General features: G+C 47.6%; 416 protein-coding genes, 4 tRNA genes, 1 pseudogene, 2 CRISPR repeat arrays and 1 riboswitch (2 of these 424 only partly in view). Of the genes and pseudogenes, 214 read left to right on the forward strand and 207 right to left on the reverse strand.

Annotated features, from left to right (window positions below):
• The 3 genes in view from EP073_RS07105 to xpt are tightly spaced (each overlapping or abutting the next) and all read left to right on the forward strand, a layout consistent with a single transcriptional unit that may run on beyond the window.
• On the forward strand, positions 1-695 hold the 3' portion of the coding sequence (locus EP073_RS07105; RefSeq protein WP_128466462.1) for an ABC transporter permease. Its footprint begins 370 nt before the window's first position; the window shows 695 of its 1,065 coding nt (coding positions 371-1,065); its start codon lies off the left edge, out of view; its stop codon occupies positions 693-695.
• Positions 692-1,609, forward strand: coding sequence for an ABC transporter permease (locus EP073_RS07110; RefSeq protein ID WP_128466463.1), 918 nt, complete (start codon positions 692-694; stop codon positions 1,607-1,609). The genes EP073_RS07105 and EP073_RS07110 overlap by 4 nt, the downstream gene beginning before the upstream one ends.
• Positions 1,606-2,142 carry a xanthine phosphoribosyltransferase gene (xpt, locus tag EP073_RS07115; RefSeq protein ID WP_128466464.1) on the forward strand — a complete coding sequence of 179 codons (537 nt, stop codon included), beginning with the start codon at positions 1,606-1,608 and terminating at the stop codon, positions 2,140-2,142. Before EP073_RS07110 ends, xpt begins: the two co-directional genes overlap by 4 nt.
• Here xpt and EP073_RS07120 read toward each other — a convergent pair.
• The 7 genes from EP073_RS07120 to EP073_RS07150 all read right to left on the reverse strand — a co-directional run bounded on the left by EP073_RS07120 (position 2,139) and on the right by EP073_RS07150 (position 8,832).
• Entirely contained in the window at positions 2,139-2,432 is a 294-nt protein-coding gene (locus EP073_RS07120; RefSeq protein ID WP_128466465.1) for a nucleotidyltransferase family protein, read from the reverse strand. The genes xpt and EP073_RS07120 overlap by 4 nt on opposite strands.
• Positions 2,425-2,844 carry an HI0074 family nucleotidyltransferase substrate-binding subunit gene (locus EP073_RS07125; protein WP_128466466.1) on the reverse strand — a complete coding sequence of 140 codons (420 nt, stop codon included), beginning with the start codon at positions 2,842-2,844 and terminating at the stop codon, positions 2,425-2,427. Before EP073_RS07125 ends, EP073_RS07120 begins: the two co-directional genes overlap by 8 nt.
• A gap of 9 nt (positions 2,845-2,853) precedes the next feature.
• Complete coding sequence (locus EP073_RS07130) at positions 2,854-3,792, reverse strand: sigma-70 family RNA polymerase sigma factor (RefSeq protein ID WP_128466467.1); 939 nt, start codon at positions 3,790-3,792, stop codon at positions 2,854-2,856.
• Between the two features lie 140 nt (positions 3,793-3,932).
• Positions 3,933-6,539, reverse strand: coding sequence for an ATP-dependent chaperone ClpB (gene clpB / locus EP073_RS07135; RefSeq protein WP_128466468.1), 2,607 nt, complete (start codon positions 6,537-6,539; stop codon positions 3,933-3,935).
• Positions 6,540-6,737: 198 nt separating this feature from the next.
• Positions 6,738-7,118: a heat shock protein transcriptional repressor HspR gene (locus EP073_RS07140; RefSeq protein ID WP_128466469.1), complete on the reverse strand. Its 381-nt coding sequence runs from the start codon at positions 7,116-7,118 to the stop codon at positions 6,738-6,740.
• Positions 7,119-7,255: 137 nt separating this feature from the next.
• Complete coding sequence (dnaJ, locus tag EP073_RS07145; RefSeq protein WP_128466470.1) at positions 7,256-8,365, reverse strand: molecular chaperone DnaJ; 1,110 nt, start codon at positions 8,363-8,365, stop codon at positions 7,256-7,258.
• A 29-nt stretch (positions 8,366-8,394) separates the two neighbouring features.
• Positions 8,395-8,832, reverse strand: coding sequence for an Hsp20/alpha crystallin family protein (locus EP073_RS07150; protein WP_128466471.1), 438 nt, complete (start codon positions 8,830-8,832; stop codon positions 8,395-8,397).
• Positions 8,833-9,003: 171 nt separating this feature from the next.
• Between EP073_RS07150 and EP073_RS07155 the strand changes: the two genes are divergently transcribed.
• The 5 genes from EP073_RS07155 (at position 9,004) to EP073_RS07175 (ending at position 14,835) form a co-directional block, all read left to right on the forward strand.
• The gene (locus EP073_RS07155) at positions 9,004-9,864 is read left to right on the forward strand and encodes an energy transducer TonB (protein WP_128466472.1); all 861 of its coding nucleotides are present in this window, start codon (positions 9,004-9,006) and stop codon (positions 9,862-9,864) included.
• Between the two features lie 311 nt (positions 9,865-10,175).
• Positions 10,176-11,246: a radical SAM/SPASM domain-containing protein gene (locus tag EP073_RS07160; RefSeq protein WP_128466473.1), complete on the forward strand. Its 1,071-nt coding sequence runs from the start codon at positions 10,176-10,178 to the stop codon at positions 11,244-11,246.
• Between the two features lie 235 nt (positions 11,247-11,481).
• On the forward strand, positions 11,482-12,264 hold the full coding sequence (locus EP073_RS07165; RefSeq protein ID WP_128466474.1) for a nitrilase-related carbon-nitrogen hydrolase: 783 nt from the start codon (positions 11,482-11,484) through the stop codon (positions 12,262-12,264).
• A 30-nt stretch (positions 12,265-12,294) separates the two neighbouring features.
• Complete coding sequence (gene scpC / locus EP073_RS07170) at positions 12,295-13,854, forward strand: succinyl-CoA:acetate CoA-transferase ScpC (RefSeq protein WP_128466475.1); 1,560 nt, start codon at positions 12,295-12,297, stop codon at positions 13,852-13,854.
• Between the two features lie 306 nt (positions 13,855-14,160).
• Complete coding sequence (locus EP073_RS07175; protein WP_128466476.1) at positions 14,161-14,835, forward strand: hypothetical protein; 675 nt, start codon at positions 14,161-14,163, stop codon at positions 14,833-14,835.
• Between the two features lie 46 nt (positions 14,836-14,881).
• Here EP073_RS07175 and acnA read toward each other — a convergent pair whose 3' ends face one another.
• Positions 14,882-17,527 carry an aconitate hydratase AcnA gene (gene acnA, locus EP073_RS07180; protein ID WP_128466477.1) on the reverse strand — a complete coding sequence of 882 codons (2,646 nt, stop codon included), beginning with the start codon at positions 17,525-17,527 and terminating at the stop codon, positions 14,882-14,884.
• Positions 17,528-17,538: 11 nt separating this feature from the next.
• Positions 17,539-18,288, reverse strand: coding sequence for a slipin family protein (locus EP073_RS07185; protein ID WP_128466478.1), 750 nt, complete (start codon positions 18,286-18,288; stop codon positions 17,539-17,541).
• A gap of 79 nt (positions 18,289-18,367) precedes the next feature.
• Between EP073_RS07185 and EP073_RS07190 the strand changes: the two genes are divergently transcribed.
• From EP073_RS07190 to EP073_RS07215, 6 genes are all read left to right on the forward strand, one after another.
• Positions 18,368-19,243, forward strand: a complete 876-nt coding sequence (locus EP073_RS07190; protein WP_128466479.1) for a YicC/YloC family endoribonuclease — start codon at positions 18,368-18,370, stop codon at positions 19,241-19,243.
• Positions 19,236-19,862: a guanylate kinase gene (gene gmk / locus EP073_RS07195; RefSeq protein WP_241653975.1), complete on the forward strand. Its 627-nt coding sequence runs from the start codon at positions 19,236-19,238 to the stop codon at positions 19,860-19,862. The genes EP073_RS07190 and gmk overlap by 8 nt, the downstream gene beginning before the upstream one ends.
• Positions 19,863-19,867: 5 nt before the next feature.
• The gene (rpoZ, locus tag EP073_RS07200; protein ID WP_128466481.1) at positions 19,868-20,080 is read left to right on the forward strand and encodes a DNA-directed RNA polymerase subunit omega; all 213 of its coding nucleotides are present in this window, start codon (positions 19,868-19,870) and stop codon (positions 20,078-20,080) included.
• Positions 20,073-21,248, forward strand: a complete 1,176-nt coding sequence (gene coaBC / locus EP073_RS07205; protein WP_128466482.1) for a bifunctional phosphopantothenoylcysteine decarboxylase/phosphopantothenate--cysteine ligase CoaBC — start codon at positions 20,073-20,075, stop codon at positions 21,246-21,248. The genes rpoZ and coaBC overlap by 8 nt, the downstream gene beginning before the upstream one ends.
• Positions 21,245-21,886 (forward strand): uracil-DNA glycosylase, encoded by a 642-nt coding sequence (locus tag EP073_RS07210; protein ID WP_128466483.1) that lies wholly within the window; start codon positions 21,245-21,247, stop codon positions 21,884-21,886. The genes coaBC and EP073_RS07210 overlap by 4 nt, the downstream gene beginning before the upstream one ends.
• A gap of 75 nt (positions 21,887-21,961) precedes the next feature.
• A complete protein-coding gene (locus EP073_RS07215) occupies positions 21,962-23,161 on the forward strand; it encodes a CsgG/HfaB family protein (protein ID WP_128466484.1) in 1,200 nt (399 codons plus the stop codon).
• Here the strand turns inward: EP073_RS07215 and EP073_RS07220 are convergent.
• Positions 23,145-23,363: a hypothetical protein gene (locus tag EP073_RS07220; protein ID WP_128466485.1), complete on the reverse strand. Its 219-nt coding sequence runs from the start codon at positions 23,361-23,363 to the stop codon at positions 23,145-23,147. The two genes, EP073_RS07215 and EP073_RS07220, sit on opposite strands and share 17 nt — an antisense overlap.
• Here EP073_RS07220 and EP073_RS07225 point away from each other — a divergent pair.
• Genes EP073_RS07225 through EP073_RS07265 form a run of 9 tightly spaced genes read left to right on the forward strand, consistent with a single transcriptional unit; the run spans position 23,341 to position 32,948 of the window.
• Positions 23,341-24,084, forward strand: a complete 744-nt coding sequence (locus tag EP073_RS07225) for a hypothetical protein (protein WP_128466486.1) — start codon at positions 23,341-23,343, stop codon at positions 24,082-24,084. The two genes, EP073_RS07220 and EP073_RS07225, sit on opposite strands and share 23 nt — an antisense overlap.
• A 20-nt stretch (positions 24,085-24,104) precedes the next feature.
• The gene (locus EP073_RS07230) at positions 24,105-25,208 is read left to right on the forward strand and encodes a hypothetical protein (RefSeq protein ID WP_128466487.1); all 1,104 of its coding nucleotides are present in this window, start codon (positions 24,105-24,107) and stop codon (positions 25,206-25,208) included.
• Positions 25,209-25,229: 21 nt separating this feature from the next.
• On the forward strand, positions 25,230-27,317 hold the full coding sequence (locus tag EP073_RS07235) for a CHASE2 domain-containing protein (RefSeq protein WP_128466488.1): 2,088 nt from the start codon (positions 25,230-25,232) through the stop codon (positions 27,315-27,317).
• A 12-nt stretch (positions 27,318-27,329) separates the two neighbouring features.
• Positions 27,330-28,004 carry a 7-cyano-7-deazaguanine synthase QueC gene (gene queC / locus EP073_RS07240; RefSeq protein ID WP_128466489.1) on the forward strand — a complete coding sequence of 225 codons (675 nt, stop codon included), beginning with the start codon at positions 27,330-27,332 and terminating at the stop codon, positions 28,002-28,004.
• Between the two features lie 12 nt (positions 28,005-28,016).
• The gene (gene pfkA / locus EP073_RS07245; protein WP_128466490.1) at positions 28,017-28,979 is read left to right on the forward strand and encodes a 6-phosphofructokinase; all 963 of its coding nucleotides are present in this window, start codon (positions 28,017-28,019) and stop codon (positions 28,977-28,979) included.
• A 9-nt stretch (positions 28,980-28,988) separates the two neighbouring features.
• The gene (locus tag EP073_RS07250; RefSeq protein WP_128466491.1) at positions 28,989-29,492 is read left to right on the forward strand and encodes a cob(I)yrinic acid a,c-diamide adenosyltransferase; all 504 of its coding nucleotides are present in this window, start codon (positions 28,989-28,991) and stop codon (positions 29,490-29,492) included.
• A gap of 2 nt (positions 29,493-29,494) precedes the next feature.
• Complete coding sequence (locus tag EP073_RS07255) at positions 29,495-29,953, forward strand: GatB/YqeY domain-containing protein (protein ID WP_128466492.1); 459 nt, start codon at positions 29,495-29,497, stop codon at positions 29,951-29,953.
• Positions 29,940-30,647, forward strand: coding sequence for a CvpA family protein (locus tag EP073_RS07260; protein ID WP_128466493.1), 708 nt, complete (start codon positions 29,940-29,942; stop codon positions 30,645-30,647). Before EP073_RS07255 ends, EP073_RS07260 begins: the two co-directional genes overlap by 14 nt.
• A gap of 15 nt (positions 30,648-30,662) precedes the next feature.
• A complete protein-coding gene (locus tag EP073_RS07265) occupies positions 30,663-32,948 on the forward strand; it encodes an endonuclease MutS2 (RefSeq protein ID WP_128466494.1) in 2,286 nt (761 codons plus the stop codon).
• Here EP073_RS07265 and EP073_RS07270 read toward each other — a convergent pair.
• On the reverse strand, positions 32,945-33,340 hold the full coding sequence (locus EP073_RS07270; RefSeq protein ID WP_128466495.1) for a response regulator transcription factor: 396 nt from the start codon (positions 33,338-33,340) through the stop codon (positions 32,945-32,947). The genes EP073_RS07265 and EP073_RS07270 overlap by 4 nt on opposite strands.
• Positions 33,341-33,584: 244 nt before the next feature.
• On the opposite strand from EP073_RS07270, the gene EP073_RS07275 reads away from it, so the two are divergent.
• From EP073_RS07275 to EP073_RS07290, 4 genes are all read left to right on the forward strand, one after another.
• Complete coding sequence (locus EP073_RS07275; protein ID WP_128466496.1) at positions 33,585-34,178, forward strand: helix-turn-helix domain-containing protein; 594 nt, start codon at positions 33,585-33,587, stop codon at positions 34,176-34,178.
• Between the two features lie 1,056 nt (positions 34,179-35,234).
• Positions 35,235-36,677, forward strand: a complete 1,443-nt coding sequence (locus tag EP073_RS07280) for a nickel-dependent hydrogenase large subunit (protein ID WP_128466497.1) — start codon at positions 35,235-35,237, stop codon at positions 36,675-36,677.
• 9 nt (positions 36,678-36,686) lie between these two features.
• Positions 36,687-37,646: a hydrogenase small subunit gene (locus EP073_RS07285; RefSeq protein WP_128466498.1), complete on the forward strand. Its 960-nt coding sequence runs from the start codon at positions 36,687-36,689 to the stop codon at positions 37,644-37,646.
• Between the two features lie 2 nt (positions 37,647-37,648).
• Positions 37,649-39,571 carry a methyl-accepting chemotaxis protein gene (locus EP073_RS07290; protein WP_164885302.1) on the forward strand — a complete coding sequence of 641 codons (1,923 nt, stop codon included), beginning with the start codon at positions 37,649-37,651 and terminating at the stop codon, positions 39,569-39,571.
• A 30-nt stretch (positions 39,572-39,601) separates the two neighbouring features.
• Here the strand turns inward: EP073_RS07290 and zapE are convergent, their stop codons facing one another.
• Complete coding sequence (gene zapE, locus EP073_RS07295) at positions 39,602-40,648, reverse strand: AFG1/ZapE family ATPase (protein ID WP_128466500.1); 1,047 nt, start codon at positions 40,646-40,648, stop codon at positions 39,602-39,604.
• Positions 40,649-40,741: 93 nt separating this feature from the next.
• On the opposite strand from zapE, the gene EP073_RS07300 reads away from it, so the two are divergent.
• The 11 genes from EP073_RS07300 to EP073_RS07350 all read left to right on the forward strand — a co-directional run bounded on the left by EP073_RS07300 (position 40,742) and on the right by EP073_RS07350 (position 51,796).
• The gene (locus tag EP073_RS07300) at positions 40,742-41,503 is read left to right on the forward strand and encodes an inositol monophosphatase family protein (protein ID WP_128466501.1); all 762 of its coding nucleotides are present in this window, start codon (positions 40,742-40,744) and stop codon (positions 41,501-41,503) included.
• Positions 41,504-41,694: 191 nt separating this feature from the next.
• Entirely contained in the window at positions 41,695-42,477 is a 783-nt protein-coding gene (locus tag EP073_RS07305; RefSeq protein WP_128466502.1) for an ABC transporter ATP-binding protein, read from the forward strand.
• Positions 42,468-44,366 carry an AMP-binding protein gene (locus EP073_RS07310; RefSeq protein ID WP_128466503.1) on the forward strand — a complete coding sequence of 633 codons (1,899 nt, stop codon included), beginning with the start codon at positions 42,468-42,470 and terminating at the stop codon, positions 44,364-44,366. Before EP073_RS07305 ends, EP073_RS07310 begins: the two co-directional genes overlap by 10 nt.
• A 2-nt stretch (positions 44,367-44,368) precedes the next feature.
• A complete protein-coding gene (locus tag EP073_RS07315; protein ID WP_128466504.1) occupies positions 44,369-45,253 on the forward strand; it encodes a branched-chain amino acid ABC transporter permease in 885 nt (294 codons plus the stop codon).
• Positions 45,250-46,302 (forward strand): branched-chain amino acid ABC transporter permease, encoded by a 1,053-nt coding sequence (locus tag EP073_RS07320; RefSeq protein WP_128466505.1) that lies wholly within the window; start codon positions 45,250-45,252, stop codon positions 46,300-46,302. Before EP073_RS07315 ends, EP073_RS07320 begins: the two co-directional genes overlap by 4 nt.
• Positions 46,303-46,321: 19 nt before the next feature.
• Complete coding sequence (locus tag EP073_RS07325; protein ID WP_128466506.1) at positions 46,322-47,467, forward strand: ABC transporter substrate-binding protein; 1,146 nt, start codon at positions 46,322-46,324, stop codon at positions 47,465-47,467.
• Positions 47,467-48,249, forward strand: a complete 783-nt coding sequence (locus EP073_RS07330) for an ABC transporter ATP-binding protein (protein WP_128466507.1) — start codon at positions 47,467-47,469, stop codon at positions 48,247-48,249. Before EP073_RS07325 ends, EP073_RS07330 begins: the two co-directional genes overlap by 1 nt.
• Complete coding sequence (locus EP073_RS07335; protein ID WP_128466508.1) at positions 48,237-49,373, forward strand: phenylacetate--CoA ligase family protein; 1,137 nt, start codon at positions 48,237-48,239, stop codon at positions 49,371-49,373. Before EP073_RS07330 ends, EP073_RS07335 begins: the two co-directional genes overlap by 13 nt.
• 9 nt (positions 49,374-49,382) lie before the next feature.
• The gene (locus EP073_RS07340; RefSeq protein WP_128466509.1) at positions 49,383-50,060 is read left to right on the forward strand and encodes a CBS domain-containing protein; all 678 of its coding nucleotides are present in this window, start codon (positions 49,383-49,385) and stop codon (positions 50,058-50,060) included.
• 254 nt (positions 50,061-50,314) lie between these two features.
• Positions 50,315-50,893 (forward strand): response regulator transcription factor, encoded by a 579-nt coding sequence (locus tag EP073_RS14085; RefSeq protein WP_283808363.1) that lies wholly within the window; start codon positions 50,315-50,317, stop codon positions 50,891-50,893.
• 273 nt (positions 50,894-51,166) lie between these two features.
• Positions 51,167-51,796 (forward strand): TetR/AcrR family transcriptional regulator, encoded by a 630-nt coding sequence (locus tag EP073_RS07350; protein ID WP_128466510.1) that lies wholly within the window; start codon positions 51,167-51,169, stop codon positions 51,794-51,796.
• A 24-nt stretch (positions 51,797-51,820) separates the two neighbouring features.
• On the opposite strand, the gene EP073_RS07355 is transcribed toward EP073_RS07350, so the two are convergent.
• Together EP073_RS07355 and EP073_RS14090 are read right to left on the reverse strand one after the other, a co-directional pair.
• Entirely contained in the window at positions 51,821-53,515 is a 1,695-nt protein-coding gene (locus EP073_RS07355) for a thioredoxin domain-containing protein (protein WP_164885303.1), read from the reverse strand.
• A 160-nt stretch (positions 53,516-53,675) separates the two neighbouring features.
• On the reverse strand, positions 53,676-55,949 hold the full coding sequence (locus EP073_RS14090; protein ID WP_128466512.1) for an NADP-dependent malic enzyme: 2,274 nt from the start codon (positions 55,947-55,949) through the stop codon (positions 53,676-53,678).
• A gap of 507 nt (positions 55,950-56,456) precedes the next feature.
• On the opposite strand from EP073_RS14090, the gene xerA reads away from it, so the two are divergent.
• The 14 genes from xerA (at position 56,457) to proC (ending at position 72,831) form a co-directional block, all read left to right on the forward strand.
• A complete protein-coding gene (xerA, locus tag EP073_RS07365) occupies positions 56,457-57,359 on the forward strand; it encodes a site-specific tyrosine recombinase/integron integrase (protein WP_128467790.1) in 903 nt (300 codons plus the stop codon).
• 733 nt (positions 57,360-58,092) lie between these two features.
• Positions 58,093-60,744: a CBS domain-containing protein gene (locus EP073_RS07370; RefSeq protein ID WP_128466513.1), complete on the forward strand. Its 2,652-nt coding sequence runs from the start codon at positions 58,093-58,095 to the stop codon at positions 60,742-60,744.
• Complete coding sequence (locus EP073_RS07375; protein WP_241653976.1) at positions 60,741-61,700, forward strand: PhoH family protein; 960 nt, start codon at positions 60,741-60,743, stop codon at positions 61,698-61,700. Before EP073_RS07370 ends, EP073_RS07375 begins: the two co-directional genes overlap by 4 nt.
• A 1-nt stretch (position 61,701) precedes the next feature.
• Positions 61,702-62,157, forward strand: a complete 456-nt coding sequence (ybeY, locus tag EP073_RS07380) for an rRNA maturation RNase YbeY (protein ID WP_206617450.1) — start codon at positions 61,702-61,704, stop codon at positions 62,155-62,157.
• Positions 62,158-62,379: 222 nt separating this feature from the next.
• Positions 62,380-63,675 carry a hemolysin family protein gene (locus tag EP073_RS07385; RefSeq protein WP_128466514.1) on the forward strand — a complete coding sequence of 432 codons (1,296 nt, stop codon included), beginning with the start codon at positions 62,380-62,382 and terminating at the stop codon, positions 63,673-63,675.
• Positions 63,675-64,565 (forward strand): GTPase Era, encoded by an 891-nt coding sequence (gene era / locus EP073_RS07390; protein WP_128466515.1) that lies wholly within the window; start codon positions 63,675-63,677, stop codon positions 64,563-64,565. The genes EP073_RS07385 and era overlap by 1 nt, the downstream gene beginning before the upstream one ends.
• Positions 64,566-65,927: a magnesium transporter gene (mgtE, locus tag EP073_RS07395; protein ID WP_128466516.1), complete on the forward strand. Its 1,362-nt coding sequence runs from the start codon at positions 64,566-64,568 to the stop codon at positions 65,925-65,927.
• Positions 65,924-66,622 (forward strand): DNA repair protein RecO, encoded by a 699-nt coding sequence (recO, locus tag EP073_RS07400; protein ID WP_128466517.1) that lies wholly within the window; start codon positions 65,924-65,926, stop codon positions 66,620-66,622. Before mgtE ends, recO begins: the two co-directional genes overlap by 4 nt.
• A 151-nt stretch (positions 66,623-66,773) precedes the next feature.
• Positions 66,774-67,769 carry a class 1 fructose-bisphosphatase gene (gene fbp, locus EP073_RS07405; protein WP_128466518.1) on the forward strand — a complete coding sequence of 332 codons (996 nt, stop codon included), beginning with the start codon at positions 66,774-66,776 and terminating at the stop codon, positions 67,767-67,769.
• On the forward strand, positions 67,769-68,599 hold the full coding sequence (locus tag EP073_RS07410) for a deoxyribonuclease IV (RefSeq protein ID WP_128466519.1): 831 nt from the start codon (positions 67,769-67,771) through the stop codon (positions 68,597-68,599). The genes fbp and EP073_RS07410 overlap by 1 nt, the downstream gene beginning before the upstream one ends.
• Before the next feature lie 13 nt (positions 68,600-68,612).
• Entirely contained in the window at positions 68,613-70,145 is a 1,533-nt protein-coding gene (locus tag EP073_RS07415) for a bifunctional aminoglycoside phosphotransferase/ATP-binding protein (RefSeq protein WP_128466520.1), read from the forward strand.
• Complete coding sequence (locus EP073_RS07420; RefSeq protein WP_128466521.1) at positions 70,135-71,139, forward strand: MBL fold metallo-hydrolase; 1,005 nt, start codon at positions 70,135-70,137, stop codon at positions 71,137-71,139. Before EP073_RS07415 ends, EP073_RS07420 begins: the two co-directional genes overlap by 11 nt.
• Positions 71,136-72,032 carry an alpha/beta hydrolase gene (locus tag EP073_RS07425; protein ID WP_128466522.1) on the forward strand — a complete coding sequence of 299 codons (897 nt, stop codon included), beginning with the start codon at positions 71,136-71,138 and terminating at the stop codon, positions 72,030-72,032. Before EP073_RS07420 ends, EP073_RS07425 begins: the two co-directional genes overlap by 4 nt.
• Positions 72,019-72,831: a pyrroline-5-carboxylate reductase gene (gene proC / locus EP073_RS07430; RefSeq protein ID WP_128466523.1), complete on the forward strand. Its 813-nt coding sequence runs from the start codon at positions 72,019-72,021 to the stop codon at positions 72,829-72,831. Before EP073_RS07425 ends, proC begins: the two co-directional genes overlap by 14 nt.
• Before the next feature lie 598 nt (positions 72,832-73,429).
• Here the strand turns inward: proC and EP073_RS07435 are convergent.
• Positions 73,430-73,654, reverse strand: coding sequence for a DUF2917 domain-containing protein (locus EP073_RS07435; RefSeq protein WP_128466524.1), 225 nt, complete (start codon positions 73,652-73,654; stop codon positions 73,430-73,432).
• A 154-nt stretch (positions 73,655-73,808) separates the two neighbouring features.
• Between EP073_RS07435 and EP073_RS07440 the strand changes: the two genes are divergently transcribed.
• Positions 73,809-74,729 (forward strand): LysR family transcriptional regulator, encoded by a 921-nt coding sequence (locus EP073_RS07440; protein WP_128466525.1) that lies wholly within the window; start codon positions 73,809-73,811, stop codon positions 74,727-74,729.
• 400 nt (positions 74,730-75,129) lie between these two features.
• On the forward strand, positions 75,130-77,964 hold the full coding sequence (locus EP073_RS07445) for an Lcl domain-containing protein (RefSeq protein ID WP_164885304.1): 2,835 nt from the start codon (positions 75,130-75,132) through the stop codon (positions 77,962-77,964).
• A 267-nt stretch (positions 77,965-78,231) separates the two neighbouring features.
• Here EP073_RS07445 and leuB read toward each other — a convergent pair whose 3' ends face one another.
• The 6 genes from leuB to EP073_RS07475 form a co-directional block, all read right to left on the reverse strand.
• Complete coding sequence (gene leuB / locus EP073_RS07450; RefSeq protein ID WP_128466527.1) at positions 78,232-79,308, reverse strand: 3-isopropylmalate dehydrogenase; 1,077 nt, start codon at positions 79,306-79,308, stop codon at positions 78,232-78,234.
• A gap of 88 nt (positions 79,309-79,396) precedes the next feature.
• Positions 79,397-80,482 carry an LptF/LptG family permease gene (locus EP073_RS07455; RefSeq protein ID WP_128466528.1) on the reverse strand — a complete coding sequence of 362 codons (1,086 nt, stop codon included), beginning with the start codon at positions 80,480-80,482 and terminating at the stop codon, positions 79,397-79,399.
• A complete protein-coding gene (locus tag EP073_RS07460; protein WP_128466529.1) occupies positions 80,479-81,528 on the reverse strand; it encodes an LptF/LptG family permease in 1,050 nt (349 codons plus the stop codon). The genes EP073_RS07455 and EP073_RS07460 overlap by 4 nt, the downstream gene beginning before the upstream one ends.
• An 8-nt stretch (positions 81,529-81,536) precedes the next feature.
• Positions 81,537-81,824 carry a DUF1820 family protein gene (locus tag EP073_RS07465; RefSeq protein WP_128466530.1) on the reverse strand — a complete coding sequence of 96 codons (288 nt, stop codon included), beginning with the start codon at positions 81,822-81,824 and terminating at the stop codon, positions 81,537-81,539.
• Positions 81,799-82,308, reverse strand: a complete 510-nt coding sequence (locus EP073_RS07470; protein WP_128466531.1) for a hypothetical protein — start codon at positions 82,306-82,308, stop codon at positions 81,799-81,801. Before EP073_RS07470 ends, EP073_RS07465 begins: the two co-directional genes overlap by 26 nt.
• On the reverse strand, positions 82,277-82,696 hold the full coding sequence (locus EP073_RS07475) for a phage holin family protein (protein WP_128466532.1): 420 nt from the start codon (positions 82,694-82,696) through the stop codon (positions 82,277-82,279). The genes EP073_RS07470 and EP073_RS07475 overlap by 32 nt, the downstream gene beginning before the upstream one ends.
• Before the next feature lie 43 nt (positions 82,697-82,739).
• On the opposite strand from EP073_RS07475, the gene EP073_RS07480 reads away from it, so the two are divergent.
• On the forward strand, positions 82,740-83,579 hold the full coding sequence (locus EP073_RS07480; RefSeq protein WP_128466533.1) for a PHP domain-containing protein: 840 nt from the start codon (positions 82,740-82,742) through the stop codon (positions 83,577-83,579).
• 729 nt (positions 83,580-84,308) lie between these two features.
• On the opposite strand, the gene EP073_RS07485 is transcribed toward EP073_RS07480, so the two are convergent.
• On the reverse strand, positions 84,309-84,926 hold the full coding sequence (locus tag EP073_RS07485; protein WP_128466534.1) for an HAD family hydrolase: 618 nt from the start codon (positions 84,924-84,926) through the stop codon (positions 84,309-84,311).
• Between the two features lie 230 nt (positions 84,927-85,156).
• Here EP073_RS07485 and fliD point away from each other — a divergent pair, with 230 nt between their 5' ends.
• The 4 genes from fliD (at position 85,157) to EP073_RS07505 (ending at position 89,037) form a co-directional block, all read left to right on the forward strand.
• Positions 85,157-87,817 carry a flagellar filament capping protein FliD gene (gene fliD, locus EP073_RS07490; protein ID WP_128466535.1) on the forward strand — a complete coding sequence of 887 codons (2,661 nt, stop codon included), beginning with the start codon at positions 85,157-85,159 and terminating at the stop codon, positions 87,815-87,817.
• A 26-nt stretch (positions 87,818-87,843) separates the two neighbouring features.
• Positions 87,844-88,263: a flagellar export chaperone FliS gene (fliS, locus tag EP073_RS07495; RefSeq protein WP_128466536.1), complete on the forward strand. Its 420-nt coding sequence runs from the start codon at positions 87,844-87,846 to the stop codon at positions 88,261-88,263.
• A 3-nt stretch (positions 88,264-88,266) separates the two neighbouring features.
• Positions 88,267-88,593 (forward strand): hypothetical protein, encoded by a 327-nt coding sequence (locus EP073_RS07500; protein WP_128466537.1) that lies wholly within the window; start codon positions 88,267-88,269, stop codon positions 88,591-88,593.
• Positions 88,594-88,698: 105 nt separating this feature from the next.
• Positions 88,699-89,037, forward strand: coding sequence for a hypothetical protein (locus EP073_RS07505; RefSeq protein WP_128466538.1), 339 nt, complete (start codon positions 88,699-88,701; stop codon positions 89,035-89,037).
• A gap of 138 nt (positions 89,038-89,175) precedes the next feature.
• Here EP073_RS07505 and EP073_RS07510 read toward each other — a convergent pair whose 3' ends face one another.
• On the reverse strand, positions 89,176-89,460 hold the full coding sequence (locus EP073_RS07510) for an integration host factor subunit beta (RefSeq protein WP_128466539.1): 285 nt from the start codon (positions 89,458-89,460) through the stop codon (positions 89,176-89,178).
• A gap of 142 nt (positions 89,461-89,602) precedes the next feature.
• Here EP073_RS07510 and murJ point away from each other — a divergent pair, with 142 nt between their 5' ends.
• The 17 genes and pseudogenes from murJ (at position 89,603) to EP073_RS07590 (ending at position 105,241) form a co-directional block, all read left to right on the forward strand.
• Entirely contained in the window at positions 89,603-91,078 is a 1,476-nt protein-coding gene (gene murJ, locus EP073_RS07515) for a murein biosynthesis integral membrane protein MurJ (RefSeq protein WP_128466540.1), read from the forward strand.
• Entirely contained in the window at positions 91,075-91,533 is a 459-nt protein-coding gene (gene dtd / locus EP073_RS07520; protein WP_128466541.1) for a D-aminoacyl-tRNA deacylase, read from the forward strand. The genes murJ and dtd overlap by 4 nt, the downstream gene beginning before the upstream one ends.
• Positions 91,534-91,536: 3 nt before the next feature.
• Positions 91,537-92,166, forward strand: coding sequence for an MBL fold metallo-hydrolase (locus EP073_RS07525; RefSeq protein ID WP_128466542.1), 630 nt, complete (start codon positions 91,537-91,539; stop codon positions 92,164-92,166).
• 52 nt (positions 92,167-92,218) lie between these two features.
• Positions 92,219-92,812 carry a tRNA (adenosine(37)-N6)-threonylcarbamoyltransferase complex dimerization subunit type 1 TsaB gene (gene tsaB, locus EP073_RS07530; RefSeq protein WP_128466543.1) on the forward strand — a complete coding sequence of 198 codons (594 nt, stop codon included), beginning with the start codon at positions 92,219-92,221 and terminating at the stop codon, positions 92,810-92,812.
• Positions 92,787-93,242 carry a ribosomal protein S18-alanine N-acetyltransferase gene (rimI, locus tag EP073_RS07535; RefSeq protein ID WP_128466544.1) on the forward strand — a complete coding sequence of 152 codons (456 nt, stop codon included), beginning with the start codon at positions 92,787-92,789 and terminating at the stop codon, positions 93,240-93,242. Before tsaB ends, rimI begins: the two co-directional genes overlap by 26 nt.
• Positions 93,223-93,459 (forward strand): HP1242/YdcH family protein, encoded by a 237-nt coding sequence (locus EP073_RS07540; RefSeq protein WP_128466545.1) that lies wholly within the window; start codon positions 93,223-93,225, stop codon positions 93,457-93,459. Before rimI ends, EP073_RS07540 begins: the two co-directional genes overlap by 20 nt.
• Before the next feature lie 16 nt (positions 93,460-93,475).
• Positions 93,476-94,618, forward strand: a complete 1,143-nt coding sequence (gene metK / locus EP073_RS07545) for a methionine adenosyltransferase (RefSeq protein WP_128467793.1) — start codon at positions 93,476-93,478, stop codon at positions 94,616-94,618.
• An 83-nt stretch (positions 94,619-94,701) separates the two neighbouring features.
• Positions 94,702-96,111 (forward strand): adenosylhomocysteinase, encoded by a 1,410-nt coding sequence (gene ahcY, locus EP073_RS07550; RefSeq protein WP_128466546.1) that lies wholly within the window; start codon positions 94,702-94,704, stop codon positions 96,109-96,111.
• Positions 96,112-96,117: 6 nt separating this feature from the next.
• A pseudogene (locus EP073_RS07555) lies at positions 96,118-97,059 on the forward strand (FAD-dependent oxidoreductase); the annotation flags it as partial.
• 78 nt (positions 97,060-97,137) lie between these two features.
• Positions 97,138-97,485 carry a hypothetical protein gene (locus EP073_RS14180; protein ID WP_430654683.1) on the forward strand — a complete coding sequence of 116 codons (348 nt, stop codon included), beginning with the start codon at positions 97,138-97,140 and terminating at the stop codon, positions 97,483-97,485.
• The gene (locus EP073_RS07560; protein WP_128466548.1) at positions 97,482-98,204 is read left to right on the forward strand and encodes a lysophospholipid acyltransferase family protein; all 723 of its coding nucleotides are present in this window, start codon (positions 97,482-97,484) and stop codon (positions 98,202-98,204) included. The genes EP073_RS14180 and EP073_RS07560 overlap by 4 nt, the downstream gene beginning before the upstream one ends.
• Positions 98,164-98,667 (forward strand): 2-amino-4-hydroxy-6-hydroxymethyldihydropteridine diphosphokinase, encoded by a 504-nt coding sequence (gene folK / locus EP073_RS07565; RefSeq protein ID WP_128466549.1) that lies wholly within the window; start codon positions 98,164-98,166, stop codon positions 98,665-98,667. Before EP073_RS07560 ends, folK begins: the two co-directional genes overlap by 41 nt.
• On the forward strand, positions 98,658-99,353 hold the full coding sequence (locus EP073_RS07570) for a cytidylate kinase-like family protein (RefSeq protein WP_128466550.1): 696 nt from the start codon (positions 98,658-98,660) through the stop codon (positions 99,351-99,353). Before folK ends, EP073_RS07570 begins: the two co-directional genes overlap by 10 nt.
• Before the next feature lie 111 nt (positions 99,354-99,464).
• Positions 99,465-100,718: a histidine--tRNA ligase gene (hisS, locus tag EP073_RS07575; protein WP_128466551.1), complete on the forward strand. Its 1,254-nt coding sequence runs from the start codon at positions 99,465-99,467 to the stop codon at positions 100,716-100,718.
• Between the two features lie 13 nt (positions 100,719-100,731).
• A complete protein-coding gene (gene aspS / locus EP073_RS07580; protein WP_128466552.1) occupies positions 100,732-102,525 on the forward strand; it encodes an aspartate--tRNA ligase in 1,794 nt (597 codons plus the stop codon).
• 97 nt (positions 102,526-102,622) lie between these two features.
• Complete coding sequence (locus EP073_RS07585; RefSeq protein ID WP_164885306.1) at positions 102,623-103,459, forward strand: DUF4398 domain-containing protein; 837 nt, start codon at positions 102,623-102,625, stop codon at positions 103,457-103,459.
• Positions 103,460-103,600: 141 nt separating this feature from the next.
• Complete coding sequence (locus EP073_RS07590) at positions 103,601-105,241, forward strand: esterase/lipase family protein (protein WP_128466554.1); 1,641 nt, start codon at positions 103,601-103,603, stop codon at positions 105,239-105,241.
• Positions 105,242-105,270: 29 nt separating this feature from the next.
• Here EP073_RS07590 and EP073_RS07595 read toward each other — a convergent pair whose 3' ends face one another.
• On the reverse strand, positions 105,271-105,780 hold the full coding sequence (locus tag EP073_RS07595; RefSeq protein WP_128467794.1) for a gamma carbonic anhydrase family protein: 510 nt from the start codon (positions 105,778-105,780) through the stop codon (positions 105,271-105,273).
• Positions 105,781-106,013: 233 nt separating this feature from the next.
• Between EP073_RS07595 and EP073_RS07600 the strand changes: the two genes are divergently transcribed.
• The 14 genes from EP073_RS07600 to EP073_RS14145 all read left to right on the forward strand — a co-directional run bounded on the left by EP073_RS07600 (position 106,014) and on the right by EP073_RS14145 (position 120,471).
• Positions 106,014-106,550: a cupin domain-containing protein gene (locus EP073_RS07600; protein WP_128466555.1), complete on the forward strand. Its 537-nt coding sequence runs from the start codon at positions 106,014-106,016 to the stop codon at positions 106,548-106,550.
• Positions 106,551-106,997: 447 nt separating this feature from the next.
• A complete protein-coding gene (locus EP073_RS13900; protein WP_206617451.1) occupies positions 106,998-107,309 on the forward strand; it encodes an ATP-binding protein in 312 nt (103 codons plus the stop codon).
• Positions 107,310-107,319: 10 nt separating this feature from the next.
• Complete coding sequence (locus EP073_RS07610) at positions 107,320-108,144, forward strand: toxin-antitoxin system YwqK family antitoxin (protein WP_128466556.1); 825 nt, start codon at positions 107,320-107,322, stop codon at positions 108,142-108,144.
• 220 nt (positions 108,145-108,364) lie between these two features.
• On the forward strand, positions 108,365-109,174 hold the full coding sequence (gene panB, locus EP073_RS07615) for a 3-methyl-2-oxobutanoate hydroxymethyltransferase (protein WP_128466557.1): 810 nt from the start codon (positions 108,365-108,367) through the stop codon (positions 109,172-109,174).
• A gap of 8 nt (positions 109,175-109,182) precedes the next feature.
• Positions 109,183-110,031 carry a pantoate--beta-alanine ligase gene (gene panC / locus EP073_RS07620; RefSeq protein WP_128466558.1) on the forward strand — a complete coding sequence of 283 codons (849 nt, stop codon included), beginning with the start codon at positions 109,183-109,185 and terminating at the stop codon, positions 110,029-110,031.
• Complete coding sequence (gene panD / locus EP073_RS07625) at positions 110,032-110,400, forward strand: aspartate 1-decarboxylase (RefSeq protein ID WP_128466559.1); 369 nt, start codon at positions 110,032-110,034, stop codon at positions 110,398-110,400.
• A gap of 68 nt (positions 110,401-110,468) precedes the next feature.
• Entirely contained in the window at positions 110,469-110,921 is a 453-nt protein-coding gene (locus tag EP073_RS07630; RefSeq protein ID WP_128466560.1) for a chemotaxis protein CheW, read from the forward strand.
• A 9-nt stretch (positions 110,922-110,930) separates the two neighbouring features.
• Positions 110,931-113,225, forward strand: a complete 2,295-nt coding sequence (gene recG, locus EP073_RS07635; RefSeq protein WP_128466561.1) for an ATP-dependent DNA helicase RecG — start codon at positions 110,931-110,933, stop codon at positions 113,223-113,225.
• A gap of 694 nt (positions 113,226-113,919) precedes the next feature.
• Complete coding sequence (locus tag EP073_RS07640) at positions 113,920-114,456, forward strand: SWIM zinc finger family protein (RefSeq protein WP_128466562.1); 537 nt, start codon at positions 113,920-113,922, stop codon at positions 114,454-114,456.
• Between the two features lie 131 nt (positions 114,457-114,587).
• The gene (carB, locus tag EP073_RS07645; protein WP_128466563.1) at positions 114,588-117,803 is read left to right on the forward strand and encodes a carbamoyl-phosphate synthase large subunit; all 3,216 of its coding nucleotides are present in this window, start codon (positions 114,588-114,590) and stop codon (positions 117,801-117,803) included.
• A gap of 1 nt (position 117,804) precedes the next feature.
• Positions 117,805-118,587, forward strand: a complete 783-nt coding sequence (locus EP073_RS07650; RefSeq protein WP_128466564.1) for a dihydroorotate dehydrogenase electron transfer subunit — start codon at positions 117,805-117,807, stop codon at positions 118,585-118,587.
• A 6-nt stretch (positions 118,588-118,593) separates the two neighbouring features.
• On the forward strand, positions 118,594-119,511 hold the full coding sequence (locus EP073_RS07655) for a dihydroorotate dehydrogenase (RefSeq protein ID WP_128466565.1): 918 nt from the start codon (positions 118,594-118,596) through the stop codon (positions 119,509-119,511).
• 143 nt (positions 119,512-119,654) lie between these two features.
• Entirely contained in the window at positions 119,655-120,293 is a 639-nt protein-coding gene (locus tag EP073_RS07660) for a hypothetical protein (RefSeq protein ID WP_128466566.1), read from the forward strand.
• Complete coding sequence (locus EP073_RS14145; protein WP_128466567.1) at positions 120,283-120,471, forward strand: ferredoxin family protein; 189 nt, start codon at positions 120,283-120,285, stop codon at positions 120,469-120,471. The genes EP073_RS07660 and EP073_RS14145 overlap by 11 nt, the downstream gene beginning before the upstream one ends.
• 61 nt (positions 120,472-120,532) lie before the next feature.
• On the opposite strand, the gene fabF is transcribed toward EP073_RS14145, so the two are convergent.
• From fabF to EP073_RS07695, 6 genes are all read right to left on the reverse strand, one after another.
• The gene (fabF, locus tag EP073_RS07670; protein WP_241653977.1) at positions 120,533-121,795 is read right to left on the reverse strand and encodes a beta-ketoacyl-ACP synthase II; all 1,263 of its coding nucleotides are present in this window, start codon (positions 121,793-121,795) and stop codon (positions 120,533-120,535) included.
• A gap of 4 nt (positions 121,796-121,799) precedes the next feature.
• On the reverse strand, positions 121,800-122,234 hold the full coding sequence (locus EP073_RS07675; RefSeq protein ID WP_128466568.1) for a MarR family winged helix-turn-helix transcriptional regulator: 435 nt from the start codon (positions 122,232-122,234) through the stop codon (positions 121,800-121,802).
• Between the two features lie 116 nt (positions 122,235-122,350).
• On the reverse strand, positions 122,351-122,800 hold the full coding sequence (locus EP073_RS07680; protein ID WP_128466569.1) for a thioesterase family protein: 450 nt from the start codon (positions 122,798-122,800) through the stop codon (positions 122,351-122,353).
• Between the two features lie 79 nt (positions 122,801-122,879).
• Positions 122,880-123,908, reverse strand: coding sequence for a cytochrome d ubiquinol oxidase subunit II (cydB, locus tag EP073_RS07685; protein WP_128466570.1), 1,029 nt, complete (start codon positions 123,906-123,908; stop codon positions 122,880-122,882).
• A gap of 1 nt (position 123,909) precedes the next feature.
• Complete coding sequence (locus EP073_RS07690; RefSeq protein WP_128466571.1) at positions 123,910-125,247, reverse strand: cytochrome ubiquinol oxidase subunit I; 1,338 nt, start codon at positions 125,245-125,247, stop codon at positions 123,910-123,912.
• Positions 125,248-125,942: 695 nt separating this feature from the next.
• Positions 125,943-126,380, reverse strand: coding sequence for an RrF2 family transcriptional regulator (locus tag EP073_RS07695; RefSeq protein WP_128466572.1), 438 nt, complete (start codon positions 126,378-126,380; stop codon positions 125,943-125,945).
• A gap of 120 nt (positions 126,381-126,500) precedes the next feature.
• Here EP073_RS07695 and EP073_RS07700 point away from each other — a divergent pair, with 120 nt between their 5' ends.
• The 3 genes from EP073_RS07700 (at position 126,501) to purB (ending at position 129,924) form a co-directional block, all read left to right on the forward strand.
• Positions 126,501-127,136 (forward strand): HAD family hydrolase, encoded by a 636-nt coding sequence (locus tag EP073_RS07700; protein ID WP_128466573.1) that lies wholly within the window; start codon positions 126,501-126,503, stop codon positions 127,134-127,136.
• The gene (locus EP073_RS07705; RefSeq protein ID WP_128466574.1) at positions 127,133-128,413 is read left to right on the forward strand and encodes an amidohydrolase family protein; all 1,281 of its coding nucleotides are present in this window, start codon (positions 127,133-127,135) and stop codon (positions 128,411-128,413) included. Before EP073_RS07700 ends, EP073_RS07705 begins: the two co-directional genes overlap by 4 nt.
• Before the next feature lie 77 nt (positions 128,414-128,490).
• Positions 128,491-129,924, forward strand: a complete 1,434-nt coding sequence (gene purB / locus EP073_RS07710; RefSeq protein WP_128467797.1) for an adenylosuccinate lyase — start codon at positions 128,491-128,493, stop codon at positions 129,922-129,924.
• A gap of 30 nt (positions 129,925-129,954) precedes the next feature.
• On the opposite strand, the gene EP073_RS14095 is transcribed toward purB, so the two are convergent.
• The 15 genes from EP073_RS14095 to EP073_RS07785 form a co-directional block, all read right to left on the reverse strand.
• On the reverse strand, positions 129,955-131,190 hold the full coding sequence (locus EP073_RS14095; RefSeq protein WP_347338907.1) for an MFS transporter: 1,236 nt from the start codon (positions 131,188-131,190) through the stop codon (positions 129,955-129,957).
• The gene (locus EP073_RS14185; RefSeq protein WP_128466576.1) at positions 131,180-131,551 is read right to left on the reverse strand and encodes a cytochrome c3 family protein; all 372 of its coding nucleotides are present in this window, start codon (positions 131,549-131,551) and stop codon (positions 131,180-131,182) included. The genes EP073_RS14095 and EP073_RS14185 overlap by 11 nt, the downstream gene beginning before the upstream one ends.
• 64 nt (positions 131,552-131,615) lie before the next feature.
• Positions 131,616-132,533, reverse strand: coding sequence for a SphA family protein (locus tag EP073_RS07725; RefSeq protein ID WP_128466577.1), 918 nt, complete (start codon positions 132,531-132,533; stop codon positions 131,616-131,618).
• A 111-nt stretch (positions 132,534-132,644) separates the two neighbouring features.
• Positions 132,645-133,334 (reverse strand): Crp/Fnr family transcriptional regulator, encoded by a 690-nt coding sequence (locus EP073_RS07730; protein ID WP_128466578.1) that lies wholly within the window; start codon positions 133,332-133,334, stop codon positions 132,645-132,647.
• Positions 133,335-133,391: 57 nt separating this feature from the next.
• On the reverse strand, positions 133,392-134,933 hold the full coding sequence (locus tag EP073_RS07735) for an FAD-dependent oxidoreductase (protein ID WP_128466579.1): 1,542 nt from the start codon (positions 134,931-134,933) through the stop codon (positions 133,392-133,394).
• 146 nt (positions 134,934-135,079) lie between these two features.
• Positions 135,080-137,191 (reverse strand): phosphoenolpyruvate--protein phosphotransferase, encoded by a 2,112-nt coding sequence (gene ptsP / locus EP073_RS07740; RefSeq protein ID WP_128466580.1) that lies wholly within the window; start codon positions 137,189-137,191, stop codon positions 135,080-135,082.
• A gap of 69 nt (positions 137,192-137,260) precedes the next feature.
• Positions 137,261-138,049 carry a 1,4-dihydroxy-6-naphtoate synthase gene (locus tag EP073_RS07745; protein ID WP_128466581.1) on the reverse strand — a complete coding sequence of 263 codons (789 nt, stop codon included), beginning with the start codon at positions 138,047-138,049 and terminating at the stop codon, positions 137,261-137,263.
• A 9-nt stretch (positions 138,050-138,058) separates the two neighbouring features.
• Positions 138,059-139,621 (reverse strand): MlaD family protein, encoded by a 1,563-nt coding sequence (locus EP073_RS07750; RefSeq protein ID WP_128466582.1) that lies wholly within the window; start codon positions 139,619-139,621, stop codon positions 138,059-138,061.
• Positions 139,622-139,635: 14 nt separating this feature from the next.
• Entirely contained in the window at positions 139,636-140,391 is a 756-nt protein-coding gene (locus EP073_RS07755; RefSeq protein WP_128466583.1) for an ABC transporter ATP-binding protein, read from the reverse strand.
• Positions 140,392-140,399: 8 nt separating this feature from the next.
• Entirely contained in the window at positions 140,400-141,170 is a 771-nt protein-coding gene (locus EP073_RS07760; protein ID WP_128466584.1) for an MlaE family ABC transporter permease, read from the reverse strand.
• Between the two features lie 18 nt (positions 141,171-141,188).
• Positions 141,189-142,280 carry an alanine racemase gene (gene alr, locus EP073_RS07765; protein ID WP_128466585.1) on the reverse strand — a complete coding sequence of 364 codons (1,092 nt, stop codon included), beginning with the start codon at positions 142,278-142,280 and terminating at the stop codon, positions 141,189-141,191.
• A complete protein-coding gene (gene prfB / locus EP073_RS07770) occupies positions 142,261-143,382 on the reverse strand; it encodes a peptide chain release factor 2 (protein WP_128466586.1) in 1,122 nt (373 codons plus the stop codon). Before prfB ends, alr begins: the two co-directional genes overlap by 20 nt.
• Before the next feature lie 236 nt (positions 143,383-143,618).
• Positions 143,619-144,926: a TldD/PmbA family protein gene (locus EP073_RS07775; RefSeq protein WP_128466587.1), complete on the reverse strand. Its 1,308-nt coding sequence runs from the start codon at positions 144,924-144,926 to the stop codon at positions 143,619-143,621.
• Positions 144,926-145,375 (reverse strand): N-acetyltransferase, encoded by a 450-nt coding sequence (locus tag EP073_RS07780; protein WP_128466588.1) that lies wholly within the window; start codon positions 145,373-145,375, stop codon positions 144,926-144,928. The genes EP073_RS07775 and EP073_RS07780 overlap by 1 nt, the downstream gene beginning before the upstream one ends.
• Positions 145,375-145,764, reverse strand: coding sequence for a hypothetical protein (locus tag EP073_RS07785; protein WP_128466589.1), 390 nt, complete (start codon positions 145,762-145,764; stop codon positions 145,375-145,377). The genes EP073_RS07780 and EP073_RS07785 overlap by 1 nt, the downstream gene beginning before the upstream one ends.
• A gap of 276 nt (positions 145,765-146,040) precedes the next feature.
• Between EP073_RS07785 and pyrR the strand changes: the two genes are divergently transcribed.
• The 10 genes from pyrR to EP073_RS07830 all read left to right on the forward strand — a co-directional run bounded on the left by pyrR (position 146,041) and on the right by EP073_RS07830 (position 159,067).
• Positions 146,041-146,583 (forward strand): bifunctional pyr operon transcriptional regulator/uracil phosphoribosyltransferase PyrR, encoded by a 543-nt coding sequence (gene pyrR / locus EP073_RS07790; RefSeq protein ID WP_128466590.1) that lies wholly within the window; start codon positions 146,041-146,043, stop codon positions 146,581-146,583.
• A 26-nt stretch (positions 146,584-146,609) separates the two neighbouring features.
• Positions 146,610-147,539, forward strand: coding sequence for an aspartate carbamoyltransferase catalytic subunit (locus EP073_RS07795; RefSeq protein ID WP_128466591.1), 930 nt, complete (start codon positions 146,610-146,612; stop codon positions 147,537-147,539).
• Positions 147,539-148,810 (forward strand): dihydroorotase, encoded by a 1,272-nt coding sequence (locus tag EP073_RS07800; protein WP_128466592.1) that lies wholly within the window; start codon positions 147,539-147,541, stop codon positions 148,808-148,810. Before EP073_RS07795 ends, EP073_RS07800 begins: the two co-directional genes overlap by 1 nt.
• A gap of 51 nt (positions 148,811-148,861) precedes the next feature.
• The gene (locus tag EP073_RS07805) at positions 148,862-149,284 is read left to right on the forward strand and encodes a cupin domain-containing protein (RefSeq protein WP_128466593.1); all 423 of its coding nucleotides are present in this window, start codon (positions 148,862-148,864) and stop codon (positions 149,282-149,284) included.
• 102 nt (positions 149,285-149,386) lie between these two features.
• The gene (locus EP073_RS13830) at positions 149,387-149,551 is read left to right on the forward strand and encodes a hypothetical protein (RefSeq protein ID WP_164885309.1); all 165 of its coding nucleotides are present in this window, start codon (positions 149,387-149,389) and stop codon (positions 149,549-149,551) included.
• A 49-nt stretch (positions 149,552-149,600) separates the two neighbouring features.
• Positions 149,601-150,557 carry a nucleoside recognition domain-containing protein gene (locus EP073_RS07810; RefSeq protein ID WP_128466594.1) on the forward strand — a complete coding sequence of 319 codons (957 nt, stop codon included), beginning with the start codon at positions 149,601-149,603 and terminating at the stop codon, positions 150,555-150,557.
• Positions 150,558-150,628: 71 nt separating this feature from the next.
• Entirely contained in the window at positions 150,629-151,720 is a 1,092-nt protein-coding gene (locus EP073_RS07815; RefSeq protein WP_128466595.1) for an OmpA family protein, read from the forward strand.
• Positions 151,721-152,027: 307 nt separating this feature from the next.
• A complete protein-coding gene (locus EP073_RS07820) occupies positions 152,028-154,955 on the forward strand; it encodes an alkaline phosphatase (protein ID WP_164885310.1) in 2,928 nt (975 codons plus the stop codon).
• A gap of 350 nt (positions 154,956-155,305) precedes the next feature.
• Positions 155,306-157,129: an NAD nucleotidase gene (nadN, locus tag EP073_RS07825; RefSeq protein ID WP_128466597.1), complete on the forward strand. Its 1,824-nt coding sequence runs from the start codon at positions 155,306-155,308 to the stop codon at positions 157,127-157,129.
• Positions 157,130-157,228: 99 nt separating this feature from the next.
• Positions 157,229-159,067: an ABC-F family ATP-binding cassette domain-containing protein gene (locus tag EP073_RS07830; RefSeq protein ID WP_128466598.1), complete on the forward strand. Its 1,839-nt coding sequence runs from the start codon at positions 157,229-157,231 to the stop codon at positions 159,065-159,067.
• A 194-nt stretch (positions 159,068-159,261) separates the two neighbouring features.
• Here EP073_RS07830 and EP073_RS07835 read toward each other — a convergent pair whose 3' ends face one another.
• Both EP073_RS07835 and EP073_RS07840 read right to left on the reverse strand, forming a co-directional pair.
• Positions 159,262-159,684 (reverse strand): hypothetical protein, encoded by a 423-nt coding sequence (locus EP073_RS07835; protein ID WP_128466599.1) that lies wholly within the window; start codon positions 159,682-159,684, stop codon positions 159,262-159,264.
• 98 nt (positions 159,685-159,782) lie between these two features.
• Positions 159,783-161,636 (reverse strand): ABC-F family ATP-binding cassette domain-containing protein, encoded by a 1,854-nt coding sequence (locus EP073_RS07840; protein WP_128466600.1) that lies wholly within the window; start codon positions 161,634-161,636, stop codon positions 159,783-159,785.
• 119 nt (positions 161,637-161,755) lie between these two features.
• Between EP073_RS07840 and mobB the strand changes: the two genes are divergently transcribed.
• Both mobB and EP073_RS07850 read left to right on the forward strand, forming a co-directional pair.
• Positions 161,756-162,421: a molybdopterin-guanine dinucleotide biosynthesis protein B gene (gene mobB / locus EP073_RS07845; protein WP_164885311.1), complete on the forward strand. Its 666-nt coding sequence runs from the start codon at positions 161,756-161,758 to the stop codon at positions 162,419-162,421.
• A 168-nt stretch (positions 162,422-162,589) separates the two neighbouring features.
• On the forward strand, positions 162,590-163,168 hold the full coding sequence (locus EP073_RS07850; RefSeq protein ID WP_128466602.1) for a nitroreductase family protein: 579 nt from the start codon (positions 162,590-162,592) through the stop codon (positions 163,166-163,168).
• 185 nt (positions 163,169-163,353) lie between these two features.
• On the opposite strand, the gene EP073_RS07855 is transcribed toward EP073_RS07850, so the two are convergent.
• Together EP073_RS07855 and EP073_RS07860 are read right to left on the reverse strand one after the other, a co-directional pair.
• Entirely contained in the window at positions 163,354-163,806 is a 453-nt protein-coding gene (locus EP073_RS07855) for a GNAT family N-acetyltransferase (protein WP_128466603.1), read from the reverse strand.
• A gap of 642 nt (positions 163,807-164,448) precedes the next feature.
• Entirely contained in the window at positions 164,449-165,864 is a 1,416-nt protein-coding gene (locus EP073_RS07860) for a PhoH family protein (RefSeq protein WP_128466604.1), read from the reverse strand.
• A 149-nt stretch (positions 165,865-166,013) separates the two neighbouring features.
• Here EP073_RS07860 and EP073_RS07865 point away from each other — a divergent pair, with 149 nt between their 5' ends.
• Positions 166,014-166,397 (forward strand): gamma-glutamylcyclotransferase family protein, encoded by a 384-nt coding sequence (locus EP073_RS07865; RefSeq protein WP_128466605.1) that lies wholly within the window; start codon positions 166,014-166,016, stop codon positions 166,395-166,397.
• Here EP073_RS07865 and bioB read toward each other — a convergent pair.
• From bioB to EP073_RS07895, 6 genes are all read right to left on the reverse strand, one after another.
• Positions 166,392-167,354 carry a biotin synthase BioB gene (gene bioB, locus EP073_RS07870; protein WP_128466606.1) on the reverse strand — a complete coding sequence of 321 codons (963 nt, stop codon included), beginning with the start codon at positions 167,352-167,354 and terminating at the stop codon, positions 166,392-166,394. The two genes, EP073_RS07865 and bioB, sit on opposite strands and share 6 nt — an antisense overlap.
• Before the next feature lie 5 nt (positions 167,355-167,359).
• Positions 167,360-167,629, reverse strand: coding sequence for a hypothetical protein (locus tag EP073_RS07875; protein WP_128466607.1), 270 nt, complete (start codon positions 167,627-167,629; stop codon positions 167,360-167,362).
• Positions 167,622-168,965, reverse strand: coding sequence for an AAA family ATPase (locus tag EP073_RS07880; protein ID WP_128466608.1), 1,344 nt, complete (start codon positions 168,963-168,965; stop codon positions 167,622-167,624). Before EP073_RS07880 ends, EP073_RS07875 begins: the two co-directional genes overlap by 8 nt.
• Positions 168,966-169,140: 175 nt before the next feature.
• Positions 169,141-169,413, reverse strand: coding sequence for an HU family DNA-binding protein (locus tag EP073_RS07885; protein ID WP_128466609.1), 273 nt, complete (start codon positions 169,411-169,413; stop codon positions 169,141-169,143).
• Between the two features lie 97 nt (positions 169,414-169,510).
• Entirely contained in the window at positions 169,511-170,353 is an 843-nt protein-coding gene (speB, locus tag EP073_RS07890) for an agmatinase (protein ID WP_128466610.1), read from the reverse strand.
• 96 nt (positions 170,354-170,449) lie between these two features.
• On the reverse strand, positions 170,450-171,469 hold the full coding sequence (locus EP073_RS07895) for an aspartate-semialdehyde dehydrogenase (RefSeq protein WP_128466611.1): 1,020 nt from the start codon (positions 171,467-171,469) through the stop codon (positions 170,450-170,452).
• Positions 171,470-171,638: 169 nt separating this feature from the next.
• Here EP073_RS07895 and EP073_RS07900 point away from each other — a divergent pair, with 169 nt between their 5' ends.
• The 3 genes from EP073_RS07900 (at position 171,639) to EP073_RS07910 (ending at position 181,311) form a co-directional block, all read left to right on the forward strand.
• Positions 171,639-172,184: a 50S ribosomal protein L11 methyltransferase gene (locus EP073_RS07900; protein ID WP_128466612.1), complete on the forward strand. Its 546-nt coding sequence runs from the start codon at positions 171,639-171,641 to the stop codon at positions 172,182-172,184.
• Positions 172,175-172,248: transfer RNA gene (locus EP073_RS07905), tRNA-Arg, on the forward strand. The genes EP073_RS07900 and EP073_RS07905 overlap by 10 nt, the downstream gene beginning before the upstream one ends.
• 186 nt (positions 172,249-172,434) lie before the next feature.
• Positions 172,435-181,311, forward strand: coding sequence for a retention module-containing protein (locus EP073_RS07910; protein WP_128466613.1), 8,877 nt, complete (start codon positions 172,435-172,437; stop codon positions 181,309-181,311).
• Positions 181,312-181,741: 430 nt separating this feature from the next.
• Here the strand turns inward: EP073_RS07910 and EP073_RS07915 are convergent, their stop codons facing one another.
• From EP073_RS07915 to EP073_RS07940, 6 genes are all read right to left on the reverse strand, one after another.
• Positions 181,742-182,335 carry a response regulator transcription factor gene (locus EP073_RS07915; protein ID WP_128466614.1) on the reverse strand — a complete coding sequence of 198 codons (594 nt, stop codon included), beginning with the start codon at positions 182,333-182,335 and terminating at the stop codon, positions 181,742-181,744.
• Positions 182,332-183,699 carry an HlyD family type I secretion periplasmic adaptor subunit gene (locus EP073_RS07920; protein WP_128466615.1) on the reverse strand — a complete coding sequence of 456 codons (1,368 nt, stop codon included), beginning with the start codon at positions 183,697-183,699 and terminating at the stop codon, positions 182,332-182,334. Before EP073_RS07920 ends, EP073_RS07915 begins: the two co-directional genes overlap by 4 nt.
• Entirely contained in the window at positions 183,696-185,843 is a 2,148-nt protein-coding gene (locus tag EP073_RS07925) for a type I secretion system permease/ATPase (protein WP_128466616.1), read from the reverse strand. Before EP073_RS07925 ends, EP073_RS07920 begins: the two co-directional genes overlap by 4 nt.
• A complete protein-coding gene (locus tag EP073_RS07930) occupies positions 185,840-187,783 on the reverse strand; it encodes a bifunctional diguanylate cyclase/phosphodiesterase (RefSeq protein WP_128466617.1) in 1,944 nt (647 codons plus the stop codon). The genes EP073_RS07925 and EP073_RS07930 overlap by 4 nt, the downstream gene beginning before the upstream one ends.
• 5 nt (positions 187,784-187,788) lie before the next feature.
• Entirely contained in the window at positions 187,789-188,349 is a 561-nt protein-coding gene (locus EP073_RS07935; RefSeq protein WP_241653979.1) for a transglutaminase-like cysteine peptidase, read from the reverse strand.
• A gap of 116 nt (positions 188,350-188,465) precedes the next feature.
• Positions 188,466-190,331: a TolC family outer membrane protein gene (locus EP073_RS07940; RefSeq protein WP_164885312.1), complete on the reverse strand. Its 1,866-nt coding sequence runs from the start codon at positions 190,329-190,331 to the stop codon at positions 188,466-188,468.
• Between the two features lie 613 nt (positions 190,332-190,944).
• Here EP073_RS07940 and EP073_RS07945 point away from each other — a divergent pair.
• Positions 190,945-192,708, forward strand: coding sequence for a methyl-accepting chemotaxis protein (locus EP073_RS07945; protein ID WP_164885313.1), 1,764 nt, complete (start codon positions 190,945-190,947; stop codon positions 192,706-192,708).
• Between the two features lie 29 nt (positions 192,709-192,737).
• On the opposite strand, the gene EP073_RS07950 is transcribed toward EP073_RS07945, so the two are convergent.
• Genes EP073_RS07950 through EP073_RS07960 form a run of 3 tightly spaced genes read right to left on the reverse strand, consistent with a single transcriptional unit; the run spans position 192,738 to position 194,527 of the window.
• Positions 192,738-192,989, reverse strand: a complete 252-nt coding sequence (locus EP073_RS07950; RefSeq protein ID WP_128466620.1) for a hypothetical protein — start codon at positions 192,987-192,989, stop codon at positions 192,738-192,740.
• A gap of 5 nt (positions 192,990-192,994) precedes the next feature.
• Positions 192,995-194,332 carry an NAD-dependent malic enzyme gene (locus EP073_RS07955; protein WP_128466621.1) on the reverse strand — a complete coding sequence of 446 codons (1,338 nt, stop codon included), beginning with the start codon at positions 194,330-194,332 and terminating at the stop codon, positions 192,995-192,997.
• Positions 194,333-194,341: 9 nt separating this feature from the next.
• The gene (locus EP073_RS07960; protein ID WP_128466622.1) at positions 194,342-194,527 is read right to left on the reverse strand and encodes a hypothetical protein; all 186 of its coding nucleotides are present in this window, start codon (positions 194,525-194,527) and stop codon (positions 194,342-194,344) included.
• 136 nt (positions 194,528-194,663) lie between these two features.
• Here EP073_RS07960 and EP073_RS07965 point away from each other — a divergent pair, with 136 nt between their 5' ends.
• Positions 194,664-195,239, forward strand: coding sequence for an HD domain-containing protein (locus EP073_RS07965; protein WP_128466623.1), 576 nt, complete (start codon positions 194,664-194,666; stop codon positions 195,237-195,239).
• 155 nt (positions 195,240-195,394) lie between these two features.
• Positions 195,395-196,096, forward strand: coding sequence for a Ni/Fe-hydrogenase, b-type cytochrome subunit (gene cybH / locus EP073_RS07970; RefSeq protein WP_128466624.1), 702 nt, complete (start codon positions 195,395-195,397; stop codon positions 196,094-196,096).
• Positions 196,097-196,190: 94 nt separating this feature from the next.
• On the opposite strand, the gene EP073_RS07975 is transcribed toward cybH, so the two are convergent.
• From EP073_RS07975 to EP073_RS07995, 5 genes are all read right to left on the reverse strand, one after another.
• Positions 196,191-196,526, reverse strand: coding sequence for an STAS domain-containing protein (locus EP073_RS07975; protein WP_128466625.1), 336 nt, complete (start codon positions 196,524-196,526; stop codon positions 196,191-196,193).
• A gap of 181 nt (positions 196,527-196,707) precedes the next feature.
• On the reverse strand, positions 196,708-197,355 hold the full coding sequence (locus EP073_RS07980; RefSeq protein WP_128466626.1) for an LPP20 family lipoprotein: 648 nt from the start codon (positions 197,353-197,355) through the stop codon (positions 196,708-196,710).
• A gap of 16 nt (positions 197,356-197,371) precedes the next feature.
• Complete coding sequence (locus tag EP073_RS07985) at positions 197,372-198,580, reverse strand: transglycosylase SLT domain-containing protein (protein ID WP_128466627.1); 1,209 nt, start codon at positions 198,578-198,580, stop codon at positions 197,372-197,374.
• The gene (locus EP073_RS07990; protein ID WP_128466628.1) at positions 198,580-198,996 is read right to left on the reverse strand and encodes a hypothetical protein; all 417 of its coding nucleotides are present in this window, start codon (positions 198,994-198,996) and stop codon (positions 198,580-198,582) included. The genes EP073_RS07985 and EP073_RS07990 overlap by 1 nt, the downstream gene beginning before the upstream one ends.
• Before the next feature lie 98 nt (positions 198,997-199,094).
• The gene (locus EP073_RS07995) at positions 199,095-199,661 is read right to left on the reverse strand and encodes an LPP20 family lipoprotein (RefSeq protein WP_128466629.1); all 567 of its coding nucleotides are present in this window, start codon (positions 199,659-199,661) and stop codon (positions 199,095-199,097) included.
• Between the two features lie 161 nt (positions 199,662-199,822).
• Between EP073_RS07995 and EP073_RS08000 the strand changes: the two genes are divergently transcribed.
• The gene (locus EP073_RS08000; protein ID WP_164885314.1) at positions 199,823-200,644 is read left to right on the forward strand and encodes a FecR domain-containing protein; all 822 of its coding nucleotides are present in this window, start codon (positions 199,823-199,825) and stop codon (positions 200,642-200,644) included.
• A gap of 14 nt (positions 200,645-200,658) precedes the next feature.
• On the opposite strand, the gene EP073_RS08005 is transcribed toward EP073_RS08000, so the two are convergent.
• The 5 genes from EP073_RS08005 to fusA form a co-directional block, all read right to left on the reverse strand.
• Complete coding sequence (locus EP073_RS08005) at positions 200,659-201,474, reverse strand: alpha/beta fold hydrolase (protein WP_128466631.1); 816 nt, start codon at positions 201,472-201,474, stop codon at positions 200,659-200,661.
• Between the two features lie 111 nt (positions 201,475-201,585).
• Entirely contained in the window at positions 201,586-201,924 is a 339-nt protein-coding gene (locus EP073_RS08010) for a MerR family transcriptional regulator (protein ID WP_128466632.1), read from the reverse strand.
• Positions 201,917-202,192: an integration host factor subunit alpha gene (locus EP073_RS08015; protein WP_128466633.1), complete on the reverse strand. Its 276-nt coding sequence runs from the start codon at positions 202,190-202,192 to the stop codon at positions 201,917-201,919. Before EP073_RS08015 ends, EP073_RS08010 begins: the two co-directional genes overlap by 8 nt.
• A gap of 46 nt (positions 202,193-202,238) precedes the next feature.
• Positions 202,239-203,372 (reverse strand): NADH-quinone oxidoreductase subunit E, encoded by a 1,134-nt coding sequence (locus EP073_RS08020; RefSeq protein WP_128466634.1) that lies wholly within the window; start codon positions 203,370-203,372, stop codon positions 202,239-202,241.
• Positions 203,373-203,389: 17 nt separating this feature from the next.
• On the reverse strand, positions 203,390-205,453 hold the full coding sequence (gene fusA, locus EP073_RS08025; protein ID WP_128466635.1) for an elongation factor G: 2,064 nt from the start codon (positions 205,451-205,453) through the stop codon (positions 203,390-203,392).
• Positions 205,454-205,788: 335 nt separating this feature from the next.
• Between fusA and hflK the strand changes: the two genes are divergently transcribed.
• Both hflK and hflC read left to right on the forward strand, forming a co-directional pair.
• A complete protein-coding gene (gene hflK / locus EP073_RS08030) occupies positions 205,789-206,787 on the forward strand; it encodes an FtsH protease activity modulator HflK (RefSeq protein WP_128466636.1) in 999 nt (332 codons plus the stop codon).
• A complete protein-coding gene (gene hflC, locus EP073_RS08035; RefSeq protein WP_128466637.1) occupies positions 206,784-207,641 on the forward strand; it encodes a protease modulator HflC in 858 nt (285 codons plus the stop codon). The genes hflK and hflC overlap by 4 nt, the downstream gene beginning before the upstream one ends.
• Before the next feature lie 68 nt (positions 207,642-207,709).
• Here the strand turns inward: hflC and EP073_RS08040 are convergent, their stop codons facing one another.
• Genes EP073_RS08040 through EP073_RS08050 form a run of 3 tightly spaced genes read right to left on the reverse strand, consistent with a single transcriptional unit; the run spans position 207,710 to position 209,551 of the window.
• Complete coding sequence (locus EP073_RS08040; RefSeq protein ID WP_128466638.1) at positions 207,710-208,510, reverse strand: endo alpha-1,4 polygalactosaminidase; 801 nt, start codon at positions 208,508-208,510, stop codon at positions 207,710-207,712.
• Entirely contained in the window at positions 208,488-208,865 is a 378-nt protein-coding gene (locus EP073_RS08045; protein ID WP_128466639.1) for a Rid family detoxifying hydrolase, read from the reverse strand. Before EP073_RS08045 ends, EP073_RS08040 begins: the two co-directional genes overlap by 23 nt.
• Positions 208,866-208,867: 2 nt before the next feature.
• Positions 208,868-209,551 carry a hypothetical protein gene (locus EP073_RS08050; protein ID WP_128466640.1) on the reverse strand — a complete coding sequence of 228 codons (684 nt, stop codon included), beginning with the start codon at positions 209,549-209,551 and terminating at the stop codon, positions 208,868-208,870.
• A gap of 158 nt (positions 209,552-209,709) precedes the next feature.
• Between EP073_RS08050 and EP073_RS08055 the strand changes: the two genes are divergently transcribed.
• From EP073_RS08055 to EP073_RS08100, 10 genes are all read left to right on the forward strand, one after another.
• The gene (locus EP073_RS08055; RefSeq protein ID WP_128466641.1) at positions 209,710-210,684 is read left to right on the forward strand and encodes a polyprenyl synthetase family protein; all 975 of its coding nucleotides are present in this window, start codon (positions 209,710-209,712) and stop codon (positions 210,682-210,684) included.
• A gap of 75 nt (positions 210,685-210,759) precedes the next feature.
• A complete protein-coding gene (gene amrS, locus EP073_RS08060; RefSeq protein WP_241653980.1) occupies positions 210,760-211,665 on the forward strand; it encodes an AmmeMemoRadiSam system radical SAM enzyme in 906 nt (301 codons plus the stop codon).
• Positions 211,635-212,570, forward strand: a complete 936-nt coding sequence (locus EP073_RS08065) for an FAD:protein FMN transferase (protein ID WP_128466642.1) — start codon at positions 211,635-211,637, stop codon at positions 212,568-212,570. Before amrS ends, EP073_RS08065 begins: the two co-directional genes overlap by 31 nt.
• Positions 212,560-212,922, forward strand: a complete 363-nt coding sequence (locus EP073_RS08070) for a NusG domain II-containing protein (RefSeq protein ID WP_128466643.1) — start codon at positions 212,560-212,562, stop codon at positions 212,920-212,922. The genes EP073_RS08065 and EP073_RS08070 overlap by 11 nt, the downstream gene beginning before the upstream one ends.
• A complete protein-coding gene (locus tag EP073_RS08075; protein WP_128466644.1) occupies positions 212,873-213,445 on the forward strand; it encodes a Gx transporter family protein in 573 nt (190 codons plus the stop codon). Before EP073_RS08070 ends, EP073_RS08075 begins: the two co-directional genes overlap by 50 nt.
• The gene (locus EP073_RS08080; RefSeq protein ID WP_347338914.1) at positions 213,423-214,013 is read left to right on the forward strand and encodes a Maf family protein; all 591 of its coding nucleotides are present in this window, start codon (positions 213,423-213,425) and stop codon (positions 214,011-214,013) included. Before EP073_RS08075 ends, EP073_RS08080 begins: the two co-directional genes overlap by 23 nt.
• Positions 214,003-215,568, forward strand: a complete 1,566-nt coding sequence (locus EP073_RS08085) for a long-chain-fatty-acid--CoA ligase (protein ID WP_128466646.1) — start codon at positions 214,003-214,005, stop codon at positions 215,566-215,568. The genes EP073_RS08080 and EP073_RS08085 overlap by 11 nt, the downstream gene beginning before the upstream one ends.
• 5 nt (positions 215,569-215,573) lie before the next feature.
• A complete protein-coding gene (priA, locus tag EP073_RS08090) occupies positions 215,574-217,520 on the forward strand; it encodes a replication restart helicase PriA (protein WP_128466647.1) in 1,947 nt (648 codons plus the stop codon).
• A gap of 280 nt (positions 217,521-217,800) precedes the next feature.
• Positions 217,801-218,220 carry a hypothetical protein gene (locus EP073_RS08095; RefSeq protein ID WP_128466648.1) on the forward strand — a complete coding sequence of 140 codons (420 nt, stop codon included), beginning with the start codon at positions 217,801-217,803 and terminating at the stop codon, positions 218,218-218,220.
• Positions 218,221-218,245: 25 nt separating this feature from the next.
• A complete protein-coding gene (locus EP073_RS08100) occupies positions 218,246-218,569 on the forward strand; it encodes a hypothetical protein (protein WP_128466649.1) in 324 nt (107 codons plus the stop codon).
• 498 nt (positions 218,570-219,067) lie between these two features.
• Here EP073_RS08100 and EP073_RS08105 read toward each other — a convergent pair whose 3' ends face one another.
• From EP073_RS08105 to EP073_RS08120, 4 genes are read right to left on the reverse strand one after another with little or no spacing between them, the layout of a single operon-like run.
• Complete coding sequence (locus EP073_RS08105) at positions 219,068-219,544, reverse strand: nucleoside deaminase (RefSeq protein ID WP_128466650.1); 477 nt, start codon at positions 219,542-219,544, stop codon at positions 219,068-219,070.
• Positions 219,541-220,224, reverse strand: coding sequence for an RsmE family RNA methyltransferase (locus EP073_RS08110; RefSeq protein WP_128466651.1), 684 nt, complete (start codon positions 220,222-220,224; stop codon positions 219,541-219,543). The genes EP073_RS08105 and EP073_RS08110 overlap by 4 nt, the downstream gene beginning before the upstream one ends.
• Positions 220,224-220,985, reverse strand: coding sequence for a metallophosphoesterase family protein (locus EP073_RS08115; protein ID WP_128466652.1), 762 nt, complete (start codon positions 220,983-220,985; stop codon positions 220,224-220,226). Before EP073_RS08115 ends, EP073_RS08110 begins: the two co-directional genes overlap by 1 nt.
• Positions 220,973-221,758: a 50S ribosomal protein L11 methyltransferase gene (locus EP073_RS08120; RefSeq protein WP_128466653.1), complete on the reverse strand. Its 786-nt coding sequence runs from the start codon at positions 221,756-221,758 to the stop codon at positions 220,973-220,975. The genes EP073_RS08115 and EP073_RS08120 overlap by 13 nt, the downstream gene beginning before the upstream one ends.
• A gap of 29 nt (positions 221,759-221,787) precedes the next feature.
• Between EP073_RS08120 and EP073_RS08125 the strand changes: the two genes are divergently transcribed.
• From EP073_RS08125 to EP073_RS08160, 8 genes are all read left to right on the forward strand, one after another.
• Positions 221,788-222,534 (forward strand): pseudouridine synthase, encoded by a 747-nt coding sequence (locus EP073_RS08125; protein WP_128467800.1) that lies wholly within the window; start codon positions 221,788-221,790, stop codon positions 222,532-222,534.
• Between the two features lie 70 nt (positions 222,535-222,604).
• Positions 222,605-223,048 carry a universal stress protein gene (locus EP073_RS08130; RefSeq protein ID WP_128466654.1) on the forward strand — a complete coding sequence of 148 codons (444 nt, stop codon included), beginning with the start codon at positions 222,605-222,607 and terminating at the stop codon, positions 223,046-223,048.
• Positions 223,049-223,238: 190 nt separating this feature from the next.
• A complete protein-coding gene (locus tag EP073_RS08135; RefSeq protein ID WP_128466655.1) occupies positions 223,239-224,201 on the forward strand; it encodes a TAXI family TRAP transporter solute-binding subunit in 963 nt (320 codons plus the stop codon).
• Positions 224,202-224,327: 126 nt separating this feature from the next.
• A complete protein-coding gene (locus EP073_RS08140; RefSeq protein WP_128466656.1) occupies positions 224,328-226,061 on the forward strand; it encodes a TRAP transporter permease in 1,734 nt (577 codons plus the stop codon).
• Positions 226,062-226,200: 139 nt separating this feature from the next.
• Positions 226,201-227,388 (forward strand): ABC transporter substrate-binding protein, encoded by a 1,188-nt coding sequence (locus tag EP073_RS08145; RefSeq protein ID WP_128466657.1) that lies wholly within the window; start codon positions 226,201-226,203, stop codon positions 227,386-227,388.
• Between the two features lie 8 nt (positions 227,389-227,396).
• Positions 227,397-228,086, forward strand: a complete 690-nt coding sequence (locus EP073_RS08150; RefSeq protein WP_128467801.1) for a GTP-binding protein — start codon at positions 227,397-227,399, stop codon at positions 228,084-228,086.
• Positions 228,087-228,088: 2 nt separating this feature from the next.
• Positions 228,089-229,087: an ATP-binding cassette domain-containing protein gene (locus EP073_RS08155; RefSeq protein WP_128466658.1), complete on the forward strand. Its 999-nt coding sequence runs from the start codon at positions 228,089-228,091 to the stop codon at positions 229,085-229,087.
• A gap of 48 nt (positions 229,088-229,135) precedes the next feature.
• The gene (locus EP073_RS08160) at positions 229,136-230,287 is read left to right on the forward strand and encodes a sensor histidine kinase (RefSeq protein WP_164885315.1); all 1,152 of its coding nucleotides are present in this window, start codon (positions 229,136-229,138) and stop codon (positions 230,285-230,287) included.
• A gap of 194 nt (positions 230,288-230,481) precedes the next feature.
• Here the strand turns inward: EP073_RS08160 and nifJ are convergent, their stop codons facing one another.
• A complete protein-coding gene (nifJ, locus tag EP073_RS08165; RefSeq protein ID WP_128466660.1) occupies positions 230,482-234,072 on the reverse strand; it encodes a pyruvate:ferredoxin (flavodoxin) oxidoreductase in 3,591 nt (1,196 codons plus the stop codon).
• A gap of 229 nt (positions 234,073-234,301) precedes the next feature.
• On the opposite strand from nifJ, the gene EP073_RS08170 reads away from it, so the two are divergent.
• The 7 genes from EP073_RS08170 to EP073_RS08200 all read left to right on the forward strand — a co-directional run bounded on the left by EP073_RS08170 (position 234,302) and on the right by EP073_RS08200 (position 240,272).
• A complete protein-coding gene (locus EP073_RS08170) occupies positions 234,302-235,090 on the forward strand; it encodes an MlaE family ABC transporter permease (RefSeq protein ID WP_128466661.1) in 789 nt (262 codons plus the stop codon).
• Positions 235,087-235,614: a hypothetical protein gene (locus EP073_RS08175; RefSeq protein WP_128466662.1), complete on the forward strand. Its 528-nt coding sequence runs from the start codon at positions 235,087-235,089 to the stop codon at positions 235,612-235,614. Before EP073_RS08170 ends, EP073_RS08175 begins: the two co-directional genes overlap by 4 nt.
• A complete protein-coding gene (locus EP073_RS08180) occupies positions 235,575-236,558 on the forward strand; it encodes an MlaD family protein (protein WP_128466663.1) in 984 nt (327 codons plus the stop codon). The genes EP073_RS08175 and EP073_RS08180 overlap by 40 nt, the downstream gene beginning before the upstream one ends.
• Positions 236,555-237,244 carry a hypothetical protein gene (locus EP073_RS08185; protein WP_128466664.1) on the forward strand — a complete coding sequence of 230 codons (690 nt, stop codon included), beginning with the start codon at positions 236,555-236,557 and terminating at the stop codon, positions 237,242-237,244. Before EP073_RS08180 ends, EP073_RS08185 begins: the two co-directional genes overlap by 4 nt.
• Positions 237,245-237,462: 218 nt before the next feature.
• The gene (locus tag EP073_RS08190) at positions 237,463-237,801 is read left to right on the forward strand and encodes a P-II family nitrogen regulator (protein ID WP_128466665.1); all 339 of its coding nucleotides are present in this window, start codon (positions 237,463-237,465) and stop codon (positions 237,799-237,801) included.
• A gap of 45 nt (positions 237,802-237,846) precedes the next feature.
• Positions 237,847-239,256 carry a type I glutamate--ammonia ligase gene (gene glnA / locus EP073_RS08195; protein WP_128466666.1) on the forward strand — a complete coding sequence of 470 codons (1,410 nt, stop codon included), beginning with the start codon at positions 237,847-237,849 and terminating at the stop codon, positions 239,254-239,256.
• A gap of 191 nt (positions 239,257-239,447) precedes the next feature.
• Complete coding sequence (locus EP073_RS08200) at positions 239,448-240,272, forward strand: MBL fold metallo-hydrolase (RefSeq protein WP_128466667.1); 825 nt, start codon at positions 239,448-239,450, stop codon at positions 240,270-240,272.
• On the opposite strand, the gene EP073_RS08205 is transcribed toward EP073_RS08200, so the two are convergent.
• The 8 genes from EP073_RS08205 to EP073_RS08240 form a co-directional block, all read right to left on the reverse strand.
• Complete coding sequence (locus EP073_RS08205; protein WP_128466668.1) at positions 240,269-240,541, reverse strand: GSU3529 family protein; 273 nt, start codon at positions 240,539-240,541, stop codon at positions 240,269-240,271. The genes EP073_RS08200 and EP073_RS08205 overlap by 4 nt on opposite strands.
• A 137-nt stretch (positions 240,542-240,678) precedes the next feature.
• Entirely contained in the window at positions 240,679-242,238 is a 1,560-nt protein-coding gene (locus tag EP073_RS08210; RefSeq protein ID WP_241653982.1) for an ABC1 kinase family protein, read from the reverse strand.
• Complete coding sequence (locus EP073_RS08215) at positions 242,239-242,517, reverse strand: phasin family protein (protein WP_128466669.1); 279 nt, start codon at positions 242,515-242,517, stop codon at positions 242,239-242,241.
• Between the two features lie 225 nt (positions 242,518-242,742).
• Positions 242,743-244,329 (reverse strand): citramalate synthase, encoded by a 1,587-nt coding sequence (cimA, locus tag EP073_RS08220; protein ID WP_128466670.1) that lies wholly within the window; start codon positions 244,327-244,329, stop codon positions 242,743-242,745.
• 1 nt (position 244,330) lies between these two features.
• Complete coding sequence (locus EP073_RS08225; protein WP_128466671.1) at positions 244,331-245,545, reverse strand: aspartate kinase; 1,215 nt, start codon at positions 245,543-245,545, stop codon at positions 244,331-244,333.
• A gap of 292 nt (positions 245,546-245,837) precedes the next feature.
• Positions 245,838-247,004, reverse strand: a complete 1,167-nt coding sequence (locus tag EP073_RS08230) for a cofactor-independent phosphoglycerate mutase (RefSeq protein ID WP_128466672.1) — start codon at positions 247,002-247,004, stop codon at positions 245,838-245,840.
• A 137-nt stretch (positions 247,005-247,141) separates the two neighbouring features.
• Positions 247,142-248,464, reverse strand: a complete 1,323-nt coding sequence (locus EP073_RS08235; protein ID WP_128466673.1) for a homoserine dehydrogenase — start codon at positions 248,462-248,464, stop codon at positions 247,142-247,144.
• 160 nt (positions 248,465-248,624) lie between these two features.
• Positions 248,625-251,444: a DEAD/DEAH box helicase gene (locus EP073_RS08240; protein ID WP_128466674.1), complete on the reverse strand. Its 2,820-nt coding sequence runs from the start codon at positions 251,442-251,444 to the stop codon at positions 248,625-248,627.
• A 110-nt stretch (positions 251,445-251,554) separates the two neighbouring features.
• Here EP073_RS08240 and EP073_RS08245 point away from each other — a divergent pair, with 110 nt between their 5' ends.
• Complete coding sequence (locus tag EP073_RS08245; RefSeq protein ID WP_128466675.1) at positions 251,555-253,165, forward strand: PAS domain-containing sensor histidine kinase; 1,611 nt, start codon at positions 251,555-251,557, stop codon at positions 253,163-253,165.
• Positions 253,166-253,253: 88 nt separating this feature from the next.
• On the opposite strand, the gene EP073_RS08250 is transcribed toward EP073_RS08245, so the two are convergent.
• Complete coding sequence (locus tag EP073_RS08250) at positions 253,254-256,877, reverse strand: beta strand repeat-containing protein (protein ID WP_164885316.1); 3,624 nt, start codon at positions 256,875-256,877, stop codon at positions 253,254-253,256.
• A gap of 133 nt (positions 256,878-257,010) precedes the next feature.
• Here EP073_RS08250 and EP073_RS08255 point away from each other — a divergent pair, with 133 nt between their 5' ends.
• Positions 257,011-257,436, forward strand: coding sequence for an ATP-binding protein (locus EP073_RS08255; protein WP_128466677.1), 426 nt, complete (start codon positions 257,011-257,013; stop codon positions 257,434-257,436).
• A 129-nt stretch (positions 257,437-257,565) separates the two neighbouring features.
• Here EP073_RS08255 and EP073_RS08260 read toward each other — a convergent pair whose 3' ends face one another.
• Positions 257,566-257,937, reverse strand: coding sequence for a hypothetical protein (locus tag EP073_RS08260; RefSeq protein WP_128466678.1), 372 nt, complete (start codon positions 257,935-257,937; stop codon positions 257,566-257,568).
• Positions 257,938-258,248: 311 nt separating this feature from the next.
• Here EP073_RS08260 and EP073_RS08265 point away from each other — a divergent pair, with 311 nt between their 5' ends.
• On the forward strand, positions 258,249-259,643 hold the full coding sequence (locus tag EP073_RS08265) for a sigma-54-dependent transcriptional regulator (protein ID WP_128466679.1): 1,395 nt from the start codon (positions 258,249-258,251) through the stop codon (positions 259,641-259,643).
• A gap of 2 nt (positions 259,644-259,645) precedes the next feature.
• Here the strand turns inward: EP073_RS08265 and EP073_RS08270 are convergent, their stop codons facing one another.
• From EP073_RS08270 to EP073_RS08280, 3 genes are all read right to left on the reverse strand, one after another.
• Positions 259,646-260,071 carry a PAS domain S-box protein gene (locus tag EP073_RS08270; RefSeq protein WP_128466680.1) on the reverse strand — a complete coding sequence of 142 codons (426 nt, stop codon included), beginning with the start codon at positions 260,069-260,071 and terminating at the stop codon, positions 259,646-259,648.
• Between the two features lie 78 nt (positions 260,072-260,149).
• Positions 260,150-261,169: a hypothetical protein gene (locus tag EP073_RS08275; protein WP_128466681.1), complete on the reverse strand. Its 1,020-nt coding sequence runs from the start codon at positions 261,167-261,169 to the stop codon at positions 260,150-260,152.
• Positions 261,170-261,314: 145 nt separating this feature from the next.
• On the reverse strand, positions 261,315-261,668 hold the full coding sequence (locus EP073_RS08280; protein ID WP_128466682.1) for an ArsR/SmtB family transcription factor: 354 nt from the start codon (positions 261,666-261,668) through the stop codon (positions 261,315-261,317).
• A gap of 56 nt (positions 261,669-261,724) precedes the next feature.
• Here EP073_RS08280 and EP073_RS08285 point away from each other — a divergent pair, with 56 nt between their 5' ends.
• Genes EP073_RS08285 through EP073_RS08295 form a run of 3 tightly spaced genes read left to right on the forward strand, consistent with a single transcriptional unit; the run spans position 261,725 to position 263,619 of the window.
• Positions 261,725-262,885, forward strand: a complete 1,161-nt coding sequence (locus EP073_RS08285; protein WP_128466683.1) for a permease — start codon at positions 261,725-261,727, stop codon at positions 262,883-262,885.
• Between the two features lie 10 nt (positions 262,886-262,895).
• Entirely contained in the window at positions 262,896-263,195 is a 300-nt protein-coding gene (locus tag EP073_RS08290) for a thioredoxin family protein (protein WP_128466684.1), read from the forward strand.
• A 1-nt stretch (position 263,196) separates the two neighbouring features.
• On the forward strand, positions 263,197-263,619 hold the full coding sequence (locus EP073_RS08295; RefSeq protein ID WP_128466685.1) for an arsenate reductase ArsC: 423 nt from the start codon (positions 263,197-263,199) through the stop codon (positions 263,617-263,619).
• On the opposite strand, the gene EP073_RS08300 is transcribed toward EP073_RS08295, so the two are convergent.
• From EP073_RS08300 to EP073_RS08335, 8 genes are all read right to left on the reverse strand, one after another.
• Positions 263,616-267,203, reverse strand: coding sequence for a response regulator (locus tag EP073_RS08300; RefSeq protein ID WP_128466686.1), 3,588 nt, complete (start codon positions 267,201-267,203; stop codon positions 263,616-263,618). The genes EP073_RS08295 and EP073_RS08300 overlap by 4 nt on opposite strands.
• A gap of 2 nt (positions 267,204-267,205) precedes the next feature.
• Positions 267,206-268,231, reverse strand: a complete 1,026-nt coding sequence (locus tag EP073_RS08305) for an HD-GYP domain-containing protein (RefSeq protein WP_128466687.1) — start codon at positions 268,229-268,231, stop codon at positions 267,206-267,208.
• 135 nt (positions 268,232-268,366) lie between these two features.
• On the reverse strand, positions 268,367-269,080 hold the full coding sequence (locus tag EP073_RS08310; protein WP_128466688.1) for a FadR/GntR family transcriptional regulator: 714 nt from the start codon (positions 269,078-269,080) through the stop codon (positions 268,367-268,369).
• Between the two features lie 83 nt (positions 269,081-269,163).
• A complete protein-coding gene (locus EP073_RS08315; protein WP_128466689.1) occupies positions 269,164-270,399 on the reverse strand; it encodes a (Fe-S)-binding protein in 1,236 nt (411 codons plus the stop codon).
• A complete protein-coding gene (locus EP073_RS08320) occupies positions 270,400-271,773 on the reverse strand; it encodes an FAD-binding oxidoreductase (RefSeq protein WP_128466690.1) in 1,374 nt (457 codons plus the stop codon).
• 14 nt (positions 271,774-271,787) lie between these two features.
• Positions 271,788-273,113, reverse strand: coding sequence for a TRAP transporter large permease (locus tag EP073_RS08325; RefSeq protein ID WP_241653983.1), 1,326 nt, complete (start codon positions 273,111-273,113; stop codon positions 271,788-271,790).
• Entirely contained in the window at positions 273,110-273,610 is a 501-nt protein-coding gene (locus EP073_RS08330; RefSeq protein ID WP_128466691.1) for a TRAP transporter small permease subunit, read from the reverse strand. The genes EP073_RS08325 and EP073_RS08330 overlap by 4 nt, the downstream gene beginning before the upstream one ends.
• A gap of 141 nt (positions 273,611-273,751) precedes the next feature.
• Entirely contained in the window at positions 273,752-274,891 is a 1,140-nt protein-coding gene (locus tag EP073_RS08335; RefSeq protein ID WP_128466692.1) for a TRAP transporter substrate-binding protein, read from the reverse strand.
• A 286-nt stretch (positions 274,892-275,177) separates the two neighbouring features.
• On the opposite strand from EP073_RS08335, the gene EP073_RS08340 reads away from it, so the two are divergent.
• From EP073_RS08340 to EP073_RS08390, 11 genes are all read left to right on the forward strand, one after another.
• Entirely contained in the window at positions 275,178-275,657 is a 480-nt protein-coding gene (locus EP073_RS08340) for a LutC/YkgG family protein (protein WP_128466693.1), read from the forward strand.
• A gap of 6 nt (positions 275,658-275,663) precedes the next feature.
• Positions 275,664-277,772 (forward strand): L-lactate dehydrogenase (quinone) large subunit LdhH, encoded by a 2,109-nt coding sequence (ldhH, locus tag EP073_RS08345; RefSeq protein ID WP_128466694.1) that lies wholly within the window; start codon positions 275,664-275,666, stop codon positions 277,770-277,772.
• Between the two features lie 224 nt (positions 277,773-277,996).
• Complete coding sequence (locus EP073_RS08350; RefSeq protein ID WP_128466695.1) at positions 277,997-279,340, forward strand: alanine/glycine:cation symporter family protein; 1,344 nt, start codon at positions 277,997-277,999, stop codon at positions 279,338-279,340.
• A 166-nt stretch (positions 279,341-279,506) separates the two neighbouring features.
• A complete protein-coding gene (locus tag EP073_RS08355) occupies positions 279,507-280,229 on the forward strand; it encodes a SpvB/TcaC N-terminal domain-containing protein (protein ID WP_128466696.1) in 723 nt (240 codons plus the stop codon).
• Positions 280,226-280,549: a tlde1 domain-containing protein gene (locus EP073_RS08360; protein WP_128466697.1), complete on the forward strand. Its 324-nt coding sequence runs from the start codon at positions 280,226-280,228 to the stop codon at positions 280,547-280,549. Before EP073_RS08355 ends, EP073_RS08360 begins: the two co-directional genes overlap by 4 nt.
• On the forward strand, positions 280,549-281,079 hold the full coding sequence (locus EP073_RS08365; RefSeq protein ID WP_128466698.1) for a hypothetical protein: 531 nt from the start codon (positions 280,549-280,551) through the stop codon (positions 281,077-281,079). The genes EP073_RS08360 and EP073_RS08365 overlap by 1 nt, the downstream gene beginning before the upstream one ends.
• A gap of 16 nt (positions 281,080-281,095) precedes the next feature.
• The gene (locus EP073_RS08370) at positions 281,096-281,836 is read left to right on the forward strand and encodes a formylglycine-generating enzyme family protein (RefSeq protein ID WP_128466699.1); all 741 of its coding nucleotides are present in this window, start codon (positions 281,096-281,098) and stop codon (positions 281,834-281,836) included.
• The gene (locus EP073_RS08375; RefSeq protein WP_128466700.1) at positions 281,833-282,330 is read left to right on the forward strand and encodes a hypothetical protein; all 498 of its coding nucleotides are present in this window, start codon (positions 281,833-281,835) and stop codon (positions 282,328-282,330) included. The genes EP073_RS08370 and EP073_RS08375 overlap by 4 nt, the downstream gene beginning before the upstream one ends.
• 18 nt (positions 282,331-282,348) lie before the next feature.
• A complete protein-coding gene (locus EP073_RS08380; RefSeq protein ID WP_128466701.1) occupies positions 282,349-283,092 on the forward strand; it encodes a formylglycine-generating enzyme family protein in 744 nt (247 codons plus the stop codon).
• The gene (locus tag EP073_RS08385) at positions 283,089-283,583 is read left to right on the forward strand and encodes a hypothetical protein (protein WP_128466702.1); all 495 of its coding nucleotides are present in this window, start codon (positions 283,089-283,091) and stop codon (positions 283,581-283,583) included. Before EP073_RS08380 ends, EP073_RS08385 begins: the two co-directional genes overlap by 4 nt.
• A 14-nt stretch (positions 283,584-283,597) precedes the next feature.
• Positions 283,598-284,335 (forward strand): formylglycine-generating enzyme family protein, encoded by a 738-nt coding sequence (locus EP073_RS08390; protein ID WP_128466703.1) that lies wholly within the window; start codon positions 283,598-283,600, stop codon positions 284,333-284,335.
• Between the two features lie 6 nt (positions 284,336-284,341).
• On the opposite strand, the gene EP073_RS08395 is transcribed toward EP073_RS08390, so the two are convergent.
• From EP073_RS08395 to EP073_RS08500, 22 genes are all read right to left on the reverse strand, one after another.
• On the reverse strand, positions 284,342-285,694 hold the full coding sequence (locus tag EP073_RS08395) for a radical SAM protein (RefSeq protein ID WP_128466704.1): 1,353 nt from the start codon (positions 285,692-285,694) through the stop codon (positions 284,342-284,344).
• A gap of 81 nt (positions 285,695-285,775) precedes the next feature.
• Positions 285,776-285,922 carry a Com family DNA-binding transcriptional regulator gene (locus EP073_RS08400; protein WP_241654076.1) on the reverse strand — a complete coding sequence of 49 codons (147 nt, stop codon included), beginning with the start codon at positions 285,920-285,922 and terminating at the stop codon, positions 285,776-285,778.
• A gap of 135 nt (positions 285,923-286,057) precedes the next feature.
• A complete protein-coding gene (locus tag EP073_RS08405; protein ID WP_128466705.1) occupies positions 286,058-286,819 on the reverse strand; it encodes an ABC transporter permease in 762 nt (253 codons plus the stop codon).
• On the reverse strand, positions 286,803-287,648 hold the full coding sequence (locus EP073_RS08410) for an ABC transporter ATP-binding protein (RefSeq protein ID WP_128466706.1): 846 nt from the start codon (positions 287,646-287,648) through the stop codon (positions 286,803-286,805). Before EP073_RS08410 ends, EP073_RS08405 begins: the two co-directional genes overlap by 17 nt.
• Positions 287,645-288,439 carry an ABC transporter ATP-binding protein gene (locus EP073_RS08415; RefSeq protein WP_128466707.1) on the reverse strand — a complete coding sequence of 265 codons (795 nt, stop codon included), beginning with the start codon at positions 288,437-288,439 and terminating at the stop codon, positions 287,645-287,647. The genes EP073_RS08410 and EP073_RS08415 overlap by 4 nt, the downstream gene beginning before the upstream one ends.
• Positions 288,436-289,443, reverse strand: a complete 1,008-nt coding sequence (locus EP073_RS08420; RefSeq protein ID WP_128466708.1) for a FecCD family ABC transporter permease — start codon at positions 289,441-289,443, stop codon at positions 288,436-288,438. The genes EP073_RS08415 and EP073_RS08420 overlap by 4 nt, the downstream gene beginning before the upstream one ends.
• Positions 289,440-290,354 carry an ABC transporter substrate-binding protein gene (locus EP073_RS08425; RefSeq protein ID WP_128466709.1) on the reverse strand — a complete coding sequence of 305 codons (915 nt, stop codon included), beginning with the start codon at positions 290,352-290,354 and terminating at the stop codon, positions 289,440-289,442. Before EP073_RS08425 ends, EP073_RS08420 begins: the two co-directional genes overlap by 4 nt.
• Positions 290,351-290,848 (reverse strand): heme utilization cystosolic carrier protein HutX, encoded by a 498-nt coding sequence (hutX, locus tag EP073_RS08430; RefSeq protein ID WP_128466710.1) that lies wholly within the window; start codon positions 290,846-290,848, stop codon positions 290,351-290,353. Before hutX ends, EP073_RS08425 begins: the two co-directional genes overlap by 4 nt.
• A 9-nt stretch (positions 290,849-290,857) precedes the next feature.
• Positions 290,858-292,255 (reverse strand): heme anaerobic degradation radical SAM methyltransferase ChuW/HutW, encoded by a 1,398-nt coding sequence (gene hutW / locus EP073_RS08435; RefSeq protein ID WP_128466711.1) that lies wholly within the window; start codon positions 292,253-292,255, stop codon positions 290,858-290,860.
• 6 nt (positions 292,256-292,261) lie between these two features.
• Positions 292,262-292,810 carry a flavodoxin domain-containing protein gene (locus tag EP073_RS08440; protein ID WP_128466712.1) on the reverse strand — a complete coding sequence of 183 codons (549 nt, stop codon included), beginning with the start codon at positions 292,808-292,810 and terminating at the stop codon, positions 292,262-292,264.
• A gap of 8 nt (positions 292,811-292,818) precedes the next feature.
• Entirely contained in the window at positions 292,819-294,846 is a 2,028-nt protein-coding gene (locus EP073_RS08445) for a TonB-dependent receptor plug domain-containing protein (RefSeq protein WP_128466713.1), read from the reverse strand.
• Between the two features lie 64 nt (positions 294,847-294,910).
• Positions 294,911-295,600 carry an energy transducer TonB gene (locus EP073_RS08450; RefSeq protein ID WP_128466714.1) on the reverse strand — a complete coding sequence of 230 codons (690 nt, stop codon included), beginning with the start codon at positions 295,598-295,600 and terminating at the stop codon, positions 294,911-294,913.
• On the reverse strand, positions 295,593-295,997 hold the full coding sequence (locus EP073_RS08455) for an ExbD/TolR family protein (protein ID WP_128466715.1): 405 nt from the start codon (positions 295,995-295,997) through the stop codon (positions 295,593-295,595). Before EP073_RS08455 ends, EP073_RS08450 begins: the two co-directional genes overlap by 8 nt.
• Positions 295,990-296,601, reverse strand: coding sequence for a MotA/TolQ/ExbB proton channel family protein (locus EP073_RS08460; protein ID WP_128466716.1), 612 nt, complete (start codon positions 296,599-296,601; stop codon positions 295,990-295,992). Before EP073_RS08460 ends, EP073_RS08455 begins: the two co-directional genes overlap by 8 nt.
• A 186-nt stretch (positions 296,602-296,787) precedes the next feature.
• A complete protein-coding gene (locus EP073_RS08465) occupies positions 296,788-297,312 on the reverse strand; it encodes a cob(I)yrinic acid a,c-diamide adenosyltransferase (RefSeq protein WP_128466717.1) in 525 nt (174 codons plus the stop codon).
• A complete protein-coding gene (cobA, locus tag EP073_RS08470; RefSeq protein ID WP_128466718.1) occupies positions 297,302-298,021 on the reverse strand; it encodes a uroporphyrinogen-III C-methyltransferase in 720 nt (239 codons plus the stop codon). Before cobA ends, EP073_RS08465 begins: the two co-directional genes overlap by 11 nt.
• Positions 298,014-298,799 carry an ABC transporter substrate-binding protein gene (locus tag EP073_RS08475; protein WP_164885317.1) on the reverse strand — a complete coding sequence of 262 codons (786 nt, stop codon included), beginning with the start codon at positions 298,797-298,799 and terminating at the stop codon, positions 298,014-298,016. The genes cobA and EP073_RS08475 overlap by 8 nt, the downstream gene beginning before the upstream one ends.
• The gene (locus tag EP073_RS08480; RefSeq protein WP_128466720.1) at positions 298,753-299,466 is read right to left on the reverse strand and encodes an ABC transporter ATP-binding protein; all 714 of its coding nucleotides are present in this window, start codon (positions 299,464-299,466) and stop codon (positions 298,753-298,755) included. Before EP073_RS08480 ends, EP073_RS08475 begins: the two co-directional genes overlap by 47 nt.
• Positions 299,459-300,409, reverse strand: coding sequence for a FecCD family ABC transporter permease (locus EP073_RS08485; RefSeq protein ID WP_128466721.1), 951 nt, complete (start codon positions 300,407-300,409; stop codon positions 299,459-299,461). Before EP073_RS08485 ends, EP073_RS08480 begins: the two co-directional genes overlap by 8 nt.
• A complete protein-coding gene (locus EP073_RS08490; protein WP_128466722.1) occupies positions 300,406-301,143 on the reverse strand; it encodes an ABC transporter permease in 738 nt (245 codons plus the stop codon). The genes EP073_RS08485 and EP073_RS08490 overlap by 4 nt, the downstream gene beginning before the upstream one ends.
• Complete coding sequence (locus EP073_RS08495) at positions 301,140-301,982, reverse strand: ABC transporter ATP-binding protein (protein WP_128466723.1); 843 nt, start codon at positions 301,980-301,982, stop codon at positions 301,140-301,142. The genes EP073_RS08490 and EP073_RS08495 overlap by 4 nt, the downstream gene beginning before the upstream one ends.
• A 1-nt stretch (position 301,983) precedes the next feature.
• The gene (locus EP073_RS08500) at positions 301,984-302,946 is read right to left on the reverse strand and encodes a sirohydrochlorin cobaltochelatase (protein WP_241653984.1); all 963 of its coding nucleotides are present in this window, start codon (positions 302,944-302,946) and stop codon (positions 301,984-301,986) included.
• 84 nt (positions 302,947-303,030) lie between these two features.
• Positions 303,031-303,223, reverse strand: a riboswitch (cobalamin riboswitch).
• Positions 303,224-303,295: 72 nt separating this feature from the next.
• Between EP073_RS08500 and cbiD the strand changes: the two genes are divergently transcribed.
• From cbiD to cobK, 6 genes are read left to right on the forward strand one after another with little or no spacing between them, the layout of a single operon-like run.
• On the forward strand, positions 303,296-304,276 hold the full coding sequence (gene cbiD / locus EP073_RS08505) for a cobalt-precorrin-5B (C(1))-methyltransferase CbiD (protein ID WP_128466724.1): 981 nt from the start codon (positions 303,296-303,298) through the stop codon (positions 304,274-304,276).
• On the forward strand, positions 304,269-304,877 hold the full coding sequence (cbiE, locus tag EP073_RS08510; RefSeq protein ID WP_128466725.1) for a precorrin-6y C5,15-methyltransferase (decarboxylating) subunit CbiE: 609 nt from the start codon (positions 304,269-304,271) through the stop codon (positions 304,875-304,877). The genes cbiD and cbiE overlap by 8 nt, the downstream gene beginning before the upstream one ends.
• Entirely contained in the window at positions 304,878-305,630 is a 753-nt protein-coding gene (gene cobM, locus EP073_RS08515; RefSeq protein ID WP_128466726.1) for a precorrin-4 C(11)-methyltransferase, read from the forward strand.
• Positions 305,614-306,402: a cobalamin biosynthesis protein gene (locus EP073_RS08520; protein ID WP_128466727.1), complete on the forward strand. Its 789-nt coding sequence runs from the start codon at positions 305,614-305,616 to the stop codon at positions 306,400-306,402. Before cobM ends, EP073_RS08520 begins: the two co-directional genes overlap by 17 nt.
• Positions 306,395-307,132, forward strand: coding sequence for a precorrin-3B C(17)-methyltransferase (cobJ, locus tag EP073_RS08525; RefSeq protein ID WP_128466728.1), 738 nt, complete (start codon positions 306,395-306,397; stop codon positions 307,130-307,132). Before EP073_RS08520 ends, cobJ begins: the two co-directional genes overlap by 8 nt.
• 2 nt (positions 307,133-307,134) lie before the next feature.
• The gene (gene cobK / locus EP073_RS08530) at positions 307,135-307,836 is read left to right on the forward strand and encodes a precorrin-6A reductase (RefSeq protein ID WP_128466729.1); all 702 of its coding nucleotides are present in this window, start codon (positions 307,135-307,137) and stop codon (positions 307,834-307,836) included.
• On the opposite strand, the gene EP073_RS08535 is transcribed toward cobK, so the two are convergent.
• The 4 genes from EP073_RS08535 to EP073_RS08550 are packed head-to-tail and all read right to left on the reverse strand — an operon-like array spanning position 307,802 to position 311,604.
• Positions 307,802-308,413: a precorrin-8X methylmutase gene (locus tag EP073_RS08535; RefSeq protein WP_128466730.1), complete on the reverse strand. Its 612-nt coding sequence runs from the start codon at positions 308,411-308,413 to the stop codon at positions 307,802-307,804. The two genes, cobK and EP073_RS08535, sit on opposite strands and share 35 nt — an antisense overlap.
• Before the next feature lie 9 nt (positions 308,414-308,422).
• A complete protein-coding gene (locus tag EP073_RS08540; protein ID WP_128466731.1) occupies positions 308,423-309,724 on the reverse strand; it encodes a cobyrinic acid a,c-diamide synthase CobB in 1,302 nt (433 codons plus the stop codon).
• A complete protein-coding gene (locus EP073_RS08545; protein WP_128466732.1) occupies positions 309,725-310,183 on the reverse strand; it encodes a precorrin-2 dehydrogenase/sirohydrochlorin ferrochelatase family protein in 459 nt (152 codons plus the stop codon). It lies immediately after the preceding gene.
• Positions 310,180-311,604 (reverse strand): cobyric acid synthase, encoded by a 1,425-nt coding sequence (locus EP073_RS08550; protein ID WP_128466733.1) that lies wholly within the window; start codon positions 311,602-311,604, stop codon positions 310,180-310,182. The genes EP073_RS08545 and EP073_RS08550 overlap by 4 nt, the downstream gene beginning before the upstream one ends.
• 168 nt (positions 311,605-311,772) lie before the next feature.
• On the opposite strand from EP073_RS08550, the gene EP073_RS08555 reads away from it, so the two are divergent.
• From EP073_RS08555 to cobI, 4 genes are all read left to right on the forward strand, one after another.
• A complete protein-coding gene (locus EP073_RS08555) occupies positions 311,773-312,063 on the forward strand; it encodes an iron transporter (protein ID WP_128466734.1) in 291 nt (96 codons plus the stop codon).
• On the forward strand, positions 312,060-313,604 hold the full coding sequence (locus tag EP073_RS08560; protein WP_164885318.1) for a PepSY-associated TM helix domain-containing protein: 1,545 nt from the start codon (positions 312,060-312,062) through the stop codon (positions 313,602-313,604). The genes EP073_RS08555 and EP073_RS08560 overlap by 4 nt, the downstream gene beginning before the upstream one ends.
• The gene (locus EP073_RS08565; protein WP_128466736.1) at positions 313,604-313,945 is read left to right on the forward strand and encodes a DUF3325 domain-containing protein; all 342 of its coding nucleotides are present in this window, start codon (positions 313,604-313,606) and stop codon (positions 313,943-313,945) included. The genes EP073_RS08560 and EP073_RS08565 overlap by 1 nt, the downstream gene beginning before the upstream one ends.
• 126 nt (positions 313,946-314,071) lie before the next feature.
• Complete coding sequence (cobI, locus tag EP073_RS08570; RefSeq protein WP_128466737.1) at positions 314,072-314,755, forward strand: precorrin-2 C(20)-methyltransferase; 684 nt, start codon at positions 314,072-314,074, stop codon at positions 314,753-314,755.
• Here the strand turns inward: cobI and cbiR are convergent.
• Genes cbiR through EP073_RS08585 form a run of 3 tightly spaced genes read right to left on the reverse strand, consistent with a single transcriptional unit; the run spans position 314,744 to position 317,372 of the window.
• Complete coding sequence (cbiR, locus tag EP073_RS08575; RefSeq protein ID WP_164885319.1) at positions 314,744-315,412, reverse strand: cobamide remodeling phosphodiesterase CbiR; 669 nt, start codon at positions 315,410-315,412, stop codon at positions 314,744-314,746. The genes cobI and cbiR overlap by 12 nt on opposite strands.
• Positions 315,403-316,380 carry an adenosylcobinamide-phosphate synthase CbiB gene (gene cbiB / locus EP073_RS08580; RefSeq protein WP_128466739.1) on the reverse strand — a complete coding sequence of 326 codons (978 nt, stop codon included), beginning with the start codon at positions 316,378-316,380 and terminating at the stop codon, positions 315,403-315,405. The genes cbiR and cbiB overlap by 10 nt, the downstream gene beginning before the upstream one ends.
• Positions 316,377-317,372, reverse strand: coding sequence for an aminotransferase class I/II-fold pyridoxal phosphate-dependent enzyme (locus tag EP073_RS08585; RefSeq protein WP_128466740.1), 996 nt, complete (start codon positions 317,370-317,372; stop codon positions 316,377-316,379). Before EP073_RS08585 ends, cbiB begins: the two co-directional genes overlap by 4 nt.
• Before the next feature lie 87 nt (positions 317,373-317,459).
• On the opposite strand from EP073_RS08585, the gene cobU reads away from it, so the two are divergent.
• The 9 genes from cobU to EP073_RS08630 all read left to right on the forward strand — a co-directional run bounded on the left by cobU (position 317,460) and on the right by EP073_RS08630 (position 327,194).
• Positions 317,460-317,969 carry a bifunctional adenosylcobinamide kinase/adenosylcobinamide-phosphate guanylyltransferase gene (gene cobU, locus EP073_RS08590; RefSeq protein ID WP_128466741.1) on the forward strand — a complete coding sequence of 170 codons (510 nt, stop codon included), beginning with the start codon at positions 317,460-317,462 and terminating at the stop codon, positions 317,967-317,969.
• On the forward strand, positions 317,966-319,039 hold the full coding sequence (gene cobT, locus EP073_RS08595) for a nicotinate-nucleotide--dimethylbenzimidazole phosphoribosyltransferase (RefSeq protein WP_128466742.1): 1,074 nt from the start codon (positions 317,966-317,968) through the stop codon (positions 319,037-319,039). The genes cobU and cobT overlap by 4 nt, the downstream gene beginning before the upstream one ends.
• On the forward strand, positions 319,036-319,740 hold the full coding sequence (locus EP073_RS08600) for an adenosylcobinamide-GDP ribazoletransferase (protein WP_128466743.1): 705 nt from the start codon (positions 319,036-319,038) through the stop codon (positions 319,738-319,740). The genes cobT and EP073_RS08600 overlap by 4 nt, the downstream gene beginning before the upstream one ends.
• A gap of 203 nt (positions 319,741-319,943) precedes the next feature.
• Positions 319,944-320,237, forward strand: coding sequence for an iron transporter (locus EP073_RS08605; RefSeq protein ID WP_128466744.1), 294 nt, complete (start codon positions 319,944-319,946; stop codon positions 320,235-320,237).
• Complete coding sequence (locus EP073_RS08610; protein ID WP_164885320.1) at positions 320,234-321,922, forward strand: PepSY-associated TM helix domain-containing protein; 1,689 nt, start codon at positions 320,234-320,236, stop codon at positions 321,920-321,922. The genes EP073_RS08605 and EP073_RS08610 overlap by 4 nt, the downstream gene beginning before the upstream one ends.
• Positions 321,922-322,203, forward strand: coding sequence for a DUF3325 domain-containing protein (locus EP073_RS08615; RefSeq protein ID WP_128466746.1), 282 nt, complete (start codon positions 321,922-321,924; stop codon positions 322,201-322,203). The genes EP073_RS08610 and EP073_RS08615 overlap by 1 nt, the downstream gene beginning before the upstream one ends.
• A gap of 314 nt (positions 322,204-322,517) precedes the next feature.
• Positions 322,518-323,840 carry an efflux RND transporter periplasmic adaptor subunit gene (locus EP073_RS08620; RefSeq protein ID WP_128466747.1) on the forward strand — a complete coding sequence of 441 codons (1,323 nt, stop codon included), beginning with the start codon at positions 322,518-322,520 and terminating at the stop codon, positions 323,838-323,840.
• On the forward strand, positions 323,840-325,780 hold the full coding sequence (locus EP073_RS08625; protein WP_128466748.1) for a MacB family efflux pump subunit: 1,941 nt from the start codon (positions 323,840-323,842) through the stop codon (positions 325,778-325,780). Before EP073_RS08620 ends, EP073_RS08625 begins: the two co-directional genes overlap by 1 nt.
• 10 nt (positions 325,781-325,790) lie before the next feature.
• Complete coding sequence (locus EP073_RS08630) at positions 325,791-327,194, forward strand: efflux transporter outer membrane subunit (protein WP_128466749.1); 1,404 nt, start codon at positions 325,791-325,793, stop codon at positions 327,192-327,194.
• 15 nt (positions 327,195-327,209) lie between these two features.
• Here the strand turns inward: EP073_RS08630 and EP073_RS08635 are convergent, their stop codons facing one another.
• The 4 genes from EP073_RS08635 to EP073_RS08650 form a co-directional block, all read right to left on the reverse strand.
• Positions 327,210-328,409 (reverse strand): MFS transporter, encoded by a 1,200-nt coding sequence (locus EP073_RS08635; protein ID WP_128466750.1) that lies wholly within the window; start codon positions 328,407-328,409, stop codon positions 327,210-327,212.
• A gap of 117 nt (positions 328,410-328,526) precedes the next feature.
• On the reverse strand, positions 328,527-329,756 hold the full coding sequence (locus EP073_RS08640; protein WP_128466751.1) for an OprD family outer membrane porin: 1,230 nt from the start codon (positions 329,754-329,756) through the stop codon (positions 328,527-328,529).
• 66 nt (positions 329,757-329,822) lie between these two features.
• Positions 329,823-331,352: an FAD-dependent oxidoreductase gene (locus EP073_RS08645; protein WP_128466752.1), complete on the reverse strand. Its 1,530-nt coding sequence runs from the start codon at positions 331,350-331,352 to the stop codon at positions 329,823-329,825.
• Between the two features lie 67 nt (positions 331,353-331,419).
• Positions 331,420-331,770, reverse strand: coding sequence for a cytochrome c3 family protein (locus tag EP073_RS08650; RefSeq protein WP_128466753.1), 351 nt, complete (start codon positions 331,768-331,770; stop codon positions 331,420-331,422).
• A 349-nt stretch (positions 331,771-332,119) separates the two neighbouring features.
• On the opposite strand from EP073_RS08650, the gene EP073_RS08655 reads away from it, so the two are divergent.
• On the forward strand, positions 332,120-332,857 hold the full coding sequence (locus tag EP073_RS08655) for a FadR/GntR family transcriptional regulator (RefSeq protein WP_128466754.1): 738 nt from the start codon (positions 332,120-332,122) through the stop codon (positions 332,855-332,857).
• Between the two features lie 96 nt (positions 332,858-332,953).
• Complete coding sequence (locus EP073_RS08660; RefSeq protein ID WP_128466755.1) at positions 332,954-335,170, forward strand: alkaline phosphatase D family protein; 2,217 nt, start codon at positions 332,954-332,956, stop codon at positions 335,168-335,170.
• A gap of 22 nt (positions 335,171-335,192) precedes the next feature.
• Here the strand turns inward: EP073_RS08660 and EP073_RS08665 are convergent, their stop codons facing one another.
• The 18 genes from EP073_RS08665 to EP073_RS08750 all read right to left on the reverse strand — a co-directional run bounded on the left by EP073_RS08665 (position 335,193) and on the right by EP073_RS08750 (position 355,894).
• Positions 335,193-335,555, reverse strand: a complete 363-nt coding sequence (locus EP073_RS08665; RefSeq protein ID WP_128466756.1) for a molybdenum cofactor biosynthesis protein MoaE — start codon at positions 335,553-335,555, stop codon at positions 335,193-335,195.
• A gap of 93 nt (positions 335,556-335,648) precedes the next feature.
• On the reverse strand, positions 335,649-336,362 hold the full coding sequence (locus EP073_RS08670) for an ABC transporter ATP-binding protein (RefSeq protein WP_128466757.1): 714 nt from the start codon (positions 336,360-336,362) through the stop codon (positions 335,649-335,651).
• A complete protein-coding gene (locus EP073_RS08675; RefSeq protein ID WP_128466758.1) occupies positions 336,343-337,074 on the reverse strand; it encodes an ABC transporter ATP-binding protein in 732 nt (243 codons plus the stop codon). Before EP073_RS08675 ends, EP073_RS08670 begins: the two co-directional genes overlap by 20 nt.
• Positions 337,075-337,084: 10 nt before the next feature.
• Positions 337,085-338,122, reverse strand: a complete 1,038-nt coding sequence (locus EP073_RS08680; protein WP_128466759.1) for a branched-chain amino acid ABC transporter permease — start codon at positions 338,120-338,122, stop codon at positions 337,085-337,087.
• An 11-nt stretch (positions 338,123-338,133) separates the two neighbouring features.
• On the reverse strand, positions 338,134-339,018 hold the full coding sequence (locus EP073_RS08685; RefSeq protein ID WP_128466760.1) for a branched-chain amino acid ABC transporter permease: 885 nt from the start codon (positions 339,016-339,018) through the stop codon (positions 338,134-338,136).
• A gap of 70 nt (positions 339,019-339,088) precedes the next feature.
• Positions 339,089-340,321 (reverse strand): ABC transporter substrate-binding protein, encoded by a 1,233-nt coding sequence (locus EP073_RS08690; RefSeq protein WP_128466761.1) that lies wholly within the window; start codon positions 340,319-340,321, stop codon positions 339,089-339,091.
• 156 nt (positions 340,322-340,477) lie between these two features.
• Positions 340,478-341,821: a 4-aminobutyrate--2-oxoglutarate transaminase gene (gene gabT, locus EP073_RS08695; RefSeq protein WP_128466762.1), complete on the reverse strand. Its 1,344-nt coding sequence runs from the start codon at positions 341,819-341,821 to the stop codon at positions 340,478-340,480.
• 440 nt (positions 341,822-342,261) lie between these two features.
• Complete coding sequence (locus tag EP073_RS08700) at positions 342,262-343,689, reverse strand: aldehyde dehydrogenase family protein (RefSeq protein WP_128466763.1); 1,428 nt, start codon at positions 343,687-343,689, stop codon at positions 342,262-342,264.
• A gap of 59 nt (positions 343,690-343,748) precedes the next feature.
• Positions 343,749-345,152, reverse strand: coding sequence for a sigma-54-dependent transcriptional regulator (locus EP073_RS08705; RefSeq protein ID WP_128466764.1), 1,404 nt, complete (start codon positions 345,150-345,152; stop codon positions 343,749-343,751).
• A complete protein-coding gene (locus EP073_RS08710) occupies positions 345,152-347,272 on the reverse strand; it encodes a cache domain-containing protein (RefSeq protein WP_128466765.1) in 2,121 nt (706 codons plus the stop codon). The genes EP073_RS08705 and EP073_RS08710 overlap by 1 nt, the downstream gene beginning before the upstream one ends.
• A gap of 59 nt (positions 347,273-347,331) precedes the next feature.
• Positions 347,332-348,045, reverse strand: a complete 714-nt coding sequence (locus EP073_RS08715; protein WP_128466766.1) for a DUF5131 family protein — start codon at positions 348,043-348,045, stop codon at positions 347,332-347,334.
• Positions 348,046-348,124: 79 nt separating this feature from the next.
• Positions 348,125-348,445 (reverse strand): pyrimidine/purine nucleoside phosphorylase, encoded by a 321-nt coding sequence (ppnP, locus tag EP073_RS08720; protein ID WP_128466767.1) that lies wholly within the window; start codon positions 348,443-348,445, stop codon positions 348,125-348,127.
• A gap of 64 nt (positions 348,446-348,509) precedes the next feature.
• Positions 348,510-351,062 (reverse strand): bifunctional lysylphosphatidylglycerol flippase/synthetase MprF, encoded by a 2,553-nt coding sequence (gene mprF / locus EP073_RS08725; protein ID WP_164885321.1) that lies wholly within the window; start codon positions 351,060-351,062, stop codon positions 348,510-348,512.
• 82 nt (positions 351,063-351,144) lie between these two features.
• Positions 351,145-352,014 carry a MetQ/NlpA family ABC transporter substrate-binding protein gene (locus tag EP073_RS08730; RefSeq protein ID WP_128466769.1) on the reverse strand — a complete coding sequence of 290 codons (870 nt, stop codon included), beginning with the start codon at positions 352,012-352,014 and terminating at the stop codon, positions 351,145-351,147.
• Between the two features lie 14 nt (positions 352,015-352,028).
• The gene (locus EP073_RS08735) at positions 352,029-352,706 is read right to left on the reverse strand and encodes a methionine ABC transporter permease (protein ID WP_128466770.1); all 678 of its coding nucleotides are present in this window, start codon (positions 352,704-352,706) and stop codon (positions 352,029-352,031) included.
• Positions 352,699-353,733: a methionine ABC transporter ATP-binding protein gene (locus tag EP073_RS08740; RefSeq protein WP_128466771.1), complete on the reverse strand. Its 1,035-nt coding sequence runs from the start codon at positions 353,731-353,733 to the stop codon at positions 352,699-352,701. Before EP073_RS08740 ends, EP073_RS08735 begins: the two co-directional genes overlap by 8 nt.
• A 206-nt stretch (positions 353,734-353,939) precedes the next feature.
• Positions 353,940-354,851 (reverse strand): ribokinase, encoded by a 912-nt coding sequence (gene rbsK, locus EP073_RS08745; protein ID WP_128466772.1) that lies wholly within the window; start codon positions 354,849-354,851, stop codon positions 353,940-353,942.
• The gene (locus tag EP073_RS08750) at positions 354,848-355,894 is read right to left on the reverse strand and encodes a LacI family DNA-binding transcriptional regulator (protein WP_128466773.1); all 1,047 of its coding nucleotides are present in this window, start codon (positions 355,892-355,894) and stop codon (positions 354,848-354,850) included. Before EP073_RS08750 ends, rbsK begins: the two co-directional genes overlap by 4 nt.
• A gap of 151 nt (positions 355,895-356,045) precedes the next feature.
• On the opposite strand from EP073_RS08750, the gene rbsD reads away from it, so the two are divergent.
• From rbsD to EP073_RS08775, 5 genes are all read left to right on the forward strand, one after another.
• A complete protein-coding gene (rbsD, locus tag EP073_RS08755) occupies positions 356,046-356,465 on the forward strand; it encodes a D-ribose pyranase (RefSeq protein ID WP_128466774.1) in 420 nt (139 codons plus the stop codon).
• Complete coding sequence (locus EP073_RS08760) at positions 356,465-357,970, forward strand: sugar ABC transporter ATP-binding protein (protein ID WP_128466775.1); 1,506 nt, start codon at positions 356,465-356,467, stop codon at positions 357,968-357,970. The genes rbsD and EP073_RS08760 overlap by 1 nt, the downstream gene beginning before the upstream one ends.
• Positions 357,971-357,997: 27 nt before the next feature.
• Positions 357,998-358,936 (forward strand): ribose ABC transporter permease, encoded by a 939-nt coding sequence (rbsC, locus tag EP073_RS08765; protein ID WP_128466776.1) that lies wholly within the window; start codon positions 357,998-358,000, stop codon positions 358,934-358,936.
• A 23-nt stretch (positions 358,937-358,959) separates the two neighbouring features.
• Complete coding sequence (gene rbsB / locus EP073_RS08770) at positions 358,960-359,835, forward strand: ribose ABC transporter substrate-binding protein RbsB (RefSeq protein ID WP_128466777.1); 876 nt, start codon at positions 358,960-358,962, stop codon at positions 359,833-359,835.
• A 123-nt stretch (positions 359,836-359,958) separates the two neighbouring features.
• Entirely contained in the window at positions 359,959-360,333 is a 375-nt protein-coding gene (locus EP073_RS08775; RefSeq protein WP_128466778.1) for a winged helix-turn-helix domain-containing protein, read from the forward strand.
• A 145-nt stretch (positions 360,334-360,478) separates the two neighbouring features.
• Positions 360,479-365,912: a CRISPR direct-repeat array (repeat unit 28 nt; unit sequence TTTCTAAGCTGCCTGTGCGGCAGTGAAC).
• Positions 365,913-366,040: 128 nt separating this feature from the next.
• Here EP073_RS08775 and cas6f read toward each other — a convergent pair.
• The 6 genes from cas6f to cas1f are packed head-to-tail and all read right to left on the reverse strand — an operon-like array spanning position 366,041 to position 374,107.
• On the reverse strand, positions 366,041-366,604 hold the full coding sequence (gene cas6f, locus EP073_RS08780) for a type I-F CRISPR-associated endoribonuclease Cas6/Csy4 (protein ID WP_128466779.1): 564 nt from the start codon (positions 366,602-366,604) through the stop codon (positions 366,041-366,043).
• Between the two features lie 3 nt (positions 366,605-366,607).
• On the reverse strand, positions 366,608-367,639 hold the full coding sequence (gene csy3 / locus EP073_RS08785) for a type I-F CRISPR-associated protein Csy3 (RefSeq protein ID WP_128466780.1): 1,032 nt from the start codon (positions 367,637-367,639) through the stop codon (positions 366,608-366,610).
• A 17-nt stretch (positions 367,640-367,656) separates the two neighbouring features.
• A complete protein-coding gene (gene csy2 / locus EP073_RS08790; RefSeq protein ID WP_128466781.1) occupies positions 367,657-368,574 on the reverse strand; it encodes a type I-F CRISPR-associated protein Csy2 in 918 nt (305 codons plus the stop codon).
• Positions 368,564-369,898, reverse strand: a complete 1,335-nt coding sequence (csy1, locus tag EP073_RS08795; protein ID WP_128466782.1) for a type I-F CRISPR-associated protein Csy1 — start codon at positions 369,896-369,898, stop codon at positions 368,564-368,566. Before csy1 ends, csy2 begins: the two co-directional genes overlap by 11 nt.
• 58 nt (positions 369,899-369,956) lie before the next feature.
• Positions 369,957-373,133 (reverse strand): type I-F CRISPR-associated helicase Cas3f, encoded by a 3,177-nt coding sequence (cas3f, locus tag EP073_RS08800; RefSeq protein WP_128466783.1) that lies wholly within the window; start codon positions 373,131-373,133, stop codon positions 369,957-369,959.
• Complete coding sequence (gene cas1f / locus EP073_RS08805; protein ID WP_128466784.1) at positions 373,130-374,107, reverse strand: type I-F CRISPR-associated endonuclease Cas1f; 978 nt, start codon at positions 374,105-374,107, stop codon at positions 373,130-373,132. Before cas1f ends, cas3f begins: the two co-directional genes overlap by 4 nt.
• 169 nt (positions 374,108-374,276) lie before the next feature.
• On the opposite strand from cas1f, the gene EP073_RS08810 reads away from it, so the two are divergent.
• The 12 genes from EP073_RS08810 to hypD all read left to right on the forward strand — a co-directional run bounded on the left by EP073_RS08810 (position 374,277) and on the right by hypD (position 388,836).
• On the forward strand, positions 374,277-374,504 hold the full coding sequence (locus tag EP073_RS08810; RefSeq protein ID WP_128466785.1) for an antitoxin: 228 nt from the start codon (positions 374,277-374,279) through the stop codon (positions 374,502-374,504).
• Positions 374,504-374,899 carry a type II toxin-antitoxin system tRNA(fMet)-specific endonuclease VapC gene (gene vapC / locus EP073_RS08815; protein WP_430654677.1) on the forward strand — a complete coding sequence of 132 codons (396 nt, stop codon included), beginning with the start codon at positions 374,504-374,506 and terminating at the stop codon, positions 374,897-374,899. The genes EP073_RS08810 and vapC overlap by 1 nt, the downstream gene beginning before the upstream one ends.
• Positions 374,900-374,957: 58 nt before the next feature.
• Positions 374,958-377,203: direct repeats of the CRISPR family, unit length 28 nt; unit sequence TTTCTAAGCTGCCTGTGCGGCAGTGAAC.
• Positions 377,204-377,793: 590 nt separating this feature from the next.
• Positions 377,794-378,342 (forward strand): helix-turn-helix domain-containing protein, encoded by a 549-nt coding sequence (locus tag EP073_RS08820; RefSeq protein WP_128466786.1) that lies wholly within the window; start codon positions 377,794-377,796, stop codon positions 378,340-378,342.
• Positions 378,343-378,356: 14 nt separating this feature from the next.
• Entirely contained in the window at positions 378,357-379,262 is a 906-nt protein-coding gene (locus EP073_RS08825; protein WP_128466787.1) for a proline dehydrogenase family protein, read from the forward strand.
• 29 nt (positions 379,263-379,291) lie between these two features.
• Positions 379,292-380,926, forward strand: a complete 1,635-nt coding sequence (gene pruA, locus EP073_RS08830) for an L-glutamate gamma-semialdehyde dehydrogenase (RefSeq protein ID WP_128466788.1) — start codon at positions 379,292-379,294, stop codon at positions 380,924-380,926.
• Between the two features lie 98 nt (positions 380,927-381,024).
• On the forward strand, positions 381,025-382,152 hold the full coding sequence (locus EP073_RS08835; RefSeq protein WP_128466789.1) for a branched-chain amino acid ABC transporter substrate-binding protein: 1,128 nt from the start codon (positions 381,025-381,027) through the stop codon (positions 382,150-382,152).
• A gap of 141 nt (positions 382,153-382,293) precedes the next feature.
• Positions 382,294-383,199 carry a branched-chain amino acid ABC transporter permease gene (locus EP073_RS08840; RefSeq protein ID WP_128466790.1) on the forward strand — a complete coding sequence of 302 codons (906 nt, stop codon included), beginning with the start codon at positions 382,294-382,296 and terminating at the stop codon, positions 383,197-383,199.
• Positions 383,199-384,140 carry a branched-chain amino acid ABC transporter permease gene (locus EP073_RS08845; RefSeq protein ID WP_128466791.1) on the forward strand — a complete coding sequence of 314 codons (942 nt, stop codon included), beginning with the start codon at positions 383,199-383,201 and terminating at the stop codon, positions 384,138-384,140. Before EP073_RS08840 ends, EP073_RS08845 begins: the two co-directional genes overlap by 1 nt.
• Before the next feature lie 2 nt (positions 384,141-384,142).
• Entirely contained in the window at positions 384,143-384,922 is a 780-nt protein-coding gene (locus EP073_RS08850; RefSeq protein ID WP_128466792.1) for an ABC transporter ATP-binding protein, read from the forward strand.
• A gap of 1 nt (position 384,923) precedes the next feature.
• The gene (locus EP073_RS08855) at positions 384,924-385,640 is read left to right on the forward strand and encodes an ABC transporter ATP-binding protein (protein WP_128466793.1); all 717 of its coding nucleotides are present in this window, start codon (positions 384,924-384,926) and stop codon (positions 385,638-385,640) included.
• Between the two features lie 57 nt (positions 385,641-385,697).
• Positions 385,698-386,477, forward strand: coding sequence for a glycyl-radical enzyme activating protein (locus EP073_RS08860; protein ID WP_206617455.1), 780 nt, complete (start codon positions 385,698-385,700; stop codon positions 386,475-386,477).
• 4 nt (positions 386,478-386,481) lie between these two features.
• The gene (hypD, locus tag EP073_RS08865; RefSeq protein ID WP_128466794.1) at positions 386,482-388,836 is read left to right on the forward strand and encodes a trans-4-hydroxy-L-proline dehydratase; all 2,355 of its coding nucleotides are present in this window, start codon (positions 386,482-386,484) and stop codon (positions 388,834-388,836) included.
• A gap of 98 nt (positions 388,837-388,934) precedes the next feature.
• On the opposite strand, the gene EP073_RS08870 is transcribed toward hypD, so the two are convergent.
• The 14 genes from EP073_RS08870 to EP073_RS08935 form a co-directional block, all read right to left on the reverse strand.
• Entirely contained in the window at positions 388,935-389,795 is an 861-nt protein-coding gene (locus EP073_RS08870) for a DMT family transporter (RefSeq protein WP_128466795.1), read from the reverse strand.
• Positions 389,796-389,979: 184 nt separating this feature from the next.
• Entirely contained in the window at positions 389,980-391,722 is a 1,743-nt protein-coding gene (locus tag EP073_RS08875) for an ABC transporter ATP-binding protein (protein WP_128466796.1), read from the reverse strand.
• Entirely contained in the window at positions 391,719-393,512 is a 1,794-nt protein-coding gene (locus EP073_RS08880; RefSeq protein WP_206617456.1) for an ABC transporter ATP-binding protein, read from the reverse strand. Before EP073_RS08880 ends, EP073_RS08875 begins: the two co-directional genes overlap by 4 nt.
• Entirely contained in the window at positions 393,509-394,735 is a 1,227-nt protein-coding gene (locus tag EP073_RS08885; protein WP_128466797.1) for an MFS transporter, read from the reverse strand. Before EP073_RS08885 ends, EP073_RS08880 begins: the two co-directional genes overlap by 4 nt.
• Complete coding sequence (locus tag EP073_RS08890) at positions 394,735-396,816, reverse strand: TonB-dependent receptor (protein WP_128466798.1); 2,082 nt, start codon at positions 396,814-396,816, stop codon at positions 394,735-394,737. Before EP073_RS08890 ends, EP073_RS08885 begins: the two co-directional genes overlap by 1 nt.
• 93 nt (positions 396,817-396,909) lie before the next feature.
• The gene (locus EP073_RS08895) at positions 396,910-397,863 is read right to left on the reverse strand and encodes a helix-turn-helix domain-containing protein (protein ID WP_128466799.1); all 954 of its coding nucleotides are present in this window, start codon (positions 397,861-397,863) and stop codon (positions 396,910-396,912) included.
• Positions 397,864-398,073: 210 nt separating this feature from the next.
• Positions 398,074-398,147 (reverse strand) — tRNA-Pro (locus EP073_RS08900).
• Between the two features lie 130 nt (positions 398,148-398,277).
• A complete protein-coding gene (locus EP073_RS08905; protein ID WP_128466800.1) occupies positions 398,278-399,036 on the reverse strand; it encodes an ABC transporter ATP-binding protein in 759 nt (252 codons plus the stop codon).
• Entirely contained in the window at positions 399,033-400,037 is a 1,005-nt protein-coding gene (locus EP073_RS08910) for a FecCD family ABC transporter permease (RefSeq protein WP_128466801.1), read from the reverse strand. The genes EP073_RS08905 and EP073_RS08910 overlap by 4 nt, the downstream gene beginning before the upstream one ends.
• A 17-nt stretch (positions 400,038-400,054) precedes the next feature.
• Positions 400,055-401,020, reverse strand: coding sequence for an ABC transporter substrate-binding protein (locus EP073_RS08915; RefSeq protein ID WP_128466802.1), 966 nt, complete (start codon positions 401,018-401,020; stop codon positions 400,055-400,057).
• Position 401,021: 1 nt separating this feature from the next.
• Positions 401,022-401,993, reverse strand: coding sequence for an ABC transporter substrate-binding protein (locus EP073_RS08920; protein WP_128466803.1), 972 nt, complete (start codon positions 401,991-401,993; stop codon positions 401,022-401,024).
• Between the two features lie 204 nt (positions 401,994-402,197).
• Complete coding sequence (gene larB / locus EP073_RS08925; RefSeq protein ID WP_128466804.1) at positions 402,198-402,944, reverse strand: nickel pincer cofactor biosynthesis protein LarB; 747 nt, start codon at positions 402,942-402,944, stop codon at positions 402,198-402,200.
• Entirely contained in the window at positions 402,944-404,125 is a 1,182-nt protein-coding gene (gene larC / locus EP073_RS08930; protein ID WP_128466805.1) for a nickel pincer cofactor biosynthesis protein LarC, read from the reverse strand. The genes larB and larC overlap by 1 nt, the downstream gene beginning before the upstream one ends.
• A gap of 13 nt (positions 404,126-404,138) precedes the next feature.
• On the reverse strand, positions 404,139-405,341 hold the full coding sequence (locus EP073_RS08935) for an aldo/keto reductase (protein WP_128466806.1): 1,203 nt from the start codon (positions 405,339-405,341) through the stop codon (positions 404,139-404,141).
• Positions 405,342-405,683: 342 nt separating this feature from the next.
• Here EP073_RS08935 and EP073_RS08940 point away from each other — a divergent pair, with 342 nt between their 5' ends.
• The gene (locus EP073_RS08940) at positions 405,684-406,943 is read left to right on the forward strand and encodes an HD-GYP domain-containing protein (RefSeq protein WP_128466807.1); all 1,260 of its coding nucleotides are present in this window, start codon (positions 405,684-405,686) and stop codon (positions 406,941-406,943) included.
• Positions 406,944-406,967: 24 nt separating this feature from the next.
• On the opposite strand, the gene EP073_RS08945 is transcribed toward EP073_RS08940, so the two are convergent.
• From EP073_RS08945 to EP073_RS08985, 9 genes are all read right to left on the reverse strand, one after another.
• Positions 406,968-407,405, reverse strand: a complete 438-nt coding sequence (locus EP073_RS08945) for a bifunctional nuclease family protein (protein ID WP_128466808.1) — start codon at positions 407,403-407,405, stop codon at positions 406,968-406,970.
• A complete protein-coding gene (miaB, locus tag EP073_RS08950; RefSeq protein WP_241653986.1) occupies positions 407,406-408,722 on the reverse strand; it encodes a tRNA (N6-isopentenyl adenosine(37)-C2)-methylthiotransferase MiaB in 1,317 nt (438 codons plus the stop codon).
• Between the two features lie 2 nt (positions 408,723-408,724).
• Positions 408,725-410,143, reverse strand: a complete 1,419-nt coding sequence (locus EP073_RS08955) for an exopolysaccharide biosynthesis polyprenyl glycosylphosphotransferase (protein WP_128466810.1) — start codon at positions 410,141-410,143, stop codon at positions 408,725-408,727.
• On the reverse strand, positions 410,140-411,195 hold the full coding sequence (locus EP073_RS08960) for a glycosyltransferase family 9 protein (protein ID WP_128466811.1): 1,056 nt from the start codon (positions 411,193-411,195) through the stop codon (positions 410,140-410,142). Before EP073_RS08960 ends, EP073_RS08955 begins: the two co-directional genes overlap by 4 nt.
• Positions 411,196-411,199: 4 nt before the next feature.
• Positions 411,200-412,141 (reverse strand): ADP-glyceromanno-heptose 6-epimerase, encoded by a 942-nt coding sequence (rfaD, locus tag EP073_RS08965; protein ID WP_128466812.1) that lies wholly within the window; start codon positions 412,139-412,141, stop codon positions 411,200-411,202.
• Between the two features lie 587 nt (positions 412,142-412,728).
• Positions 412,729-414,123 carry a D-glycero-beta-D-manno-heptose-7-phosphate kinase gene (gene rfaE1 / locus EP073_RS08970; RefSeq protein WP_128466813.1) on the reverse strand — a complete coding sequence of 465 codons (1,395 nt, stop codon included), beginning with the start codon at positions 414,121-414,123 and terminating at the stop codon, positions 412,729-412,731.
• A 63-nt stretch (positions 414,124-414,186) separates the two neighbouring features.
• The gene (locus EP073_RS08975; RefSeq protein WP_128466814.1) at positions 414,187-414,909 is read right to left on the reverse strand and encodes a hypothetical protein; all 723 of its coding nucleotides are present in this window, start codon (positions 414,907-414,909) and stop codon (positions 414,187-414,189) included.
• Positions 414,906-416,114, reverse strand: a complete 1,209-nt coding sequence (locus tag EP073_RS08980; protein WP_128466815.1) for a hypothetical protein — start codon at positions 416,112-416,114, stop codon at positions 414,906-414,908. The genes EP073_RS08975 and EP073_RS08980 overlap by 4 nt, the downstream gene beginning before the upstream one ends.
• Positions 416,099-418,927: an anaerobic glycerol-3-phosphate dehydrogenase subunit C gene (locus EP073_RS08985; RefSeq protein WP_128466816.1), complete on the reverse strand. Its 2,829-nt coding sequence runs from the start codon at positions 418,925-418,927 to the stop codon at positions 416,099-416,101. Before EP073_RS08985 ends, EP073_RS08980 begins: the two co-directional genes overlap by 16 nt.
• Positions 418,928-419,057: 130 nt before the next feature.
• Here EP073_RS08985 and pdxA point away from each other — a divergent pair, with 130 nt between their 5' ends.
• From pdxA to EP073_RS09045, 12 genes are all read left to right on the forward strand, one after another.
• Positions 419,058-420,011 (forward strand): 4-hydroxythreonine-4-phosphate dehydrogenase PdxA, encoded by a 954-nt coding sequence (gene pdxA, locus EP073_RS08990; protein ID WP_241653987.1) that lies wholly within the window; start codon positions 419,058-419,060, stop codon positions 420,009-420,011.
• Positions 419,995-420,798: a 16S rRNA (adenine(1518)-N(6)/adenine(1519)-N(6))-dimethyltransferase RsmA gene (gene rsmA, locus EP073_RS08995; protein WP_128466817.1), complete on the forward strand. Its 804-nt coding sequence runs from the start codon at positions 419,995-419,997 to the stop codon at positions 420,796-420,798. The genes pdxA and rsmA overlap by 17 nt, the downstream gene beginning before the upstream one ends.
• Positions 420,788-421,405, forward strand: coding sequence for a 3'-5' exonuclease (locus EP073_RS09000; protein ID WP_128466818.1), 618 nt, complete (start codon positions 420,788-420,790; stop codon positions 421,403-421,405). Before rsmA ends, EP073_RS09000 begins: the two co-directional genes overlap by 11 nt.
• Before the next feature lie 132 nt (positions 421,406-421,537).
• A complete protein-coding gene (locus EP073_RS09005) occupies positions 421,538-422,086 on the forward strand; it encodes a hypothetical protein (RefSeq protein WP_128466819.1) in 549 nt (182 codons plus the stop codon).
• Between the two features lie 17 nt (positions 422,087-422,103).
• Entirely contained in the window at positions 422,104-422,952 is an 849-nt protein-coding gene (gene accD / locus EP073_RS09010; RefSeq protein ID WP_128466820.1) for an acetyl-CoA carboxylase, carboxyltransferase subunit beta, read from the forward strand.
• Between the two features lie 83 nt (positions 422,953-423,035).
• Positions 423,036-424,085 (forward strand): bifunctional folylpolyglutamate synthase/dihydrofolate synthase, encoded by a 1,050-nt coding sequence (locus EP073_RS09015; protein WP_283808390.1) that lies wholly within the window; start codon positions 423,036-423,038, stop codon positions 424,083-424,085.
• 55 nt (positions 424,086-424,140) lie between these two features.
• Complete coding sequence (locus tag EP073_RS09020) at positions 424,141-426,327, forward strand: LPS-assembly protein LptD (RefSeq protein ID WP_128466822.1); 2,187 nt, start codon at positions 424,141-424,143, stop codon at positions 426,325-426,327.
• 21 nt (positions 426,328-426,348) lie between these two features.
• Positions 426,349-427,395 (forward strand): hypothetical protein, encoded by a 1,047-nt coding sequence (locus EP073_RS09025; protein ID WP_128466823.1) that lies wholly within the window; start codon positions 426,349-426,351, stop codon positions 427,393-427,395.
• An 8-nt stretch (positions 427,396-427,403) separates the two neighbouring features.
• Complete coding sequence (locus tag EP073_RS09030) at positions 427,404-428,393, forward strand: DHH family phosphoesterase (RefSeq protein WP_128466824.1); 990 nt, start codon at positions 427,404-427,406, stop codon at positions 428,391-428,393.
• Positions 428,394-428,529: 136 nt separating this feature from the next.
• Complete coding sequence (rd, locus tag EP073_RS09035) at positions 428,530-428,691, forward strand: rubredoxin (RefSeq protein WP_128466825.1); 162 nt, start codon at positions 428,530-428,532, stop codon at positions 428,689-428,691.
• A gap of 133 nt (positions 428,692-428,824) precedes the next feature.
• Positions 428,825-430,033, forward strand: coding sequence for an FprA family A-type flavoprotein (locus tag EP073_RS09040; RefSeq protein WP_128466826.1), 1,209 nt, complete (start codon positions 428,825-428,827; stop codon positions 430,031-430,033).
• Between the two features lie 107 nt (positions 430,034-430,140).
• Complete coding sequence (locus EP073_RS09045; protein ID WP_128466827.1) at positions 430,141-430,476, forward strand: Rieske (2Fe-2S) protein; 336 nt, start codon at positions 430,141-430,143, stop codon at positions 430,474-430,476.
• Here the strand turns inward: EP073_RS09045 and EP073_RS09050 are convergent.
• The 12 genes from EP073_RS09050 to EP073_RS14010 all read right to left on the reverse strand — a co-directional run bounded on the left by EP073_RS09050 (position 430,473) and on the right by EP073_RS14010 (position 442,061).
• A complete protein-coding gene (locus EP073_RS09050; protein ID WP_128466828.1) occupies positions 430,473-430,928 on the reverse strand; it encodes a hypothetical protein in 456 nt (151 codons plus the stop codon). The two genes, EP073_RS09045 and EP073_RS09050, sit on opposite strands and share 4 nt — an antisense overlap.
• Before the next feature lie 49 nt (positions 430,929-430,977).
• Positions 430,978-431,559, reverse strand: a complete 582-nt coding sequence (locus tag EP073_RS09055; protein WP_128466829.1) for an HD domain-containing protein — start codon at positions 431,557-431,559, stop codon at positions 430,978-430,980.
• Position 431,560: 1 nt separating this feature from the next.
• Entirely contained in the window at positions 431,561-432,865 is a 1,305-nt protein-coding gene (locus EP073_RS09060) for a phenylacetate--CoA ligase family protein (RefSeq protein ID WP_128466830.1), read from the reverse strand.
• 1 nt (position 432,866) lies between these two features.
• Complete coding sequence (locus EP073_RS09065; protein ID WP_128466831.1) at positions 432,867-433,592, reverse strand: ABC transporter ATP-binding protein; 726 nt, start codon at positions 433,590-433,592, stop codon at positions 432,867-432,869.
• Positions 433,585-434,337: an ABC transporter ATP-binding protein gene (locus EP073_RS09070; protein ID WP_128466832.1), complete on the reverse strand. Its 753-nt coding sequence runs from the start codon at positions 434,335-434,337 to the stop codon at positions 433,585-433,587. Before EP073_RS09070 ends, EP073_RS09065 begins: the two co-directional genes overlap by 8 nt.
• Positions 434,324-435,265, reverse strand: coding sequence for a branched-chain amino acid ABC transporter permease (locus tag EP073_RS09075; protein ID WP_128466833.1), 942 nt, complete (start codon positions 435,263-435,265; stop codon positions 434,324-434,326). The genes EP073_RS09070 and EP073_RS09075 overlap by 14 nt, the downstream gene beginning before the upstream one ends.
• The gene (locus EP073_RS09080; protein WP_128466834.1) at positions 435,262-436,125 is read right to left on the reverse strand and encodes a branched-chain amino acid ABC transporter permease; all 864 of its coding nucleotides are present in this window, start codon (positions 436,123-436,125) and stop codon (positions 435,262-435,264) included. The genes EP073_RS09075 and EP073_RS09080 overlap by 4 nt, the downstream gene beginning before the upstream one ends.
• Positions 436,125-437,246 carry an ABC transporter substrate-binding protein gene (locus EP073_RS09085; RefSeq protein ID WP_128466835.1) on the reverse strand — a complete coding sequence of 374 codons (1,122 nt, stop codon included), beginning with the start codon at positions 437,244-437,246 and terminating at the stop codon, positions 436,125-436,127. The genes EP073_RS09080 and EP073_RS09085 overlap by 1 nt, the downstream gene beginning before the upstream one ends.
• 591 nt (positions 437,247-437,837) lie before the next feature.
• A complete protein-coding gene (locus EP073_RS09090; protein WP_128466836.1) occupies positions 437,838-438,269 on the reverse strand; it encodes an ACT domain-containing protein in 432 nt (143 codons plus the stop codon).
• A 9-nt stretch (positions 438,270-438,278) separates the two neighbouring features.
• A complete protein-coding gene (locus EP073_RS09095) occupies positions 438,279-439,580 on the reverse strand; it encodes a phenylacetate--CoA ligase family protein (RefSeq protein WP_128466837.1) in 1,302 nt (433 codons plus the stop codon).
• Positions 439,581-439,825: 245 nt separating this feature from the next.
• Positions 439,826-441,385 carry an ArnT family glycosyltransferase gene (locus tag EP073_RS09100; RefSeq protein WP_128466838.1) on the reverse strand — a complete coding sequence of 520 codons (1,560 nt, stop codon included), beginning with the start codon at positions 441,383-441,385 and terminating at the stop codon, positions 439,826-439,828.
• Between the two features lie 31 nt (positions 441,386-441,416).
• The gene (locus EP073_RS14010) at positions 441,417-442,061 is read right to left on the reverse strand and encodes a lipid-A-disaccharide synthase N-terminal domain-containing protein (protein ID WP_164885323.1); all 645 of its coding nucleotides are present in this window, start codon (positions 442,059-442,061) and stop codon (positions 441,417-441,419) included.
• Positions 442,062-442,223: 162 nt separating this feature from the next.
• Here EP073_RS14010 and EP073_RS09110 point away from each other — a divergent pair, with 162 nt between their 5' ends.
• Both EP073_RS09110 and EP073_RS09115 read left to right on the forward strand, forming a co-directional pair.
• Positions 442,224-445,280 carry a PAS domain S-box protein gene (locus EP073_RS09110; protein WP_128466840.1) on the forward strand — a complete coding sequence of 1,019 codons (3,057 nt, stop codon included), beginning with the start codon at positions 442,224-442,226 and terminating at the stop codon, positions 445,278-445,280.
• A 135-nt stretch (positions 445,281-445,415) separates the two neighbouring features.
• Positions 445,416-446,675, forward strand: coding sequence for an ammonium transporter (locus EP073_RS09115; protein ID WP_128466841.1), 1,260 nt, complete (start codon positions 445,416-445,418; stop codon positions 446,673-446,675).
• Between the two features lie 410 nt (positions 446,676-447,085).
• Here the strand turns inward: EP073_RS09115 and EP073_RS09120 are convergent, their stop codons facing one another.
• The 10 genes from EP073_RS09120 to EP073_RS09165 all read right to left on the reverse strand — a co-directional run bounded on the left by EP073_RS09120 (position 447,086) and on the right by EP073_RS09165 (position 454,617).
• Complete coding sequence (locus EP073_RS09120; RefSeq protein WP_128466842.1) at positions 447,086-447,871, reverse strand: menaquinone biosynthetic enzyme MqnA/MqnD family protein; 786 nt, start codon at positions 447,869-447,871, stop codon at positions 447,086-447,088.
• A complete protein-coding gene (locus EP073_RS09125; RefSeq protein WP_128466843.1) occupies positions 447,862-448,350 on the reverse strand; it encodes a tRNA (cytidine(34)-2'-O)-methyltransferase in 489 nt (162 codons plus the stop codon). The genes EP073_RS09120 and EP073_RS09125 overlap by 10 nt, the downstream gene beginning before the upstream one ends.
• Positions 448,350-448,721, reverse strand: coding sequence for a ribosome silencing factor (rsfS, locus tag EP073_RS09130; protein ID WP_128466844.1), 372 nt, complete (start codon positions 448,719-448,721; stop codon positions 448,350-448,352). Before rsfS ends, EP073_RS09125 begins: the two co-directional genes overlap by 1 nt.
• Entirely contained in the window at positions 448,714-449,355 is a 642-nt protein-coding gene (nadD, locus tag EP073_RS09135) for a nicotinate-nucleotide adenylyltransferase (RefSeq protein ID WP_128466845.1), read from the reverse strand. The genes rsfS and nadD overlap by 8 nt, the downstream gene beginning before the upstream one ends.
• Before the next feature lies 1 nt (position 449,356).
• On the reverse strand, positions 449,357-450,592 hold the full coding sequence (locus tag EP073_RS09140) for a glutamate-5-semialdehyde dehydrogenase (RefSeq protein ID WP_128466846.1): 1,236 nt from the start codon (positions 450,590-450,592) through the stop codon (positions 449,357-449,359).
• Positions 450,589-451,734, reverse strand: a complete 1,146-nt coding sequence (proB, locus tag EP073_RS09145) for a glutamate 5-kinase (protein WP_128466847.1) — start codon at positions 451,732-451,734, stop codon at positions 450,589-450,591. The genes EP073_RS09140 and proB overlap by 4 nt, the downstream gene beginning before the upstream one ends.
• A gap of 370 nt (positions 451,735-452,104) precedes the next feature.
• Positions 452,105-452,479, reverse strand: a complete 375-nt coding sequence (locus EP073_RS09150; protein WP_128466848.1) for a DUF779 domain-containing protein — start codon at positions 452,477-452,479, stop codon at positions 452,105-452,107.
• A 12-nt stretch (positions 452,480-452,491) separates the two neighbouring features.
• Positions 452,492-454,018, reverse strand: coding sequence for an acetaldehyde dehydrogenase ExaC (exaC, locus tag EP073_RS09155; protein WP_128466849.1), 1,527 nt, complete (start codon positions 454,016-454,018; stop codon positions 452,492-452,494).
• A gap of 340 nt (positions 454,019-454,358) precedes the next feature.
• A tRNA-Gln gene (locus EP073_RS09160) sits at positions 454,359-454,433 on the reverse strand.
• 112 nt (positions 454,434-454,545) lie between these two features.
• Positions 454,546-454,617, reverse strand: a tRNA-Gln gene (locus EP073_RS09165).
• Between the two features lie 207 nt (positions 454,618-454,824).
• On the opposite strand from EP073_RS09165, the gene EP073_RS09170 reads away from it, so the two are divergent.
• From EP073_RS09170 to EP073_RS09180, 3 genes are all read left to right on the forward strand, one after another.
• Entirely contained in the window at positions 454,825-455,259 is a 435-nt protein-coding gene (locus EP073_RS09170; RefSeq protein WP_128466850.1) for an RrF2 family transcriptional regulator, read from the forward strand.
• A gap of 508 nt (positions 455,260-455,767) precedes the next feature.
• Positions 455,768-458,071, forward strand: a complete 2,304-nt coding sequence (locus EP073_RS09175) for a vitamin B12-dependent ribonucleotide reductase (RefSeq protein ID WP_128466851.1) — start codon at positions 455,768-455,770, stop codon at positions 458,069-458,071.
• A gap of 408 nt (positions 458,072-458,479) precedes the next feature.
• Positions 458,480-458,761 carry a hypothetical protein gene (locus EP073_RS09180; protein WP_128466852.1) on the forward strand — a complete coding sequence of 94 codons (282 nt, stop codon included), beginning with the start codon at positions 458,480-458,482 and terminating at the stop codon, positions 458,759-458,761.
• Between the two features lie 81 nt (positions 458,762-458,842).
• Here the strand turns inward: EP073_RS09180 and EP073_RS09185 are convergent, their stop codons facing one another.
• Positions 458,843-459,289, reverse strand: a complete 447-nt coding sequence (locus EP073_RS09185) for a hypothetical protein (RefSeq protein ID WP_128466853.1) — start codon at positions 459,287-459,289, stop codon at positions 458,843-458,845.
• A 157-nt stretch (positions 459,290-459,446) separates the two neighbouring features.
• Positions 459,447-460,562 (reverse strand): glycosyltransferase family 4 protein, encoded by a 1,116-nt coding sequence (locus EP073_RS09190; RefSeq protein ID WP_164885324.1) that lies wholly within the window; start codon positions 460,560-460,562, stop codon positions 459,447-459,449.
• Positions 460,563-460,695: 133 nt separating this feature from the next.
• On the opposite strand from EP073_RS09190, the gene EP073_RS09195 reads away from it, so the two are divergent.
• On the forward strand, positions 460,696-461,373 hold the 5' portion of the coding sequence (locus tag EP073_RS09195) for a glycosyltransferase family 9 protein (RefSeq protein WP_128466855.1). It continues 339 nt past the right edge of the window; 678 of the gene's 1,017 nt are visible here — the first part of the coding sequence; it begins with the start codon at positions 460,696-460,698; its stop codon lies beyond the right edge, outside the window.

Raw genomic sequence — 461,373 nt, forward strand, 5'->3', positions numbered from 1 at the left:
CCATGCTCGGCGGAGGTCTGTGGGCTGTGGTATCGGGCTTTCTTAAGGCGAAATACAGGGTAAACGAAATCATCGTTACGCTCCTGATGAACTATATAGCCGTATCTATTCTTTCGCTGCTCATATACGGCAGCTGGAAGGATCCCTCAGGTTTCAATTTTCCGCATTCCGCACAGTTCACAGAGGCGGCAAGAATGTCATACTATTTTGACTCAAGACTGCACACAGGCTTCTTCATCGCCCTTGTGCTTGTGTTTTTCGTGTATGTGTTCATGGAAAAAACTGTTTACGGCTATGAAATAAGAGTAATAGGGGACAACCCCAACGCTGCCAAATACGCAGGAATGAACATAACGGCTGCTATAGTCGGCACAATGTTTCTCAGCGGAGCAATTGCGGGCATAGCCGGCTTCAGTGAGGTTTCAGGCGTTCAGTACCGTCTTCAGGAAGGTGTGTCCATCGGCTACGGATACACGGCTATCATAGTCGCGTGGCTGGCAAGAAGGTCTGCTCTTGGGGTTCTGATAGTCTCCCTGATCATGGGCGTTCTTCTCGTCGGCGGGGACAGCTTGCAGATAATGTGGCAGCTTCCCGTTGCTTTTGTGAATCTGTTTCAGGGGCTGATACTGTTTTTCGTGCTTTCATCGGACTTTTTTATAGCTAATAAAATGCGTATAATTTGGGGCAGATCATGATTGAAGTTCTTCTTGACGCTACGATAAGGGCGGGTACATCGATCCTTTTTGCCACCACAGGGGCTATTATCATGGAGCGCTCCGGAGTGATCAACCTCGGAATTGAGGGGCTTATGCTCATAGGCGCTCTGGCGGGTTTCGCTACGGCAAATCTTACAGGCAGTCTGTTTCTCGGTGTCTGCGCTTCATTCCTTGCCGCCCTTGCCGCAGGAGCCATTCATGGCTTCATTACCGTGTATCTCAGAGGCAACCAGATCGTAAGCGGACTTTCTCTCACTATGTTCGGTATAGGCTTCACAGCCCTTTTCGGTCAGAAGATGGTCGGCAAGACAATCACAGAGTTTTCAAGGACGGAGATTCCTTTTCTGTCGTCTGTTCCTTTTATAAATCCGCTTTTCCGGCAGGACATGCTGGTGTATTTCTCCATCATACTTGTAATATGCGTTCATCTTTTCTTCCGCAGAACGAAATGGGGGCTCTATCTTCGCTCGGTGGGTGAAAACCCCGCAGCGGCGGATACTTCGGGCATAAGCGTTACCAAATACCGCATGATGGCTGTTCTGGTAGGCTCAGGCTTCGCCGGAATAGGCGGCGCTTATCTTTCTCTCGCATACACTCCCTTCTGGGTGGAGAACATGACTGCGGGCAGGGGATGGATCGCTGTCGCGCTGGTTATTTTTTCCCAGTGGAACAGCACAAGAGCTGTCTTCGGAGCTTACCTTTTCGGCGGCATAGATGCTCTCCAGCTCAGGATGCAGGCTGTGGGCACTGATATTTCAGCCCATGTTCTCCAGATGCTTCCGTATATTTTTACCATTATAGTTCTTGTAATTTCCACAATCAGGCTCGGCAAGGGAACTACTCCCGAACCGGAAAGCCTTGGTATTCCATATGACAGAGAGGACAGAAAATGAGAAAAGCAAGCGCGGCTCTGCTTGAAAGAATAAAGAAATACGGAAGTGTAAATGGTGAGGTGGTCAAGGTTGATAAGTTCATTAACCATCAGGTTGACGTGGAGCTTTTCAGGATCATGGCGGACGATATGGCACATCATTTTAAAGATGCCTGTCTCACCAAGATAATCACCGCCGAAACAAGCGGCATAACCATAGCTCACCCTCTGGCGGAGGCTCTGGGCATTCCGTATATCTTTGCCAAAAAGAAGAAGCCGATCACAATGGCAGATTTTTACAGTGCTGACAGCTATTCCTTCACTAAACAGGAGAATACTACCCTTTATGTTTCAAAGGAAGTTCTCGGAAGTGAGGACAGAGTTATCTATGTGGATGATTTCTTCGCCAGAGGCAACACGCTCAAGGCTGTCAAGCAGATCGTGGCGCAGTCCGGCGCGGAACTTGCGGGCTGTGCGGTTATAATAGACAAAAAAGGGGAAGAGGGCGTGTATTCGATCCTCACTCTTGATGAGATAAAGAAGGGGCTGGATTAAGGCAGCCTCCTTCCTGTTTTTTCTATAACTTCTTTAAGGCTGTCGGAAAAGCTGTGCCAGTCAGTAATATCAACAAACACAGGTATATCTGATGCGGAGAGCTCGTCCTTGATTTTTCCCAGAGTCAGAATATCAGCCGGAGCATTCCTTTTCACAGCAATATCCAGATCCGGAAACTCTTTCGCTTTTCCTGTGGTTCTTGAACCGAAGGCTATTATCTCGCAGCCGCTGAGGTGTTTTTTTATTATTCGGGTTATTGTATTGAGATATTCTTCACTGATGTTAATCATTTATCTGCTCAAGAGCGGAAAGGAGCTTTTTGGCGTCAAACAGAAATCTGCCTGCCGCACTGTATATGTAATCTGCGTTTTTTGAATTGTATGTATGAGCGGAAAGGTTTCTGGCTTCGGCATATGAAAACCATGGAAGCGGGTCTGCGATCAGATTTTCTCTGGCAACCATTCTGAAAATGTCTTTTTTGGTTCTGATGCTTTCAGCTTCATCCGGGCTGCGGTTTTCTTTGAACCATCTCTGAATAAATTTCCAGCAGAGCTCGTAGGTCACTTCAAAATTCTGGATGACCCCAGCTCTTGCAGCTTCAAGAATGTCCTCTCCCAGAATTTCCTTATTATGCTCCACCGCATTTATTGCTCTCTCAAGAGCGTTCACAGAGTCTTTGAGAGGAGGTAAGTCCAGAATCATCAGCCCGCTTTAGTTCAGAAAATCATGCAGCTTTTTGCGCATGGCTTTCTTTCTGAGCTTGGCAAGTGCTCTGGCTTCAAGCTGGCGCACACGCTCGCGGCTTATTTTCAGCATGTCGCCAATCTCTTCCAGAGTTTTCGGCGCATCACCTTCTATGCCGAAGCGCAGTTCGATTATCTTTGCCTCGCGCTCGGTGAGTTCGTCTATAATATCTCCCAAAGACTGTTTCAGAGTCTTTGAAATAATATCGTCTTCAATGCTTTTTGAGCCGGAGTCCAGTAGGTCTATGAACGAGCGGTCTTCACCGTCCTTGATGGGGGCTTCAAGGGAGAGATAGTTTCTGGAAACACGGAGAACGTTTTCTATGTCCGGCTCTTCCATACCGAGATATTCGGCAAGCTCACTGTTTGTCGCCTCACGTCCCAGCTGCTTGCTGAGCTTTTCTATGGCTCCGTTTATCTTGTAGAGTATGCCCGCCTGTTTGATGGGCAGCTTAACCGTGCCGGACTGCTCAGCCAGAGCCTGAATAATAGCCTGACGTATCCACCATACGGCGTAAGATATAAACTTGACCCCTTTGGTATGGTCGAAGCGCTTGGCGGCTTCCACAAGCCCCAGATTACCCTGATTTATAAGGTCGGAAATGGGCAGACCCGTGTTTCTGTAGCGGTTTGCTATGGAAACAACGAATTTGAGGTTTGAGAGTATAAGAGTATTGAGAGCTTCCGTGTCGCCCTTCTGTATTCTTTCCCCGATTTCAAACTCCTGATCTTTTGTCATCGGCTTATATCTGCTGATGCCGTTGAGATAGTGCTTCAGCGTGTTTTCGCTCACAGGAGGCGGGGCATCTGTTTGAATTACTTCCTCAACCTCTGCGGATTCAGCAGTGCTTTCCGTTTCGTCGGTCTCTTCCTGCTCTTCCTGAAGGTCGTCAAGTTCATGATCCATTTTCAGCCTTTAACCCTTATAGTTCCGAAAGTATATCAAATATATCACATTTTGGAACAAAAATCATTTCTATATATCGTTTATCCGCAACTGATTTTTAACTAATATAAAAAAGGCGGGGGTGTCGCCCCGCCCTTTTTTCAGGAGGTTGTACTGAAGTTCATGCCGTTTTGACCGTAGGTCAGCTTTATCTTCTGCTCTGCTTTTATGTCGCCTTTGATCAGTGCTTCCGCCAGCTTGTTTTCCACGAGCTTTCTTATGGTCCGCTTCATGGGTCTTGCGCCGAAAGCAGGGTCGAAACCCGCTTTTACTATTTCTGTAATGACAGAATCATCCCACACAAGTTCAACAGAATTTTCACGCATCCTCGCGGCAAAGTCTCTCATTAGCATTTCCGCAATATTATGAAGATGTTCCTTATCCAGCGGGTGGAAGACTATTATATCATCCAGCCTGTTGAGGAACTCCGGCTTGAAGAAGGATGAGAGCCTGTTCATTACGACATTATCGATGAACATGTATTTCTGCTCCGTTGAGCCTTCTTTAGTGAACTCTTCCTGTATCTCCTGTGAGGCTATGTTTGATGTCATTATCACCACACTGTTTTTAAAGCTTACTGTCCTGCCTTTGGAATCGGTAAGCCTGCCGTCGTCCAGCATCTGAAGCAGGATATTGAATACATCCGGATGCGCCTTCTCTATCTCGTCCATGAGTATGACGGAGTAAGGCTTGCGGCGCACTCTTTCTGTCAGCTGTCCGCCTTCGTCGTAGCCCACATATCCGGGAGGCGCTCCGATCAGCTTTGCCACCGCGTGCTTTTCCATGTATTCACTCATGTCTATGCGTGTGAGCGCGTCTTCGGAGTCAAACATAAACTCGGCAAGCGCTTTCGCCAGCTCTGTTTTACCCACACCTGTGGGTCCTAAGAATATAAACGAGCCTATGGGTCTGTTAGGATCGCCGAGACCCGCCCTGTTTCTGCGGACTGCTTCGCTTACCGCTCTGATTGCTCTGTCCTGTCCTATTACTCTTTTATGGAGGTAAGCTTCCATATTGATCAGTTTGTCCGCTTCTTCCTGCATGAGTTTGGTCACAGGTATACCTGTCCATTTGGAGACGATGGCGGCTATGTCCTCTTCGTCCACCTCTTCCTTGAGCATCCTTTTGCCGCTCTGGATTTCGGTGAGCTCAGAGTTTGCTTTCTCCAGCTCCTTATCAAGCTGAACAAGCCTGCTGTATTTTATCTCAGAGGCGAGGGCAAAGTTGCCTTCACGCTCCGCCTTCTGCATCAGGTGTTTTTCTTCCTCTATCTTTTCCTTTATCTCTCTGGATTTTTTTATAAGCTCTTTTTCATTGCTCCAGTGTGCCCTGAGCCCGTCCGCCTCTGCTTTGATGTTGGCAAGCTCTTCTTCAAGCTTAACGAGACGGTTTTTGCTTACGTTGTCAGATTCACGCTTGAGCGCCTGTTTCTCTATCTCAAGCTGGGTTATCCTGCGTTCCGTTTCATCAAGCTCAGTGGGGAGGCTGTCTATCTCCATTCTCAGTTTCGCCGTGGCTTCGTCAATAAGGTCTATTGCCTTGTCCGGCATGAAGCGGTCACTGATATATTTTTTAGCCAGATGCGCCGCTGCCACAAGGGCGGAATCCTTTATGCGCACACCGTGGTGAACCTCATATTTCTCTTTAAGTCCCCGGAGGATCGATACAGTGTCCTCAACGCTCGGCTCCTTCACCATTACCGGTTGGAAGCGCCTTTCAAGTGCGGCGTCTTTTTCTATATGTTTTTTATACTCATCAAGGGTTGTTGCGCCTATACAGTGCAGATCGCCTCTTGCCAGCGCCGGTTTAAGGAGGTTAGCCGCGTCCATCGCTCCTTCCGCAGCTCCGGCGCCCACGAGTGTGTGCATTTCGTCTATGAAGAGGATTATCTCGCCTTCCTTCTCCTTTATCTGGGTAAGGATAGCCTTAAGCCTTTCTTCAAACTCGCCTCTGAACTTGGTTCCGGCTATGAGAGCTCCCATGTCGAGGGAGGCGACAGTCTTGTCCTTCAGAGAATCCGGCACGTCGCCGTTGACTATTCTGTGAGCAAGACCTTCCGCAATTGCGGTTTTCCCCACGCCGGGCTCGCCTATGAGCACGGGGTTGTTCTTTGTCCTGCGGGAAAGCACATGGACAACACGCCTTATCTCCTCATCACGCCCGATTACGGGGTCAAGCTTGCCCTCTCTGGCGAGGCTTGTGAGGTTGATAGTGTATTTGTCTATGGCGTTCATTTTCCCTTCAGGGTTCTGGTCTGTGACCTTGGATGAACCTCTGATCTCTTTGATCGCTTTTTCCACCGCTTTTTTGTCAGTTCCGGTCTGTGAGAGCAGAGTGCGCAGTTTGTAGCCTGCGTTGTCTATTATCCCTAGGAGTATATGCTCGGTGGAGACATATTCGTCCCCAAAGTCTTTTATTATCTTAAATGCCTTTTCCAGCGCCTTGTTGCAGTCGGGCGAGAAATACTGCTGTCCCGCGCCGCTCACTGTGGGCAGAGTTCTGACTATCTCTTCCGTTCCGTTCTCAAGTGCGCTGACATTTGTTCCTGCCTTCTGGAGAAGGGGTTTCACAAGCCCGTCCTCCTGCTTAAGGAGTGCAAGGAGAAAATGCTCAGGCTCTATCTGCTGCTGGCTTTTTTCAGAGGCGAGAGCGAGTGCCTGTTCTGCCGCCTCCTGCGCTTTTATCGTCATTTTATTGAAGTTAATCATTGTGCTTTACCTCCTTCTGAGGCTTATGCCTTGATTTAATAATCAGAAAAACTACATCCAGTGTTTTTCTGATACACGCTTGTGCCTTGATAAACAAAGCTTTTCAGTAAGCTCGGTACAGAAATCGCCGAAATCAAAATGGCGGTTTTGCTTCGCACGGCGCAGTCCCATCCTTGGGACTGTAAACAACAAAAAGTACTACCCTTTCTCTATGCGTACTTTTATAATTTCTTTAGGCGGGGAGGGGACAAGCGCTTTTTCCGCTTCTTTTGCCTTCATTTCCTCACCCAGACGCTGGCGGATATATTCCTTCATCCCGTCAAGCTGGGCGTGGAGCGTTTCTATCTGCTCACGCATATTCAATATTATCTCTACTCCCGCAAGGTTCACTCCCATGTCTTTTGAGAGGGTCATTATAAATTTCAGCCTCTCAATATCCTCATCGGAGTAAAGTCTTGTGTTGCCCACCGTGCGTGAAGGGGTCACAAGTCCCATGCGTTCATACTGGCGCAGTGTCTGCGGGTGAAGCTCCAGCATTTCCGATACTATGCTTATTACATACAGAGGTTTGTTAGCCATGTTATTTTCCTTGTTTTCATTTTGAATCCCCCTCTGGCTCCTTTTTACAAAAGTGGATGAAAACTCCCTCCTTTTCAAAGGAGGGCAGGGGAGGATTTATTTATATTCCTGTCGTGAACGGTTCCTTCCGTGGAAGCCTATATTTTTCCCTTCTTAAGCAATTCCTCGCGTACATTCGTAGCATATTTTTTCATCATTTCTCTGAGGGTTTCCCTGTCGGCTTCGTAAGCGACGGCAGGGATTTTTACGTTCATCACCAGATATAAGTCGCCTGTTCCGCCGCCTTTGAGCATAGGAACGCCTTTTCCTTTAAGCCTGAATTTCTGTCCGGGCTGTGTGCCTGCGGGGATGTTCAGTGTCACGGCTCCGTAAGGAGTGGGAGCTTCGATTTTTTCGCCCAGCGCCGCCTCAAACATATCCATTTCCACATCAACATAAAGGTTGTCACCCTCACGCCTGTAGACCGGATGATCCTGCACATTGGTAACTATATACAGGTCGCCGGACGCGCCGCCGTTAAGCCCTGCGTTTCCTTTCCCCGGCACACGTATCTTGGAATTTTTATCAACACCTTTCGGAATACGCACCTTGATGCGTTCCTTGCTTTCAACCTGTCCTCTGCCGTGGCAAGTGCCGCATTGCTTCACTGTTACCTGCCCTGAGCCGCCGCAGCTTGAACACACGCTGCTGACGAAGAAGCCGCCCTTATTACGGGAGGTTTGCCCTGTGCCGCCGCAGGTAGGGCATGCTTTCTTTTCGCCGCCTTTGCCGCCGCATTCCGAACAGGTTACAGAGTGGCTGACGTTCAGTTCGTATTCGTTGCCGTTTATTACATCATAAAAGGGCACACGCAAATTGTAGTAGAGGTCGTCTCCGCGCATTACCCTGTTTCTGTTTGCGGAAGCACGCCTGTTGCCGCCGCCGAAAATATCGCCGAAAATGTCGTCAAAGTCGAAACCGCCGCCGAAGGTGTTTCTTATGTCCTCAAAGTTCGCGCCGGAGAAGTCATACCCCTGACCGCCGGATACAAAGGCATCGTGCCCTACCGAGTCATACTGCCTGCGTTTCTCTTCATTGCTGAGAACACCGTATGCTTCTGAGATTTTTTTAAATCTGTCCTCTGCGGTCTTATCTCCCGGATTAACGTCCGGATGATATTTGCGGGCAAGCTTTCTGTATGCCTTCTTTATTTCATCGGCACCGGCGCCGCGCTGGACGCCCAGCTCCTCATAGTAGTCCTTAGCCATTTTTCACCTTCGTTATTGTTTAAGCGGCGTTACTCTGTCTCAACCTTTATCACCGTTGGCTTAATCTCCGCACGTTTTTTAAGGGCGATTTTGAGAACTCCGTCTTTCAGATTAGCTTTTATCGAGTTCATATCTATAGTGTTCGGCACGGCGAACGAGCGCTGAAACTTGCCGTAGGCCCGTTCAAGCCTGTAATAATTGTCGGATTCCCTGTCCAGAGGATATTTTTTTTCACCCTTAAGAGTAAGCACTCCCTCGGATACCTGAATATCCATGTCGTTTTCGTCTATCCCGGGCAGTTCGGAAACGACAACAATCTCATCCTCCGTTTCGTAGATGTCCACAGGGGGCATCCATTCGCCGTATGAGGGCGCGTTCTGCTTGTCGAAGGAGTCGTTGAACATCTTGTTGATTCTGTCGTGCATCGCCATAAGATCCTTAAGCGGATCCCATCTTACAATTGCCATAGAAAACCTCCGTAGAAAATTTTATCTGATTTAATTAATAATATTTGAGCCAGTTCGTGTCAAGTGTTTTGATACGGATTTTATTATGGAACAAAAACGGGTGGAGGCTGTCTTATGTATCAAAGTGTTTTGGGCACTTGATTTAATAAGGAATTGACTATAATTATAAAAATGAACTCAAGACTCGCATGGTTTTTGCTGATTTCGGCTGTGCTCCACCTTATGCTTTTCATGTTTATCAAGCTTGATGAACCGGAGAAGAAGGAGAGACCGATCAGCGTGGAAATAATAGAGAAAGAAAAAGAGACTCCGCCGCCTCCGCAGGTGAGGCAGACGCCTCCTCCCCCTGTGCCCCGTCCGCAGCCTCAGCCTGAAACACAGCCGGAAAAAGAGATAGTGAAGGTGACGCCGGAGGATCGGGCTCCGGCGAAATCCGCGGAGAAGCAGCAGGCTGGTTCCCCAAAAGATCAACAGCGGAGAAATGAACAGCCGGGCAGACAGCAGCCCGCTCCCGCACCCAGAGATCAGGTCACACGCAGAACGGAGCCTGATCCATTGACAAAACCCGAGCTTCCTAAAATGGATTTTCCGCAGAGGGACAGTATTCAGGGGCTTGACCGAAAGACAATAGACAGGATTCTGAACCCGAAGGACATCATAAACAGAACAGCGGAAAGCGGCGGTGACAGGGAAGGGGAAGACACCGTTTCCATGCAGGAGGTCAAAACCCGCTATACGTCATATTTTTATAAATTCCGCCGCCAGCTTTATCAGACATGGAGCTACCCTTACTCCGCCGCAATGCGGGGGGAACAGGGGACTGTGCGTATCAAGTTTGCCATACATAAGGATGGGCGTATAACCGATGTTCAGGTGGTAAAAAGCAGCGGATACCCGGATCTTGATAATGAGGCTGTGCGTGCCCTGCGCAACATGGGCGGCGTTCCTCTGCCCGATACCTACGACCTTCAGGTGCTCCGTGTCGACGGTTATTTCATATATTATCTCAGCGGGGCAATCGATATTTATTAGGCTTCCATGGATGGAAGTCTCGCCGTGCGAAGCGAAGCCGCATTTACTGCGGCGCGAGCGTGTGCGCCTTTCCGACAGGATGTGCGGAAAGGCGGGCAGTCAAGATGTAATTTATTAGGCTTCCATGGATGGAAGTCTCGTCGTGCGAAGCGAAGCCGCATTTACTGCGGCGCGAGCGTGTGCGCCTTTCCGACAGGATGTGCGGAAAGGCGGGCAGTCAAGATGTAAAAATTGTTTCCGAGGCGATGTAATACTTGTTTAATCTTTTTTAAGATAATATCATTACATCAATCGAAATATATGGAGCTGACATGAGCAAACAGTGGGAACTTAAATGGATGGCATGGGAAGTAACCAGAAAATGCAACATGAATTGCGTTCACTGCCGTTCAAATTCAACAATAGAGTCTGCGGAGGGCAACCTCACGTTTGACAAATGCCAATCTCTCATGGATGAGATAGGCGAGCACGCCAAACCGGTTATAGTTATCTCCGGCGGCGAACCCCTTTTAAGAAAAGATGTTTTCGATATAGCCGCATACGGCACTGAAAAAGGTTTCCGTATGGCAATGGCGACAAACGGCATGCTTGTGGATGATGAAGTCTGTAAAAATATGAAGCAGTCCGGCATCCGCATAGTCTCCCTCAGCCTTGATGGAGCAACAAAAGATGTGCACGACAACTTCCGTGGTCAGGAAGGCGCATACGAAAGCGTGATGAACGCTGCGGAGTATTTCAGAAAGCATGAGATCAAGTTCATAGTTAACTCATCCTTCACTAAAAGGAATCAGAACCAGATAGAGGGCACATACAAGCTTGCCAAGAAGATCGGCGCTACTGCGTGGTACATGTTCCTTATCGTTCCCACCGGAAGAGGGGAAGAGGTTATGAAGGAGCTTGTTTCCAAAGAGGATTACGAAGACCTCCTCAACTGGCACTACGACATGGAGCGTGAGGAGCAGGATATACTCGTCCGTCCCACATGCGCGCCTCAGTACTACCGCATATGGCATGAGCGCAGCAAGGCGGAAGGGCTTGATCCCGAACGCAGAAGCCTTTCCTTCGGCACAGGCGGCGGCAAAGGCTGTATAGCCGGACAGTCTATCTGTCTTCTCAACCACGAGGGGGATGTTTACCCTTGCTCATACTTCCCCATGGCTGCCGGAAATGTTTTCAAGCAGGGCTTCTGGGAGATATGGAACAACTCCGAGCTTTTCAGGGATATGCGCAGCTTCAAGGACTATGAAGGCAAATGCGGCGTCTGTAAATATCTGGGCGTATGCGGCGGATGCCGTGCCAGATCATACGCAGTCAGCGGATCATATATGGAAGAGGAACCTTTCTGCGATTATATTCCGACTAACTATAAACCCTGCGGCTGATAATTATTAATAATAAGCAATAGACAAAAAAGCCGGAGCGTTCAGCGTTCCGGCTTTTTTCATTTTTTATTCCCGCTGTTTTAAAATCAAACGTGTTTCATTATTAGAAAAGCGAATAATCCCCATATGGCGGCATTGTCCGCTCAAAGTTAATAATTTTCATATGTCTTTATATTGAACTGCTTGACATGGTTCAAATTCTGTTTTATTATCACCGAAGTTTAAGAGGGGCTGAATGCGGGTACTATCTCTTCAGCTTCCGATGATTCTCGGGGATATGAAATCCAACAGGGACAAATTCCTATCTGTTTTGTCGGAAGTTATTGATGAACAACCTTCAATTATTATCCTGCCTGAGATGTGGGCGACAGGTTTCGACTATGAGAATCTTAACAGATTCAGCAGGCAGACTGAAGAGATTTGTAACGATATTTCCGAAAGGCTTAATGAAAATACGCTGGTAATTTCTACTCTGCCGGAATGGAATTATAACAAGGTTTATAACACGGTATATGCGGTTTCATCCTCAGGTGTTATAGCCTCCTATCGCAAGAATTTTCTGTTTACCCCTCTGAATGAGCATGTATATATCGATAACGGTAAAGGTATTACTGTTTTTGAATTCATGGGTGTCAGGGTCGGGCTTCTCCTCTGCTATGAAATCCGTTTTCCCGAGCTTTTCCGCATGACTGCCCGTGCCGGAGCGGAGCTTATAACCGTTCCCGCTGTATGGGGCGCAATGAAAAAGGATCACTGGCTGACACTTCTGCGCGCACGTGCCATAGAGAACCAGTGCTATATAGCCGGATGTAATACCAGCGTTATGCACGGCCGCAAGGATATGCCCTGCGGCTATTCCGCCATGTTTGACCCATGGGGCGAGGCGGTTTATGAGCCTGCGCCTGAGGAAGGTGTGTACACCGGCATTGCGGAGCCTGCGAAGGTTGCAGAGATAAGAGAAAAGATTCCGAGTTTCAACGATGCTTTAAACGCTTTTGTAATAGAGAGAAAAAACTAAAATAATGACATTAAGCTAAAGGAGGAAAGAATGTCTGAACTTCAGAGCAGGGTTCGTGATAAGAGCCTTCACCATCTTTTTATGAAACCTGAGGACACTATCAAGTTTTTCAAAGATGCCGACAACAGGGTTATGGATCTCGGCTGGTCCGGTTTCACACCAGTTGGCTATCCTAAAGTTGTACCCATTGCCCTTGCTGACTATGTTGAAAAAAACAGCCTTCAGGGAAAATGGAAGTTCAACCTTTTCATAGGCGCGTCAGTCGGTTCTGAAACCGAAAACAGATGGGCAACACTCGATATGATCGACAGAAGATGGCCGTACCAGACGGGTAAGGACATCGGAAAGGGGATCAACTCCGGTAAAATCAGAATGGGCGACAAACACCTCTCCATGTTCGCTCAGGATCTCAGATACGGCTTCTACACCAAAGACAGAGGCGGTAAGCTTGACGTTGCCATCATTGAGGCAACCGCAATCACGGAAAACGGTGATATAATCCTTGCCGGTTCTGTGGGTGCTGCTCCTGAAATCATTGACATAGCTGATAAAATAATCATCGAAATCAATACCGGCATGCCCTCTCTGGAAGGTATGCACGACATTATGATGACAGATCTTCCTCCTTACAGAAAGATCATCCCCATCACTGACGTGCGTCAGCGCTGCGGAACGCCCTTTGTTCCCACAAATAAAAGCAAAATCGTTGCTATAGTTGAGTCCAAGCTTCCTGACAACGGACGCGCGCTCAGAGGAACTGACGATGTTGCTCAGGCTATCGCCGACAACATAGTTGACTTCTTCAGCCACGAAGTGAAAGCCGGACGTCTGCCTAAAAACCTTCTGCCTCTTCAGTCAGGCGTCGGTTCAATCGCAAATGCGGTTGTGGGCGGTCTTACAGCTTCTCCCTTTGAGGATCTCGTTGTTTTCACAGAAGTTCTTCAGGACACTTTCCTTCCCTTCCTTGACTCCGGAAAGTGCAAATACATCAACTGCACATCTCTTTCACTTTCAGCGGAAGGCTTCAAAGAGTGGTGGGAAAAATTCGAGTTCTACAAAGACAAAGTTCTTATGAGACCTCAGCAGATCTCCAACAACCCCGAACTTATCAGAAGACTCGGCGTTATAGGCATGAACACTCCCCTTGAGTTCGACATATACGCTCACGCCAACTCAACCTGCGCAGGCGGTACAAAAATGCTTAACGGTATCGGCGGTTCCGGAGACTTCCTCAGAAACGCTTACCTGTCTATCATGCACTGCCCGTCAGTCCGTGAGTCCAAAACTGACGAATTCGGTATATCAGGCGTTGTTACAAAAGCTCCCCACGTTGACCACACCGAGGCGGATCTTGACGTTCTGGTTACAGAACAGGGTCTTGCTGACCTTCGCGGACTCGCTCCGAAGGACAGAGCGCGCGAAATCATCAAAAAATGCGCTCACCCCGCTTACAAAGATTATCTCACTGACTACCTTGAGAGATCGGAGAAGGCGACCGGTTATCACCATGAACCCCACATACTCTCCGAAGCGTACAAAATGCACATCAACCTTGCCGAAAACGGCACAATGCGCTTCTGGAACAAATAATTGCAAGGGCGGCTCTGAAAAGGGCTGCCCTTTTTTTCATTTCAGCCATATTTTCCGTAACTTCATCTCCGTATTCTGTTTTCCGATAATGCTCAAGTTTTTTCCGTTTTAGCCGATAATATACACATGCCGCGGAAGAAGGAAGTGACGCGCCTTTAGGTTCGCCGCATATGCGAAGCTTCGTCATTAAACATCGATGTAACCCTCACAATTCAAAGGATTGAAAAGCCCTTTTTTATTGCGGATATTTTTGCGTCCGTTTTCAAAGAGGGCAGGACTAAGGACAGTATTTACGGAGGTAATATCATGCAGTCGATGACACTGAGCATGACGAGCACCCGCTTTGAGGCGACAGCCTATTCATCAAAACGCGGATCATCAAACAGGGAAGCGGCAAGCGCTCCCGCATACCAGACCGGCAATAAGGCAGGCAGCAGATATGTAAGCAGCGGTTCCGCTTTCATACTTGATATAGCAGGGCTGAAAGAAGGAGCGCAGAGCTTCGCTTCCTATCTCAACAGTGAAACTTCTCAGAATGAGAGCCTGAATTATCAGGGCTTCAAAATGAAGATTCAGTCTGTTACCATCGAAGCCTTCTCCGAACAGAACAGAGAGCATGCGAGAATAAGCGAAGGTTTCAGATTCAGCTATACTTCGATTGAGATTTCCATGGAACAGAGCTCATCTGCGGAAGAGCCGTCAGACCTTTACGACAGCTATTTCGGCGATGAAGCGTACTGGGGCGCTGAGAAAACATCCGGAAGGATAATGGATTTCATCAAATCCATAGCCGGAGGCGATCCGGAAAGACTTGAGCAGGCAAAAAACGGTGCCGTAAAAGGCTATAAAAGCGTGGAAAGTCAGCTTGGGCAGATGCCGCAGGTTTGCGTGGATACTCTGGAACTCCTCATGGAGAAAATAGACGTCTATAAGGAAGAGATAACAGCAGCAGTACAGCAGCCCGTTGATTTGACTGCATAGAAAAAAATAAGCCCCGCGGAAATATGCTCCCGCGGGGCTTGTGTGATCAGATCATCAGTTTTCTTAAAACGAAATCCAGAATTCCGCCGTGTTTGAAGTATTCGATCTCTATGTCGGTGTCAAGTCTGCACATGGTGTCAAACTCAGTCACCTTGCCGTCCGGCTTAACAGCCTTCACTTTAATTGTGCATCTGGGGGTTACGTCGGGCAATCCTTCTATTGTGAAGGTCTCCGAACCGTCCAGACCTAGGTTTTTCCAGCCCTGATCATTCTTAAAGACCAGCGGCAGAACGCCCATTCCCGCAAGGTTGCTTCTGTGTATTCTCTCAAAACTTTCGGCTATGACAGCCCTTATTCCCAGAAGCTTGGTTCCCTTCGCTGCCCAGTCACGGGATGAACCTGTGCCGTATTCCTTGCCACCGAGGATAACTGTAGGTATTCCTGATTCAATGTATTTCATTGAGGCGTCATAGATGAACATCTCTTCGCCTGTGGGCACATATTTTGTATATCCGCCTTCTTTCGGCTCCACGAGCTTGTTTTTGATCCTCACATTGCCGAATGTTCCGCGCATCATAACCTCATGGTTGCCCCTTCTGGAGCCGTAGGAGTTGAAGTCATCCTTGGCGTTGCCGTGGGCTATGAGATACTGGCCTGCGGGATAATCGGGCATTATCGAACCTGCGGGGCTGATGTGGTCTGTGGTTACCGAATCTCCGAGCAGCGCTATCACTCTTGCGTTTCTTATGTCCGTTATGGGAGCAGGCACCGGTTTGAAGCCTTCAAAGAATGGAGGTCTGCGGATGTACGTGGAGTCCTTCTGCCAGTCGAAGATTTCGCTCTGGTTGGCGGAAAGCGCAGCCCAGAACTTGTCTCCTTCGAGTATACGTCCGTATTCCTTGAGGTAGTCATCGCTGGAAAGGCTTGATTCCACAAGAGCCCATATCTCTTCCGATGTAGGCCATATGTCTTTGAGATACACGGGCTCATCATTCGGGTTGAAGGCTATGGGGTCGGTGTCCATGTTGATGTTTACGGTTCCGGCGAGAGCATAAGCCACAACAAGCATCGGCGAGGCGAGGAAATTCGCACGGACATTGGCGTGAATGCGCGCCTCAAAGTTTCTGTTGCCGGAAAGAACTGCGGCTACGGACATTTTATTGTCCTTAACTGTTTTTTCGATGATAGGATGAAGCGGACCGGAGTTGCCTATGCAGGTGGTACAGCCGAACCCTGCGGTATGGAATCTAAGCGCCTGAAGGTAAGGCATGAGACCCGATTTTTCAAGATAGTCGGTGACTACCTTTGAGCCCGGGGCTAAGCTTGTCTTCACATATGCGGGAACACGCAGTCCCCTCATCACGGCTTTCTTCGCCACCAGTCCGGCGCCAATCATAACAAACGGGTTTGATGTGTTTGTACATGAAGTGATGGCGGCTATGACAACGGAACCGTTTTTAAGCGTAAAGTTTTCACCCTGAAGAGTGAGCGGTACTTCCGCGCCTTTGCCGGCGTAGTCGTCCATGACTTTAGGCAGATCTTTAAGGATTATCCTGTCCTGAGGTCTGGCAGGACCGGCGACACATGGTTTAATAGTGGAAAGGTCAAGCTCAACTACCTTGGTATATTCGGGCGTAACGGAATCATCATAGAAAAGTCCGTTCGCTTTGGTATATTTCTCAACAAGATCAGCTTCTTCGACTCTGCCTGTGAATCGGAGATAACGCAGTGTTTCTGCGTCAACAGGGAAAAATGTCATTGTAGCGCCGAACTCAGGACTCATGTTGGATATTGTGGCTCTGTCCGGTATTTTAAGGGCTTTTATGCCGGGACCGAAGGCCTCAACAAATTTCTCAACCACTTTATGCTTCCGGAGGAGCTCGGTTATTGTAAGGATAACATCCGTTCCGGTGATTCCTTCGGCGATTGTTCCTGTGAGCTTAAGCCCTATAACCTCGGGAATGGGCATATAGTAAGGCTGACCGAGCATTACCGCCTCTGCCTCGATTCCCCCGACACCCCAGCCCATGACTCCGATTGCGTTGATCATGGGCGTGTGTGAGTCTGTGCCGACCAGAGTATCGCAAATGGCTACCGTCTCGCCGTCTATCTGGCGTGTGTCAATCACTTTGCCGAGATACTCAAGGTTCACCTGATGACAGATCCCCGAGCTGGGCGGAACTATGCGTACATTGAGAAACGCTTTCTGAGCCCACTTGAGCACAGCGTAGCGTTCGCCGTTGCGTCTGTATTCACAGTCAACGTTTTTATCAAGACTGTCCTCACTGCCGAAATAGTCCACCTGAACGGAGTGGTCAACGATGAGATCCACAGGGACAAGCGGATTGATAACGGAAGGATTTTTGCCCGCTTCATTAACTGCGTCTCTCATTGCGGCGAGATCAACTATGCCGGGTATGCCTGTGTAATCCTGCATTATAACCCTTGCAGGGTGATACGGAATTTCCTTCGGAGCATCGTATGTGGGCTTCCAGTTCGCCACATCCAGAACATCCTCTTCGGTGACAATATGCCCGTCAAGCTTTCTGAGCATATTTTCAACAAGAACCCTGATGGAGTAGGGGAGTCTTTTGATATTTGCCAGACCGTTCTTCTCCAGCTTGGTAATGTCGTACATGACGACTTTGCCCTTTGAGGTTTCCAGAATCTTCTTGTAATCCGATTTGAGCATACAGCCTCCTCCTACTTGGGTAATCTATCCATAAACTTGCTTATCAGATCAATAGGCAGCGGGAACACAATAGTTGAGTTCTTTTCGGATGCTATCTCCGTGAGTGTCTGCAAATATCTTAACTGTATTGTAACAGGGTTTTTGGACATTATCTCGCTTGCCTCGGCGAGCTTTTCCGCAGACTGCATTTCACCTTGAGCGTGTATGATTTTGGCTCTTCTTTCCCTTTCGGCTTCCGCCTGTTTCGCCATAGCTCTCTGCATTTCGCTGGGCAGGTCTACATGCTTCATCTCAACGGAACTGACCTTAACCCCCCAAGGGTCGGTCTGCTTATCGATAACTGTCTGAAGTTCATCGTTGATCTGCTCACGGTTGGAGAGAAGGTCATCAAGCTCAAACTGACCCAGAATGCTTCTCAGGGTTGTCTGCGCGAGCTGGCTTGTGGCGTAGTAGTAATCCTCTACTTCAAGAACAGCATTTTCAGGCTTGAGAATCCGGAAATAGATAACCGCGTTGACTTTAACGGAAACATTGTCTTTTGTGATTATATCCTGCGGAGGAACGTCCATGACCACCGTACGGAGGTTAACCTTTGCCATTTTCTCCAGAACGGGTATCAGGATGATAAGCCCGGGACCTCTTACGCCGGAAAATCTTCCGAGCCGGAAAATAACCCCGCGCTCGTATTCTTTAAGCACTCTGACAGAGTTTGCCAGCAATACGACTGCTAAGAGCACCAGCACGCCTAAGGATGGAAACATATTGACCTCCAAATTCTATTTCTGTATCATTTTACACTCAATATCAAAAATTTGCCACACCCGTAAGGAGAAAAATTCCATGGGCATAAAAAGTATGACAGGCTACGGAAAAGGTATTTCCGTTTCAGAGAGCTGCGATATAAAGATCGAGATAAAGAGTGTGAACAGCAAGTATCTTGATCTTAACATCAGAATGCCCAAATATCTATCCTTTATCGAAATTTCAGTGAAAAACCTCATAAGGGAACGCCTTGAAAGAGGGAAGGTTGATGTCTTTGTTGATGTAAGTCTTAAAAAATCACAGTATAAGCCGAAGCTTAACAAAGAACTTCTTCAGGGATATATCAACGCGCTTAACGCCGCTAAGGATGAGTTTTCGCTTGACGGAAGCCTTTCTCTGGATCATGTTATCTCCCTTCCTGACGTTATCGGGACGGAAGAGGACGACAGCCTCGGCGATACGGCGGGCAAGGTGCTTATGGACGCTCTGAAAGCAGCCCTTGACGGGCTGGAAGCCATGAGAATGAACGAAGGACAGGCGCTTAAGGCGGATCTCCTTGAACGTATAGCGATTCTGGAAGAAATGAATCGTGAGATTGATGAAAACCGCAAAGATGTTTATAATTACTGGTATGATAAGTATACGGCAAGGGTCAGGGAGCTTCTGCCTGAAGGCTTCTCCGACGAGAGGATAATTCAGGAAGCCGCTCTTTACGCTGAAAGAAGCGATATAAGCGAAGAAGTTACCCGGATATACGCCCACGCTGAGCATATGCGGCAGATAGTGAATTCCAAAACCGCCTGCGGCAAAAAGCTGGACTTCCTCTGTCAGGAGTTCAACAGGGAGTTCAATACAATCGGCTCAAAAAGCAGTAAAATAGGCATAATCAATAATGTTGTCAGGGCTAAAAGCGAGCTTGACAGAATCCGCGAGCAGGTGCAGAACATTGTATGACAGAAAAAGATTCAGGCAGGGCAAGCTTTTTGTGGTGAGCGCTCCCAGCGGAGCGGGCAAGACTACCCTGTGCAGTAAGCTTCTGGAAAACAACAAGGCGCTTCGGTACTCCATTTCGTACACCACCAGAAAACCCAGATTTGATGAAGCGCACGCGGCGGACTATTTCTTCGTTGATGTCCCTGAGTTCAGACGCATGATTGATGAAGGCGAATTTATCGAATGGGCTGAGGTGCACGGCAACTATTACGGCACCTCAAGACGCACTGTTGAAGGCATAATAGACGAAGGCGGCGACGTTCTGCTTGATATAGATCCGCAGGGCGCACGTCAGCTTAAAGCCACTCTCGGCTATGGCGTATATATATTCATAACCGCTCCCAGTATTAAGGAACTTGAAAAACGCCTTAGAAACCGCCGAACCGAACCGGAAGACGTTATGCGGCTTCGCCTTGATAATGCCCGCAAAGAACTTCGCCTTTTCAGCGAATATGACTATATTATAATGAACAGAGACTTTGAAGAAGCATACAAACATCTTGAATCAGTCTATATTGCCGAACATCTCAGGACAAAAGATGTCAGGGACATATACGAGTTGATGGAAGAGGAGGAGTAGATTTTATGCCAATGCTCGACATTGAGAAGAGAATTAAGGATGACAAGATGAAAAGCCGCTTTAAGCTTGTGAGACTTGCCGGCATCCGCGCGAAACAGCTTAACAGAATGAAGGACGGTGACATACCTGCCAAGCTTGAGAGATACCACAAAGTTACAACTAACGCTCTTGATGAAATAATCGAGAAAGCAATAGACTTCGAGGAGACAGATGGCTAACATTCTCATCGGAGTGAGCGGAGGAATTGCCTGCTACAAGATACCCACCCTTTGCAGGCTGTTTAAAAAAGAAGGGCATGACGTTAAGGTGATCCTTACCGAGAATGCCTCAAAATTTGTCACTCCGCTTACCTTTGAGTCTGTAACCGGAAACAGAGCCTACACGGGTGAGTTTGATCCGGGGCTTGATCCGGAAATCATTGAACATATTGACCTTGCAGGCTGGGCGGATAAATTTGTCATTGCTCCCGCAACGGCTAATCTTACAGCAAAGGCGGCTTGCGGCATTGCTGACAATCTTCTTACGTCCACTCTGCTGGTGTATACAAAACCCGTAATCTTTGTTCCTGCCATGAATACAAATATGTTCAATCATCCCGCTACTCAGGAAAATCTCAAAACCCTTGAGAAAAGAGGACACATCATCATAGAACCGGACAGCGGCGAACTTGCGTGCGGAACAAGCGGCAAGGGCAGAATGAAGGAGCCGGAGGAGCTTTTCAGGCTTATAGAAGGGGAACGCCCGCTTGCGGGTCTTCGTGTTTTGGTTACAGCCGGAGCCACTGTCGAGCCTATTGACCCTGTCCGCTACATCTCCAACTACTCCAGCGGTAAAATGGGACTCGCAGTTGCCTCAAAGGCGAGGGAACTCGGGGCCGAGGTGAAGGTGATCGCAGGGAGCATAAGCGCTGACTGCTCAGAGTTTGACACTGTTTATGTGAAATCCGCAGAGGATATGCTGAACGCCGTGAGGGAACATGTCGGCTCATGCGATATTCTCATAAAAGCCGCTGCCGTGGCGGATTATGCTCCGGTAGAAGCCGCAGTGCAGAAAATCAAGAAGAATGACGGAGAGCTTGTTATCCGCCTGAAAAAAAATCCCGATATTTTAAAAGAGATCGCACCTCTGAAAAAGCACTCTCAGGTGTTCTGCGGTTTTGCTGCGGAGAGTGAAAACCTCAATAAAAACGCGATCCGGAAACTTAATGAAAAGAAGCTGGATATGATTGTCGCAAACGATATTTCCAGAAAAGATATAGGCTTCGGCTCTGATGACAATGAGGCGGAGATCTTCTTCGCGGACGGTTCATCCGAACACTTCAGTAAAGGCTCCAAAAAACTGCTTGCCGAAATGATTCTTATACGCGCGGCAGGGCTTCTGAAATGAGCTCCTTCGGCAAAAACCCGATAGAGGAAATATACGGCGTCAGCCACATTCTGAAACCTGCCGTTCCCGCAAAACAGGAGACTGAGGACGATATGAAAACCCTTGCGGAAAAAGTCGCCGTTTGTGAGAAATGCGGACTTTCCAAAGGGAGAACAAACTCAGTTTTTTCCGACGGTGATGAAAACGCCGATCTGATGTTTATCGGCGAGGGACCCGGCTATGACGAGGATATGCAGGGTAAGCCTTTCGTGGGTAAAGCCGGTAAGCTGCTCACAAAAATGATTGAGGCTATGCAGTTTAAGCGTGAGGAAGTTTATATCGCTAACATAGTCAAATGCCGTCCGCCCGATAACCGAGCTCCCTTCAGAGAGGAGGCGGAAGCCTGTATCCCGTACCTTTACCGTCAGATAGAGTATGTTAAGCCGAAGGTCATTGTCTGTCTCGGCAGCGTGGCAACTCAGTACCTGCTTAAAACCACGGCGAGCATTTCCAAAATAAGGGGCGAATTTGTTGATATGAACGGAATAATGGTCATGCCGACTTATCATCCTGCTTATCTTCTCCGCAGTCCGAACATGAAAAAGCCGGCTTGGGATGACCTTCAGAAGGTTATGTCTGTTCTTGGCAAAAAAAGTTAGCCTGAATACATAATTTTCCGTTGCATAAACAGGAAACATGTTAAAATTTATCATTACTCAATTCGAGGTGTGGTGATGAGAAGAGTTATTTTACTTGCCCTTGCGGCGGCAGTCGCGGGCTGTACAGGAGGGGGACCCAATGTGGATCCGATGTCTGCTCAGGTTAGCTCGGCAGATGCAGAGATGGTTGTTATCCCCGAAGTATGCAAAAGTTATTACAAGTTTGACAAGCCCAGAGTCGCTGTCGCTCAGTTTATGAACAACACTTCATATGGAAAAATGACTGCGGCTAACACAAGCTTCGCGGGCAAGTCCACAACCAAGCGCACCAGTGCCGGCGTTGCAGGAGTGGTTGTTGCTCCCGGAGCAGTCGGAGTAGGTCATGTGGGAGCTTCCAAGACTGATGTTACGTCTTCAGGTCAGGTTGATACCTACATGAGGGAAGTTGCGCCGAAGATAGGCGAATACGCCCAGTCAGCGACGGAAAACATTGTGGCTAACATAGGCGGAATGAGCATCTTTGACAGATCAAGCCTTGAAAGCATACTCAGCGAACAGAAATTTCAAATGGCAATAGCCGATCCTGATACAGCAGTCAGGGCAGGCAAGCTTGCCGGCGTTCAGTATATTTTCGCAGGCACTGTGGACAGCATAAGCGCCAAATACATTGCTCCGGACAACAATAAAACCTCTGATACCGGCAATGCGTGGGCTAACCTTGCTCTTGCTTTAGGTAAAGCCGCCGCTAATACCCAGACAGGCTGGATCGTCAATATTGAAATGACTGTAAAGATGATCGAAGTTGAAACCGGTCAGGTTATAATCAACACTAAAGTCAAAGGTCGCGAAGTTGCGGGCGGAGGGCAGGGTCTTAACCCCGAACTCATAGCAGAAGCCGCTAAAAAAGCCATGGGCGAAGCCATAGACGATGTTAAGCCCGATCTTTCCCAGAGATTTTCCCCAAAAGGCTACATAAAGCAGATACGAGGCAATAAGACTCTCGCTCTTGTTAACATGGGCAGCGACGCTGGAGTAAAATCAGGGGAGAAGCTTGAGGCTTACGAATTCATAGAAATCTCCGATCCGTTTACAGGGCAGAAGTCATGCAATATGGCAAAAATTCCAGTGGAGCTGACTATCTCCGATCAGATAGCTCAGGATCAGGCATGGGCTAAAATAGACGGTAAACCCGAAGCCCTCGCCAGAGTTAAAACAGGCTCTATCATCAAGCGTGAAAAGCTTGAAGGTCAGAGCATGTTCAAGAAGATGTTTTAATAACCTTTAAAGGAAGAAGACCGGATGCTGAAATTCGGTTTTCTTCTTTCTTTTCATAAAAGTTTAATCCGCTCCGCGCAGGTTTCCTTTCAAATGTGTTTTTTACCTTGTTAAGTCTTTTCATCAAAGTTAAAATCATAAAAAGCCCAGCGGGAGGAACAGCCATAAATCCGAAGAATTTGCTTCTGTGTTTTCTGTTCATATTTTCGACCGCCGCCTACGGAGCGGACAGTGCATTTCCGCCCGAGACTCTCAGTCATCTTGATATACTCAACAGCGGCAGGATCACCGTTATCGGTTCATCCCCCGAAGGGCTGAAAGTAAATGACGCTCTGAGACGAGCGAGGATAGAGGCTGAGGAAAAAGCCCATGCCATACTCTCCGATCTTCCCGTGAGCGGACTCAGAACATTAGAGGACGCGGCGCTTTTTGACAATGAATCGGAGCATGTTTTCAGGGAGCTGCTCTCCTCTCTTTCATCATGTAAGAGCAAAGGAATTTACGACAAAGCGAAGAAAAAAGGCTATTATTGTTTAACAGGAAGGATTGATCCGCTTGAGATTCTGGCAGAGAAGTCCTCCGCTGCCGTGAAATCAGAGCCGGACGGCACTGCCGCTGAATACGACTCCGTGATAATAAACGCTGCTGTCGGCGTATTCGTTCCCGCTCTTATGAACAGGATATATGCCGCTGACGGAACGGAGATATGGAACAGAGCCTTCGGTCATCCGGTTTATGTGACCGATATGCCGGATGCTGTGACTCTGCTTTTTCAGGAAGGCAGACGTAAGCCGCTTTCTCTGAACGCTGAAAGAGTGGCTTCTTACACGGATGTTTATCTCGGCAAAACCGCGTCCGATGAACTGAAAAGACTGCTTTCAGCCGGAACGGATGTTAAAATTGTATTTGCATTTCTCAAATAAATTGCTCAAACGAGGTTTGTATGAAAAAACTGATTATGCTGCTTGCAGCCGTTTTTATGTGCGGCGCTGTTTATGCCCAGCCTGTAAAGGTCAGTGCCATAGGTGAGGCTGATATAACGGGCGGTGACACCGCTTCGGCAAGGACAATCGCCATAGCCAGAGCAAAATGGGCAGCCCTTGAGGAAGCCGCAGGGGTCAAAGTCAAGTCAGATGCTATACTCCAGAACGCCGTGCTTGTGGATGAAGCCATCAAAACCGAGGTTCAGGGTGTTATCAAAAGCTTTAACATAACCGGAGAAGAGAAGGACAGCTCCATATACAGAGTTCAGATCTCCGCCATGGTTGAGAAAACAAAGGCGGAAAGCGCTGTGGGTGTGGTATCCAAAAATACGACCATCTCCGTTATGCTGCCTGTTGTTTTCCCGAACGGCAGGGTTGAGGAATCCAGCGCTCTTTCAGAGAATGTGATAAACGAGCTCACCTCACGCAATATGGAAGTAGTGGATATGGCGGGCGGAAACGGCTTCGGAGTGAAGGAACTCGAAAGAGCCATGAAGTCGAACGATTATCTCGCGCTGAGAAATGCCGCTTTCAAAAACCTGTCCAACACTATTCTCATCGGCAAAGTTGAAACCACCGCTACCGCACAGCAGGGAACGGACATAGGCTACGGCGTCTCATTGCCTTTTAATGTTGTAACGGGCAGGCTCACTTACAGGCTCATAACCGAGAAATACGGCAACAGGGTTATTCTCGCCAGCGGGTACATCCCCGTGAGAGGGCAGGGCACAACCATTGAGGACGCAACCTTCAGGATGACGGAAAATCTCCGTGATTCCGTTGCCAATACCCTTGTCGGCATAGTGATGGAAAAAATGCAGGGCGCGAACAGCAGGATGGTCACTGTCCGGCTCATGGGCAGGACAGATATAGATAAGCTCATGCAGCTTAAACAGATGCTCACCTACACAAGCTGGGTGCTTGAGGTGAAGGATCAGGGTGTTGACGCCCTTGCGGTTACTTATCCCGAAAAATCGCTGTACCTTGCTACCTCAATAAACGGCAGGGGCGGCTTCAAAGTGGAAAAATTCTCAGACTATGAAATAGCAGTATCTCCCCAATAAATCATAAACCGGCGGTAGCTTATGAAGATTATTCCATCATTCTTAAGGAATTATAAATTCGGGCTTCTGGTCGGTTTTCTTGTTTTTTCGGCACTTCTTTTCGGCTTTCAGCCCGGGTTCATAGACAAGTTCGCTCTCGGTATTGAAGACGGTAAGTTCCACTTCCGTTCCGCAGTCGGCATGACACCGAAGCCCTATGAGGACATGGTGATAGTAACCGTGGACGAATACAGCGTAAACAAGCTGGGGCGCTGGCCTTGGCGCAGGGATGTCATAGGGGATCTTTTCTACAATCTCCGAAACGCCGGCGTGGTCACCTTGGATATTGTTTTTTCCGAACACACGGAGCCCGAGCGTGATAACTATCTGGCGGAAAAGATTCTGGATGCGGATAACATTGTCCTCGGTTTCTTCATGCGGGATGATGCCACTCAGGAAACCACTGAGGACACCATATATGCCCTTGAGGACTGCGCTTATCTCTCATTCAAGATGCTGGACAACACCACTGCGGTTAAGGAATTTCCTTTCGCCGAAGTAAATATAGACGAAATAGCCCACATGGGGCTGACATGCGCCTACTTCAACACGGAAGCCGACGCTGACGGTCTCTACAGACGATACCCCATAACATACATCCACAAGGGCTATCTGTTTTCGCCGTTGGGGATTCAGGCGCTGCGCTATTACCTGAATCAGGATGTGGAGCTTGTAATTGATAAAAACGGGGTGAAGAAGTTTGCTCTCGGCGATATAGTTTTCAATAACCAGAGCTACTTTAAGCTCAATTACTATGATGATGTAAAATATGTCTCTGCGTATGATGTTTATTCCGGCAAGATTCCGCCTGAATTCTTCGATAATAAGATAGTCGTCGTGGGAGTCACGGAAACGGCTGTTTACGATATGCGTCCCACACCCATAAGCCCAATCACCCCCGGGGTGTCGCTCCATTACACAGCGATAAGCAACCTGCTTCAGGGGCATCTTATCAAGTGGCACAATGCTTGGGATTATATGCTTATTATCCCCGTGCTTATTATCATCTTTGCTCTCAGCTTCATAAAAAAGCAGTACCTGCGGTGGTCATTGTATGTTCTGGCTCTGGGTTCGGTTTTTGCCGTTTCCTACAGTGTTTTCATCTATTTCAATATATGGCTGAGAGAGTTCTACGCTTTGTTCCCTGCCGTGCTGATGATCGTGGGTACTGAGGCGGTGGCCTTCTTCAAGACGGAGCTTCATGCCCTTGAGGTGAAAAAGGCTTTCGGCTCATATGTTTCACCCGAGCTTGTGGAGGAGATACTAAATAATCCCGACGGGCTTGAGCTTGGCGGTCAGGAAAGGGATCTTACGATTCTTTTCTCCGATATACGGGGGTTCACAACCCTTTCGGAAAGTCTTACCCCTACTGCGCTTGTATCCATGCTGAACAGGCTTCTTGATCCGATGACAAACGTCATTCTCAAAAACAGAGGCATGCTTGATAAATACATCGGCGATGCGATGATGGCAGTTTTCAACACTCCCGTTGATGTGCCGGATCATCCCGACAAGGCTGTGAAAAGCGCTCTTGAGTTGCTGGAAACATTGAAAGTGGTGAACGCTGAGTTCGCTAAAGAGGGCATACCTGTGGTGGACATAGGCATAGGAGTAAACACCGGAACAGTAGTCGTGGGCAACATGGGCTCAAAGGTGCGCTTTGAGTACACGGCGATAGGCGACAGCGTTAACCTTGCCTCCCGTTTGGAAGGACTGTGCAAGCAGTACAAAAACAGAATAGTGATCAGCGAATTTACCCGAAACAGACTCACGCTTCCGTTGATATGCCGTGTGCTGGACAAAGTGCGGGTGAAGGGCAAGCACAAGCCGGTGGAGATTTTCGAGCCCATGGCTGACACGCCGGAGAACAGGGAAATTAAAGACAGCTTTGAAAAAGCCCTTGATAAATATTTCAACATGAATTTCAATGAAGCGCTTGCCATTTTTCGTGACATAGCGGAAAAATTTTCAGACGGTCCTTCAGAGGTTTTTGCGGAAAGATGCGCGGATTTCCTTAAGGAGCCGCCCGAAAAAGACTGGGACGGAGTGTACACTCTGAAATCAAAATAGGAAGTGCTTAATATGTCAAAGAAAAAAGCTGTTGTTCTCGTAAGCGGAGGCATGGACAGCTGTGTTACCGCCGCTGTTGCCGCACAGAATTACGAGCCTTGCTTTCTCCATGTAAATTACGGTCAGAAAACAGAAAACAGGGAATCTAAAGCCTTTGAGGCTCTTTGTCTGGCTTACGGAATAAAAAGAAAACTTGTTGTGGACATCAGCTATCTCAGGGAGATAGGCGGCTCATCGCTCACTGACGACGCCATAGAGGTTGAAGAGGGCGAGCTGGACAGGCAGGGGATACCGAAGACTTATGTCCCTTTCCGCAATGCGAATATACTCTCCATCGCCGCAAGCTGGGCGGAGGTTCTTGAAGCCTCAGCTATTTTTATAGGCGCAGTGGAGGAGGACGGCAGCGGCTATCCGGACTGCCGCAGGGTGTTCTACGATGCTTTCGAGGCGGCGATAGACGCCGGAACCAGACCTGAAACGAAAATTAAAATTGAAACTCCGCTCATTTCCATGAAAAAATGCGATATAGTTAAACTGGGCAAGGAACTCGGCGCGCCCCTTGAGCTTTCATGGTCATGCTATAAAAGCGAGGATGAGGCGTGCGGCGAGTGCGACAGCTGCCTCCTGCGCCTGAGAGGGTTTAAGCAGGCGGGTTACGAAGATCCCATCCCCTATAAAAAAAGATAATGGTGTGAACCGATGAAAAAGATTGCCGTTATGACCAGCGGAGGCGACAGCCCCGGAATGAACGCCGCCATCAGAAGCGTTGTGAGAACAGGACTAGCCAATGGTATCGAGGTTTTCGGAATCGAGCAGGGCTACAAGGGCTTGATCGAAAACAGGATGCGCAGCCTTTCCAGCAAGGATGTTTCCAATATGGTTTACAGAGGCGGAACATTCCTCCGAAGTGCCAGATGTCTGGAGTTTAAAACTGAGGAAGGGCAGAAACTCGCTGTCAGCAGCCTTGAAAAAAACGGCATAGATGGGCTGGTTGTCATAGGCGGCGACGGTTCACTCACCGGAGCTAAAATCCTTGCGGAAAACTACGGCGTGAAAGTCATAGGTCTGCCGGGCTCAATAGATAACGATATATACGGAACAAACACTTCCATAGGTGTTGATACGGCGCTGAACAATATAGTCCACGCCATAGACACCATAAACGACACCGCAAGCTCCCATGACAGAACCTTTATAATAGAGGTGATGGGAAGAAACTGCGGCTATCTCGCAGTGATGTCCGCCATAGCAGGCGGGGCGGAGACTGCGCTTATTCCGGAGGTTCCGTATCATTTGGAAAGCATAATAGCCAAAATTAAGAAGAGATACGAGGAAGGCAAGACCAGAAGCGTTATCATTCTGGCGGAGGGTGTCGGTTCCGCTTACGATTTCGGCAAAACCTTTGAGCTTATCGGAGGATTCGAGACACGGATCATCGTTCTCGGACACATACAGAGAGGCGGCAGCCCCACATACTTTGACCGCATACTCGCCACCAGAATGGGCGACGCAGCGGTGAGAGGGCTTATGAACGGCAAAACATCCTGCATGACTGCACTTACCGGAAGAGAGATAGAGCTTATGCCTCTGTCCGAAATAATAGGGAGGAAAAAGGTGTTCGACGCCGCATTGCTGAAAATGGCGGAAGATTTAAGCACATAGGAGAGATCCATGAGCGTTACCACAAAGACGGGAGACAAAGGGCAGACCTCTCTTTACACAGGGGAGAGAGTGGACAAGGATGATCCGGTTATGGAGTTTCTCGGAACCGGAGACGAGCTTGTATCAAATCTCGGGGAACTGCGTCTGAGAGTGAGCGCTCATGCCGAGGATATTCTGCGGATACAGAAGACAATTTTTCGCATAAACTCATACGCCGCCACGAAGAAAGGACGGGAAAGGTTCCTGATTCCGCAGGAAGAGGTGGATTTTCTGGAAGGAAAAACCAAGGAGTTTGAGGGCATAACCGGAGAGCTTCACGGATTCATCATACCTTCGGAAAATCTCAACGCGTCCAAGGCGGATATATGCCGGACTGTGGCAAGAAGATATGAAAGAAGATTGATAACTTTGTCTGCTTATGTTAATTTTGACACTGTCGTCAGAAAGTATGTTAACAGGCTGTCCGACATGCTTTTTATGATGGCGAGAGTGATAGGAAAGGAGAAAGACTGAAAATGAGCCTCAAAGACACAATAACCGATGACATGAAAACATATATGAGAGAGAAAAACCAGATAGCCCTCGATACGGTGCGTATGCTCCGTTCGGATATTAAGAATGTGGAGATCAATAACAGACCCGCAGGCGAGCTGGACGATGAAGGCGTGCTGAAGGTAATCGCCTCCTCCGTGAAAAAACGCAGGGATGCCGCCTCTCAGTACAGAGACGCCGGCAGACCCGAGCTTGCCGAGAAGGAAGAACTTGAGATCACATTCCTTGAGAAATACATGCCCGCCCAGATGGGTGAGGAAGAAATAAGAAAAATCGTAGCTGAAGCCGCCGAAGGTGTGGACGTGAGCGATAAAAAGAACTTCGGCGCCGTGATGAAGAAGGTTATGGAAAAAACAAAAAACAAGGCGGACGGCAAGCTTGTCAACGAGCTTGTGAAGGCAGTGTTTGATGGAAATAACTGACATTGTACTGCTGATAATTATCGGCGCTTTTGCAGTGCGCGGGCTGATAAAAGGGCTTGTGCACGAGCTTTTCGGCATAGCGGCTATAGTAATAGGCTATCTTGCGGCTTATAAATATTCCCTGACGGTGGGAAGCCTTTTCAAATCATTCGATTTATCGGAGAAATCCTTAAGCGCGCTGGGTTTTGTGATTGTTTTCGTTGTCGCATACCTGATTGTGATGATAGTTGCCGTGTTCATAAGCAAAATCATAAAGAACGTGTCCCTCTCGGAAGTTAACAGAGGCGGCGGAATGGTTTTCGGCGCTTTCAAGGCGGCTGTTATTCTTTCCGTTATTCTCACATCTTTTATCTCTTTCATGCCGAAGGAGTCGGGATTTGTGAAAACAACCGAAAGCGGCGCTGTTTCCGGCTTTCTCATTAAACTTTCCCCCGTTATATACGACATAGTGAACAAGTTCGGCGGCTCGCAGGTAAACCCTTTCCGTGAGGAGAAGATAGAGCTTGAGCCTGTTGATATTTTCGGCGGCGACCCCGGGCAGAAGGCTCTGGAAAAGGTCAGGGAATCTGCCGAAAACATCAAGGACGGTGCAGAGGAAAAATCCGGCGACATCATGGATAAAATAAAAGACATGACCAGAGAGGAAAAAGACGCTCTGGCGGAGAAGCTCCTCGCTCCTAAGACCGATCAGTAAATCCGGTGAAATACTTTGACAGACTCCCATATTGAATCATTAGAGTTTCCCTTATTCAGACAGTATCTCAGAGGTTCCTTCATATCAAGCCTTTCTGCCGCCGTGCTGGAAAAGCTTGAGCCCTTCGGGGATTACGGAACCGTAAAAATGCGTCAGGATGTTATGGAAGAGGCATTGAGCCTTGTGAAATCCATAAACATAAGCATTCAGAGAGATGAAGACTACCTTGCGGTTTATCCGCGCATAAACGATCCACTTGCTTTCTTTGAGCCTCAGGAACTGATGGAGATACGCAAGTTTCTGCTGAGCGCTGCCGCACTTAAGACAGCGCTCATTGATGCCGGTGCAGTTCATATGAAGGCTTATCTGAAAGGCATGTCAGCGCTTACGGACATCACCGCAGCCATAGGCGAGGTGCTGAACGATAAGGGCGACATACGTGATGATGCCTCCGCCAGACTCAGGGAGATAAGAAACGAGCTCCAGTCGGTGAGAAAGAAGATACACAACGCCCTCAACTCCGTGCTTTACAGCCTGAACGCCGAGAAGTTTATTCAGGAACTTGTCATAACGGAGCGCAGCGGGCGTTTTACTCTTCCATGTAAGAGCAACTTCCGGCAGTACATCGACGGCATAGTTCATGACCGTTCAGCAAGCGGACAGACTCTCTTTGTGGAGCCTGAATCAACCGTTTCCATGAACAATACTCACCACGAACTTAAGGCTGAGGAGCGCAAAGAGATTTTCCGCATTCTCAGCTCTATTATCCGCAGTATATATGAAAAACGCAGAGAAATACGTTCCACAACAGAGAACTACGGCGAGGTGGCGTTCCTGCTGGAAACCGCCCGCTTTTACAAGCCAAAGCCGCACTGCATGCCTGTTTTCGGTGATGTGCTTGAATTTGACCGTGTTCATCATCCGATCATCCTCCTTGAAAAGAAGGGTGAGTCAGTTCCGCTGAATATAAGGATGGAGAAGGGCGAGCGCATCGGCGTTATCTCCGGCCCCAACACCGGCGGCAAGACGGCTGCTCTTAAGTCTATGGGACTTAACCATATTATCGCTTCCTGCGGGCTGCCGCTCATGGGCAAATCCGCCAAGCTGTACAGCGTGAAGAAGGTTTTGGCGGACATAGGCGATCATCAGTCGCTGGTGATGGATCTCAGTACATTTTCATCTCACATGGTAAATATCAGAGATATTATAAACGCCGCGGATGAAAAAAGTCTGGTGCTTATGGATGAGCTTGGAACGGGAACCGAACCGAGAGAAGGCGCGGCTATAGCCGTTGCCGTATGTGAAAGTCTGGCGGAAAAAGGAGCGGTTACTTTTATTACCACACACTTTGCGGAGATAAAGAACTTTGCTCTTTCAAGGACTGATTCCGCTATATTCGCCGTTGAGTTCGATTATAAAACCTTTGAGCCGAAATACAGCCTCCAGAAAGGTATTGCAGGTAAATCCGACCCCCTTGTTATTTCCAAGCGCCTCGGCTTCCCCGAAGCCGTTGTGAGGCGTGCGGAAGAGCTTATCGAAGAGGCTAAAAACTCTCTTGAAATAGGCATAGAGGAGGTTAACAGGCTTAAATCAGAGCTGATAAAAGAGAAGGAAACCTACCGTGGGCGAAGGCTGGAGCTCCTTGAGCGTCAGGCGGTTTTTGAGGAGAAGGAAAAGGCTCTTAAGCAGAGACTGGATAAAAAAGAAACAGAGCTTCTGGAAGAGGCGATGCGGCTTTTTGAGCGCGCAAAACGTCTGGCCGGAGAGAAGCAGGGGAAAATAGACAAGACCGAAGCCCTTGAAGGAATGGAGAAATCTGCCGAAAAGCTCACCGTTCTCAAAAAGAAACTTAAACCTGTGCGGGATATTCAGGTGGGTGACATTATCTTTCTTGAGAAGTATGAGAAGAGCGGCAAAATTACAGCCATAGAAGGAAGCACCGTTTCTCTTGATCTGGGCGGGCTTAAGATAAAGATGAAGCGTGCCGACATCATAGGAAAAAAACTTCAGGAAGAGGAAAGGGTGAGGGACGTTAAGCTCAGCACTGACGCCGCCCCTGCCGTGCGCAGAGAGATTCTGCTTGTGGGCAGGAGGGTTGAGGAAGCAATAGACGAGCTTGATAAATTTATGGACGAATCGCTCCTGAGCGGGTTCGACAAGATATACATAGTGCACGGAAGAGGAACAGGGCAGCTCCGCAGAGGCTTGCATGAATACATGCGTAACGACCGCAGAGTAAAAAAATACGCTATCGCCTCAAACGAAGAGGGCGGGCAGGCGGTAACAGTCGCCGAGTTTTAGCAGCATTTGTTATTTATCTTGTCCGCCATGGAAGGATGATTGAGAAGAGTTTTCAGCATGCGTTCGAGCAGAAGCTTCGGTTTGAACGCATCCCCGCCGATGTTTTTCTGGAGCATTTTGTCAGCTCCAGTTGCAAAAAGTACATGCGGCATAACCCCGTCAAGAGAGTTTATCACGCTCTTCAGCTCTTCATGAGTGATGAATTTGCAGTGCATATCCATCACAATGAGGTAGAAGTTTTCCCCGTCCTGATGTTTTTTCTCAAGGCAGTAGAAAACTTCGCCCTTGCAGTTTGCCGTGGCGGCTCCTATGCCCGCTTTTTCAAGCTCGGCTTTAACTGTATCTGTGAAGGATTTTTCGTCATCTATTAAAAGAACGTCATAAGCTTTCATAAAAGCCTCCCTAAAAGCGGCACCGCAGAATGAGCGGTTTGAAATTGTCTGAAATCTGTGTGCATATTCTCATACTTTACGAAACAATGGAAGTGGCTTTTCACATTTTTATTTAGCTGACATAGATTTTGAGTATATTATGTAAGTCTGTTTTATATTTTTCTCATGATAATAGTTGACAATTGTCCATGTTTTAAATATACCTTAACAAAGGTTGATTAAATTTAACGAGCAAAGGTGGGAGATGGCAGAGCAAGTCATTAAAATCGGAGAGCGAGTCAGAAAAATCAGGAACCAGAGAGGTCTTACCCTACAGGATGTCGCCTCATACACAGGTTTCTCCAAGGCTCTTATCTCTCAGATAGAAAACAATGTTGTCACTCCTCCCATAAATACTCTCTCAAAAATTGCAAAGGTTCTGAACGTAAAAATGACTTATTTCTTTGAAGAGGAAATAGATTATAACGATTATCATATTGTCAGAAGGAACGACCGCAAACTTATCTTCCGTGAGGGTGTAAAGCACGGCTATATTTACGAGGAGCTGGCTAAGGTGCACGGCTTTGAAAACCTTGAGATATACATGGTCACCATCAAGGAATCGGGCAGCGATAAAAAACTCTTCAACCACGAAGGCTATGAATATATATATCTGAAAAGAGGCAAGATTAATCTCTATCTGAACAATGAAGTAATTGAAGTCGAAGAAGGTGATTCCATCGCCTTTAATTCACGCATCCCCCATTACCTTGAGTGCCCTGAAGGCGAAGCCAAGGTTATCGGCATTCTGCTCAAAACCGAAGGGCTGAAGGAACATCTCGAAAAACAGGCAAAATAAACCATCTGACTTGATAACATCGAACAACACATCCTGTCTGTTTGGTGTGCACGCTCGCGCCGAACTTGGTTCGGCTTCGCTTCGCACGGCGCAGCAATCTGTCTTGCCGCTCCAACTACATCCTGTGTTTTTTCCGCACACGCTCACGCCGAACTTGGTTCGGCTTCGCTTCGCACGGCGCAGCATCTGTCCTGCCGCTCCAAAAACTACATCCTGTGTTTTTTCCGCACACGCTCGCGCCGAACTTGGTTCGGCTTCGCTTCGCACGGCGCAGCATCTGTCCTGCCGCTCCAAAAACTACATCCTGTGTTTTTTCCGCACACGCTCGCGCCGAACTTGGTTCGGCTTCGCTTCGCACGGCGCAGTCCCGTCCGTGGGACTGTTTACGTCAGTATATTTAGAGACTGCCGCGTCGCTTCGCTCCTCGCAGTGACATAAACTGCTGTCATTGCGAACCCTGAAAGGGTGAAGCAATCACTCATCTGATAATATCAAACTGCACATCCTTTTTGTTTGGTGTACACGCCCTCGCCGGAATGAACCCGCCCGCACGGAGTTTCAGAGACTGCCACGTCGCCGTGCTCCTCGCAGTGACACTGTAATACGCATCCTGTCTGTTTGACGCACACGCTCTCGCCGCACGGCGGATTTGCGTCCATGGAAACCCGCAAACCGTGGTTTTTAATCATATTCTCATGTTATCATTGTATTTATAACAACATATGCTTCTTGTTTTATGCACAATATATACTAAAAAATAAGTATAACGCCTTTATATGTTTTCCTGTTCATTTGCTTTCTAAACATAACCTGAAAAGTCTGAATTATTAGTACACACATCATAAGTGACTGAATTAACACACTATATTTTTTGGGTATGATGGTCAGTCCTCTTGACAAATTTAAACATTGTTTTATCAAATAGGTGCTATAAGGAGTGTAAATATATATATTGACAGAGGTTTTCCCTTTTTGTTAAATTCCCTTCAAATTTTTATTAATTAAAATGAAATAATGTTCATCCATGATTGATGATCAGAAATACAAGGGGGATCAATGGCTCGCATTTTATCCGTAGACCCTGTTTCCAGAATAGAGGGACACCTTAAAATAGAAACAGAGATTGATTCAGGAGTTGTCACACGCGCACGTGTGGCGGGGAACATGTACAGAGGTTTTGAACGGATGCTTCTGGGCAGGCATCCCGTGGATTCCGCCAGAATTGCCCAGCGCATTTGCGGTGTATGCCACGAGGTTCACGGGGTTTCCTCTGTGATGGCTCTTGAAGAGATCTATAAGGTTACTCCGCCCGAAAACGGACTTGTTCTCAGGGATATGATCTTAGGGCTTCATATAGTAACGGATCATCTGCTCCATTTTTATAATCTCTGTCTTCCTGATTACGCCGATTTATCGGTCGCCGCAACCTACAGCGGCAGTGACACCCGCCTGAAAGAGATAGCAGGATGGATAAGAAACTCCGGTACGGGTTTCATAGGCGGAGCGGCAGAAGGCGATTATATAAAGGATAAGGACGCTGTTTACAGGCTGACGCTCCATTATTTCGAGGCGCTTAAGATACGCAGTGAGGCTGCCTCGGGGCTTGCTCTTCTCGGTGGTAAGGTTCCGTTTATCCATGCGCTTCTTCCGGGCGGCATAACCACGGAAATAACCGCCGATACACTGATGAAATACTATCATGTCCTTGAGAAAACGGCTGATTTCGTAAACAACTCCTTTCTGCCGGACGCTCTGGAGATTGCCCGCCGCTATCCTCAGTACTTTAAAATAGGCGAGACGTACAACGCATTCTATGCTCACTCATCCTTCAAAAACGCGAAAGGCGCCAGCCTCTTTAACGCAGGTGTGATAATAAACGGTGAGAGGAAAAACTTCGATTACTCAAAGGTGAAGGAGCTTCTTAACGCCTCATTCTATGATAATTCCGGCAAACCAGATGAAAATAAAAAAGGAGCGTACAGTTGGATAAAGGCTCCGAGATATGAAGGTTTTCCCCTTGAGGTGGGTCCGGTGGCAAGGTTTGCTGTCAATAATGACGCAGGCTTCAAATCACTTCTCGGGAGGTTCGGCAGCTCAGGCGTAACCTCCTCAACTATGTCCAGAATACTCGCCAGAGCCTACGAATCTGTAAGACTCTGCAATTATCTCTTTGAGCGCTCAGAGGATTTCAGGCTGGATGAACCCACAATCCGTCCTGTAGATCTTCAGGCTCCGATAACTGGTCAGGGTGTAGGCTTTTCCGTTGCCGCCAGAGGGGCACTTGTGCACCACATAACGGCGGACAAAGGCAAGGTTACGGATTATAAAATGATTGTTCCCTCCACATGGAACTTCGGTCCCGCCGCTGACGGCAGGGCTGGAGTGGTCGAAAAAGCTATAACAGGAACTCCGGTACGCTTCGGCGGCGAGGGCGGTTCCGTAGAAGTGGGCAGAGTTGTGCGCAGTTTCGACCCCTGCACAGCCTGCTCTGTTCATTAAGGTGCTTTGATGTTAAGCAGAAGAGACTTTCTTAAAAGATGCAGAGATATATCAGTCATGGCTTTCGGTGCGGACATATTCGGTGCCGACATTGCCGAAGGATTCATGAAGATAGCCGCTTCAAACAGACCTCTCGTATCCTTCATACAGGGGCAGAGCTGCACCGGCTGCTCAATCTCGCTCACATACGGCAACGAGACAAACTTCATAGATTTCATAATGAAGCTGATAAGGCTTCAGGTTCACCCGAATCTCTCCTTCAGTCAGGGTGAAAGCTATCTGAAAATGCTGGATTCAGTGTCGGAAAAGGGCGGTCATGTTCTTGTCGTGGAAGGCAGTATTCCGGTTAAGATGAAAAAGGCCTGCATGCTGGGTGAGCACACTCTTTATGACGAGCTCAAAAAGCATATGGAAAAAGCATCGGCAATTATTGCCTGCGGCTCCTGCTCCTGCTTCGGCGGAATACCCGCCTCCGGCATGAATGAAACCGGCGCCGTTTCCGTTGAGAAATATATGAGCATGGCGGGCATAAAAAAGCCCGTTGTCAAGATTCCCGGCTGCCCCATCCAGCCCGACAGGTTCATGGGCACTGTCGCCTATCTGATCGCCACAGGCAAGCTTCCCGCTATGAAGGACGGCATACCCACACAGTATTTCGGTGAGCTGATTCACAACAACTGCACCAGATTCCAGTATTTTTCGCAGGATATTTACCTTGACGACTTCAACAAGGACAAGCACGCCTGCCTGCTTAAAAAAGGGTGCAGAGGAACCATCACCAAGGCGGACTGCCCCACAAGGCGCTGGAACGGCAGTGTTAATGTCTGTGTGGAGAGCAATGCTCCCTGTATAGGCTGCGTTAACGAAAAATGGCCTTTTACATCTGATATATACATTGAAGCCAAGAATGTTGAGGATGTTCCGTGGAGCGACTTTAAAAAGTACTCCGAGAAGAGGGGACGCAAATGAGCATGAAAAGTTTAATATATTATCTGGACGGGCTTTCCCTTAAGGTTAAGATGGCAATAGCCTCCTCGCTTCTGGTGGCGATCACTGTTTTCGGAGTTCTCGTGCTGGACAGTATAAGGCTCCACAGAGTCGAAACAGCGCTGACAAGCTACATGAACCAGCTTAAGGATATGATCTTCATGTCCACTTACGATTCTCTCAAGAAAGGTAACATGCACGTTTTCAAAAATATGATTGCTGAAATCGGCAAGTATCACGATGTCGCCGAGTTTTCCCTTGTTCATACGGACGGACTTGTGGCTTACTCTTCAAACCCTGAGAAAGTGGGACAGAAGGTTGAGCATGAGTTCAACCCCGAGCATGAGGAAAGCTTCACCGACAACGGCAACATGGTTTATCATTTTCCGGTTAAAACCATAGGCTACTGCCTGCGCTGCCATACAGACTGGCGGGAGGACACTGTAAACTCATACTATCTCGTAAAGCTTAAACGGGATGCTCTGATCAGTGTTCAGCGCATGTCATATATATCCGACATTTTCGTCCTTATCTGCGGTACGTTACTGGTTTTCATAATATATTTCCTTGTGAATAAACTCGTTATCAGAAATGTGGACAAACTCCAGAACACGATCGTATGCGCTTCGGAAAACTTGGATCTCAGCCTCAAATCCGACATCTCCTCCCGCGATGAAATGGGTGAAATAGCCGCCAGATACAACAAATTCATGGAGATCATCGGGCGTGACATAACCGGAACCTTCAAATCCATATCAAATGTTATGGAGCAGGTGCTTCCGCTCTCCCTTTCCGCTATGCGGATTAAGAAGATGAATGACGAGACTCTCCGCCTCGCGGGGGAAGTGGCTGCCGCCAGTGAGGAGGTCAGCGCCTCTGTGAGAGATTCTGCCGAGAATATACAGAATTCATCCACAAAAGCGGATGAAACACTGCGTCTTTCCGAAGACGGAGGCATCGCAATGCAGGAAACGACTAAGCTTGCCTCAAACGTCAGCGGACTTGTGAATACACTTTCCGAGGAGATGCAGGAACTGCTGAAATCCTCCGTTGAGGTCGGCGAAATAGTCAGAGTGATCACGGATATTACAGAGCAGACAAACCTTCTTGCGCTGAATGCGGCGATAGAGGCGGCAAGGGCAGGGGAAGCGGGCAGAGGCTTTGCCGTGGTTGCGGACGAGGTGCGCAAGCTGGCTGAAAAAACACATAATTCGGCGGCTGATATAACAAATGTTGTAAGCTCCATGCAGACAAAGGTTCAGGCAGCGGTGAACAACGCCGGAAAAGCCCTTGAGATAGTAAATCTTCAGGGGAGCAAGGTTGTTACCGCCAATGAGAAATTCATGGACATCAAGGCTTCCGTGGATGAGCTTAACGGGCTCCTTATGCACATAGCGTCCGCAGTTCAGCAGCAGTCGGCGGCTACTTCGCAGATAGCTGTTAATATCGAAGATGTGGCGAAAATGAGCGAAATGAACTCCGGCGGCATCGACAAGATGGTTAAAGGTGTCGAAATCGTGGTTCAGCAGCTTGACGAATCCGAATCAGAGCTTAAAAAGTTTACTCTGGACGCTAAAATCATTCCATTCATCCACGCCAAGGCGAGCCATGTTCTTATGATGAAATCTGTTTATCACGGATATATGTACAACGGACGTGTGGAGATAAAATCCTTTGAGGACTGCGACTTTACAAAATTCGTCAGAAATGAGGGAGAGAAGGAATTCGGGCGTGATCCCGATTTTGCCGCTCTGGACGCTCCGCACAGGAGCATTCACTCGCTTGCGCAAAAGATAAAACATATGCTTGAGAAGAGGGAAAACCCCGCGAACGAGCTTGAAGCTCTTCAGTCGGAGATAGAAAACTTCATAGGCAAGCTGAATATTATGATAGAGAAGTATTCATGAGATAACGTGGCGGTGTTTTGCGGGTGCTTTTCAGCTTCTGTAGAACACCGCAAGCTCATCCAGCCTTGAGAGGCAGCGCTTCAGCTTCTTTTCAAAGGGTGATTCCAGCATAGCCGCCGAGAACAGATCTTTAAGCTCATATTCAGATTTTATGAAAAGCTTCGTGTTGTAGTAATAACAGTGATCTATAAGGTGGTTGAAGCGCAGGGCGCTGTTCAGCTCCTTAAACGGCAGAAGTCCGTCAATAAAAATCGCCTCACAGTTTGAGGGAATCATGAAATACCTGAAAGGGTGATTGTCCTCAAGGATCTTCATGAGTTTGTCAAAATCCGTGCGGCTTTTCGCCTTGGATTCGCAAATACAGTTTGTAAAAGCGTCAAAGAATGATTCCGTGGATACGTTCCGTTTCCATGCCTTATGCTTTTTGCGGTAGTCCTCACCCTCAACCACGACGGTTTTGAAGGACGAGGCTATCACGCCCATCTCCTTCTCGAACCTGTCCACCTGAAAGCGGAGCTTTCCAAGCTCGGTGGGAAGTGTGTTTGATGTGGTGACTATCAGCGTATCTTTATTAACTTCCTTAAAAAAACGCACCATTATCAGACACATTGCCGGGTCATCCAGCTCAAACTCATCCACAAGAAGAAGATCAAGCTTGGAAAATTCCTCAATACATTTCTCAACGCCGAGGTAATGGAAAAAGTAGTTCATCTCGGAAAAGCTCATGAAAGCTTTTTTCATGTCCGTCATGTTATATGTGGCGCTGAGAAGGTGAGTCTTGCCGATTCCGTAGCTGCCGTCTATATAGATGTTGAGAGGTTTCTGAAACACAGGCTTGGGCTTGAAGAACGAAAATCCTTTTTTGACAGGCTTTTCATACTTTTTTTTCATGATCTCGGCTGTTTCTTTCAGCAGATTTTTGATATAGTGCTGAGAGGGGTAATTTTCATCCGGTATGTAATTGTCAAAGGTGCATCCGGAGAACTTCGGGTGCGGCTTCAGATTGGCGAAACATTCCTCTATGGATACATTGAAGCTTAGTTTGCTTATGTCGATGTAGTTTCCGGCGCTGGTCAAGGCAATAATCCCCCGTCAATAACAGATTTGAGAAATTAGCGGAAAGGTTTGATTTCTGCAAGTGTTAAATTATTAAAATTTTCAGGAGGAAGCATGGAAGAGTTGATTAAAGCCGCTCTCGAAGCGGGTGAAATTATAAAAGACGGTTTTAAAAAGACTAAGGACGTTAAATACAAGGGGAGTATAGATCTGGTTACCGAATATGATGTGGCGGTGGAAAACTTTCTCAAGAAAAAACTTTCGCCCCTTTTTCCTGAACATGTGATAATAGGCGAGGAGTCCTCCACAGGCAGAGAGGAGCCGGAAAAGGCAATCTATATCGACCCTATAGACGGCACGACAAATTTTGTGCATTCATTTCCGTTTGTTTCCGTCTCCATCGGTTTTTATGAAAATGGCGAGGCTGTGCGCGGTCTGGTTTACAATCCGGTTATGGATGAAATGTTCTGCGCTGAGAAGGGAGCGGGTGCGTTCCTGAACAATGAGCGCATACGTGTTTCAGAAACACAGGAAACAAAAAAGTCGCTGATCGCCACAGGCTTCCCTTACTCTATTGTTGAAAGCAGATGTCCGGATGTTCTCTCCATGCTGGGCAAGGTTCTCAGCAATACCAGAGGGATACGCAGGGCAGGCTCTGCGGCGCTGGATTTGTGTTATACTGCTAAAGGAACCTTTGACTGCTATTACGAGTTTAACCTTAAGCCGTGGGATGTGGCAGGCGGAATATGCGTTGTTCAGGAAGCGGGCGGACAGGTGAGCGGACTGGACGGTAAAAAGCACCGCATTACCGGTGACTTCATCATAGCGTCCAACGGGATTGTTCACGAGGACATGCTCGGACTCATAAAATGCTGAAAATAACTGAGGATGTTTGATTATTTAATCGACTGTTCAGTTATAATTTATTTATTTCAGCCATCGTGTTAAGTGTGCCGTGATTAATTTTAATATGGCTAAAATTGCTTTGACTTGGACAGAACGCCGTGTTAACTTTTGCCATAATTCATTTTTACGGCTGTCTCAGCCGTTTACGGTCGGGGAAGTATATGGAAAAAAAGCCTTTATTAAATGTGGACAACATTTACCTCAGCTTCGGCGGGATACAGGCAATAGCCGGAGTTCGGTTTCAGGTTTATGAGGGTGAAATCTTCTCCATAATCGGTCCCAACGGCGCGGGGAAAACGAGTATCCTCAATACCATCACGGGCATCTATCCGCCCACCAAAGGAAAAATAATCTACGACGGAGCAGACATTACGGCAGCGCCTGTGCACAAGCGCCCGCAGATGGGCATAGTGCGCACATTTCAGAACCTTGAGCTCTTCAAGGGGATGACAGTTCTGGACAACCTCATGCTCTCCCGACACATTTTCATAAAATACGGTCTGCTGTCCTCAATGCTTTACTTCGGAAAAGCAAGAAAAGAGGAGATAGAGCACCGCAAGCGGGTGGAAAAGGTCATAGACTTCCTCCGTCTCACTCATATACGCAAAAAGCATGTCTACGAGCTCTCCTACGGTCTCCAGAAGCGTGTGGAACTTGCCCGTGCCCTCTGCCTTGAGCCGAGGCTTCTTCTCCTTGACGAGCCTATGGCGGGCATGAACAGCGAAGAGACCGAGGATATGGCAAGATTCATAATCGATATAAACGAGGAGGCGGGCGTGACTGTTATCCTCATAGAGCATGACATGAAAGTGGTCATGGATATATCAACCAGAGTAGTAGCCGTTAACTTCGGCGAAAAGATTTGCAGGGAGGGCACACCGGAGGAGATTTCATCACATCCGGACGTGATAGCCGCTTATCTCGGGGAGGAGCAATGGGTTTAGACAGAACTCTTCCCTATTATCTCTATAAAAACTTCATGGAACAGCCCGCCAAGACCGCCGTCCGTGAGAAGGACTTAGGAATCTGGCAGGAGTCCGACTGGAAGGACTACGCTGGCGATGTGGTTAAGCTTGCCCTTTACTTTGAGCATATAGGCATTAAGCCCGAGGACAGGGTGGCTGTAATCGGGGACAACAAGCCCGAATGGGTTTATGCGGAGCTTGCCGCCCAGCTTGTGGGGGCTATACCTTTCGGCATATATCAGGATTCCGTTACGGAAGAGGTGAAGTACCTTCTCCAAACCTCAGAAACCTCCCTAGTGATAGCAGAAGATCAGGAGCAGACGGACAAGATACTTGAGCTCCTGCCGGAACTGCCCGCTGTTAAGAAAATAATCTATTATGATAATAAAGGGATGTATCAGTATGATGATCCGAAGCTGGTATATTTCAAGGATATTCTCGCCCGTGAAAAAGTGGGGAGCGAGTGGATAAAGCGTTATATGGAAGGGCGGCTCAAAAGCATTTCCGAAAACGATGCGGCTGTGATGTGCACCACCTCAGGCACTACAGGGCACCCCAAGCTTGCCATGCTCACTCACAAGAACCTGCTCACAATGGCGGAAAGCCTTGCAGAAGCCGATCCGAAGAACGACAGGGATGAGTTTGTCTCCTTCCTTCCCCTGCCGTGGATAGGAGAGCAGATGATGTGCGTGGTCAGCGCTCTGCGTTTCCGCTTCACGGTGAATTTTCCCGAAAGCACAGATACGGTACAGGCGGATATGAAAGAGATAGGTCCCGATTTTGTATTCTCACCGCCGAGAGTGTGGGAGAATATGGCGTCTACGGTTCAGGTTAAGATAATGGACGCGACGCCGTTCAAACGTTTAGTATATAACAGACTGCTCCCCGTGGGCTATGAATACGCCGATGCGAAGTTCAGCAAAAAACAGCCGTCACTGATGCTTAAGCTGCGTTACGCCTTTGCCTATCAGATGCTTTTCCGCAAGCTCAAGGAGCGCATGGGGTTCAGCAACCTCAGAAGCGCCATGACGGGCGGTGCGGCTCTGGGACCGGATACGTTCAGGTTCTTCCACGCTCTGGGCATCAACCTAAAGCAGATCTACGGTCAGACGGAGATCTCAGGCATTTCCTGCATTCACAGAAGTGATGACGTGGACTTCACGTCGGTAGGCGCTCCCATAAAAGGAACCGAAATCAGAATCACCGACGAAGGTGAGATAATCTCCCGCAGCGACGCTGTATTCACAGGCTATTACGGCAACAGCGAGGCAACGGCGGAATCACTGCGTGACGGCTGGCTGTATTCCGGTGATGCGGGCTATTTTGATGAGAACGGAAAGCTCGTGGTCATTGACCGTATGAAGGATCTCATGCGCTTGAAAGACGGAACGGGGTTCTCGCCGCAATTCATTGAAAACAAGATAAAATTCAGTCCGTACATCAAAGAGGCGGTGACTCTTGGCGACAGACGGGACTACATAACGCTTATTCTCAACATTGACATGGGCATTGTAGGAAAATGGGCGGAGAACAGCAAAATCGCCTATACCACTTACACAGACCTTTCCGCCAAAGAAGAGGTTTACGCTCTTGTGGCAGGGGAATTGAAAGCGGTGAACGCCCAGCTTTTGCCGGAGATGAGAGTAAAGAAATTTGTTTTGCTGTACAAAGAGCTTGATGCCGATGACGGTGAGCTCACCAGAACCCGTAAGGTGCGCCGGAGCTTCATAGAGGAGAAATACTGTGAAATCACAAAGGCATTGTATGAAGATACTGAATCTGTTCATATAAAAGCGGTTATCAAGCTTCAGGACGGCAGGGAACGAGCTGTCGAGACTGATATGCGTCTTTACCTGATGGAGAATTAGGGATGGAATTTTTTGTTCAGCTTATAATAACCGGAACGGTGATAGGGAGTATTTATGCGCTCCTCGCCCTCGGCTTTACGCTTATATACAAAGCGACAGATGTTGTTAACTTCGCTCAGGGCGAGCTTTTGATGGTCGGCGCTTATGTATGCCTGCATCTCACCGTGAGTTATAATGTTCCTTTCTGGGCATCTTTCCTTATAACCCTCGTGTTTTCCTTCACTATGGGCTTTTTCATCGAAAAGGTCTTTCTGCGCAGAATGATAGGCGAACCGATAATCTCAATCATAATGCTCACCATCGGGCTTTCATCCGTTATGAAGGCGGTTGTTCAGATCTTCTGGGGAACCGACACACGCACATATCCGCAGGTGTTCTCTCAGGAACCGTTTATGATAGCCAGTCTGAGCATCAGTAGGGTTTATATCTATTCCATTGCGGCGGTTGCTGTTTTTCTCATACTTTTTTCAATCTTCTTCAAAAAGTCAAAAGTCGGCGTGGCGATGCGTGCTGTCGCCAGCGATCAGCAGGCGGCGCTTTCCATGGGCATAGATGTTAAAAAAATCTTCGCTCTCTCTTGGGGCATAGCCGCGGTGGTTTCCTCGGTCGGCGGCATATTCCTCGGCAATATCAACGGTATAAACACTACTCTCTCCCACTTTGGGCTTAAGGTTTTTCCCGTGGTTATCCTCGGCGGGCTGGACAGCATAGTCGGCGCTATTGTGGGCGGACTGATAATCGGCATACTGGAAAACCTTGCCGGCGGATACATCGACCCCCTTATCGGCGGCGGGGCGAAGGAGATTTTCCCCTATGTGGTTATGATAGCCGTGCTTATGATTAAGCCCTACGGTCTTTTCGGAACCAAGGCAGTGGAGAAGGTATGAGCTACGTCAACTGCGGAAACTTCAAAACCTCTTATGAAAAGGACGCCGAGCTTTTCCAGACAAGGCTTTCCAAGTTTCTTATATACGCATTCGTAACGGCGCTTTTTGCCGTTCCGTTCTTCCTCGGCGATTATCTGCTGTATGTTATGAACCTTATCTTCATAGCAGTGATAGGCGCCGTGGGGCTTAACATACTCACGGGCTTCACGGGGCTTATCTCCCTCGGTCAGGGGGCGTTTATGGGTGTGGGCGCTTATGCGGCGGGGTATCTGTCACTCACGTACGGACTGCCGTTCTTCCTCGCTATCCCCGCTGCGGGGCTTGTTACAGCCGTTTTCGGCGCGTTCTTCGGCATTCCCTCTCTGCGGCTCAAGGGGCTTTATCTTTCAATAGCCACCCTTGCCGCACAGTTTATCATCGAGTTCGGCTTCATCAGGCTTGAGTTTATAACGGGCGGTGTCACAGGGCTTTCCATTGATTACGCAAGCTTCCTAGGTCATGAGATAGACAGCGACTTTTCCTTCTATTTCCTTGCGCTTGTGCTGTGCATCATTATGACCCTAGCTGGTGTAAACATGATGCGCACCAGAGCGGGCAGGGCGTTTCTTTCCATACGTGACAACTACATAGCAGCGGAAGCAATGGGCATAAACCTGTTCCGCTACAAACTCATCTCCTTTGCCGTAAGCTCGTTTTACGCAGGCGTGGCGGGTTCCCTCTGGGCATACTACACCACAATCATCACACCGGAGAACTTCACCATCGGCGTTTCAATACAGTATCTCTCAATGATCATCATCGGCGGTCTGGGCAGCATACTGGGCAGCATTTTCGGCGCTGTGTTCATAGTTATTCTTCCCGAGGTTCTGCAAAGCTTCTCCGACTGGGCGGGAGGCTACTACCCCAACCTCACGCAGATAATAGGCTCAATCAAGGAAGGGGTTTTCGGGCTTGTGATAATCCTTTTTCTGATGTTTGAGCCTGAGGGGATGGTTAGAAGATGGAGACTGATAAAGGCCTACTGGAAATTGTGGCCATTTTCATACTGATTTGTAAGGAGGAAGTTTTATGAAAAAGCTTGCGTTACTTTTTATGGTTTTTGCGCTGCTCACCGGAACCGCATTTGCTGCCAAGCCGGTTAAAATCGGTGTTCTGGTGGATGAATCCGGTGGAACGGGCGATGTGGGCAAACCCTACGGCGAAGGGATTAAGGACTGCGTGCGCTGGTTCAACGAGAACGGCGGCATAAACGGCGTTCCCGTTGAAATTTTGTACGTTGACTACGGCTATAAGATTCCCGCCGCGCTCAGCGCATACAAAAAGTTCATGCGTGAAGGCGTTGTCGCTGTCCACGGCTGGGGCACGGGCGACACGGAGAATCTCGTGAAAATGGTCACAAAAGACAAGATGCCTTACTTCTCCGCATCCTACTCCGAGCACATAACAGACCCTAAAACAGCTCCGTATAACTTCATAGTGGGCGCGACTTACTCCGATCAGGTTCGCGCGGCTCTCAAGTATATCAAGTCGCAGGGCGGCAATACTGACGTTGCGTTTATCTATAATGATTCCGGCTTCGGTCGTTCACCCTTCTTCCCTGACGGTGAAAACAGCGCTAAAGAGCTGGGGATTAAGCTTGTTGACAATCAGGTTGTTGACCTCAAGGCTCTGGACGCCACAAGCCAGCTTCTTAACATGAACAAGAAGAACCCCGGCTACGCCTTCATTCAGCAGACATACATGGCAACGTCCACAATCCTCAAGGATGCGAAAAAGCTGAACATCCCCACCAAGTTCATCGGGCTTAACTGGACGTTCGGCAAAAAGCTTGTGGAGATGACCGGAGCGGATTCCGAAGGATTCATCGGCACGAACGCCTTCACTCTTTGGAACGATACAAATGCGGAAGGGATCAAGTTCCTTCGTGATCTCAACAAAAAATACCATCCTGAGGTTAAATACAGAGAGGTTAATTACATTCAGGGATTCTCCTCAATGTATGTGCTGCTCAGCGGTCTTAAAATGTCAAAGGGCAACTACAGCGGCGAGAACATAAAGAAGAGTCTGGAAACAATGAAAAACTTCAGCACAATGGGACTTACCGCACCTGTTACGTTTACTCCGCAGAGTCACAAGGGTGTGCGGGCGCTCAAGCTGTATCAGGTTAAGGGCGGTGAGCTTGTGCCGTTTACTGACTACATATCGGCGGACTGATGCTTAAAATCAACAACATAGAAGTTGTTTACAATGACGTTATCCTTGTATTGAAAGGACTTTCCCTTGAAGTGGAGCAGGGTAGGATAGCCGCCCTGCTCGGCTCTAACGGGGCGGGCAAGACTACCACCCTTAAGGCGGTGAGCGGTCTTCTGCGTCCTGATGACGGAGAAATAACTGACGGCGAAATCTGGTTTGACGGACAGAGGATAGATAAGAAAGACGCATCGGACATTGTGAAATCCGGCATTTTTCAGGTGATGGAGGGCAGGCGGGTTTTCAAAGACCTTACCGTTGAGGAAAACCTCATAGCCGGTGCTTACACCCGTCCGGGAAACACTGTCTCCACCGGAATCGAGCGGGTTTACAACTACTTTCCCCGCCTTAAGGACAGGCGCAGCCAGCTTGCAGGCTATATGAGCGGCGGCGAACAGCAGATGCTTGCCATAGGCAGGGCTATCATGGCTGCCCCGAAGCTTATTCTCATGGATGAGCCCTCTCTCGGGCTTGCGCCGCTTCTGGTCAAGGAGATCTTCAACATCATCACCACTCTCAACAGAGAAGAGGGGACAACGATCCTCCTTGTTGAGCAGAACGCCAATATGGCTCTCTCCGCAGCGCATTACGGATATATAATGGAAAACGGGCGTGTGGTTCTGGACGGAGCGACGGAAGAACTCAAGGCGAATGACGATGTTAAGGAGTTTTACCTCGGTCTCTCGGAGAAGAAGAGCTTCCGTGAAGTCAAGCATTACAGGAGAAGAAAAAGATGGCTTTCCTAGGCAATTTTCAGCGGGTTCTGGAATTTATAAGGGAAAACTCCGCGCATCCTCTTGTTCAGAATGCCTTCGTGCGTTCGGAAATCTCACCTTCTCTCGTTACCGATTATGAAACCTTTCAGTTTATAAATCCCCTTACCAAGCAGAAGCTTTCGGAAATGCACATGGGCGGCGCTCTTCTGCCGCTTATTCTTGCAGGCGGCTATGTTTCCAAAATTTTTACATCACCGGGTCCCGTCTACAATGTGAAGGGTGAAAGGTGGGAGCACTACAGGTTTTATAAGGCTCTGGAAGCGGCAGGGTTTATTGACGGCGATGTGGCTGTAAACACCTTCTCATACCACGGCAGCCCCGCCGGGGACATGGCTGAGGAGGCATGCGAAAAGTGCGGCTGCGCAGTTTATCCCCTTGGTCCCGCTGACAGCGGCAAGGGAGCGGAAACGATCCTCGCCGTGGATGCAAACGCTTTTATCGGCACTAAGACATACCTCTTCAAATGCCTCGAAAAACTTGAGGGCAGAGGGCGGCTTGAGAAGGCTTTTCTCATGGCGGAAAAGCTCACTGAGGACGACAAGGCGGTGCTTTTCGCGGAACACGGCATAAAGGCTTTTCAGGCATACGGAACGGCGGAAGCGGGGCTCATAGCCTATGAAACAGCCGGAGGAACAGGGATGAAGGCGGATACGGACGCTCTTTTCATCGAAATACTGGACGCGGACGGAAAACCCGCAGGAGAAGGGGAAACCGGTGAAGTAGTTGTGACGTTCATGAACGGAACAACCCCTTTCATACGTCTTGCCACGGGCGATCTCTCATTTACCGAAAACGGACGTCTGGCAGGAGTTTTTGGCAGGACGGATTCATCCGTGAAATTCAAGGGCGTATTCGTACATTTCTGGGTGCTTGAAAAACTCTGCGCCGAATGCAGGGTTTCAGGCAGACTTGATATTTCCAATACTCCGGACGGGGCGGACTCCATGTGTCTGAGTGTTTCAGGAGGTGATACGGATATGATCCGCTCCTCATTTTACAAGGCTTTCGGATTGCGTTTGCCTGAAATCAAAGTTGATGATACTATTTCAGAAACTGCTGTACAGGACACAAGAAAACAGCTTAATCGCAGGTAGGTGCTCTTTATGTTCGTAAAAAACTGGATGAGAAGAGAAGTTATTACAATTTCCCCGGACGAGACAATCCTTGATGCCAAACACATTATGAAGGAGAACGGCATAAGACGTCTGCCTGTGGTGGAAAAGAACAAACTTGCGGGCATAATCACCGAAAAGGATATAAAAGAATATTCTCCCTCCAAGGCAAGCTCCCTTGATGTTTACGAACTCAAACGTCTTCTTGCCAAAACGTTGGTAAAAGATGCGATGAACGTGAACGTTATTACTGTACATCCCGAAACACCGATCGAAAAAGCGGCGCTCATTCTCCGTGATAAACGCTTCGGCGGTCTGCCTGTTGTGAATGATTCCGGTGAGCTATCCGGAATTATTACTGCGGTGGATTTATTTGATATATTTGTGGAATCCATGGGTTTCTCCCACCAGAGCACAAGGATCGCGATCCTGCTGGAGGACAGAAAGGGAGCCCTTGCCGAAATGACACGGATTATCGACAGTCACGAGTTGAATATTGTCAGTTTAGCAACTTTCTTCCTGAAAAACACGGAAGGAGGAGCGCGTGATGTGGTGATCAGAGTTAACGGTGAGCAGAGTAAAATTGATGCCGCCGTCAGAGACCTTCGTTCTGCTGACTTTAACCTTGTAAGCATTATAGAAATGAACGATATTATGAACGATGTTTAAATATTCAGTTAACCGGTTTTCACTCCTGCTTCGGTCTGCCTGAGAGGATTAAAACCGTCTTTTTTTCACATATAGAAAATCTTTGTCTTTTCTTTTCAGGCTCTTGTACCTGCCTCTCTGCACCTGCACTAAAACTGACGCTGTTTTGCTTGTTTTTTAACAAATTATGTTAAAATACAGTTTTTTGAGGATTTACACATATCTTGAATACATCTATCTTTTAAGCAGAAAAGCATTTTATGTTTTGGTGGGGTATGAAAAATTTTATAATATTCAGTGCCAATACCGTCTATAGGGAAACTATTGCGGCTATGGCAGTTGATTTTGGCTTAAATTGCCTTGCATCTGAATCAATTAATACAAAGATGCAGATTTCAATCAAGGAAATAACCCCGGAAATTGTGATTATTGATATTTTTTCCAGAGGAGCGACTGATGATTTCGTCGCAATGGTCAGAGAAATATTTTTAACAGCCAGATTTATTTTCATAGTTTCGGAGGATAACCCGCTTTTAAGTTATTTTGTCCAGAAATACAACGTAAGTGACCTTTTATTCGTTGAGGATGACACAGAAAGAACACGGAGCAATCTGGAAAGGATATTGAAATCAAAAAATAACGGAGGTATGTCTTGCCATAACGGAAATCTTACTTTGAGAGAGTGCGAGGTATTGAAACTGATAGCCGCTGGAAAAACCAGCAGGGAAATAGCGGAAGAACTGTTTATCAGTAAAAACACGGTGGATACCCACAGAAATAAAATGCTTCAGAAACTGAATTTATCCAACTCCGCCTCTCTTGTGACGTATGCCTGCAAGTCGGGACTTTTATAAAATTTATTAATTAAATACGTGCTTCTATCCTGTTTTCTGCATGTTGAGGTCAGCAGAAAAAGCGCTGCTTTTATTTCATACCTTATTGTTGCGTCCAATGTTAAGAAATGTAAAAAGAAATGATTGCAAATAAATTTAGTCTTGCCTCAGTATGTGTTTTTTGACATATTAAAAATACATAAAACTTAGTATAAATTCGCCTGCTTCCCGCCGTTTAGCTTTGTTTTTCACTGATGTTGAGAGTGATTATGTATTTTAAGGGGAACTATAATTATGGCCAGAAAAAAGAAAGACACTAAATTACGGATTCTTGAGCTTAGCGCGGCACTGTTTGCTGACAAAGGGAAGGATGCCGTGGGAATAAGAGAAATTGCCGAAAAATCAGGTGTTTCTCTAAATACTGTAATGTATCACTTCTCCTCCAAGGAAAATCTCCACCATGAGACAATAAAGTATCTTCTTGCAAACGGAATCAATTTTGGTGAAATTTTCAGGAAGAAAAGCGAAAATACCAGCTGCGACTGCCCTGCTGAGATGTTCAGGGGCATAATCTCCGAGATTTTCGCCGAAGGGCTTAAGCCCAAATACGCCACATACATCAATATGATTTCAAAAGTTATATTCAGCAGAGACAAAACCCAGCTCACATATCTTCTTGAGAGCTTTCAGGAGACGGAACTGCATTTCACCGGATTTTTTGAAAAAACCGGCATAGAAGCAGATGAAAAGGAGATGTCTTTCCTCATGGGGCTTTTCTGGACACAGCTTCTCTACTCCGCTGGAGCAAGAAAGCTCGCCGAGCTTGAGTCTGTCCATGACGATTCGGCAGATTATGCCGCAAAAGCCACTGCGGATATTTTTCTGCAAAGGCTAGGGGTGAGACAGGCTTCCGGCGTGCGTTAGGATACGCACACGCCGGCTGAATTTTTACACTGTAAATGCGCTGAGCACTGTCGAGTGCGCTGTGGGATATTTTACAACCCTGTCGGCGAGAAAATTCTCAGTCTCACCGGAGAGGTTCAGCCCCAGACGCTCTTTATTGTGAATAATAAGCTCTGCAATTAGTCCCGCTGCGGAAGGCATAGAATCATCAAAGGTTTCCAGCACTTTTCCCGCTCTGTCCAGATGAAGAAGCCCCTCATGAGTAAAATCCTCCAGAGCCTCCTCAAGTAAGGATTTCGCCTTTACCAGAAAACCTTTCTCCGACGTTATATCAAAAAACTTCATGTACATATCCGCAGTGAAGGCATAATCCTCCAATGTGGCATAGCTGAAAATATCGCCGGAGTAGTTGATTCTGTTCAGGTGCGTTTCGTCTATGAGGAAATGCTCAAGCTTGCCGAGGAGCATTTTTGCCTGCTCAAAGTAATACTCATCTCCCGAAGTTTCGCTGTATTCCAGAAGCGCCTTGCAGAAGAGGGCATTCTGGGAGAGGATGATTTTATTGTCCTTCGCCGGCTTTTCTTTGTACGCGGCGCCTGCTTTCAGTTTATCAATGAGAGGCTGCACGGCTATTCTGCTTTCGTAATCCGCCCCTGCAAAAGCCGCTACGCCTTCAAAAGGGAAGATATACTCAAACATCTTCTTCTTGTCTTCCTCACTGAAAAGCACCATGTCACGGTTGAATATTTTATAGTAGAAGCCTTCGGACAGCTTTCCTTTGGAATCAAGGCTGTCCGCATCCATTGAGGAGATAAGCCCGAACTCGGTGTTGAATTCGTCCAGTATGAAGTCTATTGCCTTTCCTGCTGTGTGGAGATACAGCCTGTTGTCTGTTATGCTGAACATGCGTGTCAGAAATATGGCATTCAGTGCGTTGTCGTAAAGCATTTTTTCAAAATGGGGTGTGCGCCATTCTTTATCCACTGTATATCTGAAAAAGCCGCCGTTTATATGGTCGCATATTCCGCCGGAACAGAGAATGTCGGCAGTTTTTGTGAGAAATTTATTTACTCTCTCCTTTTCAAAGCGTTTCAGCAGATAAAGCAGGGAGGGAATCTGAGGGAAACGGGCTCCCACGCCGAAACCGCCGTTTTCCGTATCCATAATGCGGTAAAACTCATTATCAAAAGCGCTGAGCGGAGTGGATTCAAAGTGTTCAAGGTCAAACTTAACCTCCCTGAATTCTTCCAGAAAACTCAGATAGTTTTTCGCCGTCTGCCGCACATGGGCACGGTCTGTGCGGTAGAGTTCGCCTATTTTCTCAAGTATCTCCCTGAAGGCGGGCAGTCCGTGTCCGGGTTCCTTAGGATAGTATGTTCCGCCGTAGAACGGGGTTCCGTCGGGCAGAAGAAAGCAGTTCAGAGGCCAGCCTCCGTTTACTCCTGTGGACTGAAGATAAAACTGGTAGCGTTTGTCCACATCAGGATACTCCTCTCTGTCGACTTTTACGGGGATAAAGTATCTGTTTATAACAGCCGCCATTTCAGGATCTTCAAACGACTCATGTTCCATAACATGGCACCAGTGACAGGCGGAGTAGCCCACGCTGACCATTATCGGTTTATCCTGCTCCTGAGCGAGTTTCAAAGTCGCATCACTCCACGGCTGCCAAGCTACCGGGTTGTCTTTATGCTGAAGGAGGTAAAGGCTTCTTTCGTTTTTAAGAATATTTTCGAGCAATGTAATCACCTTTTGATATGATTTCCATTTAATTAAACATAAGAATATGCGAAATTCAAGATAATAAAGCTTAACAGTGATGTATGTTCATGAACTGGGCCTTGCGGAGGAAGAAAAAAGGAGCCCGCAGGCTCCTTTTTACTAATGGGTGAGGCAGGAATTATTTTGATTTTTCAATGCAGTCAACGACTGCAATAGCGGCCAGATTTACTATATCGGTTACGTCTACTCCTCTCTGGAGAACGTGCACCGAATGTTTGAAGCCCTGAAGAATCGGTCCTATGGCTATACCGCTTCCGAGTCTCCACAGAAGCTTGTATGCGCTGTTGCCCGCTTCAAGGTTGGGGAATACGAGTACGTTTGCATCTCCTTTGATTTTTGAGAAGGGGAAGGCTTCTCTGGCGATGGGCGGGTAAACTGCCGTGTCTGCCTGCATATCCCCGTCTATTACGAGCTTAGGCTCGGTTTCATTAACAAGCTTGATCGCTTTTTCCACCTTGATGGTTCTTTCCATGCGGACTGAGCCGAAGTTGGAGAAGGAAAGCATAGCCACTCTGGGTTCGATCTGGAACTTTCTCAGCGTGTCAGCGGACTGGAGAGCGATCTGGGCGAGCTGCTCCGCCGTTGGGTCTATGTTTACTGTGGTGTCGGCGCAGAGCACCATTCTGTCCTTAAACAGCATGAAGTATGAGCCTGAGGGGGTAGTATAGTTTTTCTCCAGAGGCAGAATCTCAAGCAGGGGCTTGATGGCATCGGGATAGTTTCTGGAATAGCCGTTTACGAGGCAGTCCGCATCGCCGTGTTTAACCATCATTGCCGCGAAGTAGTCTGTTATTTTGGATATGCGCCTTGTGGCTTCGGCAAGTGTCATGCCTTTTCTGCTGCGTATTTCAAAAAGCTGCGCCGCATAAGTGTCAATCTTGTCTGAGCATCTGGGGTCAACTATTTCTATGCCTGCAAGGTCAACATTAATTTCTGCGGCAAGCTTCTTGATCCTCTCAACATCTCCGAGCAGGATAGGCTGGGCGATTCCTTCCAGTACGATTCTGTTAGCGGCTCTTATCACTTTTTCGTAGTCGCCTTCGGGGAACACGAGTTTTTTCGGGCTCTGTCTCGCAACGGAGATTACCTGACGGGTGAATTCCTTAGCGAATGAAAGCCTTGATTCAAGCTGATCTCTGTATGCTTCAAAGTCTTTTATGGGAAGCTTCGCAACGCCTGTTTCCATGGCAGCCTTCGCAACTGCGGGGGCAACCCATGTAAGAACTCTGGGGTCGAATGGTTTGGGGATGATATAATCCTTGCCGAATTCGATTTTTTCAACGCCGTAGGCTTTGCAGACGTTTTCGGGCACATCTTCTCTGGTCAGTTTTTTAAGGGCGTAAACTGCTGCCAGCTTCATTTCCTCGTTGATGGCTGAAGCTCTGACGTCAAGCGCGCCTCTGAAAATGAAGGGGAAGCCGAGAACGTTGTTAACCTGATTGGGGTAATCTGAGCGTCCTGTGGCGACGATAGCGTCACCTCTGACTTCCTCAACCTCCTCGGGAGTGATTTCGGGGTCGGGGTTTGCCATAGCCATGATGATCGGCGTTCTCGCCATGGTTTTAACCATGGATTTTGAAAGAGCGCCTTTGGCTGAGAGACCGAGAAAAACGTCTGCGCCGTCAACAGCCTCATCAAGAGTGCGTTTATCTGTTACGAGTGCGAACTCCTCTTTGTATTTGTTCATGCCTTCTTTTCTGCCGACATAAACAATACCCTTAGTGTCACACATAAATATATTCTCTTTCTTGGCGCCGACAAGAAGCATAAGCTTGCCGATGGCGATGCCCGCTGCTCCGGCTCCGTTGATTACCGTAACAACATCCTCTATTTTTTTATCCACGATCTCAAGAGCGTTCAGAAGAGCGGCTATGCAGATGATCGCTGTTCCGTGCTGGTCATCATGGAAAACGGGTATGCTGAGTTTCTTTTTGACTTCTTCTTCTATATAGAAGCAGTCGGGCGCTTTAATATCCTCAAGGTTAATGCCCCCGAAGGTGGGCTCAAGAAGCTCACATGCCTTGATAACATCATCGGGATTCTCGGAGTTGATTTCTATGTCGAAGACGTCAACATCGGCAAACCTTTTGAAAAGAACGCCTTTTCCTTCCATAACAGGCTTGCCCGCCGCCGCTCCGATGTTTCCGAGACCGAGGACTGCCGTTCCGTTGGAAAGAACCGCCACCAGATTTCCTTTGGATGTATAGTCGTAAACGGCTTCGGGATTTTTTTCGATCACACGGCAGGGTTCAGCGACACCGGGCGTGTATGCAAGGGAAAGGTCTCTCTGCGTGAAGCAGGGTTTCGTAGGAACAACTTCGATTTTACCGGGGCGGCTGCCCTTATGGTATTCGAGAGCTTCCTCTAAAGTGATTTTTTCATGTTTGCTCATTTAGCTCCTCCTGACTTATCTGGGTTAATATTAATTTTGCGTTTATACATAGTCAACAAGAATTTTCATATTACAATCATATGTTCATTTAATTCTTTGCATGCTGAGCAGATTATTAATTTTAAGTATAATAGATAAAAACTATAACAATGATTTTAATATTAAGAACATAGTTTGACAACAAATATTACACGCTTATTGTATTAAGTATGTATTGCCTAATATTATAGAAAAATTCAATTATAAAATAATATTATTATTAATATATTAACTTTATTTTGGCTTGTGCTATGTATTTTAGTATTATGTTCAATTTTTATGCTTTCTATGATCTGAATGACAATTTATGATTATTTCATAATTGCGCATATGTCAGTTTTATGGTGAAAGGAGTCTGATGTCAGGTTAAAGAGTGTCCGGTTAGTTAACAATGAAATTTTTTTTATTTTGATCCCAGTGCCGAGAAAGCCTCATTGCTCCTTTGTATTTGATATGGTAAAAGTGATCATGGAGAAAGATAAGCATACCAAGGCTTTTGAGTCGTTTCTGAAATACGAGTACTCGGCAAGTTCAAATACTGTGGAAGCCTATGTGCATGATGTTAAAGACTTTCATCAGTTTACTGCCGGAAGGGATGATCCTTATTCCCTGAAGGAAGTCATAGGTTTCATGACGGAGCTGAGGATAAGAGGCAACTCTGTTGAGACTCTTTTGCGGCGGCTTTCAGGGCTGAGCACCTTTTTTGATTTTCTCATAAAAGAAAAGGAACTGAAGGTTAATCCCGTTACTCTGGTAACCAAACCGAAAAAGTGGGAGAAGCTGCCTGCCTTTTTGGATTTCTCTGAGGTTGATGAGTTGCTGAGAGCTCCTGATGTTTCAACTCATTTGGGTTTCAGAGATCAGATAATGCTTGAGACAATGTACTCCTCCGGCATAAGGGTGAGCGAGCTTGTGAATATAAAGCTGAATGACATAGATATGAAAAGAGGAATATTTAAAGTAACCGGTAAGGGGAGCAAGCAGCGTATCGTGCCGTTTTATGAAAGCCTAAGAGAGAAAATGGAAAGCTATCTGACTGTGCGGAAGGAATATTTTGTGAAGGAATCCGATAATGGCTACCTGTTCCTCAGCCGCACCGGAAATAAGATTGACAGGGAATACTTTTGGATGTTGGTTAAAAAATACTGCGAGAAAACAGGGATAAAGAAACATGTATCCCCTCACACTCTCCGCCACTCATTCGCCACGCATATGCTTACCAACGGAGCGGATCTCCGCACCATCCAGCTTTTTCTCGGTCACTCCGACTTAAGCACAACCGAGATATATACCCATGTAACAACAGACAAGGCGAGAAATATAATGAATGAGTGCCATCCGAGATTTTCCCGAAACAGAGGCAAGCAATGACACCGTCTGTTGTTACATCCGCTCCCAAGGAAGGGAGCGCGCCGTGCGGAGCGAAGCCTTGCCTAGCAAGGCGCGAGCGTGTATCCGAAATTTCCATGGATGGGAAATTTTGGATAATGGGATCCGACAAGGTGAGAAATATAATGAATGAGTGCCACCCGAGATTTTCCCGAAACAGAGGCAAGCAATGACACCGTCTGTTGTTACATCCGCTCCCAAGGAAGGGAGCGCGCCGTGCGGAGCGAAGCCTTGCCTAGCAAGGCGCGAGCGTGTATCCGAAATTTCCATGGATGGAAAATTTTGGATAATGGGATCCGACAAGGCGAGAAATATAATGAATGATTGCCATCCGAGATTTTCCCGAAACAGAGGCAAGCAATGACACCGTCTGTTGTTACATCCGCTCCCAAGGAAGGGAGCGCGCCGTGCGGAGCGAAGCCTTGCCTAGCAAGGCGCGAGCGTGTATCCGAAATTTCCATGGATGGAAAATTTTGGATAATGGGATCCGACAAGGCGAGAAATATAATGAATGATTGCCATCCGAGATTTTCCCGAAACAGAGGCAAGCAATGACACCGTCTGTTGTTACATCCGCTCCCAAGGAAGGGAGCGCGCCGTGCGGAGCGAAGCCTTGCCTAGCAAGGCGCGAGCGTGTATCCGAAATTTCCATGGATGGAAAATTTTGGATAATAAAAACAAATGAGGGATCTCAAATAGTTTCCGGTGCTGCTGCATGAAACTCCTTAAAGATATAAAAAAAGCGGTTATAACCCATAAAACCCCGGATTTTGACGCTCTCGCCAGCGCATGTGCCGCATGCGTTCTGCACGGGTGCGATGCGGTGCTGACGGTTACGTCATTTGAGGCTAACGTTGAGGACTATTTCAACGAAGAGGAAGTGACTCTCCCTGTGATACGCCTGAAAGAGAAGGAGTTTGAGGAAATAAAAAGCCTTGAGCTGCTTGTGGTCACCGACTGCAAGCTGGCGGAAAGAACCGCTCCTCTTGAGTGGCTGCTGAAAAAAGCGGACAAAATCATAATGTACGATCACCACCCCTCCCACGGGCGGGATATAGAAGCGGACGAAACTTATGTGGACGAAACAGGCTCAACTGTAACGATCATTATCAGAAAAATGAAGGAAACAGGCTTCACGCCTGATAAGCCTCTCGCAACCTTGATGATGCTGGGTCTGTATGAGGACACGGGGCTGCTCTCCTTCTCCAGCACCACCGCAGAGGATATACTGGCAGGCGCTTTTCTGCTGGAATCCGGAGCGGATTTGGAGCTGATAAGCGAGTATGTGAAGCGTGACATGAGCAAGGAGCAGATCTTCATTCTGAACGAACTGCTTGTGAATATGAATGTCTTTCATATTCAGGGCGCATCCGTGGGGCTCTCCTACGCAACCACAGACCGCTACATAGGCGAGATAGCCGTCATAGCCCACCGCATTATGGACATGGAGAGTATGGACGCGCTGTTCGTTGCTGTCCGTGCCGGAGAGCGCATAGTGCTTGTCGGGCGGAGCAGGGCGGACGAGATAGACTGCTCCGTTGTGATGGAACGTTTCGGCGGCGGCGGTCACTCCAGCGCAGCGAGCGCCATAGTAAAGAAGATGACTCTTACCGAATGCGTTGATCTGCTTAAAATAGTGATAAGCGAAAACATACACCCCGTGCGTCTTGCCAAGGATATAATGAATTCTCCGGTGAAAACCGTACCTATTACCGGCACGTTTGAGATGGCTATGGATCTTTTCATGAAATACAACCTGAATATGATGCCTGTGGTGGACAACGCGGGTCTGCCTGTGGGGCTTATATCCAGACGTGACATATTGCAGGGCATCAAGCACGGGCTTGACGGAGAACCTGTCCGCTCGCTTATGCAGATAGAGTTCCGCACTGTGGAGCCTGATGTGCCTTATTATCTGGCGGAGGAGATGATGCTCTCCCTGAATCAGAAAATGCTTCCTGTAGTTCATGAAGGCAGACTGAAAGGGGTTATTACCCGTACGGACCTTCTCCGTCTTATGCACGAGGAGATAACCAAGCTGCCGAGGCATCAGCAGAGTAAGCAGGCTCAGAAACTGAAAAATATAAGCTCACTGGTCAAAACATGTCTGCCCGACAGGGTAAGCAGGATACTGGAAGATATAGGCAGACTGGCTGAGAGTATGGGGCTGAATGCTTATCTGGTGGGTGGTGTGGTGCGTGATATTCTCATGCAGAACACAAACATGGACATTGATATAGTCGTGGAGGGTGACGCTCCGGCTCTTGCCAAGCGTTTTGCCGCCATGAAAAAGGCGAAGGTTTCAGAGCATTTCAAATTCAAGACAGCCGTTGTTATATTCAGGGACGGCTTCCGTGTTGACTTTGCCACATCCCGGACAGAATACTATACTAACCCGGCCTCAGCGCCGGAGGTGGAGAACGCCTCCATACGCAACGACCTCTACAGGCGTGATTTCAGCATAAACGCCATGGCGGTGAAGCTCACAGGGGACGATTTCGGACTGCTGCTGGATTTTTTCGGCGGACAGAAAGACATAATTGATAAAAAAATAAGGGTTCTGCACAGCCTGAGCTTTGTGGATGACCCGTCCAGATGCCTGCGGGGAGTGCGTTTTGCCGTGCGTTACGGTTTTGCTGTCGGTCCTCATACGGAGAAACTCCTGAAGCATGCGGTCTCCCTGAAGCTGCTTGAAAGGGTGGTGGGGCAGAGGATGTATCTGGAGCTGAAATACATCCTCTCCGAAGACAGCTATGTTGACGCGCTTTTGATGATGAAAAAGTACGATATGCTTAAGTTTTTCCATGAAAAACTGGCGATCGATGATTTCAAGCTGGACAGATTCGCTGTTTTGAAGAAGATTAACGGGTGGTACTCGTTTCAGTTTGAGGATAAACTTGAGCTTTGGATAAGCCGTTTCTGCATCCTTTTTGCCGATTTGAACAGGCAGGAGATGAAGCGCCTAGCCTCAAGGTTTGAGATCACCGGCAGGCTTTATGACGAGCTGGCGGACACTTTTTACAAGTTTAAACATGCCGTCTGGCAGGTGAGGCGTCTGAAAGATGTGAAAGCCTCCGCCATAACAGGGATTTTTGAAGGGATGAAGACAGAGGCGGTTACCGCCGCCGTGGCTGTTCTGGGGCAGGAATATGAATGGCTTCTGAAAGAATACCTCACTGTTTACAGGTTTGTGACGCCGTCTGTGGACGGAAACGACCTCAAATCGATGGGGATACCGCCTTCGGGCATTTACGGAGAAATACTTAAGGAAATTAAACGGGCTAAGCTTGATCATGAAATATCCTCAAAAGAGGAAGAACTTGACCTCGCAGAAAGAATTGCACGGGAAAGGGGAATAAAATTTTGAACAGAGAATACTCCGAAATTATAAGCATCCACCAGCCGCTGATACCTATTATACTCGGCAGCGGCGATCAGCACCTTAAGGCGGTTAAATCCGCATTTGATGTAAGCATAGCGGTAATCGGCGATGAATTTACCATAAAAGGCGCCAGAGCCGATGTTATGAGGGCTGTCCGCCTGATTGATCATCTGCGTGAGATGGCGATGAAGGGCGAGTTCACGGAAACAGGCGTAAGCGACGCTCTGAGGATGATGGACGATGATCAGGAGGTTGACGTAAGCGGAATCCTCCTTGAATCAATCAAAGTGTCGGGCAGAATCAAGAGCGTTTCGCCCAAATCTCCTAAGCAGAAGGAATATTTACAGACTATAAAGGATAAGGATCTTGTTTTCGGCATAGGTCCGGCAGGAACGGGAAAAACGTATCTCGCTATGGCGATGGGCGTTCATCTTTTTCTGAAGAAGAAGGTGGGGCGCATAATCCTCACCCGTCCGGCGGTTGAGGCGGGGGAAAATCTCGGCTTTCTGCCCGGTGACATAGCGGACAAGATAAACCCGTATCTTCGTCCTCTGTACGACGCGCTGTACAGCATGATGAACATAGAGCAGGTTGCGGCTCTGGTGGAAAAGAATATAATAGAGGTAGCGCCGCTGGCGTTCATGCGGGGGCGTACGCTGAATGACTCGTTCATTATTCTGGACGAAGCGCAGAACACCACAAGCGAGCAGATGAAGATGTTCCTCACCCGTCTGGGGTTCCGCTCCAAGGCGGTTGTCACGGGGGATATAACTCAGGTTGACCTGCCTTCCTCCAAGAAATCGGGACTGATACTTGTTAAGGATATACTGAAAGGGATAGACGACATAGGCTTTGTGGAATTCAGTCAGAAGGATGTTGTAAGACATTCTCTGGTGCAGAAAATTATTCAGGCTTACGAAGTATTTGAGGAGAAAAAATAAAGTGACGGCAGATGTTCTTTTAACCGATAAAATGTCCGGAGGCTTTACGGAGGAGTTTCTGACGAAGATTTCCATGGAGGTTTTCGCCTTCGCCGAAGCTGCGTTTGAAGAGGCTGAAATATCCGTTCTGATTACTGACGATGCCGAGATCCGAACCCTGAACTCTCAGTACAGGCAGAAGGATTACGCAACGGATGTGCTCTCGTTCCCCATGGCTGAATACCCGCTGAATGACGGCGGAATGCTGGGTGATATAGTTATTTCTCTGGATACCGCTAAGAAGCAGGCGGAAGAGAATGAGATTCCTCTTGTAAGAGAGTTTTCTTTTCTGTATATTCACGGGCTTCTTCATCTTCTGGGGTTCGACCACGAAACTTCCGAAGAGGATGAGAAGGAAATGTTTGATATGCAGGAGGAAATCCTGCGCAAACTTATTAAAAACGGATTGGTTTTGTGAAATTGTCAAATTATTTAAAGTCGCTGTTTTCAGGTATTTTTAGTATGGAACAGCAGTTTTTTTTGTGTTAATATCCGCTCATGAAAAAGAAACCTCCTTCCGAACCTTGCCCGAGTCCCATGTTTCCTTTTGACGGAAACACCGCACTTAAATTTTCTTACGGATATACTGCGCTCTTTTCTGCGGCGTATTTATTTATATTCTCATCAGAGGTGAATTGTTTTGGAAACTGACAGTATACTGTTTCAGTCGGTCTCAATATTCGTTTGTCTTATCCTTTCAGGCTTTTTTTCCGGCAGCGAGACTGCCCTGACCTCTCTCAGCGAGATGAAGGTCAGACATATGATCGAAGAAAACCCGAAGGCGAAAATCCTTGAGCTTTGGATTTACCACCCCAACAAGGTTCTTAACACAATCCTTATCGGCAACAACATCGTAAACATCCTTGCCTCCGTAATAGCTGCGGACATGATGCAGAAGATATTCGGCAACACTCAGATCGCCGCTGTAACCGGCGTTATGACGCTGATGATCCTTATCTTCGGCGAAATCACACCGAAAACCTTCGCCAAGCACAATGCGAAAGCGATGGCTATCGCCCTTATGCGCATTCTGAAAGTGTTTTATACAGTGTTTTTCCCAGCGACTTATGTAATGAATAAACTTGTGGTGGCGATGATTAAACTTTCAGGCGGCAAGCTGGACAAAAAACCGCAGATAACGGAAGAGGAGCTTGAGTTCATCATCAACGTGGGCGAGAAGGAAGGTGTGCTTGAAAACGGTCAGAAGGAGATGCTTCAGAACATCTTTGAACTGGGCGACATGAGCATCAAGGAAATAATGGTTCCCCGAAGAGACATTATAGCCGTCAACGTTAACGAAGACTTTGACAGCATAATGAACAAGGTTGTGGAGAACGAGTTCTCACGTCTGCCTGTTTATGAGGAAACCATTGATAAGATAATCGGCATTCTCAACGCCAAGGATCTGCTTGTGTTCACGAGAGAGGATGTAAGCAAGTTCAACCTCCGCGGCATGCTCCGTGCGCCTTACTTCATTCCCGGTACTAAAAAGATAGACAATATGCTCACAGAGTTTCAGAAGACAAGGAACCATATGGCGATTGTTCTGGACGAGTACGGCGGGGTGGCGGGACTTCTCACCCTTGAAAACGTGCTTGAGGAGATAGTGGGCGATATTTACGACGAGTATGATCAGGATGAAGTGAGCGATACAGAGGTCGAACAGACTGACGCTGATACTTATATACTTGACGCCATGATGGATATTGACGACTTCTGTGAAGAGTTCGGCATTGAAAAAACCGAAGAAATGGAAAAGTACGAAACCCTCGCGGGACTGGTTTACGATCTCGCAGGCAGAGTGCCGGAGCAGGGTGATTCGTACGTTTTCGGCGGCAGTACGCTCACTGTCCTTGAAATTGAGGACAGAAAAATATGCAGAATAGAGATGAAAAAGATACAGGATACTCCTGTGGCTGATGACGTGGAGGTCTGATGTCCGAAATATATAAAGCGGGGTTTGTCTCCATACTTGGCAGACCCAACGTGGGCAAATCCACACTGATTAACAGCCTCATAGGTGAGAAGATAGCCATAGTCTCCAACAAACCCCAGACGACAAGAACCAATATTCAGGGGATAAAGACAGGCGAGAACTACCAGATAGTTTTCATCGATACGCCCGGCTACCACAAGGCGAAGGATACTCTTAACAGGCTTATGGTTCAGCAGGCAGCGGACTCCATAGACATGGCGGATATTATCTTCCTTATGGTTCAGGCTGACGAGCATATGGGACCGGAGTTCAGAAACCTTGTGAAGATACTTGAAGAGTCAAAGGCGACAAAGTTTCTCGTGATAAACAAGCTGGACATATTCAAGAAGGAGAAGGCGTTTCTTCTTGCTGAAAAGATGTTTCCCGTGCTGAATTTTACCGAGGTAGTGCCTATAAGCGCACGTACAGGCAAAAATATTGACCTTCTTGTTGAACTTGCCGTGAAGCATCTGCCTGAGGGCATGCCCATGTTTGACAGTGAGGAGATAACGACTGTTCCCGAAAAGATGCTCATAGCGGAGTACATAAGGGAACAGGTGTTCGAGCAGCTTCAGGATGAGCTTCCGTACCGCATAGTGGTGGAAACCGAATCCGTTGAGGACACCGAGGACGGACGCATGGAGATAAGCGCGTCGATTATTGTCGATCGTGAAAGCCACAAGGGAATGGTCATCGGCAAGCAGGGCGCACGCCTCAAAGAGATTGGAACAAAAGCGAGAATGAATCTGGAGAAATTTTTCGGAGTCAAAATTCATCTTGCATTATGGGTTAAGATTCGTAATGATTGGGCAGACAAGAATGAATTTTTGAGAATACAAGGACTCCGGTAGATGCTCACTCCGAGATTAAAGGTTTCACTAGAAAGCGTCAAAAAACTTATCAGAAGAAACGCGAAGGTCGCACTTGAGAAAACGCTTTCCAAGCTGCATCCTGCGGATATTGCAATTATATACAATAACCTCAACGATATAGACGGAAAAAAACTCTGGAACAACATCAAAGATGAAAAGCTTATGGCGGAAATCATCGCTGAGATGAACGAAGCCGATGTAATTGATGTTATTTCCGATCAGAAGCCCGAGAAAATCGCCAGAATAGTTGAACACATGGAAAGTGACGACGCGGCGGATGTCGTGCGTCTGCTCCCTGATGAAATATCTGATTCCGTTCTCAGTTTCATGGGTGACAGCGATCAGATAAGCGAAGTGGAACAGCTCCTTAACTACGAAGAATATACGGCTGGTTCAATAATGAACACCAGCTATTTTTCTCTGAACGAGGAGACCACTGTTAAGGAAGCCACCAAGTCGCTCCACGGGGCAAAAAATGTGGACATGGTTTTCTATCTCTATGTTACGGATGATGAAAACAGGCTTGTGGGCGTTATCTCCCTCCGTCAGCTTATCCTGAACCCGCCCGAGAAAAAGCTTTATGAAATAATGACCACCGATGTAATACACGTGACCACCTATGAGGATCAGGAAGACGTGGCAAAGGTGGTTGAAAAATATGATCTTCTCGCCGTTCCTGTTGTAGATGAGTTTAATGTTCTCGCCGGTATTATCACTGTTGACGACGTAATCGACATCATCCGTGAGGAAGCCACGGAAGACTTCTATATGATGGTCGGTTCATCGGATGATGAGCTTCTCTTCGCCAACAATTCTATGAAAATCGCCAAGGTCAGACTGCCGTGGCTCATTGTAACCTTTGTGGGCTCAATAGTCGCCAGTATTGTTCTTACCTTTTTTCAGGGGCATGCAAGGGATTTTGCCATGCTTGTTCCCTTTGTTCCTATTATCATGGCTATGGCGGGCAACGCGGGCAGCCAATCCGCCACAATCCTCATACGGGGCGTGGCTCTGGGTAAAATATCCACTTCGGATATTATTCCCATCATGCTGAAAGAGATGCGGGTGGGCATGATAATGGGCATAACCATAGGCGTCCTTCTTGTCTTTATTGCCCCTTTATGGTCGGGCTCTCCGATCATCGGGTTTGTGGTAGGAACGGCAATGTTTTTTGCTATGACTCTCGCCACTTTCTCAGGCACATTTGTTCCCGCTACGCTGATCAGGTTCAATTTTGACCCTGCGGTTGCCTCCAGCCCCTTTATCAGCATGCTTAACGACATCTTGGGTCTTTCCATATACTTCTCGGTTTCAGCGGTTCTTCTTCGCTATTTCGGATGAGCAGGCACTTAACAGACGCCATAATCTATAAACTCCACAGATATTCAGACTCTTCCGCAATCGCGCGGGCTTTCACTGCGGATTTCGGCAAAATCAAGCTGTTTGTGCCCAAGGCTTTCAGCAAAAAGGGCGGGCTCCTCACCTGTTTTCCGGGTATTCTGGATTTTCAGATGAAGGAAACATCCGACCTCAGCCGCTTTTACGCTTTCACTCAGAAACCTGAATTTCACAGATTCATCAACAGCCATGAAATAATGATCCGCCTGCATTTTATCTTTGAGGTTATGGACGCTCTCTACGAGGAAAGAGAAAAGGACGGATACCTTATGCGCCTTATTATGAAAATTGATGATACCAACTTCCGGAAGGCGGCTTCCTTCACTGTGAGGCATATGTTTGAGAAAAACGGCGTGCTGCCGGATTTCAGAGAGTGCGCAGGCTGCGGAACTGCCGAATGCGCCGAGGGGATTGTTCTCGGAGGTGAGTTCTTCTGCGGAAACTGCCGCAGGGCAGGGGTAAAAGTTACGGGCGCAGTCATGCTTTTCATGAAGAGCGCCCTTAGCAGCGAGATGATGAAAAACCTGATAATAAACAGAGAAAATGAAACAGAGATTATTTCATTTTTTACTGACTTCTATAAATCCCTTTACAGTAAGGAGCTTAAGAGCGCCGCCACACTCAGCGTACTTCTTTAAGCATCCTAAAGCTTTACAAATCTTTGTGAATTTTTTACTATAGCAAAAAGCTATATGACTTAGACACAGTCAGAGTAATATACACAGATTACTGCGGTAAAAACCGTTCCATGGATGGAACTGCGGTAAATTAAGGTCGGGAGACATCGCAATGCAGAAGGGGTTGACTAATCTCAACAGGTATCTGCTTGAGGAGCAGAGAAAATATCCTCACGCCACAGGTGACTTTACATTTATCATAGAACAGATCGCCTTCGCCTCCAAAATAATAGCCCGTGAAGTAAACAAGGCGGGCATAGTGAACATTCTCGGGAAAGCCCAATCCGTGAATGTTCATGGTGAAGACCAGCAGAAGCTGGACGTGTACTCCAATGCCAAGATGATCGAAGCTCTCGATCACATAGGCAAGCTCTGCGCCATGGGGTCTGAGGAGTGTGAGGATATTGTTCCCATCCCCGATAAATATCCCAAGGGCAAATATGTAGTGGTGTTTGATCCGCTGGACGGTTCAAGCAACATCGATGTGAACATCAGCATCGGAACAATTTTCGGTGTGTACAGAGCAGTGACAGAAGGCAATCAGGGCACTGTGGAGGATTTTCTTCAGTCCGGCAGAAACCTTGTCGCCTCTGGCTATGTTATCTACGGCTCAAGCACAATGCTTGTATACACTGCGGGCAACGGGGTGAGCGGCTTCACCCTTGATCCGGGTGTGGGTGAGTTTCTTCTCAGCCATGAAAACATCAAAATACCCGAAAAGGGCAAAATATACAGCTTTAATGAAGCTAACTTCGACAGATGGACTCCTGAAATTCAGAACTATGTCAAATCACTTCGCAGCAATAAGGAAAGGCAGTATACGGGACGCTACATAGGCTCCCTTGTTGCCGATTTCCACCGCAATCTTCTGAAAGGCGGCGTATTCGCTTACCCGGGCGACACCAATAATCCCAACGGCAAGCTGAGGCTTCTTTACGAAGCGGCTCCCCTTGCCTACATTGTCGAGCAGGCAGGCGGCGCGGCAACGGACGGGATAAACAACATCCTTGACATCAAACCTGAAGGAATCCATCAGAGAACGCCTCTTGTGATAGGCTCCAAATACGAAGTCGAGCTCTACCGCAAGTATGTAACGGGTGAGGTTTAATGCGCATTGGCGCGCACCAGTCCATATCAGGCGGAATATATAAAAGCATTGAAAGAGCCTTGCATGACGGATGCGAGGCTCTTCAGGTTTTTGTGCGCAACGCCAGCAGGTGGGAGTCGAAACCTCTAAACGAAAAAGATGCGGAAAAATTCAGACAGAAGGCGGAAGATTTCGGCACAGAGAATATCTGCGCCCACGCCTCATATCTCATCAACCTTGCCTCCGCCAGCGGAGATATATACTCCAAATCGCTTAAAGCATGCGCAGACGAGCTTTCCAGATGCGGGAAACTCGGTATTCCCTATTATGTGATTCATCCCGGTTCCTTCACCGGTTCAACACTTGAAGACGGAATCAGACGCATCGCCGTCTCTCTGGACAGAATTTACCATGAAAACGGATTCAGAACCATGACTCTGCTTGAGATAACCGCAGGGCAGGGTTCATCCGTGGGCTGCTCTTTTGAGCATATGGAAGAAATAATAAATCTTGCGTCATGCAGTGAAAAGATAGGTTTATGCCTTGACTCATGTCACATGTTCAGCGCAGGATATGATATTGTGAATGATTATGATTCGGTTTTTGACTCTCTTTCTGAAAAATTCGGCGATAAAATAAGGGTGTTTCACCTCAACGATGCCAAAAAACCTCTGGGAAGCAGAGTTGACAGGCATGCGATGATAGGAAAGGGTGAAATAGGCGAAGAATTTTTCAGAAAAGCGGTTAACGAATCCGGATTCGGGCATATGCTGGGCATTCTGGAAACACCGATAGGAGAGGGCAGCACCTACGCCTCTGAGGTGAATCTGCTTAAGTCATACAGAATATAAAGGAGCAAAAGTGATGGAAGCGCCGATAGTTATGATAATGAAGGATCTCCTCAAGCCTGAAAAGGTTGTGGAGACGCATATATCCTATGTTTTTCTCACAGCGGACAAAGTTTACAAGGTCAAAAAGAACGTGAATTTCGGTTTTCTGGATTTCTCAAGACTCAAGCTTCGCAAGCAGTACTGCCTTCTGGAAAAGGAGCTGAACGGACGCTTCTGTGAGGGGATTTACGGCGAGGTGCTGAAGGTCGCCCGCAAGGAAAAATCCTTTGAAATAACCGAATATGAAAATACACAGAACACACTGGAGTATGTGGTGACCATGAAGCGCATACCGGAAGACTGCTTCCTTTCATATAAGGTCAAAGAAGGGCTTATAACAGTGGACGATATGCGCAAAACAGGCAGGCATATAGCCGATCTCTTTTCGTCAATCAATACTGATGAGGCTTCTGCGGAGGAGAACGGAGGGGCGTCCGTGGTGCGTTTTAACTGCGGGGAAAACTTCTCACAGACTGAAAGCTTCGCAGGAAGATTCATCGATAAGTTATTCTATGATTTCATAAAAAAGGAAACACTGGCGTTTTTGGACAAGCATAGTGACATATTCGCCTCAAGAGTGAAAAGCGGCTTTGTTGTCAACGGACACGGTGATCTTCGTGCCGAGCATGTATTTTTTGAAAGAGACAAGGTCGGACTTATAGACTGCATTGAGTTCAATAAACGCTTCCGCTACAATGATGTAGTGTCTGAGGCGGCGTTCATCTGCATGGAGCTTGATGAGCTGGGCAGAACCGATCTGTCGGACGCTCTGGCAGAGGGCTTCTTTGAAAAATATAATGATGAAAACAGCATAAAGCTTTTTAATTTCTATAAATGCTACAGGGCTTTTGTCCGAGCTAAGGTAACCTGCTTCCTCCTTGCGCAGAAAGGTGAGGAATGGGAAGGCTTTGCGGGTGCAAAAAAGAGTGTTGACAGGCTTATTGATCTCGCCGCTGCCTACGCTCTAAATATGGAACAGGCTAAAACACTGATGTTTTACGGATATATGGGCTGCGGAAAGTCCAAGAACGCTAAAGTGTTTTCGGAAAAATTTGCCGCCGCTAACTATAACACAGACGTGGAGCGTAAGCTCCTCTGTGGTCTTCAGCCTACGGACAGCAGAAAGATAGAGATGGAGACGGGCATTTACATCCGTGAAAAATCCCTTGAGGTCTATGCTCACCTAGGCAGAAAAGCCGCAGAAAAGGCGAAAACAGGGCGAATGACTGTTCTGGACGGAACATTCTCCGATCCGGCGTTTGTTAAAGCGGCGGAAGAGAGCACGGATTTTGACAAAAAAATCCTATTCACCGCTGATGATTCCGTTATTTTGGAACGCTTTAAGGAAAGAGCCAAAAAAACGGCTGTGACAGACGGCAGGGAAGAGATATATTTTCAGCACAAGGATAAATTTGTTGACGCCGGAGCGGATCTGTCTGTCGAAACAACGGGCTGCATAGAGGACAACGCAAGGCGTATTATGGAGTTTCTGATTAATGAAGAATAACTTTTCCGTGGTGCAGGTAAACTCCCCGTTTGAGGATACGGCGTTTTTTGTCCGCAATATATATAAAAAAAACGCGTTTCTGCTGGACTGCGGCAAAATAGGCTCACTGACCAATCAGGAAGTACTGAGCATTTATGATATATTCATAAGCCACACTCACATAGACCATTTTTACGGATTCGACCGCATACTGCGCGGCTCGCTTATGGCGGAGAAAACCATCAGGATTTTCGGTCCGCCGGGGATAATAAAAAACGTTCGGGGTAAGCTGGATTCATACACATGGAACCTGATTAAAAGCTACGCAATTAATTTTGATGTGATAGAACTCAGCGAGACAAGGCTTCACAAACGTGCCCTGTTTATGGCTGAGAACGGCTTTGAAGGCATTTACTCTGAGATACTTCATGATGACATAGATTTGGGAGAGGGCTTCACATTCGATTTCGTATTCTTTGAACACAGGGTAACGTCTGTGGGCTACCGAATAAAGGAGAAGCCGCTGATCTCTGCGGACGGAGAGCTCATGGAGAAGTCGGGCTTTCGTCCGGGCAAATGGGTGGGGCAGCTTAAGAAAAAGGTTGAGAACGGCTACCCGCATGATGAAACCATAGATGTCCAGACGGCAGACGGTTTTGTGTCTGTGACTGTTTCTGAGCTTGAGGCGAAATTCATTACAAAACATTATCCGCAGGATATAACTTTCGTAACGGACATAGCGCCCAGCTACTCCAACTACCTGAAAGCCATAGAGTTTGCGAAGGGAGCAAAATCTCTTCTCATAGAAGGGGTTTTTATGAAGGAGGACATTCTCCACGCCATAGATAAGCAGCACCTCACCCTTGATCTGGCGAAAACTATTTACGCCAGATCCGGCGCTGAAAAAGTGCGTTTTTTTCACTTCGCTCCAAGATACGACCGTGACAGAGGACCTTTTCTGAAAAGGCTTTATGACGGTTTTGACGGTGAAATACTTGAGGTTGAGGTAAGATGAAGCTGCTCATAATCCTTGTTATATTTTTTGCCGCCGCAGGATTGTTTTTTGCGGGCAGGTCAAAACTTATCACTCTCAAGCCGTTCGTTAATCTCAAAGGGGTTCAGGATTACGAGCTTGAGGTAATGGACTATAAGCGGGCTGAATCAGAGATAGTGACAGAAAAAGAGAATTACCCCAAATTCTATAAAGGCGGTAAGACCGGCGTGCTGCTTATTCACGGCTTTACGGGAGCCCCCTACGAGCTTATTCCTCTGGCTGAGTACCTGCACAGTGAAGGCTTTACGGTTTATCTTGCCAGAGTCGCCGGACACGGCTCAGACCCGGAGAACCTCAATGAGCTTACCTATGAGGATTGGTATGAGTCGGTGAAATACGGCTACTTCCTCCTGAAGAATAATTGTGATAAGATAATTGTCACGGGTCAGAGCATGGGCGGACTGATTGCCTTGAACACAGTGATTAAAAACGGTGCGGACGGACTCATTCTCCTTGCTCCTTGCATAAAAATAAAGAATCCGCTCTCGGTTTTTGTGCCTTATGTAAAACACTTTAAAAAGTATGATCACAAAAATATTGAAGCGGATGAACAAAAATTCTTCTATAATACATATCCCATGGAAGGCGTACATCAGCTGATTATGTTCACTGAATATACTGAACCTCTTGCGGAAAAGATAAATATTCCTGTCCTCATGTTTCAGCACATGGGGGATAAGGTAGTCAGCGCTGAGGCTTCACGTGAGTTTTTCGGACGCATAGGCAGCCAAAATAAGAAGGCTGTGTATTTCGACAATGATGACAGCGGCTATCATGCTCTCTGCGGTGCAAAAAACCCGCACAGGGATGATATGTTCGCTGAGATTAAGGAGTGGATAGATGTCATTAAGTAACAGGAAAATCGGGTTTATCGGAGCAGGAAACATGGCGTTTGCCTTAATGAAAGGGCTTGTGAACTCCGGTCTTGTACCACCTGAAAACATAATGGCATCTGATCCGGAACCGTCAAGGTTTGAAGGCTTGAGCAAATCTCTGAATATCACCATTACCACCGATAATATAGCGGTCGCTAAAAAGAGCGATATTATAATGATTTGTGTAAAACCGCAGGTAGCAAAATATGTGATGGATGAAATAAGCCAGTTTCTGAAAGATAAGCTGCTTATTTCCATTGCCGCAGGTGTCAAAACAGATTTTTTTGAGCATTACCTCAGCGGACTTCGGGTTATCAGGGTTATGTCAAATACTCCCGCGCTGGTAGGCGAGGGCTCATCCGCCATATGCGCCGGCAAATACGCCGGAAAGCCGGAGCTTGAGATAGCGGACAAGCTTTTCTGCTCTGTGGGCAAGGTGGCTGTGATAGAGGAAAAATATATGGACGCTGTGACGGGTCTCTCCGGCAGCGGTCCTGCCTATGTTTTCAAGTTTATTGAGGCTCTTTCCGATGCGGGTGTGAAGCTGGGCTTAAGCCGTGAGACATCCCGCATGCTTGCTGCTCAGACTGTTTACGGCTCCGCTAAGCTTGTTCTAGAAACGGGTGAGCATCCCATGGCGCTTAAGGATATGGTTACCTCCCCCGGCGGAACGACCATTGTCGGCGTCCACATGCTTGAGAAAGGCGGCTTCTCCGCGGCTATTATTGATGCAGTGGAAGAAGCTACGAAACGTTCGGAAGAGCTCGGGAAGAAATAGACCTGCGATTCCAATGATGGAATCGCGCCGTGCGAAGCGAAGCCGCATTTACTGCGGCGCGAGCGTGTATCCAAAATTTCCATGGATGGCAAATTTTGGATTGTCAAAACAGAAGAAGCTACGAAACGTTCGGAAGAGCTCGGGAAGAAATAGACCTGCGATTCCAATGATGGAATCGCGCCGTGCGAAGCGAAGCCGCATTTACTGCGGCGCGAGCGTGTACATCAAACTGACAGGATGTGCAGTTTGATGTTATTGATATAGACGTAAACAGTCCCAAGGACGGGACTGCGCCGTGCGAAGCGAAGCCGCATTTACTGCGGCGCGAGCGTGTACATCAAACTGACAGGATGTACAGTTTGATGTTATTGATATAGACGTAAACAGTCCCAAGGACGGGACTGCGCCGTGCGAAGCGAAGCCGCATTTACTGCGGCGCGAGCGTGTACATCAAACTGACAGGATGTGCAGTTTGATGTTATTGATATAGACGTAAAAAAGCGGGGAGTTCTTCAGCATCTCCCCGCCTCTATTGTTATTTCAGGGGTAAACCTGAAACAGGAGCCACAGTAGAGGACAGGCGCTCAAGCCTGCATAATCAGTTTATTTCCATTGAGAACATTGATTCTGTTCCGCCCTGAATGACAAGGCGGTGCAGGGGAAAAAGGCTTACCTTTTCTCCGCTTTTCACCACAATATCGCCTTCCTTTGTTCCGGTTATCCACAGCTTTCCCTGTTCGCATACAAGGCTCGCCTTTTTGACGCCGTTAAGTGATACGAGCTTGTCTTTCCCGAGAGACATTCTAAGGCTTTTTCCTTTCATGGCGCACTCCTATGAAGCGTTCATTATAACAGAATATACATTACCCAAACTTATTGACCGTTAACTTTTGATATGCTTAAATATCACTGAAAAACGGATAAAACAAATATTGCTTTTCAATCACAGCGTTCGGAAAAATAGAACGGAGATTAATATGGAGCTTTATCAGCTAAAATCATTCGCCGTAATAGCGGAGATGAAAAACCTCACAAAAGCCGCCGGAAGCCTCAATATAAGCCAGTCTGCGCTGAGTACTCAGATTAAAAGTCTTGAGGACGAGCTGGGGCTGGAACTCTTCACCCGCAACTCCAGAGGGATGGAACTGAACGATAAAGGGAGAGTGCTTCTTACCCACGCTCAGGAAATTCTTAAAGCCGCTGACAGTATGAAACGCAAGGCGGGTTTGCTGGGCGATACGGTTATCGGTGATGTGACGGTAGGGATAAACACCGAGCCCGCCTTTCTGCGTGTGAGTGAAATCTCAAGGCTGATAGCTCTTGAATATCCGGAACTGAATGTGATTCTCATGGCATGCCAGAGTGTGGACACAGAAGATATGCTCAAACGGAGAGTACTGGACGCCAGCTTCTTTTACCATCATCCCATAAGCAGCGAGATCGAGTATGAGGTTCTGGAAGATGCCGAAATCTGCATAGCCGGAACACCTGATTTCCTTGAGGGCAAATCCTCATGGCAGGAGATAGCCGCAACTCCGTGGGTCTGGGCGGGCTACGGATGTCCCTTTTATATAGCTGTTTTGTCGAAGTTCGAGGCGCTGGGGCTAAAGATCAAACAAGCAATAAACTGCGAGGACGAATATGTTATCAGAGAGCTTGTTCTGGACGGTCACGGTCTGGGAATGCTCCGTCTTGAAAGGGCGAAGCAGCTTGAGAAGGAGGGAAGGCTTGTGATCTGGAAGGACGGCATAATCCCCGTCAAGCTTTGTTTGGGCTGGCTCAAGGGACGCAGCGAAGATTCCGAGGTAAATGTAGTGAGAAACGCTGTGAGAAAAGTTTTTCAGCATAATGTGGAACCCGCTGTTGGGGCGCATGGTGTCATGTGGAGCTTAACCTGATAAGAAATTTATATATTATGTATTTATTCAATAAAGCATGAATCCTTCCTACCCGTTCGGGTAGTTGTGCGTCATATGTTTCAAAGTGTATATTAACTTTGCCCGTAAAAGCTTGGAAAGTTTCTGTTTTCTTTCTGCCGGAGCCCCCTGAACGCTGAATTCAGAGGAAAGAGCAATAATGACGCTCATGGACGGAGAGATTGCAAAACTGTGCCGGCTGCCGCTCCCGGCTTGTCCGGTACGGGAGCGGTAATCGGTGTGGTATGCTTTTAAAAAAATCAGCAGAAGTATTCACTGTTGTTCGGCAATCTGCCAGAAATAAAAATAAAGCTATTTCTGATCCGGGGCTGATATGAAATATTCGCGCAGTTATTCTTTCTTTTTTACCGTTTTGCTTATTATGATATTCTCCATTTCCTGCGGAAGCGGCAGCGGAGGTGCTGATAATGGAAACGGTGACAGTGATGAAGACGGAAATACAAACTCGGCTCCACAACTCACGGGAATCCCTCAGACATCCGTAACAGCCGGTTCTGTTTACAGCTTCATCCCTCAGGCAAGCGATCCTGATGGGGATGTACTGATCTTCGAGGTATTCAACAAACCGTCATGGGCATCTTTCAGCAGCTCAACAGGAGAACTGAGAGGCACGCCTTCAACGGGAGACACAGGAACCTACAACGGAGTGATAATAACTGTCAGAGATGCTTCCGATGCCGCCGTATTACCTCCTTTCAGTGTAAGTGTTTATTATGATAATTCTCCGCCGGATATAACAGGCACGCCCCAAACATCGGCAACGGCGGGCAGCTCATACTCCTTTAGTCCGTCCGCAACTGACCCGGATGGAGACAGTCTCTCCTATGAAATAGTCAATAAACCCTTATGGGCTTCCTTCAGCGCATTAACAGGAATCCTCAGCGGCACTCCGCAGACAGAGCATACTGGTGTGTACAACGGCATTATTATAAAAGTTACAGATAATAAAGGCGGTTCAGATTACCTTTCTTCTTTTTCCGTAACCGTTTATGCGGTTAATACTCCGCCGCAGATAAATGGAACACCGATCATGGCAATAACATCCGGCACAGCGTATGCCTTTGCTCCCTCAGTCAGCGACGCAGACGGAGACACACTCACTTACAATATACTGAATAAGCCTTCATGGGCTGCTTTTGACAATTCCACAGGCGTACTCACCGGAACTGCGGTTGCGGGTGTTTACGGCGGCATAGTTATAACCGTTTCAGATGGTAAAGGCGGCATGTCAGCGCTGCCTGCGTTCGGTATCACTGTTTATGCGGTTAACACTCCGCCGCAGATAAACGGAACGCCTCTTGCTTCACTTACATCCGGCACAGCGTATGCCTTTGTTCCCTCAGTCAGCGACGCAGACGGAGACACACTCACTTGCAATATACTGAACAAGCCTTCATGGGCCGCTTTTGACAATTCCACAGGCGTACTCACCGGAACTGCGGTTGCGGGTGTTTACGGCGGCATAGTTATAACCGTTTCAGATGGTAAAGGCGGCATGTCAGCGCTGCCTGCGTTCGGTATCACTGTTTATGCGGTTAACACTCCGCCGCAGATAAACGGAACGCCTCTTGCTTCACTTACATCCGGCACAGCGTATGCCTTTGTTCCCTCAGTCAGCGACGCAGACGGAGACACACTCACTTGCAATATACTGAACAAGCCTTCATGGGCCGCTTTTGACAATTCCACAGGCGTACTCACCGGAACTGCGGTTGCGGGTGTTTACGGCGGCATAGTTATAACCGTTTCAGATGGTAAAGGCGGCATGTCAGCGCTGCCTGCGTTCGGTATCACTGTTTATGCGGTTAACACTCCGCCGCAGATAAACGGAACGCCTCTTGCTTCACTTACATCCGGCACAGCGTATGCCTTTGTTCCCTCAGTCAGCGACGCAGACGGAGACACACTCACTTACAATATACTGAATAAGCCTTCATGGGCTGCTTTTGACAATTCCACAGGCGTACTCACCGGAACTGCGGTTGCGGGTGTTTACGGCGGCATAGTTATAACCGTTTCAGATGGTAAAGGCGGCATGTCAGCACTGCCTGCGTTCGGTATCACTGTTTATGCGGTTAACACTCCGCCGCAGATAAGCGGAACGCCGGACACATCTGTTCATCCGGGGTATGTATATCTTTTTGAACCTGTCGGAAACGATCCAGATGGAGATATTGTGATTTACTCCATTGAAAATATGCCCTCATGGGCTGATTTCAGCAGGTATTTCGGTATACTCACCGGAACACCTTCTGCGAGAGATGTCGGTACTTACGCAGATATTGTGATAAGCATCAGTGACGGCATAAGCACCGTCCTGCTTGCTCCTTTCACTGTCAATGTGGCGTTCCCGCCTTTAGGAGTGCTGAAAACAGGGCAGACAGTGAGCTATATGAACTATGATGACGGCTTTTATCAGAAGGGTATCACCAGAAGCTACAGCAGGACAGATGAAATAGTAACCGATACGGTAACAGGGCTTCACTGGCAGGATAATGCAGATGTTGAAACAGTACAAAGAGACTGGCAGGGGGCTATTGACTATTGTGACGCGCTTGAACTGGGCGATTATGATGACTGGCGTTTACCCGTTGGAAAAGAACTTATGTCAATTGTTGATCACACAAGGAATGTTCCGGCTCTTGATCCGATCTTTGAGAATATAAATCCGGATCCGTATATGCAGTACTGGTCATCAACAGATTATAGTACCAATGATGCTTTACGTGTCAGTTTTTGGTCAGGTGTAGAGTCTTCCTTTGATAAAACATCTGCTTTATTTGTTCGTTGCGTACGGGGGGACACTTTACCTCAGAGCAGTTTTACCAGAGACAATGTGGAGGAAACAGTGGAGGACACAGCAACAGGCTTGATATGGCAGGACAATGCGGAGGTTGCTTCTGAAACATATGCTTGGCAGGGTGCAATAAGCAACTGTGAACTGCTTATTACTGGCGGGCACGATGACTGGCGTTTGCCTAACATAAATGAACTTAAAACTCTAGCTGACTACACAATGTCCAATCCTGCTATATACTCCGCATTCCAGAATACGGCAAATGCTTACTATTGGTCATCAACTACAAATCCTCTCATTCTATCCGGCGCATGGGAAGTTAATTTCGGTACCGGTTTCACTTACAATAGCCCCAGAACCGATGGTCGTTATGTCCGTTGTGTCCGAGGCGGGCAGTGACCGCAAAGTATTTATAATTGCCGGACGCACATCCTGTCGTCCGCCTGAACCGCTCGCGCCGCAGTGAATGCGGCTTCGCTCCGCACGGCGCACTCCCATCCGTGGGAGTGTATACGCAGCTATATCCTGCTTACTATCAAGTCGCCCATCTCGTCGTATTTATAATCGCCGGACGCACATCCTGTCGTCCGGCTGAACCGCTCGCGCCGCAGTGAATGCGGCTTCGCTCCGCACGGCGCACTCCCATCCGTGGGAGTGTATACGCAGCTATATCCTGCTTACTATCAAGTCGCCCATCTCGTCGGTGTTGACGAGTCTGAGTCCCTGTCCGTCACGGAAGATGTCACGGGTTCTCACACCTTCGGCGAGGAGGGCTTCAATCGCATTTTCAATATCTGCCGCCGCATCGTCCATTTTGAAGCTGTAGCGGAGCATCAGCGCCGCTGACATAATCTGCGCTATGGGGTTTGCTATGTTCTGTCCTGCTATATCCGGAGCTGTGCCGCCGATGGGTTCATACAGCCCGAATCCGTCTTCATTGAGAGAGGCGGAAGGGAGCATACCCAGAGAACCGGTGAGCATGGCGGCTTCATCGCTGAGTATATCGCCGAACATGTTTTCCGTCACTATTACGTCAAACTGTGAGGGGTAACGCACAAGCTGCATAGCGGCATTGTCCACATACATATGAGCCAGTTCCACATCGGAATATTCTTCCTTGTGAAGCCTTGTTACCGTCTCTCTCCAGAGAACGCTTGTCATGAGTACATTCGCCTTGTCAACGCTCATTACTTTGTTGCCGCGCAGTTTCGCAGCCTCAAAAGCCTGTCTTGCTATGCGCTCAACCTCCGGCACTGTGTAAAGCATGGTATCTCTGGCACTTTGCCTGTCCTCACTGATTTCCTTCGGCTGACCGAAGTATATTCCGCCTGTGAGCTCACGGAAGAAAACAATGTCAAGCCCGTCGGGTATGAGGGAGTTCTTAAGAGAGCTTGAATCTATAAGCGCTTTGAATATTTTTACCGGACGAAGGTTAGCAAAAAGCCCGAAATGCTTTCTCAGAGGGAGAAGAGCGCCTCTCTCAGGCTGCTGGGCGGGGGGAAGGTTCTCCCATTTGGGTCCGCCGACAGAGCCGAAAAGAATGGCTTCCGAAGCCTCACAAAGTTTCAGTGTCGAATCGGGAAGTGGGGTTCCGTGGTTATCTATGGCTATTCCGCCTACATCGGCGAACTTGAACTCAAATTTTGTATTATATTTTTCAGATATTCTGCCTAGAACTTTGATCGCCTGTTTCATTACTTCGGGTCCTATGCCGTCACCGGGCAGTACCGCAACTTTACGCATGCCTGTTCCTCCTCTTCGATTATTGAATGCTCAAAATACATGATCGGGTATGTAAAGTCAAAATAAATATACTTTGGCGAGATTTAACTTACGAGGCGGTTTCCCTGCGGTAAACCAGATATACGGCGACAGCAAGAAACAGGATATTAGGTATAATGCTCACTAACAGAGGAGACATTACTCCTGTTTTGCCGAGTGACTGGAAGGAACTGACCGAAAGCCAGTAAGCCACAGCAAGGGCGAGGGCGTTGACAGCACTTATGATGTATGAGGAATGTCTGCTGAAATTCACGCAGACGGGGAATACAAGAAACATTATTATAACAGCGCTTATGGCGTGTCCATAGCTTTTGAATACCATGAGCTCGTAAGCCGCGGCATTGAGCTTCTGTTTTTTCAGCAATTTGATTATTTTGGAAAGTTCACCCAGTGACAGGAATTTTGGCTTGTTCACCGGCAGATCCGCAAGATCTGAGAACAGGCGGGATTCGACAGTGTTATTGTCCTGCGTGAGTATAAGCTCCGGTCTGGGTTTGATGTCATAAACCTTTATTTTTGACAGTTCCCATTTGCCGCCTCTCGGTTTTGCGTCCTCTATGCTTGTGACTCTGTCAATCTCAAAGGAATCGTCCATGCGGTAGAAGGTTATGTCAAAAAATTCACGGTTTATAGGGTCGACAAGCTCCATATGGACAAAGCCTTCCTCACCGTCCTTCATCCAGACATCGGTAAGCTTGCCTTTGGTCACGTACGGCTGTCTGTCAAACTGTTCGGTTTCGTATTTCTTTCGGGCATTCTCAACCCAAGGGTTAACCCTGTCCGCCATGAACATAAGTATGCAGAAAACAACCGCGCCTATGCCCAGCAAGGGGAAAAGCAGATCCCGCAGCCTTCCGCCGAGGCTCACATAAGCCAGAAGCTCGTTGCTGCGTATCATCATAATGATTGTTACCATTGTGGTTATGGCGAGCGCCATTGGCATGGATTCGTAAATGGCGCTGGGAAGCTCTATGGACTCGAATACAAGGAGCGACAGAAACGAGATGTTGTGCTTCGCCATCAGCTTGGTGTGCATGGATGTGTTGGCGACGATGTTCAGTATCACAACGAATATCTGTATAAAAAACGCCAGCTTCAAAAACTGCTTTATGAAATAGACATGGAACTTTTTCATTTAAGCACCCTGTAGGCGAATACTGCTGTTACAGCGGTGAAGAATATATTTGCCAGCCACGGGGCAAAGAAAGCGTCCATGGCGCCTGCGCGGGCAAGGTTCAGGGATGTGAAGAATATCATATAGTAAAAAAGCGTAAGCCCCAGTGAGAGAGGAATGCCTATCGAACGTCCGGAGCGGTGGAAAAAAATACCCAGAGACATGCCGAGTATACCCATGAGAAGACCCGCTACGGGCAGGGCAAGGCGTTTTGAAAACTCGAATCTGTAGTTTACGTGTTCGCCGAAGTTTTCCGCCAGCTCTGTCATGGTCATGAAGTACTCGTCCCTTTTGCTGAACTTGTCCTTAAGCTCGAAGGGCAGGTTCATCGCCATTTCTCCGAAGCGCACCACTGTTCTTTCGTCGCCTGCGGTTTCCGCTACCACACGTCCGTTGGAGAAGTTCATAACAAGTGCGGCTTCTTCCGACGGCACAATGGCTCCGGTTTCAGCGGTGATGATTGTTCCTGTGTTTTTATCTATGACGACGATTTTGCCGAACTCATTGTCATCGGGACGTTTATCCGCATAGAAAAGGAGTCCGGGTATTTCGTCATACATTTCGTTTTCTTTCATATCTTTGACAGAAATGCTTTTTGCGATTTTCGTAAGGTTATTGATGGCAAGTGTGCTGCCCAGAGGCATGAGGTAAACGCTCATCACCAATGAAAGCAGAAAAGCGCCGATACCCACAGCCGCCGCAGGCTTGAGAAAAAAAACTCCGCCCGCTCCCGCGGCTTTCATGACAGTTATTTCGGAATCGGAGGACATTCTGCCGAACCCCACCATGCTCGCCATGAGAGCGGATGTGGGAATGGTTATCATGAGGAAAGAGGGAAGATAATAGATAACTGTCTGAGCTATGAGCAGACCGGGAACATTTTTTGTGAAGAACAGATCCGCAAGGTTTATGAGCTTTTCAAGTAATAGAAAAACGACAAAGAGAACATTTCCGAATATAAACAGCGGAACTATCTCTCTGATAATGTATCTCTGCAAAGTGTTCATATGTGTTTTCAGTCCTGCTTCTCGTACAGACGGATCACCGGGGTCTCTTTTTCCAGAATCACTTCGTCTATCCTGATTATGGAGTTGAGGGGCAGAAATGTGCGCTCAACATTCTTAAATTCTTTTTTGATTTTATCGTCCTGCGGGTTGAGAATAATGTCGGAGGAGTCCATGAAGACTATATCCGCCACTTCTATGAGCCCGAGAAAGGAGGAAGGGTTCACTTTTGAGGCGTGAATGGTGAGGTTTTCTTTTGCTGCATTTATGAAGTCAATTCTGAAGAGTTTTTTTTTCATCTTTGGTTATTATCCTCAAGCGGGGTTTTCCGTTTTCAATTTCAAGAGAAACATCAATATCAGCATATCCCTGTGATTTCAACTCATTTATTTTCGCGTTCAGGACGGCAATAACCTTCTGTTTATCATAGTTTGCAGGGAGCTCATTGAGCTTGCTGAACAGTTTTTCATCCTGCGGGGCTTCCTCATCCTGATGCGCCTCCGCGTAAGGGTTTTTGATAAAGCCGTCTCTTATGCCCATGTCACGCTGAATCTTCTGGCGTATGGACAGAAAACGGGCAGTAAGATTATTAAATTTAAATCGCAGGCTGGTATTCGTCAGCGGTTTGCGGTTGTAGTTCTGAACAATGTTGTTGATCTCCCGCTCGACAGAGGAGGGAGGAAGTTTCAGGTTACCCCTGATATACTGCTCATACTCAAACTTCATCTTTATGATGAGCTTTTCAAGCCGCTCAATATCTTCCTTCGCCGTTTTCGGATCCATTTCTCGTCATCCTCTGTCTGCGCGCCAGTCCGTCCAGCACCATATTTACCAAGCTTATCATAACCGCGGCGCCCAGAGCGGGTAAGAATCCTTCCGCCACTATATCCTTCACAATTACCGATGTTATCTTGACATACAAAGCGTTGAAAATAACATAAGCAAGCCCAAGGCTGAACACCTGAAGGGGAAGTGTGAGGACAACCATCAGCGGGCGTATGAAAATGTGCAGAAAAGTAAGGACAACGGATGCGCTTATCAGGCTCAGCATATCCCCTGTCGCAAATCCGGGAATTGTTTTGCCCGCCACCCAGAAAGCTACCAAGTTCGCAAAAATTCGGTATATAATGAAACTGTTTATATTCATGCTAAAACTATATTGCCTAAACATGAACAAAACAAGATAATTATTATAGGAATACAGGTGAACTTTTATGATAGATCTCCATTGTCACTCGGTTTTTTCAGACGGAACCAAGACTCCCGCAGAGATTGTAAGGATGGCGGATTCCAAGAGGATAAGGCATATAGCGCTCACTGACCATGATACGGTTGCCGGTCTTCCTGATTTTTTCGCCGCTAAAGGGAATGCGGAGCGTATCGCGGGCACGGAGATAAGCATTGATTTCTCGCCCGGCACTATGCACGTTGTGGGGCTGTTTATAGACTACAAAAGCGCGGAGCTGACCGCAAAACTCGGAGAGCTGCTAATCGCCAGAAAAGAAAGGAATGACAGCATGCTTAAAGAAGTCAGCAGGCTTGTAGACAGGGAGATTACGGAGAATGAGGTCAGCACATCGAACCTTGGCGAACTCGGCAGACCGCATATAGCGAAGTTTCTTATAAGAGAAGGCGTTGTGGCGGATATGGAAGAGGCGTTCGACAAATACTTAGCCAAAGGTAAGCCGATTTACAGAGAGAGGAAACGCTTCAGCTTTGAGGAAAGCGCGGAGATGATACACGCAGCAGGGGGTATAACAATACTCGCCCATCCGTTCAGCATGCGTTTGGAGAAGGATGCTTACCTGCCTTATATCAAAGGGATGACGGATAAGGGGCTTGACGCCGTTGAGACTTACTGCTCGTACCATTCCGAAGAGGATACCTTGTTTTTCAATGACTTGACAAAGAAACTCGGACTCCCTGTCTCCGCCGGAAGCGATTACCACGGCGAAAACAAAACAAACGTCAAGCTGGGCAAATGGAACTGCCGTCTGCACAACCCCGAAAATGTTTTGTACGCTTTAAGGAAGAAGGCGGAGCAGTACAGGTGACTGTTCAGGCAGTTTCATTTGAGTTACAACTCCATAGATGGAGTTGCGCCGTGCGGAGCGAAGGCGGGTTTATCCCGCCGCGAGCGTGTATCCAAATCCGGCAGGACGCGCGGATTTGGATTGTCATAACAGAGCCTGCCGTCTGCACAACCCCGAAAATGTTTTGTACGCTTTAAGGAAGAAGGCGGAGCAGTACAGGTGACTGTTCAGGCAGTTTCATTTGAGTGACAACTCCATAGATGGAGTTGCGCCGTGCGGAGCGAAGGCGGGTTTATCCCGCCGCGAGCGTGTATCCAAATCCGGCAGGACGCGCGGATTTGGATTGTCATAACAGAGTCTGCCGTCTGCACAACCCCGAAAATGTTTTGTACGCTTTAAGGAAGAAGGCGGAGCAGTACAGGTGACTATTCAGGCAGTTTCATTTGAGTTACAACTCCATAGATGGAGTTGCGCCGTGCGGAGCGAAGGCGGGTTTATCCCGCCGCGAGCGTGTATCCAAATCCGGCAGGACGCGCGGATTTGGATTGTTATAACAGAGCCTGCCGTCTGCACAACCCCGAAAATGTTTTGTACGCTTTAAGGAAGAAGGCGGAGCAGTACAGGTGACTATTCAGGCAGTTTCATTTGAGTTACAACTCCATAGATGGAGTTGCGCCGTGCGGAGCGAAGGCGGGTTTATCCCGCCGCGAGCGTGTATCCAAATCCGGCAGGACGCGCGGATTTGGATTGTTAAGTCAGATGTTTAAATACTTCCATGTGATTATCTATCCTTATGCTCTCATGCAGGCTGCTTCCGAATGACAGGAACGGCATGTTAGCCCCCTTCGCAGCTTTATAATCCGCTTCCGAGTCACCGAGAAAGAGCATATTTCTCTTATGAACGGAGAAGTGCTCTGCTATTTTATTCAAGCCTTCGGGATGCGGCTTAGGGCGCACAACATCAAAGCTGCAAACCAGCCTGTCAAAGTAATCATACATTTTGAAATGCTTGAGAAGCGGATCTATGGAAACACCTCTGTTGGTGCATACCGCCATTTTATGCCCTTCGGATTTCAGCTTTTCCAGCGCCTCAAACACTCCGGCTGCGGGTATCATCTTATCCAGAAACATGCGGAAGTTCAGCTTGGTGGCAAACTCCATTATCGCATTAAACTTCTTCTCATCCTTGCAGAAATGACCTATGATCTCGCTGTTGGTACTCATCATGGCAAGCTCAAACGTCTTGGGGTCGCTCCAATCGGGCATGCTCAGCTCAAACTTTTCAAACACATGATCATAATAGGCTTTTACAGCCAACGAGCTGTCAAAAAGAACTCCGTCGCAATCGTACACAATAACTTTTTTCATAACCGGAAATTAATATATTCCGTCCTGAATAGCAAGGTGCATGATTTTCCTTTAAGAAAAAATTACCCCGCTGGATCAGGAAAAAAATGCCTTTTTGCCTGTATTTTCATTGGTTCCTGTGTGGCTCGGCATTTGCTAATGCAGTGTATGGCGCGCTATGCCCCTGATTCAGCGCTAAAGAATCGGGGCAGAAGTGCCGATAATATGATCACATCGGAGGAGTTGCAGTTATGGGCGCAATAAAGATGAGCGGCATTGTTTCAGGCATGGACACTAATGCGATAGTGGAACAGCTTGTCGCGCAGAGTCAGATTCCGATTACTAACCTTGAAAACAAATACGAACTCAAACAGCTTGAGAAAGATATATATCAGGATGTCAGCGACAGACTGGGGACTCTCAACAGCAATCTGCTTACTCTCAGGCTTGAATCCACCTATAAAACCAAAAGCACGGAAAGCTCCAATACCGCTGTTTTGGCTGCTACCGCCACTACAGAAGCCGCAAAGGGCTCATACTCAGTGGTTGTCAAACAGACAGCGAAAAACGCTTCATGGGTCAGTTCCTACACCAGACAGAGGCTTACCGCAAAAGGAGCAGGAGTTACAGGCTCCACAGGCACACCTGCGGATTATCTGGAGGGAAAGCACACTGTAACAGTCACAAACGAAGGCTCAAGCTACATGGCAGTCAACAGCTTCAAACCGAACGAGTGGGGGACTGTAAAAAAACAGAACGGTATGGCAATAGACTCCGCTGTTGTTTCATCTGACGGAACCATACAAAGTGACATCAGCGGTACAGTCACCTTTCAGGTTTCTGACGGCACGGACACCAGCAGTATATGGTCTTCAGTGAATGTTGATTCAGGAGATAATATAAACGAAGTCGCGAGAGATCTGGAAACGCGTCTTAATAACAACATAAATTCGGATAAAGGAACGACCGGAGTTCAGTACGTTGCTGTACGGGCTGACTATAATCAGGAAGACGATGAATGGAGCATTGCGGTTTACTCTCCGACGACAGTAACAGGGCTGACGATAACGCCCACAGGCGGGGATATTGACGAAACATTGGGGCTGGAGTATGGTTACGAGTCTACTTCGTCCGTAAGCACCGTTACTTCATATTTCATCGCTTCGGATCTCACTACTCTCGGTCAGAAGATCAACAATACCGAAAGCGGGCTTATAAAAGGCATCACCCTCACAGGCACAGGACTGACCGAAGGCTCATTTTCCATAACTCAGGATGCGTCGCTTCTTGTAGCTTCCGAGTCATATTCCACTGTCACAGGCGCAACCGGATTTTCAGCCACTCCTTCCACGGCTCTTACACAAAATCTTTCTGATGCGGGCGGTACAACTGCTTCCAACGGATATTTTACAATAAACGACACAAAAATATACATTGATGATTTTTCAGCCCTCACTGTGAACGATCTTCTCGCCAAGATAAACTCATCCGGAGCTGGAGTCACCGCCACATATGACGAAGCGGCGAATAACATAGTGCTTTCAAGCAATACCGCCGGTTCAGGCTCTATAACCGTGGGTGATTCTTCCGATACAAGCAACATGCTCACAGTCCTCAAGCTTACAGCTAATCAGGGTGCGGTTAAAACCACGGGCTCAACAAGCGGCAGCATATCCACCACAAGCGCTCTCAGTTCAGCAGGTCTTTCATCCGCACCCACAAGCGGAACCTTTTCTATAAACGGAGTATCAATTTATGTTGATGCCACAACTGATTCCCTTAATGATGTAATCAAGAAGGTGAATGTCTCCGGCGCCGGCGTTACAATGGTTTACGACAGTGTGAGAGATAAAATCACTGTCACAGGCAGCGGCACCGAGCAGATAACCTTCGGCTCTCCCAGCGATACCAGCAGCTTTCTTGCCGCCGTAAACCTCACGCAGAGCACCACCACCACTCAGGCTTTGGGAACGGCGGGACGAAACTCAATAGTTGAGGTGAACGAAGTTACTTATGTCCGTGACAGTAACGAAATAAGCGACATAATAGCAGGTGTGACCCTTGATCTCCGCTCAGCAAGTGAAACTCCTGTGACAATCAGCATCACGGCAGATACCACAAAGGCAACCGAGGCCTTGGCAAGTTTTATTCAGACATACAACGAGATGGTGACTGTCCTCAATGCACCCATGCTGGATGATGATCAGAAAAAATACCTCACCGCTCTCACCGATGAGGACAAAGAGAGTATGTCTGACGACGACATTGCGGAGTATCAGGCTTATTACAAGGAATACAATACCTACAACATGATCCGCAAGAGTTCGGAGCTGAGGAGTCTTAAGCAAAACCTCAGAACTACTCTTTTCACGGAAATCCCCGGACTTACCGGATCCATATCAAATCTTCTGGAACTGGGTATAGATGTTGCAGGTGACGGGGATATTACAATCGAAGCTCTCGGTCTGCTTGTTACAGACTCCACAGATTATGATGAGATTCTGGCCGCTCTTGAGTCAAACGAGACACTTCAGGAAGTACTCTCAGACAACGCCGATGATGTTTACGAGTTTTTTTCCGCTAATATAATCGTGGGAAATGACGATAGTGATACAGAGGACGAAGACGGAAACCCGATTAACGAAAGTAACGACATACAGGGTTGGACAAGAATTTACTCTTCTTTGATAACTCGTTATACTAATTACGACGGTATGATCCAGAAAAAAATCGTCAGTGAAGGTACTCTGGATAAAGAAATGCTGAGAATAGCTGAACAGATAGAAACCTACCAGCTAAGGGCTGAACAGCAGCTTGAAAGATACTGGGCGCAGTTTACCGCGATGGAGCAGGCTATATCCGATGCGCAGGCGATGGGGGAATCTCTCAGTTCGCTGACCAGTTCATCATAAAATATTTTAAAAAAGGAGTTGATCTGGTGACAAAACCGTATCAAAATTACATCAGACAGGAAGTTGAGGGAGCCACAAAAGGAAAGCTGGTGCTTTTGCTGTATGACGGCGCCATAAAGTTTATGCGTATCGCTGTTCTGGCAATGGAAGAGGGGAAAATCCCCGAAGCCCATAACAACATAATGAAAGCCCAGAACATAGTTTACGAGCTTATGTCTTCCCTCAATATGGACGCCGGAGAAATTTCCCAGAACCTCCTCAGGCTTTATGACTTCATGATCTGGTCGCTGATTGAGGCTAACAAAAGCAAGGACAAGGCAAAGGTGGAATCTGCTATCTCCGTTATGTGCGAGCTCAGAGAAGCATGGAAAGGCGTTGTTGAGCAGGAAGAAAGAGGAAACTCATCAATAGAGGCGGCTTCTAAGTCAATAAATTTTGCAGGGTGATATGTGATCAACGCAGACAACAGCATTGTCAATTTGCGTGAAAGACTTCTGGAAGCGGATAAAAGAAAGTCTCAGTCTGTGCAGACTGAAAAGTCTTCATCAGTTTCCTCTACTCCCGTTTCTCAGGGGCAGCAGAGCAGTATTGCGGACATAATAGAGATCCGCAATGAGAACAAGCTTGCGGCTGTCGGTCCGGTACGCACGGAAGAGGACGCGCGCGATATAGTCACAATGCTTAAAAGCAAATTCACAACTGAAAGCAAAGAATCGATCAATGCCCACAGGAAGGCAAGCGCTGAAACTGTGATGGGCTTTTATCCTTTTGAATAAGTCTCCGGCTTTCCCTGTTGACAGAGTTTTCTGCGCTCATTTTTATCACCTGTCGTATTTTGTTGACTATCAGCGGTTTCTCCAATTATTTAAGAGTGATTTATCATGAAAAACAGTCTCGAAATCATAAGCGACCAGATAATGGAACTTGCGTGTCGGCTTATCTCCTCAGAACTCAACGATAATTATATGAAGCTCATTGAACGTTATAACAGCTATTTCAGCCAGTTTATACAGATTGTGAGCGCAATGCCAGAGGCGGAGAGAAAAGATAACAGCTTCATCCGTAAGGTTGGGGAGAAGCATAAAGAGCTTGAAAAAAAGTTTGAGAAGGACAAAACAGGCATACGTGAAGCTATAATGAAACTTAATTCCGATTTGAGCATTAAACAGAAATACTACGGGAAAAATATCACCCGCATGGGAGTAAACAGGAAAGGCTGATTAACATAACCGGAATAACGGCTTTCTTCGATGCTCAGATCCGGAAAAAAGCAAAATACAACCAAAACACAGGCGGCTTTCACCGCCTGCGTAAACATCCGGAACAAAAAGTTATAAAAAAGGTTAAAGAAAGCTTTCTCAGTTCATTTTAATGAGAAGTTCTTTAATCTCCTTGCCGGGTTTGAAGTAGGGAACCTTTTTAGAAGGCACATCAACTTTGTCGCCGGTTTTGGGATTTCTTCCCATCTTTGAGTTTTTCTCTCTGATTTTGAAACTTCCGAAGCCTCTTATTTCCACCTTGTCGTCGTTGCGCAGAGCATCTTTAATTGATGAAAACACGCCGTTGACGATAAATTCAACCTGCTTTTTGGTAAGGTTAGTGTTCTCGGCAGAGATAATTTCGATAAGCTCAGACTTTGTCATTTGCAACCTCCCCTTATTAGGGTGTCTTGATGGAATTTTTTAATTTACAATATTATATCCAATGCCTTATAAAGTGTAAAGTCTAATTGGGCAAATATTTATGCAATTTTTTCAATTGATCGTTTAAGCATAGGCGGATTTTGTGTCTGTTTTCCTCAAAAGCGTAATGAAGTCGTCCTTCGGGATATTTACCAGCCGCATCTTCGGACTTATCAGAGACATAGCCGTGGCGGCGTTTTTCGGCGCCAATGCCCTTACTGATGCCTTCTTTGTGGCGTATGCGATTCCCAACCTTTTCAGGGCTTTTTTTGCCGAAGGCGCTCTCACCTCGGCATTTATTCCTTTTCTCAGCGACAATATGGCTGCTGACAAAAAAAAGGCATTTTCATACCTGACCAGCATGATGATCGTCCTTTTTGTGATGGTAACGTCCATTGTGATCCTGATTTCAATGTTTCCGAAGCAGATCATATTTCTTTTCATGCCCGGCTACCTCGGTTCTGCGGATATTCTCGCCACAGCAGGCGACATGCTGCGGCTTGTGATGCCTTATCTCGTGTTTATAACCCTTTGCGGGCTTTTTACAGGCTACCTTTACCTGCACAATTCTTATTATGTGCCTTATTCATCAACTGCTCTGCTTAACATATCAATGATAGCCGGAGCTTACGCCGGATACAAGCTCGGCGGAAACATAATGTGGCTCTGCTACGGTGTGATTCTCGGCGGTGTTTTGCAGCTTCTTTATATATTTACCTATTCCGTTATGAAGGGATTCCGCTTCCGGTGGGACGGCATGCACCCTGATGTCGGGAAGACCTTCCGCCTGCTTGTGCCTTCACTAGCGGGACTGGGGATAAACCAGCTCTATTTTACTTTGGGCAGAATCATAGCCTCCTTCCTTGCGGCGGGGAGTATATCTTACCTTTATTATGCGGACAGGATCTTTCAGCTTCCTCTCGGTGTATTTTCCATTGCGGTGGGTGCCGTCTCGCTGACAGAGATAAGCAAGGCGAACACAGCTGGCAATTTTTCATACCGCAATACATTAATTGACAAGGCGTTTATCGCTATATTCGTTATAATAATGCCCGCCACTCTGGGTCTTGTGCTTCTGGCGGATGAAATAACCGCGCTTATATACGCCCGTAACCAGTTCACTGGCGTGGATGTATACAACACCGCTCAGGCGCTTGTTATGTTCAGTGTAGGGATGATCTTCTTCTCTTACACAGGGCTTCTGGCAAAGGTGTTTTTCTCCGAGAAGGATATGCGCACACCTGTGAAGGGCGCTTTCATCGGTCTTTGCGTGTACGCAGTTTCAAATATTATACTCATCAAACCCTTCGGTCATGCGGGCATAGCCCTTGCATCCGGTGTTTCAGCCTCGGCTAATTCATTTTATCTGTACTCAAAGCTCAGGGATTACAGATTCAATTTCAGGGGCAACGCCGCTCTTCTCGTTAAGATCATATTCGCTTGTTTTATAATGGGAGCCTGCGCTGTGGGGATGTCCGTCTCAGGTGTGCATCTGCTGATTAACATTCCTGTTGCGGCTCTGCTTTACTTTGCGGTGCTTAAAATAACCGGAGTAAACGTGCGCAAGGTGCTGAGATGAAGCTCTGCATACAAAGGGTCAGTTCAGCCTTTGTCCGTGTGAAGGGTGAAACAGTATCTGAGATAGGGAAGGGACTTCTTATCCTTTTCGGTGCTGAAAAGGGCGATCAGGAGGAATTTATCAGCTTCCTTGCCAAAAAAGCCTGCAACTTAAGAGTTTTTGAAGATGAAAACGGAAAAATGAGCTTCTCTGTTAAGGACATAGACGGCAGTGTGATAACCGTCAGTCAGTTTACCCTCGCAGCTGACTGCCGCAAAGGGCTTAGACCTGATTTCGGAAATGCTCTTGAACCGGAACTCGCTGAGAAATATTATGAAAAGTTTGCCGATCTATGCCGCACGGAGCTTGGCGCAGACAAAGTCGGGACGGGTATTTTTCGCGCGGAGATGGAAGTGGGGCTTGTAAATGACGGTCCTGTGACTATAATTTTAGAGAAAAGCATTCAAGGCAGGTGATAGATGAAACTTGAGCATATGGTAGTAAGACCCCTTTTCGTAAACTGTTTTTTCCTTTCCGACGACGAAGGCAATCTTGTGATTTTCGATCCGGGCGGAGATGCGGATCTCATTATAAATAAAATAGAGACAGAAAACCTCAAGCCGAAGATGATCCTCAATACTCACGGTCACTTTGATCACATAGGCGCAGTGAGCGAGCTTAAGGAAAAATACAATATTCCTTTTTATATACACAAGGATGACGAGTTTCTCCTCGGTCAGTCGAGAAACCATGCGGCGCTTTTCGGCGCTGAACCTGCTCCTGTTCCGACTGCGGACAGATATGTCAAAGACGGAGACGAAATAGAGTTCGGCGGCGGAAAGATCAAGGTTCTGCATACTCCCGGGCATACTCCGGGCGGAGTGTGTTATTTCATTGAACGGGTAAACGCCGTAATAACAGGAGATACTCTGTTTTGTGAAGGAGTGGGGCGAAGCGACTTCCCCTATGCGGATCACAGTCAGCTTATCGAAGGCATAGCGCACAAACTGCTCACACTGGACGATTCCGTAACCGTGCACCCCGGACATGAGGAGTTCAGCACTATCGGATGGGAGAAAAACAACAACCCGTACCTTAAAAGACTGTGAGGCGTCCTGCGGTTATTGACTTCCGTATTAAATATGATACTATGCTTTAATAATGAACACATTAATCGTAGACACTTCCGGTGACATGCTTTTTGCCTCGCTCGGTACTTCCGGCGGGGCTGTTTTGGCTGAGACCGGAGTGAAAATGAAATCAAACATTAACGAGAATCTTCTGAAAACCGTTGATTTTCTTCTGGAATCTTCGGGAACTTCTCTCAGTGAAATTGAAAATTTTTATACAATAACGGGACCCGGCTCTTTTACGGGCATAAGGATAGGCGTTTCGACTATGCTTGGGCTTGCTTCCTCCATGGGGAAAAAACTTAAAGGAATTTCATCGCTGGACGCTTACGCTCTTGTCTGCGGAGAGGAGTCGGTTGAGGTCTGGGCAAAGCTGAGATTAAAAAGTTTTGTCAGAAAAAGCTATGACTTTAAAAATATGGTATTTTCTGAGTATGAGACAGTTAAGCTGGATGATGAGGAATCCATTACCCATATTGTCAACCGCGAGCAGAAAAGCAGCCTTAACCTCACTCACTCAGTAAAAAATATCCATTTTACTAAATTCGGATGCGGCTACGAGCCCCTGTACTTCAGGAAATCCGAAGCGGAAATAAACTTTGATCAGAGACGTGCTTGCGGATGATCTTGAATCCGTCACAGAGATAGAAAGAGCATCATTTAAAAAACCGTGGTCGAAGACAGACTTTGAAACGGAAATAGAGAGAGAGCGCAGTATCTTCAAGCTTTTGGAAGAGGATGGGGCGGTTTGCGGCTATTTTGTTGTTTACACGGTTCTGGACGAGTCTGAACTGGCTGATATTGCCGTTTCCCCGAAACACCGCGGCAAAGGCTACGGCAGGCTTCTTCTGGCAGAGGCTGTCCGTTCGGCGGACAAGGCTTCAGTGATGTTTCTTGAGGTGGCGGTGGACAACTTTTCCGCTGTCGGATTATATGAATCTTTCGGCTTTGAAAAAGTCGGCTATATAAAAGACTATTACGGTCAGGACAATGACGCGTACATCATGAAGCTCAACATTAACGGCGAGGTGAGAAATGTTGAAAAGCAATACTGAACTTATTGAGAGCATCAAGAACGACAGCCCGGAGTTCAGAGAACTTTTTAATGAGCACATTAGAATGGAGCAGGATCTTGAAGCTCTGCTGAGTTTGAAATATTATCCGCCTGAAGTGGAAGCTAAGATAAAAGAGATCAAAAAGCAGAAGCTCATCGGAAAAGATAAAATGGAAAGAATCGCGGTTGAGTACCAGAAGCGCTTCTCTTCAAACTGAAAAATAGAGGGTAATGATGGATCAAAAGAAATATGTGTTTACTTCCGAGTCAGTTACGGAAGGGCACCCTGACAAGATTGCAGACCAGATTTCCGATGCCATTCTTGACGCCATGCTCACTGACGACCCCATGAGCAGGGTTGCCTGCGAAACAATGGTTACGACAGGGCTTGTTATAGTTGCCGGAGAGGTTACCACAAGAACCTATGTGGACATTCCCGGCGTGGTGAGAGAAACGATAAAAGACATAGGCTACACCAGAGCCAAATACGGCTTTGATTACGAAACCTGCGGGGTTATCTCCACCATCGACAAACAGTCTCCTGATATTGCAATGGGTGTTGACACAGGCGGGGCTGGGGATCAGGGGCTTATGTTCGGTTTTGCGTGCGATGAAACCGAGGAACTCATGCCTCTGCCAATAATGCTTGCCCATAAGCTTACCATGCAGCTCTCCAAAGTTCGTAAAAATGAAGTTCTTCCCTATCTCAGACCGGACGGAAAATCACAGGTAACAATAGAATACGACGGATATAAACCTGTCAGGGTCGACACGGTAGTCATATCCTCTCAGCACTCCAACGAAATTAAGCTGAAAGACCTCAGAGAGGATATAATAGAAAAAGTAATCAAGCCTGTTATCCCTGCGGATCTCCTTGATGAAGAACATATAAAATATCACATAAACCCCACGGGGAGATTCGTTATCGGCGGTCCCATGGGCGACTGCGGTCTTACCGGAAGAAAAATCATCGTTGACACTTACGGCGGCGCTGGAAGACACGGCGGCGGCGCTTTCAGCGGAAAAGACCCGTCCAAGGTGGACAGAAGCGCGGCTTACGCAGCCAGATGGGTTGCCAAAAACATTGTTGCCGGCGGATTCGCCAAAAGATGTGAGATTCAGGTAGCTTACGCCATAGGCGTTGCAGAGCCTGTTTCCGTAAACGTAAACACTTTTGGTACGTCAACCGTACCCGAATCTGAAATAGAAAGAGCTGTGGGCAAGGTGTTTGACCTCACTCCCAAGGGTATTATGGAAGCTCTTGACTTAAGAAAACCTATTTTCAGGAAGACTGCCGCTTACGGTCACTTCGGCAGAAACGAATTTTCATGGGAAAAAACCAATAAAGTTGACGAGCTTAAAAAAATCATAGGCTGACACAGCGGTTCCGGACTTTCCTGACAGAGAGTCCGGATTTTTTCTTTTACGGCACTTCCGCCGTGTATGATTAAGAGGTAAAAATGAGTTCTAGTGATTATAAAATAAGAGATATTTCCCTCGCCGAGTTCGGAAGGAAAGAGATTCAGATAGCGGAACACGAAATGCCCGGTCTTATGGCCGTGAGGGAGAAGTACGCAGAATCCAAGCCCCTTGAAGGTGTGAGGATCATGGGCTCTCTTCATATGACGGTTCAGACCGCCGTTCTGATTGAAACCCTCACCGCTCTGGGTGCTGACGTGCGCTGGTGCAGCTGCAACATCTTCTCAACGCAGGATCATGCGGCGGCAGCTATTGCGGCGGCGGGAGTTCCCGTTTTCGCATGGAAGGGTGAAACGCTGGAGGAATACTGGTGGTGTACTGATCAGGCGCTGAAATTCCCCGGCGGCAAAGGTCCTGAGCTTATAGTTGATGACGGCGGAGACGCCACGCTCATGATTCATCTCGGATATAAGGGAGAGAAAGACCCCTCTCTTTTTGATAAACAGGTAAATACTGAAGACGAAAAGCAGCTTTTCGGTCTTCTTAAATCAATATATAAAGAGGATGCAACCCGCTGGGCGAAAACAGTTGCCGAGTGGAGAGGCGTTTCGGAAGAGACCACAACAGGTGTTCACAGGCTTTATCAGATGCTTGAGAAGGGCGAGCTGCTTGTTCCCGCAGTCAATGTCAATGACTCTGTCACGAAATCCAAATTCGACAACCTTTACGGCTGCCGAGAATCTCTCATAGACGGCATCAAGCGCGCAACAGATGTTATGATAGCAGGCAAGGTGGCTGTGGTATGCGGCTACGGCGATGTGGGCAAGGGCTCCGCTCAGTCCCTCAGAGGGCAGGGCGCGCGCGTAATCATTACAGAAATAGACCCCATATGCGCACTTCAGGCTGCTATGGAGGGTTATGAGGTCACAACGATTGAAGAAACCCTCGGCAGGGCGGACATATATGTCACCACGACAGGCAACAGAGACATTATCCGCATTGAACACATGGAGAAGATGAAGGATCAGGCGATAATATGCAATATCGGTCACTTCGACAATGAAATTCAGGTTGAAAAACTTGAAAACTACAAAGACATCAAGAAATTAAACATAAAACCTCAGGTAGATAAATACACTTTCCCTGACGGACATGAGATATTCCTTCTCGCTGAAGGCAGACTGGTTAACCTTGGCTGCGCAATGGGACATCCATCGTTTGTTATGTCAAACTCTTTTGCCAACCAGACTCTTGCCCAGTTGGATCTTTGGGAAAACAGGGATAAATACAAACCCGGCGTTTACATGCTGCCGAAAGTCCTTGACGAGGAAGTGGCGAGACTCCACCTTGAGAAGATCGGCGTCAGGCTCACCACTCTCACAAAAGAACAGGCTGACTACATAGGCGTGCCGATTGAGGGTCCGTATAAGCCGGATCACTACAGGTATTAAGGTATAATGGAAAATAATAAACACGTTCTGATACTGGGCGCAGGTCCTGCGGGGCTGAACGCTGCTAAGCTTCTGGCGACGGAAGGCTTCCGTGTAACTATAGTCGATAAGGAAATAGGCGGCAACTACTGCCGCTCGGGCAGCGTTATATCCAACTCGCTGTTGTATCAGAGCAAGATATTCGCAAACTGCACAGAGAAGCTTCAAACACTTGTAAGCGGTGATGAATGCTCCTCTGTGAGCTTTGACTTTAAAAAATCCAGAAAGCTAACTGAACAGTCGGTGATGAGGATCCGCAAGGCTCTCACTGAGGACATTGAGAATCTGAACATAAATTTCGTGTACGGGTTCGGTAAATTCGCTTCTGAATCTTCCGTTGCTGTCACCAGTGTTGAGGGCAATGTGGAGATTAAGTTCGACTACTGCATAATAGCCACAGGCTCCTCAGACATCAATCCCGGGCTCAGCTCATCGGTTAAGCTGCTCACTGTCTCAAGCATAAGCGACCTTGAAAAGGTTCCCTCCAAGATAACCATTCTCGGGGGCGGATTTGTGGGCTGTGAGTTTGCCACTGTTTTCAGAAGGCTCGGCTCCGCTGTTACAATCGTGGAAACCAAGGATGAAATCCTTCGTGACATGGATCAGCAGATAGTCAAAAAACTGGAAGAAAAATTTAAGAAAAGCGGCATTGAGGTTCTGAAAAATACCAAGGTAGAAAAGGCGGAAAAGGTCGGCAGCAAATATATTCTGTTCCTTTCCGGCGGTGTGAAGCTTGAAACGGAAGAGGTCTTCGTGGCTGTGGGCAGAAAAGCCAGCATCTGCGGACTTGATCTGGATAAGGCGGGAATAAAGCTTGAAGCAAACGGCAACCTTAAACTGAATAAGAAGATGCGCACAACTAATGCCAATGTTTACGCAGTAGGCGACGCCTCCGGCGGAAACATGCTTGTAAGCTGGGCTTACACCACCTCAGAGATTGCCTCTGACGCCGTGATCGGCAACAAAACCGCCAAACCGTGGGAAACCATGCCGAAAGTGCTTTATCTTGATCCGGAGCTTGCCAAGGTCGGTTTCACCGAAGATGAGCTTAAGGACTACGCAGGCGAGTACGCCTGCATTAAATACAACATATCAGACCTTGAGAAAACTCTTATCAGCGGTGCTCAGAAGGGCTATATGAAAGTGGTTTACGACAAGGACACAAGAAAAATTCTCGGCTGCCATGTGATAGGCGACGGAGCGGGACAGATATGCTCCATGTTTTCGCTGCTTATCCAGTCCGGCATCACGATTGATAAAATATCCGATTATGTGTTCAACCATCCCACCTATGCCGAAGTGCTTAACGATATAGCAAGTAAGGTGAAACAGTGATTTTCATCTACAGCTTTTTTTTCTGGATATATCTTGCGCTGGTTACCGCAGTGCTTGTGATACTCGGCATCCCTTCGGTTTTTTTCTCAAAACAGCCTTACAAACTCATGAGCAGAATCTGGGCTAAGATGCTTCTTCTTTATCTGGGCATCAGGGTGAAGACGGAAGGTCTGGAAAAACTGGATAAAAATACTTATTATGTCTTCATGGGCAATCATTTAAGCTATGCGGACATATTTGTTCTCCTTCATGTTTTCTCAGACAGACTGTTTCTGTTCATGGCTAAAAAAGAGTTGTTTAAAATTCCCTTTTTCGGCTTTGCCCTCAAAAAGATAGGTATGATCCCCATCGAAAGGGAAGACAGGAAGGACGGACTGAAAAGCCTTCTCAGCGCTGCGAAAAAAATCAGTGAAGGCTATTCCGTGCTGCTGTTTCCTGAGGGCACACGCTCCTCAGACGGAAAACTGGGCAGCTTTAAGCGCGGCGCCTTTGTTCTCGCCGGAAGAACTGGGAACAAAATAGCGCCTTTTATCATAAGCGGGACTTCAAGCGCTGTTCCTAAACATAGTTTCAGGGTTTATCCGTTTAAAAAAGTACACTTGAAATTCCTTGAACCCATGGATTCCGGCGGTATGAAGGACAGAGAACTGCTTGAGCATGTGCGCGGAGTGATGCTGAATGAACTCGGTCAGAAGGATAATTTTAGCTCTGGGGAGTAATATCGGCGACAGGGAGCGGAACTTTGCCGATGCCCTGAAAGCCCTGTCATCCCTTATCATAATAGATAAAGTATCTTCCGTTTACTCCACCGCATCCCTGCTCAGGGACGGACAGGCGGATTATTACAACATCTGCTGCTCCGGCTGCACCGGATTAAGCACAGACAAACTTCTCACTTTTATCAAAAAAACTGAAAAGGAACTGGGCAGAGAACAGTCCGCACGCTGGCAGAGCAGGCTCATTGATATAGACATTATAGATTTCGGCGGTGAAATCCACGAATCTGAAGGGCTTGCTGTACCCCACAAAGAAACGGCGAACAGAAGCTTTGTGCTTTATCCTCTGCGGGATGTGGACGCAGACTATGTTCATCCGGTAAGCGGTATGAGCATAGACAGGCTTATTGCTGGTTTAAAAGATGATCTGGATATAAAAAAAATCGGAGACTTATCATGGCGGTAATTACTGTTTCAAGACAGTTCGGATGCGGCGGTGAGTATGTGGCTGAAAAAGTCGCGGAAAAACTTGGTTTCAAGCTATTTCATAAGGAGCTTATAAAATACATCGCAATCCTTACCGATACTGATGAGGAGAAAGTGAACAGGTTTGATGAGGAACAGCATTCAAATTTCCGCTCATTCATGTCTGACTATTTTGACGCAGACCTGTTCTCTAATGTTTTCAAAGATGAAAAGATAAATAAGGTCAATGATATGATCAAAAATGACGAAACCATATCATTTTTCGATACATATGCCGATCAGGAACCTGTTTTCGACAGCAAAAGGTTCAGTTCTATGGTGGAGCTTATCATCAGGAATCTTGCCACGGATACGAACTGCGTGATAATGGGGCGGGGCAGCCAGTGTATTCTTGAAGATGAGCCAAATTGTCTGCATATAAGGCTAGTTGCTCCCTTTGATGACCGTGTGAAATGGCTCACGGATAAGGAAGAGCTTGAAGCGGCGAAAGCAGCGGAGCAGATAAAAGCTATAGAGAAGCATAAAAAAAGTTATATAAAGCATTATTATAAAAGAGATATTGACGACGTGTCTCTTTATCATTCCGTCTTTAATCTCAGTAAAACCTCAAACGATAATCTCGCAGACATGATTATTGCCTGCGCAAAGTCATTTCTGAAGTTCTGACCTTGTTTTAAAATGACTGAAACATAGCCGGAAAGCCTTTACTGTCAAGCTTAAATTTATTGACTGTCCGCATGATTTGGAATATATCTGTATTCTTATGCGGAGGTAGTTTTGTTCAGCAGGGTCAAAGGATTCAGAGACATATACGGCGAAGAGGCTGTATATTGGGAAAGAATAGAAAGAATTTTCAAGGAAACGTTTAATACATTCAATTTCAGGGAATTTATTCTCCCTGTACTTGAACGCGCTGATGTTTTCCACAGAGGCATAGGCGATACCACGGACATAGTCGAGAAGGAGATGTTCGCCTTCAAGGACAGGGACGATACAATGGTAGCTCTCCGTCCTGAAGGAACAGCGTCACTCGTGCGTGCCTATGTGGAGAACAAGCTCTACAACCCCCCCTCGGTTAAGAAATACTATTACATTGGTCCCATGTTCCGCAGGGAACGCCCTCAGAAAGGACGTTTCCGCCAGTTTTATCAGGCAGGCGTGGAGGTTTTCGGAGCGGATGGAGCGGCGGCGGACGCGGAAGTCATCTATCTTCTGAAAACCCTTGCCGATAAAACAGGCATAGGCGATATGGTGACGATGGAGATCAACTCTATCGGGTGTCCCGAATGCAGACCCGCGTATTACGGAAAGCTCGTTGGGTACTTTGAAGCTCATCAGGAAAGCCTTTGTGAGGACTGCAAGCGCAGGCTGGGCAAAAATCCTATGCGTATCCTTGACTGTAAGGTGGAGACTTGCCAAGCGATCACTAAGGGCGCTCCCGTGATGCTTGATTATCTTTGCGGGGAATGTGAAACTCATTTTTCAGATGTAAAAAAATACCTCACCGCCTTCGGTGTGGAGTATAATATAAATAAGATGATGGTTCGGGGGCTGGACTACTATATCCGCACAGCCTTTGAAATGGTTACAAACCATCTCGGCTCACAGAACGCCGTTGGCGGGGGCGGCAGGTATGACGGGCTTATAAAGCTCCTCGGCGGACCGGAAGTGCCGGGAATAGGCTTCGCCCTCGGCATAGACAGGCTTGTGGCGCTTGCCATGCAGAAGGATAATGTTAAAGACAAAGGGGCGGATGTTTTCATCATCGCCTTTAAAGATATTTCGGACATAAAGTGTGCGGAACTGGTAAAGAATTTCAGGGAAAGGTCGATTATAGCTGAGATTGATTACGCCTTCCGCGCCATGAAAAAACAGATTAAATCGGCTGATTCGTCAGGCGCACGCTTCACCCTCATACTGGGGGATGATGAAATGAACAGGGGCGAAGTTTCCGTAAAAAATATGGAAACAGGCGAACAGACCTCCGTTAAGCTTGACGCGGTTGCCGATTATATCCAAAATAAACTTTAAGCAGGAGGACCACTTGGTTTCAAACCTTGGCGACTGGAGACGGACGCACGATTGTAATGCTCTCAGAGCGTCAGATATAGGAAAAAAGGTTACCCTCATGGGGTGGGTTCAGAGAAGAAGAGACCACGGCGGCGTTATATTCGTGGATCTCAGAGACAGAGAAGGCATAACTCAGATCGTTATGAGCCCTGAACTCAATAAAGCCGTTCATGAAAAAGCGGAGAACCTCAGAAGCGAGTTTGTTATAGCTATAAAGGGCGAAGTTGCGAGCAGACCCGACGGCTCCCTTAATGAAAAACTCCCCACAGGCGAAGTGGAAGTGAATGTTGAAGAGCTTAAGATACTCAACACATCCATTGTTCCGCCCTTCATGCTTGATGAATACAGCAACGTCAGCGAAGACGTAAGGCTGAAATACCGTTATCTCGACCTGAGAAGACCCGAACTGAAAAGCAACCTGATCACAAGACATAAATTGACCAAAACAATGAGAGAATTTCTTTACTCCAAAGGGTTTATAGACGTTGAAACGCCTTTTCTCACAAAAAGCACACCCGAAGGCGCCAGAGACTATCTTGTTCCCAGCAGGGTAAACCCCGGTAAATGCTACGCTTTGCCTCAGTCTCCCCAGATGTTTAAGCAGCTTCTTATGATTGCCGGCTTCGAGCGTTATTTTCAGGTTGTAAGATGCTTCCGTGACGAAGACCTCAGAGCGGACAGACAGCCCGAATTCACTCAGCTTGACATTGAAATGTCCTTTATAGACTCTAATGACCTCATGAACATAATGGAGGAGCTTTTCATAACCATTTTCGACAAGGTTATGGGTATTAAGCTTGAAAAAGGCTTTCCCACCATCAGCTATGACGAGGCTATGGAAAAATACGGTCACGACGCTCCCGACACACGTTTTGAGCTCTATCTCAAAACCATAAACGACACTGTCAAAGGATGCGGATTTAAAGTATTTAACGAAGCTGTAGAGAAAAACGGCTGCGTAAAAGCGGTTAACGCCATAGGCGCCGGCAAGACTTTCTCCAGAAAAGATATTGATGATCTTACCGACTTTGTAGTTTCACTCGGTGCCGGCGGTCTGGCTTATATAAAAGTCAACGAGGACGGACTTCAGTCTCCCATAGTCAAGTTTCTCGGAGAGGATGTCGCCGCCGCTGTAGTTAAAGAGATGAACGGCAAGCCCGGAGATATTATATTCTTCGGCGCCGGTGACAAATATACCGTTAACCTGTATCTCTCCAAGCTCAGGCTTAAAGTCGGCGCTATGCTCGGACTCATTGACAGGGATAAGCACTCCTTCGTGTGGGTTCTTGACTTCCCGCTGCTTGAGTGGGATGCGGAAAACAAACGCTTCGCCGCTATGCACCACCCGTTCACATCACCCCTTGACGAAGATGTGCCTCTGTTCGATACAGACCCGGGCAAAATGCGCGCGAAAGCCTATGACCTTGTTCTTAACGGTTCGGAGATCGGCGGCGGAAGCATCAGGATTCACAGAAGCGATGTTCAGGAGAAAATGTTCTCCACCCTTGGTCTCACCGAAGAGGAAAGAACATATAAGTTCGGCTTTTTCATTGATGCGCTTAAATACGGCACACCGCCCCACGGCGGTATCGCCTTCGGAGTGGACAGGATAGCCACTATCCTCACAAAATCCACATCTATCAGGGATGTTATAGCTTTCCCGAAAACCCAGAAAGCCACATGCCTCATGAGCGATGCTCCGAGTTTCATCGATGATAAACAGCTCAAAGAGCTTTACATGAAATTTGAGATTGCTGAGAACAAATAGAAGATTTAACTGTCATTGGTTTGACAGACCTTTGGGGTTGTGTTAGCCTAAAAAGGTGTTATCTTAATAAATAATGAAGAAAAAGGGAGGATTCCGTATGAAGACCTACAGACTTCTGCTCCTGATTGTGGTGCTTTCTGCTTTCGCTCTTGCCGGATGCAGCAAACCGCCTGTTCAGGAACTCGATCAGGCCAAGACGGCCATGCAGGCAGCTAAGGACAGCGGTGCCGAGAAGTGCCAGCTTCCCGAGTATCTTGAAGCTAAAGCTAAGCTTGAAGCCGCTCAGAGAAAAATGGACGAAGCTGAGAAAGGCGGTAAAAAAGGCGAGCTTTACGAATCAGCAAAAGCAGATCTGCTTTCTGCAATAGCCGATTTTGAAAAAGCTAAAGCTAATGCCGATGCTTACAAAGCTACTGATGCGAAAGTTCAGGCTGAACTTGCCGCTCTCAAAGCGAATATCGACAGATATAAAGAGAACGGCGAAAAATATGACCTTCCGTCATATAAGGCTGCCGTTGATAAGTATAGCAAAGCTAAAGAACTTGCAGACAAATGCAAAGGCGAGGAAGCTCTCGCTCTCATAGCTCAGGCGAATGACGACCTTAAAAATGCTGAGGAAGAATACGCCGCTGCTAAAGCCGCAGAAATGGCTGCTTCTCAGACTGAGATGAAAGCCGAATCAACTGCGCCTGCTTCAGAGAAGTACACAGTTATAAGAGGCGACAACCTTTGGAACATTTCCAAAGCCAAGTACATGAACCCCTTTATGTGGCCGATTATATACTGGGCTAACGAAGCGGCAATCAAAGATCCCGACCTCATTTTCCCCGGTCAGGTATTTGACATCATGAAAGATGTTCCCGCCGCAGACAAGGACAAGGCTGAGAAATTCTCTCGCAACAGAGGACCTTGGTCACTCTTTGACGGCAAATAAGAGCTTAAAAAAAACAGAATACAAAAAAGCCGTACTCCCCGAAGGGTACGGCTTTTTTTATGACACCAATGCTTGCTTAAGATTGCATCTTCAGATATAAAGAATTAATATGATACTTATTATCAGTAGGAAGGTGTTATTGTGATAAAATACTTGATTTTAAGCCTGATCTCCGTGACGGTTCTTTCATGCGGCGGAAACGGAAGCGGTGTTACTGGGGAGCCTGAACAATCCTCTGAACTGATTTTAGGTCATGCGAACCATGTCTCCAATATTCTTTTTGCCCATGGTTACCATGACAGTAATATTGCATGGGATACATATGTTGATTATATCCATGATAGCTATCCGGACTGGAAGACTTATCGCACCAGTGTTACATACAATGAATCCATCGAACAAAGAGGCGGAGAACTGGCGCACTATATTGCATCACTGGATAATGTAAGTGATGACTCTCTGATTGCTGTCGGGCACAGCATGGGCGGACTGGATCTCCGCTATGTCGTGACAATGGGAAACAGCAGACAGGCATTCCCTGATGATGAGTTTTATATGGCTGCGCGAAAGATCCATAAGGTATACACAATAGCCTCGCCGCACGGGGGCGATATGTTCGGAGGATTGGGCGGAAGCTACAGCCCTCTTGATAACGGAGCAATAAGTCTCGGAATAGAGCAGATGCAGCAGTTCAATATAACGCATCCTTATTCTTCAATGTCTGTGGACGGCAGGAAAATTTCTTTGCTTGCTTTCAGATTCCATTGCGGCGATACAAGGCTTTCTGATGGGGGCGGAGCTTTGGAACCAAGCTCAGACACTGATTCGGACGGTACTGTAGCCGTACAGAGACAGATTTTATTCGGCGCTCCGTTCACTCAGTCTGTTTTTCACGGCAGGCATACGGAAAATTTTCCGAATATGTGTTCGACAGATATAATGGAAACTGAACACAAGCTTGATATTTTGGACGGTATTCTGACGAATAAACAGTATTATACTGATGTAAAAGATATAGTTTTTTATGACGGCAACAACTGTACAGGTGAAGAGAAAGGAGCATTCAGCAGCAGGCACAAAAACGGCAGTGTAAAATGCTCTTCCGCAGGTATTTGCGAAAATGATTCCGCAAAATCTGTAAAGCTTTATGCCGGTTTACAGGCTGATACTGCCATTGCCCTGTATGACAATGCTGACCATCACCATCTGGATGACTGGACAAGGATACATGTCGGCGAAGAGCTTGAGCAGGATTACTGTATAAACACCCTTGAGCCGGAGAATGCTCTTTTAGTCGAAGAGTTTGGAAACGGGATAACTATGACCTATCACGAAATGAACGGTCTGGACGGCAAAGTATCCGGTCTCAATGTGGGAACATCCTCAGAACAGTATGACCCGTATAATATTGTTTTTTATGATGATTATAACTGCGAAGGCGGAATCGCCGGAGGGTTCAGAAGCTCTGAAAGCATAACCAGAGACTGCACTGATTCCCCCGAATGCAGGAACGATGCTGCAAAATCCGTGCTGATTTACAAGGGAGCAAAAGATACCCATGTGTATGTTTACAATGATCCTGACGGAGACACTGACCAGCAGTGGGGCAGGCTTGTAATAGGTGATACCGTTACCGATAATATATGTATAAATGATTTGGAAACCTCCCATAATCCGGATTCCGAAACCCTCGGATATGAATGGCATGATAACTCAGGATTTTGTGTCATAAACTGCGGAATAGCCGGTAATGTTTCCAGAATCAGAGTAGTTCCCCAATAAAAGAAACCAGCGGGGCTTTGACCCCGCTTTTATTTTCTGTCCAGATAAACGTTTTTATACATCACATATCTGTCGGCGTAATCTCGTATACTTTGAATCTCCGCATCCGAAAGCTTTTTGATTGCCTTCGCGGGGCTTCCCATTATGAGTGAACCGGGTTCATAGGTTTTGTTAGGCGGGACAAGACTTCCGGCGGCTACTATGCTGTTTTCACCTATCACTGAGTTATCGAGAATGATTGAGCCTATTCCCACCAGCACATTATTTTCAATTGTGCATCCATGAAGGGTTACACTGTGCCCTATGGTTACGCAGTCTTTGAGGATAGTCGGATATTTGTCCTTGGTTACATGGATTACGCTTCCGTCCTGCACATTTGTGCATCCGCCGATTTCGATCCTCTCCACGTCCCCCCTGAGAACAACATTGTACCATATGCTGGAATCATCCCCCAGCGTGACATCCCCTATAACAACCGCATTGTCAGCTATAAAAACTTTTTTACCCTTTGTTGTGCCTTTATTGAGTCTGGCAATCATGTTGTCCACCGTGTAACCTCCTGAAACACTATGAATTATCCCGTTTCGTCTGTTCTGTTAATATAACATTGCACTCAAAATCGCGCATCTGTTAAATATACTTATTTCGTAACTGACTTACTCTAATGAATATTTTTATAAGAACGCTGTTAATAAATAACTTGACATAAACTTCTCTGTTTAATATATAATAGAAATAGGGATAATTATTAAATCAGATTCAGGGGTTATTAATGGGATACGGAACCAAGCTGAGGGACATCAGAAAACGACTGGGGCTTACGCTGGAGGACATTTCACAGAAGACCGGATTTACCAAAAGTTTTATCAGTCAGATAGAAAACGGTAAAAACTCGCCTTCCATTGCCTCTCTTAAGAAAATCTGTTATGCGCTCGGTACCACAATCAGCGAGCTTTTTGAAGACGAACGCAATATTGTTAACACATTTTCTAATGAGGATTACAATGTGCTCAAAAACAAGAGCATAACTATGACTTTTCCCGCCTCAAAAGTTGTTAACAGAAAACTTGAGCCGATCATAATCGAGCTTGAGCCTTACTCCGAAACCGGAACAGACAGCTATCACCACGTGGGCGAGGAGTTTGGTTTTGTCCTTGAAGGTGAAATAGTTGTGGTTATCGGTACGGAAGAATATAAAATTAAACAGGGCGAATCCATATATTTCAGCTCAAATCTTCCGCACAGGATACGCAACAGAACGGACAAGCCGGCAAAAGCCTTCTGGGTGGATACGCCGCCGTCGTTTTGATAATCACAAATTCCCCATTCATGGGAATTTGTGATACACGCTCGCGGACGGTTTAACCGCCCTTCGTTTCGCACGGCGCGCTCCCATCCTTGGGAGCGTTTGTGTCATTGCGAACCATGAAATTGTGAAGCAATCTCTCAGTATATTCAGAGACTGCCGCGTCGCTGCGCTCCTCGCAGTGACACAGCAATGCTTCCGGTGAAGAATCTCAAAAACCATATAATCTGATTATCACTTTCAAATTTTCTTGCACATCAGGTTAAGTATGTTATCATTGAATTAATCGGTGAATCGAAACTCCTCAGAAGTTCTTATTTTTCAAATAAGTTCCCGCAAAATATTTGTAAATCCTGAATAATTATCAATTCCTGTTCGTTTAGGATTTCTCATGCGAGGTTGTTATGAGAGAAAAAACTTCAGAAGAACTTCAAATTAAAGCATCTGCATTTGGAAACGATTAAAAAGCTTTTTCAGGATGAAGACGAAGATAACAACGCTCCATTGCCCAATCCTCTTCCTCAACCTGATCCTCAACCAAGTACACCTACTCCCAGCTTTGTTTTTATTTCAATCACTACGAGCATTTGTATTGGTTGCAGTGTTTGTATAAATGAATGTAACTATAATGTATTATCACTTTCAGAAGAAAAAGCCGAGGTTGTTGACCGTGGTGCCTGTAATGCTTGTGGAAAATGTGAGGACGCCTGTCCTACGGGTGCGATTAATGTATACACAGTGATTGATTTGGAAGATTATTAGGAGGTTTAACATGAAAGCATTGTTTGCAGTATTCTTTTTTTTTATATCATTATCTTTATTTGCATCGGAAAAGGTCGAGCGTTTTTGGGTTTGCGACGGCAGAGATGCAGCCGAAACGGAACAGAAAAATTTTTTTTTTATTGAAAAAAATCAAACAGATGAATTTGTCAGGCTAATGGATAAGGTGAACGGTACCTGCGAACGTGTTAACAATAAGAAAGAAAAACTTGTATCTGAAGTCCGCGCTGGGAAAAGAGAAGGCATCTTCAGAAAATATGATCAGTATGAGAGATTAATATTGACAACCTATTATAAAAACGGATTGATGCACGGACAGGCTAGAGCGTATCACCCAAACGGAAATGTCAATTATGAATTTTATTTGAAGGATGACCAAATTGAAGGTGTTTTGAAAATTTTCAATGAAGACGGAATAATAATCAGTGATGCCGTCTTAAAAAATGGTATGGCAAACGGGATTGTGCATAGATACTACGATAGCGGCGAGGTTTATACTTCATATCAGTTGTTGGAGAACAAAAGGGAAGGAGTTCAGCAGTTTTATTTTAAAACTGGGGTTATAAGTGGTGAATTTCATTTTGCAGATAACTTGCTGAATGGAACAGCGAAAGCCTATTTGGATAACGGCAAACAAGTATTCGAGATCAATTACATAAACCATGTTGCCGTATCAGGTATTTGCTTCAATGGAGAACAACGAATTGTTCTAACACAGGAAGAACTCTTGGACTGGCAAAAAGTCAAATGTTGGGAAACTGAGCAAACAGTCTTGCAGACAGATTTCAATAATCCTTTTATTCCGTTTCCTTTTTAATAAGCAGGGTAAATATCTCTTAATTAAGAGGCGGGGTTTTCTCCGCCTTGCCTGTTTCTTCCTTGTTTAACCATTTACATTTATCCTTGACATACGGTTCATAACTACTTATATGTAACTCAGCTTGGATCCCTCAAAAGACCGAGACTTAACAATTCAATATCTCCCGTTAAGCCTCCCGTTTGCGGATCTGCGCAAAAAATCATGGGAGCGTGCCTTAGTGAGCAAACACGCAGAAATCAAGAAGATCACTGTCTCCAACATCCGCAAAATGAAATCAGAAAATGAAAAAATATCCTGCATCACCGCCTATGACTATACATCCGCCAAAATTCTCGATCAGGCAGGTATTGACATAGTTCTTGTGGGCGACTCCCTCGGAATGGTGATGAACGGTTATGAAAACACCATCCCTGTCACTCTGGATGAGATGATCTACCATACCAAGTCAGTTAAAAGAGGGCTCCAGAGAGCATTTCTTGTCACAGACATGCCCTTCGGCACATATAACGTGAGCCATGAAAAGGCAATCGAAAACTGTGTCCGTGTTATCAAGGAATCCGGCGCTGAGGCTGTGAAGCTTGAAGGCGGTGCAGAGGTAGCTCCTCTTGTGGAAAGACTTGTCAAATCAGGTATAAATGTTATGGGGCATATAGGTCTTATGCCGCAGTCTGTCCATGTGATGGGCGGGTACAAAATTCAGGGCAAGGACGGAAGCGAAAAGCTTGCCGCCGATGCTATGGCTCTCGAAAAAGCCGGAGCATTTTCCATTGTTGTAGAAGGAGTTGTGGCGGATACGGCGAAAAAGATAACCGCAGCCGTGAGCATCCCGACAATCGGGATAGGCGCAGGAGTCCACTGCGATGGTCAGGTACTGGTTTATCACGATGTTTTCGGTTTGTTTGATGACTTTACGCCCAAATTTGTTAAAAGATATGCTAACCTCAAAGAGGTTGCGGTGAAAGCCGCAGAAAACTATGTTAGAGAGGTTAAAAGCGGTGTCTTTCCCGACGGCGGACACAGCTTCTGAGGTGCAGGGTGAAGATCATAACCAAAATCTCTGAGTCCAGAGAAGAAATTAATATTTTCAGATGCGTGGGCAAAAGAATCGGCTTTGTGCCTACAATGGGGTATCTGCATGAGGGGCATTTAAGCCTTGTAAAAAAATGCAGAGAGGAGAACGACATAGTGGTGGTGAGTATATTTGTTAACCCCACTCAGTTCGGCGCAGGGGAAGACTTTGAACGCTACCCGAAAGACATGAAAAATGACACGGACATGCTTCAGAAAGCCGGTGTCGACTTTTTGTTTGCTCCCTCAGCAGAGGAAATGTACCCGACAGGTTCAAGTACAACAATAAGCGTTTCCGGTGTGAGCGACGGTCTCTGCGGAAGCTCCCGCCCCGGACACTTTGACGGTGTGGCTCTGGTTGTTACCAAACTTCTCAATATAATTATGCCCAACAAGGCATATTTCGGAATGAAGGATTATCAGCAGCTTCAGGTTATAAAAAGATTTGTGACCGACCTGAATATGAATACAAAAATAATCGGCATGCCCATTGTCCGTGAAGCGGACGGACTCGCCATGAGCTCCCGCAATGTTTATCTGAACAGTGAGGAACGCAAGTCGGCGCTCTGCCTCAGCAGATCATTTGCCCTTGTTCACGAGGCTATTGAAGGCGGAGAGACCGAGGTTTCCGAAGTTAAGCACATAGTCGAAAGCTTTATAAAAGACCACCCGCACACAAGGATAGATTACGCACAGTTTGTAGACCCTGAAACACTGAAGCCTGTGAAGGATCTCAGCAGGGATTTTCTGCTAGCTCTTGCCGTTTATGTCGGCAAAACGAGGCTGATAGACAATAATCTTTTTAAGGTGATGTAAATGCTCAGAAATATGTTTAAAGCAAAGCTCCACAGAGCCACGGTAACCGATGCCAACCTCAACTATGAAGGCAGTGTCACTATCGACAAGGATCTCCTTGACGCCTCAGGGATACTTGAGTTTGAAAAGGTTGACATATGGAACATAACAAACGGATCCCGTTTTTCTACCTATGTCCTTGAAGGGCGCAGAGGCAGCGGTGAGATCTGCCTTAACGGAGCCGCCGCAAGGCTTGTTCAGGTGGGGGACAGGGTGATAATCGCCACATTCGCAATGATGGATGAAAAGGAGCTTGAAGGCTTCAAGCCCACTGTTGTCCAGCTGGATGAGCAGAACAGGATAATTTCCAAAGACGGAGTTCTGGTGTAGAAAACCTCTATCTTGCCAATAAGCCTTTATACTGCTATTATTTATAAAACGGGCTGAGAGGTTTACGCATGGCTGAAATGAGACAGATAGTCAGTCTGATGCTGAGCGGCGAAAAATACGGCATCAATATCATGGATATAGAAGAAATACTCCGCATGATGGACATAACCAAGGTTCCCAAGGCTCCTGCATTTGTGGAGGGGATAATCAACCTGCGCGGTCAGGTTATCCCTATAGTTGACCTGCGCAAAAAGCTCGGAATAGCCGTTCCGGAAGAAAGCGGGCAGACAAGAATCATCAACGTTAACATAAAAGGGAAGAAAATCGGCTTCGTGGTGGATTGCGTGGACGAGGTTCTCAGGCTTGACCCCGAGGTGATAGACAAAGCGCCCGGCGCTTCCACCGGCACAAACTCCGGTTATATCGACGGAGTGGCGAGGACAAGGCACGGCATGATCATCATCCTTGATGTTCATAAAATATTCAACCCCAATGAAGCCAATGTGCTCAGCTATTTATAGCGAAAGCTCATGGAGCTTGGCAATCTTCGCAAACTCCTGAATTCAATAGGAAAAAACAGGTCGGATTTTATAAAAAGTCCGACCTCTTATCTTTTATCCGTATCTGAATACACCGCAAAACTCAGCCCCACTCTTTCTGCCCTTGCCGCGCGCACTGCGGAAAAGGAAAAGCCTTCTCTGGCGGAGCTTGACGCTGTTGTTCATGAACTAGCTATGTTTATAGCTTCGGCATCCGCCAATACAAAAACCGCCGCTCTTCTGCAAGCCTCTGTGGCAACGGTGAAGGGCATAGGCGGCAAAACTGCGGAAGCTCTTGAAAAAGCGGGAATAACAACCATGGAAGACGTACTTCTCCATTTTCCTTTCCGTTACGAGGCGATAGGCTATGAAGGAGGGGAGAAGGGAGTTCTCACCGGAGTGCTGGAAACTCACGGACCTACATTCACCAGAGGAAAAAAGCGTATATACAAGGCGGTTTTCCGTTCGGATGCCGGATTCTTCTCGGCATTGTGGTTCAATTTCTCAAAATCCTACCCCGCATCAGGGCTTTCCATAGGCACAAAGTATCATCTTTACGGCAATATCGGCAGGATGGACGGTTCCTATTCCATGGTTCACCCTGAAATGATAAGTGAGTCGGACATAGGTAAAATCCGTGCCGTATACAGCTTGCCGACTGCGGTTAATCACAAGACTTACGCTTCCGCCGTGTTCCGTGCCGTGCATGATTATCTGGAATATATGCCGGATACTCTGCCGCTTCGTCTTGCGGATAAATATTCATATCCCGATATACGCTCTGCGGTGAAAACACTGCATTATCCGGACGATATAAGTCAGCTCGGAAAACTCCAGACCCGCAGCCATCCGGCTTATGAGCGTTTCGTGATGGAGGAGCTTTTCTACCTTCAGCTTGGGCTTCTTCTGAAAAAGAAGACATATCAGGAGGTTTCGGGCATAGCGTTTGATGTGAAGCCTGAGTTTCTGGAAGAAATAGCGTCCATGATGCCTTTCAAGCTCACCTCCGCACAGAAACGGGTTCTGGCGGATATTTTTAATGATATGAAGCGCCCGAAGCAGATGAACAGGCTGGTTCAGGGTGATGTGGGGAGCGGAAAAACTATAGTCTGCTTTACCGCTGCTATGGTCGCTGTGAAAAACGGCTGTCAGGCGGCGATAATTGCTCCGACAGAGGTTTTGGCGGAGCAGCATTTCCGCAGCCTGCTGAATTTTCTGGACGGAACGAAATACACCGCTGCTCTGCTTACAGGCTCAACGGCGGATAAGGATAAAAAGGCTTCCAAGGAATTGATAAGAGAAGGACAAATCAACTTTGTGGTGGGAACCCATGCTCTTATTCAGGAGGACACAGAGTTTGCCGCGCTAGGTTTCGTGGTGATAGACGAACAGCACCGCTTCGGCGTTTTACAACGTAAAACACTGGTGGAAAAGGGATATACTCCTGATATTCTGCTTATGACCGCTACTCCTATTCCCCGCACTCTGTCGCTTACGTTCTACGGCGACCTTGATATAAGCGTGATAGACGCCATGCCGCCGGGAAGAAAACCGGTTATTACAAAAGCATTTCCCGAAAGCTCCCGCCAGCGGATATTTGATTCGGTGAAAAAAGAGCTGGAGAAGGGGCATAAGGCATATTTCATTTACCCGCTGATAGATGTAAGCGATAAACTCGCTCTGAAAGCGGCTACAGAAGGCTATGAAGAAATAGCCTCTCACTTCGGCAGGGATATTACAGGGCTTCTCCACGGACGCATGAAGGCTGAAGAAAAACGTGAGATGATGAGCGCCTTCAAAAGCGGACGGTTGAAAGTCCTTGTCTCCACAACGGTTATCGAAGTCGGCGTGGATGTTGCGGATGCCACAGTGATGGTCATTGAAAATGCCGAAAGGTTCGGTCTCTCCCAGCTTCATCAGCTCAGAGGCAGGGTGGGCAGGGGTGCTGAGCAGTCATACTGCGTTCTGGTTTATTCAAAACAAATAAGCGAGGACGGCAAATCCCGCATAAAAGCCATGGAACAGCATGCTGACGGATTTAAACTCAGCGAGATCGATCTTGAGCTGAGAGGTCCCGGAGATTTTTTCGGCACAAGGCAGTCAGGTTTACCGCAGTTTCGGTTTTCAAATATCGTAAAAGATGTCAAAATATTACATAGGGCAAGGGCAGAAGCGGAAGAGCTTCTTGAAGATGATCCGGAGCTGGCAAAACCTGTGAACAAAACAGTTCTGGAAGCCCTGAAAACCAGATGGAAGGAGGGCATTGACTTTCTGAACATCGGGTAAACGATCGGACTGCAAAGGGTCATTATGAGCAGAGCGAAGAATCTCTGACCTTGAGATGCTTCACTTCGTTCAGCATGACGGTTCAATAGGGCGGTTTGCCCGTCCAAGTGTGTACAGAAAGTTTTCCCGTGAGGGATAGCTTATTCATTAACCCCTGCGTTCCCACTGACGGGAACGCGCCGTGCGCAGCGAAGGTTTGCTCTGCAAACCGCGAGCGTGTATAAAGTTTTCCCGTAAGGGATAGCTTATTCATTAACCCCTGCGTTCCCACTGACGGGAACGCGCCGTGCGCAGCGAAGGTTTGCTCTGCAAACCGCGAGCGTGTATAAAGTTTTCCCGTAAGGGATAGCTTATTCATTAACCCCTGCGTTCCCACTGACGGGAACGCGCCGTGCGCAGCGAAGGTTTGCTCTGCAAACCGCGAGCGTGTATAAAGTTTTCCCGTAAGGGATAGCTTATTCATTAACCCCTGCGTTCCCATTGACGGGAACGCGCCGTGCGCAGCGAAGGTTTGCTTTGCAAACCGCGAGCGTGTATAAAGTTTTCCCGTAAGGGATAGCTTATTCATTAACCCCTGCGTTCCCATTGACGGGAACGCGCCGTGCGCAGCGAAGGTTTGCTTTGCAAACCGCGAGCGTGTATAAAAATTTTCCATGGATGGGAAAATTTTTATTATATATTAAGGAGGTCGCCGATGCAGTTGCCAAAGCTTAGTGAAGAACAGCTGAGAAATATTTCCACTCCTCTGAATCTCCAGAGGGCGGAAAATTATGTCGGTAAATTTATCGACTGCTCTGTTGAGGGCTCTCTGCTGAAGGGAACAATCAAAGGTAATCACGGTGCATATGTCACCACTCTTCAAATCGATTCAGACCCCGTCCGGTTTTCATGCGAATGTACTAACGCCAAGGAGGTTTTCTGCAAGCATGCCGCTGCTCTCGGTCTGACTTACATTTACACGCCGTGGGTCTTTGCCAGCAACCGGAAACTGGAAAGGCAGCATATAAAAACTTTCGATGACATAAAGTTCTACATAAAAACCACCACGCTCAAATCACTTCTTGATGATGTGCGCGGCAAAAATATCAGCTCTTCTCAGGTGGCTGAGCTTGCTGGAGTTTCGATCCAGCAGCTTTCCTCCATAGTGAAGGAAGATCTGAACGGAAAAAACCATGTGTTGACAGATCCACTTAAGATAGCCTGCCTGTATTTGCTGTGCAGTCAGAAATAGTGACGAAGCTTAAAAAGCCCCTGTATTTCAGGGGCTTTTTTTTGTATAATTTTTTTTGATTTTCAAGTGTTGTAAAAGGGAGATTATTCTGATATAAAACTCCAATTTTGCCCATATATTCGGAGGATGAGTTGCCAAGAAGAAACGACATCAAAACCATTTTGGTTATAGGTTCAGGTCCCATTGTAATCGGACAGGCCTGCGAGTTTGACTATTCGGGTACACAGGCTGTAAAAGCCCTTAAGGAGGAAGGATACAGAGTTGTCCTTATAAACTCCAACCCCGCCACGATCATGACAGATCCCGAAATAGCCGATGCCACGTACATAGAACCTCTCACGGTCGAGATTCTGGACAAAATTCTTGAAGTGGAAAAACCCGATGCCATTCTTCCCACCGTCGGCGGACAGACAGCTCTTAATCTTGCTCTCGCCGCTTATGACGCAGGCGTGCTGGACAAGCATAAGGTTGAACTCATCGGCGCGAATGTTCAGGCTATCAGAAAAGCGGAGGATCGCGAGCTTTTTAAGGAAGCTATGTCAAAAATCGGTCTTGATATGCCTAAAAGTGCCATTGTACGCACCTTTCAGCAGGCGATGGACTGTGTAGAGGACATAGGCTTTCCCGCCATCATCCGTCCGTCATTCACCCTCGGGGGAACAGGCGGAAACGTTGCCTACAATATAGAAGAATACAAAAGCTATGTTGAATGGGGGCTTGAAGCCTCACCTGTGCATGAAATCCTCGTAGAGGAATCTGCCCTAGGGTGGAAGGAATACGAGCTTGAAGTAATGCGTGATCTTAAAGACAACGTAGTTATCATCTGTTCCATAGAAAACTTTGACCCCATGGGCGTTCACACGGGCGACAGTATCACTGTCGCTCCGGCGCAGACCCTGACCGATAAGGAATATCAGGAGCTCAGAAACGCGTCCATAAAGGTTATGCGTGAGATCGGCGTGGATACCGGCGGCTCAAACGTTCAGTTCGCCGTGAACCCCGCAAACGGAAGGCAGATAATCATTGAGATGAACCCTAGAGTTTCCAGAAGCTCCGCTCTGGCGTCCAAGGCGACAGGCTTTCCCATAGCCAAAATTGCCGCCAAGCTCGCAGTGGGATACACTCTTGACGAGATTCCCAATGACATCACCAAAAAGACTCCGGCTTCCTTTGAGCCTACAATAGACTACTGTGTTGTGAAATTCCCCAGATTCACCTTCGAGAAATTTCCCGGCGCGGACGACAGGCTGACAACTCAGATGAAATCCGTTGGCGAGGTAATGTCTATCGGCAGAACCTTTAAGGAATCTCTCCAGAAGGCTATCAATTCCCTTGAAACAGGCAAGACAGGCTTTGATGAAATTTTCCCCGCAGAAGATCTCGGCAAGGAGTCCGTAAGGGAGGAGATAGAAAAATATCTCCGCCGTCCCACAGACAAACGCATGTGGTACATCGGGGATGCCTTCAGAGCGGGCTATACCACCGAAGAGATACACAATATCAGCGCAATTGACCCGTGGTTCCTTGATAATATTCTGGAAATTATTGAGTTTGAAGGAAAACTCAAGGCTAAGGGCTCACTGGGAGCGCTTGGCACAGAGATGATGGAGAGAGCGAAAAAGCTAGGCTTCTCTGACAAAAGGCTGGCGAAGCTGCTTAAAACTAACGAAGACGAAATCAGAAACTCACGCCGCAAGGCAGTTTATAAAAGAGTCGATACCTGCGCCGCAGAATTTGAGTCTAACACTCCATACCTTTACTCAACCTTTGAGGATGAGTGCGAGGCGGAGCCAACCGACAGGAAAAAGGTGATCATCCTTGGCGGCGGACCCAACAGGATAGGGCAGGGGATAGAGTTTGACTACTGCTGTGTTCATGCGTCATTCGCTTTGGAAGAGGCAGGGTACGAGACGATCATGGTGAACTGTAACCCTGAAACAGTCAGTACGGACTACGACACCTCCGACAGGCTGTACTTTGAGCCGCTCACGAAAGAGCATGTGCTTAACATAGTCGAGAAGGAAAAACCCATGGGCGTAATTGTCCAGTTCGGCGGACAGACACCTCTGAAACTCGCCGTGCCCCTTGAAAAAGCGGGCGTTCCGATACTCGGCACATCCCCCGACAGCATTGACATAGCTGAGGACAGAGAGAGATTCAAAGACCTCATAGAGCGGCTGCACATCAAACAACCGCCCAACGGTATTGCGAAGAATGACCAACAGGCATTTGAGATAGCCGAAAGAATAGGCTATCCCGTTGTTGTGCGCCCTTCATATGTTCTCGGCGGGCGGGCGATGGAGATAGTTTATGAGCGGGAAACGCTTGTGAACTATATGAAATACGCCGTCGAAGCCAGTGACGATCACCCTGTGCTCATAGATAAGTTCCTTGAAAATGCCATAGAAGTGGATGTGGACTCCGTGAGTGACGGTGATATGGTTGTAATAGGCGGCATAATGCAGCACATTGAGGAAGCGGGAATCCACTCCGGCGACTCCGCATGCTCCATTCCGGCGCGCACTATCTCAAAAGACATGCAGGCTAAAATAATCAGTGAGACCAAAAAGTTATCCAAAGAACTTAATGTAATAGGTCTGATGAATGTTCAGTGGGCGATCAAAGGGGATGAACTCTTTATCCTTGAGGTAAACCCCAGAGCATCCAGAACCGTTCCTTATGTGAGTAAAACCATCGGGCGCCCTCTGGCGAAGATCGCAAGTAAGGTTATGGTGGGTATAACTCTGAAAGAACTCGGCTTCACTGAGGAAATTTATCCTGACTACTATACAGTTAAGGAAGCTGTCTTCCCCTTCGTCAAGTTCCCGGGAACAGACCTTGTTCTCGGACCCGAAATGAAATCCACCGGCGAAGTAATGGGTATTGATACTGATTTCGGCATGGCTTTCTATAAGTCTCAGCTCGCTGCTGGCAATAAGCTGCCGGAAAAAGGCAAGGTGTTCATCAGTGTTAAGGACGCCTGCAAGGACGGCATTCTGCCTGTTGCTAAAAAGTTTGTGGAGCTTGGATTCACAGTTGTTTCCACAGCAGGGACATACGATTTCCTCGCCGGACACGGCATAGAGGTTGAGCGCATCAAAAAGGTCAGCGAAGGCAGACCGAACATAGTGGACGCCGTGAAAAACAGGGAGATCAGCTTCTGCCTGAACATCCCCGCCGGAAGGCGCTCAAGGCTTGATTCCGAATCGATCCGCAGAGCGATCCTCAGCTACAGCGTGCCTTACGCAACAACCCTTGAAGCGGCTCAGGCTGTTGTAACCGCTATTGAGTCGAAAATTCATAAAGGCATGACAGTCAAACCGATTCAGCAATATTTCGGGAAATAATATGAAGGGAATTATCCTTAAAAATGAAAGACTTAATGATAAATACCGCCTGATGGAGATCGAATCGCCGGAATTTGCGCAAACTGCAAAGCCCGGTCAGTTCGTCATGGTGAAAACAGGTTTGCAGGACTACCTTGCAGACCCTCTCCTCAGGCGCCCCTTTGGGGTTGTGGACGTGCGGGGCAATACCTTTCGCCTTCTTTACATGCTTGTGGGTAAGGGAACCCGTCTCATGACGGAAAGCCCCGCAGGCTCGGTAATCGAGTTTTCCTCCAGCCTCGGAAACGGCTTTAAGTCTGTAAAAAATCAGAATATAGCTCTCGCTGCCGGCGGAGTGGGTATTGCCCCTCTGCTTTGGATAGCGAAGCTCCTTAAGGATGACGGGTGCAGGGTTACTCTGTATTTCGGCGGGCGTAATCAGGAGGATATTATCCTCGCTGATGAGTTTCGTCCGCACATAGACAAGCTCATTATCACCACGGATGACGGCAGCATAGGGGAAAAAGCCCTTGTGACGGCGCCATTTGAAAAAGACGCAGCAGGGTTTGACAGGGTTTACGCCTGCGGTCCCAAGCGTATGCTTCAGGCCGTGAGCGAAATCTGCGTCAAGGGCGGCGTTCCTGTGGATGTCTCTCTGGATGAACGCATGGCGTGCGGCATGGGCGCCTGTCTCGGCTGCATCATCTATGTGAGGGAAGGAGAGGAAACAGTGCAGAAAAGGTGCTGTGTGGAAGGACCCGTGTTTGACGGCTCAAAGGTCGTTTGGGAATCGGTTTGCAGGTAGGTTGAAATGTCCGTACTGAAAGTAAACATCTGCGGGGTGGAATTCAAAAACCCCGTTATCACGGCAAGCGGAACCTTCGGCTACGGGCTGGAGTACGCGCGCTTCATAGATATATCAAAACTCGGCGGAATCTCCGTTAAGGGGATTTCATACAACGAAGTCAGGGGCAACCCTATGCCCCGAATCATGGAAACCACCTCTGGCATGCTGAACGCAATCGGCTTGCAGAACGTCGGTGTGCATAAGTTTCTCAAGGAAAAACTGCCGCTTTTAAGGAAGTATGACACAAGAGTGATCGTAAACTTCTGGGGCAAAACCATAGAGGAATATGTTCAGGTGGCAGAAATTCTTGATAACGCTGATATTGATATGCTTGAAATGAATATCTCATGCCCCAATGTGAAAGAGGGCGGAATAGCCTTCGGCTCTGACCCGTCCATGACGGCAAAGGTCGTGAGCGAATGCAGAAAAGCCATTAGGAACAAACCTTTACTGGTGAAACTTTCACCTAATGTCACAGATATTAAGCCCTTCGCCAAAGCCTGTGAGGACAGCGGAGCGGATGGAATCAGCGCTATAAACACCCTGCTGGGCATGGCTGTGAATATCCATACCAGAAAGCCTTATATATCAAACGTTACAGGCGGTCTCAGCGGTCCTGCCATAAAGCCTGTCGCCGTGCGCATGGTGCACGAGGTATCTAAAGTTGTGAAGATCCCCATAGTAGGCATGGGCGGCATAATCAGATGGGAGGACGCGGCGGAGTTCTTCCTTGTGGGCGCATCAGCAGTTCAGGTTGGTACGGCAAACTTCGTTGATCCGGAACTCACGCTTAAAATCGTTGATGGGCTTGAGAAATATGCCAAAAGTCAGGGACTCTCAAACATATCTGAGCTCACCGGAAAGGTGGACTTGAGTAAGTAAAAATAAGGCAGCCGTCCGGCTGCTTTTTTCATATTCTGTTGAAAATCAAACTCATACTGATATAATGCAGCAAGGTCAATCGAAGCTCTTCAGAAGTTCTTATTTTCCTAATCTATTCGTTTCAACAAAAATAAGGAGACTTTATGAAATCATCACGCAGAAGTTTTATCAAAAATGCTGCTCTGACCGGAGTATTGGTTTGGAGTTTCGGATGTGCCGCTTACGGAAGTGAGATTGCTACGGATCCCGTCAGCATCAGAGAAGCTAAAATCAAAGGAGAGTCCTTTGATGATGGTAATTCGGCATATGACAAAGAAAAAAAACAGTTCAAATTGCGTAAGGACGGGGATGAGATAGTCTTTTCCGCAAAAGATATTCCTTATGATTATAATAAAAAACTCAAGAAGGCAGAATCCTTAGGATTTCCCGGAATGACTGTTACTTATAATAACACAACAATAAATGTTGATTATCTTTCAAGCTTCACTGTGGAACGTAATGGTTACTGTATGATAATAAAAAACGGGAGTGATTTGATAGTAAACAGTTATTTTTTGACAGAAGGGGACATTGATCCCGAAATACCGGTTTTTCCGATAACTTTGAAATACAATAACCTGTTCTTCACAATTAACGACGATATTGTGACTCTTGAAGTAAACGGCAGCAGTTTTGTCGGTGAACAAATTATATTTAATAGTTCAAGCGATACATCCATTGTAAAAAACGGTGCAGACATCGAAGTAAAACAACTACCGTTCAGGAAACAAAATGAGCACTAGAGTTGTAATTGATGAAGATAAATGCACTGGTTGTGGATTATGCGTGATAGTCTGCGGAGCAAGCCTTATCTATATGGATAATGACAAGGCAAAAACAAAGAGATATTTTTGTATACCATCAGATTGTGTGAAATGCGTCGAGGCATGTCCAGTAAATGCTATAACTTTGTTAGCATGAATACCTTATAATACAATAAAGGCAGCCGTCCGGCTGCTTTTATTAATTTTCGAGTGAAGAATCAGCGAAGTTTACCGAAAACAGCTATGGCACAGTGTCCACCGAATCCAAAGGTATTGCTCATCGCAACGTTCACAGACTTTTTCCTTGCTTTGCCGAGAATGATGTCCAGCCCCTGCGGTGTATCGTCGTCAAGGTTTTCCGTATTTATAGTGGGCGGTATTACACCGTCCTTAATCGTCATAACGCAAATAAGCGCTTCTATAGCTCCGGCTGCACCAAGCAGATGCCCCGTCATAGATTTTGTAGCACTGATGGACAGGTTTTTGGGTTTTTCGCCGAAAAGCTTGATAATAGACCTTATTTCGCTATCGTCACCAGTGGGGGTGGAAGTAGCATGCGCATTGAGATAATCCACATCCTCTGCTTTCAAGTCTGCATCTTCAAGAGCGTTTTTCATCCCGAGATAAGCTCCCATGCCCTCAGGGTGAGTGGCAGTGAGGTGATAAGCATCCGCTGCAAATCCTGCGCCCAGAACCTCGGCATATATCTTAGCTCCTCTGGCTTTGGCGTGTTCATATTCCTCAAGAACAAGTCCAGCTGCGCCTTCGCCCATTACAAATCCATCGCGATCCTTGTCAAACGGGCGTGAAGCCTTTTCGGGAGCATCATTTCGCTCGGAAAGCGCTTTCATTGCGTTGAAACCTCCCATGGATGAATCGCAGATGGCAGATTCAGCGCCGCCTGTAATGATGATGTCCGCCTTGCCGAGTCTGATATAATTGAAAGCATCGGCTATGGCGTTTGTCGATGAAGCACATGCGGAAACGGGGCAGAAGTTTATTCCCATAAGTCCGAACCTGATGGAAATGAGACCTGAGGCTATGTTCGTGATAATTTTAGGAACGAGAAAAGGGGAGAATCGGGGTTTTCCCCGATGTGAGGCGTAGTCTATAATCTGTTCGTCCATAGTGGGCATACCGCCAACGCTGGATGACCATATGACACCTGCGCGGGTTTTGTCAAATTCCGCAATGTTCAGATTTGCGTCTCTAAAAGCCTCGTCCGCCGCCGCTATGCTGTAATGGCTGAATATATCCAGCCTGCGGGCTTCCTTTGCGTCAAAATACGATAATGTATCAAATCCTTTTACCTCGCATGCGAAACGGGTTTTGAAGCCGGATGCGTCAAATTTGGTAATAGGTCCTGCGCCGCTGACTCCGCTCATAAGATTATTCCATGAATCCGCAACATTGTTGCCGAGAGGGGAAACTGCGCCTAGCCCTGTAACCACGACTCTTTTAAGTTGAATTGTCTTTGGCATATAATCACCTTCCGTATTTGATACGACGAGAGATAAGCTTGACGGCGTTGATACCGTCTTCTCCCAATATATCATATATTTTGGTCTGAACATTCTTCCAGTCCGGACGAGAGGCAAGAAGCAGTTCTCTGCCTTTTTCAGAGATGTCTATTCTTTCGTCCCCGGTTTCGTACAGCCAGCCGTTTTTTATCATTCTATCCAAGTTTCTGGTTACGGTGGATTTCTCCATCCGAAGTATTCTGCTGATCTCGGAACGCTTTTTAGCCCCGTCTGCCGCCAGAGAGATCAGGATAGACGCCTGACTGATTTTTAAGCCGTGCTTCTTCAGCTCTCTGTCGTAAATGCCGGTTATTACTCTGTTCATGAGGCGCATTTTTCCTGCTGTGCATTCTTCGATAACTGTCAATGCGAACTCTGTGATTTCGTCAGTTTTATCCATCAGCCACCATGTTGTATATACAACTTAATAAAAAGCATTAGAAATGTCAAGCTTGAGAAAGAGTCAAAGGGCAGGGGGAAACTTAAACAGAATGTATAATATTTATTCACAGATATTTATCCGATAAGATAAGTCCCTGTTCCGGCGGCGATGAGTAAGCCTTCGTCATTATGAAGCTTTGCCGTGGAGACGGCTATCTTGTTTCCGGCTCGGAGAGTTTCGCCTGTCGCGGTGAATGACTTGCCCCGTCCGGGCTGAATATAATCTATACGCAGGTCAATTGTGCCGACCTTGCTTACACGCTTCATTATCTGGTCTGCCGACTCTCCGGGATACTTCACAGGCAGGCAGAGCAGGGCGGAGATTCCCGCGGTTACATCCATGACAGAGGCTATAACTCCGCCGTGGAGAATACCGTAATCGAAGTTGCCTATCAGCTCGTTTCTCATTTTGAAGGTGATAACGGGGGTGAATCTTTCCGTTACCTCCAGCTTCATGCCCAGAAACCTCTGAAAAGGGCTGAGCGTTTCAAATCTCTCTTTAAAACGTGTAATAATTTCGTCCATTTTTCCCTCATAAATCACAGATCAGTATAACAAAAAAGGAGCCCGAAGGCTCCTCTAAATTTACAGGCAGCGGAAATTCTCAGTATGTTTCCACGTCGGGGTCTGTTACATCCTCCGGTTTCACCGGATGTCTGAATATGTAATATGTCCATATCTGGTACGCGATTACTATTGGAATAAATATCAGCACCACAACAGTCATTATCATCAGTGTATAGTCGCTGGAGGATGAGTTGAATGCTGTTATGCTGTACATCGGGTTGATTTTTGATGGGAGCAGGTTAGGGTAAAGTCCCGCAACACCGGTGAATATAAATGTAAGCACAGCGGCGCATGAGGCTAGAAACGCCTGAAACAGCGATTTTTTGTATATAAAATAAACATATACAATGCCAAGAGCGCATACAGCAGGCAGTAGGAACAGTATGGGCATCTTGAAGAAGTTCCCAAAAAGCGGTGTTGAGAAGAAGGTGGCAATCAGGAACATCACCACAGCGAAAGCGAGCAGCGGAACAAGATACGGCATCAGTGAAACTGCCCGCTCCGATACCCTGCCGTCTGTTTTAAGACCTATCCACAGTGCGCCGTGGGTGATGAAAAATACTACAAACACCGCTCCGGTAAGCAGTCCGTATGGATTGAGCAGATCAAAGGTTGTTCCGAAATATCCGTAACCATCCAGCAGGAGTCCCTGAAATATGTTGCCGAAAGCCACACCGAAGAGGAAAGGAGGGACAAAGCTGCTGAGAGATATAAGGAAATCCCATGTTTTTTTCCATTTGTCAGACTCTGCCTTGCCTCTGAATTCAAAAGATACGCCTCTGATTATGAGTCCGAAAAGGATTATAAGCAGCGGAGTATAAAACCAGCTGAACATGTAGGCATATGTTGTGGGAAATGCGGCAAAAGTCGCGCCGCCCGCAGTGACCAGCCATACCTCATTGCCGTCCCACACGGGACCGAGTGAATTTATTATCTGTCTGCGTTCCATATCTGTTTTGCCGATAAACGGGTGGAGCATTCCGGCGCCGAAGTCGAATCCGTCGAGCATAAAATAAACAGCCCAAAGCAGACCCCATAAAACAAACCATAGTGTTTGGAGCATCATATTACACCGCCTCTGCTGTTCTGCGACCTTCTTTCTCAGGTCCTTTAGCAGAAAACTTAAACAAAAGGTAGAAGTCTATTAGCATAAGTGTTCCGTAGAAGATGAAAAACCCCGCAAGCGATATTGCCACCTGCTGCGTTGTCAGATTCACTGAGACTCCGTCTTCTGTTCGCATGAGACCGTAAACAATCCACGGCTGGCGACCGACCTCAGCCACAATCCAGCCGAGCTGTGCCGCTATATACGGCAGGGGTATGGAGTAGAGAAGGGCGCGAAGCAGCCATTTTTTATTGCTCAGGGTACCCTTGCGCAAATAGTAGAGTGCAGTGCCTGCGAGCAGTATAAACAGTGCGCCTAATCCGACCATAAGGCGGAATCCCAGAAATACAGGCGTTACAGGCGGACGGTCTTTGGCTGGTATATCCCTGAGACCGGTAACCTCCGCGTTCCACTCCTTAAAAGCCATGAAGCTGGCAAGTTTGGGGATGGGGAATAATTCCACAGAGTTGCGTTCTCCCTCTTCGTCAGGTATGGCGAAAAGTATTACCGGCGCTCCTTTTTCTGTTTCCCAGATAGATTCCATTGCCGCAAATTTGGAGGGCTGAGTTTTAGCCACTTCTGCCGCGTGAAAATCACCTATTCCCGCGACTGCGAGAGATGAGAAAAGTCCGAATATAGCGGCGGTTTTCATGGATTTTTTAAATATCTGAACCTCATTCCCCTTAAGAAGATGATAAGCGGAAACACCCATTACAAAGAATGCGCCGATCACCCATCCGCTTGTTGCTGTGTGAAAAAATTTAAGCCATGCGTAGGGGGAGAGTATTACCGCCGTAAAGTCTGTCAGTTCGGCTCTGCCGTTTATTATGGTATAACCCACAGGGTGCTGCATCCATCCGTTTGCGATGAGAATCCATAACGCCGAAAGATTGGAACCGAGAGCTACCATCCATATAGAGAAGAGGTGAACCCGTTTGGAAACCTTTTTCCAGCCGAAAATCCATATGCCCAGAAAGACGGATTCAAGGAAAAAAGCTACCGTGGCTTCAATCGCAAGCGGCGCTCCGAATATATCCCCGACGTATTTTGAATACTCAGCCCAGTTCATCCCGAACTGAAACTCAAGAGTTATCCCTGTAACCACACCGATAGCAAAGTTTATGAGAAAAAGCTTGCCCCAGAATTTAGTCATTCTGAGATAGTCTCGATCTCCTGTTCTTACATAGACCGTCTGCATAAAGGCGATAAGAACTACCAAGCCAAGGGTTAGCGGAACAAAGATGAAGTGGAATCCGGCAGTAACTGCAAACTGGATTCGTGACAGCATCAAGGCATCCATAACTTAGCCTCCTGTTATTTAGATATATAATTGGTGTATTTATGCAGAACCTGTCGCAATGGCAAAGTGGTGCATACAAGTAAATAATAACACTCAATGCTTGCCATGCAATAAAAATATTCAAGAAAATCAATCATATAGGATAACTATGATTAAAATGGTATTATTTAATCTTTAGTAAAAATAATTTAGATTAGTACCTAAATTTATCCATTGAAAAGAGCAAATGATTGTTTATCGATGTACGATATAAGAATATCAATCGGAAACAGTTCTTTTTACAGGGGAAAACTCTCTCGGTTGCGATGATTTGAGCAAAGGAGTGTCTTTGCTTTAACCTTTTTGCTAAATCAGTTCTCAGGGGATTTTAGAGCCTCGATTTTTCTCTGCTTAAAATCACTGGATTGATTATCCAGAAGGGAAGCGATAGTTTCATTTTAAAAACGTCTGATAAGATATATTATGTTAAGTTAAAAGAGAGGTATACCGGAATTGAAGTAAAATGACAGGCTCTGCCGGATAGGAAAACAGAGCCTTGTTGGTATCTTAGAAGCTGCTGTGTACGAAAAGACGGTTGATTATTTAGGTTTTAAACCCTGTCTGAGGAATCTCGACAGGTAAAGACAAGGGCTGAGTCTTTTTCTTGCATTAGAAGAGGAAATTCGGCGCTGCACTTTCATTACAGCACCGATTTTTTATCCTTTCAGCCAGCTTAAGGAAAAGCTGGACACATCTGCCTTAGCCACCAGATCCGCAAGAGAGGTTTTTTCCAGTTCTTCGTAAAGCTTTTCAAAAGCTTTCCCTACTCTTTGCGTTATTTCGCAAACACCTTGAGCATCACAGTTTCTGTTGGCAAACTGGCAGGAGATACTTTTCGGCGTGTCTTCAAACACACGGAATATATCAGCGAGAGTTATTTTAGTCAGCTCTTTTCCAATGCAGTATCCGCCGTTTACACCCGGACTTGCTTTTATCATTCCTGTTTTAGAGAGCTCCTGCATCACTTTTGCGAGATAAGATTTTGATATATTCTGCTTTTCCGCAAGCTCTTCAAGCTGAACATGGCTGCCGCATCTGCAAGCTATAATCACAAGACTGTGCACCGCATATTCGGTCTTTTTAGACATCCTCATTACAATGCCCCATAAAATTTATTTGTTTTTTCTATTTTGAACTTCACAAAAATCACTGTGTTCTTATAATATATACCCTATACGATTGAATTTAAAATAAAAAAATTAACGGATAATGCAATGTTTAGGATGATAATTTTTGATCTTGACGGTACGGTTCTCAATACTCTGGATGATATTCACTCCTCTCTGATGGATACTATGGAAAAGTTTGATTTGGAAAAATTCGGTATAGAGACCACGAAAACCTATGTCGGTGACGGAATAAGTAAGCTTATAGAAAGAGCTGTATCATCAGAGAAATACAGCGAAAATATAGAAAACTGCTTTAGGGAAATCTACAACAAAAAGCTGGTGGAAACAACAAAACCTTATGATGGAATTACAGACATTATGGAACGCTTTAAGGCAGCCGGAGTCTGTCAGGTGGTGCTCTCAAATAAGGCAACAGAGTACACCGACTCCATAGTACGGCACTTCGGGCTGGATAAATATCTGGACGGCTGGTACGGCTTTGACTGTTTCCATGAGAAGAAGCCCTCGCCTCTGCCCGTTCGTGAAATATTGAAAGAAAAGGGCTTTTCTCCTGAGGAAACCCTGATGATTGGCGACAACTACACCGATATAGAAAGCGGCGCCGGAGCGGGTATAAAAACTTGCTTTTGTAAATACGGCTATGGTAAATTGAGAGCTGTTCAGGCGGATTATTTCATTGATTCGCCTTCGGAAATCCCTCTGATAGCAGGTTTTAAATGACAAAAAAGGCAATCTACGCAGACTGGATCTACTATGACGGAAAGATTGAGCAGAATAAATATCTTGTAATCAATGACAATATAATCGAGGGTCTTGCCCCCGCGCCTGAAAACGGCTGTGAGGTTGTCAGGCGTGAAAATTCCGCCATATTCCCCGGGCTTATAAACACCCACGCCCACCTTCCTATGTCAATGTTCAGAGGGCTTGCGGACGATCTCGCTCTCATGGACTGGCTCAGGAACCACATATGGCCTGTGGAATCCAAGTGGCTTTCGGAAACATTCGTGCATGACGCCACCCTGCTCTCCGCCGTGGAAATGATACGCTGCGGAACGGTGTGCGCCAATGATATGTACTTTTTCTCCGATCATGTGGCTTCAGCCCTTATCAGATGCGGGCTTCGCGGTGTAGTGGGTGTCGGGGTGCTGGATTTCCCCACCAAAACCGGCAAAGGCGCTGATGATTACATCTCCAAAGGCGCCGCCCTTTATCAGAAATACAAAGATCATGAAACAATAGATATTTCCATCTGTCCGCACGCTCCGTATACGGTTAATCCGGACAATTTCCGTAAATGCGTGGAGTTCTGCGGCAGACATGATATTCTGCTGCATACCCACCTTCTGGAAGCACCTACAGAAAGAGCTGATATAACAGAAAGATATGGCAAATCGCCAGTTGAGCTCATGAACGAGGTCGGAGCGTTCGATATAAAGTCGATCTTCGCCCACACAATACACCCCACTGATGAAGAAATCGAACTCATGGGCAGCAAGGGCGTGTGCGTATCGCATTGCCTTGAAAGCAACATGAAGCTTGCCAGCGGATTTTCACCTGTCAAAAAGATGCTCGACGCCGGAATGAACGTCACCATCGGAACTGACGGACAGGCAAGCAACAATGATATTGATATGATTGGTGAAATGAGCAGCGTTGCCAAATTCCATAAGGCGTTTAATATGGATGCGACCGTTCTGGATGCTGCGACAGTGCTTGATATGGCTACCAAAAACGCCGCAAAAGCCCTCGGACTTGGAAAATGCGGTGAACTGAAAGCGGGTTACAAGGCAGACTTCTTCGTTCTTTCATTTGATGCAGTGAACCTGACTCCCGTATACAATCCTGTTTCGCACCTTATATATTCCGCAAGCCAGCGGGACGTCACTGATGTTTATGTAAATGGCAAGTGTCTGATGAAAAAAGGGATTATTACTGTCATCGATGAGGATGAGATAAAAGAGAAAGCCCGTTCATGGGCGGCTAAGATAAAAGAATAACTACAACTTCTGACAGTACGTGCATAGTCAGATTACTAAGACCGAAGACCGGATAAAATACTATGAAAGGACATAAAATGGACATCAATACTTACTCAAACCCTCTCAACGAGAGATACGCAAGTAAAGAGATGCTTTACCTCTTCTCTCCACACAAAAAATTCTCTACATGGAGAAAGCTTTGGATAGCACTTGCCGAATCAGAAAAGGAGCTGGGGCTTAACATCACCGATGAGCAGATCGCCGAGATGAAGGCAAATGTTGACAATATAGATTTCCCCTATGCTGCTGAAATGGAAAGGAAATTCCGCCATGATGTTATGGCGCATGTTCACACTTTCGGTAAAGTATGCCCGAAGGCTATGCCGATAATACATCTCGGTGCTACGAGCGCTTATGTCGGTGATAATACTGACCTTATCGTGATGAAAGAGGCAATGGTTCTGATACGCAAAAAACTCATCAGCGTTATGAATAATATAGCCAAATTTGCCGTGAAATATAAAGACATGCCCGCTCTCGGCTTCACCCACTTTCAGCCGGCTCAGCTTACCACTGTGGGCAAGCGTGCTTGTCTCTGGCTTCAGGACTTCATGCTGGATTTTGAAACTCTTGAGTTCGCCATTGAGAACCTCCGTTTCAGGGGTGTTAAAGGAACCACGGGCACTCAGGCGTCATTCCTTCACCTTTTTGAGGGTGACCACGACAAGGTTCGCAGGCTGGATATAACTGTTTCCTCCAAAATGGACTTTGACAAGGTTCTCACAATCACGGGACAGACATATACCAGAAAACAGGATTCAAGAGTGCTTGCCGCCCTCGCCTCCCTTGCGGAATCAGCCCATAAGATGGCGACAGATATAAGGCTTCTTGCCAACCTTAAAGAGGTCGAAGAGCCCTTTGAAAAGAACCAGATAGGCTCCAGCGCCATGGCTTACAAACGCAACCCTATGCGAAGCGAGCGTGTATGCTCTCTCTCAAGGCACGTGATAACACTCAGCATAAATCCATACATGACCCACGCCACGCAGTGGTTTGAACGTACTCTGGACGACTCTGCCAACAGAAGAATCAGCAACTCCGAAGCTTTCCTCACCATGGACGCCGTTCTGGAGCTGCTTTACAACATAACAGACGGTCTTGTGGTTTACGAAAGGATGATCCACAGGCGTGTAATGGACGAGCTGCCTTTTATGGCAACGGAAAACATCATCATGGAATCTGTAAAACGCGGCGGCGACAGGCAGGAACTCCACGAAATAATCCGTGAGGCATCCATGGAGGCGGGAAAACGGGTTAAGTCCGAAGGGCTTGACAATGATCTTCTTGAGAGGCTTGCGAATCACTCAGGTGTGCCCCTCACCCGCGAGGAGATAGACAGTCTCCTTGAGCCTTCCAAGTTTGTCGGCAGAGCCCCTGAACAGGTCACAGACTTTTTGGAAGGTGAAGTTCAGCCGATACTGGATAAATACAGGGACTGCATCGGTCTGGATGTGGATATAAAGGTTTAATAACGGAGCGGGTGTAACAGCTCGCTTTTTTTATGTTCCCGTGACCTTGCCTGCGCTCCAATCAGCAGGCTCATTACCGATTGCCGACATGGATTGAGCTGAAATTCTGCCGGTTCTCATTAAGAAAAAAACAATTGTCGAAACTATCCCCATGAGTCCTGAAAATATAAAAACTGATTTAATTCCGGCATATTTGAAAAGAATTGAGCTGAAAACGGGGCTGCATGCAAAACCAAGCCCCATAAACATATTAAAGTGCCCTAGGATACTGCCGTGCACAGCGCTCTCACTCTGTTCCATCAGGAAGGCAAGGCAGGCAGGCTGGGAAACAGCACTGAATATACCGCTGAAAAGCAGTACAGCAAGTATATACACATAGCTGTTAAGCAATACGGTTGCGATAAGAAGGGATGATACTGCCAAACCTCCGCAGACAATAAGTATTTCTTTATGAAAATAATCTGCCAATCTACCAGTAAACGGTAAAAAAACCGCGGTTAGCAACGCTGACAGACTGAGAGCCAGACCGATTCCTTTTACAGATACGGATAATCCGCTGAGGTATATAGGAAGGAAAACCGTGACAGCGGAAATTCCCCATGCTCTGCAAAAGATATAAATCATCATAGTGTTGATCTCTGTCTTTTTAAAAACCTGACTTTGTTTTTTGTCGTATATAGGCTCATTTTTCTTGTTTTCCCCTATGAAAAAAACAAGAAAAATGCAAAAACAACAGCAAAGTATTATAAATAAAAATAAATAACCGAATCCGAAATTTTCGACAATAACGCTGCCTGTAAACGGTGCCGCCGCAACAGCGGAATAAAACGATAAGTCAAAAATACCCAAGGTTTTTCCTCTTTGTTTTTCAGAAAACTCAAGCAGGCAGTACATCACAGGACGAAACATGGCACACGCAATTCCCTGTAACGCTCTTAATATCAGAATAATCTTTGCTCCATGTACCAAACAGAACATGAGCGAGACTGTGGTGAACAATACAAGCGCGAAAAAGAGAACTATACGTGAACCATACCTGTCAATAATGCTGCCTGCCAGAGGTGAGAACAATATTTTTGATGCAGCATAAAAAGCAAACGCAAACCCGAATGTCAGTCCCTGTGAATAGTATTTATTATAAAATAACGGGAAAAGTGAGTCATTTGCCGCAAAAGCAAGTGTGATAAAAAAATTTATTGTGAAAAGAATTATGAATCTCCGCTTTTGCATATTATTCCGCATGGTGCATTCCTGTCTATGGAACACTTATTGTGAAAGTATGGTGACATTCTTTGTTACAATACAACTCCGAAGGGGAATGAATATGATGGCATATAGTGCACCTCAGGGAACCAGTGTGGGCATTATGAGGGTTTACTGAATACTCTTTGCCGTCAGCGCTTTTGAGAATAAGGTTTTCACCTGCGTCAATATTCTCATGGCAGGATCTGCACGATTGCTGCGAAGCAGATCTGGAAGGAGTGTCTGTTTGGTGGCAGTCACTACATGTTATTCCGGCTTCTGCATGCTTCGCATTAATTTGTTTATCGGAAGCCTCTGCGAAACCCCAGAGAGAGACTGTCAGAAAAACGAGTACAATAGTATATATGTGTTTATTATTTAACATTTATTTCTCCATTTGTGAGTTTAGGCAGTACAGATATGCAAGTTCCGTACTGCCTTCAATGGTGCTAAAGTTTCGTTGAGAAGGTTAACCAGAGAGCATTGCCCTCTGTTGAGTCTTCAGTGCTGAACTCTTTGTAATATTTTATTTTTACCTGACCGTTGATTTGGGAGATAAAAGCGTTGAGCTCCGGACCGATTCCGAATTTCCTGTCGTGAACAGATTTATCCCATGACACATCTTTTCCTGAATCATCAGTAATCTGCCAGTGAGCATAGCCTGAAAGACCTGCATCAAAGATTCCGATTGTCCGCCCTACTCCCCATTCCAAGTTCAGGTCGTCCCCGTATGTAATATCAAGATCCCTGTTTTCAAAGTGTTTCTCATGTCTGGCTAAAACAGAAACGCTCCACAGTTTGTCTTCATCCGGATAGAAGGTTACGCCGTATGTAGTCATCAGTGTATAATGATCATTGCCTGTATTGGCCAAATCTGATTTGTCGTATTCTCCAGTGGGGAGATACATGGCAGCACCAAAGACAGCGTCATATCTTTTGCCGTGCCATGCGAGAGTCAACGGTTCAATGGTTGTGTCACCGATATTAAACTCGCTGTCATCACCGGCGGCTGTTTCAATATCAACATAAACAGCCGGGATTATCAGATTCATTCCGTAATCAGCACCGAGGATTTTCTTTTTTGTCATCCATATAAAACGGTGAACGTTGGCAAATGTTTTGATTTCCGGAGGATTGTCAATTTTATCACCGCTGCGGTCTCTGAATTCATCGGAAGAGAAATATTGGTTGTACATTACATAGTAAAAGCCGGGTCCGGGTATGCTGGCGGCCTTTATACCTTCTGAACCAAGCGCGTAATCCTGCGCGTTTGCAGGTGAAAAAGCTGATACCAGAAAAAGCAGAAGCAGTACGATTACCGCTTTTCTGATTTTTATAAAAGTTATGGGCATATATCTGGCTAACATATAAAATCCTCACATTAATAAACTGTTACGCGGTTCTTTGATATGGGCGTTTTTTCACTGCCAAAAGAAAAAGGTAAAAAATTAATGCCAAACGGGTAAAAAACAGCAGGGTTACTGCGTTTCAGTCCAATCGTACATGTCTTCAAAGAGTGACGAATGAACGTAAATATTCCGCTTGTTTCTGCTCATTAATTTTTTCTCATACATTTCAACAACCGTGCGGCAAACCGTAACCTCTGATGCTCCGAGTATTTGTGCGTATTCTCTGTGACTAAGATAGATGGGGAGCATGTTCCAGCCGTTTTTAATTTCCGGATTATATGAAGTTACAAGCACTTTTAAAAATACTCTCAACCTTTCGGGAACACTGAGAGTATAGTTGGCGATCATGGCTTCCATATGGGTTTCTTCCTTAGCTACCACTCCTTTAGTGTAAAGAAGCATAAGCTCGGGGTTATTACCGATATACTTTTGCCATACATCGTAGGTGATGCTCAAAACTTCCGAAGGTCTTATCACGCTGTCAGTTACATTGACTAACTCTCTTGTCAGACCGTCAATATCAGCAAGTGCACGCCCGGGGATAACGAGGCTGAAGATGAAGCTTCGTTCGTGCTTGTCCTGAAATGAGAATGCTGCCAATCCTTTTTTCAGATAATAAAATTTTCCTTCGGATCCTCCGTTCATCAATGGGGTGCCGCGCCCCAGTGATTCCAAAGAACCATATTTTAAATAAATTTCACGGAGTTGAGGCGGTTCTTCAATGTAGATCCATGGCTTTTGAAAAAATACCTGTCTCATAATCTACCGCTTTGTTAAATTGGCGGCGGTTTATTTACCGCCGCTCTCAAATTAAAGTTATTTTTTAATTTTACCAAGTTTTACGGCAATATGCTCAGAAGCGATTCTGCCTCCTGTTGCCGCATAGCTTGAAAGAGAACCGGGCATGATAAGATCGTAGGTATCACCGAACATGCCCCCTGCGTCTATACCGGCCGCATAAAGACCGTTTATCGGAGTATCATCATCCGTTACAGCCTGCATGTTTGCGTTAATGCGTACACCGCCGATTGTGCTCATAAATGACGGTTCTCCTTCAACTGCGTAGAAAGGACCTTTTTCGACTTTGCGGAGAAATCTTCTGTCTTTGCCGAATACCTCATCGTAGTTATAATCGGTAAATCTGTTAATATCAGCGACAGTTTTCTTAAGATTTTCAGCGGGCACACCAATTTTTTTGGCAAGAGCGTCAATTGTATCCGCTTTGAAAGCATAGCCTTTTTTCTCGCCTTCTTTAATTCCCTCATCAATGAGGTTTAAGTGTGTTCCTGCCGGAACCCAGTCGCTGTAAGGCATAAGAGTTCCTTTTGTTTTAAGCTCATTGACAGTGTTCTGATCCATAACAACAAAGTATCTTTTCCCGACGCGTTCAATAGCATTCTGAGAAACAGTCCAGTCTGAGGAGTGCTGCTCATTGAAGAAACGGTTGCCCGCCTTGCTGACCCAGAGAAGCGGCTGACGGAGAACACTGGTGATCTGCCCGAGAGGGGTTGTGTCTGTGAGGGTTTGGTTAGGATCCTGACCGATAGGAATGCCGCCGAGCACAAGCAGAGAGCTCATGCTTTCCGTTCCTGCTCCTGCTGCCATAGCCATGTTTATACCATCGCCTTCACGACCGGCTTTCGGACCGGCAACGAGCTGTTCGGCGTTGGCAATGTACTTTTTCATCATCTTCAGGTTGTTGGCAAATCCGCCTGTGCAGAGAATTACGCCGCCTTTGGTGTGAAATTCTATCTCGTCACCGCTGTCAGTGTTTTCTGCTATTATTCCGACGACATTACCTTTGCCGTCAGTAATGAGTTTTTTCCCGGCGGTTTCGGTCATTGTTTTATTACCCGTTTTATGGATAATATCGACAAGAGTTTTAACGGCTGTCGCACCTGAACCCTCATGGAACAGATGCCATGTTTTAGGACCGTTATATATTACGGTGTGAACCTTTTCAAAGACCACTCCGCGCTCTTTCATCCAGTCGACATTTTCCGCCGAACGGTTAATTAATGCCCTCAGCACTGCGCCGTTGGCTTTCCAATGGCTGAATTCCATTGCCATATTCCACGCCTGATCGGTTGTTATCCTGTCAGAAGATTGCCGCTGCATGTAGCTTTCGACAGCGAATGTGCCTTCAACAAAAGGAGCGGCTCCTCCTAATGTAGGCATTTTTTCAATAAGATAAACCTTCAGCCCGTTTTCTGAGGCGACAGCCGCAGCAGAAAGACCGGCAAGACCTGAACCGACAACTACAACATCAGTTTCAACAATTTGCCGCTTCGGTGCAGCAAGGACTGATGATGCGCACAGCATCATCACTGCTAAATAAACAAATAAATTACGCAACATTGTGCTTCCTCCTTTACAAGGTATAAAGGGAAGTTAGCACAGCATATGCAGTGAAAAACTATCATACGATACTATTTTTGAAAAAAAATAGGTTGGGAAGTGTTTAATATTAGGTAAAATCAAAGAAACTGATCATATCATTAATTCTAACAGAGTGTATTTCTGATAAAATGTCTTAAATCATTAATAACATATGGGTTCAGACTGAAAATCCTGTATCCGGTTTTTATAAGGTGGCTGAGGATCCGTTCATCCGCCGCTATCTCGCCGCAGATTTCCAGCTTCCTGCCTGTTTTGGCGACTCTTTGGTATATGTGCTCAAGAAGAGCAAGAAATGCTTTATTATTAGTTTGATACAGTGAGCTCACCGCAGGGTTTGTTCTGTCCACCGCGAAAAAGTACTGAAAGAGATCGTTTGAGCCTATGCTGAAGAAATCGCAGTATTCCGCCAGCTCCTCGATGTAGAATACGGCGGACGGGATCTCTATCATAGTGCCGAAGGACGGAGCCTTTACTCCTCTCTCCTCCGCTATCTGTCTGCCGAGGAGTACAACATCCCGCAGCTCCTCCGGAGTTGATACAAAAGGAACCATTATCTTCAGCGAAGGGTAAGACGAATATACTTCAATAAGCGCCCTGAGCTGCTCCTCAAGCATCCGCTTACCGTCCAGAAGGAGCCTTATTCCTCTGTTGCCCAGCGCCGGATTATCCTCAGGGATTTCAAGATTGCTTTTCTTGTCCGCGCCTATGTCAAACAGCCTGAAAACCACATCTCCCGGAAACATGGAGAGGATTTCCTCATATGCTTTCACCTGCTCTTCAAATCCGAAGCCTGCGGGATTCTGAAGATAGAAAATCTCCGTGCGCACAAGCCCTATTCCGTCCGCCTTGAGGCTGCGCGCCCTTTCAGCGTCCAGAAGGCTTGATACGTTGGCGTAGAAATACACCCGCTCCCCATCAGGGAGAACAATGTTCGGGTCAGCCTCGCCCAGATCCGGCTTCTGCTTTATATTATTGAGCTTTTCGTTATATTCCTTAAGCCTTTCCGCAGTGGGGTTGATAAATATCTCCCCGCTGTCACCGTCAAGGATTATTGTCTGCGCCACTTCCATAAACTCCGAGAGCTTCTTCACTCCGCTTACCGCTGGTATATGTCTGCTTTTCGCAAGGATTGCCGTGTGGCTTGTCGCCCCGTCCTTTGAGGTTATGAAGCCTGTAACCTTTTCAAGGTCAAGGGAAGCTGTTTCCCCGGGTGTGAGGGCATCAGCTATGAGGATGCTGTTTTCGCCCAACTCCACATCCCGTCTCATAACGCCCAAGTGACTGAGAAGGCGTTTTGATATGTCCTCAACATCCCCTGCTCTCTCCCGTATGTATCTGTCCGGTATGGACATAAAGCGCTTTATCACCTTATCCGCCACATGGCGGACGCTGAATGCTGCGCTTTTCCTGTGTTCTGTGACGTGTTTCTTTATATCTTCCCTGAACATGCTGTCTTCCAGCATCAACAGGTGTGTCTGAAAAATCTCCGAATCCGAGTTGCTGCCGTTATTATCAAGTTCATCAATAAGTTTCAGGAGATCTGCCTTGGTCTTCAAGAAAGCGTTTTCGAGCTCCTGAAGCTCTCTGGATATATCAAGATTCCCTGTGTTTTTTTCCACGAACCTTGAAAGCACCATAGCGGGTGAGCCTATGGCTATTCCGCCGGAAAGGGGTATTCCCCGCACGTTGATTTCGCCCTCGTACATATCGTCATCGTTGTGCGGCTCATAAAGATAGTGCTTCATCATTATGGTGGAAACCTGTGCGGCGGCAGCTTTGATAAGCGCTTTCATAGCTTCGGTGTTCTTTCTGTCCTTCTTGAACTGGAAAACAAGCACGCCGATGATATGGGCGCGCCCCTTGAGAGGAACGCCTATGTATGTATTGAAGGGTTCTTCGTTTATGCCGGGAAAATAGTTGAATCTGGGGTGTTTGGAAGCGTTTCTGATGAAAGTATACTCGCCGTTAGTGAAACTGAGCCCTGTCAGACCTTCAGAGGTTTTCATGGTTACATTGCCCACGGCGGACTGGCTGAGACCGTCCGTAGCCATGAGCGTGAGCGTGTCTTTTTTGAATTTGCTCAAAAGATAAACCGAACAGACGTCACTGCCCAGACCCCGCCTAAGATGGGTTACTGTTCTGGTAATAACATCTTCCATGCTTTCGGCATCCAGAATGATATTGCTGATTTCAAGCAGAAGTTCAATTTTTCTCATAGGTATTGATTTTAAAGCCTCAGAAGATTATACGCAAGCGGAAATTGAGGCTTTTGCGGGAGCCGGTTTTCACACGAAATCAGTTTGTTTGCAGCCTAAAAAACCGCACAGACCGTCAATAGCGGGCGACATATCTATGGAATAATCATTTACATAAAGATTGATATGGCTTTTAATCACTGTATTATCAAGCTCTTGAGCATGCTTTCTAATGTACTGCTCTATTTCTGCGTACCTTGTATCCGCAAAATTGATGGATTCTCTGATAAGAGAGTTAATTTCATCGGCGTATGAGGCGTATTTTTTCCTTATGAGTATCGCGCCGAGAGGGATCGGAGTCTTGTATTTTTCTTCCCAGAGCTCTCCCAAGTCACAGAGCTTCACAAGTCCTTCCTGCCTGTAGATAAACCTGCCTTCGTGGATCACCACTCCGGCAAGAATTCTGCCATCTTTCACCGCCGGCATTATTTCATCAAAGCGCATTTCGGTAAACTCATAATCCTCACCGAAGAAGTGTCTGAAGAACCTGAAAGCGCTTGTGTGGACACCGGGTATGGCTATTTTGGCGCCTTTAGCCGAAGCTATGTCTATCTCCCCTGCGGCAACCACCAAGGGTCCGCAGCCGAAGCCCAGCGCCCCGCCAGCCTTCAGCACGGCGTAATCGTCAAGTACCTGCGGAATCATGCCGTAGGAAACCTTAACTATGTCAAGCTCACGGCTCAGCGCTTTATTATTGAGCACCTCTATATCGTCCATGAACGGAGTGAAAGTATGAGGGGTTTTGATATACCCCTCAAGCAAAGCGCCGAAAATATATGTGTCGTTAGGGCATGTGGATATGCCAATGTGAAAATTCATTCTGCTGCCTTAAAACGAGGGAATGCTTCCCATCAGGTATTTAAGGTCGTCGTCATTAAACTCAACGCCGCCGCCGAGGAAAAGCGTTCTGGTGTCGCTGTTTGCTATGTTGTCCACACCGCCTGTAACGAAGAAGTTCTCAAAGAATTTGTATTTGGCGTACGCCTTAACATTTACGTTTCTGTCTTCGTCTTCATCGGGAAAGTCGTAAACATCAAGCTTGAGCTCAAGGTTTTTATGATTTTTAAGCGGATAAAAGTCACCGCCCACACCGAATTCGGACTCCATGAGACCAATGCGGAAGTAGAAATTGTCAAAGAACCTGTGGGCATACATCGCCGTGAATGTAAGCTCGTCCTTGTTGACTGTTCTTTCCCCTTCTACATCCACCCAATAGCCGTCTCCGCCTGACGGATTGCCGCCGTTATATATCTTCTGACTGAATTTTTCCGTTGTATCTCTCCCGTTGGGATGGCTTTCAACACCGAGGAGATAATATCTTTTCTCGTTTGGGACAAGCTTAAGCCTGAAATAGCCTTTGTTTTCGCTCTCCTCAAAGTTATGCTGCCCTTCAAATGAGAGATAAACCTTCATCTTATCCAGCTTGCCCATGGTATTTTTAAGACCAGTGAGAGTTTCATTTACATTATCAATGGTTTTATTATCATAAATCAGTTTGCCCACTGTGCCTTCGCCGGATTTTATCTGTCCGGTGATGTCGTTCATGTTGTCCACAGTGGTTTCAAGCTTCGCAGTGACTGCGCGGAGACTCTTTATAGTGTCGTTTATGTCGCTTTTGTTTCCGCCGACTATGTCGTCTATATCGCCTGTAACATTTTTAAGGTTTTCGGCTATCTGGGGAGTCTGCATCCTCAGATCTTCCGTGATCAGGCGTATATTCGCAATAATCTCATTCATGTTTTCCTGATTACCCACAGCAAGGCTGTTCAGCGAGCCAGTGAGCGATTCGACATTGCGCATTATTGCGTTTACACGCATCTCGTTCTGGGCGAGAATCTCACGGAGCATGTCTGTGGTATAGCGGACATTCTCAAGGGTCATCTTCATGTGATCCTTGGCTTCTGCTGTGGCGAGAACCTCTTTAAGAGCGGAGGTTATCTCCTTGACATCTCCGGCTATGTCGCCGAGCTTGTTTCCGAGTTCGTCAAAGTCTGTGGAGCTTGCGGATTCTCTGATTACATCATCCTGCTGGAGCGTTCCGGTGAACTCATCGCTTTTCATCTGGAGTTCGGCGTATTTCTCACCGAGAAAGCCGCTGGAGCGCACGGCGAGTATAATATTTGAGGGTATTTCGTACTGCTCATCGATCACCATAGTAATCACCGGCTTTCCGTTAATGAGCCTGACCTCTGTGACCTTGCCCACCTCCACGCCGTTGAACATAACTGCGGAATCTGCCGTGAGTCCGGCGGCATTGCTGAGCTCCGCCTTTATCTCCATCCCTTTTTGACTGCCCAGAGAAAACGAGCCTGCCTTAAGAGACATAAAACCTATCAGCACAAAACATATGATTACGAAGGCGCCAACCTTGGCTTCAAGTCCTGCTTTCATCTATTACCCCTCGCTTATATTACTTTTATGGGTCCTTCCATGGAGGCGGAAAGGAACTGACGCACATAAGGATTATCAGTTGACTTAAACTCATCCGGAGTTCCGAAGAGAACCACCCTGCCGTCATAGAGCATAGCCATATAGTCGGCAATTTTCAAAGCGCTGTCTATGTCATGGGATATGACAACTGAGGTTATATTCAGTTCCTTCTGTGTGTCATTTATGAGGTTGTCCACCACATCGCACATGATCGGGTCAAGTCCTGTGGTGGGTTCATCGTAAAGAATAATCTGCGGTTCAAGGGCTATGGCTCTTGCCAGCCCGACTCTTTTTCTCATACCGCCGGAAAGCTCGGAAGGGAGTTTCTTTTCAATATCTCTCAAGCCCACAAGGCGGAGTTTTTCTATAACTATGTCATGGATCTGTTTTTTATTAAGCTTAGTGTGTTCCAGAAGCGGGAAGGCAACATTCTCGAAAACTGTCATGGAATCAAACAGCGCCGCGTTCTGGAAAAGGATGCCGAATTTTTTTCTCAATTCCAGCAGATCCTTACCTTTAAGTCCGACTATGCTTTTGCCGTCCACCAGAACATCCCCTTTGGTCGGGGGCATAAGACCGCACATCTGCTTGAGCAGAACGCTTTTTCCTGTTCCGGAAGGACCTATGATGTAAGTGATGGCGTTTTTATGCACCTGAATATCAATCCCTTTATGGATTTTATATTCGCCGAAGCTTTTATGTACGTCTTTCAGTTCTATCGCAAATTCCATGAGACCGCCTAAAACATGAATGCCGTAAGAATATAGTCAAAAACAAGAATCAGTATGCACGCAAGAACCACTGACTCTGTCGTGGCTTTACCTACGCCTTCCGCGCCGCCTGATGTGTAATAGCCTTTGTAGCAGCCTACAAGAGTTACCAGCAGTCCGAAGACAACAGACTTTATCATTCCGTTCATGAAGTCGGAAAGGTCGATATAACGGTACATATTATCAAGATAGAGTGTTTTGTTTATGCCGAGAATGCTCACACCGACGAAAACCCCGCCGATAGTTCCGCAGAAGACCGCAACAGCATTGAGCAGAGGCATAACGAAGACTCCCGCGAGGATTCGGGGCACAAACAGATACTGCACCGGATCAACCGCAAGGGACGAAAGAGCGTCTATCTGCTCCGTAACCTTCATTGTGCCTATCTCGGCAGTGATCGCTGAACCGGCTCTGGCAGCAACCATTATCGCAGAGAGAACAGGTCCGAGTTCACGTGCCATGCCGAGGGTGACAACAGTTCCCACCAGATATTCCGCGCCGAACTTACTGAAGCCTATGTAACTCTGAAAAGCGAAAACCATTCCTGTGAAGCTTCCGGTGAGTATTATGACTGAGAGCGAGTTTACGCCTATGAACTCAACCTGCTTGATGAACAAGCTGAACCTGTAGGGCGGCATAAATGCCACACGAAGCGTTTCCCAGAGCAGAAGAGAGAGCCTGCCCGCTCCGACGCTCATTACTGTAAAAGGTCTGCCGATAAATGCCAAAAGTCCGTTCATTTCAGGTGGACTTCTCCTTTAGTCTTTGTAGATTCGGGGTATTCTGTCGGATATGCCGCAGAGAACTTCATAGCTTATAGTGTCTGCCAGTTCCGCCCATTTGTCAGCGGTTATATTATCTCCCAGAATTTCCACTTCGGGATACATCCCGTTAAGCGGAACATTCGTGAGGTCTATCATAGTCATATCCATACAGACAGTTCCCAGCACAGGACAGTTCACACCGTTAACACGCATTTCCGCACGGTTTGAAAATCGTCTGGAATAGCCGTCCGCATACCCAATGGGAACAACGCCTACGGTCATTTCCCTGTCAGCGGTGAAACGTCTGTTGTAGCTCACTGTTTCACCGCTTTTGATTCTTTTTATATGAACCACTTTTGAGTATATCCTCATAACTTTCTTTAAGGCAACCTCATTATTGCCATAGAGATAGCCGTAAAGCATTATTCCCGGGCGTGCCAGCGAGAACTCGTTTTTGATATTCGCTATACCGGAGGAGTTCAGAAGGCTTGTGTTCGATTTTATGTGATTTTTTTTTATGAACGCGCTGAAAAGCTCCTTCTGGTGATTGCTGTATTCCAAATCCGTGTCGGAGCTTGAGAGATGGCTCATCACATGGCATACACGGAAACGGGGATACTTCACCGTAAAGCTGTAATAGTCCATATCCGGCTGATAACCCAGCCTGTGCATGCCTGTATCTATCTTGAGGGTTATATCCGCCGTGCGGTCATGTTTTACGAGGTAGGAATGGTAAGCGGAGGCTATTTCATCATCAAAAACAGCGGGGATGAGGTTATTGGAGAACAGCTCCTCATGGAGGAATTGATCTACATAACCGAGGAGAAAGATCATGGGCTCACGTCCCAGATGCTCACGGAGGATCATCCCCTCAAGCACTGTCGCCACGCCGAAGCGCTTCACACCGCAGTTTCTCCAAGCGTACTCCGCCATCTTCAGGGCTCCGTGACCGTAGCCGTCCGCCTTGATGATGGCTATAATATCCGTTCCGCTTAAGCTTCTTGCCTGTTCTATGTTATGTGCGAATGATTTTAAGTCTATCAGCGCGTATGTGGGTCTTAAAGACTCAATTTTCTTTTGCGTCACTTTCTATACCTGCCGAATGAAGAAGATATGATCTGATAAAGGGTTCCAGCCCGCCGTCCATTACACTGTCCACGTTTCCGGTTTCGTGTCTGGTTCTGAGGTCTTTTACCATTTTATACGGATGGACTACATAGCTTCGTATCTGACTGCCCCATGCGATGTCGGTTTTGGTGCTTTCCAGCTTGTCACGCTCTTCGTTGCGCTTTTTCATTTCGTGGTCATAGAGCTTCGCTTTAAGGAGCTTCATTGCGTGGGCTTTGTTTTTATGCTGGCTGCGCTCGTTCTGGCATGTGACAACTATCCCCGTCGGCTGGTGAGTTATGCGTACGGCGGAGTCCGTAGTGTTGATATGCTGCCCGCCCGCACCGCTGGCACGGTATGTGTCTATCTGGAGTTCGGATTCGTTGATTTCTATCTCAATATCATCGTCAATCTCAGGGAGAACGAATACTGAGGCGAATGATGTGTGCCTTCTGCTCTGGGAGTCAAACGGGGAGATGCGCACAAGCCTGTGAACGCCTATCTCTCCCTTGAGATAACCGAAGGCGTAAGCTCCTATTATGTTGAAGGTAACGGATTTTATACCCGCTTCCTCCCCTTCTATCATGTCCATCACTTCGCACTTGAAGCCCATGCGCTCTGCGTATCGGGTGTACATGCGGTAAAGCATCTGCGCCCAGTCATTGGACTCTGTTCCGCCTGCGCCGGAGTGGATGGTGAGGATTGCGTTATTAGGATCGTGCGGATCGTCAAGGATCAGTTTAAGCTCAAACTGCCTGATTGTGGCTTCCAGTTTGTCTGTGGTAGATATTATATCTTCCGCAACCTCATCAGCGCCTTCGCCGTAAAGCTCAAGGAGAGTTTCAACCTCGTCCACGAGATTTTTCACATCTTTCCACTCATCAAGAAATTTCTTCATGTTTGACTGCTCTTTAAGCAGCGCCTTAGATTCCTTTTTTGTCCAGAAGTCAGGCTCATTGATGGACATTTCGTCCACACGGCGTATTCTCTCCGTTATGTCTTCTTCGTTGACTACAGGATAAAAGCCCTTGACCTGATCTTTCAGTTCCCAGAATAAGCTTTGTGATTCTTCAATACTCATTTATGTGTCCTTCTACCATAGTTCGTAAACGGCACGTCCTGTCCGTTTCCTCACACGCTCGCGCCGCATGAATGCGGCTTCGCTTCGCACGGCGCAACCCCGTCCATGGGGTTGTTATATACATTTGTCTACCATAGTTCGTAAACGGCACGTCCTGTCCGTTTCCTCACACGCTCGCGCCGCAATGAATGCGGCTTCGCTTCGCACGGCGCAACCCCGTCCGTGGGATTGTCTGCCTAACTTCCGCTTATTGTAAGTTTATCAAATAATACATCCCCGGTAACTACGTTGCCGTGGATGCGGGTGTTATCATATACTGCCGTGACTGCCTTAAGGAGATCCATCAGATTGCCGGTGAGTACCGATTCCCTGAATGATGAAACAGGCTCGCCGTTTCTCAGCACGACGCCTGATATGCCCAGCGAAAAGTCACCGCTGACGGTATCCGCCGTGTGCAGCCCCATAACATCCAGAACTTTCACCACATCACCCTGAACTGCTGTGATCGCAGATGCTTTTTCCGTGGAGCCGATAACGAGGTTTGAAGCCCCTATGCCTATTTTCCCTGAACCCGTGCGAACTGCGTTTGCCGTGTTCGCAGTCTTCATTAATCCGGCAGTGTAACCGTTATGGAGATAGGATTCAAGATCTCCTTTTGTAACAAGATGTGTCTTCACAGCCGCAGTTCCTTCATCATCAAACCTGTATGAGCCTATGGCGTCAGGATGAAAGGGATCATCCCATATGCTCAGCACAGAGGAAGCAACAGCCTGCCCCAGTCTGCCTTCAAACAAGCTCATATGTTTTAAGATATTTTCTGCGTCGCACATCTCAGAAATAAGCTCAAAGAACTGAGCTGCGGTGCCGGAATCGAAAAGTATATTATACTTTCCGGTTTTCAGAGGCTTTCCGCCGAGGAGACTCACCGCCGTTTCTGCGGCTTTTTTTCCGGTAAGCACCGGTGTAAAGGGCTTGCCGAAGTAAACCGTTTCCCCTTCGTAGCCTTCCTGAATATCGCCGTTATCCTCCGCCAGACACTGGCAGAAAGATGAAATAAGCTGTCTGTTCCATACTTTAGCGGCTATATGTGTTCCGGTGATTAATGTTTTCTGATTAATATATGAGCATGACGCAGATTTAACTGATTTCACCCTTGCATCAAGCCCTTTAGCTCCGCTTTCTGTTACCAGTGCGAAGCTTTTCAGCTTTTCAATATCGGGTTCAGCAAGATCCGTAACATATTCATAAGTCTCCGGAGAGGAAGGGATAAATACGTTTTCATCCTTTTCGGTAAGATTGATAACATCCTGAGCCTCCCGAAAGAAGGCATCGAGCCTTTCCTCGTTAACCCCGCCGGATGTGTAGTAAAGGATTCTGCCTTCTTTAAAGACCCTGATCTTGAGACCGGAGGATGAATTGACAGCAACGTCTTCCACCTCTCCGTCTCTTGTGTCCACGGTTTTCGAGCTGCCTTCAGAAAGCTGTATCTCTATACTGTCAAAATTTTTTGCATATTTATCAATTAGTCGTCCGGCGAAGTCCATCAAAGCTCCATAGCCATTGCGGTTTCGTCGCAGTCAGGAAACTTGGCGCACTTAAGACAGTCCGACCAGATTTTTTTCGGCAGCGTGTCCTTCTCAACCTCTTCAAAGCCGAACTTTGCGAAGAAATCTGCCTTGTAAGTGAGGAGGAATATTTTTTTGGCTCCGATCTCTCTGGACATTTCCAGAACCTTCTCCACCATCACCTTGCCTATGCCGTGTCTGGAGGAGTGTTCCGCAACCGCTATTGAGCGGAGTTCGACAAGATCTTCCCATGAGGGGTGCATAGCACAGCAGCCGAGGAGTTCGCCGTCCTCCTCCCAGACTATGAATTCGAGTATTCTTTCGCATATTTCGCTTATGCTTAAGGACAGCATTTCGCCTTTTGAGGCGTAAGCATTGACCAGCTTCTGTATTTTTCTGGTATCAGCCAGAGTGGCCTTTCTGAGCATTAAAAATTCCTGATAAACTGTTTGTAGAGATATACGGCAGTTTCTTTATCGGGCAGAAGATTCAGGGTTTTTCTGGCTTTTATGGTAACCTTGACTTTGCCGAGTCCCTGATCTTCGATGAATGCGAATACATCCGCATTGGGCAGAACGGCCTCTATTTTACCCTCTGCAATGCTGGAATCGCGGATTACGCCTCTTTCAGTCTTAATGACATCAAGCATGGTTTCAAAAGCGGCTTCCGGGCTTGCGGTAATAATATCCGTCACGCCGTCTGTGGTTACGCTGTAGGTTGCTCCTGCCGCTCCGGCTCCGACAATAAGAACCGCCGGAAGGCACCCGTACATAAAAAGGGAGACCACGGCAGCGAAAAGGACAGTTCTTAACTTCATTTTTACCTCTTTAATTGATTGGTTTGTCGCATCATAAACTTGCGCATTTAACAGCGGAAATATTCCTGCCATTTTACTAATCGTATAATATTACGAAATAATTAGGATTTTATCAATGATATTTATTGACAGCAAAATCTCTGAGATCTAATATGAGGCTTGAGATGAGAAAACGCAGAAAGTTCACAAATTCTTACAGAGAGCTCTAAGGCCTTCCGCCCATTTCGGGACGGAAGGCTTTTTTTTTGAAAAAATACAGACTGCGGAGGGTCGTTGATGGGTCACGGAAAGGAGATTCTAAGCAGCGAAGAAATGGCAGGCATGATAACCAGAATGGTTTTTCAGGTCTTGGAGTCTGTCCGTTCTTCGGATAATTTCGGAATCGTTGGGATTAAAAGCGGCGGCGATGTGCTCGCCCGCAGAATAGCGGACGAAATCGCAAAACACAGCGGGAAAAAGCCTGATGTGGGGTATCTGGACATTACTCTCTACCGTGATGACCTAGCCCAGACGCAGATTGCAGATTTCCCCGTTGTCAAGGGAACGGAGATCGGGTTTGATGTTGCCGGCAGACACATAATCCTTGTGGATGATGTTGTGTTCACCGGAAGAACGGTGAGAGCGGCTCTGGATGCCCTCACAGACTTCGGCAGACCCTCAAAGATAAGTCTGGCTGCGCTCATTGACAGGGGACACAGGGAGCTGCCTGTTCAGCCGGATTTCACGGGAAAATCGGTTCCGACGGCACTCAGCGAAAGTGTGCAGGTAAACTTCAGAGAAACCGCCGGAGCGGACTCTGTTTGCATAATAAAGAAATAATCCTCTAATTTATTAGGAGCGGACAAATGTCTTACAGCAGGAAAGACCTCATAGGGATGATAGACCTCTCGAAAGAGGAGATTCTTCATCTTCTGGACACGGCGGAAAAATTCAGGGAAATAAACCACAGAGACGTAAAAAAAGTCCCCACCCTCAAAGGAAAAACGGTTGTGAACCTCTTCTTTGAAAACTCCACCCGCACGAGAACCTCCTTTGAAATAGCCGGCAAAAGGCTTTCCGCCGATACGGTAAACTTTTCGGCATCAGCAAGCAGCACTGCCAAGGGTGAAACTCTCATAGACACAGTGCACAACATCGAAGCCATGAGCACGGATATATTTGTAGTGCGCCACGCATACAGCGGCGCGGTAAAGTTCATAGCCGAAAATACCAAGGCATCCGTTGTCAACGCAGGTGACGGACTGAACGAGCACCCTACCCAGTCGCTTCTGGATATGCTTACAATAAAACAGCACAAGGGCAGGCTTGAAGGGCTTAATGTGGCGATCATCGGCGATATTACCCACAGCAGAGTCGCACGCTCAAACATATGGGCAATGCCCCGATTAGGCATCAACCTCCGCCTATTCGGTCCCAAAACCATGCTTCCCCTCTGCACAGACCCGTTCGGTGTTAAAATATGCGGTAACATGGAGGAAGCTGTGGAAGGAGCGGATGTTATAATGACTCTCCGCATACAGAGAGAGCGTCAGGGCAAGCTTCTCATTCCCTCCGTTAAGGAATATGCCCGGTACTTCGGACTGAACGCCGCAAGGCTCAGGCTCTCCAACAACGCAATAGTAATGCACCCCGGACCAATCAACAGGGGGGTTGAAATATCAAGTGAAATAGCGGACTGCGGTCAGTCTGTAATCCTGCCGCAGGTTGAAAGCGGCGTGGCGGTGAGAATGGCGGTTCTTTACACGCTGGGAACAGGTCAGAGAGGTATCGAATAATGAAAATACTCCTTACAAACTGCAAGATTGTTAACCACGACAAAACACTTACCAAAAACATCCTCATTGAGGACGGGATAATAAAATCCCTCACGGATGATACCCCTCAGGCAGATAAAACCTACGATCTCAAAGGGAAAATGGTTCTGCCCGGGCTCATAGATATGCACGTTCACTTCCGTGATCCGGGTCTTGAATATAAGGAAGACATTATTTCCGGATCTTATGCCGCGGCAGCAGGCGGAGTTACCGCTGTCTGCCCGATGGCAAACACCAAGCCTGTGAACGATAATGCCATAATTACCAAATACATGGCTGACAAAGGCAAAGAACTGGGCATCTGCGATATTCTCCCTGTAGGCGCTGTTTCCAAAGGTATGCACGGAGAGGAACTCACCGAAATGGGCGACATGCTCAGTGCCGGAGCCTGCGCCTTTTCCGATGACGGTAAGCCCGTCCTCGGTTCGGACGTTATGCGCAGGGCTCTTGAATATGTATCGGGCTTCGGCGGGATGATACTCAGCCACAGTGAGGACAAGCAGCTTGCGGGCGAAGGCGTGATTCACGAAGGCGAAGTATCCGCTATCACAGGTCTGCGGGGGATTCCCGCCGAGACGGAAGAGATAATGATAGCCCGTGACATTCTCCTCGCCAAGCTCACAGGCGGACATGTGCACATATGCCACATCAGTACCAGATACGGCGTTGAGCTTGTGAGATGGGGCAAATCCAAAGGGATAAACGTTACCTGCGAAGTTACGCCTCATCACTTCTCGCTCACGGACAGAGAGCTTCTTTCCTATGACACCAACTGCAAGATGAACCCTCCCCTGCGCAGCGCTGATGATGTGAAGGCTATGAAGGAAGGGCTTATGGACGGAACAATCGACTGCATAGCCACAGACCACGCTCCCCACAGCAGGGATGAAAAGTTTCAGGAGTTCGACCTCGCCCCATTCGGTATAACAGGGCTTCAGACACTCGTTCCGCTCACGCTGAACCTTGTGCGTGAGGGTGTTATAAACGAAAACGACTTTTCCAGACTTTGCAGCTACGCTCCGGCTCAGCTTCTCCGCCTGAAAGGCAGAGGTGTCATAGAGGAAGGAGCCATGGCGGACATAGCAGTCATAGACCCCGATAAAGAATATGTGTTTGATAAAAAACTGAACAAGTCAAAATCAGTAAACACTCCGTTCATGGACAAAACCCTGAAAGGACTCTGCGTTCTTACCTTCAAAAACGGCAGAGAGGTTTATAAAGCAGATATTTAACAGCGGCGCGGGCAGGACATCCTGCCCGCAGTTTATTATTAAGGTGATCCCGTGAAAAAACTCATTATTATCTTACTACTCGCACTCAGCGTTTCCGCTTTCGGCGCTGAATCTGCCTCTGTAAAAGCGGTTACTCTGACAAAATCCATACTGAGCTGGAACGGAGCCCCCCTCCCCCCGTATCCTGAGGGACAGCCGGAAGTTACTGTGCTTAAAATAACTATTCCTGCCGGAGCGGTTCTCCCGCTGCATAAGCATCCGCTTATCAATGTCGGGGTGCTTATTTCCGGCGAGCTGAAAGTCACAACCGAAAAAGGGGATGAACTGATTCTTCGTGCCGGAGAAGCAATAGTCGAGGTTGTGGACACGTGGCACAAAGGCGAAAACACAGGTGATGTTCCTGCGGAAATCATTGTCTTTTATGCGGGAGCCCCTGAAACGCCGTTAAGTCTTTTTCCGGAGAACAGTAACTAAGTTTTTATAAAATAAAACAATAAAACATGTTTTGTTTATTTTCTCTTTTCTTTTTATTTTACAGTTGTATAGTGCTCACTATCAAGTCTGTGAGGTGAGCCTGTGTCCGCTGAAAATGTTTCCGAAAAAACTGAAAGCTGCTTTGATATGTTGGATGATGAGGCATTTTGCGCTGTTGAGGGTCATATAGGGTTTGACAGCGTGAAAGCCGCCCGGGAAAGAAAAGACGAAATCGAAGAAAAAATGCTGACAATTTCCATCGGTTAAACCCGCTTTAGTATATTGCCCGTTTCCGGCGGCTATGCTAAAGTAACTGATGATAAAACTGGTTTCAGAATTACTCAAAGAAACTTACAGCATCTGCAAAACTCTCTTCAGGATTATGATCCCGGTCATAATCGCTGTTAAGATACTCTCCGAGATGGGAGTCATTAAGGTTCTCTCCTCTCTGCTCAACCCGTTCATGAAGTTCCTCGGTCTGCCGGGCGAACTCGGGCTTGCGTGGGCGACCGCTCTTTTCACAAACATCTACGGCGGCATAATAGTTTTCATCAGCCTGTCTGACGGACTCAGCCTCACTGTAGCTCAGGCGACTGTATTCGCGTCAATTGTCCTGATCGCCCATTCCATGCCCGTTGAACTCCAGATAATGCGCAAATCCGGTCCCCGACTCCGCGCGATGCTTATTCTGCGCATGGGCGGGGCGATCCTTTACGGCTGGCTGCTCAATCTCATATACACGGCGACTGATACGCTTCAGGAACCGCTTAAGATCCTGTGGGTTCCGCCGGTAAGGGAGAACACTCTTTCTGCTTGGGCTTTGGGCGAGGTTAAGAACCTTATCTGGATCACCTGCATCATCTTCACATTGGTCGTTGTTATGCGCATTCTCCATGCGCTTGGGCTTATGAAGCTCATGGAACGTTTGCTGGGTCCGGTGCTGCGCTTCTTCGGCGTGAGCGCACGTGCCTCCACCCTTACTATATTCGGGCTCACCATTGGTCTCTCATACGCAGGCGGGATGATTATTAATGAGGCAAAAAGCGGTAAATTAAGTGAAGCAGATATATTTTTCTCCATTTCTCTCCTCGGTCTGTGCCACAGCCTGATAGAAGATACACTTCTGCTGATGGTGGTCGGCGGTCACCTTTCAGGCATATTCTGGGGTAGGATATTCTTCTCAATCCTGATTGTTATTCTCATTCAGAAGATAATCAGAGCAATGAAGCCAGAATATTTTCATAAAATGTTATTTTTACCTTCAAGAAACTGAGATTCCTATTTACTTTACAATCATTTAATATGTGTTATAATTAAGATAAGTTATATCCTATAGGAGGAGAAATGAAAAAACTTTTTACAGCATTACTCATGTGTGCGTTCACATTCGGGAGCGCTGCTGCATACGAAATGAAAGATGCCTACTATTTCGGTCCGTATGCCGGCTACAAAGCATTTGATGATAAATCTGATTTTAAAAACGATATGGAAGTTGGTCTGAAACTGGGGTATTTCATCACTGAACATTGGGCTGCCGAACTTTCAGGCGGCTATGCTGAAGCAGAGTACGACAGCAAAAGCGGTTCCGAGGATGTGCTCACTCCCGGGCTTCACGCTTTATACCACTTCAGACCCTCTATGGACAATGCTCTCCTCCCCTTCCTTCAGGCAGGTGTTGAGACTCGTATAGCAGATGACACCAACACAGGACTTGCAGTCGGCGGCGGTCTTAAATATCTTTTCACTAAAAGCTTCGCAGGTGATGTTTCATTCAAGAACATCTACTTCGGCGAAGGCAAACACGACCAGCTTATGGCAGTGTCTGTTGCTTACTTCTTCGGCGTAAGGGAAAAAGCTCCTGTTATGGCTGCTGAACCTGTTCCCACACCTGTTGCAGCAGCAGTTAAGGAAGAACCTGCGCCTATGGCAGCGGTTGTTGCTGAAGAAAAGAAAGAAGCAGTCGTAGTTGCACCCGTTGATTCCGACGGTGACGGCGTTTACGATGATCAGGATCAATGCCCCGGCACTCCTCAGGGTTATGACGTAAATGAGAAAGGCTGCTTCAAAAACCTGAAACTTTATGTTAACTTCGCGAACGACAGTGACATGATTGATGACGCTTCAATGGTTAGAGTTCGGGAATTCGCTGATTTCATGAAAGCTACTCCCGTTCTCAAAGTTGAGATTCAGGGTCACACAGACAGCAAAGGAACAGAAGCTTACAACCAGAAGCTCTCAGAAAGAAGAGCTGAAGCTATAAGCAGCGCACTTATAAACCTCGGCATAGAGGCTGACAGAGTGTCTGCCAAAGGCTACGGCGAAACTAAACCCATTGCCCCCAACGCTTCACCTGAAGACAGAGCTAAAAACAGACGCATCGAAGCTGTTGCCGTTGATGAAGAAGGAATGAAAGTCCAGTCACAGAAACCCGAATAACAACAATATAAAAAAAGTATACAACAGGGGGGCGAAAGCCCCCTTATTTTTTTGACATTTATTTGAAACATTTAATTCATTCTCTTTTTAATTATTTAGCATTAAAGAAGTTTTATTACTACGATATTTGACGTAATGGTAACAATGATACAGTATATCATCATAGTTTTTACAAATACGTGTAACTACTTATATTTTCAGGATTATACGAAATTTAATAAATGAAACAACTCAATAATATATGTGTGACATTTTTCACTTATCCTCCGTTTGGTTGTTACACCAAATATTTTTTGGAGGACTTAAATTGAAAACGAAACTTTTTAAGTTATTGCTTCTCGTTCTTACTCTCAGTGTACTTGCTGCGTGCGGTTCTGACGGGAATGACGGAAGCACAGGACAGGACGGACAGAACGGCGAAGACGCATGGGCTCTTCCCAAGCATGTTATTCTTTTCATAGGCGACGGTATGCACGAAGAACATGAGGCTGCCGCAAGCCGCTATTACTACGGCGATGAAACCAGCCTTATATGGAAGGATTCATCAGTATTCCCCTACTCCAACTACGCTACCACATGGGATGTTACTGCCTACAACACTCTTGCCGGAGAAAGAGGTGACAACACATACTCAACTGACTCAATCAATGGCAGAACAGGCTTTGATGTTCTTCAGATGGGGCTTTCTTCACTTACAAAAGACAAATACTTCCTTGACTCCTCAACTGGTGCAGCCGCAACTGACTCAGCATCCGCAGGAACAGCCATAGCTACAGGCGTCAAAACTGATGCCGGCAACATTGCGTGGGAATCAGGAGACCCCACCGACGGTGAGATTCAGACAATAGGCGAATATTATCAATCTAAGACTACACCCGGTAAAATCGGTATAGTCACAACTGTTCCGATCTCTCACGCCACTCCCGCAGCATTTGTAAGCCATAATGTTTACAGAAATAACTACCATGCCATCTTTACAGAGCTCAGCACTGTAACAAAGCCTGATGTTGTCATAGGCGGCGGTCATCCTCAGGTTTATAACGAAACCTATATGTCAAACGCTCTGCTTGCGACAGTTCAGGGCGATGCCGATTATGAGTATGTTGCAAGAAACACAGGCACTGACGGAGCTGCCTCTCTTGCTACCGCCGCAGCAAACGCAGTATCAAACGGAACCAAACTTTTCGGGGTTTTCGGCAGCGCAGGTGGTCAAATAGCCACTCCAACCGTTACAGATACTCCCGGCACACCCTCTTTTACTAAGACAGAGGACGAAAGCCCTGTTTTATCAGAGTCTACTGAGGCAGCGCTCACTGTTCTCAGTTCCGGAGGCGGCGCAGGCGGTTTCTTTGTAATGCTTGAACAGGGAGACATAGACTGGACAAACCACTCCAACGACTTCAAAGGTATGGTCGGCGGCGTGCTGGACCTTCACTATGCGGTGGAAAAAGCGGAAGAGATGATTGAGGACGGCGTTAACGGCATGAGCTGGGCAAACACCACAATCATAATTACTTCCGACCACGGCAACAGTTACCTGAGATTCAACAGGGGCAAAACCAACGGTCTGGGTGATCTTCCTCTTCAGGAAGTTAAAAACTCATCCAACTGCCCTGCCGGAAACTACTGCGGAAACTATGTATACCCCGACGGCGAAGTGTTCTACGGCACTGGCGGGCACACTAACGAGCTTGTTTCTGTATATGCCAGAGGTGCTGACACTGCATTTCTTGAAGCACGTCAGGGTGTGCTCTATCCCGGAACAGAGCTCATAGACAACACCGACCTTTTCAGAGCAATGAAATCAATTGCTGATGCAAACCGCAACGTAATCCTTTTTATCGGTGACGGTATGCAGAAGGCTCACGAAGTTGCCGCTTCACGTTATATGTTTGGTATCGACAATCCCGAGGCACTCTCCTTCCATGATTTTGACTTCAAAGCAAACTGCACTACATGGGATGTTGATACTTACAACTCATACGCCAGAGCGAAAGGCAAAGATCTGTATGCAGTGGCTAAGTTGAATAACAGGATAGAGTATGGCACAGTAGGTTATGATGTTGCGGTTGCAGGAAGCTACTCTTATCCCCAGCTTGAGGATGAGTATATCCGCAGATATGCTGCAACAGACTCCGCCTCAGCCGGAACAGCCCTTGCCACAGGCAACAAAACGGTTGACGGCAATATAGCATGGCTCCCCGGAGACCTCGCAGGCGGCAATCTCACTACAATCGCAGAAAAAGCCAAGGCTCAGAGAAAAGGCGCAATCGGTGTGGTTACAACAGTTCCTTTTTCCCACGCAACTCCCGCAACCTTTGTTTCTCATAATATAAACAGAAACAATTACGGCGAAATAGCGGAGGAAATAATAACAACCACCAGACCCGATGTTGTAATAGGCGCAGGACATCCGTCATTTGTCGGTACTCCCGCTGCTCCCAATTATCAATACATGACAGAAGCCTCGTACAACGCTATAAAGGCTGACACTGGTTATGTTTTTGTAGAGAGAACAGACGGTGTAACAGGCGGAACGGCACTTCTTAATGCTGCTGATAATGCGGTAACAGCTAAGAAAAAACTCTTCGGTCTTTTCGGCGGAACAGGCGGACAAATAGCTACACCTACTGTAACGGACACTCCCGGCGCTCCCACTTTTGCGGCAACCGACTCTGAAAGTCCTCTGCTTGCGGACTCAACTGAGGCAGCGCTTAAGGTTCTCGCACAGAACAAAAACGGCTTTTTCCTTATGGTTGAACAGGGAGACATAGACTGGACAAACCACGCCAATGACTATAAAGGCATGGTCGGCGGCGTAATAGATCTTGAATACGCTGTCAAGAAGGCTATGGAGTTTGTTGATGAACCCGGCGACAGTATTGACTGGTCAAACACTATGCTCATAGTCACTTCTGACCATGGCAACAGTTTCCTCAGACTCAACAACACACTAAAGCCCGGGCTTGGCGATCTTCCTGCTCAGCAGAGCTATGTTGCTCCCTGCCCCGGCACATGGTGCGGCAGCAATATCTACCCTGACGGAGAGGTATTCTACGGTACAGGCGGACACACCAACGAGCTTGTTTCGGTGTACGCAAAAGGTGATTTCGCAAGTGAAACCTTCAGCAAATATAACGGCAAAATGTATGATGAAGACGTAACAAATATCATCGACAACACATTCATCTTCAAGGCAATGGCTAACTTCCTCGGAGTAACAGTAAGCCAGTAACCTTCCTCATAACGCCCGCAAAGCCCGTGAGATTTGACTCTCACGGGCTTTTTTATCGCCAAATGCGCTCATAAGATCATAGCTGAATTGGATGCTAAAAAACACATGAGGGTATGAATACAGCGTAAAGTCTACTCTCAGTGAGCTTGGCAGACACAATTACAGTATTCAAATGGACACATTTTTCTCCAATATATCAAAATTTTACTGTGTCAGACTGGATTCATGAATATCCCCGAAAACTCGGTCTGTTGTTCAACCGGATATTTTTCTGTTATTTGATAAAAACATCATTTTTTCTTAATTGATTTTCATTATTCTTCGCTATTCATAATAATCAGAGGTGCAATATGAGGAAATGGTTTAGCAGCAGGCTTAAGGTGTTTTTTTTCACTTTAGCTGTCCTGTCTTTCGTTATTCAAGGCTGCGGAGGAGATTCAAGCTCAGACAGCAGCGCCGGGAAGGAGCACAAGGCTGTTTCGGTAAAAATCATTCATATTAACGATCACCACTCTCATCTCGATCAGGAATCCACAACTCTCACCATCGCAGGTTCTGAAGTTGAAATTGAGCTTGGCGGGTTTGCCAGAGTTGTATCAAAAATCAAATCCCTCAGTGCTGAAACACCCAACAATATTATTCTCCATGCGGGGGATGCAATATCAGGGACTCTCTATTACACTCTTTTTAAAGGAGCCGCTGATGCCGCTGCTATGAATCTTGTGAATTTTGACGCAATGGCTGTGGGAAATCATGAATTTGACAATGGAGATCAGACACTTAAAGATTTTATCGATCTATTGGACTTTCCCGTAATCAGCGCCAATGTGAAACCGGCATCAGGCAGCACACTCGACGGTTCCATCGCTCCTTATATCATTAAGGAAATAAACGGCGAAAAAATAGGTATAATCGGCTTAACGATCAAGGACAAAACCGAACAATCCTCAAGTCCGAGCGATAACATAACCTTCATTGAAGAAAAAACCGCAGTTGAGGACACAGTCGAAGACCTTGAGGAGCTGGGTGTAAATAAAATAATTCTTCTCAGCCATTACGGATATGACAATGTTCGTGACTTGGCGAGAGAAGTCAGAGGCATCGACGTTATTGTTGACGGAGACTCCCATACGCTTCTCGGCGATTTCGATGATTTAGGACTCGCTGCGTCCGGTTCATACCCCACTATGGAGGCATCTTTGACGGGTGAGCCTGTCTGCATTGTTCAGGCATGGCAGTACAGTTATGTTGTGGGCGATTTAGACGTTGCAATGGACAAGGATGGGCGGGTTACAAGCTGCCTTGGAAATCCGGTGCTTCTCGTCGGCGATATTTTGAGTGTATCAAGTCCTACATCATTGTTCGCAGCTGCTGCTGCCGATAACCAGACCATCATCGACGCAATCAACGCCAATCCCAATATCGAAATTGTTGATGAAGATACAGCTGTGACGGCTGTTATAAGCGAGTATTCCGAAGAAGTTCAGGAAATGAAGGCTATGGTTATAGGCAAAGCCGGTGAGGATCTGCTTCATAACAGGATTCCCGGTGTAACTTATAGCGGCGTAAATCTCCCCCTCGGTTCGGATATAGCTCCGATCGTTGCCAAAGGATTTCTCGAACTGGCTCTCAGAGCTGACGTATGTATTCAAAATGCGGGCGGAGTGAGGATAAGCATAGAAGGAGATACGGATATATCTTATGATACCGCTTATACTCTCCTGCCTTTTGCGAACACCCTTTTTGAAATAGAAATGTACGGTTCGGAAATCAAGTCAGTGCTTGAGGACGCGGTTGATTTTGCTGTAGTCGGAGCCTCTTCCGGAGCATTCCCTTACTCTTACGGACTGAGATATGATGTTAACGCAGGAAATGAATTCGGGAACAGGATACTCAATCTTGAAGTAAGAGACAGGGCAACAGACACATGGTCACTGATAAATGAAAATGAAATGTATGTTGTGGTCACAAACTCATTTACTGCAAGCGGGCAGGACGGCTACACCACATTTAAGACAGTTCAGGATCAAAGAGGTCTGGGTGTGGATACTTTCCTTGACTATGCAATGTCGTTTGTCAATTACGTGGAAATGGAGACTGCGGCAGGAAATGATATTATGAAGCTTCCCGCTTCCGAGCACCCTATAAAAAGCTATACTCCGGCAGTTGATTAGTAATTTGCATCTGTAATACAAATTAAGAGTCCGTGAGATTTGCCTCTCACGGGCTTTTTTATTGCCAAACGCAGTGAAGATATATAATAATTCTCTCCTATGAATCTTTTATCAATTGAAAAACTTAAGAAGAACTATGGCGACAGGACAATATTTGAGAACGTAACCTTCGGGCTGAATGAAGGTGACAAAGCTGCCATAATAGGCATAAACGGCAGCGGAAAATCCACCCTGCTTAAGATTATCGCAGGGTTTGAGGAGGCTGACGGCGGGAATGTTGCCATAAATAAAACATGTATCATAAACTATTTATCTCAGTTACCTGATGTAGTGCCTCATGTCAGCGTGATAGACTACATCTTCAAGTCAGATACGCCGACGATGCGCCTTATTAAGCGGTACGAACAGCTCTGTAATACAGACAGCCCTGAGCTGCACAGGGTTATGGCTGAACTGGACGCAAAAAATGCGTGGGGATATGAATACAGCGTAAAATCTGTTCTCGGTGAGCTTGGAATCCACGACTACAATATGAAAATGGGCGAACTCTCCGGCGGAATGGCGAAGAAGGTCTCTCTTGCTCAGGCACTTATTGACGAGGGGAATCTGCTCATACTCGATGAACCCACCAACCACCTTGACGTCGATACGGTGGAATGGCTCCAGAACCATATGGAAGCCACCAAAAAAGCTGTTTTGCTTGTCACCCATGACAGATACTTCCTTGATAGTGTCTGCAATGTTATTTTTGAGATAGACGAAGGCGGATTCACAAGATACGACGGCAACTACTCATCCTACCTTGAGAAAAAAGCGGAATCCGAAGCCCACGAGCAGCGCAGGCAGGACAGGCTGGCAAATATTATGCGGAATGAGCTTGTATGGCTCCGCAGAAGCCCCAAGGCGCGTACGACCAAGCAGAAAGCAAGGATAGACCGTGCTGCGGTGATTCAGGACAGCATAGTACGCAAAACCGACCGTGAGCTTGAACTTAAGACCCTCGGACGGAGATTGGGCGGCAAAATTGTTGACCTGAAGGATGTCTCCAAGGCATATGGTGATAAGGTTCTGTTCCGTGATTTCAGCTACTCCTTCAAAAAAGGGGAAAAACTCGGCATCGCCGGCGCCAACGGCAGCGGAAAATCAACCTTCCTGCGCATTCTGACGGGTGAGGAACAGCCGGACAGCGGAATTGTCGATATAGGTATAAATACATTCTTCGGCGTGTTTGATCAGCACAGTAAAGAGCTGGACCCGGAGATGAAGGTTATTCAGTATATTGAGGAAACAGCAAAAAACATTAAGCTGGATAATGGGCTTACCTTGTCCGCGTCACTGATGCTTGAGCGCTTTCTTTTTCCGAAGGACAGCCACTACCGCCCTATCGGAAAGCTTTCCGGCGGGGAAAAGCGGAGGCTGCATCTTGTGAACGAGCTTATCAAAAACCCTAACTTTATCATTCTGGATGAACCGACGAACGACCTTGATATACAGACATTAAGCGTGCTTGAGGATTTTCTTGAAGACTTCGGCGGCTGCGCTGTCGTGGTTTCTCACGATAGATACTTCATGGACAGAGTCTGCGATACTATGTTTATTTTTCAGGGAGACGGCATTTTTGAGCACTTTCCCGGCAGTTATTCCAATTGGCTGGAATCCAGAACCAAAGTGAAAGATAAAACCGCAGAAAAGAAGGAAGCCCCCAAACCCGCACAGGAAAAGAAACGTAAGCTCACATACGCAGAAAAGAAGGAATATGAAGGCATTGAGGCGGAAATAAGCCGTCTGGAGGGCAAGCTTGCCGACATGACGGCGGAGCTTGAAAAAGGCGGAAGCGACTACTCCCGCCTTGCGGAGCTGCAACAGAAGATAGATGCCGCTGAAACCGAGCTCCTTGAAAAAATGGAAAGATGGGAGTATCTTAACTGCTTATCATAGTGAAGCATTGCTCAGGACATAAATGAAAACAAACTAAAGGACAAACACTGTAGCATTTAGATGATTGAATATCAAAGTCATCATGACCGTTCATTTTTTCAAAAACATTAGCTGGACAGGCAAGAATACAATTTTGGCACCAAGTACAATGGGTATCAGTCCATATTAAATTGTATAAATGAACAACTGCCATTTCAAAGCTCTTTAAAACTAAAGATAAATGCTCTGCTGTCAGCTATAAACAATTCAATCGAACTCTGCGATTTATTATAAATTATTTTTATATTATCATATTTGGCAGTTGCCTCGCTACTGTCTTCATTGAGACTACCGCCATTAACGTTTAGCTCATTCTTACCATCGATCATTTGTTTTGAGAAGATCTCACTGCCGCCTCGTGTGATTTTCACAGACTCAGTTTTATCGTCAAATACTGCTGTAATATCCTTAAACTGTAATGTTGTTATATCGCCCTTCTTCTTCACAGAACCAAGATGAAAGACTTTATAATCAGATGCAGAAGCTGTGTTAAAGCTGAATAATAACATTATTCCAACGGCGACAATACTGATTGCGGAAAACCTCAGAAAAGTTCTTTTAGACATATTAATTTTCATGGCAGCCTCCTGTAATAATATTAGACTGCCATAATAATGTACATGCTGTCAAGTATGTTTGATACAGAGAATCAACATAAGCTCACAACATTTTTATATTATTCATCATCCCCAAGTTCTTTCAAAAGTGTTTCGTATTTCGCTGATTCAAACTCGAAGTCCTCTGTAGCCGTTTCAAGCTGCTTAAAGAGCTTTTCGATTTCCGATTCCCATTCGGTAAGCTCCTTTGAGAGTGAGCTTATTTTGGCGGTGTCGCCGTTCTCGGAAGCGGTTATCAGAAAGCTGTTTATATCCGCAACTCTTTTTTCGGCGGTCTCTATGGCTGTTTCTGTATCCTGCACCCTTTTCTCAAGCGGAGCAACGACCCTGCTCTTTTCGCTCAGCAGATCGGAGCGCTTTTTTCTCAACTCTTTTTTTGTCAGCTTACCCTGTGATGTGACTTTCTTTTTTGGCTTCGGAGTTTCTTCCTCTTCGTCCCAGCCTTCTTTCTCAAGAAATTCGGCATATGTGCCGTCAAAAACGCTTATCTTATTGTTTTTGAAGACTATAAGCCTGTCCGCCAGAGCATGGAGAAACATCTCGTTGTGGGTGATCAGAAGGAGTGTTCCCGGAAAATCATCCAGAGCCTCAAGGAGTGAATCGCAGGACTGCATATCAAGGTGGTTCGTCGGCTCATCCAGCATGAGGAAGTTCAGCGGTTTCGCAAGGAGTTTGCCCAGCATTACCCTGCTTTTCTCACCGCCGGAGAGAACGCCTATCTTCTTAAGCGCCGAATCCCCTTCAAACATCATTATTCCCGAGATGTTGCGCGCTCTCTGCCTGTCCACATCCGGTGCGGTATGGAGGAGCTCCTCCTCAATTGTGCGCCTGTCGTCCAGAGTTTTTATATTTGTCTGCTCGTAAAAGCCTTTCTCTATTCCCGGACCGTAATAGATTTCACCTGCGTCCGGTTTCATTTCTCCTGCAAGCAGCTTAAGCAGGGTAGTTTTGCCCTTGCCGTTTTTACCGATTATGCAGACACGTTCGCCGGTGGTAATATTTATGCTGAAATCTTTAATCAGCGGATCGTTTTTGTCATAGCCGAAGGTTACCCCTTTGGCATTCAGCCCTGTTTTACCTTCGTAGTGTTTGTAACGGAAGCCGAAGTCCAGATCTTTTATATCCTCCAGCTTTGCCCTTGAACCCATCTTCTCAAGCATCTTCACCCTTGATTGGGCACGGCTTGCCAGAGACGCTTTGGATTTGAAACGGGTGATGAACGCCTCAACCTCTTTGCGCTTCTGTTCCTCATTCTGGCGGGTTTTCTCGTAGATCTCTTCTTCGGTCGCTATCTGCTCATAGAGCTTGCCCGTATCCCCTTCTATTTTTCGGATCTTCCTGCGGTGGATGGCAACGGTATGGGTCACCACGGCGTCCATAAAGCTTCTGTCGTGAGTGATAAGCATCAGCTCGCCCTTCCAGCTTCTTAAGAAATTTTCCAGCCAGCGCACAGAGGTAATGTCCAGATAGTTTGTCGGCTCATCGAGAAGGAGCATGTTCGGTTCGGAAACAAGAACCTTAGCCAGATCCAGACGAACCTGATAACCACCCGAAAACTCGGACGGATGACGGTACATATCATCCTCTGTAAACCCGAGACCGAAAAGGATCTTCTCCACTTTCCAGATCTGCCCCTCATCTTCTTCCCGAAGTCCTTTGCAGCCTTCCTCAATAACTGTGTTTTCTGTGAAATCAAGGTGCTGCTTAAGATGCCCTATCACATATCGTTTCGGGAAGCTCACCTGACCGGAATCAGGCGTTTCCTCACCTATCATCATGCGGAAAATTGTCGTCTTGCCGTGTCCGTTTCTGCCGACCAGCCCTGCTCTCTCCCCTTTATTTAATCTGAATGAGGCATCCTCAAGGAGAACCTGCCCCCCGTAGCTTTTGCTTATGTTTTCAACGTTTACCATCGTATATACTCCATGTATTTGCGCCGCGCCTGTGCGCAGGCGGGTATAATCTACTGGAAATCTTCGCAAAAGTGAAGGATAATGCGCCGATTCAAACTTTATTAACAGGAGTAACAGATATGATTCCGGTTATTTCATTTGTAGGAAGCAGTAACAGCGGAAAAACAACACTGGTTGAGCAGGTCATCAAAATCCTATCTGACAAAGGCGTGCGTATATCACTTATCAAGCACGACGCCCACGGATTTGAGATTGACCACGAAGGGAAGGACACGTGGCGGCACAAAAAAGCCGGAGCCGTGCGTGTTCTCATATCATCGCCCGCTAAATATGCCGTTATCTCCGACGGAGAGGCGGATCTGGGCTATATGCTTTATATGGCGGGTGACGGAGACATTGATCTCATAGTTATCGAAGGCTACAAATCCTCCTCACTGCCGAAGATCGAGGTTTTCAGGGAAGCCAACGGTAAGAAGCCTGTCTGTATAGGGCATGAGAGTCTGCTTGCCGTTGCCACGGACACACCGGACAGTGAGCAGCTCAGAGATGCGCCCATGCTGCTGGACATCAACAGTCCTCAGGAGATTGTGAGCTTCATAGAGGAGCGCATACTCAGTGAGGAGAAGCCGACGCCTTTTGTGAGTCTGGTTGCGGACGGCAAAAAGATTGACCTCAACCGTTTTGCTTCATTTTCTCTGGCAAATACTCTGAAAGGCTATCTGAAATCGCTGAAAGGTGCTGAGGACGCTGAGGTGTTTGAAATAAAAGTCGACCTGAAAAAATAGAATCAAAAGACCACGGGGCGGGATGTCCGCTAAAATCCCTGAGCGAAAAACGCATGGGAATCAGGGCGCCCGCTCCGGTGTGTTTATTTTAATATGCGCCGTAATTTCTGACCATGCTTGACACCCGCTGTCTTTGATATAAAATTGATACTCAGACGGGGGTAAAAAATGGAAAGAATAAAAGAGCTTATACAAATCAACCGTTCTTACCGCAGATTTGACAATTCCAAAAAGCTTGATATGGGCTTTCTGGAAGATCTTATCTATTCAGCGCGCATGGCGCAGAGCGCCGCCAACCTTCAGCCGCTTCGCTATATCACAGTCACTGATGAGCAAAAGGCGGAGCAGGTGTTCTCCACCCTCGGCTGGGCGGGCTATTTGAAGGATTGGGACGGTCCCGAACCTGATGAGCAGCCGGTGTCGTATATAGTTGTCCTCACAACGAAGGATTCGTCCTACGCTCAGGTGGACGCCGGACTTGCCATGCAGAACATATGCCTCACGGCTATCGCCGCCGGCGTGGGCTCATGTATACTCGGCAACATCAAAAAGGAGCGTCTGGCGCAGATTCTGGAGCTTGAAGAGGATTTAAGCATACTTTATGTCGTCGCCCTCGGTTATCCGGTTGAGAATGTCAGAGTAATCAGCATCAGGGAAGCTCCTGACCATAAATATTTCAGGGATGAAAAAGGGAACCATTATGTTCCGAAAAGATGTATAGACGACCTGCTGATCAAGGAACTGTAAGATAGATTACTTCACCTCTGCGGAGTTCGCAATAACGCAAACAACCTCAAGGATGTAGTTGTGCCGCGCGGAGCAAAACCGCCGTTTTTCGGCGGTTTCTGTACCAAGCTTGCTGAAAAGCCGTGTTCAGCACGGCGCGAGCGTGTACATCAAACTGACAGGACGTGCGGTCAGATGTTGTCAAGTCAGAGTTCCTTATCCATATACACATGGGTGTCCTTCTTCCAGCCGTTGCGGGAGTAGAACTGTATGCCCTTATGGTTTTTCTCCAGAACAAGGAGATGAATGCGGATGTGCCCGCTTTCACGGCAGCAGTTCTCAACGGCAGTGAGGAGCTTCGCCCCCACTCCTGAGCTGCGCAGACTGCCTCTGACCACCATGTTTTCGACATAAGCCACCTTAGCACCTTCATCCACGGAAATAAGCGACTGAGCCTGACACATACCTACAACTTCCCCATCCTGCTCCGCAATGAAAATGCAGCAGCGCTCAGGATCACTCATAAGCATTTCAAACCCTTTTCTCATGGCGGCTTCGTCCACTGTTTCGTTTTCAAGGGCGAGAAGCTCGCTTAAAACCTCTATCATACCGCTTATATCTCTCTTTTCCGCAGGGCGGAGGGTGATGGTGTCTGTCATGTCAGCTCCGTTACAAATTATGATAAAATTTCATATAATATTTTTGATCTTTAAAAGCAAATACTCTTTATAAAACATAGCAAAAACGTGTTAACAACGGGGGCAATTAAATTTGTCAAAAAACTATTGCGAAATGGGTAAAGGCTTATATCTTAGGTTATATAGCAGATGCACGGAACGCACGGGAAGCGACATTCCCCTGAGTTGTTCGGAACTCTATGTTAAGAACAAGAGCCGCAGAAGCATCGCTGGAGACAGATACGGAGGTGTTACCCGTTGAGTCACTTTAAAATCCCCTGCCCGGCAAGGTAAAAAAACGCAATGTGCCGATAGTCGGGCAGGGTTTCCAGAATTATCAATATGTTATGACATAGAAAAGGCACGGAGACATGAACCGTGCCTTTATTATTTGTGAAATTATTGTCGGACTTCTTGCCTTGTACCTTCAGGAAGGTACGTTTGCATTGAGATCCTTCGCCCTCCGCTCAGGATGGCATATCTGCGATATTGGCGCTAAGCGTCATTCTGAATGAAGTGAAGAATCTCTTGTTTGTTATGATGTTGAGACTCTTCTCTTTGCCCAGAGTGACTGTTTTATCAACAAAAAAGCGGAGTCCGAAAGCTCCGCTTAGTAAATTTGTCTTACAGCACCCTTGCCGCTTCTGTGGCGAGTCTGCTTCGTTCCCCTTTGTCGAGGAAAACTGTTGTGCAGTGGCGGAAGCGAGCCTGAGTGAACTTCTCGGATGCGTTTATGAGTCCGTTGTCCCACTCGTTGAGGTATGGGTTATCAATCTGCTTAAGGTCACCGGTGAAGACAATTTTTGCATTGTGCCCTGCCCTAGTGATGATTGTCTTCATCTCGTGCGGGCTGAGGTTCTGCGCCTCGTCTATGACGACGTATGTGTCGATCAATGTCCTGCCTCTTATGTAGGTCAGCGCTTCGATTTCAAGTATGTTTGATGCCTTCAGGTAGTCGATAGTGATATTGTTCATCTGACTTTTGTAGTAGATGCCGTCCTTGCCGTCTCTCAGCTCTTTGTTGCTGTTGCCTATGATGAAATCAAGGTTGTCGTAAATCGGCTTGAGCCAAGGATCAAGCTTCTCCGCTATATTGCCCGGCAGATAGCCCAAATCACGCCCCATGGGGATCGGAGAACGTGTGACAAGCACTTTTTTGTATGTTCCCTCATTGAGAACGGAGTACATGCCGGCGCAGAGGGCAAGGAGGGTCTTGCCCGTTCCGGCTATGCCGATGGCGAAAACAACGTCAATGTCAGGGTCAAGAAGCGCTTCCATGAGGTATTTCTGCTTCCTGTTGGCGGGTGATATACCGAAGATGTTTTCATACTCTGTCACCCTTTTAAAGCCTTTGACCTCACCCTCATCCTCAAAGTATTTCACGAGAACGCCCTTTTTCTCGTCAACTTCGCTTTTCATCACGAAATATTCGTTAATTCTGGGCTTGAAGTCCTCCATATTGATGCCGTAAATGTAATCCGGCATGGGGAGTTCGCTTTCCTGATACATAGTGTTTATATATGAGTCCGGCACGTAGAGCGTGTCGTCTTTGTTTTCCGTGAAGCTGCCCATGCGTTCGTGGTAGTAGTCCTCCGCTTTTATGCCGAGAGCATTCGCCTTAACACGCAGGTTAACGTCTTTGGAGATTATTATAGTTTCGTTCTTCGACTCGCTCTGGAGCTTTTTCGCTATGCCCAGTATGAGGTTATCATTTTTCCTGCCGGAAAACTCCTCAGGGACGCTCTCTTTTGATTCCCTGTCATGGAACGAGATGAAAAGTGTCGCCCCGCTCTCCATTTTCACACCTTTCAGGAGATCGCCGCCAGTTCTGTAGTCCTCAATTTTGCGGATGAACTCACGGGCGTTATAGCCGTTGAGGTCAACGCCTTTTTTAAATGAGTCCAGTTCCTCAAGCACAATTGCGGGGATATAAATGTTGTTGTCATCGAAGGTTTCCAGAGCTTTCGGGGAGTACAGAATTACGTTTGTGTCGATTACGAAGTTCTTGATCTTTGTAGATTTTTTTACCGCTTTAGGCATTAACCACTCCAACCTTTTCTATGTTGTAATTTTCAACCGAGTAACCTCTAAAGTCAAGGATAGTTTTATGTTAACCCTTGATCGGACAAAAATTTAACCCTTTTCCATCGGACTTGACACGAAGTTTTCCATCGCATAAAAAAACAGATATGAAAATTTTTGTTTACGGAACACTGATGAAAGGATTTGCGGGGCATATTGAATACCTGTCAGGAAAGGAGCCGGAAGCGACTGGATATATTCAGGCGAGGATGTACTATCTGCCCGTTGGTTATCCTGTTATCATCCTTAAGCAGGGCTATAGGGTTTACGGGGAAATATATGATGTTAATGAAGAAACTATGGAGGCAATCCGCATATACGAGGATATATTCGAGGCTGAGCCGATGTATGAGGAGCGGATTCTTGACGTGCGCACAGACAATGGGGTAATCAGCGCGGCTGTGTTTTCAGCATCAAAGAGCTGCGAAAAACAGGTCGAAGCCTTCGGAACACACGTCCCCTCCGGCAGATGGGATGAGTTTATTCTATAAGCCCTTTTCAGCGCTGATGTGGCGGTTTATAGCGTCCATATCACTTTGAAGCCCTTCCCCCTTCACAACCAGATAATCGCCCACCATAAGCCCTGAAATACCTGATTTTAAGAGCTTTCCTTTCTCTTCTCCGGGGAAGATAAGCGTTCGCCCTCCGCATACCCGCACATGCTTTTCAGGCAGCATGAAACGGAACAGAGCTACGATCCTTAATGCTTCTTCCTGCGGAAGAGGCTTGGTTCCTTCCAAGGGCGTTCCTGTGATAGGGTTAAGGAAATTTATAGGCACAGACTGAACGCCTATTGCTTTCAGCTCACGAGCTAACTCCACTCTGTGCTGCCAGCTTTCGCCTATGCCGAATATGCCGCCGGAACAGACATAAAGCCCCGCCTTCACAGCGGCTTTAACGGCGTTTACGTCCTCGTCGTATTCATGGGTGGTACAGATATTCCTGAAAAAGCTGCGGGATGTCTCAAGATTGTGATGATAGCCCTTCAGACCGCTTGCTTTAAGAGTCAGCAGCTGTTTCTCAGTGAGTATGCCCACAGATATATCAGCATCCAGACCGAAGGAGGTAATTATTTCAACCGACTGTCTTAAAAGCTCAAACTCATGCTCGTTCGGGGATTTTCCGCTGATTACAGCGGCATAGCGTTTAACACCCGCTTCCGCCATGCGCGCGGCATGGGTGCGTACCTCTTCAATATCTATATAAGGATAAACAGGAGTGCCTGTTCTGTGGTGGGCAGACTGCGCACAGAAGATACAGTCCTCGCTGCATAAGCCGCTTTTGGCGTTTATTATGCCGCAGGTGCTTATCTCGTCTGCGAAGAAATGCTTTTTCAGCCTGTATGAATACTCCAGAAGCTCTTCCAGAGGCGTGTTAAGAATCAGCTCAATGTCGGAATCATCTATATCATGCCCTCTCAGGCACTTGGTGTACAGGTTTTCAATCATCAAAATCACCTTAAAGCTTCGATTTCCTCTTCTGCGTGTCTGAGGTTTTGCTCTGCTTCCTGTATTTCTGAGGTCTGACCGTCAATCTCGGCGGAAAGCCCGTCCAGCTTGGTCTCAAGATCATTTATGCGGTTTTTGAGTGCGGTTGTGTCCTCCCGCATTTTCCGCATTTCAGTTTCCATACCCTTAAGCGCGTCCAGAGTGGGGTTAGTCTTCCCTGCGCAGGCAGATAGAAAAAATGTGAAAAAAACAATAACCACAAAGTATTTATTCACAGCCATCCTGCTGATTTATTTCATTCACATAGTCGGCGAAGAGCCAGCCTTCCCTTCCGTTAATTGTGGAACGCCACCACTCTCCTTCACGTCCAGTAAGCCTTACCTTGCTGTTGTAAACGGCAACGCCGATAACCTCTCCGCTCGGTGAAGGCTGATTTCTCATTTTGAGACCGCTTCTTGCTGTGATGCAGCCGTATTTAACCACAGGTTCTGCGGGAGGTGTAACCGGTGCGGCTACAGGAACCGCAGGTATCCGGACAGGCTGAACAGCAGGAGATTCTTCCTTTATTGGTTCCGGTTCGGAGACGGGAGCTGGTTCAGGAGATGTTTCCGCTACAGGGGCGGGTTCAGAAGTCCGGACTGGTTCGGCTTCGTGAACTGTTTCCTCAACAGCAGGCTTTGCTCCGGCGTACTGTTCTTCTATATCTTTCATATCATAGAATGTTTTTATCTGTAAACCGCCGAGAAGAAGGACGAGAAGAATAAGCACTGGCGTCAGATACTGCGCAATGGTAAATACTCTCAGTGGCTGTCTTATACCCGAGATATGCTTAATCGCCTCTTTAACGTGCTTGGGACCGACTTTTTTGTCTTTAGCATCCGCTGCCGCCTGAAAAGCTTTATCCGCAACGAGATTTATCTCCAGCGGGAGACCGTGGGAATAACGGAAAATTTCCACAACGGCAGTGCGTTTAAGAACCTCCGGATCTGTCCCTTTGGCGGTTCTTATGCGGTGTTGAAGATAGTTCGCCGTATCGCTCAGCCCGAGAAGGTTCAGCTCCGTGACGGAGAGAACCCGCTCACTCAGGTTTTTAACATTGCCGTACATCAGCTTGCTGCAAAGTTCCTGAGTCCCCACAAGGAGAACCTGAACCAGCTTGCACTGCTCGATCTCCACCTCGGAGAGCTTTTCCAGTGTGCGGAAGCTGTCTATGGAGTATTCGTCCGCATCATCTATTATGATCAGGTTGTTTCTGCCTTTTTTGTATTCACCCACGAAGTAGTCCATCATCACACCGAAATATTCGTTTTCGGTGGATTTGAACATCGCTTCTATGCCGAATCCGTTGCAGATTTTCTGGAGAAGATCAGTGTCAGACGTTTTAGGAACATAGGAAACACTACAGTTAACAAGTGTTTCACGAAGCAGGAAGCAGAGCGTTGTTCTTCCTGTTCCGGGCAGACCGTAAAGCAGCATGAAGCCCTTGCGGCTGTTGATGCCGTATTCAAGCATAGTCATTGCCCTGTCGTGGGGCAGTGAGCAGAAAAAAGCGGAAGGTTCGGGGGTGAGTCTGAAAGGTTTGTCCCTGAAACCGAAAAAATCGATATACATAGCTTTCCTTATGTGGTTAATCGCTTAAGACATAATATATGAATTATAAATTATTTTCAATAATATAGGAGCAATAAAAGAGAGCTGCGGGAAAAGGGGAAATTAAAAAGCTCTCTTCAGTTGAAGAGAGCTTTTTATTTCTTGGAATGTTTGTCTCAGTAAAACAAGAGACAGCTTAATCCACGCTGTCTTTGAAAAGTTTGCCAGCAACAAATTTGGGCACCCTTTTGGAATGGATAGTCATCTCAGCACCAGTCTGAGGGTTTCTTCCCTTGCGCTCTCTCCTTGCGGAAACAGAGAATGTTCCAAAGCCTACAAGTGTAACTTTGTCATCTGCTTTAAGAGCTTCAACAGTTGCCTCTTCGAAAGCTTTAAGCGCTTTTTCTGCGTCAGACTTTTTCAGTCCTGACTTCTCGGCAATCTTCTCAATAAGTTCCTTCTTATTCACTACAACCTCCTCACTCAAGAAGTTTCTATAGGTTATACACAGTGGTACCTATAAAATCAAGATATTATTCATTCTTAAACCGTAAAAAAACGAAATTTTAAAGGCTCAGAAGTAGCTCTCTGACTACCTTTGACGCTGTTACGGTGGATACTCCGCTGTGATCATAATGCGGCGAAAGTTCAACCACATCAGCAGCTTTTACGTTTAATTCTTTGATAACACTGAGAATATTGTAAATCTCAATAAACTGCCATCCTCCGGGCTCGGGAGTACCGGTGCCCGGAAAGCCTGACGGATCAAGGACGTCAAGGTCTATTGTAAGATAGACGGGTCTGTTTCCGATGACTTTGGGCAAATCAGAGAACGGTGTTACCATTGTACCTTCTTTTTTGATAAGATCAAACTCTTCTTTTGTTCCGGAGCGTATTCCGTACTGAAAAATATTTGATGTGCCAGTTATTTCCGAAATTCTTCTGATGACTGTGGCGTGTGAGAGCCTTTCCCCCATGTAATCATCACGGAGATCGGCGTGTGCGTCCAGATGGACAACGCATATATCTTTGGTTTTGAGGCTCACAGAAAGCGCATGGAAAAGCGGGAGGGTAACGAGGTGTTCCCCGCCGAGGGAGATAAGCCTTTTGCCGGAGTTGAAAACCTCAAGCGCGGCGGCTTCTATAACGCCGAGGATGCTTTTTTTATTTCCGAAGGAGAGCTCCAGATCGCCTATGTCGCAGATCTTCATCTCTTCAAGGTCGGCGTCCAGTATGGGGCTGTAGGTTTCTATGCCGCAGGAGGATGAACGGATAGCGTCCGGCGCGAATCTTGAACCGGGTCTGAAACTGCATGTTCCGTCATAGGGTATGCCCATGATGATGTTTTCGGCTGTGTCAAAAGGCTCGTCACAGGAAATAAAGCAGTTACTGATAGGTTCAAATTTCATATACTTAGTGGTTTCTCCGTTCAAAATAAATTCTAAGCTTTTAAATCAAAACAGGGGAAGCCGTGCACACGGCTTCCCGCCGTAAAATTTACTATACTACTTAATTAAAAGTTCTGCAATCTGTACTGCGTTTGTGGCAGCACCTTTTCTGAGCTGATCGCCCACAACCCAGAAGCTGAGTGTGTTGTCTGCGGATATATCCTTTCTGATTCTGCCCACGTAGCAGTCATCCTGCCCTGCAACATAGAGGGGCATGGGGTATTCGCTCTTTTCGGGATTATCCTTAACTATCAGTCCGGGCGCCTTGCTGAAAAGCTCACGGGCAAGCTCGGGAGTAATCTCTTTTTCCGTTTCAACAGTAACAGCCTCGGAGTGAGCGGAGAGAACGGGAACACGAACACATGTGGCGCTGACTTTAATGTCTTTATCACCCATGATTTTTCTTGTTTCGTTGAACATCTTCATCTCTTCTTTGGTGTAGCCGTTGGCAGTGAAGCTGTCGATGTGGGGGAAAACGTTGAAAAGAAGCTGGTTGGCAAATTTTTCAGCCTTAATCTCTTTTCCTTCCGCCCATGCCTTGGTCTGATCCATAAGCTCCTGCATAGCCTGTGCGCCTGCGCCGGAGGAAGACTGGTAGGATGAAACCACCACTTTCTTTATTCTGGAGTAGGCATGAAGAGGCTGGAGCGCCACAACCATAATGATTGTGGTGCAGTTGGGGTTGGCTATTATGCCTTTATGTTTGAAAGCGTCCTGCGGGTTGACTTCGGGCACTACAAGAGGCACCTCGTCGTCCATTCTGTACGCTGAGCTGTTATCCACAACAACTGCGCCCGCTTTAACCGCGGAGGGGGCAAACTCAAGGCTTCTGCCGCCGCCTGCTGAAAACAGGGCAATGTCTATATCCTTGAAGCTGTCATGCGTGAGTTCCTGCACCGTGTAATCCTTACCCTTGAACTTAAGCGTCTTTCCAACTGAGCGTTTGGAAGCAAGAAGTCTGAGTTCTGCTATGGGGAAGTTTCTCTCTTCGAGAATCTGGAGAAAGGTTTCTCCGACGGCGCCGGTCGCACCGGCAATGGCCACGTTGTAAGCGTCTTTTTTCTGTAATTGCGCCATTATTGCACCTCAAGGAATATGGTAGTAAATGAAATATTATCAGAACTCCCTTTTGTCAACAGTTAAAGAGTATTTCGGACTTTAGAACACTATTATTTGTCTGAGCTTGTGTTCGTTGTTTGATCATGCTATCACTGAATAAAGCAGAACTTAACAGGATAAATAACCGATGTATGAAAGGAAGATATACGACATCCCGCTGAAAGGCGGCAAGACCATGCGCATACGTCAGGGAGCATTCGGCAGCGGAGAACACGAAACCACCCTCGCCTGCCTGAAACATCTCCAAAAAATGGACTTGGCGGGCAAACGGGTTCTGGACGTGGGCTGCGGCACGGGAATATTGGGTATCGCCGCCTGTATGCTCGGCGCTGAAATGTGCATCGGGTTTGACCCCAGCTTCGCCGCATGCGAAACCGCCCTCTTCTGCAATGAGCTTAACGGCGTGACGAACAATTATGTTATATGCGGGTATAATGATGCCGTGCGCGGCTGCTTTGACGTTGTGGCGGCGAATATATATCAGGATATTCTCATTGCACTCTGTTCTTATATAGCTGATATTTTAACAGACGAAGGAATCGCCCTGCTCTCCGGCATTCCCATTGAATATAATTATGATGTAAGGGTTTGCTACGAAAGGCAGGGGTTCAAAGTCCTTGACTTGAATCTGCATGATGAATATAGTACGGTTCTTTTGAAAAAGGGCGGTTAGCTCATCAGGATAGAGTGCAGGCCTCCGAAGCCTGAGGTGATGGGTTCGACTCCCATACCGCCCATTTTTTAATTTCTTTCTCCCCAAATAACTCAATTTTTATCTTTTTTTATTTGCCTCTCATATCAGCGATTTATCCGCTTACTGAAAACTTTTTTCAAAATATTTTACGCACCTGTACCATGGTACGATGTTCCTGTTGATTTTCTGATTTAACATTGATTATCAATAAAAACCGAAGAGGTATTTTATGGCTCAGGCAGGAACAATTAAATCAATCAGCGGAACGGTAACGGCGCAGAGCGCAGACGGTCAGGTCCGCTCACTCGGCGTGGGTGACATAGTTTTTGAAAACGAAATCATCCAGACGGGAATCGGCGGCGCGGTAGTTATCGTGCTTGCTGACAACAAGGAAATATCACTCGGTGAAAATGCTGAGATGATGCTTGACGAAACAGTTATAGCCTCTGTTGAAGGCGATGACGCGTCAGTTTCAGATGTTGAGGCTCTTCAGGCTGCACTTGAAGCAGGCGAAAACATTGATGAGATTGAAGAAGAAACAGCCGCAGGTGAGGAAGACCAGTTTCAGTTCCTCGCATCCTACTATGGCGGTGATGACACCGAAGGTCAGGTTGGCACATACCTTCTTGATGCTGCGGATGATGAAGGCGGACCTGATGCCCCTGATGAAGACGGCGCAGGCAACGCAGACCCTGTTGCGGCTGACGATGCAATAATTATGGATGAAGACGGTGTGTTCACCGGTCAGCTTCCCGCTGCTACGGACACTGACGGCGATAACGTAATCTATGCTGTGGGAACTCCCCCTGTTAACGGTATACTCGTTATCAATCCAGACGGCTCCTACACCTACACCCCCAACCCCAACTACAACGGTCCCGACAGTTTCACTTATGTAATTGATGACGGAAACGGCGGAACAGTCACTTACACAGTTGATATAATTGTTAATCCTGTTAACGATGTACCCGTGCTCACAGGCGATGAAGGCGATGTTGTCGAAGACGTAACCACATCTGTAAGCGGTCAGGTGACTATAGAAGACATAGACGAAGGCGAAAGCTTTTTCCGCCCTTCCGAGCTTACAGGCGAGTATGGCTCATTCGTGCTTGACGCAAACGGCAACTGGACATACACCCTCAACAATGACGTTGTACAGTCCCTCCCCGAAGGCGCCACACTTACGGAATCTTTTGAAGTTGTCTCCCTTGACGGCACAGCAACTGAGACAGTGACTATCACAATAACAGGCACTAACGATGTACCTGTGATAACAGGCGAAGCAACAGGTAATGTTGTTGAAGACGGCGAAACCCTTTTAACTTCCGGCAAGCTTGATATAGTTGATGTGGATGAAGGCGAAAGCTCATTCCAGCCTACCGAGCAGGAAGGCAGCTACGGCTCATTCGCAATGGATGAGAACGGCAACTGGACTTATCAGCTCAACAACGAAAACGGTGCTGTTCAGGCACTGCCCGCCGGTGTGACACTCACGGAAACATTTGAAGTAATATCCTTTGACGGCACAGCAACAGAGACAGTGACAATCACAATCACAGGCACAAATGATGTACCTGTAATAACAGGCGTTGCATCCGGCGATGTTGTTGAAGACGGCGAAGTCCTTTTCACTTCCGGTAAGCTCGATATAGTTGATGTGGACACAGGCGAAAGCTCATTCCAGCCCGCTGAGCAGGCAGGAGAATACGGCTCATTCGCAATGGATGAAAACGGCAACTGGACTTACACCCTCAATAACGAAGCTGTTCAGTTTCTCCCCGAAGGTGTGACACGCACTGAAACATTTGAAGTAATATCCTTTGACGGCACAGCAACAGAGACAGTGACTATTACAATCACAGGCACTAACGATGTTCCCGTTATAACCGGAGAGGCATCCGGTGATGTCGTTGAAGACGGTGAAGTCCTTTTCACCACGGGCAAGCTTGATATAGCCGATGCGGATGAAGGTGAAAGCTCATTCGAGCCCTCAGAGCAGACAGGCATATACGGCTCATTCGCAATGGATGAAAACGGCAACTGGACATACACGCTCAATAACGAAAACAGCGATGTTCAGGCACTGCCCGCTGAGGCAACTCTTACAGAATCTTTCGTTGTTTACTCATTTGACGGTACAGCTACAGAAACAGTGACTGTCACAATCACAGGCACTAACGATGTACCCGTTATAAGCGGCGATAACTCAGGCGATTTGGTTGAAGATGTTACTCTCACTGCGGCAGGCAAGCTTGATATAGCTGATGTTGACACGGGCGAAAGCTTCTTCCAGCCATCTCAGCAGTCCGGTCAGTACGGTTCATTCGTAATGGATGAAAACGGCAGCTGGACATACGAGCTTAATAATCAGGCTGTTCAGTCACTCCCCGCAGGCGCAACGCTCACGGAGGAGTTTGAGGTTCTGTCACTTGACGGCACTGCTTCTGAAACGGTTGTTGTTACAATCACCGGAACAAATGATGTTCCCGAAATATCCGGCGATAAAAAAGGCACAGTTTACGAAGACGGTGAAGTTCTCTTCACTTCCGGCAAGCTTGACATCGAAGACATAGATGAAGGCGAAAGCTATTTCCGCGCTCAGGAAGACACAGCGGGCAGATACGGCACATTCAGTGTAGACGAGAACGGCAACTGGGTTTATGACCTCAATAATGACGCGGTTCAGTATCTCCCCGAAGGCGCAAAGCTGAAAGAAACCTTTACGGTAGTTTCCCTTGACGGCACAGCTACCCAGAAAGTGACTGTAACCATAGTAGGCACTAATGATGTGCCTGTTATAAGCGGCAAGGACGAAGGCTATGTAACCGAAGATCAGGATGTTTTCTTCGGCAGGCTTATCACAGGCGGAATGCTCGCTATTGACGACGCCGATCTTCTTCAGGACTTCTTCAAACCTGAAATAGTCAGCGGCGACTATGGCACATTCACTGTCGGACCGCTCGGCGTATGGACTTACACAGCGGCTAACGGCAGCGCAGCCATTCAGTCACTTCCAGAGGGAGCAACACTCACTGAAACATTTACAGTAACCTCAATAGACGGTTCCGCCACTCATGAAGTGACCGTAACCATAACCGGTACTAACGATGTACCGATTATCAGTGGTCAGGATAGCGGCACAGTGACTGAAGACAGTAACTTCCTGTTTCTCAGCACCAACGGAAAGCTTGATATAGTCGATGTAGACACAGGCGAAAGCTCCTTCAAGTCCTCTCAGCAGGTCGGAAAATACGGCGCGTTCGTAATGGACGAAGACGGGAACTGGAAATATACAGCGCTCAACCTGCACCCCTCTGTACAGAGCCTTCCCGCAGGAGCAACACTCACGGAAGAATTCACTGTTGAGTCCTTTGACGGTACTGCCACTGAGACGGTAACCGTTACCATAGTCGGAACAAACGATGTTCCCCTTATGATAGGCGATTTTAAAGGAACGGCTGTTGAGGATGTCAAACTCGGCACTTCCGGCAGAGTTTTTGTTCTGGATATTGATACAGGTGAAAGCTCAGTCATACCCGTTTCTGATGAAGAAGGCACTTACGGTAAATTCAACATAGACGCAAACGGTAACTGGACATATGAACTCGATAACGATAACGCAGTTGTTCAGGCACTTCCCGCAGGCGCTAAAGTTACCGATACGTTTGAAGTAACCTCTTTTGACGGCACTGTTACGAAAACCGTAACTGTCACCATTACAGGCACTAACGATCAGCCCGAAGTCGAAGATGTTTCCAAAGTCGTATTTGAAGACGGAAGAGTTATTGACGGACAGCTTGAGGTAACAGATGTTGATACGGGTGATACACATACTTTCGCTCTTGTGGATGATGCTCCCGACGGCTTCACTCTGAACTCAGACGGCTCATGGTCTTTCGACCCTGATAACGATGCTTACGACAGCCTCGCAAAAGGCGATGTACTTGTGCTTAAGATCCCATACACTGCCACAGATGATTCCGGCGCCCTCAATGCCGAATCAGAAGAAGGCATGATAACCATCAAGGTTATAGGCACAAACGACAGACCCGAAGTTGAAGATGTTGAGTTCGGCGTATACGAAAACGGCGCAAAATACACCGGTCAGCTTGATGTGACGGATGTGGACGAAGGCGACAACCATATCTTCCTGCCCGCAAGCAAACTGCCAGCAGGCTTTATACTGCTGCCCAACGGCGAATACAGCTTCAATCCTTCCAACCCTGCGTATGAAAGTCTGAGAGAAGGCGAAGAGATAACCCTCACAGTGAAATATGTTGCTGTTGATGATTCATTCTCCCTCAACTCCATTTCCGAGACAGGGACAATCACAATCACAGTGACGGGAACAAACGATCAGCCTTGCGTTAAAGACGTATTTAAAACTGTTTACGAAGGCGGAAACGAAATCAGCGGACAGGTTCAGGCTCACGACATTGACAGCGGCGATACGCATACCTTCGCTCTTGTTGACGATGCGCCCGCAGGCTTCACATTCAATTCAGACGGCACTTGGTCATTTGACCCGGCAGACTCTGCGTATGACAGTCTGGCAAAAGGAGAAATTCTTGTACTCAAAATACCCTTCACTGCCACAGACGACTCAGGCTCAGTTAACGCCGAATCTGACGAAGGCTACATCACAATCAAGATCAAAGGCACTAATGACGCGCCCGTAATAGATCTTGAAGCAGACACAGCCAAAACAACCATCACCTACGACTCTCAGAGCGCAGGATTTGATAACGCTATCGGCGTTTACTGGCTGGATGAAAACGGCGACCCCGTTGATCCGCAGATAATACTCGACGGTTCTCAGAACACTGATTTCGGCGAGATATTCTCTATGGACAGTCTGCCCGGTAACATTCAGTTCTTCATCATTGCTGACGGCGCGTCCATCGTGGATGGAAGCACTGTCCTCAGCTTTGACGAAAACGGCAAGCTCCTCATCAACGGTGAAGAGTCTTCCAAACCGGTTTACTACAGCGAAGACGGTAAGAACCCCGAAGGTCTCCAGTATGTCAGCATTACTGACAATGGTGACGGTACAAGCACAATAGAATTTGAAGACCAGACCGACGAGGACTTCAATGACGTGGTGCTCACACTGACAGCGGCATCCTTCAGCGAAGGCACAGGCTATGAAACAACTTACGTTGAAAACGCTGAGCCTGTTTCTATCGCGAGCGAAACAGTTGAGATAACAGATGTGGACGATACCAATATCGAAAGCGCAGTTATCAGGCTTACCAACGCGTTTGAAGGCGATTTCCTTTCAGTGGGTACCCTCCCCTCAGGAATCGATTATGAAATCAGCTCCGACGGCACAACTGTCACTCTGACAGGCTCCGCCACACTGGCAGACTATCAGGAAGCGATCAAGGCAATCGGTTTCGCAAGCGAAAGCGAAAACCCCGCAACAGATGACCGTTATGTTGAAGTAACAGTAAATGACGGTGACGCGAACAGCAATACCGCTGTTACAGTTGTCAAAGTTGTTCCTGTTAACGATGCGCCCGTTGCAGTTGATGATTCTATCGAAGTAGAGGAAGACGGTTCTAAAACCTTCGGCGTTCTCGGCAACGACTATGATGTGGACGGCGATGATATATCCATCGATGAGTTTACTCAGCCCGCTCACGGTACGGTTACGCTCAATCAGGACGGAACATTCACTTATGTTCCCGATGACAACTACAACGGTGAAGACAGCTTCACTTACACAATTGCCGATCCGGACGGTGAAACAAGCACAGCTACGGTTAACATCAATGTTACACCTGTGAATGATGCTCCTGTAGCCACTGATGACGGCAGACCGAACTTCAGCTTCACAAGCCTTGCAGGTAACTACTATGCTGTGAGCACAGAGTTTAACGGTTTGAACGGCAGCACATACAACAATGACAATGGCTATCTGATAGATAACCTGAACGAATTTAAACACATAGTCGATACCACCGATCCAGTGGCATCATTTGACGCCACAAAAATCTGGTACGGCTACGGCACGGGAAGTGTTTCTCAGGGCAATAACCTTGCAGGATTCCTCAATCAGGACGGCGATTCTCTCAGCTATAACGGCGGGCAGGTCGTAAACTCTGATGAAGGCGGCTTCCATGTCAGCGGTAAAGTGTATATAGAAGCGGGCACTTACAACTTCAAGGTTTACGCTGATGACGGCTATGACATACTCATAGACGGCGAAAGCGTAGCGAAGTTTGAAAACAACCAGTCACCCGCAACCCACGTACACGATTCCTTCACAATTGAAGAAAGCGGATGGTACGACATTGATATGTACTGGTGGGATCAGGGCGGCGAATATGTGTTCCAGCCTTCAATAAGTGATGACGGCGGACTTACATACACCCTTCTGACCAACGAAGGCACATACGTGACTGATGAAGACACAGCCATCGATTTCGATGCGTCTGACCTGCTTGACAACGACTTTGACGTAGACGGCGATGACCTCACTATAATCGGTGTTGGCAGCGCGGTTAACGGAGAAGTTGTTCTCAACGATGACGGAAGCGTGACATTCACTCCTGACGCTGACTACAACGGTCCCGCTCAGTTTGAATACACCATTTCGGACGGCAACGGCGGAGAAGACACAGCAACGGTTTACCTTGTGGTTTCACCTGTTAACGACGCGCCCGTGGCAGCGGATGATGAAATATCCCTTGACGAAGGCGACGTTTTTGAAGGCGCACTCCCCGAAGCGTTTGACGCGGACGGTGATGATGTTTCCTACTCGCTTAAAACACCTGCCGGAAACGGTACAGTGGAAATCAACGAGGACGGTTCATATACCTACACGCCGAACGATGATTTCAGCGGTGAAGACAGCTTTGAATACACTGTTGACGACGGCAACGGCGGAACAAACTCATACACTGTAAGCATCACAGTGAATGACACAAATGATGTTCCCGTGGCTCAGGATGACTTTGCCGGTCTTGAGGAAGGCGTTTCTACCTCCGGCACTGTGAACCTTGTCCTTGTGCTTGATACTTCAACAAGCATGAATGATATGGTCGGTGGCAAGACAAGACTTGAAATCGCTAAAGCGGCTCTTAACAACCTTATCGACAAATACGGCGATTCTCTCGGCAGTGTAATGCTCGTTGACTTTAATGACAAAGCAACTCTTTACACAATAGACGGCGAAAAATGGCTTACCGGAGATCAGGCTCAAACTGCTATAAACGGTCTGACAACGAAGAACTATACCGACTATGACCATGCTATAGAGGTTGTGAGAACCTCCTACACCGATGCTCCTGAGGCTGATAAAACTTATGTTTACTTCCTCTCAGACGGTGAGCCGATGGGAAGCGACGGAAGCAACCAGAACACTATAAGCAACGGTGAACGCGAAACATGGACTAACTTCCTCAACAGTTCAGACATTGATGAAGTTTTTGCAGTGGGAGTAGGTTCCGGCGTAAGCACAACAAATCTTGAAACTGTTGCATGGACAAGCGATCCGGATGGTGACCACAGCGGTAACGTGATACCGGTTACAAATGAAAATCAGCTCTCAGCTATACTTGAGGGCACTGTTGAACTCAACTCTGTTGAGGGCAATCTGCTTGATAACGATGACTTCGGTGATGACGGAGCAGGGACTCCCCAGCTTGTATCTGTTGAGTACAACGGAGTGACAGTGGAGTTCGATTCCTCAACAACCCAGCATACCTTTGACCTCGGCGAAGCAGGCAAGGTAACAATCTACAGTGACGGCAAGTATGAATATACTTCCGGAGCGGATGTCGCAGAAGACGCAACTGCCGAAATCAAATATGTTATTCAGGATGCTGACGGCGAAACATCCGAAGCTACGCTTACCCTCACAACTGAGGACAGAAGCGAAGTTTTCGCGGCTGACAACGCTAACCACGCAATAATAAACGAAGTGACAGTGGATGAGATTGTTAACGAAACCGATATAAAATTCGGCAGCAACTCAACCAAAGTCCTCACAGACGATGATGATGCCACAAGCGATAGGTTTGATGTTTCAGTAGGAAGCGGTCAGACTGCTGAAGTAAGCTTCAACTATCTGGTTGAGAACGTCAATAACCAGAATGATACTTTTGAGTGGACGCTTCAGAAATACGACGGTTCAGGTTCCTATGACTACAGCAGCAACTGGGACGATGTTGAAGACGGCACTGTCAAAGTTAACGGAAACGGAACTGTTACCATCGACAACCTCTCATCAGGAAAATACAGACTCGTATTCTACACTGATGACAGAGGCAGCGGAACAGACCTTAAAGTGACTGTAAGCAGTATAGTGCTTGCTGTTGTGACAGCAGGGTATACTTACCTTGAAGCTGTTGCGGCAGAAGGCAATGTTCTTACGGATGCCAACAACTACCTCGACAGTGACGACCAGTGGGGCGCTGTGGATGATATGGGCTCCGAAGGCGCTGCATTCACCGTATTTAACGGAACCGATTATGTCGCACCCGATGCGGCGGGAACCACAATTGCAGGAGATTACGGAACGCTGGTAATAAAGGCAGACGGTTCATACTCCTACACCCCTGCTGACGCAGACGGCGCCGGTCAGAGCGAAACTTTTGAGTACAAACTCACTCAGCCTGACGGCGACAGCGACACTGCTCAACTCGTGATAAGCATAGGCAGCGAAGCTCTTCATGAGATTTATGGTACTGACGGCGCGGATACTATCACATTCGACCCGACTGCTGACCTCATAGACGCAGGCGCAGGCTACGATACTCTCATAATCGGCGGCGGCGAGCTTGATTTCAGCAACATAGCTGATGTTGTAAGGAATATTGAAGAAATAGACCTTACAGACGGCGACAACACCCTGAATAACCTTACTCTTCAGGATGTGCTGAGCATTACAGATGAAGACAATGCTCTGGTTATCAGAGGAAACGAAGGCGACTTTGTAACCATCGATAACTCAGACGGCGCGTTCGCAGTGGACGGCGATAATCTGGTAGTTAATGACGGCAGCGCCAACATCAGCTTTGAAGGCAACGTAAGCTTTGAAGTGACAGATACTCATATCAAAGTCACTTTCACTGATGACGGTACCGAAATAGGCGGATAACACGTAAACCACAATAAACACCGTGTCCGGCGAGTCCGGCGCGGTGTTGCGATAAGCACAAAAAAATCCCCCGCAGGCTGTGAAAGCTCTACGGGGGATTTTTTATAAAGTATATTAAATAAATATCCAAGTAAATCCTCCCCGACCCTCCTTTGCTAAAGGAGGGTGTTTTGCTTTATCTGCAATAACTTCCCCCTTTATTAAAGAGGGACAGAGGGGGATTTTTTTATTTTAGCGGCTTAAGGCTTTGAGATTGCGTCACATTCGTTGATAATGACCGCGGTTTGCGTCACTGCGAGGAGCGCAGCGACGCCGCAGTCTCTGAATATACGAAAGATTGCTTCACTCTTGCGGGGTTCGCGATGACTATACTGCAAGCTGCAAACCAGTGCATCAAACAGGACTGGATATTCAGCCTGTTATCATCGGGTTACATACTCCCTTTCAGCTTGAGCGCTACCTCCAGCCTGTCTCGGCATCCGGTCTTTACGAATATGGATGAGAGATGAGCCTTCACCGTACGGACGGTTATGCTCATTGATTCGGCTATTTCCTTATTGCTCATGCCGCGTCCTATGAGCTCAGCCACCTGCTGCTCTCTCTCGCTTAAGTCCTCAAAGAACCCTGAATCAAGCTTGGATGTTCCGTTTTGCGGAACGGATGCTATCAGCCTGCTGAGTATTGAGGGCGGAAGCCATATCTGCCCTGAAATAACAGTATGAATCATCTGATTCAGGTTTTCGGGGTTCATGAACCTGTTGCCGTAACCCTTTACTCCTTTGTGGAGAAAGCGCACCGCTTCGCTGTATCCGGGAACACCTGATAAAACGGTCACGGGGCATCCGCCCACCGGAATCTGTTTATCGGACGAGAGAAGATCCACTACGACCAGATCCGCATTTTTTACGGAATCCTCCGCCTTATCACGGTTATATCTTACAAAACTGCAGCCGTTTATTCTCACGGCTGACTCAACATATTCAAAAAAGCGGTTATCGTCAGTTACAACAGTTATTTTCATCATCTTTCCCTTAGTGCGTTATACTTTGCCCGCAAAATCGGCTTCATGATGTACTGAATAATTGTCTTCTTGCCTGTAATAATGTCCGCCTGAACCGTCATGCCGACCATTATGTCTTTTTTGTTGTCCTCCGTTCCGAGGTAATTCTTGTCTGTTTCGATACGGACGAGATAAAATTCCTCATCCTTTTCATCCGTGATGGTATCCGCACTGACATGGATAACCTTCCCTTCCAGACCGCCGTAAATAGCAAAATCATAGGCTGTAAGCTTGACCACCGCATTCTGTCCGGGATAGATGAAGGCAATGTCAGAGGGCTTGATTTTTGCTTCAATAAGCAGAGTATCATCATTGGGAACGATCTCGATAATGTCCATCCCGGGCTTGGCGATACCGCCCACAGTATTGATTAAAAGCTGCTTCACTGTTCCGTCCACGGGTGAACGTACCATTGTGCGCTTAACTCTGTCCTCAATAGCCACCTGAGTATTGGAAATCTGCTCAATCTCAGCTATAACCTTGTTAAGCTCTGTCTGCGCTTCGCTTTTCTGCCGCCCTTCGATTTCACTCACAGCGTTTTTCGCCTCAATAACCTGATGCCCGAGAGATTCGATGCTTTTACCTGTTTCATCAAGCTCCTTGCGGTTATCAAGCTCCTTCTGCCTGAGCTGTATAAATTCAAGCTCGGAAACCAGCCCTTTTTTAAAGAGAGGTTCCATCAGCTCAATTTCTCTTTGTGTCATCCCTTTGCTGGTATGAAGGTTTTTCAGCCTCAGACGGGCATTCGCCAAATCAACCTGACGCTGCTTGAACCTCTGGATAAACACTTCCTTTTCGCTGTTTTTTCTTGCTGTGTTTGTCTCATAAAGTCTTTGCTCTTCCATAATAAGCTGAGGATAGTTATTTTTAGCCTCTTCATCAATTACAAACGGCGCTATGCCTGCCTCGGCTCTGAGTCTTACAGCCCTCGCCTTCAGTTCGCCCAGTTTTGACAGCCCTTCCTGATATGAACTGCCTGCGCCTGTATCATCTATAACAACAAGCACCTGACCGGCTTTTACAAACTGACCTTCCTTCACAAGGAGCTCTTTTACGATACCGCCCTCAAGGTTCTGCACGATCTGAACCTGTCGGGAGGGGATAACCTTTCCTATCCCCCTTGTGAGTTCATCAAGCTCAGTGAAATATGCCCATGCAAAAAGCACTATCATGAGCGCCGCGATCACATAAAGTATCAGCGACATCTTTATTGGGCTTTTTTGAAGAACAGCGGCATTAAGGCTGTTCATAAACTCAATGTCGCTCTCCTGAACACTCTTTTTACCGTTTCCGTTTTTATGTCCGGAGGAATTTTTGCCGTTTATCATTTACGGTTACCTCCAAGCTTTGCAAGCACATCTTCCTTTTTGCCGTCCACGACTATGCTTCCGTTATCGAAAACTATTATGCGGTCGACAATTTCCAGAATACTGGGTTTATGGGTTATCACAATTGTGGTTTTATCCTTGGTAGCCCCTTTCAGACTGGCTATAACCTTCATCTCCGTTGAATAATCCATGGAGTTTGTGGGCTCATCCATGAGGATAATCGGGCTCTCCACAAGAAAAGCGCGCGCCACGGCGACAGACTGTCTCTGCCCGCCTGAGAGGTTTCCGCCCCTTTCACCTACATTGACATCAAGCCCCATGGGGTGACGGTCGGTGAAATTGGTAACGCACCCTATCTGAGCGGCACGGAGAATTTCCGGATCCTCCGCGTGCGGCGCCTTGAAGGTAATATTCTCTCTTACTGAGCCGGAAAGCAGTGAAACATCCTGCGGAATATAACTGAAATTATGCCTCAAATCAGCCGGATCAATCTGCTTTATATCTATCCCGTCCACAAAAACACTGCCTTCGTCAGGGTCATAAAATCCCATAAGTATTTTCGCCAGTGTAGATTTCCCTGAGCCCACCTGCCCTATTATACCCACCCTTTCCTTGGGGTTTATCTTAAAACTGACGCCAGTGAGAGCGTTTTTGGTTTCATCCGGATAACGGAAGGTAACACCTTTAAACTCTATTGCTCCCTTAAAAACAGGACGTCTGAGAAAAAGCTTCCTGTCCGGGCGTTCGATCTCTTTTTTCATCAAATCATTAAGAGCGCTTAAGCCTGTTTTCATCTGTTCATAGCCGGTGAGGAGGGACGCAACCTGAGACATAGGTGCGATACTGCGGGATGAGAGTATGACAGAGGCTATCAGCCCGCCCATGGTCAATTCCCCCTCTTTTATCAGGTAAACGCCCACTATGACCACCGCCACACTGCTTAACTGAGTGAGAAAAGCGGCAACGGAGCTCAGTGAGCTGGAAAGTATTCTGGACTTGAGCCCCTTTGCGGCTATATCGCCCGTGCTTTCTTCCCAGTGCCACTGTATGGAGCTGTTGGCATTGAATGCCTTTATTGTCTCAAGGTTTGAAAGAGCCTCCACCAGAATGCCGCTTTTGCGCGCTGACGCCTCATGGGTGCTGTCAGCAAGGCGTTTGATAGGCTTGCGCATAAAGAAGCTGTAAAGCAGGATAAGCAGAATCGTAGCAAGGGGTACAAGAACAAGCAGGTTGCTTATATAGTAAATTACAAGCAGGAAAATAACCACAAACGGAAGCTCGATAAAAGCCACCACAGCACCGGAGGTAAAAAATCCCCTTATTCCGTCAAACTCTCTGAGGTTGTTGGCGAAAGAGCCCACAGTCCTCGGCTTATTCTTCATTTTCAGGTTGAGTGACTGCTCAAAGAGTATGGATGAAAGAATAACATCACTTTTCTTTGCCGCAACCTCAAGAAACTGGGTTCTGAGGTACTTGAGGATGAGATCAAAGATATATATAGTCGATATTCCTATAGCCAGCACCCAGAGCGTATCCACTGCGTTGTGCGGGATGATCCTGTCGTACACGTTCATTGTGAACATGGGACCGGCTATCACAAAGATATTTATGAGAAGCGTTGCCAGCAGCACATTCCCGTAAATACCCTTAAATTTAAACAGAGTTCCGTAAAACCAGTTTTCACGGTCGCCCTCGGAAGCTGTGGAATCCTCAGGTCTGTAGCCTTCATAATTTCTTTTAATAAGAAAAGCAAAGCCGAGGTATTCCTCTTTGAGCTTGTCAAAGTCAGTTTCCATAGGCGTTTCATCAATGTCGGGAAGAATGATTTCCGCTTTTTTCTCTTTGTTGTCAATGGCGGTTATTACGCATGAGTTTCCGTTGGCGAGCAGTAATATTGCCGGAAGAACAACAGCGGGCAGATCCTCAATTTTTCTTTTCACAAGTGTTGATTTAAAGCCTGCGTTGGCAGCCGCGCGTGAGAAGTTAGCCTTTGACTTCTCAACGTCAAAGAGAGACTGCTTCTCCTTCTTAGGATCAAACGGCAGACCATAGGCAAGCGCTTCCATAGTCGCCGGTCTGTCGTTGAGTTTGGTCAGTAAAACCAAACAACTCATCAAAGAATCAGATGATATTTTCTCACTCATTTCTTATCACCCAACGGGGACACATCTGCAATTCCCCTGCCCTGAAAATATTTTATCTGTCTTGATTCAAGCACTGCTTTCTGTTCATCGTTTTCTATCTTGGTCGCGATGAGTTTTATGCCCAAGCTTTCCGTAATAGTCAGAAAAGCGTTGAGAGCCACACCCGCGTCGCCGTTGTTTTCTATATCAAGCAGATAGTCCTGCTCAATCTTGATGTAGTCGGGTTTAAGCAGGTGCAGGTATTTGACTGAGGTTTCGTTCATCACAAACCTGTCTATGCCGAACTTGAATCCCGTACCTTTCAGAAGACCAGAGAAGTCGAGGCATATGTCAAAGTTTTTGCCGATCGCTTCATCAGGTATTTCAAACACCAGTCTTTCGTTGAGGTGCCTGACTGCTGAGAGGAACTTACGGAACCATGTAAACGATTCCCTGTCCTTGAGAAAATCGTTGGACACATTGACAGCAAGGGTAATATTCTGATTTTTCTCAAGGAAATCAGTAGCATGCCGGAGCACATACTGATCAACATCATTGGCAAGCGAAAGCTTAATAACCATCGGCATGAAGTATCCTGCCCTCTGTATCTGCCCTTGGAGGTCTATCATATTAATGAAGATCTCCTGATGCAGCTCTCCGATTTCGGATACAACCGGCTGAGAGGTCAGCATGAATCTCTGATCACTCAGGGCGGATTCTATCATCTTCTTCCACTCCAGCTTGCCGAGAATAAGCTTGGTTCCATCATCTTTAAAATGATCAAAATGCGGTTCGACTGAGTTTTTAGCCGCTGAGAGAGCATAATCCGCCTTAGTGAGGACGCTGCTTATGCTGTCCGTTTCATTGTAGCTTACTATTCCCGCCGCAAACTCCGCGTGTCCGCTGAACTCTCTGTTGGCATCCACAAAGTCTTTTATCTTTGAGTAGATTATCTTGGTGCAGAGTGTGCTCTCCTCGGCATCGGAAGCAGGCATTGTTATAACAAAATCGTTTGAATTCAGGCAGGAGACAAAGGAGTAAAGCTTGCCTGACGTGCATTCCTTCATTGTGGCGGAGGTGAAATCATAAAGCTGCTGCACCACCTGAAAGCCGGAAATCTGGTGTACTTTTTCAAGTCCTTCAAAGGAGAAAAGTATAACCTCTCCTTTAGAACGCTCATCGTTGGATGCTATGAAGTTGCTGAACTGCTTTATGAAATATTTACGGTTGAAAAGTCCGGTCTGGGCGTCTCTGTACTGAAGTTCCTGATACTTCTGAAGCGTCTCGACTTCACGGTTGTATATTGTCTGCACTTTCTGAACCATTGCGTTTATGGCAAGCACGACCTGCCTGAGTTCAGGAGTTTTCGGCACACGCTCATTGATTATAAATTCGTTGTTCCCCACAGCCTCTGCCTGAGCTTTTATGGCATCAAGGGAGAAAAGAATAAGCTTGAGAATAAAATAACTGGCAAGAGAAGCAAGCCCTCCCAGAACAACAAACCATATGCAAAGCTGTTTGAATGTTTCCCACAGACGCAGGTACGAATGCCCCAGATGCACCTTAACCTTAAGCGTTCCGTATATATTCCATCCGCCGGATACAGCGGCCTCAGCCACCGGAGCCTCAAGCTTAACCATATCAATAAAAAGCTGCGGAACACCCTCCACAGCTATATTCTCGCTCTTAGAGTATGCAATAGTGCCGTCCTGCTTTATCAGGGTGATCTCCTCAAAATAACCGCCGTCAAACATGGCGTTTATCATGGTCTGCATTATGGAAAGGTCATCCATAAACGGACTCATGGAGAGAGACAGGGAGTTGGCAGTATTCTTAGCGTTTGTGTATAACTGATTGCGCACGTATTCCTTGGTATCGTTAAAATTGATTTGCAGAACAATACCCAGAACCGCCAGCAGCATTATTGTCACAAAAATCTGTAACTGTCGAAATAGGGTCATTTTATTTACCTCTTATATATTTCAAGATCGATTTCCTTCAGCTTCTGCAAATTCTTGGATGAAGAGGGGTTTACTCTCTTTCCGAGACCCTGCTGTTTCTGTATGTAGAGATCGTTAGCAGTGAAACTGTAAACAGGCACAAGATCATTTCTTTGTGTGGCGGGCAGAATCTGCTTGTTGTAGTTGTCAAGAACAAGCGGAACGGCGCCGTTTTTGGGGTAATAAGATACGACCATGTGCGCTACCTCTGCATAACCTATGGCTTTTACATAGGTAAGGAACAGTTTTTCCTGCGGAACGCCCAGCTGAATGAGCGTAAGAAATTTTGCCACAGCATAATCTTCGCAGTCTCCCATCCCCTTCCCTAAAAACTCCAGTCTGCTTGCCCAATAATCGCTTTTGCCCCATGCCAGCGCATCCGAACGGTATTCGATCTGGTTAAAGAATTTATTGACCTCAATAATTTTAGTGTCCTCATCTGAGGACACAAGTTCATTCATAAGATTCAGAAGTCCGGTAAGCCTTTTATCAGCCTGCATGCCGTACCGGCTCTTGAAGGCGTTCAAGGCATCTTCCGGAATGTAAAACGTTTCAGACGAAACCGCAGCAGCGACATAAAGTATCGCTGCTGCGGATGATATAAGCATTATTTGTTTAAGGTTTATCATTACTCAGTATAGCATCAGTTTCTGATAAGCTTAAACTCTATTCGTCTGTTTTTCTGTCTTCCCTCAAGAGTCTGGTTGCTCACGAGAGGACTTGAGCTTCCTTTACCGTAGGAAGTCATTATCTCTTTATCGACTCCGAGGTTTGCAAGCTCGTTCACAACAGTTTCTGCCCTTTTCTGGGAAAGTTGCTGGTTATATCTTCTTGTACCGGAAATATCGGTGTGACCGACTATTTCAAGTTTGTAGCTGCTGAGTGACTTGAGCTGTCCGGCTATGGTTTTAAGATACTCATGCGCTTCGGGTGTGAGTTCTGCTGAGTCGAAGTTGAAGTTGATTATATCCAGATGGAAGGACTGCTCTTTCTTCGATTCGTCAATGGCAAGAACCTTCTGTTCTTTTACAGATACCCTCTCTTCTTTCGGGAGAATATAGGGGTCTATTTTTTCGGGAACATTGTAGCCAACCTCAAGGGTTTTCTTATCAAAGCATCCCCATGGAAGAGTATCGGTGCCCATAAGCGAGTTGTCGCATTGGTCGCCCGTGTCTTTCACTGTGTCTTTATCCCTGTCTTCACCGAGTTTTCTGTAGAGAGCGTAGTCAAACTCGTCTTTGTAGCCATTAAGCTCAACTTTATCAAAGAGACCTGTTTCAAACTCGTTAAGCAGCATTCCTGTTGCCTGAGAGAGTCTGTAATAAGCTGCAAGGAAAGAATATTTTGACTGAACAAAAGAGTTCTGCGCAGTAAAGTACTCTGTTTCAATATCCAGCAGCTCAAGCAGTGTTCTCCTGCCGAGGTGGTATTCCTCTTTGAATTCGACAAGTGTTTTTTCACTCATGTCAACGTGTTCAGTGAGAAACACTTTCTTTGTCTGTTCAGCCATGAAAATGTTCCATGCGAGACCGACAGTTTCATTGACATTTCTGCGTTCAATGTAGCTTCTCTGGTATTCCTTCAGCATAGTTTCATAATTGCCTGCCTTGCGGGCTTTTCTTATGCCGCCGTCATAGAGAGTGTAGCTGAGTTTCAGGAAAGCTCCTGCGTTGTTTGTCCAGCCGTCATCACCGCCCACATCGTTGCTGTGCTCCGCCTGAAGCTCAAGATCGAGTGAAGGCCAATAGGATGATTTATCTTTTGCAAGAGTGTGTTTCCTTACTTCTATGTTGTAGTTCGCAACACGGAGCGCAGGGTGAACATGCAGAGCCATGTCAACAGCTTCTTCTTTTGTAGCGGGAAGAGTCCCTTCGGGTTCGGGGATTACAAACGCTTCGGGTCTGAGAATGCGCCCGAACTGCCTGTGGAACTTCACGATTGCCTGATTAAGATCCTGCTGCTGAGAGATGAAGTTGCTTCTGGCGAGGGCGAAGCGTGATTCAGAGTTGGAGTGGTCTGAAGCTCTGCCGAAGCCTGAGTCTGTTTTTTCTTTTATCTGCTTGAGGATCTGCGCCTGAGTAAGAACGTTCTGTCTGGCAAGTTCAACCAGCTCAGCCGTTTTCAGAACTTCCAGATAGGCTTCAGAAGCTTCAAGGAATACTCTGTTTGCAGTGTTCAGCACATCATAGGCTGCCGCTTTTGTGCGGGCTTCGGTTTCCTTAACATAGCTTGATGTGTGCATACCGTTAAAAAGATTCTGGCGCGCGTATATGCCTGCCCTTCTTGCTATAAGGTCTTCACTTTCATAGTTGGTGTCGTAGCCTTTGGTGACTTCCGGACCAATGCTTGCTTCGGCGCTGATATTAGGCTTATAACCGCTTTTTGCCATACCGAGCTCAGATTTTACTGTTTGGTACCTTTTCATCGCTTCAAGGATTTCGGGGTTTGTTTTAACAATATCCTTAAGCACCTCCTGCAGAGGCATGAACTGAGCAGTCTCGGACTGCATTGGTGACAGGCTATCATCTGCATATGCAGTGGGGATAACTCCTGCCGTGCATAACAGAGAAAACAGAGCCGCGACTAAGAGAAGTTTCCTCTTTAAGCTATTAAATAAGCACATACTAACACTCCTGATATTGGTGTACGCAATAATGACATTTAAATATTACCACTCTTATTCAAGGATGCAAACAGAAACTATTCTCAACAAGAAGGTGAAATGCTTGAAACAGCAGTGTGAAGCAGTGTTATTTGCTTATTCATTAATATTTTATACTGTATTGTACTTTTGTACAATTTTTTTTCTTTTTAACCATTCAGAGGGCTAAACAGTAAAAAATAAATCTTTTCGGATAATCAGAATTATGTAATTATATATGATATAGGAAAAGTGATAGTCTCAGCTAAGATTTTAAAAATCACTGTCGATAATGTCATATATATCTGAAACATATCAGCTGTGTGAGTTTAACTCTTTCGTGGAACTGATATATGCAAAGAATTAAATGAACATTTGTAAAGGTTGTAAAGTTATGTTGTTTAAAAAGAATATCTTGACAGCCGTGCCTTGTATAACCTTTAATATCTGAAACTTTTATTGTCAGGTGGTTCTTATGTTTATGAAGATCTATGAATATCTTGAAAAACACTTTTTTGATTCAATTTCCAAAAAAATCATTGGTAATGTGGGGTTCCTTGTTCTCCTTAATATAATCACTGTGGCAGTACTGTACATAAGAGAAAAATCGTTCTCCGCCACCTCCGGCAGACCGGAGGTGGAGTCTTTTCTTAACGGTTCACTCATTATCATTGCTGTCACGCTCTGTCTGAGCGTCGCCTCCGGCGCGTTCATCATTTTCTTCATGCGACATCTGTTCATCAGACCGGTGAAAGCGATGATCCATGTCTTTGAAAGCACTGATACCAATTCCAGCGATATATCCTGTTCACTGCCTAAAATGAGCTATGATGAATTCAGACAGATGGCGGAAAGCTATGATTCATTCATGGACCACCTTCGCAGGAATATCTGTGTATCCCGAAACATAGGCATAGAGGTCGCCATAGGCGGCGAAAAAGTCAGCAAAGCGGTAGATTTTGCGTCTGAAAGCATAAACAGGCAAAGTGAGATGGCGGAGCTGATATTCACCGCCAGCGAGCAGTCAACCACAGCGATAAATGAGATAGCCGTTAACTCTCAGGAAATATCCTCATCCACCACAACAAACCTTGAGAGCGCCAAAAACATCTCCATAAGGCTTGAAGAAGCAAGCGAGGAAATATCGCAGGTGGGCTCCATGCTGGGAACCTTCGGCAATACGGTTGATGCCCTTTCCAATAACTCGGCAAACATTAAGCAGATCATATCGCTCATTAAGGATATATCAGAGCAGACCAACCTGCTGGCGCTCAATGCCGCAATAGAAGCAGCCAGAGCGGGAGAGCACGGACGCGGATTCGCGGTGGTCGCTGACGAGGTGCGCAAGCTCGCCGAAAGAGTTAAAGACGCTACAGACGAAATTGAGCATAACGTCAGTGACATGATAAATCTGGTCAAAAACACAGAGAAAGAAACAGAAGTCATTGTCAGCTATACAGACAATACCAAAAATGTAGTCACTGAATCCGCGACTAAATTCATAACCATGGTCAACGACTTTGAAAGAAACAACACTCAGCTTATGACCATAGCGTCCGCCATCGAGGAGCTTTCGGTAACAAACAGCGAAGTGCACGAAAATATAGTCAGCATACGCGAACTAAGTAATCAGGTTGCGCATATGATGACAGAAACCAGAAGCAGCACCAACACTCTGCGTGATGAGGCGGAAGAGCTTCAGGAGATCATGGCAACATTCAAAACCGGCAGGGGAGAATTTGAAAAAATAACCGTTGAGCTTGCCGCTTTCAGAGACGAGATCCAGAGCAGCCTTGAGAAGCTCTCCGAGAAAGGCGTCAATATTTTTGATGAAAGTTATTCGGCAGTTAAAAATACCTATCCTCAAAAATACGACGTGTCATACAGAAATGCTCTCAAAAGCGAGATTCAGAGCAGGCTGGACAGCATCCTCCGCAGAATGCCCCAGCTTATTTACTCTGTTCCGGTAAACAAAAAGGGTTATCTGCCTGTTCATCATTCTGAGTTTTCCAAAGAACTGACAGGCAATAAGAATACAGATCTTAAATTCAGCCGCCACATGAAAATATACTTCGGAACTCAGGCTGAGAAAAAACGCGCCCAGAACCAGAAACCCATACTCCTTCAAACTGTTATAAGAGACACCGGAGAGGTGTTCAACGACATCTCAATGCCCATATATGTGAAAGGAAAACACTGGGGCGCGCTGATAACGGGAATAATGCCTGAAGAAATCAAGAAATAGCATCAAGGCTTTAAGAGAAAAGTGAGACGTCAGTCAATTTTTTTGATGTCTTCCTTTACTCCCCCATAAACATCCGCGGTTCCGTCCTTAAACTTAACCGCGGCATCCTTAGCATCGGAAGGGAGCTCTTTCGCTCCCTCCTTTGTATCCTTCCACTGCTGCTTTGCTTCCGGTTTTGCGTTGTTGTATTCTTTCCTGAAGCTGTCTCCGAACTCACGTGTCATTGAGCAGCCGGAGAGGAAAACAGAAGTCAGAAAAACGGAAATGAACAATCTGCGCATGCCCCCTACTCCGGATTAACCGCAGCACCTGACTTGAAAGCCTCCTGCTCAACGGCAAGAGCCACAGCGTCATGCACTTTTCTGTTCAGAATATTCGGAACAAGGTCGCCCTCCAGAGCAAAAGAAGCTATGGTTTTGGCTGCGGCTATCTTCATACGGTCGTTGATATATCTTGCCTTGGATGAAAGAGCCCCCTTGAAAAGCCCGGGAAATGCAAGAGCATTGTTCACGGATTTACCGTCCGCAGCGAATATGGCGCCGGATTTCACTGCCAGTTCAGGGTCTATCTCCGGGTTAGGGTTGGAAAGGGCGAGTATAACCTGTCCGGACTGGATCATTTCAGGCTTTATAAGCTCAGGGCAGCCTGTTGTGGCAATGACTATTTTGGAGTCTTTCATAACGCCGTTAAGGTCTGTGGGAGTACCCCCGAGTTCGGAAAAAAGCTTCTTCGCGTCCGCGTTGAGATCCGTTCCTATAAGCTTGGTGACGCCGTATGCCTTAAGCAGCTTGAATATCCCTGTTCCGGCTGCGCCGAGACCAATGAACCCCACGCTGGACTGATGAAGGTTTATGAAGGTGTATTTGGCAATATTGAGGAGCGCTGCCAGAACAACCACAGCCGTTCCGTGCTGGTCGTCGTGCATAACCGGAATATTAAGCATGCTCTGGAGTCTTGATTCTATCTCGAAGCATTCCGGCGCCTTTATATCCTCAAGCTTTATCGCTCCGAATGTGGGAGCAATGTTTTTCACTGTTTCGATGATCACCTCGGAATCGTGGGATTCAATGAGTATCGGTATGCCGTTTATATCGGCAAGGCAGCTGAAAAGAAGCGCCTTGCCCTCCATAACGGGCATACCTGCCACAGCGCCTATATCCCCGAGACCGAGTATGGCTGTTCCGTTGGTGACTATAGCCACATTGTTGGGAATGGTGGTGAATTGATTGGCAAGAGACTTATCGGCGGCTATCTGCTTGCATATGGACGCCACGCCGGGAGTGTAGACAATTTTAAGATCATCTATCGTTTCAACAGGTACAGTAGGCACAATCTTGAACTTGCCGCCCTGATGGTACTCCTCCACTATGTCTTTTACGGCGATTATCTCTATGCCTTCAAGCTTTTCCACTTCTTTGAGTATAGCCTTGAGCTGCTCCTCGCCGTCTGTATAAACATCGAGATCGCGGATTTTATAGCCTTTTCCTATGTGGACTGACTTAATTTCACCGAACATGCCGTCCATTTCGCCCACAAGTGATGTGAGCCTTCCGAGATAGCCGGGCTTATCCGTAATTTTTACCCTGATCGATTTGATAGTTTTATTTGAATACTCAAAAAGCATTGATTCCTCCTATTTTTCGTCTTCTTCGACAAAACGTTCCCATGTTTCGGATTCATAATCCCTGCATCTGGTTTTAGCTTCCTTCATGAATCTTCCGGTAAGCGCACAGCGCATTTTCCATGAATCCTTCAGCTCCGCCATCTTAATTTTTCTCAGATGCACACAGGTAAGGCATTTTATTTCTTTTTCGCTCATTATCTTCCGCTGTAATTTTTAATAAAGGATATTCCATGTCATATCCTCTGTAAAGAGAATTGATTGCGTCATTATACCTGTACAGCGGGTGCGCTGCATAGTATTATAGGGTTCCGGGTTTTCTAAAAGGTGAATAATGAGTATAGCCGATTATCTTTTATCAGTCAAAAAGCTTAACAACATAGGTCGCTGGGCAAGCGATTTCATGCACAGACGGGCTTCCGTTGCAGAACACTCTTTCTCTGTGGCGCAGATAGCCCAGCTTCTGGGTATCATGGAGGAGAACGCCGGAAATAAGGTGGACTGGGGCAGGCTCTATAAAAAAGCGCTGAATCATGATGTTTCCGAAGCCTTCACGGGGGATATTCTCAGCCATGTGAAGCACAGGACTGAAAAGATGAAGCATATGGTTGAGGAGATTGAGGTTCTCATAGCGGAAGACATGCTCCTCAGCTCGTTCAATGAGCAGTATAAAGAGGTTTTCAGGGATATACTCTTCGACGGCAAGGACGCCACGCTTGAGGGACGGATACTGAAATACGCCGATAATATAGACGCCGTCCTTGAATGTCTCTATGAAAAAAACCTCGGCAATAAATCGCCTTTTGAAGAAAAATACTACGAAATTCTCCGCAAGCTTGAGGGCTCAGACCTCGTAAGCGTTAAGATTTTTCTCCGTGATATTCTTCCGGATCTGGAGAAGCGGGCATAAATAAAACATCTGGCGACAAGTGTTTCTATCTCATGTTTCACAGGATTAAAAGCATCTGGTAAATGAGCGGATTTTCATAATAAGACGCTTATTCGACTGGACATGGATTATGAAGAGTTGTATCATTAGTTCATAAGACTTTTCCGGAGGTTGCTATGACTCCCAAACTTACCGCAGAAATGCGGCATCTTTGTCCTGCAAAAGGTTTCATTTATGTATGGCAGATGCCCGTCAGGTTCAGTCACTGGCTCAATGTAATCTGTATCACCATTCTTATCAGCACAGGGCTTTACATCCACTTCCCTTTCTTCACCTATGACAATGCGCTTACAGAGCCCTACGTCATGGGACAGATGCGTTTTGTCCATTTTGTCACAGGCATGGTTTTCACATTCAGCGTTCTTTTGAGGATTGCTTATGTGCTCATAGGAAACGAGTACGCCAACTGGCGCACCTTTTACAATCCTTTCAACAAAAAAGACAGGGGACTGATAATACAGTATTTCAAATATTATACGTTCCTTGAAAAGAACCCGAAACATATAATCACCCACAACCCTATGGCGCAGTACGCCTACCTTGCGGTGTTCCTCATATTCTTCTTCCAGATACTCAGCGGCTTCTATCTCTGGTCTCTGAATGATCCTAACGGGACGCTTTACGGTATGCTGAGCTGGTTCAGCTACATAGGCAATGTGCAGTATATCAGAATGATTCACTACTTCGTTGTGTTCCTCATAGCAACCTTCCTTGTAGTGCACCTTTACGCGGCTGCCCTTGTGGATTTCAGAACCCGTGCGGGAGATATAAGCTCCATCTTCTCCGGCTGGAAAACTGACGTTTCCGAAGACGAATAACAGCCCCCTCACTCATCAAAATAAAAGCCGCTTCGTTTGAAGCGGCTTTTCAGTATTAGAAAACTGTTAAAACGTTTTATTCAGAGCGGATTTATTATTTTCCTCTGGAGGCTTCATCAACTGAGTCATACACCTCGAAGACCTGATCAAGCTTCATCAGCTTAAGCACCTTGTCTATTCTCTCGGGCACATTAACAAGACGCAGAACACCGCCGTATTCCTTCATGCTTTTAAGCCCCTCAAGGAACGTGGCGAGACCGGATGAATCCATATACACAACTTTATCAAGGTCAACCACGAGCACGCTTATCCTCGCCCGGGCAACATCGGCAAGCTTAGCTCTGATCTCGGAGGAAGTGAGTATGTCAACCTTACCGGCGACTTTCAGAACTTTAAACTGACCGTAATCCTCAGTGTGTATTTTCATCATACCCCCTCACAAAACTGAAAGTATACTTTCATTAATATAATATCATTAAACTTACAATAACGGAACAGGTACAGACCTGTTCCATTTTTATTATCGTAATCACAGAGGAAAACATTAACTGTAAAATATAAAAAAGACAAATAACAGTGAATGCTTACATGATTATTTGCCTAAGGGCAACTTATTTTCTGAGCACAAGCCAAACATAAAGCTCCTTTGTTTTCGGATCCAGCCATTCATCACGGATTTCAAAATCACTTAAAACCTCTTCCGCCTGATGACGGGAGAGGGTGGAAACTTTACTCTGATAGTATTTAAGAGTCTGAGTATCCACATTCAGCTTTTCGATATTAACTTCTGCGTTGACTATAACCCTTATGCTTCTCGCAAGGTCATTCTGGGCAAGCGCCTTGGCTGTTCTGCGCTGTGCCGCTATGCCGCCCCTCGCCTGCTGCTTGGCTATTCCCACCGCTCCGATATAGCCGTCCATATTCGGGGTCGCGAACCAGACAGGAAAACCGTTCTGAATAGGATATTTTGTCACTGGACCAAGGTTATCCTTATCCACCGGTCTGTTCGCATATTCAGGCTTGGGAATAGCCGGAGCCTTTTCAGCAGAGGGAGCGGGAACCTGAACAGGTTTTTCCATCCCCTCAAGTCCTGTGCCCTGACCGCTGACCTCTTTTTCAAGCTCATTGAAGGCGTTGTCCGCTCTTGTCTGCTGAATCTGTTTTGTATTATGCGCGGCAGGTTTGGGAGCCTCCGTCTTGGAAGCCATACACCCCGCCAGCGCAAGTGAAGCCGCCGCTGCTGCAATTGTCTTAATCATAAAAGCCTCCTGAGGTTTAATCGAAATATCTGTACGAAGGCAGTGTGCCCGTAACTTTTACTATATATCTTCTCGCTTCATCATAATCCAGCCGGACACGGAGATAGTCATACACCTCTGAAGGCGTCATGCTGTTTATTATTCCCGCCGCCGTTGTTACATTATATCTGTTTTTACCTGCGCTGCGCCCGTTGAAAGCCGAAGCCACATTCCCTGAGCCGGTGTTGTAAGCCGCTATGGAGCAGTAGAATCTGCTTTCGGGGTGATTTACAGCCTTGAGGTATCTGTAATAGAGGATATGAAGGTAAGCTGTTCCTGCCCTTATGTTGTTATCAGTGTTAAACAGGTATGAAGGTGTCAGTATCAGCGGTTTGCCCATAAGAAGCTGCGCCACGTCCTTTCCTGCGGACGCGGGAACAATCTGCATAAGTCCGTAAGCCGGTATGTGGGACTGCGCTACAGGGTTGAATGCGCTTTCGGTCTGTATAACGGAAAAAACCAGTGAAGGCTGTATCTTAAATTCCTTTGCGTATTTCTGAACAGAGGGGTTAAGCTCCTCAGCCCTTTTTCGGTATGTTTCAGGCGGCAGCTTGCCCTGCATAACAAAGACAGTCTCACCCGTTTTTGAGGGTTCGGTTTTAACAGAAGCATTTTCCTTAAGCTTCTCTGCGGCGCTGTCGATGTCCTTTTTTGTGGGATTCTCCTTTCCGGTTACGGCGCTGCCTATGACGCTTTCATTTCCGACAGTGCCCGTGGCTATGTTTTTAAGCTTCTCACGAGCCTTTTCATCGGTCTTCCGCGAAGGGATGTCTCTCTGAAAGGCAGTCGCCTTATCTACACCGAGCATGTCTCTCATCAGGGCGTCAAGGTCTCTCTCAGCCTGTTCGTAATCTCTGCCGATAACCTCAAGACGGTAGGTACCGTTTTCAAAATCCACTACCTTTTTCTCTTTCAGACCGTTTGTGTACTCCACCCATTTGGTAGGGGTGCTCATTTCCGCCTCTTTCCATTGAGAGAGGATTTCATTTTTATAGGCTTCGTATTCCTCGTTAACTATGCGTTTATACTCAGTAAATTCTTTTTCCAGCTCCTCTTTGTATGTGTCGAAGCTTTTTTTCTCGTCACTGAAACCGCTGTCCATGCTCTCCTTAAAGTCGTCAAATCCTTCGGCGAAGGAGAAAGAGGCAAAGAGCATAACAAGAGCAAGGCAGAAAAATTTTTTCATTATTCAAGCACCATCCATACATAAAGTTCACCGGTCTGCACATCTGTCCAAAATTCCCTTACCGCAGCCTTAACAGTATTCCCCTGCACAGTGTGTATGCTGTAGGAGTCTATAGTTGTGGAAGAACTGCCTGAGGATGTTGCGTGCGACTCCAGCACTGTGACGTTCTGCACCTGCACACCGAGCTGCGCCGCTATGGAGTCAATCGCTCTGGAAACTGCCAGTTTACGCTGCGCGTCAAGACCGTGGATATGCTCCTTGGCTATGCCCACGCCGCCTATTTTGCCGCCGTCAGACGGTTTCCACAGCCATTCCGGTTTATGCACAGGCTCAGGAGCCGAAACAGTCTGCGCAGCGCAGGCACATACAAAGATCAGTAATATAATAAAGACAGTGGCTTTTGAGGTTTGTTTCATAAAAGTGTCCCTATAGCAGAAATCCCCCTTTAAAGACTTTAAAGAGGGCGGCTGTGATGAATTAAACAAAGGGGGCGCCTAAAACGCCCCCGTAAATTTTACTGTCCGAATTCCTTTGCGATTTCTTTATCGAGCTCTTCGTAGGCTTTTTTAGCCTGAAACTGCTGCCAGAGAGCCTGATCATTTTTGTAGCTGGTCTGAACAGCCTGTTTAGCCTGCTCTTTAACAACAGCAGGGTCAAGAACTACAAGTATCCAGAGGTCTCCGCAGGGTGACTGCCAGATATTTTTCTGTCTGGAGCCGTTAAGAGTCTCATTGGCAACCTGTTTGGAAACCTGAGAGGAAACCTTGTCAACCGTCTGGGCATCGCCCACGCCTGTTACCTGAGTAAAGTTTTTTACCATATTCTGAACTTTAAGGCTTATGATTCTCGCAAGTTCATCTCTGCCGGCAGCCATGGCTTCCGTTTTGGCGAACTGCATTCCGGCGGGACCTACCTTCGCAGAACCGGAAGCGGCAAGACCGCCTTCAAGCTCAGGGCTGAGAACCCATGCGGGAGCACCGTTAAAGCAGGGATCGATAACTTTCGGCGCTTCGGCACTTTTTCCTCCGCAGCCGACGGCAACTAAAGCAACAAACATAACCGCCAAAATTATTCTTTTCATAAATCCTCCTATAAGGTTATTAACCGGCTTATTGTATCATTGTACCACTTTTAAAAAATAATACATTCTTCGTCTGCATGAAAAAAGGGAAATTTCACTGGATAACCGTTTTATAAGGTAATATAAATTATCAGCGATCTAAACACATGCGGAGATATGCCATGAAAAAGATTTTACTCCTAATAACAGTTCTGGCGGCAATTACGGCAACCGCCTTTTCGATCGACAAAGTCTCCATCGGAGAAATAGCCTCCGCCGAAGGAAAAGTCAACATCTACAAAGAGAACGAAGTAAGAGGCGAATTGTTCAGAAAAAATAATCACAGACTTTTTAAAGGAGACAGAATCAAAACCTCCGGTAAAAGCAAGGCGTTTATTAACTTCAGAGACCAGTCAAAAGTAGTGGTGCTGGAAAAGTCGCTCCTTACCATAGATGATTTTAAAAAATACTCTCCGTCCGAGGGTAAGGTTGTTTTCAAAATAACCAAAACAAATGAGGCTCAGGGAGTTCAAATCGGGCTCCAGACCACAGTAATAGGTGTCAAGGGAACCACTTTCCTTGTTGAGGTCGAACCAAATCCTGACGGTATAGGCGCGGCTCCCGCCAAGGTATACCTCAAAGAAGGCGAGCTTGAATTCACATCTGTGGAAGGCGAATTTAAAAGATATGTGGAACAGGTTCAGGAGGAGTATAACAGCTTCGTGAACGAAACCATGAGCGACTATGAGAGATACCTGAAAGAACAGAACGAAGAGTTTGTGGAGTACGTAAAAGAGTTCAGCATCAAAGGCGGAGCGGCAATATCAATAGACGGAAACGAAGTGAGAAATATTGAGTTTGATGATAATGTTACAAACGCTTTCAAAGAGCTTGACCTTTTCTCATCACGCATAAATGTACAGGGGCAGACACAGAAAAAGAAGACAGTCAGACCGCCTATCCCGCCCAGACCCCAGCCAAAACCGGATAATCAGGGTAAGTAATCAGGAGAAGGATTCTAGATCTCCATAAACTTGAGTATATATGAAACCAGAAGCGCAGGCTGGTCTTCCTGAACCAGATGACCGGTCTGCGGCAATGTAACAAATTCGGAAGATTTTATCCTGCGGTGAAGTTCAATGCCCCTTTCTACGGGGATCCACTGATCGTCCTCTCCCCAAATCAAAAACACCGGAACTTTAATTTCATGATAGAGCGCTTCAGCCTCGTCGGTATATTTCCTGTCTGACTGTGCTATCTGACGGTAAAAAGCAGCCTGTCCATCTTTTCCTGACCACGGTTTCTTGATTTCCAGCAGCGTTTCCCTGTCCATTGGAGTATAGGTCGCTCCTTCAATGTATCTCGTCAAAAGCGCGTCGTGGATATTACCCGGAAGATCCGCGAAAGCGGATTCATGGTGTGCGACATGGCTGAAAAACGGAGACCCCCACGGTGAAACGGCAACCGGATCAATAAGCAAAATCTTCTGAAACGGCTGCTTGTTCAGTAAATGCGTCCTCAGCACCGTCGCACCGCCGAAATCATGCCCGACTATTTTAGGATTATCCAGCTTCCAGAAGTCAATCAACTCCTTCAAAGCATCATTCTGAATACCTAAAGATACGTTTTCGATATTTTTTTCTGACTGACCGTACCCGGGCAAATCATAATAATAAACAGTAAACCACTGACTCAGGGCAGGAATCACTTTGCGCCAATTGTATGATGACCACGGTGTTCCATGTACAAGGATGAGCGGCTGCCCTTCCCCTTTTATGTCATATTTTATTGCACCGTATGAGGAATTGTACTTATACCCCAATTCAGACTGCATATCAACTCCTTGAAAAAAAAGTAATTGCGCCGCAGTAATTGTTCTGAGAACTCCGGAGAATGTTTTAAAAAAACATGATGAATACGGCAGCCTAATCGGGTAAGGCTGCCGTCACTTATCTTTAAGGATATTAAGAATATCCAAAAGCTCTTTTTTAATCTCTTCAGGTGAAGCAGACGCAGTTGAAACAAGCATCTGCGGCTTAGCGGGTTCATTCAGAACCTTGTTCAGCTTTCTGCGCACACCTTCAATGGTCAGCTTTTCTTCATAAAGCATACGTTTCAGGGAAAAGATAAGATCAAGGTGTTTTTTGGTATAAAAACGCTGTCCGCCTCCTGACTTAACAGGGCGCAGCTGTTTAAATTCCTTCTCCCAGAAACGCAGCACGGAGGATTTAAGTTCCGTTATCTCGCAGACTTCGCCTATCTTGTAGTAAAGCTTATCAGTCATTTACCTCGTCTTTGAAAATCTGGCTGGGTCTGAAAACCACTACAGTGCGGGGTTCGATAACTGTTTCCACGCCTGTTTTAGGATTTCTGCCGATTCTTCTGCCTCTCTTTTTCACTTCAAAGTTGCCGAAGCCGGAAATTTTGACGTTGGTTTTCTCAAGGATATTTTCCCTGATTGCGTCAAAAACCTCATCCACTACTTTGGAGATGTCCTTCTTGGTAAGTCCAAGCTTTTCGTGTACGGTCTCGACGATGTCAGCTTTTGTCATAACAGCCTCCCTTATAGACAAAATTATAATAGCCTTTTATTTACAGTCAATTACTTTTATCTGAAGCAGGTATCAGTCTTGTACTTTCCGCATTCGCCTTATTGTAGGAAACGAAATTGCGCGCTTTTTCGGCAGTCGTACAGCAAACTGTTATATTATATACACTATTTTCAATTTTTACCTGTTTAATTGCAGCAGGTATATTATTTTTTTTCACAAATTCTATTGCCTGTTCTTTATCCGGCAGATCGGCAACGAACTCCACACCGCGTCCGGCTATCTGCGTTTTTGAGCCGGGTACAAGTCTGTAAACCCTCCAAGCGGTAATTTCGGAGGATGAAACAGTTTTTTCAGTGCCCTTCAGTCCTGCCCTCTCCGCATTGGCGAGGATCGTATATCTTTTTGCCGAGTTTACATTTTCAAACTCAATGCCGTAAATTTTCTCAGGGATTGACGCCGGAACAGCGGCAATTTTCGCAGGTGCTGGTTTAGGTGTTTCAACGGGTTTAGCGGCTTCTTTTTTTACTTCCGCAGGCTTGGCAGGCACAGGCGTTTTTTTGACCTCTGCGGGTTTCGGAAGCGCCGCAGGTTTTGCTTCCGTTTTCTTTGCTTCATTCACAGAAGGTATATCACCGAGAGAGCGCCCCTCAGCTTTTCCGACTGCGACATAAGTACCTCTGGCAATTTCTGTTTTTCTCGGAGGCGGTTCAGTGGTTACATCCAGAGATTTTACAGCAACAGCAGGCTGACCAACCGTAGCGTTTTCTTCCGGTTCCGGTTCAGGAACATAGTCTGACTCTATAACAACCGTTGTTTCCTCGGCATTTTCATCAAGAAATATAATTTCACCTATTTTAGTGAAGCCCTCTCTTTCAAGTCTGGTTTTGGGTTGAGCTGCCGCACCGGATTCCGTGTTCTTTTCGGAGGCGGGTTTTATGAGATCGGCAGGCGACGCGCCTGTATTGTAATAAAAGTAGGATACCGCTCCCACACTGAGAGTGAGAAGGAGAGCTGCCGCATAGACAGGGCTCAGAACCCTGCGCGGCTTATGACTCGTTTTATTCTGCGCGGGGACAAGGACAAGCTGCGTGAACAGCTCGTCCTCTATCTCTCCGTGCATCAGACGGTGTATGTCTGAAAAGCTTTTATCATGATATTTAAGTAAATTTATTCCGTTCATTCTTTATCTTACGGAGCTTAAGCCCCTGTCTGCTCCTCGATAATTTTCTCCATAAGGTGGGTGGGCACTTCATCATAACGGGAAAATTCCATGGTGAAAATGCCGTGTCCGCCTGTCATGCTTCTGAGATCCGGCGCATATGCCAAAACCTCTGCCATAGGCACTTCAGCACGTATGTGCTGACCGTTTGCCTGAGGTTCGACATTCGCGATGCGTCCTCTTCTGGAGTTAAGGTCGCCTATTACTGCTCCAGTTGTATCATCAGGAACGAAAACGTCAAGGTTCATAATCGGTTCCAGAAGAACAGGCTTGCATTCGGCGGCGACTTTTTTAAATGCCATTGAGCCTGCTATCTTAAACGCCATCTCAGATGAATCCACAGAGTGATAGGAGCCGTCATACAGACTCACTCTGAAATCCACCAGCGGAAAACCCGCAAGAATGCCCTCTCTGGATGCTTCATATATACCTTTTTCAACTGCGGGTATATAGTTTTTCGGAACAGCACCGCCGACTATGTTGTTTGCAAACTCAAAACCGCTGCCTCTGGGCATAGGCTCTATCTCTATCCAGACATCGCCGTACTGACCTCTGCCGCCGCTTTGCTTCTTATATTTTCCTTGCCCTTTGGCTTTGCTGCGTATGGTTTCCATATAAGGAACCTTAGGCGTTTTCAGCTCAACCTGAACACCGAACTTATTCTGGAGCCTTTCGGCTACAACTTCTATGTGCATCTGCCCCATGCCTTTGAGAAGCTGCTGTCCGGTCTGTTCATTACGCTCAACACGGATCCCCATATCCTCTTCCATGAGACGGTGAAGTCCGGAGGAAACCTTATCCTCGTCATCCTTGGATTTCGGCACAATTGAGTAAGCCAGTACAGGTTCGTTCAGCTCCGGCTTAGGAAAAACAACCTTCTTCCTGCCGCTGCACAGAGTGTCGAAGGTATCGGTATATTTCAGTTTATTTACCATAACTATCTGACCTGCAACGGCTTTGTCAATCTTAATATGATTCTTGCCCTGAAGAAGGTAAAGCTGAGCTATGCGTTCCTTTTCTTCCTTTTCGGTGTTGTAGACCTCGGAATCGCTTTTCATTTCGCCGGAGAAAATCCTTATAAGAGAAAGCTTTCCGGCAAAAGGATCAATGAACGTTTTAAATACAAAGGCGGAAAACTCAGCCTCGTCAGGAACGGCAACAAAGTCTTCTCCCGTGTCAATATTTTTAGCGATTTTATATTCTCTCTCAAGGGGTGAAGGCAGATATTTTATTATGGCTTCCAGAAGGAGCTTGCTGCCTATGTTTTTAACGGCTGAGCCGCAGAGCACCGGAATGAACTGCTTGCGTATGGTTCCCTCGCGGAGCCCTTTTTCTATTTCTTCATCCGTGAGTTCCTCGCCTTCAAGGAATTTTTCGATGAGAGCGTCGTCAGTTTCGCTCACAGCCTCAAGGAGCTTACCCCTGTATCTCTCCGCTTCCGCCGCATATTCAGCGGGAATTTCCTCTATCCTGAACTGAGCGGTGGGTTCCGCCGGATAGATGTACGCCTTCATTTTAACAAGGTCAATAATCCCTTTGAAGTCATCCTCTTTACCTATGGGTATGAAAATGGGCAGAGGAATAACATTGAAGGATTTTTCTATATCGCCCAGAGCGCGGAAAAAATCCGCCCTGTCCTTATCCATTTTGTTTACGAAGACAATTTTCGCCAGATCGTTTTCATCGGCATACTGCCACACTCTCTGAGTTTCAGCCTTTACACCTGTAATGGCGCTGGCTATGACCACAGCACCGCCCACTGCCGTCACCGCTGCCTTGGTTTCATGCAGAAAGTTAGAATAGCCGGGAGTGTCAACGATGTTTATGAGGTGTTTGCTCCATTCTATGGAGGATACTTTGGAGTGGATTGACAACTTTCTCTTGATCTCAACAGGATCAAAATCCATGAAGCTCGTACCGTTTTCGACACTGCCGATACGGCTCACGGCGCCTGCGTTGAAGAGAATAGCTTCCGCCAGACTGGTTTTACCCGCACCTCCGTGGGAGATGAATGCCACGTTTCTTATTCTGCCAATCTCCATTTCTACCTCCGAACTGCTTGTTTATAAGATTAAGACCGCAGCGGCTTGAAAAAATGCTGCCGACGGTATAAAATTAACTCATGAACAAAAAAGAGGCTGCCAAAAAAACTCAATAAAACAGCAGGAACAGGGCATTAAGCTCTATCCTGATTAAGTTTATCAGAGTTTGGGCGAAATTCAATGCTTTGAGGGAATTTTTTTTATTTATCTGTTTGTTATATTATGCAATCATAGATTGAGCGCATTTGCGGTCATCAGAAGATTATTTTAGAGAACATTTCACTGATGAAACTTTCAACATCATTTAGCAGTGTATTAAATTAAAGGAGATATGAATGAACTCACAAGGCAAAGGAACGGGCGGGAGTCCGTGGGGTGATGAGAAGTTTGACTTCAAAATCAAAAAACCCAACATCAAGCTGCCCGGAGCATCGTTTATCGGTCTCATTATTGTGGCGGTCTATTTCGCGAGCGGCTTTTTCATTGTCGCTGCGGACGAGCAGGCGGTTGTCAAGCGTTTCGGTGTTGTTAACCGCATAGTTACCGCAGGTCCTCACTATCACCTGCCCTATCCTTTTGAAGCAATAGACAAGGCAGTGGTAACTCAGGTTCACAGGATTGAGATAGGCTTCAAAACCGGAACCCGCGGCGGCTATCAGGAAATTCCGAAGGAATCCCTCATGCTCACAGGTGATGAAAACATTGTGAGCATAGCGCTCAGCCTCCAGTACAGGATAACCGACATTGAAAGTTATCTGTACAATGTGAACAATGTTGAGATCACAATCAAGGACGCGGCGGAATCAGCCATCAGAGAGGTTGCGGGCAGAGAAATGATCGACGACATCCTCACCATTGGCAAAGGCAGAATCCAGAACGAAACCCAGAAAATCCTTCAGGATATGCTGGATTACTATAAAACCGGAGTAACTATTGTCGCTGTTCAGCTTCAGGATGTTGAACCCCCCGTTGAGGTTGTGGAATCATTCAAAGATGTTGCCAGCGCGAGGGAAGATAAAAACAGATTCATTAATGAAGCCGAGGCTTACAGAAATGAGCTTATTCCAAGAGCCAGAGGTCAGGCGGAGTCCATGATTCAGGCAGCGGAAGCCTACAGAAAGGAAAAAGTGGATCAGGCTCTGGGCGATACATCCAGATTCAATCAGATCCTTGCCAGCTATTCAAAATCACCGTCCGTTACAAAGAAGAGAATGTATTTTGAAACAATGGCGGAGGTTTTCAAAGGTAACCAGAAATACATTTTTGACGACAGCATAGAAAATATCACGCCTCTCCTCGGGCTTGACACAATAAAGGGAGGTCTGGCGAAATGAAAAAAGAATTACTGATTCCTGCAATCATCATTGCGGTTATTGTTGCGTTCAAGTCACTGTTCATAATTGTGGACGTTACGGAGCATGCGGTGATCACTCAGCTCGGAAAACCTGTGAAAAGCCACTCCACACCGGGACTGTATTTCAAAATGCCCTTCGTGCAGAAGGCTATTTTCATGTCCAAGAAGCTTATAGAGTATGACGCAAGCTCATCGGAAATCCTCACGAAGGACAAAAAAGCTCTCGTGATAGACAACTACTGCCGCTGGAGGATAACCGACCCGCTTAAGTTTTATCTCACAGTGAGAGACTACAGAAGCGCTTTCCACAGGCTGGATGATATAATCTACTCCGAAATGAGAAACGAACTCGGCAAGCATGATCTCATAGACGTTATCAAAACCAACAGAGGCATGATAATGGCTAATGTGACCACGCTTTCAAGAGAGAAAGCCCTTGAATACGGCATCGACATACATGACGTGCGCATCAAGCGCGCCGACCTGCCCACCCAGAACGAAAAGGCGGTGTATGAGCGTATGAAGGCGGAGCGTAACAGAATAGCCAAGCAGTACCGCTCCGAAGGTATGGAAGAGTCTCAGATTATCAAGGCAACAACCGAGAAGGAAAGAGCCATAATAATCGCCGAGGCTTACCGCAAAGTTGAGGAAATAAAGGGTAAGACTGATGCGGAGGTAATCAATATTTACGCCAGCGCTTACAATAAGGATCCGCAGTTCTATGAGTTTTATAAGTCTCTGGAAGTATACAGAAATGTACTGAATGACAACAGCACCGGATTTTTCCTCACCACAAACAACAGAATGCTGAGGCTGCTTCAGAAGGGTGAATAACCGCTGAGAAGCAACTTGCGTAAAATACCCAAGCCCTTCGTTCCTTAGCAAGAACGGAGGGCTTTTTATTATCTGCAAGGAATACGGAAAGTGCCGTCCAGTTCTTTATCGGAAAGGATGAAGTCGTAGTTCACATTGTTTGCGGCGCCGCAGAAGACTTCCGCGGGAAAAGCGTACTCCACGCCGAACACAGGCTTACTCCTCTGAATGAACGGATACAGCAGGTCACACTCGTTTGTCTCGAAGCACTGCTCGGAAACCGCAAAATCAAAAATATCCGCCAGATCCGCAACCTGAGCGAAATCGTTTCTCAGTCCGACCGCAAGCCCTCTTTTATGAGCGGCTTCCGCCAGAAACAGGTTATACCGGAGCTGATCGTCATATGATATTTCAAATCCAGTATCCGCCCTGTATCCGTCCACTCTGTCAGCGTCCACAGCGTCACAGCCTTTTTTTGCGGCAAGGTCAAGCCGCGCTTCCATCAGAGGCGCAAGTTCTTCTACATGCCGCACGTCAAGCCATCTCTGCCCTTCCCACCCTGACAAGGTGTTTCCGGTAAGCTCCGCGGGAAAAGCCGCAGCGTCAACCCGCCAGTCCTCAACCGTTCCGGCACTGAAATAACAGATAACCCTTTTACCTTCCGAATGCAGAAGCTTAATCATCGAATCATCAGTGTTGAACAGATCAATATCGTAAACTGAGGCATCATCGTATTTGACAAGCTCGCCCTGAAGCTGGATGTGCCAGACCAGCCCGGGGTAAGGCTGCCAGCGCTCAGGCGTATTTTCCTCCGGCTCCCTGCTCCAAAAGCAGGAGGATACAAAAAGGGCAAGAAGGATAAGAAAGCTATTCCTTAACGCAGATCGCATCAAGCTCCACCAAAACCCCCTTGGGCAATGCAGAGACTTCCACTACAGCTCTGGCCGGTCTGTGTCCGGAGAGCTCACGGGCGTAAACCTCGTTAAATTCGGTAAATTTACCCATATCCCTTATGTATACCGTGACTTTTGCAATATCAGTAACAAGAAAGCCCGCATCACGCACTATAGCTATAAGGTTATGGATCGCCTTCTCAGCCTGAGTCTCAACAGTATCCCCCACAACGGCTCCGGTTTTCGGATCCAGAGATATCTGACCTGAAATAAAAAGCATATTACCTGCGGAAGTCGCCTGAGAATAAGGTCCTATGGCTGCCGGAGCATTATCTGTCGTCACTGTTTTCATAATTACACCTTTAATCCTTTAATTATTTTCCATGAGAGTGTGTATCCGTTACCATCGCCAACAATGGAGAAAAACTTGTCATATTCGGAATTATCCCTGAAAAGATACCTGTAGAAGCTGTCTGTCGAGAAAATGGACATAACCTCTGAACCTGTGGTATCGGAGAGAACCTCCTCAGTGCGGATATTTACAAAAAGATTGCACATAGTGTTGTAGAGTGTGGAGTGCCATCTGCCCAGTTTGTCACGCACGGGGATCCCCGTTGCCGCGCTGAAGGCGGCGAGCATGTCTCTCCCCTGCCTGTCGTACACTGTGGGGTAAACAGCCAGAATCACCGTTCCGCCGACATTCAGGCAGCCGTGCAAAGCATAAGCGGTGTCATGCACCGGCTGAAAACGGAATGTGCCGCCAAGGGAAATTACCAGATCCGCTTTAAGTTTTCTTAAAGTAAAAGAAAGGTTCCTGTCTATACGGACAGGATTTATGCCTTCGTAGTTAATCATCTTGAGATCAGTAAGGGCGGAAACATTGATAAAGCCCTTGTTATCCACGAGATAGCGTGCCGTTACAAAGTCATTGAACGAGAGATCAACAACACCGGATACACCAAGATTGACGGAAGTGTCAATTCCGTCCAGAAGTTTATAATAAGTAAGGTGAATATCTTCCATGCCCGTGTAACTCAAATGACTATCTCCAAAAACCTTTTTTCTTTACACCGCCGTATGTTTCGTATATCCTTAACCGGTTGAAACCCTTGCTCCCGCTTATTGTGCGGCAGGTTTTACAGAATTAAAATATCTTTTATTAACAAAAATATCAAGAGAGAGGATATATTCGGCTGATGTATGTTAACGATATATTATCAATGATTGAAAAACAAAGGGACGAAGTAGAAAAAGAACTGCTCCTAAACCTTGACTCAGATGTTCAGATGGTGAACGAGGTTGCGTCATATGTATTTGAGAGCGGCGGAAAGAGGCTTCGTCCGGTTTTCCTTATCCTCTCCTCACTCCTCTGCGGGTATGACGGTTACAGAACAGCGGCTCTCAGCGGCGTTGTGGAGTATATTCATACCGCGACCCTTCTCCATGACGATGTAATAGACGGAGCCATGTACAGGAGAGGACGCAAAAGCGCGAACACTGTCTTCGGTAATGACATAACAGTCCTCTGCGGAGATTTCCTCTATTCCAGAGCCTTCATGAACCTTGTGAAGGACGGTAATCCCGAAATCCAGATGACGCTCGCCGTTGCGGCAAGAACAATGAGCGAGGGCGAAGTCTTCCAGCTTATCAAAACAGCGGACATAAAAATCACCATGGACGACTATCTTAAGATAATAAACAGCAAAACGGCGATTCTCTTCTCCTCCTGCTGCGAGATAGGCGCCCTTCTCGGCGGGCAGAGCGTGGATAAGCGTGCAGCTCTCCGTGATTTCGGCAGGAACTTAGGCATAGCCTTCCAGATGAGCGATGATATACTCGATTATCTCGGAGACGAAGCCAAAACAGGCAAAAAACCCGGAACTGATCTCAAGGAAGGCAAAATAACTCTTCCTGTCATAGTTCTGCTGGAAAATGCCGCTGAGGAAGAAAAAGTTAAGGTGCGGGAAATAATCGTCAACGAAAACTCGGATGAGGAAAACCTCAACTACATTATAGATTTAATGAAGAAATACGATGTTAAAAGAAAATCAGAGGAAATCCTCGACAGATACTCCGCCAAAGCGAAGGAGAATCTGAAGCTTTTCCCTGAAAACAAATACAGAGAAGCTCTTGAGAGCCTCGCGGACTACATGATCAAACGGGAAAAATAGATGCTGAAAGAGGCGCGTTTTTACGAGCCGCGGGAGAACAATTCGGTCAGGTGTGTTCTTTGCCCGCATGAGTGTTTGATAAACAACGGGAAACACGGAATATGCCTCATACGCAAAAACATAAACGGCAAACTTTTTCAAACTGCATATGGCGAAATATCCGCATTAGCTCTTGATCCTATTGAGAAAAAACCCCTGTATCACTTCCACCCCGGAAGCTCGGTATTGAGCATTGGTACAAACGGGTGCAATTTCAGGTGCGATTTCTGCCAGAACTGGCACATAAGCACTGCTGAAACACCGAGACAGAAAACAACTGCCGCCGAGCTGCTCAAAATGGCGGAACAGTCAGAAAGCATAGGCATAGCCTTTACTTACAATGAACCGACCATATGGTATGAGTTCGTGTCTGACTGTGCGGCGGACTTTAAAAAACAAGGACTGAAAAACGTGATTGTCTCCAACGGTTATATAAACAAAGAGCCCCTTCGTGAGCTTATCCCTCTCATAGACGCAGCCAATATAGATCTGAAAGGTTTCACGGAAGGATTCTATAAGGAAACCCTCGGCAGTCTTGAGCCTGTGAAAAATACGATCAGAACTCTTTACGAATCAGGCGTTTCTGTTGAGGTGACAAACCTCATTATCCCCACAAAAAATGATGATGAAGAGACTTTCCTGTCGATGTGCGGCTGGCTTGCCTCTGTCAGCCCTGATATTCCGCTGCATCTTTCGGCATACTTTCCCGCATATAAATCCGCCATACTTCCCACTGAGCCTGAAACCGTTATTAAAATGAAAGAAATCGCTGAAAAACATCTCAATTACGTATATGCCGGAAACCTCAGGCATGAGAAAAACGACAGTTTGTGCCCGCACTGCAAAGCTGTCCTTGTAAAACGAAACGGTTACGAAGTAAAATCTTATCTTAAAACTAACAGGTGTCCCGAATGCGGAAAACAGCTTTATTTTTGTGTGTGATACTTCTTGCGGCTGCGTGCACCGACAGGTTTGAGAAGCGCCAGTTTTACGCAATGGGAACCCTTGTGGAAATCACCCACAAAAAGGACATGAGCCTCAAGCAGGTCATCCGCACCATAAACGATTACGAAGAGCAGGTAAAATCATTTGAACAGAAATATAATGACGCTCCCGCAGGCTCCGGCTTTGAAATAAGCCCGCTATGGGAGGTGCTTTTCAAGAAGTCTTACGACTATAAAGCGATCTCCAAAGATCGTTTTGACATACGCGCCCTGAGCCTCACAAGCCTTTACGGTTTTCCCGAAGGACCCTACGATCTCCCCTCACCCGAGAAATACGCAGCAGCGGCGGAAGCTATTAAAAATAAGCCTCTCCTGTTTCTGGACGGCAAACTGGTCAAGGAGGACGAAAGGCTGAAAATCTCAGCAGGAGCCTTCGCAAAGGGAATGATCGTTGATAAGGCTGTGGAAACGATGAAAAAGAACGGTGCCGAGTCGGGCATCGTCAACGCAGGCGGAGATCTGTACGCCTTCGGCAAAAAGAATAAATCACGCTGGCGGGTTGGAATACGCCACCCTGATGACCCGAACAAAGTGATCTCCACCATATCTGTTTCGGACAAGGCAGTTGCCACCAGCGGCGACTATGAACGCTTCTTCATGAAGAACGGCATACGCTACAGCCACATCTTCGACATGGTCACCATGGAGCCCGCAAGTCTCTACAGAAGCGTAAGCGTAATCGCCGATAACTGTGAAACCGCGGACGGACTATCCACAGTGTTCTTCCTTCTGCCCGAAGAGGAAGCCGCCGAAGCCTGCAAGCGCACCGGAACCCCCGTGCTTATCTACACTCACGATGACAGAGTGCTGAAGCTCTGCGGGTGGGAAAGCTTTGAGAATTAAAGCGGCAGATATAATAGTAATCATTTTACTGTTCTGTTCGGTATTTTTTATAAAGAATCTGTTTATTGCCTCCGGAGCGCCTGTCCTTGTTCTTATCACAGAAAAAGGTGAAAAGGAGCTCTCTTTCAAAGATCAGCTTTACGACCTCAAAGAGGAAACCGGACACGAAATGATCGTGGAAGTAAAGGACGGAAAAGCGAGAATTAAGGAATCTGACTGCCCTAATCAAATCTGCGTTCTCACCGGCTGGGTATCTTCCTGCGGGGACGCCGCAGTCTGTATTCCGAACAAGGTTGCGGTTTATGTCAAATGCGAAAACGAAGATGACGGACTTGACGCCGTCTCAAGATAGAACAGCGCTTATCGGAGTTTTCACCGCCTTGTCCATAGTTTTCGGCATAGCGGAAAACTTCATCGGACTTCCTCTTCCCGGGCTTCGGCTCGGTCTTGCCAATATCGGGATCATGCTCGCCATAACGATGCTTGACTTCAAGGCGGCTTTTGCCGTCGCGTTCCTTAAAGCGATCATTGTCCCTCTCGTAACCGGCAACTTTATTGTCAAAGTTTCCATAGGACTACCAGCCACTTTAGCCTCAACGTTTTTAATGCTGACATATTTTAAATTATGCGGTAGATTCATAACTTCGGTCAGTATGGGAGCACTGGGCGGGCTGGTGCATATCACCGTTCAGTTTTTTACGGCCGGCACATTCTACATTCAGAGTCCCGCTGTTTACGGGCTTCTCCCCTATTTTGCCGCTGTCTCCGCCGCATGCGGAGTTTTTACAGGCTATGCGGCGCTCATGATAGAAGGGTATCTGAAAAGATCACAGGAACGGAGCAGAAAAAATGATTCAGAAAATTATACTGGCTAGCGGTTCGCCCAGACGCAGAGAGCTTATGACCCGCATCGGTCTGAATTTTCAGTATGTAACATCAGACATTAAGGAAGATTTAACAGACGATCCGGACTTTGGGCATCAGGCTATGCGCCTTGCCGCAATGAAAGCCTACAACGTGGCGAATATCTATGACGAAGCGTACATAATCGGCGCTGATACAATTGTTGTGCTGGACGGGGTAATATACGGCAAACCCACGGACGCGGCGGACGCTAAAAACACGCTGCGCGCGCTCAGCGGAAAGCAGCATAAGGTAATCACAGGCGTTGCCCTCGTCAATAAGCGTGAAGGCTTATGCGAGAGATTTTACGAATCAACTGACGTTTATTTCCGCAAATACGGGGATGACTTCATAGACTGGTACATAGAAACAGAAGAGCCCTTCGACAAGGCTGGCTCATACGCTATACAGGGGAAAGGCTGTCTTCTCGTGGAGAAAATTGAAGGCGACTACGACAATGTTGTCGGATTGCCGGTGAGCAGGCTTTTTCAGCATTTAATTAAATCAGGAATAAGACCGGGGGGACTGCATGAATTTTAACAATCTTGCCCAAATGCTTATCGACAGGGCAAAAATTCAGCCTAAAAAGGTTTATATTCATTTTCAGGAAGCAAAAATCACTTACGGCGAAGCAAACGCGCTTACCAACAAAATCGCTTCGGCAATGCAGCTTAAGGGTGTAGAGAAAGGGGACAGGGTAGCCATAATGCTTGAGAACTCCCCCGAGTTCGTTTTTACCCTGTTTGCGGCCTTCAAATGCGGAGCGATGGTCGTTCCTGTAAATACATTCCTCAAAAGAGACGAAGTAGCCTACATTCTCAAAGACAGCGGAGCCAAAATCTTTGTGACCTCGCCCGAGTTCCACGAAGTGACCAATAAGATAGAAAAGGAAGTCAAAAGCCTTAAAGCCGTGATGGCATACCAGCAGACGGCATTCCGCTCCGAAAACCTGTACGTTATTTCAGAAAACCTTTCAGACAAGGATGTTAAACCTGATGTAACAGAGATGGACTCAGCTCTTCTCATATACTCGTCAGGAACCACAGGTCACCCCAAGGGAGCGGAACTCACCCACAGGAACCTCATAGCAAACGCTGCTGCCTGCGCTTCAAGATTTGATGTGCGCTCAAGAGAGAAATTCCTGCTTTTCCTCCCCTCTTTCCATTCATACGCAATGATGACGTGTCTTATACTGCCCACATTCAGCGGCTCGTCCGTGATAATTTTGGAAGGCGTCAACGACCTTAAGAAAAAAAGCTTCAAAAATATACTTGTTTTCAAACGCCCGACTTTCTTTCTCGGTGTTCCTCAGGTTTACACAGCGCTTCTCAAGTCTAAAATGCCTGCGTGGTTCATCAAGTTCATTTATCCTATCAGGCTCCATGTCAGCGGCGGAGCTCCTCTGCCGGAGGAAACCCTTAAACAGTTCAAAAGCAAATTCGGCAAAACCATAGTCGAAGGCTACGGGCTTTCAGAGGCTTCCCCTGTTGTTTCAGTGAACCTTCTTAATAAGCAGAAGCCGCTTTCTGTCGGTCCGGCCCTTGACGGAGTGCAGGTTAAGGTGGTGGACGAGAGCGAGATGGAAGTTACTGTAGGCACAGTGGGCGAGCTCATAGTAAAGGGTCCCAACGTCATGAAGGGCTACTGGAACATGCCGGGGCTCACAGAAACCACAATCCGCAACGGCTGGCTCTTCACAGGCGACCTTGCCAAAGTTGACAAAGAAGGCTTCATCTACATAGTTGACCGCAAGAAAGACCTTATCCTCGTGAAAGGAATGAATGTTTACCCCAGAGAGATAGAGGAAGTGCTTCACAAATATGAAGGCGTGGAAGCGGCTGCCGTTATCGGTCTGCCGGATGAGGCAAGCGGCGAAGTGCCTGATGCTTATATAAAACCGAAAGAAGGCGCTAATCTTGACATCAAAGATATTAAAAAGTATCTCAAAGAGAAGCTTGCAAACTACAAAACACCCCGCCACATTTATATAAGACAGGATCTCCCGCTGACCGCCACAGGTAAAATCCTTAAGCGAGAGCTCAAGCGTGAGGTTCTTTCCGGTCATTTCCATACGGGGCATCATCCGGAGGACTAAACATTTTGGCTTATTACGATATTCTTCTGCCCGTTCCCGCAGGCGGCGTTTACACTTACATTTCCCATACGCCGCTCTCACGGGGGCAAAGGGTCAGGGTTCCCCTCGCCTCCAGAATCCTCACAGGAGTTGTTCTCAATGAGGCTAAGGAGCTGAAGGATGGGGTTAAATATCGTGAGATAGCCGAAACCTTTGAAGATTCCACCCTGTTTACCGATCAATTTCTGAAACTTATAGACGCCATGGCGGATTACTACGTGAATCCGCCCGGTCTGACTCTTTCCGGTACAATCTCTAAATCTGTCGTGGAGTCAGAGCCCTGCCCTGTACCTGTTAAAAAGCTGGCAGCAGCTGAAAATCTCAGACTCAATCCCGATCAGCAGGCAGTCTATGAGAGTATAGCTGCGGATCACGGTAAATTCTCCGTACACCTCATTCACGGCGTAACAGGCAGCGGAAAAACCGAAATATACATCGAACTCGCTAAGGACGCCATAGCCGCAGGGCAGAAGGTAATTTATCTTGTGCCAGAAATATCCCTTACACCGCAGATGGTTGAGCGTATATCAAACAGACTTGGCTTTGAAGTTCCGTCCTACCACAGCAGACACACGCCTAAGAAGCGTAAAGAGGTCTTCTGGAGCTTCGCCAAGGGTGAGGCTCCGGTCTTGATCGGCGCAAGGAGCGCTCTGTTTGTTCCTGCTGAAAATATCGGACTGATCATCGTTGATGAAGAACATGAGCAGAGTTACAAGCAGGAGGAAGCGCCATCCTATCAGCTAAGGGATATGGCGGTGCTTTACGGAAGCATCTTGGGAACCACAGTTGTTCTGGGCAGCGCAACACCCTCGCTGGAGACAATGCACAACGCCAGAGCGGGAAAATACCGCCTTCACAGGCTTCTTACCCGTCATGCCGCATGTATGCCCGCCATGCAGACAGTGGATATGAAATCCTGCGACCCTATAGACCATATAATCTCAGAAAGGCTGTATGATGAACTTTCCGCCACTGTTCAACGTGGAGAACAGGCTATTCTGCTCATAAACCGCAAGGGGTATTCACACACGCTTTACTGCGAAAAATGCGGCAAAACCATACACTGCCCCAACTGCTCCGTGGCGCTGACGTGGTATAAATCAAGAAACGTAACCAAATGCCATTATTGCGCATCGGAATACAGAACACCCCACTGCACTCACTGCGGAAGCACCCTTACCAGAGACTACGGCGCAGGAACGGAGCGTGTGGCTGAAGTACTGGAGCAGCTTCTCGGGATCCCTGTACTTAAGCTCGATACCGACAATGTTACATCCCAGAGCAAGCTCAGCAAAATGCTGGATGATTTCCGTGACGGCAAATTTAAGGTTCTTGTGGGTACGCAGCTTGTGGCAAAGGGTCTACACTTCCCCAATGTAACCCTTTCCGCCGTGCTTAATCTGGATAATATGTTCTCACTGCCGGATTTCAGAGCGCACGAGCGGGCGTTTCAGCTTCTTGTGCAGCTTTCCGGACGCTCCGGCAGATGCGAGAAGGAGGGGAAGGTAATAATCCAGACCTATTCACCGGAGATGGAGATCTTCGATATGGCGATGAACCGTCCGGATGATTTCTATGAGTTTGAGATGCAGCGCAGGGAAGCCTTCGGCTACCCGCCTGTGGGAAAGCTGTGCAGGCTCGTTTTCAGCCATTCCAGAGAGGAAACCGTCCATGAGACCGCACAGGAAGTGAAGCGTGCCCTAGCCTCCATGCCTTCTGCTCTGAAGGTTATGGGACCGACTCAGGCGCCGGTTTATAAAATACGCAATAAATACAGATACTCCATCCTTCTGAAAAGCCCGGACGCCGCTCTGCTCAAACGGGCTATACATCTCGCCGTTACCTCGTTCAATAAACTAGGCAAAACAGCGGTAATCATGAAGGTTGACCGAGATCCCTACTTCTTCATGTAGGGGTTGACCGAATATTCAGAAGTATTATCCGCTAATTCTGCTCTGCTCGCTGGTTCCATCCGGCAGTTTTTCCACGAAGCTCTTTTGATACCGGCTTATAATCATCGCTGATAATCCTTTAACGCTATACATCCGATAATTCAAAATCCGCTTTATGATTTTTCCTCTCAAATACATTAACTATACTGATTAAGCATATAGAGGTTTTTCTCTGTTTTCTTTACGCAAACTAACTTGACACTCTACTTATATGGCTCTAATTTCATTTCAGGGGTGCAACATGATAAAAGAAATCAATCTCTCAAAACCGACAAGACGGAACCTGCTTAAAGCCGCTTTTGCAGCCGGAGTAGTATTGTTCAGCGGTATGGGATATGCCGAGGAAAACAGTAAAAAATATGATACTGCTGCAACAGATACCATATGTACGCCTGATAAAACTTGCATTTCCATGACTCTGGATCTGGTTGTAATCAGTAACAGGGAGCACAAGTTCATTACTGTTGCAAAAAACGGCAGAATATTCTTTGAGAAGCTTGAAAGTAAGATTTCAACACGAATTGAGCCTGCTGCTGAAAGCGGAAGAAAGGCTATAATTTTTGATGGAGCAAAGGTTATATATGATGATGCTGGAACTAGGACAGATGTATTTCTGTCTGTCAACGGCATATGGTCAAATCCGGTGACAGTGGAGTACTAACATCATTCTTAAAAGAGGTCGTGCAATGTTAAGCAGTAAAAGTTTCAGCAATGAAAACAGTATGTGCGGTGATGAAGTTTATATTTGTGAGGGTTTATCAGGAAATGATACCAGAACTATTCTTGCAATGTTTGGTCCTATGACCAAACTTGTTTATCTTGCTAACAAGTTTGGTCATTGTGAAGAATGTCAAAAATTTTGCGAAGCAGGTGTATTTGAGGGCGTAAATGATACTTTTACACGTTTATACGGCAGCAGATGCACCATGTGCTGTGAATGTCTGTTTGAATGTCCGGTTGGAGCTGTGGTGGAAGCAGAGCTTGTCTGCGGAATAATTGAATACACCTGACCTGCACGAACATGATAGAGCGCAGTGATCATGAAGATTTACCGCGATCCTTACTTTTCCATCTAGCTGTTGACCAACTATTCCCCTTCTGTTTATAATATGACATATCATTTCATGAGGCGTGACCGTGTTGAGTAGTATAGAAAAAAAAGTCAGAAAGATTCTTGTCGATGTCGCCTGTAAGAGCAGATCGGATAACCGTATGTTTAGTGATCGAATTACGTACAAAGAACTATGGAGTAAAATACACAAAACAAAAAAATGGGGGCGATACCACACAAGTGAAGTAGTGGAGTGGATTGTTAACATTTCAGAATATGACTACAAAACTAAAAAGCTACCTCCGTTAAATTGCCTTGTAGTACGAAGAGACACACGGAAGCCGGGCAAAAACTGGAATGAATGGAATATTGAGTTTGGAGAAAAATTTGGTAGTTTAGACGACTCTCAGGCTGCTTGCCGGAAAAAAACGCTCAAAGAATGGGGAAAAGTTTAAGCTCATTTTTTCCCTCTCAATTCCCTGAAAAAGCTTTTCAGCATTTCCCGAATTTCATCCTCGAAAATGCCGTGTTTATAATTGACCCTATGATTGAGTCTCTGAATATCGAAGGTATGGGCAAGGCTGATCACACCGCCGAATTTAGGCTCCGGCACGCCGAAAACAACATTTCGTATGCGCGAGTGAATGATTGTCCCCGCGCACATGAGGCAGGGCTCCACAGTGACATACAGGCTGCATTCATCAAGCCGCCAGTCGCCCGTGTTTCTTGACGCGTCCTCGATGGCGATTATCTCCGCATGGCTTGTGGCGGTTTTGGCAATGGCTTTGGCGTTTCTGCCCCTGCCTATAACCTCTCCGTCCCTGACCACTACGGCGCCTATGGGAACTTCGCCTTCCGCCCGTGCTTCCTGAGCCTGCTCTATGGCAAGGCGCATGAATCTTATATCATCTTCCGTGAACTGAAATTCCGTCATTCCAGCTCCATTCGCACCAGTCCGGTGAATACCACAGCGGCAGTTTCAGCCTTTAGCACGGGTTTAAACGGAGAAACCACACGAAAGCCTTTTGATTTGAGGATTTCCGCCTCTTCCTCTTCAAATCCGCCTTCGCAGCCTATGATAATTGCGGCATTTTTTCCCTTAAGCTTAACAGGCTCCTTTCCTTCCTTGCGCTCGTAGAAAAACAGCTTTTCCTCGTGGTCAGCCGTGATGTCCGCCAGCTCAACCGGAGGGTTTATGATCGGCACATGCTGATTCTCACTTTGGAGAACCGCTTTCACGGCAATATCGTGATACCTGTTAAAGGATTTATCCTTAACATCCTTCATGCTGCGGGCGCTGATTACGGGAGTAATCTCCGTAACGCCGAGTTCGGCGTATTTTTCCACTGCAAAGTCCATATATTCACGCTTGAGCACACACTGATAAACCGAAAGCCTGTAATCCGGCTTTTTCACCGGACACTCTTCTACTATTTCAAGTACGGTAAATTTATTGGTTATTTGTGTGATCTTTGCTGTGCAGAATTTTTCAGGGGTCAATATACCGAAAATATCCCCTTCCCTGCTTCTCAGAACCGTTTTTACATAGTGATGAGCATCGTCCCGCAGTTCGCAGGATGAGCCGGAAACTTCATCAAGCCAGATTCTTTTCATCAGCCTTTATCCTTATATTTCACTGATTCAAACTCAAAATCCCCATTGTCGTCAACTATCATCGAACTGAGGAAATAACCGTAAACACATCCTGTATCAAGGTTTATGGAACATATCTCCCCTTTTTTGCCCCGATTGATGTAAGGCTTATTCGGGTTGATCTGCGGATCAATTTTCACCACCGGGGTATGTCCGTGCACCATTGTATAGCCGAAATAGTCGGTCTTTCTTTTATCAGTGTTCCTCGACCAGACAAACCTGAACTGCGGGCTGAAGGATTCATCATCCCCGTTGCCTGAACCGTCCCCTATACCTGCGTGGGAAAAATGGAGCTTCAAAAAATCATAGTTCACGGAATCGCATATAACAGCCGAATTGAAGAAGTCCATATAAGGCTCAAAGTATCTGTAGGCAGAGAGAGAGACATCCTTCCCTTGTGCCAGCTCTCTGTCAAACCTGCCTCCGGTGAACGAGCTTATGGTTTTATCTCCGCCGAGTTTCATAAACTGTTTGGGTCCGTACCGCAGGGAGGAATGGAAGTAGTCCAGCATTACATCCTCATGGTTGCCCAACAGGAGCGTAACTTCATAAGATTTCCTGAGATCAATGATGAGATCACAGACCTCTTTGGAATATCTTCCCCTGTCCACTATGTCGCCGAGGAAAACCAGCCTGTGTATGTCGTATTCGCCGAAAAGTCTTTCCAGAAGCGCGTCAAGGGTTCTGACGCAGCCGTGTATATCTCCAATTACTCCCAGCATCTTTTAAGACGCACTCCTTTCCACTCTTTAACTTCCGCTGATGCGTCTGTGACATAGCCGGATGTATCTATGCTGCTCATAAATTCTTCGTATTCTTCCAGAAGTATGCCGGAATAAACTATGTATTCAGGCTTGCGTGAAATTACATCATCATGGATGCTTTTAAGCACGCCTGTGATTATGTTAGCGACGACCACGTCCGCCTGTTCATTAAGGCTTTCTATGCCGCCTGTCCATGCCTGAATATTAGTGCAGCCGTTAAGCTCTATGTTATCACGGGCGTTGCCCATTGCCATGTCATCAATATCAAAGGCGTAAACCTTCTCAGCGCCGCAGACTGACGCGGTTATGGCGAGTATAGCACTTCCGCAGCCCACATCGGCAACTGTTCTGCCCGCTGCCACGCTTTCAAGAAGCCTTGCAGCAGCCTGAGTAGTGGCGTGTGTTCCGGTTCCGAACGCCAGAGCGGGAATGATGCGCACCGCCTTGCCGGAGGGAGCGGCGGTTTCAGAATCAAAGCAGCAGTAGACATTATCGGTCAGCCAGCCGGGCTGAAGAAATTCCTTCCACTTCTCCTCCCAGCCTGTTTCGCTGACATCCCTTACTGTGAACTCAACACTGAAACGGCTGAAAACACTGCTCAGATCAGTATCCGCATACACGATGTACACCACTTCTTCATTTTTAAAATCATCTTCTATGACAGTGAGTTCCATATCGAACAGAATATCTTCCAGTTCTTCATTTTTTGTAAAATATCTATATTCTTTCATTTTTGCTCCGTTATGATAAAATACAGCCGATGAGACTGTCAGCAAGATTAAGTGAGATATACGGTATTTCACGCAGAAACGCAAAGAAATATATAACAGGCGGCAGAGTGAGCCTGAACGGGAAAATCATACGCAAGGATATTGAAGATGCGGAGGATGAAAATCCGCTTCTTAAGCTCCGCCCCGCCGAACAGGTTACAGATGCCGATTCTTTTGTAATATCAATAAAAGACAATGTTATTTTTTATTACAAACCGCCTTTCATCCACAGTGAACGTCACACTCCGGAAGACTGTACAACGATAAGCGACCTTGTCCCTGAAACACACAGGCTCATATCAAGGCTTGATTATGAGACAGACGGAATACTTGCCGCTGTTGAGTCTGAGGCAGAAATACATGAACTTGGAAAAGTGTACATTGCTGTTGTTGAAGGCATGTTCCCTGATGCGCTCAACATGGACAATGCCATAGACGCCGCAAAGAGAAAAAAGGTTAAAGTCCTTGATCATAAAGGCGAAACACCTGTCGAGTTTTCAAGAAGGAGCATTTTGCACGGCTGCTCTGTTGTGCAGGCTGAACTTAAGCAGGCTAACAGACACCAGCTCAGGGCTTATCTGGCGCATTTGGGCTTTCCGATAATCGGCGATAAGCTTTACGGCGGAAGAGATTTTCCGCGCCTTATGCTTCACTGCGAATACACTTCTGTTAACAAAATTGAAGAAACTTCCAAAAGGTCAGACAATTTTCTTGATTATTTTTCAAACCATATTTAAAATCTGAACATCTTAAAACATCAAAACAGAATTGTATTCTAATTCCAACACAGCAGACAGGAGCCTTTTTATGTTTAAACCGAAGAGAATACTGGTGCCGACTGATTTTTCATCATCCGCCAGAGTTGCAATCCAGCAGGCTAAGGAAATTGCGGAGCAGTACAATTCAGAGCTGGTTATAATCCATGTCAAAGCGAAGGAAGCCGAAAATCTTCCCCTGTTTTTCCTTGATGATTCCAAAATTGAAGAAATTAACAAACATCTTGATGAACATATTGATCATGAAATAGAAAAAATCAGAAAAGAGATTTTCTCCGGAAGCATAGTTAAACCGACCGTCAGGGTATGCCACGGCAACCCCTATGATGAAATCATCAAAACGGCAGATTCCATGGCTTGTGACTTAATCGTAATTTCGTCCAAAGGCAAGAGTTCGTTGGACGGATTCTTCTTCGGCAGTATCACGGAAAAAGTTGCAAGAAGAGCGCACTGCTCAGTGCTTATTTCCCGCTGACACTGTTTTCTGAGTTAACATTTGTTTAACAATATCCGAAGCCGGCTGACAGTATACTTATATAAAAACATCAAAAAACGACTGCTGCTAAGATACTTACAAAAAGAAACTCTTTTATAAAAAGAACAAAACCATTGTAATCAGTACCTTTTAATGGTATTTTTTTATATTAAATGATGGAGGAAATTTTATGAAGTCAGGACTTTTCAAAACAGCTTTTGCTATTTTAGCGCTCTGCACAGCGCTTATAGCTCTCCCCTCCGCTGCGTCCGCCGCTATGTACAAATTCTCAGGCGGTCCCTCAGGCGGAACATTCATGTATTACGCAAACGGCATAGCTCAGCTTGTCAAAACCCCGGACATCAGAATCCTTGCCAGTGCTTCCAACGGTTCTGTTGAAAACGTAAGGCTTGTTGATTCAGGCAGAGCAAGCATGGGTGTTGCTTATGCGGGTGATGTTTTCCTCGCAAGAAAAGGCGAGCTTACCGGTGACACCAGAAAGTATGAAAACGTAATGGCAATAGGCTATTTCTACGGCGCACCCGCCCACATGATAGTCAGAGCCGATGCTAAAATCAATTCCACCGCTGACCTCGCAGGCAAAAGAGTTGGCGTGGGTGACGCAGGCTCGGGCGCTGCTTCCAACGCTGAGCGTTATTTCACTCAGCTTAAAGTATGGGATAAAATGAAGCCTCAGTTCATAGGCTACAGAAACGCTGCGGCAGCCTTCGGCAACAACCAGCTTGACGGCTTCTGGGTATTCGCAGGTTTCCCCAACTCATCGGTTATCGAAGCCGCGCTCCAGAATGATGTTAAAATAATGAGCCTCTGGAGCGACGCACAGAAAGGCGGACTCGTCGCAGAGTATCCTTTCTATTCCAAAGTCGTTATCCCCGCAAACACTTACAAAGGACAGACTCAGCCTGTGGAAACAATTCAGGACGGTGCTATATGGGTAGTTAACAAAGATGTACCCGCTGACGTTGTTTATGAAATGACTAAGGAAGTTTACAGCCCCGAAGGCTTCAAACACCTTATAGAAATCCATAAATCCGCTCAGGAAATGAGCATAGAAGGCGGTCTCACAGGTATAGCCACGCCCGTTCACCCCGGTGCCGCTAAATACTGGAAAGAAAAAGGCGTTCTTAAGTAAGAAGAAAAACCGCTGTCCGTGGACAAACTCCTCTGACGGCACCCTTATCACAACAAAACACAATATGCGGCAGGGATACTCCTGCCGCTTTTATTAGGGTTAATCTGGTTTTTTCGGAGGACTTAAGTGTACGATAACCTTACAAAAATTGAAAAATACCTTTACGATGGGATGGCGCTTTTTCTCGTTCTCTTCTATTCATACTCGGCGCTTGTAGTGCCCGCCGCCACCCAGTACCACAAAGGAGTGTATGTCTTTGTTACATATATTCTTGTCTTTCTGGTTTACAAATCAAAAAGCATATTCTTCCGCATAGTGGATTATATACTATTGATTCTGTCAGCGGTAACCGTCATCTACTTCATGATGAACTTTGAAGCCCTGAACTACAGAACAGGTGCGGAAACGCAGACAGACGGAATCATAGCCATAATAGGCGTGCTGATAGGCATTGAAGTCGCCCGCAGAGCAGTGGGAACTGTGTTTGTGGTACTCGGGGCGGTTCTTCTCCTGTACGGCGTCTACGGACCTTACGCACCGGAGCTTCTTATGCACCCGGGCGGCTCCTTCATGGAAATATGTGTAACCTGTTTCTATAAAAACGACGGAGTGTTCGGCATAATGGCGGATGTTCTTGCCACGTACGTGCTTCTGTTCGTTATATTCGGAGCCTTCCTTGAAAAGTCCGGTGCTCAGAAATTCTTCATTGATCTGCCCGTTGTTCTTGTGGGACACAAAACGGGCGGTCCTGCCAAGGTCGCGGTTATCGCCAGCGCGCTTTTCGGTTCAATATCGGGCAGCGCCATAGCGAATACAGTGTCAACCGGAGCCTTCACTATTCCTCTCATGAAAAAAGTCGGCTTCAAGCCCCACGTGGCAGGCGCCATTGAACCTGCGGCGTCCATAGGCGGAATGTTTATGCCTCCAATCATGGGCGCAGGCGGCTTCATCATGGCGGAGCTTACGGGCATCCCCTATTCCAAGATCATGCTTATAGCAATCTTCCCCGCGATGATGTACTTCTTCAGTGTTTTCGTAATGGTTCACTTTGAAGCGAAGATTCATAACATCAGAGGCGAAAAGTCCGAAGAATCCGCAATGAAAATCTTCAAAGAAGGCTGGTATTACATCCTTCCTCTGGGAGTTATCACCGTGCTCATGATCATCGGCTACGATGCTGGTCTCTCAGCAGTGGTGGGTATACTCACATGCCTTGTGATAAGCTGGTTTAAGAAGGAAACGAGAATAGACCTCGGCGGAATGGTGGACGCCGCGAGAAAAGGCGCGGAAAGCAGTCTTAAAATCGGCGCTACTGTTGGTGTAATCGGTATTATCATCGCCATGCTCACGTTCAGCGGTCTTATACTCACCTTCGCTGATATAGTGATCGGACTGGCGGAAGGAAAGCTCTGGCTTACAATTCTGCTCATTGCTCTTGCATCCCTCATCCTCGGCATGGGTGTTCCGGTTACGGCGGCTTACCTCATCACGGCTGTTGTCGCAGTGCCTGCGCTGACTCACCTAGGCGTAAGCCCAATAGCGGCGCATATGATTGTTTACTGGCTCAGTCAGGATTCAAATATAACACCTCCGGTGTGCATAGCGGCATTCGCGGGAGCAGCCATAGCAGAGGCGCATATGTGGAAAACAGCGTTCAACGCTTTTAAGTTCGCGAAATTTCTATACCTTGCGCCGTTCCTGTTCGGTTATGTGCCGGCTTTCTCTCTGGACGGCTCATCCATGGATATAGTCAAGGCATTCATACTGATAATAATCGGTACATGGCTGTATTCGTATCTGCTCAGCTTCGCATGGTACTACACAATAAAAAACAGGTTCATACCCGCTAAAGCGGCATAAGATTTTTCAGACCGGAGATAAAACTCCGGTCTTTTTTTGTTTTATTTGACACCAGTCAATTCATTTTTCCGACCATGCTTTATATTTAGACTCACAAAGACGAATAAACGGGTTATAAATATAAATTGCAGAGGTAAACATGAGCTTTTCGCAGATGACAATCAAAGAAATAATCGATAACCACCCCGAGACAAGAGACATATTCGTATCCAACGGGTTTGAACACTTTAAAGACGATGCCAAGCTTAACACTCTGGGCAAATTCCTTAAGCTGGAAACAGCCCTGAAAAATAAAAAGTTTGATGTGGATACCTTCGTGGCGCTCCTTGAGGACAAAGTGAACTCCAACGAAGCTGCGGCGGATGTTACTCTTAAAAAAACTAAAACAGAAGGCGCAGTGAGCATGAAGGGGCTTCTCCCCTGCCCTGTGCGCCTGCCCATACTTGAAAAGATAGACGCTTACGCCGAAAGCGAAGGCGTGTCGGTTGCGTATAAGCTCGAAGCAGCCTCTATCGGTGCCGACTGGATGAACGCTGAGATAAGAAACGCCGAATCGGTTGACTCTCTGGCGGACATTTACCTCTCCGCAGGGTTTGAGCTTTTCTTCAGCAAAAGCTTCCGTGATAAGCTTCATGCGGACGGCAGCTTCAAAAACCTCGTTGAAACAGGCATAAACGCCAGATTCACAGACCTGAAGCTTGAAGACCCGAGAAACATTCTCTCCATAGTTTCCCTTGTGCCCGCGGTGTTCATGCTGAACCTTGAGGAGCAGGGAGACCTGCCCGAACCGAAAACATGGGCTGATCTCCTCCGCCCTGAATATGAAAACAAAGTTGCTCTCCCCGTGGGCGACTTCGATCTCTTTAACGCCATCCTCCTGAATATATACAAAGATCACGGTATAGAGGGCGTGAGGAAGCTGGGCAAATGCCTTATCAGATCAATGCACCCTGCGGAAATGGTTAAGAATGCGGGAAAAAAGGTTGCAGGCAAGCCTTATATCACTATCATGCCCTATTTCTTCACCAAGATGCTCGCAGGACTCAAGACTGTTAAGGTTTACTTCCCTGAGGACGGAGCGATTGTGAGCCCTGTTTTCATGCTGGCAAGGGATAAAGAGGGCGTGCGCCCCCTTGCTCAGGCTGTCGCGGGAAAAGAAATTGGTGAAATTCTCACACAGAAAGGGCTTTTCCCTTCCACTCACCCCGAGGTGCAGAACGTTCTGCCAGATTACGCCCCGTTTAAGTGGATCGGCTGGGATTTTATAGAGAATAATGATATTGATCAGATAATAGAAGAAACAATGAACATATTCAAAAACTCCTGAGGTTTATGATGAAATTTATAACAGTTTCCGGACCCCCTTCATCGGGCAAAACATCGGTAATTCTGAAAACCATAGATGCTCTCGCCTCCAGAGAGCTTAAGACAGGCGTAGTCAAATTTGACTGCCTCACGACGGACGACGACAAGCTGTACGAGAAAAAAGGTATTCCTGTCAAAAAAGGTCTTTCCGGCGCGTTATGCCCCGATCACTTCTTCGTAAGCAATGTTGAAGAGTGTGTACGCTGGGGAAAAGACAAAGGACTTGATATACTCATAAGTGAGAGCGCCGGACTCTGCAACAGATGCTCTCCGCACATAAAAGACATCACGGCAGTATGCGTGATTGACAACCTCAGCGGAGTGAACACGCCCAAGAAGATTGGTCCCATGCTGAAGTCCGCTGATATAGTGATCATCACCAAGGGCGACATAGTATCTCAGGCGGAAAGGGAGGTCTTCGCGTCCAGAGTGAAGATAGCAAACCCCGCAGCTACCATAATGAACGTGAACGGTATCACCGGACAGGGCGCTTATGAGCTTTCACGTCTGTTCATCAGCGGTGATGAAATAGAAACTCTCAAGGGACGCATGCTGAGATTTTCCATGCCTTCCGCTCTCTGCTCCTACTGCCTCGGCGAAAGGAGAATCGGCGACAGCTACCAGATGGGCAACGTCCGTAAAATGGATATGGAGGAATAATAATGAAAAAAGCCGCCGACAGGAAATTTTCCGAACAGACATACATGACCGATTTTTTTGAGAGCTTCGGTCTTAAAATAGAGAATATGGCTATAACCCCTGCTGAGTACATAAGCAGCGTGCCCGAAGAGAAGCTTGAGGATCTGGGCATTGAGCCTGAAACCTTTTTCATTTCCCTTGAAGCTTTCGTAGCGGATTTTGAGTCCATGATGAGCGACAAGGGAATGAACGTTGAAAGCCTCACCATCGTGGGCGGACAGGACAAAAGCGGAAATCCGGAAAATGTTAAGCTAACTATAAACAAAGGTGATATAATCTGCATAGTAGGACCTACCGGCTCGGGTAAAAGCCGCCTGCTGGCGGATATAGAATGGCTGGCGGACGGAGACACCCCCACCGGAAGGCGGATTCTGATAAACGGTGAAAAACCGGATCTATCAATACGCTATTCTCCTGAGCATAAGCTTGTGGCGCAGCTTTCGCAGAACATGAACTTTGTCATGGACTTAACAGCGGAAGAGTTCGTTATGATGCACGCTGAAAGCAGGCTTGTGGAAAACCCCGCGGAGAAAACAGCGCTGATAATCGAGCAGGCAAATATGCTTGCGGGGGAACAATTTAAACCGGATACTCCCGTAACCTCCCTCAGCGGCGGTCAGTCCCGTGCGCTGATGATAGCGGACACAGCCTTTCTGAGCAAGTCGCCGGTTGTTCTTGTTGATGAGATCGAAAACGCCGGAATCGACAGAAAAAAAGCTCTGGAACTGCTTGTGAAGGAAGAGAAGCTTGTTCTCATGGCGACTCATGACCCTATCCTTGCTCTCATGGGCTCAAAAAGGATTGTGATAAAAAACGGCGGAATACACGAGATCATAGAAACTTCTTCAGAGGAAAGGGGAAGCCTTGAAGCTCTGCGTAAGCTGGATGAAAAACTTCTCACTATGAGGAACATTCTGAGAACCGGCGGAAGGTTGAATAATATCGATGATACAATAATTTAGGTTGCAGATGATACGGCTTTTCAGTATTGTCGTTTGATGAGGAACTATTTGGAAGAAAATGAAAATCTGCATACGTTTTTTGCATCTGCGCAGAGAACTCCCCATGAGGAAATAGTCCGGAAAGCCCGGGAGGTCAGAAGCGCCCCGTACATTGCGCAGATACTGGATTCTCTGCCGGATACCGTTGCGGTTCTGGACGAAAACAGACAGATTATCTTCGCGAATAAGCTCCTTTTGACCCTCCTCGGTCTGCCCGATCAGGAAAAACTCATAGGCATGCGCCCCGGAGAAGCTCTGGCGTGCATGCACGCCTTTGCGGACGGCTGTCCATCCTGCGGAACAACGGAATACTGCTCCCAGTGCGGCGCTGTGGGAGCTATTCTCGGCGCGAACCTGCTTGCTGATGAAATAAAGGAATGCAGAATAGTCACCGAGCATGGAGATGCGTTCGATCTTCTCGTCACAACAAGAATAATCCCGGTAAACAACTCAGAATACATACTTTTCATAGCCAAAAACATTGCTGACGAAAAACGGAGAATCATTCTGGAGAGAATTTTCTACCACGATATATCAAACCTCGCCGGGGTAATCCACACCATGAGCGATATACTCAAGGACTCCCCTCCCCCTGCGGACTGCTCTGAATACCACAGCATTCTCTACGGAACCTCAAAAGCACTGGTGGAGGAGGTTCAGTCCCACAGGCTGCTGAGCCTTGCCGAATCCAAGGAGCTGGTAATAAATATTGAGCGTGCGGACAGTCTGTCCATTGCCGGCGAAGCAGTGATGATCTATTCCAACCACAGTGCCGCTTTCCAGAGAGAAGTTGCCGTCGCGGAAAACTCAGAACAGATCTTTTTTGAAACTGATAAAACGATCCTGAGAAGAGTTCTCGGCAATATGATAAAAAACGCCCTTGAAGCCAGCCTCGAAGGTGAAAAAGTAATCACAGGCTGCTACAGAAAAAATGAAAATGCTGTTTTCTTCGTCCACAACAACGGGTTCATGCCCAAGGATGTCCAGCTGCAGGTTTTCCAGCGCTCCTTCTCCACCAAAGGCAAAGGGCGGGGCTTAGGCACATACAGCATTAAGCTTCTCGCCGAAAATTATCTCAAAGGCAAAGTTCGCTTTGAAACAAGCAAAGAGAACGGAACAACCTTCTTCGCGGAGCTGCCTCTCTCGTATTCTCCTTTCTGACTGCCTGCTTTTAGTAATCTTTTCAACTGACAAACTCGGAATTTGATATTGCGGATATATGAGATTGCTTCACTAAAGCTGCAATGACAGTAAGTTATGTCACTGCGATGAACGAGGCGATGTGGCAGTCTCAGATTATTGTCCCTGATAAAAAAAGAGCCCTCCGTTTCCGGAGGGCACTGAAGCTTTTTGAATTATTTGCTGCAATCCATCTTTTCAGCAAGCTGTTTGTAGATGGAGAATCTGCGTTTAACTTTCTCGTCCGCTATTTCTGCGAGTTCTTTCGCTTTTTCGGGGAACATTTTCTGAACAACCTTGAACCTGTTCTCAGTGGCCATGAAGTCTTTCAGAGCCATGGAGGGATCCTTGCTGTCAAAAGTCAGGGGGTTTTCTCCCGCCGCGAACTTGTCGGGATGGAAGCGGAACAGAGGCCAGTAGCCGGAGTTGACGGCTCTTTTCTGAGCGTCCACTCCGCTTGTCATGTCTATACCGTGGGCAATGCAGTGTGAGTAAGCAAGGATGATTGAGGGACCGTTGTACTGCTCCGCTTCAACAAACGCTTTGATGCACTGCGCGGGGTTCGCGAGAGACACCTTCGCCACATATATATGACCGTAAGTCATTGCTATCATGCCAAGGTCTTTTTTCTCAGCCACTTTACCGGAGAAAGCAAACTTCGCGGCAGCGCCTATTGGCGTTGATTTGGAAGCCTGACCGCCCGTATTTGAGTAAACCTCGGTATCAAGAACCAGAACATTAATGTTCTCTGATGCAGCAAGAACATGATCAAGACCGCCGTAGCCTATGTCATATGCCCATCCGTCACCGCCGAGAATCCATACGGACTTCTTAACGAGATAGTCGGCAAGCGAAACAAGGTTTTTGCCGTCTTCCGTTCCGAGCTTTTCAGCCTGAGCTTTGAGCTTGGCGATTCTTTCTCTCTGCTGTTCTATCTGGAGCTGGTCTTTCTGTTCAGCATTAAGGATTTCAGCCACAAGAGCCTTGTCCAGCTTGTCGCTGAGTTTTTCTATGAGCTCTTTCGCCTGAAGCTCAAACTGGTCAACAGTGAGTCTCATGCCGTAGCCGAACTCCGCGTTGTCCTCGAACAGTGAGTTCGACCATGCGGGTCCTCTGCCGTCGCACCTTGTGGTATATGGTGTTGTGGGCAGGTTCCCGCCGTAAATCGATGAGCAGCCTGTGGCGTTGGCGATTATCGCTCTGTCGCCGAAAAGCTGCGCAAGCAGTTTAACATAAGGAGTCTCGCCGCAGCCTGCGCATGCGCCTGAGAACTCAAACATATGGGGAGAAAGCTGGCTGCCCTTGAGCGAGTTCTTATTATATTTCTCAACGGGAAGCTCAGGAATAGTGAGGAAGAAAGCGAAGTTTTCCGCTTCCTGATCTCTGATTTCATGCTGAGGCTTCATATTGATGGCTTTAACTGAAGGATCCGTTTTGCTCTTCGCAGGGCAGTTATGAACGCAGGCACCGCAGCCAGTGCAGTCTTCGGGAGCAAGCTGAACAGTGAATTTCATGCCTGCGAACTCTTTTCCTCTGGCATCGCTTGATTTAAAGCTTTTGGGAGCCTTGTCAAGGACAGCGGGATCGTAAACCATTGTCCTGATCGAAGCGTGAGGGCATACGAATGAGCAGATCGCGCACTGGATGCAGAGTTCCTCTTCCCAAACAGGAGCGTTGATAGCGATGTTGCGTTTTTCAAACTTAGCCGTTCCTGTGGGGAAAGTGCCGTCGATCGGAAGCTGTGAAACAGTGACTTCATCCCCTCTGTTGGCGACAAGCACGCTTGTAACCTCTTTAACAAAAGGAGTGGCGTCTTTGTCCGTCACGCAGTTGTTTACTATGGGGAAAGGAATAACTTCGTTTTCCTTAACGCCGAGCTTGTCCTCTTTTGAGTAGTCAACCTCAAAAAGCTCTGTTGAACCGGCCTCAACTGACTTGAGGTTCATGTTCACGACTTTTTCGCCGTATCTGCCGTAGGATTTTTTAATGGCGTCGCTGATCGCTTCCACTGCTTTGTCAAAGGGGAGAATGCCTGATTCCTTGAAAAACGCAGTCTGGAGTATAACGTTGTATCTTGAGCCGAGACCGATCTTCTCGGCAGCGTCAACAGCGTTGATTACAAAGAACTTCGCTTTTTTAGCGATGATCTGTTTTTTAACTATTTCGGGCAGGTGGCTCCATACAGTGTCCTTATCGAACTGGCTGTTAAGGAGGAATGTTCCGCCGGGTCTGAGGTATTTAAGCATTTCATATTTGTCGAGGAACGAGAAGTTGTGGCATGCCACGAAATCCGCTTCCTGAACAAGATATGAGCTTTTTATTGTTTTTTTGCCGAAACGCAGGTGAGAGGTGGTCATTGAGCCTGCTTTCTTTGAATCGTAAACGAAGTACGCCTGAACATTGTTGTCGGTGTACTCACCGATGATTTTGGCTGAGTTTTTGTTCGCGCCCACGGTACCGTCTGAACCGAGACCGAAGAACATAGCGTTGTAAACGCCGTCTCTGGGAGTAAGCCAGTTAGGATCGTAAGACAGGCTTGTTTTATTGAGGTCGTCTTCTATACCGACAGAGAAGCCGTTCATGGGCTCGTCTTTATCAAGGTTGTCAAAAACAGCCTTAACCATAGAGGGCGTAAACTCTTTTGAACCGAGTCCGTATCTTCCGCCGACTATCACAGGGTAGCCCTCAAACTTGAACATCTTTTTCTGCATGGCTTCGCCGATTGCGGTGCGGACATCAAGGTACATAGGCTCGCCTATTGAACCGGGCTCTTTTGTTCTGTCAAGAACAGCCATTTTCTTAACCGTTTTAGGGAGAGCGTTTATGAAATCAGCAAGGGGGAAAGGTCTGTACAGCCTGATTTTTATGATACCGACTTTTTCACCGAGTGAGGTCATGTACTCCACGGCTTCCTCGGCAACATCAGCGCCGGAACCCATGATGATGACAACTTTCTCGGCGTCCGGAGCTCCGAAGTAGTCAACAAGATTATATTGTCTGCCCGTAAGGTCGGCAAATTTGTTCATCTGATTCTGCATAATGGCAGGGAAGTCTGAGTAGAATTTATTGGCAGTTTCACGGCTCTGGAAGAATACATCGGGGTTCTGCGCAGTACCCTTTATGGTGGGACAGTCAGGTGTGAGCGCTCTGGCTCTGTGGCTGCGCACGAGCTCGTCGCTGATCATCGATCTCATATCTTCGAGAGTAAGCTCTTCTGTGGTGCGGATTTCATGTGAAGTCCTGAAACCGTCGAAGAAGTGGAGAACAGGGATTCTGCCCTCAAGGGTTGCCGCCTGAGATATGAGAGCGAAGTCCATAACCTCCTGCGGGTTGTTTGAACAGAGCATAGACCAGCCTGTCTGGCGGCAGCTCATAACATCGGAATGATCTCCGAAAATGGAAAGAGCATGTGACGCTATGGCTCTTGCGCTTACATGGAAAACAGTGGGAGTAAGCTCGCCGGCTATTTTCAGCATGTTGGGAATCATAAGCAGAAGACCCTGCGAAGCAGTGAAGGTGGTGGTGAGTGCTCCGGTCGAAAGTGCTCCGTGAACAGTGCCTGAGGCTCCGCCTTCAGACTGAAGCTCAACAACTCTGGGAACCGTACCCCAGATGTTAACTTCGCCGACAGCGCTTTTTTCGTCTGCAATTTCGCCCATTACAGAAGAGGGAGTGATGGGATAAATCGCTATGACTTCATTGGTTGCATGGGCAACATGGGCGGCAGCGGTATTGCCGTCGATGTTGACTTTTCTTCTGGTAGCCATTATTCCTCCTTGGTTTTGAGTATTTGACAAGATCCTTACGGTTGCAGAATATAGAACCTGAATAATAGACCTGATTTAAATCTTCTAAAGTTTATAACAATAATTCAAAAATGCGTCAACCGTTTTATAATCACGCTTTCAGTTACTTTTTTATAAAAAAAATTAATGATAAATTAAAACGTTTTAATGATATTGGTTGATTTTCGCCGCAGATTTAATATAATTTATTATGGAAAATTATATCAGAAAATTTGGGCGCAATTTTATTGATCTTGCCGTTTTTTTTCACGGGTTTACCATCTTCTCAAACAAGGTTATAAAAACCTTTTTCAAGCTTAAGTTATTTAACCCTGCGGTGGGGTTGGTCTTTGTCAGACAGATATATTTCACGGGCGTTCAGATCCTCCCTGTTTATATCGTTATATCGCTCATAATAGGCGTTGCCATGGTTGGTTCGCTGATGCAGGCGGCGGATCTCGTCGGCGGAATTGATCAGTTGGGAAGAATCATGGTTGTCATATCATTCAACCAGATCGCCCCTCTCGTCACATCCATACTCCTTGCGCTCCGTTCCGCCACGGCGGTAACCGCCGAAATCGCGCTGATGAAAATGAACAGAGAGATAGACACGCTTCAGTCACTCTCCATAGATCCGTTTGAATATCTTTATCTTCCCCGAATCGCAGCGGGCGTTATATGTATGATGGCGCTCTCCACTATATTCGTGTGCGTATCGCTTCTCGGCGGCTATTTTATCCTCAGCTTCCTTCAGGATATGTCGCTGGACTACATGCTGACCACTATATTTGACAACCTCGAAGTTTTGGATATTATCACCTTCCTTGTAAAGGTTTTCTTCCTCGGTTTCGCCCTGATGAGCATACCGATCTACACTGCTCTTGAAACCAAGGAAGCAGTCACTGAAATACCCATTGCCCTGCTGAGAGGAATGATGAGACTTTTTTACGCGTTCATACTCATACAGATATTCACCGTTATGCTGGGGATGTACCTATGACAAGCACATTTATCTACTACACCAGCGAAACACAGAAAGACGAATGGCTCTCAAGAATACTTGAATTTACGGACAGAGAGCACATAGGTATTGTTACAAGCAGACTTCCCGTCATAGGCAATCTTTCCGTTTTTGAAAACATCATGCTGCCCGCAAGTTATCACTTCAACCTCAGTCTGAAGGAAGGACGGAAGATGATAGAGAACGATCTCAAGCGGCTGGGAATCTCTCATGTAATTGATGCAAGACCGGATTTCCTCACTGATTATGAAAGACTTCTTGTCAAGTATCTTCAGGTGACCTACCTTCAGCCTAAGTGGATAATCATTGTCAGCCCCAGAAGGATGTACGCCGCCGAATACGAAGAGAAATTCAAGGATTTTTTACGTTGTGAAACAAGAGATAATTCGGTTATTATCGATCATATAAACCACAGGTACCTGTTTCAGGATCTCGAAAACTACACGGAGCTGGATTTTGAATTATGGCTGGAAATAAATTTGCGAACCTCGAACTCAAAGTAGGGCTTTTTGTTATAATATCCGCCGCCCTTATGGCGGCTATTCTTGTGACTTTCGCCATTAAGAAAAAGCTCTTCATGCCTAAAATAAATGTCTCCATATATACTGATTCCGGCGACGGCATAACGAAAAGCATGCCTGTAAAATACGCAGGGTTCACTATATCAAGGGTCTATGAAGTTGAACTCATGGATGACGGAAATGTTGTCCTCCATACCAAAATACCGAAGCAGTATACCAAGTGGATCAAGCAGGACTCTGTTGTGAAGCTCGCATCACAGAACATAATAGGCTCAAGTTTTATAGTTTTCAGCGGCGGCTCCGCGGATTCCATAGAAATAGCCGACGGAACCAAGTTTAACCTCACACGTGAGGGCGGTCTCGCTGCGCTCATAGAGCAGGCTCAGCCCGTTATTGACGATGTTAAAGAGATTGTGAACAATGTCGCCAACATTACCCAGACGATAGAAGATCAAAGCAGAAATATTGACAGATTTTTCAGCGGTCTCGGGGACGTGGGTGACGACCTGCATAATAAAACAGGCTCGGTTGGCTACCTTGTCCGCAGCGACTATATTAAGGACGAAGTCAGAAATATAGTCAGCAGAATAGAAGTTCTCCAGACACAGCTTAACGACATAGCCGGAAATGTTAATACCAAGGTTGACCGCACGGATGAATCAATAGACAAACTTAACAACGCCCTGCAAGCATTCAAGGAGGGTGTGCAGTCTGTCCAGAAAGCCGTTGAAAGCGCTCAGCCCACCATAGAAAACGCTAACAAAATCTCCGGCGATGTGGCGGAGGCCACAGACAACATCACAGAGATTAAAAATCAGGCGGATTCCATACTCAAAACATCCGACAGAATCCTCTACAACCTTGAACAGAGGTGGCCTTTTAATGACGGCTCCGTTATCACGGGCGAGAAGGTGAAGCTGCCATGAGAAAGTTAATACTCATAACCGCCCTTTTAATAGCCGCTGCCGCCTGCGGACAGAAACAGAAGAGTTCCTCGGAATATATTTATGCAGCCTCACTGCATAAAAACTATTCCTCCTATTACTACAAAGGGCAGAGAAAAATGGCGGAGATAACCTTTTATAAGGCTGTTGACGCCTTCCAGAGAATGGATTCTGTTTGCAATATATCCCGTCTTTACATAACAAGGTACGTTCTCGCTGAACAGGATGCCGCCGGTGAAGATCTCGCCAAGGCAGCAGCCTATGCGGAAACAGGCGGATGCGGCGGAGAAAAAGCCCTCACAGGATTCCTCACAGGAGATAATGTTACGGATTCAGACAGTCTTGAGGAACCCTTCTCTCTCATTGCGGAATTTGAGCAGACAGGAAAATACTCAGATGTGCTGTCCTACGCCGAGAACAAAAGCACTCTCAGCGACTCAGCAGTGAGGCTTTACAGGCTCGTTGCTGCAAAAATAACTGAAACAGAACCTGAAAAAGCTTATGAACTTGCGGAAAAAGCAAGAATCATAGACAGTACATACGGATGGACTCTCGGTCTCTCCAGAGATCTGGATATAATGATTAAAGCTTACGGAAAACTTGGCAGGGATGCTTCCGCTCTCATTGAGAGAAAACGGCTCATAGACGCAAAGCTGACTAACAATTAATCACTCCTTGGTCAGTTTTTAACCGCTTATAACCCGTTCAGCAGCTTAAAAGTGCTTTTTTATGAGTAAGTGAGGAGGATTTTCAAAATCTCTCTTCATACGGAAGCCGAGAATGACAAGGCTCATTTTGTCTGAAACCTTACAAAAAAGAAATAAATGCAGGTGCTCTGCTCCTTTTGGCACTGCAATTGCTTTAATTAAATGCGCGGAGGTTGAACTTGAAAAAGATTGAAGCAATCATCAAACCATTCAAACTTGACGATGTGAAAGAAAAGCTCACCGAAGTCGGTATCAGAGGCATCACTATCTCCGAAGTAAAAGGATTCGGCAGGCAGAAAGGTCATACTGAACTGTACAGAGGTGCAGAGTACGTGATCGATTTTATTCCCAAAATCAAAATCGAAGTTGTGCTTCCTGACGAAATGGTGGACGACGCGGTTAACATCATTATGGAGTCTGCCAAAACAGGGCGCATCGGTGACGGCAAAATTTTCGTCACATCCATTGATCAGATTGTAAGAATAAGAACAGGAGAAACAGGAGAGGAAGCCCTTTAAGAAATAAGAAAAGGGATCTTCTTCCATAGAATTTTAGGAGGCGACATGACAGCTAAGGAATTGCTTAAAGTTATTAAAGAACAGGAGATCAGACTGATTGACATCAGATTCTGCGATTTCCTCGGAACGTGGCAGCACACCACTATCCCCAGCCACCAGTTCACTGAAGACTTCTTCGAAGAAGGTCTCGGATTTGACGGTTCAAGTATCAGAGGATGGCAGGCCATCAACAACAGTGATATGATCCTGCTTCCCGATGCTTCTACGGCTTTCATAGATCCCTTCATGGATATTCCCACTATGGTTGTATCCTGCAACGTTTTTGATCCCATCAGCAAGGAACGTTACTCCAGAGACCCCAGAAACATCGCTCTTAAGGCAATCAACTACCTTAAAGGCACCGGCATAGCTGACACCTCCTACTTCGGACCCGAAGCTGAATTTTTCGTATTTGACAACATTCAGTATTCTTCAGGCAAAAACGAAGGCTTCTACTTCATCGATTCTGACGAAGGCGACTGGAACTCAGGCAGAGACGAAGGCAACAACCTTGGCTACAAAGTAAGACCGAAAGAAGGCTACTTCCCCTGCCAGCCCACTGATACGCTTGCAAACCTCAGGGGTGAGATGGTTCTTAAAATGGAAGAGCTCGGACTTATTATCGAAAACAGCCACCATGAAGTTGCCACCGGCGGTCAGTGTGAAATAGACATGAAGTTCTCTCCCATGGTTGAAATGGCTGACATGCTCATGAAATACAAATATGTAGTTAAAAACGTTGCCCGTCAGTACGGCAAAACAGCTACATTCATGCCCAAACCCCTCTACGGAGACAACGGTTCAGGCATGCACTGCCACCAGTCTCTCTGGAAAGACGGCAAACCTCTCTTTGCCGGCGATTCATACGCAGGACTCAGCGAAATGGGTCTCTACTACATAGGCGGTATCATCAAACACGCTAAAGCTATAGCTGCTTTCACCAACCCCGGAACAAACTCCTACAAACGTCTTGTCCCCGGTTTTGAAGCTCCCGTAAGCCTTGCTTACTCTTCAAGAAACAGATCAGCTTCCATCAGAATACCCATGTACTCCGCTTCACCCAAAGCAAAAAGGATCGAAGTACGCTTCCCCGACCCCACATGCAACCCATACCTTGCGTTCACAGTAATGCTTCTTGCAGGTCTGGACGGTATACAGAACAAAATTGATCCGGGCGAGCCCATGGATAAAAACCTTTATGACCTTGACCCCATCGAGCTTTCAGCTATTCCCCAGATGCCCGCATCTCTCGGCGAAGCGCTTGACGCTCTTGAAAAAGACCACGAATTCCTTCTTAAGGGAGACGTTTTCACTGAAGACGTTATCTCTTCATGGATCGAATGGAAAAGGGAAGAAATCACTGCCGTTAACAGCAGACCCCATCCCCATGAATTCTTCCTCTACTACGACGCGTAAAAAGTCAACTTCCGCAAGACTTTTCACGGAGCGCCCTGTTTTCAGGGCGCTCTTTTTTTTAATAAAAATCCGTACATACTGTCGGATTTTTAAACACGCTCGCGGCGGGGTAAACCCGCCTTCGCTCCGCACGGCGCAGCCGAAGAATCCCTTTCTCTTCTATCTTCATTAAAAATGAGCTATAGTTAAATATGATAAAACTTACTGTAACAGCCGACAACTACACCGACTCCCTCAATCTCTGCGCTGAACACGGCTTTTCCTGTGTGCTGGAAACAGATAATCTCAGCATACTTCTGGACACAGGTCAGGGAATGGCGCTTAAGAACAATCTGGCTGTCCTCGGCTTCAAAAATAAGTTCGACATAGCCGTAATCACACATGGGCATTACGACCACACAGGCGGGCTCACAGAAGCCTTGAGAAACGGTTCTGCCCTTGCTGACAGGCTCTATGTCCATGAAAACATATTTGCCGGGCATATGAAGAAAAATCCCAACGGCACGTTCAGCTTCATAGGTGTGGATGCGGACGAAAATAACCTCGGAAACCTCTACTCCCTTACAAAAGTTAAGGGTAAAACGGAGATAGCTGAAAACATATTCCTTTGCGGCGAAATTCCCCGGTACACCGATTTTTCAGCCGATGAGAACCTGTATATCCAGACTCCCGCTGGCTGTGTGAAAGATCCTTTTGATGATGAGATTTTCCTTGTAATAATAGATGATGAAAGCCTTGTTGTGGTCACAGGCTGCTCCCACTGCGGAATAATGAATATAATCGAACATACGGAAAGACTCTTTCCGTCCAGCCCCATACGCTCACTCATAGGCGGGTTTCATCTATTCAGGGCTGATGAGGCGCAGGCGGCTCAGGTGGCGGATTATCTGAAACAGAAAAAAATATCTAATCTGCTAACCGGGCACTGCACAGGGATTGACTCGTTTTACACGATTAAAAACATAATCGGCGACAGCGTACGGATGACCAAGGCAGGGCTGCAATGCCTTGTTTAACTCCTCTTCACGCTTGATTTAATATAGCAGACAACGTATTCAATATCACTGACGGACGCGCCAAGCTTCTCGCAGCACGCCTCGGCGTAGGTATGGTAATCCAGAACCATATCCGCAAGATCACCCACTATTTTGGATTTTGAAGAAAAATACGTGGGTCTGGAGGCTATTTCCATCACGGAATCGGCAACATGATCCGGCAGGTCGAGCTCGTTCTGCGCTTTTATCACAGCAGATCTCAGCTTTTCAAAAACGTTGTTCTGTTCCATCTTATCACCGCTGGGCTGAGTAAAGCCGCATAATAAAAGAGCGCCGCGTGACGGCACTCGTATGTATCATTATAACACATCGTTCTTTTATTGCAAGGAAGCTGTTCACTGGGAATTGTAAAGAAAGGCAAAGATAATCAGATTGTAAAAATCACCTTGAGCAGTCCTGCACCGAAAACCATGCTGCCTATGAGTGGACTGTGCTCAAACCCGAGAAATACGATAAAAAAGCCTGTAATCATCGTCAGAATACCATAAGCAAGGGGGCGGTAATATATCCGTGAGCGTTCCCTTATGTAGTCTATGCTCTCACGGGAGAGCTTGATTTCAAGGGAATCGTCGCTCATGCTGTTTATGATCTTTTTGATCTTTTTGTATGTCATGGGTATTTCCATGACCTCGCCCTTAAGCTGATCCAGCATCCGTCCGTCCAAGCCGAGAGCCTTGGGTAAGTTTTCCTTGAGAATGGGCAAAATGTCCTTAATACCGTTGAAATTGCTGATGTAAGTCGTTCCAAGTCCTTCTATAATTGAGCTTACCCGCATTATATAAATTGCCTCCTGCGGGAGCTTGAAGGGCATGGCTTTAACAGTGTTAAGCACCTCAAAAGCAAGAACCTGCATGCTTTTGGCGTCCAGTGTTTCGTCGGAAAATATATCGAACATCCGCTCCGCTGCTTCCTGAAGCAGGGCATCAGGGGCATCCGCAGCAACTATGCCCAGCTTTTTGCAGGCACGGACATAGGTTTCAAAATCTCTCTCGTTGGCTGATTTGATAAGCTCAATGATAGAGCGTCTCGTGTATTCGCTGATCCTTTTCACCATGCCGAAATCAAGGAGGATCAGCTCACCCTCTGCGGTCACAAGCAGGTTGCCCGGATGCGGATCCGCATGGAAAAAGCCCTTCACAAGCATCTGCTGGGTATAAAAATATATCAGCTTGCCCATAATATCCTTAATGCTGATATTCAGACGGGTGAGCACCTTTTTATCATCAAACCTGTAGCCGTGCTCAAAGCTCATCACAAGAGCATCGGATGAGCAGTATTTCTCATAGGGTGTCGGAAACCTGATACCGCTGTCCGGATATGTGACAATAAATTTTTTCAGGTTGAGAAGCTCAGCGTACAGATCAACCTCTTTGCGGATCATGTCAGTGAACTCGGCTATGACCGCTTCGACGGAATTTTTGGTATACTCGGAGAAAAGAGGCTTAAAAAGCCCGTTGAACAGGCTCAGAATGCGGATGTCCGCATTTACTACCTTCTCAATATTCAGCCTTCTCAGCTTCACAGCCACTTCAGTTCCGTTCATCAGCACAGCGTGGTGCACCTGCCCTATGGAAGCGCTGGCTATGGGAGTTTCAAGAAAGGTGACGAAGTGCCTGTTTTCTCCGAAAGCTTTTTTGTAAACGGCGTCAAAGTCCTTCTTACTCATTTTCGGGATGTCGTCATGCAGATCCCGAAGCTCCTCAAGGTAGTCCTCTGTAAAAAAATCCGCTCTTGTGGCAAGCACCTGCGCAAGTTTGATGAAGCTCGCCCCGAGGGCATAAATATACTGCTTCAGCCTCTTTGGGTTAAGGGGCTTCATCAGCAGAAAGCTTTTTTTGTCCTTTATAATCAGAAACACGGTGAGAAGAACCATGAAAACACGGTATATCCTCACCGGAGAGTATAGATTAAAAAAGGCTGACTTCACTTATTTTTTCTCTTCAATAAGCTTTTTCAGCTCTTCCAGATCCTCTTTTGTGGCTACGCCTATTTCGGAAAGAACTTTCTTAACTTTTTCTTTCAGTTTTTTATCAAACTCATCCTCAAAGGCTTTCGCCTTGGTTTTGGCTTCTTCGTACTTCTGCTTAAACTCTTCCTTGCCGCCCTTGCCCTTTTCCTTCAGTTCCTCAAGTTCCTTTTCCATCCTTTCCTTGGCAGTAAGCGCAGCACCGAGACCTGCGTAAAATAAGTCTTTAAGTTCGTCCATGGAAAGCCTCCTTAAGTTAAAGCGCACTGAATTGTCATATGATAACAAAATACACCCTGAAAGGGTAAATTGCCACGTATTGATTGATAAAGGATAAAAAAAATCCCGGCTATATGCTTTAAGGGGGGAGGAGGGATAAAGCATAGAGATAGCCGGGCAAGATTCTATTTAACTTTTACTTGTTACTAACTTAACAATCCTATTATACAGCAAAAAATTCAAGTTTCAAGTGTTTTGCGCATTTTCCCTGTCTTTCAGAAGTTTATACTCAATGGAGTCGATCAGCGCCTGATAGCTTGCCTCGATGATGTTGTGAGCCACGCCTACAGTACCCCATGTGTCGTTGTCATCCTTGGATTCGATAAGCACTCTGGTAAGCGCCTGAGTACCCGTTCCGGTGGTAAGGATGCGCACCTTGTAATCGGCAAGAGTCATGCCGTTTAAGTTAGGGTAAAATCTGGAAAGAGCCTTCCTGATAGCGTTATCCAGAGCATTAACCGGACCGTTGCCGGTTGCTGCTGTGTGCTCGGTTTCGCCCTGAACCTCGATCATCACGGTAGCTTCCGCTACTGTGCTGTCGCTTTTGTCTCTCATTTCATCAATAACCCTGAAGTTTAATGAATCAAAAAATGGCTCAAACCTGCCCATAGCCTTGCGCATGAGAAGTTCAAAGGAAGCTTCGGCTCCTTCGTACTGGAAGCCTTTGTTTTCAAGCTCCTTGAGCTTCTCTACCACTCCGGTTATAGCGGGATCATTACTGTCAATATCCAGACCGAAATCCTTAGCCTTGTAGATAAGGTTGCTTTTGCCTGAAAGGTCGGAGACCAGAACACGCTGAGTGTTGCCCACCAGCTCCGGCTCTATGTGCTCGTAAGTGCGTGAGTTTTTCATAATAGCGCTTACGTGCACCCCGCCCTTGTGGGCAAACGCCGAGCGCCCCACATAAGGCTGATGAATATTATGCTTGAGGTTGCCGAGTTCATTTACCAGACGGGAAAGCACCCTGAGTTTTTTCAGGTTTGCCGCAGGCACGCACTCAAAACCGTATTTAAGCTGCAAATTGGGGATTACGGATGCGAGGTTGGCGTTTCCGCATCTCTCCCCGTATCCGTTCATTGTTCCCTGAACCTGCGTTATGCCGTGCTTCACAGCAAGTGTGGAGTTGGCAACGGCACAGTCGCTGTCGTTATGGCAGTGTATTCCCAGCGGATAAGTGCCGACATGCTTCTTCACGTCCTCAATTATCTCAACCAGACTGTCCGGCAGCGTGCCGCCGTTGGTATCACAGAGAACAAGGCAGTCCGCGCCCGCTTCTTTGGCGGCGAAAAGGGTTTTGATGGCGTATTCCCTGTTGGCTTTATAACCATCGAAGAAATGCTCCGCATCATAGAAAACCCTGTCCACTTTGCTCTTGAGATAGCTCACGGAACTGTGGATAAGCTCAAGATTCTCTTCCGGAGAGAGCTTAAGCGCTTCTCTTACGTGGAGGTCCCACGTCTTGCCGAAAATAGTGAGATTCGGAACCTCCGCTTCAAGGAGAGCCTGAAGATTTTCATCGGTCTCACAGCTTCTCTTCGCCCTTCTTGTGCTGCCGAATGCGGCAATACTGTCAATGGGCGCCGAGGACTTTTTGATTGCCTTGAAAAACTCAATATCACGAGGGTTGGAACCGGGCCAGCCCCCTTCTATGAAACGTATTCCGAAGTCGCAGAACGCTTCTGCGAGCCTTACCTTATCCTTTACCGTGAAGTTGACATCCTCAGCCTGAGTTCCGTCCCTCAGGAGGGTGTCATATATATCGACTTTAGTCATTCTAATCCTCTACAAAAGCCTCATGAAGAACTCTTACCGCGAGTTCTGCAAATTTTTCATCAACAACGCATGACACCTTGATTTCGCTTGTGGTTATCATCTGTATGTTAATGCTGTTTGCGGCAAGGACTTCAAACATCTTCGCGGCAACACCGGCGTGGCTTCTCATGCCGACGCCCACTATTGAGACTTTCGCGATGTCTTCGTCCGCCAGAACCTCCTTCGCTCCTATCTCTTTTGCAGTTTCTCTGCAAACCGTGAGCGAACGGCTAAGGTCGGTTTTTGATACGGTGAAGGAAAGATCTGTGTTTCCTTCTGTGCTGACGTTCTGGATTATAACGTCAACGTTTATTGCCTCTTTAGCAAGCCTGCTGAAAATTGTGGCGGCTATGCCGGGTCTGTCGGGTACACTTTTTATTGTAATTTTAGCCTGATTTTTATCGCTTGCTACGCCTCTTACTACTACCTGCTCCATTTCGTCGTCCTCCTTAGTAACCAAAGTTCCGGGTTTGTCTTCAAGGGATGAAAGCACCATTATGTCAACATTATAGTTCATGCCGAACTCAACGCTTCTTGACTGAAGCACTTTTGCGCCGAGAGAGGCAAGTTCCAGCATTTCGTCATAGCTGATCTTGTCAAGCTTTTTGGCTTTTCTTACGATTCTGGGGTCGCCGGTGTATATGCCGTCAACATCCGTATATATTTCGCATACATCTGCCTTGATGGCAGCGGCGATTGCAACGGCGGAGGTGTCTGAGCCTCCTCTGCCGAGGGTTGCTATGTCGTTCGTAACGGGGTTGTAGCCCTGAAATCCGGCAACGATGCAGATCTTGCCGTCGGCAAGTTCCTTTTTAATCCTTGCGCCGTCAATCTTCATAATGCGGGCTTTGGAGTGAGCGTGGTCAGTCTCCAGACCGATCTGTATTCCTGAGAGGGAAACGGCTTTGTAGCCCATGGAGATAAGTGCCTGAGCCACAAGAGGGCAGCTTGCGGATTCGCCCGTGGAGACAAGCGCGTCATACTCTCTCAGGTCGTAGTCCTTATCGATTTCCTTCAGAAGACCGATCAGTCTGTCCGTTTCACCGGACATGGCGGAGGACGTGACTACAACATCATGCCCCTGATCCTTTTTCTTTGCAATAATTTTGGCGACATTTTTAATCCGTTCGATGGAACCAACACTCGTTCCGCCGAATTTCATCACTACAAGGCTCACTTTACCCTCCTTTTGCTCTCTATTGACATCTGAATCTGCACATCCTGTCAGATTTCAGATACACGCTCGCGCCGTGATAAACACGGCTCCGCTCCGCACGGCGTCAGCACATCCATGTGCTTCCCACTCTGCACTGTGCACAGCTAAATATCAGCAAATTTCAAAATACTTCCGACATCTGAATCTGCACATCCTGTCAGATTTCAGATACACGCTCGCGCCGTGATAAACACGGCTCCGCTCCGCACGGCGTCAGCACATCCATGTGCTTCCCACTCTGCACTGTGCACAGCTAAATAACGGCAGATTTCAGAAAATACTGCGCTATTTTGTAACCTTCCTCCATAAAGAAAGCGGGTTTGACAAACTCATTATACTCGATATTAGAGTCAGCTTCCACGCCGGAACCGTATATAATCGCCGGTACGGGCTCATTGACGTGGGTACGGATCTTAACGGGCGTCGGGTGATCGGGTGTAACCAGAATCCGGTAGTCACCGAAGGAACGAAGTCCGTCCAGCAGGATGGGGAGCATTCTGCTGTTTATATTCTCCACGGCACGCACTTTCTCCTCTATGCTGCCCATGTGTCCCGCCTCATCGGGGGCTTCCACATGGAGAAAAACATAGTCGCACTCGTTAAAGGCTTTCACGGCGTATTCCGCCTTGCCTTCAAAGTTGGTGTCTATGAAGCCTGTTGCGCCGGGAACGTTTATTATATTCATGCCCGCAAATGTACCTATGCCTTTGATAAGGTCAACAGCGGCAATTACGGAGCCTTTCAGCCCGTACATATCCTTAAACAGCGGAAGCATCGGTCTGCCGCCCTCACCCCAGAGCCAGATGGCGTTGGCACGGTCGTAAGTGTTTTCTTTAAAAACTTCCGATGCCTTAGTGAGTATAGCATTAATTTTATCAGAACCTTTGCCCGTCGGAAGATATTTTTTTATCTCCTGCCCCATAATGTCGTGAGGAGGTGTGGTTTTGAGCTCAAAGTCCGCGTCACGGATGATCATGATGTTGCGGTATCCCACGCCGGAGTAGAACTCCACGCTGTCATCCCTGAAAAGTTCATTAAGGGCAGCAACAGCGGATTTTGCCGTATCGCCTGAGATGTGGTGTGCGCTGAAATCGTCCATCACAAGACCGTCATCGGTCAAGGAAACGAGATTGCAGCGGAAAGCCATATCCTTCTCGCCGAGGGTGATCCCCATTGCTCCGGCCTCAAGAGGGCTTCTGCCTGTGTAGTATTTAAAAGGGTCGTACCCCATAACGGAGAGGTTGCATATATCGCTGCCCGGATAAAGCCCGCCGTGCGCAGTGCGTATGAAGCCGCAGGCACCGCCCTTTGCCATAAAGTCAAAGTTTGATGTGTCAGCGTACTGCATCACGGTTTTGTCACCGAGTTCCGCGATTTTATGGTCGCTCATTCCGTCGCATAACAGAACAAGATATTTCATTTTAAACCTGCCTTATAAAAAAATATTCATCCGGTCGGGGAACAGCCGTTCCGCGCAGCAGCGCAATACCGTCATTGCGAGCGTCAGCGAAGCAATTCCCGCAGAGATCATTCACCGGGTTCAGGATGGCGCTCTGTTCAGTCCTCCAGACCTTCAACCCTGATTACCACTGTTTTGTCACGCACAACACTGAGGCTGTTAATCTCGTTGACCGCGTGCATAACCTTGCTCCCTTCTGTCAGATGAGTCATGAATACAAGCGGAACGGTTTCACCGCTGCTCTGCTTACTGCTCTGGATAGCCTGATATATGCTTATGCCGTATTTGGCGAGCACACTGGCTATTTTGCTCAGTGAGCCGGGCTCATCCACCGCAAGAAAACGGAGGTAGAAGCTGGACTGTATTTCCTTAATATCCCTGACAGGATAGTAATAAGTAAGCTCTTTGGTGAAGCCCAGAACGGGAACCCTGCGCTCCGCACCGGACATAATATCACGGGCTATACCTATAATATCGCCGGCTACAGCGCTTGAAGTAGCTTCTCCGCCTGCGCCTCTGCCGTAGTGGAAGGTGTCCCCCACTTTGTTTCCTTTAACGCTTATTGCGTTGAAAACGCCGCTGACCTGCGCCATGAGGTCTGTCACGGGGATCATCGTAGGGTGAACCCGTACTTCTATATCATCATCGTGCCTTTTCGCTATCGCAAGGAGTTTTATTCTGCATCCGAGCTTTCTGGCAAAATCTATATCCACCTGTTTGATGCTTGTTATGCCTTCCACGAAAACCTTCTCAAACGGAACAAGCGTAGCGAAGCCGATGGAGGCAAGAATAGCTATTTTATGTGCGCTGTCGTGCCCTTCCACATCAAAAGTGGGGTCAGCCTCGGCGTAGCCGAGCGCCTGCGCTTCTTTCAGCACATCAGCAAACTCTTTGCCCTCGTCTTCCATTTTGGTAAGAATGTAGTTCGCCGTGCCGTTTATGATACCTGTTATCTCAAGTATCCGGTTCGCAGCCAAATCTTCCTTAAGCACATTTACTATGGGAATACCGCCGCCGACACTCGCCTCAAAGCCTATTGTAACGCCCTTGCTTTCGGCGGCCTTGAAGATCTCCGCTCCGTAAACGGCAAGCAGAGCCTTGTTTGCGGTAACAACATGCTTGCCGCCTGCCACGGCGGCGAGTATGAAGCGCTTGGCGGTTTCGTACCCGCCTATAAGTTCAACTACAATGTCTATTTCAGGGTCGTTGATAATTTCCATTGCGTCTGTCGTTCGTACCGGAACCGTTTGAAGGAGCGTATCGTTCGTGTAGTCATTAATGCGGAGATCGGCAACAGCTTTAACGTTAATGTCCAGACCGGTTTTAACGGCTGTGCTTTTAACATTATGCTTTAAAGTTTCAAGAGTGCCTTTGCCCACGGTTCCGTAACCGATGATGCCCACATTAATTTTCTTTCCCATCAAATACCTCCGAAAAGATAACCAAAAAACGAACGTTTTACTTATTTATCTTAAAATAAGTGTGCAATGATACTTTATTAAACATACCAAGTCAAGACGGGGAAGGTCTGAAAATACAGGTAAATTCACTGAACTGTGATTATTGTTTTAAAATACGTATTCACAGATAGGACGCGAGTATTTCCTTCCATTTCACAGGGATGCGAATCATGCTTCCGTCCTTGACAGGAGCATGGATAAAACCGTTGTTTACCCCGAAGAGGAAAAGATCCTTGGTGACCTCCACATCCTTTATGCAGTACTCCTCTATCAGGTCGAACCGCCCTTCCTTATACCATTGAAGCGCCATGAGTCCGTCTGCGGATTTACCCGTGTTCAGCGTTGCCGTGGCAAGCTTTTCAAGGGAAAACCTCTGTCCGGTGAGGCTGCGGACATCCGCCAGCATATCAAACACGAAAGTTCCTCTGAATGCGGGCATTCCGTAGCCGGAGAGCACCTTGTTGTCAAAGCCTATGTTGTTGAAGCCGACAATCATCCGTGCGGAGGCGAGCCTTTCGGTAAGTTCGTTTATTTTTTCCTCACGGTATGCGGTGAATGCGCCGGTGTTCATGGAATACACCACAGCAACGGACACACCCATTTTGTGGCTGTTATTCCATCCGCCCACATCTTCCGCGGAGTATTTTGTTTCTATGTCATAAACCAGCACTTCGCCGCTGTTTTCGCATTTTATCACGGGTTTTTCCTCCTCTTCCTCTTTCAGATCCGCTTCCAGCAAACGCTTTATCAGATAGACCGCCCCCTGTTTATCCAGCGGGTAGTTGCCGCTGCCGCATTTTGGCGAGTATATACACGCCGGACAGCCGTCCTCGCAGCCGCAGAACTTCACCTGATTCAGGGTGGTTTCCAGCAGCTCACGTATTCTGCCGAACGCTCTTTTCACTATCCCCACGCCGCCCGGATAGCCGTCATAAACGAACACCGCCGAGCTTTCAAGCTGAGGGTGGTAAGGGTACGATATGCCGCCGACATCATCTCTTGAGCTCAGGACAACAGTTGGGAGCATGGCAATGACTGCGTGTTCAAAGGCGTGTATAGCACCCATGTAGTTCATCCCCTGCGCCTCGATCTCCTGTCTGAATACCGGAGGAATGAGGAAATACATCCCCTTTGTTTCAAACATAACCGGATCTTCCTCAAGATCAATATCCTGAAGTTTTTCCCCTGTGCGGGCTGATATTTTGGAATAGCCCGTGAGCCTTTCCGTAACCCGCAGATCGCTGAAACAGGCACGCATGTTGCCGTCGGTTCGTCTTTCTCTCTCATGGAGAACGGAGGTCTGCTTCTCTGTGAGAGGCACGGTGAAATAGTTGCCGTTAAAGGGCTGGAGCTCTATCTCCCGTTTCTGTCTGTCCGTATCGGTTACTATGAACTGGCTGCCCCTGTGCAGGTAGACAGCGCCCTTGAAATTTTCCGTATAAACACGTCTGCCGGAGTTGGTGGCTATCATAATCTTAGAGCAGTTCAAGGTGTAGCTTTCCCCCGCCATGCGGAGATCTATGTCGCCGTAAGGGTACCTGCCCAAAGCGAACAGCCTTCCGCCGCCCGCCTCCTCAAAAAGCCGCCCCTCGCCTGAAAGTTTCTCTATCAGAGCCGCGTTGTCTTTGTAGTAAGCCTCATCCCTTGCGACAGGCTTTTCATAAGCGGCGCAGATGATATGTCCCTCGTTTATCTCCGTATTGTCCCTGTCCACGGCGAGTTCCTCGAACTTTCCGCTGAAAAGAAGCTCCGGCTTGCGCACATAGTACTGATCCAGAGCGTCATTCCCTGCTATGAGAATGATAAGACTGTCTTTTACGCCTCTGCCGCTGCGCCCCGCTCTCTGCCAAAGGCTCATCATTGAGCCCGGGTAGCCCACGAGAATCGTGGAGTCCACTCCGCCTATATCAAGCCCCAGTTCAAAGGCGGATGTGGATATAACCGCCTTGAGCTTGCCTTCCGAGAACTTTCTTTCTATCTCCCGCCTTTCCTCCGGCAGAAAACCCGCCCTGTATGAGCTGAGGGCGGAGGCATATGTCGGATCGCTTGAAATAGCTCTGGCGAATATGGTTTCCGTCTGCTTGCGGGATTTGGTGAAGCAGATTGTCTTAACACCTGCCTCGATATTCACCTTCAGAAGGTAATTCGCAAGCGCCGCGGCGGGAATGTCGGGGTTGAACATCAGAAAATGTTTTCTGCCGGACGGCGCGCCGCTTTTTGACACATGCACAAACTCCCGCCCGAAAAGCTGGGAGGCAAACTCGGCGGGGGAACCTATTGTGGCGGAGCAGGAAATAATGCGGACATTAGGGTAAAGCCGCTGAAAACGGGCGAAGAGATTATAAACATGGCTGCCGAAAACGCCTCTGTATGTGTGGAGCTCATCCACCACAAGGTATTTCAGCCCGCTGAGGAAGCTGTCCCACTCTTCTCTTTTGGCGAGCATGGAGTAGTGCATAATATCCGGATTGCTGATTACTATATTCGGCTGATCCTTTAATATTTTACGGCGGAGCTTCTTGTCGGTATCGCCGTCTATGACTGCTGTCTTTATACCGCCGCCGAGGGGTATTTCGCTGATGAAATTTTCAAGGCTCCTCTGCTGATCATGCCCCAGAGCCTTCAAGGGGAAAAGATACAGCGCACGCACGCTGCGGTTGTGGTAAATATCCTCTATAACAGGCAAATTGTAGCAGAGTGTCTTCCCGCTGGCTGTGGGAGTGGTGACTATAATATCCCTGCCCGTTTTAACATGGCGGTAGCTTTCCGCCTGATGGGTGTACAGCTTTTCTATCCCCATATCCCGAACGGCGTTTCTGATTATGTCTGATTCTATGATGTTCAGGTCTTCAAACTCCGCATCTCTTGAGAATATAACTCTTTCATAGTTAAGGGATGCGGCGAACTGACCCTTATGCAGATGACCTATAAGTTTTTCCATAGCCTTATCTATATCATATCATCGTGCGGCGTAATACATCAAAAATCTTCTATTATCCTCATTGATTATGCCGTCTTTTTAAAATATACTTCTGTAAGGAATTACTAATAATGAGAAATATTTTCATAAGCATTACAACTGTTACATTTTTGTGCTTTCTCTCCGCTGTTATCGGCGGCGCTGCTGCGCTGCTGGCGGTCAAAACAGGCTTTGCAGGTTTCTCCCCTCCGTCTTTATCCGGTTATGAAGGTCTCATTCAATTATTAATAATATTCATAGTAATATGTATTTGCGCCGCTTTTGCCGCAGTATGGCTAAACAAAAAAACATCACTCAGTATAAAAAAATTTGAAGCATCTGTCCGCAAAACATTTGAAACAAAGAATCCGGCATTCTGCTCATCCTCCGATGAATCTCTCCGCATGCTCACAGATTTCATGCGCTCATCCCTCACATCAATATTTGAAGAAAGCAAAACAGGAGAAGCCCGCGCAGCTTTCTTTAAAAGAATAACAGACAGCATTCCGATCGGAATTTACACGAAAAACATAAAAAACAGCCATAAATTCTCCATCTGGAATGAGGCTATGGCATCGATGTTCGGCATACCTTCTTCCGAAGCTCTCGGCAGAACCGAAGAGGAGCTGAGAGAGGAATTTCCCCGGCTGCCTGTTTTCCGCACAACAGACAAAGATGCCGAGGTGATGAAAAGCTTCGTGATCACAAAGGAGCTGGAAGTGCATACCAATAAAGGAAATCTGATTCTCTCTGTCACGGGAATCCCTTTGTTTGACGAAAACGGGGATGTGGAAACCATACTCGGAATTGTTGAAAACAAAACATCCTCCAAAAAGCTGGAAAAAGAGCTCACAGCTAAGACCGCTCAGCTTGAGGAGCTGAACCGCAACCTTGAACAGGCTGTTAAAGGCGAGACGGAAAAACGCAGGAAGAACGAGCATCTTCTCTTTGAACAGTCCAAGTTTACCGCAATGGGACAGATGATAAACGCCATTGCCCACCAATGGCGTCAGCCGATAAATGCTCTGGGGCTTTATATTCAGGATTTTGAGGATTCTTTTGAAAACGGCGAAATGAATATGGAGTATGTCAGGAGTATGACGGAAACCTGCATGCACCTGATTGTTTATCTCTCCAAAACCATTGACGATTTCAGAAACTTCTATGCCACACACGAAGCGAAAGTCCGTTTTAATGCTGCGGAGCTTGTGATTGAAAGCCTCGGCATGATAACCGCCAAGGCGGAGTACGCCAATATTGAGCTTACGATCAGGATTAACGGCACAGAACCATTACCTCTGCCCGGCTACATAAAGACCGGAGACAGTATAACAACCGACTTTGAAACAGACGGTTTCCCCACAGAATTTAAGCAGGTTCTGCTGAACATTTACCACAATGCAGTGGAAGCTGTAATCGAAAACAGGAAAACAGGCAGAGCGCCCAGAACGGGCACAGTTGAAACATCCGTAAGCTGCGACAGGGAAAATGTGTTCATTGAGATAAAAGATAACGGCGGCGGCATACCTGAGGACATAATGTCTGATATTTTCGATCCCTACTTCACCACCAAGGAGCAGGGAAAAGGTTCAGGCGTGGGGCTTTATATGTGCCGCACAGTGGTTGAAACCAACATGAACGGACAGATAACCGCCCGCAACGAAGACAGCGGCGCAGTGTTCACCATTATCCTTCCCCGCTGATCAAAAACTCCGTCATTCTGAGCAAAATGTCATTGCTTATTATCAGGTTTGAGGCAGGGGATTCAAAGCCCCCTGCCCTGAGTTCTTTCTAATTAACCGTCAGTGAGGCAGTCTGTGACACTCCTGCTTTATTAACAGTTATGGTGACTGTTCCGTCATTTACCGCATCGCCTGTTGCCAGCCCTGTTGCGTTTACCGCAGCGATACCAGTATCATTGCTTGACCAAGTCGTACCTGCCGCGCTTGTTATGTCCTCGGTGGAACCGTTTGTGTATGTGGCAATAGCCGTATACTGCTGAGTAGCACCGTTGGCGATGGTCGCTGGATCCGGAGTAAGGGATATTGACGTAATAGCGTAGCCTGTCACAGTAACGTTAGCGGAACCGCTTACAGCGCCGATAGAAGCAGTGATTGAAGTGGAGCCCGCGACAACGCCGGTAACCAAGCCTTTATTAACCCCTGCCGCATTGCCGACAGTGGCACGGGATGTCATGAGGGATACCCAGTTCGCCGTATCGGTTACTATAGCCGTGCTTCCGTTGGAATAATGTCCTATTGCTGTGAGCTGGACTGTTTCACCCACCACAACCGAGAAAGGAGCAGGGGTAACGGTTATGCTTGTGAGCGTAGCCGGATTGACAGTCAGTGTCACAGACGGAGATGTCACGCTGCCGAGTATGGCTGTGACAGTCGTCGAACCCTGCGCCACGGACACAGCAAACCCTCTGGAGCCTGCTGTGTTGCTTATGGAAGCTATGGAGTAGTCACCGAGTGTCCATGTCACCTGTTCGGTAATATCCGCAGTGAAGCCTGTGGAATATGTTCCTGTGGCGGTGAACTGCTGACTGTTGCCCATAGCCACGGAAGCGCCCGCAGGAGTTATTGCAATTGATGTCAGCGTTGCCGCGTCCACCTTGAGTGTCGTTGAGCCCGCAGCGCCGGAGAGATAAGCGATTATAGTAACAGGTGTCGCGTTATTGGCTATAGCGGTCGCAAGCCCTTTTGTTCCGGCAGCGTTGCTGATTGAGGCAACGGCGGGGTTATCGGAAATCCAAGTAACTGCCGTGGTTATATCCGTACTTGTACCGTCTGTATATACGCCTGTAGCGGTGAACTGAACAGTCGTGCCCTCATAGGCTGACGGAGCCGCAGGCGTGATATTTATCGCCACCAGTGCCGCTGTGGTGACGGTAACGGGAGCGTTGGCGGATGTCACCGTGCCAATTGCGGCGGTTATGTTTGTCGTACCTGCGGATATTGCGGTTACAAGCCCTTTGCTGCCCGCGGCGTTGCTCACTGTCGCTCTGGCTGTTGAGCTTGAGCTCCATGCGGCAATAGTAGTCACATCCATGGATGAACCGTCAGAATAATAGCCTGTTGCGAGGAACTGCCTTGTGCTGCCCACGGGGAGGCTGTTCACCATTATCGGGTTGAGGACTATGGAAGTAAGCGCCGCAGGGTTGACGGTAACTCCTGCCGTGCCTGTTGCACCGCTTAGCGATGCAGTGATATTTATCATTCCTTCGGCAAGACCTGTCACAAGCCCTTTGCTTCCTGCCGCATTGCTGACAGCGGCTGTAGATGCGTCTGATGAGCTCCATGTGACAAGCTCTGTAATATCCTGAGTTGAGAAATCCGAATATATGCCTATTGCCGTCAACTGCTGCGTGGCGCCTAGGGCTACATTTGAAGAGGCAGGGGTAACGGATATGTGGGTCAGAGAAACCGCTGTGACTGTAACAGCGGATGTTCCCGTCACACTGTCAAGAGTCGCTGAGACTGTTGCCGTTCCGGTGTTGACAGCAGTTACAAGACCGTTTGTGCCTGCTGCGTTGCTTACTGAGGCAGCAGCCGCATTTGTGGATGCCCATGTAACTGCCGAGGTTATATTAACATTCGTATTATCGGAGTATATGCCTGTTGCGGTGAACTGCTGAGTGCTGCCCTTGGACATACTGACCGTAAGAGGAGTAACCTGAACCGTATTCAGCACGGCGGGAGTTACCGTAAAGTTTGTTGTATCGCTCAATCCGCCCAGAGCTGCTGTGATAACCGTTGTACCCTGCGCAATAGTATATGCCATGCCCTTGGTTCCCGCAGCGTTGCTTATAGAGGCAACGGGGTTGCCCACCGACCATGTTACAAGGGCTGTCACATCCATTGTGGTGTTATTGGAATATGTGGCTGTCGCCGTAAACTGCTGAGTAAGCCCATTGGGTACGGACGGAGCTTCGGGAGTTATCTGGATAGACTGCACAGTGGCAGGTGTCACAGTGAGGGTAGATGCCCCGCTGCTTATCATGCCCACTGAGGCGGTTATCTGTGTTGAACCCGCAGAGAGAGACGAGGCAAGCCCTTTTGTGCCCGCAGTGTTGCTCACGGTAGCAACTGCGCCGTTTGATGAATCCCAAACCGCGGTTTCTGTTATGTCCGCCGTGCTTCCGTCTGTGTATATTCCTGTTGCCGTAAACTGTTGATCAAAGCCGTTCGCTATTGAAGCCACAGGCGGGGTTATCTCTATGGATGAAAGAGCGGCGGCTGTCACTGTTACTGCTGCGGAACGTGACACAGAGCCCACTGCGGCTGTTATATTAGCCGTACCGACGGATACGCCGGTCACAAGACCGCCTGAAACCGCAGCCCTTGCGCCGTTTGATGTTGTCCACACAGCATCCGCTGTTATGTCCTGCGTACTGCCGTCGGAATATGTGCCTGTAGCTGTAAGCTGAACAGTTGTTCCTGAGGCGAGGCTCACTACTGCGGGGGTTATGTCTATGGAGGTAACGCTGATCGGTTCAACGTGAATTGTTGTGGTATCAGTGATTGAGCCCACTGCGGCAACAATTACGGATGTTCCCACAGTAAGCGTGTTTACAAGCCCTTTTGAGCCGGATGCGTTGCTCACTGTTGCTACTGACGTACTTTGGGAAACCCATGTAGCTTCGGATGTTACATCTCTTGTGGTGCCGTCAGAATAATAGCCCACAAGAATCATCTGTCTGGTTGCGCCTGCGGCGTTAACGGGTTCATCGGGCTCGATCTCGACTCTTTGCAGTGTCGCATTGCTCACGGTTATGACTGCCGTGCCTTCAAAACCGCCGAGAGAGGCTGTAACGTTTGCTGTTCCGGCAGATGCTGACAGAACAAAGCCCTTATCTCCGCTGTTGTTGTTAACACCGGCGACAGAGGAGGCAGAGCTTACCCATACTGCTGTTTCGGTTATGTCCTTGGTCAGCTTGCCGAGGGCGGTATTATGATAGACTCCGGTTGCGGTAAGCTGGGTGGAGGAGCCGAGAGAAAGAGTCGGTTTAGTGGGAGTTACTGATACGCCTATGAGGATTTCACCGTCCCCCACGAGAACAGTTGCTGATTTTGTGACATTTTTGTATTCAGCAGTAACAGTGACTGTTCCGCTTGCAATTCCCGTGACAAGCCCCGTATTGCTGACTGTGGCAATGGCATTGTCGGATGAACTCCAGTCGGTGTCTATGCTTGTGGTTATATCCGCACTCGTATCATCCGAGTAAAGAGCAACAGCCTCAAGCTGCGCCGTGCGTCCGATTATTATACTGGCGGAAGGAGGGCTGATAACTATATTCTCCAGCCTGACTGTTCCGTCATTTCCTCCGCCTCCGCTGCTTCCGCCGCTGCATGCAGCAAGCGTTAACGACAAAGCTGAAAGGATAAACACAAGGACTTTTCTGAGACTCACGGGCAACCTCCTGAAAACAAAGAAGACATAAAACTAAAATAAGATTAATATTCAATCGTAATACAGCGATAATAACTTTAGCACTAAACAATAACCTTTTCGCTGAAAAATAACAACTGCCGCAGGCATTATTATGAAAAATACAATAAATCTTTCCTTCAGACCGGATCTTTCGGTGATTGCGGATGAATGTGAAAAGCTTGAGACTGTTCTGACCGAAGCCGGAGTTGACAGTTCTCCGGCGCTGAAGGTGCGCTGTATTGCTCATGAGTTTCTTGTTAATGTGGTCAGACACGGAAAGCCCTGCGGGGAGACGGAAGAGATTACTCTTGATATTGATATACACGATGACAGCATAGAGCTGCATTTCACCGACAGCGGTATGGAGTGGATGCCCGATCACAAAGTGCTCAGGCATCCCTTCCATTATAGCTCCGATGATGATCTTTATGCCCCTTCAGGCAAAGGACTCAGGCTTATCGGAGCCATGTGCCGTGCCTACCGCATGTTCAGATATAAAGGCAGGAATCACACGTCTATCTCAGTGGAACTGAAATAGTCCTGCCTGTCAGATTTAAGCGGGCAGGGCTCCAAATGCCGGAGACAAGCCCCGACAGCCCTGCCCTTCAGATGTATATGATGGACGAAGTCTCAAACTGCCCGAAAGCAGCTCCGTCCGTCAGATGTGTCAGCAGAGCTCCACAAGCCTTTTCAACTGCTCGGGATTTATATCCCTGCTGACAACAAAATCAGCTTCTGTCAGATTATCCGCAAACTCGCTCGGCTTCGTTACGATTATCACCGAGAGATCTTCCTTTTTGCTCTTCATTTTAATCAGAAAAGCGTTCAGCACTTCCGCCGGAATCCTGCCCGGGTCTATGTCCAGAAGCAGAACATCCACATCTATGTTATCCAGTATGGACGACATATCACTGAGGTTCCTTCCGATGGTAAGTCTTTTTATCCGGTTTTTTATCGAGAGGATAAATTCCTCAGAAATATATTCACCTTCGCAAAAGTAAAGCAGGCTGATGTTTTCAAATCTTGTTTCGGCGACCATAAACCACCTCGTTAAATAATGATGCACTTTTTGTATCTGTAAGCTTATAGTGCAATAGACATGCCAATCTGTGTTTTTTGTTTGTTAGAAAAATTTATTGAAAAGCGAAGTAATTATGAATAAAGACATTTTTATTATTATGATCCGGATAGCCGTATAGAATTGATGAAGAAAAAAATTAACCTGCTAATCTGAAACGCCTTAAAACAATACATAACGTCTTCTTTTATTAAAAATATGTGACACATTTTGAAACACGCTCAAAATGCTTCACTTGCAATCGTAAAAAAAAACCAATAAAATAAAGCATTATGGATATTTACAGAATAATGTTGGTCGATGATGACCTGTCACACCTTGAATATACCGCGCGTATTATAGAGAAAAACTTCACCCAGAAGCCTGTCTGCGTCAATGACAGCCGCACTGTGCTCAGCACTCTGTCTGAGGGAGGCTTTTGCCTTATCCTTCTCGATCTGAACATGCCGCACATAAACGGACTGGAACTCCTTACGGACATCAATTTCAGATTTCCGGAAATTCCCGTTGTTATAGTTACCGCCGCAGAGGACTCCGAAACAGTTGTCTCCGCCGTGCGTCAGGGAGCTTTTGATTATGTTACGAAGGCGTCCGGCAAAAACAGGCTGATAGCCGCTGTTTCAAAGGCTGTGAAGCACTATTTCACCATGAAGGAACTGGACAAGCTTAAGGAAGAGTTTTTTGATCCGGCGGACGACAGCGCAATATCACAGAAATTTGTAACCAACAGTTCACGTATGGCGAGAATTTTCAGCTATATGAAAAATATAGCCCCTACTCCCACTCCTGTTCTCATCACAGGGGAAACCGGGGTCGGCAAGGAGCTCATAGCCGAGCTTATATACGATATGTCCGGCATGAAGGGGCGCATGGTGAAAGTAAATGTCTCCGGCTTGGATGATACCGTGTTCTCGGATACCCTGTTCGGGCATGTAAAAGGAGCCTTCACCGGAGCGGACGGAATGAGGGAAGGGCTTGTAAAATCCGCTGAAAACGGAGTGCTTTTCCTTGATGAGATAGGCGATTTGGAACAAAGCTCTCAGGTTAAGCTGCTGAGGCTCCTTCAGGATAACTCATACTACCCTCTCGGGTCGGATAATGTGCGTCAGGTGAATACAAAAATAGTAGCCGCCACAAACAGAGACCTGAAAGCCATGAGTGAAACAGGGGAATTCCGCAAGGATCTGTACTACAGGCTTATGTTCCATAATATAATAATTCCGCCGCTCAGAGAGCGCAAAGAGGACATATTTCCCGTTACGGAGCATCTTCTTGCGGAAATCGCTGAAAGATACAGTATACCCAAGCCCTCTATCACGGCGCCGGCGCTTATGCTTATGTCCGGCTATGATTATCCGGGCAACGTGAGAGAGCTTGAAGGCATAATGTATGATATGGTTGCGGAAACTCATCCGGAAATAATAGATGAGAAGATTGTTGCGGATTATTTCAGGCGGAAGGGGCTGAAGCTTGAAATTCAGAATGAAATCACCGGACTTGCCGACAGGCTGGAAATAGCCTACAGGGGAGCGTTCCCGACAGTAAAAGAGCTCAGCGACCACCTCATACAGATGGCGCTGGACGAGGCTGAGGGAAACATCTCAAAAGCGGCGCAGCTTTTAGGCATAAACAGACAGACTATCTACAGGCACCTGTCAGAGCAGTAGACTCAGCCCGTTGCGAGATTATTTTCCGTAATATCCTTAATCTCGGACAGGAGGCATTTTCTCCCTTCCATGATCAGCACGCTCGAAATGACCTCCACATCCTTAACTCTTCCGTCAGCGAGCCTGTGGGGGAATATGAAATTGCTTTTCGGTTTTCTGGCGGCGTCCAGCCTTTTTTTCATCACAACAAAATAGGGAAGAGTGTTTATTTCTGTTATCTTCATTGATGTGATGCGTTCAAAAGAGTAGCCGTAAAAACGCAAGGCTGCTGCGCTGGCATCAAGAACCTGCCCGCTGAGAGCATCAATCACAAGAAAAATGCGCTCTGAAAAGCGCTGCTCATCGTTTAAAAAGTTTTTAGGAGTGTAAGAGTATCCGCCTCTATATGCGGAAACGGACTTTTCTTCAGTGCTTCTGCGGCTGTCCATAAATCATTCCTCAGGGTTATTGTGTATATGTAATACTATATCCTGTGAAGGTAATATGCACAACCGTTTTACAAAAATTTACGATTCCTTCTCCTTTTCCGAAAGGATAGTTCTGGCGGCGGCGATAGCCCACATGTCGAAGAAGGTATTTTCCAGATACTCAAGCTGGCTGTCGTCCAGTTTTTTAAGTCCCATTCCCTGAATAACCGAGGACATGAGAGTGTTGAAACGCATGTAAAGAGGATGGCGCTCGCCCATTATCCTGCGCATCACTGTGTTCACATTCCTGCGGAACTCAATAACATCTTTATTTTCCAGAGCCAGAATATGGTTGATCGGATATTCATCGGGCTTTTTTTTGTGACCGTACCAGAAGATGAAGCGGAACATCCATACAAGATTGGCGGTTTCTATTATTCTTCCGCCGGAGGCGTAAATATAATCAGAGTTGTAGTCGCTGGCAAACTTTCTGTTATTGTACTTCCTTCTCATTGAGTAGCCTGTGCTTATTGCTTCCGCGCAGACACGGAGCAGACGCTCCACTCCTCTGTATAGCTCCTGAAGGGCTTCTTTGGTTCCTTCAACGAGATCTGAATTTACAGTGATTACCTCATAGCTGTAGTTGTATATGCCGCTGATTGTTTTTTTAAGTCCGGAGGCTGTATTGATAAGCTCTTTGAGATATTTTCTGTCATCATCATCCAGAGTCACCAGCATTTCAGACTTACAGAAGGTCACAAGGCTTTTCATGTATGATATGGACGCGTTGTAATAAGTGAAGACGCCTTCGCTGGGCTTATCGAACGAAAGAGCCTTCCGCACGGGTTCATCCCACCGTGTAAGATCTCTGTTGCAGTCGGCAAGCCAGCCGTAAAATTCTTTTTCCAGCTTTTCCGCCCATTCCACGCAGTTGTCGGCTATGGAGATAACATCAAGCTTGACGTCCATAATTTGGCTGAACTTCATTTCTGCCCTGTGCCATTTGCTTTCAGAGCTGAAAATGTCACGCTGAACCCTCTTGGACAAAACAAGATCGATATTTTTTACAAACCTGAGCGCCTGCTCGTCCACACATTTAAGAGGAGAATACACGTTCAAAAACGAACCTCCTGTATACGAATAAACATCTGCTAACAATGAAACTCTGGAATACAAGATATGAAAAAGGGAGGATAGCGCAACAAAAAATGTGAAAATTCACATAAAAAACTGATTATCTGTATCAGAAATACCTGTTTAAGGCTTATTCATAAAGCTTTTCGGCGCACATTATCCTGTCTGCCCCTGCGAGCTTTTTCTTCTCGGCTGAGAAGTCTATTCCTTCTGAGCACAATGTCAGAAGCCGCAAAGAATACTCATCTTCGGTGAGACTGTAAGTTATCCAGCGCCCCTCTTTGCAGTCATTAATGAGCCCGGCTTTTTTCAGCACCTTGAGATGTGCGGAGATAGTCGAGAGCGCTATCTCCATCATATAATTTATCTCGCAAACGCATAGAGGGCGTATTTGAAGCAGCATCAGTATTTTAAGTCTGCTTTCGTCCGCTAATGCCTTAAGTATTTTTACTCTTGATTCCGCATTTTTCATTTTTATATCCATAAAAATATATTGACTCCAGTGTTAAAAAAATATACTAATTCTTTCAGAGGAAACAAATGAAAGAAAGAAATATATTCCTTACATTGGCAGCCCTGTTCGGGTTCATCTACTTTGTTCCGTTTTCATCACCGAAGGTTTCGGGTGCTATACTGGAGTCCTTTTATCTGCTTCAGGACTATGTGAGGGAGCATACCCTCACCTGCCTTATCCCCGCTCTTTTCATAGCCGGAGCTATGAGTATTATGATCTCACAGGCGTCTGTGGTCAAGTATTTCGGTGCGAAAGCGAAAAGAGTCACGGCGTACGGGGTTGCCTCCGTTTCCGGAAGTATACTCGCTGTCTGCTCCTGCACAGTTCTGCCCCTATTCGCGGGGATATATTCAAGAGGTGCGGGAATAGGTCCGGCGATTGCTTTCGCTTACTCGGGTCCTGCCATAAACATACTTGCTATTGTCCTCACCGCCAGAGTTCTCGGCGCTGAAATGGGGATAGCACGTGCTCTCGGTTCCGTGGTGTTCGCGGTGACAATAGGGCTTATTATGGCGCTTATATTCAGGGATAAGGCAAAAACGCAGAGCTCTCCAAAACGGGCTCAGGCTGCCCGCTCACCCCGTTCCGCAGGCATGACTGTTCTCTTTTTTGCAGTGATGAGCGTCGGGCTGGTGTTTGCCACATGGGCAAAGCCGGATTCCGAAAGCGGGATTATTTTTTCTTTGATATACTCTTTGAAATGGTATCTGGCAGGACTGAGCCTCATAGCAACAGCGGTTCTCGCGTTTACTATTATGGACGGCTCCGAACGCAGAACATGGATGGAAGAAACGTGGTCTTACTCAAAAATGATAATTCCCCTGCTGTTCATCGGAGTTCTGGCAGCAGGCTTCCTTCTCGGCAGACCCGGGCATGAGGGTGTGCTTAACTCTTCACTCATAGAAAGTCTGGTAGGCGGAAACAGTCTCAGGGCAGTCCTTACAGCCTCTGTGATAGGTGCGTTCATGTATTTTGCCACCCTGACGGAGATACCTATTCTTCAGGGGCTCATAGGCGCCGGGATGGGAAAAGGTCCCGCTCTTGCCCTGCTGCTTGCGGGTCCAGCCCTAAGCCTACCCAGCATGCTGGTTATCAGGAGTGTTATAGGAACAAAAAAAACTGCGGTGTATGTTCTGCTGGTGATAGCCATGTCCACGGCCGCAGGTATGATATACGGAAAATTTTAAGAGGTGACATATGATTATAAAAGTTCTCGGACCCGGATGCCGCAACTGCCAGACTGTTCATGAAAACGTGCTCAAAGCTGTTGAAGAGCTTGAACGCACTGATATTACAGTGGAATACATTAAGGATACGACGGAAATATCGAAATATATAATGGCAACCCCCGGTGTCGTGATAGACGAAGTTGTGGTGCATGAAGGCAAGCCGCTCCCCACTGTGGATATAATAAAGGAAATGATAACAGACGAGGAATATGACTTCGGCGACGGCGAAAGCTCAGGCGGATGCGGGTGCGGCGGGTGCGGATGCTGATATGAAAAAAAGGGTTCTTTTTATCTGCATTCACAACAGCGCGAGAAGCCAGATGGCGGAAGCCTTTCTTAACCGCATGGCTCCGGACAGGTTCCATGCGGAAAGCGCAGGACTGGAACCGGGCGGGCTTAACCCCTTCGTTGTAAAAGTCATGGCGGATGTCGGCATAGATATATCCGGCAACAGCACAAACGCAGTCGCAGACTATCTCAGAGAAGGAAGAAAATACGATTATGTTATAGCCGTATGCGACAAAGAAGCCGCAGAGCGCTGCCCTATTTTCCCCGGCTCGGGTGATAAAATGCACTGGGCATTCAGAGATCCTTCGTCATTTCAGGGAAGTGATGAAGAGAAACTCAGTTTTGCCGCCGCTGTGCGTGATGAGATAAGGCAGAAAATTGAGGACTGGCTGAAAACAGTCTAACCGTGCTCGCTTCTGAGTATTCTGAGAGCTTCCTCAAACTCATAGCTGTTTACGGCTTTATGAAGCCTTTTGAACTCCTGTTCTGTGAAAAACGCTGATGCCTGCTCCCTGATGCTCATAAAATAGTCAACAGTTTCGCTGTCATCATCCTCAAGCAGGCTGCACATTTTCTCCATAATTCTCTCAAAGTCTTCTCTGGATACAGCCGGAACCGGTTCCGGCTGCTTAACCGGAGCAGAGGATTTGAGCGCCTCATTCAGAGCGGTCAGCAGTCTCCTCATCTCACCGGTAAACTCTTCGGCGGCGGCTGAAAACTCTCCGTTGTCCGCTATCAGTCTTTCGAGCCTTCCGGCTATCTCATAAAGTCTGTCGGCACCGATGTTTCCGGCTAAGCCTTTGACAGTATGCGCGGTCATCTCCGCCGTTTTTAAGTCGCCCCTTTCCAGCTCTGCCGTGAGCTTTTTATCTGTTTCCGCACTTGAAACGGCAAACTTCTCAAGCATTCTCATATAAAGCTCGGTTTTGCCCGCAACTGTACGCAGCCCTTTTTTAAAGTCTATTCCTTCAACAGGCGGAATATCCGGCTCTTTACGGGCGCTGCCCGCTGAAACACTGCATATGCCGCCGAACTCGCCTGTCACACAAAAGCTTTTCAGGCATCCGTAGAGCTCCGCAGGAATAATCGGCTTCGTTATATGTCCGTCCATGCCTGCGTCACGGGTTTTTCTCCGCTCCTCATCAAGGGCATGCGCCGTCATAGCTATCACAGGAAGCTCCGCAAAACGCTGATCAGCCCTGATAATTTTCACTGCCTCGTAACCGTCCATATCAGGCATCTGGAGATCCATAAAGACAATATCGCACCTTTCGTCTGACTTGAGAAAATTCACCGCCTCTCTGCCGTTTGACGCCTGAAATACAGATGCGCCTGTGTCTTCAAGAAGCTCTGCGGCTATCTGACGGTTGATTTCGTTATCGTCAACCACAAGTACGCTGACCCCCCTGAAATTCTCAGCGGATTCGGCAGCTTTCTTCTCCTTCTCGTAACCGGATTTAAAAATCACGGAGGATATACCGTCTATTAATGAGGAGGCTGTCACAGGTTTGTTGATAAAACCGTCCGCGCCGTGGCTTTCTATGGTTTTTCTGTCGAGCTCTCTGCCGAAAGCCGTCACCATCACTGTATAAGGCTTGTTTTTGATTCCGAGATCGCTCCGGATAATCCCCGCAGCCTCCAGCCCGTTCATGCCGGGCATCTTCCAGTCCATCAGAATAACCTTGTAAGGATCGCTCTGATCATGTTTTTTTATAAGCTCAATGGCTTCTTCCGCGCTTTCGGCCTCCACCGGCGTAAAGTCAAGGTTTTCGAGAATCTCACGTATTATCTGTCTGGCGGAAGAATTATCATCAACGACAAGCACTTTTACCTCTTTAAGGTCTTCATGCCCGTATCTCATCCACGGAACCGCACGGGAGCCGATTTCAAATAAAGCGCTGAATGAAAACAGACTCCCTTTACCGTATTCGCTGTCCACTCTGATAGAACCGCCCATAAGCTCGGTGAGCTTTTTGGATATGCTTAAGCCAAGCCCCGTTCCTCCGTATTTCCTCGTGGTTGAACCGTCCGCCTGAGCAAAGGCGGTAAAAAGCCTGTTTCTTTGCTCCTCCATCAGTCCCACACCCGTATCACGCACGGAGAAGGAGATCTCAGCCTTGTTGTCGAACTCTCTTATCAGCTTCACGCTGAGCTCAACCTCACCGTCCTCAGTAAACTTGACGGCATTGTTTACCAGATTAATAAGCACCTGTCCCAGCCGGAGCGGATCGCCCTTGATCACAGGCGGAACATCGGAGCCCACATGAAGGAGAAATTCAAGCCCTTTCTCCTCCGCCTTCTGAAATACAGCGGTGACAATGTTCTCAAGCACCGAATCAAGCTCAAACTCTATATTCTCAAGCTCAATTTTTCCAGCCTCAACCTTGGAAAAATCAAGGATGTCGTTAACAATGGCAAGGAGCGAGGTTCCGGCGTTTTTAACCTTTTTTATGTAGTCCGTCTGCTTGGGGTTCAAATCTGTCTTAAGAGCCAGATCACTGAGACCTATTATGGCGTTCAGCGGCGTTCTTATTTCGTGGCTCATATTCGCAAGGAACATCGATTTTGCCTCAGTTGCGCTTTCGGCGGTCAGCCTTGCGGCTTCCAGCTCCTTCATCACCCGTTTTTTATCGGTTATATCCTCTTTTATGCCCACAAAGTTTGTTATTTCTCCCGCATGATTTTTCACGGGCGATATGACGACGGACTCCCAGTATTTCTCACCTGATTTCTTTTTATTCAGAAACTCCCCGTGCCACTCTCTGCCGGAGAGGATCGTATCCCACAGTGTTTTGTATATATTATCTTCTGTATTACCTGATTTCAGTATGGACGGCTTGCTTCCACGAACCTCTTCAAACGTATATTCAGTGAGCTCGGTAAATTTCGGGTTCACATATTCAATCACCCCGCCGGAATCGGTAATGATTATGGATGCGGGGCTCTGTTCCACCGCTTTGAATATTTTCCGGTTCTGCTCCTCAACTTCCATTCTTTTCTTTCTGTTTCCGACAGCCACATAAATCATTCCCTGAACTATGAAAAGCACTGAAAAGACAACCCAGAAAACAGAATGCCGCACAACAGAGGGCAGAATATTTTCCATTTTAACCAAATACGCGATATTCCATGTGCCCTCAAGGTCATTCCAGTCGATGGGATGTGTCTTAACGAGATATTTTTCACCGTCCAGAGTTATATCCTTGCCGTCCAGAATAGCGCCAAGTTCTTCCGCATCCTTATCAAAAGCGGCGCCGAACCTCCGCAGAGAGGCAAGGACCTTCTTTTTTTCCTGATTGAGACTTCCGGCAACCTTATAAAGATACTCCGGCTTGTTAGATGCGAAAATAACTCCTTGAGGGGACACCATAAAAACCGGATCTTCGTATTTTCTTATAAAATCCTCAAGGTTGTTTATGGAATCCTTAACAACCATAACGCCAATTATCTGCGAATCAGATCTTCTGTCCGCGTAAACGGGGGTAGCGATATAAAGTCCTCTGGTTTTTGATGAAATCCCCTGTGCGGCAAAAATGTTATGCTTGCCCTTCATCGCCTGAATAAAATAAGGGCGGAAGCTGAAATTCTGACCTGTGAGAGTTATAGGGGAGATGTCCGAATAGGAAACCACTATACCCTGTTTGTTCAGAAGATAAACCGCCTCCGCATTGCTCTCTTTGAGAAGAACCTCCTGAAGATCCATGATCAAAGGATGGTCATTCGGCAGGTCGCCCAAAACTATGGATTTAACGTATGAATTTAATATTCCGAGGATGTTCGCCGCGCCCATGCTTCTGCTGTATATAGTGCGGGAATGGATATTATCGACTATTTCGGAAGCAGTGATCTGCACTTCTGAACGTTTCTTGAATATGAATATTTTCTCTGTGAACTCAACGGCGATATATGAAACGGTCAAAGGGATAAGAAACAGCGCCGCCGTGCCTAAAAATATTTTGAAAAAACTCAACACCCTTCTGCTTCCCATTTTCAATCACCGAAATTATCCCTGATCTTAATGACATCCGGCAGGCATTTCAGAAAAGCCTCCGCCAAGCGGGGTTCAAAATGTCTCCCGCTCTCGTTCCGTATATATTCTGCGGCTTTTTCAATGCTCCACGCTGATTTATAGGGTCTTTCGCTTGTAAGAGCGTCAAAAACGTCCGCCACCGCCGTAATTCTGCCTATAACGGGGATATTCTCCCCCTTGAGTCCTTCAGGATAGCCGCTGCCGTCCCATTTTTCGTGGTGAGTCAGCGCTGCGGTGGCGGCGGTCTGAAGAAGCTCGGAATCATGCCCGCCTATGATCCTGTAGCCGATCCGTGGATGCTCCTTCATAAGCTGCCATTCGTCGTCGTCAAGCTTACCGGGTTTAAGGAGAATGCTGTCCGGTATGCCTATTTTGCCCACATCGTGCATCGGAGAAGCGGAAAGAATAAGTTCCGCCTCAGCCTCCTTCATGCCTATTTTTTTGGCGATAAGATGACAGTATCTGCTCATGCGGATAACGTGCATTCCGGTTTCATTGTCTTTATATTCGGCGGCGAAGCCGAGCCGTCTTATTATCTCAAGCCTTGTTTCATGCAGTTCTTTTGTGCGCTCACGCACCATAGTCTCAAGCATTCTTCTGTGGTCATACATGGCAAGCTGGGTCTTCACTCTGGCAAGAACAATGGGTGCGCTCACCGGCTTTGTGATATAATCCACCCCGCCGGCGCTGAAGCCCATGGATTCGTCTTCGACATCACCTTTTGCTGTTATGAAAATAACGGGGATTGAACGGGTGACAAGGCTGGATTTAAGAGCGCGGCATACCTCGTACCCGCTTATTTCAGGCATCATCACATCAAGCAGGATTATATCCGGCATATCTTTCTCGGCGATTTCAATGGCTTTGCGCCCGTTTATGGCTACCTTAACCTTAAACTCAGGCTTTAGGATATTGCTGAGAATATCAATATTCTCGGGGACATCATCAACAACAAGAACTGTCTGCCTTCTGTCACGGTTTTCCATGAAATACCTCTCACAAGAATAATCCGTCATTATCAGATAATAACATACACAGAAGGGGAAATGCTGAAAAATAGTAAATAAAAATTATGTTTTGCGCAGATACCGCGAAATCAAAAGCGGAGCGGAAGTATCAGGCTATTTATTGGTTCTGACTATTTCATTAACCTCATCAACGACATACTCCATGTGCTCAAGCATGGCTCTGTAAGCTTCTTCAGGATCACGGGTGCTTATTCCCTCGTAAATCTTCTGATGCTGAAGATAAAGCTTCTCGAAGCGCTCGTTATCGGTGTAAAGCCTTGACCGTACCTCATAGCTGACCTTTTCCACCCACTGGTAGATGGTGTTCATTATATGAATCAGCAGTATGTTGTTAGTGGCATATGATATAGTGTTATGGAAGTTCGCATCGGGGATGTGCCCCACCTCTCCCTTATCCAGAGCCGAACGCATTTCGTCCAGATACTCTTTCATATTCAGAATCTCTTCATCGCTGGCACGCATAGCGGCGGTTTTGGCAGCCCATGTCTCAAGAATTTTGCGCACTTCCATGAGGTCGACTATGGCGTCCTCACGCTTGATGAACTCTTCCATAGCCTTATCAATTGTCTGGGATGTAAGGGATTTCACATAGGTTCCGTCGCCGTGGTTCTGGTTGAGAAATCCCTGAGCCTCCAGCTTGTGCAGAGCCTCCCTAAGTGAAGGACGGCTTACGCCGAGCTGCGCCGCCAGTTCTCTTTCCGAAGGAAGCCTTTCCCCGGGAGCAAGCTGTGCGGTGAGTATCATCCTCTTTATCTGTTCATAGATAATGTCGCTTATCTTTTTCTGTCTTATTTTTTCAAATTTCATTTCCACGGCCTTTAACAGTATGTAGCATTGAACGAGTATATATTAAAAAATAGATTTTTCTAATATATTTTTTGCGTGGAACGCTATTTTATTTTCCGTAAAAATTCATAAAGTTCCGTCACGGGATGAGTAACTTCCGCATCCAACCCCTCACCCGCGGCAGCGTCAGCAAGCTGCATGGCGCATCCGGGACAGGGAGTGTAGACCTTATCAGTCCTTTTATCCTTCATTTCCTGAATTTTGGAACGGGAAAACCCCTTGGAACGCTCGTAGTATTTCAGGCTGAAGGTTCCGGCAAAGCCGCAGCAGCTCTGATTATCAAGCTTCACGTACTCAGTATCCGTATGAGTGCGCACAAAGCTTTCCACCAGTTCCTTTTTACTGTCCTGATAGTGGCAGGGGAAGTGGATTGTGCTTCTGCCCCGCACGCCGGACTGAATCTTAACTTTGAGGGTTTCCTCAAGGAAAACCAGAATGTCCACCACTTCCAGCGGGCACTCGGCTCCTGTCTGCTTGGGACCCATTTCATAAAGACCGTATCTGCATGTGGGGCAGCAGGTTATTATGTATTTGGCATCCCTGTATTCCGCCAATGCGTCAAAATTTGCCCTGACGGCGTTTCTGAACATTTCAAGCTCGCCCATTGAGGCGGCGGGTATTCCGCAGCATATATTCGTTTCGGGCACGTAAACAGACACGCCGAAGTGCCTGAGAACCTCCACTACAGCCGTTCCCCATTCGGTATAAATGAGGTTCACGGCGCAGCCCGGGTAAAACACAACACGCATTATTTCATTTTCAGCCTTATTCAGCCCGCCGTATTTTTTTACGAAGGCTTCACTTTTGATCTCTACAACGTTGCGTCCGCCGAGAGCGGGCAGCATGGGTCTGTATATTCCGTCCTTAATTTTTTTACTGCCGAATTTGAGCCCCATGTGCATAAGCGGAGCCATTTTCGCCATGAGTTCCGGCTTTTCCATTGCTGTTTTGAGTATGAGCTTCTGCCACTTGGGAAGCTTTTTGATTTTGCGGAGTATCTCTCTTCCCCGCAGGAATATCTCGTCGGTTTTAACCCCGCTGGGGCATGCCTTGAGACATCGGGTGCAAAGCAGGCACTGATCCAGATGTTTCAGTATCCTGCCCGCATCCTCAATACGCCCTTCGTAAACAGACTGAAGAAGCGATATTTTGCCCCGTGCTACGGATGATTCCCTTCCGTCAGTGCGGTAAAGCGGGCAGTCCGACTGACATGTGCCGCACTTCATGCACTGAAGCATCATTTCCTCAAGCTCGTGAAGCTCTTTTAACAGTTCATCCATCTACAGCCCCATCTTGTGAGGATTCAGAAGATTTTTCGGATCAAGACCGTTTTTCAGCTTTTTCATAAAGCGGATTGTTCCGGCTCCGACCTCGCTTTCAAGATATTTCGCCTTTGCCGAACCTATGCCGTGTTCGCCGCTTATTGTTCCTTCCAGCTTAAGGGCTGAGGCAAATATTTCGTCAATGGCTTTTTCCACCCGCAGCATTTCCTCCGTGTTTCTTTTATCCGTAAGGATCGTTGGGTGAAGATTGCCGTCTCCGGCGTGACCGAAAGTACCGACAGTGAGGCTGTACTTAGAGGTAATGTCCTTGATGCACTGCATCATTTCAGGTATGCGGCTTCTGGGAACCGTGGCATCCTCCAGAATGAGAGTGGGTTTCAGCCTCGCAAGACTGCTCAGAGCCTTTCTGCGCGCCTCCCATAGTCTGTCTCTTTCTTCAGGAGTTTCCGCGACATGTACTTTTCCGCCCTGCTTTTCGCAGATGGATTTAACCTTGGCGTATTCATCCTCAACTGCCGCGGGATGCCCGTCCACCTCTATGAGAAGAAGACCGTCCGCGTCGGTGGGCAGACCGATTTTGGCGGCTTCCTCAACTGTCTTTATAGTGAATCTGTCCATGAGCTCAAGTGTCGCAGGGGTTATCCTCGCCCCGATTATTTCCGACACTGTCACACTCGCCTTCATAAGGTCATCATAGATAACAAGCATCGAACGTGAAGACTGCGGCTGCGGCACAAGTTTGAGAGTATGCTCGGTCATAACGCCGAGCAGACCCTCCGATGAAACCATAAGCCCGCTTAGGTTAAAGCCGGTAACCATTTTCACGGTTTTACCTCCGGATATAACGGCGTTGCCTTCCATATCAAAAAACTTCGTACCCATGACATAATCGCCGGTTACGCCGTATTTCAGCGCACGCAGTCCCCCTGCGTTTTCGGCGACGTTTCCGCCGATGGTGGACATTTTCATGCTTCCCGGGTCGGGCGGATAAAGAAGCCCTTTCGCGCTGACCGCCAAAGCCAGATCCGAAGTAACAACTCCGGACTGAACCACGGCGTACATATCCTCGGTGTTTATCTCAAGAATCTTGTTAAGCCCCGTTGTCAGCAGCACACAGCCGCCGTTAACGGGCAAAGTTCCGCCGCTGAGGTTTGTTCCCGCTCCCCTTGTTACAAGAGGAATACTCTCCTCACAGCAAAGTTTAACAATACTGCAAACCTGCTCCGTGGTTTCGGGCTTAACAACTATTTCAGGAACGCACATTTCGCCGAAGGAAGCGTCATATGCGTAGCACATGAGATCCTCCTGTTCAGTCCAGACATTTTTTCCGGCTATTTCGGCAAACTTAGCTATCAGGCTCTTGGAAAGCATTTTGTCCTCACTGTTTATTTAAACACTGCGTTAGGCAGCCATGTGATAATGTCGGGGAATACCACGCACAGAATAAGCGTTATGAGCTGAAGCAGCACAAACGGAATAATCCCCTTATAGATATGACTGAGTTCCATTCCCTCCGGAGCAACGCCCTTGAGATAGAAAAGAGCATAACCGAAAGGCGGTGTAAGAAACGACATCTGAAGGTTTACGCAGACAAGCACGGCAAACCAGAGCGGGTCGAAACCAAGCTGATTTACAGCTATGGGCGTGAATATCGGCACACAGAGAAGAAGAATCCCCAGCCAGTCCACAAACATTCCCAGAAGGAAGAGAATGAACATCATAACGCCGAGTATCACATATTTGTTGTCGCTGACTGAGAAAAGTACATCAGTAAACACTTCGCCGCCGCCGAGACCCATGAATATGGATGTATAGAAGTTGGCTCCCACAAAAATGAGCATAACCATACATGTTATCTTCATTGTAGAGTAAGCGGAGTCCTTAAAGAGCTTAATATTTACCCTGCCGTTGGCAAGCGCCAGAATAAGCGCGCCCACGCAGCCGAGACCGGCCGCCTCAGTGGGTGTCGCGATACCTGCGGAGATACTTCCGAGTACCGCGAATATGAGAAACAGAGGCGGGAAGAGTGACTTGCACATCATCACAAATTTCTGCATACCAGTGTGAATCCTCTCCTCTTTTGGGATCGGAGGACCTGCGTTGGGCTTAACCTGACAATAGATGAAAGCGTATATAAGATACATAAACGCGAGAAAAAGACCGGGAACCACAGCAGCCATGAACAGCTTGCCGACGCTCATTCCTATGAGACCGCCGTAAACAACAAGCATTATCGAAGGCGGAATAAGAATCCCCAATGTTCCGCCCGCTGTAATAACCCCAGCAGTGAGCTGAAGGTCATAACCTTTTTTAACCATAGAGGGAGCAGCGAGAAGACCCATGGCGACAACCGAAGCTCCGACGATCCCCGTTGTAGCGGCAAACACAGTGCAGACAACAATCGTAGCGAGAGCCAGACCGCCTTTTATCGAACCCATGACAACGTACATCGTCTCATACAGATCGTCTGCGACCCCGGATTTGTCCAAGAACTGCGCCATAAGTATGAAAAGCGGTATGGCAACGAGAACATAGTTCGTCATGAGACCATAGCTCTTGTTGGCCAGGATGAAGAATGCCGTGGGACCGTAGCCCAGAATTCCGAAAACAATACCCAGTCCGCCGAGAGTTATTCCGAGGGGATGCCCGAGGAAAACCACGATAAGAAGGATAACAAACATCGCTACAGATAAAAATTCAGGGCTCATCATGCTTCAACTCCTCTGATTCTCTGGATCGCCTTAAGAAACTCCGCTATTCCCTGAAGAAGCAGGAAACAGAAGCCCACAGGCAGGAATGTTTTGAAGTGATAAACCGGGGCGCCCCAAGGGGACTGCACACGCTCAAGCCCCTGCCACGACTGCAAAGCGAAAAGGGTTGAAGCCTGAATTGCTAATATTATAAAAGGGAAAAACAGCACGAGGTAGCTCACCGCAGCTATCCACCCTTGAGCTTTCGGGTTCAGTTTTGCTGTTATAATATCTATACCTACGTGCATCTTATGCTTCAGCGTATAGCCGAAACCCATGAGGAACATTACTCCGTAAAGCATGTTGCTCAGGTCAAATGCCCATACTGTGGGTTTGCCGAAGACCTTCCTGCTGATGACTTCGTAAACCACCACAACCAGAAGAGCATAAATGGAAAAAGAGAACGCCTTCCCCACCCACTCTGTTACCGACTCTATCAGTTTTATTAACTTACCCATATCTGCTCCGAAAAATGACTGCAAAGATACCGCGCGGATCTAAATCCGCTCTGTTTCATATCCGTAAAATGCTTACAGTCCGACCTGAAATAAATGAGGCACGGGGCAAACTAAGCCGCCCCGCACCGTCAGATTGATATTTTATTCGTAATGTTTGCCCGCGAGATAATCATCTTTCGGGAACGCGGCTACACCGCCTCTGAGGTCTTTCCACACTGAGTATTCAGCTATGAAGCTGTTCTGAGAAGCGAGGATTTTATCAAGCAGAGGGTTGGTTGCCCTTATTTTCGTAAGGTAGGCGTCGGTTGTTTTTCTGAGCTCGTTAAGTGAAGCAGCGTCAAGCTTGTTGAACTTCACGCCTTCCGCCTGATACTTCAGGATGGCTTCAGCGTTTTTCTTTTCGCTTCTTGCTATGTCCCACATCTGGGTTTCATAAGAAGCTATAACGAGTGCCTGCTGAAGGTAAGGAGGAAGCTCTTCATACGATTTTTTGTTAACCGTGAACATATTCTGTACGCCTGTCTGGTGCCAGCCGGGAAGCATTACGTTTTTAGCGATTTCCTGAAAGCCCATGGGGTACGTGATGAAAGGAGTGGAGAACTCTGCGGAGTCAAGAACACCTCTTTCAAATGCGAGGTATATTTCGCCGCCGGGGAGCGGGGTAACAGAAACACCCATTTCTTTGAGGATGTCTGCCGCCCAGCCTACTGTTCTGATTTTCATGCCGGCAAGCTGTTTAACATCAGTTACAGGGCTTTTTGTAAAGAAACCCATCTCCTGACCGGAGTTGCCGCCCATGAGGGGTTTAAGACCGAAGTTGCCGTACAGCTCGTCTGCAAGCGCCTGTCCGCCGCCTTCCATAAGCCATATGGAGTATTCGATGTTATTAAGACCGAAAGGAACAGAAGCGAAAGCTACGAAGCCTTCATCCTTGCCTTTCCAATAGCCGGGCCAGTCGTGACCCATTTCCACAACGCCGTTTCTCACAGCGTCAAATACCTCAAAAGCGGGTACAAGCGCGCCATCGGGGAAAATTTTGATTTTGAGCTGACCGTTTGTTATTTTTTCAACGGTTTCAGCAAAGTGTACAGCCGTATCGTGCCACGGAATGCCTGTTGACCACGTAGTTGCCATTTTCCATTCATAGGTTTTGGCTTCCTGAGCTGCGGCAGCCGGAGCGGCGGCAGTTTCAGCTTTCTTGTCCTGACCGCAGCCTGCTGCGGTGAAGATCAATGCAGTGAACATCACACATGAAATTAAAAGTTTGACTAGTTTTTTCATACTTCCTCCTGACTGAGAGAACACTAACCAGTAAGTGGTAAATTTTTTAAACCACTTACAAGAATTATACCATTGGAATATCATTGTCAATCTTTTTATTGCATATTTTATAAACTCGTTATAATCAAATCAGACCTTTGAAACCCTTTATTAAAGCCATTATTCATCAGTTTAAACATGGGGTTAATTTTTATCCGTTTATTAAACAAAGGCTATAAAAAACTGTTGACTTAGATTTCACGGGAAGATACGCTATTGGTAAGACCACTACAAAGGTGATGCTGAAATGAATGAACTTGCACAAACCTTTATTAAATATTCCGAAAGCGTGAGCAACAAAAACCTGCTTCTTTCTTTCGATGAGTTTTCAGGAACACTCGGCAAACAGAATTTCGACTATGTGAGCCTGAAAACGGACGCACTCCCCGAAAAAATAATTACAGCCGGAAAAGAGGGAATCGGCGATGCGCTGGTTGAGGCTGATTTTGCCATTGCGGAAACAGGAAGCGTTGTCATTGAAAGCACGGATGAGCGCCTGAGAAAGGCGACCTGTCTTGCTGAAAGGCTCCACGTCGCTGTTCCTGCGTCAAAAATAGTGCCTTCCCTTGAAGATGTTGCGGACTTCCTTGAAGAAAAATCATCAAATCCTGCGTCCTTTACGGCATTCATAACAGGGGCAAGCCGCACGGCGGACATAGAGAGAGTGCTTACCATCGGCGTTCACGGTCCCTGTGAAATGACAGTATATATTATAACGGACAGGTAGAGAGACATGAGCGGAAAAAACGGAATCAAACGCAGCCTGAACGATAAAATCCTTTACACCAACCTTAAAAACTTCGCATCCGCATATAAAGCATCCAAGGCAAACGCTTACGCAGGGCTGGACTTCCCCGCAATGGCACGTGAGATGAACTCTCTGAAAGCTCTCTCTCGGGAAAGATGCGAAAACCTCTTTGAGGAGTTTAAGGCGAACGCCGAAAAAAGCGGCGCAACTGTTTACAGAGCCGCCGACAGCCTTGACGCCTGTCGTTATATTGAGAAAATCTGCCGTGAAAAAGGCGCAGACTCCGTCGTAAAGTCAAAATCAATGACCAGCGAGGAGATCAAGCTTAACGCATATCTTGAAAAGAACGGCATAAAGCCCGTAGAAACTGATCTCGGTGAATGGATTCTCCAGCTTGCGGGGGAACACCCTTCCCACATGGTTATGCCTGCCATACATAAAAGCCGCGGTCAGGTGGCAGACCTGTTTAATGCCCTCCTCAGTGCGGGACTGGACAGAGAAAATATAGCCGCAATGGTGAAAACCGCCCGTCACGCCCTCAGAAACTCATACTTTGAAGCAGGCGCCGGACTCACAGGGGCGAATGTGGCAGTTGCCTCCACCGGAACCATAGGTCTCGTCACCAACGAAGGCAACGCAAGGCTTTCCGCCACGGTTCCTCCTGTTCATTTTGTGCTTCTCGGCTATGAAAAACTTGTGCCTGATTTCAAGACAGCGCTTAAAGTCATCCGAATGCTCCCCAAGAGCGCAACCGGACAGCGAATAAGCACATATACCACATGGATAAAGGGACAGGTTCCCTGCGAAGCGTCCGCAACCGGACAGAAAGAGGTTCATTATATTTTTCTCGACAACGGAAGGCTGGCGTTCCTTGACCACCCTCTCTTCGCTGAGGCGCTGAAATGTATGCGCTGCGGAAGCTGCGCCAATGTCTGTCCCGCTTATGAAATGGTCGGAGGGCATGTCTTCGGGCATGTTTATCTCGGCGCCATAGGTCTTATCATGACGGCGATGTTCCACGGCGAGGCAAAAGCACGCGACATTCTTAAGATGTGCATTGGCTGCCGTGCCTGTTCGACAAACTGTCCGTCAGGAATAGACCTTCAGAAGATAATAGCCGAGCTTAATGTTCATATGGGCAGCAAGTTCGGTCTGAATCCGCTTAAAAAATTCCTTTACAGCAATATATTAAGCAGTGGGAAACGCTTCCGTGTGATAATGAAGGCGGGCTCAATCCTCTCTGCCCCGCTTGCTGCTGGCGGCAGAATAAAGAAAATACCGTTCGCGGGAAGAGAGATTAACTTCCGTGAACTCCCATCCATCAAGCAGAAAACATTTACCGACCTTAACGGACAGAGAGCAAATCCGTCCGCCTCAAAGGGCAAAGTGTTCTTCTACCCGGGCTGTGCGGTGGAATATTTCTACCCTCAGATGGGAACGGCACTGGTAAGTTTCCTCGAAAAACAAGGCTATCAAGTGGATACACCGGACAAGGCAACCTGCTGCGGTCTGCCCGCAATCCACGGCGGCGACGGCGAAGGCGGGCGAAAAACCATCTCCGCCTGTCTGTCGCAGATGAAGAACCCCGAGGACTACAAGGCATACCTTGTCCTCTGTCCGAGCTGCGGCTTTGCGGTGAAGGAAGACTTCAAGCATTACACGGAAGACAAGCCGGAGGACTTCAAAAAGGCAGGGCTGATCTCCGAAAAGGTCAAGTCCCTTGCAATGTTCATAAAAGATGAAGGTCTGACCAATATTCCCTTCAACAGAGGGGCTAAAGTCACATACCATACCCCCTGCCACCAGAAACGGGGTCTGGGTTCCTCAGCGGACGAGCTTCTCGCCTCTCTTCTGGGGCAGAATTTTATCCCCATGACAGACAGCGACGTATGCTGCGGCTTCGGCGGCTCATGGTCTGTGGAATATCCGGGCATTTCAGCGGGAATACTCGATAAGAAAACGGAAAATATAGAAAATACAGGAGCCGACACAGTTCTGACCGACTGCCCGGGCTGCGTGATCCAGATTGCGGGCGGTCTCGGCAAAAAAGGCAGGAAAATAAAAGTCATGCACCTGTCAGAGTTTCTGAAATAGGCTTTCTACCCCTCTCCTAACTTATACTGTGTCCCCGCTTGATCTTCAGCGGGAAAAAGCGGGGACGCAGGACACCTTAAACCGCTGTTCCATTAATCCGCCCTTAACCTCCTGCCAAGCGGAGCCGTGTTAACAGCACTCAGGCTCATAACATAAAACAAATGTTTGAAAATAATGAAATTACATTGTATTATCTCACCTTACAACTTTATTGGGGGTAAACAGTGGAGCAATTTCAAAACCTTCTTAACACAGTGGGCAACATAGTATGGGGTCCGCCTCTTCTGGTCTTACTAGTGGGCACGGGAATCTGGCTTACAATCAATCTCAGGTTCCTTCAGTTCACCAAGCTTTTCTATTCACTCTGGCTCGCTCTTATCAAAAAGAAAGAGACAGACGATCATCCCGGCGACATCACACACTTTCAGGCGCTCATGACAGCTCTTTCCGCCACAGTGGGAACGGGCAACATAGCAGGCGTTGCCACAGCCATAGCAATAGGCGGTCCCGGCGCTATGTTCTGGATGTGGGTAACCGGTCTTGTGGGCATGGCAACCAAATACGCCGAAGCCGTACTCGCCGTTAAATACCGTGTTCAGAAAGCCGACGGCTCAATGAGCGGCGGACCTATGTATTATATTTCAAACGGTCTGGGCTGGAAAAAACTCGGTATGCTTTTCGCGATATTTGCAGTTGTGGCTTCATTCGGAATCGGCAATATGGTTCAGTCAAACTCTGTCGCTGACGCCATGAGAAGCACCTTCGGCATACCCGCGCACTACACGGGAATAACGCTGATGTTTATCACGGCGCTTGTCGTTCTCGGCGGAATCAAAAGCATAGGCAGGGTAACAAGCGTGCTTGTTCCCGTTATGATCGTCTTCTACGTAATAAGCTCGATAGCTATTCTTATTATGTATGCCGGTCATGTTCCCGGAGCTTTCGCCCTTATATTTGAGAAAGCCTTCACCCCCACAGCCGCCACAGGCGGGTTCGCAGGCGCAGGCGTTATGCTCGCTATCAGAATGGGTGTCGCAAGAGGCGTTTTCTCAAATGAATCAGGTCTCGGCAGCTCGCCGATAGCGGCAGCAGCGGCGCAGACAAAACACCCCGTTACTCAGGCTCTGGTCTCAATGACACAGACTTTTATCGACACAATAGTAGTCTGCACCATGACTGGTCTTGTCCTTATAGTGACAGATACATGGGCAAGCGGCAGAAACGGCGCTGACCTCACCACATTCGCTTTCTCCACAGGATTCTCCGGCGGTGCGGTGATAGTGGCTATTAGCCTTGCGCTTTTTGCTTACTCAACCATCCTCGGCTGGTGCTACTACGGCGAAAGGTCGATGGAATATCTCTTCGGGCTTAAGTCCATACCTGTTTACAGATACGTGTTTATAGTGTTTGTCGGCGTGGGCGCAATATCAAAGCTTGATGTTGTGTGGCTTCTTTCGGACGTTTTCAACGGACTGATGGCAGTTCCCAACCTTATCGGTCTTCTCGGGCTTACCCCTGTGGTGGTCAAGGAAACCAAGGACTACTTCGCGAAACTCGGCAGCGAATAACAAAAATCAGACAGGCGTGCTCAAACGGGCACGCCTTATTTTATTAAATCTTATTTAGCAAAACAAATTTTTTTAATTCAAATGCTGTCATCTTGTCATCATGTAAAATAAGTTTACATCTTCTCAGTCTCGTATTAATATCGAATATTATTAAAGAGGGTTACCTATGAGCATTTTCCTAAAAACCATACTCTCCATAATTACTTTCTCGTCTTTCGCTTTTGCAGATATTATCGGGGAAACTCAAGGAAACTTCACTGTTGGGCAAACCGGTTCAGCGTTGTATCATGTAGATCTAACAGTTCCAAAAGGTACAAACAATCTTCAACCATCTATCTCACTCGAATATAACTCACACTATAGCAATGGAATAATGGGGGCAGGCTGGACTATCAATGGATTCTCAACAATACAACGCTGCCCGTCAACCATTGAGCAAGACAATATAAGAGGAACTATTAATTATGATTTTAATGATCGCTTTTGTCTTGACGGAGTCAGACTCATTGCAGTAAGAGGAACTGACGGTCAAAGTGGGACAGAGTACAGAACAGAAATAGACACTTTTTCACAAATAACATCTTACGGTATATCCGGAAACGGACCTGATTGGTTTGAAGTTAAAACCAAAGACGGGAAAATAATTGAATATGGCAGAAATAATAATTCAAAAATCTTCACTGAATTTGATAATGGAGACAACCGTGAAGGCACTGTAAGAGTATGGGCTGTAAGCAAAGAGTCTGATCTAATCGGTAACAGTATTAATTATGAATATGGAGTCGATGAAAACAGATTATACAGAACATCTTCAACCTCAAGCTCAATGATTGGCTTTTATCCAATCAGAATAGATTATGGCAGAGCACTGGTGCATTCTCTGAAATGAAAGATGGGGCAGAAAAGTTGAAAGGATTCGGTTATGCTGGAATCAATAGAGGACTGAATAACCCCGCAATGGAACAAGTTCCTTTCGTTGGACCACTTCCAAAAGGAATATACGAAATTACTGGGCATAACTCTGATATAGCTACTTATAATATCCTTTTAGAAAAAATTAAAGTTGACTCAAAAAGGGATTCTTTTCGAATACATGGAGGAAAACCTGAGCCTGACAGGACTGCTTCCCAAGGATGCACCATACTCGATTTAACAACTCGGAAAAAAATTTTGGCTTCAAAAATACAGTATTTGGAGGTAGTTAAATAATGTTTAATAAAGTATTGTTAATTGTGCTATTGCTGTTTCAGACTCAAATATTACTTGGAGCCCCTATAAAAATCGGTACTACAGTTTTGGAGGGCAAAACAACCAAGGGTGATGAAATAAGGGTCGAAATAACTGCTGTTAATAACCCAAAATCCAATCCCTACAGCATTGAAGACGCATGGGGTACTGAAAAAGACGGAACAAAGCCTAAAATAATTATTAGCTCTATTAAGATTATCATGAATGATGAATCTGAACGTGTTCCTGTATCCATATATATGGATCTAACTGAGCCCAAAGAAGCTCAGCTTATTATTCCAGATGAGCAAACCATACGGTTAATCATCAAAGGCGGTGTACACGAAAAATATACAGGACGGTTAATCATCAAAGGCGGTGTACACGAAAAATATACAGGATACATAGCCGAAATACTTCATTTAGGAAATATCTTAATATCCAAATCCGTTTACAATACACAGTACCCAAAAAACATACGTGAAGATATAAAATATTCACTGATGTACTGAGTTCGGGAGAGGAAAAATGATAAACAAAATACTTCTAATAACTCTTTTTTTTCCAATTGTTGCAATTGCTGCGCAGTCCGGTTCTTTCAGAGATAAAACCTCAGATATAGAATTTATATTTGTAAAAGGCGGATGCTATATGATGGGTGGTACAAGCATGAGCTACAGCGAACCCGTTCATGAGGTATGTGTAGACAGCTTTTATATCAGTAAATACGAAACAACCCAAAAACAGTGGGAAAAAATAATGGGAAATAACCCTTCGTATTATAAAGCCTGCGGGCCTGACTGCCCTGTTGAATCAGTCTCATGGTATGATGTTCAGGATTATATCAAGAAGCTGAATGGATTGAGCAAGAAGAACTATCGCCTGCCTACAGAAGCCGAATGGGAATATGCCGCCAGAGGCGGAGAAAACTATAAATATGCAGGTTCTGACAACCCTGACGAAATAGCCGTGTATAATGAAAGGCAAAACGCAAAGACACACAAAGTCGGACAAAAGAAACCAAACGGCTTTGGTCTTTATGATATGACTTGTAACGTTGAAGAATGGACTCTGGATGTTTACACTGACTATAGTGAGGCTAAGCACACAAAAAATAACCCCGTTTATCTGGGTAAGGGTTTTGAGCGTGTTGTCAGAGATCAGAATTGCTATTACGGTCAACCTTCCGGTATTACATATCGCATAGGAGGCACACCAATATTTAAATCATACACCAGAGGCTTCCGCCTTGTTCTGCCGATAAAATGAAGCTTATAAATTATTTGGCATTAATATTAATGTTTGTCTTCATCACATTCACAGGTTCCTTCGCAGCACCTATAAAAATCGGTACTACAGTTTTGGAGGGCAAAACAACCAAGGGTGATGAAATAAGGGTTGAAGTAACTACTGTTAATAACCCTAAAGAAAGCCCATACAGTACGGAAAATGCATGGGGCACTCATAAAGGGAGTGTAAAACCAAGAATTATTATCAGTTCAATGAAGATTATCATGAATGATGAGCAGCAGTACATTCCTATGTCAACCTATATGGATCTTACAGAGCCAAAAGAAATAAAACTTAATATCCAAGATGAACAAACAATACGAATAATAATACAGGGCGGTATACACGAAGAAGATACAGGATATATAGCCGAAATACTATACCTCGGAGATATACTGGTTTCAAAGTCTGTTAGGCACACGCGCTTCCCTAATAACATACGGGAAGATACCATGTATAAATCAATGTACTAAAATCATTTGGAGTTCATCATGAAAAGATTGTTCCTTTTAATAATTTTACTTTTAATACCATACGATGCTATGGCTGAAAATCCCAAATCTTTTACAGACAAGGCTTCGGGCATAGAGTTTGTATTTGTAAAAGGCGGATGCTATATGATGGGCGATACAAGCATGAGCTACAGCGAACCCGTTCATAAGGTTTGTGTAGACAGCTTTTATATAAGTAAATATGAGACCACGCAGGAACAATGGAAGAATATTACCGGAAATAATCCCGCATATTTTAAAAATTGTGGACTAAAGTGTCCTATAGAAAATATTTCATGGTACGATATTCAGGATTACATCAAAAAGCTGAATGAATTGAGCAAGAAGAATTATCGCCTGCCGACAGAAGCCGAGTGGGAATATGCTGCCAAAGGAGGAGAAAATTATAAATACGCCGGTTCTGACAACCCTGATGAAATAGCTGTGTATAATATAAGCTACGATGGAAGTATTCAAAAAGTCGGGCAAAAAAAACCAAATGATTTTGGACTTTACGATATGACTGGCAACGCCGAAGAATGGGTTCTTGATGTCTTTGAAACCTATGAAAATGCCAAACATCAGCTCAATAACCCCGTCTATCTGGGTAAAGGCTTTGGACGTGTTGTCAGAGATCAGGATTGTTTTTCAAGGCTATTAGTTGGGATTGCATATAGATTTGACGATTCACCACATTCAAGATGGTATACTCGCAGTTTCCGCCTTGTTCTGCCGATAAAATGAAGCTTATAAATCATTCGGCATTAATATTAATGTTTGTCTTCACCACATTCACAGGTTCCTTCGCAGCCCCTATAAAAATCGGTACTACAGTTTTGGAGGGCAAAACAACCAAGGGTGATGAAATAAGGGTCGAAATAACTGCTGTTAATAACCCAAAAGAAAACCCTTACGGTACGGAAAATGCATGGGGCACAAAAAAAGACGGGAAAAAGCCTAAAATAATTATCAGCTCTATTAAGATTATCATGAACGGCGAAGATTGTTCACCTGCCTTGTCAACTTATATGGATCTGGCAGAGCCCAATGAAGCTGAACTTATTATTCCTGATGAAATAAAAATTAGACTTATCATAAAAGGGGGACAAAAGAAGCCATCGGGGTATGAAGCAGAGATTTTCTACCTCGGTGATATACTTATATCAAAATCAGTCAAGGATATGCGTTTTCCTGATGCAATAAGAGAAGACATAAAATATACATCTATGTACTGAATTAGGGTGAAGACATGAAAAAACTGTTATTAATAATATTATTCATCCCAGCTATAGCACTGGCTGAAAATCCCAACTCTTTCAAAGATAAGGCTTCGGGCATAGAGTTTGTATTTGTAAAAGGCGGATGCTATATGATGGGTGGTACAAGCATGAGCGATAGTGAACCTATTCATGAGGTATGTGTAGACAGCTTTTATATCAGTAAATACGAAACAACCCAAAAACAGTGGGAAAAAATAATGGGAAATAACCCTTCGTATTATAAAGCCTGCGGGCCTGACTGCCCTGTTGAATCAGTCTCATGGTATGATGTTCAGGATTATATCAAGAAGCTGAATGAATTGAGCAAGAAGAATTATCGCCTGCCGACAGAAGCCGAATGGGAATATGCCGCTAGAGGCGGAGAAAACTATAAATATGCAGGTTCTGACAACCCTGACGAAATAGCTGTGTATAATGAAAGGCAAAACGCAAAGACACACAAAGTCGGACAAAAGAAACCAAACGGCTTCGGTCTTTATGATATGACTTGTAACGTAATGGAATGGACTCTGGATGTTTTTGCATACTATAGTGAGGCTAAGCACACAAAAAATAATCCCGTTTATCTGGGTAAGGGTTTCTGGAGAGTAGTAAGAGATGAAGACTGTTCTTATTCAAAACCGCATGGTGTCGAAATCAGAACGCCTCTCAACCCAATAATTTCATCAATAGATACTGGCTTCCGCCTTGTTCTGCCGATAAAATGATAATGTTTATACATACTCCTGTAAGCCTTCATTTATCTGTTCATATGCGGCGAGCCTGACGGGCATCACTCCGGTTCCGGCAAAGCATGCAGCCTCATCAGCCTCAAGGATAATATCACCACCCGTGCGGTAACGCTCCACAGTTATCTTCTTGCTCTTTGTCACCTTCACCTCCATAAACGGGTTATGGTAGCTCACGGAGCCGAGCTGACGGGCGGCGGAATAACGTACTGTCATTTGCAGACCGGACAAATCAAGCCCTGCAAGGAGTGAAGAGTGGACAAAAAGCTCGCTGCCGTTCAGCATAAACAGTCTGCCGTCCGTGAACGGTGCGGCAATTTCCCCTGCCCTGTCACCCTTGATGCTCACAGTCCTGATGTGCCCGTTTCCGGTGAGTGCTTCATAATCCTTCATGATGAATGCGGCGTTGCGTCTGCGTGCGCCGACTGCCTGAAAGCGGTTTTTATAAACGAATGAGCAGTAATTGACGGGCAGGCTGATATTATTGTCCTTGCCGTATTTGATAAGCTCCAGCGCAGTCAGTTCAGATTCCAGAACAGTCACCCTTTCGCCGTGGATGTATGTGTAATTTCTCTTAATGAGCTTTTCAAAGTTATACGGAGTAAGCCTCAGCTGGTGAAGATTAAGGTGCTTCACACCGCAGTCCGCAAGCTCCGGCATAAGTTTCCGCAAAAGCTCCTTTTCCTCAGGAACGGCAGGAATCTCCACGGTGACAGTGGGTATCACCCCGCAGGCACGTTTGAGATTATCCAGTTTGTATGATGTTGCCCCAATATCGAAGCGTATCTCATCAAGCCCCGCATCCCTTAACTGAGTGAGTATTTCATCATCCGCCAACGTGCCGTTTGTGTACATCCAGAGATAGATGCTGCCGCCGAGTGCCTTCTTGATTGCCCGTATAAATGCCAGAGTGAGCTTAGGGGTGAGCAGGGGCTCACCACCGCTGATGCTTGCCCCCTTGAAGCCGAACTTTTTCAGATATGCGGCGTATTCCTCCGGCGCGGGAAAGGTAACGGTATTCGTGGCTGGAACCCCTTTCTCATCCTGAGACGCGGGACAATAGAAACAGGCACAGTTGCATTTGTTGTTGATAAAAAGGCACGACCACTCGCCGCTTCCGCAGAGGCGGCAGCCGGGGGAAAGGTTTTCACAGTCCGCCTTTGTTCCGGAGTAGTCCCATTTGATTTTATTCTTCAGGCTATCAAGAAGCTCTTTTCTTTGTAAAACGGCTGAAACTGCCTCTTCCGGTGTGAGAAAACGGAGGGAATCATACTTATTTCCGTATTCTTTTTTAGCTGATTCAATATAGAAGTTTAAATAATCGTCATCCGCGGTCATAGACCCTCCCCTAGGGAAACAAGGGGAATACTAGCTTATTGCACGGAATAAATATACAGCTCTTTTTGATCTTTACTGAACTTATCTCTTGAAGGTGACAATATTCTTGCAGCGGGGGCATTTTATCTGAACGAGGTTAACATCCCCTTTCATCAGAAGTTTGCTGCAATTCGGGCATCTGTATTCTTTATCATTCTGTGCCTGTTTCACGGCAGATTCGTCCTTCATCAAATTTAACCCCCTCCATTGACATATAATCTGAAAAGCATGACAGTTTATTAGTATGATCAATTAAAGTTTTAATCTTCTAACTCTACTGTTGAAAGTTGTCAATAATTTTCGGATATTGTCTGAAAAATTAATTTACTCAGAATAACGTTTAAGCATCAGTACACCGCACAGAAAGGCGGCAATCGTAAGAATGATCAGAGTTATTAATGATATGAAAACAGCAGAATCAATATTTACGGCACGTATAATAATGTTTGTATGAGTGAGCGGAAAGATGTAGACGAGCTTGTTAAGCAATGGAGGCAGATTGTCCACGGGGTAAAACGTGCCTGAGAAGAAGTTCATCGGCATTATAAAGAAATTCATTATCATGGCATTGGATTCCATATCCTTAAGATACAGACCGATCATAACTCCGAGGGAAGAGAAAAACAGCAGATTGAAGAATATAGCAACTACTGAATAAAAACCGAAGGGGAACACATCAAACAACAGAAACCCTGCTGACATAACCACCGCGGAAGCCATAACGCCCCGCAGAATGCCGGACATAACGAGCCCCGTCATTATCGACAACGAAGAAACCGGAGAGGTAATAATGTTCTGAAAGCTTTTGGTATACAGCCTGCCGAAGCTGACAGAGGTCATTACGAGGTTGTACGAGTTCATCATCGAGGTCATGCAGACAATGCCCTGAACAAGGAAATATTCGTACCTCACGCCGTCAAAGCTTATACGTGACCCGAAGCCGAAGCCGAACGCGGCAAGAAATATAAGAGGCGACACAAGAGAGTAAACTACGAAACCGAATTTTTTCAGTTTATTCTTCAAAAGGAGCATTTCACGCAGGAACACAGCCCATGTTCCGTAAGCGAAGTCATACACCGTGTTCATTTATTCCCCCTTCGCTCACCACAACATCCTCAAGGCGGGCATCCCTGACGGTGTACCCTGCCGTTCCGTTTTCCCTCACCGCGGCGTCAAGCTCGTCCCTGCTGCGGACTATGCGGAAAATCCGGCATCCGTCCTCCCCGCAGGTTTCAAGCACATATCTGCCTGTCTCGCTGATAAGTTCCTCCGGCGTGCCCATGCGTCTTATTTTTCCGGCGGACATTATAGCCACCCTGTCGCAGAGGCTTTCCGCCTCTTCCGTGTAGTGGGTTGTGAGGAGAATAGATTTGCCCCTGCTTTTTATCTGGGCTATGAGATTCCAAATCTCCCTGCGGATGGACGGATCAAGCCCCAGTGTGGGCTCATCGAGAAGAATAAGTTCCGGATCAGCCAGCATCACTCTTGCGATTATCACCCTTCTCTTCTGCCCGCCGGAGAGCTTGTCCACAAGCTCGTTTTTCTTTTCGCTGATTCCGAAGCGTTCCATCAGCTCCATAATAGAGCTTTTTGAACATGAAACTCTGCGCAGAGCGGCATAGACGCGCAGATTATCATAAACGGTCAGCTCTCCTTCCAGATTGTTTTCCTGCGGGACAACGGCAACCGTCTGCCGCACCCCCCGCCTGTTTGTTATCACATCGCAGCCGTTAACTTCGATTGTACCCATATCGGGTCTGGCTAGGGTGGAGATCATTTTGATGACGGTTGTCTTGCCGGCTCCGTTAGGACCGAGGAGTCCGAAAATCTCCCCTTTTCTGATATAGAAGCTTACTCCGTCCACGGCTTTTACGTTTTTGTATGATTTATGCAGATTTTCTATCTTAAGAATCAATGCCTTACTCCCAGCGGCACAGCAACGGTTTTTTCTATGCCTTCCTCATTTATGCGGATTATCTTGGAGCGGATATTAAATACACGGCTGATGTTTTCAACGCTGAGCACATCCTCCGGCGTTCCGTCCGCAACGGTCACTCCATCCTTCAGGGCTACTATCCTGTGGCTGAATGATGCCGCTAAGTTGAGATCATGCAGAACCATAACCACTGTCAGACCATGCTCGTCATTCAGCCTGCGCAGAAGTTCCAGTACCTCAAACTGATGGTGGATGTCAAGATATGTCGTCGGTTCGTCAAAAAGAAGAATCTCAGGCTTTTGGGCAAGGGACATAGCGATCCACGCTCTCTGCCGTTCACCGCCGGAAAGCTGCCCTATGCGCTTGAAGCGTTTGTCCGCAAGCCCTGTGGATTCTATTGCCCAGTCAACAGCGTCTCTGTCTTCATTGGTGAAACGGTTCATGAAACCGTGGTGCGGGGTACGCCCGAACGCCACCAGACAGTGAACAGGCAGATCCATTGGCGCTGCCGGCGACTGCGGCAGTATGCCTATCTTTTTCGCTATACTCCGGTCATCCATTCCGGCAATCGATTTTCCTTCCAGAAGAACCTCACCGGAAAAAGGACGGAGCAGCCTGCCCGCTGTTTTGAGCAGAGTGGATTTACCTGAGCCGTTGGGACCTATGACAGTGGTGATATGTCCTTTCTCAAAACAGAGGGAGATGCCCTTGAGCACCTCTTTTTTGGCGTAGCCTGCACAGAGGGATTCAACGCTTAAGCATCCTGTCATTTCACACCCCTTGTGAGCAGATAAAGGAAGAACGGCGCTCCGAGAAAAGCCATGAGTATGCCCACAGGCAGTTCATAGGGTGAAAAGAGCGTCCTTGCCGCCGTATCGGCAAAGATTACCGTCACTGCGCCGAAAAGAGCGCTGAAAGGTATAAGGAATCTGTTGTCCGAGCCGATGATAAGCCTTGTTATATGCGGGATGATAAGCCCCACAAAACCCAGCAGTCCGACCGCCGAGACAGCGGAGGCGGCAAGCAGGGCGGCAAGAATGGTAAGCATGAACTTTGCCCGCTCCACATTAAGCCCGAGCCCGCGGGCAATATCATCCCCGAGAGCTAGGATGTTCAGATATTTTGACCCGAAAACAGCGCCGACGAGCCCGATTACGGAATAAGGCAGAACCATGTAAAAGTGATTCCAGCTTTTTCCGTTAAGTGCTCCCGCCATCCAGTTTACAGTACCCTGCACCCTGTCGCTGAAAAGCACGGTAAGCCCGGACATGAAGGCTCCGAGAAAAGCGGAAAGCGCCACACCGGCAAGCACAAGCCGCAGGGTGTGGGCTCCGCTGTCATAAGCAATAAAATAGATTATCAGAGCGGCGCCCACCGCCCCCAGAAACGCCGCAGGAGGTATTACAGCGGATTGGGACGGAAAGAGAATCATCACCGTCATAGCGGCAAGCCCCGCTCCGGCGGAAATGCCTATTATTCCGGGATCAGCCAGCGGGTTTTTAAGCACCGACTGGAGTATGGCTCCGGAAAGAGCCAGATTTATTCCCACAAGCCCGCCCACCAGAATGCGGGGAAGGCGGATGTTCATTATAACCTGATATATGCCCTGATTCGCATCGGCGGAGGTGAAGACAGCGAGGAACTCCCCGAAGCTTATCCCCACCGAACCCTTGGCGACACTCACAATCAGCCCGCAGAGCAGCAGTCCCGCCCCTAGAGCGCCTGTGAGTATACGTTTCCCGCTTTCAGGATCTGTTTCTGCGCCGTATTTCATTTATATTTTTCCGGATAAATCAGCGAGGAAAGCTCAAGCACAGCCTCACCCAGACGCACAGTGGGGTTTATTCCGTATGTATCAAAAGGAAGGCTTATCACTTTGCCGCTTTTTACAGCACGCAGAGCGCTCCATGCAGGCTGCTTCATCAACTGTCCGTCCGCCGCGGGTGCAGCCTTGTTTCCGTGGGATATGATGAAGATCATATCCGGATCCGCCATGGTCACATACTCCAGACTGACAGGAACAAAACCGCTGTACATACCCGTACCGCCTTTCATGTCCTCTCCCGCTATGTTTATTCCTCCGGCAAATTCGGCTATCTCGCCGATGAAGCTGGAAGGAAGCGCCATGTTGAAGCTTTCCGGCGTTCCGTACACTACAAGGATTTTTTTAGAAGGTTTGCCGACTGTTTTTACCGCTTTTTCTATATCGGTGTTAATGGAGGCAACCTTTCTGAAAGCCATATCAGGCTTGCCTGTTATCTGTCCGAATATCTCCATCTTAGCCGCGAGGTCTTTCCTGTCGTGCACACCGAAAACCGCCAAGGGTATGCCCGCCTGCTTCAGCGAGCTTTTGAGTGATATATGAAACGGAAAATTCATACCTATAACCAGATCCGGCTTCATAGCGACAATGCGCTCAATATCGGGGCTCTGAACCTTGCCTACAGAAGGAATGCTTTTGATATGATCCCCCAGATAAGCTGGCATTGTTCCGCTTTCGCCGTATGCGGCGGGCTTGCCTCCGGCGGCAATGAACAGTTCAAGATTTGAGCTGTTCAGCACCACGACCTTTTCGGGAGCCTTGTCAAATGTGTAGCTGTCGCCTGCGTCGTCCCTGAATGTGAAGGCAAAGGCGGATGACGCAAGCAGGGAGAGAGCAGTTAAAACCAGTAAAATACGCCTCATGCCATGCACCTCCTTTTAAGCTTTATGAAATCAGCCTTCTGGCACTCAAGCACTTTACCGCAGGCATCCCGTCCGAGGTAAATCTTAAACGAGCATTTGCCGTTTTTGTCAAAGAACTGAACAGAATGACTCTCTTTGCCCATGAATGGTCTGCTGACGAAGAACGCGCTCTCGATCTCCTCAAAGGAGATATGTCCGCCGAGAGGGCTTTCGTCCGAATGGAGGTTGAAGAAGCCTCTGGCATACTGACCCGCCGGAACAGACGTCTTCATCTCGATTATTGCCGAGTCGTTGGTAACAATGACAGTGACCGCTCCCCAGCCGGTTATCTCTTTCATAATCTGATCAAAAAAGTTTCCGCTTACCTCTGTTATTCCGTCATCTTCTATATTGCGCAGAATATCTCTTTCTGATACGCCTAGCTCCCTTGCGGCAAAAAGCGTGGGAACATTTTTGTTTTTGGAAAGGTAGTCTGTGATTTTCTCTGTCTGCATATTATCCTCCTAGCCCTGAGCGGCTATTTTATCCACGGGCGGTTCATAAGCCCCCCTGCTGTTGATCATTTCCAGAATATCAAGCAGCGCCTGAGTCATATTCACATACCAGAACTGCCCCGCAGGGAGCAGCTTCATGGTCTTTTCCCCGACTGAGGCAAGCCCTCTTTTCTCCCATGAATCGGTAAGAGGTCTGAAAACTGTTTTAAGGTCTATTCCGAACAGCCTTTCCGCCGTGTCAAAGCGGAGGATTCCTGTGTCCATCTGTCCGTTTATGAACTCATACAGGCAGCTCATAGGGCTTTTTTCAGAGAGTCCTATAACAGGCTTAATCCCCTTTGCTCTCATCATGTTATAAGGAGTTACCGCAGGATGAATGAAGTATCCGTAATTCTCCGTTCTGCCGCCTGCTCCGGCGCCGAAGGCGTGGAGAATGCAGCCGGATTTGGTGAAGCGGTTGTAGATGCTTCTGTCCAGCGTTCCGTTGACCCAGTGAGACATGGAAAGCTGCGAATACCCCATATCTGTGAGCATTTCGTGTGCGGCTGAGTGATATTCGTACTGTCTGGCGGTTTCGGGCACTGCCTCTGTTCTGCCGCTTTTTATCCCCTCGTCCATTTTGCCGCCCTCAAAGACATTAAGCTGGTACAGCGCCATGCCGTCCACACCGAGGCAGTCCGCCGTTTGAATATCACTGAGGAATGTTTCCACAGACTGATGAGGCAGACCGAAGATGAAATCCAGCGACACGCTCGCTTCTTTCAGACAAATAAGCTTCTGCACCATCTCCATAACCTTTTCGCCGGAATCCACTCTGCCGATGGCGCGTCTTGCCTTGGTGTCAAAGGATTGAACCCCGAGGGAAAAACGGTTTACTCCGTTGTCCGCGCAGGCTTTTATTTTGTCATCACCGAACTGGTAGGTTCTTGTTTCAAAGGTTATTTCGCAGTCATTGGAAAGAGGCAGGCTCTCATTAACTGCCCTGAGAACGCTTTCGATCTGCCTTGCGGAGAGAGTTCCGGGGGTTCCGCCCCCTATGTAGACCGCCCTCACCCTTCCGTGGGAATAAAGCGGGGAACCCTTAGCGCTTCTTATCTCTCCGGTGAGAGATTCCGTGTAGTCGTCAATAAGCGCAGCATCGGACAGATTTTTGAAAAAGCCGCAGTAGGTGCACTTTGTCTGGCAGAAAGGTATATTGATATAAACGCAGGCATCCTCAAAGGATGGTTTTGCGTTCATTTCCCCCTGCCAGACAGACATGGTTTTCTCAGCCTCGACTCCTTTTCCCCTGATCCCCGCGTGAACAGTGCGCTTTTTATCATAAGCCTTGGCAGGGTCGGATGCGCTTTCACTGCCGAATATCAGCCTGCGTTTATCTTCATCTGTATATTTGAGCCAGCTTTCCATATTTCTCTACCTTTTCATAAGCCGTTTGGCGAGATTCTCCGCAAATGCCCAGACCTCCGCCTTGTTCATAAGGCTTCTGGGTTTCTTTCTTTCCGCTATTTCAAGGTCGCTGAAACCCGCCATGCGGTAGAAGTAATCCATGCCCTTTTTATCAGCCTCGGTCATCTTAGCGTAAACCATCTCTCCGTGGAGCATCTCGCCATAGATACATGTTCCGGTGAGCGCAGCGTACTTTTCAAAAATCTGCACTCCGCCCATGGTTTTGCCTTTAACAAGCATGCTTTCCGTCTTCATGGCGACTCCGAAGAAGGCGGTTTTTACCTCCGCCAGCTCACCGCTGCGCTGCTCTATAAAGCTTTCAAGCTCCGGCAGGAAGCCGTTAGCGTAAATACCCGATCCCATCAGCACAAGATCATAGCCTGAAAAAGAGGAGGGAGCCTTTACGGCTTCCTCCCTTTTTGTCTCCCATCCCTCATACATAAGCCTTTCGGCTATCCAGTCCGCAATAACCGCCGTTGTTCCATAGCGGCTTGCGTATATGATCAACACTTTCATGCCTGACCTTAAAAATCTGCGGACACTTTGAGGATGAAATGTCTCCCGGGTTCGGGAATCGGCGACATAGCAAGCTCATAGTCCTGATTGTTGATATTCAGCGCTTCCACGCCGAGCATGATTCTTCTGCCGTCTTTGTAAGCGTATGATCCTGTCAGAGCGAGGTTCAGTGTGGTGTAAGATTCGGTAACATCAATACTGCCGTCTGATACCGCACTCTCGGTTTTTGAGGCATAGCGTCCGTACAGATCAGTGTTCAGAGTGAATTTCTTCCCGAATTTAGAATCATGACGCAGACCGAACCTTGAAGTAAGCTCAGGGGCACCGACTTTATATGTACTGAGCCCTTCCATTTCGTATTTGCGTCTCATGTATGCGCCGTTCACATAGGGGGTGAAGTTACCCACATAAGCTTTCGCCGTCAGTTCAGTGCCTATGGTCCGAGCCTTTTCAATGTTGGCAAACATATTCGCTGTAGAAGCACCGTAAGGTATTATGACGGTTGTGATATAGTCTTCCGATTTGGTATGGAACACGGCAAGATCAATATCCATTATTTTGTTGGCAAATCTCGCTCCCACTTCAAAGTTGTCCGAAGTTTCAGGATCAAGATCGGGATTTGAGAAAGTCGGTGTGCTGCTTCCGTGAGTCGTGCCCATGTAAAGCTGCTGAAGGTTAGGTGTTCTGTAGCCGCTGGAATACAGCGCACGCAGAGCCGTATTTCTTATCCCCGTGTAAACCACAGAGACACTGCCGACTATGTTGTCATCGTCAGTGTCCTCATCGGGAATGCTGGCGTTGTTTGTGCTTTCAATCTCGTTTTCAACTTTGGTGTAGCGAAGTCCGGCGCTGAGGATGAAACTGCCCAGAACCTGCTCATCATTAATAAAGGCTGACATTGTGGTCTGCTTTGCGTCCGTATCCGTCAAAGTGGCGGCAGGCGCGCCGAAGGTCTGTATATTGTCTTTGGCGTTGAGTTCATCTATGTTGTACTCAAAACCGGCTATGAGAAGGTTGGTATCAGTAAGCTCGAAGTCAAACTGACCGAGAACCCCTGTGGTGTCCAGTGTGTTTTTTGTGAGCCCTCTGTAGGACATGGGCATGGAGATGGGTCCCATGCTGACAACCATATCCATGTTGTTTATGAATTTTTTATACGTTTCCTGAGTAAACACATCCAGTCTGGCTTTATTGAGAAAGCTGCCCGGATTGCGGTACTCAAACCATCCGGCGTATTTCTCCCTGTTCCACTCGGGGAGTTCCATGAACATATCTGTAAACGGAGGCTCTATCTCACCCACATAAACATCACTTTCAGACTCATATTTAGTGTACTGAGCACCTGTATCGAATTTCTTGTTTTTGTATCCGGCGAGGAGGCTCATATTGGTATTTTCATATTCCGTGCCGTCAAGCTCATCACCGTGGGAATCTTCACGCTTGCCGAAATCGTTTTGGGAAACTTCTGCCCTGTAGTAGAAGTTTTTCACTCCGCCGTAGAGAGAAGCTGCCGCGTTGAACGAATCGCTGTTGGTGTTGTAGGTGTAGCTCAGCATCCCCTGAACAGGTCTGTCGCCCCCTTTTTTGGTGATGATATTTATAGCGCCGCCTATGGCTTCAGAACCGTAAAGCACAGAGCCCGGTCCTTTTATTATCTCTATTCTTTCGATACTGTTTACATCAATCAGAAGGGGCGTTCCATCCATGGACTTCTGCTCGGTGATCTTCATTCCGTCCACCATGATCAGCGTTCTGGAACTGCTCTCTCCCCTGAGGCTGAGCCTCTGGATTCCCGCCGCGCCTGTGCTTGTCATCTGAACGGAGGGTATATCTCTTAAAAGCTCTGCAAGGCTTGTTGCGCCGGACTTACGTATATCTTCTTCTGTGATTACGTTGACCGTGTAGGGAACTTCCTGCATCTCCTTTTCAACTCTGGTTGCGGTTACTTTTATCTTCTCTGTCTCCATCTCCGCAGCGGAAGCGGAAATCAGGGAAAACACAAGCAGAGGGAGCACAAAAATTAATTTTCTGTACATAAATTCTCCTTTTGTCCTAATTATGATGTCTATAAACAGGGGGATCCGCCCTTTTATCCTTATTTCAGTTGTGAAGACTGTAGCTTATGGGTATCAGCAGGGTCACAGGCTCCGGCAGTTTCTCCCTGATGGGGAACACTGACGAGGCAAGGGAAAGCGCTTCGGAATCCAGAACGTCAAATCCGCTTGATTCAACCATTTTCAGCCCCTGAAGCCTGCCTTCACAGTCTATATTAAGCTTCAGAAGAACTGTTCCCTCATACCCTCTGCGCCTTGCGGCATAAGGGTATTTTTTGTTGCGCCCGATGCCGTCCGTGAGTCTTGCCTTGAAACCGTCAAAGTCAAACTCCGGCTGAGGAGGCATAGCGGGCTTTTCCGCAGCGGGTTTAGGCACACTTACCGCCGCGATCAGGGTCACAGCTTCAGCGGGAGCGGTTTGCGCAGTCTCAGCTTTTTCCTCTGTGACCGGCTCCTCAACAGTCTTCACTGCCGAGGGTTTTTCCCTGACGGGCAGAGGCTTTCTCACGCTCTTCGGCTGTTCCTTTTTCACCACTGGTTCAGGCTTCTGAACCTTTTCAATCACCGGTTCAGGCTTTTGAACCTGCTCAAACCGGCGAAGCGAAACGGTTATTTTTTCCGGCTCGCTCTGTCCGGCAGGAGCTTTCTCAACCTTTAAAAAAAAGAGAACAGCGCCGTGCAGCAGGATGGAGAAAATCAGGCTCCCCGCAAAAATACGCCCTCTGTTATTATTCATCTTTGCTCTCCGTGAGAAACTCAACAGACACAGCGCCCACTCTTACAGCACTGTCCATGACCGTCACTATGGACTCAAAGTTAACTTCCCTGTCTGCGGCGAGGGTAATCACCTTGCCGCCGCTTTCCGCGACTATGCTTTTAAGACGGTTTTCAAGCTCCTGCGGCAATATCTCCGCCTCACCCACGAGTATCCGTCCGTCCGCCTTAAGAGTTACCACGCTGTCAAGCTTGTCTGTCTTCTGTTCAGTGCTGCTTGCGGGCAGGTCGGAGTTGATGGAGGGAACGGCAAATACGGATGTGAGAAGGAAGAAGATCAGAAGAAGGAACACCATATCTATCATAGGTGTCATATCCACTGACCTGCTTTTGCGGGTGAACATGCTGAGGTTAATCACCGCAGGCTCCCGCGCGGCGGATCATCTCTTCGCTTTTGAGTTTTATCATCAGCGCTTTTTTGCTGAGCTCGTTTTCAAAGATATGGAAAATTATCAGCGCCGGTATGCCCACCATCAGCCCGAATACAGTGGTAAGGAGCGATTCCCATATACCGCCCGCCAGAATGGAAGGGTCAACCGCACCCTTCTGCGCGGAGATTGACTGAAACGCTTTTACCATTCCGAGAACTGTGCCGGAGAGACCTATCATGGGGGAAACCCTGCCTATGAGATCCATCAGGTGCAGGCTGCGGGAAAACTTCTGAAGCTCTGAGATAGCTCTGTTCTCCGCTATATGCTCAAGATCATGCTTTGAGCAGTTTATATGGTTTATTATTTCGGCAGCGACCTTCTCCATAGCGCCTCTGGAGTTTTTCAGCTCTGCGAGAGCGGTTTTGAAATCACCTTTAAAGAAAGCACGCTCCGAATTTTCCAGTGTTCTCTTAGAACCCCTGTTAAGGATAAAGAATATCAGTCTTTCAATGAAAACTGCTGTAAGCACAATTGAAAAAAACAGCAGCGGGTACATCATTACTCCGCCTTTGCTGAAATATTCCTCAATCATACGAACCTCCGCTGCGTCTGTCTCAGCACTTATTACCAATGCCACTAACAATTGTCAAGATCTTTAACATAATTAGAAATATCTAATATAGTGTCTATATTTTTGATATACTGAAACTTTTTTAGATATGTAAGATTTGTAAAGAAAAAAGAATAGGATAGTAAGGCAGGCGGACACCTGCCCTTGTTACTTTTCTATACCCTTGCGGGCGGGGATTCCATGAGAATAGTAATGCTTTATCTCACACATCTCTGTGACAAGATCTGCGGCGGCGATAATCTCCTCTGAGGCGTATCTGCCCGTGAGAACAAGCTCCACACTTTCGGGCAGTGTTCTCATAAGCTCAAGAACCTCATCAGCACTCACAAGCCCCTTACTGACTGCCACGTTGATTTCATCCGCCACGACAAGCCTGTATCTGCCGGAGAGAGCAGCCTCTCTGATTTTCTCAAAGCCGTTCCGTGCCGTGCGTCTGTCTTCATCGGACGGTTCGCCCCTGATAAAGCCGCCGTGACCGAAGGTTTCATGCTTTATACTATCTCCGAACAGTTTAAGGGATTCTGATTCCGAGTAGTTCCCGTCCTTGAGAAACTGTCCGAAATACACACTGAACCCCGCTCCGGCGCAACGGATGCTGATCCCGATTGCCGCTGTGGTCTTCCCTTTTCCGTTTCCGGTATATACCTGAACGCAGGATTTTTTATCCGGCATGATTCACAATCTCCCCTATGATTATTGTCGCCGGATGCTTAACGGCGTTTTCGTCCACAAACCTGCCCGCCTCGCCCAGAACGGTAAACATGATGCGTTCTTCCGCCGTTTCGATGCTTTCGCCTATGAGCACGGGCACGGAAGGCTCCATGCCGTGTTCCATGAGCCTGCCCGCTATATCTCCGAGGTTTTTTACTCCCATGTAGACAACTATGGTGAATCCCAGCCCTGCCAGCGCCTCCCAGTTGTAGGCATTGTCAAGGGTGCCCTCTTTGGTGTGTCCGGTGATGAACACCACGCCGGGAATATTACGGCGGTCAGTGAGCGCGCTTCTCAGCTTGGCGGAAAGCGCAGAGGCGGAGGTAACTCCGGCTATGACCTCAACATCGGCACCCGCCGCTCTTGCCGTTTCAACCTCTTCCGCAGTGCGCGCGAATACGGAACTGTCCCCCCCTTTGAGACGGACGACAATCTTATTTTCCGCAAGGTGTTCTGCTATTATCCCGTTTATATCTCTTTGCAGGACACAGTTTTTGTCATAGGGATGCTTACCCACGTCGATGCACGGACAAGCGGCATATTCAAGGACTGCCTTGTCTATCAGTCTGTCATAAAGCACCACATCGGCAGTTTTAAGCGCGTCAGCGCCCGCCAGCGTCATTGAGCCTCTGTTGAGTCCCGCGCCGACAATTATAAGCTTTTTACTCATATAATTTCCTCAATGCGGAATTAAGCTCAAGAACAGCGTCAAACGAGCCTGTATTGGCTCTTGAGTATTTTCTTTCATCCGCATGTATCCATTTCGTTTTCATTTTCGCAAACTCCGGTCTTTTTTCCGGTTCCACAGGATTGCGGTTCATCGGTCCCGTCTGCCATATGTATACATCAGGCTGCAAAGCAACGGCTTTTTCAACGGAGAGCTTCACAAGCTTTCCGTCAGAATCCGTCAGAATCTCACCCCCGGCGGCACTCACCACAGAAGCGGCTATATTTCCTCTGCCCGCAACTATATAAGGAAGCTGGCTGATTTCGTAAATTACCCCGGGCTTTTCCTTAAGCGGCTTCACAGAGGCGAGCTTCGCTCTGAGCTCTGCCGCCAGCGCTTCCGCCTGTCTCTCGTGTCCGGTTATTTTCCCGATTTCCATCACCGCTGTGAGAATCTCTTCCAGATTCAGAGGATCATACTTATACACAGCCGCGCCCGTAATAGCCTTCACAGCGTCCGCATAATACTCATCAGCGGAGCCTGTGATTATCAGATCGGGTCTGAGAGAGCGTATTATCTCAGCATTGGGGCGGATATGCGTGCCGACCTTCACAGCGTCCGGAAACTCTGTAACATTCTTCGTAACCCCCGCAACCCTGTCACCGGCGCCCAGCTTGTAAAAGACGTCCGCTGCGGCAGGAGCGAGTATAACCACCCTTTCGGCGGCGAGTGCGTTAAATGCGGAAAGTAAAATGATCAGTGTGAGAAACAGCCTGAACATTAAACACCTCCGACAGCATAGCCGCCTCTGCGTCCCGGGCGGGAACGTCATATATCAGTTTTCCTTTATTCATCATCCATATCCTGTCAAAATAATTCACCGACAGATTCACCTCGTGCATAGAGGCGATAAGTGTTCTGCCGGAACCCGTGAGCAGCTTAAGAATCTCCAGCGAATGCCTGACATCAAGCATCGAAACGGGTTCATCCAGAATGAGAGCACCCGTCCGCTGATTAAGGGCACGTGCTATCATCACCCGCCTTTTTTCACCGCCGGAAAGCTCCGAGAAGGCTCTGTCACGCAGTTCTGTCAGGGCTGTATCCGTCAGTGCCTCTTCCGTAAGCGAGTCCGCATCCTTCATATACCCTGCGGCATAAGCACCCAGACGCACAACCTCAAACACTGTAAACGGAAACACCACGGACGGAAGCTGCGGCATGAAAGCTATCATACCTGCCCGCTCCCTGCGGCTTATTCCGTTCAGCCTTCTTCCGCTGAAATGCACGCCGTCACAGGCGATCAGCCCTGTGAGAATATGCAGAAGCGTGCTTTTGCCCGAACCGTTTTCGCCTATGAGGGCTATTTTTTCGCCTTCCTCAACGGTGAGATCCGGCACATCAATGGAGAATCCGCCTCTCTTGAACGTGAGATTCCGAAGTTCAATCATGCCACATCTCCGCCTGCCTGCCGCGAAGTATATATAGAAAAAACACTCCGCCCAGAACAGCGGTCACTATCCCAACCGGAAGCTCAGCGCCGTTCGGAATGACACTTCTCGCCACTGCGTCCGCGGTTATCATAAGCAGTGCGCCGAAGACGGAAGAGTAAAATATCCCCTGCCTCACGTCGCTGCCGTAAAAGCTTCGGGCTATGTGCGGAACAATCAGACCCACGAAGCCGATAAGCCCCGTGAAGCTCACAGAAACAGCCACAAGCGCCGTAGAGAACACGAACGCCCTCATTCGCTCACTCCGCACATTCACGCCGGAGGTCTCGGCAGACATCTCGTCAAGGGCGAGTATGTTCAGGGGTTTTGCCCTTAAGAGGAAATAGCCCGCGCACAAACAGAAGACAGCCGCAGCGAAAGCGGTTTTTGTCCATGTAATCATATAAAAGCCGCCCATCAGCCAGAAAACTATGGACGTTAAGGACTCCTCAAAAAAGAATTTAACGAATCCGATCACCGATGAGGCAACTATGTTCAGCACCACTCCCGCCAGAATCATCGTGACGGGACTTATGCCGCTCCTGCGGTATGAAACGCCGTAAACCAGCATCAGTCCGCCCAGCCCGGTAAAGAGAGCCACAGGGGAAGCAAGATGAGCCGGAAGCCCAAGAGCGATGGCTGCAACAGCGCCCAAAGCGGCGGAAGAGGCTGCTCCGGTTGTGAAGCTGTCCGCAAGAGGATTACGCAGCACAAGCTGGTATATCGAGCCGCTTAAGCCCAGCATAGCGCCCGTAATCGCCGCAAAGACAACCCTCGGCATGCGCATGTTCAGCAGAATATGCCTCTGCACCTCATCGGAGCGGAAGTGAGTTATATCCGTGGAGCCCACAAAAACTGCCCCTGCGCATACGCATAAGAGTATGCAGAGCCAGAGGGCTTTCAACTCTCAACCCCTTTCAGAATCCGCCCCGCTATGACAAACAGCACAGCGGCGGCACCAAGCATAACCCCAAGATTCAGCAGCAGATCACATCCGGTTCCTATCAGGGAACATCGTATCAGCTGCGTGGAATAGGTCAGGGGCGAGATATGCGCTATGATTTTTGCTGTCAGCGGCATTTTATCCACAGGATAAAACGTGCCTGAGAGAAATATCATCGGCGTTATAACAAAAGTGTTCACAGCCATCTGGTCGCCGTGGTTTTTCACCACGAGGGCAACAATTATCCCCAGAAGCGAAAAAACGATAAGGTGAACAAACAGCACGGGAACAAACAGAAGGCTTATTTTCAAGCCCGCTCCGGCTATGAGCGCATAAACAAGGATGACAGCAGCGGGAATAAGCCCTTTGATAACTCCGTAGAGCATCTCACCCGCCACGATCTCCCACCTGCTCACGGGAGCGAGAAGGTATTCGTCAAAAACTTTAAAATAGAACCGGGAAATATTTATCTCACCGGAAATGCCGTAACTCTGATTCAGGCTGCTCATGGCAACAAGTCCGGGTATGAGAAACGTCAGGTAATCCACACCGTCAACTGAGGCGAACCGCCCTATTCCGTACCCGAAGGCAAGAAGAAACAGAAAAGGCGACACGGCGGATGATGCAAGCACCTTCCAGAACCTGCTGCGCAGAACCCGGGTTTCACGATATAAAACACCTTTTACACCGTTCATGCGTCTATCCTCCTTCCGGTAATGGTGAGGTAGACATCCTCAAGGTTCGTTTCCCTTATGCTCGCTGTTTCCGTCAGTGAGGCAAGCCTTTTAAGCCCTGCCTCACGGGTTTCAAAGAACTCTGTTTCCGTTCTGCCGTTTCTGTATATGTCAAGCGCCCATTTGCCGACCCTTGCCTTAAGCTCCGCCGCCGTGCCTTCTGCTACAATTCTTGCCTTGTCCATAATCATCACACGGTCAGAGAGCAGTTCGGCTTCCTCGATGTAATGAGTTGTAAGCAGGATTGTACACTGTTTTTCCTGATTGATGCTGCGGATGAAATCCCACATGGTTCTGCGGACAGAGGCATCAAGCCCGACAGTCGGTTCATCCAGAAAAAGGACGAACGGATCATGGAGAAGAGCACGGGCGATTATCAGCCTGCGCTTCATTCCGCCGGAAAGGTTTCCGGCAGTTTTACCGGCATGGGCGGAAAGCCCCGAAAAATCAAGAGCCTGTGCGATTCTCTCCTCAGCTCTGTCAACGCCGAAAAGCACAGCATGGGTTTTCAGGTTCTGATACACAGTAAGATCCCTGTCCACATTATTATGCTGGGGAACAACGCCGATGGTGCGCTTAATCCGCTTATTCTGCGGGTCAAACTCTTCACCGTCGTACCGTATTTCACCGGAGGCGGGAATAGTCAGCCCCGTCAGCATGTTTATAGTCGTGGTTTTGCCTGCGCCGTTAGGACCGAGGAGAGCAAGAACGCTCCCCTCCTCCACGTCAAAGCTTATTCCGTCCACGGCGGTCTGACCGCCGAAGAGCTTGGTAAGGGATCTGACTGTTATTTTATTCATATTATTTGAGTTTTATTCCGGCTTCCTTTGCGGCTTCCTCAAGGTGATTAATAAAAATCCCCCTGACAGCGGCTTTATGCCCCAGCCCTTCAAGAACGGGCGTAACATTGAACCCCGCCTTGGTGAGCATCACCTTCCATGAATCTTCCTCATCCCCCGCCATGTCGTTTTCCGCATGGTCGCCCGCAACATACATAAGCGGTCTGAGGATGACGTTTTTAACCTTTTTAGCAGTGAGCTTCTCAAGCACAGTGTCAAAATCGGGCAGCCCTTCCACCAGACCTATGGCAACGGGCACTCCGTACTTACGGTTGAGAATTATCTCAAGTTCGTAATAAGCGCCCTGCGACATATGCTCGTTTCCGTGCCCCATGTAAACAAGGGCGGCTTTTGCGTCCTTCGCCTGTTTTATGTCCGGCTCAAGAACTTTTGCCAGAGCTTCCAGATATTCCCCGTGGGAATAGGCTCCGGTAAGGGGTTTGCCTATGCCCACCGCCGCAAAGGGCTGAAATTTCGGTTTGAGTGTTTTTATGGAGGCAAGGGCACTGACATAAGCAGTCATGTCGGCGTACTCCTCACCGTCTGTGATAAGCGTAGGCTGAACAACTATATTTCTGTAGCCAAGGTTCTGGAGATCCGCCATAACGCCGAGAACGTTTTTTACACCGTAAAGCATTTCGGGAATCTGCGGGTGCTCCCTGCGGTATTGAGCGTCTGCCGCCCTCTCATTCCATATCCTGCGGATTATGTTTGATGTAAACGCAAGGCGCACGGGTGTTTCGGGGTACTTAACCTGCGTTTCTCTCACCAGTGCGAGTATCGGCTCCAGAGTTGTTTCATAGGTTGTGCCGAATGACGTGATGACAATTGCCGTTTTTTCATCCATTGCTTTTTCTCCTCCTGATGCCTGCACTGCGCCCGTAAAAGCGAGAAAGGCAAGGAACACTGCGAATATGTGCTTCACATACTCCTCCTTAAAAAAAGTTTTGATTTTATACGGGTGCGACAGGGAAATCCTGCGGGGGGGCATATTTTGGTGCCTTCATCCTCGTAAAGTTCAAACAGAACAGGTATCCTGACTTCCGGCACGGCATTTTAAAGCGCCGCCTAATTCCGCACCTTCCCATCCGTTTTTCGGACAGTGGCTAAAACGCGGGTTCGTTCCGGTTACAGTAGCGGGACTGTTTTGGATTTTAACCAAATTCCCTGTTTCTGTCTCCACCTCGTATATTCGGGTATTTTCGGACTCAGAAGCCTATTAGTCAACTATAATTCTCCTTGACACATATTTTATTTCGGAACACCATCTCAAAATGCGAAAGGGATTCACCACAGGCACGGCGGCAGCGGCGGCGGCAAAGGCGCACGCAGTATACATCATGAGCGGTACAGCGGCGGATCACACTGATGTTGTCCTGCCGGACGGCAGCCGTATGTGTATACCCGTTTCCTGTTCAGCCGAAGGTGCTTTTGCGGTGAAGGATTCGGGCGACGATCCCGATGTGACTCACAAAGCTGAGATACACGCAAGCGTACAGGTGAACAGCGGCGGCAGAATCGAAATTCTCGGCGGCAGGGGCGTAGGCAGAGTAACCAAGGCCGGTTTGCAGATCCCCGTGGGAGAGGCGGCAATAAACCCTGTTCCCCGCATGATGATAGAACAGAATGTGCGCGAGATCATAGGCAAAGCAAACGGCGCCATAATAACAATATCCGTACCCGATGGAGAGAGGCTCGCAGCACTGACCTTCAATGAGCGCATCGGGATAATCGGCGGCATATCCATAATCGGCACGACAGGGATTGTGCACCCCATGAGCGTTGACGCTCTGGTGGATTCGTTCAAATGCGAAATAGACGTGAAACTCGCCGAAAACAGGCACATAGCACTTGTGGCGGGCAAAATAGGCGAAAAACATCTGCAATCCATACACACGGACGCAGAGGCAGTGATGGTAAGCAATTATTTCGGCGAAGCTTTCAGCTACCTGCGCTCAAAGGGCATCAGTGAAATAACGTTAGCAGGACATCCGGGAAAGCTGGCAAAACTCGCCATGGGGCATTACAACACCCACTCAGGCGTTTCCCCGCAGGCGCAGGGATTTGTCGGTGAGGCGCTTGGTCTCCACAGAGACTTCAACACCGTTGAGGAGATATGCCTTACTCATCCCGAAGGCTTCGGCAGAATAGCGGAGCTGATAAGCGGGCGTGTGCGGGCGGACTTCGGATTTCACAAGACTGATGTGCTGCTTTTTAATATGAAGGGAGACCTCATAGGAGTTTACAATGCCTGACATATACATAATCTCCACCGGAACCGGACACCCTGACATGCTCACAGGCAAGGCGAAAAAAGCGCTCAGCCTGATAGACCTCGCAGTGGGCGGCGAAAGGTTCAGAGGCTGGGTCAGCGTCCCTTATCATGTGCCGGAGCCTCTCATAAGCGGCACTCATGAGTTTATAAGAAACAACAGAGGCAAACGCATAGGCGTTCTGGTCACGGGAGATGCTGGCTTTTTCAGCCTCGCTAAATCAGTGGTGAAGGAGTTCGGCAGGGAGAATGTTACGGTTATTGAAGGCATAAGCGTTGTTCAGGCGGCCTTTGCCGCCATAGCAGAGCCTTGGGAAAACGCTGTCTTCCTCTCTGCCCACGGCAGAAACGGATTTGATGCCGAAAAAGCGGTCAATGCGGAGAGGTTTCTGATACTCTGCGACAAGGTGAACAACCCAAGAAAAATTATTGAGGAAAACAGCCGTCTGATAAAGAATTTTGAACTTTGGGTTACCGCAAACCTCAGTCTGGACAGCGAGAGAATACACAGAGTCACGCTTAATGAACCCATCCCCGAAGATGCCCTCTCATGCGTGGTTGGAATAAGGAAAACAGGTGAATAAATGGCAAAAGTCTATTTCATAGGCGCGGGACCCGGCGACCCTGAGTTGATAACCCTCAAGGGTATAAACACAATCAAGAAATGCGAAACAGTCATATACGCCGGAAGTCTGGTATCAAAAGAAATTCTCACCCACTGCACCTCAACCGCAGAGATATATAACTCCGCTTCCATGAATCTGAGTGAGATTATAGAAGTGACAAAAAAGGCGGTGGAAAAAGGGCGGAACGTGGCACGCCTTCATACCGGCGATCCGTCAGTCTACAGCGCGCTGAATGAGCAGATGGAGGAGCTGGACACACTGGGAATAGAATATGATATAATCCCCGGAGTGACCGCCCTTTTCGCCTCAGCCGCCGCTCTGCGGAACGAGCTGACACTGCCTGAAATATCTCAGACTGTCGTCATAAGCCGCATAGAGGGGAGAACCCCCGTTCCGGCGGACGAGAGCGTGGAGCGTCTGGCGTCCCACGGCGGAACCTTCTGCTTTTACCTCTCTGTGGACAGGTTCGCGGACATTGCGGACACCTTTATTAAAAAAGGCTGGAATCCAGACACCCCCGCCGCCGCGGTCTACAGGGCAAGCTGGACTGATGAGCGCATTCTGCGGGGTACGCTCACCGACCTTGATGAAAAAATAAAAGAGAGCGGCATCAACAAGCACGCTCTGATCATAATAGGTCACGCTCTGGGCGGCAAAGGCTCACACTCCAAACTTTATGATAAGGATTTCTCGCATGGAACACGCCCGTAAGACAGCGGTTATAGCCGTAACGGAAAAAGGTGCGGAGCTTGCCGCATTCATCAGCGCTGAAGCAGGATTTGACCTTTTTCTCCCCGAGGAATCAGCGGCAAAACACGGCGCTGTGCCTTATAAAGCGCTTAAAGCATGCTTCGCCCGCCTGATGGACGGCTCATACAAAGGCATAGTGGCTGTCATGGCGCAGGGAATAGTCACCCGCATGACTGCTCCCCACCTGAAATCAAAGCATGTTGATCCGGCTGTTGTCACCTGTGACGAAGTAGGCAGATTCGCCATAAGCTCCATAGCAGGGCATGAGGGCGGCGCAAACAGTCTGGCTCATCTTGTGGCCTCCATAACCGGAGCGGTTCCGGTGATAACCACCGCCACGGAAGCGAACAGAACGCACATAATCGGCATAGGCTGCCGCAAAGGCACCTCAAAGGCTGAGATTATACATGCGGTACACGGAGCATGCGCCCTTGCGGGCATCAGTGTCAAAGACCTGCGGCTTGCGGCGTCGGCATGGGTTAAAAAGGATGAAGCGGGGCTGCTGGAAGCTGTGAAAGATCTGAATATCTATGTTCGTTTTATACCTGAACATGCCTATAAAAACAGCCTGTACCGCTTCACAGAGCACGAGGCGCCCATGAAGCATTTCGGCATTCCCGGTGTGGCGGAGCCGTCGGCTGTACTCGCTGCCGTCAATCCGATTATAGTATTGCCCCGTACTGTCATGGGCTCGGTGACTGTGGCAATCATCAAGGAGGGTCTTAATGGCTGAAGGAAGACTCTTTGTGACAGGTACCGGACCCGGCAAAACCGACTACACCGCTCCGGCAGCCCTTGAGGCTATAAAAAACGCCGATTTCATATGCGGATACACCCCGTATGTTGATGCGGTTAATGAATATATATCACCCGATGCGGAAGTCTTCACAAACGGAATGACCGGCGAAACCGAACGGGTTGAAAAAGCTGTGGAAGCTGCGCAGGCGGGCAGAAACGTTGCGCTTGTCTGCGGCGGGGATGCTTCGCTGTATTCCCTTGCCTCACTGGTTTATGAAAAGACCGCAAATACTGATATAATAGAAGTAATACCGGGCATAACAGCCGCCCTTTCCGCCTCCGCACGTTTAGGCGCTCCCGTGGCGGATGACTTGGCGATCATCTCCATGTCTGACCTGCTCACTCCTTGGGAGGTTATAAAGAAACGGATAGATGCGGTAAACGCAGGGGATTTTGTCTGCGCCGTATACAACCCGAGAAGCAGGAAACGCACTGAACAGATTGAACACGCTCTCAGGGTTTTCGCCTCAAGGGGGAATCTCGCCTGCGGATATGTACGCAATTCCCACAGGTATGGAGAAACCATGTGGGCGGGAAGACTGTCCGAGCTCAACACTGAGGATCTGGACATGAGCACGGTGCTTATAATCGGCTGTAAAAAAACAATAATCAAAAACGGAAAGCTGGTCACCCCGCGCGGTTATACGGATAAATACGGAGAATAAACATGATACTGGTACTGGGCGGCACATCCGTCACACACAAGGTTGTCGAAGGACTTAAAGATAAGGATTTCATCATAACCCTTGCCACGGATTACGGCGAACGTGAGTTCCGACTCAGATACCCCGATAATGTGATGAAGATCCGCTTCAGTGAGGAAACGATGGAGTGCTTCATCAAAAACAGGCATGTGACCGAAATCATAGACACCACACACCCGCACGCGGCGGAAATAACCGCCACGGCGAAGACTGTTGCCTGCAAATGCGGCATACCCTACACGAATCTTGTGAGAAAAACCGAAGAGATAAAGGAGACTGATCTTGTGCATGTCTTCTCAAACTATGAGGAGGCAGTCTGCTTTCTGAGAGAGGCTGGGTTCAGGAGGATTCTTTTCACCACAGGCAGCAACAACATCCGCCTTTTTTCCGAATTCGCCCATAACGGCTGGGTGCGGATTCTCCCCTATGAAAAGTCCATTGAAAAATGTGTGCAGTCGGGGTTTGAGCGCTCAAGGATAATAGCCATGCAGGGTCCCTTCACCACTGAGTTTAACGCATCGCTCTTCCGTGAGCTGGGCATAGGGTGTGTAGTATCAAAAAACAGCGGCGAGGGGAGCGGCTTTAAGGAAAAGCTAAACGCCTGTCTTATCCTGAGAATACACTGCGTGATTATAAACCCGCCCGAAGAAGAAGCAGACCGTTAATCACTGTCGCGGCGCATGGACTGCCGCCTTTTGCGCCTATATTTGAGACATGGGGAATATCTGTTTTCATAAGCAGTTCCTTCGACTCCGCAGCCTTCACGAAACCCACAGGCAGCCCCGCCACGAACACGGGGTTCATCTTACCCGCCTCAGTGAGTTCTATGAGCTTTAAAAGTGCCGTAGGCGCATTGCCTATGGCATAAACCGCTTCGGGATATTTCTCCGCGGCGTAAACCACTGCCGTTTCCGCTCTGGTGAGGTTGAGCTCCTTTGACCTTTCTATGACCTCCGGCTCACTGATGAAGCACATCACCTTATTGCCGCTTTCACCCAGATACCTTTTGGTTATTCCGGCTGTGACCATAGTCACGTCCGTTATGATCGGCGCTCCGTCCCTGAGAGCCTCGATGCCTGCCTCAAGGCGGTGAATACGGGTAAGTACGGCAAACTCAGGGTCGCCTGTGGTGTGTATAAGCTTGCGGACTATCAGCTTTTCCGCCTCGGTAAAACGGGAGAGGTCCGTTATGGAATCAATAATCTCAAAGCTTTCCTTCTCTATACTCAAGCCCTTATCCATAAAAACTCCTTATTTCAGTATGAAATCCAGCACTGACGGATTGGAAGCGAAATGAAAGTGCACATAACCCGCCAGAGTGTTTTTTTTCAGAAAGCCGTCCTCTGAGCGTGCCTTAGATGTGACTTTCTCAAGGGTAAACAGATACTTCTCACGCACGTTTTCCAGCATCGAATAGTGAAACTCATGCCCCACAAGTCCGTTCAGATGCCCGCTGCCTGTCACCCGCACATAGCCAAGAGCCTGTCGCCTGTCCGTCATGCGGCATTCGGCATCAAACACACCCGCCATGCGGTGAAACTCGTCCTCTATGTTTATTCCGTCCGTCAGAAGCATCATCCCGCCGCATTCGGCAACCATCCGCCCGCCCGAGAGAGCATGCTCCCTCAGCCAGTCAAGCATCGTCCCCTGTGCCGCAAGTTCCCTGACATAAAGCTCGGGATAGCCGCCGCCTATGTACACAAGGTCGGCGTCTTCAACGGTTTCTCCTTTCAGCGGCGAAAAGAAGCGTATCTCATACCCTCTTCTTCTGAGCTCACGGAAATTCGCCTCGTAGTAAAAGCTGAAAGCGTGATCAAACGCCACCGCGCAGAGCTTATCCGCCACAGGACATGCGCCTGCTGTCTTTGTGAGCGGTTTTGTTAGCTTCAATGCGGCAAGGGAGTTTATATCAATGCAGGCTGCTGCCAGCCCGGCGCATTTGGCGTAATACTCCTCTTCCGTCTCAAGCGCTGTGGCTATGCCCAAGTGTCTGGATTTGACAAGCGGCTCCGCCTGCTTCGGAACACTGCCGAAAACTGTCAGTCCTGTATGGTGCTTTACTGCGTCCGTTATGAGTTTTTCATGGTTGAGGGAAGCGGTGTTGTTTATAATAACCCCCGCTATCTCCGCATCCGTGCTGAGAGCCTCTATCCCTTTGAGGAAAGCGGCTGCGGTGTATGAGCTTGAGGCGGCGTTCAGCACAATCACCGCGGGCAGACCGAGAGTTGAGGCAATATCATAAGTGCTCCCTTTGAAGTCTGTGTGATCCACACCGTCGAAAAAGCCCATAACCCCTTCCGCCACAGCTACATCCCGCCCTCTGCACCCTTCGGCAAAGATCTGTTTTACAGCGGCGTCATCCAGCATAACTGTATCAAGATTCTCAGCCGTGTGCCCTGCGCTTCTTGTCAGATGGCGGGTGTCTATGTAGTCAGGACCGCATTTAAACGGCGCGACTTTTCTGCCCGAATCCGCAAGAGCCCTGATTATTCCTGTGGTCAGGGTGGTTTTCCCCGAGCCGCTCTTTTCCGCCCCTATGACAAACCCGTTCATTTACTCACCTTTTTCGAGAAATACGGCTATTTTATCCCTCAGCTTTTTGGAGAATGAAGGCTCCTGACCCTGCGTTGATACAGAAACCACAGTACCCGTGTCCATGTCCGCATAAACAGCGGGCATATGAAAATCGCTCATGTCCGGATCATCCGCAACATTCACAGGTATATTTTTGATCTTCGCCTCTATTGCCAGCTCACGGTTGACCTCCTTGTCATCAGTGCAGATGAAAAGGAAATCCGCCCCGCGCATATCCTCCGCTGATGCGACTCTGAGAATCGTTTCAATCCCTTCATTATTCATTATTCCTTCAGTTGCGGACGGTGCTATGACTCTGATTTTGGGCTCCATACGGATCAGGGAGGCGATCTTCCGCTCCGCCACCTTGCCGCCGCCGATAAAAACAAGCCTTTTACCCCGTATATTCACAGATAAAGGGAAGTAGGACAGTTTCATAAAACCCCCTTCAATATCAGATCTATGTCGCAGTTATGCTTTATAGTCTCAGCCAGCAGGTCAAGCTGGCGTTCTTTTTCGTTTACATAGTCAGTTTCTTCAAAAGCCGTGCCGAGAAGAGAGTTCAGTGCCTTTATGTTCTCACTGTGTTCAAAGAAGCCGTGGAGATATGTTCCGAACACCTTTCCCTTTGCGGTGCAGACACCGTTTTCGGCAAGGCTTACCAGATCTCCGGTTTCCGTTCTGCCCATGTGCATTTCATAACCGGTGAGAGTCAGTCCGCTCCATGCGTTTCGTCCGGCATATTCTTTATGAATAAGCTCTTTTTGCTGAGTTATCACAGTTGACACAGGAAGAAGTCCCAGCCCGTTTATTCCGCCCTTTTCTCCTTCGATTCCCAGAGGATCGGTTATTTTTTCACCAAGCATCTGGAACCCGCCGCATATGCCGATTACAGGTATACGCCCGACCGCTTTCTTAACAGCTTCTGCAAAACCTGATTCCCGCAGAAACTTCATATCGTAAATTGTGTGTTTACTGCCCGGAATGATAACAATATCACAGTCATACAGTTCGTGAGGCTTGGAGGCATATACGAGCTGTACGCACTTCATGGCTTTCAGCGGAGCGAAGTCGGAAAAATTGCTTATGTACGGCAGACGGACAACGCCGACCTTCATCTCTGCCTTTTCCGTGTCGGACTGTATATCCTGCGAATCCTCCTCCTCAAGGGAAAGACGCATATGGGGCATAATGCCCGTAACAGGAACAGGGATAAGCTCCCCGAACATCCGTATTCCGGGCTCAAGGAGGGTTTTATCTCCTCTGAACTTATTTATTATGAAGCCCTTGACAAGCCTTGCCGTGTCAGCGGGCAGAAGATCGTAGGTTCCCTTCATCCACGCGAAAACTCCGCCTCTGTCTATGTCGCCGATTATCTGCACATCGGCATTGGCATATTCCGCCATGCGCATATTGACTATATCTGTCTTATGGAGATTGATTTCGGCGGGGCTGCCAGCGCCTTCCATGACGATTACTTCGTATTGTGATGCGAGGGAGTCATAGGCTTTGCAGGCGGTATCAAAATTTTCGGATGACAGAGTGTAGTATTCCCTTGCGGAATAAACGCCCGCCACCATGCCCATGCGCACAAGCTGGGACTTAGCCTCACCCTGCGGCTTAAGGAGAATGGGGTTCATGCGCACATCGGGTGTGATGCCCGCCGCCTCCGCCTGAAGAATCTGCGCCCTGCCCATCTCTAAACCGTCCGTCGTTACGCCTGCATTGAGCGCCATATTCTGGGATTTAAAAGGGGCGACACTCACACCCATGTTATTAAGCAGACGGCAGAAGCCGGCAGTCAGAAGACTTTTGCCCACACCTGAACCTGTTCCCTGAAACATGATGGATTTTGCCATTTTCCCCTCTTTTATACGAACTTAATCAATCCTGAACCAAACAGCAAGCATGATATACTGCTCACTTATTTAGTTATATAAAATTTTATTGATCTTATCTAATATTTCGTTAATATACCCCATAGGTTTTTATTACCTGCAAAATACCATTTGAATCGGGGGATATAAATGTTCAACTATTCCGCAAAAACAGTTTACAGGCTGGATGTAGCGTCCCGCACTGTGCTGGCTGTATTCGGAGGATACTGGGGCTGCGCGGCTTTTACGGTTCTCTTTACCCGCCTTCTGCCGTTTGATGCCAAAAGTGCGGCACTGACCGCGAATATGATTTTTTTTCTTATTTACACCTGCGTTTTTATCTGGGTTTTCTCTGTTAAAAAGCCGCTCACCGCATGGCTCGGCGTGGGCATTCCGTCCGCTGTTTGCGGGTTTGCGCTTTTTCTGTGGGGTGCTGCATGAAGGAAAAATTCCGTCAGTCAATGAGCTGGCTGCACACATGGAGCGGGCTTATACTGGGCTGGCTTATGTTTGTGATATTTTTCACCGGAACTCTGTCATACTTCCGTCAGGAGATAACCCACTGGATGCAGCCGGAGACCCACAGTTCGGTAAAATTTGATCCCGCTGCCGTGGACAAGGCAGTGGACTACCTGAAACAGAACGCTCCAGATGAGGCGGCGGGATGGCTGATCAGTCTGCCGAACGAGCGTACAAAAACTATTGAGGCGTCTTGGCGTGTGGTTAAAATCGATCCGAAATACGGCATACGTCCTGAAATAACTCAAAACTTCCTTGACGCAGCAACCGGAGAAAACACAAATGCCCGTAAAACCCACGGCGGCGAATTTCTCTACCGTTTTCATATTGAGCTTTACGGCATAGATAAAACCCACGGGCGCTGGATAATAGGCATAGCCACCATGGCTATGTTCATAGCCATAATCACAGGGATCATACTTCATAAGCGTATCTTTAAGGACTTCTTCACCTTCCGTCAGAACAAGGGAGTGCGTTCGTGGATGGATGCCCATATTTTCACAGCGATTCTGGCTCTGCCGTATCATATTATGATCACCTATTCCGGTCTGCTTCTATTGATGATGATACTCCTGCCTTGGAATACTGAGGAGTTTCTCCGGCAATATAAAGAAATGCGGGCCAAAATGATGTCTCAGCCCGTTGAGGTCATACCCGCCGATTTTGAAGCTTATCCGCCGGTTTCCCTTGTTCCGCTGCTTAAAGACGCAGAGGAAAGGCTTGGTGAAAAGATAGGCAGAATATATATCAGCAACCCGGGTCAAAGGAGCATGACAGCACAGTTCGTTCCTTTCAGGAGCGATAAAATAACATACACAGACAGAAGCCGCAGCGCCGAGGCGAGCGTGAGCTACAGCCTCCGCAACGGCAGATTCTACGGAGAGATGACGGCAGAGCCCGTTTCCGCCGCTTATTCAATATTCAATGCTTTCAGCACTCTTCATGTGGCCAGATTCGCGGACACCTTTATGAGGTGGCTGTTTTTCTTATCCGGGGTGATGGGAACGATAATGACCGCCACGGGGCTCATAATCTGGACACAGAAAAAGGCGAAAGCCGCTCACAAATCCTTCGGACGCAAGCTTGTTGAGGTGCTGAACATAGGCGGAATAACCGGACTCGCAGCAGCCACCGCCGCCTACTTCTGGGCGAACAGACTTATTCCCGCTTCCCTTGAAAACCGAATGAGCCTTGAGCTCTGGGCTTTTTTCAGCGTGTGGGCGCTCTCGTTCGCGCATCCCCTGATACGTGACAGGAAAAAGGCGTGGGTAGATCAGCTCTGGCTCTGCGCCGGACTGTATGCGCTTCTTCCAGTGCTGAACGCCTTTACATCGCCCATGAACCTGATAAAAGCCTTTTCCGCAGGAAATATGATAGTGGCAGGATTTGATCTGACGGCTCTGGCAACAGGCGTTCTGCTCGGTCTGACGGCTGTCGCAGTCTCCAAAAAAGAGGTGAAATAATGTTATCCGGACTTATAACCCTCGCCCTGACATTCACGGGCTTCACCCTCATAGCTCTCTCCATGGACAAACACCACGCGCAGATCATAGGGAGTGAAATTAACCCTAAACTCAGACCTGCCTTCATGTTTTTCGGCTGGGTGCTGCTTATTGTTTCCGCTGTTCCGTGCGTTCAGCAGTATAAAATATCCATCGGGCTCAGTGCATGGTTCGGCTGCATGAGTGTATCGGGCAGCCTGCTTGTGCTTATGCTGGCGTATACACCTAAAAAGGTTTTTGCGGGCGCGGCAGGGGCAGTTCCTTTTGCCGCCCTCATATTTCTGATACAGGTTTTTCTGTAGATTCTTCTCTTTCAGCCCGCACTGTTTTGACGGCGGTGCGGGCTCCTCATAATATTCCTTCTATGATAAACTTATGGACAAACCGCCGCTCTTTTTTATAAGCTTAAGATTATTGAGGTGCTTATAATGATTATTTACGGAATCGGTCTCGGACCCGGTGATCCGGAGCTTGTTACGGTCAAGGCTGTCAAAACCCTTGAAAAATCAGACATTGTCATAGTCCCCCAGTCCGACAAAACAGGGCGGAGCATAGCGGGCGACATAGTGAAAAACTATGTGCCGGAGGAGAAGATCCTCTGGTACTACTTCCCCATGACGGGCAACAAGGCGGATCTGGATGTACGCTATACAGCACTGGCAGCGGAGATGGAAAGGCTCGCGGCAGAAGGCAAAGTAATCAGCTACGTCACCATAGGCGATACTCCGGTTTACAGCACGTTCAATTACCTGCGTGATAAGCTCAAGGCAAAAAATATAGACACAAAAATGATAGCGGGAATCTCCGCGTTTTCAGCGTCAGCAAACAGGATGAACCTTCCCCTCTGCGAAAAGGACGGTTCATTCTGTGTGGTGGAAATGCCTGATACAGATGATGAACTCCTCGAACTTACCCGCCGTTTCACTTCTGTTGTGCTGATGAAGGTGCACAAAAGGCTCGGCGTTCTGGTTGATTTCGTGCGGAAAAACAGCCTCAGTGAGGCGTACCTTTTTCAGCGTGTGACAATGGAGGATGAACAGATCTTCGACCTGCTTAAGGAAACGCCGGAGGAATCGGCGGGTTATCTCTCAACGGCTATTTTAAAGGCTTAGGAGAATGTCCAGAGATTCAAGAAAGGCGTTCTCCTCAAAGACCTCAACGCAGACTGTGAGTTCCTGAAGCTCCGCAAAGTTTTTAATCAGGCGGAGCGTATTCTTATCAATGTATTTCAGGCTCTGATGATCACGCATTCCGTCTGAGCCGTGCAGGTGGATAAGACCAATGTCTCTGCCCCAGTGCCTTATTATATCCTCAACCGTTCCGCCGTAATGGAGCACATGCCCTAAGTCGGCGCAGATCCACACGGGCTCATTGGGAATAAGCCCAAACAGGTTTGCGTCATCGCCGCCGTTTTCAAGTGTTACGGGGAGATCTGTCTTCGCTATGAAGTTGATCAGATGCTCAAAGAACGAATCCTCTTTCTGTATATGGAGTGTATGAGTATGCGCTTCCAGAGGGAGGAGAAGCTCTGCGTAACGCTCTATCACAGCCCAGTTTTCTTTCTTTGACAAATCAATATCGTAAGGCATGTGCACATTGAACCGCATTCCCGTTGCGGCAAGCTCCGCAACTTCAGCAGGATCAGGTTCGTCACCCTCATAAAGGCTGGACATGTACAAAAGCTCCACCTCGTCCACGAACTCTTGCAGAAAGCGGACATTTGTAATTCGGTCTGCCCTTTTTATGAATGACGGAGCGGCTATGCGCATAGAGGACACCCGCCGTAATACCGCAGCACAAAATAAACGGCAACGCATAACGCTACGGCAAAGACTGCGGCGGTTTCAAACAGCCTAACCGCCTCTTTTATTCTCTCAGGTTCCGGTTCGCCTGTTCCTTCCCCGATAAACGGCTTGTCCTTAACCTTGCCGAAATAGGACACCGGTCCGCCGAGACGCAGGCTCATGGCTCCGGCAAATGCGGACATGGAATGCGCCGAATTGGGACTGTCATGGGCAAGCCTGTATTTCAGAACAGTTTTCAGAGTATTTTTCATGCTCATACCACAGAAAGGGGCGGACAAGGCGATTATCACAACGGAGAGTCTGGCGGGAATGAAATTAAGCACATCATCAAGACGGGCGGCGAATTTGCCGAAGCTGACATACTTTTCATTTCTGTAGCCAATCATCGAATCCAGCGTACTCGCAGCCTTGAAGAACAGAGCTCCTGCCCCGCCGCCGAAAACGGAAAAGAAAAGAGGCGAAAGCACACCGTCAGTATAATTCTCGGACACGGATTCCACTGCGGATTTCACAACCGCCGCTCCGTCCATATTCTCAGTGTCACGGCTGACTATCATGGAGAGCTCACGCCTCGCAGAAGGCAGATCACCCCCCGCAAGGGGCTCATAGACCTTCATGGCGTGCTGCTTCATTGATTTTGCACTTACAGCGGTATATATGATCACTGAGTTTAACAGGACAAACGCATAAATATGAAAACCATAGGCAAAATAAAGCAGGGCAGCCCCAAGCCCTGTCCAGAACATGGCGGACAAAACTGTCAGCAGCATCCCACCGGCAAAGCCGGAGCGGTACAGATATTTTTCCAGAAATCTGTTAATTCTGCCCATGAGAACAACCGGATGAAGCCCTGTTCTCGGATCGCCGAAAATATCATCCAGAAAAAAGGCTATAGCCGCCGAAACAAGGTTCAGGCTGATGAACTGTGTCACAGCACATTCCCCAGAGCATCAACCAGAGGCTGCATATCACCGCGCACGGAAAAGCGTATGTGTTCACCAATAAGCCCTGTGAAATTAGCGCAGTCACGGATAAGCACTCTCTGCTCAAAGCATTTACGGAAAGCGTCCGCAGAGGTCACTCCGTGCAGACGGCAGAGTATGAAATTGACGTCCGATTCCAAGGGTTCGATCCACCCGAGCTTGTCCAGCTCGGGGAGAAAAGCTTTTTTCAGCTTGGCTGTCTTGGCGGCAGTCTTTGACGTATCTTCATTCAAGAGAAGCATACCCGCAGCCTGAGCGGCAGTATTCACATTCCATGGCGGCATAAGTCCGGTAATCCTGCCTATGAGTTCTTCATTGCCGGAGATCACAAAACCGAGCCTCAGCCCGGGCACGCCGAATATTTTGGAGAACGAACGCAGAACGGCAAGGTTCTCAGTGAGATGGTTTTTCAGCGTGAAATCAGGCTCATTCACGTGAAAAGGCATGTAGGATTCATCAACTGCAAACATAGTCTGCGGGTTGGTTTTGATCATTTCAAGAAGCACCGCACGGGCAGTTGTCCCGCCTGTGGGGTTGTTGGGATTGCAGATAAAACACAGATCCGCCGGTGCAAGCACAGGATGGGTTTTAACGCTTATTCCGTACATGCGGCAGAAATATTCGTAATCGGAATATGTTGGCGCTGCAATATTCGCCCTTTTGTCTGAGTACAGGCGGCATATTTTCTCTATGGCTTCTGTCGTACCGGCGGTAACGCAGACATTTTCAGGGCTTACGCCGATAGAAGCTGCATAGGCTTTTCTGAGGGTGCATGATTCGGGCTCGGGCAGAACGGAGAGAAGCTCAGGCAGATTAAGCCCGCTGAGGCGCTGCGGCTGCATGTGACTCACGTTTCCGCTGTAGTCTCTGATTTCTGCCAGCGGAACATTCAGTTCTGCCGCCGCTTTATATATGTCTCCGCCGTGTTTTCCCTGTTTCACGTGGGTTTCCCCCTTTAAAATAATAATGTTTTATAGCGTAAAGAATCATCTTGTCATACAATAATTTTGTTTTTACGGAGATAAAAAATGATCACACTCATAACAGGCGGGGCGGGAACGGGCAAAACATCCTATGCTCTGAACCTTGCGGAAAAGCATGCAAAAAAAGCCTATATCGCAACAGCGGAAGTGACTGACGGCGAAATGGGGCTCAAAATAGAGAAGCACAGACAGGAAAGAGACGAAACCTACACCACATATGAGGAGCCGCTGGAAATAGACGAGGCTCTCACCGAAGCGGCGGAAGAGAATGACATAATTGTTCTGGACTGTCTGACCTTCTGGATCAATAATCTTCTGTATTATAAAAAACCTGCGGCGGAATACACCTACAGGCTCATAAACGCACTGAAAAACGCGGGAAAGCCCGTTATTATAGTAACAAACGAGGTGAGCACTGGCGTTGTACCCGCAGATAAGCTCACGAGGGAATATGTCAGCCTCACTGCGGCTGCGAACAGGAAAATAGCAGACATTGCGGATAATGTAATACTCATGGTGGCAGGACAGCCGCTTTACGTTAAGGGGGAAAGATGAGATTTCAGCAGATAGTGGAAGACATTAAAGAGAGCAATAAGACGGTTTATGAAAAAGCCCGTGAACGCACCGCAAACCTCATAATGCCGCCGAGAGCCATGGGCAGGCTGAACGATATATCCGAAAAGCTCTGCGCAATTTACGGAAACCTCAAACCCGCAACGGATAAACGTGCCGTATTTGTTATGGCGGGCGACCACGGTATAGCGGCTAAGGGTGTAAGCGCCTTCCCGCAGGAGGTCACGGGTCAGATGATGGGCGCCTTTATGGGCGGCATGGCGACAATAAACGCCCTCTCAAAGGCGGTGGGAGTCAAGGTTTTTGTGACGGACGCAGGCACGCTCCACTCCATGCCGGACGCTGTTATCTCCGAAAACGCCGAGTTTTTTCAGCGTAAAGTCGCTTCAGGAACTAAGGATTTCTCCGCTGAGCCCGCCATGACAAATGAGCAGGCGAAGCTGTCGATCCTCGCCGGATACGACGTTACAAGCGAACAGATCAGAAGACACGGACTGAATCTTGTCGCCACCGGAGACATGGGAATAGGAAACACAACCCCATCCTCCGCCATAGGCAGCGTCATCACCGGAGAAACAGTCGAAATGATGACAGGCATGGGCTCAGGGCTCACCGACGACAGGGTGTTGAACAAAATCAATATGATAAAACAGGGGATAGAGATAAATAAGCCGAACCCTAAAGACGGTCTGGACGTTCTCGCCAAGGTCGGCGGATTTGAGATAGGGGCGATCGCCGGAACCATAATCGCCGCCGCACACCACAGAATCCCCGTTGTGATAGACGGCATAATCTCCACAGCAGGCGCACTTATAGCGGCAAGCATAGCCCCTAAAACCCTTGACTACATGATAGCCGGACACGTCTCAGAGGAACCCGGGCATAAGCTGATGCTCCGCCATCTGGGGCTTGTGCCTGTGCTTGATCTCGGCATGAGGCTCGGCGAAGGCACAGGAGCCGTCGCCGCTATGCAGATAATTGATCTTGCCGCCGCTGTAATCCGTGATGTAGCAACCTTTGAGGAGGCAGCCGTCTCCGGCAGGGATGAATGATGAAGGGCTTCATTCAGGCTTTATCCTTCCTCACGGTAATCAGAATCAGAACAGGCGGGGAATACAGACCCGCCGCCATGATTCCGTACTTCGCGCCCGCAGGTCTTGCAATCGGTGCGGGTCTGTGGGCAGTGTCACATGTTACGGACGGTTTCTTCCTCCGTCCCGTACTGATGCTGGTCTACCTTGCCGCAGTGACCGGAGCGCTCCACCTCGACGGATTCATAGATACTGCGGACGCCCTCTTCTCCCACCGGAGCCGTGAGCGCAAGCTTGAGATAATGAAAGATCCCCACGCGGGCTCAATGGGTATTGTGGCGGTTGCGCTTCTGCTTCTTGCCAAATGGTCTGCCTTTTCGCAAATCGGCGGCATTTGGCTCATAGCCGTAATACCCGCCTACGCACGCTTTGCAGCGGTGATCGGCATGCTCGCCCTCCCCTATGCACGTAAAGAGGGGCTGGGTAAAATGTTCGCCGAAGGAGCGGGGAAAGCAGCGCTTTTACAGATAATCCCCTTTATGATCGCCGTGTTCTGGTTCTGCGGTCTGTCATTCTTCTTATGGTTTCATTTTGTGTTCATCATATGCGTGCTCCTTGTCCTGTTCTTTTACCGTTTTTCCCTCGGCGGAATCACAGGGGATCTCATGGGTGCGATGATAGAATTTATCGAAGCAGCCCTTTTCATTTTTGCTGCCCTTTAAGTTTTGTAAAGCCCAAGTTAGGCAAGAGCAAATTTGTTGACATGTCCCAACAAGACTGATATTCACTTAAACGACATTAAGCTTAAAAGATTCCTCTTTTAAGTCCCGAGATCCATTTCCTTCAGAGATTCAGAATATGTCATAAAAGAATCGGCGGCAGTTATGCTTACGGTTCGGTATTTTTAATATTCAGGGGGAATTTTATGACTAAAAACTCATCGGGAATGCGCTATAAAGCCGAAGTTGCTTCCCGTGTTCTGCTTGCCGTTTTCGGCGGTTACGCTCTTTCGGCTTTTGTTACCTTATGGATAACGAAGTTCATGCCTTTTGAGCCGAGATACGCTGCCACAGCCGCAAACATGCTCTTTTATCTCATTTACACATGTGCAGTCATATGGTCTTTCGCTAACATAAGAACAATAACAGCATGGCTTGGAATCTGCATTCCGGCGGCGCTTCTGGGCGGGCTCCTGCTGCTTCCGTGGAGCGTACAATGAGAGAAAAATTCCGTCAGTCAATAAGCTGGCTCCACACATGGAGCGGACTCATAATCGGGTGGCTCCTTTTCGCTATTTTCTTTACTGGAACCTATTCATATTTCAGAAACGAAATAACCTACTGGATGCAGCCTGAGCTTCACGGTTCCATACCCACGGGCAGCGAAGCGTCTATGGCTGTGAATTACCTTGAGAGAGTTGCCCCGGATTCTCCGAGCTGGTCAATAACTCTTCCTGATGCCAGAAACAGGGTGGTTCAGGTTGTCTTCAGAGAACAGCCGCAGCAGATTCAGGCTCCCGAGCGCCCCGGAAAAGAACGCCCCGAAGGCGCTGAAAACACTGGAAGGCAGCCAAGAGACGAAGGACGCGCGCACACGGCGGCAGAAGGCGGCGATAAACCCGACAATACGAAAAACACACAGCAGGAAAACGCAACACCAGTAAGAGTGCCGATGACAGTCCACTATCTGGACTCTCAGACAGGCGAACGCATCATCCCCAGAGAGACAAGGGGAGGAACATTCCTCTACCGCTTCCATGTGGAGCTGTACGGAATGGACAGGATGACCGGACGGAAAATAATCGGAGCCGCCACGATGGTTATGTTCATAGCCATAATCAGCGGCGTAATAATCCATAAACGAATATTTGCGGACTTTTTCACCTTCCGCAGGAAAAAAGGCACGAGATCATGGACAGATGCCCACATCTTCACCGCCGTTCTCGCCCTGCCCTATCATATAATGATCACTTACTCGGGGCTTGTTCTGTTCATGATGATCCTGCTCCCGTGGAACGCAGACGGAATGAGAAGAATGCACAGCCACGCTCAGCCTGCTCAGACTGTCTCATATGAGGAAAGAGTGAAGCTTACGCCTGTAGAACCGCTTATAAAGAATGCCGAGGAACGTCTGAAATCGAAGATTCAGCGTATTTCAATCAGCAATCAGGGAAAAAAGAACATGCTGATTGAAATGGTTCCCTCCGGAAGAAAAAGCATCACCGCAACAGGTAGAGGAAGCGGAACCGCTGTTCAGGTAGCCTATAACGGAGTAAACGGAAGGTTCATGGGCGAAGCGGTAACCTCAGCTCCGAACGCTGTGGCGGCTACAGCAAATGTTCTCGGTTCACTGCATCTTGCCCGATTTGCCGATACATTTACAAGGTGGCTGTTCTTCATCTCCGGAGTTCTCGGAACAGCTATGGTCGGAACGGGGCTCATAATCTGGACACATAAAAAATCAAAAGCCATGAATAAATCATTCGGCAGAAAGCTTGTAGAGGTGCTTAATGTCGGCGGGATGACAGGGCTCACCGCAGCAACTGCCGTTCATCTCTGGTCAAACAGGCTTCTCCCCTTTGACCTTGCATCAAGGGCAAACTGGGAAATACGCCTCTTCTTCACTGCATGGCTTCTCTGCTGCCTCCATCCGCTGGTGAGACCAGTGAGAAAAGCATGGACGGAGCAGCTTGCGTTCTGCGCAGCTCTCTACTGCCTTCTTCCCGTGCTCAACGCATTCACCTCCAAGGTGAACCTGTTCAGCGCCATAGCTCAGGGCAACGCCATAATCGCAGGCTTTGACCTCACTGTTTTCGGCTTCGGTCTTCTCTTCGGCTATGCCGCATGGAAAACATCGGAAATTGAAGAAAAAAAACCTTCAGCCGCTGCTCAGGGGGTGCACTGATGCTTTACGGAATAATCTCAATGATTCTGTCGTTCTCAGGTCTCGCAGCTCTTGCCCTGTCGCTGGACAGACACTGGCAGCAGTTCAGAGCCGGAATCCCCGCCGCAAAAGATAAAATAATACTACGAACAGCGGGATGGCTTCTTCTGGCAGTATCCCTTGTCCCATGCGCCGCTCACTGGGGCACGGCAATAGGATTAAGCGCCTGGTTCGGAGCGGCAAGTGTCTCGGGAAGCGTTCTCGTGATGCTTCTCTCGTACGCTCCGGCAAAAAAAATATAATAATTCTGGGTTACCCAAGGCAAAACTTCTCCGTCTTTAAACCAATAGGGGTTAGTTTTGTCTTATATTTTGAAGTCGCACCGTTTCCTGTAGGTCGGTGCGGCTTCTTAATGTACGGAGAATGAGCCGATTATGAATAATTTGCACACAAGTGAGCAGAAAATGCACCTGAACCTAATGGTTACACTTTTTTTCACCCTTATTTACAAGCATCTTACAACTTATTACGGCAAAGGCATAGCTATTGCTTTTAACAACAGAGGCAATCAGTATCAGGTCTGTTGCCTGTATGATTTATAAGCACAAGGATTGATATGAACAGGAAAAACACATCGTCAAAAGTACGAAAAATAATTCTTTTAACCGCATCCGCAGTCATAGTCTTTATTGCAGTGTCAACCGCGTTCAGCCTTTGGAAGGATATTTCAGCAGGACGCACCACAGCATCAGCAGGAACCACGGCTCAGGTTCAGAGAGGGAACATAGAGGTTCTTGTTTCCGCGACCGGAACTTTGCAGCCCCTTGATTATGTGGATGTGGGCGCTCAGGTTTCGGGTCAGCTTAAAAAAATCCACGTCGAAGTTGGCAGCGAGGTTAAATCAGGAGAGCTCCTTGCGGAAATAGACCCTACTCTTTTCATAGCGCAGGTAGACGCAAGCCGTGCGCAGCTCCGTTATCAGCAGGCGCAGCTTAAGGACAGGGAAGCCCAGCTCTCTCTGGCAGAAAGCCAGCTCAAACGCCAGAAAAATCTTTTCACAGAGGATGCCACAACACTTGAGACAGTTCAGAACGCTGAGGCTGAATACAAATCCGCTCTTGCGCAGCTTGAAATGCTGAAGGCTCAGATAGAGCAGACGGAATCAGACCTCAGAGCCGATGAGGCAAATCTCAATTATGCTAAAATTTACGCCCCCATGGACGGCACCGTGGTTTCAGTCAGCGCACGTCAGGGGCAGACGCTGAACGCCAACCAGTCCGCTCCGACAATTCTCCAGATAGCGGATCTCGCCACAATGACAGTTCAGACAGAGGTATCCGAAGCGGATATTATAAAACTCAAAACAGGCATGAGAGCGTATTTTACAACTCTCGGCGGTCAGGGCAGAAGATGGTACGGCGAACTCAGGCGCATAGAGCCCACACCGACAACGGAGAACAACGTTGTGCTCTACAACGCCTTGTTTGATGTGGACAATACGGAACGTAACCTTCTTCCGCAGATGACAGCGCAGGTTTTTTTCATAACCGCCTCAGCCCGTGATACTTTTCTTGTGCCTGTCTCTGCGGTAAAAGCAGTCACTCAGGCGGCACCGTCAGCAGAAGAACGCGGTCCGCGCGGAAATGACAACGTCAGCGAAGGGCAGCAGCAGCGCAAAAAAAGACAGCAGCAGAACAGCGGTACCCGAACGCTTTCAGGAGCGAGCGAAGCAACCGTGCTGAACCCTGACGGAACAACGCAGATAAGAACGATCAAGGTCGGCATAACAAACCGTATTCAGGCGCAGATACTTGAAGGACTGAACGAAGGTGAAACAGTTATCCTTTACCCTTCTGAAACGAAAAAAACGTCATCACAGCAGAATAACAGCTTCGGACCGCCCCCGGGAGCAGGACTCGGAATGCAGGGGATGCGCTGATGAACGGAAACAGAATGCCTCTGATAGATTTACGGGGCATTTATAAGACATACAAAACCGGAGAGCTTTCGGTTGAGGTTCTCCACGGAATAAACCTGAAAATACAGCAGGGCGAGTTTGTGGCTATAATGGGTGCCTCAGGCTCCGGCAAATCAACCCTGATGAATATACTCGGCTGTCTGGATCAGCCTACGGAAGGCACTTATCTTTTCATGGGCGAGGATGTTTCCCGCTTCGGCAAGGATGAACTGGCAAGACTCCGCAGAGAGGAGTTCGGCTTCATATTTCAGAGCTACAACCTCATAAGCACAGCTACAGCGGCAGAAAACACAGAGGTTCCCGCAGTGTATGCCGGTATTCCCCAGCATGCCCGCAGGAAGAGAGCAATTGAGCTATTAACCGAATTGGGGCTTGACGACAGAACGCACCACCGCCCCACTCAGCTCTCAGGCGGTCAGCAGCAGAGGGTCTCCATAGCCCGCGCGCTGATGAACGGGGGACGCATAATCCTTGCCGATGAGCCCACAGGAGCGCTGGACAGCAAAAGCGGCACAGAGGTAATGAAACTACTCGGCGATCTTTCCGCCAAAGGACACACAATAATACTCATCACCCATGAAAGAAGGGTTGCCGAATATGCCGACAGGATAATAGAAATAAGTGACGGCAATATCCTCAGCGATGCCGTGATAAAAAAAGCGGCGGAAAAACCGGAGATATTCAGTCCGGAACCGGAAAAAGTCTCAAGGTTCACAGAACTCACGGAAGCGGCGAAAACCGCAGTAAGATCACTTAAAAGCAATATATTCCGCACTGTGCTGACTCTTCTGGGAATAGTGATAGGCGTTGCCTCGGTAATCACCATGCTCGCAGTAGGCGACGGAGCCAAGCAGGAGGTTGTGGACAGAATAAGCTCAATGGGAAGCAACCTGATGAACGTTCGCCCCGGCGCACCGAACATGCGGGGACGAATGAACATTGCTACCCTTGTGCCGGACGATGTGAAAGCGATAAAAGACCTGCCGAACATCCTAGCCGCCGTGCCGGAGCAGGAAAGCTCCGTTACTGTGCGGTTTGAGGAATCCGACCATTCCACAAAAATAAACGGAACCTCACCGGATTATATAATAGCCAGAAACTGGGAAGTAGCTGAGGGAACCTTCTTCACCGATGAGGATGAAGAGCTTTACGCCACTGTGGCGGTTCTGGGGAAAACCGTTGCCGATGCGCTTTTCAGCGGCAGGGAACCAACTGGAAGCTATATTCTCATCAACAATATACCTTTTCAGGTGATAGGCGTTATGTCCGAAATGGGCGCAGGAATAGGCGGGCAGGATCAGGACGACATAATCTTCGTGCCCTACACCACGGGCAGCCTGCGTCTTACCGGTCAGAACTATCTGCGCAATATCACCGTCGCGGTAAAGGACACAGGCATAATAAACGATACTCAGGATGCTGTTTTCACAGCGATTCTCGCCATGCACGGCGGAGTTGAGGACTTCCAGATACGCAACATGGCGTCCCTGATCGAAAACGTGTCCGAAACCCAGAACACAATGACCATACTTCTCGGTTCCATAGCGGCAATCTCCCTTCTCGTGGGCGGAATAGGTGTAATGAACATAATGCTTGTCTCCGTAACAGAACGCACAAGGGAGATAGGCATACGCATGGCTACAGGGGCGAGAATGCGAAATATACTCCAGCAGTTTTTAATAGAAGCCGTCACAGTCTCCGCCCTCGGAGGGCTCATTGGCGTTGCGGCGGGTCTTGGCATGGCGGGAATAATATCCGCCTTCGGTACGCCTGTGAAATATGAGATGACTCCGGTGGTTGCCGCTTTCGGGTGCGCCTTCGCCACAGGGCTCATATTCGGTTATCTGCCCGCCCGCAAAGCAGCAGGTCTGAACCCTGTCACCGCCCTTGCGTCAGAATAGAGGTAAAATAATGAAAATACGTAAATTCACATATGCCTTCTGCGTGTCCGCCCTGCTCTTCTCCGCCGGATGCGCCGCCAAACAGACGGAAAATTTCACCCCGCCCGTAATGCCCGCCGCATGGATTGCGGAGCATGACAACAAAAGCGCCTTAATCAACTCCGACTGGTGGAAAAGCTTCAACTCGCCCGTGCTGGCGGAACTCATTGACAGAAGCCTTAAACAGAGCCCGGACATCACCACTGCGGCGGAAAGCATAATTCAGGCAAAAGCGCAGCTTAAGAGCACAGGCGCGTCTATGTTCCCGTCTGTTAATCTCAGCGGCGGCTCATCGGTAAACCGCAGCTTTCCGTCAGAGGGAAGCGCCCGCACAAGTGAATCCTCCAGTCTCTCCCTCGGCGTCAGCTATGAGGTGGATGTATGGGGCAGAATATCCGCGCAGGTCAGGGGAGCCAAGGAATCACTCAAAGCTGCGGAATACGACTATGACGCAGTCAGGCTCACGCTGGTTTCCGGTGTGGCAAACGGATATTTCCAACTCCTTTCACTGGAAAAAAGGATCGAGTATGCCGAAATCAACCTTGAAACCGCTGAAAGAATATTGAAGATAGTTCAGGCAAAATACAGAAACGGCAGCGCACTCAAGTCAGAACTGCTTAATCAGGAATCTACAGTTCTCAGCAGAAAAAGCACTCTGCTCTCACTGGAAGAAGAGAAAAAGCAGACACTTAACGCTCTTGCCGTGCTCACCGGAACAATGCCGCAGGATTTCAGCACCGGAGCAGAGGATTTCGGCGCTGTTTCTGTTCCGGCAGTCACCGCCGGACTCCCCTCAGACCTTCTGCTGAGAAGACCGGATCTGGTCAAAGCTGAGGCTCAGATAGCCGCCGCTGACGCAAACGCAGCAGCCGCCAGAGCGGCGCTTTTCCCAACACTCTCCCTTTCCGGCTCGGCGGGGCTCGCAACGGACGCTCTTCTTTCCCTAGCCAATCCGGCTACAAGCATAGGTTTGTCTGCATCCGTTGTTCAGTCAATATTTGACGGCGGGACAAAACGCAGCCAAATAACTATCAGTGAATCACAGAAACGGGTTCTTGCGGAAAATTACCGTAAATCCGTTCTCACCGCCCTTCAGGAGGTTGAGGACGCTCTCAATTCCGTTAAATACGGAGAGGAAAGGGAAGAAATCCAGAACCAGACAACAGCCAAGCTTGAACATTCCCTCCGTCTGACGGAAATACAGTACAGAGAAGGTTCAAACAGCCTTTCGGATGTTCTGGACGCTCAGACCTCGCTCTTTCAGGCAAGGGATCAGCTTGCCTCACTCCGTCTCACACGTATAAACGCTGCTGTCGATATGTTCAAGGTGCTTGGCGGCGGATGGGAAATAACTGATAAAATTGCGGAAAAATAAGCTTAAGGTTGTGCCTCAGTTTTCCGTTGAGGCATAACCTCCTTCACATATACCGAAGGCTTCTCTTTCGCTGCTTTTTTCAGCAAGGAAGAGAAACATAAATGTTCCGGCTATTCCCGCCAGACCGGAGACAATAAAAACAGCTTTCAAGCCGAAAATTCCGTAAATGAGCGAACCCGCAAGGGGACCTGCGGCGAAGCCCATGTTCATGAAAAGATTAAAAACGCCGACAGCTTTACCCATACCGAGCCTTTCCCCCTCCTCAAGCAGAGCCGCGGTGCAGGCAGGCTGCGATAATGCTCCGAAAAGCCCTGTTCCGGCACACACAGCTATGATTTCGGGAAAATCCGCAGCATGAGGAATAAGCATATACATAACGGAAACAGCCATGCCGCCGGATACGATTATATTTCTTTTTGAGAAAACCTTCCCGAGCATGCTCATAGGACGCAGGCTGAATGTCATGAAAACTGTTGAAACACAAAGAATAACGCCAGAGCGAAAGCTGCCCAGCTTCATCCCCTGTTCAATAAACAGAGGCAGGAACACTGCGCAGGAGGCTATTCCGCATGCCCTGAAAAAGATGAAAGACAAAAGCCCGCAGTATCGTCTCCCGGGAATGAAAGACTTATCCACGGAATCCACCGCCGTTTTCCGACGGTCCAGCTTTCCTACGCCGGAGATAAGCACAAAGAAAAGCGATATTATGCACAGCGCAAAAAGCAGGATAAATACTCCCTCAAACCCCGCAAAGCTTCTCACAGCTCCGCCTATCAGCGGTCCCGCGCCGAGAGCTCCGTAAAATGACATATCAAAAGTTCCGCTGACTGAGGCAAAGCTTGTCCGGCGTGAGCTGTTTCCGATAACAGCAAGAACCGATGCACGGAAAGCCGCACACGCAGCGCCTTGGAATATGCGGAGGATAATGACCGAAACCAGACTCTCAGCAAACAGATAGCCCGCAGAAACACAGCAGAAGCACAGCACGGAAACAACAAGGGTGCGTCCCGCTCCCGTATTTTCCGCTGCATTCCCCGCAGGAACGCTGAAAAAAATCTTGGCAAGCGAGTAGAAAGCCAGAGGAACGCCGAGAAGCGCCCCTCTGGCTCCCAGTTCAAATACATACAGGGAAAAAAAGGAGTCAACCACCCCGTAACCGAGGGTTATGCAGAAATTTATAATAAAAAGCGCAGTAAACAGCTTTCTGTTTTCCATATCAATATCCGTTAAGGAGGAGCCGGACACACCCGTGGAAGCGTGTCCGGCTGTTACGTGTATACCCGCTGTGTGTGTGATGCTGCGGAAACAGACGGGCAGGAGGTCAAAAGACTTTTATTTTTTGCCGCCCAAGGCGAAGTTGTATCTGAGGTAGACTCTGAAATCGTTATAGTCTTCACCGCCGTCCACATCGATCATAGCGTATCTCAGACGCAGGCTGAGCCCGTCAAATGCGCCGCCGAAATTATACTGTGCGCTTAAGTCTGTCTCACTCATATCCGCTGAAGCGCCGCTGCCTGATTCGGGGGTATCATATACAGTGTGAAAAGCATAAGCGCTGAGTCCCTTGACGCCAATTTTGGAAAAATCATAGCCGACTTTAAGGGCGTAAGCATCCTCTTCGGCTCTGCCTGCGGCGAGAACCTGCTGTATTATTACCTTGCCGTCACCCCACGGAACAAACAGATCATCGTCTCCTGTTTTCGCATAGAAGCCCGTCACATCAAAACCGTATGCGGCAAAACCTGTGTTGAAACCGAACTGATCTGTATCAAACTCTCCGCCCAGATCATCACCTTTGGATTTCTGGAAAAGTGCTGAAGGATTGAAATACAGATTATAGTCTCCGAGCTTTTTAGAGGCTGAAAGCTGAACATAGTTCGAGCCGAAAACATCCTCCATGTCATAATGCCAGCCCTGAACAGTAATTTTTGCGGCTTCAACGGGAAGAGTGTATTTTGCGCCGCCGACTATCAGCGCCTTGTCGTCATCAGCTCCGACATTTACGGACTTCACTATGTCCATCGCCTCATCATCAGTCCAGCCCATGTAGCCTGTTATATAATAGGCTGACAGTTCAAGGTTTTTAATGCTGCTGTTTACGATGGAGAGCCCTTCGTATGACTTAGGCATCATACGTATGTCGTGAGTGTTCATGAAAGGGGTATTGATCTCCTGAGCGCCGTATTTTACTCTGGTATTAAACCATTCACCCTGAATATAATACTCCTGAAGACGGGTGTAGCTCTCATGCTTCCCGTCCGAGTCTCTCTGAAGCAGTCCGTATACAGCTTTATCGTCATCACTGTATATGTCGCTGGACGAAGCGAAAGCAAATCCGGCGCTTATACCGTAAAGAGGCGCTGTTTTGTAATAAAACAGAGTGCCCACAGCCATATCCGCCCTGTCGGGTGTGTTTTCATCAAAATCCCTTGCGAAATAGAAGTTTCTTATCTCGCCTTTCAGTGTGCCGTTTCCAAAGGCATCTTTCAACGTGTCTGCGGCGAACGCGGAAGCCGAGATAAGAAAGATTGCCAAAGCAGTAAATAAAACAGAAAGTCTCATTTTGTTCCTCCAATAAAAATTAAATCCCGCCGCCTTTAAAACAGACGACGGGGAAAGCCGTGAATGTTATTTGGAGATGAATTTAACAGCGTTCTCGCCTGCTATACGTCCGGAGTTAATGGCAAAACCGAATGTACCGCCCCCGAGCTTGAGATCGTAGCTGTCGCCGTACATGCCGCCAGCGTCAAGACCGCCGGCATAAAGTCCGGAGATAACTGCCCCTTTTGTATTAAGAACCTCTGTTTTTTCGTTTATTTTAATACCGCCTAGTGTGCCGAGTGCTCTGGGATGGAGCTTTGTCACATAGAAAGGAGCTTTCGTAACGGGTCTGAGATAATCTGCTTTTTTGTGGAAGAGATCATCCTTGTGCATTTCTGCCGCTTTATTATTGCGCTCAACAGTGGCTTTAAGAACCTTGGGATCCGCGCCTATTTTTGCCGCAACCTCTTCAATAGTGCTGCATTTGAAAACATTACCGTTGTTTTTTGCCAGCTCTTTTGTGAAGTCCTGTTCAAGCTTGTCGAGTTTTGTCCCGAAGATTACCCATTCGCCGAGAGGCATCTGGATGCCGTCGTTAATGAACATCTGTTTTGTTGTTTCGTCATAGATTGAGTAAGCTGTTCCGCCTATTCTCTCAAGGGCGTTGCCGGACTGGGGCCATTCTGTGATGTTGGATTCATCAGTGTATCTGTGACCTTGAGGATCAACAAACAGATAAGGCTGAACAGCGGCTGCTATAAGATGAGACGCAGGATGAAAGCCGGCAAGCCCGGGGCGGTATGACTGCATAACTTCCGCGCCTTCTTTATCCGCGCCTGCTGCCCACGCCATCTGTATACCGTCACCAGTTTTACCGATCTGACCGATGAAAATCATGTCGGGGTATCTGGAGAACTGTTTCATCATCTCTTTATTATTGGCAAAGCCGCCCGTGCCGATTACAACTGCCTTGGAATTGATGATGACTTTTTCGCCGTCTCTGTCCTCCGCGACTACACCTGCTATTTTACCGTCTTTGACTATGAGGGATTTGCCGGGGGTCTGAAGAAGAAGCTGACCGCCGTTATCTTTGAGAGCCTTGGTAAGAGCCTGAACGACAGCCGCTCCGTGATGGTAGTGTTTACCGTCTTCACCGAGATAATCACCCACAACGTGCCATGTGAGAGGACCGCCGAAACCGCCCACACCAATGTATTCGTACTGGATTCCGAACTGTTTGAGCCATTCTACCGTCTCTGCGGATTTGTTTACGAATGCGCTCACAAGAGGAGCGTTTGCTCTCCAGTGGCTGTAGTCCATGATTGTTTTAAATGCAAACTCTTTTGATACATCAATACCCTGCCTCATCTGAAGCGAGCTCTCAGCAGCGAAAAGACCTTCGGCGAAGTTGCTTGTTCCGCCGGGGATAGCCTGTTTCTCGATCACTATGACTTTAGCTCCGAGAAGAGATGCCTGAACACCGGCGGAGAGACCTGTAGCCCCAGCGCCTATGATGGCGATGTCCGTGTTGTAAACTTTTTCCGCATACGCGGGCAAAGACATTACTGCCGCGATTAACAGCGCAAGCAGAAACCTAATGGAAAATAAACGTTTCATCAGTCAACCTCTCTTTATATATTTGGCGCTGCTTATGAGCACCTAAGGTTACCAAAAATAAAATTACTTATTTCACCTTCATGTCAAAGTTATGGCATTCCTTGTTGCAGAAAAGCTCTGAAGGCTTGTGAATACCGTGACATTCCTTACAGGCAAGCTCACCCATATGGTTTTCATGCGGATTTGCTTCTTCCACATTCTTTGTCAGCTCAGCAAGGGATTTGTAATCGCCGTGGCAGGAAAAGCATGAGGATGTTTTTGCGGCGGAATCAGGAGTGTCTGTTCCGTGACAGTCAGCGCACTGAACATCATTTTCTTTGTGTGATCCTCTGAGCTCACCCGAAGCAAACACTGAACCAGCAATGAGGACAGCAAACAAAACAGACAAAATAATACTGATAAATCCGGTGGTTTTCATATACTGCTCCTTAAATAAAAGAATTAAATTTAAACAACATACCTTAGCATTTGTAATACGTCATATGTCATACATTTGATGATTAAACATATAACCATACATCCCGCTATGTCAATAAAATTTTAAAAGCAGTCAGAAAGCGCAGCTCGAAATCAGTCAAATAGATGTTGTTTACCAATAAATAAGAAAAATAGATTCATTAAGAATCTCAATATTTCGACATTTACAAAACTATACAGAAAACAGTTAATAATATCTTGACTTTAGCACCCTTAAATATGGTATTATTAAACATTAGACCATTTGTTATTCAGTTTTATGATTACCTATAAACACACGGAGAACACAATTGAAAGCATTCCAGCCGGTCAGGCAGGTAAAAGCTTCTGATGAAGTTTTTAATCAACTGAAAGATTCCATTATCACAGGCATGTACAAAACCGGAGACAAACTCCCTTCCGAACGTGAATTAATCGAAATGTTCAAGGTCAGCAGAACCGTTGTGAGAGAGGCGATGAAAGTTCTCGCCGCCACAGGTTTTGTGGAAATACGCTATGGCGCCACAGGCGGTGCCTTTGTAAACGACCTTACATTTGACAGACTGAGCGATGCGTGGGGGGATCTGTTTTCATCAGGCAAGCTTTCCATCCCTGAGCTCTGTCAGGCGAGAATACTTATAGAACCGCACGTGGCAAGGCTTGCAGCGGAAAACAGAAATAATGAATACATTGAAAAACTGGAAAAAGCTCTCTCGAACGAAGGACTTCACGATACATACCCCGACACGGTACACGAAAGACAGAGAGTACATTATGTTTTGGCTGAAATGTGCCGTAACAGGTTTCTTGAGTCAATAGTCAAATCACTTGTTATCCTCATAAGAAACATCACGGAAGAGTTTCAGCCGCCCACTGATGAGGTTCACCCTCTCGGCATGCACGATGCTCTTGTGAAAGCCGTTATCGCCGGAGACGGTGACGCAGCGGAAAAAGAGATGCGCGCGCACCTCATAGAATTCAATGACCGTATGGCGGCGGCAGAGGAAAAATACAGAAAATCCCAGAAGAAGATCTGGACCGTAGGCTGACATTTTTTTCATATAATAATCTTAATTCCCTGAACATTTGCTGACAACTAAGTTGCATTATCCGCTAAGGGCAATATTTCTTTAGAGGAGCGGATAATGCTTAACAGAAGAGATTTTCTGAAAATAACCACAGTCGCGGCGACCGCGGCGTCACTTGGCATGCTCGGAGGGTGCGGGAGCAGCTCCGACGGAGACAACACGGAAGTTTCTGCGGAACATTTCCCTCAGTCTGTAGTTTCCGGAGACCCTAAAGCGGACAGTGTAATACTGTGGACACGTCTGTCAGGAGAAACTCTCGGAGGCGGAGCTCACAAAATCACTCTCATCGTTGCGTCAGACAAAGAGCTCAAAAACACTGTCGCATCATACGATCTCACAGTGACAGAAGAGCATGACTACTGCACGAAGGTGAAAGTAACAGGACTTCAGTCCGGCAGCTTCTATTATTACAGATTCCACTACGACAAAAACGGCAAGCGCTACACTACACGCACAGCGAGAACCAAAACCGCTCCGGCGGCAGATGCGGATGTTCCGGTTAAGTTTACTTTCCTAAGCTGTCAGGACTATATAGGCAGATACTACAACTCCCTTTCCTACCACCTTCAGCATGTAACAGACATTGACTTCGTGGTTCACCTCGGCGACTACATATACGAGACCACCGGAGACCCTTCCTTTCAGAATATTACCGACGCAAGAAAAATAACTTTCACCGATACAGACGGCTCCGTCGCTCTGGGAACAGACCAGCCCTATTACGGCGCGGCAGCAGTCTCAAACTACAGGGAAATATACAAAACCTACAGAACAGACCCCATACTTCAGAAATTCCACGAACTTTACCCCATAATAGCCATATGGGATGACCACGAATTTTCCGACGACTGCTGGGGAGCAACGGCAACATACTTCAACGAAGAAAAAGACGAATTTGACACTGTAAGAAGAATGAACGCCGAGCAGGCATTCTATGAGTTTCTCCCCGTGGATAACACATCCTCAGACGGAGCCTTTCAGACTCCCGATTCACAGCTTTACGGACAGATGAACAATGCTGGGATCTACAGAGACTTCCGTTTCGGGCAGCATCTTCACCTAATACTTGCGGATTACAGAACGTTCCGCCCCGATCACCTTATCCCCGAGGGAGCATTCCCCGGAAAGGTTGTTCTGGATAAAACGGCTATAACCGCTCTCTTTGAGGCGCAGTATCCCGGACAGGGAGCGGCTGTTTATGAGCTCCAGAAGGCTGCCTTCGGTCCCTATGTGGATATGACCTCAGCACCTTGGGACGCGTACTCAGCGGCTCTGGTTCCCACACTCGCTTATGCTTACATGCAGACAGGTCTCAGCCAGACGGACGCAGGCATAAAAGCGGCGGCGGATTTAAGCGGGCTTGTGAGCGCATATGTCTTCAACGCGCTGGTCACAGGCTACAACTCCTCCGTTCCCTCCGGCAGCCAGCTTCCCCTCATAGACGACAACACATATGACAACGTTCTGGAGAGAGGCATAGCCTACATGCACATAGGCAAACAGGGCTACTTCAGCGACATAGGCTCCAGATACGGCGTGGTGAAAGCCACATATGACATGCTGGCGGGTTATAACGCCATGGCGGACACTCTGGCGGCGAGGACACCGGAAAACGTGTTCGGCGACACTCAGCTTGCGTGGCTTACAAACAAAATAAGCACCAGCACCGCGACAAATATCTGCTTCGGCAGCTCTGTATCCACAACGTCCCTTATATGGGATATGACAGCGCTTGATATTCCCGCCGATTACAAACAGAGATTTTACGCCAACGTTGACCATTGGGACGGCTTCCCCAACCGCAAGAACATGCTTCTTGAGCAGCTGGGCGCAAGCGGCAAAAGAGCTTTTGTGATCTCCGGTGACATACACGCCTCCTTCGTGACAGACCATCCCACCTCAGGAGCGAATGTTGCGGATTTCACGGGAACCTCTGTATCATCATCAACTTTCATAAACATGGTAGAGCATGCTGTGGAGGCTGTTCTGGCAGCAGGAGCGTTCACGGAGGATCAGAAAACCGCTGTGAGAGCTAAGCTTATCACTGACCTTGATGATTCGCTTCTTGAGGCTTTCAGTCCGATGATATTCGCTGATACGGCAAGGAACGGGTTTGTTACTGTCACTGTGACGGAAGACAATGTCTCAGCGGATTACTACCTCACAGAAAGAGAAGATGTTTTTGAAAGCTTCTATAAAAAAATGAATGAGCTCGTAATTACTCATAAAAAATTCGTGTTCGACGGAACTCAGGTAACAGAAGAGCAGTCCTGAAAAAAAGGGGGCAAAAGCCCCCTTACCCTTTATATTCCTTTTTAGTCACCGCTTCCGCCTTTATTCTGTCCAGAAGAAGGGCGAGAGCGGGCTTGACATTCTCTCTTATATCACCTGCGACAATGAGAAAAAGCACATCGTCCCCGGGCTCCATCACACCGGAGCGGGCTTCAACCACGACCCTGTATATTCCTTCCGATGCTTCCACTTCACGTCGTATCTGTTCTATCTTATCCTGATCGCTGTGAACCTCCATCTTCTGAACGGAGGCGTGATCACCCCTTGACCAGCCGCGCACTGTGCCGTTATGTATCAGAATCATGCCTACATTGGCAGCAAATTCTTTATCCTTCTTGAGCTCCGCTATAGTTGCCGAAATATCCATTACAAGTCTCCTTTAAGTTAACCTATGAAATAATAGATACTATAACGTAAAGCTCAGGTAAACAAAAGGGCGGAAAAAACCGCCCCAAGAAATTTAAACTCCGAGGTAAGCCGCCTTAACATGCGGATCGGTGAGGAGCATCTGGCTTTCTCCTTCCAGAACCACCTGCCCCTGCTCCATGACATACGCTCTGTCGCTTATGGCAAGAGAATTCACAAGATCCTGTTCCACAAGAACTATTGTTGTTTCATAATCTATTGCTATGCGTTTGACAGCCGCGAAAATATCCTTTTTGAGCACGGGCGCAAGCCCGAGGGAAGGTTCATCCAGCATCATCAGCTTGGGCTGCGCCATTATGCCTCTGCCTATGGCGACCATCTGCTGTTCGCCGCCGGAAAGAGTGCAGGCAAGCTGCTTCTGTCTTTCAGCCAGACGGGGGAACAAGGCATAGACCTCTTCAAGGTTGCGCTTGAAATTAGCCTTGGCGTTCCTGTTATAAGCGCCCATCTCAAGGTTCTCATACACTGTCATTAATGAGAAAAGCCTTCTCCCCTCCGGCACATGCACAAGGCCTCTTGTCACGATTTCATCAGCGGGAACACGGCTTACATTTTCTCCTCTGAAGCTCACAGAGCCGGACATGGGTTTGATAAGCCCTGATATGGCTTTAAGCAGGCTGGACTTGCCGGCTCCGTTGCCGCCCACTATGCTCACAATCTCGCCCTCATTGATGTGGAGGGAAACATCGAAAAGGACCTGTATCTCGCCGTAACCCGCGTTCAGTTTATCAATGCTGAGTAGCGACATATTCATCCCCCAGATAAGCCTTAATCACTTCCGGATCGGCAACTACCTCATGCGGGTCGCCTTCCGCTATCTTTTTGCCGAAGTTTATCACATACACCCTGTCGGAAAGGTTCATGATAGCCTGCATTATGTGCTCCACAATAACAATGGAAACCCCGACAGAGTTGATTTTCCTGATAATAGGCAGCATCTCCGAAACCTCGGAGGGGCGCAAGCCAGCCATAACCTCATCCAGAAGGAGAAGCTTTGGTTCCGTTGCCAGAGCACGGGCAAGTTCAAGTCTTTTGCGCTCCGGCAGTGTGAGGTTTTTCGCCTGAATATCCCTTTTATCGTAGAGATCAAGCATTCTGAGAACTTCCAGAGATTTTGCCTCCGCCTCGTCCATTCTGTTGGTGTTTGCGAATGCCCCCACTACTGTGTTATAGAGAACAGTCTTAGTTACAAAAGGCTTAACCACCTGAAACGTTCTGGTGATGCCCAGCTTGCAGATGTCATACGGTTTCCTGCCCGCTATCTCTTTCCCCAAGAACTTTATGCTGCCGGAGGTGGGCGGCAGGGCGCCCGCTATACAGTTGAAAAGCGTTGTTTTCCCTGCGCCGTTGGGGCCTATTATCCCGACTATCTGCCCTTCCTGAACTTCCAAATCCACATTATTTACAGCGGTAAGACCACTGAACTGCTTAACCGCCTTATTAACCTCAAGTAAAACCATATTCCGCTCCTTAATCCGTGACCGCTTCGCCGCTTTTTACGGCCGGTTTTGACGAGAACCTGTCCTTAAGCATGCCTATCCATCTGGAAACAGGCTCAACAAGCCCTCGGGGCTGATAACGCATCACAATAATAAGTACCAGACCGAAGATGATAAGATGAAGCCCGGGCAGAGAATCGGAGAGATATATCCTCGTCAGCTCATTAACCGGACGGAGCAGAAGAGCGCCGAGCACCGGACCCAGTATGGTTCCTCTGCCGCCTATGAGGGCTATGAACGCTATCTCGTATGACAATTCAAGCCCCAGAACAGACTTGGGATAAAAATAAAGCATAAGCTGAGCATAAAAAGTACCGCCGAGAGCCGTAAGGAAGCAGCTTATGATCATGGCGATGAGCTTATAGCGTGAAACCTTGATACCCAGAGCCTCAGCCGCGTCCTTTTCCTCGCCGCCCGCCGCAAGATAGTAGCCTATTTTGGAGTTCATCATAATGTAAGTAAGCAGAAGAACCAGAAGCAGCATAACGAGTATTATGTAGTAGTAGGGAACCTTGCTCATGAACTGGAAATGAGCAAACGAGCTTTCGGTAAGATTGATCAGGAGCCCTTTGGGTCCTCTGATCTCAAGCGGACCGATCTTCTCCACGTTTTCGACAAAAACCCTTAATCCCTCACCGAAGGCAATGGTGGCAAGGGCAAAATAAGCGCCTCTGAGCTTAAGTGTCGGCAGACCTATGAGTATCCCCATGAGCGCCGCGACTATGCCTCCGGCGAACATCCCAATCCACGGACTGAGACCGTAGGTAAGATAAAGAGTGGTCGACGTATAAGCCCCTATCCCCACAAAGGCGGAATGCCCCAGCGGGAGAACGCCCGCAAACCCTCCAACAAAGTTCCAGCAGGAGGTGAGGTAAGCATAGAATATTATGAGTATAAGAATCTGCATAACCGAAGGACTGCTCACAAACATAGGAACAGCGAACAGCAGAGCGATTATTCCAATGGCTATGCCAATGTTGGATGGCTTTTGATTAAGAAGAAATTTCATACCGCCCTCCCCTAATAATCCTGTTTCAGACCGAAAAGCCCTGACGGCTTAACGAACAGAACAAACAGGAAAAATACGTAAATAAGCATCTCTGTCCATGTGGCAGCCATAAACTGAGCGCCGACTGTTTCGATGAGTCCGATGATTATGCCGCCGAGAATGGCTCCCGGAACGCTTCCCAAACCGCCGAGAACGACAATTACAAATGCCTTTATGTCGAACGGAACGCCCACTGTGGGATAAACATAATAAAACGGAACCAGAACGCAGGCCGCTACGCCGCAGCAGGCACAGCCTAGTCCAAAAACGATATTGTATATTCTGGTCTGCTTGATTCCCATGAGCGTTGCCGCCTCACGGTCAAGGCTTGTGGCACGTACTGCCTTGCCCATGCGGGAATGCCTGAGAAACCAGTAAAGATAAATGCCGAGAAGAAGAGTCACCCCTGCGCCTATTATCTTTGACCAGAGGAAATACATATCGAATATCTCAAGCATCTGACCGGAGACAACGGTCTTAGCCACCCTGAACTCAGCGCCGAAGAGAAGCAGCGCGAGGTTGTCCAGAACATACCATATCCCTGTTGTAACGATGATCACCGTTATGGGCTCGCGGATGTCTTTTTCCGCCTCAAATATGGGCTTTATTACAAACTTCTGAAGATAAAAACCGAAGAAGTAAAGAAACGGCACAACCACAAACAGCGCCAGATAGGGGTTCACCCCTGTAAGGGTCACAAACCAGTAAGCGGCGAACATTCCCACCATAAGGATGGAGCCGTGGGCGAAGTTTATAACCTTCATCACGCCGAAAATAAGTGTAAGCCCGACGGCGGTGAGCCCGTAAATAGACCCCATCAGAATGCCGTTTATCACAGACTCGACATAACCAATCATGTGTCAGCTCCTTAAAAAAAAGGCGCAGAGGAGAACCTGAGCCCTCCTCCTTTCCTTTTTGAGACTTTAATTATTTGTTAGGCTGAGGGAATACAGGGGTATAGCCTGCTCTTCTCACGTTTTTGGGCCATACCGTGATACGTTCCATATCCTTGCCTTTCTGGCGGATCTGAACTATTACGAGGCTGGCGTTTTTGTTCTGACCGCTCTGGTCAAACTGGATGCAGTCATAGGCAAGAAGACCCACAGTGCCGCCGCAGAGGTTGGTTTCGATAAGCGCCTTGCGTACAGCTTCGGGCTTTGTGGAGCCTGCTCTTTCAAGCACGTCCTTGATGAGATACATTGACGCATAAGCATCAACAGACTCTCCGGCGAGGCTGTAGCCGTATTTTTTAGTGAATTTCTCGTTGGTTTCCTTAAGTCCGGGGCGGTTAAGATCCGCTTCCCACTCTACAAGGTCGAATATGTATTCAGCGTTTTTGCCTGCCGCTTTGAGGAAGGAAGGGTCAGCGTGTCCGCCGCCGCTGGTGATTATGGCTTTTACGTTAACTTTCATTTCAGCCATTGTGTTTGTAAGGAGGATTGCGTCCGCTGCGTTAGAAGTCATGAAGACAACGTCAGCCTTGGAGCGTTTAAGCTTGATAACAACAGGCGTGAGGTCACTTGCCGTACTGGGATAAGGCTCATCAAGAACAACTTTGTAGCCTCTTTCTTTTGCCATTTCACGCCATTTTTCAGCGAAGCCCACTCCCCAGTCGCCGTTTTCATAAACAAAGGCAACGTTTTTAACATCGACGCCGAATTCCTTTTTCATGTCATCAAGGAATTTGAACTGATCCCTTGTCCACCATGAATCCTTGGCAGCTATACGGAAAACGTTTTTAAAGCCTCTTTCTGTGATAGTGTCACGCACTGAAACAGGAACTATGAAGGGCATGCCGTAGCGTTCGGCGGTCTGAGTAACGGGGTAGGTTACTGCGGAGTTCCATGCGCCAGTGAGCACGTGTACTTTTTCTGAATTGATAAGACGCTCAGCCTCAGTAACCCCTGTGGTCGGGTCGCTTTTACTGTCTGAGAAAACAAGCTGGAGCTTCGCCCCGCCTAGTGACTTGATGCCGCCTGCTGCGTTGATCTCTTCAACAGCCATTTCACGGGCGTTTTTGCCCTGAATGCCCACAGAGGCAGAAGGACCTGAGAGAGGGATAATGTTGCCGATTTTGATTGTTTCTGCGGCTTCCGCCTGCCCGAAAGAGCAGAGTGCGGTAAGCAGCGCAAGAAAAGGCAGTACTTTGAAAAACTTCATATCTTTCTCCTGTATCAGTGTTTATGCGGGATACCCCGCCGTGGTTAACATTTTAATAACTGAAATCCGCACATCCTGTCGGATTGCCACACACGCTTACGCCGCAGTAAATGCGGCTTCGCTCCGCACGGCGCAGTTCCATCCATGGAACTGTTCCTATTTCAACGTTTTGCGCACAGCAGATTCAAATATATCCATAGCCTGTTTAAGCTGTTCATCGGTGAGTACGAGGGGAGGGAGAAACCTCACCACGTTGCCGAAGATCCCCGCGCCTATCACAAGCAGACCCTGCTTAAAGCATTCGGCGTTGATGGAGGATACAGCGTCCTTGTAAGGTTCCTTGGTCGCCGGATCTTTCACAAACTCGATGCCTATCATGGCGCCCAGACCGCGCACATCGCCCATCTGTGGAAATTCTTTTTGCAGCGCTCTCGCTCTGTCCATGATGTAAGCGCCTATTTTCAGTGATTTTTCGCTGAGGTTCTGCTCCTCCATCATCCTGATGGAAGCAAGGGCAGCCTCGCACGCAACAGGGTTTCCGCCGTATGTGCCGCCTATTCCGCCTGCGCCCACCGAGTCCATAATCTCTTTTTTGCCGACCACTGCGGAAATAGGCATTCCGGAGCCAAGAGACTTTGCCATTGTCACGAGATCAGGTTCTACGCCGAAATGCTCCACGGCAAACATTCTGCCTGTGCGGCAGAAGCCTGACTGAACCTCGTCCGCAATGAGAACTATGCCGTATTCGTCGCATATTTCTCTCAGACCCTGCCAGTATCCCTTGGGAGGCACATTGAAGCCGCCCTCGCCCTGCACCGGTTCAAGGATAACCGCCGCTATATTCATGGGATTGACTTCGGAAACAAAGAAACGTCTGAAATAGTCAAGGTAAGCTCTGCACGCCTCCTCCTCGGAGGTGTTTATCTGCCCCCTGTAAACATTGGGGAACGGAACCTTGTAAACCTCGGGAGCGAAAGGACCGAAGCCGTCTTTGTACGGCTTGACCTTGCTTGTGAGTGTCATCGTGAGGAGTGTTCTTCCGTGGAAGCCTGATTCAAAGGCAACCACGCCTGTGCGCTTGGTATATGTCTTTGCTATTTTGATTGCGTTTTCCACAGCTTCAGCGCCGCTGTTTACAAACATCGCCTTCTTGGACGATTTACCCGGAGCTATCTGCGTGAGCTTCTCCGCAAGACGCACGTAAGGTTCGTACATGCTGACCATGAAGCAGGAGTGCAGGAGTTTGTCCGCCTGATCCTTTATTGCTTTTACAACCTCATCAGGGCAGTGTCCGCAGGAGGTAACGCCTATGCCTGCGTAGAAGTCAAGATATGTATTGCCGTCCGTGTCCTCTATGACTGCGCCCTTAGCCTGCTTCACAACCAAAGGGAAGGTGCATGATATTCCTGCTGCCACGTATGCGGCTTTGTCATCGATTATCTTTTTGGTGCGCTCGCTCTGGTGTGTGCTTATATTTGCCAATTCCTTTCCGTTTAACATCTGAAACAGCCTCCGGATTCAAAAATGTTTTAAAGTTATGAGCAACGGTTGTGCCACAGATCTTTTTTATCTGACAAATAAGCGAAAACAGCCTGAATAAGGACTATGCGTATATACGGGTTAACTTTGGTTTACATGAGCGTCAACCAGAGGCTACAGGGTCAACCATGGTTTACTCCAAAATAAAAAGCCCGCAGCACGGTAGAAACTGCGGGCAGGGGAAACTTAACTGCAGTCATTAAACTCGTTAGAGACTGCTTCGTCGCTTATGCTCCTCGCAGTGACGTAAACTGCTGTCATTGCGAACCCTGAAAGAGTGAAGCAATCTCTGTCTTTACAATCCAAAATTTACCATCCTTGGAAATTTTGGATACACGCTCACGCCGTGATAAACACGGCTTCGCTCCGCACGGCGCAACTCCATCCATGGAGTTGCATGGTTAATTTCTGTTAATCATCACCATCTTAATCGTCATCATGTCTTCCATGGCGAACTTAACGCCCTCTCTGCCGAGACCGGAGAGCTTGTTGCCGCCGTAGGGGAGATGATCGACCCTGAAAGTGGATGTATCGTTTATCATCACGCCGCCGACATCAAGTTCATCAACGGCTTTCATCGCTTTGTTTATATCTGTCGTGTATATACCCGCCTGAAGTCCGAAATCGGAATCATTCACTCTCGCCAGAGCATCATCAAAATCATCATAAGCCACTATGGACACCACTGGAGCAAAGGTTTCCATGCACATTACCTTCATCTCCTCAGTAACGTTTGTAAGCACCGTTGGAAGATAAACCATGCCTTCCGCCCTGCCGCCTGCGGCAATAACAGCGCCCTGAGCTTCAGCCTCCTTCACCCATGAGTCGATACGGTTAAGCTCTTTTGAGTCTATCATGGGTCCGACATCACACGCCTTATCCATAGGATCGCCGATTTTCAGCGCTTTCGTCTTTTCCACAAACAGCTCAGTGAACCTGTCCACGCATTTGCTGTTAACGTATATCCTCTGGAGGGAGATGCACACCTGACCGGAGTTTGAAAAAGCGCTCACAACGCATCTGGCGGCGGTTTTTTCAAGATCGGCATCGGGCTCAATGATCGTAGCCGAGTTGTTACCGAGTTCCAGCGTAACCTTCTTGATCCCTGCCTTGCGCATTATCTGATCCCCTACCCCGGGAGAACCGGTGAAGGTGATTTTCTTGGTTTTAGGGCTTATAACTATTGTGTCTCCCACTGTTGCGCCTGAACCTATAACAACATTAAGCACCCCTGCAGGGAGCCCTGCTTTCTCCATTATTTCAGCGAGAATTATGGACGAAAGCGGTGTGGATGAGGCAGGCTTCAGCACAACGGTATTTCCGGCAGCGATTGCAGGGGCAACCTTATGAGCCACAAGGTTAAGAGGGAAGTTGAAGGGGGTTATGGCGCCGATTACGCCCACAGGCTCACGCAGGAAATAGCCGACGCGGTTTTCACCGAACTTGCTGGCATCAATCTGAATTGTTTCACCGTGGATGTGTTTTGTCTCTTCCGACGCGAACTTGAATGTCTCCGCACTGCGCAGTACCTCGTTCATGGAGAACTTCCACGCCTTACCCGCCTCAAGGCAGATTATCTCGGTTATTTCATCCGCACGGTCAAGTATACCCTGCGCCGTCTTCTCCAATATTTCCGAGCGTTTGTGTGCGGGCATCCTGCGAAATGATCTGAATGCCGCTTCCGCCGCGTCTATAGCCTCGTCAGTGAGCGCTTCATCCGCCTGCGGAACATAGGCGAAGATTTCGCCGCTGAATTTATTTTTTACTTCGAGTTCCTTACCCGTTTCCACCCATTTGCCGTTTATGAGTGTTCTGTAATGCTTAGGCATTTTTTCACCTCTCACGCTGTTTAACTTACAGCATTGTCAGGTGCAATAAGCATGCCAGATCAGGAGGTGCGTTTTTTGAGACGTTTGTGGAGAGCCTGTTTTGAAATGCCTAAAAGCCTCGCCGCCTGACTCATGTTTTCCGAAGCCTTGAGAGCCTCACTGACGGCGTATTCCGAAACCTCATCCAGCGTGGGGAAGCGCCCGAAGATTTTCTCAAGGGAGCTGACGGTTTCAGCGTCCGCAGCAGGGAGAACTTCAGTGCCGCCCAAGCGTCCGGCGATTATATTTTCCGTGATTATGCCGTCCGTGCAGCGCACCACAGCATCATAGATATAGGTTTTAAGCTCACGTATATTCCCGGGAAATGTGTGGGAGGTGATAAGGCTCATAGCCTCCCTGCTGATCTCAGGCTTGGGTTTATTGACTGTTTTAGCCGCTTCTTCCGCAAGATAGTTCGCGATAAGCGGAATGTCCTCTTTTCTCTCACGGAGGGGCGGAATTTTGATAAGATGGGTGCTGAGCCTGTAATACAAATCCCTGCGGAATCCGCCGGAGGAAGCGGCAGAGCTGAGGTCTTTGTTTGCGGCGGCGATTATCCTCGCCTCGCATCTCTTCGGCTTGTCCGAACCGAGAGGATAGTATATCCGCTCCTGTAAAAGACGCAGAAGTTTAACCTGTGAGACCTCACTCAGGTCTCCTATTTCATCCAGAAAGATTGTACCCTGCCTTGCCTTCTCGATAAGTCCTGAGCGCACACTGTCCGCGCCTGTGTAGGCTCCCTTGGCATGTCCGAAAAGTGTATCCGAAAACAGTGTGTCATCCAGACCGGAAACATCCACAGCCACAAACTCGCCGGTGAAGCCGCTGACATCATGAATGGCACGGGAGATCATCTCCTTTCCGGAGCCTGTTTCACCAAGAATAAGCACAGGCTGACCGCTCACCGCTATTGCTTCAATATACTGAAAAATACCGTGCATCTCAGCGTTTCTGGTTACTATACGGCTGAAAATATCCTGCCGCCTGAGACCGCCGCCGAAGTTCATTCCTTTCATGGAGAGAAGCTCGGAACGCAGGGCGCTTATCTCGTGGGCATTTCTCAGCGCAGAGCTGAACGTGTTCATATTTATAGGTTTTACAAGGTAATCATGGGCGCCCAGCTTAAGGCACTCCACAGCGACCTCGATCTCCGAATTGGCAGTGCAGATAATCACCGGAACATGGGGCATCTGCTCCTTGATTTCCCGCAGAACCTCCTGACCGGACTTGTGGGGCATGTTAAGATCCAGAAAAACCACTGGCGAAGGCATAGTCCGCAGAACACTCATAACCTCTCTTGAATCCTCAAGGGCGGTTATGTTCTTTATTCCCATGGACTGAAGCAGGAAGGAATACGCCTCAAGCTCGTCTTTTTCATCATCCACAAGAAGAATGCTTGAGCCGTAGTTGTTGAAATCTATCATTAAGCCTCTGCGTGCTTGGGCAGGGAGATGGTGAAAACCGTCTTTCCTTCGCCGCTTTTTACGGTGATTGTGCCGTGCATCTCGTTTTCAACTATCATTTTTGCCATGTAAAGCCCCATTCCGGTGCCGGAGGCGGTGCCCTTTGTGGTGAAGTACGGATTAAAAATCTTCGGCATCATGCTCTCTGTTATGCCGCAGCCTCTATCTGTGATGTGTATCATAACATTGTTTGTCAGGTTCTCAACATCGATTTTTATCTCACGGGCGTCCGCGTCCGGCTGTGAAACAAATCTTTCAATCACAGCGTCCCGCGCGTTGGCGAGAATATTCACTATTACATGCACAAACTCGCTTCTGTAGCCGTACACAACAAGAGCCACGTCATCGGGCACTGTCACTTTCATCGTGATTCCGCTCTGCTTGAAGTTCGGCTGAACAAGCTTCACTGAGCTGTCTATGACTTCTGCGATGCTGAAATGCTCCTTGTTTTTGCTGGGTTTGAAGAAATGACGGAAGTCATCTATGGTTTTGGACATGAACTGAATCTGGGAATCTGCCGCTGTGACAAGCTTTTCCACAAACTCTTTGGTGATCATGCTGTTGTAAAAGGCTGACTGTATGCTTACCACATAGGTTGAGAGAGTGTTCAGCGGCTGACGCCACTGGTGAGCTATAGCACCCAGCATCTCACCCATGGCTGCCATTTTCTGCGCCTGTCTGAGCTGCTGCTCGGCGTTCACACGTTTTGATATATCTCTGATGCTTATGAGGATAAACTCCTCCTTGTTAAGATGCTGGCTCTTGAGGTTAACCTCACAGGGAAACTCTGTTCCGTCTGAGCGGAGGAAGCTCCACATGAAGGACTGCTGTTCCCCTTCGCTCGCCTTATTTATAATGCGCCTAACCTTCTCTAGGCTGTTTTCGCCCTCGGGCTGAAACTCAGGTGAGAGATCAAGCATGTTGTTTCCGATTATACCGTAATGATTTACGCCGAAGACCTCTTTGGCCTTCTCGTTGCACTCCACGATTATCATCCCCTTGCTTATGAGGATGGCGTCATTCGCCACATGAAAGAGCGTCTGGTAGTGGGTTTCCACCTCTTTACGCCTGTTTATGTTCCACGCAAGATCCTGATTCATCCCGCTTATCTGCTCGGCGTGCTGGAGAACTGTGGATTTGTAGCGGCGGTTATAAATGAAAAGCAGAAAAGCGCTGCCGCCCACAACAGCCATTGTGAGCAGAACCATCAGCCCTACCGCTCTGAGAGCGGATTCAGCGGCGAAAAGCATAGAAGTGCGCTCGGACAGGGCATAAGCCTCTTCCCTTGTCATTGTGGTGCAGAGGTACCAGCCGACGCTTGAGATAAGCTGATAGGCGAGAATGTTCTCCTGTCCGCCGACCTTATATGAGAAAGTGCCGGAACCGAAGCTTTTGAAATGCTCCATGACTCCGTTCAGGCTTGGATCTGTCTCCTGAAGGCTGTGCTTAAGCAGAAGCTCCTGATCCGGATGCACCATGTATGTTCCTTCGGAATTGACGATGAAGGAATAGCCTGTCTCCGCCGCCTTCACGTTCATCACATTCTTAACCAGCATGTCGAGAATTATGTCGTTGCTGATCACGCCTATCATTTTATCATCCCTGAAAAGGGGAGCGGAGAGAGCTATAACCATCTCCATGGTTGTCATATCTATATAAGGCGGGGAAACAGCCATTTTTCCCTCTTTGACGGCGTTGATGTACCAAGGACGGACTCTGGGATCATAACCCTCAGGCGGAATCCAGTCCGCTCCGTCTATCATAGTTCCGTCCTCAAGCCCTATGTAAACATCGCTGAAATCACCTGCGGCTATCGCCATTTTCAGAACGGACATTGTGGTTTCTTCCGAAAGATGCTCTATCTTGTTGAGCTGATCGATTGCAGAATCCACAACCTGCATCTGATGCTTAAGCCACATTTCCGTTGTAGCGGCCGCCTGCGCCGCCACATTCTGCTGATGCGCAAGCACGGTGTTCTCTATGACCACATTGGCGCTGTGGTAGGTAATGCTCACCAGAACACTGACGGCTGTCAGCAGAAGAGCCAGAACAATTAATGAATTCCGCAGTTTGATTATCATGTGTTTACCTGTCCGCTTATTCAGGTATCCGGATGCAATAAGTGTGCCAGTTTTATTTTTCAAGGCAGATCTATCCCCGCTTTTTTCGCCTGAGAGTGATGAAGCTCACGGCGGAGAGTATACAGCTTTCCGTCCTTGCGAAAGTGCCTGCCTGTCTGCCTGAAATTAAACGGCACTCCCGCCGCCCTGCACTGATCACGTATTGATAGCACCCAGTCGTAATCGCACTCCCTCGCCTCTGTGCCGGATTCGCCGCCGACAATGACAGATTCTATGGCAGAGGTAAGATAATGCGACAGATCAATGGCTTCAAGCAGGGGCTCACATATTATAGATTTATGCTTCACTGGGACTTCCAGAAAAATCGGCAGGCGGTAGTCAGCCATTTTCTGGTTTTCCACAGTGCAGGATATGGTCACGTTTTCGTACCCCTCTGCCCAGTCATCGGGAAGGGAGACACGGAAGCGGTCTATCCGTTTGGTTATGATGAAAAAATTCAGATCCGAACGGAAGCGTATCATCTCCCATATGTCCCGGCGCCACTCATCCGCCTCTTTCAGGAAAAAGTCTGATGAGAAGCAGGTGTACACCACATCGCTTCCTGTCAGCTTGTGGTCGCCGCTTTTTGTGCATCTCAGCGGCAGATTGAAGCTTCCTGTTTTTTCAACCTTGGAGCTGTCTTTGTTATGCACGGCGTCCATACGGTATACGTAGCAATGGTCGCATCCCGGGCTGATTTTTGTGCATCCGTGCCATGGGTTCCAGATAGGCAAAGGGGGGTTCTCCGTCTTAATTAGTTATGCTGTTAATATAACATCGGTCGGGGAAAAAGCCGCCCCTTTTCGGAGCGGTTTATTTATTTTTCACAAATGAGCAGCAGTAATCGGCGGGTTTGGAAACCCTCAGACTAAAGCTTGAGTTTGCGGGCACTTCAAATGTGCATTCGCCGTTTATTACCAGAGGTTCTCTCCTGTCAGGCAGATCAACCTCCAGCTCGCCGCTCATAAACTCCATAACCTCCGCCTCAGCAGTGTTGAAGGTGTATTCCCCTGCCTGCATGAAGCCAAGAGTCTTCACTGAGCCGTCTTCAAACCTGACCGTGCGGCTCACGACATTGCCGCCGAAATATACGTTCGCCTTCTTCACCACCGAGACATTTTTAAATCCGTCCATTTTCTCCCCCTGCTAAGAGTTTTATTCAGAAAAAGATAGCCTGAATTAAGCGAATAATCATCATTTATTTGCTGAATATGCCCGATGCGCCGCCGCTTATGAGACTCGCGATGCTTTTAAGAGCGGAAGGGAGAGAGAAAATACTCTGAACGGCGATGTATCTCGGTTCCCACTGGGGTTTGAACTTCTCTTTATAGCTTCTTAAGCCTTTGAAATTATAGAATCTTTCACCGTGCTTAAACATTATGCCCGCAAGCCTGTTCCAGAACGGGGAGAATGAGTGCAGCTCAAAACCGGAAAGCGGAGCCATACCGAGGTTGAAAAACTCATATTCTTCCTCTTTCGCATGGATAATCAGCTTAATGAACAGGTACTCCATTATACCTTTCGGAGCGTCGTTTCCGTATCTCATAAGATCTATTGAAAGTTCATGTTTTGAATCAGTCATCCAGAGGTTGGCGAACGCTACCGGCTTATTATCCCTCATTACCGCCGCAAAAGGCATGCGCATGAGGTAATCCTCACTGAAGCAGCCGAGAGAGAAGCGTTTCTCTCTGCTGTTCTTGGTTTGCATCCATTCATCGGAAAGCTGTCTGAAAACAGGAAGCAGGGGGAGAACTTCCTCTTTTGAAAAAATTCTCAGTGAGCAGCCCTCCTTCTCCGCTTTTTTTATGGTGTTGCGCATTCCGCTCCAGTGGCTTCCTTCCAGAGAAAAATCAGCAAGCTTCACTCTTGCCTGTTCGCCGATTTTAAAGATTTTAAGCCCCGCGTCCAGATAATGGGGGATATAGTCCGCCCCCACTTCGTAAAAAACGGCTCTGCACCCGTGTTCCTCACTCATCTTTCTGAAACGGAACACAAGCTCAGCGGCAAGCTCTTCCGGTCCCACCGGATCGCCCATGCTGATAAAGCTGCGCCCTTCCGTTCCGTACATTATGAAGCTTTTACCGTCTTCTCCGAAAAGATACTGTTTGTCGGGCAGATACGCCAGATATGCCGTAGTGTCGTCACTTTTAGCGACAACAGGCTCAATCAGCTTATTTATATCATCCGTATAAGGGACGAAAGCAGGCTTTGACGGCTGAATGAGCTTAAACGCCGCAAGAACGGCAATAAGCGTAAACAGCCCCACCATAGCACGGAGGAAGCGGGGTGCCTGATCGTCAAAAGTAAATGTCCACCAGAGTTCGCTCCGGTATTCCACATGCTTGTATGAGAAAAAACCGAGCCAAGTGAAAACAAGAAATATTACAAGAATAGTGAAGAACCACTCCTTAGTCAGAACTTCGCTGATGAAGGAGCTCTTCTTATTATAAAGCCCTCTGGTGGGGAAAAGAGCAAAGATTATCACTCCCTGAAGAGCGAAAGTCTCAACCTCTGCGCCTTTGAACAGAGAAAGCACAGCGCCCACCGTAAGCAGAATGAGAGTAAGCTGGTATGCGAGATCGATCTTTTTCAGCAACCCTCTGGAAAGGATTATAAGTCCCATTCCGGCAAGGCTCGCCAGAAAGTGAGACGACTCCATGAGACTCAGGGGAATTATCTTCGCCAGAAACGGCAGACGGTCAGGGTTGACGGGAGTAGCGCCGCTGAAAAGCAGATATGCGCCGCCGATGAACACTACCGCCGCCATAAGCATAGGCGTTACAGCATTGTACATCCTCCCCGCGAACAGGATAGGTTTTGCCATTGCCGATTTCAGCCTTAAAACTTCCGAAAAGCCCACCAGACAAGCCGCAGCGAGGAGCGGGAGGATGTAGTAAGTTATCCTGAAAACCAGAAGAGCGCCTATAGCCGCTCCGGATGATTCAGGCGGAAGAAAAGAGAGAAGCACCGTCTCAAAAACAAGCACGCCGCCCGGAACATGGCTTATGAGCGCCGCAGCCTGAGCAAGCATGAAAATACTCAGAAAACTGAAATAGCCTATATTCGCCGAATCGGGCAGGAGAACATACAGAACCGCCGATACGCAGAGCCAGTCCGCACAGCCCACAAATATCTGCATCACTCCGAGTGAGGGCGAAGGCAGACTGACGGGCATGCTGTATATACTGAAAGGCTCTCTGTAGCGGAAAAGCATAAAGATATAAGCGGCGGATGCCAGAAGCAGCACAACACCCGCATAGCGAAGATTTATAAAAGGGAAAGACAGCAGAGGGGAATGGACGGCAAAGGTAATGCCGCTCAGCGTCACAAGACCGCCCCAAAGGGTTGCCGTCGTGAAAATTATCACTTTTGAAATATCGCCGAAGCTCAGTCCGCAGGCTGAATAATACCTGTATCTGACAGAACCGGAAGCAAGCACGGAAAGCCCTATGGAGTTACCGAAGGCGTAGCTTATGAACGAGGCGAGCATCACTTGTTTTTTCCCGACCTTTGCTCCGGCGTATTTCAGTCCGAGAAAATCATAAAATGAAAGTATAAAAAAACTCAGAGAGGTCAGCACCAGTGCGGCTGCTTTTTTATATGCGGGAATACCGTTGAGATCGGCAACTATTTCATGGATACTGTGCTTCCTCAGGAATGAATGAAGAAAAACCGCCAGCAGAACCGCAAGAATAAAATAGAGAGCAAGAACAAGGAAGTGTCTGTTCTTTATGTTTTTTATTAACCGCATGCCCAATGTTAGCATGATATGAATGAAAAACGCATGAAGATTTTTACGGAGCGGACAGGTTTATCCGCCCCGTTTTATTTTGTTATCTTATTACTTCCTGAGCGGGAACAATCGCGCCCTGATATTTTTCTTCTATAAAGGCTTTCACTTCAGGAGAAGCGAGAACTTCCGCAAGCTTAACGAGCGCCTCTTCATTTGCTCTCTCTGCTTTTACAACAAGGATATTTGAATAGGGCGAGTCCTTATCCTCAATGATAAGAGCATCCTTGGAGGGGTTGAGCCCCGCCTCAAGAGCGAAGTTCGTGTTGATCACCGCACCCGCAGCGTCTTCAAGCACACGGGGAAGCTGAGCTGCGTCAAGCGCTTTCACTGTGATATTTTTGGGGTTTTCGGTTATATCCTGCACAGTCGCCTTTATGCCTGCGCCGTCAGCAAGTTTGATAAGCCCTGCCTTTTCAAGGAGAGCAAGTGCGCGTCCGCCGTTTGTGGGATCGTTGGGAATGGCGATAACTGCGTTATCCTCAACCTCGGCAATGGACTTCACCTTTGCTGAGTAGAAGCCCATTGGCTCGATGTGAACTTTAGCTGTAGCCCTGAGGCTCAGACCGTGATCAGCGCTGAAAGACTCAAGATACGGAAAATGCTGAAAATAGTTCGCGTCAAGCTCGCCCTTGTCCAGAGCAAGGTTCGGCTGAACATAGTCGGTGAAAGTGATTATTTCCAGATTAACGCCCTGTTCCGCAAGAATAGGCTTTGCGAACTCCAGTATCTCCACGTGGGGAACGGGGGTGGCGCCTATTTTCACTGTAACAGCCTGCTGTTCAGCGGCTGCGGGAGCGGCTTCGCCTGATGCCTCTTTCTCCTCTTTTTTGCCGCATCCGGCAAAAAGAACCGCTGATGCGATCAGAACCGCCGCACCGAGCAGCAGTTTTTTTAAAGTAACACCTTTCATGTACTCCTCCTTACTTATATTTTTCTTCCGTAGCTGTAGCGAACCGCCAGCCTCATACCCAGTGTCTGGATAAGCTGAACAATTATCACCAGCACCGCCACGGTTATTATCATCACGTCTGTCCTGAAACGGTTGTAGCCGTACTGGATGGCAAGGTCTCCAAGACCGCCGCCGCCCACGGCGCCCGCCATAGCAGTGTAGCCCACAACATTAATAGCCGTTATAGCCGCACCCAGAATCAGCGAGCTTCTTGATTCGGGCAGCAGAACCTTAGTTATTATCTGCCAAGGGGAAGCGCCCATGGACTGCGCCGCCTCGATTACTCCGGAGGGAACCTCCTTCAGCGATGTCTCGACAATCCTTGCCACAAACGGCGCTGTTGAAATAACAAGCGGGACAATTGCCGCAGTTGTGCCGATCGATGTGCCCACCACTGCCCTTGTAAAGGGGATGAGTGCCACCATAAGCACGATGAACGGAGCGGAACGGAGGATATTGATCACCGTGCCGAGAGTTTTTTCCACCCAAGTGTTGGGGAGAATATGTCCATTGGAGGACACAACAAGGTAAATACCCAGCGGCAGCCCGATTATATACGCCATAGCGCCGGAAGCGGCGATCATGTACAGAGTCTCCCACACTGCGGGAGACACAAGCTTCAGCATTTTAAACAGATAAACTGAATCAGGCATCTGCTCCTCCCCTGCTCAGGTATGAAAAAGTGAGATTATTTCTTTTGAGATATTCATGGGCACGGGCGCGCTGCTCCGCCGTTCCCCGTATTTCCAGTATCAGGTTGCCGAAGAGCGATGAGCGCAGATGCTCTATGCTGCCGTAGAGAATGTTTATCTGCACGCCGCACTCTGTTACGAGTCCGTTTATGACGGGTTTTGATGCGGCATCGCCGAGAAAGTTTATACGCACAAGCTCTGCGTCCGCATGGGCTGAAAGCTCTTTCAGGAGCTCTTCCGGCAGCTCGGCAGGGAAAACACTGGCGACAAAGTCTTTAGCCGTTTCAGATTTCGGAGCGGTGAAGACCTCCTCCACAGAGGCATCCTCAACGCATCTGGAATCATGAAGGACTGCGACGTGGGTGCAGATCTCTTTGATCACCTTCATCTCGTGGGTTATTATAACTATCGTAAGCCCAAGCTCACGGTTGATGTCTTTAAGCAGGCTGAGAATAGAGAGAGTAGTCTGCGGATCAAGAGCTGAGGTTGCCTCATCGCACAGGAGAACATCCGGCTTGAGGGCAAGCGCACGGGCTATGCCAACCCTCTGCTTCTGCCCGCCGCTGAGCTCGGAAGGGTAAGAATCCGCTTTTTCCGTGAGTCCGACCAAAGGAAGAAGCTCTGAGACACGCTCTTTAATCGCAGCCCTTTTCATGCCGTCTATCTCAAGGGGAAAGGCGATGTTCTCCGCCACAGTTCTTGATGCAAGGAGATTGAAATGCTGAAATATCATCCCTATCTTCCGTCTGGCTATGCGGAGATCAGTGCCTGAAAGCGAAGTGAGATCCTGCCCGTTTACAAGTATCTGCCCTTCCGTGGGCTTTTCCAGAAGGTTAAGGCAGCGCACCAGAGTGCTTTTACCGGCTCCGCTCAGACCTATGATGCCGTAAACGGAACCCTTGGGAATATTCAGATTTACACCGCCGAGAGCACGGGTACTGCTTCGCCCTGTGGAATAAACCTTGCCTAAATTATTAATTTGAATCATTAATTTCCTCTGCCGCCGTCAAAAAGGCAATCCAAAACAAAAAGGCTAAGAGCCTTCCGTGTGTGGAACCGCTTAGCCTCGGTTTTCATACATATCCATAAAACCTATATTTTTTATAGGCTAAAATAACTGCGCTGAAAAGTCAACAAATTTGTCTTAACATTTAGGCACTATATGTACAGTCGGCAGTTATGTGAAGAGAAAAATCAGCCCTCAAGCAGACCCTGCACCTCATTGAGTGAGGGCATTCCATCCTGAGCGCCGTGTTTTGTGGTTGAAATGGCTGCTGCTGCGTTGGCGAATCTCACTGCGGCTCTAAGCGCCATACCCTCGCCGAGCGCATAGGCAAGCCCCGCGTTAAACGTGTCCCCCGCCGCGGTGGTGTCCACGGTGTTCACTTTGAAGCCCTCCGCATGGATGAGCCTGCCGTTTTGGTAAATGTACGCGCCCCTGCTGCCTGCCTTCATCACAGCAGCCTTCACACCCTTAGCGGTGAGAGCTTTTCCGGCAGCCTCAAACCCTGTCTGATCATCAGGGCGTATTCCGGTGAGCGCTTCCGCCTCGGTTTCATTAGGTGTAATTATATCTGCAAGTTTGAGAAGCTCAGAAGGAACATCCCCCGCCGGCGCCGGATCGAATATAATCCTCGTTCCTGCGGAGTTTGCGATCTTCGCTGCCTCAAGCACCGCTTCCATGGGCACCTCAAGCTGGAGCAGCAGAAAATCCGCCTTCGCGATAAGCTCATTTTTTTCTTTTATATATTCCGCGCTTACTCTGCCGTTTGCGCCGGGGATGATGATTATAGAGTTTTCCCCGTTTTCATCCACGGTAATAACGGCTATTCCCGTTGAGGTTTCCTCTCGGGTTATCCCTTCGGTGCTGATGCCCAGCTTTCTGAAATACTCCATATACTGCGCAGCGTATATATCATTGCCGAGCTTGCCCGTCATAACCGTCTCTGCTCCGAGCTTGGAGAGAGCAACCGCCTGATTCGCCCCCTTGCCGCCTGTAAACGTGCTGAATGATTCGCCCTGCACAGTCTCCCCTTTTTTCGGGAAACGCTTTGTTCTTGTAACCAGATCTATATTAAGACTTCCCGCTACGCAAAATCTGCTCATAAATCCTCCTTAAAATTCGCTAGGCGCTTCACGCTTTTTCTCTCTATAACCTCGCCGCCTATCATTATCTTCTCATAGGGCATGCGGCTGCCCTCCTTTATCCTCTGGGTAAGGAGGCTTACCGCCTTTGAGCTTATCTTCTTCTTGGAAACACTGACTGTTGTCAGCGGAGGCTCTGTCATTGATGTTGCGGGCAGGTTATCAAACCCGACCACAGAAACATCCTCCGGAACGGAATACCCCTTCTCTTTAAGCGCGCGGACGCAGCCCATGGCTATTATATCATTCACGCAGAACAGAGCGGACGGCATCTTTACACCGGAGGCGAGTATTTCACGCATGTCCCTGTAAGCGTCCTCGTATCTAGAATCCGCAGTGAAGAAAAACATTTCATCCGCCTTAAGCCCTGAAAGCTCAAGGGATTTAACGAAGCTGCGCTTTCTGTGGGCGAAGTTGCTTGTCTCTCTCCTGCCTGTGACTATGCCGATTTCCCTGTGCCCCATGCGGACAAGGTGCGAAACGGCGTTGTAAACAGAAGAATCGTTGTTCATATCCACGAAATCAAAGGGCATGTGCGGATAAAGAAGATCTATGAAGACAAGAGGTATGTGCACCTTAAGAAAGTGGGTTATGTCCCCTTCGTCCAGCTCGGTTCCAAGTATGATCGCTCCGTCTGCGCCGGAGGAGTTGAGATAAGAAACAACCTCAGAGGGATTAAAGGAGGGAAACGCCGTGACCTCCAGCGAATAGCCCTTGCTCCCCGCTTTCATCTGCGCTCCGTCTATATAATCGGCTATGAATGCCTTATGGTTCTCATTAAGGATCTGTCCGTGCTTGACAATATTCACAAACAGCAGCGCTTTGCGCTTCTTCCTCGGCACGCCGCCCTCAAGTCCTTTGTAGCTGTTTTCACGGGCAATTCTGAGAATCCGCTCCCTCGTCTCCGATCCAACGCCGGATTTGCCGTTGAGCACAAGGGAAACGGCGGCGGGAGAAACTTCTGCAAGCTTTGCGATTTCTGCTACTGTGATATTTTTTTTCATTTTATTCCTGATGTGGACGGAACATATTTGCTTTATGATTATTATATCACATTTTAGCAGCGCTCAACTAAATTTTTAGTAAAATTTTACTAAAACATTTACTTGATCTCTTCTTACCGTCTGGTATCATTACATTAGAAAGGGTGCTGATATGAAAAAGGGACAGCTTCTTAACAGCCGTATTTCGGCAGTTATTTCAGAAATGGGACATACCGACACCATAGTCATAGCAGACGCAGGTCTGCCCATACCCGCTTCCGCAGAGAGGATCGACCTAGCCCTCACTACCGGAGTGCCGGATTTCATCACCACTCTGCTTAATGTCCTCTCTGAGCTTCAGGTGGAGAAAATCACCGTCGCCGAAGAAATAATCAAGGCTAATCATACAGTTTGGGACATGATAACCGCTGTAGTAAAAAAAACCGCAAAAACACAGGGAAAACCCGTTGAAACCGCCATGGTTTCCCACGAGCGCTTCAAAGAGATGACCAAGAACGCCAAGGCTGTTATCAGAACGGGCGAATGCACCCCTTACGCCAATATAATCCTGCATTCCGGAGTGGTATTCTGATGAATAACGCCCCTCTGCTTGAGATGAAAAGCATAACCAAGACATTCCCCGGAGTAAAGGCTCTGGACGATGTTTCCCTGCGGATTTTCTCAGGGGAGGTCATGGCGCTTTTGGGTGAAAACGGGGCGGGCAAATCCACTCTGATGAAAATTCTCAGCGGTGTTTACACAATGGACTCAGGGGAAATGCTTTATGAAGGCAAAAAACTCACCGTCAAAGATCCGAAGGACGCTCAAAACAAAGGCATAGCCATAATCCATCAGGAGCTTAACCTTATCCCTGAACTCACAGTGAGCGAAAATATTTTCCTCGGGCGGGAGCCTGTGAACCCCTTCGGTAAAATAAAATACGCTGAAATGAACGCTCTGGCTGCGGAATACCTTGTGCGCCTCGGCGAAAAAACGCTTCCAACGTCCAAAGTGTCGTCCCTCAGTGTCGGTCAGGCGCAGATGGTGGAGATAGCCAAGGCGCTTTCCATGAACGCTAAAATCATAATCATGGACGAACCCACAGACGCGCTTACGGACGTGGAAACAGAAAATCTCTTCAAAGTAATCAATGAACTGAAAAATGACGGCAAGGCACTTGTTTATATTTCCCATAAGCTTTCCGAAGTATTTGAGGTCTGCGACAGGGCAACAATCCTCCGTGACGGAACCCTTGTGGACGAAAAACCCGTGGCGGAGCTGGATGAAGAGAGCATAATCCAGCTTATGGTAGGCAGACCGCTTCTTGAGAGATACCCCAAGTCCGACTGTCCGCAGGGGGAAGTGGTTTTTGAGGCGATCAGTCTCACCAACTCTCTTGTGCGAAGCATCAGCTTTCAGGTGAAAAAAGGTGAGGTCGTGGGCATAGCGGGGCTTATGGGCTCAGGGCGCAGTGAAGTTGCGAAAACCATCTTCGGCGTACTCCCTCTCACGGCTGGCGAAATCAGGCTGAACGGAAAACCGCTGAAGGTTACCCATCCGGCGGACGCAATCGCCGAAGGCATATCATACGTCTCCGAAGACAGAAAACAGTTGGGGCTGATTCTTGGCATGAGCATAAAAGAGAACATCACCCTGCCCGCTCTTAAAAAATATCAGAATGTGTTCAGGCATGTTTCATACGATAAAGAGACGGAAACATCAAAAGAATACATAAAAAAGATGTCCATAAAAACCACAGGTCCTTCACAGAAAGTAGTCAACCTCAGCGGCGGCAACCAGCAGAAGGTTGCGATAGCCAAGGGTGTGGTCACAGAGCCTAATGTCCTGATTCTGGATGAACCGACAAGAGGCGTGGATGTCGGCGCCAAGAAAGAGATATACGAACTGATAAACCTGCTCAAGGCTGACGGAATGGCTATTATACTCATATCATCCGAACTGCCTGAGGTTCTGGGCATGAGCGACCGCATACTCATCATGAGTGCGGGACGCATATCCGGTGAGCTTACCCGACAGGACGCCACTCAGGAAAAGATAATGACGCTCGCCATAAGCGGGCTTACACAAACAGCCTGATAAAAACATAATGACGGAGTTATTCATATGAAAATGACGGTTAAGGAATTCCTCATCAGATTCAGACCGCTTCTGGGTCTGTTGATTCTCGCAGTGATAGTCTCGCTTCTGAGTCCGAGATTTCTCACCGTCAGCAATATCTTAAACGTTCTCCGCCAAACCTCGATCAATGCGGTGATGGCAGCGGGAATGACATTCGTTATTCTCACCGGCGGCATAGATCTCTCAGTGGGTTCCATACTCGCACTATGCGGCGCCGTGGCGGCTTTTATGATCTCAAGCGGGTTTGACCCGTACATAACCATAGCGACCACCCTGCTTCTGGGAACTGTTCTGGGAGTTTTCGCTGGGGTAATCATAACGAAAGGAAAGGTTCAGCCCTTCATAGCAACCCTTGTAGCTATGACCCTTCTCAGGGGAGCAACCCTTGTTTTTACCGACGGCAGACCCATCTCAACTGGTTTTGACGCAAGCTCGGACGTTTTCGCATGGTTCGGCACAGGCTATGTTCTCGGCATTCCGGTGCCTGTTTTCCTAATGATTCTTGTTTTCGCAGTGTCTTATTATGTGCTTAAATACACCCGCTTCGGCAGGTATGTATACGCTGTCGGCGGCAATGAGGAAGCATCAAGACTCTCCGGTGTGCGTGTCAGCAGAGTAAAAACCGCAGTTTACGCCATAAGCGGGCTCCTCTCCGCTCTGGCGGGAATAATAATCACCGCGCGTCTCTCCTCCGCTCAGCCCACAGCGGGCGCAGGATACGAGCTTGACGCCATAGCCGCCGTCGTCCTCGGCGGAACAAGCCTCGCCGGAGGCGTGGGAACAATCTTCGGAACACTGATCGGCGCGCTGATAATAGGCATACTTAACAACGCCCTGAACCTCATGAACGTGTCTTCATACTACCAGATGATCGCTAAGGGAGCGGTGATTCTCATCGCTGTCCTTATGGATAGAAAAAAATAACATCAAACAAAAAGGAGAGTCGCATGAAAAGGATCTTAGCTATCGCGGCGGCATTTATTGCAATTACTGCAATGTCCGCCTTCTCTGCACAGAAACCAGTAGGTCTTGTGGTATCCACGCTCAACAACCCGTTCTTTGTGACCCTTAAGGACGGTGCTGAGTCAAAGGCAAAAGAACTCGGAGTTCAGCTCATTGTTCTTGACTCACAGAACGATCCCGCAAAGGAAATAGCAAACGTTGAAGACCTTCTTTCAAGAGGCGTAGCGGTTATACTGATCAACCCCACCGACTCGGACGCTGTGGGCAACGCAATCCGCATCGCAAACAGGGCAAAGGTTCCCGTCATCACCCTTGACAGAGGCGCAAACGCCGGAACAGTTGTTTCCCACATAGCCTCAGATAACGTAGCCGGCGGCAAAATGGCAGGTGAATACATAGTTCAGAGACTTGGCAAGCAGAGCAACGTTGTGGAACTTGAGGGCATACCCGGAACATCCGCAGCCAGAAACAGAGGTAAAGGCTTCAACGAAGCGCTCAAAGGTTCGCAGATCACCGTTATCGCCCGCCAGACAGCAGACTTCGACAGAACAAAAGGGCTCAACGTAATGGAGAACATCCTTCAGGCTCAGCCCGTTATAGACGCTGTTTTCGCTCATAACGACGAAATGGCGCTCGGCGCCCTCAGAGCTATTCAGGCTTCCGGCAGAAAAATCATGGTTGTCGGCTTTGACGCAACAGATGATGCTGTTAAGGCTGTTAAAGACGGCGCGCTTTCAGCCACAGTGGCACAGCAGCCAGCTTTCATCGGCGCCAAAGGCGTTGAAACAGCAAAGGCGGTTCTTGACGGCAAAAAAGTTCCCGTCGGCATACCTGTGGGGCTTAAGCTCATAACAAAATAATTATCCATACACATCACCAAACTATGGCGGGGGCAGCCCCGCCTTTTTTTATCAGTTCCATGCGGTTTTTTCGTCAGAATAGGTGTATAACATTATTGTACAAATTTTAAAAAAGGTCGTGATATGAGCTTAAAAAACGATTTGTTCAGCAAAACCGCAGGCGAATACACATATGGCGGCAGAATCTGGATCGATAAAAACGGAAAAAACTTTCTCGGACTGGGCAAAATACACTTTCTTGAACTCATTAAACAGCACGGCTCCATGTCAAAAGCGGCATCTATGCTCAATATGTCCTACAGCAAGGCGTGGGGCATGGTGGACACCATGAATTCGCTTGCGCGTAAACCTCTTGTGGTCAAAAAAACAGGCGGCGCAGGCGGAGGGGGAGCGGAGCTTACAGAGGAAGGAGAAAGGGTGCTTGAACTTTACTGGGAATTTTCAAGGAATTTTGAGCTGTTCCTTCTGAAACAAAAGGAAGTCATTGATCAACTTTAGAAAAGTTCCCTTAACCAAAAGAAACCTAACCTGTTGTCACAAAATCACATGTTGTAAAAACAGATCTAGGGGGAAAATCAAGTAAGCAAAAACTGCCAGCCCCACCCTATCGTTATCAGTTGATGTTCGCCTTACTTTTTGCTTATTTCTAAGCTGCCTGTGCGGCAGTGAACGCCAGTATCAAGGCTTGTCACCATCCGTATCGTTTCTAAGCTGCCTGTGCGGCAGTGAACGTGCCCTCTGTGGTGGACGTAATAACATCAAATTTCTAAGCTGCCTGTGCGGCAGTGAACTCGCAAGAGATATAGCCTCTGCCATTGTGCGAATTTCTAAGCTGCCTGTGCGGCAGTGAACAGATGTGGTGAAATAGAAGCTCTCCGTATACATTTCTAAGCTGCCTGTGCGGCAGTGAACAAGGCAGCCAATATATCACGTTCGATATTCATTTTCTAAGCTGCCTGTGCGGCAGTGAACGCTGTCACTTCCCTTTACTGCGGCCGCTTTCATTTCTAAGCTGCCTGTGCGGCAGTGAACGCGGATGCTATCAGCGCACAGCATATAGGAGTTTTCTAAGCTGCCTGTGCGGCAGTGAACGTAGAACGAGCTTGATCTGAAACCGAGGTGCATTTCTAAGCTGCCTGTGCGGCAGTGAACATCAATTTTAGATTCAACATACTGAACTTTAGTTTCTAAGCTGCCTGTGCGGCAGTGAACCGAATGGTAAAAACCGGGGAGATAGAGGGGTTTTTCTAAGCTGCCTGTGCGGCAGTGAACAAATGCTTGAAGTTCTTACGGAAACCCTCAAATTTCTAAGCTGCCTGTGCGGCAGTGAACGGACTTTTTAAGTCCGCCAGATTCAAGGTTAATTTCTAAGCTGCCTGTGCGGCAGTGAACGCAACGGGGGCTTGCCCTGCCCGAATGGACAGTTTCTAAGCTGCCTGTGCGGCAGTGAACTTATACTGGCGGCGTGAACCGCCAAAAAATTATTTCTAAGCTGCCTGTGCGGCAGTGAACGCCATTCCGCATCAATGACAAAAAACCCGCATTTTCTAAGCTGCCTGTGCGGCAGTGAACCTGGCGGAGAAGAGGTTCTCGCCCGCTCAAATTTTCTAAGCTGCCTGTGCGGCAGTGAACGGTAAACAGGTATAGTTATGAGGATTTTTTCATTTCTAAGCTGCCTGTGCGGCAGTGAACTACGGGCTCATTGAGTCGCCCCGAACTTTGAATTTCTAAGCTGCCTGTGCGGCAGTGAACACCACAAACAACACATTCCGCCATTTTTCACCTTTCTAAGCTGCCTGTGCGGCAGTGAACATATGCTCCGTGGGGTTGAAAGCATCCTGAAATTTCTAAGCTGCCTGTGCGGCAGTGAACCTTGTCGAAATTAGCGCCCGCTTCTTTAAGCATTTCTAAGCTGCCTGTGCGGCAGTGAACTCTGGCGGACTTAAAAAGTCCGCATCGTTGAGTTTCTAAGCTGCCTGTGCGGCAGTGAACATGGGCAGATGCTCCAGTTACAGGCGTTACAATTTCTAAGCTGCCTGTGCGGCAGTGAACCCGTGCCGTCTCTCCTGCGCTTTCTCTCCAGTTTTCTAAGCTGCCTGTGCGGCAGTGAACTCAGTAATTCAGCTTATGCTGTGAGCTATAAGTTTCTAAGCTGCCTGTGCGGCAGTGAACCTGTAAAGAAAGAAGTCAGAAAAATTGACAAATTTCTAAGCTGCCTGTGCGGCAGTGAACTGTGAAGCATATCTATTTGCAAGTGCTGTGTCTTTCTAAGCTGCCTGTGCGGCAGTGAACAGAAACCGGCTGCCTCCCCTGTGTACACTCAGTTTCTAAGCTGCCTGTGAGGCAGTGAACATATCCACGGCGGGTTGTTTCCGGCGGGTTTTTTTCTAAGCTGCCTGTGCGGCAGTGAACTCGGGACAATACAGGTCTGTCCTGATTCTTGATTTCTAAGCTGCCTGTGCGGCAGTGAACGCTCAAGCGCATCTTCTTCCGGTTCTTCCTCCTTTCTAAGCTGCCTGTGCGGCAGTGAACGACAGACTTGAAGAAAGGATGCTGGAGATGCTTTTCTAAGCTGCCTGTGCGGCAGTGAACATGCGGCAATGCCTGTTCAGAGAAGTTATTAATTTCTAAGCTGCCTGTGCGGCAGTGAACGAAATGATTTCGTGGTATATCGATCAAGAAACTTTCTAAGCTGCCTGTGCGGCAGTGAACAAAACGCAACGGTGTATATTTATGACTCTCTTTTTCTAAGCTGCCTGTGCGGCAGTGAACGTACGCAATACCTTATTTGCATATCTGCTTTATTTCTAAGCTGCCTGTGCGGCAGTGAACTGGGGATCGCAAACACCATAACCGTTACATACTTTCTAAGCTGCCTGTGCGGCAGTGAACCGTGCATACATGCACAGTCGCCGCAAACTGATTTTCTAAGCTGCCTGTGCGGCAGTGAACGAACAGCGAATAACGGGATCGACAGATACGCATTTCTAAGCTGCCTGTGCGGCAGTGAACTCGTAAGAGGCTTTAACGGGCTTGACGAGAACTTTCTAAGCTGCCTGTGCGGCAGTGAACAACACTTTCTCCGGGCGAAAGCTCTGGAATGTTTTCTAAGCTGCCTGTGCGGCAGTGAACATGCAATTAAGCGGGTTCTGGCAACATCACGGTTTCTAAGCTGCCTGTGCGGCAGTGAACTTATGTACGTTATGACAAATCAGCAGCTTGAATTTCTAAGCTGCCTGTGCGGCAGTGAACGAGGAATACGAAGGAACCAGCCCCATAGCAGATTTCTAAGCTGCCTGTGCGGCAGTGAACTCAACGTTTGCCCAGACATCATCAAAGCCAACTTTCTAAGCTGCCTGTGCGGCAGTGAACCTATGTATGATCCACCTAGCACCGCCGCTAACGTTTCTAAGCTGCCTGTGCGGCAGTGAACAGAAGGCGCACGCATAAGCGAGATAAGCACAGTTTCTAAGCTGCCTGTGCGGCAGTGAACGGTTATGCCTGTTAAAACCGGTCCTGCATTAATTTCTAAGCTGCCTGTGCGGCAGTGAACTTATATTTATTTTATAAGTATATTCGCTAATTTTTCTAAGCTGCCTGTGCGGCAGTGAACATTTATCGTGGAAAATTTCCCCGATGCGAACGTTTCTAAGCTGCCTGTGCGGCAGTGAACTAAATATCTGGTTTTCTGGCTCTCAACCGGGCTTTCTAAGCTGCCTGTGCGGCAGTGAACGCCGCTTTTCTCGTCACTCGCTTGTGCGTTTTTTTCTAAGCTGCCTGTGCGGCAGTGAACCGCATACAGGTTGAATTTGAGTATGAGGACATTTTCTAAGCTGCCTGTGCGGCAGTGAACTTACTCGTTCTAATGAAACAGCTAAGTGTTTTTTTCTAAGCTGCCTGTGCGGCAGTGAACGCATACCTATTATAAAAACACCATTATCTTCATTTCTAAGCTGCCTGTGCGGCAGTGAACGATAAGTCTGCACCAACATTCTATATTGTTCAGTTTCTAAGCTGCCTGTGCGGCAGTGAACATGCAGCATATCAGTGCTACGATAACAGTTACATTTCTAAGCTGCCTGTGCGGCAGTGAACGAAAAGAAAACTTACCAAAAACAGCCAAATTATTTCTAAGCTGCCTGTGCGGCAGTGAACGTCAATGATGTTAAATGTAATCATGGACGAAATTTCTAAGCTGCCTGTGCGGCAGTGAACGAGTACAATGAGAAAGATTTTTTTGGTTATTATTTCTAAGCTGCCTGTGCGGCAGTGAACTCGGCACGATAGCTGAGGCTGTGGCGCAGAAATTTCTAAGCTGCCTGTGCGGCAGTGAACACGGGAACTTTACCGATGTGTGCGTTATTTCATTTCTAAGCTGCCTGTGCGGCAGTGAACACTAAGTTTCTTGGGAATTTGGGGTCAAACGTTTTCTAAGCTGCCTGTGCGGCAGTGAACTTGCGAAGCTCTGTAAATCCCTGCCTGAGTGCTTTCTAAGCTGCCTGTGCGGCAGTGAACCGGTTCAGCCATGCTGATTATCCCGCTTCGGCGGTTTCTAAGCTGCCTGTGCGGCAGTGAACTTTTCAAAACCTGATGATGAAACATATCTCAATTTCTAAGCTGCCTGTGCGGCAGTGAACAACGCAAGCTTAAAGCAGTATCAGAAGCTACATTTCTAAGCTGCCTGTGCGGCAGTGAACAACGCAAGCTTAAAGCAGTATCAGAAGCTACATTTCTAAGCTGCCTGTGCGGCAGTGAACTTTTCGCAGACCTGAAAGCACTTTGTGAGACATTTCTAAGCTGCCTGTGCGGCAGTGAACATCCCCACCGCTGATCGCTCTGATGAGCAAAATTTCTAAGCTGCCTGTGCGGCAGTGAACGAAAAGATTCTTTGTTTTCAGATATGTTCCGATTTCTAAGCTGCCTGTGCGGCAGTGAACTGTCAGCCGGTTTATGAACGCTGGCTGTTTGATTTCTAAGCTGCCTGTGCGGCAGTGAACGTGTTGGAGTGTGCCATATAGCCTGACGTGTTTTTCTAAGCTGCCTGTGCGGCAGTGAACATGAACATGGTTGTGAACGGCAGTATTGCAGCTTTCTAAGCTGCCTGTGCGGCAGTGAACCCCTGATGTCGATGGGTATGCAGACGCTCACGTTTCTAAGCTGCCTGTGCGGCAGTGAACAGTGATGAATACATAGATCACTGGTGGGGATGTTTCTAAGCTGCCTGTGCGGCAGTGAACAGAACCGAGCCTTTAACAACCCCATCCGCATCTTTCTAAGCTGCCTGTGCGGCAGTGAACGAGGGCGGGGCTTTTATGTGAGCTCCGGCGCGTTTCTAAGCTGCCTGTGCGGCAGTGAACTCTGCGGAAGCAGAGTAAGCACCTTCCCCAACTTTCTAAGCTGCCTGTGCGGCAGTGAACAAGAGAATGTTATCAGAACTGAAATTGAGATATTTCTAAGCTGCCTGTGCGGCAGTGAACGTTGAGGTCTGAAAGGTGAGGTGAGTAGCATATTTCTAAGCTGCCTGTGCGGCAGTGAACATGGTACAGGTTTATCTGAAGAAGAAGTTTTATTTCTAAGCTGCCTGTGCGGCAGTGAACAATGGTTCGGAAAGGTTCGGAACAGTTTTAAATTTCTAAGCTGCCTGTGCGGCAGTGAACGACCGCCGCATGTGGGCTTATTTAGCACTTTGTTTCTAAGCTGCCTGTGCGGCAGTGAACAAGTGAATTTAATATCATCTACGGTTTTTAAATTTCTAAGCTGCCTGTGCGGCAGTGAACACATCAAGAAACTGGTGAACGGCTCCGTTATCTTTCTAAGCTGCCTGTGCGGCAGTGAACTTTACGCTTTTTACCGTGAATGCGTTGACGGTTTTCTAAGCTGCCTGTGCGGCAGTGAACTTACCCTTCCTGTTAGCGAGGGTGTCAATGAATTTCTAAGCTGCCTGTGCGGCAGTGAACCATCGAAAATCCCGGCGGCGATACATGGTACTTTTCTAAGCTGCCTGTGCGGCAGTGAACGATCTGCTAATATAATATCATATTTTTTATCTTTTCTAAGCTGCCTGTGCGGCAGTGAACTGTAGATAGAATAGCAAAAAATATTACACATAAACAACAAACAAATTTTTCATACAAAAAACCCTTTTATTCAGCTATTTTAAAAATGACTGATATAAAAGGGTTTCTAATTTTACTGAAAAAAAGGGTCAAAACCACGGAACGGCAGAAACAGCGCTCAGTCCATATGTGCTGAAGCCTTTTCCATTTCCGGAGTTGCTTGCCTCTTCATGGCGTATATAGAGACGGAATTTCTGTCCTGTGCTTTTACTGTTTAGCGTTATGAAAGGCAGTTCAAGCATCTTCGCTTTTGAGTCTGGAACTCGTAGCATTGCTTCTTCTTCACTCATACCAAACTTTTTAATACTGCGCCTGCGGAGACGTTCCGGGCTGCTTTTTGCCTGTACCCTGCTTACTATGCAGTAGGCAGCATTATCAGGAACCTGACGAATGCGCCCTATTTCCGCATAATCAGCAGTCCTTTCTATCGCCGGATGCAAAACGACGCTCTCCAGCGCTTCTTTTTCCCCATGAACTCTCAGAACTTTGCCAAGGTTTTTCTGTCCGTTCTTTACATCGGGAAAGCTTATGCCCACATCCCCTCTTACCTGTTCAGCGAGAACAAGATGCAGCTTTTCAAAGAGCATATTGAGTATAACCTGCGGGGTGATCTCAGGGTTTTCCCTCACGCGCAAGTCTGCATAAAAGCGCATAGGCTACTCCTTCTCCGCATCGCCGAATACGCCGCCACGGATGAACACAGCCATAACAAAATGCTGGTTTTCAGGAGACGGTTTTTTATCCTTAAGAATCCACCCGTCCAAAAGATTATAGAAGTCTGTCTTATCAACAGGCTGGCGATATGCGCAGCCCTGAGACGTTACTGAGCCGTAGGGCTCCACGGCAATTGGAAATTCAGGGAAATCCGCATACCACGTATCAATTGTTCTTAAAGCGTTGCCCACCTTCTGAGAGTGCATTCCCGCCACTCCGTCAACACTGTAAAGAGTCCTGCTCTTTTTACCTTTTGCATTGGATTTCTCAAGAATAAGCTCCTGTGAAGGGAAAACCTCCTGCCCGTCCCCTATGCGTGCATAAGCCACCACATCGAGCAGAACATAACCTTTCCCGCTGAGTCCATCAGTAATAATCGAACCGAGTTTAGCGGTTTCAGAATCCCCTGAAAAATCATCCAAACGATAGTTAAGAGCATCGAAAGTTAACTTTGCTGCTGAGTTTCCGTTTACCATATGGCTTACTATAACCTCAACCTTTTCAGCACCAATCCTGTTTCTCCATAGGAAACGACCATTTGCTATGTTAATAGCATATCTCTCAGCAAGTGCTTTAAATCCAAACTCCTGCACATAACCATCAACGGTTTCCATCAGTTTCTGTTTATAATCAGGTTTGTTGCATGCAGAAGGAGTGCCCACGCCGCCAATAACCCGAAGAGTGAAACGTACTTTAAGCGTATCTGCATCCGCAGGAAGCGTAACTACATCCACAGTCTGAAGGTTTGGGTTATCCACCATGGAATTAACCTTGTCCGCATTGTCTCCAGTTTTGGTACCGAGCCTGTTGGATATAGTTCCTCTTACTGATTTTGTTTTCACATCAAGAGCTTTCCACATGCCGCCATTTTTTATATTGTCCCATTTACCTGCATAAAAAAGAGCATCCGAAACATCAAGTTTACGCTCAAATGCCAGAACTGAAGCTGTCTCAAGTTTTTTTTCTTTTGCCATCTTATCATCTCCTATAATTATATTTTTTTGTGACCGCAGAGGTATAAACCTTTTTCCGGCTCTGCTTTGTGAAACCATATGAAGTCAGATGCTTTTCCCAGTTTGAGCGGATTAAGCCACTCACCCAGAGAATACGCCGCTTCAACAAAACGGAAGGGTACAGAAGCGTCCCTCACGTTTTTTACTTCCCCTGCCGGATAAAGCGGGGATATAGCGGAAAAACCCACAGGAATGGGAACAAGCCAGCCTTTCTTACTCACATGTTCCCAAGTGACTTTCCCCTCTTCATCCTGCTCCGGCTTATAAGTTACTCCTGCAAAGTGAAGCAGAGCATCAAGTGAGTTAACTTCCGAATCTGTTTTACGCATTTTATTAAGCTGCTCAGACAGATTATCGCTTCTGTCCACCAGAACAAAGCCCGGCAGAAGTTTACGACGAATCTCTGAGAATTTAACTGCATCATCTTCCGCTATGCCAGAATGTTCATAGAGTCCGGGCTTGTTCTTCACGGCATCAATAAAAATACTGCCTCCGGCAAGCCGCATTGAGCCTATTTTTTCCAAAACTTCTGCAAGAAAAGCTTCTTTATCCTCAATACTCCCGTATACGGCTGTAACTATGCTCACAGTGATGTGGGCACGTCCTTCCTCAATTATGCCGGAGGGCTTTGTAACATCCCTGTCGTAAAGCGGAGCACGGTAAAGACGAAAAATATTCGTATAACCTGACTTATGCACCTGAGGTTCAAATTTATGGCTGGAGATCCCTGCTCCGTCCAGCTTTATTCCGTTTTCCAAGCTTCGGCTGAGGGCATGTATGAACCCTGTAAAAGCAAAAACAGCAGGAAATCCCCATGTCAACGGGCCTGAAACGCAGTTGACATTCTGCACCTTCAGCCGGGGGATCAGCATTAAGTAATCCGGTTTACTGTTCATCACGATTCCCCCTCCTCACATCATCAAGAACGTATTCTGCTATTTCGCTCCACACATCCGGATCAGTAATTACGGCATCCTTGTTTTTATCCCTGATCTGCTTAGTCAGCCAGCGGGCAAAGCGTTTTGCCACTTCACCGCACCATTTGCCGCTGATATAAGCTTCTCTGCTCCCCTCAGCGTCTGAAAAAGGATCAAGCCAAAGCTTCTCATAATAATTCAGGCGGCATTCGGGGTTCTTGCTCCATCCGGCAGGCAGTTCCAGCATTTCATAGGATAAATCAGCAAGTTCATATGACATAGCCTTCACAAGGTTCTTAACACCTTCGCGGATATGGAAATTGTCGTAATTACTTTTTGCAAGCTCATGGATCTCATTCAGAAGCTCTTTAACAAATGTGCGGTAGGTAAACCTGCCATGGAATACTGATTCACTGTTAACAGGGGTTAGGGATTTACTTCTCCAGTTAGGCGGTACAGAAGCAAAGAGAACACCTGCCCCATTTCTACCACTATCGCTTCGCAGGCTATTTAGAAAACTGATATTAAGCGCCCTGACTCCACTATAATAATACATATACAAAAGCGCAGGAAAAGTTTTATAACCTGTTTCGTTAACGTCATTATTTTTATGAGCTTTTCTGGCTGCCACAGCAGTATCTGAAAAACGCTCATCCTTCACAATCTCATGTATCTCGTGCACAAGAGAAGTGGGGAAGACTGGGCTGATAAGATGATAACTACCATCACCCAAAGGAAAATAAACCTGCTTCATCAGTGTATGTGATGCAGGAGCTTTAGCTTTAAACATAGCATAAAAAGCATCAATCCATTCATAAGCTTCGTCAATATTGTCGCTCATAGCACCCGCAAGCACCGAAGACCTGCGTGATACCATGTTCAGAAGCTTCTCACCGTTGTGCTCTTTATTCAAAAAAGTAAAAACATCGTTAACCGCTGCATTTCCAGTTCCATCAACGTAAGCAACTTTTGTACAAGATGAGTTAACAAGGTTATTACAATCGGTTTTATCAGATTTAAAATAGATTGGTGATGCTTCTGCCATAGGGTGGGTAAATTTAGGAATGTGAGTGGCAAGTTTAATCTGCTGCGAACGTTTCGCAGCATCCCGCAGCCACTCCTCCCTTCTGTAGTTAATAATGAGAGAATGGATTTTTTCTTCAATCGCATCTCTCTCAAGCTGAGTCGAAGTTTTATCCAGCTTTTTCTTCTGTTCCTCAATCTTCGGCTTCAGCCTTTCCTGAATGAACTTCTCAATAAGTTCTCTCAGGAGTTTTGCCTGAAAATGGTCAGAGTCATTCATACTTTTGCACCTCCGCAAAATTAATTGAAATTATTCATTTTAGACATTAGCTATTTCTTCATTCCTCCTTGAATATCCCCAGATATTCATTATAGCTGTATGAATCCAAATCTTTATCACGCATTGTCAGTGAGAATGTCCCGAAACGTACAGAGCATTCCTCTTCGCTCATTCCTTTAACTTCCGCAAGCTCCTCTATCAGTTCTTCATAATCAAGGGGTATAAAGAAGTCCGCATCAGGTTTACCAACCCACTTGAAGAGTTCGCCATCAACCACTAGCTTACCTTCCTCCAGTCTGTGCATTATCACCGTATTGCTATTATAGACAGGCACGTACTCAATGCTTTTTCCATCCTCTTTTCTGAACGGCTTTTTGTACTGCATGTAGGCAGAAAGATACGCATCCGTATTCCAGAAACGAGCTGTTGTAAAAACTTCCCTGTTTGTTTCATCAGTAAGAACACGCCTCAAACAATAATGCTCAAAGTCAGACAGGTTATCTTTGTGGTTTGCTGCTGTCTTTTCCATAATTCTCGGCAGAGCGTTCACTGTTTCAATCTGTTCTGCCCTAATTAGTTCCGTCATGGTCTGCTTTGACATGCAGGATGAACCTTTCTCGAACCCCGGTCTGCTGTATGGAGCTCCCCGTCCTTTCATCGCATTTATGTTTTTATCAAGCACATAGATATTTACCTTGTCCCACTCTCCGTCCCTGTGTCTGCGGACGCGTCCGGCTATCTGTATGACAGAACGCATTGAGGAAGGCTCTATAACCGCCCAGTCATAGTCGTGATCCCTGCCAACCTCCGCCACCGGAGAAGCAAAAACAATAAATATGTGGTGCTTTTTATCTGGATATTTGCGAACAGAATTGCGGAACACCGGATTTGAAGCGATGTCTTTCCCCTTTCCGCGTTTAAGCAGAGAATCCAGATTTTTTTCTATCTCCGAACGAAGAACCATCGGAAAGCGGGAGTGGTAGCAGCATATATGCACCGCATAGTCATCCCCTGTGTCCTGATCCGCAAAAGCCTTCACAAGCCCGACAAGGTTATTGATATTTGCTATGCGCACAAGCCCGAAACTTGATTCTGCGCCGCTTTTTTCATCCTTAAAGCTGTTATGCCCGTGTAGCTCCTTAGCTGCGTTTATTATTATTTCGATCAACTCTCTGTGGCTGTATACGCCATCCACAACAGGAATAATCGCAGCCCGTCTTCGCACTTCCGATTTGGTCAGTTTCTCCGCTCTTTTTGATGCAAATTCAGAATGCAGACCTGCAAAAACTCCCCCGGAAACATCTGTTTCGGCATGAGAAGTGAACTCATCAAACCAGCCGCAGACAATATTCCGGCTGTGCTCCTGCCCTCTGTTTTTATTATGTGCCTCCCTGCCTGCCGCATACGCCTTGAAAAGCCCTTCAGCTATTGCCGGAGCCACGGTTGCGGAAGAAAGAAGAACCCTGCTCCCCAGAAGTCCGGCAAAGTAAACCAGACGGGTACAGGCATACAAATCATCAATATCATAGTCGTCAGGTTCATCCAAAACCAGATCTCCGGTCATAAGTCTCAGCATGGGAGCAAGCTGCCTCCCTCCTGCTGTTCCTTCCGAGACCGGCATAATATGATCTATTGTGCAGGTCAGAACCGGAGCATTCACAAGCTTGTCTGCACCTCTTGTTCTTTTAAGCCAGTCGCCGATCGGGGAATCGTCAATATTGCCTTCGTATTGGATATAAGAATTTTCAGGAAGCAGCTCTTCTGATGATTCTCCGTATGTTGTATTTTCTTCTTTATTAAGCTCATGAAGTTCCTTCATCGCCATTCCGCCCACAAGCACTGCCAATGTCGAATAATCAAAACCAAGCATATCTGCATATTCATTACCTGTTTGTAAAGTGAGCGTACGCAGCCCCAGAGCAATGGTCATACGGGCTCCGGTATCGCCGTTCGCAAGCGCATACATTATTCTGGCATTGGCAATCGTTTTGCCGCATCCGGTTGATGCCATGTTTATACCGAAGAAGCCGCCTTGCTCTGTAGCCTCACGAACGGAAGAGGCAGTATCATACGCCTTGTCCTGCCATCTGAATTTGCTTAGTGCGCTCCTTTCTCTGAGGCGTTTATGAAACCCCAGAACAGGCAACGATTTCCGCAAACCCGGCAGACCGTGCATAATTTGTCCGCAAAATTTGTGCACTCCCAGAAGGTGCTCATCTAACTTCTGGTTTTTAGTTTTAGCGCCTCTATCGGCATTGGCTGTATTGGCGTAAAGCGGGAAATCAGGATCGCCGTTTACTCTATCCAGACTGCTTTTTAAGGATGAATAAATATGATCCCCAAGCATCAGCACCATACGGGAAATATTTATAATGTAAGGATCATAAAGCTCTGTAGTGAAGATATTCTGATGCTGTAAAGTACGCTTTGCTGCCTTTGCGGCAGCCTTTCTCCATTTTTCGCTATCCGCAGGGGTTCCCATAGGGAATTTAAAATAGCCATCAATCGCATCTTCATCAGTAATACTTGAGCGGCACCATTCGGCGTTTATGGCCTCCGGAAGATTATCAATTTCATTAGGCTCATCGTTATACGGCATTCTGTGATGGGAAACTATCAGCCAGCACACGGCAGAAGCAACAGGCGGCAAACCGGAAAACGGCTTTGCCGTGTTTTTAGGTTTAATAACAGAGGATGGAAAACTTATATCCCCATCTGCCAGTCTGTTCAGCCAGCCCGTGTCATCATCTGAACCGATAAACTGCTTTATAAGCAGCACTGAGAGCCATTCATGACGGATTAAGCTCTTTTGAGGTTTTGTATTTTCCAGACTTTTCTGGAAGCTTTCGCAGCTTTTACCTAAATCATGAAGAAGAGCGGCGAGAGAAACCAGAAGCTTGATGATTTCACCTGTCTGCCAGTCATTTTCAGAGTCCGAACGGAGGATTTTTCTTTCTGTTCTGTTGGTGGGAACCGCACCGCCGGAATTGAAGGATGAGGCATTGCCAACGATCCACATCAATTCCGTTCTGTTTTTCCCACGTACCCAGTGGCAAGCTACGGCTGTGTTTTTTCTGGCTGTTTTGCGCAGAAGCGTCCGCACAGTTACCAGTCCGGCATGAGTAATGGATGTCTGCCATGTGCGGTCTCCAATACGCTCGGCAAACTGGTCCAAAACCCTGCGTGTTTCTTTCAGGGCGTTTTTATGGCATTGGGAAACAAAAATAACATTCATCGGCAGCGACTCTTCATCTCAGACGCAACCTCTTTTACAGTATCTATCATAAAATCGAGACATTCATTCTGAACAAGAGAATCTATACATCCCTGACGAAACATACGCTCATCGTCACCGTCACGAGCTGAAATAAACGCAAGAGGAAGGATAACGGAATCCTTGATAAGATCAGCTATATCAAAAACCAACCCGCCACGTCTTGTTTTTCCATGCAGAACGGCGAACCCGTGCGGCAGTCCCAACACCCACGCAACCGTAGCCCCCAGACCATAGGCAAGGTAATTGCCGTGATCAAGGAATCTGTTTGCCATATCTGTTCCGCTGCCTCGTTTTGCTCTGGTAAAATCTTCATAACCGGATGCTTCGGCGGCAAGCTTATAAAGCAGTTTTGTGAGCTTCGCCTCTGAAGAAAGAAGATCTTCCGTGCTTTTTGCTTCCTTTATTTCAGCAGAAACCTTCCCCAGAGCCTTTTTCAACATGTTTTCATTAATCTCAAATCTCTTGTCTTCAAAAAACCTGCTGTTAAGCCATTTTTTACCTATCATCTCTATGCGTGCATGTTGAAACATTTTTGCAGCCTCAAGTCTCAGCACATCATCAAACCAAAACTTCGCCCACGCCTGTAAATATTCTGTGGGACGATACTCAGACTGGGGTGAAAACCACATAATGTCAGTATTCATTTCCATCGCACTGAAAAGAGGCGTTCCTCCACCGCCGCAAAAACCAACCATAACCCCTGCTTTGGAAAGTTCACGTACCGCCGCCTGAGTCAGCGATGTGCCGGAACCAAGAAGGAGCACTGTTGTATTGGCAATGGGGATATTGTAGTAATTTGACTCCTTCCCTTTTTCCACAACGTATTCGACACGCCCGCCATTCACCAGCACACGGCAATGTTCGAGATAGTATAGATTTGCCCGCTTGGAATGCAGTATGGTCTTCATATCGGATGGAGTAAATGAGTCCACTGTTCTCCCCTTGTTTTTTTCAATAATTATAGCATAGATGCAAGAAAGTTTGCTTTTTGTTATTCATTATCTGTCTTTGAGGCAGTGAACAAAATGTTTTTTCAAAAACATTCCATAATCAGGTTGCATAATCCCGTATATCTTATATTGTATATACATGAGGTGCGCCATGAGCTATGCAAAGGTTTTTAAAAGCGGAAACAGTCAGGCTGTGCGGCTTCCAAAGGAATACAGTTTTGATGTTGACAAAGTTCGTATAAAGAAAATAGGCAACATGATCATTCTGGTGTCAGAAGGCGATGTCTGGGAAAATTTCAGGCTCTCTCTTGATATGTTTGACGGCTCATTTATGAACGAGAGAAACCAGCCTGAGATTCAGGAAAGAGAGGTCTTTTAATGTACATGCTGGATACGAACATCTGCATTTATATCATCAGACAGAAGCCTATGGAAATTGTTGATAAGTTTCAATCATTTCCTCTGGGTTCAATCGGCATTTCCGTTATAACCCTTGCTGAACTTGAATACGGTGTAAGTAAAAGCCAGAACATTCATAAAAACAGGGACGCCCTAGCACTGTTTGTGGCGCCGCTTGAGATTTTGGATTTTGACAATGCAGCGGCGGCGGCTTATGGAGAAATACGAGCCGAACTTGAAAAAAATGGAAATGTCATAGGTTCAATGGATATGCTCATAGCCGCCCATGCAGTTTCAATTAATGCAACTTTGGTAACAAATAACACAAAGGAATTTGAGAGAATAAAAAAACTGAAACTCGAAAACTGGGTGTAGAAATAGCTGCCTGTGCGGCAGTGAACACGGTGTCGTCTCTTATGAATGCCCGCATTGCTTTCTAAGCTGCCTGTGCGGCAGTGAACGATCTGCGCTGTAGCCGAAATGTGGGGTCGATTTTCTAAGCTGCCTGTGCGGCAGTGAACACAGGGGGAAAAGTGGCAGGAAAACAGCTTAATTTCTAAGCTGCCTGTGCGGCAGTGAACAAGTATCTGAGTTTTCAGCCGAAGATTATTCCTTTCTAAGCTGCCTGTGCGGCAGTGAACTTTCAGCTAGAAAAAGGCTCTTAAGCTTGACATTTCTAAGCTGCCTGTGCGGCAGTGAACCGGAAGAAGAAGAAGAAGATAAGGCAAAATTTCTAAGCTGCCTGTGCGGCAGTGAACGATCATTTTTCGTGCGGTCTATCATTTATATTTTTCTAAGCTGCCTGTGCGGCAGTGAACTTTTTTGTCATTGATGCGGAATGGCGAGATGATTTCTAAGCTGCCTGTGCGGCAGTGAACGAAAATCGTCTGTAATGCAAGATAAATCACAATTTCTAAGCTGCCTGTGCGGCAGTGAACAATTGCCGCCCGCTGCTGAAGAGACAGGCTAATTTCTAAGCTGCCTGTGCGGCAGTGAACAGAAAATACTATTAGAGGAAAGGCTTACCATTTTTCTAAGCTGCCTGTGCGGCAGTGAACGTTATGAACAGCGCTCCGCCGCATGGCTGAAATTTCTAAGCTGCCTGTGCGGCAGTGAACAGCCAGACCGAGATCGCACCCGGCTTTTGAATTTTCTAAGCTGCCTGTGCGGCAGTGAACTGTGCCTGATCTTCGTCAACCTTGAATCTGGCTTTCTAAGCTGCCTGTGCGGCAGTGAACGTTCCGAGGAACATCAGGGACATACTTAGAGATTTCTAAGCTGCCTGTGCGGCAGTGAACGGGTAGTGGGGAAGGAGTCTCCTTTGCTCTCATTTCTAAGCTGCCTGTGCGGCAGTGAACGATTACCACACTGAAACAGGCTGAGGCTGACATTTCTAAGCTGCCTGTGCGGCAGTGAACTGATACTCGCTGACCTCACGGGGCGCATGAGCTTTCTAAGCTGCCTGTGCGGCAGTGAACACGACAGCGGGCAGCTTTTTGTGAAGTGTTCATTTCTAAGCTGCCTGTGCGGCAGTGAACGACAAGCTCACGGTTTTGACTGGTTCGACTGCTTTCTAAGCTGCCTGTGCGGCAGTGAACAGCGTACGGCGCGCCACACGCCCGCCGAGCGTTTTCTAAGCTGCCTGTGCGGCAGTGAACAAACCAAAGGCGCTTCGGCACGTTTGCATATCTTTCTAAGCTGCCTGTGCGGCAGTGAACCTACTGCCGTCAAAATTGCGGGGATTCGTAATTTTTCTAAGCTGCCTGTGCGGCAGTGAACAGCTGCCCATTGCGCTGATTTTTTTTGCTAGGTTTCTAAGCTGCCTGTGCGGCAGTGAACACCCTTATACCCTTTTTGGCTTCTCTATTTATTTTCTAAGCTGCCTGTGCGGCAGTGAACCCCTTTTTAAGGTGGGGGAGGGGCTTTAGGTATTTCTAAGCTGCCTGTGCGGCAGTGAACGGTCAATCATCTTCGTTTCCGATGGTTCTGCATTTCTAAGCTGCCTGTGCGGCAGTGAACGATTATTCCGGACTGGAGAAAAACCAGATCAGTTTCTAAGCTGCCTGTGCGGCAGTGAACAAGACTATCTCCGTTGTCTTGCAGAGGATTACTTTCTAAGCTGCCTGTGCGGCAGTGAACATGAAGTTTCATCAACTGGTGATCATATTATATTTCTAAGCTGCCTGTGCGGCAGTGAACATCGAAGTTATCGCACATCCGTCATCGGAATGTTTCTAAGCTGCCTGTGCGGCAGTGAACAATATAGACATGAAAATGTAAAACTTCCAAAATTTCTAAGCTGCCTGTGCGGCAGTGAACATGAAATTCTAAAATCAAGAACTGGTGGAATATTTCTAAGCTGCCTGTGCGGCAGTGAACGCTTTAATGTGTGATAAGGATTACGCTGTTAATTTCTAAGCTGCCTGTGCGGCAGTGAACTTTTTCTCGAATGCGGGGCGTGATGAAATTATTTTCTAAGCTGCCTGTGCGGCAGTGAACTTTATTTCATCAACGACCGTGCCTTGGAAACTTTTCTAAGCTGCCTGTGCGGCAGTGAACCTTCTGCTCCATTAATTTTAATAGTTTTATAATTTCTAAGCTGCCTGTGCGGCAGTGAACTATTTGCTAGTCAAACTATAAAAAATGCTAAATTTCTAAGCTGCCTGTGCGGCAGTGAACTGAACATTTAATATCAGAAAATACTAGCGTAAAACAGAAAATATTGGAATCATCAGAAAAACCCTTTTTTCAATTCATTATATATGGCATTGATAATGCTGATGTTATTTTTTAGATAAAAAAAAGGGGCAGAATAAGCCAGCCCCAAGCCATCTTATTTTTCATTTATGTTTCCTATAAAAAACAAAGAAACTGAATTTTTTTTTAAAATCTTCTGAACATTCTTTTTCAGCCGGCATTCGGCTCTTTGTAAGCTTGCCTACAATAAACAGCGTTTTGGAAAAGCATGTGTTTAATTTTTCACTACTGATAAAATGTTCAAAACTTTTTATCATTGTTAACACGAAAAACTTTGAGAAAAGCGGCATTTGCTCAATATACCCTATCCTTTTTTTATAATATAAAACACCTTCAGGGAAATCATTTGTTATCTTCCAAACAGAAAAAGATGTACTTTGTAATAAGTATTACAATTACAATAGGTCATTACTTACACCTTCGCAGTGAACTTCGGAGCCATCCAAATCCATTGACATCTCATTAATGTTCAGTATAATGAACAGCATAGTGAAATATAAAAGAGGTATATTTTGGACTTCGGCAAGAAAGTAAAAGATCTGAGACATGAGCGTAAAATGTCTCTCCGCGATATGGCGAAAGTCAGCGGATGCAGTATATCTTTCCTTTCACAGGTTGAGCGGAACCTTGTTTCACCCACCGTTGCCAGTCTTCGTAAAATATCCGAGGCGTTAGGAGTGACGATAACCTCTTTCTTTGACGTAGCCGAAGGAGAAAAAGACTCTGTCGTTGTTCGGAAAAATGAACGGGTTAAGTTAACTTCCAAGGCGTCCAGAGTTGTTTACGAATCTCTTAAACCCAAGGGAGCCAACTCTGTTCTGGAGCCGCTGTACCATATACTTGAAAAAGGGGCATACAGCGGAAACGACTACAATTTGCATGTTGGGGAGGAGTTTGTATACGTGCTTCACGGTCAGGTGGAGATAACGCTCGATAAAAAGACAATGGTGCTTAATGCGGGCGACAGCGCTGTATACAACTCCAACATTCCACATAGATGGAGAAACACTTATGACGGTGAGACCGTACTCCTATGGGTCAACACTCCGCCGACTTTTTAAAATCGGAGAAGGAAATGTTTAACACATTGATCGCGAATTCCATGCCTTACATGCCGAAAGCGTTTGTCGGTTTTTTTGCGAAAAGGTACGTTGCCGGGGCTACCCCCGAAGACGCCTTCAGCATGACCCAAGCTCTCAACAGCGAAGGCGCAATGGGAACTATTGATTTGCTTGGCGAGTTTACGGACGACATTAATAAGGCCAAACAAACTGTCGAAATGTACAAGCTTGTTCTTGACAACATCAAGACAAAAAACCTCGATACCAACATATCCATCAAACCCACAGCATTCGGGATACTCCTTAATCAGGAAACATCCACCAAGTATATGACGGAAGTCATAAACTATGCGTACGGCAAAGGGATCTTTGTCCGCATAGACATGGAAAACCACCCCTACACAGACTACACCATCGACCTTTACCTCACACTCAGCAAGGAAATGCCTAAAAGCTGCGGAACAGTTCTTCAGGCGTGCCTTAAACGCACACAGGACGATATAAAGCACATTACCGCATCAACCGAACAGGCGAATATCCGTCTCTGCAAAGGCATCTACAAGGAACCCGACGAAATAGCCTACAACAACAGAAAGAAGGTTCAGGAAAATTTCCTTGAGTGCCTTGAGCTGCTTTTTCAGAAGAAGGCGTATGTGGGCATAGCCACACACGATGATGTTCTTATAAACGGCGCTATGGAGCTCATCAAAAAGTATAAGCTTGAAAAACATGAGTACGAATTCCAGATGCTTCTCGGAGTGCGTTCTGAGCTTCGTAAGAGACTTCTTGCGGAAGGACACAGACTCCGCATTTACACTCCTTTCGGAGAAGACTGGCTGCCGTACAGCATCCGCAGACTGAAAGAAAACCCCGCAATAGTCGGTTCGGCTATCAAGGGCTTTCTCACCTGCGGAAGATAAACAGTTAAATAAAATATAAGGAGTAAAGAATGAATAACAGCGTATTTAACGTACCATTCCCCCAGAACGAGCCGATATTTGAATACCGTGAAGGCAGCAAAGAGAAGAAAGAGCTCAAAGCCGCCCTGAAAGAACTTTCTGAGAAATACATAGAAATACCCGTCGTTATCGGCGGCAAAGAAGTAAAGACAGGCAATACTGTCGAAATAACAGCCCCTTTTGATCACTCAATCAAACTCGGTAAATATCACAAAGCGGGTCAGCCCGAAATTCAGCAGGCAATAGACGCCGCCATGACAGCCAGAGAAGCATGGGGCAAAATGCCTTGGTATCACAGAGCCGGCATCTTTCTTAAAGTCGCAGAGCTGATCTCCACGAAATACCGCGCGCAGATGAACGCCGCAACTATGCTCTCTATAGGCAAAACCGCCGTTCAGGCTGAAATCGACTCCGCCTGCGAACTGATAGACTTTCTCCGTTTCAATGTTTACTTCATGCAGCAGATATATGCGGAACAGCCTCTCCATAACTCCAAGGGCGTATGGAACTCTCTCCAGTACCGTCCTCTTGAAGGCTTCATTCTCGCTGTAACTCCTTTCAACTTCACGGCTATTTCAGGCAACCTCCCCCTCGCTCCTGCGATGATGGGCAACGTGGTTCTCTGGAAACCGTCAGGTGACGCAGCCTATGTCCCAAATCTTCTTATGAAGATCTTTAAGGAAGCGGGACTGCCGGACGGTGTGGTAAACTATGTACCCTCCGATGCGAAAGACATATCAGCGGCAACCTTCTCCAGCCCCGATTTCGGCGGCATCCACTTCACAGGAAGCACAGGCGTTTTCAAAAATATCTGGGAAACAATCGGCAAAAACATCTACAAATACAAGTCATACCCGAGAATTGTCGGCGAAACGGGCGGCAAGGACTTCATCTTCGCTCACAAATCAGCAGATGTTGACGCACTGGCTGTTGCCTCAGTAAGAGGCGCTTTTGAGTATCAGGGACAGAAATGTTCTGCGGCTTCAAGAGCTTATGTACCTTTCGGCATGAGGGAAGCTTACCTCAAAAAGGTTAAAGAGCTTGTCGGCGAAATCAAGATGGGCTCCCCCATGGATTTCAGAAACTTCATGACCGCAGTCGTCTCAAAACGTGCGTATGAGTCTATCATAGCGTACATTGACTACGCCAAACAGGCAAAAGACGCGGAAATTGTTATCGGCGGCGGCTATGACAGCTCAAAAGGCTGGTTCATTGAACCCACTGTAATCACCACACAGAACCTTGAATTCAAAACCTTCAGAGAAGAAATCTTCGGACCCGTTCTGACTGTTACCTTCTATGAAGATGAAAAATATGAGGAATACCTGAAACTCTGCAACTCGGGCAACGAATACGCCCTCACAGGCTCAATCTTCGCCGGATGCAGAAACGCGATCATCACAGCTTTCGAGCTGCTTGAGGACGCGGCTGGCAACTTCTACATAAACGACAAGCCCACAGGGGCAGTTGTCGGACAGCAGCCTTTCGGAGGCGGCAGAGGATCGGGCACAAACGATAAGGCAGGCAGCTACCTGAACCTTGTCCGCTGGGTAAATACCCGCACGGTAAAAGAAACCTTTGTGCCGCCGCTGGCTATAGGCTATCCTCATATGGAAGCGGAGTAATTTATTCAGGTCAGGCTTTTAGAAAAGGAGTTTTTGTGAAATGATATTCTAATCAATGATCATTGATAGAATACAACACTAACTAGCAGGAGGAAGCTATGAAAAAACTGTTTAGTCTGTCACTTATGCTGATGGTGAGCGCATTTTTCGCTGTTGGAGCGTTTGCTGCTGACACTATCAAAATCGGGGTACAGGCGCCTATCACAGGCGAATACGCCAACGAAGGACAAGGTATTGACAACGCTGCAAGACTTCTTGCGGAGCAGTACAACGCCAAAGGCGGACTGCTTGGCAAAAAGCTTGAAGTTTTCACATGCGATGATGAAGCTCAGGCGATGAAAGCGGCTATCTGCGCCAAAGAACTTGTTGAAAAAGGCGTTATCATGATTATCGGTTCCTACACTTCAAGCGCTGCTGAAGCTGCTCAGAGAACTTATTTCCGTGCCGGCGTTCTTCAGACAACTGACGGAACAAGCGACTCTCTTACCAAAAACGGCTACTGGACATTCTTCAGAAACTCCAACCCCAACTCAGCCAACGCGGCGTTCACAGCCGACTACATGGTAAACGCTGCAAAATTCAAACGCATAGCAATCCTTTCTGACCACTCAAGCTATGCACAGGGGCTTGCTGACGCTGTTACCGCTGAAGTTAAAAAGGTAAACGGCAATATTGTGTACTCAGGCAAAATCAAAGCAAACAGCCAGAACTTCACGCCTGTTCTCACAAGCATGAAATCTCTTAACCCTGATGTAATTTACTTCGCAGGCTACTATGCAGACGGCGGTCTCATCCGCGCTCAGCAGAAACAGCTCGGTATCAACGCTGAATTCATAGGCGGCGACGCGAACGACAACGTTGACTTTGTTAAGCTTGCAGGCGCGGCGGCAAAAGACGCGAAAATCGTTAACGTTCCCACTCCCGACATGCTTCCCTATGACAGCGCAAAAAAATTCCTCGCTGCCTACAACGCCAAATACGGTAAAGAGATCCCCTCCATATGGGCTCTGCTGAATGCTGACGGTATGTTTGCGTTCCTCACTGCTATTGAAAAAACACAGTCAACTGACACTAAAAAAATGTCAGACTGGCTTCACGCAAACGAGCTTGACGGTTTTTCCGGCAAGCTTAAATGGGACAAAAACGGCGAACGTGTAGGTTCCACGTTCATGGTTTACAACATCAAAGCTGACGGCAGCTACGAAGTTGCATACCCCAAAAAATAACACTCATTTACAATACTCAGGGGCGGCGCAGTCCGCCGCCCCTTTTTACTCATTATTCCCATAGGGGGTTTCATCTTTCTAGGTAAAGGAAAGAGACTCGCTTCCCTATACTTAGAATGACGAAATATTAAGGAAAAGCGTATGGATATATTTCTTCAACAGGTAGTCAACGGTTTGATCATCGGCAGCATTTATGCGCTGGTAGCCCTCGGCTATACAATGGTTTACGGGGTTATGAAGCTCATCAACTTTGCACACGGTGATCTTGTTGCCTTATCCGCCTATATAGGTCTGATGTTTTACACTCAGCTTATAGGCATGGGCGTTATGCCTCAGTCTATGGTTGTTATTATGGTATTCGTGCTGACGGCGCTTGTCGCCGCTGCTGTGGCATTGCTGGTGGAAAGGGTTGCCTACCGCCCCCTGCGCACAGCACCGAGACTTTCGGCGGTTGTTTCCGCTCTCGGAGCCTCAATGATGATCCAGAACGGGATCATGCTTATCTGGGGTCCCAACATCACGATCTTTCCCTCTGACATTCTTCCTGCTGCGAGCTGGACAGTATACGGCATAAGCATAACCTTCGTTCAGGCGGCAATGATAATAATCACTCTCGTTCTCATGGTTTCCCTCACTCTTTTTATCAACTACACCAAAATGGGAACAGCCATCAGAGCCAGCGCCATAAATCAGGACGTGGCAAAACTGATGGGCATAAACGTCAACATGATAATAATGATCATCTTCGTAGTCGGCGCGGTTCTCGGCTCCGTCGGAGGTCTTTTCATAGGAATGTACTACAGAGGAATAAGCTTCAACCTCGGATGGATCTACGGTCTTAACGCATTCATAGCGGCAATCCTCGGCGGAATCGGCAACATCCCCGGTTCGATGGTCGGCGGCTATATGCTCGGGCTGTTCACCGCCCTTATAGCCGGTTATGTTTCATCCTCATGGGCGGAGGCGTTCACCTTCATCCTGCTTATACTGATACTTATCGTACGCCCCACAGGTATTCTCGGTGAGCGCGTAGCGGAGAAGGTGTAATGAAAAACAAAGCATTTATAGGATACGCGGTACTTTTTGCCTTTCTGGCTCTTTTCCCTGTGGTAAATGACCCCAGATGGCTCACGGTTGTGACAACCTTCTGCATTTACTCTGTGGTGGCACTCAGTCTGGACATAGTTCTCGGACGCGCGGGAATGTTTGACATGGGGCACGCCCTCTTCTTCGGGATGGGAGCGTACATAACGGCTGTTCTGAATGTCCATTTCGGACTGAATATTCTCTGGGCTCTTCCTCTTGTTGTAATAATACCGGCTCTTTTCGCGATAATACTCTCAACACCCATAGTCCATCTCAGGGGGGATTATCTCCTTGTTGCGACGATCGGCATGAACATAGTGTTTGAACAGGCTCTTAAAAACGACCTGTTCGGGCTCACAGGCGGTCCCAACGGAATATTCGGGCTGGACGCCACAGTATTCGGTTTTTATCTGGACGACGGTCTCACAATATACTACATAGCCTTCTTCCTTCTGCTGTTCACTCTTCTTATGATCAGAAACCTTGAGAAAAGCAAGGTGGGCAGAGCCCTGCACTATATTCAGGAAGATCCCATAGCCGCGGAAAGCTTAGGCATAAGCACACGGTTCTACAGGGTCTTCTCCTTTGCTCTCGGTGCTGCGCTTGCAGGTCTCGCCGGTTTCGTGTTCTCAATACAATACGCTGCCGTGAGTCCCGAAGCATTCAACTTCATGACATCGGTAATCTTCTTTGCCATCGTTCTCGTGGGCGGCAAGGCATCTATCCCCGGTATTCTGGCGGGTACGTTCATCATGTTCGTTCTTCCCGAAATATTCAGGGAGTTTGCTACCGCAAGATATTTTGTTTTCGGTCTGGCTATGGTTGTCTCCATGATTCTCCGTCCGGAAGGCATGTTCCCCGCTAAATACGGCAAACTGCCGAAATATGTAACGGAGGATTAGGCATGAGTCTGCTTGAGCTTAAGAGCGTTACAAAAGTTTTCGGCGGCGTTGTCGCCATGGATAAACTCTCCTTCAGCGTAAACGAGGGTGATATATACGGAATCATAGGACCCAACGGCGCCGGCAAAACCACGGCGTTCAACTGCATCACGGGGATATATAAGCCTGAAGAAGGTGAAATTATCTGGAAAGGTGAAAACATAGCGGGAATGCACCCCTGTGACATAGCGGGCAAGGGCATTGTCCGCACATTCCAGAACATCCGCCTGTTCGGCAAGATGAGCGTAGCGGAGAACATTATCTCCGGACGCCATCAGAAATCCAAACAGACATGGTTTCAGGGACTCTTCAGTACCCCCTTCTACAAAAAGGACGAAAAGGAAAACTGGCTGAAGGTGAAAGACATCATGAAGCTCATGGGGCTTTCCGAATACGCCACAATCCCCACCCAGTCCCTTGCCTACGGCATACAGAGACGGGTTGAGATAGGCAGAGCCCTTGCCACTGAGCCGGAACTCCTTATCCTTGATGAGCCCGCAGCGGGGCTCAACGAGAAGGAAACCTTTGAGCTCATGGAGCTTATTAAGAGAATTAAAGATTCAGGAATAACTGTTCTTCTGATTGAGCATGACATGGACATGGTTATGCAGCTTGTAAACAAGATTACAGTGATAAACTTCGGCAAAAAAATCAGCGAAGGAGACCCTGAATACATACAGAGCGACCCAGTGGTTATTGAAGCATATCTCGGCAGCGAGGATGATGAGGAGGAGGAAAACTGACATGGCAGAGAAACTCTTGGAAGTTAAAGACCTCTTCGTCAATTACGGCAGCATTCAGGCTATCAAAGGGATCAGCTTTGAGGTAAACAAGGGGGAGATAGTCTCCGTTCTCGGCGCAAACGGCGCCGGAAAATCAACTACGCTCCGCACCATAAGCGGTCTCATAAAACCGAAGGCAGGGCATATTCTCTATAAAGATGTTGACCTTGCAAAAATGCCCGCTCACAAAATAGTGAGGGAAGGAGTTTCACACTCCCCCGAAGGGCGGCAGGTTTTCGGAACGCTCACAGTGGAAGAGAATATAAAAATAGGCGCTTTCGTTAAAAAAAGCATAGATAAAGACACTCTGGACTGGATATACGCCCTCTTCCCCCGGCTTCTGGAAAGACGCAAACAGCTTGCGGGAACTCTCTCCGGCGGTGAGCAGCAGATGCTCGCCATATCCAGAGCCCTTATGGCGAAGCCTCAGCTCCTCCTTCTGGATGAGCCCTCACTCGGCATAGCGCCTATCCTTGTCAAAATGATCTTCACCGCCATCAAAGAGATTTCAAAAAGCGGCGTTACAGTCCTCCTTGTGGAGCAGAATGCCAAAGCCGCTCTCAAACTCGCTGACAGAGGCTATGTTCTTGATGTGGGCAAGGTGACTATTGCGGGCTCCGCGACAGACCTGCTCAACGACCCCAAGGTTCAGGAAGCGTATCTCGGCAAGAAAAAGTAAAAAACAATTTATTTAAGATTGTTTTAGTCTCTTTTGAGGTGTATAATAAAAGGTATAGTGTTTGACATAAAGAAATACGCTGTCCATGACGGTCCGGGCATACGTACCACAGTTTTCCTCAAAGGCTGCCCCCTCTCCTGCATATGGTGTCACAACCCGGAAAGCAAGGGATTTGCCATTGAGAAAATAAAGAAGGAACTCCGGCTCGGCGGAAAAGTTCTGGAAAGCATGGAAACCGTGGGCAGGGAGATGACCGTCAGAGAAGTTATGGAGGAGATTGAGAAAGACATTCTCTTCTATGAGGAATCGGGCGGCGGAGTAACTTTTTCCGGCGGTGAGGTTTTTGTTCAGCATGAGTTTCTGCTGGCACTTCTGAAAAGCTGTAAGGAAAAAGGGATAAAAACCTGCGTGGATACATCCGGCTATGTGAACAGAAGCATACTGGAGAAATCCATACCCCTGACAGACATATTTCTTTATGACATAAAGCTCATGGACGAAGAGCTGCACAAAAAATACTGCGGCGTGCCTAACAGACAGATTCTGGAAAACTTCCGTGTCATATATGAAAGCGGCGCGGAAGTGAGGCTGAGGTTTCCCGTTATCCCCTCCGTCACGGATACGGAGGACAACCTTAAAAAAGTCGCAGAGTTTGCGGCACAGTTTCCCGGAGTCCCCGCGGATCTCCTTCCCTATCATAAGATCGGAAAGGATAAATACCGCAGACTGGGGCAGGAATACCTTATGGACGGCGTAGAGAAGCCGTCTGACGAGTATATGCAGAGAATTGCCGATTTCTTCAACGGATACGGCATTAAGACCAAAACAGGAGGCTAAGCATATGACTGACAGGATTAAAAGACTCCGTAAAGAGAGCCTAGACGCAGTGCCCACGGTATCATCCGAAAGGGGCGTTTTGTTAACCGAGTTCTTTAAGAGCGGCGAGGCGGACGGTCTGTCTGTTCCTGTACAGCGGGCAAAAGCCTTCTATTACATAATGGCTAACAAGGAACTTTACTTTCAGAACGGCGAACTCATTGTCGGCGAAAGAGGTCCCGAGCCAAAAGCCACTCCGACTTACCCTGAGGTCTGCATCCATTCCAAAGAGGACTTCGACATTCTCCACTCAAGACCGAAGGTTTCCTTCAAAGTGGACGAAAAAAACAGAAAACTCCACGAAGAAATAGTTTTCCCTTTCTGGTTCGGCAAGTCCCACAGGGAAAAAGTGCTTGAACATATGACGGATGAATGGCTGAAAGCCTATGAAGCCGGTGTCTTCACCGAGTTTCAGGAGCAGAGAGCACCCGGGCATACGGTTCTCGGCAAAAAAATATTCAGAACAGGGCTTAACGGGCTGAAAGATGAAGTGCGTCAGGCGATGCAAAAGCTCGACTTCTACAATGACCCCGAAGCCTTTGATAAAAATGAAGAGCTTAAGGCTATGCTCATAGCGGCTGATGCCATGATAAACTTCGCAGAGCGTAACGCACAGGCGCTGAAAGAACTTGCGGACAAGGAAAAAGACCCCAAACGCAAGCTTGAGCTTCAGGAGATGAGCGTTATCTGCTCCAAAGTGCCCGGCAGTGCTCCGGAAAGCTTCTGGGAAGCATTGCAGCTTTACTGGTTCGTTCACATAGGCGTAATCACTGAAACAAACCCTTGGGACGCCTTCAACCCCGGCAGGCTTGACCAGCACCTTTATCCTTTCTACAAAGCTGATATTGAGTCAGGCAAGATCACCGAGGAAGGCGCAAAGGAGCTTCTTCACTCATTCTGGATAAAGTTCAACAACCACCCCGCTCCTCCCAAAGTGGGCGTAACGGCTAAGGAATCAAATACCTATACAGACTTCGCCCTTATCAATCTCGGCGGCGTTAAGGAGGACGGCTCCGACGGAGTTAACGAGCTTTCGTACGTTCTGCTTGATGTTATTGAAGAGATGAGGCTCCTTCAGCCCAGCTCAATGGTACAGATCTCCAAAAAAACACCGGACAGGTTCCTGAAAAGAGCTCTGCATATAGTTAAAACAGGCTTCGGTCAGCCTTCCATTTTCAACACAGACGCAATTATTCAGGAGCTTATGCGCCAAGGCAAAGATATAGTAGACGCCAGAAACGGCGGAGCCTCCGGCTGCGTTGAATCAGGCGCGTTCGGAACGGAAGCCTACATCCTCTCAGGCTACTTCAACCTGTCCAAAATACTTGAGCTCACCATCTACGGCGGACATGACAAGTATACGCAGAAGCAGATCGGGCTGGATATTCCCGCAGACTTCAAATCGTTTGAAGAACTGACGGAAGCTTACAAAAAACAGCTTAACTATTTTATAGATATTAAGATAAGAGGCAATATAGTTATCGAGCGCCTCTTCGCCGAGTTCATACCCGTGCCCTTTCTCTCTATCCTCACGGAGGACTGCATCAAAAACGGCAAGGACTACAACGACGGCGGCACCAGATATAACACCACCTATATTCAGGGCGTGGGTCTCGGCTCCGTTACGGACTCCCTCGCGTCACTGAAATACAATGTCTACGATCAGCAGATAATCAGCCTTGAAGGCATGAAAAAGGCTCTGGACGCAGATTTTGAAGGATACGATGAGCTGCGCGCGCTGCTGCTTGAGAATACGCCGAAATACGGCAACGACAATGACTACGCAGACGATCTCATGCGTATGGTTTTCGAGATATTCTTCAAATCCGTTAACGGCAGACCGAACACAAGGGGCGGCGTGCATAGAATCAACCTTCTGCCCACCACCTCTCACGTGTATTTCGGCAGTGTTATCGGCGCCCTGCCGGACGGACGTAAAAAAGGGATACCTCTCTCAGAAGGCATATCCCCTGTTCAGGGCGCGGACAGACACGGTCCTACTGCCGTTATCAAATCCGCATCGAAAATCGACCACCTGCGCACAGGCGGCACGCTCCTGAACCAAAGATTCGCGAAAGAGTTTATGCACACTGAGGAAGGCATAGATAATGTATGCAGACTGGTTCGCTCATACTTCCGCATGGACGGACACCATATACAGTTCAATGTTATGGATGAAAAAATCCTCAGAGAAGCTCAGACCAAACCTGAAAACTACAGAGATCTCATCGTAAGGGTCGCAGGCTACTCCGACTACTTCGTGGACATCACCGACGAGTTGCAGGAAGAGATAATAAGAAGGACTGAACACCAGCATTAGTACAGCCCCCATCACGGGAATGCGCCGTGTGAAGAGAAGGTTTGCTCTATAAAACAAAGAACCGGAACCTCCCTTGAACGGGAGGTTTTTTTTATGCCTTACGCCCTGCTCTTCATTATCAGAATCGCTATACCCATAAACAGGCAGATTATGCCTATGCCCACCATGAAGTTGATCCTTTCGCCCACAATAAATATCCCGAGAATAGTCGCAGTAAGCGGTTCAGCCAGAGACAGGGTGGCTGTGCTGGAGACAGAGACGGTTCGCAGCCCTTTCGCGAAAAAGAAATAAGATACTGTCGTTGTAATCAGTCCGAGGTGAACGGCAACCGCCGCGCCCTGCCAGCTCATTATCCAGCTCGCCTCTGAAACAAGCAGTACGGGGGAAAGCAACACAGCGCCAAAAAAGAAAATAAGCCCCACAGCGGCTGTTCCATTGTGGTCTCTCATAAGCATCTTGGTGAGCAGTGCGTAAAGAGCATAGGAAAATCCCGCTCCGAAAGCGCATATTATACCCGGTATACTGATCTGAATATCCTCCCCGCCTGAAAGCGCAAGAAGCGTACAGCCAAGAATCGCAAGAGCAGAGGAAATATACCATCTCATCATAATTTTTTCATGCAGAATGAAATAACCCAGAAGTCCGGCACTCACCGGAGCGGAACCTATGGCGACTATCGTACCCACAGCGACACCGGTAAGCTTAACACCTGTAAAGAAAGTAACCTGATACGCCGCCACTGCTAGGGCGCCTATAAGCACATAAAACTTGTTCCACGGCGCGCCTCCTTTGAAGCAGCCGGAAGAAACAGCGAACAGAAGAAGCCCTGTTCCGCCGACGAGTAATCTGAATGCCCCGACCGTCATAGGGGAAGCCCCTTCGGGGGCAAAAAACTGCGCTGTGCCTGTAGTTCCCCAGAGAACCGCAGCAGCAATAATAAAGACAACACCTTTGTTCATAAAAATACCTTTTCATTTAAATCATTAATGAAATTTGAGAATAGGCTCTTTAAAAAGGAAAATCAACTGCTACATTTAATTCAGCCGGAACATAGGCAAAGCAATATTGTTTGGATGAAAGAATACGCGGCAAATGCTCTGTTCCGATGTTATTCACTCAAACAGCCGACAGAAAAAAATATGGTCAGAACATCCAGTCTTTTATCCTCTGCTGTTCGTCCCAGAGGCGTCTGTACAGTCCGCCGCTCTCAAGCAGTTCGGAATGCGCTCCTTCTTCCGCTATGCGCCCTCTGTCCATAACAACTATTTTGTCAGCGTTCACAACGGTGTTCAACCTGTGGGCTATGACAAGTACAGTCTTATTTTTCACAAGCTCATTCACAGCCGCCTGAATATGCTTTTCATTTTCAGGGTCAAGGGAGGCAGTCGCCTCATCCAGAAGAATAACCGGAGCATTTTTCAGTATGGCTCTTGCTATGGAAAGCCTCTGCTTTTCCCCTCCTGAAAGCCTTGAACCGCCTTCGCCCACAAAAGAGCCGTACTTATCCGGTAACCTTTCAATGAACTCGGCACAACCCGCTTTCTCCGCCGCTTCTTTAACTTCCGACTCTGAAGCAGTCCTGTTTCCTATTGCTATGTTATTGTAAACAGTGTCATCAAACAGATAAACATCCTGAAAAACCATGGAAACGCAGGAAAGCAGATCCTCCGGCTTATACTCTCTCACGTCACATCCGCCGAGAAGTACCTCACCCGCGCATGTATCCCAGAAACGGGCAATCAGCCTAGTAAGAGTGGTTTTCCCCGAGCCGGAAGTGCCTACAACCGCTGTAAAACTCTGTTCAGGCAGTTTCAGGCTTATATTCTCAAGCACGTAAGTTTCATTGTAGCTGAATGAAACATTTCTGAACTCAATATCAAACCGCTCAGGCTTCGGCGCGCCGCCTCCGGTTTGAACAGGTTCGTCAAGGAGCTTGGTTACCCTTTTCACGCTTAAATTGTAATAGTGCGTCTCATTAACATATATGAATGCCTGAATCAGCGGTTCAAATGCTCTGGAACCGAGAATCAGGAATGTTATGTATACCGGAATATCAATCCTGCCCGTCAGAAGAAAAGCCAGCCCAGCAACTATAATTACAGTCAGCCCGGCGTTGAGGATAATTGTACTGACAACAGCCGTCGGACCTGCGGACGCCTCTATCTTTATGCTGAGCCTTTTCAGTTCCCTAAAAGCCTTTTCCAGACGCTCAAAACGCACTCCGGTGAGACCGAAGGACTTTATGAACCTGATACCCGCCAAATATTCAAGCATGCGTGATGATGCCGCTGTTTTTGCTTTGTGATGTTTTACACCCACGGATATAACTATTCTTTTTGCAATCATATAAGCAGGCAGAGCCAGAGGAATAACCGCAGCGCCCGCGAGAGCGAGCTGCCAGTTCTGAAAGGCGAGGAAAACAAGCAGTACAACAGGCATTATCACAGCACCTGCTATCTGCGTGAGCAGATGGCTGATCATGTGCTCCACGTTAGCGTAGTCAGAGATCAGATAAGCTCCTATGCTTCCCTGATCACGGCTGTTGAAAAAACCCATAGGGAGCCTGCGGAGCTTTTCTGCTATGGTTATACGCCCCTCCGCCCCAATACCGTAACTGCCGAGATTCACAGAGAAATACGCTTTTCTGCTTATGAAATACTGCACTGCGACAGCCGCTGCGAGAGCTATCCAGATTATGCCGAGCTGACGGGTGTCAAGAGTTAACGAAGGTTCGGCAAGAGGCTTATAAAACTCAAGCACAGCCGCCAGAAGTATTCCGTAAGGTACGCCTCTGAAAGCATATTCTGCAAGTGTCCACAGGAAAACCGGAGCGAGCTTTTCGGGATTTCCCGCTCCTGCCGTACTGAGCGTGGATATAAAGCTCATCTTCTGCCCCCTTTTTTCACGTCGATCTTCCATTCACGCATATAAGAATATGTCCTCCACATTTTCGCATACAGTCCGTCGGCGGATACCAGTTCTTCGTGTATTCCTCTTTCAGTGATTCTTCCCCTGTCCATGACTATGATCTGTCCGGCATTGCGGACGGTCGAGAGCCTGTGTGCTATAACAAGCACGGTTTTATCCTTTATAAGTTTTGAAAATGCCTCAAGAATCCTCCCTTCGTTGTCAGGGTCGGCATATGCTGTTGCCTCGTCAAGAATCAGCACGGGGGAATTTTTCAGAATCGCTCTGGCTATCGCCACTCTCTGCTGCTCACCGCCGGAGAGATACGTTCCCCCCTCACCGACAAGAGTTGCGTAACCATCGGGAAGATTCTCAATAAACTCATGGCAGCAGGCAGCTTTCGCAGCATTTACAACATCATCCATTGCAGCGTCAGTGTTCCCCATGCGGATATTTTCCTCAATGGTATCAAAGAAAAGAAAGTTCTCTTGAAACACGAATGACACGTGATTCATCAAAATCTCCGTACTCATATCCTTAATGTTCACCCCGCCAATTTTTATCTCTCCGTCCTGTATGTCCCAGAATCTTGCCGCGAGCATCCCTACAGTTGATTTCCCCGCACCGGATGGACCCACTATGGCAGTAACACTCCCCGCCTCCACACGGAAGGAAACATCTTTCAGTACCGACTCATTCCCATAAGAGAAAGTGACATCCGCAAACTCAACCGATGAATCGTCAGGAACGGCAGGCACAGAAGGTTCACGCATTTCCTCCATGTTCAGCACCCCGTCCACACGCTCAAGCCCAACGGTTATCTGACGCAGGTTGTTCACCATGAAAATCAGCTTAAGAAACGGAAAAAACATTCCGCTGCCGAGGATAAGAAAAAGAAATATTTTTGGCGCATATGCCGTGTAATCCTCCGTATTCAGCCCGAAGTATCCGGCGGCAGGAATAAGAAACAACAGCGGAGCGGACAGAACAGTGAGAAACGCCGGATAAATCAGCGCATACTGCTTCGTTATCCTGAACGCCAAATCACGGAATGAGTAAACGCTTTTTTTAAGCGATTCAAACGATTCAGCATCCGCATTAAACACTTTCACAACGGGCATTCCCTTCACATATTCGGCAACGGCAGAGTTCATATTCTCAAGAGCAAGATTAAACTCTCTGTACAGGTCATTAGATGAGAACATCCGAGTCTGAATATACAAGGCGGCACCAAGAGGAATAAACAACGCAAGAGCCATGCGCCAGTCCGTAAAAAAAAGATATAAAGCGGTGAACACAGGGAACACCACAGCACCTGTTATATCCGGTATATGGTGCGCCACGAAGAGTTCGATGCGCTCCACATCCTCTGTCATTATCTTCTTTATGCCGCCTGTTGTTCTGTTGGTGAAAAAACCCATGGAAAGCTTGGTCAATTTTTCGGACAGCTTTACCCTAAGCTCATAAAGAATATTGAACGCCGCAATATGCGAGCACATGAAAGCCGCATACAGCATGATGCCTGCGATCCCCACGGCTCCGAGACTTATGAAGCCCAGACGGTAGAGCCATGAGACATCCGCCTTATGTATATCTGAGGCGTTTTCCGCCAGTTCGCTTATTATGAAATACACAGCGGTAACCGGAACAAACTGTAACGCAGTTGCTGTAACACTCAGAAGCATGGAAGCTATGAGAAATTTCTTTTTCGTTCCCGCTATTTCTAGAAGCCGCTTTATGCCGGATATATTATCCGTTCTCTCCATCATTGTACCCCGTCCGGACATCCGGACTCACACTCTTCTGTGTCTGCTATGCGCCCGTTGTGGAAAAGATTCTCCAGCAACAGATACACAAGCAGACATATAAATGAGCACAGAAGAAATAAAATCACATATCCGAAATACTGGGCAACAGCTCCGCTTATGCCTGCTATAAACATCCCGCCGAAGAAGGTCACAGACATAAACATAGTAAAGTCTGTCCCCTCGCGCCCCTTACGGGCAAAATCCATCGCGATGGTGTTGAACACGGTGAGCAGCAGAGAAAAGGATATAAACACCACACACATTGCCACTTGAATGAGATATATTCCTCCATTTCCGGAGGCAACAGGAACAAGCATAAGGCACGCGAATATCTGAAAGGCACTGCTGGCGAGCATTACTTTTCTGCGTCCGTATTTTTTCACCGCAAAGCCAGCCGTCAGCGCAGCAGGAACCCCTGCCAGTGGATAAAGCCCTATGGCAGCAGAAATGAAGTTCCATGAATAGCCCTGATCAATCATCAGAGGTTTAATCATCGTCATGGCGCTGAACACCCCTCCGAAAGCAAGGAGCATCACAGGTATAAGCCTTTTTATTCCGCTGATCCTGAAGAAACTCACAATATCCCGGTATGAGGCGGCTCTCACCGGATCCGGTGATTTCTCTTCACCCGAAAAAATCAGAGGGGCAGAAAGCAGCATGGTAACAATAAAAAGCGTAACAAGAGTTGTTCCCCACGATGTGCGGATATAGAGAATCAGAGCCAGACTTGAGCCAAGCACAACACCCAGCATATTTCCGCCCGCCTGAATTCCGTTGCCCACACCTCTTTCCGCAGGTTCGAGCATCTTCACTGCGTAGGCGTCAACCGCTATGTCCTGAGTGGACGCGAAAAAGTATGACAAGGTCATCAGCATGATAACTGTCATAAAATTTTCGTTCAGAGAAAAGAACGCTGAGGCAAGAGTGGCAGAGGCAAAGAGAATCTGCATGACGAAAATCCACTTGCGGTAATGGTTTTTTCCCCTGCCCCACCTGTCCACCACCGGCGACCAAAGGAACTTCAGAGCCCAAGGCATGCTTATCATTCCGGCAAAGCCTATGCTCCGAAGCGAAAAACCCTCATTGCGCATGATTACCGGAAGAGCGTTTGTCGCAAAGTGTCCGGGAATAAGCTGTGCCGTATAGAGGCACGCAAGGGCTAAGAATTTTTTTCTGTTTTCCATTAAAACCTTCCGGCAACCGCTACCCCTATAACCCTTGGTTCGCCTGCTCTGCCGTACCAAACATCATTCACTTCAAAGGCGCGCACAGCGTACTCCTCATCAAGAAGATTTCTGCCGTAGAGGTAAATGTCATAGCGGCTTCCCTGATAACCTATCTTAGCGTTTAACACTCCGTAGCTCTTCTGTTCCTCGGAGTTTGCGGGGTCAAAGTATACTTTGCCGAAGTAGCTGTAATTTGTATTAGCGTAAAACCCGCCGCCGAAGCGGTATGCTGCGCCGAAATTCGCCGTATAAAGCGGTGAGTCGATGACTCTGTTGCCGCTGAAATCCTCATCTCCTTTAGTGTAGTCCTTGTATTCAGCGTAGGTGTAACCTGCGCCGGCGTTTACCACAAGACCGGAAAGAGGCATGGCGGATATTTCCACCTCCGCTCCGGTGCTTTCGGCTTCCGCGGCATTCTCCATATACACGGATGTTCCGCTCGCGTCGGCTATCTCCACCTGCATATCCTTCCAGTCAATATGGAACACAGCGGCGTTGAAATTCAGCCTGCGATCAAGCCATGAAGACTTCAGTCCAAGCTCATAGTTCCATGTATATTCAGGATCAAATGATGAACCCATGTTTTCCTTTTCGTTGAAGCCTCCGCTCCTGAAGCCTCTTGAGATGCTGGCGTAAGTGAGCAGTTCACCCGTGAAGCGGTATTTCACGGAAAGCTTCGGCAGCCATGCGCCGTATGTCTCCTCTTCTGAGCCTGATATACTTCCGTAGCCCATCATAGGAAGAACAGAACCGGAAGGGGTTTGATTATAGCCGAACTCTTTTTTCTCGCTGTCGTATCTCAGTCCCGCGGTAACTTCCAGCCTGCTGCCGAACTCATACCCTGCTTCACCGAACACGGCTATACCGGTTGTTTCCGTCTCGCTGTTCTGCCTCAGGTTTTCTCCCGGAACACCCATGCCCATATTCATGAAGTTCATCCATGTGTTGTATCTGCGCTCATCCTTCTCAGAAAGGAGGAACAGTCCGGCTATCCAGTTCAGTTTCCCGTCCGCGTTATCGGACATCAGTCGAAACTCCTGTGAAAAGGAGTTTATATCTTTCTCAACGTCAATGGAGATCATGTCAATGGGCGTGAAGTCCGTATCATTCATAAACATAGACTCGCTTCTGCTGTAAGCCGTGACGGATACCAGCTTCACATCACCTGCCGAATATTCGCCGCGCAGGGAGAGCATATCGAAATCATTGTATGTTTCGCCGTCTTCGTTTACGTTTATATTTTTACGCATGCTGCCACCGTGTAAAGGAGCAAAGTTGGCATATTTATCACCGTCATAGCGCTGAAACCCGTAACTTAAATCCGCGGAGAACTCATTTCCTGATTTATATCCGAGGCTGAATTTACCGTCCTTTTTCTCTGTTTTGCCAAGGTCATCCTCACCGTTTACGCTTTCAAAGTAACCATCGGTTTCCGCATATCTCGCAGCGGCTTTTATGAACAGTCTGTCACTGACAACGGGTCCGCTGATTGACGCCTTGGTCTCATAAGTATTGAAGCTGCTTATGTCTATGCCCGCTCTGCCTGCCCATGTGTCGGACGGCTGCTTCGTAACTATGTTTATGACCCCTGCCTCGGAGTTTCTGCCGTAAAGCGTCCCCTGCGGTCCTTTGAGAATCTCGATGCGCTCAACATCATAAAAACTCACATCCAGATTGGGATGATAAACGTCATCAACATAAAAGCCGACAGACGGAATCTGATTCATGGAACCGGTAATCCCTCTCATAGTGGCAAATGTTGTGATTGATTCGCCCGTCTGAGTTACATAGAGATTCGGTGTCATGCTCATAACATCCGCAAGAGTGCGCAGCCCGTATTCATCAACCTCTTCCCCGCTTAAGGATGATACGGCAGATGGAACTTCCTTAATATCTCTTCCTCTTTTTTCCGCCGTGACGACCACTGTGTCCAGCTCGTATACATCTGCTGTCGCGTTATCCGCCGCATTTGCGGAAAATGTGAAAGCTGTGAGCATATAGGCGGCAAGTATCGCAAACCCCGTTCTCTTTGGAAGCATAGTCTTCCCTCCGTTTAAAATGACTTAGAGGGCTCAAACTTATCATCAACAGCGTATGAAAAAATAGAATATGAAGTGCTCAATATAGAAAAATCAGGAAATGGTTTTAAAGAATCTTCCGGGGGTAGTTCCGTAAAACTTCACAAACTCCCTGATGAAGTGTGAAGTGTCGCTGAAACCAAGATGGTGGCTTATTTCGGTTATGTTCATTCTGTCTTCCGCGAGCAGAGCCTCCGCATGGCGCATTCTTTCATTACGCAGAATGGAATACGGTGTGGAGTTGAACAGGCTTCTGAAGCCTTTTTTGAGCTTTGTGCTGTTTATGCCCACCCTTTTTGACAACTCATCAAGAGCCGGAGGGCTGTCCATCTCCGCAATCAGGATTTCCCGTGCCTCCCTGATCCGCTCCTCATCGCCGCGGCAGAGTTTCAGCGCCTTAGGCAGCGACAGGCTGTGCTGTACCTCTCTGAGTATGTGAACCATCAGTTCCATACTCTTGCTTTCAAGAAAAAGCCTGTTCAGAGCGCCCTTATATGGACTGTTGATTATCTGATCCAGCACCACGCGCACGGATGGAGACAGCAATGTGCTTATATTAATGGAGGCTGCGTCTTTGCGGAATATGCTCCTGAAAGATTCAGGCACATACTCCTCTTCACCCCCGAAATACTCAAGAAAACGCATGGGGGAAACATACAGATTCAGAATGCGGTAATGCTCACCGGCGAATGTCCGGACAGAGCATCTGCTCAGCGGGTTATAGGTAACAAGGCTTCTGCCTGAGCTTCCGTCAAGAACGGCTGTTTCTCTGCCGCCCCTGATTATGCTTCCGTAACCTTTACCGTTCATGTGAAAAGAAAATTCAAGCGGTGCGGAATCTATCTCGAAATCGGCTGTGGAAGTTTCCTTCGCCACATAGTCCATAAACGAAATCTCAACTCCGCATGAAAGCGACACATGACGGAACATACCTGTGACATTACCGAAGGTGTTAAGAAAATTCCATGATGTATCAATTAATTGAGAGCCGGCATCCTTTGTAAGCATATTTTACCCACTCATTTAATTTAGTTAGATATAACTAAATTAAATTTTCCACCAAGTCAAGCGGGAATGAGCCAACCGGAAATGATTCTGCGGCAAGACAGGCAAACAAAGGATAATTCCGAAAACTGTACAGAACTTAAAGTACCGCATAATTTTGCAGCCAATAAAAAAAGCCAATCATTAAGTGATTGGCTTTTAAGAAACTTTAAATCGGGATGACAGGATTTGAACCTGCGACCACACCCACCCCAAGGGTGTACGCTACCAAGCTGCGCTACATCCCGCTGCTCTTTCCTGTTGGGGAATCCGTTTATATCAAAGGGACTAATGCAAGTCAAGTGCTTTTTTTATCAAAATCTTACACTATGACAAAACACAGCTTTTTAACCTGCATCAGTATAACTCGCTTCCCTGTCATCTCTTCATATAGTGCGTAAAGCTCACCTGCTCCACAAGCGAGCGGGGCATATTGTAAAGGCTGCATACACAGTTAGCGTTTATGGTGTCTTCCGAAGGGCCGTCACCCATCACCTCTCCGTTTTTGATCAGGAGCGAGCGACCGCCGAGAAATACGGCATGCTCAGGGTGATGGGTAGTGAGGATAACGGTAAGTCCTTCCTGAGAAAGCTCCTTAATAACCTGAAGCAGCAGAAACTGGTTTCCGTAGTCCAACCCTGACACAGGCTCATCCATTATGAAATATTCCGCTTTCTGCGCAAGTGCCCTTGCTATCAGAACAAGCTGTCTTTCCCCGCCAGAAAGGTGAAGATACGGCCGTTCCGCATAATGGGAAAGATTCAGTCTGGTCAGCGCCCTCTGCGCATATTCATAATCCTCTTCCTTATATTTATACCAAGGGCTCATGGAAACTCTGCCCATCAGCACTACATCAAGCACGGAATACGAAAACACACCGCTGTGCATCTGCGGAACATATGAAACCAGAGAAGCAAGCCTCTTTCGCCCTATGCTGCGTATATCCCGCCCGTTGATGGAAATTACTCCGCTTTCCGCGTGCATAAAGCCCAATATAAGCTTAATGAGGGTGCTTTTCCCGCATCCGTTAGGTCCGAGGATGTTGACTATCTCACCCTTCCCCACCCTGAAGGAAACACCGTTGAGAACGCTTTTTTTTCTTGAATAGCCAAAATGCAATCCGCTGACCTCTATCATCTCCACCTGCCTTTATTCTGATACATAGCAAACACCACTAGGGGCAGACTCACCAGCGAAGTGACTATTCCGATTGGTATCTCCATTGTGAAGGCTGAACGCACCACAGAATCCGTCAGAAGCATAAACGCACCGCCGCCTATGGCGGTGACGGGCATAAGCACCCTGTTATCGGGCCCCACAAAGAACCGCGCCATATGCGGAACAACAAGACCAACCCAGCCGATTGTACCCGCTATCACAACCGTTGAAGCGCTGACAAGGGTTGCGGCGGCTATGATCTCTATCCGTTTTCGTTTGACAGATATGCCCAGTGCCTGTGCTTCCTCATCACCAAGGCTCAGAACATTCAGCAGCTTGCCCTGAAAACAAAGAAAAACAATCCCCGCAACCATTATAAAACCGACATGTATAAGCACGGTATTTGTGGCATTGGCAAGAGTGCCCATAAGCCAGTACACAAGCTCAGGAAGCTGGCTTGTGGGATCAGCTATATATTTGAGGAGCGATGAAAGCGAAGTAAACAGAGAACCGCTGATCATACCCCCCAGAATAAGTACCAGAAGAGTTGAGCGCGGTAAAAGAAGCGAAAGCAGTACAGCCAGTCCCACAGCGGCACAGGCAAATACAAAAGCCATTATCTGCGTGGCGATCCATGACTCTATAATAACTATACCCACGGCCGCACCGAAAGACGCACCTGCCAGAACACCGAGTATCCCCGGTGAAACAAGGGGATTTACAAACATAGCCTGATAGGCAGCGCCCGAAACTGCAAGCGCTGAACCGACCAAAACAGCGGCAATGATGCGCGGCAGACGTATTTCCGTGATAAGGAAGATGATTTCACTCTGCTTATAGGTTAGTTCCCTCCCCGCTATGGAGTCGGCTGCTGAATGATATATCTCCGCAAGCGTCATGGGATACCGCCCTAGCGTCAGTGACACAAGGATAATTGCAATTAAAATCAGAGTTATTGTTAATACAGGGTATTTCCTCATCAAAATTCCTTTTCAGATTATTCGCAGAGCATTTCTTTTATCTGCGGTGCAGACATATTCAGACCGAAGAACGTCTTTATAAATTTGGCGGTTTCAGCTTCCATATTCACGCTGCATCTGTCGGGATGAATTTTGCATATCAGCCACGGAAGACCGACAATGCGCATGAAGGAAGGCGGTCTGTCCAGCCATGCGAAAGGCTCATAGGGAACACTGAAAATTCTGCCTGCTTTGACCGCTCTGAGCCTTTTCCATCTGGGGTCTTTGTTTATTGTGTTCATAAGATTAGGGTTCTGCACAAGGATCACATCCGGATCATAGATCACAAGCTGCTCGAAGGAGATGGTGGAAATATCCGTTCCTGATGGACATTTATGTACAAAGCTGCCGCCGGCAAGCGCTATCGCCTCCTCCCTGTATGAACCGGAGCAGACAGTCTCAAGCCCGTTTCCCCCCTGTGCGAAATAGACTTTAAACCTTTGATTTTCGGGATAGCCCTTCATCATCTCAGCAGCGGTCTTAAGGGAGTTTTCCGCGTACTGCGCAAGCTCCTCCCCGCGTTCCTGCATATTCAGCTCTTTGCCCAGACTCCTGAAAACATTTATATAATCCTGCATTGTAACGCTTTTCAGCACAACAGAGGGAATATTGATCTCCCTGAGAGTCACCTCGGCGGCGGAATCCCTTGACTCGTCAGCACGGAGAAGGAGCGCCTTTTTTATATTTGACCTCAGCAAAACCTCCTTATCCGCCGTGCTGCCGCTGTACCAGCCGCCGACAACTGGAAGCTTCTGATATTTTTCAGGAATATATTTTTTCTCTGTTTCCCTGAGTGTTCCGTTCCAGCCGACAATCACATCCGGCGACATTATATAAAGCATGAAGGTTGCAGGGAATGTGGCTCCGTAATATCTTCCCTGCCCTTCCTCCGCATGTGCGGCAAATGCGCACAGGATAAGAACTGCAATAACATATTTTCTCATTCTACTGCCTCAGCATTTCTTCAACCTGAGCATCCGTAAGATCCAGATGCAGGAAGAGTTTCATGAAATTTTTAGTTTCGCTTTTTATATCAACTGTGCATTTTTCGGGGTACATATTGCAGGTAAGCCACTGCACAGCCATGAACTTCATCACGGCAGGCTTTTCCATCCAGCCGAAGGGACCGTAAGGCACAACAAATATCCTGTTCGTTTTGTATGCGCGCAGGCGCTTCCATCTGGAGTCTTTTTTGTATCCGTAGCCGAAGAACGGGTCTGTAATAAGCACGACGTCCGGGTTCATAGCCACTATCTGCTCAAAGGAAACCTGCTGTGCGCCTCTCATGTCAGGACTTAAGCATTCCAGAGCGTTAATTACGCCGCTAAGGGCGAGTTCCTCATAGTTACAGCCGGATCTCAGACCGTTTTTCCCCCCTGCCACATAAACACGGAGCTTCTCACTGTCCTTAAGCCCTTTTGTCATCTCTTTTGTTTTTTCAACGGCTTTCTCAGAATATGCAGCAAGTTCCTCCCCCCGTTCGGGCACACTCAGTTCCCTGCCCAGTTCCCTCAGCATAACTATGTAGTCATTCATATCAGAACCCTTCATAGTGAAGGTTTCTATCCCCATCTTTCTGAGTTCGGGTATCATCTGGTTAACATTGTGAGACGAACTGGAGATAATGAAGGCGCGCTTCACTTTCTCACGCATGAGCATTTCCCGATCGGGTATGCCGCCTTCATTATGCCAGCCGCCAAGAAACGGGAGGCTCTTGTATTTCTCAGAAATAAACTTTTCCTCATACGGATAAAACTTGTAAGACCATCCGGCAAGAATGTCGGGATTGACTATGTAAATCATAAAAACAGAGGGTACCGTCGCGCCCCATACTTTGTCTCCGGACGTCTCGTCGGCAAAAACAGAAAAAACGGAAATAAGCAATAGAAGACACACGGCAGAAAGCTTTCTCATCATCGCGGCACTCCTTTAAAATTCAGCAGTTATCAGCAGTCATAAAGAACATTATATTCCTGAACGGATAGCGCTATTACAAAAGTATATAGCGCCTTAATTCAATATTGGCTATGATTTTTTCACAGGAGGCTTAAATTAATTCAATAAACACAATAATTAAGGAATATTTGTAAAAGAAAGGTAAAAGAAGAGGGGTGATTTAATTCACCCCTGCATAGTATTTATAATCCTCACGGCAGCGCAGGCGGCGCCAAAGCCGTTGTCTATATTAACCACAGTGATCCCCCCAGCGCAGGAGGTCAGCATGCCCAGCAGTGCGGATATTCCGCCGAAGGCAGCACCGTAGCCGACGGAGGTTGGTACTGCGATTACCGGCTGCGATACAAGCCCTCCCACTACACCGGCAAGCGCGCCTTCCATACCAGCAGTGACTATTATCACCTTTGCCCGGCGTATTTCCTCCAGCCTGTCAAAAAGCCTGTGTATGCCCGCCACACCGACATCCGAGATAAGCTCCGCCCTGCATCCGAACATGCGGCAGGTGACAAGCGACTCCTCCGCAACGGGCAGGTCGGATGTTCCGGCGGTGATGATTCGCACCTCGCCCTCTTTATAATGTATCGGATCCTTCACAAAGCTCAGTGTGCGCCCCAGTCTGTTATATTCCGCACCGGAACATGTCTTAATCACATACTCCGCAGTCTCCGCGGAAACACGTGTGGCGAGCACGCTGCACCTGTCCCTGAGTTTGCAGAAAATATCACTTACCTGCTCAGGGGTCTTGTTTTCGGCGTATATAACTTCGGGAAAGCCGTTTCGGAGTTCACGATGCAGGTCAAACTTGGTGTGCCCAACATCTGCAAAAGGGAGATCACGAAGCTTCGTCAATCCCTCCTCCACACTTGTCCCGCCTTCTTTTATGCTGTTTAGGAGTTCTTTCAGCCTGTCCATTATTTTCCGCACTTCCATATCTGTGTGTAGACTTCGCTCAGCGGTATTCCGTGCTGTTCGGAGAGTTTTTTACAGTCTTCAAATTCCGGTTTGGAGCGGATAATCTTCCCGTCCATCACGGCGTTTTTCATTGTAACAGTTCCCAGCGGCGTATCCAGCTTATCAAAAGAAACCTCCAGCATATCCTTGCGAATCAGCGTGCTTTTAATACCAAGCGTGGAGGTATGGAGGAAAAGCAGTCTTCTGAACCTGTCCGCATCCTCATCGGGGCACAAAACAGATATGGTCACTGCCGGACGGTTCTTTTTCATTATTATAGGCGTGAAATGAACATCCGAAGCGCCCTCGTCCATGAGAAGCTCCATGGCAGCGCCGAGCATTTCGGGTGTCATATCGTCTATATTGCATTGCAGCAGCACAGCCTGACCTGTTTTCACATAGTTTTCAGCCTCCGCGAGAAAAACACGGAGCACGTTGGGCACCTCATTATCGTTGTGCCCTATTCCGTAGCCTGTTTTCTGTATTGCGAATCCTGATACATCACAGAATTTATCCGTAAGTGCCGCAAGAATAGCAGCTCCGGTGGGGGTAGTTGTCTCTTTATTCACTTTGCCTAGGGTAACAGGCACACCTTTGAGAATCTCAGCCGTAGCAGGCGCCGGCACAGGCATAAGCCCATGGGCACACTTCACCATTCCGCCGCCCAGTTCCACGGCGGATGAACGTACCTCATCAACGCCCAAAGCATGGAAGCATATTGCCGCCCCGACAATATCCACAATTGAATCAGTTGCCCCCACCTCATGGAAATGAACCTCGTACAGCCCTTTTCCGTGCACCTTCGCCTCAGCTTCGGCAACCTTGAGGAAAATATCCAGCGCTGTTTTCTTAACCTTATCCTCAAGGGCGCTGCTGTTTATAACAGTCTCAATATCTTTCAGATTCCGGTGATGATGTCCGTGGCTGTGGTCATGATGATGGTGTTTCAACGCCACATCAACCCTTGTGCCGGAGATACCCTTACGCATGTCTCCGGACGTTTTCACTTCAAACTCATCTCCCAGACCGAGCTTGGCGAGCTCAGTCCTGAGATAGTCCGCACTCACACCGAGATCTATCATGGCGGCAAGGTTCATATCCCCGCTGATACCGGAAAAACAATCGTAGTATAATATTTTCATGCCGCCTCCGGCTTTATTTCTTCAGATTGTCCACAAACATTTTTATCACACCTGCCGAGCGTTCCTCGAATCCTTCGCCCTCAAACTTAGCGGCGACATCCTTCAGCACATCCGGAATCTGTATAAACTGCGGGCATTTGTCGATACACTCGCCGCAGGAAACGCACATGGAGGCGTACCCCTTCTCACCGTCTGCGGTTACCCCGCTGAGACCGAGAATATAGTGAAAGCCGGCGTTCTCCATTCCGGTAAGAAAAGCAAGGTTATAGCAGTTGAAAGCCCCCGGAATGTCCACTCCGACTGGACACGGCATACAGTAGCCGCAGCCCGTGCAGCCGACCTTCATCAGCTCCTTATACTTCTTACCGACACGGTTTACGATACTAAGTTCCTTTTCTGTAAGCGAATCCGGAAACGAATCGCACGCAGAGGCTATGTTCCGCTCAATATGCGTTTCTTCGTTCATGCCTGAGATTATCACCTTAACCTCGGGATGGTTCCATATCCAGCGGAGTGACCAGTCCACATGGCTGCGTTTAGTTTCTGCCTCGTCCCATATATGCTGAATCTCAGCAGGGGGAGTATTCGCAAGATAGCCACCCCTGAGAGGTTCCATAGCAATGAGCCCAAGTCCTTTTGAGGCGGCGTATTTCAGTCCTGCCGTTCCCGCCTGATACTCCTGATCCAGAAAGTTGTACTGTATCATGCAGAAGTCCCAGTTATAAGCATCAACTATCGGAGCAAAATCCGCTCCCTGCCCGTGAAAGGAGAAACCTGCGTTCACTATCCGCCCGTCTTTTTTCGCCTGATCCAGAAATTCTGTGACGCCGAGTTCCCTGACCGTCTTCCACAGTGCGCCGTTAAGGGTGTGAACAAGGTAATAGTCTATTTTATCAGTGCCAAGCTTCTCAAGCTGGGCGTTGAGGTACTTGTCCATGTCCGCCCTGCTTTCCAGCAGCCATGAGGGGAGCTTGGTCGCAAGCCTCACCTTTTCACGGTAGCCGTCCCTGAGAGCCTTCCCTAAAACGATCTCGCTCTCGCCGCCGTGGTAAGGCCATGCGGTGTCCACATAGTTTACACCATTGTCTATAGCATAACGTATCTGGCTGATTGCTCTTTCCTCATCGATTCTGCCGTTCTTCATCGGCAGACGCATACAGCCGAATCCGAGAGCGGAAAGCTCATCGCCTGTCTTCGGCATTTTCCTGTACTGCATAAAACACCTTCTGTTTTTAACTGAATTGTACCTGCGCATTCAGCGCAGCGTTCTTTAAGCTTCTGACTAATTTTAATAAATATAAAAATGATTGCAATGTCCGTTTCTGCCTTAGTATTGCCTGTTCCTGCATCTGACTGCCGATTAAAACAGAATCAGCCCGTGTTTTTGCTTGTGTGCGAAACAGATTAAGACTAAAATTGTTTTATTCACCCGTTCAAGGCAACATTTGTTTTCTATCCGTCCTTTTTTGTGTATAATGCTTTATGTTGTTTCAGTAAAAAAGAAAATATAATCAGAAACAACTATAAAAGCTGTTCTTTTACGCACTGAGGGCAAAAAATGGTCAGAAATCTGCTCATACGAGTTTCAGATTTAAAACCGGGCATGATCGTTACTAAAACTGATAAGGAAGGGATCTACTTCCCGTATTACGGAACACCCATAGAAAATGACGAACCCATAAAGCTCCTTATAGAATCCGGCGTTGAAAGGGTTTTCATCCGCGTTGAAGTGAACGATATACCCGCCGAAAAAAGATCGGAACGGGAAAATGTAATTATTACAGAGCTTAAGAAGCAGACTGATCCCGATGCTGATTTCAGTATTATCAAAGAATTCGCCCCGACTATAGATGAAGTTGTAAAAGCGGAAGCCATACATAAAAGAACTAAGGAAGTCACAAAAAAGGTACTCACCGATGTGCGCATGGGCAAGACACTTGATGCCGAAGCCACTAAAGATGTTGTCAACGAGCTTGTGATGACATGCCTGAACAGCCCGAATGTTTTTCCGAATATGACAAGGCTCAAGGACTTTGACGACTACACCTTTACCCACTCCCTGAACGTCAGCATAATAAGTATAGCCATAGGGCGCAGGCTGGGCAAATCCCCATCTGAGCTTAACCTTATCGGTATGGCGGGGATTATGCACGACCTCGGCAAGATGAAGATCCCCGAGAAAATACTGAACAAGCCGGACAAGCTCACGGATGAGGAATTCCGCATAATGAAGCAGCATCCGGTACGGGGTTACGATCTGCTGAAATATTATACCAAACTGCCTGAGGATGTGCTGCTCTCCGTGCTCCAGCACCACGAAAAGGCAGACGGCTCCGGCTATCCGGGCGGAATAAACGAGAAGCAGATCAACCCTATGGCAAAAATAATCGCTATAGCAGATGTTTATGACGCTGTAACAAGCGACAGGGTCTACCATCAGGGAAAATCCCCCGCTGAGGCTCTTAAACTCATATTTGAAGGCTCCGGCAGGCACTTCAACGAGACACTGGTCAAATTCTTCATTAACATAATGGGGATATACCCTGTCGGTACTCTGACGATGCTTGATACTCACGAAATGGCGGTGGTATTCGACAGCAGACAGGAAGATATACTCAAGCCTGTGGTCATTGTCATAAGCAATGAAAAAGGAACGCGGATTGCCCCTTATCTGCTGGATCTGAAAAACCAGAACGGAGGCGCAGGTCAGAAAAAGATTATTTCATCAATCAAAAGCGACAGCTACGGTGTGGATACGAACGGAATAATTGAAGCCTTCGTAAAAGAGCACAAGCTTGCCCACCCCATGAACAGATAAGAGCGGGCACGAACAATAAAGCGATTATTTACAGCAGTCACTCTTCCTCTCGAAGCAGAGTTTTTTATCCCTGAATTTTTCAAAGAGAATCCTTTTCGCCACATAAACAGGAACCTTGGAAAGCAGAGCAAAACGCACAGCGTCCGACGGTCTGGCGTCCACTGCCCTTTCCTCACCGTTTACTATTATATAAACCTTTGATGTGAAAACCCCGTCCTCATAACCGTCTATCACCACCCTCTCAGGGAATGCGTTATCCAGTGAGGAAATAATACCCGCGGTTATTCCGAATATACCCAGATCATCCGTATTTTTTCCGCACAGAAATGAGTGAATCGTATTGGCGCTCTCCTCACCCACGGGAATGGGAAGAACCTCAAGCCCTGAAACTGATTCAAGCAGGATCATACATCTGCCTGTAAGCGGTTCCCTCATGACACATTTTAAGCCGACCTCTATCATTTAGTCCTCCGCTGCCTCTCCGAAAAAGCTGTTTGGTTTTGCCTCATGTATTATAACATCAGTTATATCACCGACTGATAAAACTTTTCTGCTTGTAAAATTTACCACTCTGTTCTGTCTGTTTCTGCCTGTGTATACTCCGCCGTCTCGTTTACTGAACCCTTCGGTCATTACTTCTGCCATTTTTCCTTTGTAGCCTGCGGATATTTCCGCGCTTATCCTCTTCTGGAGATCAAGCAGGCGGGCAAGGCGCATTTTCTTGTCTGAGGCTTTCACATCATCCGCAAGCCCCTCCGCCTTTGTCCCCGGACGCACCGAGTATGCGAAGGCGAAAAGAGACTCATAGCGGATCTCTTCCATCGCTGCGAGTGTCATCTCAAAATCTTCCGCTGTTTCACCCGGAAAACCGACAATAAAATCAGAAGAAAGAGCAAGCGAAGGCACGAGCTCCTTAGCTTTCAGCACCTTGTCCCTGTACTCCCCGTAGGTGTATTTTCTGTTCATGCGTTTCAGTACATCGCTGCTGCCTGCCTGCAAGGGAAGATGCAGACTTTCGCAGACCTTGTCCAGATCCCGCATGGCATATATAAGCTCATCAGAAAAATCTTTGGGATGTGAGGTGACAAACCTTATCCTCTCGATCCCGCTTATATTATTCACCCTATATAAAAGTTCCGTAAAATTGATGTTTTCGTCAAGGTTTTTTCCGAAGGAGTTCACATTCTGCCCCAAAAGGGTTATCTCTTTCACCCCTTTGTCCGCAAGAAAACGGATCTCATCCAGAATCTCCGCTGCATGTCTGCTTTTTTCCCTTCCCCGCACATAAGGCACTATGCAGTATGAGCAGAAATTGTCGCACCCTTTCATTATGGTTATAAAGGCGCTGCATCCGGTCTGCCTGCCGAAAACAGGCACTTTCAGCTCTCCGCCCTCGAACTCGGTGAAGCAAACCTTTTCGCCCTTCTCCACCAGCTCCACAGCTTCACCTATGCGGGCTATGGCGTCCGTTCCCAATACAAAATCCGTCTGCGGGTAACGCTTAAGAAGCGCTTCGCCGTCCTGCTGCGCCACACAGCCGCATACGCCTATCTTGAGTTCAGGGTTCTTTCTCCTTATTTTTTTAAGCCTGCCGAGTTCACTTGAAACCTTGTGGTGGGGTTTCTCCCTAACACTGCATGTATTTACAAGCGCGTAATCAGCCTCTTCGGGTGTTTCCGCCTGAGTAAAGCCCATAGCGGCGAAAAAGGAAGCCAGTCTTTCCGAATCGTACTCGTTCATCTGGCATCCGTATGTGTTTATGTAAAAACTTCTGCTCAAAGCTAATATGCTCCTTCTTTTTTTATCACTGCCTTCACTGTTTTTAAAATGATCATTATATCCAGCCATATGCTCCAGTTCATGACATACCAGCTGTCAAGTCCCACACGGAAGGTGTAATCAGTGTCGCTCCTCCCGCTGACCTGCCATATGCCGGTTATACCCGGACGCACCATGCAGTAGTATTCACCGTCTTTGCCGTAATATTCGTCCAGTTCGGTTCTGATTATGGGTCGGGGACCCACCACACTCATATCTCCCCTGAGAACATTTATAAACTGAGGCATTTCGTCTATGGATGTTTTTCTTATGAACCTGCCGACCTTTGTAACCCTAGGATCGTCTTTCAGCTTAAAGGATGTTTCCCACTCGGCACGTTTCACCGGATCGGAATCCAGAATATCCTTCAGGCGCACGTCAGCGTCCTTATACATTGAGCGCATCTTGAGAACGCCTATGACCTTACCGCCCCTGCCGACGCGTTTATGACTGTAGAACGGGGAGCCTCCGGACTCAAGGCGTATGGCGACCGCAGCGGTTATGATGATCAGACCGGCAAATGGAAGCACAAGGAGAGTGAAGACTATGTCAAAGGCTCTTTTCGCCGCTTTGTTGGCAACGGACGCGAGGTTGTTTTTTGATTTCAGGATAAACAGCTTATTATTAAAAAGATAATGGAACTCGCTGTTCATCATCGCCGCTCTGCCCGGCTCCGGCACTGTTATTATTTTGCCGACCTTGCGCCTCACGCAGGTGGTGAGAGAGGTTATTTCGTCAGGGTTCATCTCGTCCTCAACGAAAACAACCGCAGAGGCGTCATCAAGGAGTTTCTCAATATCCCCGCCAAGAACAGGGTATGAAGTTCCTCTGACCTTAATTGTTTCCGCATCGCAGGCGCTTACCGGATAAAAACCTTTCAGCTTATAGCCGTACCCCTTTTCGCCCAGCAGCGCCGCCGCTGCCTCAGCCGCCGATTCTCCTGTGCCCGCGATAATGATTTTTTCAGTACCGAGACCCAAGGAAAAAAGGAGCCTTTTGCCGATTCTCCGTGCCACGGGGAACAGCAGTATGCCGTAAAACCATATAAAAACAAGTGTAAGACGGGATACCATGTCGGTCATTTTGCCGACGGAAACTATGGCGAATATAAGAACGAGGCTGAAGGTTACAGCGCTTATCAGCCCTCTGGTTTCATCGAATGTGGTAAGACGTCTGGTGTAAAGCCCCTTGTAGGCTATCACGGAGAGCAGTATCAGAGGCATCCACCAGATACCCGCAAAATATGTGAAGGAGAAGCCGAATCTGGTGACCTCCGGAAACAGTATATCCACTATGCTTCGGGAAACTACCGCAGCCTCAAGGGTTAGGTAGTAGGTGAGCAGATCAGTCAGTATTACAGCGGGCGTGAACATCCATCTCATAGCTTAATAAACCTCCATGCAGCATCAAACACGGCTTCAACTGATATTTCGTCCATGGGTACGCCTTCCTTCTCCTCAAAACCGAGGCTGATGTACGGTTCAGCACATGCGAGGGAGACTGAGTTTTCACCTGCCGCACCCCATCTCTCCGGACGGACAGCGCCGCATATATCGACCACAACGCAGCCCAGTGCGGATGCGAGGTGCATTATCCCTGTATTCACGCTGATTACAAGAGCGGAAGACTTAAGCAGACGTGCAGACTCCGTAAGGGAGCATCCGGCAGCATTTACAGCGCCAGAAGCGGCGCAGAATTTCTCCGCCCGTTCAAAATCGCTCTTGGAGCCTGTAACAGTTATTTCATACCCGCAGGCGGTGAGTTTTTCCGCAAGGACAAGCCACCTTTCCTCAGCCCACTCCTTGAGATACCAGCGTCTGCCGCCGGAAAACATATGAAATACAACGGATTTGCTGTTCCGTTCAATATCGGGAAAGTCAATATGCGGTGCTGAATCTGTCCTGATTTCCGCCGCACGTGCGAGGGAGCGGTAGTTTTCAAGCTCATGCACGTTTTGGGAGTGTTTAACCGCCGTGTCATAGCAGTAATGCCTGTACTGGTAATCGGTATTGAAGCCCGCAGTGAAGGCGGAATCGAAGCAGGAAGCCAGAAACGCGTCAAAACGGGGCCATGAACCGAAATCCAGAACAAAGTCGAAATGTCCTAAACCTTTCACTGTCCTTGCGGCGTTCACGGGATTTTTGTGGTTTATGATGATAACCTTATCCGCAGGCATAAACATTTTCACAACAGAAGCGTTGTCAGCCCCGCAGATGAAAATAAGCTCCGCATCGGGATAAGACAACCGGAAGTCACGGACAACGGCAGACATAAGAACAGTGTCGCCTATGGCGGCAGTTTTAAGAAAAGCAGCCCTGCGGACATTTCCGCCGAAGGGCTTTCTTTTTCTGAAAAGTGATTTAGCGTAAAGCAGAACCGGACCCGCGTATCTGTCGGCACTGCGGACGAGTGAACCCGTTCGGAGCTGTTTCATAAATTTATTTTATATAACCGCCGGTCATTTCCAGAACCTCAAGATAAGCTCCCACACCCTGTTCCAGAGTGAGAAACTCATTGGCATATCCGGCTTTTCTCAGATTAATGAGATCAGCCTGAGTATATTTCTGATATTTTCCCTTAAGCTGCTCAGGAAAAGGAATTATCTCTGATTCAAAAGCTTTGCCGTATCTTGTTCTGAAAACTTCGGCTATGTCGGCGAAGCTTCTGGATTTTCCTGTGCCGCAGTTGAATATGCCTGAGACATTGGAGTTTTCGTAGAGGAACATATTTACCGCCACAACGTCATTGACGTGAATGAAGTCTCTGCGGAAATCTTCACTCCCTTCAAAAAGCTTCACCTTAGTGCCTTCCTTGTGCTGGCTGAAGAAGTGAAAAGCCACGGAAGCCATCTTGCCTTTGTGGTTTTCCTGCGGACCGTAGACATTGAAATAGCGCAGTCCGGCGACCTGTGTTCCGGCATTTTTTATCCTGCGGACATAATTATCAAACGAAAATTTGGAGAAGGCGTAAACATTCAGCGGATACTCACACTCAGGGCTTTCGGCGAAGCCTTCATCCCCGTTGCCGTAAACAGAAGCAGAGGAAGCGTAAATAAATCTTGCTCCCCGTTCCATGCTGTAATGCAGGAGCTCCTTGCTGAACTCGTAGTTGTTCCGCATCATGTATCTGCCGTCTGTTTCCATTGTGTTGGAGCAGGCGCCTTCATGGAAAAATACTTTTATGAAAAACCTGTCCTCTTTGAGAACAGAGAGAAAATCCCGTTTATCAATAAAATCATTGTATTTAAGCTTATTCAGGTTCAGATGCTTTGCGGGATTATCAAGGCTGTCGACAATGATAATGTTGTCCTCACCCATATCGTTCAGTCCTTTTACTATGTTGCTCCCTATAAATCCTGCTCCGCCTGTTACAACTATCATAATGAATACCTTCCTTTTTAAATAATCGAAATCTCTGCGTCCGGTGAAAAACTGTTCCGCATGCTTCTCAAATCCCCCTCTGTCCCCCTTTTCTAAAGGGGGAAGTGACCCTTCACCCTTTCAGGATTCGCAATGACGCTCCTATGAGTCACTGCGAGGAGTAAAACGACGAAGCAGTCTGTCCTTAATAGCTGCAATTCCTACATCCTGTGGAATTCCAGCACACGCTCGCGCCGTGATAAACACGGCTTCGCTTCGCACGGCGCAGTTCCTTCCATGGAACTGTTACCTTTTGCTCTTCTCCAATATCGAGGTCGTCGAATACCCGTCTGTCCTTAATAGCTGCAATTCCCACATCCTGTGGAATTCCAGCACACGCTCGCGCCGTGATAAACACGGCTTCGCTTCGCACGGCGCAGTTCCTTCCATGGAACTGTTACCTTTTGCTCTTCTCCAATATCGAGGTCGTCGAATACCCGTCTGTCCTTAATAGCTGCAATTCCCACATCCTGTGGAATTCCAGCACACGCTCGCGCCGTGATAAACACGGCTTCGCTTCGCACGGCGCAGTTCCTTCCATGGAACTGTTACCTTTTACTCTTCTCCAATATCGAGGTCGTCGAATACCCGTCAACGAAGCTGATGAGGACTGTTTTTCCGGCGTGTTCCCTGCCGATGACCTCTTCTATTTTGTAGTCCGCACCCTTTACAAGAATATCGGGACGTATTTTGCTTAAAAGCTCCAGCGGCGTGTCCTCACCGAACTTAACAACGTAATCCACCGATTCAAGAGAGCAAAGAACCTCCGCTCTGTCGTCTTCGGAGTTTACGGGTCTTGAAGCTCCTTTAAGCTTACGGACGGATTCATCCGTGTTCAGCCCGAGAATAAGAACATCACCGAGTTTTTTTGCCTCTCTCAGGTAGGTCACATGCCCTTTATGGAGTATATCAAAGCATCCGTTGGTGAACACTATGGTTTTGCCGGCTCTTTTCAGGTTTTCCGTTATGCGCAGCATGGCGTCAAGAGACGTGGCGGCGTGGCTTCTGCCTTCATCATTGAGCTCATTGATATATACGGGCGCCGTGCCTATTTTGCTGACCACTATGCCCGCTGCCTTGTTAGCGGTGCATGCGGCGGATTCAATATCATAACCGTTGGCAAGGGCAGCCGCCAATGTTGCCACGACAGTGTCTCCAGCGCCGGAGACATCGAAAACCTCTTTCGCCTCAGTGGGTATATGCTTCACGCTGTTCTGCGTGATTATGCTCATCCCCTTGTGAGAGCGGGTAACAAGAAGGCATTTTATGCCGTATTGACCCAAAAGCTCACGGGCTGCTGCGGTGATCTCCTCATCGGCGTTTTCAACGTTTCTGCCTGCGGCTTCGCCCAATTCATTGACATTGGGAGTAACTATGTCTGCGTCTCTGTATCTGTTCCAGTCGTGCCCTTTGGGATCGACAATAACCTTTTTCCCGTATTTTGCCGCTTTTTCGATTACAAATCGGCAAACCTCATCGGTGCAGATTCCTTTGCCGTAATCGGAGAGAACCACAGTTCCGCATTCGGCGGCGGCGTTGTCTATGAAGCTTTTATATTCATCAGTGAGACTGACGGGAACTATCTCCTCAAAATCAAGCCTGACTATCTGCTGTTTTTCGCCTATGACTCTTAGCTTGGTTACTGTGGGAAGATCACGCTCTATGAAGCCGCACTCAGCGCCGAGATCGTCCAGAAGCCCTTTCAGAGTCACTGCGTTGTCATCCCTCCCGCAGGAGGAGAGCATCAAGCCCTTAGCACCTAAGTGGGTTATGTTGCTGAGAACGTTCCCTGCGCCGCCTAGAGTCAGCTTCGTATCCTTAACCCTCACCACAGGAACCGGAGCCTCCGGTGAGATTCTGCGGACGGAGCCGAAATAATATTTATCAAGCATAACGTCCCCCACTACGAGGACTTTAACGCCTGTGAAGTCATAGTTTGACATGAAGATTACCTCTAAGAAATCTGACGTGTTTTTAGCATTTTTTAACGTGCGTACGCAACGGAATTAATTAAGCCTTGTCCTGAGTTCATTCAGTTTTTCCGAAGCATCGGCATAATCCGGCTGCCCCGCCTCAACCTGCTCGAACCAATAGATAGCGTCGTAAAGCTCTGCGTTGGAGACGTCAGGAAGAGTTTGCAGGCTGCTGTAGACATCCATTCCAGCTCTGTAGGCGGCGGAGCTTTTCATGGCTTTCCCCTCCGGAGATAGAGCAGGCAGACGGTTGAGATTTTCAAAGGCTCTTCTGTAACTGCCCTGCTCATAAAAGCTTTTCGCCCTGCGGTAGGCGACATCGGGAGCCTTGTTCAGAAGCGGCTCCGCATCGCGGGAGATACGTTCGATCAGCTTGTCAGCCTTCTCCTTCGCCGGTGCTGTGGAGGGAACCCTGTCCAGAAGTTCCAGAGCGCGGATAATATTGACCCTTGCCTGCTCGGCATTCCCCTGCATGGCAAGGTTCACAGCCTCTTCATAAAGCCTTGAGGCATCATTATAGTTTTCCTCGCCCGTCACTATGTCGTAAAGCTTTGCTTTGAGGGCTATTGCCTTGCGGTTGAGGATGTTTTTATCCATAGCCTCTTTAACCTTCTCGTGTGCTTCAAAATATTTTTTCTGCTCATACAGTTTTACCGCTTCGTTATAAAGAGCGTGACTTTCATCGGACAGATAATTGTAAAGCAGAGCGCCGAAGAAAACCGATATAAAAACGAAGCCTATGAGAAACTTTTTCATTTTACCTGCCCGCTTAAGTAAGCTTTAAGATCGGCATTTTTAATCTTCTGTGCGGCGGCGGATGCCTTGTTCCTGTCCCCCATGCCTATATGGGCAAGGGCAGTGTAATAGTAGTCACGATCGTCTGTTCCTTTGGAGGCGACTTCAAGCAGGCGTCCGAATCTTTTCTTGCGGTAAAGCAGCTCGGCTATGTCAAACTTGTTCGGGCAGGCGGCAAACTCACCGAATGATTTGCCGTCATACAGATTTTTGTCAATCATATAAGGCACGTATTCGCACACGCCCGATACAGCGGAACCGAAGGAATCTATATCCGCATCAAGGTTTGGCTTGCCGCTTTTAATCAGGCAGGCGGTTTTGGTTTTGGCGAAGTCGGCGTTTTTATCTTTTATGCAGCCGTCAAGGAGCGCACAGTCAAAATCCGCTCCTGTCTGCTTGTATGATTCTACGGCACGGCAGAAGGCGCCGGATTCCAGAGAGTAGCTTTTGCGATTAGCCTCAAAGCCCGAAATATAGCCTTTGTAGTCTTTTATGCTCCAGAGCCTGTCCAGAGCGAGGCTGACCATATCCGCATCCTTGTAAACGCCGTATACCTTCCAGAAATAATCGTAGCTGCCGTTTTTATAAAAGAGAACGCCGAAATACTTTGCCTGTCCGGCAGTGAGATTTTTGGGATTGATGCCTGAAAACAGGGCTTCCACAGCCTTAAAGTCACCCTGTACCTTGGATGCGGCTGAGAGCAGAACTTTTGAATCGTTTGACACGGCAGCCACAGACTTAGCCGCCTGTGAGTCCATAGGGCAGTCCGACTCGGTGTAGAGCGCAGCGCCCGCAGCGGAGGTTCCCGCAAGAAGCTCTTTTTTTGCCTCCGAGCAGTCTTTACGGATCAGAAAGCGCATTTTATCCCCCTTGATCACATTCTGATCAAAGCGGGAATCCTTCACTCCCTCTATTTTGATAAAGTATGAATAAGCCCCTTCAAAGTCGCCATCCTCAAGGAGGATGCGGTACATGAGATACTCGGCATAATGCTTGTCTGCCTGATTGGGAGAATCCGCCAGATAAGCCTCAAAGCCCATTCTGGCAACGCTGTTCAGTCCGTCTTTGTATGCGTTCAGACCCATAAGGTAATCCCCTTCGTCCGCGCGGGCGGATGCGAAGGCGAGCACGCTCACAAGCAGAAAGGCTGTCAGTCTTCCAAACATTCCTTAAGCACCTCAACAGGGTGTTTCACAGTTTTATTGCCCATATGCTGCATCTGGATTGTGCAGGTGGGGCAGTCAGTCACACCGTAATCCGCTTCGGACTCATTAAGCTTGTCCAGCATCGGCTTGCCGATCTTAGCGCTGAGCTCAAAGTTGTCCGCCTTCATGCCCCAGCTTCCCGCCATGCCGCAGCAGTTGCTGTTGAGATCCGTCACTTTCACTCCGGGGAGGGAGGCAAGCATCACTACAGAGCAGTCATTATCCGCCTGTACTTTCATATGACAGGATTTATGGTAGGAAAGTTTCAGGTTTTTCTCTTTTACTCTCAGACGGTTTCTGCGCTGATTCACAAGTGCGCTCACGTGTATGAGCTTTTTGCTCACAGCCTCCACCTGAGAATCGCTCATGAGGAATTTCCATTCCTTAAGAAGTGAAAGCCCGCAGGAGGAGCATGAAACAACCACATAGTCCGCCTCTTCCATAGCCTTGCCCCAGCTTGCGAGGTTCTTTTTAACCCTGAGCTTGGCATCCTCCGTCATTCCTTTTGAGAGGAACGGAATGCCGCAGCAGAACTGCTCAGGCAGAACGACTTCACAGCCGATGTGCTCCAATACGTCCATGGTGGCAAGCCCCAGTCCGGGGTTAATGTAGCTTGCGTAGCATCCGGCGAAGTAAACCACTTTCAGTTCGCCCTTTTTGCGGAATGCGCGGGTTTCAGCTCTCTCAAAGAGGGACTTGCCCTCAAACCCTACAAAAGGACGCTCGGCGGTCACACCCGTCATCACTTCCATAACCTTGCGGTTCAGTTTCAGCTTCATAGCCTTTGTAATCAGCGGGCTTATCTTATGGGTATATTTCCCGAGAATGTCGCAGTTGGAGAGTATTTTATTCTCTATTCCGGCGCCGAATCTCTTCACATACATGGCTTTTGCTTCAATGGCAAGCTTGGGGATGTTCACGTTGGAGGGACACTCCATGACGCAGCTTCCGCAGTTCACGCATTTATTTATTACGTTCTGGAAAGCCTCCTCATAAAGGGAGTCACCGTCTATGGCGCCGCTTATCAACGCACGAAGTACATTCGCCTTCGCCTTTGGCGCGGCTGTTTCATCCCTTGTAGCCTTGTAGACGGGGCACATCCTCGTGGCGGATGTCACGGTTGTGCACTTTGAGCAGCCATGGCACTTTTCCGCCTCATCGGTGAAACCCTCGTTCCAGACAAGGTGCTTGCCGCTGAGATCCGTATTTCCGTAATCAGAGCCAAAGCGGAGAAACTTCATCATCTGCTCATCGTCACAGACAGTTTTTATATCGGGGTTGAGGAGCTCTTCAACATCAAAAATCGCTTTTGTCTCAAGGAAAAGCGGATATATTTCCTTATACTGCTCCCTGATGTACGCAGTTCTCAGTCTGCCGTCACCGTGCTCGCCGCTCACAACGCCGCCAAGGGAGTTGACAAGCTTAAATACATCATCGGCAAGAATTTTCAGCATTTCTATATCGTGAGGATCTTTCAGATCCAAGAGAGGTCTGGTATGGAGAAGACCTTTTGCTATGTGACCGTAGATTACAAAATCCGCCCTGTGCCCTTTCAGTATGGCGTACAATCCCTGAAAATAGTCCACAAGCCTGTCCGTGGGAACTGCGGCGTCCTCTATGAGAGCAAGGATCTTCTTGCGCCCTTTGAGCTTGTAAAGTATCGGAACCGCCGCCTTGCGCACAGCCCAGAACTTAGCCGCTTCCTCTTCGGACGCGGCGACGGAAGCTGACGTGGAGAGATCCTGAATATCCGCCATTGCCTGCTCGGCAAATCTGCGCACCTCATCTTTGTCGTAACCGTCATACTCGATCATAAGCACGTTGTCCACGCCCTCGGGTATGGCTTCCTTAAGCTTTGCGTCCGATTCTCTGGCAAGATTAAGGAGCGACTTGTCCATGATCTCAATTCCGGAAGGAGCAGAAGGCAGAACCCTCTGCACAGCCTGAGCGGATTTGACAATGTCGTCAAAATAGGCGACCACGAGACTGTCAAAAGAAGGCTTCTCGTGGAGACGGAAAGTAAGCTCGGTCACTATGGCGAGCGTTCCTTCTGAACCGCCGAGAAGGTTTCCAATCTTAAGCCTGCCGTCCCGCACAAGCCCCCTGAGGTTGTAGCCGGAGACATTGCAGCGGATTGCGGGGTAAGCGCTGTTTATTTTTTCTTCATTATCTTCATAGAGTCTGTACAGCTTTTTAAATTTCGGAGGAAGATTATCGTACGTGGCGGCTTCAAGGTTTTTTATGGTGGTTTCGCTTCCGTCAGTCAGAATCAGCTTCGCATCTTCGATATAGTCGGACACATTGCCGTATTTCACGGAGTGAGCGCCGCTGGCGTTTGTTCCGTACATGCCGCCGAAGCTGGCGTATTCACCGCTGGATGGATCAGGCGGGAAGAAAAGCCCCTTGCCCTTAAGCTCAACCTCAAGCTCCCCGAAGCGGTAGCCGGGCTGACAGGTGAAGGTTTTCCCCTTCTCATCAAGCTCGATAAGGGTGTTCATATACTTGGAGAAGTCGAGTATAAGACCTTTTCCCACGGCAGAACCGCAAAGACCGCTTCCCGAGCCTCTGGTATGGATCGAGAGTCCGTAGCGGGAAGAGAACTTCACCACTGTCTTAATGTCGTCTTTATCGAGAGGATATACCACGCACGCCGGCTCCACCCTGAAAATGCTGCCGTCCGTTGAGTGCATATATCTTCTTATTTTATCGGTGTAAACATCACCCTTAATATTTTCCGAAAGCTCTTCAAAAATATTTTTGGTCAGCTGAGGCATTGTTTCTCCTGTTTTTTATGGGTTCTGTAACCTATAATAATAGATCATCTCCCGAAAATATAAAGACATAATTTGCCTTAACTACAGTTAAGTATTGCGATCAGGGATGTTTCAGGATTATCTTCTGCCTATGAAAAAAACAGTTATCGGAATCACAATCGGCGATCCCGCCGGAATCGGCGCTGAGATAGCCGCCAAATATGCCCTGAACCAGCCGGAGAATGTGAAAACAGTCTTCATCGGCTTCCGTTTTATCATGGAGGACGCTTTCAGGAACATCCTCAAGGCAGATATGCCTGAAATAGAAATCATTGAGCCTGACGAAAAAATGGATTTTACCATCGAGTACGGCAAAATCAAAGAGGAATACGGCAAAGCATCCATGCTCTTTGTTGAAAAAGGCGTACGGCTCGCACAGAAAGGCGTGATTGATGCTGTAGTCACCTGTCCGATTAATAAAAAATCGATCCGGCTCGGCGGATATAATTTCCCCGGACATACGGAGTTTCTCGGTCACCTGACAGAGACGAAAGACTTCTCCATGCTCCTTGTCGGCGACAAGGTGCGAACGCTGCTTGCCACAACCCATGTTCCGCTGTGCAATCTCACGGCGCAGCTTGATGTTCATACTGTGCTCACGGCAATACGCAACGCGCATAACGCAGGCAGGTTTTTCTGCAAGGACACGCCCAGAATCGCAGTTCTGGGGCTTAATCCCCACGCCGGAGACAACGGAGCCTTGGGCGATGAGGAGCAGTATATTATAGCCCCCGCAATAGAGCAGGCTGCGAAGGAAGGCATAAACGCAGGCGGACCCTACCCCGCCGATTCCCTTTTCCCCAAGGTGCTCAAGGGTGAGTTTGACTTCGTTGTCTGCATGTACCACGATCAGGGGATGATCCCCGTAAAGATGGAATCCTTCGGCAACGCAGTAAACGTTACGCTGAACCTCCCTATTATACGCACCTCCGTTGACCACGGAACCGCATTTGACATAGCCGGAAAAAACATCGCCTCCCCCTCCTCCCTGTACAGGGCGGTAAAGGTGGCTGAAGAAATGGTGATTAATGCTCGATCTGCTTAAACTTTTTAAAGAGGAACAGGGAAGAACGAAAAAAGCGCTCGGACAGCATTTCCTCACCAATACCCATATACTCGATCTGATAGTGAGCTCAGCTGAAATCGAAAAAGGCGACCATGTCCTTGAGATAGGTCCCGGCTGCGGTGTGCTCACTCACAAGCTCCTTGAGGCGGGCGCTAATGTCACGGCGGTGGATATTGACGGTGAGCTTGTTTCGTTTCTCAAGCGCTATCTGCATGTCTACAAAAACTTCCGTGTGATACACTCGGATTTCATGGAGTTCGACACATCGGTTCTGGAGACAGACAAACTGAAAATAATCGGCAACCTGCCGTACAACGTATCTGTGGACATTACGGCGAAGTGTACCGAACTGCACAGCATAACCGACAGAATGATATTCATGTACCAGAAGGAGGTGGCGGACAGGATAGCGGCTAAACCCTGCTCCAAAGCGTACTCCTCCATATCTGTAATGACCGACTATTTCTATGACAAGAAAAAGATAAAGGACATTTCAGGCGGGAACTTCTTTCCCAATACAAAAGTGTTTTCATCAATACTAAAGTTCACTCCGCACGCAAAAGCGGATGTGGGGAATGAAAAGGATTTCCTTGCCTTCCTGCGCAGATGCTTCACCCAGAAGCGCAAAACCCTGCGCAACAACCTCATGGGAGTGGAGAATCCTGAAGCGATGATAGAAAAAGCCGGACTCAAGCCCCCTATCCGCGCGGAAGAGATGAACCTTGATGATTTCATCCGCCTTTTCAGGATCATAAATGATAAATAGACCCATAGAGGAACTCACCTTTACCGTATTCGACACGGAAACCACAGGTATGTCCCCTGAGAAGGGCTCCAGACTGGTGGAGATCGCCGCTGTGAAAATCGAGCCGAATCTCACGCTGAACCTCCGGAACCGTTTTGAAACGCTCATCGATCCTTGCTGCGAAATACCTTATCAGGCTTATAAAGTACACGGAATAAGCCGTTCCATGGTACGGGGCAAGCCCACAGCGGAAATGGTCATACCCGAATTTATCAGCTTCGTGGGCGACAGCATAGTGATAGCTCACAATGCGGGATTCGACTGCAAATTTGTTTACCATACGCTGGAAAAATGTCAACCTTCGCAATGTTTTACCAAAATAATCGACACAATAGGGCTCGCCAGACTTGCGTTTCCCGGACTGACAAGCTATAGTCTTGACAACCTCATGTCACAATTGGAACTGGATATTCCCGTTCCCGCCGCCTACAGACACAGGGCGCTATTTGACGCGGCGCACACGGCGCTGCTCACCGTCCGCTGCTTTGAGGCGCTGCATTCCAAAGGAATGCGCACGTTGAAGGATCTGTTCGGCAAACAGGGAAGGCTATTCTATAAATGGCTGTGATATAAGGATAAACAAGAGAACCTGTTGCAAAAGGAACAAAAAAACAATAAAATCATCAATTGTGTTTGATTGTTTTGAACACTGAGCGCAGTTTTTCGTGTTACTCGGGAAGGCACAGGATGTGCCGCCGCCGTGCGCAGCGAAGCCTTGCTTTGCAAGGCGCGAGCGTGTATGCAAAAAACACAGGAAGTAGTTTTTTGTGCCGTAAATTACGATGAGATTGCTTCGCTGTCGCTCGCAATGACAGAAAATTACGTCACTGCGAGGAGTGAAACGACGCGGCAGTCTCAGCTGTTTTGTCAGAAATCTGAAAAACAGAGCGCAGTTTTTCGCGTTACTCGGGAAGGCACAGGATGTGCCGCCGCCGTGCGCAGCGAAGCCTTGCTTTGCAAGGCGCGAGCGTGTATGCAAAAAACACAGGAAGTAGTTTTTTGTGCTGTAAATTACGATGAGATTGCTTCGCTGTCGCTCGCAATGACAGAAAATTACGTCACTGCGAGGAGTGAAACGACGCGGCAGTCTCAGCTGTTTTGTCAGAAATCTGAAAAACAGAGCGCAGTTTTTCGCGTTACTCGGGAAGGCACAGGATGTGCCGCCGCCGTGCGCAGCGAAGCCTTGCTTTGCAAGGCGCGAGCGTGTATGCAAAAAACACAGGAAGTAGTTTTTTGCATTATTAAGTAGAAAGGAGACTAACCCATATGGGCATAACCGACTTTTTGTTGGAAAAGATCACCAAAGTCAGCTCTCAGAAAAAGGATATGAAAGAAAATATATGGAGCAAATGCTCCGGCTGCGGAGAAATAAGCTACCGTCAGGAAATAGAGGACAATTACCAGTGCTGCCCCAAGTGCGACTTTCACTTCCCCGTCTCCGCAATGCAGAAGATAGAATACATAATAGACCCCCACTCCTTTATAGAGTTTGACGCCGGTATCCGCTCCCTCGACCCGCTTAAATTCAAAGACAGCAAAAAATACCCCGACAGAATAAAAGCCGCAGTGAAAAAAATGGACATGAACGACGCGTTTGTCGGCGGCATGTGCAAAATCAACGGGCGTGAAGTAAACATAGGCGGCATAGAGTTCGGCTTCCTCGGCGGGAGTATGGGCAGCGTTGTGGGTGAAAAAATAACCAGACTGGTTGAAAACGCCGTTAAGCACCGCAGGCACGTAATCACCATTTCCTGCTCCGGCGGTGCCAGAATGCAGGAAAGCATACTCTCCCTTATGCAGATGGCAAAAACATCCGCTGCTCTTGCCAAGCTGCGCATGGAGGGTTTGGGACATATATCTCTCCTCACAGACCCCACCACAGGCGGCGTTACGGCAAGCTACGCCATGCTCGGCGATGTTATCATAGCCGAACCGAAGGCGCTTATCTGCTTCGCCGGTCCAAGAGTTATAGAGCAGACTATCAGGCAGAAGCTGCCCGAAGGCTTCCAGCGCTCGGAATTTCTCCTTGAACACGGGATGGTGGACACAGTTTCCCACCGCAAGCGCTGGAGAAAAGACATGATAAGGATTCTGGACTTCTTCGGTTATAATTAATAAAGGAAAAAGCCATTAACGCTTTTGATGAATATTTCAAAAATACGGGTGAGTTCAAAAATCTTGAGCTCACCCTTTCCCGTATTGAAGGGGCATTAGCCGAGGCAGGTTTCAGAGAGGAAGCGCTGGGCGGAATAATCCATGTGGCGGGCACAAACGGCAAGGGCTCCACATGCCGCTTCACAGCGGATATGCTCAAGACATGCGGTTATAAAACAGCCCTGTTCACCTCCCCGCACATCCTTAAAGTCAATGAACGCATAGTGTTTGACGGGTACGATATAAGCGATGCGGATTTTGACCGCATATTCCTAAGGTGCGTGCCGCTCATCAGGAAATACCGTCTTTCATATTTCGAGGCGCTTACTATCACTGCGTTTCTGTATTTTTCAGAACTTAAGCCGGATTTCTCCGTCATAGAAACGGGGATGGGCGGAAGGTTCGACTCTTCAAATGTTCTGAACGTCAAGCTCCCTGTTATCACTGCCATTGCGAAGGATCACGCCGCTTTTCTGGGCAGTAACATCTACCGCATAGCTGATGAAAAGCTGGCAATAATAAAGGACAACAAAACCGTGATGCTGGGTATGAACACGCCTTCCGTCACGGACTACATCAGAAAAGCACTGCCTGATAAAAGAATTATCCTCACTGAGGAGGCAAGCGCAAAAGTGCCTGCTCCATTCGGCAAAAATCTTGCGCTGGCAGAAAACACTGTGAAGGAGCTGATCGGACACCTGCCCCTGAACTTTATTCCGGTTCTGCCCCCTTGCAGGCTGGAGCGCATAGGCAGGTTCGTTCTTGACGGAGCGCACAACCCTCACGGTATGCGGGAGCTTGTGAAATCCGCAGACACGGGCAGATTCGGCAGCGTGCTTATTTCCTCCACTGCGGACAGGGACATAAAAAAGCTTGTCGCCCTTCTCTCCCCTAGGTTCCGGAACATCGTCATAACCGAGATCCCGGACAATGAAAGAAGCCTGCGCCTTCCGCTGGATATAGCGGGAACCGTTCAGGAAAAAGACGCTGAAAAAGCGCTCAATATAGCGGTTGAACTTGCGGGAAATGCTGATATACTTGTCAGCGGCTCACTTTATTTGTGCGCACACATAAAAAAACTTCTTTCAGATTAATATTTCAGACAAAAGAACCGCAGCAGCGGAAAATGTGTTAAAAAGGGAAACTCGCGTGATCAGACTTTTGCTTATTATTCTTTTAATTACATACACATCCGCGAGCGCGGCAGAGCTACTGCTCCCCTCCGCGGACACCAAAGTCAGCAATATAACCATTGAATCCGACCATATGCTGGCTCCGGACAACACCACGTTTGAAGCGACCGGAAATGTGGTTATCATGAAAGACAACTCCACCCTCACCGCTGACAAGGTTATCTACAACAGGGAAACTGGTCTGTTTGACGCCAGCGGAAACGTCCGTCTGAGGGAAGGCGGCAACTTCTTTGACTGCACAAACCTGCTCTACGATTTTGCGCAGGAAAAAGGAACTTTCATAGACGTCAAAGGGTTTGTGGAGCCCTATCACTACCTTGAGGCGGAAAAGTTTGAACGCACGGGGCAGGAGAGCTTCCTTATAGAAAAAGGACGCTTCACCACCTGCCCGGGGGAGGTTCCGGACTGGTCATTCACCGCAAGCCGCGCGACAATGGACATAGGAAATTATATCAAGGCGACCAATACCACAGGCTGGATCAAAAGCGTCCCTGTCCTCTATACTCCTTACATGATTTACCCAATCAAAAAGGATCGTGAAAGCGGTCTTTTGATACCCAAATTAGGTTCCAACTCCGAAAGAGGGAGCATGCTCGGTCTGAAATATTTCCGTGATATAAACGTGGATAAGGATGCCACCATTGGCACAAACCTCTACACATCGGGCATTGTCCACTACCTCGGCGAATACAGATACGCCAAAAGCATGAATGAAAATCTGTATATCTACGGGGAATTTATAGATGACTGGGAGAGTGAGTCAGACAAAAGAAGCAGGTATCTCTTTTATCAGGATTCAAACTTCAAAATAGGTGACAACACCGAAATATATATTGAAGCCGATTATGTATCGGACTACAGATATTTAAGAGATATAGCCGATACGGAAATGGTGGACGACTACGACAACCCCGACAACAAATTCTATGCGGATGTCAGGCTGATCCACAGAACGGAATACGCTGATTTCGGTATACGTTTCAAAAATGACATGCAGTTTACGGATATAGACGACGGTTACAAGAAGACCGAAGTTTACCGTCTGCCGAACCTATTTGTGAGAAAAAACCTCCGTAAAGGATTTTTGGGACTCAATTATACGGCAGACCTTGACCATGTTCTCTACAGGGAAAAAACTATATATCCTTCCATTAACGGAGCAGATCTGATACTTGAGGACGAATACGAGCGCATGCACCTCACAACGGAAATATACACTCCCATAAACCTCAAAATAGCCACATTCAAGCCATACGCAGAGATCATCGCCACAAAATGGGACGGTATAGACGAAGCACCGAATGTGCATCGAAGCAAAGGGAGCACAATCGCCCAGATAAACGCCGATGATGACTCAATCGAAAGGCTTACATACAGAATAGGCTATGAAGTCTCCCTTAATGAAATATACAGAAAATATGATAAATTTTCGCACTCCGTATACAACACATTCAGATATGAGCAGATACCGGAGCTTGACCATTCCGCAATTCCTGAAAGAATAGAAGGTGACCTCATCGAGGGAACAAAAAGCTATACCTACTTCTTTAAAAACTACTTTGACGCAGATAAATGGAATCTGGACGCATCGCTTGAACAGAGTTATGACGCTATGCAGAGCGGCGACCGTCTGCGTCCGATAATCGCAAAAGCAAACTACACCTACGATAAGATGTTTAACGCTTATGTCAGACACGATTACGACCACAGCGATGCCAATACAGCCCTCCTTCACCAGAGGGTCTCCTTTTCCACAGGTCCGGTTACCTTCAGCGAGGAATATCTTTATGAAGATCCTGACTACACGGATGAAACCGAAAACACATCCCTTGAGTTCAGCGTGAGTCTCAGCTTCAAAAAGTTTGACTTCGCCTTCAAGACGCAGACATCAGGCATAAACAGCAATCTGTCGCTGGACAATCTGCGGACAATCAGCAACTCCTTCTACGGAACATACAAATCCGGCTGCTGGCACATGGGCATGTCCGTCACTCAGAAGGAATACAACCCGATTGATGACAAAGGCGGCTACTCCGGCAGAGAGCAGATTATATATTTCGTAATCGGGCTTCAGGGACTCGGAACTTTCAGAAGCCCTGTATCATCAACTAGATCTTCGGATAGAGTTGACAATTTCTATTAATACAGGTTAATAATGAATCCTATGAAAAAAACAATCTTATGCTTATTAATTACCGCCGTAATCTTTTCTTTCACCGGCAAGACACATGCTGCATTCGTTGAAGGCAGCGGAAGCTCCGTCATACATGACGGCAACGTGAAAGCAGCGGAACAGAACGCAAGGGAGAGCGCCCTCAAAAGCGCCATGAGAAACTTCTTCTCATCCGCCGATAATACCTCCGTCCCGGAAATAACAAACGAATTTCTCAAATTTATAACAAGATACAAGATAACAAGCCGATACGTCAGGGATAATACTGTTTTCTGCTCCGTCTCTGCCGATGTGGATGAAATTGCCATGGGCAACATAAACTACTACATCAGGGAAGCAACCAACTCGGTAGTGTTTGATATAACCGGCAAGCTGAAGGAGGACCTGAAACCCGCTCTCCTGAAGACTGCGTCAGAGGTTCTCCAGCAGTACAGATTCACAGCGTCCGACAATCAGAATTTCCTTGCCGAAATGCCTGATAACCCAAAACCTGAGGATATGATTACCGCTTTCGCGTCCACACCGGTTCAGTACCTTTTTGTTTTCACGCTTAATGCGGCTACCGAACCGGAAGGGGAGATCTTCAGCTGTGAGGCAGAGCTCTATGTAAAGCCTTACTCACGGGACAAAGAGTTCCCCGCAGTCAAAGTTACCGGCAAAGCGGTTCAGGAAACGGATGACCTCTGTATCACAGAGGCTTTCAGAAGCTCAGTTATCGCCGCTGCGGATTATATAAGAACTAACATTATCCCCCTGCCCGAAACAGTGAACACGGTAACCAAGTACAGTGTAAAGGCGGTTAACTTCGGTAAATTCGCCGATGTAAAGGCGTTCATGGATTTCCTTAAACGCAGGGAAATAGTTAAGGATTACAATATAAAAACCTTCTCTCTGGAAGAAGCTATATTTGACGCTGATACTGTTTTCAGTAAGGATGCGCTGCTGCGCAATCTGGATGAACTGAAAGGAAGGTACGGATACACGGCACGGATCGAAGGGGACGAACTCCTTCTGGATTTTTCCGCCGGTGCCGAGTAGAATCTCATATGATAGAAAAAATACTGCTGGACGTTAAACCTTTCCGCAAGGTGCTGATCCTCACCCACAACAACCCCGATCCGGATACCATAGCGGCGGCGGCGGGCATCAAGATGATCCTGAGCCACAAGCTGAAAAAGCGCTGCACTATAGCATACCACGGCATCATCGGCAGGGCGGAGAACAGGGAGCTTATAAAAACCTGCAAGATAGATATGCACCCCTCCACCAAGCTGAACTTCGCAAGGTACGACTACCTGATTGTGGCGGACACTCAGCCCAACGCGGGAAACGTCTACATACCCAAAAACATAACGCCCAATGTGGTCATTGACCACCACACATTCAGAGCACAGACAAAATCCACGGAGATTTACGATGTACGCCCGGGAACGGGCAGCACAAGTACTATAATAGCCGAATATATGAAGGCTCTGCATCTTGAGCCGGATGTAAACGTGGCAACCGCCCTCTATTACGGCATGAAGACCGACACTTTCGGCTCCGGCAGAAGCATCACCCAGCACGATATGGAAATGATGGCGTTCATTTTCCCCCACATCTCCACTCAGAAGCTCCAAAAGATAGAAAACCCCGAACTGCCCCGCTATTACTTTAAAACAATGAAAAAAGCAATTGAGCAGGCAGAGATCATAGACAGCCTCGTCTTCTGCGATCTGGGTGAAGTCCGCAATCCGGACCTCATTGCGGAAACAAGCGACTTCATTCTGAGAATGCGTGATGTGAAATGGTCTTTCGTCATAGGACGCATAGACAGCCAGAGCTACTTCTCCCTGCGCTGTAAATCAGCAAAACAGCTTGTAGGCAGGATAGCGGGGCGAATTGTAAAAGGCATAGGCACAGGCGGCGGACACATGAAATCCGCAGGCGGACAGATAAACCTTGAAAGCATGCCCTATGAACAGGTTGTGCCTGAGCTGAAAACCCGACTGCTTCAGAGGATAGGCATAACCGGAACGGAAATCAAAAAAATCTGAGCGAATAATCTGAAAAATCATTTTTGAGAAACAAACACAATTACTTTAAATGGAGTTCCGGTTGTATATCGGACTTGACTTGTGCTAATTGACTATTATAGTTTAGGTATCATTTCTAATCCACAGGAGGACTGCTATGAAATATGTATGTACAGTGTGCGGATGGATTTACGACCCGGCAGTGGGCGATCCCGACGGCGGCATAGAGCCCGGAACAGAATTTGAAGACATCCCCGAAGACTGGGTCTGCCCCGAATGCGGAGTAGGCAAAGACAGCTTTGAGGTTTACGAAGACTAATAAACGAAATCAGCAGCCGTCCGGCGCGTCCGGACGGCGTTTTCGTTTGCACCTCCTCTCAAAATCATTGCTTTTTCCTTATCCATGAACTATTCTTTAAAAGATAAAAATTATCTCTTATACAGGAGGCTATATGAACTCATTCAAAGTGGCGGACAATGTACACTGGGTCGGCGTCAGGGATCCCGAGCTCGAAATTTTTGACGTTGTAATCCCCACCGAACACGGAACCACATACAACAGCTATCTTGTTCAGGGAACAAAGAAGAAAGCGCTGATAGAGGCAAACAAGCTTCTTTTCAAAGATATATACGTTCAGACTGTTGAGGAAATCTGCCCTATCCCGGAGATTGACTACATAATACTCAACCACAACGAGCCCGACCACTCAGGCTGCCTCCCCGTTCTTCTGGAAAAGAACCCGAATATTGAGGTGATATACTCCAAAACGGCTAAGACATTCGTGGACAATATCGTTAACGGCGAATACAACGGACGCGCAGTGGGTGACGGTGATGTGATTGACCTCGGCGGCAAAACTCTCCGCTTCTTCCATACCCCCTTCCTCCACTGGCCGGACACTATGTTCACCTACCTTGTGGAGGATAAAATTCTCTTCCCCTGCGATTTTCTCGGTGCGCACTATTGCAGCGGCGAGAAGATTTTCAACGATGAGCTGGATAGGAAAGATGACGCCATGGAAGCGTTTAAGTTCTACTACTCCATGATTATGCGCCCCTACAAGGAGCATATACTGAAAGCCCTGCACAAGATCAAAGACATAGAAATAACAATGGTCTGCCCCTCCCACGGTCCTATTCTCCGTGAAAACCCCGAAAGATATATCGAGTGGTATAAAAAGCAGGCGGACAGATATTATAAAAACATGCAGGAACGCCGTGTTGCCATAGTTTATGCCACGGCATACGGAAACACCAAAATGCTGGCAGACAGCATCAAAGAAGGAGTTGAGGAGACAGGGGTGAAAGCCGTTCTTCTGGACGCCGCTGCACTCCCTGTCGGCGAACTGATAGACGAGATTGAAATATCCTACGGGCTGCTCATAGGTACGCCCACGCTGAACGCCAAGGCTCCGAAGCCCATACTTAACCTTTTTGCGTACTTCGTTGTGCTGAACATGGTAAACAGGCTCGCAGGCGCCTTCGGCTCATTCGGCTGGAGCGGGGAAGGCGTGAAGGTCAGTGAGGATATTATGAAAAGCATGCGCATGAAGCTTCCCATAGAATCCTTCAAGGTAAAAATGACCCCGTCAGCGGAAGACCTCAAAAACGCCTACGCATGGGGGCGGGACTTCGGCATGGCTGTGCTTGAGGCTAACTAGAAACAGTAAATTCAGTTTGAGATCCTTCACTGCGTTCGGGATGACATTATATTAAGCGTCATTCCGAAAACCCGAAGGGTGAAGGATCTCAGACAGAGGCTTTTATCATGGATTTTATTAAAGCTGCAAAAACCGAAGATTTCACGGGCACAAGCTGGAAGGCAGTCAAGATTCTCGCCAAAAACATAGGTATATTCAAAAGGGATGACGGTTCCTTTTACGCCATGGAGATAAGCTGCAAGCACCAGCAGGCAAACCTTCTCACGAACGGACTGCCGAAAAGCGGAAGCGTAATAAAATGCCACCGTCACGGCTGGGAATATGACCTCTCCACAGGCAGATGCCTCACACATCCGGACGGTTATTCAGATTTACGGTTTTATGAACTTAAGGTTGAAAACGGCGCAATTTTCATATCCGCCGCACCGCTGCCGAAAGATTAAGCAAAAAAAGCAGGGACAAGCTGGGCAAGAAAGAACGCCATAAGCACGGCAAGCGCAGCACGGTAGTAGGTTATTCCGTTTAGGTAGCTGAAAGCGAATACGGCAATGCTCAGATACCATCCTGCGTAAAGCCCCATAAAAACCTTGAGCGCGGTACCCGTAAACAGGAAGGTCGCCGGGCTTATGACAGCCGTGAGCTCCATAGCGAGCACAATACGCACCAGCGGCAGAAAGGATTCAGGCTTACGCCTGCAAAGCATAAACATGAACAGCATGAAGAATCCCGTCATGAGGATTCCTTCTATCATATTCTCAATATTAAAATACTCTGTCTCTCCCGTAAACGGTGAGCGGTAAGGGATAAGATATGCCAGAAGCATAATAGTGATGAGGTTGAAGGTGTGATGCCTGTTAAGGATCAGGTTATAGAGCGCGCGCCTGTTGAACAGCATGAAGGCAGCGGACACATATATCGTGTCTAAAATAGACGGATATTCAATATTACCAGTTTTTTGATCCGTTTTCCCATCCGTTCCCATCGCCGTACCACCATTCGTAATATCTTGTTTCCAGAACAGCCTCAGCAAGCTGAATCCCTTTTTCCGTCTTGAGGCGCTTCACTGCGGATTTGAGCCAGTTACCCGCCTGCTCGTTCCCTTTATCAAGCTGCTCCTTAAGGAACATGATAAGCTCCAACACATCGGCGTCTTTCGCTATTTTTGCCTCAAGGGTTTTCTGCTGTGCGTATTCCTCTATGAGCTCAGAAACCTCAGCCTCAACGGGAAGATCCTTCAGGGCATGCCTGAGCGCTTTTTCATCATCGGAGTCAACGTATTTCTGCTGTAAATAATTAAGATCTCCGGTTCTTGCCTCTTCCAGATCATGAAATAGGCACATTTTCAGCACCTTGTTAACGTCTGCGCCGAGCACTGCCGCCATCGTATAACCGATTACGGTCACACGAAAGCTGTGCTCCGCCACGCTCTGCTTTCCGGAGCCGAGATAGGGGATTCCCGTCCTCTGCAAATTCTGAAGAAATCCCGCCTCAAAAAAGAAGTTGATAATCCGCTGATCGTCTTTCATGTTATTCCGGCTTACGGTTGTCTATGACTCTTTTCGCCTTGCCTTCAAAACGCTCAAGGGTTTTAGGCATGACAAGCTTGACTCTGGGTTTTATGAGTATCGCCTGCTGGAAGACTCTTACAAGCTCCTCCATAAGGGATTTCTGTTTTTTCATCTCATCAAAGAACAGCGCCTCGCTGACCTCGATCTGTATCTCAAGCTCATCCAGAACGCCCTTCTTGCTCACCACCATCATAAAGTGCGGTGAAGCTCCGTTCACGGATTCCAGAGCCTCCGCCACCTGCGACGGATAAACATTTACACCGTTGACAATTATCATGTCATCCGTTCTGCCTCTGGGTTTTTCCATCTTGATTAGTGTTCTGCCGCAGGCGCATTTTTCTCTGTAGAGTCTGGTCACGTCTCTTGTTCTGTAACGGATAAGAGGCATCGCCTCTCTTTTCAGGGTGGTGATCACAAGCTCGCCCTTCTCCCCTATGGGAAGAGGCTTCAGTGTTTCGGGATCGATTATCTCAACATAGAAGTGATCCTCGTTCACATGGAGACCGCTCTTTTCAAGGCACTCTCCGGCTATTCCGGGACCCATAAGCTCGGAAAGACCGTAGTTGTCCACTGCGTCTATGCCTAGTTTATCCTCAATTTCCTGCCTTATCTTCTCGCCCCACGGCTCACTGCCGAAGAGCCCCGTTTTAAGGTGGAGGTCGTTTTTATTAAGCCCCATTTTGCTGAGGGTTTCGGCTATATGCAGGGCATATGACGGCGTACTGACAAGCACTGTGCTTCTGTAGTCCTGCATTATGCCTATCTGCCTTGCGGTGTTGCCGCTGGAAACGGGGATGACGGATGCGCCTATGTGCTCCGCTCCGTAGTGCAGTCCGAATCCTCCGGTGAACAGTCCGTATGTGAAGGCAACATGAACTATGTCCTGCTCGTCCGCTCCGCCTGCAATTATTATACGTGCCACAAGGTCTTTCCAGTTTTCCAGATCCGCCCTTGTGTAACCCACCACTGTCGGCTTGCCTGTTGTTCCGCTGGAAGAGTGTATGCGCACAATGTCACGCAGGGGCACTGCGAACATTCCGTATGGGTAGTTGTCTCTCAAATCCTGCTTGGTGGTGAAGGGGAGGGTCGCAATATCCGCAAGCTCTTTGACGGAATCGGACTTAATACCTGTCTCATCAAATTTTTTCTTATAGAAATCCACATTTTTATAGGCACGGTTAAGGGTAGACTGCATACGTTCAAGCTGAAACGCCTCTCTCTCCTCAACGCTCATAGTTTCTTCACGTTCCTGCCAGTATTTCATTCTATCTCTCCCACTTCTCCTTGTATTCCTTGCCGAGGTACGCTCTTTTCACCTCATTGTCGCCAAGAAGCTCTTTAGCGCTCCCCTGAAGAACTATGCGCCCATTCTCAAGCACATAGCCTCTGTCGGCGTATTTCAGAGCCATTGCCGCGTTCTGCTCCACGAGAAGAATCGTAAGACCCGTCTTGGAGAGAGCAGCCAGTTTTTCATATACATCTTTTATCACAAGGGGCGCAAGCCCCATGGAGGGTTCATCCATCAAAAGCAGTTTCGGTCTGCACATAAGCGCACGCCCGATGGCAAGCATCTGCTGCTCACCGCCGGAGAGCATTCCCGCCTGCTGATTTTTGCGCTCCTTAAGCACAGGGAACATGGAGTATATCTCCTCAATCTTTTCGGAGTTTTCCCTTGAGCTTTTGGAAAAGCCGCCCATAAGAATATTCTCAAGCACAGTCATATTCGCAAAAACCCTGCGCCCTTCGGGAACAAGGGCTATACCCTTCGCCGCCGCCTGATGCACCTTCATTGCAGCTATGCTCTCACCCATGAACACAGCCTCACCCTGCTTTGCGGGAATTATGCCCATCACGGAGTTAAGCAGAGTCGTTTTCCCCGCCCCGTTGCTGCCGATGAGGGAAACAAACTCACCCTCGCTCACATGTACGGAAACGTTTGTCAGTGCCTCCACGGCACCGTATGAAACACAGAGGGATTTCAGCTTAAGCATCCTCATCCCCCAGATAAGCTTTGAGGACAGCCTCATTATTCCTTATTTCGTCATAGGTGCCGCAGGCTATCTTCTCTCCGAAGTTAAGGCATACAACATATTCAGCGAGGCTGGATATAAACTGCATGTCATGCTCGACCATAAGAACCGTTATTCCGTCCGCCGAAACCTTGCGCACTATACCCGCCAGACGCTCCTTCTCCGCCATGTTCAGCCCTGCCGCAGGCTCATCCAGAAGCAGAAGTCTGGGTTTTGAGATAACGGCTCTTGCCATCTCAAAGTTTTTCAGCACCCCGTAAGGCACGGATGACGGTCTGTAATGCTGAAAATCCTGCACGCCGGCAAACTCAAGGAAAGTGTCTATCTCTTCCGATATTTTTTTCCAGTATGATTTATTAAGCCTGAAAGCGCTTTTCAGGACGGATGGTTTGTCTCTGCCGATTATTCCGAGATACATATTCTCCCGAAGGGAAAGCTCGGGGATAATATTCAGGTTCTGAAACGTGCGCGATATGCCGGAGTTGAACACGCAGTGCGGCTTCGCCTTTGTGATGTTCTTATCCATAAACCTAACAGTTCCGGCAACCGGAGCCACGAAGCCCGTAACAACGTTAAACATTGTGGTTTTTCCGGCGCCGTTCGGACCTATGAGTGCGGAGACGCTCCCCTCTTTGACAGTGAAGCTCACATCCGTAAGCGCCCTTACTCCGCCGAAGCGGACCGATATATCCTTAACTTCTAACATTTTTCTTCCTCAGTCCGGAGAGGGTTCCGGCTATGCCGCCGGGAACAAACATAACGCAAACGGCAAGAAGACCGCCGTAGATAAGCATTTCGTAATCCTCGGCAGAGGCGAAAAGCTCAGGAACAAGCCCGAGAATCACAGCGCCGATCACGCCGCCGGTGATGTAGCCGAGCCCGCCCACAGTCGCCATGGCAACAAGCTCAATAGAGTACTTGAGGCTGAACGATACGGGGCTGATGAAGTGAGCGAAGAAGGCGTAGAGTGAGCCGTTGAGCGCTGTAAAACCGGCGACAAAGGCGAAAACCAGCAGCTTTGTCTGCACAGTGTCCAGTCCGTAGCTGTTTGAGGCGGATTCGGATGATTTTATAAATTTAAGCTTGTAATGCAGGAATGACTTGTCAAAAAGCTCCAACAGAAAGAGAACAATCACAAAATAAACGGACATCAGCACGAAGTAAGCCTGATCCAGCCCGAAATACAGCCCGAGAAACTCTATATCCCCTATCCCCATAAGTCCGGAAGGACCGCCGGTTATGAAATCCATCTCGTTCATGAGTATGTAGACGATCATCCCGAAGCCGAGGGTCGCCATGGCAAGATAATGTCCGTGGAGACGCAGCACAGGCCAGCCTATTACATAAGCTATGATGAAGCTGCCCGCAAACGACACTGGAAATGTCATAAGTGGGTTCCAGCCGTAAGTAGCGGAAAGCACGCCGGAAATATATGCCCCCAGACCGAAAAACGCAGCCTGACCTATGGAAATTATCCCCGTGTAGCCCAGAAGTATATTAAGACCCGTAGCGTTTAGGGAGTGAATCATTATGATCACCGCAACGCCGAGGTAATATTCATTGTCAACCGTAAAGCCGAGAACGGCAAGAGCAACTGCCGCAAGCAGAGCGGGAAAAGGATTTATCTTTCTCATACCCGCTTTGCCATCCTTTTTCCGAACAGCCCCGCAGGTTTCACAAACAGAATCAGCAGTATGACCACAAACGCTATGGCGTCCTTATAGCCGGAAGGCATCACCGTGGCGGCGAAGCTTTCCAGAAGCCCGAGCAGAAGCCCGCCCGCAACAGCACCCCAAAAGCTTCCCAGACCGCCGAGAATAGCAGCTGCGAAGCCCTTAAGACCTATCATGACACCGTCGTCATATGTAACAAAGGTTATGGGGGATATAAGCACGCCGGCAGCGGCGCCCACAGCGGCAGCCACGCCGAAGCTCATAACACGAACCATCACGGCGTTTATTCCGCAGATGCCAGCCGCGGTCATATCATCGAAACAGGCGCGCATGGCGCGTCCGTATTTGCTCCTTTTAAGGAAAAGATGCAGAATGAAAGCGATACCCGCCCCAACCGCAATCACCATTACACTCTGATTTGAGATGATCCCGCCGGGCAGTTCAATACTTTTCACAGGCATAAATTCGCCCACGGTGACCGTATCTCTGCCCCAGATGTGCATTGCGAAGTCTCTGAGCAGTATGGAAGCGGCGATGGTCACAGTGATAAGGTTAATCTCGCTTTTAACACGCACAAGGTTGATGAACACTCTCTCAAAAAGGAGCCCCATAACAAGCGCGGTAATAATCGCCAGCGGAAAAGCAGCCGGAAACGGCATGCCCAAAACAGCGAAAAACGTATAGATCATCATTCCGCCCAGCATGACAAATTCACCCTGAGCGAAATTAATAAGTCCCGTCGTGTTATAGATTATGTTGAAGCCGAGGGCTACCAGCGCGTAAATACTGCCGCCGGTAAGCCCCGAATAGAGGAACTGCATTATTTTGCTATCTCAAATTTTCCGTCTCTGATTTCGACCATAATAAACGCATCGGACGAAAGACCGTTATGATCCTTCTCTGTCATATTAAATTCTCCGGCAGTGCCTTTGAATCCCTTTATGCCTGCAAGGGCGGCAGTGAACTTATCTGTATTTGCTCCGGATTTTTCATAGGCGAGCTTAAACAGGTAAAAAGCATCGTAAGCATGTCCGCCGAAAGCGGAAACAGGCATATTAAACTTGCCTTCGTAATCCTGTTTATACTTCATGAGAACAGGCTTGAAGGGATCATTATCCGCAAGCCTGTCAGCGACTATGAGCCTTCCTGCCGGAAGCTTAAGCCCGTCCGCCGATGTTCCCGCGAGCTCTATGAACTTCATGGAGGCAACGCCGTGGCTCATGAAAAGGTTCGTAATGCCAAGATCCTTGGCGTTTTTAGCCACAATTGCTGGCGCAGGACCCACACCCCAGCAGATTACAGCGTCCGGAGAGGCGGACTTGAGCTTGCTGAGTTGGCTTGTCATGTCTTTATCCTTGTCGCCGAATTTTTCATCAGCAACAATTTCTATTCCCTGAACCTTCGCGCCTTCGATCAGAGCGTCTCTTCCGGTTACTCCGAACCCGTTCTGAGCGGTGATAAGAGCGGCTTTTTTCATGCCCTTGGATTTCATGTATTTAAAAATTGTCTCAGCGGCGTGAATGTCGCTCTGAGGTGTTTTGAAAACATATTTATTAACCGGAGTGACAATGGCTGCACTTGCCGCACAGCTTATGAGCGGAGTTTTAAACTTGTCGGCAAGATCCTTGACCGCAAGGCTTGAACCTGTGGTGGTCGGTCCTATTACCGCAAAGACTTTGTCTTTTGTCACAAGTCTTTTGAAATAGTTGATAGTTCTCTGCTCATCACCCTGAGTGTCGTAGGTTACCAGAACAACCTTGTCTCCGTTGATGCCGCCCGCCGCGTTGATTTCAGCCACCAGCATTTCAGCCGTGAGCTTCTCAGGATGCCCGAGATAGGACGCAGGACCAGTTTCAGCAAACAGAGCGCCAAGCCTGACCTCTCCGGCAAATGCGGAAACACTCACCAGAAGAAACATTAAAACCGACAGAATACGAACCATTTTTCCACCCCCAATTTATTGTTACTGATTCCTTCAATCCAGCAGGATTCAGGATTACACTCTTAAGCGCTTTTATGAGCAGAAGCGAAGGATACCAACGCATTGCCGGATATAAGAGATTCTTCACTGCGTTCAGAATGACCGCAAAAAGAATTCATATCTCGTAAATCTGCTCGCCCGCTGTCCTGACAACATCAAACCGCACATCCTGTCGGTTTGATGTACACGCTCGCGGCAGGATAAACCTGCCTTCGCTCGCACGGCGCGTTCCCATCTAGTCTTAACTATCCAAAATTTACCTTCCATGGAAATTTTAGATACACGCTCGCGGCAGGATAAACCTGCCTTCGCTCGCACGGCGCGTTCCCATCTAGTCTTAACTATCCAAAATTTACCTTCCATGGAAATTTTAGATACACGCTCGCGGCAGGATAAACCTGCCTTCGCTCGCACGGCGCGTTCCCATCTAGTCTTAACTATCCAAAATTTACCTTCCATGGAAATTTTAGATACACGCTCGCGGCAGGATAAACCTGCCTTCGCTCGCACGGCGCGTTCCCATCCATGGGAACGTAGGGAACGTAGTGTCAGCTATATCTCGTAAATCTGCTCGCCCTTCATTAGCTTGTAGCCGCTTGCGGTGAGGACATCCACAGCCTTTGACGTGTCATCGAAGCGGAAAATCATCACAGCGCTGTCTGTGCTCCTTTCCACAAGGGCGTACATATATTCAACATTGATGGAAGCTTTGCTCAGCGTGCCGAGAACACCGGCCAGCCCGCCGGGGTTATCCGGAACTTCAACCGCCAGAACCTCGGTTCTGCCAACCGTAAACTCATTCTCCCTGAGGAGGCGGTAAGCTTTGTCCGGTTCGTTCACAATAAGACGAAGTATTCCGAAATCGGATGTGTCCGCAAGGGATAATGCTCTGATGTTTATGTTATTATTACCGAGGAGCCCTGTAACCTCGTGAAGTCTGCCCGATTCATTTTCGATAAATACCGAAATCTGGGTGATTTTCATTCCCGCACCTCATATCTTCCTTTTATCGATAACACGCTGGGCTTTGCCCTCGCTTCTGGCTATCGATTTGGGTTCGACAAGACGCACCTTGCAGGTAACGCCTATCATATCCTTGATGTCTTTTTCTATCTCTCTGGTGAGTCTCTGAAGTTCCTTGATTTCGTCACTGAAGAAGGAGCCTTCCACCTCGACCTTCACCTCAAGAGTATCAAGATTATCAACCCTGTCAACCTCAAGAAGGTAGTGAGGCAGGACACCTTTTTTCTCCACGAGAACAGCCTCGATCTGTGAGGGGAAAACATTTACTCCGCGGATTATAAGCATATCATCGCTTCTGCCCATGACCTTGCTCATGCGTACGTTTGTACGCCCGCATTTGCAGGGCTGACGGTTTATGATTGCTATATCCCTTGTTCTGTAGCGGATAAGGGGAATCGCTTCCTTGGTTATTGTGGTGAAAACAAGCTCTCCGGGTTCTCCGAAGGGAACGTTCTCCCCTGTTTCGGGGTCTATTGTTTCCACAATGAAGTGGTCTTCGCTTATGTGCATTCCGTTTTTGGCTTCAATACATTCAAAGGCAACACCGGGTCCGATGATTTCGCTGAGTCCGTAAATATCCACAGCGTCTATACCCCATTTGGACTCTATCTCCGTCCTCATTTCATTTGTCCACGGCTCAGCGCCGAAAACGCCGACTTTAATGGGCATACTTTTAACATCGTACCCCTCTTCCTCCGCCACTTCAAAAAGACTCAGGGCGTAGCTGGGCGTACAGGAAATGGCTGTGGAGCCGAAGTCTTTCATTATCATAAGCTGCCGCTTGGAGTTGCCGCCCGAGATCGGAATAACGGAAGCGCCTATCTTCTCCGCACCGTAGTGAGCGCCTAAGCCGCCCGTAAAAAGTCCGTAACCGTAGGCATTCTGGAGTATATCCCCTTTGCCTATTCCTGCGCCGCTGAGAGTTCTTGCCATCAGCTCCGACCAAGTGTCTATGTCCCGTCTGGTGTAGCCCACAACCGTCGGTTTACCTGTGGTTCCGCTGGAAGCGTGGATTCTCACCACCTGCTCCTGCGGAACGGCGAACATGCCGAAGGGGTAGTTATCACGCAGATCCTGCTTATATGTGAAGGGAAATTTGCCTAGATCACTGAGTGTTTTAAGGTCATCGGGCTTTACGCCGCATTCGTCAAACTTTGCTTTATAAAAAGGGACTCTGGCGTACACAGTCTCCAGCAATGACTTGAGCCTGCGGAACTGTAATGCCTCCAGTGCCTCTCTGGGCAGTGTTTCGTACTCTTCGTTCCAGATCATCTGCGCAACTCCGGTAAAAATGAAAACTAAAATCCGTGCCTGATTTTGTATCAGGTTTACATAGTTTAGTCAAACCAAATTTAACAAAGTTTAGCCTTTCGTAACAGGAAGAAAGCGGATAATCAGAGGATAAAGATGAAAAACAAAGCGGGTTTACAGGCTTTCAGCAAACGAAAGGCGGACAGGCGGACAAAGCTCTATGCTCAGCATGTCCGCACGATAATATTTACTTATAATAAAACTGTTCAGCGCCCGCAAAAGTACAGGTGCGCCTTACGCGCCTTATATTCCTCAAAGCAGGAATAGCCGTAGTTTGCCTCTATCTCGCTGATGTGTTCGGGACCGGTTATGATGAAAAGTCTGCTTCTGCTGCTGAAAAACTCTCCGGCGTCACTCTCGTTATCTACATAATACCTCTTATATTCTTCGTCTTTTTCAAACTGAAGCTCGCGCTCTTTTCCGAATACGGCAGGCACTATCTCCTCACGGTAAAAGCTCACGGAGGGCAGAAAAGTTTTGTAGAAGACAGCCTCAAGCCTTTCCCCGTATTTTTCTGTCAGGGACGCTTCTGCAAGCAGCCTGAACCCTTTAACATTCTCCTCAACCGCAGGCACAAGAGCATAAACCGGAACACTGATTACCAGAACTGTCCACGCGGAAGCTATCACGAAGCCTCTCCCGAACCTGTAACCGCCGAGAATAGTTATATAAACCGCCGCCGCAACAAGAGTGGAGAGCATAAGCGGCAGCCTGTAAGAATGCAGGTAATCCAGAACATAACCCGAAGCAGCCGGAGCCAATATAAGAACCGTCATGTAAAGATGCCCGAAAAACAAAGGCAGATGAGACCTGAATCTCATAACGGCGGAAGCGGCAAGTATCCCGAGAAGAGGAGTAAACGGAGCAAGATATGAAATAAGCTTGCTTTCTGAAACCTGAAACACCAAGAAAGGGAGAAAAAAGAAAATCCAGAGCGAGTATCGCCCGGTGAACCTTTCTCTCAGCATGCCGTAAAGCGAATATATAAACATAGGGCAGAGACCGAACAGAACGGCAGGATAAAAATACCAAGGCTCCGCACGGTTAAAGACCTCTGTCGTCATCCTGTCCACAAGCTGATACCCCAGAAAATAAGCGGCGATTCCGTCATAGTGAACGGCGATATACAGATACCACGGCAGTCCGGTTAACAGAAAAACTGTCAGGGAAGAGAAAAAGAAGACAGGGTTGAAAAGATTGCGGTAGTTCTTGTTATAAAGCGCCGCGGCGCATACAGGAATAACCGTGAAAAGGAGCACCACCGGTCCTTTCAGCATGAAACCCATACCCAGCAGAAGACCGAACAGAACACCCTCGAATATTCCGTTTGAGCCGTTCGCCGCTGAGAACACAATATATAAAGCAATTATCACCACAGCGGTTATATAAATATCAATCGCGACTATCCTTGAGACTGACATAAAAAGCAGGCTTGAACCTGCGGCAAGAACGGCACAGTCCGAAGTGCTGTCATCCCTAGTGAGGAGATAGGCTGTTTTTCTGGTGAAGATAAGGGCAGCCGCTGCTGCCGCTATGCCGAAAAACCTTGCGCCGAGTGCGTTTACACCGAAAATTTTCATTCCGGCGGCTATCAGCCAGTAAACAAGGGGCGGCTTATGAAAATGTGTTATTCCGTTAAACTCCGGAATCATAAAATTCCCGCTCACCAGCATTTCCCGTGCGATCTCAGCGTACCGTCCTTCGGTGGATTCAAACAGGGTCATGTGATATGAGGATACAAGTGCAAGAATTACAAAAACTGCCACAAAAAAAAGATACCTGCGTTCTCTGCGTTCGTTAAGCAATGACGGACGACCTCTCTTTATAAATAAAGTATATATTTCTCAAATAAATAAAAATACCTACAATCTGACCGACGGTAAAAACAATATCATCAACAAGAACCGAATAAGCAAGCAGAAGAACGCTTCCGACCAGACTGAAATACCAGAATGCGGCTGGAACTACGCTTCTGCGGAGCTTTTCGGTACAGATCCACTGAACAAAAAACCTCAGAAAGAAAAAAAACTGTCCGCTCAGACCCAGAAGATAGAGCATAAGCAGGTGCGCGGTTTCACGCTCCTGCCTGAAAGAGGGGGCAAACCACGCTAAAGCGGATGCGGCAGTCAGATATATTATAACAAAAGAAGCCGAGAAATACGTAAAAACCGATTTCTTAACTCCTCTTTCCGCTGCTATAAAGTAAAGATTTCTCAAGTATATGATAAAACCGGCTGACTGACCGGCGATGAATACCGGATCCTTCACAATCACTGCGTAAGCCAGCAGAATAAAGCTGCCTGCAAGGCTGAGATACCAGAAGGAAACGGGGATCACGCTCTTCTTTTCTTTTTCCGAGTTGAGCCATTGAACAAGAAATCTGGAAAAGAATACAGCCTGACCGATTATGCCGACGGAAACAACGGTGCTTTCAAAGCTCATGGGCATTAATACCGTTCAGTGAAATCATCCTGCAACTCCTAACACAAATACACGGATCATTCAATATTTTATTAATTTATTTAAAAGGCTTTACAAACCTGTCAGCTATTAGCATACTTGTCATGAAGATTCTATGAACGGGCATTAAATTCCGGATGCGTCATGCTTAATTTAAAAAGGAATATTATCACTAACATTCTGATATCCGCGGCAGTTCCGGCGCTCATCTTCATTGCGTTCGCTTTCGGCGAAAACGTGAAGTCAAAGGAAAAGCTGGCAGCCGGAGAATATTCGGCTGCGCTGAAAATTTCAGCAGCCCATCTTGAAAATTACCTCGGCAGCAGAATAAACAACATTGCTCTCCTCGCGGAGACCCCTGTGGTGAAAAGCATGAACTGGCAGGAGATCCGCCCTTTTCTCCTCAGCGAGCTGGAACGCCGCAAAAGCAGATTCGACAGCTTTATTTTATCTCCCGCCTATGACGGCAGAGGAATTTTTTATTCAACAAAACACGGCAGCCCCTTTAAAGAGGGCTTCGTCAGCATAGATGATTCCTCACCGGATTCCGAACTCCTCAGCCTTAAAGACAAGCAGTTCTGGAAAAGCACTGTGACAGAGAATACCAACCGCAGAACCGTTTATGTCTCACTTCCCGAAACATTTTATTTTTCCGATACACAGTATCTTGTTACAGCGGCAGCCATACTGGACAAAGAAGGAAAAACAGCGGGGATGATCAGCGGAAATACTGACTGGTCTTCGTTCCGCAGCGAACTGGAGGAGAGCATACTGCTTCCGATCATAAGCAAAGGCTCAGCACGTATTCTGATCTCCGACTCTTACGGAAGAACAGTTTATGACAGCGGAGAAAAAACGGATAAAGCTCTCTGCGGTGAAATAAACGGGGGCGCTCCCGATCTTACCCCCCTCCTCGGCAGAATACTTAAGGAAAAATCAGGAGTTGCCGCAACCGAGTATGACGGACAAAGCTATACCTTGTTTTTTGAAAAAACAGACAGCGCAGGACTGATCATAACAGCCTATATTCCGGCAGAATCCATATTTCCCGTCAAAAGAACACTGATCACGGTAATACTACCTTCCGCCGCCGCAATAATACTCAGCAGCCTTCTGATAGCCTTTTTCCTTTACAGACGTCTTGAGAAAAAACTTACTGCTCTGGCGCAGACAATAAATCCCGAAACCCTCACTCTGGGAGACAAATTCTCTGAAATGGAAAATGAGCCGGAACTTGCGGAACTTGCGCAGTCAATCAGAAAAATCACGGAAAAAGGAAGGGACTCTCTTTACTCATCAGAAGTGATAGCCTCCGGTATTAACGGAATGGAATACTGGTTGGGAGCGGACAGCAGCTTTATTTTTTTATCCACGGGATGCTATGAACTCACAGGCTACACGGACGAAGAGCTGATCAAGACTCCCGCTCTGCTGGACAGGATGGTTTACGACACTGACACAGAGAAATGGTTTACGCAGAAATACGGCGCGGAAACAGGCAGCGGCTCGATCCGCATAAGGCTCAGAAAAAAGAACGGCAAAGTTATCTGGGCGGAAAGCACCGTAAAGCAGGTGAAAAACAGACACGGACAGCCGGAAGGCATAAGAGGCTCTCTGATCAATATAGACCGCTTCGTTACTGCGGAAAACATGTTTAATGAAAACGAGCAGCTTTTCAGAAAGGTTTTCATAAAAAACACAGCTGTGATGATGCTTATCGATCCAGTCAGCGGAATAATACACGATATTAACAACGCCGCCGAAAAATTCTATCAGACGGAAAAAGACAAGCTTATCAATAAAAGTATCATGGATTTCATACACGGAAGAGACAGGGACTTCTCATTTTCCCTTGAGCGTTTTATCCATCAGGGAACAGTAACTCAGGAGCTCCCAGACGGCAGCGTGAGAGAAACGGAAATCCACTCGACACTGCTTAAGTTCAAGGATCATGTTCAGCTTTTCCTCATTATATACGACATAACAAACAAGATGGAGCTTCAGAAGAAAATATCCGAAAGCGAACAGCTTTTCCGTGCCTTATCTGAAAAAGTTCCCGTGGGCATAGTCGTATTCAGCGACAAAATACACTACGCGAACCCCATGGCATGCGAAATATCCGGTTTCACTCAAAGAGAAATCGAATCGGTAAGCCTGTGGGAGCTGGTTTCGGCGGAACAGCAAAGCATAGTGAGAAACTCATGCTTCAGCGTGACAGGCTCAAAGGGAGTAACAAAAAAGCTTCAGGACATAAGGCTGAACCGCAGAGACGGTGTTCAGAAAAACATTTTCATGACAATCAGCGGCATAAATTATGAAGGAAAACAGGCGGCTCTTGCCACCTTCACTGATATATCAGAAATAAAAGAAGTTCAGCATCAGCTTGAGCGGAAAATAGCCGCCGAAGTCGAAAAGCACCGCCAGCAGGAGATAATGTTCATGTCTCAGTCAAGGCTTGCCGCAATGGGTGAAATGCTCGGCTCCATAGCCCATCAGTGGCGCCAGCCTCTCAATACAATAGGTCTTTATGTTCAGGATCTGGAAGACGCCTTTGAACACAAGCAAATCAGCCCCGACTACGTAAGGGAAACCGTTCAGAAAACCATGTTGCAGATTAGCATGCTCTCCAAAACAATAGATGATTTCAGTGGATTTTACAAACCCAAGGACAGCAGGACTATTTTCAGCGCCGTAACCGCTGCCGCCGATGCGGCAAGACTGATCGCGGGCAGACTGATAAGCGATAAAATATCCCTCAGCCTCATAACCGAAGGTGCCGAAAGAAAAGTCTACACGAACATAACCGCGGGGATTCTCCTTGAGGACAGCTCATTTCTTGTTCAGGGCTATCTTTCGGATTTCAAGCAGGTCATCCTCACCGTTCTTAAAAATGCCGTAGACGCGGTCAATGAAAAAAGAGGAACAGCGGTCCTAAGCGCCCCTGCCGAAATTACAATCGAAGCGGACCGGACAGAATCTGAAATCATAATACGCATCAGAGACAACGGAACGGGCGTCCCGCCTGAATATATAGAAAAAACATTCAACCCCTATTTCACCACGAAAGAGCAGGGAAAAGGTCTTGGGCTCGGGCTGTACATGTCCAAAACAGTAATCGAGAATAATATGAACGGTCATATAACCCTTGAAAATACTGACGACGGAGCCGTTCTAACAATCGTTCTGCCCAGAGCTGCCTGAAAACTTATTACTCTTACGTTCTTTTTTTAACCATAACTGCTGAATTTTTGACCACCTGCATCCTCCGGAGCCCGCGAAAAACCACTGATGTATTTTGGCACGCCTCTTGCATGAATAGGGCGAACAGGAGGAGTTATGAAATTTGTAGCAGGTGTGTTAACACTTCTTTTATCTGTAACGGCATTTGCGGGCGAAGGCGAAATCAATTCGGGCGATACTGCATGGGTTCTTGTATCCGCGGCTTTGGTTTTGTTTATGCTGCCCGGTCTGGCGATGTTCTACGGCGGTATGGTTCGCGCTAAAAACGCCCTGAACACAATGATGTTTTCTTTTATAGCAATGGCTGTAATAGGTGTTCAGTGGGTTCTTATAGGTTTTTCCGTTGCTTTCGGCGACAGCGGTTCTTCCGTTTGGGGCAGCCTTCAGTATGTACTCATGAGCGGCTCATTTGCCAGCGAGCTCAGCGGAAGCATCCCTCTTTCGGTTTTTGCTATGTTTCAGGGCATGTTCGCCATTATCACCTGCGCTCTCATAAGCGGCGCGATTGTGGAAAGAATGAAGTTCTCTGCTTTTATAGTTTTTATAGTTGTTTGGGCGACAATAGTTTATGCTCCTATAGCACACTGGGTATGGGGCGCCGGCGGCTGGCTCCTTGAAAGAGGTGCGCTTGACTTCGCAGGCGGAACTGTTGTTCACTTCTCATCAGGCACTGCGGCTCTTGCACTCGCCATAGTTCTAGGCAACAGAAAGGATTTCATGAAAAGCGCCACAATACCTCACAACGTGGGCTACACACTCATCGGAGCGGGCATACTCTGGTTCGGCTGGTTCGGCTTTAACGCGGGCAGCGCGCTCAGCGCAGGCGAAGGAGCAGGCGTAGCTTTCGTGAACACTCTCGTTGCCCCCGGCGCTGCGGGTCTCGGCTGGCTCCTTATGGAAGCTCTTAAATCCAAGCCCAGCGGCATAGGTCTTGCCTCCGGTATTGTTGCCGGTCTCGTTGCCATCACTCCGGCGGCAGGCTTTGTTGAGCCGTGGGCGGCACTGATCATCGGCTTCGTTGCGGGGATAATCTGCTTCTACGGATGCAGGCTTAAATTCATCTTCAAGCTGGATGAGTCTCTGGATGTTTTCGGCATACACGGTATAGGCGGTTTCTGGGGTGCTATAGCCACGGGCATATTCGCCACTGTCGGCGCAGAAGGTCTCATAAAGGGCAACGCACATCAGGTATGGCTTCAGTTTGAAGGCGTAATGGCTGCGGGTGTATATTCTTTCGTACTCAGCTTTATAATCGCTCTTGTAATTAAATACACAATGGGGATCAGAGCATCTGCCGAGGCTGAAACCGAAGGTCTCGACATCAGTCTTCATGGTGAACACGTAATAAAACTTTAAAAATCACCCGGATTTTTATATAAAAAGAGCCCCTTTGCCTGACGGTGGAGGGGCTTTCGTATTTAATAACATCAAACTGTACATCCTGTCAGTTTGATGTACACGCTCGCGGCTTGCAAAGCAAGCCTTCGCTCCGCACGGCGCAGCCCCATCCTTGGGGCTGTTTACGTTATTCCGAACCCTGAATATCTGACTTAATAACATCAAACTGTACATCCTGTCAGTTTGATGTACACGCTCGCGGCTTGCAAAGCAAGCCTTCGCTCCGCACGGCGCAGCCCCATCCTTGGGGCTGTTTACGTTATTCCGAACCCTGAATATCTGACTTAATAACATCAAACTGTACATCCTGTCAGTTTGATGTACACGCTCGCGGCTTGCAAAGCAAGCCTTCGCTCCGCACGGCGCTTTCAAACAAAGAAATTAATAGGAGGGATTTCCTTTATGGCGCCGTATTTCTTGGCGTAGCTGTAGAAGCGCAGGAGCCCCTGAACATGTCTGTCCGACAGGCTGTAATCCATTGTCTCCCAGTAATCTATAATCTGATATGAGGTAAGCCCTTTCATTGAATAATGATCAAGCAGTGCGGCGAGATTCGATTTACTGTCCTTTTTGATCTCATCAAGCTGACCGGCAAACATTTCAAACTCCGCCCTTTTAGCCCTGACAGCATCCTTTCTGGCTATCCAGAGGGCAAAAACAAACGGCAGACCGGTGAAAGCGTTCCACAGGGTGCAGAGGTCGTAAACATACTTATTCTGCCCGTTGTAAAGCTCAAAAAGCGCCTTATCACCTATGAGAACCTTCGCTTCAGCACCTTCCGGCTGGTCGGTAAATTCCGGCTGAAAGCCGTACATTTCATTCACCAGAATCCTGAACAGAACAACACTCGTGCCTGATTCCCCTGTGAGAAAAACCTTGCGCCCTTTCAGATCCTCGATCGGAACCTCGGAGTAAAGCATCACGCTCTTAACCTTTTCAGTGCTGCTAATTGAAATTCCGGGAATGAGAATATAATCCTCAAAGGATTTGGCGTATTCTATGCTGCTGCACGGCGAGAGGTCTATCACCCCTTCCCTGAGAGCCGTATTAAGATAAGACGGCACGCCTTTTACGAACCTGTATTCCTTGTGTTTGTTCAGCTGATGAAAGATGGGGTAGACGTTTGCATAGTCTATCTGCCCGATTACAAGCATGTTCTCCTCTCCAGCCCTGCGAAGTCCAGTCTCCTCAGGACATCAAATGTAACGATGGAAACTGTGTTTGCGATATTCAGGCTGCGCACATTTCCCGTGGTGGGAATGCGGTAGCTTCTGTCAGCGTACTGTTGCAGGATTTCATCGGAAAGCCCCAGAGTCTCCTTGCCGAAGACCAGCACAAGAGTGCCGTCGTTTTTTGCGGGTATTTCCGTATAGATTTTTTCACTCTTTTTGGAGAGAAATGCAAGGGTGTATTCGGGAGTATCGTATTTGTTAAAAAATTCATTAACAGTGTCAATGCGTTGCAGACGAACTTTTTCCCAGTAGTCCAGCCCGGCTCTTTTCATGTATTTGTCATCCATGGAGAAACCGAGCTTTCCCACAAGGAGCAGTTCACAGTCCGCCCCCACGCATATTCTGCCTATATTTCCTGTGTTCTGAGGTATTTCAGGTTCTATGAGGGCAATTTTAATCATCAGTTCTGTTTCTGCGGAGCCTCGATGAACTGAGAAGCGTCAATCTTTGTGCATCCGCCCCAGATTGATTCAAGGTTATAATAGTTTCTTTCATCCTCGCACATAATGTTCAGGAGGATATAACCGAAATCTATGCAGATCCATTTTGATACCCTGTAGCCGTCAAGCCCCTGAGGTTCAATCTTCTTGCCTTTGAGCTCATGGAGGATAAAATCTGCCAGAGAGTTTGCGTGTGTGTTTGAGTTTGCGGTGGCAATCACAAGATAATCCGCCAGAGAGCTTTTCTCAGCGATTTTGTAAATCTCAATATGTTCCGCTTTCTTGTCGTCAAGGAACTGTACTATGTCCTTCAAAAGTGTGTCTTCAGCCATTGGCTCTCCTGTATAAGTTGTTGGTTCGTATAAATTCGTAAACATCTTCCGGCAGATTCGCCTTTCTGTATTCGGCGTCCAGCATGTCTCTTATCTCCGTGCTGGAGATGTCGATTTCTGACATGCTGTAAAGTATTATCCTGCCGTATTTTTCCCCTTTGAAGCCATCAGGTGTCACCACCCTCTCCTTCAGTGTAACGGGGATGCGGCTCATCATATCCTCAAAGCTTACGGAGGATCTGTTCACCACTATAAAATTAGCGAGTCCGAAGAGATCCCGCCAGTACTGCCATGACTCTATGGTAGCAAATATATCAGTTCCCGCAATGAAGAATATCTCAGCATCGGGATAATCTGTTCTGAATTTTTTCAGGGTTTTATATGTATAAGACACTTCCGTTGAGTTCACCTCAACATCGGAAACTTCAAAACCATTCCCCAGCTTCTCCGCCACAAGCTGAACCATCTCATATCTCAGTTCAGGGGAGATAACACTCGCTTTTTTATGCGGCGGTATGCTTGACGGGATAAGCAGAAGCCTGTCCAGCTTAAAGTCCCTGAAAACGTTGCCTGCCAGTGTGACATGTCCCAGATGTATAGGATTGAAAGTTCCGCCGAAAAGTCCCAGCCGCATCTTATTCCCGGATGTGACCGTCGCCGTAAACCTGATACTTGGTGGTAGTCAGGTCAAAGGCGCCCATAGGCCCGCGGCAGTGAAGTTTCTGCGTGCTGATGCCTATTTCAGCCCCAAGTCCGAACTCCCCGCCGTCATTGAATCTCGTTGATGCGTTCACAAACACAGCGGAAGCGTCCGCCCTGTCCATGAATTGCCTTGCGCTTGTGTAGTTTTCCGTAATAATCGCTTCCGAATGACCGGAACCGTATCTGTTTATATGCGCCAGAGCCTCTTCCATGGATGAAACAACCTTAACGGAAAGGATCAGATCAAGGTATTCCGTGCTCCAGTCCTCATCGGCTGCGGGCTTGACATCTATGAAGGCAAGCGTTCTTCCGCAGCCTCTCAGCTCCAGCCCGTCCTTCTGCGTAAGCTCCGCAAACACGGGGAGAAACGCCCCCGCAGCATCCTCATGCACAAGGAGAGTCTCGGCGGCATTGCACACGCCCGGACGCTGAACTTTAGCGTTTCTGACTATTTTAAGCGCCTTCTGTATATCCGCGTCCTTATCCACATAAACATGACATATGCCCGCATCATGCTTCACAAGAGGCACATGGGCGTTCTCGCTGCAAAATTTAATAAGCTCTGAGCCGCCTCTGGGGATAATTATATCGATGTATCCTTTAGCCTGAAGCATCTCCGTAACCCTAAACCTGTCGGTATCCGGCACGACGTTAACCGTGCCTTCAGGGAGACCTGCCTCGGCAAGCGCTTCCGCCATTATCTTTCCTAAGCATGTGTTGGAGTGTATTGCCTCTTTCCCGCCTCTCAGGATCGATACATTGCCTGATTTCAGGCAGAGTGCGGCGGCATCCACAGTTACATTCGGTCTGGATTCGTATATGATCCCGACAACGCCGAGAGGAACGCGCACTTTGGTTATATAAAGCCCGTTCGGGCGTTTGTATCCGTCAACCACAGAACCCACAGGATCGGTCTGTTCTTTTATCTCGTTCACAGCCTTTATCATGGAATCTATGGCTTTATCGTCCAACCTGAGCCTGTCTATAAGGGCGGAGCTCAGTCCGGCTTCAAGCCCTGCCTTGAGGTCTTTTTCGTTTTCGGATTTTATCAGTTCGCGGTTTTCGTCAAGCTTTCGGGCTATGGCAGCCAAGGCTTCGTTTTTAACTCTTGTGTTCAGGTTCATCAGCTTGTAGGAAGTGCTTCTGGCTTTTTCAAAAAGTTCCTTCATCCGTGCCCCCTTTCCGCAGATACCACGAGGTCGTCCCTGTGGATTATTTCATCGGAGAATTTATAACCGAGAATGTCAAAAATCTCTGCGGACTTCTTACCCATAATCTGGCGCATGTCCTTGCTTGAATAGCGGGTTTTGCCCTTTGCCAGCTCACGCCCTTCCGTATCCGCAACGGAGATTATGTCGCCTATGCCGAAACGTCCGCTGACATTCACGACACCGGACGGCAGCAGAGACTTTTTCATGTCCACTATAGCCTTAACAGCGCCCGCGTCAATGGAAATAGTTCCTTTTACGCTGGCGGCGTGTGCTATCCAGAATTTTCTGATTCGGTAAACGTCTTCCGTGTGCGAGAAATAGGTTCCCACGAGCTCACCGCTGATGAACCGGCTTATGTTTGCAGTGTCACGCCCGTTGATTATGCCGACATGACATCCGGCGTTAAGTGCCTTTTTAGCCGCCTTGAGCTTGGAGCCCATGCCGCCCGTTCCAACCCCGCTTACCGATTCTCCGGCAGCGCTCATCAGGTTTTCGTCTATGTACTGAACATCGTGTATCAGCTTCGCATCGGGATAAACCGACGGGTTTTTATCGTAAAGCCCGTTCACATCGGAGAGAATAAGAAGAAGATCGGCTCCGATCAAACCGGCAACCAGAGCGGAGAGATTGTCGTTATCGCCGAAGGACTCAAAATATTTCAGCTCATCCACCACGACTGTATCGTTTTCGTTTATGATCGGCACAACGCCGAACTCAAGCAGACGGCGGATCGCATAGCGTGCATTGAGGCATCTGCGGCTGTTGGCGAAGTCGTCTTTAGTAATAAGAATCTGCGCAACGCTCTTGCCGAAGGCTTCAAACTCTTTCTCATAAAGCCAGATGAGGCGAGCCTGTCCGATGGCGGCGCACGCCTGTCTGTCTGTGATGTTTTTCGGTCTGGAGGAAAAGCCCAAATGCCTGAAACCCGCACCCACAGCGCCGGACGAAACGATTACTATATTTTTGATTTTTCTCTGAACATCAGCGACTGATTCAGTTAAGGAACGGATAAAGTCAAGATTAAGTCCTTCGTTCTCGCTCAGAAGAATGTTGCTCCCGATCTTGACAACAAGGGTTTCTATTTCAGGTAAATGTCTCATATTTTATAATTTAAAAACGCACATCCTGTGGTTTTTACAGCAAGCTCTGTGCAGAAACCGCCGAAACTCAAACGGCGGTTTTCAATACACGCTCGCACCGAAACAAGTTCGGCTTCGCTTCGCACAGCGCGGTTCCATCCTTGAAACCGTGTATATCACAGGAGCCTCTCATATTTTATAATTTAAAAACGCACATCCTGTGGTTTTTACAGCAGAGACGAAATCCTCTGCGCCATTGGGTTCTGTACCATTTATATCACGCTCTTGTCAATAATTTAACCGCTCTAAGGCACACGCAAAAAACAAAAAAAGAGGAGTATGCCAATCATACCCCTCTTAAGGAAATATTCACAAAATATACCGCCGACGCCTACTTCAGTTCTCCGGATCCCGAAGGACGGATTTGGCATACACGGGATCTTGTGATAAAGTGGCTGTTTTCTCCGGCGGCTATAGAAAAGCCTTCGGGCTCTCCTTCTCCGACATCGAGTATTAGCTGAGTGTGCTTCCATGCCTCATACTGACGGAAGTCAATATAGAACGGACAACCGCCGACCTCGCCTAGGAGGACATCGTTATCGCCGATCATAAACTCTCCCTCTTCAAAGCACATAGGCAGGCTGCCGTCGCAGCATCCGCCGGATTGGAAGAAGAAGACAGATCCCCGTTCCCTCAGCAGACGCTCTATTGCCTCAAGGGCTGCGGGCGTAGCCACAACAGCGGGTTCTCCGTCAGGCGTTTTCATATCAGTCTCCTTTTAAAAGAAACCAAGAGCATTCGGGCTGTAGCTGACCAGCAGGTTTTTAGTCTGCGTGTAATGCTCAAGCATCATCTGGTGGTTCTCTCTTCCGATACCCGATATTTTATACCCGCCAAAAGCCGCTCCGGCAGGGTATAAATGATAGCAGTTCGTCCAAACACGTCCGGCTTTTATTGCCCGCCCCATACGGTAGGCACGGCTGCCGTCTCTTGTCCAAACCCCTGCGCCGAGACCGTAAAGAGTGTCGTTAGCGATTTGCAGCGCATCCGCTTCATCTTTAAAAGTTGTTACAGCCAGAACAGGTCCGAAGATCTCTTCCTGAAATACACGCATTTTATTGTTTCCGCGCAGAACTGTCGGCTCAAAGTAATATCCGCCGGACAGTTCACCGCTCATCATTTTGCGTTTGCCGCCGATCAGGCATTCCGCGCCTTCCTGCCTGCCTATGTCAACATAACCGGTTATTTTCTCTATCTGCTGTACGGAAACCTGAGCGCCGAGCATAGTGGATGTATCCAGCGGATTGCCCTGAGTAATCTTTCTGATGCGGTCAAGGCAGCGTTCCATAAATTTATCGTAGATTGATTCCTGAATGAGCGCACGTGACGGGCATGTGCAAACCTCACCCTTGTTGAAAGCGTAAAGCACTAAACCTTCGACAGCTTTATCAAGAAAGGCGTCATCTTCCGCCATTACGTCGGCAAAGAATATGTTGGGTGATTTTCCGCCAAGTTCTGTTGTTGAGGGAATAAGGTTCTGAGCCGCATACTGCATGATCAGTCTGCCTGTCGCAGTTTCGCCCGTAAAACCGATTTTGGCTATGCGCGGGCTGGTGGCAAGAGCCTTACCTATCTCTCCTCCGGGACCGGTTATAATGTTAATGACACCGGGGGGAACTATATCGGCGATTACTTCCGCCAGTTTAAGAATAGACCACGGGGTCGGGGACGCAGGCTTAAGCACAGTGCAGTTGCCTGCGGCAAGAGCGGGAGCAATCTTCCACGCAGCCATAAGAAGAGGGAAATTAAAAGGAATGATCTGTCCGACAACGCCGAGCGGTTCATGAAAGTGGTAGGCAACAGTATCTTTGTCAATTTCAGTCAGAGTACCCTCAAGCGAGCGGGTGGCTCCGGCAAAATAACGGAAGTGATCAACTGCCAGAGGAATATCTGCTCCCAGCGTTTCACGCACAGGCTTGCCGTTTTCCCAGCTTTCCGCGACAGCGAGCATTTCCAGATTAGCCTCAATGGCATCAGCAATGCGGTTAAGAACCGCCGCACGTTCTGCGAGCGATGAGGAACCCCATGCGTCCTTTGCTTTGTGCGCCGCGTCCAGAGCCTTGTTGACATCCGCCACAGTTGATTTTGCAACTTCGCAAAATGGTTTTCCGGTAGCAGGGCTGATATTGGGCATATACTGCCCCTGCTCAGGAGCTACCCATTCTCCTCCGATGAAATTGTCGTAACGAGATTTTAGTGATACAATACTTCCTGCATTTCCGGGTGCTTCGTAAATTTTTCCCATTAGTAACCTCCAAAGTGGTTTATACGGGGTTTGACGCTGCCTCACTGAAAGCCTGCTGAATAACTATGCCGTGAGTTAGAAACTTTAAACATAGTTATTGCTGAATAATTAAAATATATTCCCCGCAGCCTGTGAAGTCAAGGCATAGAGATTCAGCCTTTCCTGTGGGTTTTTCATGGGATATTGTTTCCGAACAGTTAGAATATTAAAGAATATGAATATGTTAGACATGACTTCCCAAAATATTTGATAATGAGAATATCAAGTAAAACATATGTAAAAAATTGTTAAACTGTAGAGTGCCTGACGGGAACTGCTGAGAGAAATGTCAGAGGAAAAATGGCAGGGGTAGAAGGATTCGAACCTACAATACACAGTACCAAAAACTGCTGCCTTACCATTTGGCTATACCCCTGTAAGGAAAAAAGAACTTATAAGTTTTTAATGCTTTTGTCAATATTTTTCACCGAAGCAGACAGAATCTGTCTGCGGATAAATAATTTAATGACACTGAAAAAAGAGAGAAGCAGGGGTGGAAGGACTCGAACCCACAATACACGGTACCAGAAACCGATGCCTTACCATTTGGCTACACCCCTGTTAATTGGGAAATCGTATTTATAGTTTTTTAGCTCCCGTGTCAACCACTTTTTATAAATTATATTAAAAAAGATACATCCGCTCTCAAAAGCCTTGACTGAAACAGACTGTGTTTGTATGATTAGACGGAATCCTAAGTATTTTTATTTACTTTGAACCAAGACTAATGCTGAATCTTTAATTTTGATAAAAATAAGGAGCTACATATGAAAGTTACCAGAGCCAGTGATTATGCGATCCGCTCACTGATTCATATCGCCAAAAAACCTGAAGGAACGGTTTTTATGCGCTCGGAGCTGTCCAAAGCATGCGACATTCCGGACAGCTTCCTCGGCAAAATCCTCCAGAACCTAGCCAAAGCGGATATTCTAAGCTCCGAACGGGGCAAAAAAGGCGGATTCAGACTCAACAGACCCACCCAAGATATAACAGTCTACGACATAATCAGAGCAATCGAAGGCGAACTCAGCTTAAATGAATGTATTTTTGATGACAGTTTTTGCAGCATAGTTAACACCTGCTCAGCCCACAAAATGTGGGGCAGCATTCAGGACAGCCTGCTTTTGAAGCTTAAATCCTATACCCTTAAACAACTTGCCGATGATGAGATGAGAGGGCAGAAGGAACACGTTCAGCCGTAAACGGCATTGGGCGGGGGTTTTAGTCTAATTATCTGATAATCAAGGATAAATTTTATTCTTTTTTTATTTGACGAACCCCCATTCATGCTTTAACATATATCTCATGGGCGGTGCGTTTCTTCTTTTTCAGCTCCCCTTTTACATTTACTGCGGAATTGTTCTTTACCTTAAACCCTGTTTATTTTTATCGGCGTTCAAGGTTGCGTTCCGGGGGTTTTGTTAACTTTATATCAACATTTCAACTGTAAAGGTGTTGTTGTGGCTTATCACCGTGGGATCGGAAGTCTTTCTTTTGTTAATTCCGGTAAGCAGTCTGCTTTTCCCCTGTTCAGGGTGATTATTCCGGCAGAGATCTAAAAAAAATACTTGGGAAAAATGCGTTCCCCTATATTTTAATAAAAATGCGGATCTGCGGGTCTGCGTTATTTGTTTGTACAAGACGCTTTTGCGTCCTTATTTGAAAAAAACGCTAACCCGCAGCTTTTCGGGCTGGGGGTGCGGAGGTTGTATGCTTAACACCGAGGAGATCGAAAAGGTTCTCTCCCGTGAACCGAAACTTTCGGCAAATGCCGTTACCGTTCTTAAGAAGAGGTATTTAAAGAGGGATAATAACGGAAATGCAACGGAAACGCCGAAGAAAATGTTCCAGCGTGTCGCGCTGAACATTGCTGAAGCCGAAAGAAAATTTGACGAGAAAGCAGATGTTCTCGCAAAAGCGGCTCAGTTTTACGATCAGATGATTGAACTCAAATTCCTTCCGAATTCTCCCACACTCATGAACGCCGGCAGAGAGCTCCAGCAGCTTTCCGCATGCTTTGTGCTTCCTGTGGAGGACACGCTTGAAGGCATCTTCGATGCGGTTAAGAACACCGCTCTTATCCATAAATCCGGCGGAGGGACAGGATTCTCCTTCAGCCGCCTCAGACCGAAAGACGATGTGGTAAAAACCACTAAGGGCGTATCCAGCGGTCCGGTATCATTCATGAGTGTTTTTGACGCGGCTACAGAAACCATCAAGCAGGGCGGCACAAGGCGCGGCGCGAACATGGGCATTCTCCGTGTGGATCACCCTGATATTATGGACTTTGTGTACGCAAAAGAGGACAAAACCAAGCTCACCAACTTCAACATTTCAGTGGGCGCAACCGAAGCGTTCATGAACGCTCTTGAAACAGGCAGCGATTTTGACCTTATAAACCCTAAGACAAAAAAGAAAGCCGGAACCCTCAACGCTAAGGAAGTCTTTGACCAGATGGTTCAGCTTGCGTGGGAAGGCGGTGATCCCGGCATCATCTTCCTTGACAGAATAAACGCGGAAAACCCCACCCCGAAAGAAGGCGAGATAGAGAGCACAAACCCCTGCGGCGAACAGCCTCTTCTCCCTTATGAGTCATGCAACCTCGGCTCCATTAACCTCGGCAAATTTGCCGACAGCGGCAAAACAGACTGGAAAGCCCTTGAGGAAACAGTAAAAATCGCCGTCAGATTCCTTGACAATGTTATTGAGATGAACAAATACCCCATAGTTCAGATCGAAAACCAGACGAAAAGAAACCGTAAAATAGGACTGGGGATCATGGGCTGGGCAGATATGCTCGCCATGCTTGAAATCCCCTACAACAGCGATGAAGCCATAGATTTTGCCGAAAAAATAATGAAATTCATCCGTGATAAAGCCAGAGAAGCCTCAGCGGAACTCGCTAAGGAAAGAGGGAACTTCCCCACTTTCAACGACAGCGTATACCCCTCCATGGGCTTCAAGAACATGCGTAATGCCACGGTAACAACCATAGCGCCTACAGGCACAATATCCATCATAGGCGGCTGCTCCAGCGGCATAGAGCCCTACTTCGCCATAGCGTTCTACAGATTCGTCATGGACAACAACAAGCTGCCGGAAGTATGCCCTGTTTTCAAGGATATAGCCAAAAAGGACGGATTTTATTCAGATGATCTCATGGAAAAAGTGGCGGATACAGGTCATGTGCACGACCTTGAGGAAGTTCCATCAAAATGGCGCAAAGTTTTTGTTACGTCTCACGAAATAACACCCCTGTGGCATATAAAAATGCAGGCTGCCTTTCAGAGATACACAGACAACGCAGTGAGCAAAACGGTCAACTTCTCCAATGAAGCGACTGTGGAAGATGTCAGAAACGCTTATCTTCTCTCATACAAGCTCGGCTGTAAGGGAACTACAATCTACCGTGACGGAAGCCGCACGGGACAGGTTCTCAATGTAGGCACAAAAGACAAGAAAGAGGAAGCCGCGGCAGTTGAGCAGCTTCCCAATAAACCCAGACCCAGACCCTCTGTCCTTATAGGACGCACTATTGAGATGATGACAGGCTGCGGCAAGCTGTACGTAACCATAAATCAGGACGAAAACGGTGAGCCCTTTGAAGTCTTTACAAGCATGGGCAAGGCGGGCGGATGCGCCCAGAGCCAATGCGAAGCTATAGGAAGGCTTATCTCCCTCGACCTCAGAAGCGGCGGCGACATAGACCTTATAATAAAGCAGCTTAAAGGCATATCCTGCCACATGAAGTACGGCTTCGGGCAGAACACCGTGCTCAGCTGCTCGGACGCAGTGGGAAAAGCTCTTGAGCTCGCACTCAAAGCCTCAGCAGTTGAAATAACGGTAACAGGCAAGCAGGATAAACTCAGCGTGGACAAGCTCCTTGAAACAGTGAGCGTTCATGAGGAGGAGCACAAGGTAAAAAACGGCGCCTGCCCCGAATGCGGCAGCCCCATAGAACACGTCGAAGGCTGCGATATTTGTTACTCCTGCGGGTATTCGCATTGCAGCTAAGGCACAGGAATGTGCCTGCGGAGTGCGTACAGCAGCATATACAACTCCACGGACGGAGTTGCGCCGTGCGGAGCGAAGCCGTGTTTAGCACGGCGCGAGCGTGTGAAGAAACGGACAGGATGTGCCGTTTCTGAACTATACAATATCAGATATTTGTTACTCCTGCGGGTATTCGCATTGCAGCTAAGGCAAGCAGTATATACTCCGTCATTCTAAGGCGTAAGCCGAAGAATCTTCCGTAAACCAAATTCAAGGCCGCAGCATAAGACATGCTGCGGCTTTTTTTTCATATTTTTCTCAATTTTACTGTGATTCTCTGAAAAAATACTTTAAGATCTTTATATACGGACGATAACTATATCAGGTGGTTTTAGGGCATGGATGCCCGTTTTATGACTAGGAGGTCTTATGAAGTCCAGCGAAGAATTCCTGAGCAATGTTTTTGCCGTTCTCGGACATATAAATCAGGCTATAGAGCGTAATGTGTCCATTCTCCTTGAAAAGAAAGTCGAAGGAAAATCATCCCATTTCAATGTAATCCTCAAAGGCGAAAAAGAAGGCGAACTATTTGTAATGGCTTCTGATCTCACCGAAGAGCAGCTAAAATGGTATGTCTTCGGTCTGGGAGACGGACTGGGGCTTACCCCGGAACAGCTTAAAAATCACACAAAACAGCAAAAAACCGCCTGAAAAGGCGATTCCTTAAAATTATTTATACCGCTTAAGTTCCATAAAAAAGGCGGGCTGTGAAAAGCCCGCCTTTTTTATCGCTTACTGATTAGCTGGAACGCCGCCCCTGCCCTGCATCGGCTGAAAAGGATACTGACCGACCATCACGCCGTTGGGAGTAATGGTAAGGCTCAGTTTATTGCCGCTTTTATCTGTCACGGGAGCCGACCATATTGTAAAGCCTCTGGGAGTGGTGAAGCCTTCCAGTTTGCCGACCTGATAACCTTTCAGGTTAGCCGCAGCGTAATCATTTATAATTTTTTCCGCTTCTGTTTCGGTGTACTGAGTAACGGTTCTGGGACCTCTCTGCACATTAGCCTGAGCCATCATGCCCCTTCCCTTAAACTGACCGTTCTGATAGTTCATCCCCTGATACTGCCCGCCCGCCTGAGCGCACTGAGCATAGCCCATTCCGCCCATACGCGCATATGCGGAACCGGCAAGCGCTATCGTAAAAATTGCCGCCATTGCTATAACTGTTTTTCTCATTTTATGCCTCCTTAAATGAGTATCTTCACAGTTATTAAAGCAAATTGCGTTCCCTGCGTGCCAAAAAGGATTATATTTAGACATCAATAGTTAACAGATATTAATAAATTTTATTTACAGCAAACTTCCTGCACACCTGAGCAGAAAATGCACAAAATCAGCGCAGGAGTGAGAAGTCGGAATAGATCTGAAACAGCTCCCTGAAATATTCATCCCATGTGCATGCTTTCGCCGCTTCTGCTGACATGGAAGCCAATGCGGCATACTCTTCCCTGTTTTTCAGAAGAACGGCTGTCTGAGCGGCAATAAAATCAGCGTCCGGCTTATCCGTCAGATACTTTTCCATTTCCGGAGTGAATATCTCAGATGCGCCTACCATGCGTGAGGTGAGGACAGGGGTTCCGCATGCCATTGCTTCTGTAACGGTCATTCCGAATTCTTCAATGTGCGCAGGGTGAAGGAGAACATCGCAGGTTTTGAAGTACTTCTCCACATCGTTCACTGCTCCGGCGGTTATAACCTCAAGCCTTGGGTTTGCCTCAAGAATCATCAATTTATAATTATCCGTATTTTTGTCTTTTCCCACAAGAAGAAGCGCCGTCTCTGACGATATATCCGCATCCAGCACCGAAGCGGTTTTGATCAGCACGTCTATGCCGCGTTTTGCTAAGTTGCCTGAGGAGATGAATCCTATGACGCTGCGGCGGCTGATACTGTGCTTCCTGCGTACATATTCCGCCGCTTCCGCTCTTCCTTCGGTATTAAACAAGTGAGGGTCATAGCCCGGATAAAGGACTCTCGTCTTCTCTTCGGGAACTGCGTACTTTGATCTGAAAAAGTTCTTCATCATATTTGAGTTGCAGATGAGAACCCTGAAATTTTTCTCGGTCAGGATTCTGTCATGCGCCTTGAATACATCTGATCCCCTGTGAGCTTCATCGCCGTAGACAAGCTTATGCTCAAGCTCAAGAATATTGTGCATAAAGAGCACATCCTGATGCACAGTGTCTCCGTTGCCGACTGAGAGATCGACTGAGTTTCTGCGGCAGAATTTTTCATAGCCGAGAGAATATCCGTTTCGGCGGGCGGAGCGGAACGGGCTGAGAGAAAAGTATTTCTTCACTCTGACACTGTCAGGAAAGTAAGTTTCGCACCTTACACAATAGATAAAAACCTCATGCCCTGATTCTTTGAAAATTTTCGACTGTTCGGCTATAATTCTGGAGGTTCCGTTTTTACCGAGTATTTTTCTTTGAGCAAGGGCTATTCTCACTGCGTACTCTCCGTGACATCTGATGATAAAGATATTAATACGTCTTAACACAGATTAACAAGGATATTATTAAAAAATTGACCGGAACTTTTTAGTCTGCTATCTTTCAAAATACTTGAAAACACGGTGCAAAATGAAATTTCTTCTCATACAGCTATACCAGACAGGAGACGTAGTTCTCACCACTCACATCCCCCGTGAAATTAAAAAAATCTACCCTGACTCAGAGATAGACTTTCTCACATTTCAGGCGAACAAACCTGTGCTTGAAAACAGTCAGTACCTCAGAAATATCATAACCACAGACAGAAAAAGCGGATTAAAGGGTTTCCTCAAAAGTATCATACAGATTCGCAGAAACAGATATGACGCCGTTCTGGACTTTATGAACAATCCCCGCACAGCGCTGATGAGCTTTTTCAGCGGTGCTGAAAAGACAGTCGGCTACGCCACCAGCAGGAGAAAGCGATTTTACAATACCCTCGCCCCAAGGCTGGGCGGCAGACCCGGAGAGACGAAGCTGTCCCTCCTTGCGCCGTTCATAAATGACTTCAGACCGGAAAACCACAATACCAGACCCGAGCTCTTCACATCCGATTCCGCAGACATAAAAGCCGCGGAAGTGCTGCACAGTTTCGGGATTAAAGACAGTGACTTTATTGTAACAATGTCTCCCACCCACAAGCGGGATACCAGAAGATGGAAAATAAGACACTTCATGGATACAGCCGTCTTTCTCACCGGAAAATATAACGCAAAGGTGATTCTTACCTATGGTCCGGGTGAGAAAGAGTATATATTGAATAATGTA

Origin of the sequence: Geovibrio thiophilus, assembly GCF_004087915.1 — a bacterium.
Taxonomy (GTDB): domain Bacteria; phylum Chrysiogenota; class Deferribacteres; order Deferribacterales; family Geovibrionaceae; genus Geovibrio; species Geovibrio thiophilus.

Excerpts from the sequence above, each read along its gene's own strand:
- EP073_RS07110 (WP_128466463.1), top strand. The coding sequence starts at position 692 with ATGATTGAAGTTCTTCTTGACGCTACGATAAGGGCGGGTACATCGATC.
- xpt (WP_128466464.1), top strand. The coding sequence starts at position 1,606 with ATGAGAAAAGCAAGCGCGGCTCTGCTTGAAAGAATAAAGAAATACGGA.
- EP073_RS07120 (WP_128466465.1), bottom strand. The coding sequence starts at position 2,432 with ATGATTAACATCAGTGAAGAATATCTCAATACAATAACCCGAATAATA.
- EP073_RS07125 (WP_128466466.1), bottom strand. The coding sequence starts at position 2,844 with ATGATTCTGGACTTACCTCCTCTCAAAGACTCTGTGAACGCTCTTGAG.
- EP073_RS07130 (WP_128466467.1), bottom strand. The coding sequence starts at position 3,792 with ATGGATCATGAACTTGACGACCTTCAGGAAGAGCAGGAAGAGACCGAC.
- clpB (WP_128466468.1), bottom strand. The coding sequence starts at position 6,539 with ATGATTAACTTCAATAAAATGACGATAAAAGCGCAGGAGGCGGCAGAA.
- EP073_RS07140 (WP_128466469.1), bottom strand. The coding sequence starts at position 7,118 with ATGGCTAACAAACCTCTGTATGTAATAAGCATAGTATCGGAAATGCTG.
- dnaJ (WP_128466470.1), bottom strand. The coding sequence starts at position 8,365 with ATGGCTAAGGACTACTATGAGGAGCTGGGCGTCCAGCGCGGCGCCGGT.
- EP073_RS07150 (WP_128466471.1), bottom strand. The coding sequence starts at position 8,832 with ATGGCAATTGTAAGATGGGATCCGCTTAAGGATCTTATGGCGATGCAC.
- EP073_RS07155 (WP_128466472.1), top strand. The coding sequence starts at position 9,004 with ATGAACTCAAGACTCGCATGGTTTTTGCTGATTTCGGCTGTGCTCCAC.
- EP073_RS07160 (WP_128466473.1), top strand. The coding sequence starts at position 10,176 with ATGAGCAAACAGTGGGAACTTAAATGGATGGCATGGGAAGTAACCAGA.
- EP073_RS07165 (WP_128466474.1), top strand. The coding sequence starts at position 11,482 with ATGCGGGTACTATCTCTTCAGCTTCCGATGATTCTCGGGGATATGAAA.
- scpC (WP_128466475.1), top strand. The coding sequence starts at position 12,295 with ATGTCTGAACTTCAGAGCAGGGTTCGTGATAAGAGCCTTCACCATCTT.
- EP073_RS07175 (WP_128466476.1), top strand. The coding sequence starts at position 14,161 with ATGCAGTCGATGACACTGAGCATGACGAGCACCCGCTTTGAGGCGACA.
- acnA (WP_128466477.1), bottom strand. The coding sequence starts at position 17,527 with ATGCTCAAATCGGATTACAAGAAGATTCTGGAAACCTCAAAGGGCAAA.
- EP073_RS07185 (WP_128466478.1), bottom strand. The coding sequence starts at position 18,288 with ATGTTTCCATCCTTAGGCGTGCTGGTGCTCTTAGCAGTCGTATTGCTG.
- EP073_RS07190 (WP_128466479.1), top strand. The coding sequence starts at position 18,368 with ATGGGCATAAAAAGTATGACAGGCTACGGAAAAGGTATTTCCGTTTCA.
- rpoZ (WP_128466481.1), top strand. The coding sequence starts at position 19,868 with ATGCCAATGCTCGACATTGAGAAGAGAATTAAGGATGACAAGATGAAA.
- coaBC (WP_128466482.1), top strand. The coding sequence starts at position 20,073 with ATGGCTAACATTCTCATCGGAGTGAGCGGAGGAATTGCCTGCTACAAG.
- EP073_RS07210 (WP_128466483.1), top strand. The coding sequence starts at position 21,245 with ATGAGCTCCTTCGGCAAAAACCCGATAGAGGAAATATACGGCGTCAGC.
- EP073_RS07215 (WP_128466484.1), top strand. The coding sequence starts at position 21,962 with ATGAGAAGAGTTATTTTACTTGCCCTTGCGGCGGCAGTCGCGGGCTGT.
- EP073_RS07220 (WP_128466485.1), bottom strand. The coding sequence starts at position 23,363 with ATGAACAGAAAACACAGAAGCAAATTCTTCGGATTTATGGCTGTTCCT.
- EP073_RS07230 (WP_128466487.1), top strand. The coding sequence starts at position 24,105 with ATGAAAAAACTGATTATGCTGCTTGCAGCCGTTTTTATGTGCGGCGCT.
- EP073_RS07235 (WP_128466488.1), top strand. The coding sequence starts at position 25,230 with ATGAAGATTATTCCATCATTCTTAAGGAATTATAAATTCGGGCTTCTG.
- queC (WP_128466489.1), top strand. The coding sequence starts at position 27,330 with ATGTCAAAGAAAAAAGCTGTTGTTCTCGTAAGCGGAGGCATGGACAGC.
- pfkA (WP_128466490.1), top strand. The coding sequence starts at position 28,017 with ATGAAAAAGATTGCCGTTATGACCAGCGGAGGCGACAGCCCCGGAATG.
- EP073_RS07250 (WP_128466491.1), top strand. The coding sequence starts at position 28,989 with ATGAGCGTTACCACAAAGACGGGAGACAAAGGGCAGACCTCTCTTTAC.
- EP073_RS07255 (WP_128466492.1), top strand. The coding sequence starts at position 29,495 with ATGAGCCTCAAAGACACAATAACCGATGACATGAAAACATATATGAGA.
- EP073_RS07260 (WP_128466493.1), top strand. The coding sequence starts at position 29,940 with ATGGAAATAACTGACATTGTACTGCTGATAATTATCGGCGCTTTTGCA.
- EP073_RS07270 (WP_128466495.1), bottom strand. The coding sequence starts at position 33,340 with ATGAAAGCTTATGACGTTCTTTTAATAGATGACGAAAAATCCTTCACA.
- EP073_RS07275 (WP_128466496.1), top strand. The coding sequence starts at position 33,585 with ATGGCAGAGCAAGTCATTAAAATCGGAGAGCGAGTCAGAAAAATCAGG.
- EP073_RS07280 (WP_128466497.1), top strand. The coding sequence starts at position 35,235 with ATGGCTCGCATTTTATCCGTAGACCCTGTTTCCAGAATAGAGGGACAC.
- EP073_RS07285 (WP_128466498.1), top strand. The coding sequence starts at position 36,687 with ATGTTAAGCAGAAGAGACTTTCTTAAAAGATGCAGAGATATATCAGTC.
- EP073_RS07290 (WP_164885302.1), top strand. The coding sequence starts at position 37,649 with ATGAAAAGTTTAATATATTATCTGGACGGGCTTTCCCTTAAGGTTAAG.
- EP073_RS07300 (WP_128466501.1), top strand. The coding sequence starts at position 40,742 with ATGGAAGAGTTGATTAAAGCCGCTCTCGAAGCGGGTGAAATTATAAAA.
- EP073_RS07305 (WP_128466502.1), top strand. The coding sequence starts at position 41,695 with ATGGAAAAAAAGCCTTTATTAAATGTGGACAACATTTACCTCAGCTTC.
- EP073_RS07310 (WP_128466503.1), top strand. The coding sequence starts at position 42,468 with ATGGGTTTAGACAGAACTCTTCCCTATTATCTCTATAAAAACTTCATG.
- EP073_RS07315 (WP_128466504.1), top strand. The coding sequence starts at position 44,369 with ATGGAATTTTTTGTTCAGCTTATAATAACCGGAACGGTGATAGGGAGT.
- EP073_RS07320 (WP_128466505.1), top strand. The coding sequence starts at position 45,250 with ATGAGCTACGTCAACTGCGGAAACTTCAAAACCTCTTATGAAAAGGAC.
- EP073_RS07325 (WP_128466506.1), top strand. The coding sequence starts at position 46,322 with ATGAAAAAGCTTGCGTTACTTTTTATGGTTTTTGCGCTGCTCACCGGA.
- EP073_RS07330 (WP_128466507.1), top strand. The coding sequence starts at position 47,467 with ATGCTTAAAATCAACAACATAGAAGTTGTTTACAATGACGTTATCCTT.
- EP073_RS07335 (WP_128466508.1), top strand. The coding sequence starts at position 48,237 with ATGGCTTTCCTAGGCAATTTTCAGCGGGTTCTGGAATTTATAAGGGAA.
- EP073_RS07340 (WP_128466509.1), top strand. The coding sequence starts at position 49,383 with ATGTTCGTAAAAAACTGGATGAGAAGAGAAGTTATTACAATTTCCCCG.
- EP073_RS14085 (WP_283808363.1), top strand. The coding sequence starts at position 50,315 with ATGAAAAATTTTATAATATTCAGTGCCAATACCGTCTATAGGGAAACT.
- EP073_RS07350 (WP_128466510.1), top strand. The coding sequence starts at position 51,167 with ATGGCCAGAAAAAAGAAAGACACTAAATTACGGATTCTTGAGCTTAGC.
- EP073_RS14090 (WP_128466512.1), bottom strand. The coding sequence starts at position 55,949 with ATGAGCAAACATGAAAAAATCACTTTAGAGGAAGCTCTCGAATACCAT.
- xerA (WP_128467790.1), top strand. The coding sequence starts at position 56,457 with ATGGAGAAAGATAAGCATACCAAGGCTTTTGAGTCGTTTCTGAAATAC.
- EP073_RS07370 (WP_128466513.1), top strand. The coding sequence starts at position 58,093 with ATGAAACTCCTTAAAGATATAAAAAAAGCGGTTATAACCCATAAAACC.
- era (WP_128466515.1), top strand. The coding sequence starts at position 63,675 with ATGTCCGAAATATATAAAGCGGGGTTTGTCTCCATACTTGGCAGACCC.
- mgtE (WP_128466516.1), top strand. The coding sequence starts at position 64,566 with ATGCTCACTCCGAGATTAAAGGTTTCACTAGAAAGCGTCAAAAAACTT.
- recO (WP_128466517.1), top strand. The coding sequence starts at position 65,924 with ATGAGCAGGCACTTAACAGACGCCATAATCTATAAACTCCACAGATAT.
- fbp (WP_128466518.1), top strand. The coding sequence starts at position 66,774 with ATGCAGAAGGGGTTGACTAATCTCAACAGGTATCTGCTTGAGGAGCAG.
- EP073_RS07410 (WP_128466519.1), top strand. The coding sequence starts at position 67,769 with ATGCGCATTGGCGCGCACCAGTCCATATCAGGCGGAATATATAAAAGC.
- EP073_RS07415 (WP_128466520.1), top strand. The coding sequence starts at position 68,613 with ATGGAAGCGCCGATAGTTATGATAATGAAGGATCTCCTCAAGCCTGAA.
- EP073_RS07420 (WP_128466521.1), top strand. The coding sequence starts at position 70,135 with ATGAAGAATAACTTTTCCGTGGTGCAGGTAAACTCCCCGTTTGAGGAT.
- EP073_RS07425 (WP_128466522.1), top strand. The coding sequence starts at position 71,136 with ATGAAGCTGCTCATAATCCTTGTTATATTTTTTGCCGCCGCAGGATTG.
- proC (WP_128466523.1), top strand. The coding sequence starts at position 72,019 with ATGTCATTAAGTAACAGGAAAATCGGGTTTATCGGAGCAGGAAACATG.
- EP073_RS07435 (WP_128466524.1), bottom strand. The coding sequence starts at position 73,654 with ATGAAAGGAAAAAGCCTTAGAATGTCTCTCGGGAAAGACAAGCTCGTA.
- EP073_RS07440 (WP_128466525.1), top strand. The coding sequence starts at position 73,809 with ATGGAGCTTTATCAGCTAAAATCATTCGCCGTAATAGCGGAGATGAAA.
- EP073_RS07445 (WP_164885304.1), top strand. The coding sequence starts at position 75,130 with ATGATATTCTCCATTTCCTGCGGAAGCGGCAGCGGAGGTGCTGATAAT.
- leuB (WP_128466527.1), bottom strand. The coding sequence starts at position 79,308 with ATGCGTAAAGTTGCGGTACTGCCCGGTGACGGCATAGGACCCGAAGTA.
- EP073_RS07455 (WP_128466528.1), bottom strand. The coding sequence starts at position 80,482 with ATGAAAAAGTTCCATGTCTATTTCATAAAGCAGTTTTTGAAGCTGGCG.
- EP073_RS07460 (WP_128466529.1), bottom strand. The coding sequence starts at position 81,528 with ATGAACACTTTGCAGAGATACATTATCAGAGAGATAGTTCCGCTGTTT.
- EP073_RS07465 (WP_128466530.1), bottom strand. The coding sequence starts at position 81,824 with ATGAAAAAAAAACTCTTCAGAATTGACTTCATAAATGCAGCAAAAGAA.
- EP073_RS07470 (WP_128466531.1), bottom strand. The coding sequence starts at position 82,308 with ATGGATCCGAAAACGGCGAAGGAAGATATTGAGCGGCTTGAAAAGCTC.
- EP073_RS07475 (WP_128466532.1), bottom strand. The coding sequence starts at position 82,696 with ATGTTTAGGCAATATAGTTTTAGCATGAATATAAACAGTTTCATTATA.
- EP073_RS07480 (WP_128466533.1), top strand. The coding sequence starts at position 82,740 with ATGATAGATCTCCATTGTCACTCGGTTTTTTCAGACGGAACCAAGACT.
- EP073_RS07485 (WP_128466534.1), bottom strand. The coding sequence starts at position 84,926 with ATGAAAAAAGTTATTGTGTACGATTGCGACGGAGTTCTTTTTGACAGC.
- fliD (WP_128466535.1), top strand. The coding sequence starts at position 85,157 with ATGGGCGCAATAAAGATGAGCGGCATTGTTTCAGGCATGGACACTAAT.
- EP073_RS07505 (WP_128466538.1), top strand. The coding sequence starts at position 88,699 with ATGAAAAACAGTCTCGAAATCATAAGCGACCAGATAATGGAACTTGCG.
- EP073_RS07510 (WP_128466539.1), bottom strand. The coding sequence starts at position 89,460 with ATGACAAAGTCTGAGCTTATCGAAATTATCTCTGCCGAGAACACTAAC.
- dtd (WP_128466541.1), top strand. The coding sequence starts at position 91,075 with ATGAAGCTCTGCATACAAAGGGTCAGTTCAGCCTTTGTCCGTGTGAAG.
- EP073_RS07525 (WP_128466542.1), top strand. The coding sequence starts at position 91,537 with ATGAAACTTGAGCATATGGTAGTAAGACCCCTTTTCGTAAACTGTTTT.
- tsaB (WP_128466543.1), top strand. The coding sequence starts at position 92,219 with ATGAACACATTAATCGTAGACACTTCCGGTGACATGCTTTTTGCCTCG.
- EP073_RS07540 (WP_128466545.1), top strand. The coding sequence starts at position 93,223 with ATGTTGAAAAGCAATACTGAACTTATTGAGAGCATCAAGAACGACAGC.
- metK (WP_128467793.1), top strand. The coding sequence starts at position 93,476 with ATGGATCAAAAGAAATATGTGTTTACTTCCGAGTCAGTTACGGAAGGG.
- ahcY (WP_128466546.1), top strand. The coding sequence starts at position 94,702 with ATGAGTTCTAGTGATTATAAAATAAGAGATATTTCCCTCGCCGAGTTC.
- EP073_RS14180 (WP_430654683.1), top strand. The coding sequence starts at position 97,138 with ATGCCGAAAGTGCTTTATCTTGATCCGGAGCTTGCCAAGGTCGGTTTC.
- folK (WP_128466549.1), top strand. The coding sequence starts at position 98,164 with ATGAACTCGGTCAGAAGGATAATTTTAGCTCTGGGGAGTAATATCGGC.
- EP073_RS07570 (WP_128466550.1), top strand. The coding sequence starts at position 98,658 with ATGGCGGTAATTACTGTTTCAAGACAGTTCGGATGCGGCGGTGAGTAT.
- EP073_RS07585 (WP_164885306.1), top strand. The coding sequence starts at position 102,623 with ATGAAGACCTACAGACTTCTGCTCCTGATTGTGGTGCTTTCTGCTTTC.
- EP073_RS07595 (WP_128467794.1), bottom strand. The coding sequence starts at position 105,780 with ATGATTGCCAGACTCAATAAAGGCACAACAAAGGGTAAAAAAGTTTTT.
- EP073_RS07600 (WP_128466555.1), top strand. The coding sequence starts at position 106,014 with ATGGGATACGGAACCAAGCTGAGGGACATCAGAAAACGACTGGGGCTT.
- EP073_RS07610 (WP_128466556.1), top strand. The coding sequence starts at position 107,320 with ATGAAAGCATTGTTTGCAGTATTCTTTTTTTTTATATCATTATCTTTA.
- panD (WP_128466559.1), top strand. The coding sequence starts at position 110,032 with ATGCTCAGAAATATGTTTAAAGCAAAGCTCCACAGAGCCACGGTAACC.
- EP073_RS07630 (WP_128466560.1), top strand. The coding sequence starts at position 110,469 with ATGGCTGAAATGAGACAGATAGTCAGTCTGATGCTGAGCGGCGAAAAA.
- recG (WP_128466561.1), top strand. The coding sequence starts at position 110,931 with ATGGAGCTTGGCAATCTTCGCAAACTCCTGAATTCAATAGGAAAAAAC.
- EP073_RS07640 (WP_128466562.1), top strand. The coding sequence starts at position 113,920 with ATGCAGTTGCCAAAGCTTAGTGAAGAACAGCTGAGAAATATTTCCACT.
- EP073_RS07650 (WP_128466564.1), top strand. The coding sequence starts at position 117,805 with ATGAAGGGAATTATCCTTAAAAATGAAAGACTTAATGATAAATACCGC.
- EP073_RS07655 (WP_128466565.1), top strand. The coding sequence starts at position 118,594 with ATGTCCGTACTGAAAGTAAACATCTGCGGGGTGGAATTCAAAAACCCC.
- EP073_RS07660 (WP_128466566.1), top strand. The coding sequence starts at position 119,655 with ATGAAATCATCACGCAGAAGTTTTATCAAAAATGCTGCTCTGACCGGA.
- EP073_RS14145 (WP_128466567.1), top strand. The coding sequence starts at position 120,283 with ATGAGCACTAGAGTTGTAATTGATGAAGATAAATGCACTGGTTGTGGA.
- fabF (WP_241653977.1), bottom strand. The coding sequence starts at position 121,795 with ATGCCAAAGACAATTCAACTTAAAAGAGTCGTGGTTACAGGGCTAGGC.
- EP073_RS07675 (WP_128466568.1), bottom strand. The coding sequence starts at position 122,234 with ATGGATAAAACTGACGAAATCACAGAGTTCGCATTGACAGTTATCGAA.
- EP073_RS07680 (WP_128466569.1), bottom strand. The coding sequence starts at position 122,800 with ATGGACGAAATTATTACACGTTTTAAAGAGAGATTTGAAACGCTCAGC.
- cydB (WP_128466570.1), bottom strand. The coding sequence starts at position 123,908 with ATGATGCTCCAAACACTATGGTTTGTTTTATGGGGTCTGCTTTGGGCT.
- EP073_RS07690 (WP_128466571.1), bottom strand. The coding sequence starts at position 125,247 with ATGGATGCCTTGATGCTGTCACGAATCCAGTTTGCAGTTACTGCCGGA.
- EP073_RS07695 (WP_128466572.1), bottom strand. The coding sequence starts at position 126,380 with ATGAGGATGTCTAAAAAGACCGAATATGCGGTGCACAGTCTTGTGATT.
- EP073_RS07700 (WP_128466573.1), top strand. The coding sequence starts at position 126,501 with ATGTTTAGGATGATAATTTTTGATCTTGACGGTACGGTTCTCAATACT.
- EP073_RS07705 (WP_128466574.1), top strand. The coding sequence starts at position 127,133 with ATGACAAAAAAGGCAATCTACGCAGACTGGATCTACTATGACGGAAAG.
- purB (WP_128467797.1), top strand. The coding sequence starts at position 128,491 with ATGGACATCAATACTTACTCAAACCCTCTCAACGAGAGATACGCAAGT.
- EP073_RS14185 (WP_128466576.1), bottom strand. The coding sequence starts at position 131,551 with ATGTTAAATAATAAACACATATATACTATTGTACTCGTTTTTCTGACA.
- EP073_RS07725 (WP_128466577.1), bottom strand. The coding sequence starts at position 132,533 with ATGTTAGCCAGATATATGCCCATAACTTTTATAAAAATCAGAAAAGCG.
- EP073_RS07730 (WP_128466578.1), bottom strand. The coding sequence starts at position 133,334 with ATGAGACAGGTATTTTTTCAAAAGCCATGGATCTACATTGAAGAACCG.
- EP073_RS07735 (WP_128466579.1), bottom strand. The coding sequence starts at position 134,933 with ATGTTGCGTAATTTATTTGTTTATTTAGCAGTGATGATGCTGTGCGCA.
- ptsP (WP_128466580.1), bottom strand. The coding sequence starts at position 137,191 with ATGAGAAAAATTGAACTTCTGCTTGAAATCAGCAATATCATTCTGGAT.
- EP073_RS07745 (WP_128466581.1), bottom strand. The coding sequence starts at position 138,049 with ATGAATTTTCACATTGGCATATCCACATGCCCTAACGACACATATATT.
- EP073_RS07750 (WP_128466582.1), bottom strand. The coding sequence starts at position 139,621 with ATGAAAGCAGGACTTGAAGCCAAGGTTGGCGCCTTCGTAATCATATGT.
- EP073_RS07755 (WP_128466583.1), bottom strand. The coding sequence starts at position 140,391 with ATGGAATTTGCGATAGAACTGAAAGACGTACATAAAAGCTTCGGCGAA.
- EP073_RS07760 (WP_128466584.1), bottom strand. The coding sequence starts at position 141,170 with ATGAACGGACTTTTGGCATTTATCGGCAGACCTTTTACAGTAATGAGC.
- prfB (WP_128466586.1), bottom strand. The coding sequence starts at position 143,382 with ATGAGTATTGAAGAATCACAAAGCTTATTCTGGGAACTGAAAGATCAG.
- EP073_RS07775 (WP_128466587.1), bottom strand. The coding sequence starts at position 144,926 with ATGGACTTCGCCGGACGACTAATTGATAAATATGCAAAAAATTTTGAC.
- EP073_RS07780 (WP_128466588.1), bottom strand. The coding sequence starts at position 145,375 with ATGCTCAGAAAGGCCACTCTGGCTGATACCAGAAAAATACAGAAGCTG.
- EP073_RS07785 (WP_128466589.1), bottom strand. The coding sequence starts at position 145,764 with ATGAAGTTAAGAACTGTCCTTTTCGCTGCCGTGGTCTCCCTTTTTATG.
- pyrR (WP_128466590.1), top strand. The coding sequence starts at position 146,041 with ATGGGTCACGGAAAGGAGATTCTAAGCAGCGAAGAAATGGCAGGCATG.
- EP073_RS07795 (WP_128466591.1), top strand. The coding sequence starts at position 146,610 with ATGTCTTACAGCAGGAAAGACCTCATAGGGATGATAGACCTCTCGAAA.
- EP073_RS07800 (WP_128466592.1), top strand. The coding sequence starts at position 147,539 with ATGAAAATACTCCTTACAAACTGCAAGATTGTTAACCACGACAAAACA.
- EP073_RS07810 (WP_128466594.1), top strand. The coding sequence starts at position 149,601 with ATGATAAAACTGGTTTCAGAATTACTCAAAGAAACTTACAGCATCTGC.
- EP073_RS07815 (WP_128466595.1), top strand. The coding sequence starts at position 150,629 with ATGAAAAAACTTTTTACAGCATTACTCATGTGTGCGTTCACATTCGGG.
- nadN (WP_128466597.1), top strand. The coding sequence starts at position 155,306 with ATGAGGAAATGGTTTAGCAGCAGGCTTAAGGTGTTTTTTTTCACTTTA.
- EP073_RS07830 (WP_128466598.1), top strand. The coding sequence starts at position 157,229 with ATGAATCTTTTATCAATTGAAAAACTTAAGAAGAACTATGGCGACAGG.
- EP073_RS07835 (WP_128466599.1), bottom strand. The coding sequence starts at position 159,684 with ATGAAAATTAATATGTCTAAAAGAACTTTTCTGAGGTTTTCCGCAATC.
- EP073_RS07840 (WP_128466600.1), bottom strand. The coding sequence starts at position 161,636 with ATGGTAAACGTTGAAAACATAAGCAAAAGCTACGGGGGGCAGGTTCTC.
- mobB (WP_164885311.1), top strand. The coding sequence starts at position 161,756 with ATGATTCCGGTTATTTCATTTGTAGGAAGCAGTAACAGCGGAAAAACA.
- EP073_RS07850 (WP_128466602.1), top strand. The coding sequence starts at position 162,590 with ATGGAAAGAATAAAAGAGCTTATACAAATCAACCGTTCTTACCGCAGA.
- EP073_RS07855 (WP_128466603.1), bottom strand. The coding sequence starts at position 163,806 with ATGACAGACACCATCACCCTCCGCCCTGCGGAAAAGAGAGATATAAGC.
- EP073_RS07860 (WP_128466604.1), bottom strand. The coding sequence starts at position 165,864 with ATGCCTAAAGCGGTAAAAAAATCTACAAAGATCAAGAACTTCGTAATC.
- EP073_RS07865 (WP_128466605.1), top strand. The coding sequence starts at position 166,014 with ATGAAAATTTTTGTTTACGGAACACTGATGAAAGGATTTGCGGGGCAT.
- bioB (WP_128466606.1), bottom strand. The coding sequence starts at position 167,354 with ATGATTGAAAACCTGTACACCAAGTGCCTGAGAGGGCATGATATAGAT.
- EP073_RS07880 (WP_128466608.1), bottom strand. The coding sequence starts at position 168,965 with ATGTATATCGATTTTTTCGGTTTCAGGGACAAACCTTTCAGACTCACC.
- speB (WP_128466610.1), bottom strand. The coding sequence starts at position 170,353 with ATGAAATTTGAACCTATCAGTAACTGCTTTATTTCCTGTGACGAGCCT.
- EP073_RS07895 (WP_128466611.1), bottom strand. The coding sequence starts at position 171,469 with ATGGCGCAATTACAGAAAAAAGACGCTTACAACGTGGCCATTGCCGGT.
- EP073_RS07900 (WP_128466612.1), top strand. The coding sequence starts at position 171,639 with ATGTATGAAAGGAAGATATACGACATCCCGCTGAAAGGCGGCAAGACC.
- EP073_RS07910 (WP_128466613.1), top strand. The coding sequence starts at position 172,435 with ATGGCTCAGGCAGGAACAATTAAATCAATCAGCGGAACGGTAACGGCG.
- EP073_RS07915 (WP_128466614.1), bottom strand. The coding sequence starts at position 182,335 with ATGATGAAAATAACTGTTGTAACTGACGATAACCGCTTTTTTGAATAT.
- EP073_RS07920 (WP_128466615.1), bottom strand. The coding sequence starts at position 183,699 with ATGATAAACGGCAAAAATTCCTCCGGACATAAAAACGGAAACGGTAAA.
- EP073_RS07925 (WP_128466616.1), bottom strand. The coding sequence starts at position 185,843 with ATGAGTGAGAAAATATCATCTGATTCTTTGATGAGTTGTTTGGTTTTA.
- EP073_RS07930 (WP_128466617.1), bottom strand. The coding sequence starts at position 187,783 with ATGACCCTATTTCGACAGTTACAGATTTTTGTGACAATAATGCTGCTG.
- EP073_RS07940 (WP_164885312.1), bottom strand. The coding sequence starts at position 190,331 with ATGCAGTCCGAGACTGCTCAGTTCATGCCTCTGCAGGAGGTGCTTAAG.
- EP073_RS07945 (WP_164885313.1), top strand. The coding sequence starts at position 190,945 with ATGAAGATCTATGAATATCTTGAAAAACACTTTTTTGATTCAATTTCC.
- EP073_RS07950 (WP_128466620.1), bottom strand. The coding sequence starts at position 192,989 with ATGCGCAGATTGTTCATTTCCGTTTTTCTGACTTCTGTTTTCCTCTCC.
- EP073_RS07955 (WP_128466621.1), bottom strand. The coding sequence starts at position 194,332 with ATGCTTTTTGAGTATTCAAATAAAACTATCAAATCGATCAGGGTAAAA.
- EP073_RS07960 (WP_128466622.1), bottom strand. The coding sequence starts at position 194,527 with ATGAGCGAAAAAGAAATAAAATGCCTTACCTGTGTGCATCTGAGAAAA.
- EP073_RS07965 (WP_128466623.1), top strand. The coding sequence starts at position 194,664 with ATGAGTATAGCCGATTATCTTTTATCAGTCAAAAAGCTTAACAACATA.
- cybH (WP_128466624.1), top strand. The coding sequence starts at position 195,395 with ATGACTCCCAAACTTACCGCAGAAATGCGGCATCTTTGTCCTGCAAAA.
- EP073_RS07975 (WP_128466625.1), bottom strand. The coding sequence starts at position 196,526 with ATGATGAAAATACACACTGAGGATTACGGTCAGTTTAAAGTTCTGAAA.
- EP073_RS07980 (WP_128466626.1), bottom strand. The coding sequence starts at position 197,355 with ATGATTAAGACAATTGCAGCAGCGGCGGCTTCACTTGCGCTGGCGGGG.
- EP073_RS07985 (WP_128466627.1), bottom strand. The coding sequence starts at position 198,580 with ATGAAAAAATTTTTCTGCCTTGCTCTTGTTATGCTCTTTGCCTCTTTC.
- EP073_RS07990 (WP_128466628.1), bottom strand. The coding sequence starts at position 198,996 with ATGAAACAAACCTCAAAAGCCACTGTCTTTATTATATTACTGATCTTT.
- EP073_RS07995 (WP_128466629.1), bottom strand. The coding sequence starts at position 199,661 with ATGAAAAGAATAATTTTGGCGGTTATGTTTGTTGCTTTAGTTGCCGTC.
- EP073_RS08000 (WP_164885314.1), top strand. The coding sequence starts at position 199,823 with ATGAAAAAGATTTTACTCCTAATAACAGTTCTGGCGGCAATTACGGCA.
- EP073_RS08005 (WP_128466631.1), bottom strand. The coding sequence starts at position 201,474 with ATGCAGTCTGAATTGGGGTATAAGTACAATTCCTCATACGGTGCAATA.
- EP073_RS08010 (WP_128466632.1), bottom strand. The coding sequence starts at position 201,924 with ATGACTGATAAGCTTTACTACAAGATAGGCGAAGTCTGCGAGATAACG.
- EP073_RS08015 (WP_128466633.1), bottom strand. The coding sequence starts at position 202,192 with ATGACAAAAGCTGACATCGTCGAGACCGTACACGAAAAGCTTGGACTT.
- EP073_RS08020 (WP_128466634.1), bottom strand. The coding sequence starts at position 203,372 with ATGAACGGAATAAATTTACTTAAATATCATGATAAAAGCTTTTCAGAC.
- fusA (WP_128466635.1), bottom strand. The coding sequence starts at position 205,453 with ATGGAGATTGGCAGAATAAGAAACGTGGCATTCATCTCCCACGGAGGT.
- hflK (WP_128466636.1), top strand. The coding sequence starts at position 205,789 with ATGAACTCACAAGGCAAAGGAACGGGCGGGAGTCCGTGGGGTGATGAG.
- hflC (WP_128466637.1), top strand. The coding sequence starts at position 206,784 with ATGAAAAAAGAATTACTGATTCCTGCAATCATCATTGCGGTTATTGTT.
- EP073_RS08040 (WP_128466638.1), bottom strand. The coding sequence starts at position 208,510 with ATGCGATCTGCGTTAAGGAATAGCTTTCTTATCCTTCTTGCCCTTTTT.
- EP073_RS08045 (WP_128466639.1), bottom strand. The coding sequence starts at position 208,865 with ATGAAAACAGTGACGACAGATAATGCTCCGGCAGCCATAGGACCTTAT.
- EP073_RS08055 (WP_128466641.1), top strand. The coding sequence starts at position 209,710 with ATGTATGTTAACGATATATTATCAATGATTGAAAAACAAAGGGACGAA.
- EP073_RS08065 (WP_128466642.1), top strand. The coding sequence starts at position 211,635 with ATGCGGAAAACAGCTTTATTTTTGTGTGTGATACTTCTTGCGGCTGCG.
- EP073_RS08075 (WP_128466644.1), top strand. The coding sequence starts at position 212,873 with ATGTCAAATGCGAAAACGAAGATGACGGACTTGACGCCGTCTCAAGAT.
- EP073_RS08085 (WP_128466646.1), top strand. The coding sequence starts at position 214,003 with ATGAATTTTAACAATCTTGCCCAAATGCTTATCGACAGGGCAAAAATT.
- EP073_RS08095 (WP_128466648.1), top strand. The coding sequence starts at position 217,801 with ATGATAAAAGAAATCAATCTCTCAAAACCGACAAGACGGAACCTGCTT.
- EP073_RS08100 (WP_128466649.1), top strand. The coding sequence starts at position 218,246 with ATGTTAAGCAGTAAAAGTTTCAGCAATGAAAACAGTATGTGCGGTGAT.
- EP073_RS08105 (WP_128466650.1), bottom strand. The coding sequence starts at position 219,544 with ATGACGGAATTTCAGTTCACGGAAGATGATATAAGATTCATGCGCCTT.
- EP073_RS08110 (WP_128466651.1), bottom strand. The coding sequence starts at position 220,224 with ATGAAAAGAATCTGGCTTGATGAAGTTTCCGGCTCATCCTGCGAACTG.
- EP073_RS08115 (WP_128466652.1), bottom strand. The coding sequence starts at position 220,985 with ATGCTGGGAGTAATTGGAGATATACACGGCTGCGTCAGAACCCTTGAC.
- EP073_RS08120 (WP_128466653.1), bottom strand. The coding sequence starts at position 221,758 with ATGAAAGAATATAGATATTTTACAAAAAATGAAGAACTGGAAGATATT.
- EP073_RS08125 (WP_128467800.1), top strand. The coding sequence starts at position 221,788 with ATGAGACTGTCAGCAAGATTAAGTGAGATATACGGTATTTCACGCAGA.
- EP073_RS08130 (WP_128466654.1), top strand. The coding sequence starts at position 222,605 with ATGTTTAAACCGAAGAGAATACTGGTGCCGACTGATTTTTCATCATCC.
- EP073_RS08135 (WP_128466655.1), top strand. The coding sequence starts at position 223,239 with ATGAAGTCAGGACTTTTCAAAACAGCTTTTGCTATTTTAGCGCTCTGC.
- EP073_RS08145 (WP_128466657.1), top strand. The coding sequence starts at position 226,201 with ATGAGCTTTTCGCAGATGACAATCAAAGAAATAATCGATAACCACCCC.
- EP073_RS08150 (WP_128467801.1), top strand. The coding sequence starts at position 227,397 with ATGAAATTTATAACAGTTTCCGGACCCCCTTCATCGGGCAAAACATCG.
- EP073_RS08155 (WP_128466658.1), top strand. The coding sequence starts at position 228,089 with ATGAAAAAAGCCGCCGACAGGAAATTTTCCGAACAGACATACATGACC.
- nifJ (WP_128466660.1), bottom strand. The coding sequence starts at position 234,072 with ATGGCTACCAGAAGAAAAGTCAACATCGACGGCAATACCGCTGCCGCC.
- EP073_RS08170 (WP_128466661.1), top strand. The coding sequence starts at position 234,302 with ATGGAAAATTATATCAGAAAATTTGGGCGCAATTTTATTGATCTTGCC.
- EP073_RS08175 (WP_128466662.1), top strand. The coding sequence starts at position 235,087 with ATGACAAGCACATTTATCTACTACACCAGCGAAACACAGAAAGACGAA.
- EP073_RS08180 (WP_128466663.1), top strand. The coding sequence starts at position 235,575 with ATGGCTGGAAATAAATTTGCGAACCTCGAACTCAAAGTAGGGCTTTTT.
- EP073_RS08185 (WP_128466664.1), top strand. The coding sequence starts at position 236,555 with ATGAGAAAGTTAATACTCATAACCGCCCTTTTAATAGCCGCTGCCGCC.
- glnA (WP_128466666.1), top strand. The coding sequence starts at position 237,847 with ATGACAGCTAAGGAATTGCTTAAAGTTATTAAAGAACAGGAGATCAGA.
- EP073_RS08200 (WP_128466667.1), top strand. The coding sequence starts at position 239,448 with ATGATAAAACTTACTGTAACAGCCGACAACTACACCGACTCCCTCAAT.
- EP073_RS08205 (WP_128466668.1), bottom strand. The coding sequence starts at position 240,541 with ATGGAACAGAACAACGTTTTTGAAAAGCTGAGATCTGCTGTGATAAAA.
- EP073_RS08215 (WP_128466669.1), bottom strand. The coding sequence starts at position 242,517 with ATGGACGAACTTAAAGACTTATTTTACGCAGGTCTCGGTGCTGCGCTT.
- cimA (WP_128466670.1), bottom strand. The coding sequence starts at position 244,329 with ATGACTAAAGTCGATATATATGACACCCTCCTGAGGGACGGAACTCAG.
- EP073_RS08230 (WP_128466672.1), bottom strand. The coding sequence starts at position 247,004 with ATGAAATATCTTGTTCTGTTATGCGACGGAATGAGCGACCATAAAATC.
- EP073_RS08235 (WP_128466673.1), bottom strand. The coding sequence starts at position 248,464 with ATGGGAAAGAAAATTAATGTGGGCATCATCGGTTACGGAACCGTGGGC.
- EP073_RS08240 (WP_128466674.1), bottom strand. The coding sequence starts at position 251,444 with ATGGAAAAACTTATAGGTCATCTGCATAAGGGTCAGTTCGCCGCATCC.
- EP073_RS08245 (WP_128466675.1), top strand. The coding sequence starts at position 251,555 with ATGAGAAATATTTTCATAAGCATTACAACTGTTACATTTTTGTGCTTT.
- EP073_RS08255 (WP_128466677.1), top strand. The coding sequence starts at position 257,011 with ATGAAAAATACAATAAATCTTTCCTTCAGACCGGATCTTTCGGTGATT.
- EP073_RS08260 (WP_128466678.1), bottom strand. The coding sequence starts at position 257,937 with ATGGTCGCCGAAACAAGATTTGAAAACATCAGCCTGCTTTACTTTTGC.
- EP073_RS08265 (WP_128466679.1), top strand. The coding sequence starts at position 258,249 with ATGGATATTTACAGAATAATGTTGGTCGATGATGACCTGTCACACCTT.
- EP073_RS08270 (WP_128466680.1), bottom strand. The coding sequence starts at position 260,071 with ATGGACAGCCGCAGAAGCACTGAAGAAAAGTCCGTTTCCGCATATAGA.
- EP073_RS08280 (WP_128466682.1), bottom strand. The coding sequence starts at position 261,668 with ATGGATATAAAAATGAAAAATGCGGAATCAAGAGTAAAAATACTTAAG.
- EP073_RS08285 (WP_128466683.1), top strand. The coding sequence starts at position 261,725 with ATGAAAGAAAGAAATATATTCCTTACATTGGCAGCCCTGTTCGGGTTC.
- EP073_RS08290 (WP_128466684.1), top strand. The coding sequence starts at position 262,896 with ATGATTATAAAAGTTCTCGGACCCGGATGCCGCAACTGCCAGACTGTT.
- EP073_RS08295 (WP_128466685.1), top strand. The coding sequence starts at position 263,197 with ATGAAAAAAAGGGTTCTTTTTATCTGCATTCACAACAGCGCGAGAAGC.
- EP073_RS08300 (WP_128466686.1), bottom strand. The coding sequence starts at position 267,203 with ATGGGAAGCAGAAGGGTGTTGAGTTTTTTCAAAATATTTTTAGGCACG.
- EP073_RS08305 (WP_128466687.1), bottom strand. The coding sequence starts at position 268,231 with ATGGAAAACCGTGACAGAAGGCAGACAGTTCTTGTTGTTGATGATGTC.
- EP073_RS08310 (WP_128466688.1), bottom strand. The coding sequence starts at position 269,080 with ATGAAATTTGAAAAAATAAGACAGAAAAAGATAAGCGACATTATCTAT.
- EP073_RS08315 (WP_128466689.1), bottom strand. The coding sequence starts at position 270,399 with ATGGATGAACTGTTAAAAGAGCTTCACGAGCTTGAGGAAATGATGCTT.
- EP073_RS08320 (WP_128466690.1), bottom strand. The coding sequence starts at position 271,773 with ATGCTTTCCAAGAGCCTGATAGCTAAGTTTGCCGAAATAGCCGGAAAA.
- EP073_RS08325 (WP_241653983.1), bottom strand. The coding sequence starts at position 273,113 with ATGATGAGCCCTGAATTTTTATCTGTAGCGATGTTTGTTATCCTTCTT.
- EP073_RS08330 (WP_128466691.1), bottom strand. The coding sequence starts at position 273,610 with ATGGGTAAGTTAATAAAACTGATAGAGTCGGTAACAGAGTGGGTGGGG.
- EP073_RS08335 (WP_128466692.1), bottom strand. The coding sequence starts at position 274,891 with ATGAAAAAACTAGTCAAACTTTTAATTTCATGTGTGATGTTCACTGCA.
- EP073_RS08340 (WP_128466693.1), top strand. The coding sequence starts at position 275,178 with ATGAATGAACTTGCACAAACCTTTATTAAATATTCCGAAAGCGTGAGC.
- ldhH (WP_128466694.1), top strand. The coding sequence starts at position 275,664 with ATGAGCGGAAAAAACGGAATCAAACGCAGCCTGAACGATAAAATCCTT.
- EP073_RS08355 (WP_128466696.1), top strand. The coding sequence starts at position 279,507 with ATGAGCATTTTCCTAAAAACCATACTCTCCATAATTACTTTCTCGTCT.
- EP073_RS08360 (WP_128466697.1), top strand. The coding sequence starts at position 280,226 with ATGAAAGATGGGGCAGAAAAGTTGAAAGGATTCGGTTATGCTGGAATC.
- EP073_RS08365 (WP_128466698.1), top strand. The coding sequence starts at position 280,549 with ATGTTTAATAAAGTATTGTTAATTGTGCTATTGCTGTTTCAGACTCAA.
- EP073_RS08370 (WP_128466699.1), top strand. The coding sequence starts at position 281,096 with ATGATAAACAAAATACTTCTAATAACTCTTTTTTTTCCAATTGTTGCA.
- EP073_RS08375 (WP_128466700.1), top strand. The coding sequence starts at position 281,833 with ATGAAGCTTATAAATTATTTGGCATTAATATTAATGTTTGTCTTCATC.
- EP073_RS08380 (WP_128466701.1), top strand. The coding sequence starts at position 282,349 with ATGAAAAGATTGTTCCTTTTAATAATTTTACTTTTAATACCATACGAT.
- EP073_RS08385 (WP_128466702.1), top strand. The coding sequence starts at position 283,089 with ATGAAGCTTATAAATCATTCGGCATTAATATTAATGTTTGTCTTCACC.
- EP073_RS08390 (WP_128466703.1), top strand. The coding sequence starts at position 283,598 with ATGAAAAAACTGTTATTAATAATATTATTCATCCCAGCTATAGCACTG.
- EP073_RS08395 (WP_128466704.1), bottom strand. The coding sequence starts at position 285,694 with ATGACCGCGGATGACGATTATTTAAACTTCTATATTGAATCAGCTAAA.
- EP073_RS08400 (WP_241654076.1), bottom strand. The coding sequence starts at position 285,922 with ATGAAGGACGAATCTGCCGTGAAACAGGCACAGAATGATAAAGAATAC.
- EP073_RS08405 (WP_128466705.1), bottom strand. The coding sequence starts at position 286,819 with ATGAACACGGTGTATGACTTCGCTTACGGAACATGGGCTGTGTTCCTG.
- EP073_RS08415 (WP_128466707.1), bottom strand. The coding sequence starts at position 288,439 with ATGACAGGATGCTTAAGCGTTGAATCCCTCTGTGCAGGCTACGCCAAA.
- EP073_RS08420 (WP_128466708.1), bottom strand. The coding sequence starts at position 289,443 with ATGAAATACGGCGCAGAAACAGATCCTGAAAGCGGGAAACGTATACTC.
- EP073_RS08425 (WP_128466709.1), bottom strand. The coding sequence starts at position 290,354 with ATGAGGCGTATTTTACTGGTTTTAACTGCTCTCTCCCTGCTTGCGTCA.
- hutX (WP_128466710.1), bottom strand. The coding sequence starts at position 290,848 with ATGCAGACAGAGAAAATCACAGACTACCTTTCCAAAAACAAAAATGTT.
- hutW (WP_128466711.1), bottom strand. The coding sequence starts at position 292,255 with ATGGAAAGCTGGCTCAAATATACAGATGAAGATAAACGCAGGCTGATA.
- EP073_RS08440 (WP_128466712.1), bottom strand. The coding sequence starts at position 292,810 with ATGAAAGTGTTGATCATATACGCAAGCCGCTATGGAACAACGGCGGTT.
- EP073_RS08445 (WP_128466713.1), bottom strand. The coding sequence starts at position 294,846 with ATGTACAGAAAATTAATTTTTGTGCTCCCTCTGCTTGTGTTTTCCCTG.
- EP073_RS08450 (WP_128466714.1), bottom strand. The coding sequence starts at position 295,600 with ATGAATAATAACAGAGGGCGTATTTTTGCGGGGAGCCTGATTTTCTCC.
- EP073_RS08460 (WP_128466716.1), bottom strand. The coding sequence starts at position 296,601 with ATGATTGAGGAATATTTCAGCAAAGGCGGAGTAATGATGTACCCGCTG.
- EP073_RS08465 (WP_128466717.1), bottom strand. The coding sequence starts at position 297,312 with ATGCCGGATAAAAAATCCTGCGTTCAGGTATATACCGGAAACGGAAAA.
- cobA (WP_128466718.1), bottom strand. The coding sequence starts at position 298,021 with ATGAGTAAAAAGCTTATAATTGTCGGCGCGGGACTCAACAGAGGCTCA.
- EP073_RS08475 (WP_164885317.1), bottom strand. The coding sequence starts at position 298,799 with ATGTTCAGGCTGTTTCTCACACTGATCATTTTACTTTCCGCATTTAAC.
- EP073_RS08480 (WP_128466720.1), bottom strand. The coding sequence starts at position 299,466 with ATGATTGAACTTCGGAATCTCACGTTCAAGAGAGGCGGATTCTCCATT.
- EP073_RS08490 (WP_128466722.1), bottom strand. The coding sequence starts at position 301,143 with ATGAACGGTGTAAAAGGTGTTTTATATCGTGAAACCCGGGTTCTGCGC.
- EP073_RS08495 (WP_128466723.1), bottom strand. The coding sequence starts at position 301,982 with ATGAATAAAATAACAGTCAGATCCCTTACCAAGCTCTTCGGCGGTCAG.
- cbiD (WP_128466724.1), top strand. The coding sequence starts at position 303,296 with ATGCGAAAGGGATTCACCACAGGCACGGCGGCAGCGGCGGCGGCAAAG.
- cbiE (WP_128466725.1), top strand. The coding sequence starts at position 304,269 with ATGCCTGACATATACATAATCTCCACCGGAACCGGACACCCTGACATG.
- cobM (WP_128466726.1), top strand. The coding sequence starts at position 304,878 with ATGGCAAAAGTCTATTTCATAGGCGCGGGACCCGGCGACCCTGAGTTG.
- EP073_RS08520 (WP_128466727.1), top strand. The coding sequence starts at position 305,614 with ATGGAACACGCCCGTAAGACAGCGGTTATAGCCGTAACGGAAAAAGGT.
- cobJ (WP_128466728.1), top strand. The coding sequence starts at position 306,395 with ATGGCTGAAGGAAGACTCTTTGTGACAGGTACCGGACCCGGCAAAACC.
- cobK (WP_128466729.1), top strand. The coding sequence starts at position 307,135 with ATGATACTGGTACTGGGCGGCACATCCGTCACACACAAGGTTGTCGAA.
- EP073_RS08535 (WP_128466730.1), bottom strand. The coding sequence starts at position 308,413 with ATGGATAAGGGCTTGAGTATAGAGAAGGAAAGCTTTGAGATTATTGAT.
- EP073_RS08540 (WP_128466731.1), bottom strand. The coding sequence starts at position 309,724 with ATGAACGGGTTTGTCATAGGGGCGGAAAAGAGCGGCTCGGGGAAAACC.
- EP073_RS08545 (WP_128466732.1), bottom strand. The coding sequence starts at position 310,183 with ATGAAACTGTCCTACTTCCCTTTATCTGTGAATATACGGGGTAAAAGG.
- EP073_RS08550 (WP_128466733.1), bottom strand. The coding sequence starts at position 311,604 with ATGGCAAAATCCATCATGTTTCAGGGAACAGGTTCAGGTGTGGGCAAA.
- EP073_RS08555 (WP_128466734.1), top strand. The coding sequence starts at position 311,773 with ATGTTCAACTATTCCGCAAAAACAGTTTACAGGCTGGATGTAGCGTCC.
- EP073_RS08560 (WP_164885318.1), top strand. The coding sequence starts at position 312,060 with ATGAAGGAAAAATTCCGTCAGTCAATGAGCTGGCTGCACACATGGAGC.
- EP073_RS08565 (WP_128466736.1), top strand. The coding sequence starts at position 313,604 with ATGTTATCCGGACTTATAACCCTCGCCCTGACATTCACGGGCTTCACC.
- cobI (WP_128466737.1), top strand. The coding sequence starts at position 314,072 with ATGATTATTTACGGAATCGGTCTCGGACCCGGTGATCCGGAGCTTGTT.
- cbiR (WP_164885319.1), bottom strand. The coding sequence starts at position 315,412 with ATGCGCATAGCCGCTCCGTCATTCATAAAAAGGGCAGACCGAATTACA.
- cobU (WP_128466741.1), top strand. The coding sequence starts at position 317,460 with ATGATCACACTCATAACAGGCGGGGCGGGAACGGGCAAAACATCCTAT.
- cobT (WP_128466742.1), top strand. The coding sequence starts at position 317,966 with ATGAGATTTCAGCAGATAGTGGAAGACATTAAAGAGAGCAATAAGACG.
- EP073_RS08600 (WP_128466743.1), top strand. The coding sequence starts at position 319,036 with ATGATGAAGGGCTTCATTCAGGCTTTATCCTTCCTCACGGTAATCAGA.
- EP073_RS08605 (WP_128466744.1), top strand. The coding sequence starts at position 319,944 with ATGACTAAAAACTCATCGGGAATGCGCTATAAAGCCGAAGTTGCTTCC.
- EP073_RS08610 (WP_164885320.1), top strand. The coding sequence starts at position 320,234 with ATGAGAGAAAAATTCCGTCAGTCAATAAGCTGGCTCCACACATGGAGC.
- EP073_RS08615 (WP_128466746.1), top strand. The coding sequence starts at position 321,922 with ATGCTTTACGGAATAATCTCAATGATTCTGTCGTTCTCAGGTCTCGCA.
- EP073_RS08620 (WP_128466747.1), top strand. The coding sequence starts at position 322,518 with ATGAACAGGAAAAACACATCGTCAAAAGTACGAAAAATAATTCTTTTA.
- EP073_RS08625 (WP_128466748.1), top strand. The coding sequence starts at position 323,840 with ATGAACGGAAACAGAATGCCTCTGATAGATTTACGGGGCATTTATAAG.
- EP073_RS08630 (WP_128466749.1), top strand. The coding sequence starts at position 325,791 with ATGAAAATACGTAAATTCACATATGCCTTCTGCGTGTCCGCCCTGCTC.
- EP073_RS08635 (WP_128466750.1), bottom strand. The coding sequence starts at position 328,409 with ATGGAAAACAGAAAGCTGTTTACTGCGCTTTTTATTATAAATTTCTGC.
- EP073_RS08640 (WP_128466751.1), bottom strand. The coding sequence starts at position 329,756 with ATGAGACTTTCTGTTTTATTTACTGCTTTGGCAATCTTTCTTATCTCG.
- EP073_RS08645 (WP_128466752.1), bottom strand. The coding sequence starts at position 331,352 with ATGAAACGTTTATTTTCCATTAGGTTTCTGCTTGCGCTGTTAATCGCG.
- EP073_RS08650 (WP_128466753.1), bottom strand. The coding sequence starts at position 331,770 with ATGAAAACCACCGGATTTATCAGTATTATTTTGTCTGTTTTGTTTGCT.
- EP073_RS08660 (WP_128466755.1), top strand. The coding sequence starts at position 332,954 with ATGCTTAACAGAAGAGATTTTCTGAAAATAACCACAGTCGCGGCGACC.
- EP073_RS08665 (WP_128466756.1), bottom strand. The coding sequence starts at position 335,555 with ATGGATATTTCGGCAACTATAGCGGAGCTCAAGAAGGATAAAGAATTT.
- EP073_RS08670 (WP_128466757.1), bottom strand. The coding sequence starts at position 336,362 with ATGTCGCTACTCAGCATTGATAAACTGAACGCGGGTTACGGCGAGATA.
- EP073_RS08675 (WP_128466758.1), bottom strand. The coding sequence starts at position 337,074 with ATGGTTTTACTTGAGGTTAATAAGGCGGTTAAGCAGTTCAGTGGTCTT.
- EP073_RS08680 (WP_128466759.1), bottom strand. The coding sequence starts at position 338,122 with ATGAAATTTCTTCTTAATCAAAAGCCATCCAACATTGGCATAGCCATT.
- EP073_RS08685 (WP_128466760.1), bottom strand. The coding sequence starts at position 339,018 with ATGATTGGTTATGTCGAGTCTGTGATAAACGGCATTCTGATGGGGTCT.
- EP073_RS08690 (WP_128466761.1), bottom strand. The coding sequence starts at position 340,321 with ATGAAGTTTTTCAAAGTACTGCCTTTTCTTGCGCTGCTTACCGCACTC.
- gabT (WP_128466762.1), bottom strand. The coding sequence starts at position 341,821 with ATGTTAAACGGAAAGGAATTGGCAAATATAAGCACACACCAGAGCGAG.
- EP073_RS08700 (WP_128466763.1), bottom strand. The coding sequence starts at position 343,689 with ATGCCTAAGCATTACAGAACACTCATAAACGGCAAATGGGTGGAAACG.
- EP073_RS08705 (WP_128466764.1), bottom strand. The coding sequence starts at position 345,152 with ATGATAGATTTCAACAACTACGGCTCAAGCATTCTTCTTGTGGATGAT.
- EP073_RS08710 (WP_128466765.1), bottom strand. The coding sequence starts at position 347,272 with ATGATAATCAAACTGCGGAATTCATTAATTGTTCTGGCTCTTCTGCTG.
- ppnP (WP_128466767.1), bottom strand. The coding sequence starts at position 348,445 with ATGGACGGATTTAAAAATGTCTCGGTGGTGAAGAAGGCGAACGTATAT.
- mprF (WP_164885321.1), bottom strand. The coding sequence starts at position 351,062 with ATGCGGTTAATAAAAAACATAAAGAACAGACACTTCCTTGTTCTTGCT.
- EP073_RS08730 (WP_128466769.1), bottom strand. The coding sequence starts at position 352,014 with ATGAAAGGTGTTACTTTAAAAAAACTGCTGCTCGGTGCGGCGGTTCTG.
- EP073_RS08735 (WP_128466770.1), bottom strand. The coding sequence starts at position 352,706 with ATGCCTGATTCAGTTTATCTGTTTAAAATGCTGAAGCTTGTGTCTCCC.
- EP073_RS08740 (WP_128466771.1), bottom strand. The coding sequence starts at position 353,733 with ATGATTCAAATTAATAATTTAGGCAAGGTTTATTCCACAGGGCGAAGC.
- rbsK (WP_128466772.1), bottom strand. The coding sequence starts at position 354,851 with ATGAGCAGATTTTGCGTAGCGGGAAGTCTTAATATAGATCTGGTTACA.
- EP073_RS08750 (WP_128466773.1), bottom strand. The coding sequence starts at position 355,894 with ATGAAAAAAAATATCACAGTAGCAGAAATCGCAAAGCTTGCAGAAGTT.
- rbsD (WP_128466774.1), top strand. The coding sequence starts at position 356,046 with ATGAAAAAGGGACAGCTTCTTAACAGCCGTATTTCGGCAGTTATTTCA.
- EP073_RS08760 (WP_128466775.1), top strand. The coding sequence starts at position 356,465 with ATGAATAACGCCCCTCTGCTTGAGATGAAAAGCATAACCAAGACATTC.
- rbsC (WP_128466776.1), top strand. The coding sequence starts at position 357,998 with ATGAAAATGACGGTTAAGGAATTCCTCATCAGATTCAGACCGCTTCTG.
- rbsB (WP_128466777.1), top strand. The coding sequence starts at position 358,960 with ATGAAAAGGATCTTAGCTATCGCGGCGGCATTTATTGCAATTACTGCA.
- EP073_RS08775 (WP_128466778.1), top strand. The coding sequence starts at position 359,959 with ATGAGCTTAAAAAACGATTTGTTCAGCAAAACCGCAGGCGAATACACA.
- cas6f (WP_128466779.1), bottom strand. The coding sequence starts at position 366,604 with ATGCGCTTTTATGCAGACTTGCGCGTGAGGGAAAACCCTGAGATCACC.
- csy3 (WP_128466780.1), bottom strand. The coding sequence starts at position 367,639 with ATGGCAAAAGAAAAAAAACTTGAGACAGCTTCAGTTCTGGCATTTGAG.
- csy2 (WP_128466781.1), bottom strand. The coding sequence starts at position 368,574 with ATGAACAGTAAACCGGATTACTTAATGCTGATCCCCCGGCTGAAGGTG.
- csy1 (WP_128466782.1), bottom strand. The coding sequence starts at position 369,898 with ATGAATGACTCTGACCATTTTCAGGCAAAACTCCTGAGAGAACTTATT.
- cas3f (WP_128466783.1), bottom strand. The coding sequence starts at position 373,133 with ATGAATGTTATTTTTGTTTCCCAATGCCATAAAAACGCCCTGAAAGAA.
- EP073_RS08810 (WP_128466785.1), top strand. The coding sequence starts at position 374,277 with ATGAGCTATGCAAAGGTTTTTAAAAGCGGAAACAGTCAGGCTGTGCGG.
- vapC (WP_430654677.1), top strand. The coding sequence starts at position 374,504 with ATGTACATGCTGGATACGAACATCTGCATTTATATCATCAGACAGAAG.
- EP073_RS08825 (WP_128466787.1), top strand. The coding sequence starts at position 378,357 with ATGTTTAACACATTGATCGCGAATTCCATGCCTTACATGCCGAAAGCG.
- pruA (WP_128466788.1), top strand. The coding sequence starts at position 379,292 with ATGAATAACAGCGTATTTAACGTACCATTCCCCCAGAACGAGCCGATA.
- EP073_RS08835 (WP_128466789.1), top strand. The coding sequence starts at position 381,025 with ATGAAAAAACTGTTTAGTCTGTCACTTATGCTGATGGTGAGCGCATTT.
- EP073_RS08840 (WP_128466790.1), top strand. The coding sequence starts at position 382,294 with ATGGATATATTTCTTCAACAGGTAGTCAACGGTTTGATCATCGGCAGC.
- EP073_RS08845 (WP_128466791.1), top strand. The coding sequence starts at position 383,199 with ATGAAAAACAAAGCATTTATAGGATACGCGGTACTTTTTGCCTTTCTG.
- EP073_RS08850 (WP_128466792.1), top strand. The coding sequence starts at position 384,143 with ATGAGTCTGCTTGAGCTTAAGAGCGTTACAAAAGTTTTCGGCGGCGTT.
- EP073_RS08855 (WP_128466793.1), top strand. The coding sequence starts at position 384,924 with ATGGCAGAGAAACTCTTGGAAGTTAAAGACCTCTTCGTCAATTACGGC.
- hypD (WP_128466794.1), top strand. The coding sequence starts at position 386,482 with ATGACTGACAGGATTAAAAGACTCCGTAAAGAGAGCCTAGACGCAGTG.
- EP073_RS08870 (WP_128466795.1), bottom strand. The coding sequence starts at position 389,795 with ATGAACAAAGGTGTTGTCTTTATTATTGCTGCTGCGGTTCTCTGGGGA.
- EP073_RS08875 (WP_128466796.1), bottom strand. The coding sequence starts at position 391,722 with ATGAGCTTTATATCCACGCTCAGTACGGCAGGAGCGGGAAATCCCGAA.
- EP073_RS08880 (WP_206617456.1), bottom strand. The coding sequence starts at position 393,512 with ATGATGGAGAGAACGGATAATATATCCGGCATAAAGCGGCTTCTAGAA.
- EP073_RS08885 (WP_128466797.1), bottom strand. The coding sequence starts at position 394,735 with ATGGAAAACAGAAAAAAATTCTTAGCCCTTGCGTGCCTCTATACGGCA.
- EP073_RS08890 (WP_128466798.1), bottom strand. The coding sequence starts at position 396,816 with ATGCTTCCAAAGAGAACGGGGTTTGCGATACTTGCCGCCTATATGCTC.
- EP073_RS08895 (WP_128466799.1), bottom strand. The coding sequence starts at position 397,863 with ATGCTTACAAAGGATGCCGGCTCTCAATTAATTGATACATCATGGAAT.
- EP073_RS08905 (WP_128466800.1), bottom strand. The coding sequence starts at position 399,036 with ATGATAGAGGTCAGCGGATTGCATTTTGGCTATTCAAGAAAAAAAAGC.
- EP073_RS08910 (WP_128466801.1), bottom strand. The coding sequence starts at position 400,037 with ATGAGGAAATACCCTGTATTAACAATAACTCTGATTTTAATTGCAATT.
- EP073_RS08915 (WP_128466802.1), bottom strand. The coding sequence starts at position 401,020 with ATGAGAAAATATGTTATTGCAGTTCTTATCCTGTGCGCATTTGCCGCA.
- EP073_RS08920 (WP_128466803.1), bottom strand. The coding sequence starts at position 401,993 with ATGATGAGAAAGCTTTCTGCCGTGTGTCTTCTATTGCTTATTTCCGTT.
- larB (WP_128466804.1), bottom strand. The coding sequence starts at position 402,944 with ATGGACAGGCTGAAAGAACTCCTAAACAGCATAAAAGAAGGCGGGACA.
- larC (WP_128466805.1), bottom strand. The coding sequence starts at position 404,125 with ATGAAAATATTATACTACGATTGTTTTTCCGGTATCAGCGGGGATATG.
- EP073_RS08935 (WP_128466806.1), bottom strand. The coding sequence starts at position 405,341 with ATGCAGTACAGGAAAATGCCGAAGACAGGCGATGAGCTTTCCGCTCTC.
- EP073_RS08940 (WP_128466807.1), top strand. The coding sequence starts at position 405,684 with ATGGTCAGAAATCTGCTCATACGAGTTTCAGATTTAAAACCGGGCATG.
- EP073_RS08945 (WP_128466808.1), bottom strand. The coding sequence starts at position 407,405 with ATGATAGAGGTCGGCTTAAAATGTGTCATGAGGGAACCGCTTACAGGC.
- EP073_RS08955 (WP_128466810.1), bottom strand. The coding sequence starts at position 410,143 with ATGAGATGGATGTTCACGCCCGCTGTAATACTGACTGATCTGCTCACC.
- EP073_RS08960 (WP_128466811.1), bottom strand. The coding sequence starts at position 411,195 with ATGAAACAGCTCCGAACGGGTTCACTCGTCCGCAGTGCCGACAGATAC.
- rfaD (WP_128466812.1), bottom strand. The coding sequence starts at position 412,141 with ATGATAGTTGTAACAGGCGGAGCAGGATTTATAGGGAGCAACATAGTA.
- rfaE1 (WP_128466813.1), bottom strand. The coding sequence starts at position 414,123 with ATGTCAAACTATGACTTCACAGGCGTTAAAGTCCTCGTAGTGGGGGAC.
- EP073_RS08975 (WP_128466814.1), bottom strand. The coding sequence starts at position 414,909 with ATGAAAAAGTTTCTCATAGGCTTCGTTTTTATATCGGTTTTCTTCGGC.
- EP073_RS08980 (WP_128466815.1), bottom strand. The coding sequence starts at position 416,114 with ATGTTTGGAAGACTGACAGCCTTTCTGCTTGTGAGCGTGCTCGCCTTC.
- EP073_RS08985 (WP_128466816.1), bottom strand. The coding sequence starts at position 418,927 with ATGCCTCAGCTGACCAAAAATATTTTTGAAGAGCTTTCGGAAAATATT.
- pdxA (WP_241653987.1), top strand. The coding sequence starts at position 419,058 with ATGAAAAAAACAGTTATCGGAATCACAATCGGCGATCCCGCCGGAATC.
- rsmA (WP_128466817.1), top strand. The coding sequence starts at position 419,995 with ATGCTCGATCTGCTTAAACTTTTTAAAGAGGAACAGGGAAGAACGAAA.
- EP073_RS09000 (WP_128466818.1), top strand. The coding sequence starts at position 420,788 with ATGATAAATAGACCCATAGAGGAACTCACCTTTACCGTATTCGACACG.
- accD (WP_128466820.1), top strand. The coding sequence starts at position 422,104 with ATGGGCATAACCGACTTTTTGTTGGAAAAGATCACCAAAGTCAGCTCT.
- EP073_RS09025 (WP_128466823.1), top strand. The coding sequence starts at position 426,349 with ATGAAAAAAACAATCTTATGCTTATTAATTACCGCCGTAATCTTTTCT.
- EP073_RS09030 (WP_128466824.1), top strand. The coding sequence starts at position 427,404 with ATGATAGAAAAAATACTGCTGGACGTTAAACCTTTCCGCAAGGTGCTG.
- rd (WP_128466825.1), top strand. The coding sequence starts at position 428,530 with ATGAAATATGTATGTACAGTGTGCGGATGGATTTACGACCCGGCAGTG.
- EP073_RS09040 (WP_128466826.1), top strand. The coding sequence starts at position 428,825 with ATGAACTCATTCAAAGTGGCGGACAATGTACACTGGGTCGGCGTCAGG.
- EP073_RS09045 (WP_128466827.1), top strand. The coding sequence starts at position 430,141 with ATGGATTTTATTAAAGCTGCAAAAACCGAAGATTTCACGGGCACAAGC.
- EP073_RS09050 (WP_128466828.1), bottom strand. The coding sequence starts at position 430,928 with ATGCTGTTCAACAGGCGCGCGCTCTATAACCTGATCCTTAACAGGCAT.
- EP073_RS09055 (WP_128466829.1), bottom strand. The coding sequence starts at position 431,559 with ATGAAAGACGATCAGCGGATTATCAACTTCTTTTTTGAGGCGGGATTT.
- EP073_RS09060 (WP_128466830.1), bottom strand. The coding sequence starts at position 432,865 with ATGAAATACTGGCAGGAACGTGAAGAAACTATGAGCGTTGAGGAGAGA.
- EP073_RS09065 (WP_128466831.1), bottom strand. The coding sequence starts at position 433,592 with ATGCTTAAGCTGAAATCCCTCTGTGTTTCATACGGTGCCGTGGAGGCA.
- EP073_RS09070 (WP_128466832.1), bottom strand. The coding sequence starts at position 434,337 with ATGTTAGAAGTTAAGGATATATCGGTCCGCTTCGGCGGAGTAAGGGCG.
- EP073_RS09075 (WP_128466833.1), bottom strand. The coding sequence starts at position 435,265 with ATGAGAAAGATAAATCCTTTTCCCGCTCTGCTTGCGGCAGTTGCTCTT.
- EP073_RS09080 (WP_128466834.1), bottom strand. The coding sequence starts at position 436,125 with ATGCAGTTCCTCTATTCGGGGCTTACCGGCGGCAGTATTTACGCGCTG.
- EP073_RS09085 (WP_128466835.1), bottom strand. The coding sequence starts at position 437,246 with ATGGTTCGTATTCTGTCGGTTTTAATGTTTCTTCTGGTGAGTGTTTCC.
- EP073_RS09090 (WP_128466836.1), bottom strand. The coding sequence starts at position 438,269 with ATGAAAATCACCCAGATTTCGGTATTTATCGAAAATGAATCGGGCAGA.
- EP073_RS09095 (WP_128466837.1), bottom strand. The coding sequence starts at position 439,580 with ATGATCTGGAACGAAGAGTACGAAACACTGCCCAGAGAGGCACTGGAG.
- EP073_RS14010 (WP_164885323.1), bottom strand. The coding sequence starts at position 442,061 with ATGAGCTTTGAAAGCACCGTTGTTTCCGTCGGCATAATCGGTCAGGCT.
- EP073_RS09110 (WP_128466840.1), top strand. The coding sequence starts at position 442,224 with ATGCTTAATTTAAAAAGGAATATTATCACTAACATTCTGATATCCGCG.
- EP073_RS09115 (WP_128466841.1), top strand. The coding sequence starts at position 445,416 with ATGAAATTTGTAGCAGGTGTGTTAACACTTCTTTTATCTGTAACGGCA.
- EP073_RS09120 (WP_128466842.1), bottom strand. The coding sequence starts at position 447,871 with ATGCTTGTAATCGGGCAGATAGACTATGCAAACGTCTACCCCATCTTT.
- EP073_RS09125 (WP_128466843.1), bottom strand. The coding sequence starts at position 448,350 with ATGATTAAAATTGCCCTCATAGAACCTGAAATACCTCAGAACACAGGA.
- rsfS (WP_128466844.1), bottom strand. The coding sequence starts at position 448,721 with ATGGCTGAAGACACACTTTTGAAGGACATAGTACAGTTCCTTGACGAC.
- nadD (WP_128466845.1), bottom strand. The coding sequence starts at position 449,355 with ATGCGGCTGGGACTTTTCGGCGGAACTTTCAATCCTATACATCTGGGA.
- EP073_RS09140 (WP_128466846.1), bottom strand. The coding sequence starts at position 450,592 with ATGAAGGAACTTTTTGAAAAAGCCAGAAGCACTTCCTACAAGCTGATG.
- proB (WP_128466847.1), bottom strand. The coding sequence starts at position 451,734 with ATGAGACATTTACCTGAAATAGAAACCCTTGTTGTCAAGATCGGGAGC.
- EP073_RS09150 (WP_128466848.1), bottom strand. The coding sequence starts at position 452,479 with ATGAAAACGCCTGACGGAGAACCCGCTGTTGTGGCTACGCCCGCAGCC.
- exaC (WP_128466849.1), bottom strand. The coding sequence starts at position 454,018 with ATGGGAAAAATTTACGAAGCACCCGGAAATGCAGGAAGTATTGTATCA.
- EP073_RS09170 (WP_128466850.1), top strand. The coding sequence starts at position 454,825 with ATGAAAGTTACCAGAGCCAGTGATTATGCGATCCGCTCACTGATTCAT.
- EP073_RS09175 (WP_128466851.1), top strand. The coding sequence starts at position 455,768 with ATGCTTAACACCGAGGAGATCGAAAAGGTTCTCTCCCGTGAACCGAAA.
- EP073_RS09180 (WP_128466852.1), top strand. The coding sequence starts at position 458,480 with ATGAAGTCCAGCGAAGAATTCCTGAGCAATGTTTTTGCCGTTCTCGGA.
- EP073_RS09185 (WP_128466853.1), bottom strand. The coding sequence starts at position 459,289 with ATGAGAAAAACAGTTATAGCAATGGCGGCAATTTTTACGATAGCGCTT.